At 61.5% G+C, this 448,161-nt stretch carries 439 protein-coding genes, 4 tRNA genes, 2 rRNA genes, 11 pseudogenes and 2 riboswitches; of the genes and pseudogenes, 250 read left to right on the plus strand and 206 right to left on the minus strand.

Features of this window, described 5'->3' with window-relative positions:
* Positions 1-441: 441 nt before the first annotated feature.
* From K3555_RS00355 to K3555_RS00365, 3 genes are all read left to right on the plus strand, one after another.
* Positions 442-3,285, plus strand: a 23S ribosomal RNA gene (locus K3555_RS00355).
* Positions 3,286-3,497: 212 nt separating this feature from the next.
* A 5S ribosomal RNA gene (gene rrf, locus K3555_RS00360) occupies positions 3,498-3,612 on the plus strand.
* Between the two features lie 46 nt (positions 3,613-3,658).
* Positions 3,659-3,735: transfer RNA gene (locus K3555_RS00365), tRNA-Met, on the plus strand.
* A 116-nt stretch (positions 3,736-3,851) separates the two neighbouring features.
* On the opposite strand, the gene K3555_RS00370 is transcribed toward K3555_RS00365, so the two are convergent.
* The 3 genes from K3555_RS00370 to K3555_RS00380 form a co-directional block, all read right to left on the minus strand.
* Positions 3,852-4,754: a restriction endonuclease gene (locus tag K3555_RS00370; protein ID WP_260006995.1), complete on the minus strand. Its 903-nt coding sequence runs from the start codon at positions 4,752-4,754 to the stop codon at positions 3,852-3,854.
* A 20-nt stretch (positions 4,755-4,774) separates the two neighbouring features.
* Entirely contained in the window at positions 4,775-8,215 is a 3,441-nt protein-coding gene (locus K3555_RS00375) for a DNA methyltransferase (RefSeq protein ID WP_260006996.1), read from the minus strand.
* Between the two features lie 76 nt (positions 8,216-8,291).
* Entirely contained in the window at positions 8,292-9,440 is a 1,149-nt protein-coding gene (locus tag K3555_RS00380) for a hypothetical protein (protein ID WP_260006997.1), read from the minus strand.
* 71 nt (positions 9,441-9,511) lie between these two features.
* Here K3555_RS00380 and K3555_RS00385 point away from each other — a divergent pair.
* Positions 9,512-10,791 (plus strand): annotated as a pseudogene (locus K3555_RS00385) (DDE-type integrase/transposase/recombinase); the annotation flags it as partial.
* 641 nt (positions 10,792-11,432) lie between these two features.
* Here K3555_RS00385 and K3555_RS00390 read toward each other — a convergent pair.
* A complete protein-coding gene (locus K3555_RS00390) occupies positions 11,433-12,626 on the minus strand; it encodes an IS91 family transposase (protein WP_260005205.1) in 1,194 nt (397 codons plus the stop codon).
* A 12-nt stretch (positions 12,627-12,638) separates the two neighbouring features.
* On the minus strand, positions 12,639-13,526 hold the full coding sequence (locus K3555_RS00395) for a site-specific integrase (RefSeq protein WP_260005203.1): 888 nt from the start codon (positions 13,524-13,526) through the stop codon (positions 12,639-12,641).
* A gap of 681 nt (positions 13,527-14,207) precedes the next feature.
* Here K3555_RS00395 and K3555_RS00400 point away from each other — a divergent pair.
* Positions 14,208-15,155 carry an IS481 family transposase gene (locus K3555_RS00400; protein WP_259987382.1) on the plus strand — a complete coding sequence of 316 codons (948 nt, stop codon included), beginning with the start codon at positions 14,208-14,210 and terminating at the stop codon, positions 15,153-15,155.
* 6 nt (positions 15,156-15,161) lie between these two features.
* Here the strand turns inward: K3555_RS00400 and K3555_RS00405 are convergent, their stop codons facing one another.
* Complete coding sequence (locus K3555_RS00405; protein WP_260006998.1) at positions 15,162-16,112, minus strand: PLP-dependent cysteine synthase family protein; 951 nt, start codon at positions 16,110-16,112, stop codon at positions 15,162-15,164.
* 85 nt (positions 16,113-16,197) lie between these two features.
* Between K3555_RS00405 and K3555_RS00410 the strand changes: the two genes are divergently transcribed.
* The 5 genes and pseudogenes from K3555_RS00410 (at position 16,198) to K3555_RS00430 (ending at position 20,935) form a co-directional block, all read left to right on the plus strand.
* Positions 16,198-16,575 (plus strand): helix-turn-helix domain-containing protein, encoded by a 378-nt coding sequence (locus K3555_RS00410; protein ID WP_259996671.1) that lies wholly within the window; start codon positions 16,198-16,200, stop codon positions 16,573-16,575.
* 234 nt (positions 16,576-16,809) lie between these two features.
* Positions 16,810-17,385, plus strand: coding sequence for a recombinase family protein (locus K3555_RS00415; RefSeq protein ID WP_260006999.1), 576 nt, complete (start codon positions 16,810-16,812; stop codon positions 17,383-17,385).
* A 169-nt stretch (positions 17,386-17,554) separates the two neighbouring features.
* A pseudogene (locus K3555_RS00420) lies at positions 17,555-18,444 on the plus strand (tyrosine-type recombinase/integrase).
* Between the two features lie 12 nt (positions 18,445-18,456).
* A pseudogene (locus tag K3555_RS00425) lies at positions 18,457-19,675 on the plus strand (IS91 family transposase).
* Positions 19,676-20,047: 372 nt separating this feature from the next.
* Positions 20,048-20,935 (plus strand): DMT family transporter, encoded by an 888-nt coding sequence (locus K3555_RS00430; protein WP_260007000.1) that lies wholly within the window; start codon positions 20,048-20,050, stop codon positions 20,933-20,935.
* 552 nt (positions 20,936-21,487) lie between these two features.
* On the opposite strand, the gene K3555_RS00435 is transcribed toward K3555_RS00430, so the two are convergent.
* The 4 genes from K3555_RS00435 to K3555_RS00450 form a co-directional block, all read right to left on the minus strand.
* A complete protein-coding gene (locus K3555_RS00435; RefSeq protein WP_260007002.1) occupies positions 21,488-23,605 on the minus strand; it encodes a N,N-dimethylformamidase beta subunit family domain-containing protein in 2,118 nt (705 codons plus the stop codon).
* Between the two features lie 3 nt (positions 23,606-23,608).
* Positions 23,609-25,009, minus strand: a complete 1,401-nt coding sequence (locus K3555_RS00440) for a TRAP transporter large permease (protein ID WP_260007003.1) — start codon at positions 25,007-25,009, stop codon at positions 23,609-23,611.
* Positions 25,006-25,488, minus strand: coding sequence for a TRAP transporter small permease (locus K3555_RS00445; protein ID WP_260007004.1), 483 nt, complete (start codon positions 25,486-25,488; stop codon positions 25,006-25,008). The genes K3555_RS00440 and K3555_RS00445 overlap by 4 nt, the downstream gene beginning before the upstream one ends.
* A gap of 81 nt (positions 25,489-25,569) precedes the next feature.
* Complete coding sequence (locus K3555_RS00450) at positions 25,570-26,568, minus strand: TRAP transporter substrate-binding protein (protein ID WP_260007005.1); 999 nt, start codon at positions 26,566-26,568, stop codon at positions 25,570-25,572.
* A 108-nt stretch (positions 26,569-26,676) separates the two neighbouring features.
* Between K3555_RS00450 and K3555_RS00455 the strand changes: the two genes are divergently transcribed.
* Positions 26,677-27,600: a LysR family transcriptional regulator gene (locus tag K3555_RS00455; RefSeq protein WP_259993009.1), complete on the plus strand. Its 924-nt coding sequence runs from the start codon at positions 26,677-26,679 to the stop codon at positions 27,598-27,600.
* Between the two features lie 47 nt (positions 27,601-27,647).
* Here the strand turns inward: K3555_RS00455 and K3555_RS00460 are convergent, their stop codons facing one another.
* Positions 27,648-27,968, minus strand: a complete 321-nt coding sequence (locus K3555_RS00460) for a monooxygenase (protein WP_260007006.1) — start codon at positions 27,966-27,968, stop codon at positions 27,648-27,650.
* Between the two features lie 143 nt (positions 27,969-28,111).
* Here K3555_RS00460 and K3555_RS00465 point away from each other — a divergent pair, with 143 nt between their 5' ends.
* The gene (locus tag K3555_RS00465; protein WP_260007007.1) at positions 28,112-29,017 is read left to right on the plus strand and encodes a LysR family transcriptional regulator; all 906 of its coding nucleotides are present in this window, start codon (positions 28,112-28,114) and stop codon (positions 29,015-29,017) included.
* A gap of 16 nt (positions 29,018-29,033) precedes the next feature.
* Here K3555_RS00465 and K3555_RS00470 read toward each other — a convergent pair.
* A pseudogene (locus K3555_RS00470) lies at positions 29,034-29,153 on the minus strand (GntR family transcriptional regulator); the annotation flags it as partial.
* A gap of 90 nt (positions 29,154-29,243) precedes the next feature.
* On the opposite strand from K3555_RS00470, the gene tnpA reads away from it, so the two are divergent.
* The 3 genes from tnpA to tnpC all read left to right on the plus strand — a co-directional run bounded on the left by tnpA (position 29,244) and on the right by tnpC (position 31,665).
* Positions 29,244-29,681 (plus strand): IS66-like element accessory protein TnpA, encoded by a 438-nt coding sequence (gene tnpA / locus K3555_RS00475; protein WP_260005214.1) that lies wholly within the window; start codon positions 29,244-29,246, stop codon positions 29,679-29,681.
* Positions 29,678-30,031: an IS66 family insertion sequence element accessory protein TnpB gene (tnpB, locus tag K3555_RS00480; RefSeq protein WP_260005213.1), complete on the plus strand. Its 354-nt coding sequence runs from the start codon at positions 29,678-29,680 to the stop codon at positions 30,029-30,031. Before tnpA ends, tnpB begins: the two co-directional genes overlap by 4 nt.
* A gap of 68 nt (positions 30,032-30,099) precedes the next feature.
* Positions 30,100-31,665: an IS66 family transposase gene (gene tnpC, locus K3555_RS00485; RefSeq protein ID WP_260005211.1), complete on the plus strand. Its 1,566-nt coding sequence runs from the start codon at positions 30,100-30,102 to the stop codon at positions 31,663-31,665.
* 618 nt (positions 31,666-32,283) lie between these two features.
* On the opposite strand, the pseudogene K3555_RS00490 reads toward tnpC, so the two are convergent.
* A pseudogene (locus tag K3555_RS00490) lies at positions 32,284-32,914 on the minus strand (tyrosine-type recombinase/integrase).
* 195 nt (positions 32,915-33,109) lie between these two features.
* Complete coding sequence (locus K3555_RS00495) at positions 33,110-34,006, minus strand: LysR family transcriptional regulator (protein WP_260007008.1); 897 nt, start codon at positions 34,004-34,006, stop codon at positions 33,110-33,112.
* A gap of 97 nt (positions 34,007-34,103) precedes the next feature.
* Here K3555_RS00495 and K3555_RS00500 point away from each other — a divergent pair, with 97 nt between their 5' ends.
* The 5 genes from K3555_RS00500 to K3555_RS00520 are packed head-to-tail and all read left to right on the plus strand — an operon-like array spanning position 34,104 to position 37,583.
* The gene (locus tag K3555_RS00500; protein ID WP_260007009.1) at positions 34,104-34,796 is read left to right on the plus strand and encodes a pirin family protein; all 693 of its coding nucleotides are present in this window, start codon (positions 34,104-34,106) and stop codon (positions 34,794-34,796) included.
* A gap of 30 nt (positions 34,797-34,826) precedes the next feature.
* Complete coding sequence (locus tag K3555_RS00505) at positions 34,827-35,465, plus strand: isochorismatase family protein (RefSeq protein ID WP_260007010.1); 639 nt, start codon at positions 34,827-34,829, stop codon at positions 35,463-35,465.
* 56 nt (positions 35,466-35,521) lie between these two features.
* A complete protein-coding gene (locus K3555_RS00510; RefSeq protein WP_260008469.1) occupies positions 35,522-36,457 on the plus strand; it encodes a glutathione S-transferase family protein in 936 nt (311 codons plus the stop codon).
* Positions 36,454-36,996, plus strand: a complete 543-nt coding sequence (locus K3555_RS00515) for an antibiotic biosynthesis monooxygenase (RefSeq protein ID WP_260007011.1) — start codon at positions 36,454-36,456, stop codon at positions 36,994-36,996. The genes K3555_RS00510 and K3555_RS00515 overlap by 4 nt, the downstream gene beginning before the upstream one ends.
* Complete coding sequence (locus K3555_RS00520) at positions 36,978-37,583, plus strand: hemerythrin domain-containing protein (protein WP_260007012.1); 606 nt, start codon at positions 36,978-36,980, stop codon at positions 37,581-37,583. Before K3555_RS00515 ends, K3555_RS00520 begins: the two co-directional genes overlap by 19 nt.
* Before the next feature lie 355 nt (positions 37,584-37,938).
* On the opposite strand, the pseudogene K3555_RS00525 reads toward K3555_RS00520, so the two are convergent.
* Positions 37,939-38,593 (minus strand): annotated as a pseudogene (locus K3555_RS00525) (integrase core domain-containing protein); the annotation flags it as partial.
* Here K3555_RS00525 and K3555_RS24925 point away from each other — a divergent pair.
* Positions 38,591-38,812: pseudogene (locus tag K3555_RS24925) on the plus strand (transposase zinc-binding domain-containing protein); the annotation flags it as partial. The pseudogenes K3555_RS00525 and K3555_RS24925 sit on opposite strands and share 3 nt — an antisense overlap.
* Before the next feature lie 186 nt (positions 38,813-38,998).
* Here K3555_RS24925 and K3555_RS00535 read toward each other — a convergent pair.
* Positions 38,999-40,546, minus strand: a complete 1,548-nt coding sequence (locus K3555_RS00535) for a sodium:alanine symporter family protein (RefSeq protein ID WP_260007013.1) — start codon at positions 40,544-40,546, stop codon at positions 38,999-39,001.
* A 10-nt stretch (positions 40,547-40,556) separates the two neighbouring features.
* Positions 40,557-40,994, minus strand: coding sequence for a universal stress protein (locus tag K3555_RS00540; RefSeq protein ID WP_259989074.1), 438 nt, complete (start codon positions 40,992-40,994; stop codon positions 40,557-40,559).
* A 194-nt stretch (positions 40,995-41,188) separates the two neighbouring features.
* Between K3555_RS00540 and K3555_RS00545 the strand changes: the two genes are divergently transcribed.
* On the plus strand, positions 41,189-41,635 hold the full coding sequence (locus K3555_RS00545) for a winged helix-turn-helix transcriptional regulator (RefSeq protein ID WP_260007014.1): 447 nt from the start codon (positions 41,189-41,191) through the stop codon (positions 41,633-41,635).
* A 466-nt stretch (positions 41,636-42,101) separates the two neighbouring features.
* Here the strand turns inward: K3555_RS00545 and K3555_RS00550 are convergent, their stop codons facing one another.
* Positions 42,102-42,497, minus strand: a complete 396-nt coding sequence (locus K3555_RS00550; RefSeq protein ID WP_260007016.1) for a hypothetical protein — start codon at positions 42,495-42,497, stop codon at positions 42,102-42,104.
* 459 nt (positions 42,498-42,956) lie between these two features.
* Here K3555_RS00550 and K3555_RS24755 point away from each other — a divergent pair, with 459 nt between their 5' ends.
* Positions 42,957-43,796, plus strand: a complete 840-nt coding sequence (locus K3555_RS24755) for a metallopeptidase family protein (RefSeq protein WP_311200008.1) — start codon at positions 42,957-42,959, stop codon at positions 43,794-43,796.
* A gap of 350 nt (positions 43,797-44,146) precedes the next feature.
* Here the strand turns inward: K3555_RS24755 and K3555_RS00565 are convergent, their stop codons facing one another.
* Both K3555_RS00565 and K3555_RS00570 read right to left on the minus strand, forming a co-directional pair.
* Positions 44,147-45,538 carry an aminotransferase class V-fold PLP-dependent enzyme gene (locus K3555_RS00565; protein ID WP_260007017.1) on the minus strand — a complete coding sequence of 464 codons (1,392 nt, stop codon included), beginning with the start codon at positions 45,536-45,538 and terminating at the stop codon, positions 44,147-44,149.
* Between the two features lie 165 nt (positions 45,539-45,703).
* Positions 45,704-46,693 carry an alpha/beta fold hydrolase gene (locus K3555_RS00570; RefSeq protein ID WP_260007019.1) on the minus strand — a complete coding sequence of 330 codons (990 nt, stop codon included), beginning with the start codon at positions 46,691-46,693 and terminating at the stop codon, positions 45,704-45,706.
* An 81-nt stretch (positions 46,694-46,774) separates the two neighbouring features.
* On the opposite strand from K3555_RS00570, the gene K3555_RS00575 reads away from it, so the two are divergent.
* Positions 46,775-47,293, plus strand: a complete 519-nt coding sequence (locus K3555_RS00575; RefSeq protein WP_260007020.1) for a MarR family winged helix-turn-helix transcriptional regulator — start codon at positions 46,775-46,777, stop codon at positions 47,291-47,293.
* Positions 47,294-47,468: 175 nt separating this feature from the next.
* Here the strand turns inward: K3555_RS00575 and K3555_RS00580 are convergent, their stop codons facing one another.
* A complete protein-coding gene (locus tag K3555_RS00580; protein ID WP_260007021.1) occupies positions 47,469-47,705 on the minus strand; it encodes a hypothetical protein in 237 nt (78 codons plus the stop codon).
* A gap of 83 nt (positions 47,706-47,788) precedes the next feature.
* Here K3555_RS00580 and K3555_RS00585 point away from each other — a divergent pair.
* The 8 genes and pseudogenes from K3555_RS00585 (at position 47,789) to K3555_RS00620 (ending at position 54,465) form a co-directional block, all read left to right on the plus strand.
* Positions 47,789-48,871, plus strand: a pseudogene (locus tag K3555_RS00585) (IS5 family transposase).
* A pseudogene (locus K3555_RS00590) lies at positions 48,829-49,026 on the plus strand (transposase); the annotation flags it as partial. The pseudogenes K3555_RS00585 and K3555_RS00590, both read left to right, overlap by 43 nt.
* A gap of 113 nt (positions 49,027-49,139) precedes the next feature.
* Positions 49,140-49,355, plus strand: a riboswitch (cobalamin riboswitch).
* A 140-nt stretch (positions 49,356-49,495) separates the two neighbouring features.
* Positions 49,496-50,281 (plus strand): DUF4198 domain-containing protein, encoded by a 786-nt coding sequence (locus tag K3555_RS00595; protein ID WP_259989086.1) that lies wholly within the window; start codon positions 49,496-49,498, stop codon positions 50,279-50,281.
* Between the two features lie 10 nt (positions 50,282-50,291).
* Positions 50,292-50,909, plus strand: coding sequence for a cobalt transporter CbiM (cbiM, locus tag K3555_RS00600; RefSeq protein ID WP_260007023.1), 618 nt, complete (start codon positions 50,292-50,294; stop codon positions 50,907-50,909).
* Complete coding sequence (locus K3555_RS00605) at positions 50,906-51,499, plus strand: cobalt ABC transporter permease (protein ID WP_260007024.1); 594 nt, start codon at positions 50,906-50,908, stop codon at positions 51,497-51,499. Before cbiM ends, K3555_RS00605 begins: the two co-directional genes overlap by 4 nt.
* Positions 51,496-52,284, plus strand: a complete 789-nt coding sequence (cbiQ, locus tag K3555_RS00610; RefSeq protein WP_260007025.1) for a cobalt ECF transporter T component CbiQ — start codon at positions 51,496-51,498, stop codon at positions 52,282-52,284. Before K3555_RS00605 ends, cbiQ begins: the two co-directional genes overlap by 4 nt.
* The gene (locus K3555_RS00615) at positions 52,271-52,921 is read left to right on the plus strand and encodes an energy-coupling factor ABC transporter ATP-binding protein (protein ID WP_259989093.1); all 651 of its coding nucleotides are present in this window, start codon (positions 52,271-52,273) and stop codon (positions 52,919-52,921) included. The genes cbiQ and K3555_RS00615 overlap by 14 nt, the downstream gene beginning before the upstream one ends.
* Before the next feature lie 119 nt (positions 52,922-53,040).
* Complete coding sequence (locus tag K3555_RS00620) at positions 53,041-54,465, plus strand: aminotransferase class V-fold PLP-dependent enzyme (RefSeq protein ID WP_260007026.1); 1,425 nt, start codon at positions 53,041-53,043, stop codon at positions 54,463-54,465.
* Positions 54,466-54,670: 205 nt separating this feature from the next.
* On the opposite strand, the gene maiA is transcribed toward K3555_RS00620, so the two are convergent.
* The 7 genes from maiA to hmgA all read right to left on the minus strand — a co-directional run bounded on the left by maiA (position 54,671) and on the right by hmgA (position 61,565).
* Positions 54,671-55,303: a maleylacetoacetate isomerase gene (maiA, locus tag K3555_RS00625; protein WP_260007027.1), complete on the minus strand. Its 633-nt coding sequence runs from the start codon at positions 55,301-55,303 to the stop codon at positions 54,671-54,673.
* Between the two features lie 60 nt (positions 55,304-55,363).
* Entirely contained in the window at positions 55,364-55,906 is a 543-nt protein-coding gene (locus K3555_RS00630) for a VOC family protein (protein WP_259989099.1), read from the minus strand.
* Positions 55,903-56,118 (minus strand): DUF2783 domain-containing protein, encoded by a 216-nt coding sequence (locus K3555_RS00635; protein WP_129369267.1) that lies wholly within the window; start codon positions 56,116-56,118, stop codon positions 55,903-55,905. The genes K3555_RS00630 and K3555_RS00635 overlap by 4 nt, the downstream gene beginning before the upstream one ends.
* Positions 56,119-56,123: 5 nt before the next feature.
* Positions 56,124-57,734, minus strand: coding sequence for an FAD-dependent oxidoreductase (locus tag K3555_RS00640; protein WP_260007028.1), 1,611 nt, complete (start codon positions 57,732-57,734; stop codon positions 56,124-56,126).
* A gap of 149 nt (positions 57,735-57,883) precedes the next feature.
* Positions 57,884-58,834: an MBL fold metallo-hydrolase gene (locus tag K3555_RS00645; RefSeq protein ID WP_260007029.1), complete on the minus strand. Its 951-nt coding sequence runs from the start codon at positions 58,832-58,834 to the stop codon at positions 57,884-57,886.
* Between the two features lie 11 nt (positions 58,835-58,845).
* Positions 58,846-60,102 (minus strand): fumarylacetoacetase, encoded by a 1,257-nt coding sequence (gene fahA / locus K3555_RS00650; RefSeq protein ID WP_260007030.1) that lies wholly within the window; start codon positions 60,100-60,102, stop codon positions 58,846-58,848.
* Positions 60,103-60,209: 107 nt separating this feature from the next.
* A complete protein-coding gene (hmgA, locus tag K3555_RS00655) occupies positions 60,210-61,565 on the minus strand; it encodes a homogentisate 1,2-dioxygenase (RefSeq protein WP_260007031.1) in 1,356 nt (451 codons plus the stop codon).
* Positions 61,566-61,636: 71 nt separating this feature from the next.
* On the opposite strand from hmgA, the gene K3555_RS00660 reads away from it, so the two are divergent.
* Both K3555_RS00660 and K3555_RS00665 read left to right on the plus strand, forming a co-directional pair.
* Positions 61,637-62,077, plus strand: a complete 441-nt coding sequence (locus tag K3555_RS00660; protein WP_259989110.1) for a MarR family winged helix-turn-helix transcriptional regulator — start codon at positions 61,637-61,639, stop codon at positions 62,075-62,077.
* A 51-nt stretch (positions 62,078-62,128) separates the two neighbouring features.
* On the plus strand, positions 62,129-63,361 hold the full coding sequence (locus K3555_RS00665; protein ID WP_259989113.1) for an adenylate/guanylate cyclase domain-containing protein: 1,233 nt from the start codon (positions 62,129-62,131) through the stop codon (positions 63,359-63,361).
* Positions 63,362-63,378: 17 nt separating this feature from the next.
* Here the strand turns inward: K3555_RS00665 and K3555_RS00670 are convergent, their stop codons facing one another.
* The 4 genes from K3555_RS00670 to rplS all read right to left on the minus strand — a co-directional run bounded on the left by K3555_RS00670 (position 63,379) and on the right by rplS (position 67,064).
* On the minus strand, positions 63,379-64,188 hold the full coding sequence (locus tag K3555_RS00670; protein ID WP_259989115.1) for a division plane positioning ATPase MipZ: 810 nt from the start codon (positions 64,186-64,188) through the stop codon (positions 63,379-63,381).
* 110 nt (positions 64,189-64,298) lie between these two features.
* Complete coding sequence (locus tag K3555_RS00675; protein WP_260007032.1) at positions 64,299-66,344, minus strand: DEAD/DEAH box helicase; 2,046 nt, start codon at positions 66,342-66,344, stop codon at positions 64,299-64,301.
* Between the two features lie 112 nt (positions 66,345-66,456).
* The gene (rpmE, locus tag K3555_RS00680) at positions 66,457-66,678 is read right to left on the minus strand and encodes a 50S ribosomal protein L31 (RefSeq protein ID WP_129369276.1); all 222 of its coding nucleotides are present in this window, start codon (positions 66,676-66,678) and stop codon (positions 66,457-66,459) included.
* Between the two features lie 11 nt (positions 66,679-66,689).
* Positions 66,690-67,064 carry a 50S ribosomal protein L19 gene (gene rplS / locus K3555_RS00685; protein ID WP_129369277.1) on the minus strand — a complete coding sequence of 125 codons (375 nt, stop codon included), beginning with the start codon at positions 67,062-67,064 and terminating at the stop codon, positions 66,690-66,692.
* A 361-nt stretch (positions 67,065-67,425) separates the two neighbouring features.
* On the opposite strand from rplS, the gene K3555_RS00690 reads away from it, so the two are divergent.
* A complete protein-coding gene (locus K3555_RS00690; RefSeq protein WP_259989120.1) occupies positions 67,426-68,409 on the plus strand; it encodes a mechanosensitive ion channel family protein in 984 nt (327 codons plus the stop codon).
* Positions 68,410-68,474: 65 nt separating this feature from the next.
* Here the strand turns inward: K3555_RS00690 and K3555_RS00695 are convergent, their stop codons facing one another.
* Together K3555_RS00695 and trmD are read right to left on the minus strand one after the other, a co-directional pair.
* A complete protein-coding gene (locus K3555_RS00695) occupies positions 68,475-68,810 on the minus strand; it encodes a YegP family protein (protein ID WP_129372790.1) in 336 nt (111 codons plus the stop codon).
* 125 nt (positions 68,811-68,935) lie between these two features.
* Entirely contained in the window at positions 68,936-69,739 is an 804-nt protein-coding gene (gene trmD, locus K3555_RS00700) for a tRNA (guanosine(37)-N1)-methyltransferase TrmD (RefSeq protein ID WP_260007033.1), read from the minus strand.
* A 272-nt stretch (positions 69,740-70,011) separates the two neighbouring features.
* Here trmD and K3555_RS00705 point away from each other — a divergent pair, with 272 nt between their 5' ends.
* The gene (locus K3555_RS00705) at positions 70,012-70,839 is read left to right on the plus strand and encodes an aminoglycoside phosphotransferase family protein (protein WP_260007034.1); all 828 of its coding nucleotides are present in this window, start codon (positions 70,012-70,014) and stop codon (positions 70,837-70,839) included.
* A 15-nt stretch (positions 70,840-70,854) separates the two neighbouring features.
* Here the strand turns inward: K3555_RS00705 and rimM are convergent, their stop codons facing one another.
* From rimM to K3555_RS00750, 9 genes are all read right to left on the minus strand, one after another.
* Entirely contained in the window at positions 70,855-71,358 is a 504-nt protein-coding gene (rimM, locus tag K3555_RS00710; protein ID WP_260007035.1) for a ribosome maturation factor RimM, read from the minus strand.
* Between the two features lie 153 nt (positions 71,359-71,511).
* Positions 71,512-72,096 (minus strand): 5,6-dimethylbenzimidazole synthase, encoded by a 585-nt coding sequence (bluB, locus tag K3555_RS00715; RefSeq protein ID WP_259992530.1) that lies wholly within the window; start codon positions 72,094-72,096, stop codon positions 71,512-71,514.
* 58 nt (positions 72,097-72,154) lie between these two features.
* A complete protein-coding gene (gene rpsP, locus K3555_RS00720; protein WP_259992531.1) occupies positions 72,155-72,523 on the minus strand; it encodes a 30S ribosomal protein S16 in 369 nt (122 codons plus the stop codon).
* A 61-nt stretch (positions 72,524-72,584) separates the two neighbouring features.
* Complete coding sequence (locus K3555_RS00725) at positions 72,585-72,893, minus strand: chorismate mutase (protein WP_129369284.1); 309 nt, start codon at positions 72,891-72,893, stop codon at positions 72,585-72,587.
* Between the two features lie 114 nt (positions 72,894-73,007).
* Entirely contained in the window at positions 73,008-73,610 is a 603-nt protein-coding gene (locus K3555_RS00730) for a GNAT family N-acetyltransferase (RefSeq protein ID WP_259989129.1), read from the minus strand.
* A 61-nt stretch (positions 73,611-73,671) separates the two neighbouring features.
* Positions 73,672-74,238 carry a GNAT family N-acetyltransferase gene (locus K3555_RS00735; RefSeq protein WP_260007036.1) on the minus strand — a complete coding sequence of 189 codons (567 nt, stop codon included), beginning with the start codon at positions 74,236-74,238 and terminating at the stop codon, positions 73,672-73,674.
* A 149-nt stretch (positions 74,239-74,387) separates the two neighbouring features.
* Positions 74,388-74,939, minus strand: coding sequence for a GNAT family N-acetyltransferase (locus K3555_RS00740; RefSeq protein ID WP_260007037.1), 552 nt, complete (start codon positions 74,937-74,939; stop codon positions 74,388-74,390).
* 3 nt (positions 74,940-74,942) lie between these two features.
* Entirely contained in the window at positions 74,943-76,463 is a 1,521-nt protein-coding gene (ffh, locus tag K3555_RS00745) for a signal recognition particle protein (RefSeq protein ID WP_260007038.1), read from the minus strand.
* A gap of 212 nt (positions 76,464-76,675) precedes the next feature.
* Positions 76,676-77,200 carry a hypothetical protein gene (locus K3555_RS00750; protein ID WP_260007039.1) on the minus strand — a complete coding sequence of 175 codons (525 nt, stop codon included), beginning with the start codon at positions 77,198-77,200 and terminating at the stop codon, positions 76,676-76,678.
* 275 nt (positions 77,201-77,475) lie between these two features.
* On the opposite strand from K3555_RS00750, the gene K3555_RS00755 reads away from it, so the two are divergent.
* Together K3555_RS00755 and K3555_RS00760 are read left to right on the plus strand one after the other, a co-directional pair.
* Positions 77,476-79,383 (plus strand): elongation factor G, encoded by a 1,908-nt coding sequence (locus tag K3555_RS00755; protein WP_259989139.1) that lies wholly within the window; start codon positions 77,476-77,478, stop codon positions 79,381-79,383.
* 108 nt (positions 79,384-79,491) lie between these two features.
* The gene (locus tag K3555_RS00760; RefSeq protein WP_260007040.1) at positions 79,492-80,019 is read left to right on the plus strand and encodes a prolyl-tRNA synthetase associated domain-containing protein; all 528 of its coding nucleotides are present in this window, start codon (positions 79,492-79,494) and stop codon (positions 80,017-80,019) included.
* Here the strand turns inward: K3555_RS00760 and K3555_RS00765 are convergent.
* Both K3555_RS00765 and K3555_RS00770 read right to left on the minus strand, forming a co-directional pair.
* Positions 80,016-80,768: an aspartate/glutamate racemase family protein gene (locus K3555_RS00765; protein ID WP_260007041.1), complete on the minus strand. Its 753-nt coding sequence runs from the start codon at positions 80,766-80,768 to the stop codon at positions 80,016-80,018. The genes K3555_RS00760 and K3555_RS00765 overlap by 4 nt on opposite strands.
* Positions 80,769-80,888: 120 nt before the next feature.
* Positions 80,889-81,470, minus strand: coding sequence for an FMN-dependent NADH-azoreductase (locus tag K3555_RS00770; RefSeq protein ID WP_260007042.1), 582 nt, complete (start codon positions 81,468-81,470; stop codon positions 80,889-80,891).
* Between the two features lie 129 nt (positions 81,471-81,599).
* Between K3555_RS00770 and K3555_RS00775 the strand changes: the two genes are divergently transcribed.
* The 3 genes from K3555_RS00775 to K3555_RS00785 all read left to right on the plus strand — a co-directional run bounded on the left by K3555_RS00775 (position 81,600) and on the right by K3555_RS00785 (position 83,927).
* Positions 81,600-82,478, plus strand: a complete 879-nt coding sequence (locus K3555_RS00775) for a LysR family transcriptional regulator (RefSeq protein ID WP_260007043.1) — start codon at positions 81,600-81,602, stop codon at positions 82,476-82,478.
* A complete protein-coding gene (locus K3555_RS00780) occupies positions 82,475-83,371 on the plus strand; it encodes a DMT family transporter (protein ID WP_260007045.1) in 897 nt (298 codons plus the stop codon). The genes K3555_RS00775 and K3555_RS00780 overlap by 4 nt, the downstream gene beginning before the upstream one ends.
* A 145-nt stretch (positions 83,372-83,516) precedes the next feature.
* Positions 83,517-83,927: a universal stress protein gene (locus tag K3555_RS00785; protein WP_259989152.1), complete on the plus strand. Its 411-nt coding sequence runs from the start codon at positions 83,517-83,519 to the stop codon at positions 83,925-83,927.
* Here K3555_RS00785 and K3555_RS00790 read toward each other — a convergent pair.
* Complete coding sequence (locus tag K3555_RS00790; RefSeq protein WP_129369296.1) at positions 83,924-84,268, minus strand: helix-turn-helix transcriptional regulator; 345 nt, start codon at positions 84,266-84,268, stop codon at positions 83,924-83,926. The genes K3555_RS00785 and K3555_RS00790 overlap by 4 nt on opposite strands.
* Before the next feature lie 89 nt (positions 84,269-84,357).
* On the opposite strand from K3555_RS00790, the gene K3555_RS00795 reads away from it, so the two are divergent.
* The 6 genes from K3555_RS00795 (at position 84,358) to K3555_RS00820 (ending at position 88,153) form a co-directional block, all read left to right on the plus strand.
* Positions 84,358-85,254 carry a DMT family transporter gene (locus tag K3555_RS00795; RefSeq protein ID WP_260007046.1) on the plus strand — a complete coding sequence of 299 codons (897 nt, stop codon included), beginning with the start codon at positions 84,358-84,360 and terminating at the stop codon, positions 85,252-85,254.
* 193 nt (positions 85,255-85,447) lie between these two features.
* A complete protein-coding gene (locus K3555_RS00800; RefSeq protein ID WP_239032530.1) occupies positions 85,448-85,792 on the plus strand; it encodes an AtpZ/AtpI family protein in 345 nt (114 codons plus the stop codon).
* 40 nt (positions 85,793-85,832) lie between these two features.
* Positions 85,833-86,633: a F0F1 ATP synthase subunit A gene (locus tag K3555_RS00805; RefSeq protein ID WP_129369298.1), complete on the plus strand. Its 801-nt coding sequence runs from the start codon at positions 85,833-85,835 to the stop codon at positions 86,631-86,633.
* A gap of 84 nt (positions 86,634-86,717) precedes the next feature.
* Positions 86,718-86,954, plus strand: coding sequence for a F0F1 ATP synthase subunit C (locus K3555_RS00810; RefSeq protein WP_008205040.1), 237 nt, complete (start codon positions 86,718-86,720; stop codon positions 86,952-86,954).
* Between the two features lie 88 nt (positions 86,955-87,042).
* Positions 87,043-87,591 carry a F0F1 ATP synthase subunit B' gene (locus K3555_RS00815; RefSeq protein WP_259989163.1) on the plus strand — a complete coding sequence of 183 codons (549 nt, stop codon included), beginning with the start codon at positions 87,043-87,045 and terminating at the stop codon, positions 87,589-87,591.
* Positions 87,592-87,595: 4 nt separating this feature from the next.
* Entirely contained in the window at positions 87,596-88,153 is a 558-nt protein-coding gene (locus K3555_RS00820; protein WP_260007047.1) for a F0F1 ATP synthase subunit B, read from the plus strand.
* 131 nt (positions 88,154-88,284) lie between these two features.
* On the opposite strand, the gene K3555_RS00825 is transcribed toward K3555_RS00820, so the two are convergent.
* Together K3555_RS00825 and K3555_RS00830 are read right to left on the minus strand one after the other, a co-directional pair.
* Positions 88,285-88,701: a VOC family protein gene (locus tag K3555_RS00825; RefSeq protein ID WP_260007048.1), complete on the minus strand. Its 417-nt coding sequence runs from the start codon at positions 88,699-88,701 to the stop codon at positions 88,285-88,287.
* Between the two features lie 90 nt (positions 88,702-88,791).
* Positions 88,792-89,562 carry a FadR/GntR family transcriptional regulator gene (locus K3555_RS00830; protein ID WP_260007049.1) on the minus strand — a complete coding sequence of 257 codons (771 nt, stop codon included), beginning with the start codon at positions 89,560-89,562 and terminating at the stop codon, positions 88,792-88,794.
* 159 nt (positions 89,563-89,721) lie between these two features.
* Here K3555_RS00830 and K3555_RS00835 point away from each other — a divergent pair, with 159 nt between their 5' ends.
* The 4 genes from K3555_RS00835 (at position 89,722) to K3555_RS00850 (ending at position 95,492) form a co-directional block, all read left to right on the plus strand.
* The gene (locus K3555_RS00835; protein ID WP_260007050.1) at positions 89,722-90,930 is read left to right on the plus strand and encodes a PLP-dependent aminotransferase family protein; all 1,209 of its coding nucleotides are present in this window, start codon (positions 89,722-89,724) and stop codon (positions 90,928-90,930) included.
* Between the two features lie 165 nt (positions 90,931-91,095).
* Positions 91,096-94,551, plus strand: a complete 3,456-nt coding sequence (locus tag K3555_RS00840) for a chromosome segregation SMC family protein (RefSeq protein WP_260007051.1) — start codon at positions 91,096-91,098, stop codon at positions 94,549-94,551.
* Positions 94,552-94,609: 58 nt separating this feature from the next.
* The gene (locus K3555_RS00845; RefSeq protein ID WP_260007052.1) at positions 94,610-95,077 is read left to right on the plus strand and encodes a YbjN domain-containing protein; all 468 of its coding nucleotides are present in this window, start codon (positions 94,610-94,612) and stop codon (positions 95,075-95,077) included.
* A gap of 70 nt (positions 95,078-95,147) precedes the next feature.
* The gene (locus K3555_RS00850; RefSeq protein ID WP_311200010.1) at positions 95,148-95,492 is read left to right on the plus strand and encodes a hypothetical protein; all 345 of its coding nucleotides are present in this window, start codon (positions 95,148-95,150) and stop codon (positions 95,490-95,492) included.
* On the opposite strand, the gene K3555_RS00855 is transcribed toward K3555_RS00850, so the two are convergent.
* The 4 genes from K3555_RS00855 to K3555_RS00870 all read right to left on the minus strand — a co-directional run bounded on the left by K3555_RS00855 (position 95,489) and on the right by K3555_RS00870 (position 99,698).
* Positions 95,489-96,658: a lytic murein transglycosylase gene (locus tag K3555_RS00855; protein WP_260007053.1), complete on the minus strand. Its 1,170-nt coding sequence runs from the start codon at positions 96,656-96,658 to the stop codon at positions 95,489-95,491. The two genes, K3555_RS00850 and K3555_RS00855, sit on opposite strands and share 4 nt — an antisense overlap.
* A gap of 46 nt (positions 96,659-96,704) precedes the next feature.
* Positions 96,705-97,616: an adenosylcobinamide-phosphate synthase CbiB gene (gene cbiB / locus K3555_RS00860; protein ID WP_260007055.1), complete on the minus strand. Its 912-nt coding sequence runs from the start codon at positions 97,614-97,616 to the stop codon at positions 96,705-96,707.
* A complete protein-coding gene (locus tag K3555_RS00865) occupies positions 97,613-98,575 on the minus strand; it encodes an aminotransferase class I/II-fold pyridoxal phosphate-dependent enzyme (protein ID WP_260007057.1) in 963 nt (320 codons plus the stop codon). The genes cbiB and K3555_RS00865 overlap by 4 nt, the downstream gene beginning before the upstream one ends.
* Positions 98,576-98,723: 148 nt before the next feature.
* Complete coding sequence (locus K3555_RS00870; protein ID WP_260007058.1) at positions 98,724-99,698, minus strand: glutathione S-transferase family protein; 975 nt, start codon at positions 99,696-99,698, stop codon at positions 98,724-98,726.
* A gap of 214 nt (positions 99,699-99,912) precedes the next feature.
* Between K3555_RS00870 and K3555_RS00875 the strand changes: the two genes are divergently transcribed.
* Positions 99,913-100,281, plus strand: a complete 369-nt coding sequence (locus K3555_RS00875; protein WP_027257273.1) for a hypothetical protein — start codon at positions 99,913-99,915, stop codon at positions 100,279-100,281.
* A gap of 9 nt (positions 100,282-100,290) precedes the next feature.
* Here K3555_RS00875 and K3555_RS00880 read toward each other — a convergent pair whose 3' ends face one another.
* Together K3555_RS00880 and K3555_RS00885 are read right to left on the minus strand one after the other, a co-directional pair.
* Positions 100,291-100,821, minus strand: coding sequence for a murein L,D-transpeptidase family protein (locus tag K3555_RS00880; protein WP_259995242.1), 531 nt, complete (start codon positions 100,819-100,821; stop codon positions 100,291-100,293).
* Between the two features lie 2 nt (positions 100,822-100,823).
* Positions 100,824-101,996: a MalY/PatB family protein gene (locus tag K3555_RS00885; RefSeq protein WP_260007059.1), complete on the minus strand. Its 1,173-nt coding sequence runs from the start codon at positions 101,994-101,996 to the stop codon at positions 100,824-100,826.
* 110 nt (positions 101,997-102,106) lie between these two features.
* Here K3555_RS00885 and def (K3555_RS00890) point away from each other — a divergent pair, with 110 nt between their 5' ends.
* The 6 genes from def (K3555_RS00890) to K3555_RS00915 all read left to right on the plus strand — a co-directional run bounded on the left by def (K3555_RS00890) (position 102,107) and on the right by K3555_RS00915 (position 105,790).
* Complete coding sequence (gene def / locus K3555_RS00890; protein ID WP_260007060.1) at positions 102,107-102,625, plus strand: peptide deformylase; 519 nt, start codon at positions 102,107-102,109, stop codon at positions 102,623-102,625.
* A 13-nt stretch (positions 102,626-102,638) separates the two neighbouring features.
* Positions 102,639-103,136, plus strand: a complete 498-nt coding sequence (gene def / locus K3555_RS00895; RefSeq protein WP_260007061.1) for a peptide deformylase — start codon at positions 102,639-102,641, stop codon at positions 103,134-103,136.
* A gap of 127 nt (positions 103,137-103,263) precedes the next feature.
* The gene (gene fmt, locus K3555_RS00900; RefSeq protein ID WP_260007063.1) at positions 103,264-104,169 is read left to right on the plus strand and encodes a methionyl-tRNA formyltransferase; all 906 of its coding nucleotides are present in this window, start codon (positions 103,264-103,266) and stop codon (positions 104,167-104,169) included.
* A gap of 13 nt (positions 104,170-104,182) precedes the next feature.
* The gene (locus K3555_RS00905; protein ID WP_259989197.1) at positions 104,183-104,419 is read left to right on the plus strand and encodes a hypothetical protein; all 237 of its coding nucleotides are present in this window, start codon (positions 104,183-104,185) and stop codon (positions 104,417-104,419) included.
* A 10-nt stretch (positions 104,420-104,429) separates the two neighbouring features.
* A complete protein-coding gene (locus K3555_RS00910; RefSeq protein ID WP_259989199.1) occupies positions 104,430-104,666 on the plus strand; it encodes a GlsB/YeaQ/YmgE family stress response membrane protein in 237 nt (78 codons plus the stop codon).
* Positions 104,667-104,797: 131 nt separating this feature from the next.
* Complete coding sequence (locus K3555_RS00915) at positions 104,798-105,790, plus strand: glycosyltransferase family 2 protein (RefSeq protein ID WP_260007065.1); 993 nt, start codon at positions 104,798-104,800, stop codon at positions 105,788-105,790.
* Between the two features lie 173 nt (positions 105,791-105,963).
* Here the strand turns inward: K3555_RS00915 and K3555_RS00920 are convergent, their stop codons facing one another.
* From K3555_RS00920 to K3555_RS00945, 6 genes are all read right to left on the minus strand, one after another.
* A complete protein-coding gene (locus tag K3555_RS00920) occupies positions 105,964-106,587 on the minus strand; it encodes a trimeric intracellular cation channel family protein (protein WP_259989204.1) in 624 nt (207 codons plus the stop codon).
* Positions 106,588-106,603: 16 nt separating this feature from the next.
* Entirely contained in the window at positions 106,604-107,068 is a 465-nt protein-coding gene (gene rnhA, locus K3555_RS00925) for a ribonuclease HI (protein ID WP_134830827.1), read from the minus strand.
* Complete coding sequence (locus K3555_RS00930; RefSeq protein ID WP_259989206.1) at positions 107,061-107,654, minus strand: class I SAM-dependent methyltransferase; 594 nt, start codon at positions 107,652-107,654, stop codon at positions 107,061-107,063. The genes rnhA and K3555_RS00930 overlap by 8 nt, the downstream gene beginning before the upstream one ends.
* A gap of 18 nt (positions 107,655-107,672) precedes the next feature.
* Complete coding sequence (locus K3555_RS00935; protein WP_237455849.1) at positions 107,673-108,287, minus strand: LysE family translocator; 615 nt, start codon at positions 108,285-108,287, stop codon at positions 107,673-107,675.
* A gap of 102 nt (positions 108,288-108,389) precedes the next feature.
* Positions 108,390-109,340 (minus strand): 4-hydroxy-3-methylbut-2-enyl diphosphate reductase, encoded by a 951-nt coding sequence (gene ispH / locus K3555_RS00940; RefSeq protein ID WP_260007066.1) that lies wholly within the window; start codon positions 109,338-109,340, stop codon positions 108,390-108,392.
* 387 nt (positions 109,341-109,727) lie between these two features.
* Positions 109,728-110,297 carry an NYN domain-containing protein gene (locus tag K3555_RS00945; RefSeq protein WP_019296609.1) on the minus strand — a complete coding sequence of 190 codons (570 nt, stop codon included), beginning with the start codon at positions 110,295-110,297 and terminating at the stop codon, positions 109,728-109,730.
* Positions 110,298-110,434: 137 nt separating this feature from the next.
* Between K3555_RS00945 and folK the strand changes: the two genes are divergently transcribed.
* The 9 genes from folK to rnc all read left to right on the plus strand — a co-directional run bounded on the left by folK (position 110,435) and on the right by rnc (position 117,596).
* On the plus strand, positions 110,435-111,013 hold the full coding sequence (gene folK / locus K3555_RS00950) for a 2-amino-4-hydroxy-6-hydroxymethyldihydropteridine diphosphokinase (protein ID WP_260007067.1): 579 nt from the start codon (positions 110,435-110,437) through the stop codon (positions 111,011-111,013).
* Positions 111,014-111,097: 84 nt separating this feature from the next.
* Positions 111,098-111,451 (plus strand): DNA-directed RNA polymerase subunit omega, encoded by a 354-nt coding sequence (gene rpoZ, locus K3555_RS00955; protein ID WP_129369324.1) that lies wholly within the window; start codon positions 111,098-111,100, stop codon positions 111,449-111,451.
* Positions 111,452-111,487: 36 nt separating this feature from the next.
* Positions 111,488-113,635 carry a bifunctional (p)ppGpp synthetase/guanosine-3',5'-bis(diphosphate) 3'-pyrophosphohydrolase gene (locus K3555_RS00960; protein WP_259989214.1) on the plus strand — a complete coding sequence of 716 codons (2,148 nt, stop codon included), beginning with the start codon at positions 111,488-111,490 and terminating at the stop codon, positions 113,633-113,635.
* Between the two features lie 43 nt (positions 113,636-113,678).
* Positions 113,679-114,320 carry a DUF2062 domain-containing protein gene (locus K3555_RS00965; protein WP_259989215.1) on the plus strand — a complete coding sequence of 214 codons (642 nt, stop codon included), beginning with the start codon at positions 113,679-113,681 and terminating at the stop codon, positions 114,318-114,320.
* A gap of 105 nt (positions 114,321-114,425) precedes the next feature.
* Positions 114,426-115,172: a pyridoxine 5'-phosphate synthase gene (locus tag K3555_RS00970; RefSeq protein WP_260007069.1), complete on the plus strand. Its 747-nt coding sequence runs from the start codon at positions 114,426-114,428 to the stop codon at positions 115,170-115,172.
* Between the two features lie 7 nt (positions 115,173-115,179).
* Positions 115,180-115,599 carry an ABZJ_00895 family protein gene (locus K3555_RS00975; RefSeq protein WP_260007070.1) on the plus strand — a complete coding sequence of 140 codons (420 nt, stop codon included), beginning with the start codon at positions 115,180-115,182 and terminating at the stop codon, positions 115,597-115,599.
* The gene (gene acpS, locus K3555_RS00980; RefSeq protein ID WP_260007071.1) at positions 115,596-116,027 is read left to right on the plus strand and encodes a holo-ACP synthase; all 432 of its coding nucleotides are present in this window, start codon (positions 115,596-115,598) and stop codon (positions 116,025-116,027) included. The genes K3555_RS00975 and acpS overlap by 4 nt, the downstream gene beginning before the upstream one ends.
* 58 nt (positions 116,028-116,085) lie before the next feature.
* Complete coding sequence (gene lepB / locus K3555_RS00985; protein WP_259995223.1) at positions 116,086-116,922, plus strand: signal peptidase I; 837 nt, start codon at positions 116,086-116,088, stop codon at positions 116,920-116,922.
* Complete coding sequence (gene rnc, locus K3555_RS00990) at positions 116,919-117,596, plus strand: ribonuclease III (protein ID WP_260007072.1); 678 nt, start codon at positions 116,919-116,921, stop codon at positions 117,594-117,596. Before lepB ends, rnc begins: the two co-directional genes overlap by 4 nt.
* Before the next feature lie 4 nt (positions 117,597-117,600).
* Here rnc and K3555_RS00995 read toward each other — a convergent pair whose 3' ends face one another.
* The gene (locus K3555_RS00995) at positions 117,601-118,980 is read right to left on the minus strand and encodes a multicopper oxidase family protein (protein ID WP_260007074.1); all 1,380 of its coding nucleotides are present in this window, start codon (positions 118,978-118,980) and stop codon (positions 117,601-117,603) included.
* A gap of 201 nt (positions 118,981-119,181) precedes the next feature.
* Here K3555_RS00995 and era point away from each other — a divergent pair, with 201 nt between their 5' ends.
* The 3 genes from era (at position 119,182) to recO (ending at position 121,300) form a co-directional block, all read left to right on the plus strand.
* Complete coding sequence (gene era / locus K3555_RS01000; protein WP_260007075.1) at positions 119,182-120,087, plus strand: GTPase Era; 906 nt, start codon at positions 119,182-119,184, stop codon at positions 120,085-120,087.
* 88 nt (positions 120,088-120,175) lie between these two features.
* Positions 120,176-120,505 carry a DUF1491 family protein gene (locus K3555_RS01005; RefSeq protein WP_129369334.1) on the plus strand — a complete coding sequence of 110 codons (330 nt, stop codon included), beginning with the start codon at positions 120,176-120,178 and terminating at the stop codon, positions 120,503-120,505.
* A 69-nt stretch (positions 120,506-120,574) separates the two neighbouring features.
* A complete protein-coding gene (recO, locus tag K3555_RS01010; protein WP_260007076.1) occupies positions 120,575-121,300 on the plus strand; it encodes a DNA repair protein RecO in 726 nt (241 codons plus the stop codon).
* Here recO and K3555_RS01015 read toward each other — a convergent pair.
* From K3555_RS01015 to K3555_RS01025, 3 genes are all read right to left on the minus strand, one after another.
* Entirely contained in the window at positions 121,284-121,676 is a 393-nt protein-coding gene (locus tag K3555_RS01015) for an META domain-containing protein (RefSeq protein ID WP_260007077.1), read from the minus strand. The two genes, recO and K3555_RS01015, sit on opposite strands and share 17 nt — an antisense overlap.
* Positions 121,677-121,900: 224 nt before the next feature.
* A complete protein-coding gene (locus K3555_RS01020) occupies positions 121,901-122,584 on the minus strand; it encodes an SGNH/GDSL hydrolase family protein (RefSeq protein ID WP_260007078.1) in 684 nt (227 codons plus the stop codon).
* A gap of 174 nt (positions 122,585-122,758) precedes the next feature.
* Positions 122,759-124,444 carry an acyl-CoA dehydrogenase family protein gene (locus K3555_RS01025; RefSeq protein WP_260007079.1) on the minus strand — a complete coding sequence of 562 codons (1,686 nt, stop codon included), beginning with the start codon at positions 124,442-124,444 and terminating at the stop codon, positions 122,759-122,761.
* Positions 124,445-124,589: 145 nt separating this feature from the next.
* Between K3555_RS01025 and K3555_RS01030 the strand changes: the two genes are divergently transcribed.
* The 3 genes from K3555_RS01030 (at position 124,590) to dgt (ending at position 127,702) form a co-directional block, all read left to right on the plus strand.
* On the plus strand, positions 124,590-125,357 hold the full coding sequence (locus tag K3555_RS01030; RefSeq protein WP_259989241.1) for a sulfite exporter TauE/SafE family protein: 768 nt from the start codon (positions 124,590-124,592) through the stop codon (positions 125,355-125,357).
* A gap of 22 nt (positions 125,358-125,379) precedes the next feature.
* Complete coding sequence (locus tag K3555_RS01035; RefSeq protein ID WP_260007080.1) at positions 125,380-126,276, plus strand: cation diffusion facilitator family transporter; 897 nt, start codon at positions 125,380-125,382, stop codon at positions 126,274-126,276.
* 70 nt (positions 126,277-126,346) lie between these two features.
* On the plus strand, positions 126,347-127,702 hold the full coding sequence (gene dgt / locus K3555_RS01040) for a dGTP triphosphohydrolase (protein WP_260007081.1): 1,356 nt from the start codon (positions 126,347-126,349) through the stop codon (positions 127,700-127,702).
* A 69-nt stretch (positions 127,703-127,771) separates the two neighbouring features.
* Here the strand turns inward: dgt and K3555_RS01045 are convergent, their stop codons facing one another.
* Positions 127,772-129,370 (minus strand): phosphoenolpyruvate carboxykinase, encoded by a 1,599-nt coding sequence (locus tag K3555_RS01045; protein WP_259989247.1) that lies wholly within the window; start codon positions 129,368-129,370, stop codon positions 127,772-127,774.
* A gap of 342 nt (positions 129,371-129,712) precedes the next feature.
* Between K3555_RS01045 and K3555_RS01050 the strand changes: the two genes are divergently transcribed.
* Genes K3555_RS01050 through K3555_RS01080 form a run of 7 tightly spaced genes read left to right on the plus strand, consistent with a single transcriptional unit; the run spans position 129,713 to position 135,109 of the window.
* A complete protein-coding gene (locus K3555_RS01050; RefSeq protein ID WP_129369341.1) occupies positions 129,713-130,417 on the plus strand; it encodes a response regulator transcription factor in 705 nt (234 codons plus the stop codon).
* Between the two features lie 52 nt (positions 130,418-130,469).
* Positions 130,470-132,185 carry a sensor histidine kinase gene (locus K3555_RS01055; RefSeq protein WP_260007082.1) on the plus strand — a complete coding sequence of 572 codons (1,716 nt, stop codon included), beginning with the start codon at positions 130,470-130,472 and terminating at the stop codon, positions 132,183-132,185.
* A gap of 2 nt (positions 132,186-132,187) precedes the next feature.
* Positions 132,188-132,625 (plus strand): HPr kinase/phosphorylase, encoded by a 438-nt coding sequence (locus tag K3555_RS01060; RefSeq protein WP_260007083.1) that lies wholly within the window; start codon positions 132,188-132,190, stop codon positions 132,623-132,625.
* Positions 132,618-133,496: an RNase adapter RapZ gene (gene rapZ, locus K3555_RS01065; protein ID WP_129369344.1), complete on the plus strand. Its 879-nt coding sequence runs from the start codon at positions 132,618-132,620 to the stop codon at positions 133,494-133,496. The genes K3555_RS01060 and rapZ overlap by 8 nt, the downstream gene beginning before the upstream one ends.
* 9 nt (positions 133,497-133,505) lie before the next feature.
* Positions 133,506-133,913 carry a PTS sugar transporter subunit IIA gene (locus K3555_RS01070; RefSeq protein WP_027257311.1) on the plus strand — a complete coding sequence of 136 codons (408 nt, stop codon included), beginning with the start codon at positions 133,506-133,508 and terminating at the stop codon, positions 133,911-133,913.
* On the plus strand, positions 133,914-134,183 hold the full coding sequence (locus tag K3555_RS01075) for an HPr family phosphocarrier protein (RefSeq protein WP_237455838.1): 270 nt from the start codon (positions 133,914-133,916) through the stop codon (positions 134,181-134,183).
* Positions 134,184-134,215: 32 nt separating this feature from the next.
* Complete coding sequence (locus K3555_RS01080) at positions 134,216-135,109, plus strand: lysophospholipid acyltransferase family protein (protein ID WP_259989256.1); 894 nt, start codon at positions 134,216-134,218, stop codon at positions 135,107-135,109.
* A gap of 69 nt (positions 135,110-135,178) precedes the next feature.
* Here K3555_RS01080 and K3555_RS01085 read toward each other — a convergent pair whose 3' ends face one another.
* A complete protein-coding gene (locus K3555_RS01085; RefSeq protein WP_260007084.1) occupies positions 135,179-136,054 on the minus strand; it encodes a 3-hydroxybutyryl-CoA dehydrogenase in 876 nt (291 codons plus the stop codon).
* A gap of 153 nt (positions 136,055-136,207) precedes the next feature.
* Here K3555_RS01085 and K3555_RS01090 point away from each other — a divergent pair, with 153 nt between their 5' ends.
* Positions 136,208-137,029: a DUF6473 family protein gene (locus tag K3555_RS01090; RefSeq protein ID WP_260007085.1), complete on the plus strand. Its 822-nt coding sequence runs from the start codon at positions 136,208-136,210 to the stop codon at positions 137,027-137,029.
* A 77-nt stretch (positions 137,030-137,106) separates the two neighbouring features.
* Here the strand turns inward: K3555_RS01090 and K3555_RS01095 are convergent, their stop codons facing one another.
* The 6 genes from K3555_RS01095 to K3555_RS01120 form a co-directional block, all read right to left on the minus strand.
* Positions 137,107-138,036, minus strand: a complete 930-nt coding sequence (locus K3555_RS01095) for an electron transfer flavoprotein subunit alpha/FixB family protein (RefSeq protein ID WP_259989262.1) — start codon at positions 138,034-138,036, stop codon at positions 137,107-137,109.
* A complete protein-coding gene (locus K3555_RS01100; RefSeq protein ID WP_260007087.1) occupies positions 138,036-138,794 on the minus strand; it encodes an electron transfer flavoprotein subunit beta/FixA family protein in 759 nt (252 codons plus the stop codon). The genes K3555_RS01095 and K3555_RS01100 overlap by 1 nt, the downstream gene beginning before the upstream one ends.
* A gap of 285 nt (positions 138,795-139,079) precedes the next feature.
* Positions 139,080-139,652, minus strand: coding sequence for a cob(I)yrinic acid a,c-diamide adenosyltransferase (locus K3555_RS01105; RefSeq protein ID WP_260007088.1), 573 nt, complete (start codon positions 139,650-139,652; stop codon positions 139,080-139,082).
* Positions 139,653-139,658: 6 nt separating this feature from the next.
* On the minus strand, positions 139,659-139,862 hold the full coding sequence (locus tag K3555_RS01110) for a twin transmembrane helix small protein (protein WP_260007089.1): 204 nt from the start codon (positions 139,860-139,862) through the stop codon (positions 139,659-139,661).
* A 75-nt stretch (positions 139,863-139,937) separates the two neighbouring features.
* Positions 139,938-140,768: an SDR family NAD(P)-dependent oxidoreductase gene (locus tag K3555_RS01115; RefSeq protein ID WP_260007090.1), complete on the minus strand. Its 831-nt coding sequence runs from the start codon at positions 140,766-140,768 to the stop codon at positions 139,938-139,940.
* A gap of 35 nt (positions 140,769-140,803) precedes the next feature.
* The gene (locus K3555_RS01120) at positions 140,804-141,433 is read right to left on the minus strand and encodes an SH3 domain-containing protein (protein WP_260007091.1); all 630 of its coding nucleotides are present in this window, start codon (positions 141,431-141,433) and stop codon (positions 140,804-140,806) included.
* A gap of 231 nt (positions 141,434-141,664) precedes the next feature.
* Here K3555_RS01120 and K3555_RS01125 point away from each other — a divergent pair, with 231 nt between their 5' ends.
* The 3 genes from K3555_RS01125 (at position 141,665) to tuf (K3555_RS01135) (ending at position 146,042) form a co-directional block, all read left to right on the plus strand.
* Positions 141,665-144,013 (plus strand): DNA topoisomerase IV subunit A, encoded by a 2,349-nt coding sequence (locus tag K3555_RS01125; RefSeq protein WP_259989274.1) that lies wholly within the window; start codon positions 141,665-141,667, stop codon positions 144,011-144,013.
* 129 nt (positions 144,014-144,142) lie between these two features.
* A complete protein-coding gene (locus K3555_RS01130; protein WP_260007092.1) occupies positions 144,143-144,742 on the plus strand; it encodes a hypothetical protein in 600 nt (199 codons plus the stop codon).
* A 124-nt stretch (positions 144,743-144,866) separates the two neighbouring features.
* Positions 144,867-146,042 (plus strand): elongation factor Tu, encoded by a 1,176-nt coding sequence (tuf, locus tag K3555_RS01135; protein WP_259989277.1) that lies wholly within the window; start codon positions 144,867-144,869, stop codon positions 146,040-146,042.
* Between the two features lie 191 nt (positions 146,043-146,233).
* Here tuf (K3555_RS01135) and K3555_RS01140 read toward each other — a convergent pair whose 3' ends face one another.
* Complete coding sequence (locus tag K3555_RS01140; RefSeq protein ID WP_260007093.1) at positions 146,234-146,944, minus strand: lysophospholipid acyltransferase family protein; 711 nt, start codon at positions 146,942-146,944, stop codon at positions 146,234-146,236.
* A 176-nt stretch (positions 146,945-147,120) separates the two neighbouring features.
* On the opposite strand from K3555_RS01140, the gene K3555_RS01145 reads away from it, so the two are divergent.
* Positions 147,121-147,196 (plus strand) — tRNA-Trp (locus tag K3555_RS01145).
* A 77-nt stretch (positions 147,197-147,273) separates the two neighbouring features.
* Here K3555_RS01145 and K3555_RS01150 read toward each other — a convergent pair.
* Positions 147,274-149,397: a tetratricopeptide repeat protein gene (locus K3555_RS01150; RefSeq protein ID WP_260007094.1), complete on the minus strand. Its 2,124-nt coding sequence runs from the start codon at positions 149,395-149,397 to the stop codon at positions 147,274-147,276.
* Positions 149,398-149,600: 203 nt separating this feature from the next.
* Here K3555_RS01150 and secE point away from each other — a divergent pair, with 203 nt between their 5' ends.
* The 10 genes from secE (at position 149,601) to K3555_RS01200 (ending at position 163,909) form a co-directional block, all read left to right on the plus strand.
* The gene (gene secE, locus K3555_RS01155) at positions 149,601-149,798 is read left to right on the plus strand and encodes a preprotein translocase subunit SecE (protein WP_027257327.1); all 198 of its coding nucleotides are present in this window, start codon (positions 149,601-149,603) and stop codon (positions 149,796-149,798) included.
* 216 nt (positions 149,799-150,014) lie between these two features.
* Positions 150,015-150,548, plus strand: a complete 534-nt coding sequence (nusG, locus tag K3555_RS01160; protein WP_129372236.1) for a transcription termination/antitermination protein NusG — start codon at positions 150,015-150,017, stop codon at positions 150,546-150,548.
* A gap of 128 nt (positions 150,549-150,676) precedes the next feature.
* Entirely contained in the window at positions 150,677-151,102 is a 426-nt protein-coding gene (rplK, locus tag K3555_RS01165) for a 50S ribosomal protein L11 (protein ID WP_129372235.1), read from the plus strand.
* A 1-nt stretch (position 151,103) separates the two neighbouring features.
* Positions 151,104-151,802 carry a 50S ribosomal protein L1 gene (rplA, locus tag K3555_RS01170; RefSeq protein WP_259989286.1) on the plus strand — a complete coding sequence of 233 codons (699 nt, stop codon included), beginning with the start codon at positions 151,104-151,106 and terminating at the stop codon, positions 151,800-151,802.
* Positions 151,803-151,955: 153 nt separating this feature from the next.
* Positions 151,956-153,017 carry a Hint domain-containing protein gene (locus tag K3555_RS01175; protein WP_260007095.1) on the plus strand — a complete coding sequence of 354 codons (1,062 nt, stop codon included), beginning with the start codon at positions 151,956-151,958 and terminating at the stop codon, positions 153,015-153,017.
* Positions 153,018-153,313: 296 nt separating this feature from the next.
* Entirely contained in the window at positions 153,314-153,832 is a 519-nt protein-coding gene (gene rplJ, locus K3555_RS01180) for a 50S ribosomal protein L10 (protein ID WP_259989290.1), read from the plus strand.
* A gap of 80 nt (positions 153,833-153,912) precedes the next feature.
* Positions 153,913-154,284, plus strand: a complete 372-nt coding sequence (gene rplL / locus K3555_RS01185) for a 50S ribosomal protein L7/L12 (protein ID WP_129372232.1) — start codon at positions 153,913-153,915, stop codon at positions 154,282-154,284.
* Between the two features lie 246 nt (positions 154,285-154,530).
* Positions 154,531-158,664, plus strand: coding sequence for a DNA-directed RNA polymerase subunit beta (gene rpoB / locus K3555_RS01190; protein WP_259989293.1), 4,134 nt, complete (start codon positions 154,531-154,533; stop codon positions 158,662-158,664).
* A 52-nt stretch (positions 158,665-158,716) separates the two neighbouring features.
* Entirely contained in the window at positions 158,717-162,961 is a 4,245-nt protein-coding gene (gene rpoC / locus K3555_RS01195) for a DNA-directed RNA polymerase subunit beta' (protein WP_259989295.1), read from the plus strand.
* Positions 162,962-163,093: 132 nt separating this feature from the next.
* Complete coding sequence (locus K3555_RS01200) at positions 163,094-163,909, plus strand: putative rhamnosyl transferase (RefSeq protein WP_259995185.1); 816 nt, start codon at positions 163,094-163,096, stop codon at positions 163,907-163,909.
* A gap of 23 nt (positions 163,910-163,932) precedes the next feature.
* On the opposite strand, the gene K3555_RS01205 is transcribed toward K3555_RS01200, so the two are convergent.
* The gene (locus K3555_RS01205) at positions 163,933-164,739 is read right to left on the minus strand and encodes a putative rhamnosyl transferase (RefSeq protein WP_260007096.1); all 807 of its coding nucleotides are present in this window, start codon (positions 164,737-164,739) and stop codon (positions 163,933-163,935) included.
* Between the two features lie 386 nt (positions 164,740-165,125).
* On the opposite strand from K3555_RS01205, the gene rpsL reads away from it, so the two are divergent.
* The 50 genes from rpsL to K3555_RS01455 all read left to right on the plus strand — a co-directional run bounded on the left by rpsL (position 165,126) and on the right by K3555_RS01455 (position 205,567).
* The gene (gene rpsL, locus K3555_RS01210; protein WP_008204009.1) at positions 165,126-165,497 is read left to right on the plus strand and encodes a 30S ribosomal protein S12; all 372 of its coding nucleotides are present in this window, start codon (positions 165,126-165,128) and stop codon (positions 165,495-165,497) included.
* Positions 165,498-165,512: 15 nt separating this feature from the next.
* Positions 165,513-165,983, plus strand: coding sequence for a 30S ribosomal protein S7 (gene rpsG / locus K3555_RS01215; RefSeq protein ID WP_027257337.1), 471 nt, complete (start codon positions 165,513-165,515; stop codon positions 165,981-165,983).
* A gap of 18 nt (positions 165,984-166,001) precedes the next feature.
* Positions 166,002-168,119, plus strand: coding sequence for an elongation factor G (gene fusA / locus K3555_RS01220; protein WP_260007097.1), 2,118 nt, complete (start codon positions 166,002-166,004; stop codon positions 168,117-168,119).
* 63 nt (positions 168,120-168,182) lie between these two features.
* Positions 168,183-169,358, plus strand: a complete 1,176-nt coding sequence (tuf, locus tag K3555_RS01225) for an elongation factor Tu (protein WP_259989277.1) — start codon at positions 168,183-168,185, stop codon at positions 169,356-169,358.
* Positions 169,359-169,754: 396 nt separating this feature from the next.
* On the plus strand, positions 169,755-170,354 hold the full coding sequence (locus tag K3555_RS01230; protein ID WP_260007098.1) for a hypothetical protein: 600 nt from the start codon (positions 169,755-169,757) through the stop codon (positions 170,352-170,354).
* 236 nt (positions 170,355-170,590) lie between these two features.
* The gene (gene rpsJ / locus K3555_RS01235; RefSeq protein ID WP_019298501.1) at positions 170,591-170,905 is read left to right on the plus strand and encodes a 30S ribosomal protein S10; all 315 of its coding nucleotides are present in this window, start codon (positions 170,591-170,593) and stop codon (positions 170,903-170,905) included.
* Between the two features lie 18 nt (positions 170,906-170,923).
* Positions 170,924-171,649, plus strand: a complete 726-nt coding sequence (gene rplC / locus K3555_RS01240; RefSeq protein ID WP_027257340.1) for a 50S ribosomal protein L3 — start codon at positions 170,924-170,926, stop codon at positions 171,647-171,649.
* Positions 171,646-172,263, plus strand: coding sequence for a 50S ribosomal protein L4 (gene rplD, locus K3555_RS01245; RefSeq protein WP_259989305.1), 618 nt, complete (start codon positions 171,646-171,648; stop codon positions 172,261-172,263). Before rplC ends, rplD begins: the two co-directional genes overlap by 4 nt.
* The gene (locus K3555_RS01250; RefSeq protein WP_024088533.1) at positions 172,260-172,556 is read left to right on the plus strand and encodes a 50S ribosomal protein L23; all 297 of its coding nucleotides are present in this window, start codon (positions 172,260-172,262) and stop codon (positions 172,554-172,556) included. The genes rplD and K3555_RS01250 overlap by 4 nt, the downstream gene beginning before the upstream one ends.
* Positions 172,557-172,803: 247 nt before the next feature.
* On the plus strand, positions 172,804-173,298 hold the full coding sequence (locus K3555_RS01255) for a hypothetical protein (protein ID WP_260007099.1): 495 nt from the start codon (positions 172,804-172,806) through the stop codon (positions 173,296-173,298).
* 319 nt (positions 173,299-173,617) lie between these two features.
* The gene (locus tag K3555_RS01260; protein ID WP_260007100.1) at positions 173,618-174,625 is read left to right on the plus strand and encodes a DUF4062 domain-containing protein; all 1,008 of its coding nucleotides are present in this window, start codon (positions 173,618-173,620) and stop codon (positions 174,623-174,625) included.
* A 260-nt stretch (positions 174,626-174,885) separates the two neighbouring features.
* Entirely contained in the window at positions 174,886-175,728 is an 843-nt protein-coding gene (gene rplB / locus K3555_RS01265; RefSeq protein WP_259989309.1) for a 50S ribosomal protein L2, read from the plus strand.
* 3 nt (positions 175,729-175,731) lie between these two features.
* The gene (rpsS, locus tag K3555_RS01270) at positions 175,732-176,010 is read left to right on the plus strand and encodes a 30S ribosomal protein S19 (protein ID WP_024088539.1); all 279 of its coding nucleotides are present in this window, start codon (positions 175,732-175,734) and stop codon (positions 176,008-176,010) included.
* A 3-nt stretch (positions 176,011-176,013) separates the two neighbouring features.
* Positions 176,014-176,394 (plus strand): 50S ribosomal protein L22, encoded by a 381-nt coding sequence (gene rplV / locus K3555_RS01275; protein WP_035919887.1) that lies wholly within the window; start codon positions 176,014-176,016, stop codon positions 176,392-176,394.
* Complete coding sequence (gene rpsC, locus K3555_RS01280; protein WP_044008297.1) at positions 176,394-177,104, plus strand: 30S ribosomal protein S3; 711 nt, start codon at positions 176,394-176,396, stop codon at positions 177,102-177,104. Before rplV ends, rpsC begins: the two co-directional genes overlap by 1 nt.
* A gap of 12 nt (positions 177,105-177,116) precedes the next feature.
* The gene (gene rplP, locus K3555_RS01285) at positions 177,117-177,530 is read left to right on the plus strand and encodes a 50S ribosomal protein L16 (protein WP_024088541.1); all 414 of its coding nucleotides are present in this window, start codon (positions 177,117-177,119) and stop codon (positions 177,528-177,530) included.
* Positions 177,531-177,769: 239 nt separating this feature from the next.
* Complete coding sequence (locus tag K3555_RS01290; RefSeq protein WP_260007101.1) at positions 177,770-178,390, plus strand: TIGR02466 family protein; 621 nt, start codon at positions 177,770-177,772, stop codon at positions 178,388-178,390.
* A 132-nt stretch (positions 178,391-178,522) separates the two neighbouring features.
* Positions 178,523-179,566 (plus strand): succinylglutamate desuccinylase/aspartoacylase family protein, encoded by a 1,044-nt coding sequence (locus K3555_RS01295; RefSeq protein WP_260007102.1) that lies wholly within the window; start codon positions 178,523-178,525, stop codon positions 179,564-179,566.
* Between the two features lie 223 nt (positions 179,567-179,789).
* Positions 179,790-179,990, plus strand: coding sequence for a 50S ribosomal protein L29 (gene rpmC / locus K3555_RS01300; RefSeq protein WP_024088545.1), 201 nt, complete (start codon positions 179,790-179,792; stop codon positions 179,988-179,990).
* Between the two features lie 11 nt (positions 179,991-180,001).
* Positions 180,002-180,232 (plus strand): 30S ribosomal protein S17, encoded by a 231-nt coding sequence (rpsQ, locus tag K3555_RS01305; RefSeq protein WP_024088546.1) that lies wholly within the window; start codon positions 180,002-180,004, stop codon positions 180,230-180,232.
* Between the two features lie 99 nt (positions 180,233-180,331).
* On the plus strand, positions 180,332-180,700 hold the full coding sequence (rplN, locus tag K3555_RS01310) for a 50S ribosomal protein L14 (protein ID WP_027257350.1): 369 nt from the start codon (positions 180,332-180,334) through the stop codon (positions 180,698-180,700).
* A 2-nt stretch (positions 180,701-180,702) separates the two neighbouring features.
* On the plus strand, positions 180,703-181,008 hold the full coding sequence (rplX, locus tag K3555_RS01315; RefSeq protein WP_027257351.1) for a 50S ribosomal protein L24: 306 nt from the start codon (positions 180,703-180,705) through the stop codon (positions 181,006-181,008).
* Positions 181,008-181,571: a 50S ribosomal protein L5 gene (gene rplE, locus K3555_RS01320; protein WP_259989323.1), complete on the plus strand. Its 564-nt coding sequence runs from the start codon at positions 181,008-181,010 to the stop codon at positions 181,569-181,571. Before rplX ends, rplE begins: the two co-directional genes overlap by 1 nt.
* Before the next feature lie 20 nt (positions 181,572-181,591).
* Positions 181,592-181,897 (plus strand): 30S ribosomal protein S14, encoded by a 306-nt coding sequence (gene rpsN / locus K3555_RS01325; RefSeq protein WP_129372217.1) that lies wholly within the window; start codon positions 181,592-181,594, stop codon positions 181,895-181,897.
* 13 nt (positions 181,898-181,910) lie between these two features.
* A complete protein-coding gene (gene rpsH / locus K3555_RS01330) occupies positions 181,911-182,303 on the plus strand; it encodes a 30S ribosomal protein S8 (protein ID WP_024088550.1) in 393 nt (130 codons plus the stop codon).
* Positions 182,304-182,315: 12 nt separating this feature from the next.
* Positions 182,316-182,849: a 50S ribosomal protein L6 gene (gene rplF / locus K3555_RS01335; RefSeq protein ID WP_129372216.1), complete on the plus strand. Its 534-nt coding sequence runs from the start codon at positions 182,316-182,318 to the stop codon at positions 182,847-182,849.
* Positions 182,850-182,860: 11 nt separating this feature from the next.
* Positions 182,861-183,220 carry a 50S ribosomal protein L18 gene (gene rplR / locus K3555_RS01340; RefSeq protein ID WP_027257354.1) on the plus strand — a complete coding sequence of 120 codons (360 nt, stop codon included), beginning with the start codon at positions 182,861-182,863 and terminating at the stop codon, positions 183,218-183,220.
* Between the two features lie 130 nt (positions 183,221-183,350).
* A complete protein-coding gene (gene rpsE / locus K3555_RS01345) occupies positions 183,351-183,920 on the plus strand; it encodes a 30S ribosomal protein S5 (protein ID WP_129372215.1) in 570 nt (189 codons plus the stop codon).
* Positions 183,921-183,933: 13 nt separating this feature from the next.
* The gene (gene rpmD / locus K3555_RS01350; protein WP_129372214.1) at positions 183,934-184,122 is read left to right on the plus strand and encodes a 50S ribosomal protein L30; all 189 of its coding nucleotides are present in this window, start codon (positions 183,934-183,936) and stop codon (positions 184,120-184,122) included.
* A 246-nt stretch (positions 184,123-184,368) separates the two neighbouring features.
* The gene (locus K3555_RS01355; RefSeq protein ID WP_259989330.1) at positions 184,369-184,581 is read left to right on the plus strand and encodes a DUF1127 domain-containing protein; all 213 of its coding nucleotides are present in this window, start codon (positions 184,369-184,371) and stop codon (positions 184,579-184,581) included.
* 268 nt (positions 184,582-184,849) lie between these two features.
* Positions 184,850-185,062, plus strand: a complete 213-nt coding sequence (locus tag K3555_RS01360) for a DUF1127 domain-containing protein (protein WP_134830796.1) — start codon at positions 184,850-184,852, stop codon at positions 185,060-185,062.
* A gap of 536 nt (positions 185,063-185,598) precedes the next feature.
* On the plus strand, positions 185,599-186,069 hold the full coding sequence (gene rplO / locus K3555_RS01365; protein WP_129372211.1) for a 50S ribosomal protein L15: 471 nt from the start codon (positions 185,599-185,601) through the stop codon (positions 186,067-186,069).
* A 111-nt stretch (positions 186,070-186,180) separates the two neighbouring features.
* The gene (gene secY / locus K3555_RS01370; RefSeq protein WP_259989335.1) at positions 186,181-187,545 is read left to right on the plus strand and encodes a preprotein translocase subunit SecY; all 1,365 of its coding nucleotides are present in this window, start codon (positions 186,181-186,183) and stop codon (positions 187,543-187,545) included.
* Positions 187,542-188,189: an adenylate kinase gene (locus K3555_RS01375; RefSeq protein WP_259989337.1), complete on the plus strand. Its 648-nt coding sequence runs from the start codon at positions 187,542-187,544 to the stop codon at positions 188,187-188,189. Before secY ends, K3555_RS01375 begins: the two co-directional genes overlap by 4 nt.
* Positions 188,190-188,459: 270 nt before the next feature.
* Positions 188,460-188,828, plus strand: coding sequence for a 30S ribosomal protein S13 (gene rpsM, locus K3555_RS01380; RefSeq protein WP_129372208.1), 369 nt, complete (start codon positions 188,460-188,462; stop codon positions 188,826-188,828).
* A gap of 15 nt (positions 188,829-188,843) precedes the next feature.
* Positions 188,844-189,233: a 30S ribosomal protein S11 gene (gene rpsK / locus K3555_RS01385; RefSeq protein WP_259989340.1), complete on the plus strand. Its 390-nt coding sequence runs from the start codon at positions 188,844-188,846 to the stop codon at positions 189,231-189,233.
* A 112-nt stretch (positions 189,234-189,345) separates the two neighbouring features.
* Entirely contained in the window at positions 189,346-190,362 is a 1,017-nt protein-coding gene (locus K3555_RS01390) for a DNA-directed RNA polymerase subunit alpha (RefSeq protein WP_259989342.1), read from the plus strand.
* A 145-nt stretch (positions 190,363-190,507) separates the two neighbouring features.
* Positions 190,508-190,936 carry a 50S ribosomal protein L17 gene (gene rplQ / locus K3555_RS01395; RefSeq protein ID WP_027257365.1) on the plus strand — a complete coding sequence of 143 codons (429 nt, stop codon included), beginning with the start codon at positions 190,508-190,510 and terminating at the stop codon, positions 190,934-190,936.
* 173 nt (positions 190,937-191,109) lie between these two features.
* A complete protein-coding gene (locus tag K3555_RS01400) occupies positions 191,110-193,533 on the plus strand; it encodes a CHASE3 domain-containing protein (protein ID WP_260007103.1) in 2,424 nt (807 codons plus the stop codon).
* 294 nt (positions 193,534-193,827) lie between these two features.
* A complete protein-coding gene (locus tag K3555_RS01405) occupies positions 193,828-194,916 on the plus strand; it encodes a 3-deoxy-7-phosphoheptulonate synthase (RefSeq protein ID WP_260007105.1) in 1,089 nt (362 codons plus the stop codon).
* 236 nt (positions 194,917-195,152) lie between these two features.
* On the plus strand, positions 195,153-196,544 hold the full coding sequence (locus K3555_RS01410; RefSeq protein WP_259995162.1) for a trypsin-like peptidase domain-containing protein: 1,392 nt from the start codon (positions 195,153-195,155) through the stop codon (positions 196,542-196,544).
* Entirely contained in the window at positions 196,544-197,860 is a 1,317-nt protein-coding gene (locus K3555_RS01415; RefSeq protein WP_259995160.1) for a replication-associated recombination protein A, read from the plus strand. The genes K3555_RS01410 and K3555_RS01415 overlap by 1 nt, the downstream gene beginning before the upstream one ends.
* 137 nt (positions 197,861-197,997) lie before the next feature.
* On the plus strand, positions 197,998-198,378 hold the full coding sequence (gene crcB, locus K3555_RS01420; RefSeq protein ID WP_259989352.1) for a fluoride efflux transporter CrcB: 381 nt from the start codon (positions 197,998-198,000) through the stop codon (positions 198,376-198,378).
* Complete coding sequence (locus K3555_RS01425; RefSeq protein WP_260007106.1) at positions 198,375-199,421, plus strand: RluA family pseudouridine synthase; 1,047 nt, start codon at positions 198,375-198,377, stop codon at positions 199,419-199,421. The genes crcB and K3555_RS01425 overlap by 4 nt, the downstream gene beginning before the upstream one ends.
* Positions 199,418-200,086, plus strand: a complete 669-nt coding sequence (locus K3555_RS01430) for an HAD-IA family hydrolase (RefSeq protein WP_260007107.1) — start codon at positions 199,418-199,420, stop codon at positions 200,084-200,086. Before K3555_RS01425 ends, K3555_RS01430 begins: the two co-directional genes overlap by 4 nt.
* A 3-nt stretch (positions 200,087-200,089) precedes the next feature.
* Positions 200,090-200,794 carry an ATP12 family chaperone protein gene (locus K3555_RS01435; RefSeq protein ID WP_260007108.1) on the plus strand — a complete coding sequence of 235 codons (705 nt, stop codon included), beginning with the start codon at positions 200,090-200,092 and terminating at the stop codon, positions 200,792-200,794.
* A gap of 250 nt (positions 200,795-201,044) precedes the next feature.
* Positions 201,045-202,061, plus strand: a complete 1,017-nt coding sequence (locus tag K3555_RS01440; RefSeq protein ID WP_259989359.1) for an amino acid ABC transporter substrate-binding protein — start codon at positions 201,045-201,047, stop codon at positions 202,059-202,061.
* 127 nt (positions 202,062-202,188) lie between these two features.
* Positions 202,189-203,457: an amino acid ABC transporter permease gene (locus tag K3555_RS01445; protein WP_259989361.1), complete on the plus strand. Its 1,269-nt coding sequence runs from the start codon at positions 202,189-202,191 to the stop codon at positions 203,455-203,457.
* Between the two features lies 1 nt (position 203,458).
* Positions 203,459-204,763, plus strand: coding sequence for an amino acid ABC transporter permease (locus K3555_RS01450; protein WP_260007109.1), 1,305 nt, complete (start codon positions 203,459-203,461; stop codon positions 204,761-204,763).
* A 12-nt stretch (positions 204,764-204,775) separates the two neighbouring features.
* Positions 204,776-205,567, plus strand: a complete 792-nt coding sequence (locus tag K3555_RS01455) for an amino acid ABC transporter ATP-binding protein (protein ID WP_311198476.1) — start codon at positions 204,776-204,778, stop codon at positions 205,565-205,567.
* 68 nt (positions 205,568-205,635) lie between these two features.
* Here the strand turns inward: K3555_RS01455 and K3555_RS01460 are convergent, their stop codons facing one another.
* The 3 genes from K3555_RS01460 to K3555_RS01470 all read right to left on the minus strand — a co-directional run bounded on the left by K3555_RS01460 (position 205,636) and on the right by K3555_RS01470 (position 207,393).
* Positions 205,636-206,088, minus strand: a complete 453-nt coding sequence (locus K3555_RS01460; protein WP_260007110.1) for a DUF411 domain-containing protein — start codon at positions 206,086-206,088, stop codon at positions 205,636-205,638.
* Positions 206,089-206,188: 100 nt separating this feature from the next.
* Positions 206,189-206,686, minus strand: a complete 498-nt coding sequence (locus tag K3555_RS01465; protein WP_260007111.1) for a histidine phosphatase family protein — start codon at positions 206,684-206,686, stop codon at positions 206,189-206,191.
* Positions 206,683-207,393, minus strand: a complete 711-nt coding sequence (locus tag K3555_RS01470) for a ferredoxin (RefSeq protein WP_260007112.1) — start codon at positions 207,391-207,393, stop codon at positions 206,683-206,685. Before K3555_RS01470 ends, K3555_RS01465 begins: the two co-directional genes overlap by 4 nt.
* 313 nt (positions 207,394-207,706) lie before the next feature.
* Between K3555_RS01470 and K3555_RS01475 the strand changes: the two genes are divergently transcribed.
* Positions 207,707-208,039 carry a GYD domain-containing protein gene (locus tag K3555_RS01475; RefSeq protein WP_259995141.1) on the plus strand — a complete coding sequence of 111 codons (333 nt, stop codon included), beginning with the start codon at positions 207,707-207,709 and terminating at the stop codon, positions 208,037-208,039.
* A gap of 128 nt (positions 208,040-208,167) precedes the next feature.
* Here K3555_RS01475 and argB read toward each other — a convergent pair whose 3' ends face one another.
* Complete coding sequence (gene argB, locus K3555_RS01480) at positions 208,168-209,028, minus strand: acetylglutamate kinase (RefSeq protein WP_259989373.1); 861 nt, start codon at positions 209,026-209,028, stop codon at positions 208,168-208,170.
* Positions 209,029-209,186: 158 nt separating this feature from the next.
* Between argB and K3555_RS01485 the strand changes: the two genes are divergently transcribed.
* The gene (locus K3555_RS01485; RefSeq protein ID WP_129372188.1) at positions 209,187-209,915 is read left to right on the plus strand and encodes an SDR family NAD(P)-dependent oxidoreductase; all 729 of its coding nucleotides are present in this window, start codon (positions 209,187-209,189) and stop codon (positions 209,913-209,915) included.
* A 42-nt stretch (positions 209,916-209,957) separates the two neighbouring features.
* Here the strand turns inward: K3555_RS01485 and K3555_RS01490 are convergent, their stop codons facing one another.
* From K3555_RS01490 to rpmH, 10 genes are all read right to left on the minus strand, one after another.
* On the minus strand, positions 209,958-211,355 hold the full coding sequence (locus K3555_RS01490; RefSeq protein WP_260007113.1) for a PepSY domain-containing protein: 1,398 nt from the start codon (positions 211,353-211,355) through the stop codon (positions 209,958-209,960).
* Positions 211,356-211,586: 231 nt separating this feature from the next.
* Positions 211,587-211,952, minus strand: coding sequence for a DUF2946 family protein (locus K3555_RS01495; RefSeq protein ID WP_260007114.1), 366 nt, complete (start codon positions 211,950-211,952; stop codon positions 211,587-211,589).
* A gap of 4 nt (positions 211,953-211,956) precedes the next feature.
* The gene (gene yihA / locus K3555_RS01500) at positions 211,957-212,604 is read right to left on the minus strand and encodes a ribosome biogenesis GTP-binding protein YihA/YsxC (protein WP_259989379.1); all 648 of its coding nucleotides are present in this window, start codon (positions 212,602-212,604) and stop codon (positions 211,957-211,959) included.
* Positions 212,604-213,356: an MOSC domain-containing protein gene (locus K3555_RS01505; protein ID WP_260007115.1), complete on the minus strand. Its 753-nt coding sequence runs from the start codon at positions 213,354-213,356 to the stop codon at positions 212,604-212,606. The genes yihA and K3555_RS01505 overlap by 1 nt, the downstream gene beginning before the upstream one ends.
* Positions 213,356-215,158, minus strand: coding sequence for a membrane protein insertase YidC (yidC, locus tag K3555_RS01510; protein WP_260007116.1), 1,803 nt, complete (start codon positions 215,156-215,158; stop codon positions 213,356-213,358). The genes K3555_RS01505 and yidC overlap by 1 nt, the downstream gene beginning before the upstream one ends.
* A 133-nt stretch (positions 215,159-215,291) precedes the next feature.
* Positions 215,292-216,836: a bifunctional diguanylate cyclase/phosphodiesterase gene (locus tag K3555_RS01515; protein WP_259995135.1), complete on the minus strand. Its 1,545-nt coding sequence runs from the start codon at positions 216,834-216,836 to the stop codon at positions 215,292-215,294.
* Between the two features lie 66 nt (positions 216,837-216,902).
* A complete protein-coding gene (gene ttcA, locus K3555_RS01520) occupies positions 216,903-217,790 on the minus strand; it encodes a tRNA 2-thiocytidine(32) synthetase TtcA (RefSeq protein ID WP_260007117.1) in 888 nt (295 codons plus the stop codon).
* A gap of 54 nt (positions 217,791-217,844) precedes the next feature.
* Positions 217,845-218,075 (minus strand): membrane protein insertion efficiency factor YidD, encoded by a 231-nt coding sequence (yidD, locus tag K3555_RS01525; RefSeq protein WP_260007118.1) that lies wholly within the window; start codon positions 218,073-218,075, stop codon positions 217,845-217,847.
* Between the two features lie 160 nt (positions 218,076-218,235).
* Entirely contained in the window at positions 218,236-218,661 is a 426-nt protein-coding gene (gene rnpA / locus K3555_RS01530) for a ribonuclease P protein component (RefSeq protein WP_260007119.1), read from the minus strand.
* A gap of 23 nt (positions 218,662-218,684) precedes the next feature.
* Complete coding sequence (rpmH, locus tag K3555_RS01535; protein WP_008554144.1) at positions 218,685-218,819, minus strand: 50S ribosomal protein L34; 135 nt, start codon at positions 218,817-218,819, stop codon at positions 218,685-218,687.
* 331 nt (positions 218,820-219,150) lie between these two features.
* Here rpmH and K3555_RS01540 point away from each other — a divergent pair, with 331 nt between their 5' ends.
* The 4 genes from K3555_RS01540 to K3555_RS01555 all read left to right on the plus strand — a co-directional run bounded on the left by K3555_RS01540 (position 219,151) and on the right by K3555_RS01555 (position 222,926).
* Positions 219,151-219,927 (plus strand): TVP38/TMEM64 family protein, encoded by a 777-nt coding sequence (locus tag K3555_RS01540; protein WP_237456822.1) that lies wholly within the window; start codon positions 219,151-219,153, stop codon positions 219,925-219,927.
* 2 nt (positions 219,928-219,929) lie between these two features.
* Positions 219,930-221,348, plus strand: coding sequence for an NAD(P)/FAD-dependent oxidoreductase (locus tag K3555_RS01545; protein WP_260007120.1), 1,419 nt, complete (start codon positions 219,930-219,932; stop codon positions 221,346-221,348).
* A 15-nt stretch (positions 221,349-221,363) separates the two neighbouring features.
* Positions 221,364-222,749, plus strand: a complete 1,386-nt coding sequence (locus tag K3555_RS01550) for a HAMP domain-containing sensor histidine kinase (RefSeq protein ID WP_260007121.1) — start codon at positions 221,364-221,366, stop codon at positions 222,747-222,749.
* A gap of 100 nt (positions 222,750-222,849) precedes the next feature.
* Positions 222,850-222,926 (plus strand) — tRNA-Arg (locus K3555_RS01555).
* A gap of 92 nt (positions 222,927-223,018) precedes the next feature.
* Here the strand turns inward: K3555_RS01555 and K3555_RS01560 are convergent.
* The gene (locus K3555_RS01560) at positions 223,019-223,234 is read right to left on the minus strand and encodes a hypothetical protein (RefSeq protein ID WP_260007122.1); all 216 of its coding nucleotides are present in this window, start codon (positions 223,232-223,234) and stop codon (positions 223,019-223,021) included.
* A 76-nt stretch (positions 223,235-223,310) separates the two neighbouring features.
* Here K3555_RS01560 and K3555_RS01565 point away from each other — a divergent pair, with 76 nt between their 5' ends.
* Entirely contained in the window at positions 223,311-224,681 is a 1,371-nt protein-coding gene (locus K3555_RS01565; protein WP_260007123.1) for a TniQ family protein, read from the plus strand.
* Positions 224,682-224,772: 91 nt separating this feature from the next.
* Here K3555_RS01565 and K3555_RS01570 read toward each other — a convergent pair whose 3' ends face one another.
* Positions 224,773-225,834, minus strand: coding sequence for a PD-(D/E)XK motif protein (locus K3555_RS01570; RefSeq protein WP_260007124.1), 1,062 nt, complete (start codon positions 225,832-225,834; stop codon positions 224,773-224,775).
* 172 nt (positions 225,835-226,006) lie between these two features.
* Between K3555_RS01570 and K3555_RS01575 the strand changes: the two genes are divergently transcribed.
* On the plus strand, positions 226,007-226,219 hold the full coding sequence (locus K3555_RS01575) for a hypothetical protein (RefSeq protein ID WP_260007125.1): 213 nt from the start codon (positions 226,007-226,009) through the stop codon (positions 226,217-226,219).
* A 108-nt stretch (positions 226,220-226,327) separates the two neighbouring features.
* Entirely contained in the window at positions 226,328-226,639 is a 312-nt protein-coding gene (locus K3555_RS01580; protein WP_260007126.1) for a hypothetical protein, read from the plus strand.
* A gap of 369 nt (positions 226,640-227,008) precedes the next feature.
* Here the strand turns inward: K3555_RS01580 and ehuA are convergent, their stop codons facing one another.
* From ehuA to K3555_RS01615, 7 genes are all read right to left on the minus strand, one after another.
* Positions 227,009-227,824 (minus strand): ectoine/hydroxyectoine ABC transporter ATP-binding protein EhuA, encoded by an 816-nt coding sequence (ehuA, locus tag K3555_RS01585; protein ID WP_311200013.1) that lies wholly within the window; start codon positions 227,822-227,824, stop codon positions 227,009-227,011.
* A 2-nt stretch (positions 227,825-227,826) separates the two neighbouring features.
* Complete coding sequence (gene ehuD / locus K3555_RS01590) at positions 227,827-228,492, minus strand: ectoine/hydroxyectoine ABC transporter permease subunit EhuD (RefSeq protein ID WP_260007127.1); 666 nt, start codon at positions 228,490-228,492, stop codon at positions 227,827-227,829.
* A gap of 3 nt (positions 228,493-228,495) precedes the next feature.
* A complete protein-coding gene (gene ehuC / locus K3555_RS01595; RefSeq protein WP_260007128.1) occupies positions 228,496-229,098 on the minus strand; it encodes an ectoine/hydroxyectoine ABC transporter permease subunit EhuC in 603 nt (200 codons plus the stop codon).
* Between the two features lie 129 nt (positions 229,099-229,227).
* The gene (locus tag K3555_RS01600) at positions 229,228-230,070 is read right to left on the minus strand and encodes a transporter substrate-binding domain-containing protein (protein WP_259989427.1); all 843 of its coding nucleotides are present in this window, start codon (positions 230,068-230,070) and stop codon (positions 229,228-229,230) included.
* A gap of 164 nt (positions 230,071-230,234) precedes the next feature.
* Positions 230,235-232,691, minus strand: a complete 2,457-nt coding sequence (locus K3555_RS01605) for an FAD-dependent oxidoreductase (RefSeq protein WP_260007129.1) — start codon at positions 232,689-232,691, stop codon at positions 230,235-230,237.
* Positions 232,692-232,709: 18 nt separating this feature from the next.
* Positions 232,710-233,891: a M24 family metallopeptidase gene (locus K3555_RS01610; RefSeq protein ID WP_409201668.1), complete on the minus strand. Its 1,182-nt coding sequence runs from the start codon at positions 233,889-233,891 to the stop codon at positions 232,710-232,712.
* Between the two features lies 1 nt (position 233,892).
* Entirely contained in the window at positions 233,893-234,738 is an 846-nt protein-coding gene (locus K3555_RS01615; protein ID WP_260007131.1) for an Asp/Glu racemase, read from the minus strand.
* 95 nt (positions 234,739-234,833) lie between these two features.
* Between K3555_RS01615 and K3555_RS01620 the strand changes: the two genes are divergently transcribed.
* Entirely contained in the window at positions 234,834-235,601 is a 768-nt protein-coding gene (locus tag K3555_RS01620) for a GntR family transcriptional regulator (protein WP_260007132.1), read from the plus strand.
* A gap of 275 nt (positions 235,602-235,876) precedes the next feature.
* On the opposite strand, the gene K3555_RS01625 is transcribed toward K3555_RS01620, so the two are convergent.
* Positions 235,877-236,038, minus strand: coding sequence for a hypothetical protein (locus K3555_RS01625; protein WP_260007133.1), 162 nt, complete (start codon positions 236,036-236,038; stop codon positions 235,877-235,879).
* Positions 236,039-236,469: 431 nt separating this feature from the next.
* Positions 236,470-236,868: pseudogene (locus K3555_RS01630) on the minus strand (transposase); the annotation flags it as partial.
* A gap of 350 nt (positions 236,869-237,218) precedes the next feature.
* Here K3555_RS01630 and K3555_RS01635 point away from each other — a divergent pair.
* A pseudogene (locus tag K3555_RS01635) lies at positions 237,219-238,324 on the plus strand (IS110 family transposase).
* Between the two features lie 338 nt (positions 238,325-238,662).
* Entirely contained in the window at positions 238,663-238,944 is a 282-nt protein-coding gene (locus K3555_RS01640; RefSeq protein ID WP_260007134.1) for a hypothetical protein, read from the plus strand.
* 723 nt (positions 238,945-239,667) lie between these two features.
* Here the strand turns inward: K3555_RS01640 and K3555_RS01645 are convergent.
* The 7 genes from K3555_RS01645 to K3555_RS01675 form a co-directional block, all read right to left on the minus strand.
* The gene (locus K3555_RS01645) at positions 239,668-240,081 is read right to left on the minus strand and encodes a ThiF family adenylyltransferase (RefSeq protein ID WP_260007135.1); all 414 of its coding nucleotides are present in this window, start codon (positions 240,079-240,081) and stop codon (positions 239,668-239,670) included.
* Positions 240,082-240,363: 282 nt separating this feature from the next.
* Positions 240,364-241,284, minus strand: coding sequence for a LysR family transcriptional regulator (locus tag K3555_RS01650; RefSeq protein WP_260007136.1), 921 nt, complete (start codon positions 241,282-241,284; stop codon positions 240,364-240,366).
* Between the two features lie 14 nt (positions 241,285-241,298).
* The gene (locus tag K3555_RS01655; RefSeq protein ID WP_260007137.1) at positions 241,299-242,342 is read right to left on the minus strand and encodes an ABC transporter ATP-binding protein; all 1,044 of its coding nucleotides are present in this window, start codon (positions 242,340-242,342) and stop codon (positions 241,299-241,301) included.
* Entirely contained in the window at positions 242,339-243,334 is a 996-nt protein-coding gene (locus tag K3555_RS01660) for an ABC transporter ATP-binding protein (protein WP_259989449.1), read from the minus strand. Before K3555_RS01660 ends, K3555_RS01655 begins: the two co-directional genes overlap by 4 nt.
* A gap of 4 nt (positions 243,335-243,338) precedes the next feature.
* Positions 243,339-244,289: an ABC transporter permease gene (locus K3555_RS01665; RefSeq protein ID WP_259995093.1), complete on the minus strand. Its 951-nt coding sequence runs from the start codon at positions 244,287-244,289 to the stop codon at positions 243,339-243,341.
* Complete coding sequence (locus K3555_RS01670) at positions 244,286-245,266, minus strand: ABC transporter permease (protein ID WP_259989453.1); 981 nt, start codon at positions 245,264-245,266, stop codon at positions 244,286-244,288. The genes K3555_RS01665 and K3555_RS01670 overlap by 4 nt, the downstream gene beginning before the upstream one ends.
* A 146-nt stretch (positions 245,267-245,412) precedes the next feature.
* Complete coding sequence (locus K3555_RS01675; protein ID WP_259989455.1) at positions 245,413-246,975, minus strand: ABC transporter substrate-binding protein; 1,563 nt, start codon at positions 246,973-246,975, stop codon at positions 245,413-245,415.
* 433 nt (positions 246,976-247,408) lie between these two features.
* On the opposite strand from K3555_RS01675, the gene K3555_RS01680 reads away from it, so the two are divergent.
* Positions 247,409-248,032, plus strand: coding sequence for a hypothetical protein (locus K3555_RS01680; RefSeq protein ID WP_260007138.1), 624 nt, complete (start codon positions 247,409-247,411; stop codon positions 248,030-248,032).
* 683 nt (positions 248,033-248,715) lie between these two features.
* Here K3555_RS01680 and K3555_RS01685 read toward each other — a convergent pair.
* From K3555_RS01685 to K3555_RS01720, 8 genes are all read right to left on the minus strand, one after another.
* Positions 248,716-248,792: transfer RNA gene (locus tag K3555_RS01685), tRNA-Pro, on the minus strand.
* Between the two features lie 184 nt (positions 248,793-248,976).
* Positions 248,977-250,080 carry a 3-isopropylmalate dehydrogenase gene (leuB, locus tag K3555_RS01690; RefSeq protein ID WP_259995090.1) on the minus strand — a complete coding sequence of 368 codons (1,104 nt, stop codon included), beginning with the start codon at positions 250,078-250,080 and terminating at the stop codon, positions 248,977-248,979.
* A gap of 120 nt (positions 250,081-250,200) precedes the next feature.
* Positions 250,201-251,247: an endonuclease/exonuclease/phosphatase family protein gene (locus tag K3555_RS01695; RefSeq protein WP_260007139.1), complete on the minus strand. Its 1,047-nt coding sequence runs from the start codon at positions 251,245-251,247 to the stop codon at positions 250,201-250,203.
* Positions 251,244-252,080: a hypothetical protein gene (locus K3555_RS01700; RefSeq protein ID WP_260007140.1), complete on the minus strand. Its 837-nt coding sequence runs from the start codon at positions 252,078-252,080 to the stop codon at positions 251,244-251,246. The genes K3555_RS01695 and K3555_RS01700 overlap by 4 nt, the downstream gene beginning before the upstream one ends.
* 372 nt (positions 252,081-252,452) lie before the next feature.
* Positions 252,453-253,058 (minus strand): 3-isopropylmalate dehydratase small subunit, encoded by a 606-nt coding sequence (gene leuD, locus K3555_RS01705; protein ID WP_259989466.1) that lies wholly within the window; start codon positions 253,056-253,058, stop codon positions 252,453-252,455.
* On the minus strand, positions 253,058-253,885 hold the full coding sequence (locus K3555_RS01710; protein ID WP_260007141.1) for a hypothetical protein: 828 nt from the start codon (positions 253,883-253,885) through the stop codon (positions 253,058-253,060). Before K3555_RS01710 ends, leuD begins: the two co-directional genes overlap by 1 nt.
* Positions 253,886-253,901: 16 nt before the next feature.
* Positions 253,902-255,305, minus strand: a complete 1,404-nt coding sequence (gene leuC, locus K3555_RS01715) for a 3-isopropylmalate dehydratase large subunit (RefSeq protein WP_259989469.1) — start codon at positions 255,303-255,305, stop codon at positions 253,902-253,904.
* 53 nt (positions 255,306-255,358) lie between these two features.
* Entirely contained in the window at positions 255,359-255,457 is a 99-nt protein-coding gene (locus K3555_RS01720) for an isopropylmalate isomerase (RefSeq protein WP_245602898.1), read from the minus strand.
* A gap of 174 nt (positions 255,458-255,631) precedes the next feature.
* Between K3555_RS01720 and K3555_RS01725 the strand changes: the two genes are divergently transcribed.
* The 3 genes from K3555_RS01725 to rlmH all read left to right on the plus strand — a co-directional run bounded on the left by K3555_RS01725 (position 255,632) and on the right by rlmH (position 258,088).
* On the plus strand, positions 255,632-257,008 hold the full coding sequence (locus K3555_RS01725; RefSeq protein WP_260007142.1) for a mechanosensitive ion channel family protein: 1,377 nt from the start codon (positions 255,632-255,634) through the stop codon (positions 257,006-257,008).
* A 167-nt stretch (positions 257,009-257,175) separates the two neighbouring features.
* On the plus strand, positions 257,176-257,556 hold the full coding sequence (gene rsfS, locus K3555_RS01730; protein WP_259989476.1) for a ribosome silencing factor: 381 nt from the start codon (positions 257,176-257,178) through the stop codon (positions 257,554-257,556).
* A gap of 61 nt (positions 257,557-257,617) precedes the next feature.
* Entirely contained in the window at positions 257,618-258,088 is a 471-nt protein-coding gene (gene rlmH, locus K3555_RS01735; RefSeq protein ID WP_260007143.1) for a 23S rRNA (pseudouridine(1915)-N(3))-methyltransferase RlmH, read from the plus strand.
* 70 nt (positions 258,089-258,158) lie between these two features.
* Here rlmH and K3555_RS01740 read toward each other — a convergent pair whose 3' ends face one another.
* Both K3555_RS01740 and K3555_RS01745 read right to left on the minus strand, forming a co-directional pair.
* On the minus strand, positions 258,159-258,515 hold the full coding sequence (locus tag K3555_RS01740; RefSeq protein WP_260007144.1) for a hypothetical protein: 357 nt from the start codon (positions 258,513-258,515) through the stop codon (positions 258,159-258,161).
* Positions 258,516-258,551: 36 nt separating this feature from the next.
* Entirely contained in the window at positions 258,552-259,274 is a 723-nt protein-coding gene (locus K3555_RS01745) for a DUF599 domain-containing protein (RefSeq protein WP_259989483.1), read from the minus strand.
* Between the two features lie 94 nt (positions 259,275-259,368).
* Between K3555_RS01745 and K3555_RS01750 the strand changes: the two genes are divergently transcribed.
* The 7 genes from K3555_RS01750 (at position 259,369) to K3555_RS01780 (ending at position 266,188) form a co-directional block, all read left to right on the plus strand.
* Positions 259,369-260,817: an FAD-linked oxidase C-terminal domain-containing protein gene (locus tag K3555_RS01750; protein WP_260007145.1), complete on the plus strand. Its 1,449-nt coding sequence runs from the start codon at positions 259,369-259,371 to the stop codon at positions 260,815-260,817.
* A 39-nt stretch (positions 260,818-260,856) separates the two neighbouring features.
* Positions 260,857-261,963 (plus strand): FAD-binding protein, encoded by a 1,107-nt coding sequence (locus K3555_RS01755; RefSeq protein ID WP_409201669.1) that lies wholly within the window; start codon positions 260,857-260,859, stop codon positions 261,961-261,963.
* Between the two features lie 4 nt (positions 261,964-261,967).
* Positions 261,968-263,290: a glycolate oxidase subunit GlcF gene (gene glcF, locus K3555_RS01760; protein ID WP_260007147.1), complete on the plus strand. Its 1,323-nt coding sequence runs from the start codon at positions 261,968-261,970 to the stop codon at positions 263,288-263,290.
* Positions 263,291-263,440: 150 nt separating this feature from the next.
* Entirely contained in the window at positions 263,441-264,199 is a 759-nt protein-coding gene (locus K3555_RS01765) for a serine protease (RefSeq protein WP_259992538.1), read from the plus strand.
* Positions 264,196-265,011 carry a serine protease gene (locus K3555_RS01770; RefSeq protein ID WP_260007148.1) on the plus strand — a complete coding sequence of 272 codons (816 nt, stop codon included), beginning with the start codon at positions 264,196-264,198 and terminating at the stop codon, positions 265,009-265,011. The genes K3555_RS01765 and K3555_RS01770 overlap by 4 nt, the downstream gene beginning before the upstream one ends.
* A 133-nt stretch (positions 265,012-265,144) precedes the next feature.
* A complete protein-coding gene (locus K3555_RS01775) occupies positions 265,145-265,609 on the plus strand; it encodes an Hsp20 family protein (protein ID WP_259989493.1) in 465 nt (154 codons plus the stop codon).
* Positions 265,610-265,789: 180 nt separating this feature from the next.
* Positions 265,790-266,188, plus strand: coding sequence for a globin domain-containing protein (locus K3555_RS01780; RefSeq protein WP_259989495.1), 399 nt, complete (start codon positions 265,790-265,792; stop codon positions 266,186-266,188).
* A 25-nt stretch (positions 266,189-266,213) separates the two neighbouring features.
* On the opposite strand, the gene K3555_RS01785 is transcribed toward K3555_RS01780, so the two are convergent.
* A complete protein-coding gene (locus K3555_RS01785; protein ID WP_260007149.1) occupies positions 266,214-267,686 on the minus strand; it encodes an NAD-dependent succinate-semialdehyde dehydrogenase in 1,473 nt (490 codons plus the stop codon).
* A 196-nt stretch (positions 267,687-267,882) separates the two neighbouring features.
* Here K3555_RS01785 and K3555_RS01790 point away from each other — a divergent pair, with 196 nt between their 5' ends.
* Positions 267,883-268,668 carry an alpha/beta hydrolase gene (locus K3555_RS01790; protein ID WP_260007150.1) on the plus strand — a complete coding sequence of 262 codons (786 nt, stop codon included), beginning with the start codon at positions 267,883-267,885 and terminating at the stop codon, positions 268,666-268,668.
* A 196-nt stretch (positions 268,669-268,864) separates the two neighbouring features.
* The gene (locus tag K3555_RS01795) at positions 268,865-270,073 is read left to right on the plus strand and encodes an aminopeptidase P family protein (RefSeq protein WP_129372141.1); all 1,209 of its coding nucleotides are present in this window, start codon (positions 268,865-268,867) and stop codon (positions 270,071-270,073) included.
* A 108-nt stretch (positions 270,074-270,181) separates the two neighbouring features.
* Here the strand turns inward: K3555_RS01795 and K3555_RS01800 are convergent, their stop codons facing one another.
* Positions 270,182-270,739 carry a heme-binding protein gene (locus K3555_RS01800; protein ID WP_260007151.1) on the minus strand — a complete coding sequence of 186 codons (558 nt, stop codon included), beginning with the start codon at positions 270,737-270,739 and terminating at the stop codon, positions 270,182-270,184.
* A gap of 17 nt (positions 270,740-270,756) precedes the next feature.
* On the opposite strand from K3555_RS01800, the gene K3555_RS01805 reads away from it, so the two are divergent.
* From K3555_RS01805 to K3555_RS01855, 11 genes are all read left to right on the plus strand, one after another.
* Entirely contained in the window at positions 270,757-271,392 is a 636-nt protein-coding gene (locus tag K3555_RS01805; RefSeq protein WP_259995059.1) for a Crp/Fnr family transcriptional regulator, read from the plus strand.
* Between the two features lie 232 nt (positions 271,393-271,624).
* Complete coding sequence (locus K3555_RS01810; RefSeq protein ID WP_259992539.1) at positions 271,625-272,365, plus strand: phosphatidylcholine/phosphatidylserine synthase; 741 nt, start codon at positions 271,625-271,627, stop codon at positions 272,363-272,365.
* A 25-nt stretch (positions 272,366-272,390) separates the two neighbouring features.
* Positions 272,391-273,014: a class I SAM-dependent methyltransferase gene (locus K3555_RS01815; RefSeq protein WP_259989505.1), complete on the plus strand. Its 624-nt coding sequence runs from the start codon at positions 272,391-272,393 to the stop codon at positions 273,012-273,014.
* Positions 273,015-273,185: 171 nt separating this feature from the next.
* On the plus strand, positions 273,186-274,268 hold the full coding sequence (locus K3555_RS01820; RefSeq protein ID WP_260007152.1) for a hypothetical protein: 1,083 nt from the start codon (positions 273,186-273,188) through the stop codon (positions 274,266-274,268).
* A 66-nt stretch (positions 274,269-274,334) separates the two neighbouring features.
* Positions 274,335-274,799 (plus strand): hypothetical protein, encoded by a 465-nt coding sequence (locus K3555_RS01825; RefSeq protein WP_260007153.1) that lies wholly within the window; start codon positions 274,335-274,337, stop codon positions 274,797-274,799.
* Positions 274,796-275,917: a hypothetical protein gene (locus K3555_RS01830; protein WP_260007154.1), complete on the plus strand. Its 1,122-nt coding sequence runs from the start codon at positions 274,796-274,798 to the stop codon at positions 275,915-275,917. Before K3555_RS01825 ends, K3555_RS01830 begins: the two co-directional genes overlap by 4 nt.
* 103 nt (positions 275,918-276,020) lie before the next feature.
* The gene (locus K3555_RS01835) at positions 276,021-277,955 is read left to right on the plus strand and encodes an ATP-binding protein (protein ID WP_260007156.1); all 1,935 of its coding nucleotides are present in this window, start codon (positions 276,021-276,023) and stop codon (positions 277,953-277,955) included.
* A 114-nt stretch (positions 277,956-278,069) separates the two neighbouring features.
* Complete coding sequence (locus K3555_RS01840; protein WP_260007157.1) at positions 278,070-278,321, plus strand: hypothetical protein; 252 nt, start codon at positions 278,070-278,072, stop codon at positions 278,319-278,321.
* Between the two features lie 193 nt (positions 278,322-278,514).
* Positions 278,515-279,876, plus strand: coding sequence for a DUF6638 family protein (locus tag K3555_RS01845; RefSeq protein WP_260007158.1), 1,362 nt, complete (start codon positions 278,515-278,517; stop codon positions 279,874-279,876).
* Positions 279,877-280,143, plus strand: a complete 267-nt coding sequence (locus tag K3555_RS01850) for a hypothetical protein (RefSeq protein ID WP_129372131.1) — start codon at positions 279,877-279,879, stop codon at positions 280,141-280,143.
* 10 nt (positions 280,144-280,153) lie between these two features.
* A complete protein-coding gene (locus K3555_RS01855) occupies positions 280,154-280,798 on the plus strand; it encodes a DUF1523 family protein (RefSeq protein WP_260007159.1) in 645 nt (214 codons plus the stop codon).
* A gap of 73 nt (positions 280,799-280,871) precedes the next feature.
* On the opposite strand, the gene K3555_RS01860 is transcribed toward K3555_RS01855, so the two are convergent.
* Positions 280,872-281,423 (minus strand): TetR/AcrR family transcriptional regulator, encoded by a 552-nt coding sequence (locus K3555_RS01860; RefSeq protein WP_260007161.1) that lies wholly within the window; start codon positions 281,421-281,423, stop codon positions 280,872-280,874.
* A gap of 3 nt (positions 281,424-281,426) precedes the next feature.
* Positions 281,427-281,963: a dihydrofolate reductase family protein gene (locus K3555_RS01865; protein ID WP_260007163.1), complete on the minus strand. Its 537-nt coding sequence runs from the start codon at positions 281,961-281,963 to the stop codon at positions 281,427-281,429.
* A 271-nt stretch (positions 281,964-282,234) separates the two neighbouring features.
* Positions 282,235-282,435, plus strand: a riboswitch (cobalamin riboswitch).
* A gap of 104 nt (positions 282,436-282,539) precedes the next feature.
* Between K3555_RS01865 and K3555_RS01870 the strand changes: the two genes are divergently transcribed.
* A complete protein-coding gene (locus K3555_RS01870; protein ID WP_260008473.1) occupies positions 282,540-283,775 on the plus strand; it encodes an SRPBCC family protein in 1,236 nt (411 codons plus the stop codon).
* A 4-nt stretch (positions 283,776-283,779) separates the two neighbouring features.
* Positions 283,780-284,865 carry a hybrid-cluster NAD(P)-dependent oxidoreductase gene (locus tag K3555_RS01875; protein ID WP_259989525.1) on the plus strand — a complete coding sequence of 362 codons (1,086 nt, stop codon included), beginning with the start codon at positions 283,780-283,782 and terminating at the stop codon, positions 284,863-284,865.
* Between the two features lie 51 nt (positions 284,866-284,916).
* On the opposite strand, the gene K3555_RS01880 is transcribed toward K3555_RS01875, so the two are convergent.
* Positions 284,917-286,569 carry an ABC transporter substrate-binding protein gene (locus K3555_RS01880; RefSeq protein WP_260007165.1) on the minus strand — a complete coding sequence of 551 codons (1,653 nt, stop codon included), beginning with the start codon at positions 286,567-286,569 and terminating at the stop codon, positions 284,917-284,919.
* A 103-nt stretch (positions 286,570-286,672) separates the two neighbouring features.
* Positions 286,673-288,331: a BCCT family transporter gene (locus K3555_RS01885; protein WP_259995036.1), complete on the minus strand. Its 1,659-nt coding sequence runs from the start codon at positions 288,329-288,331 to the stop codon at positions 286,673-286,675.
* Positions 288,332-288,451: 120 nt separating this feature from the next.
* On the opposite strand from K3555_RS01885, the gene K3555_RS01890 reads away from it, so the two are divergent.
* Entirely contained in the window at positions 288,452-289,384 is a 933-nt protein-coding gene (locus K3555_RS01890; protein WP_260007166.1) for a LysR family transcriptional regulator, read from the plus strand.
* A 13-nt stretch (positions 289,385-289,397) separates the two neighbouring features.
* Here K3555_RS01890 and K3555_RS01895 read toward each other — a convergent pair whose 3' ends face one another.
* On the minus strand, positions 289,398-290,801 hold the full coding sequence (locus K3555_RS01895) for an MATE family efflux transporter (RefSeq protein ID WP_260007167.1): 1,404 nt from the start codon (positions 290,799-290,801) through the stop codon (positions 289,398-289,400).
* 113 nt (positions 290,802-290,914) lie between these two features.
* Positions 290,915-292,492, minus strand: a complete 1,578-nt coding sequence (locus K3555_RS01900) for a DUF5928 domain-containing protein (protein WP_260007168.1) — start codon at positions 292,490-292,492, stop codon at positions 290,915-290,917.
* Between the two features lie 143 nt (positions 292,493-292,635).
* On the opposite strand from K3555_RS01900, the gene K3555_RS01905 reads away from it, so the two are divergent.
* Positions 292,636-293,454, plus strand: a complete 819-nt coding sequence (locus K3555_RS01905; RefSeq protein WP_260007169.1) for a sulfotransferase family protein — start codon at positions 292,636-292,638, stop codon at positions 293,452-293,454.
* Between the two features lie 336 nt (positions 293,455-293,790).
* On the opposite strand, the gene ilvD is transcribed toward K3555_RS01905, so the two are convergent.
* Positions 293,791-295,635 carry a dihydroxy-acid dehydratase gene (ilvD, locus tag K3555_RS01910; protein WP_260007170.1) on the minus strand — a complete coding sequence of 615 codons (1,845 nt, stop codon included), beginning with the start codon at positions 295,633-295,635 and terminating at the stop codon, positions 293,791-293,793.
* A gap of 133 nt (positions 295,636-295,768) precedes the next feature.
* On the minus strand, positions 295,769-296,947 hold the full coding sequence (locus tag K3555_RS01915; protein ID WP_260007171.1) for a benzoate/H(+) symporter BenE family transporter: 1,179 nt from the start codon (positions 296,945-296,947) through the stop codon (positions 295,769-295,771).
* Between the two features lie 105 nt (positions 296,948-297,052).
* Here K3555_RS01915 and K3555_RS01920 point away from each other — a divergent pair, with 105 nt between their 5' ends.
* The 3 genes from K3555_RS01920 to smpB all read left to right on the plus strand — a co-directional run bounded on the left by K3555_RS01920 (position 297,053) and on the right by smpB (position 299,078).
* Positions 297,053-297,613 (plus strand): helix-turn-helix domain-containing protein, encoded by a 561-nt coding sequence (locus K3555_RS01920; protein ID WP_260007173.1) that lies wholly within the window; start codon positions 297,053-297,055, stop codon positions 297,611-297,613.
* 82 nt (positions 297,614-297,695) lie between these two features.
* On the plus strand, positions 297,696-298,550 hold the full coding sequence (locus K3555_RS01925; RefSeq protein WP_260007174.1) for a DMT family transporter: 855 nt from the start codon (positions 297,696-297,698) through the stop codon (positions 298,548-298,550).
* Between the two features lie 45 nt (positions 298,551-298,595).
* Positions 298,596-299,078 (plus strand): SsrA-binding protein SmpB, encoded by a 483-nt coding sequence (gene smpB, locus K3555_RS01930; RefSeq protein WP_129372117.1) that lies wholly within the window; start codon positions 298,596-298,598, stop codon positions 299,076-299,078.
* Positions 299,079-299,413: 335 nt separating this feature from the next.
* Here smpB and K3555_RS01935 read toward each other — a convergent pair whose 3' ends face one another.
* Entirely contained in the window at positions 299,414-300,622 is a 1,209-nt protein-coding gene (locus K3555_RS01935) for a leucine-rich repeat domain-containing protein (protein WP_260007175.1), read from the minus strand.
* Between the two features lie 164 nt (positions 300,623-300,786).
* Here K3555_RS01935 and sseA point away from each other — a divergent pair, with 164 nt between their 5' ends.
* Entirely contained in the window at positions 300,787-301,641 is an 855-nt protein-coding gene (gene sseA / locus K3555_RS01940; RefSeq protein ID WP_259992541.1) for a 3-mercaptopyruvate sulfurtransferase, read from the plus strand.
* Complete coding sequence (locus K3555_RS01945; RefSeq protein WP_260007176.1) at positions 301,641-302,825, plus strand: amino acid aminotransferase; 1,185 nt, start codon at positions 301,641-301,643, stop codon at positions 302,823-302,825. The genes sseA and K3555_RS01945 overlap by 1 nt, the downstream gene beginning before the upstream one ends.
* A 183-nt stretch (positions 302,826-303,008) precedes the next feature.
* On the opposite strand, the gene K3555_RS01950 is transcribed toward K3555_RS01945, so the two are convergent.
* A complete protein-coding gene (locus K3555_RS01950) occupies positions 303,009-304,343 on the minus strand; it encodes an ammonium transporter (protein ID WP_260007177.1) in 1,335 nt (444 codons plus the stop codon).
* A 26-nt stretch (positions 304,344-304,369) separates the two neighbouring features.
* A complete protein-coding gene (locus tag K3555_RS01955) occupies positions 304,370-304,723 on the minus strand; it encodes a P-II family nitrogen regulator (RefSeq protein ID WP_259989554.1) in 354 nt (117 codons plus the stop codon).
* 285 nt (positions 304,724-305,008) lie between these two features.
* Here K3555_RS01955 and K3555_RS01960 point away from each other — a divergent pair, with 285 nt between their 5' ends.
* Complete coding sequence (locus tag K3555_RS01960) at positions 305,009-307,228, plus strand: transglycosylase domain-containing protein (protein WP_260007178.1); 2,220 nt, start codon at positions 305,009-305,011, stop codon at positions 307,226-307,228.
* A 267-nt stretch (positions 307,229-307,495) separates the two neighbouring features.
* Here the strand turns inward: K3555_RS01960 and K3555_RS01965 are convergent, their stop codons facing one another.
* Together K3555_RS01965 and K3555_RS01970 are read right to left on the minus strand one after the other, a co-directional pair.
* On the minus strand, positions 307,496-308,092 hold the full coding sequence (locus K3555_RS01965; RefSeq protein ID WP_259989558.1) for a phospholipid-binding protein MlaC: 597 nt from the start codon (positions 308,090-308,092) through the stop codon (positions 307,496-307,498).
* A gap of 2 nt (positions 308,093-308,094) precedes the next feature.
* Positions 308,095-308,856, minus strand: coding sequence for a VacJ family lipoprotein (locus K3555_RS01970; RefSeq protein WP_260007179.1), 762 nt, complete (start codon positions 308,854-308,856; stop codon positions 308,095-308,097).
* 162 nt (positions 308,857-309,018) lie between these two features.
* On the opposite strand from K3555_RS01970, the gene K3555_RS01975 reads away from it, so the two are divergent.
* The 6 genes from K3555_RS01975 (at position 309,019) to K3555_RS02000 (ending at position 314,941) form a co-directional block, all read left to right on the plus strand.
* Positions 309,019-310,752, plus strand: coding sequence for a type I secretion system permease/ATPase (locus tag K3555_RS01975; RefSeq protein ID WP_259989563.1), 1,734 nt, complete (start codon positions 309,019-309,021; stop codon positions 310,750-310,752).
* Positions 310,749-312,053 (plus strand): HlyD family type I secretion periplasmic adaptor subunit, encoded by a 1,305-nt coding sequence (locus K3555_RS01980; RefSeq protein ID WP_260007180.1) that lies wholly within the window; start codon positions 310,749-310,751, stop codon positions 312,051-312,053. The genes K3555_RS01975 and K3555_RS01980 overlap by 4 nt, the downstream gene beginning before the upstream one ends.
* Before the next feature lie 118 nt (positions 312,054-312,171).
* Positions 312,172-312,630 (plus strand): RidA family protein, encoded by a 459-nt coding sequence (locus K3555_RS01985; protein WP_260007182.1) that lies wholly within the window; start codon positions 312,172-312,174, stop codon positions 312,628-312,630.
* A complete protein-coding gene (locus K3555_RS01990; protein WP_260007183.1) occupies positions 312,627-313,400 on the plus strand; it encodes a glycerophosphodiester phosphodiesterase family protein in 774 nt (257 codons plus the stop codon). The genes K3555_RS01985 and K3555_RS01990 overlap by 4 nt, the downstream gene beginning before the upstream one ends.
* A gap of 48 nt (positions 313,401-313,448) precedes the next feature.
* On the plus strand, positions 313,449-314,636 hold the full coding sequence (locus tag K3555_RS01995; protein ID WP_260007184.1) for a GNAT family N-acetyltransferase: 1,188 nt from the start codon (positions 313,449-313,451) through the stop codon (positions 314,634-314,636).
* Positions 314,633-314,941: a 4a-hydroxytetrahydrobiopterin dehydratase gene (locus K3555_RS02000; RefSeq protein ID WP_129372104.1), complete on the plus strand. Its 309-nt coding sequence runs from the start codon at positions 314,633-314,635 to the stop codon at positions 314,939-314,941. Before K3555_RS01995 ends, K3555_RS02000 begins: the two co-directional genes overlap by 4 nt.
* 147 nt (positions 314,942-315,088) lie before the next feature.
* On the opposite strand, the gene K3555_RS02005 is transcribed toward K3555_RS02000, so the two are convergent.
* Positions 315,089-315,577, minus strand: coding sequence for a peroxiredoxin (locus tag K3555_RS02005; RefSeq protein WP_259989574.1), 489 nt, complete (start codon positions 315,575-315,577; stop codon positions 315,089-315,091).
* Positions 315,578-315,672: 95 nt separating this feature from the next.
* Here K3555_RS02005 and K3555_RS02010 point away from each other — a divergent pair, with 95 nt between their 5' ends.
* The 3 genes from K3555_RS02010 (at position 315,673) to K3555_RS02020 (ending at position 318,632) form a co-directional block, all read left to right on the plus strand.
* Positions 315,673-316,884 carry an NAD(P)/FAD-dependent oxidoreductase gene (locus K3555_RS02010; protein ID WP_260007185.1) on the plus strand — a complete coding sequence of 404 codons (1,212 nt, stop codon included), beginning with the start codon at positions 315,673-315,675 and terminating at the stop codon, positions 316,882-316,884.
* A complete protein-coding gene (rsmD, locus tag K3555_RS02015; RefSeq protein WP_129372101.1) occupies positions 316,881-317,435 on the plus strand; it encodes a 16S rRNA (guanine(966)-N(2))-methyltransferase RsmD in 555 nt (184 codons plus the stop codon). Before K3555_RS02010 ends, rsmD begins: the two co-directional genes overlap by 4 nt.
* Before the next feature lie 285 nt (positions 317,436-317,720).
* Positions 317,721-318,632, plus strand: a complete 912-nt coding sequence (locus K3555_RS02020) for a LysR family transcriptional regulator (protein WP_259989580.1) — start codon at positions 317,721-317,723, stop codon at positions 318,630-318,632.
* 274 nt (positions 318,633-318,906) lie between these two features.
* Here K3555_RS02020 and K3555_RS02025 read toward each other — a convergent pair whose 3' ends face one another.
* The 4 genes from K3555_RS02025 to K3555_RS02040 are packed head-to-tail and all read right to left on the minus strand — an operon-like array spanning position 318,907 to position 321,850.
* On the minus strand, positions 318,907-319,803 hold the full coding sequence (locus K3555_RS02025; protein ID WP_260007186.1) for an OmpA family protein: 897 nt from the start codon (positions 319,801-319,803) through the stop codon (positions 318,907-318,909).
* 26 nt (positions 319,804-319,829) lie between these two features.
* The gene (locus K3555_RS02030) at positions 319,830-320,402 is read right to left on the minus strand and encodes a peroxidase-related enzyme (protein ID WP_260007187.1); all 573 of its coding nucleotides are present in this window, start codon (positions 320,400-320,402) and stop codon (positions 319,830-319,832) included.
* 3 nt (positions 320,403-320,405) lie between these two features.
* Entirely contained in the window at positions 320,406-321,131 is a 726-nt protein-coding gene (locus K3555_RS02035) for a GNAT family N-acetyltransferase (RefSeq protein ID WP_260007188.1), read from the minus strand.
* Entirely contained in the window at positions 321,128-321,850 is a 723-nt protein-coding gene (locus K3555_RS02040) for a molybdopterin-binding protein (protein WP_260007189.1), read from the minus strand. Before K3555_RS02040 ends, K3555_RS02035 begins: the two co-directional genes overlap by 4 nt.
* Before the next feature lie 48 nt (positions 321,851-321,898).
* Between K3555_RS02040 and sfsA the strand changes: the two genes are divergently transcribed.
* A complete protein-coding gene (gene sfsA / locus K3555_RS02045; RefSeq protein WP_260007190.1) occupies positions 321,899-322,603 on the plus strand; it encodes a DNA/RNA nuclease SfsA in 705 nt (234 codons plus the stop codon).
* A gap of 17 nt (positions 322,604-322,620) precedes the next feature.
* Here the strand turns inward: sfsA and K3555_RS02050 are convergent, their stop codons facing one another.
* Positions 322,621-323,508: a mechanosensitive ion channel family protein gene (locus K3555_RS02050; protein WP_260007191.1), complete on the minus strand. Its 888-nt coding sequence runs from the start codon at positions 323,506-323,508 to the stop codon at positions 322,621-322,623.
* Positions 323,509-323,663: 155 nt separating this feature from the next.
* On the opposite strand from K3555_RS02050, the gene map reads away from it, so the two are divergent.
* Complete coding sequence (gene map, locus K3555_RS02055; protein ID WP_260007192.1) at positions 323,664-324,473, plus strand: type I methionyl aminopeptidase; 810 nt, start codon at positions 323,664-323,666, stop codon at positions 324,471-324,473.
* Positions 324,474-324,549: 76 nt separating this feature from the next.
* Here map and K3555_RS02060 read toward each other — a convergent pair whose 3' ends face one another.
* The 3 genes from K3555_RS02060 to K3555_RS02070 form a co-directional block, all read right to left on the minus strand.
* Positions 324,550-324,732 (minus strand): hypothetical protein, encoded by a 183-nt coding sequence (locus K3555_RS02060; protein ID WP_260007193.1) that lies wholly within the window; start codon positions 324,730-324,732, stop codon positions 324,550-324,552.
* A 24-nt stretch (positions 324,733-324,756) separates the two neighbouring features.
* On the minus strand, positions 324,757-325,419 hold the full coding sequence (locus K3555_RS02065) for an HAD family phosphatase (protein ID WP_260007194.1): 663 nt from the start codon (positions 325,417-325,419) through the stop codon (positions 324,757-324,759).
* 127 nt (positions 325,420-325,546) lie between these two features.
* Positions 325,547-325,882, minus strand: coding sequence for a YgdI/YgdR family lipoprotein (locus tag K3555_RS02070; RefSeq protein WP_259989597.1), 336 nt, complete (start codon positions 325,880-325,882; stop codon positions 325,547-325,549).
* Positions 325,883-326,190: 308 nt separating this feature from the next.
* Between K3555_RS02070 and K3555_RS02080 the strand changes: the two genes are divergently transcribed.
* Both K3555_RS02080 and K3555_RS02085 read left to right on the plus strand, forming a co-directional pair.
* Complete coding sequence (locus tag K3555_RS02080) at positions 326,191-326,511, plus strand: NIPSNAP family protein (RefSeq protein ID WP_259989598.1); 321 nt, start codon at positions 326,191-326,193, stop codon at positions 326,509-326,511.
* A 9-nt stretch (positions 326,512-326,520) separates the two neighbouring features.
* Positions 326,521-326,865 (plus strand): antibiotic biosynthesis monooxygenase, encoded by a 345-nt coding sequence (locus tag K3555_RS02085; RefSeq protein WP_260007195.1) that lies wholly within the window; start codon positions 326,521-326,523, stop codon positions 326,863-326,865.
* Between the two features lie 256 nt (positions 326,866-327,121).
* Here the strand turns inward: K3555_RS02085 and K3555_RS02090 are convergent, their stop codons facing one another.
* Positions 327,122-329,149: an NADPH-dependent 2,4-dienoyl-CoA reductase gene (locus K3555_RS02090; RefSeq protein ID WP_260007196.1), complete on the minus strand. Its 2,028-nt coding sequence runs from the start codon at positions 329,147-329,149 to the stop codon at positions 327,122-327,124.
* A gap of 137 nt (positions 329,150-329,286) precedes the next feature.
* Here K3555_RS02090 and K3555_RS02095 point away from each other — a divergent pair, with 137 nt between their 5' ends.
* Positions 329,287-329,769: an RNA pyrophosphohydrolase gene (locus K3555_RS02095; protein ID WP_260007197.1), complete on the plus strand. Its 483-nt coding sequence runs from the start codon at positions 329,287-329,289 to the stop codon at positions 329,767-329,769.
* A gap of 133 nt (positions 329,770-329,902) precedes the next feature.
* Positions 329,903-330,370 carry a hypothetical protein gene (locus K3555_RS02100; protein WP_260007199.1) on the plus strand — a complete coding sequence of 156 codons (468 nt, stop codon included), beginning with the start codon at positions 329,903-329,905 and terminating at the stop codon, positions 330,368-330,370.
* A gap of 6 nt (positions 330,371-330,376) precedes the next feature.
* Here the strand turns inward: K3555_RS02100 and K3555_RS02105 are convergent, their stop codons facing one another.
* Positions 330,377-331,252 carry a DMT family transporter gene (locus K3555_RS02105; protein WP_260007200.1) on the minus strand — a complete coding sequence of 292 codons (876 nt, stop codon included), beginning with the start codon at positions 331,250-331,252 and terminating at the stop codon, positions 330,377-330,379.
* 75 nt (positions 331,253-331,327) lie between these two features.
* Between K3555_RS02105 and K3555_RS02110 the strand changes: the two genes are divergently transcribed.
* A complete protein-coding gene (locus tag K3555_RS02110) occupies positions 331,328-331,813 on the plus strand; it encodes a MarR family winged helix-turn-helix transcriptional regulator (RefSeq protein WP_259989608.1) in 486 nt (161 codons plus the stop codon).
* 182 nt (positions 331,814-331,995) lie between these two features.
* Here the strand turns inward: K3555_RS02110 and K3555_RS02115 are convergent, their stop codons facing one another.
* Complete coding sequence (locus K3555_RS02115; protein WP_260007201.1) at positions 331,996-332,988, minus strand: adenosine kinase; 993 nt, start codon at positions 332,986-332,988, stop codon at positions 331,996-331,998.
* A 60-nt stretch (positions 332,989-333,048) separates the two neighbouring features.
* Complete coding sequence (gene nth, locus K3555_RS02120; RefSeq protein ID WP_259989612.1) at positions 333,049-333,693, minus strand: endonuclease III; 645 nt, start codon at positions 333,691-333,693, stop codon at positions 333,049-333,051.
* A 280-nt stretch (positions 333,694-333,973) separates the two neighbouring features.
* Between nth and K3555_RS02125 the strand changes: the two genes are divergently transcribed.
* From K3555_RS02125 to K3555_RS02145, 5 genes are all read left to right on the plus strand, one after another.
* Positions 333,974-334,843 (plus strand): bifunctional helix-turn-helix domain-containing protein/methylated-DNA--[protein]-cysteine S-methyltransferase, encoded by an 870-nt coding sequence (locus K3555_RS02125; protein WP_260007202.1) that lies wholly within the window; start codon positions 333,974-333,976, stop codon positions 334,841-334,843.
* 269 nt (positions 334,844-335,112) lie between these two features.
* Positions 335,113-335,802, plus strand: coding sequence for a YafY family protein (locus tag K3555_RS02130; RefSeq protein WP_259989617.1), 690 nt, complete (start codon positions 335,113-335,115; stop codon positions 335,800-335,802).
* Between the two features lie 134 nt (positions 335,803-335,936).
* Positions 335,937-336,596, plus strand: a complete 660-nt coding sequence (locus K3555_RS02135) for an OmpA family protein (RefSeq protein WP_129372080.1) — start codon at positions 335,937-335,939, stop codon at positions 336,594-336,596.
* A gap of 178 nt (positions 336,597-336,774) precedes the next feature.
* Entirely contained in the window at positions 336,775-337,317 is a 543-nt protein-coding gene (locus K3555_RS02140; protein ID WP_260007203.1) for an NADPH-dependent FMN reductase, read from the plus strand.
* 36 nt (positions 337,318-337,353) lie between these two features.
* Entirely contained in the window at positions 337,354-338,175 is an 822-nt protein-coding gene (locus tag K3555_RS02145) for an acyl dehydratase (RefSeq protein ID WP_260007205.1), read from the plus strand.
* 92 nt (positions 338,176-338,267) lie between these two features.
* Here the strand turns inward: K3555_RS02145 and K3555_RS02150 are convergent, their stop codons facing one another.
* On the minus strand, positions 338,268-339,308 hold the full coding sequence (locus K3555_RS02150; RefSeq protein ID WP_260007206.1) for an FAD-binding oxidoreductase: 1,041 nt from the start codon (positions 339,306-339,308) through the stop codon (positions 338,268-338,270).
* A 58-nt stretch (positions 339,309-339,366) separates the two neighbouring features.
* On the opposite strand from K3555_RS02150, the gene mnmD reads away from it, so the two are divergent.
* Together mnmD and K3555_RS02160 are read left to right on the plus strand one after the other, a co-directional pair.
* A complete protein-coding gene (mnmD, locus tag K3555_RS02155) occupies positions 339,367-340,035 on the plus strand; it encodes a tRNA (5-methylaminomethyl-2-thiouridine)(34)-methyltransferase MnmD (RefSeq protein WP_260007207.1) in 669 nt (222 codons plus the stop codon).
* Positions 340,032-340,922 carry a DMT family transporter gene (locus K3555_RS02160; RefSeq protein WP_260007208.1) on the plus strand — a complete coding sequence of 297 codons (891 nt, stop codon included), beginning with the start codon at positions 340,032-340,034 and terminating at the stop codon, positions 340,920-340,922. Before mnmD ends, K3555_RS02160 begins: the two co-directional genes overlap by 4 nt.
* Here the strand turns inward: K3555_RS02160 and K3555_RS02165 are convergent.
* Positions 340,896-342,854, minus strand: coding sequence for a lytic transglycosylase domain-containing protein (locus K3555_RS02165; protein ID WP_260007209.1), 1,959 nt, complete (start codon positions 342,852-342,854; stop codon positions 340,896-340,898). The genes K3555_RS02160 and K3555_RS02165 overlap by 27 nt on opposite strands.
* A 139-nt stretch (positions 342,855-342,993) precedes the next feature.
* On the opposite strand from K3555_RS02165, the gene dapA reads away from it, so the two are divergent.
* Positions 342,994-343,866, plus strand: a complete 873-nt coding sequence (gene dapA / locus K3555_RS02170) for a 4-hydroxy-tetrahydrodipicolinate synthase (RefSeq protein WP_260007210.1) — start codon at positions 342,994-342,996, stop codon at positions 343,864-343,866.
* A gap of 132 nt (positions 343,867-343,998) precedes the next feature.
* On the opposite strand, the gene K3555_RS02175 is transcribed toward dapA, so the two are convergent.
* From K3555_RS02175 to K3555_RS02215, 9 genes are all read right to left on the minus strand, one after another.
* Positions 343,999-344,880, minus strand: a complete 882-nt coding sequence (locus K3555_RS02175) for a sigma-70 family RNA polymerase sigma factor (protein ID WP_260007211.1) — start codon at positions 344,878-344,880, stop codon at positions 343,999-344,001.
* Entirely contained in the window at positions 344,877-345,338 is a 462-nt protein-coding gene (locus K3555_RS02180) for a carboxymuconolactone decarboxylase family protein (RefSeq protein WP_259992542.1), read from the minus strand. The genes K3555_RS02175 and K3555_RS02180 overlap by 4 nt, the downstream gene beginning before the upstream one ends.
* A 120-nt stretch (positions 345,339-345,458) precedes the next feature.
* Positions 345,459-346,346: a DmsC/YnfH family molybdoenzyme membrane anchor subunit gene (locus K3555_RS02185; protein ID WP_260007212.1), complete on the minus strand. Its 888-nt coding sequence runs from the start codon at positions 346,344-346,346 to the stop codon at positions 345,459-345,461.
* Positions 346,346-347,152: a 4Fe-4S dicluster domain-containing protein gene (locus tag K3555_RS02190; protein ID WP_259994952.1), complete on the minus strand. Its 807-nt coding sequence runs from the start codon at positions 347,150-347,152 to the stop codon at positions 346,346-346,348. The genes K3555_RS02185 and K3555_RS02190 overlap by 1 nt, the downstream gene beginning before the upstream one ends.
* 79 nt (positions 347,153-347,231) lie before the next feature.
* On the minus strand, positions 347,232-350,054 hold the full coding sequence (locus K3555_RS02195) for a molybdopterin oxidoreductase family protein (protein ID WP_260007213.1): 2,823 nt from the start codon (positions 350,052-350,054) through the stop codon (positions 347,232-347,234).
* A 96-nt stretch (positions 350,055-350,150) separates the two neighbouring features.
* Positions 350,151-351,185 (minus strand): phosphate acetyltransferase, encoded by a 1,035-nt coding sequence (gene pta, locus K3555_RS02200; protein ID WP_409201670.1) that lies wholly within the window; start codon positions 351,183-351,185, stop codon positions 350,151-350,153.
* A gap of 34 nt (positions 351,186-351,219) precedes the next feature.
* A complete protein-coding gene (locus K3555_RS02205; protein WP_260007215.1) occupies positions 351,220-351,966 on the minus strand; it encodes a sulfite exporter TauE/SafE family protein in 747 nt (248 codons plus the stop codon).
* Between the two features lie 5 nt (positions 351,967-351,971).
* Positions 351,972-353,744 carry a sulfoacetaldehyde acetyltransferase gene (gene xsc, locus K3555_RS02210; RefSeq protein ID WP_259994943.1) on the minus strand — a complete coding sequence of 591 codons (1,773 nt, stop codon included), beginning with the start codon at positions 353,742-353,744 and terminating at the stop codon, positions 351,972-351,974.
* A gap of 260 nt (positions 353,745-354,004) precedes the next feature.
* Positions 354,005-355,465, minus strand: coding sequence for a PLP-dependent aminotransferase family protein (locus K3555_RS02215; RefSeq protein WP_259994941.1), 1,461 nt, complete (start codon positions 355,463-355,465; stop codon positions 354,005-354,007).
* Between the two features lie 219 nt (positions 355,466-355,684).
* Between K3555_RS02215 and K3555_RS02220 the strand changes: the two genes are divergently transcribed.
* Complete coding sequence (locus K3555_RS02220; RefSeq protein ID WP_260007216.1) at positions 355,685-356,440, plus strand: SDR family oxidoreductase; 756 nt, start codon at positions 355,685-355,687, stop codon at positions 356,438-356,440.
* Positions 356,441-356,513: 73 nt separating this feature from the next.
* Here the strand turns inward: K3555_RS02220 and K3555_RS02225 are convergent, their stop codons facing one another.
* Complete coding sequence (locus K3555_RS02225) at positions 356,514-357,911, minus strand: aspartate aminotransferase family protein (protein WP_259989655.1); 1,398 nt, start codon at positions 357,909-357,911, stop codon at positions 356,514-356,516.
* A 292-nt stretch (positions 357,912-358,203) separates the two neighbouring features.
* Here K3555_RS02225 and K3555_RS02230 point away from each other — a divergent pair, with 292 nt between their 5' ends.
* Positions 358,204-358,980 (plus strand): 3-keto-5-aminohexanoate cleavage protein, encoded by a 777-nt coding sequence (locus K3555_RS02230; protein ID WP_260007217.1) that lies wholly within the window; start codon positions 358,204-358,206, stop codon positions 358,978-358,980.
* 2 nt (positions 358,981-358,982) lie between these two features.
* Entirely contained in the window at positions 358,983-360,311 is a 1,329-nt protein-coding gene (locus K3555_RS02235; protein WP_260007218.1) for an aspartate aminotransferase family protein, read from the plus strand.
* A gap of 53 nt (positions 360,312-360,364) precedes the next feature.
* On the opposite strand, the gene K3555_RS02240 is transcribed toward K3555_RS02235, so the two are convergent.
* Complete coding sequence (locus tag K3555_RS02240) at positions 360,365-361,033, minus strand: DsbA family oxidoreductase (protein WP_260007219.1); 669 nt, start codon at positions 361,031-361,033, stop codon at positions 360,365-360,367.
* Between the two features lie 287 nt (positions 361,034-361,320).
* Between K3555_RS02240 and K3555_RS02245 the strand changes: the two genes are divergently transcribed.
* Positions 361,321-362,349 carry a D-cysteine desulfhydrase family protein gene (locus K3555_RS02245; protein ID WP_259994927.1) on the plus strand — a complete coding sequence of 343 codons (1,029 nt, stop codon included), beginning with the start codon at positions 361,321-361,323 and terminating at the stop codon, positions 362,347-362,349.
* A gap of 143 nt (positions 362,350-362,492) precedes the next feature.
* Here the strand turns inward: K3555_RS02245 and eda are convergent, their stop codons facing one another.
* The 3 genes from eda to zwf are packed head-to-tail and all read right to left on the minus strand — an operon-like array spanning position 362,493 to position 366,465.
* Positions 362,493-363,146, minus strand: coding sequence for a bifunctional 4-hydroxy-2-oxoglutarate aldolase/2-dehydro-3-deoxy-phosphogluconate aldolase (gene eda, locus K3555_RS02250; RefSeq protein WP_260007220.1), 654 nt, complete (start codon positions 363,144-363,146; stop codon positions 362,493-362,495).
* 1 nt (position 363,147) lies between these two features.
* The gene (gene edd / locus K3555_RS02255; protein WP_260007221.1) at positions 363,148-364,956 is read right to left on the minus strand and encodes a phosphogluconate dehydratase; all 1,809 of its coding nucleotides are present in this window, start codon (positions 364,954-364,956) and stop codon (positions 363,148-363,150) included.
* A 48-nt stretch (positions 364,957-365,004) separates the two neighbouring features.
* Positions 365,005-366,465, minus strand: coding sequence for a glucose-6-phosphate dehydrogenase (zwf, locus tag K3555_RS02260; RefSeq protein WP_260007223.1), 1,461 nt, complete (start codon positions 366,463-366,465; stop codon positions 365,005-365,007).
* A gap of 287 nt (positions 366,466-366,752) precedes the next feature.
* Here zwf and K3555_RS02265 point away from each other — a divergent pair, with 287 nt between their 5' ends.
* The 6 genes from K3555_RS02265 (at position 366,753) to K3555_RS02290 (ending at position 371,905) form a co-directional block, all read left to right on the plus strand.
* Positions 366,753-367,361, plus strand: coding sequence for a DUF4178 domain-containing protein (locus K3555_RS02265; protein ID WP_260007225.1), 609 nt, complete (start codon positions 366,753-366,755; stop codon positions 367,359-367,361).
* Positions 367,358-368,689, plus strand: coding sequence for a DUF4178 domain-containing protein (locus K3555_RS02270; protein WP_260007227.1), 1,332 nt, complete (start codon positions 367,358-367,360; stop codon positions 368,687-368,689). The genes K3555_RS02265 and K3555_RS02270 overlap by 4 nt, the downstream gene beginning before the upstream one ends.
* 3 nt (positions 368,690-368,692) lie before the next feature.
* Positions 368,693-368,851, plus strand: a complete 159-nt coding sequence (locus K3555_RS02275) for a hypothetical protein (RefSeq protein ID WP_260007228.1) — start codon at positions 368,693-368,695, stop codon at positions 368,849-368,851.
* Between the two features lie 12 nt (positions 368,852-368,863).
* Entirely contained in the window at positions 368,864-369,088 is a 225-nt protein-coding gene (locus K3555_RS02280; protein ID WP_259989679.1) for a DUF350 domain-containing protein, read from the plus strand.
* Positions 369,085-370,638 carry a polyamine aminopropyltransferase gene (locus K3555_RS02285; protein WP_260007229.1) on the plus strand — a complete coding sequence of 518 codons (1,554 nt, stop codon included), beginning with the start codon at positions 369,085-369,087 and terminating at the stop codon, positions 370,636-370,638. The genes K3555_RS02280 and K3555_RS02285 overlap by 4 nt, the downstream gene beginning before the upstream one ends.
* A 163-nt stretch (positions 370,639-370,801) precedes the next feature.
* Positions 370,802-371,905 (plus strand): CaiB/BaiF CoA-transferase family protein, encoded by a 1,104-nt coding sequence (locus K3555_RS02290; RefSeq protein WP_260007230.1) that lies wholly within the window; start codon positions 370,802-370,804, stop codon positions 371,903-371,905.
* 33 nt (positions 371,906-371,938) lie between these two features.
* On the opposite strand, the gene K3555_RS02295 is transcribed toward K3555_RS02290, so the two are convergent.
* Positions 371,939-372,727 carry a helix-turn-helix transcriptional regulator gene (locus tag K3555_RS02295; protein WP_259989684.1) on the minus strand — a complete coding sequence of 263 codons (789 nt, stop codon included), beginning with the start codon at positions 372,725-372,727 and terminating at the stop codon, positions 371,939-371,941.
* A 141-nt stretch (positions 372,728-372,868) separates the two neighbouring features.
* On the opposite strand from K3555_RS02295, the gene K3555_RS02300 reads away from it, so the two are divergent.
* From K3555_RS02300 to K3555_RS02320, 5 genes are all read left to right on the plus strand, one after another.
* A complete protein-coding gene (locus tag K3555_RS02300) occupies positions 372,869-374,854 on the plus strand; it encodes a CocE/NonD family hydrolase (protein WP_260007232.1) in 1,986 nt (661 codons plus the stop codon).
* Positions 374,855-375,056: 202 nt separating this feature from the next.
* Positions 375,057-376,034: a glycosyltransferase family 2 protein gene (locus K3555_RS02305; RefSeq protein ID WP_260007233.1), complete on the plus strand. Its 978-nt coding sequence runs from the start codon at positions 375,057-375,059 to the stop codon at positions 376,032-376,034.
* 1 nt (position 376,035) lies between these two features.
* Positions 376,036-376,428 carry a GtrA family protein gene (locus tag K3555_RS02310; RefSeq protein WP_259994915.1) on the plus strand — a complete coding sequence of 131 codons (393 nt, stop codon included), beginning with the start codon at positions 376,036-376,038 and terminating at the stop codon, positions 376,426-376,428.
* An 18-nt stretch (positions 376,429-376,446) separates the two neighbouring features.
* The gene (locus K3555_RS02315; RefSeq protein WP_259994912.1) at positions 376,447-377,211 is read left to right on the plus strand and encodes a methyltransferase domain-containing protein; all 765 of its coding nucleotides are present in this window, start codon (positions 376,447-376,449) and stop codon (positions 377,209-377,211) included.
* Positions 377,208-378,680, plus strand: a complete 1,473-nt coding sequence (locus K3555_RS02320) for a hypothetical protein (protein ID WP_260007234.1) — start codon at positions 377,208-377,210, stop codon at positions 378,678-378,680. Before K3555_RS02315 ends, K3555_RS02320 begins: the two co-directional genes overlap by 4 nt.
* A 46-nt stretch (positions 378,681-378,726) precedes the next feature.
* Here K3555_RS02320 and nadC read toward each other — a convergent pair whose 3' ends face one another.
* From nadC to nadA, 3 genes are read right to left on the minus strand one after another with little or no spacing between them, the layout of a single operon-like run.
* Positions 378,727-379,581, minus strand: coding sequence for a carboxylating nicotinate-nucleotide diphosphorylase (gene nadC / locus K3555_RS02325; protein ID WP_260007235.1), 855 nt, complete (start codon positions 379,579-379,581; stop codon positions 378,727-378,729).
* Between the two features lie 10 nt (positions 379,582-379,591).
* Positions 379,592-381,145, minus strand: a complete 1,554-nt coding sequence (locus tag K3555_RS02330; RefSeq protein ID WP_260007236.1) for an L-aspartate oxidase — start codon at positions 381,143-381,145, stop codon at positions 379,592-379,594.
* A gap of 3 nt (positions 381,146-381,148) precedes the next feature.
* A complete protein-coding gene (gene nadA / locus K3555_RS02335) occupies positions 381,149-382,201 on the minus strand; it encodes a quinolinate synthase NadA (protein ID WP_259989702.1) in 1,053 nt (350 codons plus the stop codon).
* A 289-nt stretch (positions 382,202-382,490) separates the two neighbouring features.
* Between nadA and K3555_RS02340 the strand changes: the two genes are divergently transcribed.
* From K3555_RS02340 to K3555_RS02350, 3 genes are read left to right on the plus strand one after another with little or no spacing between them, the layout of a single operon-like run.
* Entirely contained in the window at positions 382,491-383,195 is a 705-nt protein-coding gene (locus K3555_RS02340; RefSeq protein ID WP_259989705.1) for an ABC transporter permease, read from the plus strand.
* On the plus strand, positions 383,195-383,905 hold the full coding sequence (locus tag K3555_RS02345; protein ID WP_260007237.1) for an ATP-binding cassette domain-containing protein: 711 nt from the start codon (positions 383,195-383,197) through the stop codon (positions 383,903-383,905). The genes K3555_RS02340 and K3555_RS02345 overlap by 1 nt, the downstream gene beginning before the upstream one ends.
* Positions 383,902-384,705, plus strand: coding sequence for a substrate-binding domain-containing protein (locus K3555_RS02350; protein WP_260007238.1), 804 nt, complete (start codon positions 383,902-383,904; stop codon positions 384,703-384,705). The genes K3555_RS02345 and K3555_RS02350 overlap by 4 nt, the downstream gene beginning before the upstream one ends.
* Positions 384,706-384,963: 258 nt before the next feature.
* Here K3555_RS02350 and phnF read toward each other — a convergent pair whose 3' ends face one another.
* On the minus strand, positions 384,964-385,677 hold the full coding sequence (gene phnF / locus K3555_RS02355) for a phosphonate metabolism transcriptional regulator PhnF (protein WP_260007239.1): 714 nt from the start codon (positions 385,675-385,677) through the stop codon (positions 384,964-384,966).
* A 107-nt stretch (positions 385,678-385,784) separates the two neighbouring features.
* On the opposite strand from phnF, the gene phnG reads away from it, so the two are divergent.
* The 7 genes from phnG (at position 385,785) to phnN (ending at position 390,964) form a co-directional block, all read left to right on the plus strand.
* Positions 385,785-386,237, plus strand: coding sequence for a phosphonate C-P lyase system protein PhnG (phnG, locus tag K3555_RS02360; protein ID WP_260007240.1), 453 nt, complete (start codon positions 385,785-385,787; stop codon positions 386,235-386,237).
* The gene (gene phnH, locus K3555_RS02365) at positions 386,237-386,821 is read left to right on the plus strand and encodes a phosphonate C-P lyase system protein PhnH (RefSeq protein WP_260007241.1); all 585 of its coding nucleotides are present in this window, start codon (positions 386,237-386,239) and stop codon (positions 386,819-386,821) included. Before phnG ends, phnH begins: the two co-directional genes overlap by 1 nt.
* 3 nt (positions 386,822-386,824) lie before the next feature.
* A complete protein-coding gene (locus K3555_RS02370) occupies positions 386,825-387,925 on the plus strand; it encodes a carbon-phosphorus lyase complex subunit PhnI (protein WP_260007242.1) in 1,101 nt (366 codons plus the stop codon).
* A gap of 133 nt (positions 387,926-388,058) precedes the next feature.
* Complete coding sequence (locus tag K3555_RS02375; RefSeq protein WP_260007243.1) at positions 388,059-388,943, plus strand: alpha-D-ribose 1-methylphosphonate 5-phosphate C-P-lyase PhnJ; 885 nt, start codon at positions 388,059-388,061, stop codon at positions 388,941-388,943.
* A complete protein-coding gene (gene phnK / locus K3555_RS02380; protein ID WP_260007244.1) occupies positions 388,943-389,713 on the plus strand; it encodes a phosphonate C-P lyase system protein PhnK in 771 nt (256 codons plus the stop codon). The genes K3555_RS02375 and phnK overlap by 1 nt, the downstream gene beginning before the upstream one ends.
* Positions 389,714-389,723: 10 nt before the next feature.
* A complete protein-coding gene (gene phnL / locus K3555_RS02385; protein WP_260007245.1) occupies positions 389,724-390,407 on the plus strand; it encodes a phosphonate C-P lyase system protein PhnL in 684 nt (227 codons plus the stop codon).
* Positions 390,404-390,964 carry a phosphonate metabolism protein/1,5-bisphosphokinase (PRPP-forming) PhnN gene (phnN, locus tag K3555_RS02390; protein ID WP_260007246.1) on the plus strand — a complete coding sequence of 187 codons (561 nt, stop codon included), beginning with the start codon at positions 390,404-390,406 and terminating at the stop codon, positions 390,962-390,964. Before phnL ends, phnN begins: the two co-directional genes overlap by 4 nt.
* Here the strand turns inward: phnN and K3555_RS02395 are convergent.
* A complete protein-coding gene (locus tag K3555_RS02395) occupies positions 390,946-391,629 on the minus strand; it encodes a DUF1045 domain-containing protein (protein WP_260007247.1) in 684 nt (227 codons plus the stop codon). The genes phnN and K3555_RS02395 overlap by 19 nt on opposite strands.
* Positions 391,630-391,679: 50 nt before the next feature.
* On the opposite strand from K3555_RS02395, the gene K3555_RS02400 reads away from it, so the two are divergent.
* Positions 391,680-392,822 (plus strand): alpha-D-ribose 1-methylphosphonate 5-triphosphate diphosphatase, encoded by a 1,143-nt coding sequence (locus tag K3555_RS02400; RefSeq protein WP_260007248.1) that lies wholly within the window; start codon positions 391,680-391,682, stop codon positions 392,820-392,822.
* A gap of 91 nt (positions 392,823-392,913) precedes the next feature.
* Here K3555_RS02400 and K3555_RS02405 read toward each other — a convergent pair whose 3' ends face one another.
* From K3555_RS02405 to K3555_RS02435, 7 genes are read right to left on the minus strand one after another with little or no spacing between them, the layout of a single operon-like run.
* Positions 392,914-393,393 carry a class I SAM-dependent methyltransferase gene (locus K3555_RS02405; protein WP_260007249.1) on the minus strand — a complete coding sequence of 160 codons (480 nt, stop codon included), beginning with the start codon at positions 393,391-393,393 and terminating at the stop codon, positions 392,914-392,916.
* A complete protein-coding gene (locus tag K3555_RS02410; protein WP_260007250.1) occupies positions 393,394-394,152 on the minus strand; it encodes a polysaccharide deacetylase family protein in 759 nt (252 codons plus the stop codon). It abuts the gene before it with no gap.
* On the minus strand, positions 394,149-395,285 hold the full coding sequence (locus K3555_RS02415) for a glycosyltransferase family protein (RefSeq protein ID WP_260007252.1): 1,137 nt from the start codon (positions 395,283-395,285) through the stop codon (positions 394,149-394,151). Before K3555_RS02415 ends, K3555_RS02410 begins: the two co-directional genes overlap by 4 nt.
* Positions 395,282-395,869 (minus strand): histidine phosphatase family protein, encoded by a 588-nt coding sequence (locus K3555_RS02420; protein ID WP_260007253.1) that lies wholly within the window; start codon positions 395,867-395,869, stop codon positions 395,282-395,284. Before K3555_RS02420 ends, K3555_RS02415 begins: the two co-directional genes overlap by 4 nt.
* The gene (locus tag K3555_RS02425) at positions 395,866-396,954 is read right to left on the minus strand and encodes a glycosyltransferase family 4 protein (protein ID WP_260007254.1); all 1,089 of its coding nucleotides are present in this window, start codon (positions 396,952-396,954) and stop codon (positions 395,866-395,868) included. Before K3555_RS02425 ends, K3555_RS02420 begins: the two co-directional genes overlap by 4 nt.
* Before the next feature lie 6 nt (positions 396,955-396,960).
* The gene (locus K3555_RS02430) at positions 396,961-398,205 is read right to left on the minus strand and encodes a glycosyltransferase family 4 protein (protein ID WP_260007256.1); all 1,245 of its coding nucleotides are present in this window, start codon (positions 398,203-398,205) and stop codon (positions 396,961-396,963) included.
* Positions 398,202-399,428, minus strand: a complete 1,227-nt coding sequence (locus K3555_RS02435) for a glycosyltransferase family protein (protein WP_259989747.1) — start codon at positions 399,426-399,428, stop codon at positions 398,202-398,204. Before K3555_RS02435 ends, K3555_RS02430 begins: the two co-directional genes overlap by 4 nt.
* A gap of 395 nt (positions 399,429-399,823) precedes the next feature.
* On the opposite strand from K3555_RS02435, the gene K3555_RS02440 reads away from it, so the two are divergent.
* A complete protein-coding gene (locus K3555_RS02440) occupies positions 399,824-402,208 on the plus strand; it encodes a mechanosensitive ion channel family protein (protein WP_260007257.1) in 2,385 nt (794 codons plus the stop codon).
* A gap of 219 nt (positions 402,209-402,427) precedes the next feature.
* Here K3555_RS02440 and K3555_RS02445 read toward each other — a convergent pair whose 3' ends face one another.
* Genes K3555_RS02445 through K3555_RS02465 form a run of 5 tightly spaced genes read right to left on the minus strand, consistent with a single transcriptional unit; the run spans position 402,428 to position 409,637 of the window.
* Positions 402,428-403,774 (minus strand): CoA transferase, encoded by a 1,347-nt coding sequence (locus K3555_RS02445; RefSeq protein WP_260007258.1) that lies wholly within the window; start codon positions 403,772-403,774, stop codon positions 402,428-402,430.
* Positions 403,771-404,925 carry an ABC transporter permease gene (locus K3555_RS02450; RefSeq protein WP_259994853.1) on the minus strand — a complete coding sequence of 385 codons (1,155 nt, stop codon included), beginning with the start codon at positions 404,923-404,925 and terminating at the stop codon, positions 403,771-403,773. The genes K3555_RS02445 and K3555_RS02450 overlap by 4 nt, the downstream gene beginning before the upstream one ends.
* Positions 404,922-405,950 (minus strand): ABC transporter permease, encoded by a 1,029-nt coding sequence (locus K3555_RS02455; RefSeq protein WP_129372020.1) that lies wholly within the window; start codon positions 405,948-405,950, stop codon positions 404,922-404,924. The genes K3555_RS02450 and K3555_RS02455 overlap by 4 nt, the downstream gene beginning before the upstream one ends.
* The gene (locus K3555_RS02460) at positions 405,950-407,863 is read right to left on the minus strand and encodes an ABC transporter substrate-binding protein (protein ID WP_260007259.1); all 1,914 of its coding nucleotides are present in this window, start codon (positions 407,861-407,863) and stop codon (positions 405,950-405,952) included. Before K3555_RS02460 ends, K3555_RS02455 begins: the two co-directional genes overlap by 1 nt.
* A complete protein-coding gene (locus K3555_RS02465; protein ID WP_260007261.1) occupies positions 407,856-409,637 on the minus strand; it encodes an ABC transporter ATP-binding protein in 1,782 nt (593 codons plus the stop codon). The genes K3555_RS02460 and K3555_RS02465 overlap by 8 nt, the downstream gene beginning before the upstream one ends.
* 435 nt (positions 409,638-410,072) lie before the next feature.
* Between K3555_RS02465 and K3555_RS02470 the strand changes: the two genes are divergently transcribed.
* Positions 410,073-410,738, plus strand: coding sequence for a TetR/AcrR family transcriptional regulator (locus K3555_RS02470; RefSeq protein ID WP_129372017.1), 666 nt, complete (start codon positions 410,073-410,075; stop codon positions 410,736-410,738).
* A gap of 30 nt (positions 410,739-410,768) precedes the next feature.
* Here the strand turns inward: K3555_RS02470 and K3555_RS02475 are convergent, their stop codons facing one another.
* Complete coding sequence (locus tag K3555_RS02475) at positions 410,769-414,191, minus strand: indolepyruvate ferredoxin oxidoreductase family protein (protein ID WP_260007263.1); 3,423 nt, start codon at positions 414,189-414,191, stop codon at positions 410,769-410,771.
* Positions 414,192-414,336: 145 nt separating this feature from the next.
* On the opposite strand from K3555_RS02475, the gene K3555_RS02480 reads away from it, so the two are divergent.
* Entirely contained in the window at positions 414,337-414,795 is a 459-nt protein-coding gene (locus K3555_RS02480) for an Lrp/AsnC family transcriptional regulator (RefSeq protein ID WP_027257545.1), read from the plus strand.
* A gap of 117 nt (positions 414,796-414,912) precedes the next feature.
* Here the strand turns inward: K3555_RS02480 and K3555_RS02485 are convergent, their stop codons facing one another.
* On the minus strand, positions 414,913-415,305 hold the full coding sequence (locus K3555_RS02485; protein ID WP_259989765.1) for a DUF3307 domain-containing protein: 393 nt from the start codon (positions 415,303-415,305) through the stop codon (positions 414,913-414,915).
* Between the two features lie 236 nt (positions 415,306-415,541).
* Between K3555_RS02485 and K3555_RS02490 the strand changes: the two genes are divergently transcribed.
* Both K3555_RS02490 and K3555_RS02495 read left to right on the plus strand, forming a co-directional pair.
* Positions 415,542-418,499: an ABC transporter transmembrane domain-containing protein gene (locus tag K3555_RS02490; RefSeq protein ID WP_260008474.1), complete on the plus strand. Its 2,958-nt coding sequence runs from the start codon at positions 415,542-415,544 to the stop codon at positions 418,497-418,499.
* 28 nt (positions 418,500-418,527) lie between these two features.
* Positions 418,528-419,376 carry a fumarylacetoacetate hydrolase family protein gene (locus K3555_RS02495; RefSeq protein WP_260007264.1) on the plus strand — a complete coding sequence of 283 codons (849 nt, stop codon included), beginning with the start codon at positions 418,528-418,530 and terminating at the stop codon, positions 419,374-419,376.
* Between the two features lie 157 nt (positions 419,377-419,533).
* Here K3555_RS02495 and K3555_RS02500 read toward each other — a convergent pair whose 3' ends face one another.
* The 12 genes from K3555_RS02500 to K3555_RS02555 form a co-directional block, all read right to left on the minus strand.
* The gene (locus K3555_RS02500) at positions 419,534-419,818 is read right to left on the minus strand and encodes a helix-turn-helix transcriptional regulator (protein WP_129372959.1); all 285 of its coding nucleotides are present in this window, start codon (positions 419,816-419,818) and stop codon (positions 419,534-419,536) included.
* A 123-nt stretch (positions 419,819-419,941) separates the two neighbouring features.
* Positions 419,942-421,174, minus strand: a complete 1,233-nt coding sequence (locus K3555_RS02505; RefSeq protein WP_260007266.1) for a mandelate racemase/muconate lactonizing enzyme family protein — start codon at positions 421,172-421,174, stop codon at positions 419,942-419,944.
* A 3-nt stretch (positions 421,175-421,177) separates the two neighbouring features.
* Positions 421,178-421,546: a hypothetical protein gene (locus K3555_RS02510; protein ID WP_260007267.1), complete on the minus strand. Its 369-nt coding sequence runs from the start codon at positions 421,544-421,546 to the stop codon at positions 421,178-421,180.
* Between the two features lie 24 nt (positions 421,547-421,570).
* On the minus strand, positions 421,571-422,659 hold the full coding sequence (locus K3555_RS02515) for a Zn-dependent alcohol dehydrogenase (RefSeq protein ID WP_260007268.1): 1,089 nt from the start codon (positions 422,657-422,659) through the stop codon (positions 421,571-421,573).
* Positions 422,660-422,748: 89 nt separating this feature from the next.
* The gene (locus tag K3555_RS02520) at positions 422,749-423,912 is read right to left on the minus strand and encodes a TCR/Tet family MFS transporter (protein ID WP_260008475.1); all 1,164 of its coding nucleotides are present in this window, start codon (positions 423,910-423,912) and stop codon (positions 422,749-422,751) included.
* Positions 423,913-424,020: 108 nt separating this feature from the next.
* On the minus strand, positions 424,021-425,358 hold the full coding sequence (locus K3555_RS02525) for an adenylosuccinate lyase family protein (RefSeq protein ID WP_260007269.1): 1,338 nt from the start codon (positions 425,356-425,358) through the stop codon (positions 424,021-424,023).
* Positions 425,358-426,068, minus strand: a complete 711-nt coding sequence (locus K3555_RS02530; protein WP_260007271.1) for an alpha/beta fold hydrolase — start codon at positions 426,066-426,068, stop codon at positions 425,358-425,360. The genes K3555_RS02525 and K3555_RS02530 overlap by 1 nt, the downstream gene beginning before the upstream one ends.
* On the minus strand, positions 426,061-426,852 hold the full coding sequence (gene pcaD, locus K3555_RS02535) for a 3-oxoadipate enol-lactonase (RefSeq protein ID WP_260007273.1): 792 nt from the start codon (positions 426,850-426,852) through the stop codon (positions 426,061-426,063). Before pcaD ends, K3555_RS02530 begins: the two co-directional genes overlap by 8 nt.
* Positions 426,853-426,985: 133 nt before the next feature.
* On the minus strand, positions 426,986-428,182 hold the full coding sequence (locus K3555_RS02540) for an endonuclease/exonuclease/phosphatase family protein (RefSeq protein ID WP_260007274.1): 1,197 nt from the start codon (positions 428,180-428,182) through the stop codon (positions 426,986-426,988).
* 45 nt (positions 428,183-428,227) lie between these two features.
* The gene (locus K3555_RS02545; RefSeq protein ID WP_260007275.1) at positions 428,228-429,205 is read right to left on the minus strand and encodes a threonine/serine dehydratase; all 978 of its coding nucleotides are present in this window, start codon (positions 429,203-429,205) and stop codon (positions 428,228-428,230) included.
* Entirely contained in the window at positions 429,202-430,032 is an 831-nt protein-coding gene (locus tag K3555_RS02550) for an alpha/beta fold hydrolase (RefSeq protein ID WP_260007276.1), read from the minus strand. The genes K3555_RS02545 and K3555_RS02550 overlap by 4 nt, the downstream gene beginning before the upstream one ends.
* Positions 430,033-430,042: 10 nt before the next feature.
* Positions 430,043-430,729 (minus strand): haloacid dehalogenase type II, encoded by a 687-nt coding sequence (locus tag K3555_RS02555; protein WP_260007277.1) that lies wholly within the window; start codon positions 430,727-430,729, stop codon positions 430,043-430,045.
* 136 nt (positions 430,730-430,865) lie between these two features.
* Between K3555_RS02555 and K3555_RS02560 the strand changes: the two genes are divergently transcribed.
* Positions 430,866-431,294, plus strand: a complete 429-nt coding sequence (locus K3555_RS02560; RefSeq protein ID WP_259989791.1) for a peptidylprolyl isomerase — start codon at positions 430,866-430,868, stop codon at positions 431,292-431,294.
* Between the two features lie 271 nt (positions 431,295-431,565).
* Here K3555_RS02560 and K3555_RS02565 read toward each other — a convergent pair whose 3' ends face one another.
* The 3 genes from K3555_RS02565 to fabA are packed head-to-tail and all read right to left on the minus strand — an operon-like array spanning position 431,566 to position 434,139.
* Positions 431,566-432,357, minus strand: a complete 792-nt coding sequence (locus K3555_RS02565) for an enoyl-ACP reductase (RefSeq protein ID WP_259989793.1) — start codon at positions 432,355-432,357, stop codon at positions 431,566-431,568.
* A gap of 6 nt (positions 432,358-432,363) precedes the next feature.
* Entirely contained in the window at positions 432,364-433,593 is a 1,230-nt protein-coding gene (gene fabB, locus K3555_RS02570; protein WP_259994833.1) for a beta-ketoacyl-ACP synthase I, read from the minus strand.
* A gap of 36 nt (positions 433,594-433,629) precedes the next feature.
* Positions 433,630-434,139 (minus strand): bifunctional 3-hydroxydecanoyl-ACP dehydratase/trans-2-decenoyl-ACP isomerase, encoded by a 510-nt coding sequence (gene fabA / locus K3555_RS02575; RefSeq protein ID WP_129371999.1) that lies wholly within the window; start codon positions 434,137-434,139, stop codon positions 433,630-433,632.
* Between the two features lie 218 nt (positions 434,140-434,357).
* On the opposite strand from fabA, the gene irrA reads away from it, so the two are divergent.
* Positions 434,358-434,774 (plus strand): iron response transcriptional regulator IrrA, encoded by a 417-nt coding sequence (gene irrA, locus K3555_RS02580; RefSeq protein WP_260007278.1) that lies wholly within the window; start codon positions 434,358-434,360, stop codon positions 434,772-434,774.
* On the opposite strand, the gene K3555_RS02585 is transcribed toward irrA, so the two are convergent.
* The gene (locus K3555_RS02585) at positions 434,739-435,692 is read right to left on the minus strand and encodes a LysR family transcriptional regulator (protein ID WP_260007279.1); all 954 of its coding nucleotides are present in this window, start codon (positions 435,690-435,692) and stop codon (positions 434,739-434,741) included. The two genes, irrA and K3555_RS02585, sit on opposite strands and share 36 nt — an antisense overlap.
* A gap of 99 nt (positions 435,693-435,791) precedes the next feature.
* On the opposite strand from K3555_RS02585, the gene K3555_RS02590 reads away from it, so the two are divergent.
* Complete coding sequence (locus tag K3555_RS02590; RefSeq protein WP_260007280.1) at positions 435,792-436,589, plus strand: phytanoyl-CoA dioxygenase family protein; 798 nt, start codon at positions 435,792-435,794, stop codon at positions 436,587-436,589.
* A gap of 96 nt (positions 436,590-436,685) precedes the next feature.
* Here the strand turns inward: K3555_RS02590 and K3555_RS02595 are convergent, their stop codons facing one another.
* The 9 genes from K3555_RS02595 to K3555_RS02635 form a co-directional block, all read right to left on the minus strand.
* Complete coding sequence (locus tag K3555_RS02595; protein ID WP_260007281.1) at positions 436,686-437,726, minus strand: radical SAM/SPASM domain-containing protein; 1,041 nt, start codon at positions 437,724-437,726, stop codon at positions 436,686-436,688.
* A gap of 554 nt (positions 437,727-438,280) precedes the next feature.
* On the minus strand, positions 438,281-439,111 hold the full coding sequence (locus K3555_RS02600) for an energy transducer TonB (RefSeq protein WP_260007282.1): 831 nt from the start codon (positions 439,109-439,111) through the stop codon (positions 438,281-438,283).
* Positions 439,108-439,491 carry a biopolymer transporter ExbD gene (locus K3555_RS02605; protein ID WP_260007283.1) on the minus strand — a complete coding sequence of 128 codons (384 nt, stop codon included), beginning with the start codon at positions 439,489-439,491 and terminating at the stop codon, positions 439,108-439,110. Before K3555_RS02605 ends, K3555_RS02600 begins: the two co-directional genes overlap by 4 nt.
* A 10-nt stretch (positions 439,492-439,501) precedes the next feature.
* Positions 439,502-439,879 (minus strand): biopolymer transporter ExbD, encoded by a 378-nt coding sequence (locus K3555_RS02610; protein WP_259989807.1) that lies wholly within the window; start codon positions 439,877-439,879, stop codon positions 439,502-439,504.
* Between the two features lie 4 nt (positions 439,880-439,883).
* Entirely contained in the window at positions 439,884-440,789 is a 906-nt protein-coding gene (locus tag K3555_RS02615) for a MotA/TolQ/ExbB proton channel family protein (protein WP_260007284.1), read from the minus strand.
* Positions 440,786-441,607, minus strand: coding sequence for an ABC transporter substrate-binding protein (locus K3555_RS02620; RefSeq protein ID WP_260007285.1), 822 nt, complete (start codon positions 441,605-441,607; stop codon positions 440,786-440,788). The genes K3555_RS02615 and K3555_RS02620 overlap by 4 nt, the downstream gene beginning before the upstream one ends.
* Positions 441,608-442,220: 613 nt before the next feature.
* Positions 442,221-443,942 carry an OFA family MFS transporter gene (locus K3555_RS02625; protein WP_260007287.1) on the minus strand — a complete coding sequence of 574 codons (1,722 nt, stop codon included), beginning with the start codon at positions 443,940-443,942 and terminating at the stop codon, positions 442,221-442,223.
* Positions 443,943-444,191: 249 nt separating this feature from the next.
* On the minus strand, positions 444,192-446,156 hold the full coding sequence (locus K3555_RS02630) for a cache domain-containing protein (RefSeq protein WP_260007288.1): 1,965 nt from the start codon (positions 446,154-446,156) through the stop codon (positions 444,192-444,194).
* Between the two features lie 4 nt (positions 446,157-446,160).
* A complete protein-coding gene (locus K3555_RS02635) occupies positions 446,161-447,519 on the minus strand; it encodes a sigma-54 dependent transcriptional regulator (protein WP_260007289.1) in 1,359 nt (452 codons plus the stop codon).
* Between the two features lie 487 nt (positions 447,520-448,006).
* Between K3555_RS02635 and K3555_RS24930 the strand changes: the two genes are divergently transcribed.
* On the plus strand, positions 448,007-448,126 hold the full coding sequence (locus tag K3555_RS24930) for a hypothetical protein (RefSeq protein WP_409201688.1): 120 nt from the start codon (positions 448,007-448,009) through the stop codon (positions 448,124-448,126).
* Positions 448,127-448,161: the final 35 nt, after the last annotated feature.

A 448,161-nucleotide genomic window follows, 5' to 3' on the forward strand; every position in this document is an offset into this window, starting at 1 on the left:
ACCCCGCATGGGTGGCCATGCCGGTTTGATCTTCAAGCGGTTCCGCTGGAACGGTTTGAACGTCCAACCGGACGAAAATTGACATCGTAAAGAGAGATACAATCAACAAGACTGTTGGTCGCCCGAGTGTGGGATTGACCTCAGTCAGGTGCTGACCGCCCTTCGGGACGGGATGCGAGCTTCAGAATACGTCATGTTTCCTCAGACGTCCTGAAGTCTGCCTGAATGAAAAGACAGTGTTGTCCAAGTCAAGTACACTAACCCGGTTCAATATCCGCAAGGATTTGAACCCGCATGATCGCACGATCATGCAATAAGTTCCTGGTCGCAATTGTGGCCGGGAGCGGGATAGTTTGCTTTTTGGTTCAGGAAAACATGCTGCGGTTTCTTACCAGCTTCCGCAGCTGAGCGTGTTTTAGAACACTCTCTTTTTCTGGATCAAATCAAGCGCGAGAAGGGCGTTTGGTGGATGCCTTGGCAGTAAGAGGCGATGAAAGACGTGATACCCTGCGATAAGCTTGGGGGAGCCGGGAATAGGCTTTGATCCCAAGATCTCTGAATGGGGGAACCCACCTGAAAGTTTGTTATAATAGCCGCCGGTTCATTCCGGATGGCTGCTTATAATGGGCTTAACCAGGTACTTATAGACTGAATACATAGGTTTATAAGAGCAAACCCGGGGAACTGAAACATCTAAGTACCCGGAGGAAAGGACATCAATAGAGACTCCGTTAGTAGCGGCGAGCGAACGCGGACCAGCCGAGCCTGATGAGTGAGAAGAACATGTTGGGAAGCATGGCCATAGCGGGTGACAGCCCCGTATTCTAAGCTCTGAGGGACGTATTAAGTAGGGCGGAACACGTGAAATTCTGTCTGAAGATCGGAGGACCACCTCCGAAGGCTAAGTACTCCTTACTGACCGATAGCGAACCAGTACCGTGAGGGAAAGGTGAAAAGCACCCCGGCGAGGGGAGTGAAACAGTACCTGAAACCGAACGCCTACAATCAGTTGGAGGCCCCTTGAGGGCTGACAGCGTACCTTTTGTATAATGGGTCATCGACTTGGTCTCACAAGCAAGCTTAAACCGTTAGGTGTAGGCGCAGCGAAAGCGAGTCTTAATAGGGCGAATGAGTTTGTGGGATCAGACCCGAAACCGAGTGATCTAGGCATGGCCAGGTTGAAGGTGCGGTAACACGCACTGGAGGACCGAACCCACATCCGTTGAAAAGGATCGGGATGAGCTGTGCCTAGGGGTGAAAGGCCAATCAAACTCGGAGATAGCTGGTTCTCTGCGAAATCTATTTAGGTAGAGCGTCATCCGAATACCCCGGGGGGTAGAGCACTGGATGGGTAATGGGGCCCCACAGGCTTACTGATCCTAACCAAACTCCGAATACCCGGGAGTACTAGATGGCAGACACACGGCGGATGCTAACGTCCGTCGTGGAGAGGGAAACAACCCTGACCTCCGGCTAAGGCCCCCAATTCATGGCTAAGTGGGAAAGCAGGTGAGACGTCCAAAACAACCAGGAGGTTGGCTTAGAAGCAGCCATCCTTTAAAGATAGCGTAACAGCTCACTGGTCTAATCAAGATGTCTTGCGGCGAAGATGTAACGGGGCTCAAGCCATGAGCCGAAGCCGAGGATGCACATAGTGCATGGTAGCAGAGCGTAGTGTGACATAGTTCCATGCGTCCTTATCTTCCTGCGGGAAGAATTGGACGCAAGGAGCTTTCGATGAAGCGGGCCTGTGAGGGATCCCGTGGAGAGATCACTAGTGAGAATGATGACATGAGTAGCGACAAAGAGTGTGAGAGACACTCTCGCCGAAAGTCCAAGGGTTCCTGCTTAAAGCTAATCTGAGCAGGGTAAGCCGGCCCCTAAGCCGAGGCCGAAAGGCGTAGGCGATGGGAACCACGTTAATATTCGTGGGCCAGGAGGATGTGACGGATTGTGAAGGTAGTTCATCCTTATCGGATTGAATGGGCTGCTGATCAGTCCCTGGAAATAGCCCTCCATCAGACCGTACCCTAAACCGACACAGGTGGACAGGTAGAGAATACCAAGGCGCTTGAGAGAACGATGTTGAAGGAACTCGGCAAAATACCTCCGTAAGTTCGCGAGAAGGAGGCCCGGGTCCTACGCAAGTGGAATCCGGGGGCACAAACCAGGGGGTGGCGACTGTTTATTAAAAACACAGGGCTCTGCGAAGTCGCAAGACGACGTATAGGGTCTGACGCCTGCCCGGTGCCTGAAGGTTAAAAGGAGGGGTGAGAGCTCCGAATTGAAGCCCAGGTAAACGGCGGCCGTAACTATAACGGTCCTAAGGTAGCGAAATTCCTTGTCGGGTAAGTTCCGACCTGCACGAATGGCGTAACGACTTCCCCGCTGTCTCCAACATCGACTCAGCGAAATTGAATTGCCTGTCAAGATGCAGGCTTCCCGCGGTTAGACGGAAAGACCCCGTGCACCTTTACTACAGCTTCGCACTGGTATCAGGATTGTGATGTGCAGGATAGGTGGTAGGCATCGAAACCGTGACGCAAGTCGCGGTGGAGCCTCCCTTGAGATACCACCCTTCGCACTCTTGATATCTAACCGCGGTCCGTTATCCGGATCCGGGACCCTGCGTGGCGGGTAGTTTGACTGGGGCGGTCGCCTCCTAAAGAGTAACGGAGGCGCGCGAAGGTTGGCTCAGAGCGGTCGGAAATCGCTCGTTGAGTGCAATGGCAGAAGCCAGCCTGACTGCGAGACTGACAAGTCGAGCAGAGACGAAAGTCGGCCATAGTGATCCGGTGGTCCCGAGTGGAAGGGCCATCGCTCAACGGATAAAAGGTACGCCGGGGATAACAGGCTGATACTGCCCAAGAGTCCATATCGACGGCAGTGTTTGGCACCTCGATGTCGGCTCATCTCATCCTGGGGCTGGAGCAGGTCCCAAGGGTACGGCTGTTCGCCGTTTAAAGAGGTACGTGAGCTGGGTTTAGAACGTCGTGAGACAGTTCGGTCCCTATCTGCCGTGGGTGTAGGATACTTGAGAGGAGTTGCCCCTAGTACGAGAGGACCGGGGTGAACGAACCACTGGTGGACCTGTTGTTGCGCCAGCAGCAGTGCAGGGTAGCTATGTTCGGACAGGATAACCGCTGAAGGCATCTAAGCGGGAAGCCCCCCTCAAAACAAGGTATCCCTGAGGGCCGTGGAAGACCACCACGCCGATAGGCCGGAGATGTAAGTGCAGCAATGCATTCAGTTGACCGGTACTAATCGCCCGATAGGCTTGATTTGATCCAGTAACAGACAGTGTTACGGAAAAACCAAACAAGCAAACACATCCCATAATACAAACGCTTGGACAACGTTGATTGCAGCCGAACGCATTTGGCAATGTCCCCGTGACATAACTCAGGTGCGGTCTCTCGCGCATTTACTTCGTAAATACGCTGCCGACCGCCACACGAGAAAAATCCAAATGCCTTCGGTATTTGGATTTTTCTCGGTTTGGTGGCTACAGCACAAGTGAAACACCCGGTCCCTTCCCGAACCCGGAAGTTAAGCACTGTCGCGCCGATGGTACTTGGGCTCAAGCCCTGGGAGAGTAGGTCACCGCCAAACCTAGTAAAATCCAAATATCTCTCAATACGGTCTCAAAAAAACCTGACGCGGGATGGAGCAGCCAGGTAGCTCGTCAGGCTCATAACCTGAAGGTCGCAGGTTCAAATCCTGCTCCCGCAACCAAAATATACATATATTTAACAGATATTTACAACCAACTCCGGGTGGCTTTACTGTTTGCAGCAGAAGCCACTGGAAGCAGTAGGAGCTGAGTTGCCCTGTGGCCGAAAGGCAATAGGCTATACTCCAGAAAACCACTTTGGGTTCACGGTCACTTGCTCGACCATTTCGGTTTGCACACCCAACTTATTGGCTTTCAACAAGTCGCACAGGCGCTCGCCATCTATCAAGTCGATGGCCTTTGCCCCGTCGCGTGTTGCTTCCTCTGAGGCTTGGCTGGTGAAATGGCCTGTGGTGATAAACAGGCCCTTATCTGCGCGGCCCTCCAATGCGCCGCGAAAGTCTCTGATCTCTTTTGAGCCGACGCTGCCTTTGTAGCGCTTGCACTGAAAGTAGACCTGGAATGACACCAAGTTGACTCTGAGCACTCCCACGCCATCGATCCCGCCGTCACCGGATTTGCCGCGCACTTCGACTTTGACAAAACCGGCTTCGCGCAACAACCTTTGTGCCAAGCGTTCAAAGGCATCGGGCTGCATGGCCTTCATCACGTCCAACAGTTTGGATTTCCAATCGTCGCCCCCATCCGGCGTGTCGAGGGTATCTTGAGCGCTCTCGTCTTGGTGCACTTTTCCCTGCACCTTTGCCGCCTTGCGTTTGGCTTTGGCGCGGTCGCGCTCTTCCTGCTTTACTTGGTCATAGATCGCTTGGGTGGCAGCAAGCTCCGTTATCTTGGCGCCTGTATCGGTCAAGGCCCAGACACCACGAGCAGAGTTCTCCAATGCGCCGCCGCGTTTCAAATAGGTACGAGCCCAAGACAAAAAGTAGTTCACACGCGGCATAGTGTTGTTTGCCATCATGTGGCGTTGCTCGGCTTCGGTGACGCCCTCCAGTGAGATCACCTCTTCATCAAGCTCTTGGATCGTGGCAGAGCCACCAAGTACATGCAGCGCCTCGACTGTGGCCAGCATCATGCCTGCCAGATCCGGCAGGCTGTCTTGGTCGATTTCAAATCTGCGCATGGCGAGCTCCTATCGTGATCTCAGGCCGCATATTTGCCATCCTCTGTTTTGTCGGCTTGGCCCAGGGCCGCGAGGCTTTCCAACAGAGGCTGCACGGCGGTGGTGCGGGCGCGGGCAAAGCGGCGGGCGATTTGTTCGGGGGAGGCCTCGCCCATCTCCACAAGTGCTTCGCGCACGGCGGCGATTTGATCGGGGAGGCCCTTGGGCCATGAAGCTTTTTCCACCTTGGCGACAACGCCCAGATCCATATCCGTCGTCTTGCCTTTTTCGACCTTAGCGCCGGTTGGGTTTTGATAGTCGGGACGCAGCCAGCGGATGTCGCCTGAGGCCTCCTCGGAAGCGCGGGTCTTGTTGAGATCAACAAGGCGCATCAGGATCTCTTCGTCACTGAGGTCTTTTGGCCAGTCGTAAGCCTCGGCTACGGCGGCGTCGATTTGATCATGCAGATCGCGTAAGACTCCGATCAGGCCTTGGTCGTAGATCTCTTTATCCTTGCCCTCTATCGCCTCGCCTGCGCGGAGTTTTTCCAGCACGTTGTACATATTGGTCAACGTGAGCTTCGGATGCGCCGCCTGTTGGCGCTTGCGATGTGCGTCGAGCTCTTCGCCCAAAGCGGAGAGCTGAATTTTTTGGGGATCTGTGAGATTGGGGAAAGGGAAGGGATCGAAGCATTTTGAATTGTTATATCGAGGATCATTTCCGACCCCCATCCAACCACCAATTGCGAGTGACCAGACTTCATGAAGACGAGAGGATAAAATCCCCAACGGCCAAGCTTCATCTAGACCAATAACTACAACCTCACTTTCGCAGAGGTCATCAGTGGACCACATTTGGAAGCATCTAAATTTTGCAGTCCTTGACGTGACAATGCTAAATTTCAAACCATCGGTTGCAGCTCGATAACTTCTTGATGGATCGCCAAAAACCCACCAGTTTTCCCTTCGCCAAAGCATCGGGTTTTCTTCTCGGACAGGCTTCACTGAATCTAGTAAATGTTGGTAGAGGAGCGGATAGTGCAACCTCGCATCGTTCTCAGAGAGACCCCAAAAATCGATAACCCACCTCTTACGGTGTCGCTGGCTAAGATCATACCCACCGAGAAAAGGTCTCACTATTTTCTTTTCTAAAGCGTTTGTTTCCACACAAAGCTCCTTCAGCTCACGTTCAGTGCCGAGGAAGCCTTTTCCAACCAAAAACGCGCCACGCGCACTCAAACGTGTATTTGCCAAAAGTGGAATTACAGAAGCCACATCCGCGCCGATCTGCAAGTTCGCAAAAATCTTGCCATCCTGACGGTCAAAACTGACCACGCGCCCGTCAACATCATCCCTGTCTTTACTCTCACTGGTCACCGTCAACAAATGCCCAGCCCGATTGCCCGCCGCGCCGACAGTCATGGCGATGCGCACGGCTGCACCATAGAGCGTGTCGACCCAAGGGTGATCTGGCACAGCAAACAGCAGTGACAGCGGCTTTTTCGGATCGTTCAGATGCGGCTCCAACACGCGGCGGTTAAACGTCTGACGCAGGGAGTTGGTGGTGATCAGGCCAAAGCGCCGGGTGCCGACGCGGGTTTTGGTGTTGAACGCCCGCGCCATCAGGGCGGCTTTCTCCCACCAGAACATCACCAAATCCGCGCTTTGCGGCATTTTGGGATAGGCAGACCACAGCGCCTCGACATAGCCATCGCCCAAAGCATCGCGCAAACGACTGGCGCCAATAAACGGCGGGTTGCCGACGATGAATGTCGCCTTGGGCCATGTGGTCGCGCGGGGCTCGGCATAGTCATAGAGTTGCACGCGGGCGGCGGGGTCTGGCACCTCTTCACCGGTGACCTGATGGCGCATGGTGGTGACGCCATCCCAACGGGTCACAGGGGCGCCCATGTCATCCACACGCGGCGTGCGCGCGGACCATTCCAACACGGCATCGCGGTTTTCAATGTTCTTGAAGTCGCGCAACACGGGCTCGGACGGGGCGGCGATGCCATGGGTGCGGTAGTGCCATTGCAGATAGCCGATCCACAGCACCAGCTCTGCCACATTGGCGGCCCAGGTGTTGAGCTCAATCCCCAGAAATTGATGCGGATCAACGGTGATAAAGCTGGTCTGGGTCTCGCCCAGCTCCTCCATCAGGCTGGTGACCTCGCCCTCCAGCCGTTTCATCATCTCCAGCGCGACATAGAGAAAGTTGCCCGAGCCACAGGCCGGGTCCAGCACGCGCACTTCACACAGGTCATGGTGGAAGTCCTTGACCAGTTTCAGCGCCTGATCGGTTTTGCCATCAGCGTTCAGGCGTTGCACCGCGATCTGCACGTTGCGCCAATCATCGCGCAATGGCTCCATGATAGTTGGCGTCACCAGACGTTCGACATAGGCACGCGGAGTGTAATGCGCCCCCAGTTTGTGGCGCTGTTTGGCATCTAGCGCGCGTTCCAGCAGGGTGCCAAAGATCGCGGGTTCAACCTGTTTCCAATCGGCCTCGGCAGCCTCGATCAACAGGCCAAGTTGAAGATTGTCCAATGGCAGAGCATCGGCATCTTTGAACAGCCCGCCGTTAAAGCGTTTGAGGTCTTTGGTGAGCACGGGGGAAAACCCGCCGGTGTTCATGGTTTGCCACAGGCTCTTGAGCGTCGGTTGGGCATCTTCCGGGTGGCCGCGCAGCTCTTTTAGTTTGGCGGTAAAGCTGCCGTACGGGATCAGATCAACGTCTTCGGCAAACATGGAAAATAGGCAGCGCATGAGGAACCGCGCCACGGTTTCGCTATCATGGCCTTGGCCCTCAAAGCTCTTGCCCAGCTCGGCCAGATGCTCGGCAATCTCGCGGGTGACTTCGGCAGATTTAAGCGACGGGTCCAGGCTTTGCGGATCGCTCCAAATGGCGCGCAGCAGATCCAGCGTCTGGGGTTGGCGCAGGTCTTCCAAATATATGCGATAGCGGTTGCCATCGGGGAACTGGGTGTAACCCTGCCCCTGGCCCGAGAAATCGGAATAGAGCTCAATCACATGGCCGACATCAACGATCATCAGGAAGGGCGGCCAGCCGTCCTCTTTGGATACAGCACGGGCGTAGTTGTCCGCCTGGGCGCGGGCTTTGAGCATGGTGTCGTCGAACTTAGCCGTGCCGCGTTTGCCGTGCCCGGATTGTTTTGGCGCGTCTTTGCCGAGGAACATCTCAAGGGTGTTTTTGTCTTTGGGACCAGTCGAGGTGAACTGTTTGGCCTCCAGAATGAAGTGGCCCTTCTTATACAGATCAATGCGACCATTCCGAGTGCGCCCCGTGTGGGTCAGCGTGACCGGGCGTTCAAAACGATAGTCCAGGAAATCGCCGTCTTTGTCAGACACGTAGGGGCGCTCGACACCTAAAAGTTCCGTCAACTCAATTGCAAAGCTCTGTGCGGTCGCCATCTCGCTGCCACCAGACCCTTGCCAGCGCTCAATAAATTCTTCGATATCCATACCGACTGCCCAAAGATTCAACCAATGGGGAAGTTGCGCATGAAAATAGGGTTTGTTCAATCCCCATGGGGGAGTTCTACTTAAACCAATACCGCGCCGCTGCCTTGCTGAGGCGTTCGGGCAGGGGAGTGGGGTGTTCTTCAGATAGCCTTTTCAATGTTTCGATATGGCTATCCAGGAAATCTTGGAATTCTCCTGGCTGGACTTCTGAGGCGGCAGCCCTTGATACGAACAGCCTAAGGATCTGCCGGTCCAGCATCCGTATGTGTTCGGCGCGGTTGGTTTCGATCACCTCACTTGGCAGCACGCCGGAGCAATTCTCTTGCAGGTCATTGGCGATGACGCTGGCGACGTCGCGCCAGAGGTTGTGCGTGGGCCAGCGGGCGCGGTCGCTGTCGGTGGTGGGGCAGGTGTAGCGGATCCTTTCGCAGAACTCGGTGTAGGCGTCGCCCACCATATCGCGCAGGTCTCGCCATGACCGCATTTCCCAGCGGTTGCGCAGTTGTTTGGATCCCATGCGCAACTCGAACCGCCAGACTTGGCTTGCCAGCCGGTCGGACAGATCCAAGGGCGGGCAGTTCAATTGGGTGCGGGCGTCGTTCCAGATGGTGAGCCAGCCCATCTTGCCCTTTTGTATGACCTCTTGCCGTTTGTCGTAGATCACCAACTGCCGGTTGGCGACGGCCCCGGCGCGCAGGCCGGTGACGCGCGCGCCTATGGCATGGGTTTCGGTTTCATCAAAGCCGGTGTGTTCCTGCACGCGGGTGCCGGGTGGCACCACCAGCGCCTCGCGGTCGGGTTCAAACCAAGGGGCGAGAAAGTCGATGGCATAATCCACGCGGGTCACCCGCAAGAGGTGCTCGGCATAGCGGATGCCAAACGCATCCATGCAATCCCGAAAGTGTTTCTCTGCGGCGTCCAGCCCGCCAGTCGCCAGCAGGAAGGCCCGGAAATCCACGGTGATGCCGGGATTGTTCGCAGGGCGGTTTTCCGGGTCGAGGAAGTACCATTCGGCTCCGTATTCGCCTGTATGGGCAGAAAAGGCGGAACCGCCTGTGCGGCGCACTGTGAGGGCTACAGGACCGAACTCTAACAGGGTCTCGGCATTGGTCTGGATTGCCAGTGCTTTGGCTTCTGCAAGTGCTGTGCGCAGCTCTGCCGGGATATCGGTTTCAACGGTGAATTTCAGCCCATCAAAGCCTGAATGCAGGATATCTGCGTTCATCTACTCTTGCCTACGTTTTCGTATTCGTGGAGGGGGGTGTTACAAGACCCTCCTCCCGCGCGGCCCATTTTGCCGACGTGTGCCGCCGCGAGGGCATCTCTGAAAGCCTGTATTACAGTTGGTCGAAAGAATTCCTGGAAGCCGGGAAACGGCGGCTTTCTGGCGATACGGCGCGTCAGGCGACATCACCTGAAGTGAAGGAGTTGCGCTCCGAGGCGTTGGCTTTGAAGGACTGCGTGGCTGACCTCACCCTGGAAAACCGTTTGCTGAAAAAAAGCATGACCGGGGCTGGGGAGTTCGAGGAATGAGATACCCGGCGTCCGAGAAACTGGAGATCATCCGCACGGTTGAGGGATCACATCTGCCGACCAGAATGACCCTCGGCATGCTGGGCATTCCGCGCACGACTTTCTACCGCCCCCTCTTGGCAGATTTGCGTTGCAAATCGCCTGCCGGGCAATGGGATATGACCGCTACGTTGAAGGCGGGTTCGATGCCCTTGCAGATCACTCGCCCCGCCCAAAGCCGGTCTGGAACCGTATTCCACAGGCCAGGCGGGATGACCTGATCGAGTTTGCGTTGGAGCATGAAGCGCTGACGACACGCGAGCTGGCGGTCAAATACACCGATGAGAAGCGGTATCCTCGCCCATTGTCTCTCGGACCAATGGCTCGATCTCTGAATCATCCGCTTATCGCATTCTGAAGGCCGCCGATCTGATCACCGCGCCCGAGTATGTGGTGATCAAGGCTGCCGGCGAGTTCAAAGACAAGACGACGGCCATCAACCAGATGTGGCAGACGGACTTCACCTACTTCAAAATCATCGGTTGGGGCTGGTAGTATCTGAGCACGATCCTGGACGACTACAGCCGCTACATCATCGTCCCGCTGCCCGGCAGTCGTTTGCAAAGCAAACGATGAGAGGGGGAAACTTTGCACAAACATGCGGGCCGAGGATGTGACAGACACGATTGAACTGGCTTTGACAGCATCGGGCTGCGACCAGGCGGCCGTACGCCACAAGCCGCGCCTGCTCAGCGAGCTGCCCATTGAAAGCGCCATTGGTTCGAGCCCAATGGGCGGCGGCTCGTGCTACATCTCTGGCGACTTGGCTGAATGGTTGGGAAAACAAAAGATGACCCATGTGCGCGGAGCACCATTCCACCCGCAAAAGGGAGGGCAAGATTGAACGCTGGCATCAGACCTTGAAAAACCGGGTCCTGCTGGAAAACTACTATCTCCCCGGTGCTCTCGAACGCCAAATCGGGACCTTTGTCGACTACTGCAACAACCAGCGCTACCACGAGAGCCTGAGCAACGTCACACCCGCCGGCGTCTACTTCGGTAGGAACGTTTGAAGTGCGCCTTGCCGTTAATGTGGTGAACGGCAGGAACGGCGGGCTTCGCCGCAGCATAAAACCTCGGCTGGTTGCGTCAATCGGCCGAGTTCGCAAAGGTCGCTATCTGCGCGTCACGGCCACTGGTGTGGAACGCAGAGCAAGCCGGGATCGTCGCCACCTGCTGGACGGCCGCTTTCAGGAAAGTGGCCCAAATTCTTCGAACTCGCAGCGGAGCTGGTACTGCGCCTAATACGAGTGTCGAGTTTGGGCTGTTCCTGGGTCCATATCGCGACCAGGGTGACCGTCCGCTATGGTGAAGGTTTTCTGATGCGGGCCGCGGTGTGAGGGTGCGGCTTGGCGCGACATCGGCCCGCGTTGGAAAACCTCCCAAGGTGGAAGCCGCGGGACTCTTGGGGCTGTCTATGGGGAAAGAGCGCAGACGGCGGGGTCTGCGGTTGGAGCCAGCGGCCAAGCCGGAGGCATTCCGATGCCGGTTGGGATGCTCTTAACGGGGGCCTCCGGACAATTGCTGCGACGAAAGCGGCGTTTCGGCGTGGTTCTGAGCTTGCAGGAGAGTACAGGCGTAAATGGAGACAGCCGGGCGGCTGCGGATGCCCGGTGTTCACAATACCGGAATGACGGGCGTTTCGTCATGCCGCCTCCTTCCGCGGTGGCGCGCGCGACCGGGGTTTTTGCCCGCGCCGGAAGATCTCGATGATATGCATTGTTCCGCCACAGCACGGGCATGGCTCACGCAGGGTGAGCGGGAGAACCTCGGCGGCTTCTGGCGGTTCTTGAGCCGGGCACCTTGTCCCGAGCAGGGCACGGCACCGGGCGATGTTGGCCTTGCGCTGCGCTGAGGCGAGCAAGCCGTAGTGCCGGATGCGGTGGAAACCAGCGGGCAGGACGTGGATCAGGAAGCGGCGGATGAACTCGGGCGTGGCCAAACGCATGACTTTCTGCCTGTCGCCGCGCTTGATCCTGTAGTCCTTCCAACGGAATGCCACGGTGCCTGCGTCGGCGCTGACGAGGCGTGCGTTCGAGATGGCCACCCGGTGGGTGTACCGGCTGAGATAGGCGAGAACGGCTTCCGGGCCTCCGAAGGGCGGTTTGGCATAGACCACCCATTCGGACTTGCGCAAAGGAGCCAGCCACTCTGCGAAGGCATCGGCCTGCGCCAGCGGTTCCAGGTCGCCGAAGAAGGCCAGCTCCCCGGCGCGGTGAAGCGCCATCAGCCCCTCCAGAAACAGCCGCCGGAACAAGCGCGACAGGACCCGCACATGCAGGAAGAACCCGGGCTTGCAGGCAATCCATCTCGCGCCGTCCAGAGACAGGCCGCCACCGGGAACGATCATATGGATGTGGGGGTGATGGGTCAGCGCCGATCCCCAGGTATGCAGCACGCTGGTCATGCCCACCCGAGCACCAAGGCGCTTGGAGTCCGCTGCGATGGTCATGACCGTTTGTGCCGACGCCCGGAACAGCAGACCGTAGACCGCCCGCTTGTTCCAGGAGGCGATCCGGGCGATCTCTGCGGGCAGGGTGAAGACCACGTGGAAATACTCCACGGGCAGCAGGTCCTCGGCGCGGGCTTCCATCCAGTCGCGCGCCGCTGGCCCTTGGCACTTCGGGCAGTGCCGGTTCTTGCAGGAATTGTAGGCGATGTGGCGATGGCCGCATTTGGCGCACCCGGCCACATGCCCGCCGAGCGCTTCGGTCCGGCAGGCTTCGATTGCCGACATCACCTTGAGCTGGGTCAGGCTGACATGCCCTGCATTGGCCCGCCGCCACGCGGCACCATGGGCACGGAATATATCAGCAATCTCCAGCCCCGGGCGGGACACCCCAGTGCCCCGTCACTTCAGGCTTCGCTTGATTGTCTGATCCTGCAACTGCTCCAGCATCTCGTAGGGGCTGACCGTGTCACGGATCGTCTTGGTGGCGACATGGGTGTATTGGGCCGTCGTGCTCAGCTTGGCATGGCCGAGCAGCACCTGGATGACCCGGACATCGGTGTTGGCCTCCAGCAGATGCGTCGCAAAGCTGTGCCGCAGGGTATGCAGAGTGGCGGCCTTTTTGATGCCGGCCATGTTCTTCGCTGACGTGAAGGCGCGGTTCAGCTGCCGTGGCGACAGCGGGTTGATCTTCGGCTTGCCGGGGAACAGCCAGCCCTCCGGCCGCGCCTCGCGCCAGTAGTCGCGCAGCAAGCTCAGAAGCCCGGGTGACAGCATCACCTTCCGGTCCTTCCGCCCTTTGCCCTGTTCGACATGGATCAGCATCCGGTTGCTGTCGATATCGCCGATCTTGAGGTTACAGACCTCGGCGGCCCGCAGCCCCGCGCCGTAGGAAATGCTGAGCGCGGCACGGTATTTGAGCCCGGGCCCCGGCGCCGCCATCAGGATGTCCGATACCTCTTCAACGCTGAAGACTACAGGCAACCTCCTGGGCTGGGTGCGGAACTGCATGTAGCGCTTCATCTCCTCGCGCCCGCAGGTCATGCCGAAGAAGAATCTGAGCGCCACGATCCTGGCGTTGAAAGTCGCCGGCGTGACCCCTGTATCCGTCATGTGCAGTTGATAGGCGCGGAGTTCCTCCGGTGAGGCGGTATCCGGCGGGTGCCCGAGGAAAATGGCGAAATCCTTGACCGCCCGGATATGCGCTTTCTGCGCCTTGTCGCCCATCCCGCGGATGCGCATGTCCTCGATCATCCGCTCTCGAAGCGGGGTTGATCTCTCCTCTGTCATGGGAGCCTCCTGTCTGATGATTGAGAAGGGCTCAATCGTCAGGCAGAAATGCCGTTCCCCAAATGCACCACTGTCAGATCATCGCTGAACATCAGCCACCCGCGCCAATGCCGCGGAGCGGCTTCGTCCTTGGGGTGGATTCCTACAATCTCTGGGCTCGGCATGGGCGTCGAAAGGGCGTCCATGCTGGCGGTTTGGAAAGTAAGGGTTTACTTAAGGCGCCATGACTGATGCCCGTAAATTTAACGATGAAATAGTTGAACCCACACTTGCTGAGTTCGATACAGATTTTTCCTGCCTACGGCGAGCTTTCTTGGCGGTGACTGTACTAGATGCCCTTGCGGCTCAAATCTATGCACAGGCTGTAGAGCACAACATTAACCCGTTCGACCTGCTAGGATGGCATAAGTGTGGTGATCCGTCAGATCCAAATGATAGCACTTTTCGGCACCGTATTGCCGAGAGCTGCTCCGGTTTCGGAGTCATCCGCGACGTAGCAAAGGCTAATAAGCATGCGGTTTTGACGCGGGGAAACCCAAAGGTTAAGCGATCAGAGCAGATCGTATCACAACCCAAGGGTTATGGCCTTGGACGCTTCGGAGAAGGCAGGTTTGGCGGCGTTAGGTGTTTAGTCCCGGTGTGTGGTGGTCTACTGATCTGTGACCATCACAAGGGTGCATTATGGGGCAAATTCTTCACGGGAGCGCCAAGACCACGCACGCCGTCCGAGCTCTCATACAGCGATCGAAAGCTTCGAACGCGGCGCTGAGCCGGGAACTGGGCATCAACGTCAAGACAGTCGCCAAGTGGCGCAAGCGCGACAGCGTTCAAGACGCCGCGATGGGACCGAAGCAGGCTCATTCCACGGTTCTCAGCATCGAAGAAGAAGCCGTCATCGTCGCCTTTCGACGCCACACGCTATTGCCGCTGGATGACTGCCTCTACGCACTGCAGCCGACCATCCCGCATCTGACCCGCTCGTCGTTGCATCGCTGCCTGCAGCGGCATGGCATCAGCCGTTTGCCTGAGGTTGAAGGTGACAAGCCGAAGAAGAAGTTTAAGCGTTATCCTATTGGGTACTTTCATCTCGACCTCGCGGAAGTTCGCACCGGCGAGGGCAAAACCAGGTTGTTTGTCGCAATAGATCGCACGTCGAAGTTTGCCTATGTCGAACTGCACGAGAAAGCAGGCAAGATGATCTCTGCCCAGTTCTTGCGCAATTTGATCGCGGCGGTGCCTTACAGGGTCCATACGGTTCTCACCGACAACGGCATCCAGTTTACCAATCGCAAGCAGGACACATCGGCGTTCCAGCACATCTTTGACCGCGTCTGCCGCGAGAATGAGATCGACCACCGCCTGACAAAGGTGAACCACCCCTGGACGAACGGCCAGGTCGAGCGCATGAACCGGACAATCAAAGAAGCGACGGTCAAGCGCTACCACTACGACACGCATTCTCAGCTTGAAACGCACATCACCGACTTCATCGCAGCGTACAATTACGCACGCCGATTGAAGACGCTGAACGGCCTCACGCCGTTCGAATACATCTGCAAAATCTGGACTTCAGAGCCAGAACGATTCAGTGTCGATCCAACCCACCACACACCGGGACTAAACACCTAGGTCCCGTCACCGATGCAGATCATCGTTCAAATAACGCAGGCCGGTGTCGATGATCACGGTCACAACCGTTTTGCCCGGTCCAAGCTCTTTGGCCTTTTGCAGCGCCGCCCAGATGTTTGCACCTGATGTCACCCCTCCAAGCAATCCTTCCTTGTGGGCGAGCGCCCGGGCTCCCCAATAGGCATCTTCGTCCTTCACCGGAATGACATCGTCAATCAGGTCACGTCGCAGGATCTTCGGTACGAAAGACAGGCCAATCCCTTCAAGCTTATGCGTACCACTTGTATCACCTCCTGAGATATTGCGCACGTAATAGGGCTCTACGGCGACTATCTCGCTGTCAGGATTATGCGCCTTTAGGATCTCGGCGGTGCCAGAAATGCAGCCGCCACCTCCTGCTGCCATGACGAAAGCATCCACCGGGCCGTTCATCTGGCGCAGGATTTCCTGCGCCATGCCGTGATACCCCAGCTTGTTGTCCATGTTGTTAACCTGATCCGGCCAGAAGGTGCCCGGCTCATGGATAAGTTCTTTTGCGCGGGCGATCATCCGGTTGATCACATCCGCAGTTAGCACGCCGCCCTCTGCATGGACGATTTCCACCTCGGCACCAAACGCCCGCATGGTTTGCAGCTTTTCCTCGGAGAACCCGTTCGAAGAGACAAAGCAGGCCTTATATCCGCGGGTAGCACAGACCATCGCCAGCGAGCTTCCGGTGCTGCCGCCCGTATATTCAACGACGCGCCCGCCCGGCTTCAACTCCCCCCGCTGCTCGGCGCCTTCGATCATCGACATAGCCATACGGTCTTTCATGCTGCCAGTTGGATTGGCCCCTTCCCACTTTACATAAATGTCGGCGTGATCGGGTCCTGTCAGGTTAGAAAGCTTGATGAAGGGGGTATTGCCGATGGCGTTCATTTGAGGAGCCTTTCGCGGATTTCCAGAAGTGACTTCCATAAATTAAGTCATGCGATGAGTCAAACTTCCATTTTTTAAGTAACTGGGCTAAATTGACCAAGTCGATAGCTTAGATGAGGACGACATGGCCCAAACAGAGCATGAATTCCGCTCCCGCTGCTCGATTGCTCGCAGCCTTGAGATCCTTGGTGACAAGTGGACCCTTCTGGTAGTGCGAGACCTGATGTGGCACAAAAGGCATACGTTCCAGGAATTGCAGAACAGCGAGGAACACCTGCCCCCAAACATACTGTCTCAGCGTCTAAAGCGGCTGATGGACTGGGGGCTGGTGGAGCGGGAGGCCTATCAGGACAGACCCGTCCGATACCGTTACTTGCTTACCGAGCGGGGGAGAGCCTTGGAGCCAGCTTTGTCGGCGGTCATGAATTGGGGGCACGAGCACTTAGGTGGCGGATTGTTCGATCCAAACCTTGGCGAGACAGTCGCCTACGCTTCGACCTGAGTTTCTAACCAAGGTCACTTTGGGTTCTTTCCAGACCTTCTGCGCGATGCGTGAATTTGTGCGACCCGTCTTGATCGGGCTGAGGGGTACCTCTGAAGCTGGCGTCCGTAAGGGGATCGCTCAGCGGTCAGTTTTGAAGATGAATTGAAGTTCAGATAAATAGGCCTCAAGGCTGTCTCATATAAGTGGTACGGTGATAATTGCAATGAAGGGCCGTATACGTACAGTACGGCCATGAAAAACACGCTCATCGGATATGCCCGCTGTTCCACTGATGGACAGGATCTCACTGCGCAAAAGCAGGCATTGAAAAGCCTCGGTGTGCCTCCGGCGCGCATTTACACCGACCACGGATTGACTGGAACCAACCGCGCTCGTCCAGGCCTCGATCAGGCTTTGGCCGCTGTTCGAGAGGGGGACACTTTTATCGTGCCTAAATTGGACCGATTGGCCCGTTCCGTCCCGGATGCGCGCCTCATTGCGGATCAGCTCGAGGCTAAGGGCGTTAAGCTCGCCCTTGGCGCGTCCGTGTACGATCCCTCTGACCCGATGGGAAAGATGTTCTTCAACATCCTTGCGACCTTTGCCGAATTTGAGTCCGATCTCATTCGCATGCGGATCCGTGAAGGCATGGCTATCGCCCGCGCCAAGGGCAAGCTACGTGGCAAACAGCCCAAGCTGTCAGAGAAGCAGCAGAAAGAACTCCGTCGCATGCACGCCACCGGAGACTACTCCATCAGCGACCTGGCTGAGGTGTTTTCCGTGTCCAGACCTACAGCTTATCGGACCCTGAAACGGACTCAGACCTGACCTTCGATGCGTTATGATCGAACTGGAAAGACGCGGACGAGGACGAAGCCGCTACCGCGGCAGGGGCGCTCGGTGATACCGTTGCGGGATGATCTGACGACTGAGATTTTGGGAATGGGCGTGTCTGTCTGACGATTGGGGTCTCTCAATCAACAGACAGGAGGGTCCCATGGCGGACACAAAGACCACACCGCTTCGAGAGCGGATGATCGAAGATATGCGGATCAAAGGGCTCGGGGAGAGTTCGCAGAAAGCGCATATCAGGGCCGTTCGATACTTTGCCGAGTTTCTTGGCCGATCGCCGGATACTGCAACGCCCGAAGACCTGCGCGCTTACCAGCTGCATATGGTGAACACGAATGTCACCCCTTCGACCTACAATGTGCGGCTTGCCGGGCTGCGGTTCTTTTTCGAGATGACATGCCAGCGCCCGGAGATGAAGCAATGCCTGCACTACCGCACGGAGCCAAGGAAGCTACCGGTCGTGTTCAGCGCCGAAGAGGTGTTCGAGCTGCTGAAGGTCGCGCCCGGCCCGGGGCTGAAGTACCGCGCTGCACTCAGCATTTCCTATGGCACCGGGCTCCGGGCGTCGGAGGTCTGCAATCTCAAGGTCACCGATATCGACAGCGACCGGATGCTGATCCATGTCGAGAAAGGCACGAGAAAGGCAAGGGCGGCAAGGATCGCAAGGTCATGCTGCCGCCTGGCCTTTTGGCGCTTCTGCGCGACTATTGGCGCGAGGCGCGGCCGGATGGCTGGCTCTTTCCAGGCAAGCCCCGGATCAATCCGCTCTCACCCCGCCAATTGCACCGTGCCTTCAGCGCAGCCAAGCATCTGGCTGGGATCAAGAAGCCGAGGAGCACGCTGCACAGTTTGCGCCACAGCTTCGCAACCCGCCTGCTAGAAGCCGGAACAGATGTGCGGGTCATTCAAGTTCTGCTTGGGCACGCCAAGCTGAGCACGACGGCGCAATACACCCATGTCGCGACCAAGCTGATCCGCGACACCGACAGCCCCTACGAGTTGCTGGTGCAGCTCCGGGACCGAAGGTCCGAGTGACGCGCGCGGGCAGTGCCGCGCCCGAAGCTGGAGGTTGCTGACATCTTTCGAATCCACGGTCCTGCCTATCGGCGGGCCAATGCCGGGCATCTGAACCTGGCGCAGTTGAAGGCCATGTCAGCGATTGAAGCCTGCCGAACGGGGGCGCTCGGCGGGCATGTGGCGGCCTGCACCAAGTGCAACCACCAGCATAATGCGTATAACAGCTGCAAGAACCGGCATTGTCCGAAGTGTCAGGCACCAGCGGCGCGAGACTGGATGGCAGCACGCGCCGAGGACCTTCTGCCCGTGGAGTACTTCCACGTGGTCTTCACACTACCGGCCGAGATTGCGCGGATTGCTCTCTGGAACAAGCGGGCGCTCTATAGCCTGCTGTTCAAAGCGTCCGCTCAAACGGTCATGACAATCGCCGCCGATCCCAAGCGCCTCGGCGCCCGTGTCGGCTTGACCAGCGTGCTGCACACCTGGGGCTCGGCGTCGTGCTGAAAGCACGCCTCCGGCGTGGCCCCATCATCCCCACATCCACATGATCGTCCCGGGTGGCGGCCTGTCGCCGGACGGCACCCGGTGGGTCGCGTGCAAGCCCGGATTCTTTCTGCATGCACGCGTGCTGTCGCGGCTGTTCCGGCGGTTGTTTCTGGACGGGCTGATGGCGCTGCACGGTGCCGGGCACTTGAGACTCTTCGGAGAACTTGTGGGATTGGCAGACGCACCCGCCTTCGCTGAATGGTCGGCCCCGCTGCGCAAGATCGACTGGGTTGTTTATGCCAAACCGCCCTTCGGTGGTCCGGAGGCGGTGCTTGCCTATTTGAGCCGGTACACACACCGCGTGGCGATCTCAAACCATCGCCTGGTCAGCGCTGACGCCGACACCGTAGCGTTCCGCTGGAAGGATTACCGGATCAAGCGCGGGGACCGGATGAAGGTGATGCGGCTCAACCGACGAGTTCATCCGCCGCTTTCTGATCCATGTCCTCCCCGGCCGGTTCCACCGCATCCGGCACTATGGCTTCCTCGCGGGCAGTGGTCGCAAAGAGAAAGTCGCCCGGGTCCGCGCGGTTCTCGGAACGGCGGGCTCTGGCGAACCGGACCAGCCAGAAGACGGCCTCAAAGAACCCCTGACCCTGCGCGAACCATGCCCCGATTGCGGCGGACCATGCGCATCATCGAAACCTTCCGGAGCGGCGAGGTTCCGCGATCCCGGGCACCGCCAAGATTGCAGGCCGCATGATGAAAAGCCCGTCTCACAACCACTCTGAGATCAGAAACTTCCCATGCTGGCCAACGGTGCGCTTTGGCCTGCGCCCGTGCTCGCAGCTCAAGACGATGAAAACCGCCCCGGCAAGACCCGCGAAGTTTCCGGACACTGCCCCAAAGGCCGTGCCGCCAATCGCCCAAGCTCAGCAAACCCCGCGAAAATTCCACCAATATCCATGGCGGATGCCTGCGCTTTCCCCATAGCGCAGCATACACATCCCGCGGCTTCCACCTTGTCAGATTTGTCAACGCGGGCCACCCCGCCAAGCCCAACCTAACCAACTGGCCCGCATTAAATAACAACTTCACTATGCCATGTTCTTCTAAAGGCTGGTATCTGCGGCGTATGACCAACAACTCATCTATTGCCGCACATCTTTTTCTTGTTTTTGCATGTCTTGCATGGGGCGGTTCCTATGCGGTTGGCCGATTTGGCTTGAGCGAAGGATCGGCCCTTTGGCTCACTCTTTGGAGGTGGGGACCGGGCGCGGTTCTGTTCGCTGCCTATCTAATTTTAAAATGGGATCAGCATGGGTCAATTATCCGAGCGAACCTACCGCGCCTGACACTGATTTCAGCATTGGGCGTCGTCGTGTATCCAGCAACGCTGTTTATGGCTGTAGCTCAGACCACGGCACTTAACGCATCCCTTTATCTCTCCGTCGCGCCAGTCTTGATCGTGCTGATTTCGTCCTTTGTCTGGAAAGAACGGGTTGGATTGGTTGGTGCAGCGGCAGTATTGTTTGGCCTACTGGGCGCGCTTGTTTTGGTATTCAGGGGAAGTTTAGAGGCTCTCTTCGCGTTCCAGATCGCAAGTAGTGATATTTGGGCAATCGTATCCGCACTCGCGTGGGCCGGATATTGCGTGTCGTTGCCTTTGAAACCTGCGGGCTTATCAGAAGTGTCATTTCTCGGTGTGCTGGTGGTGATAGGCAGTTTGGTATTGGCTGCTTTAGCGGTTGCAAGCGGAGGTATTGTTCCGATGCCCGACACCCCCTTAGTTGCATGGTCGATGGTTTATTTCGCGCTGTTCCCTTCCATTTTAGCGTTCCTTGCTTGGAATTGGGGAACAAGGCGTGTCGGACCTTCTATCGCGGCCCCATACAACAATTTGGTCCCGTTCTTTGGAGGTGCGCTTGGCGTTCTTTTGTTGGGTGAGAGGATTGAAACCTACCATCTTTGGGGTGGCAGCTTTGTTGTGCTGGGATTGGTCCTGAACAGTATGCGCCGTTGAAAGCAGCCGTTCGTGCAGAACGCAGCATCAGTTATTATGGACTCATGCCGTAGGTTCACCGCGCCCAGCCTGAATGGCGGATCTCTGAGACAGAGGCCGTTCGCTTGGTCGGGCTTGGACTAGCAGTGAGCGGACAAACTTGCCTTTTGCTCGCACGATAGTTGCTGGTGCAGCAGCCGTTCGCACACGCGGCGGCAAACTTGCCGCACAACAGCACGGGTCGCCGAAGCAATCATTGCAAATTAGTTTCGGGGGCCTCGAGACAACCGTACCTTCGCCGCAAGCGGCTTGGATACGAAAAACGCGGGACAATGCGAACTAACGCCGCTGCGCCGAATGCACTTGCAGAAGACACTCATACTGGTTTGCGCCCGCGTCCGCTGCCTGGTGTGCAGAGTGCTTTCCTCCAAACCGATCTTTCATAACCACGTCAGTGAGTGGATTTCTAATCCGTCCGTTCGCCGCGGTTGATTTCAACTATTGAGTTGCGGATCTTGCGCGGGCGCCCGGAACAAAGCCTGTTGGCGCGCGCCAGCCTCTAAAATGCAATTCCTACTGGGGGCATCCTTTTGCTAAAGCATGACACAGGATGTTTTCAAGGAGGCGGGAAACATCATTGTTGAAGCCATTCCACGGCAAGCTGCCACAGAAGGTGATCGAACCGGTCGAAAAGACCGAGCCGCCGCCGGGCAGCTCCAAGTAAACCATGTCTGCGCGCAGCATGTCAGCTTCCGGGCCGCCGCTCAGGTTTGTAAGGTGCGTGAGCTGCTCCTCGGGCACAAGCATGAACTCACCCTCGCGGGAGAACGACTGCGCGAGGATCACTGTATCAGGGGGGGTGCCCAGGCGTGTGTCGCAGTGGTCCAGTTCGAACCCAGCGGCGCCATTGCCGCTGAAGCCAAAGTCTCCGAGGACATCACTCTCGATTCCGTCAAAAATCCAGTCATATGCCGGATCAGTACAGGTGCGCTGGTAGGGGGCGCCATGGAATTCCCCCTGCGCGGCAAAACCAATGCCGACCAGCTCTTGCGGCGGGCGGTCGTTGCGGCGCCACAAGCCGCCGTAACCGCCATCAAAGGCGTTGTAATACTCGCCCGGTTCTGCAGCCCAGGCCCGGATTCCATCTTCGGCCCGGCGGATTTCCAATAGGCCGGGGTTTTCCTGATGCACAGCTATACGCCAATAGAATCCGTTGCCGCCCAGGTAGTTGAGCGAACCTCCCGCATCGCGGTAATCGCGCAGAGCATTCAAGGTTTCCGTTGTGTGATACTCGGGGTGGCTGCCGGTGGTGACGGCTGCATAGCTGGCAATCGCGGCAACGCCGTCGTTGTGCAGCTCAGCATCTGTCACAATGTCATAGTCAATCCCCTTGGCATGCAGCCAGCTGAGCAGATGGCTATCGGCCTGCAGGTGCCGCAGCCCAGAGCAGGAAGTGCTCCCGAAGGTCAGAAAGCCTGGGCGCAGGTTGAACAAGGGCCGCAGATGCGAGGCGTGACAGATGCCGGACCCATCAGAATGGTAATTGTAGGTGGACAGCCCGTACTGCGGGTATTCGGCCGGATTGTGCGGGTAGGCATTCCACTCTGTATTTCGTTTCTGCCACTCCGGTTCATAGTCCGGCCGCGCATGGTTGCCATAAATCGTGTAGGTGAAGGTTGACACCAGCACGCAGAGTTTGGCGCGCGGCTGGCCAAGCGGCGGGCAAATGAAAAAGGGCATGGCGTCTTCCAGCCCGTCTGCCTCGATCCGCATCACATAAGCACCGGATGGCATGTCTGCCGGCACATTGAAGCTGAAATCGGTTTCCCATTCAAAGTCATAGATATCGTCTTCGTGAAAATGGATGGCGCCATAGTGATCCGGGCGGTGCCGCCAGTTCATCTCAGAGCCGTCCCAGCGGGAGCCTGTCATGGCTCTCGCTGGAAAATTGATCAGACCCAAGTCCGGCCCCGTTGTCGCGTGCCCCTGCGTTGAAGATATCCCTTGCGAGAAGTCCCAGGCAGCCAGTGGTGCACCGTTGGCCAGAATTGATGGATCTTCGATCTTGCCGTTGAAATGATCTGAAGCCTGTCCATTGCGAAGGCGGGCTGCAACTGAAGGCCGCCCCGCCAGCACCGTTGGCGGGACAGCATGGCCATTCGACATGATCTCATTTTCAAAACTGCGTCCAAGCGGCGTCTGGGTAATGCTGATGTCTCCAGCTGCACTGATCCGGCCAGTGATCCGGTACCAATGCCGAAGGGTCAGCGGCTGGCCGGTTGCCACTGCGCCATCCGGTGCCAAGAAACTAGCGCTGCCGTCATTTGCCAACGCGAGTTCATAGCCGCCGCAGGCCAGCGCCACCTGCTGCTTACCTGTCTGCTTAGTCGCAAGTACAATAGCGCTGAAGGTAAGATCCGTTGTAGCCGGTGCAGATACCGCCTCTTTCGCCAGCCCGTATGATCCACTGTGGAAGTTCTGCTTGCGGGACAGGAATTGGATCGGATCGAAATAGGCTGAGGCATCCTCCTCTACGATCCCCTGTCCTGCTGGGTTGGGGTCGGCGCTTATGGACCGGAAAAGACGGGCCGTGACTTTGCCTTTGGCTTCGGAAGATATTTTGAATGCGATACTCTCGCCAGGGCGCGCGGACAGCCGGTCGCTGTAGCCAATAAGGGGAATGGTTTTCATGGGTTACCTCAAGCGTTCGCCATAGACGAGATCAGGAAGGAAAGTGACCCAGCTGGAGAAAAAGACCAGCAGCAGGATCATTGCGATATAGGGGATCAGCAGCGGCAGCACCCCAACAGAGATTTCCTCAATGGAGATCCTGCTGATACGGGCCGCGACAAAGAGGTTGACCCCGAGGGGCGGCGTCAGAAAGCCGATTTCGCAGGTCATCACCGTGAAGATGCCAAAGACCACAGGGTCGATGCCCAGGCTGGTTACCAGCGGGAAAAACACGGCGGTAAAAATAATGATCTGCGGAATGCTCTCCAGCCACATGCCGACGAGGATGTAGAACACGCCGATCAGCAGCATCACCAGCCAGGGATAGGCTGCCAGATTCTGGAACAGATCCAGGACCGACGACGGGATGTCAAAGATCGTGACCAGCTGGCCAAAGGCCTTGGTCGAGCCGAGAATGAACAAGATTGTGCCGATAACGATGGCGGTGAATTTGAAGGCCTGAAACAGTTTGCTCCAAGTCAGCCCCTTGTAGATGAACAGCCCGACAAAGAAACCATAGGCCACGGCAACACCGGCTGCCTCGGACGGGGTAAAGATGCCGGCATAAATACCGCCCAGGATAATCACAGGCGCCATCACGGCCCATTTGCCTTCCCAAAGAGCTTCGAGCAGTGGTCCCCAGCGGAATCTTTCACCGGTGCCGCCATACCCGTTGCGCAGTGAGATCACGAACACCACGACCATCAGCATTAGTCCCAGCACGACGCCCGGAATGATGCCTGCGAGAAATAGGCGAGGGATCGACACATCGGTGACCAAGGCAAAAATGATCAGCAGGTTGGACGGAGGAATCATGCTGCCAAGTGCCCCAGCAGCGGCGGCGATGGCACCTGCGAAACGGGAGCGGTAACCCTCTTCTTGCATGGCTGGAATGGTGATCGAACCGATCGCCGCGGTGGTTGCCGGTCCAGATCCAGACAAGGCGGCAAAGAACATGCAGGCAACAACCGTGACCAGTCCCATGCCGCCTTTGTAGGCCCCAACAAGGCGCTGGGCGATGGCGACCAGCTTATCGGACATGCCGCCTTGCTCCATCAGCTGGCCCGCAAGGATGAACAGCGGGATAGTGACCAGCGGGAAAGGCTCAAACGCCGTCCAGGCCGCTTGCGCCATCAGTGTCAGCGGGATGTCGGCAATCAGCAGCCCTGCCACTGTGGCAATACCTGCAGCAAAGGGAATGGGAACCCCGATGGCCATGGTGACTACAAATACTATGGCCATCATGACCGGGCCGTTCGCACCTGCAACCATGGCCAGGACCAGTGCCAAGATCAGAACCACCAGCACCGAAACAGCAGTCAAAGATGTGCGGGGAACAGCTTTTTCCATGGATGCTTCGTTCATAGCGGCAGTCCTTTCCAATTGTCGGCACGCCAGCGCCAGTAGACCTGCAGCATGCGGAACAGCATCAGGCAGAAGGCGATGGGAATGAACATTTGCACCCAGCGCTGTTCGATCCCCAGGCCGGGGGTCTGATAGGTCACTTGGAACAGAAGCTGTGTATAGGTGACGGTCTGCACGATCATGAAGATCAAAAACCCCAGCCACAGCGCGTCGGCCAGAACTACGGAACAGATTTGAAGACTGCGCGGCAGGCGGCTGACCAGCAGGGTGATGCGGATGTGCGCCCGGTCCCGGACTGCCATCGCCGCCCCGAGATAGACCGCAAAGATCATGCCATAGACGGCGGTTTCTTCGGCCCAGGCAGCCGCGGAATGAAAGAAAAATCGCAGCACCACCTGCATGAGAACCGAGCCGACCACCATGCACAGAAAGAATGTGCAAAGGATCTCCTCAAAATACCGGTCGAGACGTGACAGCATCGTTACCTCCGTTGACATCAGAAGTTAAAAAGGCGGGCACATGAAGGGTGGCGCACGTACCCGCAGTCAGGGAGAAGCCTGTCAGTCGGCTGCTGCGCGGATAGCCGCCAGAAGTGCTTTGAAATCATCACCTTTTTCGGCGGCATAACGATCCTGCACCCGCTGGCCCGCGGCAAGGAAGCCGGAGCGCTCAAACTCGGCGGTTTGCATGCCGCCCTCACCAGTCAGGAAGGCACGGATGCCTGCAACCCGGCTGCCCATTTCCTCTTTCTGATACAGCCCGGCATCCCGCGCCGCACGCATCACGGCATCGCGCTGCGCGTCGTCCAGCTTGTTCATGATCCGGTCGCTAGCAAACAGCGGCGAAAAGTACGAAAAATGCTCAAGCACCGTGAAATGCGGCATAATTTCGTAGAACTTCTGGGACTTGATGAATGAGGTGCCATTGTCCGCCCCTTCTACCGTGCCGGTCTGCAACGCGGTTGGCGTATCGGCCCAGGGCAGCGGAATTGGGGCGGCACCGAATTCCGCAAATGTGTCGATCATCACCTGGTTTTTTGGCACACGCACCTTCAGTCCGGCCATGTCCTCCATTTTGGTGATCGGATTGCGGGCGTTATAAAAATCCCTGTCGCCAACAAAGCCGAATGTCAGCAAATGCACATTGGTTGCGGTATGCAGCTGATTGGATAATCCAGTGCCGACTTCCCCTTCCAGCACCTTGTAAGCATGGATTTTGTCCTCGAAGACATAGGGAAGCACAAAGGCGTCCATTAGAGGGAAATGCGGTGAGATGTTGTTGCCGGTGATAATGTGCATGTCGACGGTGCCCAGCTGCATCGCCTTAAACGCTTCATCCTCGCCCATCAGCTGGCCGCAGCACCGGACGCGCACATCTACAGTGCCGCCGGAATACTCCTCGGCCAGGTCCTCGAATTTGTCGGCCAATACGCTGTAGGAGCTGCCTTCGGCAGCAGCATAGCCAAGGTTGATGGTTACATTACCGGCCCAGACGCTTTGCGCCGATGCTGCTACGATGGCTGCCGAAGCCAGGATTGGCAGTAGCTTTCCCTCAAACATGTGGTTTCCTCCCAGAAGTGTTGTGTCTTTGGATCTGCAGAAAGCTTGGCACAGGAATACATGCAGGTATTATATCAATTAAGTCATAATTGATAACTGGACGGCATCATGCATATTGGTCTGCGGCACATCCGCTATTTCATTGCCGTCGCTGAAGAACAGCATTTTCGCCGGGCTGCAGCCCGGCTGAACATCGCACAACCGGCGCTGAGCCGGGCAATTCAGCATCTTGAACGCGAATTGAAGGTAAGTCTGTTTGAGCGCAGCAACCGGGTCACTGTGCTGACTGAAGCGGGCCGCGTGTTCCTAGAGGGCTGCCGAGGTGTCCTGACGGCGACGGAACGCGCTGTTGAAAATGCGCGGCAAGCAGACCAGGGAAAGATCGGGTCACTGCGCATTGGGTATACGGATTTTGCAATAGGCGGATGCCTCCCCGATTTACTCAAGACATTTCAGCAGGAATTTTCGGGCATCACACTTAAACCGCTTCATGGGGTAACCACGGAACAGCTGCACCGTTTGGAAGAAGGGACGCTGGATGTCGGCTTCGTCACTGGTCCAGTGAATTTGCCCGATATCGCCTCAGTCAGCGTCCAGCAGGAACACCTGCTCTGTATCGTCTACGAAGGGCACCCCTTGGCTCACCGTGGCAGCATCCGGCTGGAAGAATTGGCAAAGGAGCAGTTTGTGCATGGTCCAGCTAAGGATTGGGAGTATTTCTACTACCATTTCCTGCCGCTTTGCCGCCGGGCAGGCTTCATGCCTGATATCGTCCAGGAAGCCTATAATTCTGCCGCCATCCTAGGGCTTGTTGCCAGCCGCATGGGGATCACGGTTCTCGCCGAAAGCACCTGCCGTACCCCACCGCCAGGATTGGTCTCCATTCCCTTTGAGGATATTACGGAAAGACTTGAAACTATTGCGATTTGGAAGAAATCCAGCTGCAATGGCGCCATGAACCGGTTTGTTGAATTCCTTTGCCTTCAGCAAGGTTCTGCCGCCGGAGTTCAAGCGTCCAGCGGTAATGCGTGACCCCGCAACCGAAATGCGCGGGGCCAGTTGTCTTCGAGGGGAGCAGGTCAATCCGGATCATTTACCGGAGCATTGTTGATAGTGCTCAGCTCTTCCATGATATCGAATACATAGTCTGTTACATCGGTCACCCCAAAGGCCTCAAGCCGCTTCAAGTGCATCGCCTTATAGGTTTCCAAGGCTTCAAGATCCTGGAAGAGATAGGTTGAGCCAAATCGGTCGGTCTCGCCTTCGCGCGTCCAGATCTTCCAGATCACCCCTGGCTCTTCTGCAATACTTTGCGCAAGCTGACGCATGCCTTCGGCAGCTTCCTCGTTCAACGGTCCAGAGACCCGCATGTGAAGATCCCAGATTTTCTTTGTGCTCATGAGCTTATCCTTTCTACCGTTCAGGCCTAGCTTTAACAGCTCTTGCCGGAGGCTCTGCGCTAGGTCATTGCCAAGTAACTTAGGGAAAGGTATTCGTTTGAAAAATACTGACTATCCGATCACCTTGTTAGAAAAATAGAACGATGAGCCGTGGCAGACTCAATGACCTGGCGATCTTTGTCGAGGTTGCGCGCGCAAATGGATTTCGTGCGGCGGCAAAGAACCTGAAGCTGGGGGCCGGTTCTGTCAGCGAGGCGGTTCAACGTTTCGAAGACCGGCTCGGTGTACGTCTTTTCGAGCGGACTACGCGCGAAATCTCCTTAACGCGTGCGGGTGAAGCTCTTTATCGCCGTAGCCTGCCCGCAATTGACGAGTTGGATACCGCGCTTGAGGAAATCAACGAATTCAGGGAAGGGCTGACCGGTACGCTCCGTCTCAGCGCGCCAGTTGGCACTGGTCAGTTGTTTCTAGACACAGCGATTTCTGATTTTGCGGCTTTGTACCCGACACTGGCCATAGAGGTGATCTATGACGAAAGAAAAGTCGATCTGTTGACCAGCGGCATTGATGCGGCCATACGTGTCGAAACATTGTTGGACCCGGATACCTACGCTATTTCGATTGGTCCGCCCCATGAGATGAAGGTGGTCGCTCAGCCGTCCTACCTAGTGGAGGCCGGGCCCTTACACTTCCCTCATGATATCGTGCGCCACGAGGGGATATGTTTTGCTTTCGGGGATTCAGAAAAATTGGCTCCGTGGGTGTTCAGGACCCGCGAAGGCCCGATCACGGTTATGCCAAAGCCGCGAGTAATCTCCAACAACGTGAACTCGATCTTGAGATACGCAGAAGCAGGCCTTGGTCTAGCCTATCTGTTTTCGGCTTCCGCAGAACCTGCAATTCGAAGTGGCAGGCTGATAGAGGTTCTTCCAAAGAGCCTTGAAATGCTTCCCTGCTTTTCACTCAACTACTTATCTAAACGGAATGTACCGGCGCGCCTTCAGGCATTTATAAATTTCGTTAAGGCCCGAAAAATGGGCCGTTCCTGATTGAGGTTGGCGTCTCTTCCGAGATCCGCAGTGTAGCCAGCCGACCGCAAACGGCCTCCAGCTCTGCCATCACCTCGAACATCTCCATTAGTTCCGCCGGTCCGGGCCTACGAATAATGGCACCATGGCGCGGGATCAGTGTAAGCGCTTCGTCGATCCCCTCCTGCCGCGCTGACGCTGGCTGTGCGAGTCCTGCTGTCGAAGTGAGACAGGATAGGACGGCAAAATGGACGTCTCTTTAGACGGCTCAACGGATGGCTACGCGGGCAGGATGGAAGTTTTTGAAGGACGGTCGGGCCGGCGTTTCCGAAGCGAGGCTGAGCGGGCGCGGATCGCTGTGGAAAGCATGGTGCCCGGAACAAAGGTTGCTGATGTTGCGCGGCGGCACGCGGTGACCCGCTGGCAGGTCTATGATTGGCGCAAGAAGCTGATGGCCGGCGCGCTGGCTCTGCCCGCAGAGACGGCTGCCGAACCGATGTTCGCGGCGCTTGTTGTGGAGCCGAAGCCGGCGCGACCTGAGCCCAGCCCGAAACGGCGCGGCGGCGCGGCTAAGTCCAGCAGGATCGAGATGGTGGTGGACGGCGTGACCCTGCGGGTGCCGCCGGACATCGGCGAAGCGCATTTGACCCGGATGATCCGCGCGATCCGGGCGGCAACACAATGATCTCGCCGGCTGGTGGGCTGCGCATCTACGTAGCCACGCGCCCGACGGATTTCCGGAAGGGCATAGACGGCCTGGCGCTGCTGGTTCAGGAGACGATGGGACTCGACCCGTTCAGCGGCGCGGCTTTCGTATTCCGCGCCAAACGGGCCGACCGCATCAAGGTCCTGGTCTGGGACCAGACCGGTATCGTGCTGGTCCACAAGCGCCTGGAAGGCGCGAAGTTCGTCTGGCCCAAGGCACAGGACGGTGTGATGAAGATGTCTCCCGCGCAGTTCTCGGCTCTGTTCGAGGGGCTCGACTGGCGGCTTGTCCGCCCCGAGCGCGTGCGGCGGCCGGAACTGGCAGGATAGCTGCGGCTGAGTGACTCAGCCTTGTTTTGACGGTGGTGGCAATCTCGCCCATGTGCTTGATCGCAGCCATGACCGACACCGCCCTGGCCGAAGAAAACGCCCGTCTGAAGGCCCGCCTCGCCGAGACCGAGGCGGCGCTGGCGGATGCGGTTGAGGCCCAGAAACGGCTGGAGAGCATTGTCAGCGAGCTGCGCCGGGAGACGTTCGGGCGGAAATCCGAAAAGCTCGATCCGGAGCAGTTCAATCTGCCGCTTGAAGATGTGGAACTGGCACAGGGCGTGCTGGAAGCGGCGCAGGAGAAGGCGCGGCGCGCGCTGAAGGGGCAAGGCGTTGCCGAGAGCGGCCCGCCGAACCGCAACCGCGGGCATCTCCCAAAGCATCTGCCCCGCGTGGAGCGGATCATCGAGCCACAGAGCACGTTGTGCCCCTGCGGATGCGGCGAGATGGCCAGGATCGGCGAGGATGTTTCCGAACGGCTGGACGTTGTGCCCGCCCAGCTCCGCGTGCTGGTCACACGGCGCCCCAAATATGCCTGCCGCCGCTGTTCCGGCGCGGTGGTCCAGGCGCATGCGCCGGAACATGTCGTGCCCGGCGGCCTGCCCACCGAAGCGCTGATCGCACAGGTCATGGTGGCCAAGTTCGGCGACCACCTTCCATTTTACCGCCAAGCGGAAATCTACACTCGGCAAGGGATCACGCTGGACCGGGCGACGCTTGGCAATTGGGTGGGGCGCGCCTGTTTCCACCTGCGCCCCATTGCAGATCACCTGAAGGAGCGGCTGAAGGGCGCGGACCGGGTATTCATGGATGAAACCCGCGCGCCGGTACTCGATCCTGGGCGGCGAAAAACGAAGACCGGCTATTTTTGGGCCATCGTTGCCGATGACCGGGGCCATGGCGGTGCCGACCCGCCCGTGGTGATGTTCCACTACGCGCCCGGCCGGGGCGCCGTGCATGCGCTCCGTTTCCTCGAGGGCTATCGCGGGCAATTCGTGCAATGCGACGGCTATGAAGCCTATGATAAGCTCACCAAGGTCGACCGGGCCGAGGGCCCATGGATGCTCGTCCATTGCTGGACGCATGTGCGCCGGCGCTTTGTGAAGCGGCTCGAAAAGGGCGGCTCACCGATTGCAGAGGAAGCTCTGCGCCAGATTGCCGAGCTCTATGCCGTCGAGAAATCCGTGCGCGGCCTGCCTGCTGAAGCCCGGCTTGCCGCCCGGCGCGCACTCTCCGCGCCGGTCATCGCGGCCTTCAGGCCCTGGCTCGAGGCGCAGCTGTCGCGCATTCCGCGTTCGTCCAAGCTTGCCGAGGACATCCGCTACACCCTGACGCGTTGGCCCGGACTGACGCGGTTCCTGGAAGATGGCCGTCTGGAACTGGACACCAACCCGGTCGAGAACCAGATCAGGAAAATTGCTCTAACACGGAAAAATGCGCTCTTCGCCGGGCATGAGGTTGGTGCTGAAAACTGGGCATTGCTCGCCAGCCTGATCGCGAACTGCAAAATGTGCGACGTCGATCCGGTCAGCTACCTCTCCGACACGCTGCGCGCGTTGCTCGACGGTCATCCCAAAAGCCGCATCGACGACCTTATGCCCTGGAACTTCTCTCTCTCGTCAAGCCGCGCCGTGTAGGGGGGCGCCGAAGCGCTTACGGATCAGTTCGGCCAGGTCAGACAGGGCAAGCTGTTGAAAGGCGTCGCGTAGTGGCGTGCGCGACCTATAAGTCTCGGCAATCTACTGTCGCCTAAGATGCAAAAATGATCTCTCGAACCGGCAATCGGCACGGCGAAGCAAAATCCGGATGCTGCTGCATTTCCGGCGTTTCTGCTACCCGACAGAACTTGCCTATAAACTTTGAATGACCGCCTTCAGAGATCTGACCAGTTGCTCTCGCAGATGCCGCGAATGAAGGCATTCCGCCCGAACTGCATGTGCTGGCTTGGCAGGTTTGTCACCCGGTATGGGACGGCGTTGGGTTGTCTGTTGTCATTATCTCCAGCGACGGATGCTGCGGCTTTTTCCGCAAGCTGTGAATCTGCCGTCTTAGATTTTCGGCGCAATCGACGAATGGCAGATTGTGTCGCTGCCCTGCGGCGGTGGAATCTGAGCGCTTGCAGCGATTTTCGTACTGCACGCTCACGCAGCGCTAAACTCCAAGGAGCAGGTTGGGCTCGATCCGACCCACCGCTGCGCCGCGAACGCAGGTCCGCTCAGGATTGGCGAACGGCAAGAGCCGCCCGCCAAGGTGGTTCAAATGTCGATTTGCTCGGCAATGCTCAGCGCATCTTCGAGTTCGACGCCAAGGTACCCTACTGTGCTGTCTACCTTGGTGTGTCCGAGCAGAAGTTGAACCGTTCTTAGATTTCCGGTTTTGCGGTAAATCTCCGCTGCTTTGGTCCGGCGCAGCGAATGGGTGCCGTATCCGCTGGGTTCCAGCCCAATCGCGGCACCCGCCCCCCTCACAAGCCGGCCATATTGGCCCGTTGAGATATGCGGGCGGTCATGAAACCTGCTGGGAAACATGAAACGGCGGCCGAGCATCTCCGGTGACTTGATCCATGCGGCAATAGTATCCCGCGTGTTTTCAGAGAGTTCGAACTGAACAGGCCGCTTGGTTTTGCTCTGGATCACGGACACTCTTTCGCGAACGCGATCATCCCTCACCAGGTCGGTTACAGCCAGTTTCACCAGATCGCATCCGCGAAGTTTGCTATCTATAGCCACGTTGAACAGCGCAAGATCGCGCAGGTTGCCCGCCAGTTCGAGCGGCGCGGATCGCCCAGACCCGTTTCGGCAACAGTGGTCGTTTCTGGCCGATGACCCGGCCCTTGTTCCAGGCTCTTCGTTTCGGGGTGACAGCGGGAAGTTGGACTCTTGGCATAGTAAGCCCTCCAATCCACCCGCCAAACCCAGACATCAGCACAGCGCTGACGCCTCAGTTTACTGGTGGTTTGAATGGCCGCTGACAGGTTGCTTTTTCTTTGGAAAACGCTGCGGGTGCATTGGGCCGGTCAGAGCCCATAATTACCGCTGCTGCGTTCTGCATCAATGTCGGTTTTGCCGCCACAATCCTTAATCAAGCCAAGTTCTCCGCAGCTTGTCTTACATGGTCGATAAAAGCCCTTTGTTTGAGCGTCGCGCCGCGACGGCTCGGATAGATTGCCGACAGAGGCACACTTGAAGCACTCCAATTTGGTAGGACAGCAGAAAGAAGGCTGGAGGCGCACTCTGCGTGTACAGCATAGGCCGGAAGCATCGCGATACCGCCGCCTGCGATAGCCAGGTTTCGAAGGGTTAGAAAGTCGTTAACGACGACATCCCCATTGGCCGCGAAATCTATGACTTCTCCGTCTCGCTGTAGTTTCCACCGGGAGGTTTTGAACCCGCTGCGCATTATCAAGCACCGATGGTGCTGCAAATCCCTCGGCAGCTGAGGGTTGCCCGAACTGCGCAAGTAGCTGGGGCTGGCATAGAGACCAAAAGGAAACGTCCCAATGGCTTGTGACATCATCGAGGAATCCGGCTTTTCACCAATGCGGAATGCAAGATCAAAGCCATCCTCAATCAGGTTTGCCCTCATGTTCGTCAATTCCAGGATGACTTGAACTTTGGGGAACTGCTGACCATAGGCCGCTATCGCTGGCGCAATGATTTGCTGTCCGACCAGTACCGAGGCTGACACCCTCAGTTCCCCTGCCGGTTCTCCCAGACTTGTCTCAACAACAGCGTCGGCAGCATTGGCTTCTTCTACCATCAAACGACAGTAATCGGCGTAACGTATACCAATCGACGTCAGCCGACTGCTGCGGGTGTTGCGCTCGATCAATTGAACACCGAGGCGGTCTTCCAACCGAGAAAGCCTGCGGCTGACGTTCGACTTCGGAAGCTTCATCTTTTTGGCAGCACCCGTAATGCTACCAGCCTGCGCAATGGCTGCAAAAACGGCCAAATCGTTTAAGTCTCTATGTTCCATTTTTAGAACTTTCTTTTGCCTTTTTGCTAAATTGATCCACAAACGGAATAGTCTCATATTCTGACCAAGCAATGCAACACGCTTGATTGGACACGCTATGACATCGCAAAGTTTGGAAATTCTGCACCGCGATACGCTAACGGAAGGCGGCTTCGCGGGCTTGAAGGAACACCGTCTTGTAACCGGCAAAAAGCTCTGGGGTGACCGCGCCAATCCGGATGCCTGGGATGGCATCGGTAACTTTGTTTATCTGGCTGATGCGCGGTTTAATCCCAAAGGTGAAACAACCATGCATCCACACAAAGAGATCGATGTGATCTCTGTCATGGTGGAAGGCCGCGTCGCGCATCAGGGGTCTTTGGAACACGGCGGATCGCTCGACACCAACGACGCACAGGTCCAACGGGCTGGCGGCGAAGGGTTCAAACATAACGAAGTGAATCCCGATGATACCAAGAACCGGATGCTTCAACTTTGGGTCATGCCCGAAGTGAACGGCGAGCCAGCCGGGTACAAAAAATTCAGCCCAGCTTGGGGTGAGACAGTTCGTATTTATGGCGGTTTGCCTGACCACACGCAGTCCTTCTCGGCCAAAACCACCATCGACGTGGCCATGCTTACCGAAGGGCAGAGCATCGAACTGACAGCTCCTTACTTGGCCTATGTCGCCAAAGGCGATGGACAATTTGAAACAACGGATCTGACCGGTGGCGATCTGATCCGTGGTGCCAATGGCACCTTCACAGCCACGACCGACGTTCAATTCATTCTGGTCGGCACGCTGGCCTAACCTCCCCAACCCAACCGAAAGGACACTCCCATGTCTGACAAATTTTCAGAATTCCTGACACCAGATAACGCTGTGTTGGCGATGATCGATCACCAAACTGGTTTGCTCGCCAGTGTGCGTGACATTCAGCCTGAAACCCTGCGCAAGAACATCAACGGTCTGACCAACATGGCTAAAACCGCAGGCATTCCTTCGGTTGTGACTGCATCCTTGTCGGAAGGTCCCAATGGACCGATCCTGTCGGACATCACCAACGTGCTTGGCGATACCGTGATCAACCGTGCTGGCGAAATCAACGCGTGGAAGTCGCCAGAATTCAAAGCTGCAATCGAGGCGACTGGTCGCAAGAAGGTCATCATGGCGGGCATTGTCACGGATGTTTGCCTGCTGTTTCCTGCGTTGTCGGCGGTTGCCGAAGGTTACGACGTCTATGCCGTCGTTGACGCCTCAGGAACATGGGATGAAGTGACCCGTGATGCCGCCATGCTGCGGATGAGCCAGGCCGGTGTGAAAGTCACAACATGGGCCTCTGTCCTGGCCGAGGTTATGGACGACTGGCGCTCCAACCAAGGCTATCCGCTTGGTGGCGTTCTGGGCGGACACACGGCTTACGGTCTCGTTTATGAGAGCTATCTTGCCCAGCAAGCCCGGCAAGACTCTGCTGAGTAAAAGAAACAAAGACCCCAGTGGTTCATGCTGCTGGGGCACCCAACCGGGAGGTCATGATGGCTGGTAGATTGATTGATGGCGTATGGACCCGCGAGAGCGACACTCTGGCCTCAAAGGATGGGCATTATCGCCGTCAGGAAACCGACTTCCGAAACTGGATATCGACTGAACCCGGTGCGAAGTTTGCGCCCGAAGTGGGCCGATATCACCTCTATGTTTGTTATGCCTGTCCTTGGGCGCACCGCACATTGATCATGCGCAGCCTGAAAGGGCTGGAAGACGCGATTTCTATCTCGCCCGTTGTCCCCATCGTCAATCAAGACGGCTGGGAGTTCACCGATGCTGATGGTGGCTTCCCCGACCACCTTTCCGGCAAGAGGTATCTGCATGAAATCTATACACTCGCCGACCCCACATACACTGGCCGTGTCAGTGTTCCGGTCTTGTGGGACAAAAAGCTAAACACCATTGTCAGCAATGAATCCGCTGAGATTGCGCGAATGCTGAACTCGGCTTTCGTAGGCGTTGCAGGCAATGACACCGATTTTGCACCTGAGGCGCTTCTGGCGGAAATCGACGAGGTGAATGACCTCGTTTACAGCAAGATCAACAATGGCGTTTACCGTTGCGGGTTTGCCGGAACGCAGAATGCATATGAAGAAGCAGTCACCGATCTGTTCTCGGCGCTGGACACGGTTGAGGCGCGGTTAGAAGGCAGCGGCTATCTGGTGGGTGGTCAGTTGACCGAAGCCGACTGGCGGTTGTTCACAACGCTGATCCGCTTCGATCAGGTCTATGTCGCGCTTTTCAAATGCAACATTCGACGGATTGCGGATTACCCAAATCTCTCGGCTCTGCGCAAGAAACTCTATGAGCATGGCGATGTCGCCGACACGATGAACTTCGATCAGATCAAGACCCATTATTGGGCGAGCCTGCGCGGTGTAAATCCAAGCGGCATTGTGCCTGCTGGACCGGAGCTGGTGCTATGAGCGATTCAGTAACATTGGCGGTAACGGACCATGTCCCAATGGAGGCCAAGGCTCGCTACGAGGCGCTTGTCGAAGAACTGCACCGATTGTTCGAAGCCCAGAACGGCTTCTTGTCAGTCGATACCGTGCGGCACAGCCGCCCGCATCAGGTCGAGTACACAGTGTTGTCGCGGTGGTCTGATGAAGCCGCTGTGACGCAGTGGCGGGAAAACCCAGCCATTCGCGAGAAGTTGACCCAGATCGAAGCCATTACAGGTGGCCCCGCGCAGCATGTGCAGGCCATTGGTTTAGGGATGTGGGTGGATCATGCGGAGGGATCGGCCCCACATTTGCCACCAGCATGGAAGCGCACGGCCATGAGCGCCGCTGCCGTCTACCCGATGTTGATGCTTTTGATGGCGCTGAGTTCACCCATCATTGGTGGCTTGCCGCAGTTTCTTCAGGTCTTGATCATCGTGATTGTTCTGTCTGCGCTCTTAACGTGGCCTATTATGCCGTGGCTCAGTAAAGTGCTGCGTCCTTGGCTGATGGCAAGATAATTCAGAAAGCTGCGAAAATGCTCCTCGATTATGATCTGCCTGAGTATCATGTCAGCAAGCGCAAAGCGTTTCCGTCCTCGGTAAAAGAGACTTTGTTGGAAAGCACACGATCCGAGTGGGAAGATCACCCGCGTTTTGGTGGCAAAGCAAGCTTCTTTATGTCGATCCATCGCAACCTGCTGGATGGCGCTGCACAGCTGTCGCGTGGGATTGAGCGGCTTCTGGACGTGCCTGCCAGTGATGTCGGTGAGGCAGTCGCACAAATGAATTTGCTGTCGTTTGCCAAGAACCTGATCGGATTTGCACATCATCACCATGAGATCGAAGACCATGGTTACTTCCCTCAATTTGGATTGATGTACCCCGAACTAAACCGTGGGTTTTCTTTGTTGGATGGCGATCACAAGGTATTGGATGCGGCACTGGATGGCACGCAAGCAGCACTGACCCAGCTAAACGATCCCGTGGTCACACGCGACCAACTGGCAGGCTTGCATAAGGGTGGCCAAGCATTGGAAAATATCCTCAACCGCCATATCTGGGATGAAGAAGAAGTCATTATCCCAATTTTTTTGCGGCATGGATAAGTGGTCATTGAGCTCGCTTACGTGAAGGTCGGCACCGTCCCGCGACCTGTAAATTTCCACCTCCAAAAATGCTGCGCGATGCGCGAATGGCCGGAATCGCCGCCGCGCCGCAACATGAGAATTTGCGCGTGTGCGGAAAAATCTTAGCTGCGAGCGCACGCAGCGAAGTAATCCAAGGTACAAGTTGGGCTCTTCACCCAATTTCGCCGCTTCCGGCCCGAAGGCCGGCTCACTGGACACGAACGACCGCCCGGCGAAAGAGCCTGCTGAAGTTCAAGGGTTTAGCCCATTTCGCTGATGGCCGGTTCCGTCCAGTGGTAATCCCCCCGTTTTTGCGGGGGCATGGTCGTAGAATTTACGCGGCCATCTTCAGTTTCTGTGCGGGCGTCATCCCGCCGTTGCCCATGTTGGGGCGTTCATGATTGTAGGACCAGAGCCACTCGGTGGCAATCTGCTGGACCTCCTCAATGCTTTCGAAAATGTATAAGCCCAGCCATTCGTGCCGGACCGTCCGGTTGCAGCGCTCGACATAGGCGTTCTGCTGAGGCTTTCCAGGCTGGATATATGCCAAGGCAATGCCCCGGTTCCCGGCCCGTTCCATGAGGGTGCCGCTGACGTATTCCGGGCCGTTGTCGACTCGAATTGCCCTAGGGGCACCACGCCATTCGATGATCTGGTTAGGGCTCGAACAACCCGTTCCGCAGGCAGTGAGAAGCCGATCTCAATGCCCAGTCCTTCGCGGTTGAAGTCGTCCAGAACGTTCTGCAGCCGGAATTGCCGTCCATCCCCCAGCCTGTCGGCCATGAAGTCCCCTATCGGCGATGCTGGCATCGCCTGCCGGGCAGGGATCGACCAGACCTCATTCGGGACCTCAGGCACAGCCAGTTCGTCCGGCTTTTCCCGCTTCAGACGCTTGCGCGGCGTTCGCCATTGGGCTTGAACCAATGGCGCCTCAATGGCTCACTCCGCAGGTTCAGCTCTAGCTCGCGGCAGATCCGGTAAACCCGCTTGCCTATAACAGCTGCAAGAACCGCCACTGCCCCAAATGCCAGGGACCGGCGGCACGCGATTGGATGGACGCCCGCGCGGAGGATCTGTTGCCGGTGGAATATTTCCACGTAGTCATCACGATGCCTGCCGAGATCGCTCAGATCACCTATTGGAACAAGAAGGAAGTCTGTGGGCTTCTGTTCAAGGCGAGCGCAGAAACAGTGATGACGATCGCGGCAGGCAGCCCGATGCGGCCACTGGGTTAGCAATCTGCATCTAAAGAAACTAATCTAGCCTTCAAAGGCCAGGCCGCGGGATCGGGAGGCAGTCCGGCCTTCAAGAAATCAACCGCCCGGCAGAGTGGACGTAAGCCAGGGGCTTCAGGAAAAACTCCGGCGCAATCCAATTGCGCCGGAGTTCAGGGCTTAGGAAGTGAATTTCTTCAGCTCGCCGCTTTTCAGGCGGTCGGTATAGGAAAAGAGTTCCTTTTTCACCAGTTTCATCAGGAAGTAGAGGCAGAAGATGTTGACCACAGCCATGGCAAAGATCGCTGCATCAGAAAAATCGATGACCGGACCCAGGCTTGCTGCTGCACCAATCACAATGAAGATGCAGAAGATGATCTTGAAGGTCAGCTCTGCCAGCTTGCTTTCGCCAAACAAGTAGGTCCAAGCCTTCAATCCGTAGTAGCTCCAGGAAATCATCGTCGAGAAGGCGAAGAGCACAACTGCGATAGCCAAGACATAGGGGAACCAGCTGATGCCGGAGGCAAAAGCGGCGGAGGTCAGCGCAACACCGGAGTTGCCATCGACAGTTGCAATGGCTGTGCCCGCTTCATTCAGCATGTAGTTGCCCGTCGCCGGGTCGATAAGCAGCTGCTGCGAGATGACGATCACCAGCGCCGTCATGGTGCAGATGACAACCGTATCAATCAGCGGCTCCAGCAGGGACACAAAGCCTTCGGTGATCGGTTCCTTGGTTTTTACCGCAGAGTGGGCGATCGCTGCCGAGCCGACACCAGCCTCATTTGAAAACGCCGCCCGTTTGAAGCCTTGGATCAGCGCGCCAACCATGCCGCCCGCCACGCCAAGACCGGTAAAGGCGCCGTCAAGAATCTGGCCGAAAGCCCAGCCGATCTTGTCATAGTTCACCACCAGAATGACCAGTGCTGCGCCGACATAAAGGATCCCCATAAAGGGCACGACCTTTTCTGTGACATTGGCAATGGATTTGATGCCGCCAATGATCACGGCAAAGACAATGCCAGCAAAAACGAGTCCGGTGATCCAGCCCGGATAGTCTCCGACAATGCCGGATATCTGGGCATGTGCCTGGTTCGCCTGGAACATATTGCCGCCGCCGAGCGCACCAAGGATGCAGAAGACCGAGAACATGACCGCCAAGAACCGCCCGCCCGGCAGGCCAAGTTCTTTGAAGCCTTTGGAGATATAGTACATTGGCCCGCCAGAGACGGTCCCGTCGGAGTATTCGTTACGGTACTTCACACCTAGGGTGCACTCGGTGAACTTGGATGCCATGCCCAGAAGACCTGCAAGGATCATCCAGAACGTCGCACCAGGCCCGCCGATTCCAACGGCAACCGCGACCCCTGCAATGTTGCCAAGGCCGACCGTGCCGGAAAGAGCGGTGGCAAGCGCCTGGAAATGGCTCACTTCGCCCGCATCGTTGGGGTCAGAGAAGTCGCCTTTGACCAGCTGGACAGAATGTTTGAAGAAGCGGAACTGAACAAAGCCGAAATACAGGGTGAAGATGCTGGCAGCGATGACCAGCCACATTACAATCCAGGGAAAGCTGGTGCCTGGAAACGGCGCAAAGATCAGCCCTACAAAGGGGCCGGTCAGATCCGCAAAGACCTGATTGACTTTTTCGTCAATACCCATCGCCTCCTGGGCGGAAAGCGGGGTGGACGCGAAGGCCGCGGCTGCGGCCAGCCAGAGTTTGGTCATTTTCATGATCTTGCCCCTATCCTACAACCGTGACAGGCACATCGGCGTGCATCACGAGGTTCTGCGTCGAGCTGCCGAAAATGCGTTTGGCAAATCCGTCCGAAGAGACCCGGCCAACGATGATCTGCGATCCGCCGTTTTCGACTGTGATCTTGTTCAGGGTCTCAGCCACATCGCCGTGCCGCACCAGACCAGTTGCCTTGAACCCGGCTTCTTCCAGTGCGGTGACAGCAGGTTCGACAATCCGGCTGTTGGCCAATTTGATCTCCTCCTCGCGCCGTTTGTGGCGCTGAGCGTTTTCTTCGGGGGTCTGAAACGTAAATGGCGACCATTCGATGACATAGACGGCAAGCAGCTCACAAGCGTCGATTTTCGACGCCAAGTCCTTTGCAAAGGCGAGTGCGCGTTCACCGGTATCTGTCCCGTCAAGCCCTATGACGATTTTAACAGTCATTTTTTCCTCCGTGTGCAGTGTTTTTTTGACTTGGAGAGCGGTTGCTCCCGGATTGAGGCAGGCGGGATGCAAATGATTAACGTCCTTGATCCCCGGGATCAGTATCAGTGATAATCACTAGTAATTGGGCATGTTTTCAGCGTTTGTGCAGGAAATATTGCCTGAAACCAGCCGAAGAACAGGAAATATCACTGATGAGTAGGGATTTGGATAAAATTGATAATCGGATCCTGGAAGAACTGGAATCTGACGGGAGACTTTCGATTGTCGAGCTGTCTCAGCGGGTGAACCTGACCAATACCCCCTGTTCAGACAGGGTCAAGCGCCTGGAGAAATCCGGGTACATCAGCGGTTACCGGGCAGTTATAAACAAGGAAAAGCAGGGACTGGGCCATTTGACTGTTGTGCAGGTTTCACTTGCGGCAACTGGCGGTGATAATTCGCTTGATGCGTTTAACGCGGCTGCGGCCCTAGTTCCTGAAATTGAAAGCTGCCTGATGATCGCCGGTTCATTTGACTATCTTCTGACAATCCGCACCCGGGACATCTCGCATTTCCGCCAGGTTCTGGGGGACAAAATCAACAGGCTGCCGAACATCCATCAGACCAATTCCTACACAGTTATTGAAGTTGTAAAGTGATCTGTGGTGGGGGGCGGAGTTCGGAAAGGCTGGGCTGCCAAGCTCAGCAAAAAGCAATCCAGAAAGTTGGAGCTCGCGGCAATGTTCCTCGGCGTTTCCTGGCGGAAAACCTTTGCTCAGCCGGGGCCGCCACCTTCTGCTGGATTGCTGTTTTTAGAAAAATCACCCAAGTGCTTCGCACTCGCAGCAGAGCAGTCACTGCGCCTGATGCGAAGATCGAGTTTAGGCTGATCCAGTGGAGAAACACCTGCTCGCACGCGCAGCATTTTGGCGATTTGACAAAGCACGCACACCTTCTCTGCTAGGCTTTGCGCAACTGCTGCGGTGCGGAGAATACCTTGGCCGGTTTCCGGAGAATCTGGACGGTTGCGGCGAGGAGGGATTCGTCATTTGCATCGCATGCACGGTGCGAGCCGCTCAGGTGCTTGAGGGTGTTGAAGAACTTTTCCCAGGCCCACCCGTCGTATTAAACGTAGGCCTTCAGCCATGCTTCAGACGGTTCTCGGTCGTTCGGAGAGCTGGCGAGCGGGTCGATTACGATTTCTGAAAACACTTCCTCGTCTATCCCCCGATCATCGTTTGCATTGCGCGTCAGCCCCATCCGGCCAAGCGCATCAATGAGGTTCAGAATGGCCCGGTTCAGCGGTCTTGCGACTGCCGGGTCAACCTCTTGTGCGCCTTGGCGGTGGCGCTGAAGAAAGATTGCGATCTTGGCGATTGCCGGCGCCAGCGACGCATGTGGATCCATTGAATGAAAGTAATGGAGAACGGGGTAAGAGCGGTGGCGTTCGGCAGTCAGAGAGATTGCTGCCACAAGTGAGACCAACTGGAGCTGGAACTGGTCCTCCTGGCAATCCTGCATGAGCGTGCAGAGGTTGTCCGGCCTGCTCCGGCGAGGGCAGGAACTCAGCCGGGACGTCAAGCATCCATGTGCGGAACATGCTGTAGAGGATGATCTGGCTGATTGCGGCAATTGCGAATGCGGCGAGGCCGATCCTGGGAAGCAAGAAGATGCCTGCCGCCACGGCCTAGTCGAGGATCAGATAGGAAACGTCCAGGCTTTGCCACTTCAGCGGTGCCGCCGACCAACTGAACCCTTTCATACCCGTCATATTGGCCACATGCACTCAGGCGCCATACAGGTAGGCAGTAGAAAGAAGATGTTTGAGCCGCGGATGCAGAAGTTCCATTGCTGTAGCTCCTTGTGAGAGACGGCCAGTTGGCCAGTATGGAACCCGTGCCAGAAAGATTGAAGGTTGGCAGCCATGACAAAGGCCGACAAAATTCTGCTTGAGCCGTCGACGGTCAGCTTGAAAAGAATGTGTACGAGGCTGTCACCGTGCCGCCCGATGGCGGGCTCGTCCGATCCTGGTGCGGCTTTGAAGTGAACACGGCTAGCTGTGCTGTCGTGACGCCGGCAATGCATGGCACAGTTCTCGCCGTCGGCGGTGTCGAGGATGTGATTGCAGCTGCCTGTGGAAATGAAGTCCTCATGAGCTGGCTGCGCAAGGCTTCGGAGAGCGTCGCGCGAGTTGGGTCGGTGTGTACGGGTGCATTCCTTCTCGGAAGCGCAGGGATAATCGGGAAGAAGCGTGTGGCGACCCATTGTATGGCTGTGGATGTGCTTGCGGACCTGTATGAGGACGCAGAAGTCGACAGCGGATCAATATACGTCAATGACGGCAACCTCTGGACTTCTGCAGGCGTGACCAGCGGAATCGACATGGCTCTGGCAATGGTCGAAGAAGACCACGGTCCCGACATCAAGGCACGGGTGGCCAAGGTGCTTGTCGTCTACGCCCCTAGGCCTGGCAATCAGAGCCAGTTCAGTGATGTCTTGTCCGCACAAATGGTGTCGGCGAGAAGATTTTCAGACTTAGTCGACTGGGTCTTGAGCAACTTGAATCGCCAGTTGCGCGTCGAGGATCTGGCGATCCAGGCTGGCATGAGCGAGCGAACCTTCGTTCGTAAGTTTCGGGCACGTATGGCGCCGCCTCCGGATGTTGTCTGGCTCTTCCGTCAGCCTATCCTGGCTGAATGGCGCGATCGCGGCAATGTCGAGCTGAACGAGTTGATCGCGCATGTTGTTATTCACGAATTTGCACATCATTTTGGATGGGCTGACGAGGAGATCGCAGCCATCGACCAATGGTGGGTCTGAGCCGTTGTTTCCTTCCCGGGAGAGTTGCAATGCATGCGGTTGACCGTTCACAGCCTTTAGCCCCGAAACAATAGAAAAAGCGTCAACGACCCGCCTCTGACCAAATGCGCGCAAGCATCCTAGCCGCAACACAAGCTGCCGGCAGTGCTTCGTTGGAAATCAGAACGCCAAACAGCCAGCTGCCGCAGCCTGAAAAGGAAATTTGCCTTTCATCGTGTCCCGATCTCAGTGATCAGGACGGTTGCAGGCTACAGCAGTCAGCGACAGAGACGGGATTGGCATCAATTCAGGACCGGCGCAGGGAGCTTGCTGGGCTTCATCTCCATAGCATCAGCTGGCATTTTGCAGCTTCACTGGCTTTTGCGGTCCAAACTGTCCCGGGCCGCCTGCAGCGAGTTCAGCAGTATATCGATATCTAGATCGCTTGTGCGCCAGGACGATACGCTGATCCGCAGGGCCGGTTTGCCGTTCCAGACGGTGCCGCCGAACCACGCTTTCCCGGAGCGCTCTACCAACTGCTGAAGCTCTCTGGTCTGCGCCTCAGTGCCATAGCGGAACAGGATCTGGTTCAACGCGGGCTCGCACAGCAGCTCAAATCCAAGACCGGGCAGAGTTTTGGCGATACGGGCAGCCATGCTGCAGTGCTGCTCGATCAGTTCGGCGACGCCGGCGCGGCCAAGCGTGCGCAGGGCCGCCCAGATCGGCACGCCGCGGGCGCTGCGGGAAAATTCGATGCCCAGGTTCTTCTGGCTTTCAGTGGAGGCGGTGGAATATACGGCGTCGCTGTTCATGGCGGCCGCCATTGCGTTGCGGTCGCGGCAAATGCCCGCCGCACCGTCATAAGGGGTATTGAGCCATTTGTGGCCGTCAGTGGTCCAGCTGTCCGCGCCCTCTATGCCGTTGGTCAGCCCGCGCTTGGCTGGCGCCGCGCGCGCCCACAGGCCAAAGGCTCCGTCGACATGCACCCATGCGCCGGCCTCTTTCGCTCTTTCGATCAGCGGCAGGAAGGGGTCGAAGCTGCCCGTATTCACCTCGCCGGCCTGCAGGCATAGAATGGTCTGCCTATCCAGCGCGGGAAGCCGGGCCGGATCAATGCGGCCGGCGCTGTCTACCGGTGCTTTGATCAGCCGGGCCTGGCCGAAGCCCAGAATTCTGAGGGCTTTGAGAACCGTGATATGGGCCAGTTCTGAAACCACAACCTTGATTTCCGGCGCACCCAGCAACCCCATGGCATCAAAGTCCCATCCCTCCTTCTTCAGCAGTTCGCGCCGCGCGACGCTGAGGCAGACAAGCGTACTTGCGGTTGCCGAGGTGCCAAACGCCACGCCGCTTTCGCGGGGCAGGTCCAGGATCTCCAGCAGCCAACGCGCCGCGACTTTCTCGATCTTGTCCGCCACCGGCGAGTTCATTTGCGAGGAGGCGCATTGATCCCAGGCCGACGCCAGGCGTTGCGCGGCGGCGGCGACCGGCAGCGTTGCACCGATTACAAAGCCAAAGTACCGGGGGCCGTTTGAAGCAGTTGTCGCCGGGGAGCCGGCGTCGTCCAGCAGCGCCAGCGTTTCGGTTGCATCGCTCCTGGTGTTAGGCAAAGACTCATCAAAGCGTGCAAGCTGCTGCCGGGCGGCGGCATCGGGAAAAACGGGCATCTCCGACACGCTGGCAATGTAGCGCGCGGCTCTGGTCTCGGCATCGCGTAGCAGCTGCAGCTCATCCTGTTGTTCTTCTGTCGCCGTCCGTTGCATTCTGAACTCCTTGTCTGAGAACGTTCTCTAGTTGATAGCAGGCCCGTAGACTGCGAACATAGCTGCCCGTGCTGCGCCTGGCCTGCGCCCGCATGCTGCCGCGCCTGCAGCATCTGCGCCAGGGGCGGCGCAGATGCACAGCCATGCCGGGAAACTGCCCGCCGTTCAGCTGGCTGAAATAAACTCAGACACCAGTCCGGATACTAGCTGCGGCGCGTCTTCCGGGCTGTAGTGGCCGGTTTCGGGCAAGGTCTTGACCTGGCCGCCGGGGAACGCTTGCCGGAACAGGGGCAGAAACTGTTCTGCCTGCAGCGTCCTGTCGGCTTCGCCCCAGATGGCGATAGCAGGTTTCTTTGCCAGCTCGGACTTTATGGCGCCGCTCGCCTCTTCGAACGCATGTTTGCCGGTAGCAAAGCCTTTGGCCCAGCCGATTGCGCCCGCAGCAAATTCAGGCGCGGGAAACGGCGCCCGGTAGGCGTTCAGCCAAGTATCGGTGATCAGCTCATTGCGGACAAATCCATTCAGCTTGAGTGTCGACAGGATGTTGTAGTCAAGCTGGCCAAGCACCGCTTCCAGGGTACCGTTTTCCTTTGCCTGCATGATCCACTGAAACCAGGGTGCAGCACCGGCATTGGCAATCAAGCGGTCCGAAAGATCAGGTTGCCCCAGGGGCGTCGGGCCGTTGACCGAAACGATCCGTTTGATCCGGTCCGGGTGCCGGATGGCTACGCCCATGCCAACCGGCCCGCCGAAGTCGTGCATGACAAGGGTCACATCCCTGAGATTCTGCTCCAAAACAAAGCGTTCCGCATTGTCTATATGGTCCTGCAGCCAATAGCTGCGGTCTTGCGGGGTGGCGCTTTTGCCAAATCCCATATGGTCAAGGGCAATCACACGGGCATCACGGGACCATTCAGCAATCTGAGTACGGTAAAGAAAGCTCCAGGTCGGTTCGCCATGCAGCAGCAGCAGCGTCTCCGGGCCGCTGCCCTCATCGACATAGTGCATCGGATAGCCGGCGGCGGAACTGTAACGGGCTTGAAACGGCCAGGTTCCCTCAAAGGTCTCTTCGGCAGGGACCGCGATCAGGTGCGGATCGTGGCCTGGCGCGGATTGCTGCGATGCTGGTTCACTGGTCTGAAGGTCAACGGTCATTGGGCTTCTCCATAAATGTGTGTGAGTCACATATATAAATAACTCCTTCCAATTCAAGTGTGTGAGTCACATATTACCCGTATGACGGATGATTCACGGCGGACTGCGAATTTACTGGGGGCGGCGGTGCTCTGCCTGCATGATGAACTGAGGACGGTTCTGGCGAGGCAGTTCCACCGCTCCGGAGAAGGGCCTGCGGCGCTTTGCGCGCTGGGTCACCAGCCAGGATTGTCGAACGACGCACTGAGCCGGCTTTTGGATCTCACCCATACAGGCACGGTGCGCCTGATCGACAGGCTGGCCGAGGATAGCCTTGTCAGACGCCAGGCGGCGGAGCACGACAGGCGCAGCGTCGCTCTTTTTCTCACTGAGGCCGGCCAAGCCGCACGGGAGAACATATTGCGCGAGCGGCTGGCGGCATTGGAGGTTGTGACCGGCGGCCTGTCTGATGACGAGCAAAGGGACCTGGCCCGGCTGCTGGAAAAACTGCTGCAAGCTGCTGCTGGGGACGACACGCACAAACTGCGGACCTGCCGGCTGTGCGACAGCCGCGCCTGCACAAACTGCCCGATACTGGTGCCATTAAACGGGCCGGACTGAGGCGTCCGGCAATAGTGCCAGGCCTTGTTGCGCAAACGTCGAGGGGGAGCTCGTGAAGCCAGCGTGGCAGCCCAAATTGCCGGATCAGATACCTGCCGGCGGAGAAACCGGTTCGAACTTACTTATTCCGGAACCAAATCGTGCCGGAAGTCTGCATCGGGCTGCGGCCAGGGTGCTAGCCGGTCTGGTAGCCCCGGACGTAAGCCCAGGTGGCGTCTGCTATGCGGCCTCGGAGCGCTTGGCTGCTGCTGTCCAGATTTGCAGGTTTTCCGATCAGCAAACTGGCAAATCCATGCACCATTGCCCATAATGGAGTTCCGAAATCATGCGGGTCCAGATTGCCGAGGCCCTGCGCCTTCATTATGCCCGTCAGTTCTTCAATAAAGGTGTTGTATGTAACGCTGCTGGCCACGCGCGCTACATTGGAGGGGCGTTGTTGCAGAACTCTGAGTTCTAAGGATTCACATCACGAATTCATGCGGTTAGACGGGGCAGATGAGCAAGCCCGCACCTGCCCGCTACCGTACGACGAATTGGTCCAGCTACAACGATGCGCTCAGAAAGCGCGGGTCGCTTCTGATCTGGTTGGACGAAGAGATGACCTGGCTCGCGCCGCATGATGGCAGCCCCGGTCGCCCTGCGGTTTTCTCGGATGCGGCAATCCAGTTCTGCCTGTCGATCAAGGTTCTGTTCAAGCTGCCTCTCCGGCAGACCGTCGGGATGGTCACCAGCCTTTTGCACCTGGCGGGTCTGGACTGGCCCGTTCCGGATTTCTCTACGCTGTGCCGCCGACAGAGTGAGATGGGGCCGTGGCCCCAGTGGGGCCGCGTAAGCCCATAGAACGCTGGCCGTCCAGATCCCATATCGCCGCGCCGATGGGCCGCTGAACCTGCTTGTGGACAGCACCGGGATCAAGTTCCTTGGCGATGGTGAGTGGCAGGCCCGCAAGCACGGCGTTCAGGGGCGGCGCCAATGGCTGCCCGGCAGTTGATTGCAGAGCAATCAATGAGAGGGGCGCAAGGTTCATCTTGCGATGGACGCTGCCACGTCTGACATCCGTGCCGTCGAATTCACCCCCAGCCGCGACGGCCCCTCTCGTGGTTATGCTGCGCAAACCACTGCCGGGCAGTGGACAGCCCGGTCTTACCGGACTTGTTGGGTCAGTTCCCCGAGGACGAAGACATCGGCACCGTGATCGCCGATGGTGCCTATGACACGCGACGCTGCCATGTCGCGATCCTCGAACGCGACGCGGCCCCGATCATCCCGATCCGCAAGAATGGCCGGTTGTGGAAAGAAGATTGTCCGGCTGCGCAGGTCAGAAACGAAACTCTGCGAGCCACCCGACACTACGGTCGAGCCTTCTGGAAGCGCTGGACAGGATACCACGTCCGAAGCCGGATCGAGGCAAAGATGCGCTGCTTAAAGGCATTCGGCGAGCGCATTGCCGCAAGAGACCCCGACCGCCAAACCGCCGAGATCCATATCCGCATCGCACTCATCAACCGCTTCAACGCACTCGGCACCGCTGAGATTATTGCGAGAGCTTCAACGCACGGTTCAGGGACGAGTTCTTGAACGGCGAACTCTTCTACAGCCTGCGCGAGGCGCAAATCCTCATCGAAGAATGGAGGAAACACGACAACACCAAACGCCCTTATAGTGCTCTGGGCTATCGCCCACCGGCGCCGGAAACCATCGTCCAGATGGACCCAAGGCAAGTCATGCACTAACAATCAAACTGGACCATTCAAGTGGGGCTGATCAATCATGGAGCACCGCAAGGAAGTACTCATTCGGCAACTGAACAGAAGACGGGAAGCTTGACTCAGTAAAATGGTTTTGCCATTCAGCCAGTGTGACCGGTTCCGCGAGTGTTTCAATGCGCAGCGGAAGAAATAGGGAACACGGTGCGGCGTACCCATAAGGGACCAAATCCGTGACTGCCCCCGCAACTGTGAGCGGTGAGTGACGCTGAACATGCCACTGGGATCTTTCCCGGGAAGGCCAGCCGAACCAAGACCCGCGAGTCAGGAGACCTGCCGGACACAGGACAAAGACTTCGCTAGCGGAGTGTCTGCCCTTTTCCACCGGACGCCGGGGTGCGCGTCTGGCGCGGCTGCCGTACAGGCTTTTCCGTGCCACTATCCCCGTTGTTCATTCCTGATTGCAGGTGCGCCTGTGTCGTCGAATGAGGACGAAATGAAACTGAAATATCTGGCTGCAGCTCTGGCCGTATCCCTGCCGGTCACCGCATCGGCGCATTTCCAGCTGAACTACACTGAAAACGTGCTGATCGGGAAGCCCGGCGATGTACCGATGGGGCTGGTGTTCTGGCACCCGCTGGAAAACGGCCATGTGATGGACATGGGCAAACCTGAAGAATTTTTTATGGTTCACAAGGGCGAAAAGGTTGATCTTTCGGACCGCTTGGAACCGGCCACATTCAAGGGCGCGGAGAACGAAGCCGCCGCCTACAGGGCGTCGGTTCCGGTCAAGCGCTCGGGCGACTATGTGGTGGTGACTGTGCCCGCGCCCTACTACGAGGAAAGCGAAGACATCTATATTCAGCAGATTTCCAAAGTCGTGCTGAACCGCAACACCCTGCCCACCGATTGGGATCAGCCAGTGGGCCTGGAAACCGAGATCCTGCCGCTGAACAAGCCCTATAACGTCATTGTTGGCTCTACCTTCTCGGGTCAGGTGCTAGCGGATGGCAAGCCGGTTCCGGGCGCCGAAATCGAGGTTGAGTTCATGGCATCAGAGCCGGACCTTGCGGCCTTTTCCACAACCAACCCGACGGTTCAGCCAATGTCCGGCGGCGCCATCGTTGCGATCGCAGACCAGAATGGCGTCTTTTCCTTTGGCATTCCGAAAGCGGGCCACTGGGGATTTGCCGCCCTCGGCTCCGGCCCGGCGACTGAGCATGACGGCAAGGAGCTTAGCCAGGACGCTGTGTTGTGGATCCACGCTGAAGAGCTGAAGTGAGAATAGCACCATGCATATCGTAGACGGCGCACTGTCGAATCCGGTTGTGATCGGCGGCGCGGTTGCCGCCGTCGCCGGTATCGCCATGGGGCTGCGGAGCCTGCCGCTGGAACGTATTCCGGCGGCGGGGGTTCTTTCTGCCAGTTTCTTTGTGGCCTCCCTGATCCATGTCCCGATCGGGCCGAGTTCGGTTCACCTGATCCTGAACGGGCTTGCGGGGCTGGTCCTGGGCTGGGCGGCCTTTCCGGCCCTGTTTGTCGGACTGCTGCTGCAGGCGGTGTTCTTTGGCTTCGGCGGGCTGACCGTGCTGGGCGTGAACGCCGTGAACATCGCCCTGCCTGCAGTTCTGGTCGGGCTGATATTCCGCCCGCTGGTGGCCCGCGGCTCGCCTCTGCAGGGCGCCATCTGGGGCGGAATCGGCGGCGGCGCGGCCATTGCTGCCACAACTCTGGCCGTGGCGGTATCGCTGATGTTGTCTGGCGATGAGTTCATCCTGGCCGCGAAACTGGTGTTCTTTTCCCATATTCCGGTGGTGATCATCGAAGCGCTTTTGTCCGGCGCTGCCATTTTCCTGGCGCGGCGCGTGAAGCCCGAGCTGTTTTTCGACGCAAAAGGAAGCCTTGCATGATCCGCTCCTGCATTCTGATCCTTGCGCTGCTGGCGCCGCTCCCGGTGATGGCACACAATGTTATCTCAGCTGTTTTTCCGTCCGGTTCCGACATTGAGGGCGAAGTGGGCTTTTCCAACGGTGACATGGCCGCGGACCTGCTGATTGAGATCTTTGACGTGGCCGGCAGCAAGCTGGGAGAGTCCAGAACCGACGGTGACGGCTTTTTCCTGTTCACCCCGTCGGAGCCTGTGACACATATCTTCCGTGGCGATCTGGGGGCTGGCCACGTGGCCGAGATGATGATGGACGGTGCGGAAGTCGCGCAGATCATCGGGCAAAGCCCGGGCGCTGCAGCAAATTCTGCGGCTGCTGCCATGGACATCTCTGCAGCGCCGGCGGCGGCAGGGTCCGCGGGCCTCTCAGATCAAACCCGCTCCGAGCTTGCCACCATGTTGCGCAATGAACTGCGCCCGCTCCGCCAGGAGCTGACAGCGTTCAAGAACCAGTCGGACTTTCAGTCCGTGCTTGGCGGCATCGGCTATATCTGCGGCCTGTTCGGGCTTGGCTTCTACATCGCCGCACGCCGCAAGATCGGCAGCAGCGCATGACCTATGTTCTGACGAGCGAGGAAAAACCGCTCGGCGGGTTCGGCACCTTTCGCGCCAAGGTCACAGCACTTGACCCGCGGATGCGCATCATGATGACGGCCGCCTATGCGGTGGTGGTTGTCTCGCTCAGCAATCTTTGGGTTCTGGCGGCCGCTCTTGGCCTGTCGATGTGGCTGCTGGCCTTCTCTGGCCTGCCGCCCCGGCAAACGCTGATACGGATGGCGATGATGGACAGTTTCATCATCTTCATGCTGGTGCTGCTGCCCTTTACCGTGCCCGGAACCCCGGCCCTGTCCATTTGGGGGCTGGAGGCCAGCTGGGAAGGCCTGTGGCGTGCAACCGAGATTGCCCTTACCGCCAATGCGGTGATCCTTGCGGTTATGACACTGGTGGGTTCGATGGAGCCGGTAACCATGGGCCACGCGCTCTTTGCCCTCAAGACCCCGGAGCGGCTGGTGCATCTGATGATGTTCACCATCCGTTACATCGACGTTCTGCGCGAGGAATACCAGCGCCTGCGCACCTCGATGAAGCTGCGCGGCTTCCGCCCCGGCACCAACTGGCACACCTACCGCAGTTACGGCTATCTGGTTGGCATGATGCTGGTGCGCTCCATCGAACGGTCGGAGCGCATTCTGGCGGCGATGAAATGCCGGGGGTTCTCCGGCCGCATCATCCTGCTGGAGGATTTTCGTTTCAGCCGGTCCGACCTGCTGTTTGCCGCAGCGCTGTCCGCCGCACTTGCTGCCCTGATCTGGGCGGAGGCCGCCTATGCCGCTTATTGATTTGAACAATATCCACTTTGCCTACCCTGGGCTTGATCCGGTGCTGGAAGGCGCCTCGATGCGGCTCAACGCTGGTGAGCGGCTGTCGATTGCCGGGCCCAACGGCGCCGGAAAATCGACATTGCTGAAAATCATCATGGGGCTGCTTGTTCCTGCCAGCGGCACCGTCACCGCCTTTGGCAAGCCTTGCATGGCGGAAGCGGATTTTCACGAGATGCGCCGCCGCGTGGGCTTTGTGTTTCAAGACGCCGACGACCAGCTGTTCTGCCCGACCGTGGCCGAGGATGTGGCCTTTGGTCCGCTCAACCTGGGTAAATCCAAACAGGATGCCTTGGCAATTGTTGACAGCGTGCTGACCCGCCTGGAGCTGATGCATCTGCGCGACCGGGTGACCCACAAACTGTCGGGCGGCGAGAAGAGGCTGGTGACACTGGCCACCGTACTGGCGATGGAGCCGGCGGTGCTTATTCTGGATGAGCCGACCAACGCACTGGACCCGGACAACTACGCGCGGCTGGCCGGAATCCTGAAAGGGCTTGATCAAGCAATCCTTCTGGTCAGCCATGATCAGGAATTCCGTAAACAGATTGCTCCTGGAGGATATCGTTTGAAGGGCCGCGAGCTTATTCGGACTTAGGACGTGCGGCTAATCGAACACGAATGGCCGCGTTGCCAAGAAGGCATTGGTCGCTCAGGGTAACTCATAATCTGTGCTACTTTTCGAGGTGTTATTAAAAAGTAGGAGGGATATGTGAGATGGAACGTGTTCGGCGTGGCTTGAGTGATGGGCAAGCGGGAGCTTTAGAAACAGCCTACAGAGCGGCGAAGGCTTTTCGCGAGGATCTGCCTCAGGGGCTGGCCCGCCCTAGCTTGGAACTTGGCGAAGCTGCAAACCGCTTCCTGTCTCCTCTTGCTGAAACAGGGGTGCCGGAGAGTAAGGTTATCGAAGATATCGTGCAGCAGGCTGACGGCGGGCTGCACAAAATGGCAGCCCCGACCTTCTTCGGCTATGTCCTTGGTGCGTCGCATCCCGTCGGTGTAGCTGCTGATTTTTTAGTGTCAGCCTGGGGGCAGAACGCAGGTTCATCCTTTGAGACACCAGCAATCACGGGGATGGAGCGCGCCGTCTGCAACTGGGTTATTGAACTGCTGTCGCTGCCTGCCGAAAGCGGAGCCGGTCTGGTGACCGGCGGTACAGTCGCAAACATGGTTGGCATTATGGCGGCACGCCATGCGCTGCTGGCCGCTCAGGGCTGGGATGTAGAAGCTGATGGGCTTTTCGGGGCACCGGAGATTCCGGTTCTGATCGGACAAGACGCACATTCTGCGCCATTTGCAGCCCTGCGCTACGCCGGGTTTGGAGCAAGCCGCACACAAACTGTAGCTGCCGACAGCGAAGGGAGGATTAAGCCGGACGCCTTTCGGGCAGCAATTAACCGGTGCAGCAAACCGCCGCTTGTGATCCTGCAAGCAGGTCAAATAAACACCGGCGCCTTCGATCCGTTTGACGAATTGATCCCAATGGTGCGCGAGAAGAAGGGCTGGGTTCATGTCGATGGAGCGTTCGGACTCTGGCTCGCTGCAGTGCCCGAGCTTGCAAATCGGCTGGAGGGGGTCGGCGAAGCGGACAGCTGGGCAATCGACCTGCACAAGTGGCTTAACGCTCCTTTTGATGCTGGCATGGTTATAGTACGCGACCGTGCGCCGCTCGTTGCGTCGATGTCTGCCCGTGGCGCCTATCTGCCTGAGACCACTGAGCATTGGGAACCAAGTGATTCAACGCCCGAGTTATCCCGGCGGGCAAGAGGTGTCCCTAGCTATGCGATACTGCGGCATCTCGGCCGGGCGGGTGTTCGCGAACTTGTGGCGCACCATTGCCGCCTCGCGGAGCGGATTGCCCGAACGGTGTCTAACGAGCCCGGCTTAACAGTCCTGAACCGGATCCACAGCAACCAGGTTGCGATTTGCTGCGGCGACGGGACAGATGACGGCAAGCTCACCATGCAGGTCCTGCGGCGTGTTCAAGAAAATGGCAGAGTTTACCCGACACACGGTGAATGGGCTGGCCGCAAGATCATTCGAGCTTCTGTCATTGGATACGGCATGCAGGAAGAAGATGCTGACCTTCTTTCAGCTGAAATAATTGATGCTCATCGCTGCTGTGTCGCCGATGTTCTCTGAATGGCTTGAATCGCAGCCTGAAGCCCTTCCAGTTTACGCAAGCGGCAGGTGCAGTGAAAACCGGCTAGCCCGGCGGGAACATTGCTTAGTATGAAATGCTGCACCCGATGTCGCCTGTCCTGCCTGCGGCCCTGGCGCACGCAGACTCCCGCCAACGCCTCGGTCTATTGCATATTTATGCCGATGCAACGTGCGGAGTGACTGGTCAGCAGAGCTGATCCGGGTTCGCCGCGGCAAAAGCCGGGTGCGCCGCGCAGGCTGTTTCCACTGCGCAGATCCGTGGCAGGTTCGCAAAGTCCACTTCCCAGCGGCGTGCATTGTAAAGCTGCGGCATCAGGCAGATATCGGCGAGCCCCGGTGTTTTTCCAATGCAAAAGGGCGACTGACTGAAGTCGGCAAGTAATGCCTCAAACGCTTGCAGGCCAGGTCGGATGAAATGCTGCATCCAGGCCTTGGGCATGTCCGCCGCACCGCTGCTGAGTTGGGTCGCGTGTCTGGCCACTTGCAAGTTACAGACTGGATGCACATCCACCGCAACCGAATGGGCCAACGCCCGTGCCCTGGCACGCAGGCCTGGGTCTTTGGGCAAAAGGCCGAGGTTCCGGGTTTCGTCCAGGTAATCCAGAATCCCCAGTGATTGGGTCAGACGCAACCCGTCGATTTCAAGCACCGGCACAAAGCCCTGCGGGTTGCGGGCCAGGTGCTCCGGGCTCTTGTGTTCGCCCTTTACCAGATCAACCGGGACCGAGGTGTATTCGATTCCACCCAGGTTCAGCGCGATGCGCAGCCGGTAGCTGGCCGATGAGCGCCAGTAGTCATAAAGAAGCGTGCTGCCCATTGGCGTCCTCCGGTGCTAAGGAGGCAGCCCGATGGGCTGCCCCAATTGGTTTGGCCATACTCAGGTCTTGTGCAATTCCTTGGCGTGCAGCCATTCGGCATGCTTGGGGGCCTTCTTGGTCTTGGACCATTCTTCCAGCATTTCCCATTTCACCGAGTCCAGCTTCTGCAGCAGCGCCTCTTCCTCGGGATCCGGACAGGCCAGTTCCACCCGGTGGCCGTTCGGGTCGAAGAAGTAGATCGAGTGGAAGATCGAGTGATCGGTGACACCCAGCACTTCGACACCGTTGGCCTCCAGATGGTCCTTGAACTGGATCAGGGTCTCGCGGTCTTTCACCTTAAAGGCGATGTGCTGCACCCAGACAGGCGTGTTGCGGTCGCGGTCCATCTCCGGCTTGGTCGGCAGTTCAAAGAAGGCCAGGACATTGCCGTTACCTGCATCCATGAAGATATGCATGTAGGGGTCGGGTTCATGCGTCGATGGAACATGGTCCTCGGCAATCGCGAGCACAAAGTCCATGTTCAGCATCTTGTTGTACCACTCTACCGTCTGTTTGGCGTCTTTGCAGCGGTAGGCGACGTGGTGGATCTGTTCGATTTTCAAGCGGTGTCCTCCCCAGGTTTCAGCGCGGCCGCGGCCAGCGCCTGTTTCAGGATCGCGCGTTTTCCAATGTGATTTGCCAGCACCAGCACCAGACGCGCATTCAGCGCATCGCTTTCGGCTTTGCTGAGGCCCTCATGCGCGGTCAGGAGATCTGCATAGAAATCGTCGGCGCGCTCGAGGTTGGCGGTCAGGATCAATTGGTCTTCGGTCATCTTGATCACTCCTTGCCGATGGCCCGGCGGATTGCGTGCCGGAACTGGTTTTCGTCAAAGCCGGGGCGGCGGGCAGCAACATGCTGGTCCGGGCGGATCAGGTAAACACCGCTGTCATGCTTGCCCAGATACCGTTCCTTCAGCGCCAGCGTCTTGTCATCCTTGATGGACAGTGCCAGCCGGGTGACCTCAATACCTTCTTCCTCGATCACGTCGGGGGCATCGGCGTCGATGGTGAGCAGCACGAATTTATCTCCCAGCTTGTCCAGCAGGAAACCGTCTCCCAGCGGCACGTCGGGGCAGGAGGAGCCTGGGCGGGTGCGCTCAGGTCCGTCCAGTGCATCTGCCGAATTCAGCGGCGAGCCGTCATAGGTGCAAGGCACCGACAGGCGGCCCGAATTCACCAGCGGGCGGGCGAATTCAAACTGTTCGGACAGGTCCAGAACCGCGTCACGCAGCATCCGGCTCATCTCGGACTTGGGCGTGATGAAATCGGTGGAGCGCGAGGAGTTCAGGATGTTTTCATCCGCACCGTGAACCCGCTCGGTGTCATAGCTGTCCAGCAGGCTTTCCGGCGCGGTGCCGTCGATCACCATTTGCAGCTTCCAGCACAAGTTGTCGGTGTCCTGCAGGCCGGAGTTCGCGCCGCGGGCACCAAAGGGCGAGACCTGATGCGCGGCATCGCCGGCAAACAGCACCCGGCCATGGCGGAACTGCTCCATCCGGCGGCATTGGAAGGTGTAGATCGACACCCACTCCAGCTCGAATGCCACGTCCTCCCCCAGCATCGCCTTAAGGCGCGGGATCACGTTTTCCGGGCGCTTCTCGCGCTCCTTGTCGATATCCCAGCCCAATTGCAGATCAATCCGCCAGACACCGTCCGGTTGCTTGTGCAAAAGCGCCGACTGTCCTTTGTTGAAGGGCGGGTCGAACCAGAACCAGCGTTCGGTCGGAAAATCCGCCTCCATAATTACATCGGCGATCAGGAAGTTGTCCTCGAACACCCGGCCGACGAAATCCAGCCCCAGCATCCGCCGGGTCGGAGAGCCTGCGCCGTCGCAGGCGATCAGCCAATCGGCCTCCAGGTTATAAGGGCCTTCGGGCGTGTCGATTTCCAATGTCACATGGCTGGGATGGGTGCCGATGGCCGAAACCTTGTTACGGCCGCGGATTTCGATTGGTGCGCCCTGCTGCTGCAGTTCGCGAACCCGGTTCACCAGGTATTCCTCAAAGTAATACTGCTGCAGATTGATGAAGGCGGGGCGCTTGTGGCCTTCCTCCGGCAGCAGATTGAAGTCATAGACCTGACGTTCGTCAAAGAACACCTTGCCGGCATTCCACTGCACGCCCTTGTCCACCATCGGCTGGCCGCAGCCCAACCGGTCGAGGATCTCCAGGGGCCGCTTGGCAAAACAGATCGCGCGAGAGCCGAAGCTCACCTTGTCATTGTCATCCAGAACCACCACTTCGGTGCCCTGCTGGGCCAGGTCTATGGCGGCAGCCAGGCCGATGGGTCCTGCCCCGATCACCACCACCTTGCGGTGCACGGGGGCAGGGGCGTCCTGATCCGCGTGGCGCGCATAGGGGTACAACGGGACTTCAAAGATCTTGTTCATCAGGTCTCCTCCCTAATTCGGGTGCCGTCAGGCACAGCTTTACCGCTTCCCGGCCTGGCAGGCCGGGAGGATGGTCTAGCGTCTCACAGGTTCTGCCGGGGCGATACGATCTGGATCAAACCGCCCCGGTTGCAATTCCTGGCCGGGGCTCAGCCCTGCAGGGCCTCCCACATCTCCAGATCGCGCTGGGCGGTCCAGATGCGCGGGGTGTTGATGCCGCGGGCTTCGTCATAGGCGCGGGCGACGTTGAAGGGCAGGCAATGCTCGTAGATCGCATAGTCCGAGAATTTCGGGTCGCACTCGGCACGTACGGCGTCCCAGGCCTCTTTCAGGGTGCCATTGCGGGCGGCTACCTTGGCGGCGGGGCGGTAAGTGCTTTCGACGAAGTCGCGGGTGTTCTCGATGGCGGCATTCACCATGTCCTTGCCCACCAGCGCGTCGCCGCGGCCGGGGGCAATGGCATCCACATCAAAGGCTGCAATATTGTCCAGCGTATCGCCCCAATCGCTGAAATGACCATCGCCGCAATAGCAGGCGGAGTGGTATTCTACGATGTCACCGGTGAACATCACGTTCTGGTCCGGCACATGGATCACGATGTCGCCTGCGGTGTGGGCCCGGCCCAAATGCATAAGATCCACCCGGCGGTTGCCGAGATACACGGTCATATCGTCGGAAAAAGTCGTGGTTGGCCAGGTCAGACCGGGAATGCTCTCATGGCCTTCGAACAGCCGGGGGAAGCGCTGAAACTCGCTGTCCCAGTCCTCCTGGCCGCGTTCCACCACCATGGCACGGGCCGCGTCGCCCATGATGACTTGTTGCGCGCCAAACGCCGAGGCGCCGAGGACGCGCACCGCGTGGTAATGGGTCAGTGCCACATGGGTAATCGGCTTGTCGGTCACGGACCGAACGCATTCGATCACCTTGTTCGCCAGCCGCGGGGTGGCCTGCGCCTCAATAATCATAACGCTGTCGTCGCCGATGATCACACCGGAGTTAGGATCTCCCTCGGCGGTGAAGGCATAAAGACCTTCTCCAATCTCATCAAAGGTGATTTTCTTTTCGGTCATGTCTCCTTGGGACGCAAAAGCTTTTGCCATGGTGGTCTTCCTTATCTTGCGTAGGGGTCTTCAAGGGCGGCCAGAACGGTGCCGGTGCAGTCGCCGAACCCGATGGTATAGCCGTCGCCCTTTGCCGCGCCCTTCAGGGTCAGCGTGTCGCCATCGGCAATGAAGGAGCGCTCTTCGCCACTATCCAGCGTCAGTGGCTCCTTGCCGCCCCAGCTCAACTCCAGCAACGAGCCGCGGCTTTCCTTGCTTGGTCCGGAAATGGTGCCGGAGCCCAGCAGATCACCTGCATTCATCGGGCAGCCCGAGGTGGTGTGATGTGCCAGCTGCTGCGCGGCGGAATAGTACATTTCCTTGTAGTTGGTCCGCGCGATGGTGGTCGCCTCTTTGCCTTCCGGAGCCATGGTGACTTCCAGGTCAATGTCATAGAGCATCGGCCCGCAGTCCTTCAGGTGGTCCAGCAGCTCCACCTCGCGCTCGGGTGTGTCGCAGCGGAACGGTTCCAGCGCCGCTTTGGTCACAATCCAGGGGCTGATCGAGTTGGCAGTCGCCTTGGCCTGGAACGGCCCCAGCGGTTGGTATTCCCAGGCCTGAATGTCTCGCGCCGACCAATCGTTCAGCAGTACATAGCCAAAGATATGGTCATCGGCCTCTTGCACAGTAATCGGGCTGTCCGAGGGCGTGCCGACAATGGCGCCCATCTCCAGTTCGATATCGAACCGCGCGCAGGGGGCCCAGCGGGGGGCTGCATCATTGGGGCCTTTCAGCTGTCCCCAGGGGCGGCGCACATCGGTGCCGGAGACCACCACAGAGGACGCCCGTCCGTTATAGCCGATCGGGATATGCAGCCAGTTCGGCGGCAGCGCGTTTTCCGGGCCGCGAAACATTGTGCCGACGTTGAAGGCGTGGTTTTTGCCAGCATAGAAGTCGGTGTATTCGCTGACCGCAAAAGGCATGTGCAGCTCGGCATCCATAGCGGAGACCAGTAGGGCTTCCACCTTTTCCTGTTCGGCAGCGCCGTCGGACAGCAGCGCAGTCAGGCGTTCGCGCAGCGCGGCCCAAACGGCCGGGCCTTCCTCCATCAGGTCGTTCCAATAGGGCACGTCGAACAGCGGTGTATCATCCAGCTGAATCAGGCCGGTCTCTTCGGCGGCCTGCATATCCAGGATCATGCCGCCGATGGCCACGCCGCAGCGCGGATCGTCGCCATCAACAGAGAACACGCCATAAGGCAGGTTGTTCAGCGGGAACGGGTGGGCAGCGTCATTGGCCGAGGCCACCCAGGATTTCAGCAGAGGCATCGTGTCTCCAGTTTCCGGATCCGAAGATCCTTTTCATCTTTCCGGAAAATACTCCGGGGGTGAATGGGCCGGTCAGGCCCAGAGGGGGCAGCGCCCCCTCACCATATTCATTTCAGGCCGGGCGCGCCGTCGAATTTCTTTTCGATGTCGTTCCAGCAGTCGATGTAGTCATCCTGCAGCGGCGCTTCCTTGGCAGCAAAGGCAGTCAGATGCTGCGGGAAGCGGGTCTCGAACATGAAGGACATGGTATTCTCCAGCTTTTCCGGGCCGAGGTTGGAATTCGACGCGCCCTCGAATGCGTTCTTGTCTGGTCCATGCGGCAGCATCATGTTGTGCAAGGACATGCCGCCTGGAACAAATCCCTGCGGCTTGGCATCATACTGGCCATAGATGTTGCCCATCAGCTCCGACATGATGTTTTTGTGATACCACGGCGGGCGGAAGGTATTCTCCGCCACCATCCAGCGCTCGCGGAACAGCACAAAGTCGATATTGGCGGTGCCTGGAACGCCTGAAGGAGCAGTCAGCACGGTGAAAATCGACGGATCCGGGTGGTCGAACAGGATCGCCCCAACCGGGCAGTAGGTGGTCAGATCGTACTTGAAAGGTGCATAGTTTCCGTGCCAGGCAACCACATCCAGCGGCGAATGGCCGATCTTGGTCTCGTGAAACTGGCCGCACCATTTGATGGTTACGGTCGAGGGGACTTCACGATCTTCAAACGCTGCCACCGGCGCCTTGAAATCGCGCGGGTTGGCCATGCAATTGGCGCCGATCGGGCCGCGGCCCGGCAGTTCGAATTTCTGGCCGTAGTTCTCGCAGACAAAGCCGCGGCAAGGCCCTTCCAGCACCTCGACCCGGTAAACCAGCCCGCGCGGAATGATGGCAATCTCCTGCGGCGCCAGGTCGATGATGCCCAGTTCTGTCGTAAAACGCAGCCTGCCTTCCTGTGGCACTACCAGCAGTTCGGAATCAGCGGAAAAGAAGTAGCTGTCCACCATCGACTCGGTGACGAGATAGATGTGGCTGGCCATGCCGACCTGGGTGTTCACATCGCCCGCGGTGGTCATGGTCCGCATGCCGGTGAGCCACGTGAGGCCCTGATCCGAATGCGGCACCGGATCCCAGCGGTACTGGCCCAGCGAGATCACGTCCGGGTCCACGTAAGGCGCTGATTTCCAAAGCGGCAGGTCGATTTTCTCATAACGGTGCGAATGTTTAACCGAGGGACGGATCCGGTAGCACCAGGTCCGTTCCGGCGGGTCGGCGGTAAAGGCGGTGCCGCTCAGCTGTTCGCCATAAAGGCCATAGTTGCACTTTTGCGGACTGTTCATACCTTGCGGCAGCGCACCGGGCAGCGCCTCACTTTCAAAGTCATTGGCAAAGCCGGGCATGTAGCCCTCGTGCGGCCCCTGAAGAGAGGGGGCCTGGATCATTTCATGGGGATCGGCGGGCCGATTCATCGCGCGTTTCTCCTCTTGCTGCTTGCGGAATATTAGTTGTTTTTGTAACTAACAAGGGAGAGGGGAGCAAAATGACCGAAAAAGATGATTTCGCTTTGCAGGATTTCCTGCCGTATCTTTTGAACCGGGCGGCTGAGGAAAGCTCGCTGGGTTTCCAGAAACACTACAAAAACCGCTATGGAATGCTGCGCACAGAGTGGCGGGTGCTGTTCCACCTGGGCAACTACGGTGAGATGACCGCCAAGGAAATCGGTACACGGGCAAAGATCCACAAGACCAAAATCAGCCGCGCCGTGGCCAAACTATCGGAAAAGCGGTTTGTGACCCGCACCCGCGATGAAAATGACCGGCGGGCCGAACATTTGACCCTGACTGCCGCCGGGGAGGCCGCCTATAAAGATCTGCGCGAACATGCGTTGCAGTTCGACACCGGCATCTGCGCCCGGTTCACCACCGGCGAAGTTGCAATTTTGCGGTATATGCTGCGCAATTTAGCAGGGATAGCCCCATAGACATCGGCGTCTGGAATACCCAAGTAAGGCGGCGGTATTGAAGGTGAAAACATGATACAGATTGATGTCAATTCCGGACCGTTGATTGCCTGGCTGATGGAGCAGGGGCTTCAAGGCGCGCAGCAGCAGGATCTTTTGCAGGGATATTGCCAGCGTCTGGTCGATGCTGGAGTGCCGCTGTGGCGCTTCCATCTGGCACAGCGTGCCTTCCACCCGAAATTCGGTGGTCTCGGTTTCAATTGGACCCGCACCGACGGCATCAGCCACGAGCACTACGAATACCGCGAGTCCCCGCGCGAGGAATGGCTGCGCAGCCCGTTCTTCCACATTTTGGAGCACAATCTGGAAGAATTCCGGGAAAGGATCGAAGACAGCGCTCCGGCGGAATTTCCGCTGCTGCCGGAATTGCGGGAGCGCGGGGCGACCGATTACTTCGCCAAAGGTGTGCGGTTTGCACCGCCCGAAGCGGGTCCGAACGATCCGCGCCATCCGCAGGAAGGTATGCTGGTTTCCTGGTCATCAGACCGGCCCGGCGGGTTCAGCAGCCGCGAGCTGGATCTGATCCGTACCACGCTGCCGCATCTGGGGCTGGCGCTGAAATCCTCTTCCAACCGGCAGATGGCCAGTGATCTTTTGCAGGTCTATCTGGGCCGCGATGCGGGCCGCCGGGTTTTGTCAGGCGAAATTCAACGCGGTTCCTCGCAGCAGATCGATGCTGTGCTCTGCCTGTTTGACCTTAAGGGGTTTACCCAGCTGGCGGAACGGCTGCCCGGAACCGAGCTGATCGAGATGCTGAACGGCTATTTCGGCTTGGCGGTGGAAACCATCCAGGCGCATGGCGGCAACATCCTGAAGTTCATGGGCGACGGCATGCTGACCATGTTCAACCTCGGCAGTATTGAGGAGGACGCCCATGCGGCCCTTGCGGCGGCCAATGAACTGTGCGGCAAAGTGCGTGCCTTCAACTCCGAGCGCGAAGAACAGGGTCTGCCCACCGCGGGCTTTACTTTGGCGCTGCACGCGGGTGATATCCTGTATGGTAATATCGGGGCCGAGAACCGGCTGGATTTCACTGTGATCGGCCAGGCGGTGAACCAGACCGCCCGGATCGCGGGGATGCACCGTTCGGTCGGTCAAAGCATCATCATGTCGGAAGACGTGCAAAAGGCGGCCAAGGGCACCAACCACGATCTGGTGTCGCTGGGCCGTTACATGCTGCGCGGAGTGGCCGAGCCGATCGAGCTTTACACCATTTACCGCGGCAATTGCGGCTGCGATGGCTAAACCGCCGCGGGGCAGGATCAGATACTGATCTCGACCCCCGGCAGGTTCACTTCCTTCATCATGTCGCGCAGCTCTTGCCGGGCGGCGATGTTGGAAATGTTCAGCTGCTTGACGCCGATGTCCTTGAGGTCCAGCAGCGTCAGCCCGCGCGGGAACAACTCGCGGAAAATCACCCGCTCGGAAAAGCCCGGTGCGACCCGGAAGCCGATCCGCTTGGACAGCATATTGATGGCGCGCTCCATCTTTTCCTTGTTGACCATCCGCTGAGTGCCGACGCGGTTGCGGATCACGATCCAGTCGATCGGCTTGAGCCCCGCCTGCGCCCGCAGCTGGCGGGCGTTCCAGACCATTTCCGAGTAGACGGACGGCCCGGTAATCGCCTCACCCTTCTGGTCCACATGCGCCAGCAGGTCGAAATCGACAAAACTGTCATTCAAGGGTGTGATCAGCGTGTCAGCCAGTGAATGCGCAACCTGACTGAGACGCGTGTGCGAGCCGGGGCAGTCGATCAGGATGAAGTCATGGCCCGGCTCCAGCGCCGAAACCGCCGCTGACAGCCGGTGGTCATAGATGTTTTCCCCCGGCTGCAAGCTCTCGGGGTCAATCTCCGGCAGTTCGTGCATTCCCACCATCGGCAGGTCCAGCCCTGCCTTCGCGCAGAAATCCTTGCGGTTTTCCAGGTACCGCCCCATCGAGCGCTGCCGCAAGTCCAGGTCAAGCGCCGCCACCTTGTGCCCAAGCCGGGCCAAGGTGGTGGCAACATGCATGGACACAGTGGATTTTCCCGCGCCGCCCTTCTCGTTGCCGACGACAATAATATGCGCCATGTACAGGTCCCTTCGCTCGTGCCTTTGGCACGCTTTTATCTTTGCGCCCCTGTATAGGCTCTGGATTCGGTCAAGAAAAGCGGTCTGCGCGGGCTGGTAAACTTAGTGTATCACCTGTGTTTTGAAGGTCCCGCCGGCTTGCGGTTGGGACGGGTGTCGCCGCCTTTCCCAGGCTTGGCAAAAGGAGCGCGGGCCTTGTTTTTCTTGCTGTTCGGCTTGCCGGTCGGCGGTTTGGGGCCTTTGGCTTTGTACGGTTTGGCTGCCGGTGCACCGGGCTTGGTCATCCGCTTGGAGGGATCAGAGGCGCCGCGCGGCTTGGCGACAACAGCCGGATCAGGCTTGGGGCTGCTTTCCGGCGGGCGGCTGCGGCGCGGCTCGCGCTCGAAAGGCGGTTTGTCCGCAGAGCGTTTTTCCTGCCAGTCCTTGCGCGGCGGGCGGCTGTCCCGGCTGTCATCTGATTTGCCGCGGTACGGCTTTGGGCCATCCGGTTTGCCGCGGTGCGGCTTGGAGTCCCGGTCGCCTTTGAAGCCACCTTTTGGTCCGCCGGGGCTGCGGCGCGGTGCCGGACCCAGATCGGGGGCTTCGGACAGCTGTGTCAGCACCGCGCCCGGCTCCAGTTCGGTCTTGCCGCCCAGTGCTTTCAGGAAGCCATCAACAGCATCCTGGCTGATTTCGGCAAAGGTTTCGTTTTCTTGTATCCGGATCGCCCCGATAACGTCGCGATCAATATTGCCGGCTTTGCACAGCATCGGCAGCACCTTGCGCGGGTCCGCACCGGTGGCGCGCCCGCCCGACAGCGAGAACCACACCGACGGGCCGAAATCCTTGCGTTCTTTGCGTTCCTTGCGCGGCTCCTCAGCGCCGGCCGGGCGCAGATCTTCCGGCGCCGAATGGCGGCTGCGGAAAAGGCGCAGGTAGGTGGTGGCAATCTGCTCGGCAGAGAAATGCTCCAGCAGGGTCTTAACGCCTGCCTGTTCCTGCTCCGCAACAGGCTCCTGCCAGACAGGATCGGCCAGCATCCGCTCCTCGTCACGCGCCATAATGTCGTCGGCTGACGGCGCTTCGCAGTGTTCTGCCGTCAGCTTGGCCCACTTCAGCAGCCGCAGCGCCTTGCTGCGGGCCTTGGGCGGCGCGATCAGTGCGCTGACACCTTTGCGGCCCGCGCGGCCGGTCCGGCCCGAGCGGTGCAGCAGAGTTTCGTGGTTTGACGGAAGCTCGGCATGAACCACTAGCTCCAGCCCTGGCAGATCGATACCGCGTGCGGCCACGTCAGTGGCCACGCAGACCCGGGCGCGGCCGTCGCGCATTGCCTGCAGCGCTTGGCTGCGCTCGGCTTGGGACAATTCGCCCGACAGTGTCACCACCGACAGACCGCGGTTGGTCAGCCGCGCCGCCAGACGGTTCACCGCCGCACGGGTGTTGGCGAAAACGATGGAGCTGGGCGCCTCGTAGTAGCGCAGCACATTGATGATGGCGTTTTCCGCATCTTGCTGCGCCACGCTCATCAACCGGTATTCAATGTCGGAATGCTGTTTGGTTTCGCCTGCGGTCTGGATCCGCTGCGCGTCTTTCTGGAATGTCTTGGCCAGGCTCGCAATGCCCGACGGCACGGTGGCCGAGAACAGCAGGGTGCGGCGGTCTTCGGGCGCTTCGCCCAGAATGAATTCCAGATCCTCGCGGAAGCCCAGGTCCAGCATTTCGTCGGCTTCGTCCAGCACCACGCCGCGCAGATTGCTGAGATCAATAGAGCCGCGCATGATGTGGTCACGCAGCCGCCCTGGCGTTGCCGCGACGATATGCGCACCGCGGACCAGCTCCCGGCGCTCGTCGCGCATATCCATGCCGCCAACGCAGGAGGCGATCACCGCACCGGCGCCCTTGTACAGCCAGCTCAGCTCGTGTTTCACCTGCAGCGCCAATTCCCGTGTCGGCGCAATCACCAGGGCCAGCGGCGCGGCAGCAGCCTCAAATGCCTCAGCCTCACCCAGCAGTGTCGGTGCCAGCGCCAGCCCGAACCCGACTGTCTTGCCCGATCCGGTCTGCGCCGAAACCAGCAGGTCGCGCTCGTTCAGCTCTGGCTGGGTCACAGCCTCCTGAACTTGGGTCAGGGTTTCATATCCGCGCTCTTGCAGTGCGTTGGCCAGGGCTTGTTTCACGAGGAGGGCTGTCTTTCCCGCAAGGCGCATACCGCCTCAGCGTCAGGAGAAAAGAAAGAAGGCTGCCCGTCCGGGGCAGCCTTCGGGAGTTTGGCAAAATACGGCAAGTGGCTTAGAAGCCCAGGCCTTCGTATTTCTTCTTGAACTTCGACACGCGGCCGCCGGCATCCATCAGGCGCGAGGTGCCGCCGGTCCAGGCCGGGTGCACGGTCGGGTCGATGTCCAGCGCCAGCTGATCCCCTTCGTTGCCCCAGGTGGAGCGCATCTTGAGGATGGTGCCGTCGGTCATTTTGACGTCGATGAAGTGGTATTCTGGATGAGTGTCTTTTTTCATGATACCGCTCCTCAGGCTTTCTTGGGCTTGTAGTGTGCATCTTCTGCGATACGGGCCGACTTGCCGCGGCGCTCGCGCAGGTAGTACAGCTTGGCGCGGCGCACGCGGCCGCGGCGCACAACGGTGATGCTGTCGATGTTGGTCGAATGCAGCGGGAACACACGCTCCACGCCTTCGCCGAACGAAATCTTGCGGACGGTGAACGAACCGGCAATGCCCGAACCGTTTTTACGGCTGATGCAAACACCTTCGTACATCTGCACGCGCGAACGCGAGCCTTCGGTCACCTTAAAGCCGACACGGATGGTGTCGCCGGCTTTGAAATCAGGGATATCTTTCCCCAGGGCGGCGATCTGTTCCGCCTCCAGCTGTGCGATCAAGTTCATCGCAACTCTCCTAAATTGGCCTGCAGTTTTTCCGCAGAGGTTTGCACCGTCATGAGAGCTCTTGGTCTTCACCGGGTCCCGCCACAGGCAGCCCGCCAGAGATCATGCAGTCTGTTTCTTGCTTCTGGCGGTCAGGTCCCGGGTGAAAACCGAAGAAGATCTTCAGGTGGATTGATCCAACAGCCAGCAGTCCGGAGCCGCAAAAGCGAATCCAGACTTGCGGACGTATAGGCAGAAATGCGGGCCGGATCAAGGGAAAGAAATGCAGTTCCGGCCGCAGCGGGGGCGGAGCCGGGCCGCAGCATGGAACCTTCGAGGATGACAGGCGTTTTACCTGACCGGAGCCAAGAGAGGAAGACAGATGGAGCAGGTGGATGCGGATGTCGGCAATGTTTTTGAGAAGATAGACAACTGGGTGGACGGCTTTTTCAGGATCCTGCCCAACCTTGGCATCGCGCTGGTTCTGCTTGCCGTGTTCTGGCTGCTGGCCAGGCTGGTTGCCGGTGTCGTGAGTAAGGCCGGGAAAAGACGCGGGCGGGACAATCTGGGCGAGGTCGGCGCAGCCCTGATAAAATGGGCGCTGATCATTGTCGGTCTGATGCTGGCGATCACGGTCATTGCGCCCTCCATCACTCCTGCGGATCTGTTTGCCGGCCTGGGTATCGGCTCCGTTGCCATCGGCTTTGCCTTTAAGGACATTCTGCAGAACCTGCTGGCGGGGATCCTGATTCTGCTGCGCCAGCCGTTTTCGGTTGGGGACCAGATTATCTCTGGCGGGCATGAAGGCACGGTGGAGCGGATCGAAACCCGGGCAACGCTCATTAAAACATACGACGGGCGCCGCGTCGTCATTCCGAATTCTGACATTTATACCGATGCCGTCACCGTTAACACAGCGTTTGAGCAGCGCCGTTCGCAGTATGACGTGCAGATCGGCTGCAACGACAGTTGGGACGACGCCAAGCGGATCATGCTGGAGGCTGCGCGCGGATGCGACGGGGTGCTGGAGGACCCGGCGCCGGAAGTGCTGCCTTGGGCGATTGCTGACAATGGCAACAATATCCGCCTGCGCTGGTGGACCAAATCCGACCGGGCAAGCGTGGTGCAGACCTTTGCCCAGGTGATCGAGGCTGTCTACAAGGCGCTGGATGAAAACGGAATTGACATGCCGTACCCGACCCAAGTGATGCTGTTTCACGACCAGACCGAGGAAACCGATGGCGACCGCAGCCGGCATCGTGAAGGCTGGCCTGCGCGGCCCGATGGCAACAACCCCAGGCCGCTCCGGATCGCAGATGCGCTGGCCGGGAGGCGGCAGACGCAAAGTGAGGAGAGCCAAGGGTAACCGGGTCCCCGGTCGGGTGTGGCTGCACAAGGCCGGTGGGCCTTGTGTCTGTCACACCGGCAATCTTAGCCGGTTTTGTCGTCCACTGCTGCATCAGGGGCGTTTTTCTTGACGGACTCGATGCCATTGTCGCGGCCAGAGGCGCTGGCATAGCTTTGCGAGGTGCCGATCACCTGGCCATTGGTGGCTTTAAGGTTGAACATGTGCTTGCCGGCGGCTGTTTCCTTGCGCTCATACCGCCCATCATCACCAGCGTTCTTTTTAACTGACTCAATACCGTTCTCAGCACTGGCTTTCTGCTTGTAGCCTTCGCTGGCCAGAATGTTCTCGCCGTTGCCTGCTTTCAGGCGGAAGCGGAATTCGCCCGCATTATCGGTATAAAGTTCGAATTTCCCAGACACCCTGCTCACTCCTAATTCCTGATGAATATGAGGGGACTAAAGCACGGCTTGGGTCATCCGGCAATGTTTTGGGGCTGCTGGCGCTGCTGTAAACGCGGAATTGGCGATGCGGGCCAATCACCCGATCAGCGTTTGTTGTCTTTCTTGCTGCTGTGAGCTTCCCACAGGTCAGGACGGCGGGCCTTGGTGATGTCTTCGCTCATCCTGTGTCTCCATTCCGCAATCTTACCATGGTGGCCTGACATCAGCACGTCCGGGATTGCGCGGCCGTTCCACTCGGCAGGCCGGGTGTATTGCGGATGCTCCAGCAGGCCGGAGGAGAAGCTTTCTTCCTCGGTCGAAGCCTGGTTGCCAAGTACCCCGGGAAGGAGCCGGACGGTTGCATCAATCAGTGCCTGCGCGGCCAGTTCGCCGCCGGTCATCACGAAATCACCCAAGGAGACTTCCTGAATGCCGTAATGTTCCAGTACCCGTTCATCGACACCTTCAAACCGGCCGCACAACAGGGTCATGCCATCGCATTGGGCGAAGTTCTGCATCATCTGCTGGTCCATCCGGCGCCCCCGCGGCGACAGGTAGATCAGCGGCCAGTTGCCTTTGGTGCCTGCCATCGTGTGCTCAATTGCGGTGCCCAGCACATCTGCGCGCAGCACCATTCCGGCACCGCCGCCTGCCGGGGTGTCATCGACATTGCGATGCTTGCCGGCGCCGAACTCGCGCAGGTCCACTGTCTCCAGTTGCCACAACCCTTCCTGCAGCGCCTTACCGGTCAGGCTTTCACCCAGCACTCCGGGGAAGGCTGTGGGAAACAGGGTGATGACCTTGGCTTTCCAAACGCCTGCAAGGTCCGGCGTGGGTGTCATCAGTTCACGCGGTTTCAGGGTCGGGCGGATGGCTTTGCGGCCATGGGATTTGCTTGGTGCTGTCATAGTAATGCTGTTTAGTTCAGTCAGATTTTCGCGCAATAGAAAGCTTTGGATCCTGCATGACTTCGAATCGCACTTCTCTGCCAGCATCCATTGAGCAGCCGGGCGGGTTCGAGGCCGCGCAGCGCCGTGCCGAAGCGCTGTGGCCCGGGATCGCTTCGGACCTGGGTCTCCCGGCTGCAGGCGCTTTGTTCAGACGGATGCAGGTCAACCCCAAAAAAGAGGATCATTGCTGCGTCTTGAGAGTTTCTTTGCAAGACGGCAGGGAACTTGTGATGCGGGCTGACTTCTCCGAAGGGAACCTTCACCGGTATCAAGCGAACCTGAAACGCCACCAAACCGCGGCAAAGGCGCTGAAATTCACGGCGGGCGTATCGGTGCCGCAGCTTCTTTGGTGCGATCCCCAGTATAAGTACACGCTGATGGAATTGGCTCCTGGGGATACAGCATTCCAGGCATTGTATCTGGCTGGCTATGGGCTTGGGGACCGCGACCGGCTGTTGCAGCGGATCGGAGCCGCGGTTGCTGCGCTGCACCGCTGCTCGGCGGCGGATGAGCAGGTATTCTGGCCGAAGCGGCATCTTGAAACTGTGTCACGGACCGCCAGTACCGTTCGCACAGGAGAGGTGACCGTTGTAAAGCCAAAACGTTTCCTGGGTCTTTGTGCGTATCTGCACCGCGCTGGGCGGCGCGCCAGAGGTGTCAGATACCAGCCCTGCCTTGCCCACGGCGACCTGCACTTCCGGAATATTCTGGCCTCAGCTGATCAGATTTCCTTTATCGATTTTTCCAGCCAGAGGTTTTCTATCGCCGAGCGTGATATCTCCAACCTATGGCTTGCAAATGGCCTGGACCATTTGTCTGGCCTGGACGGAAGCGCTGGATTTGGCGGGGTTTCACAGGCAGATTGGGCGGCGTTCGAAGAAGGCTACGGGCGGCATGTTTCCTGTGAACCGCTTTTCCAGTTCTGCTTTGCACTGCGGCTTTGGGAATCCTGGATCAGGTTTTCGGCATCCGGCCGCGCCGCCGGAGAGAAAGGCCAGAGACAGCTTGAGCAGTTGGTTAAGGTTCTTGATTTACTTCTGGAACAAGAACCTGACTGAGCGGGGCCAGCCCGCTCAGAACAGCCCTTCGGGCGGATCGGCGATGATGCGGCCCCGGGTCTGGTCCACGGTTGGCACCGCTTCCAGAGTGAAGGGCAGCAGCACCGTGGCTTTCAGGCCGGGGCCGTGGATTTCCAGCAGGTCGGCGGCGCCGTGGTTCTGTACCGATTTCACTGTGCCCAGCAGGGTGCCGCCGGTGTCATACACTTCCAGCCCGATCAGGTCGGTGTGATAGAATTCGTCATCCGGCAGCTTTGGCAGCTGGTCGCGGCGGGCAAACAGGCGCAGGCCTCTGACTGCATCGGCCTGCTCTTTGGTTTCAACGCCGCTCAGCAGGGCAGCAAAGCCGTTTTTGACCGGGCGGGTCAGGGTCACGGTAAAGCTCCGGCTGCCGTCCTCGCTGGTAAGCGGTGAATAGTCGCCGATTTCTTCGGGGATGGCGCAAAAGCTCTTGAGCCGCACTTCGCCGCGCACGCCGAAAGCGCCGGCCACCGCTCCCACGCAAATCAGGTCGCTCATAGTTTTATTCCTTTGCACAGAACCCAGCGCGCAGCCATTGGCCGCCAGATTGTTCGCAGAGTTCGCTTTGGTGGTTGCGTTCAAAAAAGATGCCTGCGGTAAAGGCCACTGCAACAAAAAACACAAGCCGGATCAACCGTCCCATCACGGGCCTCAGCGGGTTTCAAGCGGCAGGCTGGCCATCCGGCTTTCCCAGCCGGTTTCTTCCAGCTCCGGCGTGTCCGAGAACCGTTCCGGATAGCCAATGCAGAAATAGCCGATCAGCTGCCAGCCTTCGGGGGCATTCAGGTCGCGGTTCAGCTGTTCGGGATCCAGCACCGACACCCAGCCAAGACCCAGTCCTTCGGCGCGAAGAGCAAGCCAGAACAATGTGATAGCGGTGACCACCGAATAGCGGCGCATCTCCGGCATGGTTGCTGCGCCCAGGCCGTGGCCCTGTGCAGTTTCATCGTCGCAGTAGACCGCCAATTGCACCGGGGCGTCCCGCATACCGGACAGTTTCAGCCCGGCATAACGCGCGGCGCGTTCGCCGGAATACCCCTCCAGGGCTTGCGCATTGGCAGTCTCAAAATTCTTCAGCGCAGCGGCACGGGCGGGGCTGCTGTCCACCCGCAGGATGCGCCAGGGTTCGCTGAGGCCCACAGACGGGGCAAGCGGAATGGCAGAGAGGCAGCGCATCAGCACTGCCTCTTCCACCGGATCGCTGCGGAACCGGCGCACGTCGCGCCGGAGCCGCATCAGCAGATCAAGCTGGCTGCGGAACTCTTCGGGAAAAGCGCCCCGCAACTCCACGGAATTATTCCGCGTCTGCAGTTGCTTCGGAGGCTTCAGCAGCCTTCGCAGCTTTCTCTTCTGCGCGCTCCTGGGCTTTCTTGCCCGGGGCGCCTTTCTTGGGGTTGCTGCGCTCGGTCTTGGCACGGACACCGGCCGCTTCCAGCATGCGGGCGATACGGTCGGTGGGCTGTGCGCCCTGATCCAGCCAGTGCTGCACGCGTTCCATGTCCATTTTCACGCGCTCTTCGCTGTCTTTCGGCAGCAGCGGGTTGTAGGTGCCCAGCTTCTCGATGAAGCGGCCGTCGCGCGGCATGCGGCTGTCAGCAGCCACGATGCGGTAAAAAGGACGCTTTTTAGAGCCGCCGCGGGCCAAACGGATTTTCATTGCCATGGGTACATCTCCTTTGATGGCGTTGTCCGGGGTTTGCCCCGGTTGTTCCTGTTGTGTGTTGTTATTCTTGGTGTTTCTTATGGTGCCGAATGACTTCACCGATGATGAAGTTCAAAAATGCCTTAGCGAACTCAGGGTCCAGATCGGCCTGTTTTGCCAAGTCTTCAAGCCGCGCGATCTGCGCTGCTTCGCGGGTCGGATCAGACGGCGGAAGGTCGTGTTCAGCCTTGAGCCGCCCCACTGCCTGGGTGTGCTTGAACCGCTCGCCCAGAGTATAAACGAGGATCGCATCCAGCCGGTCGATGCTTTCGCGGTGGCCCTTCAGCAGCTGGGCTGCGCGGACGGCGGGGTCTTGGGTTTCGGTCGTCATCAGGTCCTCCGCAGGGCAGCAATGCCAGGGCGTGCCGGGACAGCAGCGGGCATATACCCGCTATTCACAGCAAGTGGACCGCCACAGCGCAGCAAATGGGTTTTCTGGTGCAACTCAGTCAAGTGCCCAACCCTCCGGCTTGAACAACGGGTCGGCGTAGTGGCCGATTTCCATTTCGATGCCATGCGCAATCTGGCTGTCCTTCAGGGTGTCCGGCGCAGGGTGGCGGTAGACCGCGTCATTGCCGTCGATGGTTGCGGCGCTGTGGTCCTTGGAAGCGCCGAGCCGCTCTGCCAGCCGGATCGAATCGAGATTCTTGGGATCGATATAGCTGACCGCGGTCTCCCAGCCCAGATTTGAATAAAAATGTCCGCGAGCGGCCTGTGCCGCCTCCAGCGCATAGCCCTTGCCGGCGGCACCGGGCCAGATGATCCAGGCGATCTCGCGCTCGGGCCAGCCTGCGGGCTGCCAGCCGCCGGCCATGCCGTAAGTCTCGTCCGTGGCCTTGTCGTGGATCATCCACATGCCGAAACCGCGCACCTGCCAATGGCCGATCTCGGCGGCATAGAGCATCCAGGCCTCGTAGGTATTCAGCGGTCCGCCCATAAAACGCGAGCGGTAGGAGCTGAAGGTGGCTTTGAAATCGGGGTAGTCCTGCGGTTCGGGGCCACGCAGTACCAGACGGCGGGTTTCGATCACCGGGATATCATAGGGCATCAGCGCGCTCCCTCCAGCGGAAGGTCGCGACCAGGCCGGATTATGATCCCGTAACGGCGCATTAGTGCAGCAGGCCCCGTTCGGCCTGCGCGCCGGACATGCGGGCTGGCGGGACGTGACGCCAGACGCGGATATTGGGCGCGGGCTGCAGGCGGAAGCTGACCGGCTTTTCCGGGCGGGCGCCGACGCGCTGGGCCAGTGCGATGGAGGCGCCGTTTTCCTCGGGCACGTAAGAGACGATGCAGTCCCAGCCGGCCTCGGCAAACAGCCAGTCGAGAACACATTGCGCGGCTTCGCTGGCGTAGCCCTTGCCGCGGCCCGTTTCCATCAGGTGCCAGGACAGCTCCGGTTCCGGCCAGCCCTTGGGGAACCAGGGGCCGACAAGACCCACGGTCTGCCCGGTGCTGCGCTCCACCACCGCGAACAGGCCGTAGCCGTGCAGGTGCCAGTGGCCGATGATGGTGGCAATAGACCACCACAGCGAATCCGGATCTTCCGCCGCATCAATAAAGCGCGCCGCACCTGGATTCAGGAAGGCCGCATTGGCGTCGAACTCCGGATCTGCCGGAGATATCAGCATGAGGCGCTTTGAAACAAGCCGCGGATACGGCGTTTGCACGTCAGTCATCTTGTACCCCTTTGTCCGGGCGGCGGACCGCCCGGCATAAATTTCACCCATCCAATGATGGAGTATCGGGGAGACTGCGTAATTTTCAGTTAAACGGGCTGCATCCCGGGCTGCTGGGGCGGCCTGGTTTGTGCAAATTTGACAGAAGCTCATGCGTAGGCCTCCATCCCGCCATCGCTCGGCGCATCAGGGGCAGGGTGGCGGTAGACCAGCTCACGCCCGTGTTTAGGGTTGTCGAATTCCGCCTCGAACACCGCGCCCAGCCGTTCGGCCAGCGCCACCGAACGGGTATTGCCCGGGAAGATGTTGGAACTGAGTGCGGGCAGGCCCATGACCTCATAGGCGTGAGTGCGCGCGGCCAGCGTGGCCTCGGCCATGATGCCGCGGCCTTCGCCCGCCGGGAAGGCAACCCAGCCCAGTTCCGGTTCCGGCCAGCCTTCGGGCTGCCAGATACCGGTGATGCCGAGTGTTTCGCCTGTATCCTTGCAGGTGATGGTCCAGAAGCCGAAACCACGCATTGCCCAGTGTCCTACCGACATGGTGAACCAGCGCCAGGCTTCGTTGCGGTCGAGCGGGCCGCCAAACCCCCAGGAGCGTGCTTCATCGGCGAAGAACGCTGCCACCGGCCCGAAATCCGCCGCCTCCGGTCCGCGCAGGACCAGGCGTTCGGTTTCAAGCTGAGGGATGACGGGGAGCTGCATAGGTTACTTCTTCTTGCCGAAGCCGCTGAGGCCTGCGGGCAGGCCCATGCCGCCGCCAAGACCGGGGAGGCCGCCGGGCAGGCCCTTGCCGCCGCCCATCGCTTTGGCCGCCGCTTCCAGCGCCTTGGGGTCCATCTGGCTGGGGTCCATGCCGCCCATGTCTGGCATGCCGCCTTTGCCGAACATGCCGCCCAGGGCCTGTTTCAGCATCTTGCCTTTGCCCATCTTGCCCATTTTCTTCATCACATCGGCCATCTGCCGGTGCATCTTCAGAAGCTTGTTGAGGTCGGAAACCTCCATGCCGGAACCGGCCGCGATGCGTTTCTTGCGGCTGGCCTGCAGCAGCGCGGGGTTGGCGCGTTCCTTTTTGGTCATCGAGTGGATCATGGCGATCTGGCGCTTCAGCACTTTGTCGTCCATGCCGGCGTCCTGCACCTGCTTGGCCATTTTGCCCATGCCGGGCATCATCTGCATCATGCCTTCCATGCCGCCCATCTGGAGCATCTGTTCAAGCTGCATGCGCAGGTCGTTCATATTGAACTGACCCTTCATCATGCGCTTCATCATCTTCTCGGCCTGTTCGGCCTCGATGGTCTCCTGGGCCTTCTCGACCAGCGCCACGATGTCGCCCATGCCGAGGATGCGGCCGGCAATCCGGTCTGCCTCGAAGGTCTCCAGGGCGTCCATCTTCTCGCCCAGGCCGACAAAGCGGATCGGCTTGCCGGTGACAGCGCGCATCGACAGCGCCGCACCGCCGCGGCCGTCGCCGTCCATCCGGGTCAGCACCACGCCGCTGATGCCGATCTTGGCATCGAATTCCTCGGCCACCTCAACGGCGACCTGGCCAGTCAGGCCATCGACAACCAGCAGGGTTTCGCGCGGGGAGACCACATTGCGGACGTCCTCGACCTCCTGCATCAGCACTTCGTCGATGTGCAGGCGGCCGGCGGTGTCCAGCATGTAGACGTCATAGCCGCCCAGGGTTGCCTGCTGCTTGGCGCGTTTGGCAATATCGACGGGTTTCTGGCCGGGCACGATCGGCAGGGTGTCGACGCCGATCTGGGTGCCCAGGACGGCCAGCTGGTCCATCGCTGCCGGGCGGTAGACGTCGAGCGAGGCCATCAGGACTTTCTTGCCCTCTTTGTCCCTCAGCCGTTTGGCCAGCTTGCCGGTGGTGGTGGTCTTGCCTGAGCCCTGCAGGCCGACCATCAGGACCGGGGCGGGCGGGTTGTCGACCTTAAGCTTGCCGGGGTCTTCGTCACCGCGCAGCACGTCCACCAGCGCGTCATGGACGATTTTGACCACTTGCTGGCCCGGGGTCACCGATTTGGTGACGGACTGGCCGGTGGCCTGCTCCTGCACCTTTTTAACGAAGTCGCGGGCCACCGGCAGCGAGACATCAGCCTCCAGCAGGGCGACGCGGACTTCGCGCAGGGCGGACTTGACGTCCCCTTCATTGAGGGCGCCCTGTTTGGTCAGCCGGTCAAAAACGCCGGAAAGGCGTTCGGATAGATTTTCAAACATGCCTTGCGGCCTCCTGTGCCGGTTTCCAGTTGTAGCGCCCCCGTATGTAGGGGACATGCGATCCATGCGCAAATGCCGCCAAGGTCCTTAGTGTCTGTCGCGAGGGCAAACCAAACGGGTTTGCCCCCACGGGCGTAACACGCTGGTGGAGGGCGATCCCTGGCACGGGCAGGGACCGGAAGACTCAGTGCTTCCGGATGTTCGGAAAGGCGTTACGCCGATTGACCTCCAGAGTCAACAGTTGCAGGGGCAGCTGGCAGCCATGCATTGATCGCATCGGCCAGCCGCTGCGGGCCGCGGCCGTTGGTGTAGGCTGCAACCACCGGGTGGCGGCCTGCGCTCATACCGCCGTCCAGCACCAGCACCGGGCGGTAAAGCGTGCGGGTGCGGCCCTCGCTGCGGCTGGTGGTGCTTTCCACCTCGGCGTGGGACAGGTCGGCGAGGCGGTGTTCGGCTTGGCTGTAGCCGAAGACCGACTGGCGCCGGATCACGATACTGCCGCCGGAGCGGTCGAGGATCACCTGCACCCTGCGCACAAAGAGGCAGAAGGCCAGCGCGCCCATGCCGCCGCCAGCCAAGGTGAAAATAAGGCCGGGCCAGATCAGGTCGCCGCTCTGGCTGAGCATACCCAGGCCGGCGCCGGCAAAGGCGAGGATAAAAAAGACGAGCATGATTCCGATCAGCCAAGGCGTGTCGGCGAGGATCAGCTGCTCCGGGGTGTTGCGAGTGATCTTCATTATCCCAGCTTACCCTGGGGAAGGCTGTAATTCAGGGGAAACTGGCGCTTTTGGCATCAGATATGAGTGCAAACAGGAACAGGCCTTGGGATTGCACGCTTGACTCAGGCGGGGTGGCTTGGCCAACATCAAGGGGCTGGCCCAATGCCGCCTACTCACCGGCGGGCTTGCTTGGATGAGCACCGAGGCAAATCTTCAGCACAGGCATATTACGCGGACCTCAGCGTTCGCGATCCTTACCGAGCAGCCACATCAGCCAAGGGAGGATCAGATACATGCGCGTTTTCACTATTCTGGGACCGTCGCAGTCCGGCAAATCAACGCTGGCCACGGCGCTGGCCAATCTGGACAGCGCCGCCGGTAAACGGCAGGAGGTTGCAGGCGTCGCCGCTTTGCAGCCTTTTTCATTCATGGGCGAGCACTGGGCCGCAATCGACATTGCGGGCGGTGCTGACAATCTGGCGCAGGCGGGGCCTGCACTGGCGGCCAGCGATGCTGCCGTCCTCTGCGTGCCGGCTGACGCCGGGGCTGCGGTGCTCAGCGCGCCGTATCTGCGCAAACTGGAAGAGGCGGGCATCCCCGCCTTTCTTTTTGTCAACCGCATGGACCAGGCAGCGGACCGGGTGGCGGAGATCGTTGCCGCGCTTCAGGCCTATTGCAGCCACAACATCATTCTGCGGCAGGTGCCGATCCGCGAGGATGGTGAGGTTGTGGGTGCTGTGGATCTGATTTCCGAACGCGCCTGGCAGTATCAGGAGGGCAAGCCTTCGGCGCTGATTGAGCTGCCGGTGGCAATGTATGCGCGCGAGCAGGAGGCCCGCACCGAGCTGCTGGAAGCGCTGGCGGATTTTGACGACACGCTGCTGGAGGAACTGATCGAAGATCAGAAGGTGATGGCGGAAGAGGTCTATGATGTGGCGACCAAGGTGCTGCAGCATAACGACCTGGTTCCGGCACTGATGGGGTCGGCTGAGCATAAGAATGGCATCCTGCGGCTGATGAAGTCCCTGCGGCACGAGGCGCCGGATGTGGGCGTGGCGCTGGAGCGGCTGTCGCAGGACGGCGCGGTGGTGGCCGTCGGCTGCATGGCGGATCTGGTCAAACATCTTGGCAAGACGGTGATGGTGCGCGCGCTGGACAAAGGCATGGGCAATGGCGCCTCTGTCGGCGGCGCGGCTCTGGGGTCGCTGACAGGGATCGGCGGCGCCGTGAACAACGCGTTTCAGGCCGGAGACATTGGGCAGGCGGTTAAATCGGATCATTTGAACCTGGGTTTTGCCTATGGGCCGGACGGGGCGGCGCCGTTGCCGGATTGGGCGCAGCCGCGGCCTTCGACATTCCGGCGGGTGATCACTCCGTTGAATGAGCGCGACGATGCGCGGCTGTCGGGCGCGCTGGAGCGGCTGGCCGAGATCGATCCGGCGCTGGTGGTGGGGCAGGATGAGGCCAGCGGCCATCTGCTGCTGAACCTCCAGGGGCCGCTGCACATGCGACGCATCAAGCAGGCTTTGAAAGACGAGTTCGGCGTCGAGGTGGAGGAGCGGCAGGTGCCGCCGGCGCTGCGCGAGACCATCAGCAAGAGCGTGCAGATCCAATACCGTCACCGCAAACAGTCCGGCGGCGCCGGGCAGTTTGCCGATGTGCTGATCGAGGTGAAGCCGTTGCCGCGCGGCAGCGGTTTTGTGTTCGAGGAAACCGTGAAGGGCGGCGCCGTGCCCAAGAACTACATCCCCTCGGTCGAGGCCGGCGCGCGCGAAGCGCTGGCGCAGGGGCTGAACGGCCATCCGGTAGTGGATATCTGCGTGACGCTGAAGGATGGCAAGCATCACTCGGTCGACAGTTCCGACTATGCCTTCCGCACCGCGGGCAAGAACGCGGTCCGGGAAGCGCTGTCCGAGGCCGGCGCGGTGCTGCTGCAGCCGATCATGCGGGTGCATATCCATGTGCCGTCCGTCTTCACCGGCGGGCTGGTGCCGGTGGTGAGCGGCATGAAGGGGCAGATTCTGGGGTTCGAGGCTGAGGACGGCGTGGCCGGCTGGGACGTGTTCGAAACCCTGCTGCCGATGTCGGCGCAGGATAACCTGTGCAACACGCTGGCCAGTGCCACCCGCGGTACCGGCTGGTTCAGCACTGATTTCGACCACTACGAAGAGGCGCGGCGGGCGGATTTCGCCGAGGCCTAAGTCCAGGCTGGCGCAAATCGGGGCGCAGGGGGCAGAACACCTCTTGCGCCCCGCTGCTGTTTTGCGTGATCTGCTCTGCAATTCGACACTGATTTCGCGGAGCAAGTTATGGACGCCTCATCAACCTATCAGGACAGCCTGCCTGTCTCTTCGGATGCGCTGCTGAAGCAGCTGGATGACTGGGGCATCGCCTATCAGCTGCATACCCATGTGCCGCTGCGCACGGTAGAGGACGCCAAGGGTGTCGAGGAGCAGTTCATGGTGCCGGGCGAAAACGCGCTGCGGCTGAAGAACCTGTATCTGCGCGATAAGAAGAAGCGGAACTATCTGGTGACGCTGCAGCAGGACAGGGAGATCGACCTGAAGGCGCTGGGCACTGAACTGGGGATCGGCAATCTGTCCTTTGGTTCCGCCGACCGGCTGCTGGAGAACCTCGGCATCCGCCCCGGCGCGGTCAGCCCGCTGGCGATGATCACCGGCGCGGAGAAGGGCGTCACATTCTATATGGACGCCGCTGCACAGGAAGCGGATGTGATCTATATGCACCCGCTGGTCAATGACCGCACTGTGGCGATGAAACGTGCTGATGTGATGGCGTTCTTTGAAAAGACCGGCGTTGAGGTACGCTGGGTTTAATCCACCTTTTCGTCAACCAGCGCTAGGTCCAGCGCTGCGGCGACATGGGCGGCGGAGGGGTTCACGAACAGGAAGCCGCCGGCCTCGAAACTGACGTCGTTGATATGATCCGGGAAGGCCAGCGGCAGTTCGGTGCAGGCCAGCAGGATGGCGGTGCCGGGCTGCGCGTGGCGCGCGCAGAACCGCAGCAGGCGGTCTTGTGCCGTGTCTGATGCACCGCCGTAGAAATCCTCATCGATCATGGCCTGCATCTCGGCGATTTCGTCCTGCGGCAGGGTATCGTTCGCACTGATCCCATGTGCGGCGAGCACATGGGCATAGTTGCGATCCTGCATAGTGACGGCGGTGCCCAGCACCAACGCCCGGATGGCACCAGTTTGCGCTGCGGCCTCTGCGGTTGCGTCGAAGATACTGAGGACCGGCATCACCACCCCCTCGCGGATCGCATGCAGCCGGGCGTGCGGGGTGTTGGAGGCGATGATGGCAAAGTCGCAGCCTGTCCGCTCCAGCGTCAGCATCGCCTCGCGGAAGACGGCGTCGAAACCGGCCCAGCTGGCCTCATCCCCCGGTCGACCGCGCAAGCCACGGGTTTGTGCCTGTACTACGGATTCGATGGTGATCGGCGGCACCGGCAACGGTGAGCCCGCGCCGCGGGCTGCAAAGTACGCTCCGGCGCCTTCGCAGATGGCGCGGTAGTAATCGACGGTAGAGGCCCAGCCGACGCCGCCGAGGATGCCGATCTTTTTCATGGAAATGCCTGTGTTTAGAAATGCGGGTGCGGGCAGAGTGGCATGGCGGCAACGGGCTGCCAAACATAAAAATGCCGCCAGCCGGGGGGGACTGACGGCGGGTGCGCGAGGCGAAGGGGATCAGGCCGCCAGCGCTTCGATCTGGGTTTTTGCCTTGGCCAGGGCACTGTCAGCGTTAACCATCAGGGCGTCGGCGGCAACGATCTCAACCTCGGTGATGCCGATGAAGCCCAGCACGTGGCGCAGGTAGGTGGTGGCAAAATCGATGTCAGAGCCCGCCTGAGTGCCGCCGGAAGCCACGGCGATGATGGCGCGCTTGCCTTCCAACAGGCCGACGGGACCGGTTTCCTCATAGCGGAAGGTGACGCCCACGCGGGCCACCAGGTCAATCCAGGCCTTGAGTGTGGACGGCACCGAAAAGTTGTAGATCGGCGTGCCGATCACGATGGTATCGGCCTGTTTCAGTTCCTCCACCAGCGAGTCGGAAAGGGCCAGCAGCTGCTTTTGTTCATCGCTGCGCTGGTCTGCCGGGGTGAAGTTGGCCCCGATCCAGGCGCCGTCCAGCAGCGGCAGCGGCGCAGCCAGATCGCGGCGGATCACATCGGAGGCGCCAAGGCGGCCGGTGATCTGCGCCGAAAGATCGCGGGAAACGGAGCCGTCGGTGCGGGCGGAGGAGTCGATATGAAGGATGGTACGGGTCATTACAGTATTCCTGTGCTTGTTGCTGACAGGAATTTGGGTTATTGCATTTTCGAACGCAACGCTGCTTCAATCACATGAATTGTGCGTTTTTGCAAAAAAAAGCGCTATTCCGCCGGCAAGGAGGCCGCCATGGATAATTGGGACGAAGTCCGCACCGCCTATCAAGTGGCCCGCATGGGCACGGTCAGCGGTGCCGCCGAGGTGCTGGGCGTGCATCACGCGACGGTGATCCGGCATATCGATGCGATCGAGGCGCGGCTGGGCGTTAAGCTTTTTCAGCGTCATGCCCGCGGCTATACCCCGACGGAATCCGGTCAGGACTTGCTGCGGGTGGCGCAGGCGACCGATGACCAGTTCAGTCAGCTGGTCGGGCGGCTGAAAGGGCAGGGCGACGATGTGTCGGGTGAGCTGGTTGTGACCTCGCTGGCGTCTTTTGCACCGATGATGGTGCCGGCGTTGAAGCTGTTTCAGGATATGCATCCGGGGCTGATTATCCGTTACCTGACCGGTGACCGGCTGTTCCGGCTGGAGTATGGCGAGGCGCATGTGGCGATCCGCGCAGGCAATGCACCGGATCAGCCCGACAATGTGGTGCAGCCTTTCATGAAACAGCAGATCGGGCTCTATGCTTCCAAGGCTTATGCCGAAGAATACGGAATGCTGAAGGGTGTCGAGGATATTCCCAATCACCGGTTTGTCGGTCAGGACGATGAGAGCAGCAGGGCGCCGTTTTCGCGCTGGTTGCGGGCCAATGCGCCGGCTGAGGTCATCGCCTTTCGCTGTACCGATGGCTTTACCCTGAAGTCGGCGGTCCGCAGCGGGGCCGGGATTGGCTTTATGGCGGCCTGGGAAGCGCGGCGGCAACCGGATCTGGTGGAGATGATGCCGCCGCAGGAAGACTGGGAAGGCGCATTGTGGCTGGTGACCCATGTGGATCTGCACCGGACCACTAAGGTGCAGGCGTTCCTGACGTTCCTCAAGGAACAGGTAAAGGACTGGCAGCTGTGAGCGAGGCACTGCGCGGGCATCTGGCGATGCTGTTGTTTTCGGCACTGGTGGCGGGGTCATTCTCGCTAGGTGTCATGGTCGCCAACGAGATTGCACCAGCGGCCTTGAATGCGGCGCGGTTTGGTATTGCCGCTGTGGTGATCGGTGTCGCGGCGCTGGCCACCACCGGGCTGCAGCGGGTGCATTTCCGCGCGCCCTGGCGGTTTGCAGTGCTGGGCGGGCTGTTCGGCGGCTATTTCGTGCTGATGTTCTACGGGCTGCAGACAGCGGCGCCGGTCAGTGCCGCGGCGGTATTCACGCTGGTGCCGGTGATGAGCGCCGTGTTCGGCTGGCTGCTGCTGCGGCAGATCACTACCGGCTGGATGGCACTGGCGCTGGCGATTGGTGCGGCAGGCGCGGTCTGGGTGATCGTGCGCGGTGATCCGGGCGCCTTGGCGGCATTCGAGATCGGCCAGGGCGAGGTCATCTATTTCTGGGGCTGCGTGCTGCATGCGATCTATACGCCGATGGTGCGCAAGCTGAACCGGGGCGAGCCGGCGGTGGTGTTCACCTTCGGGATGCTGCTGGCGGGCGGTGCGTTACTGGCGGTGTTCGGCTGGCAGGACATTCTGGCCACCAATTGGGCCCAGCTGCCCGGTATCGTCTGGATCGGTCTGTTCTATCTGGCGGTCTGTGCCAGCTCTGCCACCTTTGTGCTGCTGCAATATGCGGCGATGCGGCTGCCCTCGGCCAAGGTGATGGCCTATACCTATCTCACCCCAAGCTGGGTGATCCTGTGGGAGATCGCGCTGGGCCGCGGCGCGCCGCCGGGTCTGGTTCTGATCGGGGTGGCGATGTCGGTGGTCGCGCTGGTGATGCTGCTGGAAGGGGCACGGTCGCGGGTCACAGCCTGAACGCAACGGGCCTGACCGCAGCGGGCCTGACCGCAGCGGGCGTGCCCTCCGGCGGCCCTTCGCCGCCGCTTGCGGCAGGTCAACGCAATTCCCTTGTTTTCCGCTATACTGGTCCTGAGGGACTCTTCGGATAGAGGAGGGAGTAATGTTCAAGCATATCATGGTGCCCGTTGATCTGCACATGCCCGCATCGGTCAAGAAAGCCCTGGATGTGGCGGCGGACTTTGCCAAAAATCACAGCTCGCGCGTAACACTGGTGCATGTGACGGATCAGCAGGTCAAACGCGGGCATACAGTAGGGCCGTCAGGTGATGAACTGGCGGACCTGGCAAGCAAGATGGCGGCGCAGACCGGTGCAAGGGTGGAAGGGCTGCCGGTCTATTCGGTGGATGTCGGATCAGAGATCGACTCCATCCTGCCCCGGACCGCTAAGGAGCTGGAGGTGGATTTGGTTGTGATGGGCACCCATATGCCCGGAATTTTGGACTATGTGTTTTCGTCCCACGCCAGCCATCTGGTGCTGCATTCCGAAGCCTCGGTATTTGTGGTGCGCTAGGGGTCCGGCTGGGCGTCCTCCGACAGATGCTCGGCCTCCAGAAAGCGTTCAAAGGCATCCAGATTGACCGGCTCGAACTGGCCGAAGCCCTGCATCCAGACCGAGGCTGCGCGCATGGCATCCGGTTGCAGTTTGCACCATTTGACCCGGCCATGCTTTTCCTGCGCGATCAGGCCTGCGCGGGTCAGGATGACTAGGTGTTTTGAAATTGCCGCCAGCGACATCTCGAACGGTTCCGCCACGTCGGTCACCGCCATATCATCCTCCAACAGCATGGTGAGGATCGCCCGGCGGGTCGGGTCGGCCAAGGCCGCAAAGACAGTGTCGAGAGGGTCGCTCATGCCTGATACTCCTACCCATCGTCCGGCAGTTTGACAATCTGTCCTGAACCGTCATGGTGGCGCCTTTCAAGCGCGCGGGGATTGATGGCATGGCATTGAAGTACTGGCTGGTGATATTCATTCTCGGCATCGGCTGGGGCATGTCGTTCATGTTCAATGCCATTCTGCTGCGCGAACTGGGACCGTTGTCGGTGTCGATGGGGCGGGTCGGATTTGGCGCGCTGGGCTGCTGGATCTATGTGCTGGCGGCGCGCAAGCGGGTACCGGCAGAGCCAGGCCGCTGGCTGGCGCTGTTTGGCTTCGGAGTGCTCAGCTATGCCGGGCCGTTTGCTTTTTATGCGCTGGGCCAGCAGCATATCGCCAGCGGCGTGGCCGGGATTGTCAATGCGACCACGCCGGCGCTGGCAGTGGTTGTCTCGCATTTCTGGCCCGGCGGCGAGCGCGCAACCGGGTTGAAGTCACTAGGGGTGGTCTGCGGGTTCCTTGGTATCGTGCTGCTGTCGCTGCCTCTGCTGGAAAGCGGCCAGTCGTCGGAGATCTGGGCGGTTCTGATCACCCTGTGCGCACCCTTGTGTTATGCATTTTCGGTCAATTTCGCGCGCAGTTTCCGGGACATGGAGCCGGTGGTGCTGGTGGCGATTGCTCTGACCGGGGCCACCGCGGCGATCGCACCGCTGGCGATCTGGAGCGAAGGCCTGCCGCATGTGACGCGGATAGAGACCTGGGCCTCCTTGTTTGTCATTGGTTTTGTGCTGACCTCGGCCGCATTCATCGCCTTTTACTGGGTGCTGCCCAAGGTGGGACCAACCAACATAACCCTGCCGACGCTGATCGCGCCGGTTTCGGCGCTGTTCCTGGGGACCTACATCCTGAAGGAGCAGCTGCTGGCAGAGCATCTGTGGGGCATGGCTGCGATCCTGCTGGGATTGTTGCTGATCGACGGGCGGATTGTGCGCTGGCGGATGGCAATACCGCCCATTCGCTAAAATCAACCTTTTGGTTGAATATGGAAACTGGGGTGGATTGGCGCTAACGGTTGCTGCGGCAGAGCGGCGCGGCCTTTCTCGAAATCAAATTATTATATAAAAATCAGCTACTTGAAGATGTTCTGAATCTTCTGTCCTTGTAATTGACTCCTAAGCCCCATGGCCTTAGCAACCTCTTAGAAATCGCGTGAGGATGGCGCCCGTGACCGACGACGACCAAAAGCAGCGCATGGCGCAGCTGGAGGAGAAGCTCGCGGCGGCGCGTAAGGCACAACAGCCCAAGCCGCGCGCAGATGAGCACTATTCTATGGCCAATCAGGCCTGGCGGATGGTGATTGAATTGGTGGCCGGTCTCGGGATCGGCTTTGGCATCGGATACGGGCTGGACCTTCTGTTTGGAACCCTGCCCATCTTCATGGTGCTGTTTGTAATGCTGGGCCTTGCGGCTGGAGTGAAGACAATGCTTCGCACCGCGCAGGAGATCCAGGAACAGAAACTGGCCGATGAGGCCAAGAAAAATGCGCAAGACCGGGACTGATCCGACGGGATCAAACGCCGGCGACAGGAGAAGCGGACCGATGGGCAAAATTTTCTTTTACGCAGCGCTGGCGCTGGTGCTGGTATCCGGCCTGATTTTCGCCCCGGCGGAGTCAAAGCTGGCAATCCACCCGATGGATCAGTTCAACGTGGCAGCACTGTTTGGCGATCACATCTCCTGGTACACCCCGACCAACGTGACCCTGTGGATGGCGCTGGCTGTTGCCGCGGTGTTTGCGCTGCTGGTCATGGGCTCATCGCGCCGCGCCATCGTGCCGGGCCGCGCCCAGTCGGTTGCGGAGCTGGCTTATGGCTTCATCTACAAAATGGTCGAGGACGTGGCCGGCAAGGACGGCGTCAAGTTCTTCCCCTACATCATGACCCTGTTCATGTTCATCGTGATGGCCAACTTCCTGGGCCTGATCCCCGGCTCGTTCACCACCACCTCGCACATCGCGGTGACCGCGGTTCTGGCGGCGCTGGTGTTCTTCACCGTGACCATCGTTGGTTTCGTCAAGAACGGCGCTGGTTTCCTGGGCCTGTTCTGGGTGTCGAGCGCACCGCTGGCGCTCCGCCCGATCCTGGCCATCATCGAACTGATTTCCTACTTCGTGCGCCCCGTCAGCCACAGCATCCGTCTGGCAGGCAACGTAATGGCGGGCCACGCGGTTCTGAAAGTGTTCGCAGGCTTTGCCGCAGCACTGGGCATGTTCAGCTTCCTGCCGATCTTTGCCATCACCGCGGTTTACGCACTCGAAGTTCTGGTGGCCTTCATTCAGGCCTACGTCTTTACCATCCTGACCTGCGTGTACCTGAAGGATGCGCTGCACCCGAGCCACTAAGGCCAGGATCGACAAGTTTACCGGGTGAGCCTGGCGGTTCACCCAGACCCTAAATCACCACATTCCATCGTAAGGAGAATACTCATGGAAGGCGATATCGCACAACTCGGTCAGTTCATCGGCGCAGGCCTGGCAGCAATCGGTTCCGGCGCAGCCGCAATCGGTGTGGGCCACGTTGCCGGCAACTTCCTCGCAGGCGCACTGCGCAACCCGTCGGCAGCCGCCGGCCAGACCGCAACCCTGTTCATCGGCATCGCATTTGCAGAAGCACTGGGCATCTTCTCGTTCCTGGTCGCTCTGCTGCTGATGTTCGCCGTCTAAGACCTCAGGAACCTATTTCCTTACGGCCGGGCAGTGCGGCCTAAATCCGCACTGCCCGGTGTAACGGCAAGTTCCCAAGGAGGACGACATGGCATCTAATACGCAAGACGCAGCACACGGCGCCGCAGACGCAGCGCACGGGTCTGCTCCGGGTATGCCGCAGCTGGACTTCTCGACCTTCGGGAACCAGATCTTCTGGCTCGCGGTCGCTCTGGTCGTGATCTACCTCATCCTGTCGCGCGTCGCGCTGCCCCGCATCGCGGCGGTGCTGGCCGAGCGTCAGGGGACCATCACCAACGACCTCGCCGCGGCTGAAGACCTGAAAGCCAAGGCAGTCGAGGCCGAAAACGCATATAACAAAGCTCTGGCAGATGCCCGTGCCGAATCTCAGCGCATCGTTGCTGAGACACGTGTGGAAATTCAGGCCGGGCTGGACGAGGCAATTGCCAAAGCAGACGAACAGATCTCTGCCAAGGCCGCCGAGTCCGAAAAGGCAATCGCCGAAATCAAGGCCGGTGCGCTGGAAAGCGTAAAGGCTGTTGCCACCGATACCGCAGGGGCGCTGGTAAGCGCTCTGGGCGGTTCGGCAGACGCAGACGCAATTGCCGCGGCAGTTGCCGAGCGGACGAAAGGATAAGGACATGCGCAATATTCTCGCCCTTGCCCTGACCTTCGGTGCAGCTTCGCCTGCCTTTGCTGCCGGCGGCGGCCTGGACCTGTCCAACACCAACCTGGTTGTGGGTCTCGGTTTTGTGCTGTTCATTGGCATTCTGCTGTTTGCCAAAGTGCCGTCGCTGCTCGCAGGCCAGTTGGATAACCGTGCTGAAGGTATCCAGAAGGAGCTGAACGAAGCCCGCGCGCTGCGTGAAGAGGCCCAGACCGTTCTGGCGTCCTATGAGCGTAAGCAGCAGGAGGTTCAGGCCCAGGCAGATCAGATCGTTGCTGCCGCCCGTGACGAAGCTGCCCGCGCAGCTGAGCAGGCCAAGGCCGATCTGCAAACCTCCATTGCCCGCCGTCTGGCGGCCGCCGAGGAGCAGATCGCTTCGGCGGAAGCTTCGGCTGTGAAGGAAGTGCGCGATCAGGCGATCACAATCGCTGTTTCTGCTGCGGATCAGGTGATCTCCAAGCAGATGACCGCGACCGAAGCCAACAAGCTGATCGACGCCGCCATCGCGGATGTGGACGCCAAGCTGCACTGAGTTTGGCAGACACTGTTGAGTTTAAAAACCCGGCCCAAGCGGCCGGGTTTTTTTGTGCGTGATCGGGAGGGGATGATGTGAACCCATTCCGCAAATCCGCGCGCCGCCGCAGATTGCCCTTGCCGCCCACTTTACCCGTCGCGCCCAGGTTCGTTTGGATCGCTGGAGAACAGTGCGATCTTGTTGCCTTGAGGATCGCGCAGGTATCCAACATAGAAGTGAGGCCCGTAAGAGGCACGAAAGCCGGGCTGGCCCTCGTCCGAACCGCCTGCTGAAAGCGCGGCGGAGTGAAGGTTGCGAACCTGTTGTTGATTGCACGCTTCAAAGGCGACCATAGACCCGTTGCCGGCCGAGGCCGGGCGCCCGTCGAAAGTTGGTTTAACGTAGAAGTCAGGCGGAACCGGAGACTGACCGGACCCAACAGGCAGTACGTAACTTAGGCCCTCAGACCCCTCTTCCAGTTTGTATCCAAGGGCTGGCAGGAACGCAGAATAAAACTGCTTCGCGCGCGCGATATCATCCGCTCCGACTGTGATATAGGCGATCATTTTTCGTCTTTCTTTCAGGGCCCCAAAGCCGGCATTGGTTTGATAGTGGCACAATTCGGTTTGCCCCGAATTCCGTTCATGGTTTCAGCCTCACCCCTTGCCCATTTCATGCTCCAGCCGCTGCTTGGCCACCTCCGCGTTGCGTTCGGCGCGCTGGTGGTCGGTGAGGGCTTGTTTCACATAGTCCAGATGCATCTCCACTGCCGTCCGCGCAGCCTGCGGATCGCGGGCCTGCAGGGCGGCGTTGATGGCGCGGTGCTGCTCCAAGAGCGCCTCATAGGTGGTGTGCTGCTGGAACATGATCCGGCGGTTATAGAAGACGCCTTCCCGCAGGAGATCGAACATCGAACGCATCATGTGCAGCATGATGACGTTGTGGCTGGCGTCCATGATAGCGGAGTGGAACTGAGCGTCGAGCTGGGCCGCTTCCTCGGACACGGCGGGATTGCCGGCCGCCTCCATCTTGTCAAAGATCGCCTGGATCACCTGCAGGTCATAGTCCGACCCGAACCGGGCAGCGCGCTCTGCGGCCAGCCCCTCCATGTCGCGGCGGAAGGAGAGGTAATCAAACACGGCTTCGTCATGGGTGGCGAACAGCTGGATCAGTGCCGGCGAAAAAGCCGATCCCAAAACGTCCCCCACAAACACGCCGGAGCCTGCTTTGGAGGCGAGCAGCCCACGCGCCTGCAACTCGCCGATGGCATCACGCAGGGAGGGGCGGGAGACACCCAGCCGCTCCGCCAGCTCCCGTTCGGCAGGCAGCCGTTCACCAGGTGAGAGGATGCCGCGCAGGATCAGCTGCTCGATCTGCTTAACGACGGAGGCGGAGAGTTTTTCGGGCTGAACTTTCTGAAATGGCATGCGGAGGCTCATCTGAATTGGTCAAATCATATGACCACGGGGGAGAAGGGGCTGCAAGGGCAGGCAGGGATCACGAAGGCTGTAACATTAGGTCAGTATTATTGACATTATTTCGCGCTCTCCTACCGTGGCACCAGATCCCAAGCCAGGAGAGCCAGGATGCAGTTCGACCAGATCTTTGCCAGCCGGAACACGCGGATGAAGGCGTCGGAAATCCGCGAATTGCTGAAGCTCTTGGACCAGCCGGATATCATCTCATTTGCTGGCGGCATCCCGGACCCGGCACTGTTTCCGGCGGATGAATTTGCCGAAGCATTCAAGAATGCGCTGACACCGGAACGGCAGGCCATGGCACTGCAGTATTCAGTGAGCGAAGGATATCTGCCGCTGCGTGAATGGATTGTTGAGGAGATGGCGAAGATCGGTATCGCCTGTGATGCGGACAATGTGCTGATCACCTCCGGCTCCCAGCAGGCGCTGGATTATCTCGGCAAGCTGTTCCTGTCGCCGGGGGATACCGCACTGGTCGGCTGGCCGACCTATCTGGGCGCGCTGGCAGCTTTCAACGCCTATGAGCCACGTTATGACCGGCTGTCTTTGAAGGGCAACCGAACGGTGGAAAGTTATGCCGAGGGTGCTGCGGACGCGGGCAGCGCGGTGAAATTCGCCTATCTGTCGCCGGATTTTGCCAACCCAACCGGAGAGACCCTGGACCGTGCCGGGCGGCTGCGGCTGCTGGAACTGGCTGACAGCCTGGAATGTGCCGTCATCGAAGATGCGGCTTACCAGTCGCTGCGCTATGACGGGGAGCCGGTGCCGCCGGTTCTGGCGCTGGAGCTGGAACAGAAGGGCTCGATCGAGGACTGCCGGACGATTTATTGCGGTTCGTTCAGCAAGACCCTTTCGCCGGGTTTGCGGATCGGCTGGGCGGTGGCAGCCAAGCCGGTGATCACGCAAATGGTGCTGCTGAAGCAGGCGGCGGACCTGCATAGTTCGACAATCAACCAGATGGCAGTCCATGGCGTTGCAGAGGCCAGTTTCGATGCGCATGTGGCGCAGCTGCACGCGGTCTACCAACGCCGCCGGGACGTCATGCTCGCGGCACTGGAGGAGCATATGCCGGAGGGCGTCAGCTGGACCCGGCCTGAGGGCGGCATGTTCGTGTGGATGACCCTGCCGGACCGCATGGATGGGGCGCAGTTGCTGGCCCGTTCTTTGGAGACGGAGAGGGTGGCCTTTGTCCCGGGGCAGGCATTTTTCGCTGATGGCAGCGGTCAGAACACGATCCGGTTGAGCTTTTCCAACTCTAACCATGCGGCGATTGAGGACGGGATTGCCCGGTTGGGGCGGCTGCTGGGCTCTGTCTAAGGCCGGATTGCCCCCGGCTTGGCAAAACACCGCCGGGTCCTGCGGGTTATCCACAAGATATGGTGTGGTTTGAGGCAGATTCGCCCCGATTTGGGGATGCAGAGCGTTGACACACACGATAGGAACCGTTGAACTTTCTCGATCCGGAATCACGGAGGGGCAGCTTTGCGGTTTTCCAAGCTCAGGCTGAACGGCTTCAAAAGCTTTGTTGATCCTACCGAACTGGTCATTGCCGATGGGCTGACCGGGGTTGTGGGGCCAAACGGTTGCGGAAAATCCAATCTTCTGGAGGCTTTGCGCTGGGTGATGGGCGAGACCCGTGCCAAGGCAATGCGCGGCGGCGGCATGGAGGATGTGATCTTTGCCGGCACTTCGTCGCGGCCCGCACGCAACTTTGCCGAAGTCAGCCTGCAAATCGACAATTCTGAACGGCTGGCGCCCTCAGGGTTCAATGAGGCGGACGGGCTGGAGATCGTGCGCCGTATCACGCGCGATGTGGGCAGTGCCTACAAGTCGAACAGCAAGGATGTGCGGGCGCGCGATGTGCAGATGCTGTTTGCCGATGCCTCGACGGGGGCGCATTCGCCGGCGCTGGTGCGGCAGGGGCAGATCGCCGAGCTGATCAACGCCAAGCCCAAGGCACGGCGGCGTATTCTGGAAGAGGCGGCGGGTATTTCCGGCCTTTATCAGCGGCGCCACGAGGCCGAGCTGAAGCTGAAGAACACCGAGTCCAACCTGCTGCGTGTCGATGACGTGATCGAGCAGCTGGCGGCACAGCTGGCGCAGCTGGCCAAGCAGGCACGGCAGGCGCAGCGCTACCGCGAGATCGGTGAAAAGCTGCGCCTGGCCGAGGGCATGTTGCTGTACCGCCGCTGGCGCGAAGCGGATGCGTTGCGGCTGGCTTCCGAGGATGAGCTGCGGGCGCGGGTTGAGCAGGCCGCCAAGGCTGAGGCGCTGGTGCGTGCAGCCGCGGCGCAGCGCGGCACGTTTGAAGAAAAGCTGCCGCCCTTGCGTGAAGAAGAGGCGATTGCCGCTGCCATCCTGCAGCGGCTGGTGGTGCAACGGGATTCGCTGGGCGATCAGGAGGCGCAGGCGCGCCAGACCATCGAGCGGCTCAGCAGCCGTGTTGTGCAGCTGGGCAACGACATTGAGCGCGAAGCGGGGCTCAACAAGGACGCCGGCGAAACCATCGAACGGCTGGAGTGGGAGCAGCGCGGGCTGTCCAAGGCCGGCGACGGGCATGACGGCAAGATGGCCGAAGCCGCGGAACTGGCGCGCGATGCCGGCTCGATCTTGCAGGCACGCGAGGATCATCTGGCGCAGGTGACCGAAGATGTGGCCCGTCTGGCGGCTCGCCACCAGTCGGCGCGCCGTGCATTAGAGGATTGCCAACGAGCTTTGGGCCGTTCCGAGGGCGAGGCTGAAAAGGCTCGCGCCGCCAAGGGCGAGGCGCAGGATGCCTTGGAACTGGCGGTGGAGAAATTCGAAACTTCGGTGGCCGCTGAGGAAGAGGCCCGCGAGGCCTCGGAAATGGCTGAAGAGGCGCTGGCCGATGCGGATGAGACCCGCACCGAGACTCAAAGCCGGGAGGCCGAAGCGCGTTCGCAGCGCTCTGAAGCCGAAGGCGGGCTGGGCGCGTTGCGCGCTGAGGTTACAGCGCTGGCCAAACTGGTGGAGCGGGATACCGCCGAGGGTGGGCAGATCCTGGACGAGCTAACCGTGGCTCCGGGGTATGAAAAGGCTCTGGGTGCGGCACTGGCCGATGATCTGCGCGCGCCGCTGGCGGAGGCGGACGGGCCGACGGGCTGGGTGGCGCTGTCCGGTTATGACCAGGATGCGCCCCTGCCCGATGGAGTGCAGCCTCTGGCGCTGTTTGTTTCCGGCCCTGATGCCCTGTCCCGCCGGGTGGCGCAGATCGGACTGGTGGATGGCGATGTGGCAGCAGGGCTGCAGGCGCATCTGACGCCAGGGCAGCGGCTGGTGACGGTTGAGGGTGACTTGTGGCGTTGGGATGGTTACCGCGCTTGGGCCGAGGACGCGCCAAGTGCAGCAGCACTGCGACTGGAGCAATTGAACAAGCTGGAAGCGCTGAAGCAGGAGATGGAACGTGTCAGCGCTACGGCGGACGGCGCGCGTGCGGCACATGAGATGCTGTTGCGCAAGCTGGAGGAGGTGACGCTGGCCGACCAGAACGCCCGCCAGGCACGCCGCGTGGCCGACCAGCGGGTGGCAGACGCCGCGCGTGCGCTGAGCCGTGCCGAGGCGGACCGCAACCTGGCTGAGGCCAAGCTTGAGACATTGGGGATTGCCGTCTCCCGCCATGAGGAGGACGCGCTGAGTTCCAGCCTGCAGCTGAAAGAGGCGGAAAAGGCGCTGGGGGATCTCGGCGATCTGGACCAGGCCCGCATTGCGGTTGAGGACATCAAGCAGTCGGTGGAGGCGGCGCGGATCACCATGCTGACGCACCGGTCCTCCCACGATGAATTGCGCCGTGAAGGCGAGGCCCGCACCAAGCGCGCCCAGGAAGTGACCAAGGAGCTGTCCGGCTGGCGCCACCGTCTGGAGAGCGCTGAGGCACGGATCGCAGAATTGGCCGAACGCCGCGAAGCTTCGCAAGAAGAGCTGGAAGAGGCGAATGCGGTCCCGGCGGAGATTGCCGGGAAACGCGAGGAGCTGAACGAGGCGATTTCCGAGGCAGAGCTGCGTAAGTCCGCGGCAACAGAAGCTCTGATTGCAGCCGAGGCCGAACTGCGTGACGCGGTTCACAAGGAACGCGAATGCGAGCGGCTGGCGTCTGAGGCACGCGAAGCACGCGCCCGCTCTGAGGCGCGCAGCGATGCGGCCAAGGAGGCGGTGACCCAGGCCGCTGGCCGCATCATCGAGGCGCAGCAGATCACCCCGCAGGCGTTGCTGGAGAAGCTGGGCGTGTCACCGGATGAAATGCCCGCCTCGGATGACCTGGAACACGACGTGGACCGCTGCAAGCGCCAGCGCGATGCTATGGGTGCAGTGAACTTGCGGGCGGAGGAAGACGCCCGCGGCGTGCAGAACGAGCATGACACGCTGGTCGCCGAGAAGCTGGACCTGGAAGGCGCGGTCAAGACCTTGCGCGACGGTATTGCCAGTCTCAACCGCGAGGGGCGTGAACGGCTGCTGACGGCGTTTGAGCAGGTGAACAGCAGCTTTGCCATGTTGTTCACCCATCTGTTCGGCGGCGGTGAGGCCAATCTGGTGATGGTCGAAAGCGACGATCCGCTGGATGCGGGCCTTGAGATCATGTGCCAGCCGCCGGGCAAGAAGCTGTCGACCCTGTCACTGCTGTCCGGCGGTGAGCAGACGCTGACCGCGATGGCGCTGATCTTTGCGGTTTTCCTGTCGAACCCGGCGCCGATCTGTGTGCTGGACGAGGTCGACGCGCCGCTGGATGACGCCAACGTCACCCGTTTCTGCGACCTGCTGGACGAGATGTGCCGCCAGACTGACACCCGTTTCCTGATCATCACCCACCACGCGGTGACAATGGCACGGATGGACCGGCTGTTTGGGGTCACCATGCAGGAAAAGGGCGTTAGCCAGCTGGTTTCAGTTGACCTGAAGAAAGCAGAGGCGATGGTGGCCTAAGGCAGAAGCACTACTGGGATTGGTGCTTTTGTTTTCGAATTTATTAGTGGAGTGACAAATGAATATGCTCAAAGCAATTGCCGCATCCGTGGTCTTGATGATCCCGGTTGCCGCGGCGGCCCAGAATGTAGTGGCCAAGACCGGCGACAGTGTTGCCGGTTTCTTCAAGGATGAAGGCGCCAAGGTCGAAGTAACCACGGACAGCGTAGGTGATCCCAACCTGAAAGTTGAGTATTACGGCAACGATTTCTCGGTCTATTACTACGGCTGCGACAACAACACCAACTGCGAGGCCATCCAGTTCTTTTCCGGTTACCAGACAGACGGCAGCGTGCGCCTGTCCAAGATCAACGAGTGGAACAATGAAAACCGTTTTGCCCGCGGCTATGTCTCGGAAGAGGGCTCAGCCCGGATCGAAATGGACGTGTTCCTGGGCAAAAAGGGCATGAGCCCGGATGATTTTGCCGAGGCCGTGGGGATCTGGAACCGCGCAATGCTGGATTTCGAAACTTTCATTGACTGGTGAAACCACGAGTCACCGGATCGTGACACCAGCTTAACAAGTGAACCGCTAAGGTAGGGGCATGAAACGGATCATGCCCCTTTTTCTATCTCTGATGGCAGGCAGCGCGTTGGCCGGCGATTGGCCGCTGCGGCCCGGCGACACGGCCTTGGCACAGGACGAACTGGACGCGCTGCCAGGCCGGTCCTTTCGCTTTTATGATGGCGGAGAGTCGCTGTATGGCAGCGATGGCGCCTATGCTTATACCTACTCGGCGGAGAACGGCGGGGGCACCGCTTGGGGCACTTACCGGATTGCCGCAGATGGCAGCGTCTGCGTGGAGTTCGCCAACGGGCTTGGCCGCTGCGATCTGTATGTGCGCAATGGAAGCCGGGTCATCCTGATTACCGAAAAGGGCGAGCGGTTCCCGGTCCGTTAAAGCTTCTGCAGCAGCGCCGGCGTCGGCCAGGCATCAGCGGGCAGGCCAAGGCGGGCTTGTTCCTTTTGCACTGCAATCCGGGTGCGGGCGCCAAGAATGCCGTCGATATCCCCAACGTTGTGGCCGCGGGCCTGGAGTATCTGCTGCAACTGCTTCATCTGGGTGCCATTCAGCCCGCTTTCGGGTTGGCCGGCGCTAAAGGCCTCTGCGCCTTTCAGCCGGTTGGCAAAGTAAGCAGCAGTGAGGACATAGGTAAAGCTCTGGTTCCACTCAAAATAGACGTCAAAGTTGGGGTAAGCGAGGAAAGCCGGCCCCTTGTGGCCCTGCGGCAGCAGCAGCGAAGCGCGCAAGGAGGGATCGGGTAGTTTGCCGTCCCGCGCTGAGACGCCCAGACCGCGCCACTGGGCCACGGATTTCTTGCGTCCAGTGCCTGTCAGCGTCAGATCCAGATCCTGGGGAATGATGACCTCTTGCAGCCAGGGCTGGCCCGGTTTCCAACCCAAATGGGACAGCATCCGCGCCCCCGACATCAGCGCGTCGGCGGCAGAGGTTTTCAGGCTGACCTGGCCATCGCCGTCGGCATCGACACCATGATCCAGAATATCTCCGGGCAGCATCTGTACCATGCCGATCTCGCCGGCCCAGGCGCCTGTTGTGCGTTTGGGATCGAAATTGCCCTGGCTGAACAGCTCCAGTGCCGAGAAGACCTGGGGCCGGAAAAGCTCCGGGCGGCGGCAGTCATGCGCCAGGGTGACAAGCGCATCGCGGGTGTTGAAATCGCCCTGATAGCCGCCATAGTCGGTCTCGAAGGCCCAGAACGCCAACAGCACACCGCGGTCAATGCCATAGGTGTTCTCAATCCGCTGGAAGGTGGCATCATGTTTTTGCGCCATCTGGCGGCCGCGCTTGATCCGGCTTTGCGAGATCAGGTGGCGGGTGAACTCGATGAAAGGTTTTTGGAACACACCCTGGGCACGGTCCGCCTTAAGAACTCGGGCATCTTTGCGGGTGCCCGAGAAGAAGGCGTTGACAGTGGAGGTGTCATACCCGGCCTGCACCGCCTCGTCTTTCATCAGCTTAACAAAATTCTGAAAGCCGCCGCCGCATTGGGCAGTTGCCGCCGCAGGCAGCAGGCTTGCTGCAAGGACGAAGGGCATTAGGCGCATTGTTCCGGCGTTCCTTTGTCTGACCGCTCCCGCAGGGTCTTATGTGCTAGAAAACCGTGGCAATGGCAACCGTCAGGACAAGCGCAAGCGCCCAGGTCTGCCACAGCAGGGTCACGGAGCGGGTGATGGTTTCGGCATTGGCGCTTTTGGTACCAAATGCATGGACCCAGGGAAAGTCGCGCATCTGCCCCTCATAAGATCGCGGGCCGGCAAGTGCGGTGTCCAGCGCCCGCGCCATGGCGGCTTCGGGCCAGCCGGCATTGGGCGACCGGTGCTTTCGGGCGTCTGCAGAAATTGCACCCCAGTGGCGCAGTTGGCCGCTGGACAGGGCAATCAGCAAGCCAGTAAGGCGGGCCGGGATCAGGTTCAACAGGTCGTCCAGACGGGCGGCGGCCCAGCCGAAATCCTTGTACCGGCTGGTGCGGTAGCCGATCATGCTGTCGGCGGTGTTGACCATCTTGTAAACAATCAGGCCCGGCAACCCGGCAATCAGAAACCAGAATGCAGGGGCGATGACTCCGTCCGACATGTTCTCGGCGCCGCTTTCAATGGCAGAGCGGGCGGCTTGCGGCGCCGTCATGGCCGCGGTGTCGCGGCTGACGATCATTGCAACCGCTTGGCGGCCATCCTCCAGGCTGCTGCGCAGGCCCTTGGCAACGGCGGCAACATGTTCGGTCAGCGAACGCTGGGCGATCAGGATGGCTGCCACCAGGATTTCCACCAGCGTGCCGGGCAGCGACAGCAGCTTGCCAGCGATAACGCCGCAAAGAACCAGCGCCAACGCGGCCAGAACGCCTTTGCCGCGGCGGTTTTGGCCGGTGTTAAGCTTGCGGTCGAGGAAGCCGACTGCCTTGCCCATCAGCACCGCCGGGTGAGTGATACGGGACCACAGCCATTTGGGCTCGCCGAAAACGGCATCCAGCACGAGGGCCACCGCCAGCATGGCCGCGGTGGTCATAGCGCGGCTTCCAGCCGGTCCCAGCCGTCAGCGGGCGGCAGGCCGAGGCGCAGATAGGTTTTGGAATAAGGGAAAATGCGGCTCCAGATGCGGGCGCGGGCAAGTTTGTCCTGCCAGACGGCGGCATCGTCAACATTGTAAAGACGGAACAGGTCGGTGCCGCCCGCCAGGCTGGCGCCCTTGGCAAGCATCATCTCGTCAAGCCGCGCCGCATCCGCCCGGAGCCGGGCGCGGGTGTCTCCGGCCCAGCCGTGGTCCTGCAGGGCCAGCGCGCCAGTTCGCAGGGCCGGGCCGGAGACCGCCCAAGGGCCTTGCCACGTTGACAGAGCGGTGATCAGTTTGGGATCGCCGATCGCAAAGCCCAGCCGCAGGCCGGCGAGGCCCCAGAATTTGCCAAAGCTTTTCAGGATTATCACGCCGGGGCGGGCGGCCATGCGAATCAGGCTCTCCGTTGGGCAGACGTCGCAAAAGCTCTCGTCGATAATAGTGAGCGGTGCGGTGAGCTGATCTTCGCTCCACATCCGGCCGTCGGGGTTGTTCGGATGCACCGCGACGCGGGCCTCGGCCGGGCCATCCACGCGGATTTTCCAGCCGCGGGCTTCAAAAGCGGCGGCGTGTTCGTTGTAAGTCGGTTTGGTGATCTGCACCCAGCGCGGCGCGGCCAGCGCAGGCAGGGCTGCGATCAGGGCTGATGCACCGGGGGCAGCCAGCACGGCGGCCTCATCCGGGATGTTCCAGAATGACCGCGCGGCGCGTTCGAGATCGGCCAGCGCATCGGCGTCCGGAAGTGCGCCCCAGTCTCCGGCGGTAAAGCCCGGCAGCGGATAGGGGTGCGGGTTGATACCGGTGGACAGGTCCATCCAATCGCTGCGGGTACCGCCGAATTCTGCCATGGCAATGCCAAGGTTGCCGCCGTGGTCCCTGAATGGGGTCGAATTTTCGAGCGGGAGTTCAAGCATCGCGGTAGCCACCGGTTGAATGTTGCTCCGAATGGATCGGACGTCAAATCAGACACAGCGGTTCATAAAGCAACCGGGGCGGGGCGTGAACTCCCTAATTTTAGCGGTATCGGCCGGAAACGCCGGATTGACGGCTGCCCGCGGCGGATCAGCCGCGCCGGTGCGGTTCTTGCCAGTCGATATCCGGATTGACCGGGATGATCCGGTGCGGGTTGATGGTGTCGTGGCTGTAATAATAGTGGCGCACGATATGCTGCATGCCGACGGTTTCCGCCACGCCCGGCCATTGGTACAGCTCGCGGGTATAGGCCCATAGGTTCGGGTAGTCTGCCAGCCGCTTGCGGTTGCACTTGAAATGCACGTGATAGACCGGATCAAACCGCAGGAGGGTGGTGAACAGCCGCCAGTCGGCCTCGGTCACGCGGTCCCCCAGCAGGTAGCGGTGTTGCGACAGCAGGTCCTCCAGCCAGTCCAGACTATCAAACAGCGGCTCAACCGCGGTGTCATAAGCCTGTTGCGTGGTGGCAAAGCCGCATTTGTAGACGCCGTTGTTTATGGTGCTGTAAATGCGGGCGTTCACGGCCTCGATCGGCTCTCGCAGCTCTTCCGGCCAGTAATCGCTGGTGTTGCCGGTGATCCCGTTGAACGCTGAGTTGAGCATTCGGATGATCTCGGCGCTTTCGTTGGAAACGATGGTCTCCTGTTCCTTGTCCCATAGAACCGGCACCGTCACCCGGCCGGTATAGCCTGCATCGGCGCTGGTGTAGATCTGGTGCATATGGGAACTGCCGAACAGAGTGTCGCCGGTGGCGCCATGGTCGTCCCTGTCAAAGGTCCAGCCTTCGCCCAGCATATCGGGATGCACAACGGAAACAGAGATATGATCCTCAAGCCCCTTCAGCTTGCGGAAGATCAGCGTGCGGTGGGCCCAGGGGCAGGCGAGCGAGACAAAAAGGTGATAGCGTCCGCTTGCTGCGGGGAAGCCGCCCTTGCCCGAAGGACCAGCGCTGCCATCGGCTGTGATCCAGTTGCGGAACTGCGATTCGCTGCGTTTGAAAGCGCCGCCAGTGGATTTGGTATCATACCACTTGTCGTGCCATTTCCCGTCGATCAAAAGGCCCATCACGTCTGCTCCTGCTGCTGTGCGCAGGAAACATAGACCTGCTCAGGCCGGGTGCCTATGCAGCGCAGCGCGCAAGGCCTCTGCGCCACTGCACAAGAGCAACAAAATTGCGCGACCGTCAAATTTCCGAAAATGTTCACTTGATTTTATATGTTTGTGACGCACCGTTGAAAGAAGGACCCGAGAGACCCTAAGCATTTGGAAGGCCGGAACGATGAATACCTATGTGCCCAAAGCCGTGCAGGAAGCGCTGGACACCGCCCGCCTTCAGGGGATGCGCAAGAAAAGCCGTTTGCGGGTAATGGCGGACAATGAGCTGGTCCCGGTTTTGCGGATGTGGAAGACGGGTTTTTCGGTTGAGGCAGAGACTGCGCCGATGCTGCGCGGGCTGGTCGATCTTTACGAGGGAGCGCGGCACCTGTCGCAATGCCTGATCGTTGCCAGCGAAGAAGAGGGCGGCGAGATGCGCTATGAATTCAAGCGCTCAACACCCGCTGCGGACAGGGCACCGCTGGATTTCTACAAATCCCCGGACGCACCTGCCGGGCTGATCCCCTTCGACCAGTCGCAGGGCAAGATCTGAGCTGCTGGCTCAGGGACGGATTTCAACCTCCGTCCCGATTTCTGCCAGGCGCCACAGCGTTTCCATCTGTTCATTGGTGACAGCGATGCAGCCGGCGGTCCAGTCGCCGGGCAGGGTGATCAGATTGCCCACGGAATTCGGCTGCCCATGAATGAAGATGTCGCCGCCGGGGCTGACCCCGGCCGCTTGGGCCTGCTTCCTGTCTTCGGGCTGCGGATAGTTGATTCCCAGCGACAGATGATAGGCACTGTTGGGGTTGCGCCGGTCGATCAGGAATGTGCCTTCGGGCGTTTTGCCGTCACCTTCCTGAAACTTGTCACCTGCCGGTTCGAACCCTAGCGCGATAGGAAATTCCAGCACCGTCTCACCCTCCCGGCTGGCGGTCAGGCGGCGGGCTGATTTCTCAATCAGGATGCGGTCGATCCGCTCCACCGCCGCGGCCTGCGGCGGCGGTGCGGGCCGTGGCGCAAAAGCCTGCCAGGCGGCCCAGGCGGCGCCGGTCAGAACAACCAGCGCCAGCAGGCGCAACAGGCGCTTCATGGTTATTGCAGGTCCGAGAAGGCTACAGTCAGGCGGCGGCAGGCTTCCTCCACCCGCGACCGCTGGGTGGCCAGGTTGAACCGCTCCATGAACTCCCCCCCTGTGCCAAAGCCGTCGCCGGGCGAGGTGGCGATCTTGGCGTCTTCGCGCAGCCGCTTGATGAATTCCTCGCGGCTCATACCGGTGCCGGAGAAATCCACCCAGGCCAGATAGGTCGATTGCAGCGGCAGTGATCTCAGCCCCGGCAGGGCGTTCACGGTCTCGTCAAACAGTCTTCGGTTGCCTTCCAGGTGGGCGATCTGGGCGTCGACCCATTCGGCGCCCTCGGGGGAATACGCGGCGGTGATCATCGCAACACCAAGCGCGCTGGGATCATAGTCCAGCGTGTTCTGCCGGTGCCGCATTGCGGCGCGCAACGCTGGGTCTGGAATGATCATGTTACCGGTCCGCTGGCCGGCAATGTTGAAGGTTTTCGAGGGCGCAGTCAGCGTCACTGTCCAGGCACGTGCGTCGGGGGCCGCCACGTCCATCGGCACAAAAGTGCTGCCAGAATAGACCAGATCATGATGGATCTCGTCGGAGATCAGAATCAACCCGTTGCGCTTGGCAAACTCTGCCACTGCGCGCAGTTCGCCGGCGGTCCAGACCCGGCCTGAGGGGTTCTGCGGCGAGCACCACAACAGCAGCTTCTCGGTTCCGTTCAGGCGCGATTGCGCATCGTCGAGGTCCAGATTGTAGGTGTCGCCGTCGCGCGCCAGCGGGCATTCGGTAACCTTGCGCCCCGACTTGTTCACCTTGTGCGCAAATTCATGATAAACGGGCGAGAAGATAACAGCGCCATCACCGGGCTGGCTCCAGACATCCAGGCAGAGGGCAATGGCATTGCCCAGCCCTTGCGATGTCAGTATCCAATCAGTTTCAATGTCCCAGCTGTGCCGGGTCTTCATCCACCATTGAACTGCCTGCAGATACTCCGGGTGCTGCCAGGAATAGCCGAAGACACCATGTTCGGCTGCGGCTTTGACGGCATCAATCACGCAAGGGGCGGTCTCGTAGTCGGAATCTGCCGTCCACATCGCCAGACCGTCCTGCGCCGGGATGCCGTACAGTTTTTCCATCTTGTCCCATTTCGAACTGTGAGTGCCGCAGCGGTCGGTTATTTTGTCAAAATTCATGTGGTGGATTCCCGTGTCGTTGCCCGTAACTTTGCTTGCGAAGCTAGTCACTGCAGCGGCACGCGCAAGGGGGCGTTGCGATGGCGCGGCTGATCGCATACATGAAGCGCATGAAACGACCGATCCTGATCCATCCCGATCCCCGCCTGAAAAAGGTCTGCGTGCCCGTGCCGGACCTGAGCGATGACTTGCGCGTGCTGGCGGATGATATGCTGGAAACCATGTATGCAGCCCCCGGCATTGGCCTGGCGGCGCCGCAGATCGGTATTCTGCAACGGCTGATCGTGCTGGATTGCATCAAGGAAGAGGACGGCGAAGCGCGCCCCTTGGTGATGTTCAACCCGCAGGTTCTGTCGTCCTCGGACGACACCAACGTTTATGAAGAAGGCTGCCTATCGATCCCGGACCAGTATGCCGAAGTGACCCGTCCCAGGGTCGTAGAAGTCGAATGGATGGATCGCGATGGCAATGCGCAGCGTGAAACGTTTGACGGGCTGTGGGCCACCTGTGTGCAGCATGAGATCGACCACTTGAACGGCAAGCTGTTCATCGATTACCTGAAACCGCTGAAGCGCCAGATGATCACCCGCAAGATGCAGAAGCTGAAGCGCGAACGCGCCCGCGCCTGAGGAAACATCAGACATGACCGTCCGCACCTGCCTGCCCTGGCCTGACAAGCGCCTGCGCACCAAGGCCGAAGAAGTAAGCGAAATCACCAGTGAGATTCGTGAAATCTGGAACGACATGGTTGATACTATGGACGCGATGCCGGGCGTGGGCCTGGCTGCTCCCCAGATCGGCGCGATGCTGCGGCTGGCAGTGGTGGACGGCTCCACCGAACGCGGACGCGCGGTGAAGCTGGCCAATCCGGAGATCCTGCATTCCTCGATCGAACTGCGCGAGCATGACGAAGCCAGCCCCAACCTGCCGGGCGTCTCAGCCAAGATCAAACGCCCGCGTGCTGTGACCGTCCGTTTCATCAACGAACAGGGCATGGTGGACCGCAAGGATTTTATCGGGATTGAGGCCACCTCGGTACAGCATCAGATCGATCATCTGAACGGCAGGATGTATTTCGACCGTCTAAGCAAGGTGAAGCGCGACATGCTGATCCGCAAGGCGAAAAAGCTGAACGGCTGAGGCCGGATTTCATTTCCCGGGCCGCTTGGGCCCGGTTCGCGCCCGGCCCCGTCCCCAGGGCGGACGCGGATCTGCCTACAGCCCGTCTTGACGGCTGCGGGCAGGGCAACCGGGGCAGGGGATGCAGATGCGTATTATCTTCATGGGAACGCCTGATTTTTCGGTGCCGGTGCTGGATGCCCTGGTCGATGCAGGACACGAAATTGCCGCCGTTTACTGCCAGCCTCCCCGGCCTGCAGGCCGCGGCAAGAAGGACCGGCCCGCACCCGTCCACGCCCGCGCCGCGGCCTTGGGGCTGGAAGTGCGCCATCCAGTTTCTCTGAAAGGGACAGAAGAACAGGAAGCCTTTGCGGCTTTGAATGCGGATGTGGCGGTGGTTGTGGCCTATGGTCTGATCCTGCCGCAAGCGGTTCTGGATGCGCCCGCGCATGGCTGCCTGAACATCCACGCCAGCCTCTTGCCGCGCTGGCGCGGGGCGGCTCCGATCCACCGGGCGATCATGGCAGGCGACGCCGAAACCGGCATCTGCATCATGCAGATGGAAGCAGGGCTCGACACCGGGCCGGTGCTGCTGCGTAAGGCTACCGCAGTCGGGGACGGGGAAACCACCGCCCAGCTGCATGACCGGCTGTCGGAAATGGGCGCTGCGCTGATCGTGGACGCCCTGAGCCGCCTGGCAGAGCTGACGCCTGAGGTGCAGCCGGAGGCGGGCGTTACCTATGCCGAAAAGATCGACAAAGGCGAAGCGCAGATAAACTGGACCCGTCCGGCGGCTGAAGTGGACCGTCAGATCCGCGGGCTGTCGCCCTTCCCCGGCGCCTGGTGCGAAATCAAGGGCCAGCGGGTCAAGCTGCTGGCCTCAAAGCTGGCAGAGGGCCATGGCGCGCCGGGCGAAGTTCTGGATGACAATCTGACAATCGCTTGCGGGTCCGGCGCGGTCCAGCTGTTGCGCTTGCAACGGGCAGGTAAAAGCGCGCAGGATCCTGAAGTATTCTTACGTGGCTACCCTGTTTCGAAGGGCTGCCGCCTGTAACCGGGAACCCGGCATGATTCTGACCTTGATGGGCACCGTGGTGATTGCCGGTATTGTCGGCTACGCTTCTGAACGCAGCGGCTTTACCAGCAATGGCTATGTGCCATCGATCATCATTTGCACTGGTGGTGCGTTCCTGTTCTATTTCATGCGGCTGATGTTCGGCATCGGCTTCAGCGCGCCGGGCTGGAATGCGATTGCCTCTTCCGTCGGGGCCTTGGTGATCGTGCCGACCCATTGGCGCAGATAGGGAGATTGCTATGCCCGTTCTTGCTCTGATCATCATCGGCGCCGCGGCCGGTTTCCTGGCGACCCGGCTGATGCGGCTTGAAACCGATATCATCACAACTGTTGTGATCGGCATGGCCGGTGCATTGATCGGCGGGCTGGTGCTGCGTGCCCTGCTGGCGGTCATGGGGTTCATGGCCGGTTTTGCCGGCGCGGTACTGGGTGCTTTGGTGCTGATCTGGCTTTGGCAGCGCTACCTGGGCAAGTAATCCCGGCTGAGGTACGCAGGCCACAGCCAAAGGGAGAACGGGCGATTTCTGCTGCACCGGGCCGCTGAATGAATACAATATCTCAACCGCTGAGCAACGCGGTGGAAAATCGAGGCAGAGGGCATTTGCAGATGACACAGGACAGCGGCCAGCCCGGCGCGCCGAACGTGGTGGTTGTGACCACCATGAAAGATGAAGGCGCTTACATTCTCGACTGGATCAGCCACTACAAATCCATTGGTGTCAGCGATTTTGTCATCTTCACCAATGAGTGCTCGGATCCCACGGACCACATCCTGCGCTGCCTGCACCGGATGGGTGTAATCGAACACCGGTTCAGCCGGGTGGTGCGCCGCGGCCCGCACAAAAGCGCACTGATGTGGGCGGAATACGAGCCCAAGGTGAACAATGCTGACTGGGTTCTGGTGATCGACGTCGATGAATATCTGCAGATCAATTCCGGTGACGGCACGTTGCCGGGGCTGCTGGCAGAGCGGGCGGATGCAGATGCGGTTTCCTTTGTTTGGCGCATTTTCGGCAATGCAGGGGTTGGGACTGTGGACCATCCCCCGGTGCCGCAGGCCTTTGTGCTGGCTGAACCTGCGGCGGGGCTCCCGGACGAACACCGGTTCTTTAAGACCGCGTTCCGCAAAAATGGAAAATTCACCCGTATGGGGGTTCACCGCCCTTTTCTTGCGGACACGGCGGGCGAGGTGAACTGGCAGCTTGCCGATGGCACACGCCTGCCGGAAGATGAGCTGGAAGGCGCGCTGTACGTGCGCGGCGGCTACGGCTATTCCGCAGCGCAGCTCAACCACTATGCGCTGCGCTCCCGTGACGGGTTCCTGAACAAGAAAGCCCGCGGCCGGGCAAACCACTTCACCTCCTCCATTGAACCAAGCTACTGGCATAAGTTTGACAGGAATGAAGAAGAAGACCGGCGGCTGGCGGACAATTTCTCAGCCGCGCTGCAGATCAAGGAAGATCTGCTGCAAGACGCCAATCTGCGGGAATACCATGAAATGGCGCTGGTCTGGCATCGGCGCAAGGGCCGGAAAGCCAGGATCAGCAAGGACGGCCAGGAGTTTCTGAACTCGTTGGCTGACAGCCGCAAAACCGCTTGATTGCGGCTGATTGGTAGCCGGTGCCGCCAGATTGAGCAGACTTGCTCCGCAGCAGCCGCGTATCTGATTGCGCTGGTGACAGTTTCCGGATCCGGGTTGTGAAGACTGGGTTCACAATCAGGTATTTCCGGTTGATTGGAGGAGGCGCCCATTGCTCTGACCGCAAGCCGGCCTTAACTGCGCGGCGGGCGGCTTTTGTAGACAGGCAGGTGCCAGCCGAACAGGATGGAACCTGCCCGCAAGGTCCAGCACACACCGGCGCAGGCCAGCAGGGCAAACCGCACCTCCAGCCCCAGCCAGATCATCATAACGGCGGTGATCGCGCCTGCCATGGCGCAGGAGATGTACAGCTCACCCTGTTTCAGCACCAATGGCACCTCGTTGCAGACGACGTCGCGCATCAAACCGCCCATGGTTCCGGTGGCCATGCCCATCAGCACGGTGATCACCGGCGGGCTGTCCAGCGCCAGCGCGGCACCTGTCCCCGCGGGGACAGCTACGGCCAGCGCAAAACTGTCGAGCCACACGACCCAGCGCAACCGGCTTTCCAGCAGATGCGCAGAGAAGAACACGGCCACCGCCGCAAAAGCCGCAAGCAGGATGTAATTCGGGTTGCCGATCCAAAACACCGGATTGCGATCCAAAAGCAAGTCGCGCAGCGTGCCGCCGCCAAGCGCAGTCAGGCAGGCAACAAAGGCAAAGCCGACGATATCCAGCTGTGCCCGGCTGGCCACCAGTGCGCCGGACAGGGCAAAGACCAGAACAGAAGCGTAATCCAGCAGCGCCAGAAATGTCATAGTCGGTGCGCTTGCATCAGGCGCTTTTCTTTTTCTTGAAGGGCGCCATGCCCGCGCGGGCCAGCTCATCCGCGCGTTCGTTCTCCGGGTGGCCAGCGTGGCCCTTGACCCATTCCCAAGTCACTTTGTGGCGGGCTTGCGCTTCGTCCAGGCGCTGCCACAGCTCGACGTTTTTGACCGGCTTCTTGCTGGAGGTTTTCCAGCCGTTTCTCTTCCAGCCGAAGATCCAGCCGGTGACGCCGTTCTTCACATAGGCCGAGTCGGTCACCACGGTGAGCGTGGACGGGCGCGCCAGGCTTTCCAGCGCGTTAATCGCCGCCAGCAGCTCCATCCGGTTGTTGGTGGTTTCGGCTTCGCCCCCCTTCAGTTCTTTCTCCTTGACGACGGTGTCTCCATCCATCGCACGCAGCAACGCACCCCATCCGCCGGGGCCGGGGTTGCCGGAGCAGGCGCCGTCGGTATAGGCAAACAGCTCAGCCATGGGCGGTCACCAGAATGAAGGGGGCCATGGTGCCATCCAGGCCCTCAGCCTCGCCGAATTTGCGGGTTTTCACGTCAAAGCCAGTCTGTTCCAGAAGCTGCACCAGTTCGTCCTCGGAGTAATAGGTATAGAGGCGGCCAATACCGTCGCGGGCTTCGCCTTCCCCCAGTTTCATGCCGATGTGAAACACACCGCCGGGTTTCAGCGCCTGCTTGAGGGCTGCCAGATGCCGGGGCATATCGGCGCGCGGGGCGTGCAGTAAGCTGAAATTGGCCCAGATGCCATCATAGACCCCGGTGCCCCCGATCTGATCGAAGGTCGCCCGGCGGGCGTTGACGCCAGCATGCTGGTCCGCCAATGCGACCATCTCTGCAGAGGCGTCCAGCGCGTCAGCTTGCAGACCGGATTGGGCCATGGCCGCAGCGGAGATACCGGGGCCGCAGCCGAGGTCAAGCACCCGGCCACCCTTGGGGCAGGCTTCGATGAAGGCCGCCAGGCTTGGGTCGTTTCCGGCTTGCTCATCTGTCAGCGCGGCATAATCGGCAGCGCGGCTGTCGTAGACGCGGATGGTTTCAGAATCGGTCATACTGCGGTCTCCGGAGGCTCAGGCGCGTTCCAGCGCTAGCCGGGCGGCGAGGCCTGCAAACACGGCAGCAAAGCCGCGGCTCATCCATTTCAGCACCCGCTCGCTGTTCAGCAGATAATTGCGGGCCTGTGCGGCAAACAGCCCGTAGAACACAAAAATAACGAAGGTCATCATCATGAACACCAGCCCCAGAACGGACATCTCCAGTGTTGCGCTGGCGGGGGTGCCGCTCAGGAACGGCGGGAGCAGGGCCAGAAAGAACACCGACAGTTTGGGGTTCAGAATGTTGATCAGCGCTCCGCGCCAGGCGATGGTCCAGCCGGGCTGGCTGGTTCGCTTTGAACTGACGGCCAGGACGCCGCCGCTGCGCAGGGCCTGCCAGGCCAGATAAAGCAGATAGGCAACGCCTGCGGCCTTGACGATCTGGAACAGCAGCGCCGAGCTGTGCAGAACCGCCGCCAGCCCGAGGGTCGCAGCAGCCAGGTGCGGAAGAATGCCGAAGGTGCAGCCAAGCGCGGCCCAGATCGCAGCGCGGCGGCCTTGGCCGAGGCCCAGGGCCAATGTGTAAATGACGCCGGTACCCGGGGCGAGGACAACAACAAAGGCGGTGATCAGAAATTGCAGAGTAATCATCAATGCGGCTCCAGAAAAAATGTCCGAGTGCTTTTGGGTAACATGATTAGCGTAGCGCAGGTGTGTTTTCTGTGACTTTCGCCGCAATCCGGCCGCGTTTCGTCAGGCGGTTTCGCGCAACACCTTGGGCACCTTGAATTCCACGGTTTCGACAGCGGTTTCCACCACCTCGACCGTCACGTCATAGCGGGTGCGGAAGGCGTCGATCACTTCGTTGACCAGCAGTTCCGGGGCGGAAGCGCCGGCGGTGATGGCAACCGAGCTGATGCCCTCCAGCGCGCGCCAGTCGATGTTGTCCGCGCGTTGCACCAATTGGGCGTAATCGCAGCCATTTTTGGCGCCGACTTCGACCAGGCGGCGGGAATTCGAGGAGTTCGGCGCCCCGACCACCAGCAGAGCGTCTGCTTTGGGCGCCACCGATTTCACCGCTTCCTGGCGGTTGGTGGTGGCGTAGCAGATATCTTCCTTGTGCGGGCCGGTAATGTTCGGGAACCGCTGGTGCAACGCTGCCACGATGCCCTTGGTGTCATCGACCGACAGGGTGGTCTGGGTGACATAGGCCAGCTGATCCGGGTCGCGCACGTCCACCGCAGCCACGTCCTCGACGGTTTCCACCAGCAGCACCTCGCCGTCGGGCAGCTGTCCCATGGTGCCAATGGTTTCCGGGTGGCCCTTGTGGCCTATCATGATCATCTGCAGGCCGGCTTCAGCGTGGCGCTGGGCCTCGATATGCACCTTGGAGACCAGCGGGCAGGTGGCATCGACAAAGATCATCTCGCGCGCTTTGGCAGCGGCAGGCACCGATTTGGGAACCCCGTGGGCGGAAAAAATCACCGGGCGGTCATCGGGGCATTCGTCCAACTCCTCGACAAACACCGCGCCCTTGTCGCGCAACGAGTCGACGACGAATTTATTGTGGACGATTTCGTGGCGCACATAGACCGGCGCCCCCCATTTCCCGATCGCCATTTCGACAATCTTGATGGCGCGGTCCACTCCGGCGCAAAAGCCGCGCGGCGCAGCAAGGTAGAGTGTCAGGGCTGGCTTGGTCATTGGCGTCTCCTTGCGGCCAGAGGTAAGCGGTTCGGGCCGCAAGGTCCAGTGCCGGCGCGGCCGCAGCCGGTGCCTGCGGAACTTGCCGCGGCGGCCGGCCGCAAAAAGGCCGGACGGGCCGCGCGGACAGCGGTGATTGTATGAAAAAGACAATTTTTGCTTCTAACAGGCAGAGGCTAGCGCAGCCGTTCAGACGGCCCCAGCCAAGCTCAAAGCAGCTTATTGATGCCGGCGGATCTACCAATGCAGAGCATTTCCGGCACGCTGGATGCGCCACACGCAACAATACGGGCAACCCGCCACAATCAGATCAATAATCAGGCGGGGGAACGCGCTGTCCGGAACAGGGCGCCACCCCATCAGGCGCCTTGTTCCGGCAGGTTTTTCTTAGCCGTGCGCGGCGGTCGCTGAACGCGGTTCGCTTTGCTCACGCGGCGGGCGGCCGATGACATCGCGCAGTTCTTCCAGCTCGATGAAATTGTCAGCCTGGCGGCGCAGATCGTCCGAGATCATAGGCGGCTGGCTGCGGATGGTAGACACCACCGAGACACGCACACCCTGGCGCTGCAGGCTGGCAATCAGCGGGCGGAAATCGCCATCGCCCGAGAACAGCACGATATGGTCCACCCGCGGGGCCAATTCCATGGCATCGACGGTAAGCTCGATATCCATGTTGCCTTTGACTTTGCGGCGGCCCATGCTGTCGGTGTATTCCTTGGCCGGTTTGGTGACCATGGTGAAGCCGTTGTAATGCAGCCAGTCGACCAGAGGGCGGATCGGTGAATACTCGTCATTCTCCAGCAGGGCAGTGTAATAAAAGGCCCGCAGAAGCTTGCCGCGGCGCATGAATTCCTGCCGCAAAAGCTTATAGTCGATGTCAAACCCAAGCGCCTTAGCTGCGGCGTACAGGTTCGACCCGTCTATGAACAGCGCAAGCCGTTCGTCTTTATAAAACATAAAATGTTCCTTCCGGTATAACCGTCCCGGCCGGGTGTTCCGTGAGTGAGTGCTTGAAATCAGCGGGACGGGTGGACTTAATGTAAGTTATTTGTCATCTGCCGCAAGTATACTGCCATTCTGAAATAGGGTCAAAAATGGCCGGAAACCGGAAAACGTCGCTCATCGCGCTTGGCGGCAACCTGCCTGTTGAGGCGGATGCGCCGCAAGCCACCTTGTCAAAGGCTCTTGCCGCTTTGCAATCGGATGATGTTGTGCTGCGCTGCATCTCGCGGTTCTTTCAGACACCCTGTTTTCCGGCAGGCGCCGGGCCGGATTATGTGAACGCAGCGGTTGCGGTTGAGACGTCCTTGTCCGCGCACGCGCTGCTGGCGCGCTTGCATGAAATTGAAGCGCAGTTTGCGCGGGTGCGCGAGCAGCGCTGGGGGATGCGTACGCTTGATCTGGATCTGATTGACCATGGCGGCGCGGTGCTGCCGGATGCGGACGGGTTTGCCCGCTGGCAGGGGCTGCCGCTGGAGACCCAGATGCGGCAGGCGCCAGGGCAGCTGATCCTGCCGCATCCGCGCATTCAGGACCGCGCCTTTGTGCTGGTGCCGCTTTGCGATATTGCGCCGCGCTGGCGCCACCCGGTGCTGCAGAAAACTGCCGCCGGGCTGCTCGCGGAATTGCCACCGGAAGATGTGGCAGAGGTCACGCCGTTGCTGGTCGCGTGATGCGGTGTTTTCCGCTCTTGTCAAGGGAAAGGTTTGGGCGTAAATGTCTGCCTTCTGGACCCGGAATGATATGGAGAGTCGCTGATGGCCCGCGTGACGGTTGAAGATTGCGTCGATAAAGTGCCCAACCGCTTTGAGCTGGTGATGCTGGCAGCGCACCGTGCCCGCGAAATCTCGGCTGGTGCCCCGATCACCGTGGACCGCGACAACGACAAAAACCCGGTCGTTTCCTTGCGTGAAATCGCTGACGAGACACAAAGCGCAGACGATCTGCGTGAGCGTCTGATCGAAGGCAACCAGACTCAGATCGAAGTCGATGAGCCGGAAGAAGATTCGATGGCTCTGCTGATGGGCGCGGATCACGATAAGCCCGCCGATGACGATATGTCTGAAGAGAAACTGCTGCGCGCGCTGATGGAGGCCCAGGGCCAGGGCTGAGGCGTACGCTGACGAATTTGAGGCTGCGGACCGGACATGAACTCCCCCGATATTTCCGCTGGAGATCTGCTTGCTCTGGTCCGCAACTACAACCCAAAGACAAATGCGGACAGGATCGCCGAGGCTTATGCATTCGGCGAGCAGATGCATGAAGGGCAATACCGCCATTCGGGCGAACCCTATTTCACGCATCCGGTTGCCGTTGCCGCCATCCTGACCGAACAGCGCCTGGATGATGCAACAATCATCACCGCGCTTTTGCATGACACCATCGAAGACACCAAGGCCTCTTACGAGGAGGTCACCCGCCGTTTTGGCGATGAGGTGGCGATGCTGGTCGATGGCGTCACCAAACTGACCAATCTGCAGCTCAGCAGCCGCGAGACCAAGCAGGCTGAGAACTTCCGCAAGCTGTTCATGGCCATGTCCAAGGACCTGCGGGTTATCCTGGTCAAGCTTGCCGACCGGCTGCACAACATGCGCACAATCAAGGCGATGCGCCCGGAAAAGCAGGCCCAGAAGGCGCGCGAGACGATGGACATCTATGCGCCGCTGGCGGGCCGCATGGGGATGCAATGGATGCGCGAGGAGCTGGAGGATCTGGCCTTCCGCGTGCTTAACGCCGAAGGCCGCCAGTCGATCATCCGCCGCTTTGTGACCTTGCAGCGCGAAACCGGCGATGTGATCCACCGGATCACCGGCGACATGCGGCTGGAGCTGGAAAAGACCGGGATCGAGGCCGAAGTGTTCGGCCGCGCCAAGAAGCCCTATTCGATCTGGCGCAAGATGCAGGCCAAGGATCAGGGTTTTTCCCGGCTGTCGGACATTTATGGCTTTCGGGTGATCACCCTGTCGGAAGAAGACGCTTACCGCGCGCTGGGTGCCATCCACCAACGCTGGCGGGCGGTGCCGGGCCGGTTCAAGGATTACATCAGCCAGCCGAAATCGAACGGTTACCGCTCGATCCACACCACGGTGTCGGGCCGCGACGGCAAGCGGGTTGAGGTGCAGATCCGCACCCGGCAGATGCACGACGTGGCCGAAACCGGGGTTGCGGCGCATTGGTCCTACCGCGACGGTGTGCGCACCGAAAACCCCTTTGCCGTTGATCCGGCCAAGTGGATCGCCTCGCTGACTGAGCAATTCGATGCAGAGGATGATCACGACGAATTCCTCGAGGCGGTGAAGCTTGAGATGTATTCGGACCAGGTGTTCTGCTTTACGCCAAAGGGCGATGTGATCAAACTGCCCAAGGGCGCGACGCCGATCGACTTTGCCTATGCCATCCACACCCGCATCGGCCATGCCTGTGTCGGTGCCAAGGTAGACGGGATCCGGGTGCCGCTGTGGACCCGGCTGCGCAACGGCCAGTCTGTGGATGTGATCACCGCCGAGGGCCAGACCCCGCAGGTCAGCTGGCTGGAGATTGCCACCACCGGCAAGGCCCGCACTGCGATCCGCCGCGCCCTGCGCGAAGCGGACCGGGCGCGGTTTGTGAAGCTGGGCCATGAACTGGCACGCTCGGCTTTTGAACATGTCGGCAAGAAAGCCACCGACAAAGCGCTGGAAACCGCAGCGCGCGCCTTGCGGGCAGGCGGGGTGAACGAATTGCTGGCGCGGCTTGGCGCGGCAGAGATCACCGCGCATGACGTGGTGCAATCGGTTTATCCGGAACTGACCACCACTGGCGATGGCGACGAAATCTCTCCGCGCCGTGCGGTGGTCGGCCTGGAGCCGGGGCAAAGCTTTGAGCGCGCGCCCTGCTGCCAGCCGCTGCCGGGTGAGCGCATCATTGGTATTACCTACCGCGGCCGCGGGGTTGTCGTGCATGCTGCGGATTGCGACAAGCTGGGCGAGTTCGAGGACCAGCCGGAACGCTGGATGGATGTGCAGTGGCACAGCGGCACCCACCCGGCGGCCTATGGAACCACGCTTGAACTGACCATTGGCAATGACGCCGGTGTGCTGGGGCGCATTTGTACATTGATTGGCGAGAAAAAGGCCAATATCTCGGACCTTGAATTTGTCGACAGGAAACCAGACTTTTACCGGCTTATGATCAATGTGGAGCTGCGGGATGTGGAACAGCTGCACTCGCTGATGCTGACGCTTGAAGCCGAAAGCGATGTTGCCGCGGTGGCGCGGTTCCGGAACAAGCCGGAAGAACGCCATTTTCCGGGATAAGCCGCTGAAATTTTGAGCCGGGAACTGGGAAGGACGCACAGCTTTGGTATTCAGGCGCCGGGACAGACGTCCGCCCCTCCGGGCGCTGGCGAATTTTCTCTGGCCGCGCGGCGGCTGGGGAAGGGCGTTCCTGTATGTAAAGCACCGGGTGCGGCGCCTGCCTGATTCGCCCGAGCGCATCGCCCGCGGCATCTGGGCCGGAGTGTTCACCACTTTCACGCCTTTTTATGGGCTGCATTTTCTTGTGGCGGCGATCGTTTCCCGGCTGATGAACGGAAATATTCTTGCCTCGCTCAGCGCCACCTTCTTTGGCAACCCGCTGACCTATGTGCCGATCGGAGTGGCCTCGCTGCAGACCGGGCATTGGATCCTGGGCACCGAGTTCGACGAGGAAGTCGACAAATCCCTGATGGGTAAATTCATGGCGGCTGGCGGCGACCTGAAGGACAACCTGATTGCGCTGTTCAACGACCGGCCTGCCGATTGGCAGGGGCTGTATTTGTTCTACAACGAAGTGTTCTACCCTTACATGATCGGCGGCATCATCCCTGGCATAATCACCGCCACGGTCTGTTATGTGCTAAGCCTGCCGGTGATCCGCGTCTACCAGCAGCGCCGCCGGTCCAAGATCAAGGCGAAGTTCGAGGCAATCAAACAACGGGCAGAAGTCGGGACTGACGCCTGACCCGTGCAGCCGGATTGTACCATTATCACTTGCGGGGTTGCTCTTGCCGGGCTGGTGTCTAGTCTTTGGTTAAAGCATTGACTTCAGACGGATGAGACAGCTGTCATGACACAGAACAAATTGCGCCTGGGCGTAAACATCGACCATGTTGCCACCGTGCGCAACGCCCGCGGCGGTGCCTATCCGGATCCGATCCGCGCCGCGAAGCTGGCCGAGGAGGCTGGCGCCGACGGGATCACGGCGCATCTGCGCGAAGACCGCCGCCATATCACCGATGCAGATATCGACGGGTTGATGGAAGCGCTGACCGTGCCGCTGAATTTCGAGATGGCAGCGACCGAGGAAATGCAGAAGATCGCCCTGCGCCACAAGCCGCACGCGGTTTGCATCGTGCCGGAAAAACGCGAGGAACGCACAACCGAGGGCGGGCTCGAAGTCGCCCGTGAAGAAAACCGCCTGGCCCATTACATCGCACCCTTGCGCGATGCGGGCTGCCGGGTGTCGATCTTCATTGCGGCTGATAAAAAGCAGATCGAAGCGGCGCACCGGATCGGCGCCGAGGTGATCGAACTGCACACGGGCGCCTATTGCGACTATCACGCCGAGGGCAAGGCCGAGGACCGCGACCGCGAACTGGAAGCGCTGCGCGAGATGTCCGTTTTTGCCCATTCGCTGGGGCTGGAAGTGCATGCAGGTCATGGCCTCACCTATGAAACAGTAAAGCCGGTAGCGGCCTTTCCAGAAGTGAAGGAGCTGAACATCGGCCACTTCCTGATCGGTGAGGCGATGTTCCGCGGGCTGACCCCTGCAGTGCAGGAAATGCGCCGGCTGATGGATGATGCACGGGGGTAACGCGGCTATGCCAGTCAATCTGATCCGCTACGGGCTGCTGTGGATGGGGGCCTCTGTCGCGATGCTTCTGCTGGGACTGGTGCTTGCACAGTTCGGGGTTGGTATGCCGGCCGGACTGGCGACGGTTCTGCCGCCGATGTTTGCTGCGGTTCTTGAAGGGATCCGAATTGCCCATTCAACCCGGGCGCCGCTGGCAGGTAAAACGGCCTGGATCAACGCTGCGGCGATGACCGGGGTGGTGGCCGTGCTGACCGTCATTCAGCTGCCGCTCTACTGGAACACCCCAATGGTCGCCGAGGCGCGGGAGACCATTCCATTTGTTTACCTGGCCGGAATTTTCCTGCTGCTGCTGGCGGTCATCCTGATGGTCAACCGCCTGTTCCTGGCGCATGGCATCAAGCTGGGGTTGAAACGGTTGGAAGAATGATCCTGGGCGTTGGAACCGATCTCGCCAATATTGAGCGCATCCAGCGCACGCTGGACCGTTTCGGCGATAGGTTCCGCAACCGGGTTTTCACCGAAATCGAACAGAAGAAGGCCGAACGCCGCCGCGACGTGGCGGGCACCTATGCCAAGCGCTGGGCCGCCAAGGAGGCCTGCTCCAAGGCGCTGGGCACCGGCCTGCGCATGGGGATTGCCTGGAGGGACATGGCTGTCAGCAACCTGCGCACCGGCCAGCCGGTGATGCATGTGACCGGTTGGGCTGCCGAACGCCTGCGCGAGATGACGCCCCCTGCCCATGAGGCCGTGATCCACGTGACATTGACTGATGACCACCCCTGGGCACAGGCCTTTGTGGTGATCGAGGCGCGCCCCATCCCCGCGAACCCGGCGGAATTGCCCGGCGGAACTTGACTTGCCTCCCTCAGGCCCGCATGTAGCGCCGGACCCTGTTTCCAATCCGGAGAGCCTGATGACGGCCAAAGCAAAGACCAGCAGTTCGATCATCGAGACGATAAAGACCATCGTCTATGCGCTGCTGATCGCCGGTGTCTTCCGCACCCTGTTTTTCCAGCCCTTCTGGATCCCCTCCGGATCGATGAAAGAGACCCTGCTGATCGGGGATTTCCTGTTCGTGAACAAGATGGCTTATGGCTATTCTTATGCGTCCTGTCCCAGCGTGCGAATCCCTGCGGTTGGTCTGAACATCGACGCCAAGAACATCTGCGGATTTCTGGACGGCGACAACACCCGTCTGATGGGCGGCCAGCCCAAGCGCGGCGATGTGGTGGTGTTCCGCCATCCGGTCAACAGCAATGACTTCATCAAACGGCTGATCGGTCTGCCGGGTGACAAGATCCAGATGAAGAACGGCGTGCTGTTCATCAACGGCGAAGCAGTGAAACTGCAGGATGCCGGCGATTTTGAGGAAGTAATGGAACGCCAGGGGCCGCAGGGATCTTTCCCGCGATGCGAAAACGCACCGGTGGGCCAGGGGGCTGTCTGCAATAAGTCGCGGAAACTGGAAACTCTGCCGGGCGGCAATGAGCATATTGTGCTCAACATCACCAATCAGGGCATGGATCATACCGGCGTCTACCAGGTGCCGGAAGGCCACTACTTCTTTATGGGCGACAACCGGGACAATTCCTCGGACAGCCGCTTGCCGCAGTCTGCCGGCGGGGTTGGATTTGTGCCATTTGAAAACCTGATCGGCCGGGCCGACCGGATCATGTTCTCCTCAGCCGGGCGGTCCATGCTCTACTTCTGGACCTGGCGGAGCGACCGTTTCTTCAAGGGGATCCAGTGAAGCTGTCCAAGGAATTGCGCGCGTTTGAAGACCGGATCGGGCATCGCTTTGCCCGCCCCGACCTGTTGCAGCGCGCCGTGACCCACGCGTCTGTGTCCTCGCCCAACCGCAAGGACAACCAGCGGCTGGAATTCCTGGGCGACAGGGTACTGGGGCTGGTGATGGCAACGGCTCTGCTGGAGCATGACAAGACCGCCACCGAGGGCCAGCTGGCGCCGCGTTTCAACGCGCTGGTGCGCAAGGAAGCCTGCGCGGATGTTGCCGCTGAAATCGACCTGGGCGCGGTGCTGAAACTGGGCCGGTCGGAGATGATGTCTGGCGGCCGGCGCAAGCAGGCGCTGCTGGGCGACGCGATGGAGGCGGTGATTGCTGCAGTCTACAAAGACGCAGGCTTTGAGGCCGCAGCAGAGATGATCCTGCGTCTGTGGGGCCGCCGTGTTCATCAGGTCGAAAGCGATGCGCGCGACGCCAAGACCTCGCTGCAGGAATGGGCACAGGCACGCGGACAAAAGCCGCCGGACTATGTCGAAGTGTCCCGCAGCGGCCCTGATCACGCACCGGTCTTCACTATCGCAGCGCGGCTGCAGGACGGCACCGAAGCACAAGCCACCGCAGGCTCTAAACGGCAGGCCGAACAGGCCGCCGCCAAAGCTCTGCTGGACCAGCTCGGCTGAACACTCAGGTCACGCGGATATAGCCCGCGAGACCGGTTTTCTGATGTTCGATCACATGGCAATGGAACGCCCAGTCGCCTGGATTGTCGGCGACCAGCGCGATCTCGGCCACCTCATCCTTCAGCAGCAGCATGGTATCCGTCACCAGCGGCGGCAGCCTGCGCAGGTTGGAGCGGATCGGGATGAACGCCAGCCCGTGCAAATGGATCGGATGCAGGTTCGGCGATTCATTCCTGAGCCGCAGCACATAGCTTTTGCCACGCTTCAGGGTCGCCAACGGCCCGGTGCCCTTGGCCGCATCTCCGGCCCAGGGCGTTCGATTGATCGACCAGAAACTGTATCCCAAGGAACCGCAATAGCCGTCATTCGGCGGCCCGCCCTCCGGCGTCCAGCCAAAGACGAAGTCGAGCATCTCGGCGCTTGAGAGGTCTGGACGTGAAACGGGGTTGGCAGCCAGCGGCTTCAGATCCCGCAGGTCCCGTCCGAGGCCCCCGCCAACGGATCGCAGCTGCGCCATGGTGCGGGTGGGCTGTCCTGGCAGCTCTGCCAGCAGATCCGCCGTCTGCCCCTCGCTTGCTGGCATCCGCACCGCGAAATCGACCCGCTGGCCAGGGCCGATCAGCAGCGGTTCGTCAACAGACGGCAGGGGAACGTCAATTTCGACGGGATGCCCATCCCAAGCGATAATCCTTGCCTGACCGGTGCTGAGATGCAGCTTGTAAATCCGTGTGGTGTCGCTGTTCACCACCCGCAACCGCACCAGCCCGCCCGCGGGATGATCGTAAACCGGCGCCTGCAGCCAGTTCGCGGTCAGCACATTGCCATGGGTTCCGCCGCGGGCCGCGCCGCGGGCGGTGTAGTAAGGCAGGAAGCCGCCATTCCCATCCAGCCGGAAGTCGCGCAGGTTGATCACTTGATCACCGTCGAAACCGGGATCCTCTGCTTCTTTGATCACCATCACCCCGGTCAGCCCATGCGCCATCTGCGCCATGGTCATGCAATGGGGGTGATACCAGTAGGTGCCGGCGTCCGGCGGGGTGAAATCATAGTCAAACGCCTCTCCGCCCGCGATTGGCATCTGGGTCAGATAGGGCACCCCGTCCATTGCGTTGGCGATCCGCAGCCCGTGCCAGTGCATCGCGGTGTAATCTTCGGTGCCGTTGACCACCCGCAGGTGCATGGGGTCGCCCTGGGTTCCGTAAAGAACCGGCGGCGGCGCATTCGGCAGCAGGCTCACCAGCCCGTCTGTTGGTTGTTCGCGAAAGGCAAAACGGGCGGTCTGGATGGTCAGCTGCTGTACGGTGCTGCGAGCGCCGCCCCTGGACGCGGCGCCCATCACCCCTGCCGTCGCAGCAGATCCAAGCAGAAAATCACGGCGTCTCATCGGAAGCCTCCCCAAGGAAAAATGTCATGAAAAGCCTGGCTCGCGGAATGGCTCGGCGCTGCGGTTGTCACATTGGATCTGCCACAGGTCTTTGACATAGGGCAAGGTTGCGGGAAGGTGCCGGCTCCCCGTTGAAAACGCCTCTGGCCCCTGTGGGTAAAATCCTGTAGGGGGTCTACTCTGCAAACAGGACCAGTAAAGATGACCACACGCGCCGGATTCGTTGCCCTGATCGGAGAGCCCAACGCGGGCAAATCGACCCTTCTGAACCGTATGGTCGGGGCCAAGGTCTCGATCGTGACCCATAAGGTGCAGACCACCCGCACCCGGATCCGCGGCGTAGCGATGGAAGGCGACGCGCAGCTGGTTTTCGTCGACACCCCTGGCCTGTTCAAACCACGCCGCCGCCTGGACCGCGCTATGGTCGCGGCCGCCTGGGGCGGCGCAGCGGATGCCGACGTTGTGGTGCTGATGGTCGAGGCGCACCGGGGCATCACCGAAGGCGTCGAAACCATTCTGGACGGGCTTGAAGAAATCGGCACTGGCCGCAAAGTGGCGCTGGCCATCAACAAGATTGACAGGGTGCCTGCGGAAAAGCTGCTGGGCCTCGCTGAGAATCTGAACAGCCGCTACACATTTGCCGAAACCTTCATGATCTCGGCCGAGCGCGGCCATGGTGTGGATGACCTGCGCCAGTGGCTGGCGGGCAAACTGCCGGAAAGCCCCTGGCTCTATCCCGAGGATCAGATCGCCGACCTGCCGATGCGGATGATCGCGGCAGAAATGACCCGCGAAAAACTGACTTTGCGCCTGCACCAGGAACTGCCTTACCAACTGACGGTCGAAACCGAAAATTGGGAAGAACGCAAGGACGGCTCAGCCCGGGTGGATCAATTGATCTATGTGGTGCGCGACGGGCATAAGGGTATTGTTCTGGGCAAACGGGGCGAAACGATCAAAGCGGTCAGCCAGGCTGCCCGCGCCGAGCTGGAAGAATTCCTGGACCGCAAGGTGCATTTGTTCCTGCAAGTGAAGGTGCGCCCGAATTGGCTGGAAGAAGCCGAGCGCTATTCCGAAATGGGCCTCGACTTCAAAGACGGCAATTGAAGCGGCCCATGCGTTTCACCTTTGTGAAAATACTCCCGTCGGAGGCTCCCGTGCGTTCAACCGGCGGTACCGCCGGAAAACGCGCAGCATGACCCGCCTTACTGCTGAATTCTGGGTGCAGGCCTATCTGGCCCGGCTGCGGCTGATGGGAATCCCTGCCTTTGTCACGTCGCATGGTGACGACACGGCGGGTGCCGTACTGGTGAAACTCAACACCCTGGACGGCCAGGCACGCGCTTTCCACCGCACTTATGATCTGATGAGCGGCGCGCGCAAATGGGATGGGCTTTCAGCCGGGCCGGAGGCTGAGGTCGACACCTCTATCCTGCGTCAGCGGTCGTTTGATCCCGACCTCTGGGTTATTGAGGTCGAAGACCGGGCTGGACGACATCTGCTGGACGAGCCTGGGTTGGAATAGTCTTGACGCTTGCGGAACGCACCGCAATGCGGTCTGCTGAGGCTGCCAGAACAACAGTGAGGGCCGCCAGTGGAGTGGCGTGATCACGGCATATTGCTTTCAGTGCGCCGCCACGGTGAAAACGCGGCCATCATCGACGTCTTTACAGAAGAGCATGGCCGCCACGCGGGCATGGTGCGCGGCGGTGCCAGCCGCAAGCTGGCACCGATACTGCAGCCTGGTGCGCAGCTGGACCTGACCTGGAGAGCACGGCTGGAGGACCATCTGGGCAGCTATCACGCTGAGCCTTTACGCAGCCGTGCTGCAGCTGCGATGTCCGGACGGCTGGCGCTGGCCGGCCTTAATGCGGTGACAGCGCTGCTGTCCTTCTGCCTCCCAGAGCGTGAGCCGCATCCTGACCTCTATACCCGCAGTGAACGGTTGCTGGATCTCTTGGGTAATGAAGATCTCTGGCCGCTTGCCTATCTGCGCTGGGAGTTGGCGCTGCTGGAGGAGATGGGGTTTGGCCTCGATCTGACAGCCTGCGCCGTGACCGGCAGTGGCAGCGCCCTGTGTTATGTGTCACCGAAATCCGGCCGGGCTGTTTCACGTGAAGGCGCCGGAGGCTGGGCGGAGCGGCTGCTGCCTTTGCCGCCGGTGATGCTGGGGCAGGGCAGCGCGGAGGATGCGGAAATTGTGCAGGCGCTGCGCACCACTGGCTATTTTCTGGACGCACATCTGGCGCCGTCTTTGGGCAATCAGCCAGTGCCGGAGGCGCGGGGGCGGCTGACAGACCTGCTCATCCGCCGGCTGTGAACAGCATCTCGCGTCCCTGGCCGTTGCTAAGGATCAGCACATCGCCGGAAACCTCGGCCAGCGTCATTTTCTGAAGGGACTGCAGGAAATCGGCTTCGAGTGCCAGTTCCGGGCAGGCAGCGCGTGCAGCAGTAAGCGCCTCAGCGCTGAACCAGGGGTAAGGCGCCGTCTGAGTGCCCTGGAAACTGTTGCAGGGTGCCCGCCCTGCGATTTTTCCAGGTTCCGGGAAGGTCAGCCAGACAAATGCGGGATAGGCTGCATTATCAATGCTGGAGAGGTGCCAGACCTTTCCCGCCGCACCGTAAGCTGAAAGCGTTTCGTCGCCGGTGCAGGCACTGGCAAACAGCAGTGAACAGATCCAAGCGACGCGCGGCACCGGGTTTCCCAATTGAAGCAATTTGTACACTCTGGCCAAGAGGGGGCAGAAAATGCAAGGCCTCGCCCTGAAAAAGTGACGGCTCCCGCCCGTCGCGGCGGCATTGAAAATACCTTTCTCCCGTTGGGCGTGGCGCCGCGCTATGCGCGGCGCGGGCCGGGTCCGGACGCAACGGCGCAGAAAGTGCATTCCAAGAACGCATCTGAAGGGGCGGGAGGGGCCGCCTAATTTGCCTGGATAATTTCGGCCACCTTGCGGCCAATCTCGTCGCTGGCCTTTACCGACGGGTGGATCATGTCGAGCGCGTGATAAGACCGGTCGCCGAAGGGCACCAAATCCTTGAGCGACAGGAAATGAATGCCTGTGTCCAGCGCGGCCAGCCGTTCGATGCGGGATTCCAGCTCGTTTCCTTCGTCGCGGCAGTGCTCAATCAGCGAGCCGGTGCCGGGGCTGCGCAGATAGCCGACGTAAATCACCTTGGCACCGGTTGCGCGCAGTTCTGACAGCATGCCCGGAATCGCACCTTTGCGTCCGTCGGGGGAAACCAGTTTGTTCAGTTTCCGGTTACAGGCAAAACAGCCGCAGCCGAGCCACAGATCATTTCCGCCGCCATTCACGATCACCCAGTCCCATTTTCCGGGCTTGTACTGTTTGCGGATCTGCATCCCTGCCGCGCCTGAAATCGGCAGCTTGTAGATGATCCGCGCGGCCGAGACCGAGCGGTCAACGACTGGTTCCTGCAACTCGCGGGCAACGGTGTCTGCGATGGATTTACCTGCCAGGCTGTGCCAGGCCAGCAGGGAATCCCCCATCGCCAAGATGCGGGGGGATTGTTCCGGCGGCACCGCAGCGGCACAGGCGGAAAACAAAAACAGCAAGGGAAGCAGGAAGCAGCGAAAGAGTGTCATGGACTCTTGTTAACCACAATTGATGAAAGATCGAATAACCAGGATTGGAAACAGTCTTATTCCGTGCGCTGGTTGCAGCGCGAACGCACTCTGGACGGGCTGCGGCTGCAATAAGCCCGGCGTAAACGCCGGGCCTGAACAGGATTGCTCCCGTAGGAATTGCTTTCAGCCGGTTCAGCCCAGCAGGCGGCGGGCGATAACCTGGGCCTGAATTTCTGCCGCGCCTTCAAAGATATTCAGGATCCTGGCGTCGCACAACACGCGGGAGATTTTATACTCTGTCGCAAACCCGTTGCCGCCGTGGATCTGCAACCCGTTGTCCGCGGCGGCCCAGGCGACCCGGGCACCCAGGAGCTTGGCCATTCCGGCCTCCAGGTCGCAGCGGTGGCCGTGGTCTTTTTCCCAGGCCGAGAAATAGGTCAGCTGGCGGGCGATCATGATTTCCACCGCCATCATTGCAAGCTTGCCGGACACACGCGGGAATTTGATCAGCGATTTGCCAAACTGCTTGCGGTCCTGCGCGTACTGCATGGCGATGTCCAGTGCCGACTGGGCCACGCCGATTGCACGGGCCGCGGTCTGGATGCGGGCCGATTCAAAGGTCTCCATCAGCTGTTTGAAGCCTTTGTTTTCCTCACCGCCCAGAAGGTTCCCGCCCTTCACGTGGAAGTTGTCGAAACCCAGCTCGTATTCCTTCATGCCCCGGTAGCCGAGAACTTCGATTTCGCCGCCGGTCATGCCTTCGGTCGGGAACGGTGCCTCATCGGTGCCGGGTGTCTTCTCTGCCAGGAACATCGACAGGCCGCGATGGTCCGTGGTGTTCGGATCAGTGCGTGCAAGCAGGGTCATCACATGGGTGCGGGCGGCATGGGTGATCCAGGTCTTGTTGCCGGTAATCTTATAGTCGCCGTTTTCATCCTTCACAGCCCGGGTGCGCAGGGAGCCGAGGTCGGAACCGGTGTTCGGTTCGGTGAACACGGCGGTGGGCAGGATCTCGGCGCTGGACAGCTTGGGCAGCCAGTTGGCTTTCTGCTCCTCGGTGCCGCCGCACAGGATCAGCTCGGCTGCAATCTCCGAACGGGTGCCAAGTGATCCGACACCGATATAGCCGCGCGACAGTTCTTCCGAAACCACGACCATCGACGCCTTGGACAGGCCGAATCCACCGTATTCCTCGGGGATAGTCAGGCCGAATACGCCCATCTCGGCCAGCTCTTCGATCACGCTGAGCGGGATCAGCTCGTCCTTCAGGTGCCAGTCATGGGCGTGCGGCTCTACCTTCTCCACCGCATAGCGGCGGAACTGGTCGCGGATCATTTCCAGTTCTTCTTCCAGGCCTGAAGCGCCGAACATGGTGGCGCCGGCCTGCTCTTCCATCAGTTCCACGAGGCGGGTACGGGCGGCTTGGCTGTTGCCTTGTTCGCACAGTGTCATCACTGCAGGCACCATCAGCCCGCGCTGCGCGTCCTGGGAGAGGCCCAGATCCTGCAGGCGGATAATCTCGCCCTGGTTCATCTGGATGCCGCCGTAGACCTGCCAAAGGTATTCGCCGAAACCGATCTGATGGATCAGCTGATCCAATTCGCTGAACTTGCCCTCGGCTTGCAGCTTTTCGGCCCATTTCTGCATCTGCCGCAGGCTGTAGACATAGGTTGCCAGCCACGACAGGCCATGTGCGGCAACCTGGTTTTCCTCGATCAGGCGGCCGGAGATCCGGCCCTCTTCGCTCACCATGTCCTTGACCGAGGCGCGAGCGGCCTCAAGCAGCTGGTCCAGCGGTTCCAGTGCGGCGCCGGTCAGTGCCAGCAGGTCGGGAATGAGTGTCGGTTTCATCTGCAAGTCCTGTCCGTCATGAGCCATGAATCAGATCCTTCTTCGGTCGCCCGGTGGTAAATCATTTTGCAGGTGCAGCGCAACAAAAATACTCACAGGTGCGGCGTTTGGATCAAATGTTGCGTATTGATTTTGCCCGTGCAGCACGGCCCGGATGTGGTACAGCGGAGATATGACTGCATTGTTTTCACTCCTTTCCCCGGCAGAGCTGGCAGCGGCTTTTGGCATCGCGCTGCTGGCAGGCACCGTCAAAGGCCTGGTTGGTTTTGCCATGCCGATGATTTTCATTTCCGGTCTCAGCTTGTTCCTGGCTCCGGATCTGGCATTGGCGGGGCTGATTCTGCCGACCCTGGTGACAAACGGCATGCAGGCGCTGCGCCAGGGGCCGGACGCAGCGATGGCCTCGATCCGCAAGTTCCGGGTATTCTTGCTGATAGGTCTCGTTTGCCTGCTGCTGAGCGCCCAATCAGTGCGGCTGCTGCCGCAGCAGGCGCTGCTTTTGGTGATCGGCCTGCCGGTCACGGTCTTTGCCTGTATCCAGCTGATGGGCAAGACATTCACCATCACCTATCCCTCCCGCCGCAGCGAGGCCATGGTAGGCGGCATCGCCGGGCTGATTGGCGGTGTCTCCGGAGTTTGGGGGCCGCCGACGGTCGCCTACCTGACCGCATTGAATACTGAAAAAACAGAGCAGATCCGGGTGCAAGGAGTGATCTATGGCCTTGGCGCAGTGGCGCTTCTGGTCGCACATATTGGATCCGGCGTGATGCGGATTGAGACTGCGCCCTTCTCGCTGGTGCTGATTGTGCCGGCAGTGGCAGGCATGTGGATCGGCGGTCTGCTGCATGACCGGATCGATCAGGTGCTGTTCCGCCGCGCAACACTTGTGGTTCTGCTGATCGCGGGGGTGAACCTGCTGCGCCGCGGCTTGCTGATGTGACCAGGGGCCGGAGGATGGGATCATGCATCAACGTCTAAGTGCCGGGCAGCTGGCTACAGGCTCTATCCTGATCGCGCTGGCGGTTATGGGGCTGAAGACGGCGGCATGGGTGATGACAGGCTCAGTTGCGCTGCTGTCTGATGCGCTGGAGTCGCTGGTGAATATCGGCGGCGCGGTTATGGCCTGGTTTGCTGTGCGCTACGCCCAGCGGCCGCCGGATGCGGGCCACCCTTTTGGCCATCATAAGGCTGAATACTTCTCTGCCGTGGCCGAAGGCATCCTGATTGTCATCGCCGCTTTGGTCATCGTGCATGAAGCCGTGAATGCCTTGGGCCGGCCTGCCGCCGCCGAGTGGGGCACGGCGGGCATGGTGGTCAATGCCATGGCAATGGGCGTGAACCTGGTCTGGGCGCGGGTGCTGTTACGGGCGGGCAGGCGGCTGCATTCACCGGCGCTGTCTGCCGGCGGGCGGCACCTGATGAGCGACGTCTGGACGTCGGCAGGGGTGTTGCTGGGCCTGGTGCTGGCACTGGCCAGCGGCTGGGCTGTGCTTGACCCGCTGCTGGCGCTGCTGGTTGCGGTCAATATCCTGCGCGAAGGCTGGTTGGTGATTGCCGCATCGGTGAACGGGCTGATGGATACCGCCGCCCCCGAAGGAGAACGTGCGGAGGTCGAGGAAATCATCCACAGTTCGGCCGCCGGAGCGTTGCAGGTGCATGGCCTTAAAACCCGCCGCGCAGGCCGGGCGCTGTTTGTGGAGTGCCACATGGTTGTCAACGGCAGCATGACTGTCCAGGAAGCGCATGACATCTGCGACCGGGTGGAAGGCGCGTTGCGCAAGGCCTTTCCCGACGCGCAGCCGGTGATTCACGTGGAGCCTGAGACCAAGCTGGAACCTGCCGGGATCACGCCGCGCTGAAGCGATTGCATTTCCGCCCGGCCTCCCGTTTAACCGCTCACGAAACCAGCAAAGGAGCAGGCAATTGGCGATGGAGTGGAACAGGCTGCTGAATCCGGGGCGGCTGTGCCGGCCGGATTACCCTGAAGCGCCGGGGCGCGAGGCCTATTTGCAGGACTATGACCGCATTCTGTTCTCCGAACCCTTCCGCCGTCTGGCGCAGAAGACCCAGGTGCATCCGCTCTACAGCCACGACCATGTGCATCACCGGATGATCCACAGCATGGAGACCTGCAGCGTCGGGCGTTCTTTGGGTTCCGGCGTCGGTCAGGCGCTGCTGGCAGCAGATCGCATCACTCCGGATCAGGTTCTGCGCATAGCCGGCCACGTGCAGGCCGCCTGCCTGCTGCACGACATCGGCAACCCGCCCTTCGGCCATTCCGGCGAGGACAGCATCGGCGGCTGGTTCGCCGTGCAGTTCCGCGCGAAACAGGGGCTGGCAGCCCAGGTGCCTGCGGACCAGCAGGCCGAATTCGCGCATTTCGAGGGCAACGCCCAGGGCTTGCGCATCGCCGGGCGGCTGGAAATGGCCCGGCGCGAGGGCGGCATGCGGCTCAGCTATGCAACGCTGGGTGCTTTTTTGAAGTACCCCTGCACCCGCCAGGTGCGGGACGCGGCCTGCGGCGACGGCGCGGCGCCCTATGCGGGCCTCAAGAAATTCGGTGTTTTTGCCTCTGACACTGCACTGCTTGACGAAATCTGCACGGCCACCGGCATGATCCGCGAAGACATAGGTTGGTACCGCCGCCATCCGCTCGCCTTCCTGGTCGAGGCCGCGGATGACATCTGCTACCGGATCATGGATATTGAGGACGCAGGCGCGGTCGGCGACCTGGATCGCGCCGACGTGGCCGCGGTGCTCGAGGATATCACAGGCAAGCGCAACCGTGAGGAAGACGCGGCCATGCCGCTGAATGACCGGGTCGCCTTGCTGCGCGCCTTGTCAATCGGCGCTGCCACCAGCGCGGCGGTGCAAGCGTTCATGGACAATTATGACGCCATCATGAGCGGCGAATTCGACGGCGATCTGATTGGCGCTTCCGCCAAGGCCGACGCGTTCGCCGAGCTGCAGCGATTGTCGGTGGAGCGGATCTTTGCCGCGCGCCGCAAAACCGAACTGGAAGTGGCAGGCCGCCAGGTGCTGCATCGTCTTCTCGACCAGTTTCACGGGCTTTATGCCGATCTCGCTGCTTGTGATTGGGATCAGGATCAGCTGGGCAAAAAGCACACTCATTGGAAGCAGCTGATCCGCGCCGCGGATTTGGATTTGCGCGGCGTGGAAGACCCCTACACGGCGATGCACTCGCTTGCCGACTTCGTTTCCGGCATGACCGACCGTTACGCGGTCAAGGTCCGGGACATGGTTTCAGGCAGTCTGAATATTTGATCTGCTCAGTCATCTGAAACGAAAAAAACCCGGCCATTGGCCGGGTTTTCTATTTGTGGAGCAAATGGCTCAGCCGATCGCGGCGGCTTTCACGTCCTCGTCAATGAACGGCAGGTACTGCTCAAAGTTGTCGGAGAACATCTGCACCAGCTTGGCCGCCTGCGCGTCATATGCACCTTTGTCGTCCCAGGTGCGGCGCGGGTCCAGCAGCATTTCAGGAACGCCCGGCACGTCGACCGGCACGTCGAAGCCAAAGTTGGCATCCTTGCGGAATTCGACATTGGCCAGCGAACCGTCCAGCGCTGCGGTCAGCAGGGCGCGGGTTGCCTTGATCGGCATCCGGCTGCCGGTGCCATAAGCGCCACCGGTCCAGCCGGTGTTCACCAGCCAGCAGGTCGCGCCGTGCTGGGCGATCTTTTCGCGCAGCAGGTTGCCGTAAACTTCCGGGCGGCGCGGCATGAAGGGGGCGCCGAAACAGGTCGAGAAGGTCGGTTCCGGTTCGGTCACGCCGCGCTCGGTGCCGGCCACCTTAGAGGTGAAGCCCGACAGGAAGTGGTACATCGCCTGCGCCGGGGTCAGCCGCGAGATCGGAGGCAGAACGCCGAAGGCATCGCAGGTCAGCATAATGATGTTCTTCGGGTGGCCGCCGCGGGCGCTGTCCGAGGCATTGGAGATGTAATGCAGCGGATAGGCACAGCGCATGTTGGCGGTCAGGCTGTCGTCGTTGAAATCCAGCTCCTTGGTCTCCGGATCAAACACCATGTTCTCGATCACGGTGCCGAACTTGGAGGTGGTGGCATAGATCTCCGGCTCTGCCTCGGCATTCAGGTTGATGGTCTTGGCATAGCAGCCGCCTTCAAAGTTGAAGGTGCCGTTGTCGGCCCAGCCATGTTCGTCATCGCCGATCAGGACCCGGTCCGGGTCGGCGGACAGGGTGGTCTTGCCGGTGCCCGACAGGCCGAAGAACACGGCGGTGTCGACCGGGTTGCCCTTGGCGTGATTGGCCGAGCAGTGCATCGGCATGATGCCTTTGTCCGGCAGCAGGTAGTTCAGCAGGGTGAAGACGGATTTCTTGTTCTCGCCTGCGTATTCGGTGCCGCCGATCAGGATCATCTTGCGGTCGAAGTTCATCGCAATGACGGTCTCAGAGCGGCAATCATGCTTCTTGGGGTCGGCCTGGAAGCTAGGGCAGTTGATGACCGTGAAGTCTGCGATGAAGTCATCCAGGTCTTCGCGGTCCGGACGGCGCAGCATGGTGCGGATGAACAGGTTGTGCCAGGCCAGTTCGGTCACCATGCGGACATTGATGGCATGGGCCGGGTCAGCACCGCCGACCAGATCCTGGACGTAATAGTCCTTGCCCTTCATATGCTCCAGCATGTCGGTGTAAAGCGCGTCAAAGCCTTCCGGGCTCATCGCTGCATTGTTGTCCCACCAGATGGTGTCGCGGACGCTGTCCGACTTGACGACGTGTTTATCTTTGGGCGAGCGGCCGGTGAATTTTCCCGTGGTCACAAGGAAGGCGCCGCCATTGCCCAGCGTGCCTTCGCTGCGCTTCAGCGCGGCTTCGATCAGCGCGGGCTCCATGAAGTTGTAAAAGACATTGCCCAGACCCTCGATGCCCTGATCCTCGAGGCGGAATTGCGGGTTAACCCGTCCAGATGTCATACGTTTTTTCTCCTGTGGCGGCGCGGCTGCACGCAGGCTGCGGGGCTGCGCCAATGGGGCAATAGAACACGGCAAGCCTGCCGGTGGCGGGGTCTTAACACGGCGTTTCGGGCGGTGAACAGGCCGGTTCCCCCGAGTTAGCGCCACCAAGGCGATGTTTAGCGCAACCATCAGTTTAAGCCTGCGCCGGTGCCTGCTTGTTCAGCAGACGCTAAGGTATTTTTGCCCCAATTGAGACCAAAGATCGCCCTGATTCTTTAAATGGGATTGATTCGGGGCACCATAACGGCGATGAAAGTGCTAAAAAACAACACAGAACAGAGCAGATTAGGGGCAATTCCGATGTCAAAAATTGCATTGGTAGATGATGACAGGAACATCCTGACATCCGTTTCCATGACGCTTGAGGCCGAAGGCTTTGAGGTGGAAACCTACAACGACGGCCAGGCGGCGCTGGACGCATTCAACAAGAAGCTGCCGGACATGGCCGTGCTGGATATCAAAATGCCGCGGATGGACGGCATGGACCTGTTGCAGCGGCTGCGGCAGAAATCCCAGATGCCGGTGATCTTCCTCACCTCCAAGGATGATGAGATCGACGAGGTCCTGGGCCTGCGCATGGGCGCTGACGATTATGTAAAGAAGCCGTTCTCGCAGCGCCTTCTGGTCGAACGGATCCGGTCGCTGCTGCGCCGCCAGGAGGCGATCAACAGCGACGCCGCCGGAACCGCCTCGCCCGAAACCAAGGTAATGGAACGCGGCAATCTGCGGATGGACCCGCTGCGCCATGCGGTCAGCTGGAAGGGCAATGATGTGTCGCTGACTGTGACCGAATTCCTGTTGCTGCAGGCGCTGGCCCAGCGGCCGGGTTTTGTCAAAAGCCGGGACCAGCTGATGGATGTGGCCTATGATGATCAGGTCTATGTGGACGACCGGACCATCGACAGCCACATCAAGCGTTTGCGCAAGAAAATGCGCACGGCAGACACGGATTTTGCGGCAATCGAAACCCTTTATGGAATCGGTTACCGTTATAACGAAGAATAAGCGGCACGTTTAAGCGGGGCTGTTTGCCCCGGGGCCGAAGGAGTGGGCGCGCATGCGCGATACCAGCATTACGCAACGCCAGCAGGACGGCGATGTTGTTCTAGGGGAAGACTGGGTCACCCCCGAGCAATCGGTCACGCGGGAGATGCAGGTCAAGCGCGCGCGCCGGGGGCTTTTGTCGCTCAAAGGCTCGCCGCTGACCCGAAAGATCATCACTTTCAACCTGATCGCATTGATCATTCTGGTCACCGGGATCCTGTACCTGAATTCCTCGCGTCAAAGCCTGGTGCAGCAGCGGGCGGGCACTCTGGTCTCCGAAGCCATGCTGGCGGCGGATGTCTTTGAGGCCGAAATGCCGGCCGCAGGCGCGGTCAGCTTCGCTGCAGGTGACGGCATCCAGGTCGAAGACACCCTGGCGCGGCTCAGCCTGCGCGGCGGCGTCGAAGCCTTTGTGTTCGACACCACCGGCAATCTGATTTCCAGTATCAAGGGCGTGGACCGCAGCGATGCCCTGAACGTGTTGAATGACAGCGGCCGAAGCCGCACGCTGATCAGCGATGCGCTGTCGGCCATTTGGGGCATTGCTGATGGCGGCGAGGCGGCTGCTGCTGGTTCCGCCGCGCTGGGTCCGTCCTTAGAGGAACGGCTGGGCGGTTTGGTCGACCGGGCGATGAACGGCGGCACCGGCATTGAAACTGTGGTGGACACCACTGGCAGCCGGGTGATCTCTGCGGCGACGCCGATCATGCATAACGGCAGGGCAGTCGGCGTTATCGCGCTGACGTCCCCCACCGGCGAGGTGGACGCTTTGGTGCGCGGCGAGCAGGAGCGCGTGCTGCAGATGTTTGTCGTCGCCCTGCTGGTCTCGGTCGGGTTAAGCTTGGTGCTGGCCTCGACCATCGCCAACCCGCTTGCCGATCTCGCCGAAGCTGCCGAACTTGGCCGCGAGCGCGGCAGCCGCAAGTCAAACCCGGGACGGATCCGGATTCCGGATCTGTCTGCCCGGCCGGATGAAATCGGCCGTCTCAGCCGGGCTCTGCGCGGGATGGTCAAGGCGCTGTACTCCCGGATCGACAGCAACGAACAGTTTGCAGCCGACGTGGCGCATGAAATCAAAAACCCCCTGGCCAGCCTGCAGTCGGCGGTCGGCACGTTGCGCATGGTTCACCGTGATGACCAGCGCGAGAAGCTGATGGATGTGATTGAACACGATGTTCGCCGCCTGGACCGGCTGGTCAGCGACATTTCCAACGCGTCGCGGCTGGATGCCGAGCTGGTCAAGGAGGAAGAAGAAGATTTCGATCTGCTGGCCATGCTGGGCAACCTCAACCAGTATTTGGGGGAAGACGCCCGCACCAAGGGGATCGACTACATCACCGACCTGCCGGCCCAGCCCATTCAATTGCAGGGCCTTGAGGCACGGTTGGCGCAGGTCTTTGTCAATCTGATCACCAATGCGATCTCGTTCTGCGAAGAGGGTGACGCCATCCGGGTCTGGGCCCGGCGCCGTGCCAACCGGGTGCTGATTGTGGTTGAGGATACTGGTCCGGGCATCCCGGATCAGGCGCTGTCGAAGATTTTCAAACGCTTTTACTCGCAGCGCCCGGTAGAGCATTTCGGCAACAACTCAGGACTCGGTCTGGCGATCTCGAAGCAGATTGTCGAGGCGCACGGCGGCGTGATCTGGGCCGAAAACATTCGCCCGACAGAAGCTGACGTCACCTCCGAACCCTTGGGCGCGCGGTTTGTAGTTGGTCTTCCGGTGTAGCCATGTCTGATACAGAAAGCCTTATCCTGCATGCCTCCTGCGTCGCGCTGGAGGGGCGGGGGCTTTTGATCACCGGCACCTCCGGGCAGGGAAAATCCGCACTGGCATTGCAGTTGATGGCTTTTGGCGCGCAGCTGGTGGCGGACGACCGGGTGCTGCTGCAACTCTTGGACGGGCAGGTTGTGGCCAGCGCGCCAGAGCCGATCCGCGGACTGATCGAGGCGCGGTTTATGGGGCTGCTGCACGCGCAGATCCGCAGCCCTGTGCCGGTTGCTGCACTGGTGGATCTGGATGAAGCCGAAACTGAACGCCTGCCGATCCGGCACAGCACGCAGTTGCTGGGGCAGGAGGTGCTTCGGGTCAAGCGCGTTGACGGTGCGCATTTTGCTCCGGCGCTGATGCAGTATCTCAGATGCGGAGCTTTGGATCCCGATGCCTGAAGCAGAGCAAAAGGCGGTCCCGGCGGTGCTGGTCACTGGCCCCTCCGGGGCGGGCAGGACCACGGCGATCAACGTGCTTGAAGATCTTGGCTTCGAGGCGATCGACAACCTGCCGCTGCGGCTGCTGCCGGGGTTGATTGATGCAGCTGCGGCTCCGCGGCCGATGGCATTGGGGTTGGACAGCCGCAACCGGGATTTCTCGCCGCGGGCGCTGCTGGATGTGATCGACATGCTGTCCGGCCGCCGCGAGGTAGAGCTGACGGTGCTCTACCTTGATTCGAAAGCTGACGTGTTGCTGCGGCGCTATTCCGAGACCCGCCGCCGCCATCCGCTGGCACCCGCGGAATCTCCGGGCGAAGGCGTGCGCCGAGAGCTGGATCTGATGGCGCCGATCCGTGACCGAGCTGATATCCTGCTGGAAACTTCGGATATGAATGTGCACCAGTTGAAGGCAGAGATCGAACGCTGGTTTGCGCCTGAAGGCCGCGCGCTGGCGTTGTCGGTGCAAAGCTTCTCTTACAAACGCGGCATGCCGCACGGAATTGACATGGTGTTTGATTGCCGTTTTCTGGCCAACCCTTATTGGCAGCCCGGATTGCGGCAGTTCAACGGCATTGATCAGGCAGTGCAGGACTTTGTGCGGGCCGACGACAGGTTCACCCCGTTCTTTTCCCGGGTGCTGGACCTCACCCGTCTGCTGCTGCCGGCTTACCGGGAAGAGGGGAAGTCGCATTTTTCAATCGCCTTCGGCTGCACCGGCGGGCAGCACAGATCGGTAACGATGGCGGAAACCCTGGCCAAGGCCCTTGCGGAAGACGGCCTGCAAGTGTCAATTAGACACCGCGAGCTGCAAGGCCAGCAAAAGAAGTGAGAGGCCGGGTTGATCGGGATTGTGATCGTAGCGCATGGCGAGCTGGCAAGGGAATACCTTGCCGCTGTGGAACACGTTGTGGGCCCGCAGCCCTGCCTGATGGCCATTGGCATCGGTCCCGAAGACGACAGGGACCGCAAGCAGGATGAGATATGCTCGGCTGCGAATGAAGTGGACACCGGCGACGGGGTCGTTGTGGTCACCGACCTGTTCGGCGGCTCGCCTTCCAACCTCAGCCTGAAGGCATGCGCCCCGGCGGATCGCCGTATTCTGTACGGGGCCAATTTGCCGATGCTGATCAAACTGGCGAAATCCCGCCACTTGCCGGTTGCCGATGCAGTCCGGCAGGCAATGGAGGCCGGGCGCAAGTATATCAACGCGCAAAACGTAAACCCTGACGGGGAGCAGGCACACTAAATGGCTCTGAAGACGCTGGAAATCATCAATGAAAAGGGGCTTCACGCCCGCGCCTCGGCCAAGCTGGTAGAGGTTGTAGAAGGGTTTGACGCCACGGCAGAAGTTATCAGGGACGGCCTGTCTGCCTCTGGTGACAGCATAATGGGTCTTTTGATGTTGGCAGCCTCGAAAGGAACGACTATTGACGTCGAGACTTCGGGGCCCGATGCTGATGCGCTGGCGCATGCGCTGGAGGCCCTGGTGGCCGGCAAGTTCGGCGAGGGCTACTAGGCCCGCGCCGGCAGCGGAACGGGAAAAACACTTTGGCGGATACCGCACACGACAGGAATACCGGCGTCGCGCCGGAAACCGCTGATCAGACGGGCGAGGTCTATGACCGCCGCACGCTGACCTATGCCAATTCCTTTGACGACCGCTGGACTTCGCTGGCGATCAAGACCATCGAATGGCTCACCGGCAAGTTGACCATTTTACGTATGGTCAGCAAATTCGAAAAACAGAATGCAGAATACCGCGGTCAGAAGTTCTGGCGCGGGGCCCTCAATATCATGGGCATTGAACTGCAGACACCGGAACAGCAGATCAACAATATTCCCAAGGACGGGCCTGTGGTGATCGTCGCCAACCATCCGCATGGGATGGTCGATGGCATGATTTTTGCCGACCTCATCGGCCGCCGCCGCCTGGATTACCGGATCCTGACCCGCTCAGTGCTGACAGGGCTGGACGAGGCTGCAACCTCCTTCATGATCCCGGTGCCCTTCCCGCATGACCCCGAAGCGCAGCGCAAGATGGTCGACATGCGGGCAAAAACCATGACCTTCCTCAAGGATGGCGGCGCAGTGGCGTTGTTCCCGTCCGGCGTGGTGATGTCCTCTGACAGCTGGTTCGGCCCCGCGGTCGAACGTGAATGGAATGTCTTCACCGCACAGCTGATCCGCCGCTCTGGCGCCCGGGTGGTGCCGATCTACTTCCCCGGCCACAATTCCCGCTGGTACCAGATCGCGAGCCGGATTTCCCCGATTCTGCGTCAGGGGCTGCTGTTGCGTGAAATCGTACGCTCCTGCAACAAGCCGCAGGCGCCTGTTGTGGGTGAACCGCTGACGGACGCGCAGATGGAACAGCTGCAAAGCGATCCGCGCGGTTTCATGGCCTGGCTGCGCGAACATACCCTGAGCCTCGGCAAACAAGGCTAAGCCTGCCTCATCACCGGGCCGGAAACACAAAAGCGCCCCGTGGGGCGCTTCTTTGATTTATGGTGCCTGTTACCGGGTCGGCACCGGCACCTCCCCGCGATAGTCATAGAAGCCGCGCTGGGTCTTGCGGCCCAGCCAGCCGGCCTCGACATATTTGGTCAGCAGCGGGCAGGGACGGTATTTGGTGTCCGCCAGCCCGTCATGCAGCACGTTCATGATCGCAAGGCAGGTGTCCAGACCAATAAAGTCCGCCAGTTCCAGCGGACCCATCGGGTGGTTGGCGCCAAGTTTCATTGACTCGTCGATCGATTTGACTGAGCCGACGCCCTCATACAGGGTATAGACCGCCTCGTTGATCATCGGCATCAGGATCCGGTTGACGATGAAGGCCGGGAAGTCCTCGGCGCTGGCAGAGGTCTTGCCCAATCGTGCCACGACCTCCTGGCAGGCCGTGAATGTCGGCTCATCCGTGGCAATTCCGCGGATCAGCTCGACCAGCTGCATCACCGGCACCGGGTTCATGAAGTGGAAACCCATAAACCGTTCCGGCCGGTCGGTGCGGCTGGCCAGCCGGGTGATCGAGATTGACGAGGTGTTGGAGGTCAGGATCGTGTGCGGCAGCAGATGCGGCAGCAGATCATCAAAGATCGCTTGTTTGACAGTTTCCCGTTCGGTGGCCGCTTCGATGACCAGATCGGTTGCGCCGACATCCGCAAGCTTCAGTGAGGGCGAAACGCGGGCCAATGCAGCCTTTACGTCTGCCTCCGAGATCTTTCCCTTGCTTGCCTGGCGCTCCATGTTCTTGTGAATAAGGCTCAGGGCACTGTCCAGCGCAGGCTGGCTGACATCATTCAGCACGACCTCGTACCCGGCAAGCGCCAGAACATGGGCAATGCCATTGCCCATCTGCCCGGCGCCGATCACTCCAACCTTCTGAATTTCCATGCCTCAGGCTCCCGAAATATCTGCGGCAACCTTACTGGCGGGCGAAGGGCAGGCACAAGGGCGGCTGGAGCTGATTTGAGGCAAATTCTCACTTTAGGGAAATTGCAATGCTTGCGCGGCAAGGTGAGTCTCGGGTGAAAAATTGGTGGTGAAATGAGCTATGAACTCAAAAGCGCGGGGGCGCTTTCGGGGGAACCTTGCAGATACGGGCGTTCCAGGCTGCTGGTCCGGGGCCCGCAGCGGTCCCTGGACGATCCCTATGTTGCCTTTCTTGGTGGAACCGAAGTTTACGGGCGATTCGTTGAATTTCCCTTTGTCGACTCCCTCCAAACCCGGCTTGGGATGGATTGCATCAATCTGGGCAGTGTGAATGCCGGGCTGGACAGTTTTGTGCAGGATGACTCGCTGATCGGCATCGCCAGGCAGGCGGATGTATCTGTGGTGCAGATGCTGGGGGCGCAGAACATCTCAAACCCCTATTACCGGGTGCATCCGCGCCGCAACGACCGGTTCCTGCAGGCCCACGCGGCCCTCAAGGCGCTTTATCCCGAAGTGGATTTTACCGAATTTCATTTCAACAAGCATCTGCTGTGCACCCTGCGTGAAATCTCCTGCCAGCGGTTTGAGCAAGTGCAGGAACAGCTGCAACGCAGCTGGATCGAGCGGATGAGTGATTTGGTCGAGGCACTTGATGGCCGTGTTCTGCTGCTATGGCTCCGCTATGAGCTGGATGCCGAAACCGGATTTCCGGAAGAACCGGTTCTGGTCGACCGTGCCATGGCCGATGCCTTGCGCCCCAAGGTTCAGGGGGTGCTGGAGTTCAGAGCTGCTTCGGCGGCAGTGGCACAGGATATCGCCGGCATGATCTTTGGTCAGATGGAATTGCCCGCCGCCCGCCACATGATTGGCCCGAAGGAACATTTGCGGATTGCCGATGCGCTGGCAGATCGCCTGTCGCCGCTGGTCCGGAAATAGGAACAGCGCCAGTGGCGGAAGCAAAAAGGCCCGCCGGATGGCGGGCCTTTCCTGATTGATCAGTTGTCGGACCGGGCTTAGCCCAGTTTTGCGGTCAAGGCAGGAACAGCTTCGAACAGGTCGGCGACCAGGCCGAAATCAGCAACCTGGAAGATCGGTGCTTCTTCGTCCTTGTTGATCGCCACAATGACCTTGGAGTCTTTCATGCCGGCCAGGTGCTGGATCGCGCCGGAGATGCCGATGGCGACATACAGGTCCGGTGCAACAACCTTGCCGGTCTGACCGACCTGCCAGTCGTTCGGGGCGTAGCCCGAATCAACCGCGGCGCGGGATGCGCCAACAGCGGCGCCCAGTTTGTCGGCCAGGGTTTCGATCAGTTTGAAGTCTTCCTCGGAGCCAACGCCGCGGCCGCCGGAAACAACGATACCGGCCGAGGTCAGCTCGGGACGGTCGCTTGCGGCAACCTTGTCTTCAACCCACTCGGACAAGCCCGGGTTTGCTGCAGCCGAGATGCTCTCAACCGAAGCCGAGCCGCCGTCACCGGCTGCATCAAAGGATGCGGTGCGGATCGAGACGACCTTCTTGGCGTCTTTCGACTTCACGGTCTGGATCGCGTTGCCGGCATAGATCGGGCGCTCGAAGGTGTCGCCGTCGACAATGCCGGACACGTCCGAGATCACCATCACGTCCAGCAGTGCCGCAACGCGCGGCAGAACGTTCTTGGCGTCGGTGGTGGCGGGGGCAACGATGTGCTCAAAATCAGAGGCCAGGCCTGCGATCAGTGCCGCGGTCGGCTCTGCCAGGCGGTGGCCCAGCGATGCGTCCTCGGCAACCAGAACCTTGGCAACGCCTGCGATCTTGGCAGCTTCTTCGCCGGCCGCAGCAGCAGAGGCGCCAGCGGCCAGAACGGTCACGTCGCCCAGCGATACGGCAGCGGCCACGGCTTTTGCGGTTGCGTCCAGCGCCAGCGCGCCGTCGGTCACTTCAGCAAGGAGAAGAACAGCCATTACACAGCCCCCGCTTCTTTGAGTTTCTCAACCAGCTCGTCGACGGAACCGACGATGATGCCTGCAGCGCGGGCCTCCGGCTCTTCGGTCTTGACGATTTCCAGGCGCGGCGTGACGTCGACGCCGTAATCGGCGGCGGTTTTCTCGGCCAGCGGCTTTTTCTTCGCCTTCATGATGTTCGGCAGCGACGCATAGCGCGGCTCGTTCAGGCGCAGGTCCACGGTGATGATGGCGGGCATCTTCACGGAAATGGTCTGCAGGCCGCCGTCGACCTCCCGGGTCACCTTGGCGTTGCCGCCTTCGATGTCCAGTTCAGAGGCAAAGGTGCCCTGGGACCAGCCCAGCAGTGCCGACAGCATCTGGCCGGTTGCGTTCATGTCGTTGTCGATTGCCTGCTTGCCGCAAAGCACGACGCCCGGCTGCTCTTCCTCGACCACTTTGGCCAGGATCTTGGCAACGGCCAGCGGCTCAATGTCGGTGTGCACGTCGTCGGCTGCAACCACTAGGATGGCGCGGTCAGCGCCCATCGCCAGCGCGGTGCGCAGGGTTTCCTGGGCCTGCTTCACGCCGATCGAAACCGCAATCACCTCGTCAGCCTTGCCGGCTTCTTTCAGACGGATGGCTTCTTCGACGGCAATTTCGTCGAAGGGGTTCATCGACATCTTCACGTTGGCGAGATCGACACCGCTGCCGTCCGCTTTGACGCGGACCTTCACGTTGTAATCAATCACGCGCTTGACAGGCACAAGTACCTTCATTTTGCGTTCTCTCCTTAACAAACGGCAAGCCGCCTTTGGGCGACTCCCCTCCATGCTCTCGCTGCGTTGATACCGGCTGGTGTGCGTCTGCAACAGGGCAAAATCGTCACGTTAGCGCACGCCGACGTCGCGTTTGCGCATTTGGAACATCATTTTTGCAAGAATGTTTCCACAGGGAAATTCGCCTGCCGGAGCAGCGCTGCCGCGGGCATGCAAATGGCGCGTTGCCCGCGGGATCGGCCGAAAACCGGCATGAAATCGCGAATCAAACCGGAGGCAGGGGAATCAGCGGTTGGCGCCAGGAACCCACAAAACGTCGTCCTTGCCGCCGTTGTTCGCCACGCGGGCGGCGACAAAGAACCAATCCGACAGCCGGTTCAGGTATTTCACGGCTGCCGGGTTCACGTCCTCACCGGTGCTTAGATCCGTGGCCAGCCGTTCGGCACGGCGCGCCACGGTGCGGCAGACGTGCAGATGCGCGGCCAGTTTCGCCCCCCCCGGCAGGATGAAGCTGCGCAGCGCTTCCAGATCCTTGTTCATCACGTCGATTTCAGCTTCCAGCCGTTCAACCTGCGCCACGGCCACCCGCAGCGGCGGGTATTCCGCGTCGGCGTCTTTCGCCATTTCCGGCCGGCACAGATCGGCGCCCAGGTCGAACAGATCGTTCTGGATCCGCGCCAGCGCTGCATCCATATCGCCGTCTGCCTCCAGCCGCGTGACGCCGACAAAAGAATTCAGCTCATCCGAGGTGCCATAGGCATTGACCCGCGCCGAATGCTTGGCGACGCGCACGCCATTGCCCAGGGCGGTTTCACCCTTGTCGCCGGTGCGGGTGTAAATCTTGTTCAAAACGACCATTGCCGGTTATCCTCCCTTGCTGCGCAGGTAGACGTAGGCCAGCAGGATCACTACTGCAATGAACTGAAACAGGATACGCAGGCGCATCATCATGTTTGCGTTCTTGCGGTTGAACTCGCCGCCCTTGCCAAAGCCGCCGATGCCGACGACCAGGGCCACAACCACGGCGGCAACGGCTGCCAGTCCCAGATAATACAGCGGATCGCTCATCTTGTCCCCCAAAGGCGCATCAATTCTGTTGTCTTCCTCTATCCTGCGTCAGGGCCGTTGGCGACTGCGAATCCGCTATCCAAGCTTCACCAGGATGCGGTCAATTGCCCTTGTGCTGAGGATCCGGCGCAGAAATCCGGCGATATGAGTGGGGGTGGTGACGTAATAGCGTTCGCGCGGACGGCGGGATTCGCAGGCGTGTGCCAGCTTGGCTGTCACGGCTGAGGCCGGCAGTTCGAACCGGTCCGGTCCATTGCTTTCATACAGCCGCTTCAGCAGGCGCGATTCGTAAAGGTCGCGCAGGGGCGACGCTTTCCAGTCGATGAACCGCTCAAAATGCGGGATTGATTTTTCCCGGATTTTCGATGTCACCGGTCCCGGCTCAATAAGCACCATATGGATCCCGGTGCCGCGCAGCTCCACCCGCAGCGTGTCGGTCAGTCCTTCCAGCGCGTATTTCGTCGCCACATAAGCGCCGCGCCAGGGAAAGGTGACAAAGCCGAGGATCGAGGAATTCTGCACGATCCGCCCGTGCCCCTGCTTGCGCATCACCGGAATCACTTGCCGGGTCAGCTCGTGCCAGCCGAAGAAATTGGCTTCGAAAATTGTGCGCAGCGCGTCGGTCGGCAGATCCTCCACTGCGCCGGGCAGTCCGTGGGCGCCATTGTTGAACAGCGCATCCAAAGTGCCGCCCGTGGCCGCCAGCACTTCGGCCAGGCCTGTTCCGATGCTGGCAGGATCGGTGTAATCGATGCGCGGGCTGTCAAACCCCTCGGCGCGCATCCGGTCGCAGTCGCGCTGCTGGCGGCAGGAGGCAAACACCCGCCAGCCGCGTTCCCGCATACCGCGCGCCGCATCCAGGCCGATCCCTGAGGAGCAGCCGGTAATCAGAATGGTTTTCTTCATGTGAACGCCTCTTGCCGCGGAATGCTCCGCAGCAGTTATGGGCGTTTCTTGCTTACCAGGGAAGCCGCAATCCAGCCGGTATGACCTTTGTCCGGGACGCGGAGATGCAGCCAGCCGGTGCCACTGTCTTCAATCACGATGACCTCCTCGCCGCCCAGAAGGCGGGTGATGACCGGATAAGATGTGCCCGGCCCCTGGCGCATATTCACGCGCGAGGCCCGGATGCTGCGGCGGTCCAAAAACGAATCTTCTGCAGGCTGCGGGATCAGTTCTGCGGCGGTCGCAGCGGGGGCCGCGGTGATGGCTGCCAGGCCGCCGTCAAGCGATGCCAGCTGCAAGCCACCGGGTGCCGGCTCGCCTGAAAAGGCGGATTGTGTAGAGGCAAGCACACCGGATGCGCTGGCCAGATGCCCCGCTGCCACGCGCTGGCGCAACGCCGGATCCGCTGCCGGGCGGGGCGGTCTCTGGACCTGTGCCCGCTGAGTGAGAACTGGCTGGGCCGCGATTGAGGCCGCGAAGAGTCTTGACCGTTCGGCCGGCTGGACCGCGGTTTCAGTCTCTGCCGCTGCAGCAGGCCGTTTCGGCGGCTCAAATTCCGCGCCTCCGCTTAACTCGTAAAAGCCCCAGCCAAGAAAGGCGAAAGATACCATAACAAATCGCGACATAACCCGGTCCCCCCAGACCAACAGACGGCAGCTGTACTCTAATTACATGCATTCAGAAACAAACGCGCGGCGCGGCTGCCTGGTTCCAATCTAAATAGTGCAAGTTAAGGCGCAGGAAACAGGGGAGAGTCAGGTGTCTTCTCCCCCGAACTGCCCCCGAACTGTCCAGCGGTGTGCGAATTTCGCGCGCGCCCGCTTTACCAATTCCGGCGGCGGCAGTATCACCGATTCATGACCGATCTGGTAGAAGACCCCGACATGCCGTCCGCCCCCGAACAAGGCGAAATCCTGGAACCGCTGCGCCGCGCCATTGGTGAGCGCTATCTGACCTATGCGCTGAGCACTATCATGCACCGCGCACTGCCCGATGCGCGTGACGGGCTGAAGCCGGTGCACCGGCGGATCCTGTATGCGATGAACCGCCTGCGGCTCAGCTCCACCGGCGGCTTTTTGAAGTCGGCCAAGATTTCCGGCGACACCATGGGCGACTTCCACCCCCACGGCGACGCCGCGATCTATGACGCGATGGCGCGTCTGGCGCAGGACTTCAACGTCCGCTACCCGCTGGTCGACGGCCAGGGCAACTTCGGCAACATCGACGGCGACAACCCGGCGGCCTCGCGTTACACCGAGGCAAGGATGACTTTTGTCGCCGAGGCGATGCTGGAAGGCCTGAATGAGGATTCGGTCGATTTCCGCGACAACTATGACGGCCGCCTGACCGAACCGGCCGTGCTGCCCGCGACCTTCCCGAACATCCTCGCCAATGGTGCGGCGGGCATCGCGGTGGGCATGGCGACCAACATCCCGCCGCACAATATTGCCGAGCTGATCGACGCCTGCCTGCATCTGATCAAAATCCCGGACGCCCGCGACGACACCCTGCTGAACTACGTACCTGGCCCGGATTTCCCCACCGGCGGCGTCATTGTCGAGCCCAAGGAGAACATCGCCAAAGCCTACAGCACCGGGCGCGGCTCCTTCCGCCTGCGTTGTACCCACGAGGTCGAGGACCTGGGCCGCGGCCAGTGGCAGATCGTCGTCACCGAGATCCCCTATCAGGTCCAGAAATCCAAGCTGATCGAAAAGATCGCCGAGCTGATCCAGACCAAGAAGGTGCCGATCCTCGCCGATGTGCGCGACGAATCAGCGGAAGACATCCGCATCATCCTCGAACCCAAGTCCAAAAACGTGGACCCCGAGGTTCTGATGAACATGATGTTCCGCAACTCGGATCTGGAAACCCGTTTCAGCCTGAACATGAATGTGCTGATCGACGGCGTCACCCCCAAGGTCTGCTCGATGAAGGAGGTGCTGCGCGCCTTCCTCGACCATCGCCGCGACGTGCTGCAGCGCCGCTCGCAGCACCGGATGGAGAAAATCGACCACCGGCTGGAGGTGCTGGAAGGTTTTATCATCGCCTTCCTGAACCTTGACCGGGTGATTGACATCATCCGCTATGATGACGACCCCAAGGCCGCCCTGATCCGCGAGGACTGGAGCCGCGACCACCCCCGCGCTTTCACCGAGGCGGACTATATTACCCCGGCTCAGGGCGTGGGCGAGCTGACTGAGGTCCAGGCCGAGGCCATCCTCAACATGCGCCTGCGGTCATTGCGCAAGCTGGAAGAGATCGAGCTGACCCGCGAGCGCGACGCCCTGCGTGCGGAACGGGCCGGGCTGGTTGAGCTTCTGGGTTCCGAAGAGCTGCAGTGGAGCCGGATCTCAGAACAGCTGAAGGATACCAAAAAGCAGTTCGGCAAAGACTACGCCGGCGGCGCCCGCCGCACCCGCTTTGCCGAGGCCGGCGAGGTCGAGGACGTGCCGCTGGAAGCGATGATCGACCGCGAGCCGATCACCGTTGTCTGCAGCCAGATGGGCTGGATCCGGGCAATGACCGGCCATATCGACCTGGGCCGCGAATTGAAGTTCAAGGACGGTGACGGCCCGCGCTTTGTCTTCCATGCGGAAACCACCGACCGGCTGCTGGTGTTCGGCTCCAACGGCCGTTTCTACACCCTGTCGGCGGCGAATCTCCCCGGCGGCCGCGGCATGGGCGAACCGCTGCGCCTGATGGTCGACCTGCCCAACGAGGCAGAGATCGTCGATCTGCTGATCCACAATCCCGAAGGCCGGCTGCTTGTTGCCTCCGACGCGGGCAACGGCTTTATCTGCGCGGAGAAGGAAATCGTCGCGCAGACCCGCAGCGGCAAGCAGGTGCTGAACGTCAAGGACGACGACCACGCTAAGATCTGTATCCCGGTCGAAGGCGATCACGTCGCCATTGTCTCGGAAAACGGCAAGTTCCTGGTCTTCGCGGTCGAGGAAATGCCGGAGCTCACCCGCGGCAAGGGCGTACGCCTGCAGAAATACAACATGGCCCGCGGCAAGCAGGGTTCGCTGGAACTGGACGGCGGTCTCAGCGACATCACGACCTTCAATTGGGATGATGGGCTCAAATGGGAAATGGGCGGTGGCAAGACCCGCCACGAAACAGACCTTGGCCAGTGGCTGGGCAAGCGGGCCGGCGTTGGCAAACGCCCGCCGCATGGCTTCCCGCGCGACTACAAGTTCAAATAAGGCGGCTGAAACCTGCTGCCTGCCTGTGCCCCCCGCGCCACCCGCGCGGGGGGCAGCTGTTTCCACCTCTTTACCCGCTGTGCCGTGCCCGGCTATCTGGGCGGTGTCGAATTTCCTTGGGGGGGCTCCATGATCCGCTTTCTTTCCATTCTGGCCACGCTGGCCTTGCTCGCGTCCTGCGGTGAAACCCGGTTGGACGAAGCGCCTGAGGACCTTGGTGCTTTTCAGGCACGGGTAACGCATGTCTACACCGAAAAAGCGCTGCAATGGCCGTTGTCCCGCAATGCGGAACACAGCGAATGGGATGCGGCGATGAAGAACGCGCTGGAAACCCGCCTGCGCCGCTATCAGGGCGCGCAGGAGTATGATGTGGCAGTTACGCTGGAGGGTTTCATGCTGGCACCGCCCGGCGTGCCGGTGCTGTTCTCCCCCAAAAGCGCGGTGGTGGTGAATGTCTTTGTCTATGACGTTGCGGCGAAGAAATTCCTGGCCAAGAAGCACCAGATGGAGATCTTTGAAAGCACCACCGGCGAAAGCGCGTTGCTGGGATCCGGCCATGCCCGCACCAAAGAGCAGCAAATTCAGGGCCTGGCGGTCAATATTGCCGACAAGGTCGAAGAATGGATGGCTCAACAGCACGAGGACGAAGGCTGGTTTGCACCACGCCCGGCGGCAGGTTCCGAAAGCGGAGCTGCTGCGGATGCCGCCGCGCCTGCGCCAGCCGGCTGAGCCTTGCGAATTCCGCCTTCGTCAAGCAGGAACGGGTTGATTTTTCCGCTCAAACCAAATAATCCGCCCGCGCAGAGGTAACCGGGTCAATGCATGACCCCTGTTTCAAAAGGGCGCCTAAGGAATGGCTAAGGAAAAGTTTGAGCGTACAAAACCGCACGTCAACATCGGCACCATCGGCCACGTTGACCACGGCAAAACCACGCTGACCGCAGCAATCACCAAATACTTCGGTGACTTCAAAGCCTACGACCAGATCGACGGCGCACCGGAAGAAAAAGCCCGCGGCATCACCATCTCGACCGCCCACGTCGAGTATGAGACCGAAGGCCGCCACTACGCCCACGTCGACTGCCCCGGCCACGCTGACTATGTGAAAAACATGATCACCGGCGCGGCGCAGATGGACGGCGCGATCCTGGTTGTGAACGCTGCTGACGGCCCGATGCCGCAGACCCGCGAGCACATCCTGCTGGGCCGCCAGGTCGGCATCCCGCACATGGTTGTCTTCATGAACAAAGTTGACCAGGTCGACGACGAAGAACTGCTTGAGCTGGTCGAGATGGAAATCCGCGAGCTGCTGTCGTCCTACGACTACCCGGGCGACGATATCCCGATCATCGCGGGTTCGGCTCTGGCCGCAATGGAAGGCAACAAGCCGGAAATCGGCGAAGAAAAAATCCGCGAGCTGATGGCCGCTGTGGATGACTACATCCCGACCCCGGCGCGTGCTGTTGACCAGCCGTTCCTGATGCCGGTTGAAGATGTGTTCTCGATCTCGGGCCGCGGCACCGTTGTGACCGGCCGGGTTGAGCGCGGCGTGATCAACGTTGGCGACTCGATCGAAATCGTTGGTATCCGCGACACCAAAACCACCACCTGCACCGGTGTGGAAATGTTCCGCAAGCTGCTGGACCGCGGTGAAGCCGGCGACAACATCGGCGCCCTGCTGCGCGGTATCGACCGTGACGGTGTTGAGCGCGGCCAGGTTCTGTGCGCACCGAAATCGGTGAACCCGCACACCAAGTTCGAAGCCGAGGCCTACATCCTGACCAAGGAAGAAGGCGGCCGTCACACGCCGTTCTTTGCGAACTACCGTCCGCAGTTCTACTTCCGCACCACCGACGTGACCGGCACCGTGACCCTGCCTGAGGGCACCGAGATGGTCATGCCCGGCGACAACCTGAAGTTCGACGTTGAGCTGATCGCGCCGATCGCGATGGAAAACGGCCTGCGCTTCGCCATCCGCGAAGGCGGCCGCACCGTCGGCGCTGGCGTCGTTTCCAAAATTACCGAGTAAGACGGCTTTGCCGTCTGGCGGGCGGCAGTTGGTTTTGCGCAGCAAAATCAATGAGAGCCCGCACCTCTGAAATGATAGAGAGGGCCGCTCGAAAGAGCGGCCCTTTTTGCGTTGCGGCAACCGGAAACCGGCGCGGTTTCCGGGCCGGCAAAATCGATTTTCCGGGCCGCTTCCCTTGCAGGGAGCTGTGCTCAGGTGATCCGGGACTGCGGGCGCTTGCAAATCCGTCCAGCGGCGCTGTCTGCCGCAGCGGTGATGGCCTCCAGCGAGGCTTCCAAGCTTAATCGCAAGCTTTCGGCCTCGGCATCAGTCGGTTTTTTCGGAACTTCATCTGTCCACTCCTGGCACATCAGCACACCCCGCGAAAATGGCAGAGGCAGCATTTGCCGGTCCCAGGTTGGCAGCTCAACTACTTTTTTCCCGGCGAATGCGACCGTGAACACCCGGCAGCCGGTCATCCGGGCCCAGACAACAGGGACGGTTGAGGATATGCGCGCCGGGCCGCGCGGCCCGTCGGCGGCAATCCCGATTGAACAGCCGTCCCTGGTGCGGCGCAACACTTCGCGCGACAGCGCCACATGGCGTTTGTGGCTGGACATTGGAATGGTCTCAAACCCAAGCCTGACCAGGATTTGCCCGGCCAGCCGCCCGGCGCGGGCCGAGGAAGTCAGGGCGCAGATGCGGCCCAGCGATGTGTCAAACAGATAAGGCGCCATAATCAGCCGCTGGTGCCACAGCACAAAGATCACCGGTTCGCCACGGCGCACGCAGGCGTCCATGTCTTCAAAACCGCTGCGGCTCCAGCGCGAGGTGCGGAAGGCGAATCGCACATAGGCGGCAAGCAGCCCCTCGACGGCGCGGTTGACGCCGGGGCTGTCGGCGATTTTCTTTCTCAGACTCACGGTAGGCGGCTCGTATTTTCGGGCGTCCCGGCGCAGGGGCGCAGTTATCTTCTCTGTCTAACTGCTTGGCTGCGCCATGGCAAAGCCTGCAGCGGCCAAACCGCAGGCCTGTACGCAGAAAGCCCGTTTTTCCTCTTGCCAGCGCAACACGTCTGCCTTAGGAAATGCCGCACCGCAGGGGTATAGCTCAGTTGGTAGAGCGACGGTCTCCAAAACCGTAGGTCTCGGGTTCGAACCCTGATGCCCCTGCCAGTTCACCGGATCACCAGAAGCACAGTGAAACGCCTTCGGGAAAGCCGCCCGCTTGGGCTGCGGGCGCCATTGCATGGTCAGGCCAGCGGCAGGTGCTCCGGGGCGGCTCCTTGCAAATACCGGTCATAGGCCGCGTCATAGGCCTGTTCGGCCTGCCGTGCCAGGCGTGCCGGGTGCGGCAAAGCTGCATGCTGGAGGCGGTGTTTCAAGGTCTTGCCGGCCTCCGGATCCTGCGCCAGGCCCGCAGCCTTCGCCTCGTAGTCTTCTGTACTGGCGGCGATCAGTTCCGGCAGCCCGGCGGCCTGCAGCAGGCTTGCGACAGTGCGGGCGGCGAATTGCTGTCCCGGCAAGGTGAGCACCGGCAGCCTGGCAGCCAAGGCTGACTGGGCGGCGCTGCGGGAATTCACAGTGAAGGTGTCCAGAAACAAATCTGCCAGCGGCAGGCGGGCCTGGTGTTCCGCCGGCGGGACAGGCGGTGCAAAGATGAGCCGGTCCGGATCAATGCCGCGCGCTGCCGCCGCCCGGCGCAGGTTGGACACTGCATGCGCGCCGTTATCCTGCAGCCACAGAACGCTGTCCTTGGCCCCGCTCAGCAGCCGCATCCAGATGTTGAATTCTGACGGGGTGATCCGGCTGCCTGCGGCAAAGTTGCAGAATACAAACCCAGTCTCCGGCAGGCCGCAGCCGACCCGGTCCGGGCTGCCCGCCGCTGCGGCCGGCGCTGGTGTAACAGCCAGATGGCTTGCCGGCAGGCGCAGCAGGTGTTCGTTGTGATACCGTTCGCTGCCGGGCGGGCACACGGTGTGATCGCCGATCAGGTAGTCGAAGGCGGCGGTGCCCATGGTGCCGGGGTAACCCGGCCATGCAATGTGCAGCGGAGCCAGCCGGCCGGAAAATAAGTGGTTCAGGCTGCCGTTTGTATAGCCTGAGACATCCACGGCAATGTCCAGACAGTCTGCCTTGACTGCGACGGCCGCTTCTTGTCCGGCTGTTCCGCCCAATTGCCTGAAGCAGGAGACGGTTTGGCTCAGTTCGGCAGCGGTCTTTGCCGACAGCCCGGAGCCGGTGGCATAGGCGTGGATTTCAAACCGGGTGCTATCGTGGGCTGCCAGCATTGCCGCGTGCCGGATTGCAACTGCGTCTCCATCACTGCCGGCAAAAAAGTACCCTATCCGCAGCCGGGCGGGACGCTGCCGGACGGGTGGCGCCGTTTGCGGCTCTATCACCGGAAATGCGTCGCCGGCATAAGCCTGGGCACGGGCCCGCAGCAGATCCGGGTTGTCTTCCATCAGCATCAGCACGCTTGGATCGCAGCCGCTGCCACGCAAGCCCAGCAGGCGCCGGCAGTCCGCGTATTCCTGCACCCACCGCCAGTCATTGAGCTCCGCCAGAACATGCAGCCGCTGGGTGCGGCTGCGGTCGTCGGATGGGGAAATCTGCAGAATTCTGTCAAAACAGGGCAGGGCATCCGCAAACCGGCCCTCGGCCTTAAGCTGCAGGCCAAGCTGGAAGTGCGCTTCGGTCAGCTGCGGATCCAGGCTGGCGGCTCGGGTGTAATGTTCCTTGGCCTCAGCCGTGGCGCCCAGCTTCTGCAGCAGGCCGGCCAAAGTGAAATGCAGTGAGGCATCTTCAGGGGCAAGGGAAACCGCCTGGCGCAGAACACCGGCGGCCTCGATGCTGCGGCCCTCCAGCGGCAGGGCTTCGGCCATGCTGCGCAGGGCGGGCAGGCATTCGGCGTCCAGCTTCAGGGCTTTCTGGTACAGAGCCATGGCGTTGTCATGCTGCCCGCGGGCCATATGGACGCGGCCCATCGCGGCATAGGTGCCCGCTTCCTGGGGGTCCAGCCCGCAGGCCTTGTTCAGGCAGGTTGCGGCATTGTCCATATGACCTGCCGCCAGATGGCAGCGGCCCAGGAAATCCCACAGGAAATGCGAATCGCGGAACGTCTTGAGCAAGGCGCCGCAGCTGTCAGCCGCGTCGAAATGGCGGCCGGCGGCAAGCGCTGTCTCCAGTTCCGCTTTGGTGTCCGGCGAGGGCTCGCGCTGTTCGCGCAGGCGGCCGCGCAGGGAGTCCAGCGCTTGCAGGGCGCGGGTATTCTTCGGGTTGCGTGCCAGGATGCCGGAATAGGCAAGCACGGCATCCTCAAATTTGGAGTCACGTTCAAGCTGTTCGGCCTGGGATAAGGAATATGCTGGTGTCATGGCATCCAATCTCATCAATAAACGCGGGATATGCCTGCACGGCGCACACATGGCGCCGGGGCTGCTTGGGACAGTTTTGCAGCAAGTGGATTAAAATTGGATTGACTGGGCGGCCTAAGCTGCCCTGCCGCCGGAGCAGGGCTTGAATTTACCGGCAGCAGGCGTTAAATCGCGACCACTGCTAGCAGAGAGACACCCCCAGTATGGCGACTATCAATCCAGTTCAGTTCATTCAGCAAGTCCGTGCCGAAGTGTCCAAGGTCGTTTGGCCGACCCGGCGCGAGGTGCTGCTGACCACGGTCATGGTGTTTATCATGGCGGCGCTTACGGCGGTGTTCTTTGCACTGGTCGACCTGCTGATCCGCTATGGCCTGCAGGGTCTTCTGGGGATGTTCGGCTAAGCCTGCGGCAGTTTGCTGGCTTCCAAGCCCGTGTTGCTGTGCCGCCCTTGATCTTGGCGGCAATGGACGGTAGGTGAGCCGTAACTATTGAGGCGGGCGTGCGGCGATTCGGTTTGCACGCCGCTTTTAGTTGGAGAGCGCAGCTTACGGGCTGCATCGGGATGATAAAGCGGCGGCGCGGCAATGGCCCGCCTGGCAAAACAAGGACGACGGTTCATGGCGAAACGGTGGTATTCGGTCAGCGTTCTTTCGAATTTCGAAAAGAAAATCGCAGAGCAAATCCGCACCTCGGTCGCAGAACAGGGCCTTGAGGACGAGATCGACGAAGTGCTGGTCCCCACCGAAGAGGTGATTGAGATCCGCCGCGGCAAGAAAGTCTCGACCGAGCGCCGGTTCATGCCTGGCTACGTGCTGGTGCATATGGAGATGTCCGACCGCGGCTACCATCTGATCTCCTCGATCAACCGGGTCACTGGCTTCCTGGGCCCGCAGGGCCGCCCGATGCCGATGCGCGACGCCGAGGTGCAGGGCATCCTGGGCCGCGTCGAGGAAGGCGTCGAAGCACCGCGCACGCTGATCCATTTCGAGATCGGCGAGAAGGTCAAGGTCAACGACGGCCCGTTCGAAGATTTCGACGGCATGGTCGAAGAGGTCGACGAGGACAGCCAGAAGCTCAAGGTCACCGTTTCGATCTTTGGCCGGGAAACCCCGGTCGAACTGGATTTCACTCAGGTCACCAAACAGATCTGATGTGACGCCGGCCGTTTTGGCCGGCACCCCGAGCGTGGGAGGCGGCGGCACCGCGGTGCCAAGGCCGGACCACACAGCAAAGAAGCCCGAAGGACGCGTCCCAAGGGTGTTGGAAAAGGAGAAGGCCAATGGCCAAGAAGCTCGTCGGCACGATGAAGCTGCAAGTTAAAGCCGGTCAGGCAAACCCAAGCCCGCCGGTTGGTCCGGCGCTGGGTCAGCGCGGCATCAACATCATGGAATTCTGCAAGGCGTTCAACGCCAAGACCGCAGACATGGAGCCCGGCGCGCCGTGCCCGACCGTGATCACCTACTATCAGGACAAGTCCTTCACCATGGACATCAAGACGCCGCCCGCGTCTTACTACCTGAAGAAGGCTGCCAAGGTTAAGTCGGGTGCAAAAACCCCGTCGCGTGAAACCGTCGGCACCGTGACCGCGGCCCAGGTGAAAGAAATCGCCGAAGCCAAGATGAAAGATCTGAACGCCAACGACATCGACGCGGCAATGCAGATCATCCTGGGCTCTGCCCGCTCCATGGGCATCGAGGTGAAGTAAGATGGCAAAGCTCGGTAAACGTACCCGCGCCGCGCGCGAAGCTCTGGCTGGCAAAGATAACCTGTCGGTCGAAGAAGCTGTGTCCCTGATCAAGGCGAACGCCACTGCGAAATTCGACGAAACCGTCGAAATCGCCATGAGCTTGGGTGTTGACACCCGCCACGCGGACCAGATGGTCCGCGGTGTTGTCGGCCTGCCGAACGGCACCGGCAAAGCCATGCGCGTTGCAGTGTTCGCCCGCGGCCCCAAGGCAGAAGAAGCCACCGCGGCTGGTGCAGACATCGTCGGCGCCGAAGACCTGATGGAAGCCATCCAGGGCGGCAGCATCGACTTTGACCGTTGCATCGCAACCCCGGACATGATGCCCGTTGTTGGCCGTCTGGGTAAAATCCTCGGCCCGCGCAACCTGATGCCGAACCCCAAGGTCGGCACCGTGACCATGGACGTCAAGGCAGCTGTCGAAGCGGCCAAGGGCGGCGAAGTCCAGTTCAAGGCGGAAAAAGGCGGCGTTGTGCACGCAGGCGTCGGCAAAGCCTCGTTTGACGAAGCCAAGCTGGTCGAAAACGTCCGTGCCTTCATCTCGGCTGTGGCCAAGGCCCGTCCGTCGGGCGCCAAGGGCGCTTACATGAAAAAGATCAACCTGACCTCGACCATGGGTCCGGGCGTCACGGTTGACGTGGACAACGCTGTCACCGAGTAATCCGGTCAGCATTGCCAGAATACGGGCCCCGGGTGCATCGCCCGGGGCCTTTTCTTTTGCCGGGCGGCGGTCTGTTGCTCAAATCACCGTGCGGCGCATCTTAACCGGGTATTTACCCTTGTGCCCGCTTGGCTGCGCTCATAATTGCAACCTATGGCGCTTCGCAGTTTCTTTGCTCAGGACAGTTCGAGTCTGGTTGTCACATCGAGTTCAAACGGCTCGATTGTCGGTAATGCGGTCATCAATAATTCGGACACGCCCAACGGGACGGTTTTCGCCTATTCCGGCGGCGCCGGAACCAATGTCACGCTGAATGATACCGGCGGCGGGCGGAACAGGTTCAATGACGACCGGGAATCTGATCACGTCATAACCGATGGCGGCGGCATCGTTGCGAACGGTGCCGAGGTCGAATCCGAGTCGCATATCCTGTTGCGCGAGCTCGACGGTAACGGAAATCCTGTTGGGCCGGAGATAACGGTCTACGTCTTTTCACAGGGCGGCCAGACCTCAAATGTCTGGGGCTATTCGACGGACCTGCCGCTTGAAGCCGGGAAATCCTATGTAAAGACCGGTGGCCAGAACACCGGCACGTCGCGCTATTCGGATTATGTCACCTGTTTTGGGGCCGGGACACTGATTGATGCCGCAGATGGCCAGGTGGCGGTTGAGGATATCACCAAGGGGCAGCGCGTCTGGACCAAAGAGGCCGGCCTGCAGCCGGTGCGCTGGGTCGCGGCCGCATCGGTCTGCGGCCACGGCAGCTTTGCGCCTGTGGTCTTTGCGCCCGGGGCGATTGGAAATGCGGATGAGCTGGTTCTTTCGCAGCAGCACAGGGTTCATGTGGCATTGCCGGTTGCCGAGATGCTGTTCGGCCAGTCAGATGTCCTGGTGGCTGCAAAGCATCTGTGCGGGCTTCCGGGAGTCGGGATCCGTGAGCAGGCCAAAATCCGCTATTTCCACTTCATGTTCGACCGGCATCACATCGTGCGCTCCAATGGCGTGCTGACAGAAAGTTTCTTTCTGGCGCCAGGATCTGTGGCTGCGCTGGATTGGGCGCAGCGCCGTGAACTGCTGTCGCTGTTTCCGTCGCTTGGCCGGGACAGCAGCCGGTTCGGCAAGACTGCAGCGATGACGCTCACCTCCGGCGAGGCGCGTGTGCTGAAGGGCTGCTTGGAATCTCATCGCGGGCAGGTCTGCCTAGCGGCCCGGTGAATTTGCCTGAGGCGGCCAGTTTCCCCCTTGGAAATCCCGTAAAATACGACTAACTACGGCTACGAGATAAAGCGTGCGATTCGTCGTGCGCTTTATTTCATTTCGTCCAAGATGGTGGGCGGCCTTTCGATCGGGCCTTAATCTCCCTCCTGAGACGGGTACAGACCAAGAAGATCGAGGGTTTTCATTCCCTCGGGCGGATTTGGCTCATCCCGTAAAACGGACCTGAACGCCGGGCCTTACGGACCGGCAAATATGAGCCGGGATGCACAAGCATCCCTAACTTGGAGAGAACTGTGGATAGAGCCCAGAAAGAGAAAGTGGTCGAGGAACTCGGCCAGATCTTCGAAAGCTCTGGCGTCGTAGTGGTTGCCCACTACGCCGGTCTGACAGTTGCCGAGATGCAGGATCTGCGCGCGCGTGCAAGCGACGCGAACAGCTCTGTGCGTGTTGCCAAAAACAGGCTCGCCAAAATCGCCCTCGAGGGAAAGCCGTGTGAAAACATGTCTGGCCTGCTGACAGGGATGACCGTTCTGACCTATTCCGAAGACCCCGTGTCCGCTGCAAAAGTGGCCGAGGGTTTCGCCAAGGATAACAAAAAGTTTGAGATCCTCGGCGGCGCAATGGGTGAGAATGCTCTGGACCGCGCAGGCGTCGAAGCCGTGTCGAAAATGCCGTCCCGCGACGAGCTTATTGCTCAGATCGCAAGCTGCATTGGCGCACCCGCTTCCAACATCGCCGGCGCAATTGGCGCACCTGCAAGCAACATCGCAAGCATCCTTTCGACCATCGAAGAGAAGGCGGAAGCTGCGTAAGCGGTTGGCACTGAATGACTGGCGTGGGGCAAAGCCTGCACGTTGGAACACACATACTGTAAACGGAAAGAGCTGATACAATGGCTGATCTGAAAGCACTCGCAGAAAGCATCGTGGGTCTGACCCTGCTGGAAGCACAAGAACTGAAAACCATCCTGAAGGATGAGTACGGCATCGAGCCCGCAGCTGGCGGCGCAGTTGTCATGGCTGCGGCCGACGGCGGCGCAGCTGCTGAAGAAGAAAAGACCGAATTCGACGTCGTTCTGAAGAACGCCGGCGCTTCCAAGATCAACGTGATCAAAGAAGTCCGCGGTCTGACCGGTCTGGGCCTGAAAGAAGCCAAAGAACTGGTCGAAGCCGGCGGCAAGATCAAAGAAGGCGTGTCCAAGGACGAAGCCGAAGACGTCAAAGCCAAGCTGGAAGCAGCTGGCGCCGAAGTCGAGCTGGCCTAAGCCCTGCTCCTGGTGCATTTCTGATGCATCGGAATTTTGGCTGGGTCCGGAGTTTTCCGGGCCCAGCCGAACCTGTCTTAGAAAGGGCCTCTGAGGAGGCGTTTTTTCAGGCGGAGTTCAAAGGATCGGGAGGCTGCCTTCGGGACGGTGGCCATGAATTGATCCGAACGCGCTGTCTCGTATGGGCAAGGTGCCGGGGCCCGGCGGCATCCTTGACCGGTGAGAACTCGAAAGGTGACATCTGACATGGCTCAATCGTTCCTTGGCCAGAAACGTCTACGCAAATACTACGGCAAAATCCGCGAAGTGCTGGAGATGCCGAACCTCATTGAGGTGCAGAAATCTTCCTACGACCTGTTCCTGCGCTCTGGCGATGAAGCCGAGCCGCTGGACGGCGAAGGCATCAAAGGTGTGTTCCAGTCGGTTTTCCCGATCAAGGACTTCAACGAGACTTCGGTCCTGGAGTTCGGCAAATACGCGTTTGAAAAACCGAAATACGACGTCGAAGAATGCATGCAGCGCGACATGACCTACAGCGCGCCGCTGAAGGTCACCCTGCGCCTGATCGTCTTTGATGTGGACGAAGATACCGGCGCCAAGTCGGTAAAAGACATCAAGGAACAGGATGTCTTCATGGGCGACATGCCCCTGATGACCCCGAACGGCACTTTTGTCGTCAACGGCACCGAGCGTGTGATCGTGTCCCAGATGCACCGTTCGCCGGGCGTGTTCTTTGACCACGACAAAGGCAAGACCCACTCCTCGGGCAAGCTGCTGTTTGCCTGCCGCATCATCCCGTACCGCGGCTCCTGGCTGGATTTCGAATTCGACGCCAAGGACATCGTCTTTGCCCGTATCGACCGCCGCCGCAAACTGCCGGTGACCACTCTGCTGTACGCCCTGGGCCTGGACCAGGACGCCATCATGAGCGCCTATTACAACACCGTCCAGTTCAAGCTGGAAAAGTCCCGCGGCTGGGTTACCCCGTTCTTCCCCGACCGTGTGCGCGGCACCCGCCCGACCTATGACCTGGTCGATGCGGCCACTGGCGAAATCATCTGCGAAGCCGGCAAAAAGGTCACTCCGCGCGCCGTCAAGAAGATGATCGAAGAAGGCACCATCACCGAGCTTCTGGTGCCCTTCGAGCATATCGTCGGCAAATATGTCTCCCAGGACATCATCAATGAAGAAAACGGCGCGATCTATGTCGAAGCCGGTGATGAGCTGACCCTGGAATACGACAAAGACGGCGAACTGATCGGCGGCTCGCTGAAAGGTCTGCTGGATGCCGGCATCACTGACATTCCGGTGCTGGACATCGACAACGTCAACGTCGGCCCCTACATGCGCAACACTATGGCGCAGGACAAGAACCGGTCCCGCGACACCGCGCTTATGGATATCTACCGTGTGATGCGCCCGGGCGAGCCGCCCACCGTCGAGGCTGCGTCGGCCCTGTTCGACACCCTGTTCTTCGATAGCGAGCGTTACGACCTGTCCGCAGTTGGCCGCGTGAAGATGAACATGCGCCTGGCACTGGACGCCGAGGACACCCAGCGCACCCTGCGCAAGGAAGACATCGTCGCCTGTATCAAGGCGCTGGTCGACCTGCGGGACGGCCGCGGCGATATCGACGACATCGACCACCTTGGCAACCGCCGTGTACGGTCCGTCGGCGAGCTGATGGAAAACCAGTACCGCGTCGGCCTGTTGCGGATGGAGCGTGCGATCAAGGAACGTATGTCCTCGGTCGAGATCGACACCGTGATGCCGCAGGATCTGATCAACGCCAAGCCCGCTGCGGCCGCGGTGCGTGAATTCTTCGGCTCCTCGCAGCTGTCGCAGTTCATGGACCAGACCAACCCGCTGTCGGAAGTCACCCACAAACGCCGTCTCTCGGCGCTTGGCCCCGGCGGTCTGACCCGCGAGCGCGCAGGCTTTGAAGTCCGCGACGTTCATCCGACCCACTATGGCCGGATGTGCCCGATTGAAACGCCGGAAGGCCCGAACATCGGTCTGATCAACTCGCTGGCGACCTTTGCCCGTGTGAACAAGTACGGCTTCATTGAGACACCCTATCGCGTCGTGAACGAAGCGAAGGTGACTGACGAAGTTCACTACATGTCCGCGACCGAAGAAATGCGCCACACTGTGGCGCAGGCGAACGCGACCCTGGACGAAGATGGCAAGTTCATCAACGACCTGGTCTCTACCCGCCAGTCCGGCGACTACACCCTGGCGCCGCGCGAAAGCGTGGACCTGATCGACGTCTCGCCGAAACAGCTGGTATCGGTTGCGGCCTCGCTGATCCCGTTCCTGGAAAACGACGATGCTAACCGGGCTCTGATGGGCTCGAACATGCAACGTCAGGCGGTTCCGCTTCTGCGGGCCGAGGCGCCGCTGGTCGGCACCGGTATCGAGGAAAAAGTGGCGATCGACTCCGGCGCGGCCATTCAGGCCAAGCGTGCGGGCATCATCGACCAGGTCGATGCGCAGCGTATCGTGATCCGGGCCACCTCCGATCTGGAGCTGGGCGACGCGGGCGTTGACATCTACCGTATGCGCAAGTTCCAGCGTTCGAACCAGAACACCTGTATCAACCAGCGCCCGCTGGTGAAGGTGGGCGACACTGTGACCAAGGGCGAAGTCATCGCCGACGGTCCGTCGACCGATATGGGCGAACTGGCCTTGGGTAAAAACGTGGTCGTCGCGTTCATGCCGTGGAACGGCTACAACTACGAAGACTCGATCCTGATCTCCGAGCGCATCGCGCGCGACGACGTCTTCACCTCGGTTCACATCGAGGAATTCGAAGTCGCCGCCCGTGACACCAAGCTTGGTCCGGAAGAAATCACCCGCGACATCCCCAACGTCGGCGAGGAAGCCCTGCGCAACCTCGACGAGGCGGGCATCGTCTACATCGGTGCCGATGTGGAACCGGGCGATATTCTGGTCGGTAAGATCACGCCCAAGGGCGAAAGCCCGATGACCCCGGAAGAAAAGCTGCTGCGCGCCATCTTCGGCGAAAAAGCATCTGACGTGCGCGACACCTCGCTGCGCGTGAAGCCGGGCGACTACGGTACTGTGGTTGAGGTCCGCGTCTTCAATCGCCACGGCGTTGAAAAAGACGAGCGTGCGCTGCAGATCGAGCGTGAGGAAGTCGAACGTCTGGCCCGTGACCGGGACGACGAGCTGGCGATCCTGGACCGCAACATCTATGCGCGTCTGCGCGGCATGATCCTGGGCAAAGTTGCTGTCAAAGGTCCGAAAGGCGTGCGTCCGGGTGCCGAAATCACCGAAGATCTGCTGGACACGCTGTCGCGCGGTCAGTGGTGGATGCTGGCGCTGGAAGACGAGAAGGACGCCCAGGTGGTCGAGGCCTTGAACGAGCAGTACGAGGCGCAAAAGCGCGCCCTGGATGCCCGTTTCGAGGACAAGGTCGAGAAGGTCCGCCGCGGCGACGACCTGCCGCCGGGTGTGATGAAGATGGTCAAAGTCTTCATCGCCGTGAAGCGCAAGCTGCAGCCGGGCGACAAGATGGCCGGCCGTCACGGCAACAAAGGTGTGATTTCGAAAGTGGTGCCGATGGAGGACATGCCGTTCCTCGCCGACGGTACCCCGGTCGACTTCTGTCTTAACCCGCTGGGCGTTCCGTCGCGTATGAACGTCGGTCAGATCCTTGAAACCCACATGGGCTGGGCCGCACGCGGTCTTGGCATCAAGGTGGACGACGCGCTGCAGGAATACCGCCGCTCGGGCGATCTGACCCCGGTCCGTGATGCGATGCACCACGCCTATGGCGACGACGTTTATGACGAAGGCATCGCCAGCATGACCGAGGCCGCCCTGGTGGAAGCCGCAGGCAATGTGACCCGCGGTGTGCCGATTGCGACTCCGGTCTTTGATGGCGCCAAGGAAGACGACGTCAACAACGCCCTGGTGCGTGCGGGCTTTGACCAGTCCGGCCAGTCGATCCTGTTCGACGGCCGCACCGGTGAGCAGTTCGCGCGTCCCGTGACTGTTGGCATCAAGTACCTGCTCAAGCTGCACCACCTGGTGGACGACAAGATCCACGCGCGTTCCACCGGCCCCTACAGCCTCGTTACCCAGCAGCCGCTGGGCGGTAAGGCGCAGTTCGGCGGTCAGCGCTTTGGTGAGATGGAAGTCTGGGCTCTCGAAGCTTACGGCGCCGCCTACACCCTGCAGGAGATGCTCACCGTGAAATCGGATGACGTCGCCGGCCGGACCAAGGTCTATGAGTCGATCGTCAAGGGCGAGGACAACTATGAAGCGGGCGTACCGGAATCGTTCAACGTTCTGGTGAAAGAAGTCCGCGGCCTCGGCCTGAACATGGAACTCCTGGATGCGGAAGAAGAGTAAGGGCTGCGGCCCTTACCCCCTCCTCCCTTCCGCACGAATTTGAGGTATCAAAATGAACCAGGAAATCACCAACAACCCGTTCAACCCGCTGACGCCGCCCAAGGTCTTTGATGAAATCAAAGTCTCGCTGGCGTCGCCGGAACGGATCCTGTCGTGGTCTTACGGCGAAATCAAAAAGCCTGAGACCATCAACTACCGGACCTTCAAGCCCGAGCGCGACGGCCTGTTCTGCGCCCGCATCTTTGGCCCGATCAAAGACTACGAATGCCTGTGCGGTAAATATAAGCGGATGAAGTACCGCGGCGTCGTTTGCGAAAAATGCGGCGTCGAGGTCACCCTGCAGAAAGTCCGCCGCGAGCGGATGGGCCACATCGAGCTGGCTGCACCGGTTGCGCACATCTGGTTCCTCAAGTCGCTGCCGTCGCGCATCGGCCTGATGCTGGACATGACCCTGCGCGATCTGGAGCGGGTTCTGTACTTCGAAAACTATGTTGTCATCGAGCCGGGCCTGACCGATCTGTCCTATGGCCAGATGATGACCGAAGAAGAGTTCATGGACGCTCAGGATGCCTTCGGCGTGGACGCTTTCACCGCCAATATCGGCGCCGAAGCGATCCGTGACATGCTGGCCCAGATCGACCTGGAATCCGAAGCCGAGCAGCTGCGCGCCGAACTGGCCGAAGCCACCGGCGAACTGAAGCCTAAGAAGATCATCAAGCGTCTGAAAGTCGTGGAATCCTTCCTGGAATCGGGCAACCGTCCGGAATGGATGATCATGACCGTGATCCCGGTCATTCCGCCGGAACTGCGTCCGCTGGTGCCGCTGGACGGCGGCCGCTTTGCGACCTCTGACCTCAACGACCTGTACCGCCGCGTGATCAACCGGAACAACCGCCTGAAGCGGCTGATCGAACTGCGCGCGCCGGACATCATCGTCCGCAACGAAAAGCGGATGCTGCAGGAATCCGTGGATGCGCTGTTCGACAACGGCCGCCGCGGCCGCGTGATCACCGGCGCCAACAAGCGTCCGCTGAAATCGCTGTCCGATATGCTGAAAGGCAAGCAGGGCCGCTTCCGTCAGAACCTTTTGGGTAAGCGCGTCGACTTCTCCGGCCGTTCGGTCATTGTGACCGGTCCGGAACTGAAGCTGCACCAATGCGGCTTGCCCAAGAAGATGGCGCTCGAACTCTTCAAGCCCTTCATCTATTCGCGTCTGGAGGCCAAGGGCCTGTCCAGCACCGTGAAGCAGGCGAAGAAGCTGGTCGAAAAAGAGCGTCCCGAAGTCTGGGATATCCTCGACGAGGTGATCCGCGAACACCCGGTGATGCTGAACCGCGCACCGACGCTGCACCGTCTTGGCATCCAGGCGTTTGAACCCACGCTGATCGAAGGTAAGGCCATCCAGCTGCACCCGCTGGTCTGCTCGGCGTTCAACGCGGACTTTGACGGCGACCAGATGGCTGTGCATGTCCCTCTGAGCCTTGAGGCCCAGCTGGAAGCGCGCGTCCTGATGATGTCCACGAACAACGTTCTGTCGCCGGCCAACGGCGCACCGATCATTGTTCCCTCGCAGGATATGATCCTGGGTCTTTACTATGTGACCCTGGAACGCGAAGGCATGCCGGGCGAAGGCATGGTGTTCGGCTCGATCGAAGAAGTTCAGCATGCGCTGGACGCTGGTGTTGTGCACATGCACACCAAGATCACCGCCCGGATCACCCAGTTCGACGAAGAAGGCAACGAGGTTAAGTCGCGGTTTGAAACCACGCCTGGCCGTGTCCGTCTGGGCGCGCTGCTGCCGAAAAACGTCAAAGCCCCGTTTGAGCTGGTCAACCGCCTGCTGCGGAAGAAAGAAGTGCAGCAGGTCATCGACACCGTCTACCGCTACTGCGGTCAGAAGGAATCGGTTATCTTCTGTGACCAGATCATGACCATGGGCTTCCGCGAAGCGTTCAAGGCGGGCATTTCGTTCGGCAAGGACGACATGGTGATCCCCGACACCAAATGGACGCTGGTTGAAGAAACCCGTGATCAGGTGAAGGACTTTGAACAGCAGTACATGGACGGCCTGATCACCCAGGGCGAAAAGTACAACAAAGTTGTCGATGCATGGTCCAAATGTAACGACAAGGTCACCGACGCGATGATGGGCACCATCTCGGCTGACAAGCGCGACGAGGCTGGTGCCGTTATGGAACCGAACTCGGTTTACATGATGGCCCACTCCGGTGCGCGTGGCTCGGTTACCCAGATGAAGCAGCTGGGCGGCATGCGCGGCCTGATGGCCAAGCCGAACGGCGACATCATCGAGACCCCGATCATCTCGAACTTTAAAGAAGGCCTGACCGTTCTCGAGTACTTCAACTCGACCCACGGCGCCCGTAAGGGTCTGTCCGATACCGCGCTTAAGACGGCGAACTCGGGTTACCTGACCCGCCGTCTGGTGGACGTCGCACAGGACTGCATCGTGCGTGAGAACGATTGCGGCACCGAGCGTGCGATCACTGCCGAAGCGGCTGTGAACGATGGTGAAGTCGTCGCGACCCTGGGCGAACGTCTTCTGGGCCGCGTGGCTGCAGACGACATCCTGCGTCCTGGCACCGAAGAAGTCATCATTGCTGCAGGCCAGCTGATCGACGAACGTATGGCGGATGCCGTGGAAGAGGCCGGCGTTCAGTCGACCCGTATCCGCTCGCCGCTGACCTGCGAGTCGGAAGAGGGCGTCTGCGCCATGTGCTATGGCCGAGACCTGGCGCGCGGCACCAAGGTGAACGAAGGCGAAGCGGTGGGTATCATCGCGGCGCAGTCGATCGGCGAACCCGGCACCCAGCTGACGATGCGGACCTTCCACATCGGCGGCGTTGCCCAGGGTGGCCAGCAGTCGTTCCAGGAAGCGTCCCAGGAAGGCAAGATCGTCTTCGAGATGCCGCAGACCCTGGAAAACGCCAACGGCGAGACCATGGTTGTGGGCCGCAACATGAAGCTGATCATTCAGGACGAACACGGCGAAGAACGTGCCAGCCACAAGCTGGGTTACGGTTCCAAGCTGTTCGTCAAGGAAGGTCAGGACATTGCGCGCGGCGACAAGCTGTTCGAATGGGATCCCTATACCCTGCCGATCATCGCCGAGAAGCCGGGTACTGCCAAATACGTGGACCTGGTCTCGGGCCTGGCTGTCCGTGACGAGACCGACGAAGCCACCGGCATGACCCAGAAGATCGTTATCGACTGGCGCACGGCTCCGAAAGGCTCGGATCTGAAGCCGGAGATCATCCTGGTCGACAGCAACGGCGAGCCGATGCGCAACGACCTTGGCAATCCGCTGACCTATCCGATGTCGGTGGATGCGATCCTCTCGGTCGAAGATGGCGATCAGGTTGTGGCTGGTGACGTTGTTGCGCGTATCCCGCGTGAAGGCGCCAAGACCAAGGACATCACGGGTGGTCTGCCGCGCGTTGCCGAATTGTTCGAAGCCCGTCGTCCGAAAGACCACGCGATCATCGCCGAAATCGATGGTTACGTGCGCTTTGGCCGCGACTACAAGAACAAGCGCCGGATCGCGATCGAACCGTCGGACGAGACGCGGGATGCCGTTGAATACATGGTGCCCAAGGGTAAGCACATTCCTGTTCAGGAAGGTGACTTTGTCCAGAAGGGCGACTACATCATGGACGGCAACCCGGCGCCGCATGACATCCTGTCCATCATGGGTGTCGAGGCTCTGGCCAACTACATGATCGACGAGGTTCAGGACGTCTACCGCCTGCAGGGTGTGAAGATCAACGACAAGCACATCGAGGTGATCGTCCGCCAGATGCTGCAGAAGTGGGAGATTTCAGACTCCGGCGACACCACGCTGCTCAAAGGCGAACACGTGGACAAGCAGGAGTTTGACGCAGCCAACGAGAAATCGCTGGCCCGCGGCAAGCGCCCGGCACAGGGCGCACCGATCCTGCTCGGCATCACCAAGGCGTCGCTGCAGACCCGCTCCTTCATCTCGGCGGCCTCCTTCCAGGAGACCACCCGGGTTCTCACCGAGGCTTCGGTGCAGGGCAAGAAGGACAAGCTGGTCGGCCTTAAGGAAAACGTCATCGTGGGCCGCCTGATCCCGGCCGGCACCGGTGGTGCGACCCAGGCAGTGCGCGCCATTGCCCAGGGCCGCGACAACGTGGTTCTGGAAGCCCGCCGCGAAGAAGCCGAAGCCGCTGCAGCCCTGGCCGCACCGGTGATGGACGAAGACGCGATGGGCGGCGACGATCTGGATATCCTGGTCGAAACCCCGGAAAGCCGCGACTAAGCTACGGCACATACCTACAGGAAAGCCCCCGCATGATCTCATGCGGGGGCTTTTTCATATCCGCAACCACAGCTATCGTCAGCCGGGCGCGGGATCACGCCGGGCAACACGGCTGGCAGGCAGGGGACGGTGATGGACATCAGGCTGCGGATGATTGGACTGGTGCGGTTTTCCGTGCTCAGCACGAATTACTATTCAGAGCGGTTCAACAGTTTGGAGGAAAAGGCAGCACATCTGTTCTCACCGGAACGGATGGAATTGCGCTTCCGGCTGTTTGAACATTTGTGCCTGCGGTCGCTGACACAGCAAAGCGACCCGAGTTTCCGGCTGATCGTTCTGACCTCGGAAGACCTGCCTGATCCCTATCTGGAACGGCTGCTGGAACTGACAGAACCCTACAGCAACATCTTCTGCCATGGTGCAGCGCCGGACACGCACTACCAGCAGCTGAAGGACGCTTTTGGCCTGGTGAATTTACGGCGTGCCACCCATCATGTTCTGTTCCGGCTGGATGATGATGATGCTTTGGACCGGAATTTCGTCAAACGCACCAAGGGCTTTGCCCGCGGCATGATCCCGTTGCAGGGCGAAGGCCAGACTCCGTTTATCATTGCCCATAACCGCGGCCTGTATCTGGAAAAAACAGCCAAAGGCGCCGAGCTGTATGACACCTGCGAGCGGTCGCCGTTGTCCACCGGCCTGTCGCTGGTTGCTCCGGCGGATCACCGGGCCAACCCCTATGCGTTCAACCACCGCAAAATTGCGCAGCACTACAATACGTTTTCCGACATCTCGGTGCCCGCCTTCCTGCGGACCATTCATGGCGACAACAAATCGGATCCTGCGCAACTGGGTCTGACCCGGAAATGGCCCGCCCGCCAGATCGAAGACGCGCTGAACGAGCATTTCGGCTTTACACCGGCGCGACTCAAGGCCTTGCTGCCGTAGCTGCAAGCCTGGCCGCGGCCGGTTTAGCGCGGCTTGAACGCCGCCCGCACCTTGGCTGCCCGCAGACCAAAGACCGTTGCAAATTCAGCTTCCTGCTTGCCCGTCAGCGGTGCGACGTCGACAGCTGCGGCGCCGTCTTGCCGGGAGTCATTGAACCGGTTGTGGCTGCGGACCCACATGGGGACGTCGGTAATGGTGACAGACGGCATGTGGTGGTGAATACGGTGATGGGCAAAGTTCATGATCGTTTTGCGGCTGCCCGCTGCCACATGCATGCCAAGGGCTGCGGTGAAATAGGGCCGGACGGTTGGTGCTGCTGAAATGCCGTCCGGGCCGAACTCCGCGACATAGCCCCGGTTGAAATCAATCGCAGCCGAGGCGGATTTGGCAAACAGCTTGGCGCAGTCTTTTGCGGTGTCCCGCAGGCGCTCGACAAATTCGGTTGCCACCGCATCATCATCGTCGAACCTGAATTGCAGGCAGGGCTGGCCGGGTTTCCGCCTTGCACCGTTCAGAAGATCTTTCATCACCTCACGATGCCTGCGCGGCGGCTCAGCGTGAAGCCGGATTTGCGGTATTTCCGCGATCAGATCCTGCAGCCGGTCGCGGTGAACCTGGGGCAGGCTGTCGCCGATCACCATGATCAGGTCGAAATCCTGGTCGGTTTGCTCCCGCAGGCAGGGCAGGGCGACAGTTTCCAGCAGCCGGAACCGCTCTTCCATCCGGGCTTCGGCATAGAGATAGGCAATCCGCTCCTCAATCGTTTTATGCTCCACTTGGAACCCGCCGATGGCCGGATAGGAAAACCGGCACAATCCGATGACTTGCATTCTGAAATCCGTCTTATACTAAAGCACTGCCGCCGCGACTATGCCGCTGTGCGGTGCCGCGGGCAAGGGCGGGCAGGGGGCGCGGACACGCGTGCGGACCTGCCGGCGGCAGGGCCGCTTCCGGCCGCTGTTGACAACCTTGGCGACTCCCCATATACGCGCGCTTATCCGGCACCCGGAGTGTATTCTTCGAAAGCCGAATTCAAAATTGCAGTGGCTCAAGGCTTGGGCACTTTTACCACCCGGGCCCTCTGTAACCTCACCGCGTCGTCTCACCTCGGAATGGGAGCGATTGCGGTTTTTGCGCTTGTGGACGCACAAGTGCAGCGAAATCACCCGCACGCGCCGGCGTGCATGACAGTGTTGCGAAAACGGGGAAAACCTGAATGCCAACGATCCAGCAGCTGATCCGCAAGCCGCGTCAGCCGAAACGCAAAGTTTCGAAGTCCCAGCACCTCGAGCAGTGCCCGCAGAAGCGCGGCGTCTGCACCCGCGTGTACACCACCACACCGAAGAAACCGAACTCCGCTATGCGGAAAGTTGCGAAGGTCCGCCTGACCAACGGTTTCGAAGTGATCTCCTACATCCCCGGTGAAAGCCACAACCTTCAGGAGCACTCTGTGGTTCTGATCCGTGGCGGCCGGGTAAAAGACCTTCCGGGTGTCCGTTACCACATCCTGCGCGGTGTTCTGGATACCCAGGGCGTTAAAGACCGTAAACAACGCCGTTCGAAGTACGGCGCCAAGCGTCCTAAGTAAGAAGGAGAGGCTGATATGTCACGTCGTCACGCCGCCGAAAAACGCGAAGTCCTGCCCGACGCCAAGTTCGGCGACCGCGTTCTGACCAAATTCATGAACAACCTGATGATCGACGGCAAGAAGTCGGTCGCAGAGCGTATCGTCTACAACGCCTTTGACCGCGTTGAAGGCAAAATCAAGCGCGCTCCGGTTGAAGTGTTCCACGAAGCTCTCGACAACATCAAACCCTCGGTCGAAGTCCGTTCGCGCCGTGTGGGCGGTGCCACCTACCAGGTGCCGGTTGAAGTCCGCCCCGAGCGCCGTGAAGCACTGGCAATCCGCTGGCTGATCACTGCTGCGCGCAAGCGCAACGAAAACACCATGGAAGAGCGCCTTGCAGGCGAGCTGATGGACGCTGTCCAGTCCCGTGGCACCGCAGTGAAAAAGCGCGAAGACACCCACAAGATGGCCGAGGCGAACAAAGCCTTCAGCCATTACCGCTGGTAAGCCGGAGGACCTAGACCTATGGCACGCGACTATCCGCTAGAACTGTACCGTAACTTCGGTATCATGGCGCACATCGATGCAGGTAAAACCACCTGCTCCGAGCGCATCCTGTATTACACCGGCAAATCCCACAACATTGGTGAGGTGCACGACGGTGCAGCCACCATGGACTGGATGGAGCAGGAACAGGAACGCGGCATCACCATCACTTCGGCTGCGACCACCACATTCTGGGAACGCACCGAAGATGGCGTAACCGCTGACTCGCCCAAGCACCGCCTGAACATCATCGACACCCCCGGCCACGTTGACTTCACCATCGAAGTTGAACGCTCGCTGGCGGTTCTCGACGGTGCTGTCTGTGTTCTGGACGCCAACGCCGGTGTTGAACCCCAGACCGAAACCGTGTGGCGTCAGGCTGACCGCTACAAGGTTCCGCGCATGGTGTTCGTCAACAAGATGGACAAGATCGGCGCTGACTTCTTCAACTGCGTCAACATGATCGAAGACCGCACCGGCGCCCGCGCGGTTCCGGTTGGTGTGCCGATCGGCGCCGAAACCGAGCTGGAAGGCCTGGTTGACCTGGTCAACATGGAAGAATGGCTGTGGCAGGGCGAAGACCTTGGCGCATCGTGGATCAAAGCACCGATCCGCGACAGCCTGAAGGACATGGCTGACGAATGGCGCGGTAAGATGATCGAGGCGGCCGTCGAAATGGACGACGACGCCATGGAAGCTTACCTGGAAGGCGAAGAGCCTGACGTGCCGACCCTGCGCAAACTGCTGCGCAAGGGCACGCTGGAAATGGCCTTTGTGCCGGTTCTGGGCGGCTCCGCGTTCAAAAACAAAGGCGTGCAGCCGCTGCTGAACGCTGTGATCGACTATCTGCCCAGCCCGCTGGACGTTGTTGATTACATGGGCTTCAAACCCGGTGACGAAGAAGAAGTCCGTGACATCGCCCGCCGTGCGGACGACAACATGGCGTTCTCGGGCCTGGCGTTCAAAATCATGAACGACCCCTTTGTCGGCTCGCTGACCTTTACCCGGATCTATTCCGGTGTCCTGAACAAGGGCGACACGCTCTTGAACTCGACCAAAGGCAAGAAAGAGCGCGTTGGCCGGATGATGATGATGCACTCGAACAACCGTGAAGAAATCACGGAAGCGTTCGCGGGCGACATCATCGCGCTGGCAGGTCTGAAAGACACCACCACCGGTGACACCATCTGCGCTGTCAACGACCCGGTCGTGCTGGAAACCATGACCTTCCCCGATCCGGTGATCGAGATCGCGGTTGAGCCCAAGACCAAGGCCGACCAGGAGAAAATGTCCCAGGGTCTGCAGCGTCTTGCTGCTGAAGATCCGTCCTTCCGCGTCGAGACCGACATCGAGTCCGGTCAGACCATCATGAAGGGCATGGGCGAACTTCACCTGGATATCCTGGTTGACCGCCTCAAGCGTGAATTCAAGGTCGAAGCCAACATCGGTGCGCCGCAGGTTGCCTACCGCGAGACCATCTCCAAAGAGGTCGAGCATTCCTACACCCACAAGAAGCAGTCGGGTGGTTCGGGCCAGTTCGCCGAGGTGAAACTGATCATCTCGCCGACAGAGCCGGGCGAAGGCTATTCCTTCGAATCCCGTATCGTTGGCGGTGCGGTTCCGAAGGAATACATTCCGGGCGTCGAAAAAGGCATCAAGTCCGTCATGGACAGCGGCCCGCTGGCCGGCTTCCCCGTGATCGACTTCAAAGTTGCCCTGATCGACGGTAAGTTCCACGATGTGGACTCCTCGGTTCTGGCCTTTGAAATCGCGGCCCGCATGGGCATGCGTGAAGGCATGCGCAAGGCTGGTGCGAAACTGCTCGAGCCGGTGATGAAAGTCGAAGTGATCACCCCGGAAGACTATACCGGCGGTATCATCGGCGATCTGACCTCGCGCCGGGGCCAGGTGTCCGGCCAGGAGAACCGCGGCAACGCAATCGCAATCGACGCGTTTGTGCCGCTGGCGAACATGTTCGGCTACATCAACACCCTGCGTTCGATGAGCTCGGGCCGCGCCCAGTTCACCATGCAGTTCGACCACTACGAACCGGTTCCGCAGAACATCTCGGAAGAGATCCAGGCGAAATTCGCGTAAGCGTCAAAAAATTGAGGGGTTCGCGTCCGCAGCGGCCCCCTCTCGAAACAATAGGAGGCCATCATGGCTAAGGAAAAGTTCGAACGCACAAAACCGCACGTCAACATCGGCACCATCGGCCACGTTGACCACGGCAAAACCACGCTGACCGCAGCAATCACCAAATACTTCGGTGACTTCAAAGCCTACGACCAGATCGACGGCGCACCGGAAGAAAAAGCCCGCGGCATCACCATCTCGACCGCCCACGTCGAGTATGAGACCGAAGGCCGCCACTACGCCCACGTCGACTGCCCCGGCCACGCTGACTATGTGAAAAACATGATCACCGGCGCGGCGCAGATGGACGGCGCGATCCTGGTTGTGAACGCTGCTGACGGCCCGATGCCGCAGACCCGCGAGCACATCCTGCTGGGCCGCCAGGTCGGCATCCCGCACATGGTTGTCTTCATGAACAAAGTTGACCAGGTCGACGACGAAGAACTGCTTGAGCTGGTCGAGATGGAAATCCGCGAGCTGCTGTCGTCCTACGACTACCCGGGCGACGATATCCCGATCATCGCGGGTTCGGCTCTGGCCGCAATGGAAGGCAACAAGCCGGAAATCGGCGAAGAAAAAATCCGCGAGCTGATGGCCGCTGTGGATGACTACATCCCGACCCCGGCGCGTGCTGTTGACCAGCCGTTCCTGATGCCGGTTGAAGATGTGTTCTCGATCTCGGGCCGCGGCACCGTTGTGACCGGCCGGGTTGAGCGCGGCGTGATCAACGTTGGCGACTCGATCGAAATCGTTGGTATCCGCGACACCAAAACCACCACCTGCACCGGTGTGGAAATGTTCCGCAAGCTGCTGGACCGCGGTGAAGCCGGCGACAACATCGGCGCCCTGCTGCGCGGTATCGACCGTGACGGTGTTGAGCGCGGCCAGGTTCTGTGCGCACCGAAATCGGTGAACCCGCACACCAAGTTCGAAGCCGAGGCCTACATCCTGACCAAGGAAGAAGGCGGCCGTCACACGCCGTTCTTTGCGAACTACCGTCCGCAGTTCTACTTCCGCACCACCGACGTGACCGGCACCGTGACCCTGCCTGAGGGCACCGAGATGGTCATGCCCGGCGACAACCTGAAGTTCGACGTTGAGCTGATCGCGCCGATCGCGATGGAAAACGGCCTGCGCTTCGCCATCCGCGAAGGCGGCCGCACCGTCGGCGCTGGCGTCGTTTCCAAAATTACCGAGTAAGACGGCTTTGCCGTCTGGCGGGCGGCAGTTGGTTTTGCGCAGCAAAATCAATGAGAGCCCGCACCTCTGAAATGATAGAGAGGGCCGCTCGAAAGAGCGGCCCTTTTTGCGTTGCGGCAACCTCTGAACAGGGCAGGGACCGGCCAGGGGCCGAAGGCCGTCTTGCAAAAGCTCCGGTGGAGCTTTTGAGGCCGCAGGGAGCGTCAGCTCCGGGTGCGATGCAATCGCGCCCGCCCTCCGGGCTGGCCGGGCGCGGCCCGAACGCGGGGCGTCCGGGCGAAGTTTTTGAATTTACAAGCTAAATTCACTCATCCAGCGACACCAAGAAAGCCAAGTTTCCATTACTTGCCGTTTTGTTTGGGGGTGTTATTGTGTTGCACCTAAAGGGAGAGTCTAATGCTCACAATGCGCCTGCAAACCTTCATCAAGCTTTGTCACTTCGATCAGGTCGAACTGGTAAGTGCACTTGATGCGATGTTGAACAATCCAGGCGGCGGTCACAATTTTCACTGGTCTTTGAAGAAGGCCATCCATTGCCATATCGAAGGCTCTACTCCAGAAGAAATCGAAGACATTTTAGGCACGCCCAGCAAAGAAGCGGAACGCAAGTACAACAAAGCTGCCTATGAGAACTTCATCGCTAAGTTTGGGAAGGCCAAGCAGATTGAAGTGGTTGATCAAGAAAGGGTTTACTCGGTTCCGAATTTCGACATTGAGCTAAAAGTCGATCCTTGGTTCCGCACCTTTGAAAAGGGTCAGAGCCACCTACACTTAGTTTGGGCAACACAAAAGCCGGAATTGGCTCAAAGAATTGCTAACATTGGTTCTCTGATTCTACTGGATTCCTTCAAGGGTACAGCGCTTGGGAATTCTAGATTCTGCATCATGGATCTTGTGAAACCTAAAAGGTATTCAGACAAGACAATCTCAGATAAGACGAAGCTTGCTTTGGAGTTGGCGTGTCGCTCAATCGAGACGTGTGCTAAACTTGTGTGACGCTAGTACATTTCTGAGAGAACCGACAGTAAACAAACCCCAAACCCACCGCACGCCGCAAACGCAACCGTTTCGCCGCGAAACCCCTTGCCACATTGCCCCATCAGGCGTATAGCGCGCAGGTTCGCCATGTGCGGATAGAGGCGGGGTGATTCCCGCCTTTTGGGTTCGACGAGGGTTCCGCGGTGGTCGCAGGCCCTCCTCTCAACCTCAACGCCTCAATAAAGGCAGATGTAATGCAAAGCCAAAACATTCGCATTCGGCTGAAGGCATTCGATTACCGCGTTCTGGATGCCAGCACGCAGGAAATCGTCAACACAGCCAAGCGCACCGGCGCTCAGGTTCGTGGCCCGATCCCGATGCCGAACAAGATCGAGAAATTCACTGTTCTGCGTGGCCCCCACGTTGACAAGAAATCCCGTGACCAGTTCGAAATCCGGACGCACAAGCGTCTTCTCGACATCGTTGATCCGACCCCCCAGACCGTGGACGCGCTGATGAAGCTCGACCTCGCCGCTGGTGTGGACGTCGAAATCAAGCTGCAGTCGTAAGATCGGAGGGTAATGAATATGCGCTCTGGTATTATCGCAAAGAAAGTCGGCATGACCCGGCTGTTCCTGGAAGACGGCAAGCAGATCCCTGTGACTGTTCTTTCGCTGGACGGCCTGCAGGTTGTTGCGCAGCGCACCGATGACAAAGACGGCTACACCGCCGTTCAGCTCGGTGCTGGTTCCGCCAAGGCAAAGCGCACGTCGCAAGCCATGCGCGGCCATTTCGCAGCAGCCAAGGTTGCGCCGAAGCGCAAGCTGGTGGAATTCCGCGTCCCCGCAGACGCCCTGATCGAAGTCGGCGCCGAGATTTCGGCCGAACACTTCCTGGCTGGCCAGAAAGTGGACGTCACCGGCACCTCGATCGGTAAAGGTTTCGCCGGTGCCATGAAACGGCACAACTTCGGCGGCCTGCGCGCCACGCACGGTGTGTCGATCTCGCACCGTTCGCATGGTTCGACCGGCCAGTGTCAGGATCCGGGCAAAGTCTTCAAAGGCAAGAAGATGGCCGGCCACATGGGCGCTGCCCGCGTGACCACCCAGAACCTGGAAGTGGTGAAAACCGACGCCGATCGCGGCCTGGTCTTCATCAAAGGCGCCGTTCCCGGCCCGAAATCCGGCTGGGTTACCGTCAAGGACGCCGTGAAGAAGAAAGCGCCCGAAGGTCTGCCGTTCCCGGCCGGTCTGAAAGCGGCTGCAACCGATGCACCGGCTGTTGAAGCCCCCGCGGAAGGTGGTGAAGCATGAAACTTGACGTGATCAAACTCGACGGCGGCAAGTCCGGCGACATCGAGCTGTCCGAAGACCTGTTCGGCCTGGAGCCGCGTGCGGACATCCTGCACCGTGTGGTCCGCTGGCAGCGCAACAACGCGCAGGCCGGCACCCACAAGGTGAAGACCCGCTCCGAGACCTCCTATTCGACCAAGAAGATCTATCGCCAGAAGGGCACCGGCGGCGCACGCCACGGTGACCGCAACGCGCCGATCTTCCGCAAGGGCGGTATCTACAAAGGCCCGGTTGTCCGTTCGCACGGCCACGATCTGACCAAGAAGTTCCGCAAGCTGGGTCTGCGCCACGCGCTGTCCGCTAAGGCAAAAGCGGGCGAGCTGGTCATCATCGAGGATGCAGCCTCCGAAGGCAAAACCGCCGCTCTGGCCAAACAGGTGAAAAACCTGGGCTGGAAACGCGCGCTGGTCATCGACGGCTCTTCGGTCAACGAAGACTTCCTGAAAGCGTCGCGCAACATTGAAGGCCTGGATATCCTGCCGACAATGGGCGCAAACGTCTATGACATCCTGAAGCGTGACATCCTGGTGATCACCAAAGCAGGTGTCGAAGCACTGGAGGCTCGCCTGAAATGAGCGCGAAAGCAGAACACTACGACGTGGTCCGCAAGCCGATCATCACCGAGAAAACCACCATGGCGTCCGAAAACGGCGCGGTAGTTTTCGAAGTGGCAATCGACTCGAACAAGCCGATGATCAAAGAAGCTGTCGAAGCTCTCTTTGGCGTCAAGGTGAAGGCGGTCAACACCACCATCACTAAAGGCAAGGTCAAGCGGTTCCGCGGCCAGATGGGCCGTCGCAAGGACGTCAAAAAAGCCTATGTGACCCTGGAAGAAGGCAACACAATCGACGTGTCCACCGGACTCTGAGATTTGCCTCTTTGAGACTTTGGAAGGCCCTCGCGATTGCGGGGGCCTTTTGCGTATGTGCGGGGCAGGCGTATCTGCATGGCGGGTTCCTTGGTGAATTCGGCCCGCTGATTAATAGCCGCTGGCGGTTAAGATCGGCGAACCCATGCGTGCGCTGCCTGCGCAACGGGCGGCGTTCAAAAACGGCGCCCCGGCACTATCATTCCTGGCGCTATAGCGTATGGGAGAGGGGCCTTAAGGAGAATGAATGATGGGACCTTCACAGAGTTTACCTGAACTGGTCGCGGCGGCGCGGGCCAATGCCAAGACGCTTGAGGATCGCATCATGGCGGCGCAATCCCCTGATGGGCAGAGTGAAGAGCTGCGCGCTGCCACGGCTGCGTTGGAAGCCGCAGCGGTTGATATCTTCACTCTGTTCGAGGCGCGGATGCAGCACCATTTCAGGCGGGGGCCGTTTTCGCGGAAACTGACATCCCTGCTGTCGCAGTCGGGGGAAACCGGCCTCGCCGAGAGGGTCCATCAGTATTATCTGGTGATCAACGTTCTGAAGCATGGCAAGGGGGCGAGCTACCGGGAATTGCTGAATGCTCCGGCGTCCAAATTTGCCGTGACCACCGGCCAGGGCACTGCCGCCAATGACGGGGTGGCATCCGCGGGGCTGGTGGACATCAGTTTCCCCGGCTTTTTTGCCGAGCTGACTGAGACCATTCTGGACGCCAGCCGGTTTCTTGAGGCGCAATAGGGCGTAGCCCGCCGCGCCAGCGTTATGCAGAAGGCATGCCATTGGCAGGAGTAGCCCCCATGACGCCACGGCGAAGTCTGGTCCCCGGCGCGGAACAAGGCCGCAGGCCGCCGCGCCAGCGCCGTCCCGCCCCCATGGGGCGGCGCTTTGGCTGGTGTCCTGCATGTCTGTGAGGGTCTACGGATTTGGCCGGGATAAAGTGGCATACGCGAAGGCGGGAGCGCCACCCCGCGGGACGGCGCTGGCGCGGCTTTCGGATTGAGGTCGGCTCAGAGTTGATTAGAGTTTCGCTCGTTTAGGAATTTTAGGTGCAAGTTGGATGGCCAAGAAATACCAAGTTTTTATTAGCTCTACGTACACGGACCTGATCGACGAACGAAGAGCTGTAGAGGAAACGATCATTCGAGCGGGAGACATTCCTGTAGGTATGGAGGCATTTCCAGCAGCTGACGAGGAGCAATTCGACTTCATCAAGAGTGTCATCGATCAGTGTGACTACTATGTTCTCATCGTTGCAGGCCGGTATGGCTCTTTGGCGCCGGATGGTTTGAGTTATACGGAGAAAGAATACCACTACGCCGTTGAGAAGCGGGTTCCAGTCTTGGTGATGCTACGGGAGGATAGGGGGAGGCTCCCTCAGCAGCATTATGAGCATGACGAAAAGGGGCGTGAACTCCTTGAGGCCTTTATAGAGAAGGTATCGACCGGAAGGATCAGGAAGTGCTGGAGCACTACAGATGGATTGAAGCTTGCAGTTAGGGAGGCATTGGATTTTGCAAAGGCGACAAAAATACGTCCGGGATGGGTCCGTGGAGATCAAGTCTCGTCAACCGTCAGCCTGCAAAAGCTCATTGATCTGCAGGAGGAGAATGATCGCTTAACGCAAGAGTTGGACGAGAGAAGGCCAGCAAAGGGGCTTCCGGAAAACGTAGCCGGGCTTGACCATGCACTAGTCTTAGAGGGTACCTATGAGGCTCGAAAGGGTAGTACAAATTCCTATGTCAGAAGCCAGTTTTCTTTTGAAACCTCTTTTGGAGAGGTTTTTGCCCTAATAGCGCCCAAACTCTTGAAGGGGATTTCCGACTCTAAAGTAAATGAAATGATGGCTAAAGCGATCTGTGAAAACAAAAACGGTTTCATTGGCGGGTTGCGGCGATTTCAGGTGCTTGATGAGCTTTTTGATAATGTGAAAATCCAGTTAATGGCCTTGGGAGTGGTCCGCGTAAGAGCTAGTCGTTCAACTCAGGGGAACATTTTGGTATTTTGGCGTTTAACTGAATCTGGAGAGCAGGAGATGTTCAGGCGACGCGTTGCCACTGTCGAATAGGCTTGCGAGGCTTGTTCTCTTCTAAGCCCATTGCCACCTCTCCACGACTCTGCTAAGCCGCACCAATCCTGCAGACCCCGGATTCGTTCCGGGGTTGTTACGTTTGTCAGGATGTTTGAACTTTGGGACCTTCGGGGCCCTATAACTCAGGCAACCCTAGTAGGGCGTCTCATCGTGGGACAACCGGGCGGGGGGCTTACACATAGCGGGTCCAAAGACAAAAACCTAAGGGCCTGCACGCTAAACGGAAGACAGAAAGCATGGCACTTAAGTCGTATAAGCCGACGACGCCGGGCCAGCGTGGGCTGGTTCTGATCGACCGTTCGGAGCTTTGGAAAGGGCGTCCGGTCAAATCTCTCACTGAGGGTCTGACCAAATCGGGCGGCCGGAACAACACCGGACGGATTACTTCTCGCCGCCGCGGCGGCGGCGCAAAGCGTCTCTACCGGATCGTTGACTTCAAACGGAACAAATTTGATGTCGCGGCCACCGTTGAACGGATCGAATACGACCCGAACCGGACCGCATTCATCGCGCTGATCAAATACGAAGACGGCGAGCAGGCCTATATCCTGGCACCGCAGCGTCTGGCAGTCGGCGACAAGGTCATCGCTTCGGCGAAGGCTGACATCAAGCCGGGCAACGCAATGCCGTTCTCGGGCATGCCGATCGGTACCATCGTTCACAACATCGAAATGAAGCCCGGCAAAGGCGGCCAGATCGCCCGTGCAGCCGGTACTTACGCTCAGTTCGTTGGCCGTGACGGCGGTTACGCCCAGATCCGCCTGTCCTCGGGCGAACTGCGTCTGGTGCGTCAGGAATGCATGGCCACCATCGGTGCCGTGTCGAACCCCGACAACTCGAACCAGAACTTCGGTAAAGCCGGCCGTATGCGCCACAAGGGCAAGCGTCCTTCGGTGCGTGGTGTGGTTATGAACCCGATCGACCACCCGCACGGCGGTGGTGAAGGCCGGACCTCCGGTGGCCGCCACCCGGTGACCCCCTGGGGTAAACCGACCAAGGGCAAACGGACCCGCAACAAAAACAAGGCGTCGCAGAAGCTTATCGTCCGCTCGCGCCACGCCAAGAAGAAAGGCCGCTAATCCATGGCACGTTCCGTATGGAAAGGCCCCTTCGTTGATGCTTATGTCCTGAAAAAGGCCGAAGCAGCGCGTGAGTCGGGCCGCAATGAAGTGATCAAGATCTGGTCGCGCCGTTCCACCATCCTGCCGCAGTTTGTCGGTCTGACCTTTGGTGTCTACAACGGCAAAAAGCACATCCCAGTCAACGTCTCGGAAGACATGATCGGTCAGAAGTTCGGTGAGTACTCGCCGACCCGCACCTATTATGGCCATGCCGCTGACAAAAAAGCGAAGCGGAAGTAAGTCATGGGTAAGGAAAAGAATCCCCGCCGCGTGGCAGACAACGAAGCAATGGCAAAACTGCGCATGCTCCGTACCTCGCCGCAGAAACTGAACCTGGTGGCTCAGATGATCCGTGGCAAGAAAGTCGAGAAGGCGCTGACCGACCTGACATTCTCCAACAAGCGGATTGCAGCAGACGTGAAGAAATGCCTTCAGTCCGCCATCGCAAACGCCGAAAACAACCACAACCTGGACGTCGATGAACTGGTCGTCGCCGAGGCGTGGGTCGGCAAAAACCTGACCATGAAGCGCGGCCGTCCGCGTGCCCGTGGCCGGTTCGGCAAAATCCTGAAGCCGTTTGCGGAGATCACCATCAAGGTGCGTCAAGTTGAGGAGCAAGCCTAATGGGTCATAAAGTCAATCCGATCGGCATGCGCCTGCAGGTGAACCGCACCTGGGACAGCCGCTGGTACGCTGACACCAAAGACTACGGTGATCTGCTGCTCGAGGACCTGAAAATCCGCGAGTTCATCAAAACCGAGTGCAAGCAGGCGGGCATCGCCCGTGTGATCATCGAGCGCCCCCACAAGAAGTGCCGTGTGACCATTCACACCGCGCGTCCGGGCGTGATCATCGGCAAGAAAGGCGCGGACATCGAAGTGCTTCGCAAGAAGCTGGCTTCGATGACCGACAGCGAGCTGCACCTGAACATCGTTGAAGTCCGCAAGCCGGAACTCGACGCTGCTCTGGTCGGCGAGTCCATCGCTCAGCAGCTGGAACGCCGTGTGTCCTTCCGCCGCGCGATGAAACGTGCCGTGCAGAACGCCATGCGCATGGGCGCCCTGGGTATCCGGGTGAACGTCGCTGGCCGTCTGGGCGGTGCTGAAATCGCCCGTACCGAATGGTACCGCGAAGGCCGCGTGCCGCTGCACACCCTGCGTGCCGACATCGATTACGCACCCACCGAGGCGGTGACCCCTTATGGGATCATCGGGATCAAGGTCTGGATCTTCAAAGGCGAGATCATGGAGCACGATCCTTCGGCACGTGACCGTAAAGCACAAGAAATCCAGGACGGCCCAGCACCTCGCGGTGCCGGTGGCGGCCGTCGCTAAGGAGGATTTGAGATGCTTCAGCCAAAGCGCACTAAATTCCGCAAAATGCACAAGGGCCGGATTCACGGCCTGGCAAAAGGCGGTTCCGACCTGAACTTCGGCACCTATGGCCTGAAGGCAACCACTCCTGAGCGTGTGACTGCACGCCAGATTGAGGCTGCCCGCCGCGCCATGACCCGGCACATGAAACGCCAGGGCCGTGTTTGGATCCGTATCTTCCCGGACACTCCGGTGACCTCGAAGCCGACCGAAGTCCGTATGGGTAAAGGTAAAGGTTCCGTGGACTACTGGGCAGCCAAGGTTAAGCCTGGCCGCGTGATGTTCGAGATCGACGGCGTCACCGACGAAGTCGCTCGCGAGGCCCTGCGCCTGGCAGCGATGAAACTGCCGGTCAAGACCCGCGTCGTGGTTCGCGAAGACTGGTAAACGGCGGCCTTGCCGCCGCCTGCGCGGCCGTTGCTTTTGCCTGCAAGAGCGATGAAAGCGCAGCCGGTTTCTAAAATCAAAGGACCCCCGCTGCGCAATCAGCGGGGGTTTTTCCGTTGCGTCCGCCAGCCGGGGCGCTGCCCCCGCCGCCTTTGGCGGCTCCCCCGGGGTATTTGCAACCAGAAAGAAGCTGCAGGAAGCATCTCGCCAAGGCAGGGGTGCTGCGCTAAGACGGCGCTATGGCCCAGATTGAATCGCTTTTTGTGACCCGCCTCTACCGCGCGCAATTGTCCGAACACGGACCATCGATTGACGCGCAGGAAATGGAAAACTCCTGTCTTGTCATCGCCGGTGATGACGATGCCGGGCAGGACTGGTGCGAGGAGAACGGCTATCCCGGCTATACCTCCTATGCCTCGCTCACCGATCTGCCCTGGCGGTTCCCGGTTTTTGCCGATCTGGTGAAATCGCTGGATCTGCATGTTGCGGCATTTGCCAGGGATCTGGAGCTGGATCTGGACGGGCGCGCGCTGGTGCTGGAGGATCTGTGGATCAATATCCTGCCCGAGGGTGGCACCCATGCCAGCCACATCCACCCGCATTCAGTGATTTCCGGCACCACCTATGTGTCGATGCCCGACGGCGCCTCGGCGCTCAAGCTGGAGGATCCGCGCCACGCCATGATGATGGCGCATCCGCCGCGCGTGAAGGATTGCCGCCAGGAGCTGCGGACCTTTGTCTATCAGTCGCCCGGCGTGGGGGATGTGCTGCTATGGGAAAGCTTCATCCGGCATGAGGTGCCGCTGAATATGGCCGAAGAAGAGCGGATCTCGGTCAGCTTCAACTATAAATGGGAGTAAGCAGGCTTCCCTGAAACGCTCCGGGGCGTGTTTCGCCTGCGTACGGGTGGAGCGCTGGCCCGGACCGGCGCGATTGCGTAATGCGGAAAACTTGCTAAGCCTGTTGAGAGCATCTCTTTGAAAGGCTTTGCCATGGCTCCCCGTCCTGACTTTGAAATCGGCGGCTTCCGCATTGCGCCCGGCACCCGCCGCACGGTGGACCTGCCGGTGAGCGTGCTGTCGGACCACACGCCGGTGACCATGTCCGCCCATGTGATCCACGGGGCGAAGGACGGGCCAGCGCTGTTTGTTTCGGCTGCCATTCACGGCGATGAGGTGATCGGGGTGGAAATTGCCCGCCGCCTGCTGCGCAGCCGTAAGTTTTCCCGCCTTAAGGGCACCCTGATCGTGGTGCCGATCGTCAACACCTTCGGGTTTTTGAACCATTCCCGCTACTTGCCGGACCGGCGTGACCTGAACCGCTGTTTTCCCGGCAGCGAGGGCGGTTCGCTGGCCAGCCGCCTGGCGCATCTGTTTATGACCGAAGTGGTGGATCGCTGCGATCTTGGCATTGACCTGCATTCTGCTGCTATCCACCGCACCAATATGCCGCAGATCCGGGTGTCGCCGAAGGCCCAGGAGACCCTGGCCTATGCCGATGCCTTTGGCGCGCCGGTGGTGATCCGCTCCGGGCTGCGCGACGGCTCCCTGCGCAAGGAGGCGCAGGCGCGCGGGGTCGATGTCCTGCTGTATGAGGCCGGCGAGGGGCTGCGGTTTGACGAGCAGTCTGCCCGTGTGGGGGTGGCCGGCATCCTGCGGGTGATGCACGCGCTGGACATGATCCCCGAGGATGGCGTGCCGCTCGCCGAAGTGGTGCCGGTCCGGGCGGGCAGCAGCAGCTGGGAGCGCGCGCCCGCCGGCGGGTTGCTGCGGACCTACAAGACCACCGGTGAAATGGTCGAGGAGGGCGATGTGCTGGGGGTTGTTTCCGATCCATTTGGCGAACATGAAGAAGAGCTGCAGGCAGGCCAGGCGGGCCTCATCATCGGCCGTGCCAACATGCCGATCGTGAATGAGGGTGACGCCCTGTTCCACATTGCCAGGGTGGCGACGCCGGTGGAGGCCGAAAGCCGCATCGAGAGCCTGCATGCGCAGCTAGAGGACGCGGCAATGTTCGACGAGGATGAGATCATCTGAACCGGCTCCGCTGCAGGGCGGGCGGGCTTGCGGCGGAGCCGGGATCTTTCCCTTGCCCCTGCACCCGGTCTCCTCTATAGGGACCCATCGCCTGTCCCTTATCCGCGTTGGATTTGGGCCGGGTGATTCTTTTTTGCCGCGTCTTTGGCGTGGTTGACATAACCCACCAGGTCAAAGGTTACCCATCGGGGCCTTCTGGTGCTTTGGACAAGGAACAAAGGCGATGAACGCCAATGATCTGCGCGACAAAACCGTGGATGAACTCCGCGATGCCCTCGCATCCCTGAAAAAAGAGAGCTTCAACCTGCGCTTTCAGCAGGCGACCGGTCAGCTGGAAAACACTGCAGGCATCAAAGCGGCCCGCCGCAATGCTGCCAAAGTGAAGACCATCCTGAACGAAAAAGCTGCTGCAGCAGCTGAATAAGGAGCGACACGATGCCCAAACGTATTCTCACTGGCACCGTGACCAGCGATGCCAACGCCCAGACCGTAACTGTCTCGGTTGAACGCCGCTTCACGCATCCGGTTCTGAAGAAAACCATCCGTAAGTCCAAGAAATACCGGGCTCACGATGAAAAGAACGCTTTCAAGGTCGGCGACTCTGTACGCATCATCGAATGCGCGCCGAAATCGAAAACGAAACGCTGGGAAGTTCTGGAAGCCTAAGAGTCTCATCCGAGACTCCTGGCGGCTAGACTTAACAGTCAGTCGAAACCCTGGGGGATCACGCCACGCATCGGCGCCCCATAGGTCGGGAGAAACCACATGATCCAGATGCAAACAAATCTGGATGTTGCTGACAACTCCGGCGCCCGCCGAGTTCAGTGCATCAAGGTTCTGGGTGGCTCCAAGCGTAAATACGCATCCGTAGGCGACATCATTGTCGTTTCGGTCAAGGAAGCCATCCCGCGCGGCCGCGTGAAAAAAGGCGACGTCCGTAAGGCCGTTGTCGTACGCACCGCCAAAGAAGTCCGCCGCGAAGACGGCACTGCAATCCGGTTCGACCGGAACGCAGCCGTTATCCTGAACACCAACAATGAGCCGGTCGGTACCCGGATCTTTGGCCCGGTTGTTCGTGAACTGCGCGCGAAAAACTTCATGAAGATCATCTCGCTTGCTCCGGAGGTGCTGTAATCATGGCTGCTAAACTCCGCAAAGGCGACAAGGTCGTCGTGCTGTCCGGCAAAGACAAAGGCAAAGAAGGCGCAATCGCCTCCGTTGACCCGAAAGCCGGTAAAGCCATCGTCGACGGCGTGAACATGGCCATCCGCCATACCCGCCAGTCGCAAAACGAACAGGGCGGCCGTCTGCCCAAAGCACTGCCGATCGACCTGTCGAACCTGGCGCTGCTGGACAGCAACGGCAAAGCAACCCGTGTCGGCTTCCGCGAGGAAGACGGCAAGAAGGTGCGCTTCGCCAAGACCACCGGGGAGACTGTCTGATGCTTGACGCTGCAACCTACACCCCGCGCCTGAAAGCTCTGTACAAGGACACCATCCGTGGCGCCCTGAAAGAAGAGTTCGGCTACAAGAACGACATGATGCTCCCGAAGCTGGAGAAAATCGTTCTGAACATCGGCTGCGGCCGCGCTGCTGTCAAAGACAGCAAGAAAGCCAAATCCGCCCAGGCCGATCTGACCCTCATCGCGGGCCAGAAAGCTCTGACCACCGTGGCAAAGAACTCCATCGCCGGCTTCCGCGTTCGCGAAGGTATGCCGATGGGCGCCAAGGTGACCCTGCGCGGTGACCGGATGTACGAATTCCTCGACCGTCTGATCACCATTGCGATGCCCCGTATCCGCGACTTCCGCGGTGTTTCGGGCACCTCTTTCGACGGCCGTGGCAACTATGCCATGGGCTTGAAAGAGCATCTCGTGTTCCCGGAAATCGATTTTGATAAGATCGATGAAAACTGGGGCATGGACATCGTGATCGCCACCACCGCGAACACCGACGCGGAAGCAAAGGCGCTGTTGAAAGCTTTCAACATGCCCTTCAACAGCTAAGCGGGGGAAGGATAGAGACCATGGCTAAGAAAAGCATGATCGAACGCGAGAAGAAGCGCGAGCGCCTGGTGGCAAAATACGCCGCAAAGCGCGCCGAGCTGAAAGAAATCGCGACTGACGAAAGCCGCCCGATGGAAGAGCGTTTCACCGCGCGTCTGAAACTGGCGAAACTGCCGCGCAACTCGTCGGCAACCCGTCTTCACAACCGCTGCCAGCTCACCGGCCGTCCCCACGCTTACTACCGTAAGCTGAAGGTCAGCCGTATTGCGCTGCGCGAGCTGGGTTCTGCTGGTCAGATCCCCGGCATGGTGAAATCGAGCTGGTAAGGGAGAGACAGATATGAACGATCCTATCGGCGATATGCTCACCCGTATCCGTAACTCTCAGATGCGCGGCAAATCCACCGTCCTGACCCCGGCTTCCAAGCTGCGGGCCTGGGTGCTGGACGTGCTGGCAGACGAGGGCTACATCCGCGGTTATGAGAAGATGACTGGTGCCAATGGCCACCCGGCCATCGAAATCAGCCTGAAGTACTTCGACGGCGAACCTGTCATTCGCGAGCTTAAGCGGGTCTCCAAACCCGGCCGCCGCGTTTACATGGGCGTCAATGACATCCCGTCGGTCCGTCAGGGCCTGGGCGTGTCGATTGTCTCCACCCCCCAGGGTGTGATGTCGGACGCAAGCGCACGCGCAGCCAACGTTGGCGGCGAAGTGCTCTGCACCGTCTTCTAAGGAGGCTCGCAGATGTCCCGTATTGGTAAAAAACCGGTCGAACTGCCCAGCGGCGTGTCCGCTGCCGTGTCCGGCCAGACCATCGAAGTGAAAGGCCCGAAAGGCGCCCGCACCTTCACTGCCACCGACGATGTCACCCTGTCGGTCAACGACAATGTTGTCACCATCGAGCCGCGCGGCAAGTCCAAGCGTGCCCGTCAGCAGTGGGGCATGTCCCGCACTCAGGTGGCCAACCTTGTGACCGGCGTGACCCAGGGCTTCAAGAAAGAACTGGAGATCCAGGGTGTGGGTTACCGGGCTCAGATGCAGGGCAATACCCTGAAACTGAACCTGGGCTACAGCCACGATGTCGACTTCACTGCACCTGATGGCGTCACCATCACCGCACCGAAGCAGACCGAAATCGTTGTGGAAGGTATCGACCAGCAGCAGGTGGGCGAAGTCGCGGCGAAAATCCGCGAATGGCGCCGTCCCGAGCCCTACAAAGGCAAAGGCATCCGCTACAAGGGCGAATTCATCTTCCGCAAGGAAGGCAAGAAGAAGTAAGGACCAGCAAAATGGCAAACAGCAAACGTACCCTGTTTCTGAAGCGCCGGCTGCGCGTCCGGAACAAGCTTCGCAAAGTGAACGCAGGCCGTCCGCGTCTTTCTGTGCACCGTTCGAACAAGAACATCTCTGTTCAATTGATCGACGACCTGCGCGGCGTGACCGTGGCCTCCGCTTCGACCCTGGAAAAAGATCTCGGCGTAGTTGGCAAAAACAACGTCGAAGCAGCGACCAAAGTTGGTGCTCTGATCGCCGAACGCGCAAAAGCGGCCGGTGTCAGCGAAGCCTACTTCGATCGCGGCGGCTTCCTGTTTCACGGCAAGGTGAAGGCTCTGGCCGACGCTGCGCGTGAAGGCGGCTTGAAGATCTAATCTATTGCGGGCGGTCTTTCGGGACCGCCCCGATGATCCGGGACCCCGGGCTTTGCCCGGGTGTCACCAGGATTGGAACAACAGGCGCCCCGTGCTTTGCGCAGTGCGCCTCTCTTAAAAGGAATGCCTGATGGCAGAACGTGATAACCGCCGTGGCAACCGCCGCGACCGTGACGAGACACCGGAATTCGCAGATCGCCTGGTCGCGATCAACCGCGTGTCCAAAACCGTAAAAGGCGGTAAGCGCTTTGGCTTCGCTGCCCTGGTTGTTGTTGGCGACCAGAAAGGCCGCGTCGGCTTTGGCAAGGGTAAAGCAAAAGAAGTGCCCGAAGCGATCCGCAAGGCGACCGAACAGGCCAAGCGCCAGATGGTCCGCGTGCCGCTGAAAGAGGGCCGCACCCTGCACCACGACATGGCCGGCCGTCACGGCGCAGGCAAAGTTGTGATGCGTACCGCGCCTGAAGGTACCGGTATCATCGCAGGTGGTCCGATGCGTGCTGTCTTCGAAATGCTTGGCGTTAAAGACGTTGTTTCGAAGTCGATCGGTTCGCAGAACCCCTACAACATGATCCGCGCCACCCTGAACGGCCTGTCCAAAGAGCAGAGCCCGCGTTCGGTGGCTCAGCGCCGCGGCAAAAAGGTCGCTGACATCCTGCCCAAGCGGGACGAAGCACCGGCAGCTGCCGAAGCTGAAGCGTAAGGAGTAGAGAGACATGGCAAAAACCATCGTGATCAAGCAGATCGGCTCGCCGATCCGCCGTCCTGCCAAACAGCGCGCAACCCTGATTGGCCTGGGCCTGAACAAGATGCACAAAACCCGTGAGCTGGAGGATACTCCTTCGGTCCGCGGCATGGTCAACTCGATCTCGCATATGGTTCAGATCATCGAAGAGCGCGGCTAAGCCCCTTTTCGGTTTCAGACTTTGGAAAACGCCTCCGGGAAACCGGGGGCGTTTTTCGTTTTGGGACAGAGCAGGGCCGGGGCAGGGCGTTAACCTGCGGGAAAGGCCCCTTGCAATGCTTGCATAGCGGCTTGCCGGTTGTGTCAGTTGTTGGAATCGCGTGGCACTCCTATCTCGGGGTCACAGCAAATGACCAAACACAGACCACCGGGAATATGCCCGGTATCAGAGATAAGGATTGTTAAGATGGCACATGTTATCAGCACCGCACACGGCACCCACAGCCTCACCGCCCGCATCCGTTCCGCCGTGGAAGGCCTGGCCGATTCCTGGGTCAAAGCCCGCGAATTTCAGCGCACCTACAATGAACTGGACGCGTTGAGCGATCATGAGCTTTCGGACATCGGTGTGCGCCGCGACGATATCGCCGACCTGGCGCGCCAGCACGTCTACGGCTAAGAATTCCCGCCTTCCCGGACACGTCTCTCCTCCTCCTCCTTCGTGTCCGGGCCAAAGCGCTCCTGCCCTCGCCGGGCGGGAGCGTTTTCTTTTGGCAAGGCTTCAAGAGACCTCACGCGATCGTGCTATGCGGGTGCTGCATAGCTGCCAGACCAAAGCGTCCGTTGTTCCCTGTCCGGGCCGTCCTTATGTCCCGTTCACTTCAGACGAACAGATCAAGCAACGCGCCGGGAGCACGTCCCGGCAGCGCAGCGAAGGAACAAGAACAATGGCATATTCAACTCTTTCCGCACCCTCCGCCGGGATCTCGGCCCGTTTCGCAGGCTTTGCCGCCGGGCTGATCCAGAACTGGAAGCTGCGCCGCGATTACAAAGCAACCGTCAACGCCCTGCGTGCGATGTCCGCCCGCGACCTGGCTGACATCGGCCTGACCCGCTGCGCCATCCCCGGCGTCGCGCGCGAACACGTTTACGGCAAGTAACCTCCCCGGCCGGCTCCGGATCCTCCTCCCTCTCCGAAGGACCGGCCTGAAAGCGCCCCTGCCATCCCGGCGGGGGCGTTTTTGTTTGCCGGGGTGTTGCGTCGGCACCGTACGCCTCGCCCACGCGGATTTAACTCCGCCTATGACATTCTGGTAGGGATCATGATCACCCGCCGGGCCTGACACGCCCGGCACCTGGAACAGGGCTCCGGTCTGGCACCCGGAGCGGGCGATACGCGTATTCGCATGGGGGAAACCCCATCCCATCTCCACCCCTGCGGCGCCGCCGCCCTTTAACGGAGGGGGCTAGACGGACCGGACAGCACCAGAGGCAGCAAGAAAGCAACCGGCAGGGCAGGGGCCTTGGCGGCGGGACCTGCGTGCTCCGCATGTTTGGCGGGGCTGCGGGGCTTGATCCCGACCTGCATCAGGTCTATAGGCACCCGGTGGCGTTCTGCGCCATGGAATCACCAATCAAGAAACGCCGCGGTTGGCCCATCACGCTTCGGGGGCCACATCCGGCAAGGAGAAGCGACATGAAACTTCACGAACTCAGCGACAATCCTGGCGCAACCAAAAAACGCATGCGCGTTGCCCGCGGCCCCGGCTCTGGCAAGGGTAAAATGGGCGGCCGCGGTATCAAAGGCCAGAAATCCCGTTCGGGTGTGTCGATCAACGGTTACGAAGGCGGTCAGATGCCCTTGTACCAGCGTCTGCCCAAGCGCGGCTTCAACAAGCCGAACCGCAAGGCATACGCCGTTGTGAACCTGGGCCTGATCCAGAAATTCATCGACCTGGGCAAGCTGGACGCCGCGGATATCACCGAAGATTCGATGATCGCATCGGGTCTGGTACGCCGCAAGCTGGATGGCGTCCGCGTCCTGGCCAAAGGTGAAATCACCGCCAAAGCCACCATCACTGTGACCGGTGCATCGGCAGCTGCCGTTGACGCTGTTGCAAAAGCTGGCGGCGCTCTGACTGTGGCAACTGCAGCCGCCGCAGAGTAACGGCTTGTGAGCGGCGCCAATGCCGCTTACATAGTCTTCGAGTTTTCCTAGAACGCCGCCCGAGCCGGAAAACGGTTCCGGGCGGCGTTTCGCTAAAGAAGAGACCTTTTCATGGTATCAGCAGCAGAACAAATGGCGGCGAACACCAGCTGGGCTGCCCTGGGCAAGGCCACGGATCTGCGCAACCGGATCCTGTTCACCATCGGCCTTTTGATTGTCTATCGCCTGGGCACGTTCATTCCGGTTCCGGGCATCGATTCTGGCGCCCTGCGCCAGTTCATGGAACAGGCGGGCCAGGGCATCGGCGGCATGGTGTCGATGTTCACCGGCGGCGCGCTTGGCCGGATGGGGATTTTTGCCCTCGGCATCATGCCCTATATCTCCGCCTCCATTATCGTTCAGCTCCTGACCTCGATGGTGCCCTCGCTTGAGCAGCTCAAGAAAGAGGGCGAGCAGGGCCGCAAGAAGATCAACCAGTACACCCGCTATGGCACCGTGGCGCTGGCGACTGCGCAGGCCTATGGGCTGGCTGTGTCGCTGGAATCGGGTGACCTGGCGACCGATCCGGGCATGTATTTCCGCATGGCCTGCATGATCACCCTGGTGGGCGGCACCATGTTCCTGATGTGGCTGGGCGAGCAGATCACCCAGCGCGGCATCGGCAATGGTATCTCGCTGATCATCTTTGTCGGCATCATCGCCGAGGTCCCCGCCGCAATCGCCCAGTTCTTTGCCTCCGGCCGTTCCGGCGCGATCAGCCCCGCCGTGATCATCGGCGTGATCCTGATGGTGATCGGCGTGATCATGTTTGTCGTGTTCATGGAACGCGCCCTGCGCAAGATCCACATCCAGTACCCGCGCCGCCAGGTCGGCATGAAGGTCTATGACGGCGGCTCCTCGCATCTGCCGGTCAAGGTGAACCCGGCAGGCGTGATCCCGGCGATCTTCGCCTCGTCGCTGCTGTTGCTGCCGACCACCATCTCGGCGTTCTCCTCAGGCGCGGCAACCGGTCCGGTGATGTCCTGGCTGCTGGCGAACTTTGGCCCCGGCCAGCCGCTGTATCTGTTGTTCTTCATCGCGATGATCGTGTTCTTTGCCTATTTCTACACCTTCAACGTCTCCTTCAAACCGGATGACGTGGCGAACAACCTGAAGAACCAGAACGGCTTTGTCCCCGGCATCCGCCCAGGCAAGAAGACAGCCGAATATATCGAATATGTGGTGAACCGCATCCTGGTTCTCGGCTCCGGCTACCTGGCGCTGGTCTGCCTGCTGCCCGAGGTCCTCCGCGGCCAATTCGCCATCCCCGTCTATTTTGGCGGCACGTCCGTTCTGATTGTGGTATCCGTCACCATGGACACCATTCAGCAGGTGCAAAGCCACCTCCTCGCGCATCAGTATGAGGGGCTTATCGAGAAAAGCCAGCTGCGCGGGCGCAACAAGAAACGGACAAAACGGGGACCTTCTCGCCGATGAGCAACATTATCCTTCTTGGCCCGCCGGGGGCGGGCAAAGGTACGCAGGCGCGTTACCTGGTTGAATCCCGCGGCATGGTGCAACTCAGCACCGGCGACATGCTGCGCGAGGCCCAGACCTCCGGAACCGAAATGGGCAAGAAGGTTGCTGCCATCATGGCCGAAGGCAAGCTGGTCACTGACCAGATCGTCATTGGCCTGATCCGCGAGAAGCTGCGCGAGGGCGCCGAGGGCGGTTTCATCTTCGACGGTTTCCCGCGCACCCTGGCCCAGGCCGATGCGCTGGCCAAGCTGCTGGACGAAATGGGCCTGAAGCTTGACGCTGTGATCGAGATGCAGGTCGATGATGACGCGCTGGTCGCGCGCATCACCGGCCGCTCCACCTGCGGCGGCTGCGGCGAGGTCTATCATGACCAGACCAAGCCCTGGCCGGCGGACGGCAAATGCGCCAACTGCGGCAGCACGGATGCGACCCGCCGGGCGGACGACAATGAGGATAGCCTCAAGACCCGCCTGATGGAGTATTACAAGAAGACTTCGCCGCTGATCGGCTACTTCTACGCCAAAGGCAATCTGCAACGTCTGGACGGTCTCGCCTCGATTGCAGAAGTCCGCAAGAACATGGCCTGGATCATGGGCGCATAACGCCTGCCGAAGGGCGCGCGGCGGCAGCTCGGCTGCTGGCCGGAATAGCCAAGCCCTGCCGGTCCGGCGGGGCTTATTCTTTAGGGCTTGACGGCCCATATCCCAGCCCCTAGTTACCCACATCCCTTCTGGGAATGATTCCCGGCGGGCAGATTCGTTTGCCTGCTTTATCACCTCGAAATGCTGGACCCTCTGGCCACACTGCCACGGTCAAGTGTTGTGAAAAAAGGTTCCGGCGCTACGGAACCGCAACGAAAAGGAAAGTGACACGTGGCACGTATTGCCGGCGTTAACATCCCGACTGCAAAGCGGGTTCCCATCGCCCTCACCTATATCACCGGTATCGGTAACACCTCGGCCAAAGCGATCTGCGAAGCCGTAGGCATCGACGCGACCCGCCGTGTGAACGAACTCAGCGACGCAGAAGTCCTGGCCGTGCGCGAGCACATCGACGCCAACTTCACCGTCGAAGGCGACCTGCGCCGTGAAACTCAGATGAACATCAAACGTCTGATGGATCTTGGCTGCTACCGTGGCCTGCGCCACCGCCGCAACCTGCCGGTCCGCGGTCAGCGTACCCACACCAACGCTCGCACCCGCAAAGGCCCCGCAAAGGCCATCGCTGGTAAGAAGAAGTAAGGGAGGGTTTGACCAATGGCACGTGAGAAGACACGCGTTAAGAAGAAAGAGCGCAAGAACATCGCAACCGGTGTTGCGCATGTGAACTCGTCGTTCAACAACACCAAAATCCTGATCTCCGACGTGCAGGGCAATGCGATCGCTTGGTCGTCGGCCGGCACCATGGGCTTCAAAGGCTCGCGGAAATCCACGCCTTACGCGGCCCAGATGGCTGCCGAGGATGCGGGCAAGAAAGCCCAGGATCACGGTGTGAAGACGCTGGAAGTCGAAGTTCAGGGCCCCGGCTCTGGCCGTGAATCGGCTCTGCGCGCACTGGCTGCCGTCGGTTTCAACATCACTTCGATCCGTGATGTGACCCCGATCGCGCACAACGGCTGCCGCCCGCCGAAGCGCCGTCGCGTCTAATTCGAATTTTTGCTGGGGCCCCGCTTGATTCGCAGGGCCCCAGTGCGTCATTTAAACCTCGGGCGTCCTTGGCCTTTCGGACATGGGGCAAGGACAGGAATGGAGGGAACGCATGATCCATAAGAACTGGGCAGAGCTGATCAAGCCGGCACAGCTGGAAGTGAAGCCGGGTAACGATCCTGCACGCCAGGCAACTGTCGTCGCAGAGCCGCTGGAACGCGGTTTCGGCCTGACCCTGGGCAACGCGCTGCGCCGCGTCCTGATGAGCTCGCTGCAAGGCGCGGCCATCACCAGCGTGCAGATCGACAACGTGCTGCACGAGTTTTCGTCGGTTGCCGGTGTGCGCGAAGACGTCACCGACATCATCCTGAACCTCAAGGGCGTGTCCCTGCGCATGGAAGTCGAAGGCCCCAAGCGGCTGTCGGTCAATGCCAAGGGCCCGGCTGTAGTCACCGCCGGTGATATTGCCGAAACCGCCGGCATCGAGGTTCTGAACCGCGATCACGTCATCTGCCACCTGGACGACGGCGCCGACCTGTTCATGGAACTGACCGTGAACACCGGCAAAGGCTATGTTTCGGCAGAGAAAAACAAGCCGGAAGACGCACCGATCGGCCTGATCCCGATCGACGCGATCTATTCGCCGGTCAAAAAGGTCTCCTATGACGTTCAGCCGACCCGTGAGGGCCAAGTGCTGGACTATGACAAGCTGACCATGAAGGTGGAAACCGACGGCTCCATCACGCCTGACGATGCCGTCGCTTATGCCGCCCGCATTCTGCAGGACCAGCTGTCGATCTTTGTCAACTTCGACGAGCCGGAATCGGCAAACCGTCAGGACGAGGACGATGGCCTCGAGTTCAACCCGCTTCTGCTCAAGAAAGTGGACGAGCTGGAACTGTCTGTGCGGTCTGCAAACTGCCTGAAGAACGACAACATCGTCTATATCGGCGATCTCATCCAGAAGACCGAAGCAGAAATGCTGCGCACGCCGAACTTCGGCCGCAAGTCGCTGAACGAGATCAAAGAAGTGCTGTCGGGCATGGGTCTGCACCTTGGCATGGACGTCGAGGACTGGCCGCCGGACAACATCGAAGATCTGGCCAAGAAATTCGAAGACAGCTTCTAAAGCGCGTCTTTGAGGGGAGGGCACTGGCCCTCCCCAAACCATTCCCGGGTTTGGCCGGGGAAAACATGGGCATCCGCCCCAAGGTGAGCAGCTGACACGCATCAGCCGCCTGACAAAGCAAAAACGCAAGATAAGGAATTGAATAATGCGTCACGCACGTGGTTACCGCCGCCTGAACCGTACTCATGAGCACCGCAAAGCGCTGTTTTCGAACATGTGCGGCTCGCTGATTGAGCACGAGCAGATCAAGACAACCCTGCCCAAAGCAAAAGAACTGCGCCCGATCATCGAAAAGATGATCACCCTGGCAAAGCGCGGCGACCTGCACGCCCGCCGTCAGGCCGCGTCCAAGCTGAAGCAGGACAAGGACGTTGCGAAACTGTTCGAGGTTCTGGGCCCGCGCTACAAGGACCGTCAGGGCGGCTATGTCCGTATCCTGAAGGCCGGCTTCCGTTACGGCGACATGGCTCCGATGGCGATCATCGAGTTTGTCGACCGCGACACTGCCGCAAAGGGTGCCGCCGACAAGGCCCGCCTGGAAGCAGCGGAAGCAGCTGCTGAAGCAGACGAATAAATTACACTGAATTATCAGGTTCAGTTATCTGGCCCCCGCTCCGCCCGGAGCGGGGGTTTTTCGTTACCTGACGGCATCCGGACAATGTTTAGAATGCATTTTTTACCCGAAAGGGAATCGTAATTTTCTTCTGATTTTACTGTCGCAAACAAGCAAGTTCCGGGACGGATGTGATGGCAGTAAAGAAGACACCCGCGGCCAGGCGGTTCTCACTGGCGAACCTCAGCACCAAGACAAAGATCGTTTCGGTGGCGGTGTTTCCGCTGCTGCTGGTTCTGGGGGTCGGCGTGCTGGCGGTGGTGAACCTGGGCCGTATGGACAAGACCGCGCAGGCTGTTGACCACACCCAGAAGATTTTGACCGAAGCGCAGGCGCTGGCCGAAGCCGCCTCGGGAATGGAAGCCGGGCTGCGGGGGTATTTGCTGGCCGGGCAAGATGAATATCTGGTGCCGTTTGAGGACGGCAGCGCCAAAGTTGCCGGCTCCCTGAACCGTTTACGCAGCCTGGCCGCGGGCAATCCGGACTTGCTGGCTGACCTCGATACGGCAGAGCAGACATTGGCCGGCTGGCAGGAGGATGTTGCGGCCGGCGCCATCGCGTTGCGGCGCGATATCGGCGATGCCCTGACCATGAACGACATGGCGGCAGAGGTGAAACAGTCCAAGGGCCGGGTCTACTTTGAGAACTTCCGTGCGGAGATGGCTAAGGTCATTGAGGAAGAGGAAGTCGAGCTGAACAACCGGCGCAACACCTTTTCTTCCCTGGTGAACGCCGGGATTGCCGATCCGGATTACCTGAACACCTCGCTGCAGGCGGTGGAGCGGACCCACAAGGTCATCAGCAGCGCCAAGGATCTGCTGTCGGCGGCGGTCGACATGGAGACGGGCATGCGCGGCTTTCTTCTGGCGGGCGACCGGGAATTTCTCGAACCGTATATGGAGGGCAACGGGCGCTTTAACGAGGTGCTGGCCGACCTCCACCTGGCGCTGGCCGACAATCTGATGCAGGCGAACCGCCTGGATAACGTCGCCAAAATCGTTGACGAATGGCGCAGCAGCGTGGTGGTTCCGATGCTGCAGCTGCGCCGGGTGATCGGCAGCGCGGCGACCATGGATGACATGGCCGATCTTGTCGCTCAGGGGCAGGGCAAGGCGTATTTCGACAGCTTCCGTGCCACCATGGAGACGATCGAGGCGAAAGGGGCCAAGGCAATGGCCGTGCGCCGCGCCGCCAATGAAGCACTTGCCGCCCAGACCCGTATCATGATCCCCGGCGCAATTGCTGCGGCGATCCTGATCGGCGCGGTGATGGCGCTGGTCACCGGCTCTGGCATTGCTTCAGGCCTGCGGCGCATCGTGGTGTCGATGCGGGGGCTGGCCGAAGGCAACAACGCGGTGGAGATCCAAGGCCAGACCCGCGGCGACGAGGTCGGCGATATGGCCCGCGCGCTGGATAAATTCCGCGCTGAACTGCTGCGGATGCAGGAGGCCGAGCAGCAGAAAGCGGAGAGCAAAGACGCCGAGCTGGGCAATGTGGTGAAGCAGCTGAGCGAGCGTCTGGCCCGGCTGTCGCATGGCGATCTGACCATCCGCATCGCCGAGGAATTCCCGGAGGAATACGAACAGCTGCGCGCTGATTTCAACGGCTCCATCGACAATCTGAACGCTACAGTGCAGCAGGTGATCGAAGCCGCCTCCAGCATTCGCAGCGGTTCTGCAGAGATCAGTCAGGCCTCCGACGATCTGTCCCACCGGACCGAAAGCCAGGCCGCCACGCTCGAAGAGACCGCCGCGGCGATTGATGAGCTGACAGCCTCGGTGAAATCCGCCGCCGAAGGAGCCCGTAATGTCGAGGCAACCGTGCGCGAGGCCCGCCAGGAGGCCGAAAGCAGCGGCGAGGTGGTGCAAAGCGCGGTGGCCGCCATGAGCGGGATCGAGGCCAGCTCGAAGAAGATTTCCCAGATCATCTCGGTGATTGACGACATTGCGTTTCAAACCAACCTCTTGGCACTGAACGCCGGGGTCGAGGCCGCGCGCGCGGGCGAGGCCGGCCGCGGCTTTGCGGTGGTGGCGTCCGAGGTGCGGGCGCTGGCGCAGCGGTCTTCGGATGCGGCGATGGAGATCAAGACCCTGATTGGCGACAGTTCACGCCAGGTCGGGGAGGGGGTGGACCTGGTCGGCCGCGCCGGTGATGCACTGCAGTCGATTGTCGGTCAGGTCAGCCATATCTCGCAACTGGTGTCCGAGATCGCTGAGGGCGCCGAGGAGCAATCCACCGGCCTGCTGGAAATCAACACCGGTGTCACCCAGCTGGATCAGGTGACCCAGCAGAACGCGGCCATGGTCGAGGAAGCCACGGCAGCAGGCCATCTGCTGAACAGCGATGCGGGCAAGCTGTCGGATCTGGTCGCCCGCTTCCAGGTGGCCGGCGGCGGCACTCTTGCAGCCGCATCCGCCCCGGTATCCGTGGCGCCGGCTGCCATGGCGCCCTCAGCCCATGGCAGCGATGACTGGGATCTGGAGGCCAGCCCGGCCCCGGCCGCGGCAGCGCCGGCGGCAGACGGCAATGCGGCCCGCGACCTTTGGCAGGATTTCTGAGCCGCAGTGGAAACCGCCGCACAGGCCCTCTCCGGCGGAGGGCCTGTTGCCTTTCCAGGGTGGATTTTCCGGGGTGACAGCTGGCCGAATCTCCGCTAGCGTCCGGTTCATGACCCGTAGCTATGCCGCATTCTGGTATTTCTTTTATCCGCGCCACATGGCGGACGGAGGGGTCAGCGCATTCTGAGCTAAGATATCGGAACGCACCAGGATACCACCAACCGCCCGCAGCAGCCGGCGGTTTTTTTCGTATCCGCCGCAGCGCCAAGGGCCACCCGCCAAGGAAGCTGAAACATGACACCCCAGACCGAAAACCTCCGCATCACCGGCATGCAGGAACTGATCTCGCCCGAAGACCTCGCATCCCAGCTGCCCAGTACGGCGGCGGCCACAGATACCGTGCTGGCCAGCCGCACAGCGATCCAGGATGTGCTGCATGATCGCGATGACCGTGTTGTCGCTGTGGTCGGCCCCTGTTCGATTCACGACCCCAAGGCGGCAATGGAGTATGCCGAACGGCTGGTACCGCTGCGCGACCGGCTGGCGGGTGAGCTGGAGGTTGTGATGCGGGTCTATTTCGAGAAACCCCGCACCATCTCGGGCTGGAAAGGGCTGATCAATGATCCCGGCCTCGACGGCTCGTTCCGCATCAACGAAGGCCTGGGTGCAGCACGCCGACTGTGCCTGGACATCAACAGCCTGGGCCTGCCGGTCGGAACTGAGTTTCTGGACACCGCGGTGCCGCAATACATCTCGGATCTGGTGGCCTGGGCGGCCATCGGCGCCCGCACCACCGAAAGCCAGATTCACCGCGAGATGGCCTCAGGCCTCAGCTGCCCGGTGGGGTTCAAGAACGGCACACGCGGCAATCTGCAGATCGCAGTGGACGCGGTGCGCTCGGCGGCGCATCCGCATCATTTCATGGCATTGGCCAAATCAGGCCGCGCGGCAATTGCGGCGACCAGCGGCAACCCGGACTGCCACTTGATCCTGCGCGGCGGCGGCGGCACCAATTATGACGCGGCCTCGGTCGATGCGGCCTGCAGGCTGGCGGAAAAGGACGGCATCCGCGGTCATGTGATGATCGACGCCAGCCATGCCAACAGCGGCAAGGATCCCATGAAGCAGCCCGCTGTGCTGCGCGATGTAGCGGGCCAGATCGCCGACGGCGACAGCCGCATCACCGGGGTGATGGTGGAAAGCCATCTGGTGGCGGGCCGTCAGGACCTTGGCAAAGGGGACCTCACTTACGGGCAGTCGGTTACCGACGGCTGCCTGGGCTGGGAGGATACAGTACATGAGCTGGAGGCGCTGGCAGAAGCTGTCACCGCGCGGCGTGCCCATGCGGCACAGGCTGCTGCACCGAGCCTGGCACAGGCCTGATGCCGCAAAGGGGCTGTGAGGATGCCGGCAAGGAAGAAGGCCTGATGCGCCTTGCCGGCCGTCTGCTTCTTTCTGGTCCTAAATACCCCGGGGTGAATTGGCCGCAAGGCCAAGAGGGGCAGCGCCCCTGTGGCGGCAACTTGCGGGGCGGCGTCCCTTTGTTCTTATACGTCTCCCGCCTTGCAATCCGCGTGCGCGCTCCGCATATCCTTCGGGCAGTAACAAACGGAGCGCCCATGATCCGCCCAGCCCTGACCGCCCTTGCCATTGTTCTTGCCTTGCCGGCTGTGGCAGAAACCCGTGTGCCGCAGAACCAGGCGGAAATAACCCTCGGCTTTGCGCCTTTGGTCAAGGAAGCCTCGCCGGCAGTAGTCAACATCTACGCCAAAGTGGTGCGCCAGGTGCAGCAGCGCCGCCGATCGCCGTTCATGAATGATCCGTTCTTCGATGATTTCTTCCGGGGCTTTGCCAAGCCGCAGCCGCGGGTGGAGAACTCGCTGGGTTCGGGCGTGATCCTGTCGGCGGATGGCATCGTTGTGTCCAATTACCATGTTGTCGGCAGCGCCACCGAAATCCGCGTGGTGACCTCTGACCGGCGCGAATACAATGCGCGGGTGATCCTGGGCGACAAGGCCAGCGACCTGGCAATCCTGCAGCTGGAAGAGGCCGAAGGCCTGCCGCATCTGGACCTGCGCGACAGCGACCAGGTCGAGGTGGGTGAGCTGGCGCTGGCGATCGGCAACCCCTTCGGGGTTGGCCAGACCGTCAGCAGCGGCATCATTTCAGGGCTTGCCCGCACCGGCATGGGGGCAGGCGACGGCTTTGGCTACTACATCCAGACCGACGCGCCGATCAATCCGGGCAATTCGGGCGGAGCGCTGATCGACGTGAACGGCGACCTTATCGGCATCAACACCCGCATCCTGTCCCGTTCCGGCGGTTCCAACGGCATCGGCTTTGCGATCCCTGCAAACCTGGTGACGGAGTTCGTCAATCAGGCCCGCAAAGGCGCGGAAGAGTTCCAGCGCCCTTGGGCCGGCATGGCCGGGCAGCCAGTGGATGCCGATCTGGCAGCCTCGCTGGAGATGGACGTGCCCGAGGGCATGGTGATTTCCGACCTGCATGCTGAAAGCCCTTTTGCCAAGGCGGGATTCAAGGTGGGCGATGTGATCACCCATGTGGATGGCGAAGTGGTGAATTCACCGTCCGAGATGGTGTTCCGCATGTCTGTCGCGGGACTGGACGGCATGTCCGCGATCACCCGGCTGCGCGGTGCTGAGCGGGAAGAGATTGCGGTGCCGATGATCGTGGCACCTGATCAGCCGCCCGCAAATCCGGTGCAGCTGGATGAAGACACGGCATTGCCCGGCCTGACCGTGGCGCGCATCAATCCGCAGGTGATTGCGCGCCTCGGCCTGCCCCTGTCGGCCGAAGGCGTGGTGGTGACGGACCCTGGCCCCTATGCCGGACGCGGCGGGGTGCAGCCCGGCGACGCACTCTTGGCGGTGAATGGCCAGCCTGTTGCCAGCACCGATGACGTCTATGCAATTCTGGCAAACAGCGGCCGCTGGATTCAGCTGGACCTGAACCGGCGCGGCCAGCGTGTCACCCTGCGGTTCCGGACCTGATGGCGGATCTGTTCGGCAGCCCTGCGACTGCAGACAGCGATGCGCCGCAGCCAAACCGGCCGCTGGCCGACCGGCTGCGGCCGCAGTCGCTGGCGGAGGTGATCGGCCAGCAACAGGTGCTGGGGCCGGAGGCGCCGCTGGGGGTGATGCTGGCGTCCGGCTCGCTGTCGTCGTTGATTTTCTGGGGGCCGCCGGGGGTGGGCAAGACCACCATCGCGCGGCTGCTGGCGCAGGAGACCGACCTGCATTTTGTGCAGATTTCGGCGATCTTCACCGGGGTGCCGGAGCTGCGCAAGGTCTTTGAGGCCGCCAAGATCCGCCGCCAGAACGGCCAGGGCACACTGCTGTTCGTCGACGAGATCCACCGTTTCAACAAGGCCCAGCAGGACGGCTTCCTGCCGCATATGGAGGATGGCACTATCCTGCTGGTGGGGGCGACAACCGAGAACCCCTCGTTTGAGCTGAACGCGGCTGTACTGTCGCGCAGCCAGGTTTTGGTGCTGGAGCGTCTGTCGCTGGCGGACCTCGAACGCCTGACCCAGCGCGCCGAGAAGGAACTGGGCCGGGCTTTGCCGTTGTCAGGCGATGCCCGAGACGCGCTGCATGAGATGGCTGATGGCGACGGGCGGGCGCTGCTGAACCTGATCGAGCAGGTTGCCGCCTGGAAGGTGGAGGCCTCCCTGGGGCGGGAGGCGCTGGCTACGCGGCTGATGCGCCGAGCGGCCAAGTTCGACAAATCCGGGGATGAGCATTACAACCTGATTTCCGCCCTGCACAAATCAATCCGCGGCTCGGACCCGGATGCGGCATTGTACTGGCTGGCGCGGATGCTGGAGGGCGGCGAGGATCCCCGCTTCCTGGCCCGGCGGCTCACGATGATGTCGACCGAGGACATCGGCATGGCCGACCCGCAGGCCAATACTGTCTGTCTTAATGCCTGGCAGACTTACGAGCGGCTCGGCAGTCCGGAGGGCGAACTGGCGTTGGCCAATGCCGCTGTATATCTAGCGCTGGCGCCGAAATCCAATGCGGTCTATGTGGGCATCAAGGCCGCCCGCCGTCTGGCCAAGACCACCGGCAGCGCGCCGCCGCCCAAGCACATCCTGAACGCGCCGACCAAGCTGATGTCGGAGCAAGGATACGGCGATGGCTATGCCTATGACCATGACGCCGAGGACGGGTTTTCCGGTCAGAACTACTTCCCTGATGGGGTCAAGCGCCCGGTGCTGTATCAGCCGGTGGAGCGGGGTTTCGAACGCGAGCTGAAGCGGCGTACGGACTATTTTGCGAACCTCAGGCTGAAGCGGAACAAGTAAAGCGGCTTTGCCTGCAAAGCCGCTGCCTCCGGCGGGGATATTTTTGGCAAGAGGAAGGGGCGGACAGCGTCAGCTCTGCGCGCCGTGCAATACGGGCAAAACTTGACATCCCTGCCTGTGCCGGCGACAGGACGGGGATGATTTCTTCGGTTTCCATGGTGGCCCTTGGCGGCGCAATCGGGGCGGTGTGCCGCTATCTGGCCGGGCTGGGCATCATCCGGGTTCTGGGGCACCATGACTTTCCGGTGGCGGTGATCACCGTCAACGTGATCGGCTCCTTTCTGATGGGGATGTTTGTGGTTGCTGCGGCGATGCGCGGGCTGACCCACCTCAGCCCCTTGGTGATGACCGGGCTTCTGGGCGGGTTCACCACCTTCTCGGCGTTCTCCTTGGAGACCGCCAACCTGATCGAGCGCGGCGCCTTCGGGCAGGCCGCGCTTTATGTTGTTCTGTCCGTTGGATTGTCCGTGGGCGGTTTGTTTCTGGGCCTGATGGCCGCAAGAGGAGTGTTCGCATGAGCGGCGTTCAGATGATTACCGTCAGCGAAGACGATGGCGGCCAGCGCATTGACCGCTGGCTGCGGCGGTTGTTTCCGCATGTGAACCAGGGCCGCATCGAAAAGATGTGCCGCAAGGGCGAGCTGCGGCTGGACGGCGGGCGCGTCAAGGCCAATACCCGGGTTGAGACCGGGCAGGTGGTGCGGGTGCCGCCGCTGGCGGACAGTGATCTGAAACCTGCCGCGCCGCGCGAGATGAAGATCTCGGATGCTGATGCCAGGATGATCCAGGATTGCGTGATTTACCGGGACGACGATGTGATCGTGCTGAACAAGCCTGCGGGCCTGGCAGTGCAGGGCGGCTCGGGCACCACCAAACATGTGGACGGGCTGGCGGAAGCGCTGAAGTTCGGGCTGGAGGAAAAGCCCAAGCTGGTGCATCGGATCGACAAGGATACCTCCGGCATTCTGGTGTTGGCGCGCAACCGCAAGGCGGCGCAGGGGCTGACCGCTGCGTTCCGCCACAAGAACACCCGCAAGATCTATTGGGCCTTGGTGGCCGGCGTGCCGACGCCGTATCTGGGCGAGATCAAGAACGGGCTGGTGAAGGCGCCGGGCCACGGCAAGAGCGGCGAAGGCGAGAAGATGATCAACGTGCATCCGCAGGACATCGACGAGACATTCGGCGCCAAGCGGGCGCATACGCTTTATGCCACGCTCTACCGGGTGGCCAGCCGCGCGGCCTGGGTGGCGATGGAGCCCATTACGGGGCGCACCCATCAGCTGCGGGCGCATATGTCGGGCATGGGCCATCCGATTGCCGGGGACGGAAAATACGGCGGCTCGGGGCAGGAAAACCTGGGCGACGGCTGGGGCGCGCAGTTTGGCGGCGTGATCTCGAAGAAGCTGCATTTGCACGCCCGCCGCATGGTGTTCGAACATCCGGTGACCCACAAGAATGTCTCGGTTGTGGCGCCTTTGCCTGATCACATGAAAGAGAGCTGGGACACCTTCGGCTGGAGCGAGGATCTGGCGGCGGATGACCCGTTTGAGGATCTGAAGTGAGTTCACCGCTGCGGCTGATCCTGTTTGATGTGGATGGCACCCTGGCGGACAGCCAGGGCGCGATCACCGGTGCGATGGCCGAAGCCTTTGACGGTGTTGGCCTGCCAGTGCCGCCGCGCGCGGCAATCCTGTCGATTGTCGGCCTGTCGCTGCCCTTGGCGATGAAGGAGCTGGCGCCGGACCAGGATACCGTGACGGTTGACGCGCTGGTGGAGGGGTACAAGTCCTCTTACATGCTGGCTCGGCAAGCTGCCGGGGCTGCGCATTCGCCGCTTTATCCCGGTGCGCGCGAAGCGCTGGCGGAACTGAACGCAGTTCCGGAATACCTGCTGGGAGTCGCCACCGGTAAATCGCAGCGCGGGGTGGACGCCTTGATCGCAGCGCATCGGCTGGAGTGTTTCGTGACCCGGCAAGTGGCTGATCACCACCCGTCCAAGCCGCACCCGTCGATGGTGCTGACGGCGATGGCGGAAACCGGGGTGGACCGTGCCAGCACCGTGATGATCGGCGACACGCGGTTCGACATTGAAATGGGGCGCGCAGCGGGGGTCACCACCATCGCCGTGCCTTGGGGATACCACCCGGCAGAGACATTGGGCGCCGATTACCTGATCCGCGATTTCGCGGAGCTGCGCCCGCTGCTGGCAGAGATTTGGAAGGTGTAAGAGATGAGCGGCTGGGCACAGAAACGGTTCTGGAAAGACGTCTCGGTTGTGCAGACCGAAAACGGGTTTGCGGTGGAGCTTGACGGGCGCCGGGTGAAAACGCCGGCCAAGGCGCCGCTGGCGGTGCCGACCCGGGCCATGGGGGACGCCATCGCCGCGGAATGGGACGCGCAGACCGAATCAGTAGACCCCGGAACCATGCCTTGTACCCGCTCTGCCAATGCCGCGATTGACAAGGTGACACATCAGCACAGCGAAGTTGCGGCCATGCTGGCTGAATATGGCGATTCCGACCTGCTGTGCTACCGCGCCGACGCGCCGGTTGAGTTGACGTTGCGTCAGGCGCAGGAATGGGACCCGGCGCTGGACTGGGCAGCAGGGGCGCTGGGCGTGCAGCTGCAGCCCAGGACCGGCATTCTGCACCAGCCGCAGGAGACCGCGGCACTGGCGGCGCTGGCGGAAAAGGTGCATGCGATGACACCGTTCCAGCTGGCGGCTTTCCATGATTTGGTAGGGATTTCCGGCTCTTTGATCCTTGGCTTTGCTGCTGCGCAGGGCTGGCGGAGTGCCGATGAGATCTGGCAACTGTCGCGTCTGGATGAGCGCTGGCAGGCAGAGCAATGGGGTGTCGACGAGGACGCCCAGGCTGCGGCAGAGGTGAAGCGGCAGGAATTTCTGCACGCCAAGCGGTTTTACGATTTCTCCTGAGAGAACAGAAAATTACCGAATGACCCCGTGCGGCGTAAATAAATTTACTCACGGGCAATCTGTGCGTATGCCGCGCATCGAATTTCCTGATCCCACCCTTGACGTTTGTTGATGAATGCGCCCACACTTGGGCGCGAAAAAGGGGTAAACCCTTCTTCAGTCTCAATTCCGGCGGGGGATCGCCGGTTAATAAGAACCGCTGAATGGCGGGCTATTCCGCCGAATGGCGGGTTATCAGGAAGAGGTAAAAATGAAAAAATCCGTACTTTTGGGCGCAATGGCTTTTGCCGGTCTTGCGGCTGGCGCTGCTTCTGCCGGAACGCTGGACGATGTTAAGGCGCGCGGCAAGCTTAACTGCGGCGTCACCGTCGGCCTGGTCGGCTTTGCGGCTCCGAATGCAAACGGGGAATGGGAAGGTTTCGACGTTGCCGTGTGCCGGGCTGTGGCTGCAGCTGTGCTGGGCGACTCGACTGCTGTTGAATTCGTGCCGACCACCGGCAAGACCCGCTTTACCGCGCTGGCGTCCGGCGAGATTGACGTGCTGGCCCGCAACACAACCTGGACCTTCAGCCGCGATGTCGACCTGAAGTTCGAATTCACCGGCGTCAACTATTATGACGGCCAGGGCTTCATGGTCCCGAAAGAGCTGGGCGTGTCCTCGGCCAAGGAACTGGACGGCGCCACCGTCTGCATCCAGACCGGCACCACCACCGAGCTGAACCTGGCGGACTTCTTCCGCTCCAACAACATCTCTTACGAGCCGGTTCCGATCGAAACCAACGCCGAAGCGCAGCAGCAGTATCTGGCTGGCGCCTGCGACGTTTACACCACCGACGCCTCCGGTCTGGCTGCAACCCGTGCCACCTTTGATGATCCGGGCGCGCATGTGCTGCTGCCGGAAATCATCTCCAAGGAGCCGCTGGGCCCGCTGGTCCGCCACGGCGACCACGAGTGGGGCGACGTTGTCCGCTGGACCCTGAACTCGCTGATCGCAGCTGAAGAGCTGGGCATCACATCGGCCAACCTGAGCGAAATGTCCGCCGGCACCGAGAACCCGGAAATCAACCGCCTGCTGGGCAGCGAAGGCACCCTGGGCGAGATGCTTGGCCTGGACGCCGCCTGGGCCCAGAAGGCAATCGCCTCGCAGGGCAACTACGGTGAAATCTTTGCCAAGAACATCGGTGAAGACACCCCGGTCGGCCTGGCCCGCGGCCTGAACGCACAGTGGACCGAAGGCGGCCTGCTGTACGCACCGCCGTTCCGCTAAACAGACCATCGGAAAGGGCGCAGGAGTTTCCTGCGCCCTTTTCCTATCAGAAAATAAGCTCCGGAGCGCTGCGGAGCGGGGACAACCCCGCCAGGACAGACTGCCGGAGCCCAGGGGATCACACTATATGTCAACGTTAACTGACCCTCCAAAGGAGCAGTTCCGGCTGTCTATGCTCCTTTACGATACCCGTTACCGGTCGGGGACCATCCAGGTCATCGCCATGTTCGGGTTCATGCTTTTGGCAGCCTGGCTTATCAACAACACAATGAGCAACCTGGCGGCGCAGGATAAGGCTTTCGACTTCGGTTTCTTCACCGAACCGGCCGGCTATGATATCAACCAGCGCCTGCTGGAGTACACCTCGCGCGACAGCCATTTGCGGGCCGCGCTGATGGGGCTTCTGAATACGCTGGTTGTTGCGTTTCTGGGCTGTGTCACGGCCACCATCCTGGGTGTGATCATCGGCGTTCTGCGGCTGTCGTCGAACTGGCTGGTGGCGCGCCTGATGACGATCTACGTCGAGCTGTTCCGCAACGTGCCGGTGCTGTTGTGGATCGTTTTTGTGATGGCGATCCTGATCGAAACCCTGCCAGCGCCACGGGCGTTCCGGGGTGAAAATCCCGAAGCCACGCTCAGCCTGATGGACAGCGTTGCCGTGACCAACCGGGGTGTCTACATCCCCGAGCCGTTGTTCTCGCGTTCGCTGGGCGATGCGCATCTGTTTGGCGATGCCTCGCTGCGGTTTGACGTCAGCCTGGACCTGATTGCCATTCTGGCGGTGCTGGGCCTCAGCCTGTTTGCCTCGATCAAGATCCGCCGGCGTGCGGACCGCATCCAGGAAGCCACCGGCGACCGCCCGGTGACCTGGCATGTGCGCACCGCCGTGGTGGTGGTGCCGATGGTGATCCTGCTGGCTGTGCTGGGTTTTCACCTGGGCTACCCTGAGCTGAAGGGCTTTAACTTCCAGGGCGGCACCCACATGCGCAACTCGCTGATCGCGTTGTGGCTGGCGCTGTCGCTGTACACTGCCGCCTTCATCGCGGAAATCGTGCGCGCGGGGATCATGGCGATCTCCAAGGGCCAGACCGAAGCCGCCGAGGCCCTGGGCCTGCGCTCCAACAAGATCATGTCGCTGGTGGTTCTGCCGCAAGCGCTGCGGGTGATCATCCCGCCGCTGATCTCCAACTATCTGAACCTGACCAAGAACTCGTCGCTGGCGATTGCCGTGGGTTATATGGACATCACCGGCACCCTGGGCGGCATCACCATGAACCAGACAGGGCGCGAGCTGGAATGCGTTCTGTTGCTGATGGTGGTGTATCTGGCGATCTCGCTGACCATTTCCGGGGTCATGAACTGGTACAACGAAGCCGTGAAGCTGAAGGAGCGCTGAGATGTCTGATATCGGATTTGTCCGCACCGAAATGCTTCCCGAGCAGGATCCGCCCGCCTCTGAGGTCGGGGTGATCGGCTGGGCGCGGCATAACCTGTTTTCCAACTGGTTCAACTCGATCCTGACCATCGCGTCCCTTGCTGCGGTCTATTTCGTGCTGGCCGCCATTGTTCCCTGGATCCTGTCGCCCACCTGGGATGGCACCTCGCTGTCCAATTGCCGTGAAACGCTGGCCGCAGCAGGCCATGGCGATGCCCATGGCGCCTGCTGGGGCGTGATCAAGGAACGCTGGGTCCAGCTGATCTTCGGCTTCTACCCAAGCCATCTGTACTGGCGCCCGGTTGCCGCATTTGTCCTGCTGGGCGCGGCACTGGCTCCGGTGCTGTTCTCGGACCGGGTGCCGTCGAAACTGCTGATCTTTTCGGCGCTTTACCCGTTCATCTTCCCCTGGCTTTTGTGGGGCGGAACCATCTGGATGCCGATTGCCGCGCTGGCAGGTTTTGTCATCGGCGGGCTGGTCTACAAATTCGCCGCAGAAGCGCTGAGCACACTTCTGGGCGTGATCCTGGGCGTTGCCATGGCTGTTATCTGGTGGACGCTGCTGGCGGCGCCGGTCACGGGGGCGCTGGATTCGATCCTGCCCGTCGGCATCGAAGCGGTGGAAAGCCGCAAGTTCGGCGGCTTCATGCTGTCGGTGACCATCGGTGTTGTGGCCATCGCCTGCTCCTTGCCGATCGGCATCGTTCTGGCGCTGGGCCGCCAGTCGGATCTGCTGATCGTCAAATACATCTGCGTGGGCTTTATCGAGTTCATCCGGGGTGTGCCGCTGATCACGCTGTTGTTTGTGGCTTCGACCCTGCTGAACATCTTCATGCCGCCGGGAACCAATTTCGACATCATCCTGCGGGTGCTGATCATGGTCACGCTGTTTGCCGCGGCCTATATGGCCGAAGTGATCCGCGGCGGCCTGGCAGCCTTGCCCCGCGGCCAGTATGAGGGCGCTGATTCACTCGGCCTCAACTACTGGCAGGCGCAGCGGCTGATCATCATGCCGCAGGCGCTGAAGATCTCGATCCCCGGCATCGTTTCGACCTTCATCGGGGTGTTCAAGGACACCACGCTGGTCTCGATCATCGGGCTTCTGGACCCTCTGGGCCTGTCGAACGCCATTCGCGCGGACTCCAACTGGAACGGCATCGTCTGGGAACTTTACGGCTTTATCGCCCTGTTGTTCTTCGTCTTCTGCTTCTCCATGTCCCGCTATTCCATGTATCTGGAGCGCAAGCTTCAGACTGGCCACCGTTAAGGAGTTCAACATATGTCTGAACTTATGACCGACCGTCAAATCGACCGTTCCAAGATGCAGGTGAGCGATGAGGTCGCCATCGAAATCTCCAACATGAACAAGTGGTACGGGTCTTTCCATGTGCTGCGCGACATCAACCTGACGGTGAACCAGGGCGAGCGTATCGTCATTGCCGGCCCGTCCGGTTCGGGTAAATCCACCCTGATCCGCTGTTTGAACGCCCTGGAAGAGCATCAGCAGGGCAGGATCGAGGTGGATGGCACCGTCTTGTCAAATGACCTTAAGAACATCGACAAGATCCGTTCCGAGGTTGGCATGGTGTTCCAGCACTTCAACCTGTTCCCGCATCTGACCATTCTGGAGAACTGCACCCTGGCGCCGATCTGGGTCCGCAAAACGCCCAAGAAAGAAGCCGAAGAGCGGGCGATGCATTTCCTGGAGAAGGTGAAGATCCCGGAGCAGGCCGACAAATACCCCGGTCAGCTGTCGGGCGGCCAGCAGCAGCGTGTGGCGATTGCGCGCTCGCTTTGCATGATGCCGCGCATCATGCTGTTCGATGAGCCGACCTCGGCGCTGGACCCGGAGATGATCAAAGAGGTGCTCGACACCATGATCGAACTGGCCGAAGAAGGCATGACCATGCTGTGCGTGACCCATGAGATGGGCTTTGCCCGTCAGGTGGCGAACCGGGTGATCTTTATGGACGCAGGTCAGATCGTGGAGCAGAACGAGCCGGAAGAGTTCTTCAACAACCCGAAGAGCGAACGCACCAAACTGTTCCTCAGCCAGATCCTGGGCCACTAAGGCGCCAGTACCGTGACACTGAAAGGCCGGGCGTTTGCCCGGCCTTATTCTCGTTCAGGGTTCCATAGTCAGGAGTGGCTTGCGAACACCTCTGTTGTGCCATCACCCAGGATCAGCAGGGTATCGAATGCCTCCCGCTCCCCGTCCATTTCCATCCCCGGCGAGCCGATTGGCATCCCCGGCACGGTCAGCCCCAGCGCCGCAGGCCGTTCCGCCAGCAGCCGCTGGATGTCGCTGGCCGGGACATGGCCTTCGATCACATAAGGCCCGGCCATCGCGGTGTGGCAGGACGCCAGATCGCCGGTGACGCCGAGCCGTTCTTTCATCGCCCACAGGTTCTCGTCCGCTACATTGCGCACCTCGGTCGTGAAACCGGCAGCGGCCAGGTGATCGGCCCAGGCCGTGCAGCACCCGCAGGAGGGTGACTTCATGATGCGTATGGTCTCCGCTGCCGTGGCAAATCCCGGCAGGGCAGTGAGGGGGAGGGCGGCTGCGGCCAGCAGCAGGGTACGGCGGTGCATGACGGTCTCCAGTCCGGTAATTGTCGTTTGGCAACCTAGGCGCCGGGCCGCTGGGCGGCCAGAGGCCTCCCGCGCGGGATGCGCTGCCTTGCCGCAGGGGTTATTCGCCCAGCAGCTCGCGCGGAACGGCGAAATCGACCGCCCTGCCGCTGCTCCAGCTTAGATCCTTCCAGCTGCTGATGTCGAATTCCGCCACCAGCGTTGCGCCGGTCGGGTAATCGTCGAACCGCGAATGATCCGGCGGGCTGGAGACGATCGAATGAGCAAAGGCGGCGATGCCGGGGTTGTGCCCGATCAGCATGACCCGCGGCTGTTCCGCCTCAATCAGCACCTTGAACATCATTTCCGAATTGGCGTGATACAGACGTTCGGTGAATCGCGCAGGCACGCCCAGCTCCATCAGTTCGCAGGTTTCGCGGGTGCGTTGCGCAGAGGATGAGATCACTTGATCCGGCACATACCCTTTGTCCCGCAACCAGGCGGCGATGGCCGGGGCAGACCGGCGTCCTCGTTTGTTCAGCGTTCGGGCGTGATCGCTGGGGACATTGGCGTCCCAGGCGGATTTTGCATGGCGGGTCAGGATCAGGGTGCAGGTCATTGGGGGTGAAAATGCCTCATGTGATGTGCGGTTTGTTCCGGGTCGCGGCCGGCGTTGCGGCTTAGCGGGCAGGCGCGGCGGGCCAGACAGCCGCCTGCCATGCAGCCGGTGCCGGCGGGAGTATCGAGATAGTCATGGCAGGCTGCCAGATCGTAGGGGCCGCCGTCTGCCAATGCGCTGACGGGACAGGCGCTGAGACAGGGGCGGGAGTGGCAGCTGCGGCAGGGAGACTCTGCCAAAGGCGGAGGGGGAATGTCAATTTCCTGTTTGAAATGAAGGCCCCCCCGCAAGGATATCAGCATGCCGGCGCGATCATGCACCATCATCTGTGACGGGGATGTGAAAAACCGGCCCGACGCCAGCGCCCAATTGATGAAAGGCGTGTAGGGCGGCCCGCCAAAGGGGAAATAGGCGCTGCCGCGCAAGTCCTGGGCCAGGGCGCTGACCACCCGCTCGGACCAGCGGTCCACCGGGTGCGGGGCACCGTCGCGGTACTCAGGACTGATCTTGAAGGCGGGCCAGAAAGCGGCGGCGGTTCCCAGCAGGATCAATGTGCCATCTTCCAGCGCTTTGACGGGCTGCCGCGCGGGATGCAGGGCACCGCAAACCGCAAGCCCGGCCTGCGCGGCGGCAGCTTCGATTTCAGGATAAGACAGCGCCCCTTGGGCACCTCGGGCGCGGTGGTCTGGCAGGTCGGTCTGGGTCATTTGCGGCATCCGTTCAGGGGCTTGGCGCGAGCCTAACAGCGCAAGCCTGCTTGCCAGAGTGCAAAAACGTCCTGCTCTGTTCTGCCGGCGTCTTCCCGCCGGCGCGGTCAGAAGCGGCGGAACGGCAGCCGCTGGCTCCAGCCCAGCCCAGCCTTGCCGGGCACCCGTCCTGCCAGTGCAGCCCTGCTGCCGGCCGCGCTCATATGCCGGAACGCCTGACTGTGGTATGATCCGGCCACGGGGGAATGCGGGCCGGACTGTGCGGCATCGGGCCTATGGGCGGCTGGCAGGTTTCTCCCCAGGGAGAGTCAGAATGCCAAGATTTATCGTAACCGGCTGCTATACGTCCTCTGCCATGAAAGCGATGGTTGAAAGCCCCAGTGACCGCGAGGCGGCAGCCCGCGCCCTTGTCGAAGCGGCAGGCGGGACTTTGGAGAGCTACTACGTGACCACCGGCGAAAGCGATTTTGCGATCCAGGTGACAATTGACGACGCATCGGGCCTGCTTGCGGGGCTGATGGCAACCGGCGCCAGCGGCGCCGTCAGCAACCTGAAAACCGTGCGGGCCTTCACCTCGGACGAGTTTACCGCCATTCAGAAGAAGGCCGGCGGCATCGCCAAAGCCTACAAAGCGCCAGGAAGTTAAGGCAGCCAGCGGCCGGGCGGCAGCCGCCCGCTGCCATCCGGCTTCTTTCTGGTCAAAAATACCCCGGGGTGAATTGGCCCAAATGGCCAAGAGGGGCAGCGCCCCTCAGACACCCCCGCTGGCGCGCGTCAGGCGCGGATCATCGAACCGGCGCCGTGATCGGTAAACAGCTCCAGCAGCACCGAGTTCTGAACCCGCCCGTCAACGATGGTGCAGGCGCGCACGCCGTTGCGCACCGCATCCAGCGCGGTTTCGGTCTTGGGGATCATCCCGCCGGCAATCACGCCGCTGGCGGTCATTGCATCAACATCGGCGGCCTTCAGCTCGGTCACCACGTCGCCGTTGCCGTTTTTGACGCCCGCCACATCGGTCAGCAGCAGCAGCCGGTCAGCCTGCAGCGCCTTGGCGATGGCACCGGCTGCAGTGTCGCCATTGATGTTGAAGGTCTCGCCCTCCCGGCCCGCGCCGATCGGGGCGATCACCGGGATCATGTCTTTTTCAAACAGACCGTACAGCACCTTGGGGTCCAATTCGGACGGGGCGCCGACAAAACCCAGATCCGGGTCAGCCTGATCGCAGGTTATCAGATTGGCGTCCTTGCCCGACAGGCCGACGGCGCGGCCGCCCTGGCGGTTGATCGCCTGCACGATGCGTTTGTTGACGACGCCGGACAGAACCATCTCCACCACCTCCATGGTGGCGGCATCGGTGACCCGCTTGCCGTTGACGAACTCAGACTGGATCTGCAGCTTTTCCAGCATCGCATTGATCATCGGCCCGCCGCCGTGGACGATCACCGGGTTCACGCCGACCTGGCGCATCAGCACGATATCGCGGGCAAAGGTCTCCATCGCTTCGTCGCTGCCCATGGCGTGGCCGCCCAGCTTGATGACAACAATGGCCCCGTCATAGCGCTGCAGATAGGGCAGGGCGCTTGAGAGGGTCTCGGCAGTGGCAATCCAGTCGCGGTTCATCTTTTGTGTCTTCATCGCTGTCATCATTCCTTTGACAAAAGGGTGTAGGCGGTTCCGGGGCCGCTGCCAAGCGTTGCGTGCGGCGCGCCGGGCGCCGCCGCCGGCGGGAGGCCATTGCGGTTGCCTGTGCGGGTGGTAGGCTCAGCCCGGAAATCTCCTGTGAGGATCAACAGATGCGTCAGAAGACCTTGCTATTGACTGGCGCCAGCCGCGGTATCGGCCATGCGACGGTGCGCCGCTTCAACCGCGAAGGCTGGCGGGTTATCACCTGCTCGCGGCATCCGTTCCCGGCTGAATGCCCTTGGGGCGGCGGCCAGGAAAACCACGTGCAGCTGGACCTGTCAGACCCGTCGGATACGATCAACGCGGTGGGCCAGATCCAGGACCTGCTGGACGGCCGCTTGGACGCGCTGGTCAACAACGCCGGGATCTCGCCCAAGGGGCCGGACGGCGAGCGGCTCAGCACGCTGGACACCGATCTGATGGATTGGGGCAAAGTGTTCCACGTGAATTTCTTCAGCTCGGTTGTGCTGGCGCGGGGGTTGAAGGAGGAACTGGCAGCCGCCAAAGGGTCCGTCGTCAACGTGACCTCTATTGCAGGCAGCCGGGTGCACCCCTTTGCCGGGGCCGCCTATGCCACCTCCAAGGCGGCACTGGCGGCGCTGACGCGGGAGATGGCGCATGACTTCGGCCCCTTGGGGGTGCGGGTCAATGCCATTGCGCCAGGCGAGGTGGAGACTGCTATCCTGTCGCCAGGCACCGACAAGATTGTCGAAAAGCTGCCGATGCAGCGGCTGGGTCAGCCCGAGGAGGTGGCCTCGGCGATCTATTTCCTGTGCTCGGAGGGGAGTTCCTATATCTCTGGTGCCGAGATTGAGGTGAACGGGGCGCAGCACGTTTAATGGCGGGCATGCCGCCCGGCCTAAAGGCCGGGCGGCGCTCTGTCAGCTTACCGCGCGTTTCAGCACCGGCAGGTTGCCCAGCAGCAGCACGTCAATCGCCAGCACCGCCAGCAGCAGCAGGCCGGTCAGCGGGAAGGCCAGCGAGACCAGCACCGCAATCAGCGCAGCCCCCTTCCAGAACGGCATCTCAGCCGGTTCCGGCGGTGCGGCCAGGCGGCTGGCACCTGCGGGGCGGCGTTTCATCCACATCACCAGGCCGGAGACGCAGACAAAGATCACTGCAAGGCAGAACACCACGTTCAGCACGAAGCTCCAGGTGCCCATCAGACCCATGTGGAAGGGGATGCTGACGGCCATTGCCTTGCCGGCCAAGGAGTAGTCCTGGTACTTCACATCGGCGAGGATCTTGCCGCTGTACTGGTCGAAATGAATGGTGCGGTCGATGAAAGGATCGTCGCCGTCGCCGCTCATGCTGTCGCGGTTGATGGTCCAGACGCCATTTTCTCCGCCGGGATAGGCCAGGCGGAAGCGGCCCTCCATCCCCAAAGCGCGGCCCAGGGCGATAATGTTGCCTGCGTCCACAGGCCGGCCTTCGGAAATGCCGGTAATCCCGGCGTTCGAGCCGGAAGCGGGCATCGGGGTCTGCTCCAGCGCCCAGGGCACATCATTGGTGGCGCCGTGGTTCATGCTGGCGTGGATGTCGTCGGACAGGGGCACCTTGTCCCATTTTGCTGCCGGGAAGGTGCTCCAGGCCTGCACCATCTGGCCGCCCCAGATGCCGGTCCACGACAGGCCTGAGAGCAGGAAGATCACCAGCAGTGCCGACATCCAGAAGCCGGTGACCGCGTGCAGGTTCTTCCACAGGGCGCGGCCCTTGGCGCGGAAATTCGGGACAAAGGCACTGGCGGCATTGCCGCGCGGCCACCACAGGTACACCCCGGTGAGAACCAGCACGATGCCAAGGCCCGCGGCGATCTCGATCAGCCGGTCGCCGGTGTCGCCGATCAACAGGGTCGAGTGGATGTTGTCGGCCAGATCATACCAGCCTGCGCGGCGGTCCCATGTCTCGATCACTTCGCCGGTGTACTGGTTCAGTGCCACCAGACGCTGGCCAGCTTCGGTTTTGACGCGGAACACGGCGGCCAGATCCGGCGCCTTGGGGCCGATCCATTCGGCAATGGTGCCGGGCTGGGCGGCCAGCACGGCGGCGGATTGATCAGCGATGCTGAGTTCGGCGGCACCCTGGGTAACGGTGATGGTCTCGCCGTCGCGGCCGTCGAACTGGGTGATGAACATCATCATCAGGCCAGTGACGGCCAGCATGATCAGGAACGGCACCACAAACAGGCCGGCATAGAAGTGCCAGCGCCAGGCTGCGAAGTAGAATTTCTCGGACAGCGGGCGCGATTGGCCCGCGGATTGCGGTCGGCTGGTCGCCATGGGACTCTCCATGTCAGAATAGGCGGGCACAGATGTGCCGGCAGGTATGTTGGGGGATTTGGGGAAGAAAGGGTCGGGACCCATTGATCCGGCCTGGTCCAGATATCGCTGCACGGGAGAACGCGCCGGGCGTTGATCCAATGCAGCAAAGCAGACGGGCGGCTGTCAGGTGGCGGGCAGGGGGATCTGCGCGCTCAACCAGTGCCGGGGCCGGATGAAAGGGGGCTGACCCTAGGCCGCGGCGGGCGGGCCGCGGGCGTCATAGCGCCAGTGGAAACCGGCGCTGTGATGAGTGAACACCTCGCGCGACCAGCGGTCGGCCAGCGGTGCGTCGAGGCTGAGGTTCAGCGTGCTGTCCGGCAGCAAAGCCGCCGTGGTAAACCCGGAGAAGGGGCAGCTGCGGTCGTCCATCGGTTCCGCAGGATCATGTGAACCGCCATTGCCCGGATCGACCCAGGCCTCCTGCACGCCATCGGTGGTGCAGATCACCAGCAGCACCTTGCCGTCCTGTGTGGAGCTTGGCATCCAGCCGGCCGGGATCAGCCCGGCAACGGCCAGGGCGATCACAACCAGAAAGGAGGACAAGCAGCGCAGCATGCGGTTACAGCCCGGCGATGATCGAGCGCAGGGTGGCGATGCCGTCGCCCTTCTCGGACGAGGTCAGGACGATCTCAGGGTAAGCGGCGGGGTGTTTGGACAAGGCGTCCTTCACCTGCTCCAGCACCTTGGCGCGGTCCGTTTCCTTGACCTTGTCGGCCTTGGTCATGACGCATTGGAAGGTAACGGCAGAGCTGTCCAGCAGCTTCATGATCTCGGCGTCCACCGCTTTGATCCCGTGGCGGCTGTCGATCAGCACAAAGGCGCGGCGCAGGTTCTGGCGGCCTGACAGGTAGCGTTTCAAGAGCTTCTGCCATTGCTCCACGATTTTCAGCGGCGCGTTGGCATAGCCATAGCCGGGCAGGTCGACCAGATACAGCTCAGGTCCTTGGGTGAAGAAGTTGATTTCTTGCGTGCGGCCCGGTGTGTTGGAGGCGCGCGCGATGCCCTTGGTGCCGGTCAGCGCGTTGATCAGGCTCGACTTGCCGACGTTGGAACGGCCGGCAAAGCAGACCTCCAGCCGGTCGGCATCAGGCAGGCCGTTCATCGCGACCACGCCCTTCAGGAACTCGGTCTCGCCGGCAAACAGCTTGCGGCCTTTTTCGGCAGAGATGTCATCCGGCGCCTCGGCCAGGGAGAATTGCATTTGCATCACAGCACCTTTACCGCGTCGCCAAGACGGATTTCACCGCTGCGCACCACTTCGGCGTAGACAGAGAAATCCTGGTGGCCCCAATTGTCTTTCAGGGTTTTCAGCGTATCGGCGTCGCGTTCGCCGGTTTCGGGGTTGGCGGTGGTCGCCAGGCAGCGTACCACCCGTTCGCGTACCGCAAAAACAGCCTCGCCGATCTGCACCTCACGGCCCAGCCAGTCGTTTTCGGCCCAAGCCTCATTCAGGTCGAACCAGATGTTGCCGCGCCAGCGCTTGGGCGACAGATCATGGCCGATGGCCTGTTCCACAGCCCGGTGAGAGGCCCGGTTGCACAGGGTAACCGAGGGGAAAGGGGTATCGGTCATGCCGCGGCCCGGCACCCGGATGATACGGGCAGAGGCGGCACGGCCCGTCGGCGTCAGCGGCTTTTCCCAATCGAGGAAACGTTGCAGATCCGCAGGATTTTCCGGATCGAATGTCAGGTCAGGCTGCTGCGGGTGCGTCAGCGTCAGCTGGCCGCTGGCATCGTCCAGACGGGCATTGATGGCCATCAGCCCGGGCGCCTTGGAGCCGCGGGTGAAGTTCTGGCAGGGCGCCCATTCGGAGCCGTCCGCCTTGGATACCTCATGCGCGACCGCCCAAACGCGATCGCCGGGCATGGTTTGCCCGGCGGTCAGGGTTACATTTTCCAGCGCTTCACGCCCGTGGGATTTGAGCGGGTGGCGCCAGATGTCCGTAACTTGGTGCGTCATCAGCTGTCAGCCTTTGGCTTTTTCTTGAAGCCCGACTTGATGTTGCCGAACACGTCCGGTTTGTAGCCGTGGCTGCGCATGATCAGATACTGTTGGCTGAAGGTGATCGTGTTGTTGGCAATCCAATAGACCACCAGGCCGGAGGCAAAGCCGCCGAGCATGAACATGAACACCCAGGGCATCCAGGCAAAGATCATCTGCTGGGTCGGATCGGTGGGGGCCGGGTTCAGTTTCTGCTGCAGCCACATGGAGATGCCGAGCAGGATCGGCAGGATACCGATGAAGATCAGCGCCATGATGCTTTCCGGTGCCGGGGAGGCAAAGGGCAGCAGGCCGAACAGGTTCATGATCGAGGTCGGATCCGGCGCGCTGAGGTCCTGGAATGGGCCAAAGAAGGGCGCGTGGCGCAGTTCCAGGGTGACAAAGATCACCTTGTAGAGCGAGAAGAAAATGGGGATCTGGATCAGGATCGGCAGACAGCCCGCGGCGGGGTTCACCTTTTCCTTCTTGTAGAGCTCCATCATCTCCTTTTGCATCTTCTGGCGGTCGTCGCCGGTGCGCTCCTTGAGCTTCTCCATCTCCGGCTGAAGCTCTTTCATCTTGGCCATCGAGGCATAAGATTTATAGGCCAGCGGGAACACCAGGATCTTGATCACCACGGTCAGGCCGATGATCGCCCAGCCCATGTTGCCGATCAGCACGTTCAGATTGTGCAACAGCCAGAACATCGGCTTGGTCAGGAAGAAGAACCAGCCCCAGTCGATGACATCCAGGAAGCCTTGGATGCCTGCGGATTGGTAGCCGCGGATGGCTTCCCATTCCTTGGCGCCCGCAAACAGCCGGGTGGTGACCTCGGACGACTGGCCGTCGGCCACGGTCTGGGTCGGCAGAACGATGTCGGTCTGATAGATCTCGCGGCGCTCGTCGAATTTGGCGATCGAACGGAAGGCCTGGCCCGGTTCGGGGATCAGGGTCGACATCCAGTAGTGGTCGGTAAAGCCGATCCAGCCGTTCTCTGCGACCTGTTTGACCTCGGCCCGGGAGCCGTCGCGCGGATCGGGCTCGAAATCAGCCATGTCGTCATAGTCGGTTTCGGCCAGTTCGGCGTCCGACATGCCGACCAGGCCTTCGTGCAGGATGAAGAAGTTCTTCAGGTCCGCAGGCTGGCCATGGCGGGCCAGGGTGCCGTAGGGCGCCAGGGCGACGCTGCCGCCGGAGGCATTGGCCACCGACTGGGTGACCGAGAACATGTAATCCTCATCCACCGCGATGGTGCGGGAGAAGGTCAGGCCCTTGCCGTTGTCCCAGGTCAGGGTGACGGGGCTGTCCGTGGACAGGGCGGCGTTTGCCGGCGCGGTCCAGATGGTGTTGGCACCCGGCACATCGTCCAGCGACAGGCCCGCACCCGGCGCCCAGCCGTAAAGCGCGTAATAGGCGCCGGCATCGCCCACGGGCTTCAGCAGTTTGACGATCGGAGACCCTTCGTCCAGCGTCTCGCGGTAGTCCTTCAGCGACAGATCGTCGATCCGGCCGCCCTGCAGCGAGATGCTGCCGGCCAGGCGCGCGGTATCGATGGCAACGCGCGGCGCATCGGGGGCTTCGGCCTCTTCCGCGGCGGTCTCTGCCACCGCGTCTGCGGAGGCGCTGGGGGCCAGGGCGGTATCGCCTGCGGGCGCGGATTCGCTGACCGCGGTATCAGGCGCCTGTTCCGGCTCTGGCGGGGGAAAAAAGGTGTACCACCCCAGGATCACCAGAAAGCTGAGTACGGTTGCGAGAATAAGATTTTTGTTCTGATCGTCCATTGGGGACTGCCACCTCGTGTAGGGAAGGACACGTGGGGTTCAACAGAGGTGGGCCGCAAAGGTCAAGCAGAATCGCGGTGCGCCGGGGCGGCATAAGGCCCTGGTGCAGCAGAAAGTCAAAGGAATTGAGTATTCAGGGGGTCTGGCGGCCGATCACAGGCGTGTCCTGCAATTTGGCTTCATGGGACGTGATCCAGTCCAGCGTCTGGTCGAACGGCATCGGGCGGCCGATGCCGAAGCCCTGCACATGGCCGCAGCCCAGCTGCGCCAGCAGTGCGTGTTCGCCTGCGGTCTCAACCCCTTCGGCCAGGGTTTCCAGCTCCAGCCGTTCGGCCATGGTAAGGATCGCGGAGATCAATTTTTGCTGTTCCGGATCCTGATCCGCCTTCATCACAAAAGACCGGTCGATTTTGATGCGCGAGATGCTGAAACGGCGCACCGCGGCGATGGAGGCATGGCCGGTTCCGAAATCATCCAGGTCGATGTGGCAGCCCATTTCGCTGAGGGCGAGGATGTTGCGGGTGATCACGTCGTCGGGCTGATCGGTCATCACGGTTTCCAGGATCTCCACACACAGGCGGCTGGGCGGCAGCTCAAAACGTTCAAGCTCCCATTTGATGCGTCCCGCAAGGCCGGGATTGCGCAGCTCCTGGGTGGCAAAGTTCACTCCGACGCAGGGCACCTGGACGCCGGCCGCATCCCAGGCCTTGATCGCCACTAGGGAATTGTAAAGCATCACCTGACTCAGCCGGTCCATCAGCCCGGCTTCCTCCAGCGCGGGCAGGAAGGTCGAGGGCGGGATCAGCCCCTGCACCGGGTGCGACCAGCGGGCCAGCGCCTCGAACCCGGATACCCGGCCGGTGTCGGTGCAGATCTGCGGCTGGAACCAAGCCTGAATCTGACCGGATTCCAGGGCCGAAGCAGCCTCTTCGCGCAGGTTGGAACGGGTTCCGCCGCGCCCGGACATATCCACCGAAAAGGCGCGGATGCCGCCCGGCCCATTGCTTTGCGCCTCGGCCAGGGCTGTCACGGCGGCGCCGGTCCAGTCGGACCCGGCCTTGCCCGGAGCCCGGTTGCGCTGGCAAAAGCCGATGGAGCAGGTCACGTAGATGTTGGTGCCATCCAGCGGCACAGGTTCCTCGGCGGCGGTCTGCATCCGGCCGGCCAGCTGGATGCATAATTCCAGATCCAGCTGCAGGGTCGGGGCCAGGCAGATGGCAAAGCGGCTGTCGCCGATCCGGGCAATGGTATCGTGCTGGCGCAGGATCGAGGCGATCTGCGTGCCGCAGTGCTGAACGATACGGTCGCCGGCCTCAAGCCCGTGCCGGTCTGCCAGTTCTTTATACTCGTCCAGTTCCAGGATGAAGACTGCGGAGCGCAGATCCGTTTCCGCGCATTCGTCATAGATGCGGGCGGTCTCATGCTCGAACCCGTCGCGCAGCATCATGCCGGTGACACTGTCGCGCGGCAAGCCGCCGCCGCCGAGCTTGCTGAACCCGCCGGCAACGGCAATCAGCACCGGCAGGCCAAGCGCCACTGACAGCAGCGCGGTTTCGCCGCCGAGCCAATAGGTGGCCAGGGTCAGGGCAGGCAGGAATGCGAGCACAGGCGGCCCGAAAAGTGCCGGGGCAAGGGTTTGCCGGAGCCGTGCCAGGAGACCTGATCCCGTGTTTGTCATTCTCAGACCTTTCGTCTGCAGCCAGTCGTTCCGGCATGAGACTAGGGTGCTGATCTAACCCGGGAGTTAACGCAGCTTGGGAATTTCCGGTATTTCCGGCCCGGAGACCGGGTTCTTCAGTTCCAAACCGGCAAAATCGAACAGTTTCGGATCCAGCAGGTGCGAAGGCCGGGCATTCATCAGTGCGCGGAACATCACCTGGCGGCGGCCCGGGCTGTTTGATTCCCACTGATCCAGGATCTGTTTCACCTGCTGGCGCTGCAGCCCGTCCTGGCTGCCGCACAGGTCGCAGGGGATGATCGGATAGTTCATGGAACGGGCGAATTTTTCGCAATCGGCCTCGGCCACATGGGCCAGCGGACGGAACACGAACAAGTCGCCTTCTTCGTTGACCAGCTTAGGCGGCATGGTCGCGAGCCGCCCGCCGTGAAAGAGGTTCATGAAGAAGGTTTCCAGAATGTCATCCCGGTGATGGCCCAGCACAACTGCCGAGCAGCCCTCCTCCCGTGCAATGCGGTACAGGTTGCCGCGGCGCAGGCGCGAACAGAGCGCGCAAAAGGTCCGGCCCTGCGGAACCTTGTCCATCACGATGGAATAGGTGTCCTGATATTCGATCCGGTGCGGCACGCGCATCTTTTTCAGGAACTCCGGCAGCACGGTGGCCGGAAAACCGGGCTGGCCCTGATCCAGGTTGCAGGCAAGCAGATCGACGGGCAGCAGGCCGCGCCACTTCAGCTCATAAAGAACCGCCAGCAGGGTATAGCTGTCCTTGCCGCCCGACAGGCAGACCAGCCACTTGGGTGTGCTGCCGTCCGTGCGGCGCTCCACCATGCCGTATTGGTCGATCGCCTCGCGCGCGTAGCGCACGATACGCTTCCTGAGTTTCTTGAACTCGGTAGTCGAGGGGGCGCCGGCAAACAGCGGGTGGATTTCGTCCAGATCATCATCAAGCATGGGCGCGCCCTAGCTGAGGAAGTGCGTTTTGCCAAGAAAAAAGGTGTTCCGCCTTCAGTCCTTGCTGCCGGGCACCGGGTCATAGCCATCGCCGCCGAAGGGGTGGCAGCGACCGATCCGGCGGGCAGTAAGCCAGGCGCCCTTGACCGCGCCATGCTTTTCCAGCGCTTCCAACGCGTAGGCAGAACAGGTGGGCTGGTAGCGGCAGTTGAACCCGACCCAGGGGCTGAACAGCAGCCGGTAGGCGCGCACAGGCAGGGCGAGGATATGGGCCAGCGGGGTCATGCGGGTTAGATAAGGTGAGTTGCGCCGCATGGCAATGAGGGCAGCGCAAGCGCCCTCCCGTGGGGAGGGTCGGGCGCTGTCCGGCCTATCGGCCGGAGAAACGGCATCCATATTGGCACGGACTTCCCGCGAACATGCGCGGAGCCTGGATATTTCTGGCTTACGGGGTGTGGATCTTCTTCAGCGCATAGATCAGGTCGCGCTTCAGCTCCTCGAACGGGCGCTGGGCGGTCTCGGTGGCGCGGCCGATCAGCACGTAATCCCATCCCGGACGGCCATGTGCGGGCAGAATCATCCGCGCAGCTTCGCGCAGCCGGCGCTTGGCGCGGTTGCGGACGACGGCATTGCCGACCTTTTTGGAACAGGTGAACCCCATGCGGATGCCGCCGTCATCCTGGCGGTTGCGGCCCTGGACCATCATGCCCTTGGTGCCCTGTTTGCGGGCAGGGGGGCGGGCACAGGTAAGGAAATCACGGCGCTTGGCCATGACCTCGATCTTTGGCGCATCAGCTGCGCAAACGGACACCGCCGGAGGCGTGTCCCCTCGGGCAGCAGTGCCGTCCTTGGGGGCCTCCGGCGGTGTCATGTCCGTCAGAACCGGAACTGAGCTTATGCGCTCAGTTCTTTCCGGCCGCGGGCGCGGCGTGCGTTCAGGATCTTGCGGCCAGCTTTGGTGGCCATGCGCGCACGGAAGCCGTGGCGGCGTTTACGAACCAGGTTCGAAGGCTGATAGGTGCGTTTCATCGCTCCGGTCTCCACATTGTATCTTCGGGCAGGGCGCGGAATCGCCTCCCGGGGGTCTATCTCGAAGCCCGGTCTTTAGGAGGGAACGGCGGGTAAGTCAAACCCTGCGGCACGGGTTTTCGGAGAGATGTGCAACATTTCTGCCAAAAACCGCACCGGAACAGCCTCCGGGCAGGGCGGATGTAACAGCCAGGCAGTGATTCTGCCACAATCCTCACGAATCCGGGGGCAGGTGATCAAGCAGCCGTGAGGCAGGGCTGCCCACCCTCGCCTGCGGGCCATTTAACACGTAGCTACACAGCACTGCCACAGAGACGGACGTATAAGCATCATGAGCGAGACACCCAAGACCGATTCCGAGCCAAAGGATCAGCCTGCGGCCAAGCCGGGCATGGCCCGCCATCTGCCGCTGATTGCCGTTGCGGTGGTGGCACTGATCGGGGCGGTGACGCTGAAGGACTACCTGAGTTTTGACACGCTGCGCGACAACCGCGAGGCGCTGATGGCGTTCCGGGATCAGAATTACCTTGGTCTCGTGGCGCTGTTCATGGGGCTCTATATCGTGATCGTGCTGTTTTCGCTGCCGGGTGCGGCGGTGGCCTCCGTCACCGGCGGGTTCCTGTTCGGGCTGGCGGCGGGCACCGCGGTTAACGTGATTTCGGCCACCATCGGTGCGGCGGGCATCTTTCTGGCGGCGCGCTGGGGGCTGGGGGCTGCGCTGACGGCCAGGATGGAAGCGGCAGAAGGCCGGGTGCAGATGCTGAAACAGGCGCTGCGCGAGAACGAGGTCGAGGTGCTGCTGCTGCTGCGGCTGGTTCCGGCGGTGCCGTTTTTTGTCGCCAACCTGCTGCCGGCACTGGTGGGAGTGAAATTCCGCAACTTCCTGTGGACCACGGCGGCGGGGATTATTCCGGGTGCCATCGTCTTTACCTGGATCGGGGTCGGAGTCGGGTCGGTGTTCGACCGCGGTGAAGACCCGGATCTGAGCCTGTTGTGGGAGCCGCATGTGATCGGGCCTATTCTGGGCCTGTGCGTGCTGGCGGCGATGCCGATCCTGGTCAAATCCGTCCGCGGCACCCTGCGCGGCAAGAACAGCAAGGATACCTGAACATGAGCCGCATTGAATGTGATCTCCTGATTATCGGCGCCGGGTCGGGCGGGCTGTCGGCGGCTGCCGGTGCCAGCCAGATGGGGGCGTCTGTTGTACTGCTGGAAGGCCACAAGATGGGCGGCGACTGCCTGAACTACGGCTGTGTGCCCTCCAAGGCGCTGCTGGCCAGCGGTAAGGCGGCGCATGCTCAGGCGCATACCCAAGCCTTTGGTGTGCCGGATCAGCACCCGTGGCCCGACTACGCCGCGGCCAAAGATCATGTGCAGGCGGTGATTGATACCATCGCCCCGGTCGACAGCCAGGAACGGTTCGAGGGCCTCGGCGTGCGGGTGATCCGCGAGTTCGGCCGTTTTGTTTCGCCAACAGAAGTCGAAGCAGGCCCGCACAGGATCATTGCGCGGCGGGTGGTGATCGCCACGGGGTCTTCGCCGCTGGTGCCGCCGATCCCAGGGTTGGACAAGGTGCCTTACGAGACCAACGAGACCCTGTTTGAACTGCGCGAGAAGCCCGAGCACTTGCTGATCATCGGCGGCGGCCCGATCGGCATGGAGATGGCGCAGGCGCATATCCGGCTAGGCTGCAAGGTCACTGTGATCGAAGGGCTGAAGGCGCTGGGCAAGGATGATCCAGAGGCCGCAGCGCTGGTGCTGGACAGCTTGCGCGCAGAAGGCGTGGAGATCGCCGAGGGCGCCATGGTCTCGCGTATCGGCGGGCAGGCCGGTGCGGTTGAGGTGGAGACCAGGGACGGCAGCCTGTTCAAGGGCAGCCACCTGCTGATGGCGGTGGGGCGCAAGGCCAATATGGAGCGGCTGAACCTCGCTGCCGCCGGGATTGAAACCAAAGGCAACGGCATCAAGGTCGATGAGAGCCTCTTGACCACCAACAGACGTGTCTATGCCATCGGCGACGTGGCCGGCGGGCTGCAGTTCACCCATGTGGCGGGCTATCACGCGGGCATTATCATCCGCTCGGCCCTGTTCGGCCTGCCGTCGAAGGCCAAGTCCGGCCACATCCCCTGGGCCACCTATACCGACCCGGAACTGGCACAGGTCGGCCTGACCGAGGCGCAGGCCCGCGATATCTACGGTGTCAAACTGAAGGTGGCACGGTTCGACTACAGCCACAACGACCGCGCTATTGCCGAACGCAGGACCAAAGGCTTCATCAAGGTGATGGTTTTCAAGGGCCGTCCCGTGGGCGCCACCATCGCAGGCCATCAGGCGGGAGAATTGATCACCCTGTGGTCGATGGCGCTGGCCAACCGTTTGAAAATGAGCCAGATTGCAGCCATGGTTGCGCCTTACCCCTCCATCAGCGAGATTAACAAACGGGTTGCCGGGGCCTATTTCACCCCGCGGCTGTTTGAGAGCGGTTTTGTCAAACGCGCTGTGCGCGTGGTGCAGCGCTGGATTCCTTGAGGTAAGGGCGGCGGGATGCTCAACACGCTTTCGGGCAGATTTCTGATCCTGACAACTGTCTTTGTGATGCTGGCCGAGATCCTGATCTTTGTGCCCTCGATTGCGCGGTTCCGCGAGGATTTTCTGGCCGACCGGTTGCAGCGGGCACAGATCGCGTCGCTGGCGCTGCTGGCTGATGACATGCTGGCGACGGAACTGGAAGCGGAGCTTTTGGAGAACGCAGGTGTCTATAACGTCGTGCTGCGCCGCGACGAGATCCGCCAGCTGATGCTGGCCTCGCCGATTCCGCAGCAGATCACTGGCACCTATGATTTGCGGATGGCTGGGGCAATGACCCTGATCCGGGATGCGGTGCTGCGGCTGTCCCGGCCGGAAAACGAGGTTATCCGGGTGATCGGCGCGCCGGTGCGCGATGCGGGAATATTGATCGAAGTCACCATGGAAACCGCGCCATTGCGCATGGCGATGATCGATTACGGGGTGCGGATCCTGGTTCTGTCGGCGGTGATTTCGGTTTTTACGGCGCTGTTGCTGTTTGTTGCGGTGCGGATTGTGCTGGTGAAGCCGATCAAAAGCGTCGTCGGCTATATGCAGCGCTATGCGGCGGCGCCTGAGGATGCGCGCGGCATCATCCACCCGAGTTCCAGCGTGGTGGAGCTGCGCGAGGCAGAAGAGGCGCTGATGCAGCTGCAGACTGAGCTGACCCACGCGCTGAAGCAGCGCGAGCGACTGGCCCAGCTGGGCGGTGCGGTGGCCAAGGTGAGCCATGATCTGCGCAACATCCTGACCTCGGCGCAGCTGTTCACCGACCGCATCGAGATGAGCGAGGATCCCCTGGTGCGCCGGCTGGCGCCGAAGCTGGTGAATTCGATCACCCGTGCGGTTTCCCTGTGCGAGGGAACTCTGGCGTTCGGGCGCGCCGAGGAGCCGTCGCCCACCTTTGCTGTGGTCTGCCTGCATGAAATCACAGCGGATATTGCCGAAAGCGAGCTGCTGGCTGCGGACAGCGCATTGGTCGGGATCGTCAATGCAGTGCCCAAACCGATGATGCTGCGCGCCGATTCTGAACAGCTGTTCCGCATTGTTATGAATCTGGTGCGCAACGCCCGTCAGGCGATCACCGCCACCGGGAAACCGGGCAGGATCACGGTCGGCGCGTATGAGGTAGAAGACGCCTGGTATATCACCGTTTCCGACACCGGCCCCGGTTTGCCGAAAAAAGCGCAGGACAATCTGTTCACCCCGTTCCAGGGCGGTGCCCGCAAGGGCGGCACCGGGCTGGGATTGGCCATCGCGGGCGAGCTGGCCCGCGGCCATGGCGGATCGGTCGTGCTGAAGGAAACCAGCCCGGACGGCACCGTTTTCGAGATCTGCCTGCCCAAGGGCGACGGCACGATTTGACCGTGGCAAGCAGGCTGACGGGAATATGCCGGCCGGAGGAAACTAATTTTGAGTTTTGGGGTTGCGACTCTCCATAGCTATGATTACACCCCGTCGCAGTGGACCGATAGCTCAGCTGGATAGAGTACTTGACTACGAATCAAGGGGTCGGGGGTTCGAATCCTCCTCGGTCCGCCATTAATCCCTTTGTCAGATGCCAAGCAAAACCGACTTTTGTGACAGATAGCTGACCCAGGCGGCGCAATTTCCAGAAATCATAGCGACGTTGCTCAGTCGAGCTGGTGATCGTAAGATCCAGCCAAACCAGCCCTTGTCTGATCCCGGAAGCCTCGCTTGGTCAAAAGCTTACCTGCCACTCCCGGAACGAACTTCCCGCAGTTACCGCTGACGGTGCCGCACGCCACGTGCGAGCCGGCATCTTCCTTGCTGTCGCGGCTTGCGGCCAGGAACGGCGCCATTTCGATGCAGAGGTTTTGCGGCGACATTGCCTTTCCGATCGACCCGCTCTTTCGTGGAGAGAAGGTAGCAATCAAGCAATTGGCTTAGCTGGCAGGGTGTGACGTGACCGCACTGGAGCGGGTTTCTATCCGCCACCTCGGTAAGGGCCATTTTCGGCTTCGGGATGAATTTGCCTCTCTTCAGAGCTTTCAGCGCTCGCGCATCCGCGTCTGCCCGGAGTGCATACGGACCGAAATGTCGTCAGCAGCAGAGTCCTGGCGTGTGCCGCGTCGCCTCCAGTGGAAATTCTCGTCTATCAGGAGCTGCCCTAAACACAGCAGCATGCTCGCATGCCTTCCAGCCGAGAAATTCAACAAGGACGCCAGAGACTTCGCGGCGCAGCTGCAAAAACACCACGGTTGGATTTTGGATCAGCCGGTGGTCCAGGCAAATTCCAGCCCTTTCGAGGCGTACCTCACGAACCGCATCCTGAGCGGGCGGGGAGACCGATGGATCGACCGTCTTGAACTCAACGTGGCGTCTCGCGCATGCGAGGTGCTGGGCCTGCGTATTGCAAAGGGGCCAGATGCTGCGCTGGCGGGGCACAGCGAGCCAGACTGGAGGAGCTATGGTGTCTTGGGCTACCACGTACTGAAAGACGGTCCTGCAGCTCTTTCCGACTGTCTTGCTGCTTTGGCTCGCGAGGACGGCGCGGACAGCAGGTTCTTCGGTCGACTCTTTGGCCCCTGGATTGTGTGGCTGAAAAGCCGGAGCCTCGGCGATGAGTTCGAGCCCCTTCGTGACGTTGTGCGGCGACACGTCTTCGGCAATTTCTCCGTCAGAAAAGGAGTGCTGGTGCTGGGCGTGCCTTCGGAAGGAACAGCTTCTTCGAACCCACAGAAGTCGGTTTCGCTGAATGGGTTCGCTAAGCGCAATGCCGAAGACCTGATTTGCCGAGGTCTCGCAACGCGTGACGATGGCGGCAGTATCGCACCGATGAATTTTGTAACTCAGCAAATGTTCGACGCCTACGAGCGCGAGAAGAAGTTCTTTCGAGCCGGGCAAAGTTCGTATGAAAAAGCTGAAAGTAGCGTATATGGTGCCGATAACGCTAGGGCGTCGGGAGAGAGCCGCCTTTCCGTCGGTGACGCCGCCCGGCAGTTAAAAGTGACGGTCAAAACAGCAGGGTATTTGATCCAGAATGGAATGCTGTGCGGTGTGGAAACCTCAGAGCTCTACCGCCGGGGGGCGACTGTTGTCACCGCTGATAGTCTGACGCAGTTTCAGAAGAGCTTCATTTCCTTGGGCGAGCTCGCTGAGATCACGCAGCGCCCGCAAGGTGCACTTTCGATGAAACTTAGAAATGCCAACGTGGCCCTGTTGGCGATGCCCCATGATCTAAGCCGGATCTATTGGCGCGAGGACGTGAATGACTTTCTCGGCCCTCTCCGGCCATTGGCCGTTTCGCGATTAGCTACGGTTCAACTTCCCTGAAACGGACATACATAGCCGCGCGCATGCTGGCCATTCAAGCCAAGGCCAACCAATCCTTTGGAGGTCAGTTTTGCGCGGAAGTCAACTGTCCCTACCTGTCCAGTCTCAGGATCGCGTCCACGACGCGTCGGGCACCTACAATGGGGTTGTCCAAACTGATCGCCGCGGGAAGTTCCACGCGGAAGGTGACCGACTGGGCATCCACATGCTGATGGATGATGAGGTCATCGCGCCGCAGGATCTGGACGGCCGAGTCTGTCATGTCGTACCCGCGAACAAAGGTCATGCTAAATGTAGTCGTGAACGGTGTCTCGTTGACCATCGTGGCATGCTCGTATCCAACGCCCGACTCCGCGCCGTACACAGACACGCGCTTTAGGAACTCGTCGACCAAGCCGCTCGCCCCGGTGGCGTTGAGACGCTCAAGAATGCTCTCCACCAAGGAAGGGATCGACAAAGCAGGCGCATTGAGATCTGCTTGGCACAGACCGATGCTTACGAGGAGCAGGCGCGCTTCCCCTGTGTCGTCATCACTGGCAGGGGTAGGTTCGATTTGGTGGACGCCATGGATGGCGTGACTTGAGGTGGCGCGAGTAGTGGTTTTTATCTCTACGCCCGTGCCTTCCCATGTGAAGTCCCTTGCCGAGCGGCGCCAGCCATCCCAAGCCTGAACGATTGGCCCGACCTGAGGATCGGCCGCGCGGCGGCAAAGAGCGTCGAGTAGGAGCAGTTCCCCGACGAGACCGAGGATCGCGTTTTCGGAGATCTCCATACGATTAATGGCGAGTTCGATCAGCGGTTCGGAGACGGCAAAGGCGCGCTCCAAATTAACGTCAGCCTTCTCGCGCAGCAGTTCAGCGGCAATAAATGCACCGACCTGGTCGAAATGCCCCAGCGAGGGTAAGCAAATGCGGTTGGCGTTCAGCGGAGGCAGGCTGTCACGGTGCCAGGAGTGGTAGCGCATCGCAGTCTTCACTGTGCCGGTCCGGGGCCTTAACTCGTCGCCTGCAAGGAACAGTTCTAAGTGACCGCGACTATTCCGAGCGATCCCGACCACCTTCGCATCAGTCAACCAAGTTATGGCTCGGTCATCTCCGATCGTGCCCGCTGGAACGACGTCGATCTGGTTTAGGACTGCTTCGTAGCTGGTCATGGGAGTTCCTTCTAAACGATGGTCGCCCCAGCACGGGTAAGCGGCGCGTTTCCTGGGGGTTTTACCGGCGCTTGCTCAGCTCAATTGGCTGCAAGAAGCCGGCACGTCAGATGCTCAGGATTGGTTCAACCGGCATGGTGCCGCCGGCCATAGCCCCGCACGCCGGTCCGAAATGCCGGGGAATTTGATTATCGAGGCCCTTAAACGCGGAGAGGCGGTTGCCTATACCGTTTGCGACTGGGTGCAGGATGACATCGAATGCGGCGATCTGCAGGATCTCTGGCCCGACCGGGAGGAGGGCGCCTATTATGTGCTGTCGAATTCCGGTGATTTGGACGGCGGGAAGGCGGCGTTCCTGAATTGGCCGCACCGCGCCAGGGGCTAAAGACTATCTTCAGGCGCACGGGCGAGCCGCTGAAGCCCATTAGCCTACCATTGCAGTCCGCCATACTTCGATCGCCACTTGTAGAAGGTCGCATTGCAGAAGCATTGCGTGCGGCACAACTCTTTCGCGCCCAAGATGTCTGAGCTGGAGGGAGAGAAGGTCCGCCTGGAGGCGGTCATCGCGGACACCCCGGAACCCTCAGCCCTGCGGCTGCATCCGAGGCTGCCGGCGCGGTGCCGGGTGTTGATCGAAGATCTTGCCGGCGCCCTGAACGCGCCAGAAGTGCGGCGGGAGGCGACGGCGTCGCTGCAGGCGCTGATTTCGGAGGTGCGGATGGTTCCGGACGGTACTGCGCCAGGCGGGCATCAGCTTGAACTTGTTGGGGAATTGGCAGGGCTGATGGCTTTGGGGCAGCCGTAATCGAAAAAGCCCCCGCATTTTGCGGAGGCTTGGTTGGAAACGTTGGTTGCGGGAGCAGGATTTGGACACTGTTTCATTCAAGTTCAATAACTTGTGGCTACGTTGCCAGCCGCCATCCTTGCAAGCTTTGCTTGAGTATCTTCCTACATCCGTTTTGCGCAGGAAGCTGCCGCTGCAAAGTTTCGAGCTGCCGGCGCCCTTCGAAACCTGGCCGGCCCCGAGCTATCGTTCACCTCACCTTTGGCCGCGGCAGTGCAGCTTCACCAGACCAGCCGCACAAGTGCCACGCTGCATTTGCCAAGATCAAAGGTCTGCTCGCCGGGCAGACCCGCTGCCTTAACCAGTTGCTCGGGAAACCCGCTCTGGTCTTCAGACCGCTTCCCGCACCGCGCTCAGGAATTGCTGTGTCCGCTCCCGCTGCGGGTTGCCAAACAGTTGCGCGGGCGGACCCTGCTCCTCGATCTTGCCGCCATAAAAGAAGCATACCCGGTCCGAGATATCGCGGGCAAAGCCCATCTGGTGAGTCACCATCAGCATGGTCAGGTTATGCTCCGATACCAGCTGGCGGATCACGTTGGTCACCTCGCCGATCACCTCCGGGTCCAGGGCCGAGGTGACCTCGTCGAACAGCATCACTTTGGGCCGCATCGCCAGTGCGCGGGCAATCGCCACCCGCTGCTGCTGGCCGCCCGACAGGCGCGAGGGATGCTGATCCTTCTTGGAGATCATGCCGACCAGTTCCAGCAATTCTTCTGAACGATCACATGCCTCGGCCTTGGACAGGCCCAGGACCTGCACCGGCCCTTCCATGCAGTTTTCCAACGCTGTCATATGCGGGAACAGGTTGAAGTGCTGAAAGCACATGCCGATGTCGGCGCGGCGGCTGCGCAGGTGGCGTTCGCTGGCAGGCACCAGCTGGCCGCCCTTGGGCATATGCGTCAGCGGCTTGCCGTCCACATAGATCACCCCGCCGTTGATCTGCTCAAGCGTCATCAGCATCCGCAGCACGGTGGTCTTGCCCGAGCCGGAGGGACCGATGATCGAGACCATTTCCCCTGCCGCGACGTCGAGATCGAGATCGTCCAGCACAGTGAGCGCCCCATAGGATTTGTTCACCTTGCGAAAGCTCACCATCGGCGTGTCTTCACCGGTGATTTCAAGCGGAAAGCCAGTATTGTCCAGCATCGTTACAGTCCCAGTTTGCGGCGCACATACCCTTCGAACAGCCGGATCAGGCCCGCTGCCGGCAGGGAGATTGCCAGAAAGATGATGCCGACCATCGTGTAAGGCTCCAGAAAGCGGTAGTTTTCCGAGCCGATGGCATTGGCGGTGTGGATAAGCTCGGCAACCCCGATCACCGACAGCATCGGCGTGTCCTTGAAAATGCCGACCAGGTAGTTGCCCATGCCCGACAGAGCGGGCGGGATGGCCTGCGGAATAATTACCCGGCGGTACTTCTGCGCGGTGGACATGTTGAGCGCGATTGCCGCCTCCCACTGGCCTTTCGGCACGCTTTCAATACCGCCGCGGAAGACCTCAGACAGGTAGCAGGCATAATGCAGGCCGATGGCGATCATGCCGGACATCCACGGGCTGAGCCGGATGTCGAACTGCGGTCCTACATAGAACACAAAGAAGATCTGCAGGATCAGCGGGGTGGAGCGGATGAACTCGACGAATTCCCGCACCGCAAAGGTCACTGCTTTGGAGGGGGTCCGCTGCGCCAGTGCCAGGGCCATGCCCAGCACTACCGCAATCGCATAGCCCGCGAGGGCCGCAACCAGCGTGTTGCCGGTGGCAGTGATCAGGCGGGGCAGAATCTCCCAGGTGAAATCCCATTGCCAGTCAAACATGGCTTACGCCCTCCCCATCTTGCGCGCCATGTGGCGTTCCAGCCAGCGCATGAACGGCGTCACGAAAAAGCGGGCCAGGACGTAATAGATGACCAGTGCCGCGCCAAAGACTTGCGCCGACAGGAAGGTCGAGGCGTTGATCTGGCGGGATTCGAACATAAGATCGGCAACCGAGATCAGCGAGACCAGCGCGGTGCCTTTCAACAGCTCGATCATCAGGTTGCCCCAGGGCGGCAGCATGCTGACAAGCGCCTGCGGCAGGATAATCCGCCGCATCCGCTGCGCCGGGCTCATGTTAATGGCAAGCGCCGCCTCCCACTGGCCCTTAGGTACCGACAGGATGCCGCCGCGCACCAGTTCCGCCCCGTAAGCGCCGATGTTCATGCCCACCGCCAGATAACCGGCAGTGAATTTTTCAATCGTCAGGCCGAACAACGGCAGGACAAAGAAGATCCAGTAGAGCTGGACCACAAGCGAGGTGCCGCGGAAGATTTCGATATAGGTGACAGCTGCACCATGCAGCAACCGGTTCTGCGAAAGCTTCATCAGGCCCATGCAGAGCGAGATCGCGATGCCAATTGCTGCAGCAAGCAGGAACTGTACCAAAGTAACGCCCGTCCCAGACAGGAGCCGCGGCCAGTACTGGACCAGGAATTCGTAAAAACCCATCAGTAATCCGTATTGCACGAGGAGAATTTCAGGCGGCGGCACCCAAGGCGCCGCCGCACAGCCGGATCAGCGGTTCGCGCAGGTCCATTCGGTGGTCTTGTCACCGGGCAGGGTGCTTTCGGTGTAGCCGTACTTAGCGACGGTCTGCATCATCTCCTCGGAACCGATGTAGCCTGCCAGCGCTTTGTTGAACTCGGCCAGGAAATCACTATCCGCATCACGGAAGCCAACGCCGACCCAGTTCAGCGTCCATTCCGGCAGCGCGCTGGGATCGGTCACATCGACGGCCTCGTCGCTATCGGCCAGATGCGCGGCTTCGAAATAGGTCATGCCGGCAGCATCCGCGCGGCCGGCCTTAACGGCTGCGAGCATTTCAGTGGGCCCTGGCACCTGCATGATCATCGCGTCGGTCAGTCCTTCCTTCTTGGCGGCCTCCACGGTGTTGTAGCCGGATCCGGCAGCCAGCACCGCTTCGGCGGACAGGATATCCTGATAGGTCTGGATCCCCTTGGGATTGCCGGCCGGAACGATGAAGGCGTCACCGGATTGTGCAATCGGCTCGGAGAAGGCAATGTTCTCGCAGCGGCTGTTGAGGATATAAAGACCGCCGGTGATCATGTCATAGCGGTTCGCCTGCAAGCCAGGGATCAGACCGCCCCAGTCGGTGACGGTGGCCTCGACGTTGTCGTGACCCATCTTTTCCAGGATGCCGACGGCAATCTCGTTCACAAACCCCTTGGCGTCGCCGTTCTCGTCCGGGTAGCCCCAGATTGGGATATTGGAGAAGCCGATGCGGAGCGGCTCACCCGCAGCAATCCGGTCATCAATCGGCCCGGCCAACGCCGCAATCGAGCTGACCACGGTTGCAACTGCCGCTGCGCCCAGAGTGTTGAGTAGTTTGTAAGTCATGGTTTCCTCCCAGAATTTAACCTGTCTTCGATATGGAACCCGCGCCTGCTGTTTGGCTGGGGCGGCGTCTCCATTGCCACGGTCCTGAGCTTTAGCCGGTGATGAGAGCGGGACACCGGGGATGTGCATCAGGACCGTGAACTCCTCCTTGGTGCCGGGCGCCCTCAGGTGCCGGACAGCATCCGTTTGCTTTGCGGGTCATAGAACGGGGTCAGGCTGACATCGGCCTCGATGCTTTTGCCCTCCACCAGGACCGTGAATTGGCCGTTCTCCACCGCTGCCTTGTCTGTTTCGCCGTCCGGCAGGTTCAGCAGGCACAGGCCGACAGCCGCCCCGACCGTTTGGCCCCAGGCGCCGGCGGTCACATTGCCCGCAATCTTGCCGTCCCGCAGAACAGGTTCGTTGTGATGCAGCAGCGGTCCGGGATCGCGCAGTTTGACCGAGCACAGGAACGGCCCCTTGTTTTCCGCCTTGCGCGCCAGATAGGCGTCGCGGCCGATAAACGGGATGGGCTTCTTGGCCTTGCAGACAAATTCCATGCCCATCTGATGCGGTGCTTCGGTATAGGCCATATCGTGGCCCCAGTGGACAAAGCCCTTTTCCAGCCGCAGCGCATTCAGCGCCTCGCCGCCGATCAGGCGGAGACCGAACTGTTCACCGGCCTGCATCAGAACTTCAAACACATGCTCAGCGAAATCCGGAGTGACGAAGATTTCCCAGCCCAACTCGCCGGAATAGGACAGACGCTGCGCAAACACCGACGCGTGGCCAATGTGGAAATGCTGCAGATTGTTGAACGGGAACGCTTCGTGCGACACGTCTGCATCGCTGACGGCCTGCAGCAGTTCGCGGCTCTTCGGTCCCATGATCCCCAGCACGCCATAGGCGGTTGTCGCATCGCGCAGGCGCACATCCTCGCCCGGCTGGATCAGGTCGCGCAGATGCAGATAGTCGCGCCGGGTGTGCGAGATTGAGCTCATCACCATAAAGCTGTCGCCGCCATGACGCGCAACCGTGACATCGCTTTCGATACCGCCGCGTTCGTTCAGCATAAGCGTATAGGCAACCCGGCCATTGGCCATTGCCATGTTGTTGGTGCAGACCCGCTGCAGGAAGCTTTCGGCGTCGCGGCCCTCGACCATCAGCTTGCCCAGCATGGTGTAGTCGATCATCGCAACAGCTTCACGCGCGGCCTTCTGTTCCTCCTGCACATGCGGGAACCAGTTCTGGCGGCCAAAGCTGTATTCGTACTTCGGCTCAACCCCTTCGGGCGCGAACCAGCCGGGGCGTTCCCAGCCCTGGGCCTCGGTGAAACAGGCGCCGCGGGCCTTCATCGGGTGATGGAACGGCGTGCGGCGCAGGTTGCGGACGGTCTCGCGCTGGCGGTTCGGCCAATGCATCGCATAGGTCAGCACCAGCGTTTCCGGGCAGCGTTCCTGCAGATAGGGATCGCGCGCCTGAAACTCCTCGCAGCGCTTGGGGTCCATTTCGCTGAGGTCGATCGGCGGATGCCCGTCGATGATCCATTGCGCCAAGGCCCGACCGGCGCCGGAACCCGACTGGATCCCGGTGGAGTTCACCCCGCCCAGAACAAAATAGTTCGAGATGTCCGGTGCCTGCCCCAGGATGAAACGGCCGTCATAAGAATAGCTTTCCGGCCCGTTAAAGAAGGTGCGGATACCGGTTTCCTGCAGCAGCGGCACCCGGTTCATCGCCAGTTCCAGAACCTCCATCACATCGTCCTCGACAAACGGCAGGCTGTCGAATTCGAAGTCCTCGGAAATGCCTTTCATGCCCCAGGGATTGGCCTGGAAATGGGCAAAGCCGAACAGCAGCTTGCCGGCGTCTTCCTTCCAATAGGTGCCGTCACAGTAGGAGCGCAGGACCGGCAGGTCGCTGGGCAGGTTATCAATCGCCTCGGTCACCAGATAGTAGTGTTCACAGGCGTGCAGCGGCACGCCAACACCGTTCTGGCGGCCCAATTCCCGCGCCCACATGCCGCCGCAGTTCACCACGTAATCGGCGCTGATGGTGCCCTGATCGGTGCGAACGCCAACGGCCTTGCTGTCACGGGTCAGAACTTCTTCGACTTTGATGTTCTCAAAGATCTTGGCACCGCGCATCCGCGCACCCTTGGCCAGCGCCGTGGTCAGATCCACCGGGTTGGCAGAGCCGTCGCTGGGCATATAGATACCGCCCAGCACGCCGTCGGGGTTCATCAGCGGCCAGCGTTCCTGGATTTCGGCGGTTTCCAGATACTGCGCCTCGATCCCGAACAGCGCCGCAAAATCCGCCTTGCGCTTCAGCTCGGCCATCCGTTCATCGTTCACCGCAACCGAGATCGAGCCCGACCGCCGGTAGCCTGGGTTCTGACCGGTTTCCGCCTCGATTTCCTCCAGCAGCTCAATACCGTATTTGGCAAAGGCGGTGGTGGCGTGGCTGCCCTGCAGCTGCCCCACAAGGCCGGCGGCATGCCAGGTGGTGCCGCTGGTCAGCTGCTTGCGCTCCAGCAGCACAACGTCGGTCAGCCCCTGTTTGGCCAGGTGATAGGCCACCGAGCAGCCGTGAATGCCGCCGCCGATGATGACAACCTGCGCGTGGGACGGGAGTTGTTTGGTCATTCTGGTGAAACCTGTGGCTTATGTGATGATCGGAAGCTCGCGCGCAGCACGGCGCGACAGCAGTTCGGCGCCATCCTCATGGATGACAATATTTTCCTCGTGCAGCATCATCTTGTTGCCGCCAAAGGCGAAACCGGGCTCAAGCGTCAGCACCATGCCGGCCTCGATCACGGTGGTGTCGCCGGGCATCAGCGAGGGCCATTCGGTCACCTGCATCCCCAGCCCGTGGCCCATCCGGCCGATCTGATGGCCGCTGCAGCCGCCCGCCTCCAGCACCTTGGCCATCGCGCCCCACAGATCCGCGGTGGTGATGCCGGGGCGCGCCGCCTGCAGGCCGGCCTCGGTTGCGCGCCAAGCCAGATCATAGGCGGATTTGGCCGCGTCCGAGGCATGGCCAAAGGCATAATTCCGGTCAAAGTCGCAGCTGTAGCCACCCCAAAGGGAACCGGTATCCAGCAGCAGCATGTCGCCGTCTGCGATCACCCGGTCGGTGGGCCGGTTGATCACGTCCGCAAACCCGCCGGGACCGGAGCTGCCGACCAAATACGGCACGTCATCGGCGCCTTGCTGGAGCAGATCGATCTTGAACTTGGCAAAGGCCTGGCGTTCGGTATCGCCTGCCCGGATATGGTTCGGCAGATCTTCAAAGGCCGAGGAGGCAATACTGCAGATGCGTGCGATCTTGGCGATTTCAGAGGGGGATTTCACCATCCGCAGGCTACGCACCACTTCGGTGCCGTCGGCCATGGAAATGCCGTCCAGCCTGCTCTGCAGTTTCTGAAAGTCGGCGGCCGGCATCCGCACATGGGTTTCATGCCCCATCGGAACACCCAGGGTGCCGCCGCCGGGCATCACCTCGCGCAGGGTATCGGCCAGCAGGGAAATGCCGTCATCTTCCGGCTGCGGTGCCAGCCAGGTGCGGATATCGGAAACCCAGGTCAGCGACATGCTGGGACCGCCGATTTCCGGGATCACCGCAATGGGTGCGCCGCTGGCCGGGATCACCACAAACCAGGGCCGTGTCGGGCTGAGCCAGAAAATCGTATCGAACCCAGTGAAATAGCGCACTTCCGGCTCGGTAGTCAGCAGCAGCGTATCCAGCCCGAGGCCCGCCATGATCTTCTGGGCTGCCGCGGTCCGCTGTTCGAATTCGCTGGTAGAGAAGCCGCGTTCGGCGGCGGGATGCACATCCGTCATCATCTTAATCCTGAGGCTTCAATTGGGTGTGAAAAAGCATGCCCGCACCGGCGACGCTGTCGCGCAGCCCTGCCAGCCGGGCAAGGTGCCAGGCGGTGACTTGATTGCTGGACAGAACCGGCTTGCCCAGGGCTTCTTCGGCTTCGGCGATAATGGGCAGCGCCCGCAGGCTGGTGCAGGACACAAATACGCCATCGCAATCATCGCGCCGGCCGACTTCCTTGACCGCAGCCAGAATGCTGTCCGAGGAAATCCGGGCGACCTTGAAATCATCCGATTGGTCGAAGGTTCCAATCGCATTCACCTCAAACCCTGCCGCAGCCAGATTGTCCCGCATTTCAGTGGTCACCTCGGGGGCGTAGGGGGTGATCAGTGCGATCTTTTTCACCTTCAGGGCTTGAAGCGCGGCCTTGCAGGCCGTCAGCGGATTGGTGATTTTTGCCTTCGGATGCGCTTTGCTCAGTATGCTGTCCACCCGTGCTTCGCCAATCATCGTAGCGCCTGATGTGCAGCAATACCCAATTGCGCCGAATTCAAACGCCGGCGGCAGCAGCTCAGCCGCAGCCGGAAGATCGGCCTCCATCTTGCGCAGCGTGCCACAGGTGACTTCCATCTCGTTCGGGATCCGCGCGTGATAGACAGCAACATCCTTGCGCCGCAGCAGCGTGGCAAACTCATGCTCAAGCGTCTGATCGGATTGCAGCACGATCAGTCCGATCCGCGCCCTTGCGCCCAGACCGCCGTCCGCTGTGAACTCCAGTGTCTGAATATCCGGCACCACGTTCATAAACCTGCCTCTAGAAAAAACGGGCGTCAGCCCTTCCCCCTGCTCCATCGCCTTGCATTCCATGGGCACTCCATGCAGTCAGGAGATGAAACTCTCGCTTGCTGGTATATACCAATGATCTGGTATATACCAAACGAAAAGTTGTGGGAACTGGACACATGGGCGCAAATGATCTGACCTCGGAAAAGAAAATGCCTGCCTTTCAGAAGGTTATCGACCACCTGCGAGATCAGATCCGCAGGGGAAAGCTGCCCGAGCATAGCGCGCTGCCCTCTGAAAGAGCCATCGGCGAGCAGTTCGGCATCAGCAGGATGACCGCCCGCCGCGCACTTTTAGCGGTTGAACAGGAAGGTCTCGCCTACAGTTCCGGGCGCCGCGGCCGGTTCGTCTCTCCGCAGCGGCTGACCTATGACATCAGCAAGACGGTCAGCTTCTTTGCCCATGCAGAAAGCGGCGAACTTGGCCTTAAGATCGAACTGATCTCTAAACAGCTGACCCAAGCCGACGCCGCCCTGGCGGCCAAGCTTGCAGTGGCCGAGGGCGACACCCTTTACAAGTACACACGGCTGTTTCTGCTCAAAGGGCATCCTGCCTTTGTAGAAGAGGAATTTGCCGTCGCGCATTTGTTTCCGGATCTTTTCAGCCACGACCTGCAGCAATCAACAACGCTGCTCATGGAGCGGGAATACGGTATGCCGCCTCATTCCGGCGACATTTCCATCCGAATGCGCGCATTGAATGAGGAGGAGGCAGGATTGCTCGGGTTGCCGACCTATAATGCAGGGATCGAGCTGGAACAGGTGATCTATGATGCGGCTGGCCGGCCGTTCTGCTTTGACCGCCAAATCTGGCGCGGCGAACTGGCCGAATTCACCGCCCATGCAATCGTGCGGGACCGCCATCTTCCAACTCCAGGCAAAGCTTAAACAATTCATCGCTTCTTGCGAGAACTGAACCGCATCAAAGGTGGGCCTGGAAGGTTTCGTTTCCGCTTCCGGTTCGACGCGACATAGGCAACGGTCGCGGCGATTTCACGGGCCTTCTGTCGGGCTCTTTTGTGCTTGGATAGAGAGATCTTTCGAACAATCCGGCAGGGTGTGCATTTGGGCCTTGGCGGGCAAGCGGCACAGTCCTGTTTTCGGGCCTGATAACGTTTGACCCTATCCTTGTCGAATTTTGGCCTGTCTTGCGGGATGTTGCATCAGTAGAGACGCAGTTCACGGCCGCCGGGGCATTGATAGGCATCTGTGTCTGGATCATAGATGAACTCAGTGTCTGAGAAATCTCCATCCTTGCGGGCGGGTTTATCTAAAACGGGAATTTGCGGCTCGATACTTTGTTCCTCGACCAGCCAGCCGGGCATCCCGGCGGTGCCTTAGGCCCTATCCGCAGCCAGCCGTTCAGGCAACAGATCGAAGCGCTCCCGCCTGCGCTCCAGCATCTGGCGTACGGAACTTACTTCTGCCTGGCGGATGGGCACCGTGGCCTCAACATCGACGATGACCGCATGATCCAAGTCGACCAGATAGATTGTGCTGTATGTAAAAAAGGGTCAGTCGCCGTTTGCGCTGGTGTAACGTGAAGCGGGATCTGATGGCGAGATCGCATTGGGCTTCACTGGCGTTGCCGCGCCAAAAGTACTGTCATCGAGTGTATCAGGACATTCTTGGGTTACTCGGGCAACCGCATCCGGGGCAGTTATTCCTTAAAATCAACCTTGCAGTAGCGGCTGGCATCTGCCTTGACGAGCGATGCATCCGCCCCAAATGCTTCACCGCCGACAAGCCCTTCAGCGACACATCGCGCCACCACATCCTCGATCAGATGACGGGGCAGATCACTGTTGCGGAAACGACCATGGCAGTTCTTGGAAAAGGTGGAATGGTCGGGCACACGATCGCTCAGATCCAGGCGGCAAAACCAGTGGCAAGCCAGGTTCAGATGCACCTCATCACAAAGCCGCCTCTCTGACCGGATGCCAAAGCAATAGCCTACGATCAGCATCCGGATCATCAACTTGGGATCGATGGGTGCGCGGCCTGTATGGCTGTAGTGCTCCGAAAGACGTGAGCGGATGCTGGTCAGATCAACAAATGGATCAATTGCGCGCAGCAGGTGATCCCCGGGCACATGATCTTCCAGGGCGAACCCGTAAAACAACGCGCCTTGTGCCTCTTGTCGCTGCCCCATCATCGCCAAATCCCCCGCCCTATGCAGGAATTGCATCAATTACCTGCAGGCAGATCGAGGAAGACTTTTTCAATGCAATCTGCGTGAAGCGGGCGCGCAAGACTGTTCTGGCTGCGCCTGCAGCGAATGACGGCTCCGTCCCGTAACCTGGGAGTTCGGGTGACAGATCTCGCTGCAGCATGCTTGAACGGCTGGTTTTCACGCCGCGTAGCGGCGCTGAAAAGATGCGTTTGCGGCGATTTTCGTGCTGCGATCGCGCGCAGCAGAAAAATCTAAGGTACAAATAATGGGATGTACCGGCTGCTTCACCCAGCAGGTTAAGTTTGGCCTATTTCTGCACATGGAGAAGTAGTATGGCGAAGAATGATTTTGATGAGCCGATGTCTGTCGGCATCGATATCGGTAAGGACGTGTTTCATCTGGTTGGTTTCGATCACGATGGGCAGCTTGTTCTCCGCAAGAAGATCAAACGGCTGGCTCTTGTGGCGGCCTTTGAGCAATTGCCACGCTGTATCGTTGGAATGGAAGCCTGTCTGAGCGCATATTTTGTGAGCAGGACACTTCGGGGGTTGGGGTTTGAGCCGCGGATTGTTCCCGCGATTTATGTGAAGCCTTTCAACAAGGGTCAAAAGAACGACTGCAACGATGCCGAGGCGATTGCAGAGGCCGCATTGCGCCGCAATCTTAAGGCGGTTTCTGAGAAGACGCAGGACCAGCTTGACCTGCAAGCTCTGCATCGCGTCCGGTCTCGCCTTGTGTCGCGGCGGACGGCCGCGATGAACCAGATCCGGGCCTTTCTGATCGAACAGGATATCACCGTCCGGCGCAGCGTGTCTGCCTTGCGCAACTCGCTTGAAGCCATCCTCGGCAATCGCAGCGGCGAGATGTCCCTGCGCATGCGCAAACTGATCTTAGGCCTCCGGCAGGGCTGGATCTGGCTGGACAAACGGATCGAGTGACCACGGCTGAAATCATGGAGGTCAGCGAAACTGAGCCGGGTTGCCAGCGGCTTATGACGATCCCAGGTATTTGGCCCGTTGATCTCAACGGCGATGGCTGCTGCCGTTGGCGAGGGCGAGGCCTATGACCGGGGACGCGACTTTGCAGCCTGGCTCGGATTGGTCCCGAGGCAAAGCAGCACCGGCGGGCGCACGATATTGGGGAGCAACACAAAACGGGGCAGTCGTCATCTGCGCATGCTCTTTGTGCAGGCCGCACAGGTCATCATGATGCGCCCCAAGAACTGGCACAAGTTCAGCTTTGGTCCGTGGCTGGAAGCAGCGTCAATGCGGATGCAGCACAACAAACTTGGTGCGGCACTGGCCAACAAGCTCGCCCGGATCGCCTGGAGCGTCCTCAGCTCCGGCAAAGACTTTGATTGGAAAGGACAAGAGATAGCGGCTGCGGTCTGATCAGGCCAATGCCGCAAACAACGTTCGTTAACCTTAACTGCATGTAACGGAAATAAGACGCACCCAAAGTCTGAGAGCCCAAATGGTCATCAATGATCTGGCAAGTAATGAGACAGCGGCGCGTGCGCACTCCCAACAGGGCCACGGCAAACAATGAAGCCGATACAAAGGCCAGATGCATATCAGCGGCTTCCAGAAGACATGCGATTGATCACTTGCGAACAGCAGCCGGTACATACATTGGGCTCTCTGCTGACCTCGAATGCGCTGCAGCATCCACGGGCTCCAGATCGCCCGGCTAGGCGCGACCGGCCCAACTAGAGGTGGTCGCGGGAATTCAGACCAGTTGCCAACATGGATCGCATGATGAAAGTGACGATCCAAAATGACGAAACGCAAGAACCCTTCTCCCGCATTCAAAGCCCAAGTTGCGCTTGCGGCGATCCGCGAGGAGAGGACACTGGCAGAGTTATCGAAGACGTCCGGCGCGCATCCGAACATGACCAGCGGCTGGAAACGGGCGGCGATCAAGAACATGGCCCCGGCCTTTTCCAAGAGGGCCGGCGCTGCGGCCAAATCCAACGGGGCTGAGATCGGCAAGCTGCATTTCAAGACCGGACAGCCTGTGGCTGAACGCGGTTTTTTGAAACGCGCCTGGGATCGTTAAGCAAGGATCGCAGGCGGATGTGCATTGAAAAGGATCATCCGAAGATCAGCGTTCGCCGTCAGTGTCAGATGCTGTCGCCGGCCCGTTCGAACCTGTATTGCACGTCCAAGGGCGAGAGCGCCGGGAACCTGCGGTTCATGGCAATCATCCGCTGCCCGGCAGGCAGTTTCCTGAGGCGCCGTGGTACGGCTCCCGCCAGATGGCCCGCTATTTGCAGCGGCAGGGCCAATAATGCGGCCGTCACCGTGCGCGCCACCTGATGCGGCTCATGCGCCTTGCTCCGGTCTGTCAGACGCCGAAGACCAGCAGGAAGCACCCGCAGCACAAGATCTGGCCGTAGCTTTTGAAGGCGCTGGCCATCAGCCGCCCCAGCCAGGTCTGGTGCGCCGGTATCAGCTGTATCCCCCTCTCGGCAGATTGCTTTGCAATCGCCTGCCGGGCAGTGGATGCGCCGGGGCTTTCTCGTATCTGGTAGCGGTCATGGGCTGGGTCAGCCGCAAGGTTCTGGCCTGGCGGCTCTCCAGCATGGAGGCTGGCTTCTGTGCCGGGATCAGTACACGGATGGCCTGTTACAACGCCGAACGCCGGCATTCGACCCATGGCATCTTGCCCCCCGGATGAGGCCTGTGAAAGCAAAATAGAAACCATGAGAATGGCAGCCTGATGCGAAACCCTGATCCACCTTAAACGGGCTGCAAACTAGTCAAAAAAGCGCGACCACCTCTACTGATCATCACGGCACTTAAAAGCAAGCCAGACATCGATAACAGCAATCCCGTAAAAACGGGCAAAGCGGTTCAACAACAGCCGCCCGGCGTGATCATCCGTGCAATTAAAAATGACATCGCGTGCTTCCAATGCGTCCCAGGTGCTGGACTCACCAGTCCAAGTATCGAGGTTCACCAATGACATGCCGAGACCGGCTTTCGCTACAGTGCGCGCATGAATTTCGGCCTTTGGTTCTTTGGCTGACACATCGTCGTATCGCGCACCGTGCAGCTTGTTGAGATTTGTATCTTCGACGCGATCTTTCTCGAACATGACAGTTTCGCGAACACCGAGACGCATTAGAAGGGGTAACGCTGCGCTCCCGGTGGCCCCCCCACCTGCAATGCCGCACCGGAACTTCGTGATCATCGTCTGCTTCAGCCGCCAGCCTCAAACGCGGTCCCATATACAGAATACAGCCGGGAATGTCTTGCTGCCCGGGTCAAGCGCGAGCTGAACTCAACCGAAGTCGTTGATGCACTAACTTTCAATTTGGACCACTCAAGTGGGGACGCTCACTTTTGCCCTGGGCATTGGTTTCGGGAGGCAGGGGCCGGAGGTTCAAACTCTCTCGCTCCGGCCAATATAACAAGGCGCCTTAGGGCGTCTTGTTGTATTGAAGCGGTGCTTAATGCTTCCGGGAAATGAGGATCAAACCGTTTCCAGCGCCGACATCTGCAGCTTTTTCCACAGAACATCCAACGTCGGCTTGGTGCTGCGCGGATCGCGGTACAGGCGGATTTCCAGATCTGTCGCCAGCCGGTCGTCCACCACCGCAAAGCGCCCCTGCTTGATTTCCTCACGGCACAGGCTGAGGGGCAGCCAGCCCATGCCGAACCCCTCCTGGATCATCGCCTTGACGCTGTTTGCCAGCGCGTTCTGGTTGACGACAAAGACTTTCTGGCCGGGCAACAGCTGCGCCAGCGCAAATTCCTGAACCGAGCGCAGCGCCGAGACCGCGCCATAAGACAACAGCGGCACCGCGTCCTTGCCGCCCTTGGGAAAGGAAAATTCCGGCACGCCGTCAGGGGTTGTGCGGGAAACCGGCACATAACGGTCGGTGGACAGGGTCAGATGCTCGAAGTTGGCGACCTCCAGGGGTCCAAGGAAATCCATCGACGGATGCCAGTAGGTCAGGATCACATCGCAATAGCCCTGCTGCAGCGCGCTGACGAACTGGTCGGCGGCCCAGGAGGTGGAATTTAGGTCGGTATCCACCCCGCCCTCGCTGGCCAGGGGCGCGATCAGCGTCTTGTAATGCGTCATGTAAAGCGACTGCGAGGCGGCAAAGCGGATCACATTTTCGCCCGCCGCATCAATCGTTTGGCAGCGTTCGATAGTTTCCTCGTAGGTGCGCAGCATGATGCGGGACTGGGACAGGAACACCTCGCCCGCCGGGGTCAGGGTCAGCGGCAGGGTTTCGCGGTTGATCAGCCGCACGCCGATCTCATTCTCCAGCGCCCGGATGCGGCGGGAGAAGGCCGGCTGGCTGACATTGCGTTCCTCGGCCGCGCGCGAGAAATTCTTGCACGCGACCAAAGCCTCGAAATCCTTAAGCCAGATGATGTCCAACTGGGTGTCCCGTCTTAACCGGCGGCCACCGCATCCAGCCTGTCTTCTTCGACAGCATGGCAGGCGACTGTGCTGCCATCGGGCTGGTGAATGGCTTTTGGCTGTTCACTCTTGCATCGTGCGTCCGCAAAGGCGCAGCGGCTTTGGAAGGGACAGCCTTGCGGCAGATTGATCGGCGTCGGGATCTCGCCTTTGAGGCGGATATGGTTCGGCCGGTCATCCTTCAGCTGCGGTACTGCGGACAGCAAGGCCCGAGTATAGGGGTGTTTGGGGTTGGAGAACAGCGTTGCCGTGTCCGCAACTTCGCAAACCGAGCCAAGGTACAGAACCGCAACACGGGTGCCGAAGTGCTCCACCACGCTCAGGTCGTGGGTGATGAACAGATAGGTAAGGCCGCGGCTTTCCTTGGCTTCCAGCATCAGGTTCAGCACCTGCGCCTGGATCGACACGTCCAGCGCGCTGATCGGTTCATCGGCGATGATGAATTCCGGATCCACCGTCAGCGCGCGGGCAATCGCGATCCGCTGGCGCTGGCCACCGGAGAATTCATGCGGATAGCGCTTGGCCCAGCTGGGATCGACGCCCACCGACAGCATCACCTCGGTCACCTTGTCGCGCACCTCGGCTGCCGAAGCATTGGGGTTGTGATGGCGCACCGGTTCTTCCAGCGCCTGACGGATGGTCATGCGCGGGTTAAGCGAGGCATAGGGGTTCTGGAAGATCATCTGGATCTTCTTGCGCAGGGGCTGCATGGCGCCGCGCGACAGATCGTCAATGCGCTGGCCATCATAGTGGATTTCGCCTGCGGTGGGGGTCAGCAACCCCGCCACCAGCCGCGCCACAGTGGATTTACCGCAGCCCGACTCGCCAACCACACACAGCGCCTCGCCGCGGCCCACCTCCAGCGAGACATTGTTCACCGCATGGACCGCACGGCTTTCGCGCACGATCTTGCCCTGTTTGAACTTCAGCGTCTCAAGGAAACCCTGATCCAGATCGAACCGCTTTTCAAGGTTCTTGATCTGCAGCAGCGGGCGGTCAGTCTTTGCGTCTTTCATGCCCGTGCCTCCTTACGGTCTTCGTCGCTGTGCAGGCGCTGCACCTCGTGGCAGGCCACCGCGACATCGCCGTATTGCACGATGTCCGGCATCCGGCTGCGGCACAGGTCGGTGGCGTATTTACAACGCGGATTAAAGGCACAGCCCGCGGGTGCATTGGCAAGCCCCGGCATGTTGCCGGGGATCTGCTTCAGCCGCTGGCCTGGCACAGTCTGCTGCGGCAGCGCGTTGATCAGCCCCTGAGTATAGGGGTGCTGTGGATCATTGATGATTTCCCGCGTGCGCCCCGCCTCGATGATGCGGCCGGCATACATGACCAGCGTGCGCTCGGTCATCTGGCTGACCACGCCCAGATCATGTGTGATCAGGATCAGCCCCACCTGGTTCGACTGGCACAGTTCCAGCAGCAGCTCCATGATATCGGCCTGGATGGTCACATCCAGCGCCGTTGTCGGTTCATCCGCGATGATCAGCTGCGGGTCCAGCAGCAGTGCAATCGCAATGATGATCCGCTGGCGCATGCCGCCCGACAGCTCGTGCGGGTATTGCTCCAGCCGTTCCTCCGGCGACGGAATGTAAACCTCGCGCAGCTTGACGATGGCAATCTGGCGCGCTTCCTCGCGGCTCAGCTTGCGGTGCGCCAACAGGGTTTCAACCATCTGCTGGCCGATGGTCAGCACAGGGTTCAGCGTCACCATCGGGTCCTGAAAGATCATCGCCATCCGGTTGCCGCGCATGGTGCGCAGGCGCTTGTCGTTCATCTGCACGACGTCCTCGCCATCGAACAGGATCTGGCCGTTGTCGATGTAACCGGGGCGGCTGAGCAGGTTCATCAGCGAAAACCCGGTGATCGACTTGCCCGCACCGCTTTCGCCGACAATGCCGAGGCGTTCGCCCTTGGCCAGGTCAAAGGAAATGCCGTTGAGGGCAGTGACCGTCTCGTCGCGCATGGCGAATTTCACGGTCAGGTCGCGAACGGAAAGAAGGCTCATCGCGTCACCCCTTGTAAAGTTTCGGGTTCAGGACGTCGCGCATCCAATCGCCCAGCAGGTTAATGACCAGGACCAGCACCACCAGCACCACGCCGGGAATGGCGGTGATCCACCAGCTGCCCGAAAAGATGTAATCAAACCCCGAGGAAATCAGCGAGCCCAGCGACGGCTGGCTGGGCGGCATCCCCAGCCCCAGGAAGGACAGCGAGGCCTCGGAGATGATCGCATTGGCGACCTGCACGGTAGAGATCACAAAAATCGGCGACAGCGAATTCGGCAGGATGTGCCGCACCATGATCCGCAGCGGGCCAAAGCCCAGCACGCGGGCGCTGTCGACATATTCCTTTTTCTTCTCGGCCAGAACGGTGGCGCGCACGGTGCGGGCATATTGCGGCCATTCCGCGACGCCAATGACGGCAATCAGGAACACGACAGCATAGCGGTTGAACGTATCAGTTCCGAACATCGCCTGGGTCACGGCCAGAAAGATGATCGCAACCATCAGGGTCGAGAACGACAGCTGGATATCGGCCAGACGCATCAGCAGGCTGTCCAGGCGGCCGCCGACATAGCCGGCCACCAGCCCGATGGAGATGCCCAGAAAGGCCTGCAGCGCAACCGCGCAGATGCCGATCAGCAGCGACAGCCGGGTGCCATACAGGATGGTCGACCACAGATCGCGGCCCTGATCATCGGTGCCCAGCATGAATTCCGGCAGTGAACCGCTAACCCAGGCCGGCGGATACTCCGAGTTCATGATATCAATGGACCCCGGATCGTATGGGTCAAAGGGCGCGATCAGCGGTGCCAGAAAGGCGGCTCCGGCAATCAGCAGAAAGATGATCATGCTGACCATCGCTACCGGGTTGCGGCGGAAGCTGTAGCCCATGTTGGAGTTCCAGGCCTTGGACCAGCGCGACGGTTCGGATTTCGGGGAAAGCGTTTCGGTGCTCATGCGCCCATCCTCGCAATATTCACGGTCGGGTTCACCAGCCCATAGATCAGGTCAACGATGGTGTTGGTGACCACAAAGATAAAGCCGACAACAATCAGGTAGGCCACGATCAGCGGGGTATCGACGCGGTTCACCGCTTCAAGGAACATGAACCCCATGCCCGGCCACTGGAACACCGTCTCGGTCAGGATGGTATAGGCCACCATGGTGCCGATTTGCACCCCGCCCACGGTGATCACCGGCAGCAGCGTGTTTTTCAGCGCGTGGACAAAATAGATGCGCCACGGGCTGATGCCCTTGGCCTTGGCGTATTTCACGTATTCGGATTGCAGCACTTCCATCATCTCGGCCCGGATCAGGCGGACAAACAGCGGCAGCATGATCGAGGCCAGCGCAATCGACGGCAGGATGATGTGAAGCCAGCCATCGGCAGTGGCAAAGTTGGTCTGCCAATAGCCCCAGACCTGCACGGTATCACCGCGCCCGTAGGAGGGCAGCCAGCCGTATTCCACCGAGAACACAAAGATCATCAGGATCGCGGTCAGGAACACCGGGATCGAAATGCCGATGATCGACAGCCCCATGATAATACGGCTCAGGATCGAATTGGGCTTGATCGCGGTGTAGACACCCAGCGGCACCGACAGTCCGACGATGATCAGCGTGGCACCGAACACCAGCTCCAGCGTTGCCGGCAGTTTTTTCAGGATCACGTCCAGCGCCGGCTCCTTGAAGAAATAGGAGGTGCCCAGATCGCCCTGCAGCGCATTGCCGGCAAACCGCAGGTATTGCGTCACAAAGCTGTCGTTCAGACCCAGCTCATCGCGCAGCTGCTGACGTACTTCTTCCGAGACCGACTGCCCGACCAGCTCGCGCAGCGGGTCGCCCAGGTTGCCCTGGATGGCAAAGGCAATCAGCGAGATGACGAACATCACGGCAATCGCCTGGATCACTCGCTTGGCGAGATAGGCAAACATCGTCCTGACCTTTGTAGAGTTTGGTTACAGCGTAAAACACCGTGTTCAAGGGAACCGCGGGTTCTGCATACACGGCTTTGGCGGCCGCTTGTTGTATTGGCGGCCCGGGCCGGCCGGAGGAGACCGGCCCGGGTCAGATCAGCGGCTTAGCTGCCGGTTTCGACGATCAGGTCACCGAAATAGGGGAAGTTCAGCGCATTCACGATGTCGCCTGCGTTCATGCCGGACTTGGCGCCCCATGCCAGGTTCTGCCAATGCAGCGGAATAAAGGCGGCCTCATCATACAGGATGCCTTCCAGCTTCTGCAGCAGTTCCGTACGCTTGGCCGGGTCTGTTTCCGCGTTGGCGGCGTTCATCAGCGCGTCGGCTTCCGGGTTGCAGTAGTTGCCGGAATTGTACTGGCCATTGCCGGTTGCTTCATCCGGGCAGGCGGTCAGGAACTGGTGGAAGTTGGCGGAATCTTCGGTATCCGCGTGCCAGCCGATCATCATCATGTCTGCTGCGCGCTCGTCAAACGTCGGCCAGTACTGGGCCTTGGGCATGGTTTGCAGGTCAACTTTGATGTTGATCTGCGCCAGCATCGAGGCAACAGCCTGGGCGATTTTGTCGTCGTTCACATAGCGGTTGTTCGGCGCCATCATGGTGATCGAGAATCCGTCGGCATAGCCTGCTTCGGCCATCAGCGACTTGGCTTTTTCCAGGTCAAAGCGCGGCGCATAGCCTTCGCTGTAACCCAGATAGCCGGCCGGGCTGGCCTGGCCGCCCACGGTGCCGAAACCGCGCATGATGCGGTCAACGATACCTGCGTTGTTCACAGCATAGTCGATCGCCTGGCGGACGCGGGCGTCCTTGAAGGCTTCGACACGGTTCTGGTTCATCTGAAAGGTGATGATACGGGTGCCGGGCATGGTGATCAGGTCAACGCCCTGGGCCTCAGCCACGCGCTTCAGATCAGTCGGCGGAACCGGAGCAATGAAATCAACATCGCCGGACAGCAGCGCGGCCACGCGTGTCGGGTCTTCCTTGATCGGGGTCAGCACGATCTTGTCTACGTTGCCGGCATCAGTATCCCAGTAGTCGGCGTAGCGGTCGAACACCACGCGCACGCCCTGCTCACGCTCGGAGACGATGAAGGGGCCGGTGCCGGATACATTGCGCGAGGCAAAGCTGTCGCCATGCTTGACGATCTCGGCCTTTTCCTTGCCATCGGCAGTGGTGCCGGAATAATAGGCGCTGTCCATCGGAAAGATGTAAGTCGCGGAGTGCAGGACCAGCGGATAGGGTTCCGAGGTCTTAAGGTCGAAAGTCATCTCATCGACAACTTCAACGTCGGTGAAGGGCGCGAAAATCGCTTTGAAGTCGTCGCTTTCCTTCAGCCGGTCAAAGGTCCAGTCGACGTCCTTGGCGGTCAGCGCGTTGCCGCTGTGGAAGGTGACGCCGCTGCGCAGCTTGAAGCGCATGGTGGTGCCGTCGATCTGTTCCCAGCTTTCAGCCAGGCGCGGTTCGAACTGCAGGTCCTGGGTCCAGCGCACCAGCGGGTCAAAGACCATGTGCGACAGCTGCAGCGTGCCGCCGGACAGCTGTTCATGCGGATCCAGCGAGACCGGGTCAGCGTCATAGGCAACGCGTACTGTGGTCTCGGCATAGGCAACCGGTGCCATTGCCGCCACAACGGCCGCGGCCGCCAGGCTTCTGACAAATTTCGTCATTAGGCATACTCCCCTGTGATTATGGCGTGAACGCTATCCGGTGGCGCGGCGTCTGTGAAATGCCGATATCGCATAGGGTATGCAGCTTGCACATTGGAGCTATGCGCATTTGGAATATCTGTTCCTTTGCAAACGCTTATGGTCAGCAATCGGGCAAGGGCGCAGTGAAAGCCAGCACCTCCGGGGTCAGTTTTCAACGAATCTTGCGTGGTATTGCTCGGGGAAAACGCCCCGAAATTGCTCTGCCCTGCCCGAAAGACCCAGCCTGACCGGCAGCTCCACGCTCTGAACCATACTCGAACGGCCAAGGATGCCACATTGCAGATGCGTCCCTTCCATCGGCTGCCTTACCTTAGGCGCATGACCGCCTAGCCCCGCAGAACCTTGTCTGCCGCGGCTTGAAGGTCAGGCAGCCTTCCATATAACCCGCGCCATGCCTGCACAGATTTTTTCAATGGAGGCGCGGGAGAACGGCGGTGCCCGGCTCGCGCTCAATTACAAACACGCCGGCCGCAGCGGCATCCAGCGCATTTCCTGCGACCTGCCGCAGGCCGGCCTTTTGCAGCTGGTGCTCTTTGCGGAAGCGCTCAGCCTGCGCAAGCGCTTCGGGCGCCTAATTGCGTCGGATGTGTCAATCGACGGGCTCAAAATATCCTATGACCCGGCGCGGCGGGATCTCCAGGTCGAGCGGCAGGCTGGCTACTCCAGGCAGACTGCTGGTTTGCCGATTGCGGATTTTCACTTCGAGATGGCCGGCATGACCGACATCTGCATTGCCTGGGCCGAGGTGACAAAGAACGGACCGGCTCTGAAACGCCTGCTGGCCGAATGCGCCGCGCCGGCTGAGCTTGAAAGGTTGCTGGGGCGGGACGAGGCTGATCTGGCCATGCATCAGCTGCGGGAAATTGCCGTGCTGCTGCTGGCGCAGGAAGCCTCAACCCGTGGTTCAGCGCTTGCCCGCAAGCTGCGCGGGAAGAAATCCCAGGACCAAGCCCGGGAAGCGGTTAGCGGGTTTGTACTGGAGCTTGCCGCTGAACTCGTTCCGGTTTCTGCCTAAACCCGAACAGGTCGGCGCAGGGCACCACGGATTAAGGCTATGAAGACTGGCACGTTTCACTCAGAGACTGTCCGGACATGGTTCCGGCTGTGTGAAAATGCTCACCGCCCGGTTTGCGGGGCGGTGATAGCCTGTCAGCCGTCGATCCGGCTGACCGGGCCGTGCCTGGGCATCAGCTGACCATAGTCGATCTCACCGCGGTTGCGCTCGATTTCCAGCACCACCCAATTCAGATAGCTGCGCGGGTTGACCTTGTTCAGGCGCGCGCTTTCGATGGGCGAAGAGTAGGTTGCCCAGACTTCAGCCGCCTCATGGGACCCGGCGAAGAGGGAGTTCTTCTTCGTCCGAGCGATGCCGCGAATGCCGCGTGCGACTGCGTTTAATCGATCTCAAGCCGGCCATCGAACACGAACTGCTGCAGACCGTCAAAGGCGTTGGGCGTTCATGCGGGGCATGACGCTGGAGGATGCGACAGCCTGCTTCGCCACCTCGCGCGAGACCCTGGAGAATGTCTGCCGATGCTGCAGTCCGGGTGCGCTGAAGAACGCCGCCGGGATCATGGGGTGGAAAATTTGACGCGCCTCGGCAACGAAATACGCACATCCACCGCATGAAACGTCGCGAATAGCTTTGCGGCCGATATGCTGAAAATAAAAAAGACGCCCTAAGGCGCCTTGTTTTATTGGTCGGAGCGAGAGGATTCGAACCTCCGGCCCCTGCCTCCCGAAGACAGTGCTCTACCAGGCTGAGCTACGCTCCGACCGTGGAGGGCGAAATAGCTCAGGGGGCGGGGTTTGACAAGGGCGATTCCGTAGAAAGCTGTGGTTTTCAGGAATTCTTTTTGCGGGCGCCGAAGGGGCCAGCGCGGTCATAGGAGGGGCACAAAAAAGCCCCGCGCTGACGGGCAGGCGGGGCTTTGAAACTTGCTTTGACCTGCCTCAATATCAGAGGCTTGCCTCCAAGGCGGCAAGCACGGCATCGCCCATCTGGCTGGTGGAAACCGGCTCAACGCCGTCTTCGCCCAGCAGGTCAGCAGTGCGCACGCCATCGGCCAGGACCTTCTCAACCGCGGCTTCCAGACGGTCTGCCTCGGCGCCCTGATCAAAGCTGTAGCGCAACGCCATCGCAAAACTCAGGATGCAGGCGATCGGGTTGGCCTTGCCCTGGCCGGTGATGTCGGGGGCGGAGCCGTGCACCGGTTCGTACAGCGCCTTGGGGCGGCCGTTTTCCATCGGTGCGCCCAGGCTGGCGGAGGGCAGCATGCCCAAGCTGCCGGTCAGCATCGCCGCACAGTCGGACAGGATGTCGCCGAACAGGTTGTCGGTCAGGATCACGTCGAACTGCTTGGGCGCGCGCACCAGCTGCATCGCACCGTTGTCGGCATACATGTGGGACAGCTCAACCTCGGGGTAGTCAGCCGAGACACGGGTCACCACTTCACGCCACAGAATGCCGGATTCCATCACATTGGCCTTCTCCATCGAGCAGACCTTTTTGCCCCGGCGCATCGCCAGCTCAAACGCGGAGCGGGCGGCGCGTTCGATCTCGCTCTCGGTGTAGCGCTGGGTGTTGATGCCGACGCGCTCGTTGCCTTCTTCAAAAATGCCGCGCGGTTCTCCGAAATAGACGCCCGAGGTCAGCTCGCGCACGATCATGATGTCGAGGCCGGCCACGATGTCCTTTTTCAGCGAGGAGAAATCCGCCAGCGCGTCAAAGCACTGCGCCGGGCGCAGGTTGGAATAAAGGTCCATTTCCTTGCGCAGACGCAACAGGCCGCGCTCGGGCTTTACCGAGAAATCCAGATCGTCATAGGCAGGGCCGCCGACGGCGCCGAGCAGAACAGCGTCGGCTTCCTGGGCCTTGGCCATGGTTTCATCCGCCAGCGGTTTGCCGTGCTTGTCATAGGCCGCGCCGCCGACCAGATCCTCGCTCACATCGAACTGCAGGCCGCGCTTGCCGCCGAACCAGGAGATGATCTTGCGCACTTCGGCCATGACTTCGGGGCCGATCCCGTCGCCGGGCAGAATCAAAATCGATGGGTTGGGCATGGGAGTCCTCCAAAAAACAGCTGGCAAGGGCGTAGCGGGACAGCGGGGCAGGGTCAACAATAGGCCCTGAAATTAAAGGGGTTTGATTGGGATTAGCGCAGGCCGGGCCGGGTCCTGCCCCTAGTCCAGCGCGATATCGGACCAAACCAGCCGGTGGCGGCTGGCAGTGGCGGCTGCTGCACTCGGAGCATCCGGCCAGACAACGCCGCTGCCGGTGACGGTCAGCCCGGCAGAGGGCAGCACATAATCCACCCGCATTCGCCCGGCGCCCTGCCACTCCACGGTTGCGGTTCCGGCTTGCGGGCTAAGCGGCTGCGGGTCCTGCAACCGGGGATCGCCCAGCAGATGGCGGATGGCGTCCTTGCGGCCTTCACCGCGTTCGGGGTCAAGATTGGCGTCACCGGCAATCACAAAGGGCGCTTGGGGTGCGGCGCCCAGGCGGCCATCCAGCAGCAGCTGCCACAGGCGGATTTCATCGCGGTTGCGCAGCCCGTTGCGGTCTTCCGGCCCGTCAAACACTGGCGGCGTAGCGTGAAATGTCATCACGTTCAGCTGCCCGCCGCCGGGCAAATCCAACGGCACCAGCCAATGCGCGGTGGCAGACAGGCGCTGCACGGCCTGCACGGCGCCGGACGGAAACGGGCGCCCGTCCGGGTGCTTGGGCAGCAGTGCGCCGGGCAGGTCCCTCCACAGCAGGGCCGAGAAGTCGCGGATCCCGCCGCGGTCAACCGGCAGCCGGGACAAAAGCGCAATGCCGCCTTGGCCGCGAAACCGGCCATAGCCTTGATTGTCACGTGGCCCGCCGATTCTGCCATTGCCATCCATGTCCAGCAGGGCCGGGGGCGGCAGCCCGGTATTGGGCTGCAGAAAAACACGGTAAGGATAGGCGGCGCCGGCCTCTGCCAGCAGCCCGGCCAGGGCGGCAAGGCTGCGGCCTTCATAGTCCCAATCAATCCCCTGCAGTGCCAGCACATCCGGCTGTGCGGCAGAGATCACCTCCACCACCGCGGCAATTTGCGGATCGCTGCCGCGCTCAATGTCGCGCAGCAGCAGGCCAGGCCCGTCCCGTGACAGCTCTGTGTTGAAGGTCGCGATGCGCAAGGTGCCGGCCTGGCCTGCGCCGGCGGCAAGGATCAGAAGAAGGAGGCTCGCCGCCAGCCGCCTCATGCGGTTTGCAGCGCTTCGTCCGCGGCGCTGCCGACGGCGCGCCGTTTATGCATGATCAGCCCGGCAATGCGCTGCATTGCCATGCCGCGCATGATCATTGAGGCAGGCACCAGCGCCCAGGCGCTGATCACCCAGATCAGCATATGCGGGGCTGCCAGAATTCCGGGATCGACCAGGCCCGAGGCCATCTTGACCGCGGCGGGCAGGGCAAACGGCAGCAGCACGCCGCCGATGATATTGACGCGCGCGTCACGCTGCAGCCGCTGCACCACATCGCCGCCGGTGGTGGGGTCGAACAGCGGCAGGTTGACCCAGACATTAAAAGCGCCGCTTCCGACAGGCCAGTGGCCGACACGGATCACCAGCGCAAAGCCGGCAATCGCGGCGCCCGCGATCGCACAAACCAGCCCGGCGGCATCGCGCACCATCACCATTGTGGCTTCCGGAACCTGCGGCGGCAGCATCAGCACCGTCAGCTGCACCGGCGAGTAGGCAAAGTCCAGCTGCCCGCCCAGCCAACCGCCCAGGCGCTGCACCAGCGCGGTCAGCCCGGTCGGTTCCAGCGGATGCGCCGCCAGCAGGCTCAGCGCGCCGACAGACGCAGCACAGGCGGCAAAACGCATCCGGTTGATCGGCGGCGCATTGCGGAATTCCACAAAGCTGGGGAAATGCGAGTTGTATTCAGTGAAGGCCAGAGCAGAGCCCAGGAGTGCAATGAACAGGATGATTTCCGGAGACTCGGTGGCCGATGCCGGCAGGATCAGCGTCGGCATGGCAAACAGCATAGCCACCAATATGCCGCGGAACGCCGCGCCTGTGATGCGTGCAAACACGTCTCTCAATCCCTTCAAACTGGAACGGGCGTTTTCGCCTCTGGGTCCAGAATTGAAGCCCCCCGGGAATGGCCCAGGGCGCTCTGCCTCATTTTTGCCCCATTGTTGCCGGGCGGCGGCTTTCCGCTCAAGGCCCGGCGGCAGGGCAGGGGCCACTTTCCCCGCGGGACTGGTGCCCGATTGCATCAGGGATTTGGTGAAGAATGAGAGGGGTGGGGGGCACCTACCAGATGCAGTGGCAGAGCGCGAGGGAAGCACAACGAGACAACCCGTTCTGAATTGCGGCAGGAATGCGGCGCGAATCTGGCGGGCGAAAATAGAAGAGCCGCCCAGGCCGGGCGGCTCTGATGTGGTCTTGGCAGAACGCGGGAGTCAGACCCAGGGACGGGCCTGCGCGGTCTTGTCCTCAAATGTCTTGATGGAGTCCGCTTTCTCCATGGTCAGGCCGATATCGTCCAGACCGTTCAGCAGGCAGTGCTTTTTGAATGCATCCACTTCAAACGCGATCACCTCGCCGTCCGAGGTGGTGATCTCCTGTGCTTCCAGGTCCACGGTCATGCGGGCGTTGGCGCCCTTTTCCGCATCGGCCATCAGAATGTCGACCTGTTCCTGCGGCAGCACGATCGGCAGGATGCCGTTCTTGAAGCTGTTGTTGAAGAAGATGTCGGCAAAAGACGTCGAAACGATGCATTTGATGCCGAAATCGGCAATTGCCCAGGGCGCGTGCTCGCGCGAGGAACCGCAGCCGAAGTTGTCGCCCGCCACCAGGATCTCGGCCTTGCGGTACTGCGGTTTGTTCAGCACGAAATCCTCAATCTCGGTGCCGTCGCGGTTAAAGCGCATTTCGTCGAACAGGTTCTTGCCGAAGCCGGTGCGCTGAATGGATTTCAGGAACACCTTGGGGATGATCATGTCGGTGTCGATGTTCACCAGCGGCATCGGGGCGGCGATACCCTGCAGTTTCTGGAATTTTTCCATTACTCGTTTCCTTGTTTCTGGTGCTTCAAACCGCTGAGATCAAAGCCGATCTCTTGCGCGTGGCGTGCGATGAAGCTGTGTTTTTCGGGCCGGTGCGTCTTGTGGTAGCGGCGCACCATGGATGCGTAGAGATGAACGGCCAGCGTGTTTTCGGTCAGCCAGCCGTCTTCCTGGCAGTGGCCGCTGAACAGCACGTCGGTCAGAACACCGCGGATCGGATAGAACACCTCCGGCTCGCGGACATGTTCGACCTCGCCGGTCAGGGTCAGCGTGTAGTCCAGCGCCCGGGGGCCAAGCGACGGGCGCTGCAGCTCAAAAGCTGTCAGCAGGCGCTTGCCGGGCGGCGCGGCCTCCACTTCCTTGCGGATCTTGCGGCCCAGCCAGGGCGGCACGAACTCAGGGTCCTCGAACCAATCCAGCAGATGGTTCAGCGCAGCAGAGCCTTTCGGCAGCCGCAGCACCGCGCCGTTGATCGACCGTGTCGGCTCATAGCCGACGTGATAGCCCGCGTCCGGCAACGGCCGGCAGCAGAGCATATCAGTGTCGATCCAGATCATCTCCGTCTGTTTCAGCAGATACAGGCGGAACAGATCAGACAGCATCGAGGCAGGCGCCTCCCCGTGCCCCGCCTGGACCGGGTCCCAGATTTCCGCTGCCGGGCAGGTGCGGACACCTGGCGGCACCGGCGGCGCTGCAGGCCCGGTGTGAAACAGCACAACCTCGTGGCCGCGCTGCACGAAACTGGCCAAAGACAGTTCGTGCAGCCAGTTCAGGCTGTCACCGATCCACAGGCTTGCAACTGCGGGAAGGGAAGGGCTGGATGGCATCGGAGGCCCCTCAGGCTCAGATCAGCTCACGCACATCCGTCAGCCTGCCGGTCAGCGCCGCAGCAGCTGCCATGGCAGGCGACACCAGATGGGTGCGGCCCTTATAGCCCTGGCGGCCCTCGAAATTCCGGTTCGAGGTTGCGGCGCAGCGCTCGCCCTCGGACAGCTGATCGGGGTTCATCGCCAGGCACATGGAGCAACCCGCAAGACGCCACTCGAAACCGGCGGCTTCAAAGATCCCGGCCAGGCCTTCTTCTTCGGCCTGGGCACGTACCAGGCCGGACCCGGGTACGATCATGGCGCGCATGCCGTCCTTGATCTTCTTGCCTTTCACGATCTCGGCCACGGCGCGCAGGTCTTCGATGCGGCCGTTGGTGCAGGAACCGATGAACACGGTGTCGATCTCGATATCGGTCAGTTTCTGACCGGGGGTGAGCCCCATGTATTCGATCGAACGGCGGGCCGCCTCAACCTTGCCGCCGGTGAAATCCTCAGGTGCGGGCACCACACCGGTGATCGGCAGCACGTCTTCAGGGCTGGTGCCCCAGGTCACAACCGGCTGGATGTCTTCGCCCTTCAGGGTGACAACCTTGTCGAAATGGGCGCCTTCATCGGTGAACAGGGTCTTCCACCAGGTCAGCGCGGCTTCCCACTGGGCGCCTTTGGGGGCGTGCGGGCGGCCTTTGACATAGTCATAGGTGGTCTGGTCCGGAGCGATCAGGCCGGCACGGGCGCCGCCTTCGATGGCCATGTTGCAGACGGTCATGCGGCCTTCCATCGTGAGATCCCGGATCGCTTCGCCGCAATACTCAATCACATAACCGGTGCCGCCGGCGGTGCCGGTCTCGCCGATCACTGCCAGGGTAATGTCCTTGGCGGTCACACCCGGCTTCAGCTTGCCGGTGATTTCCACCTTCATGTTCTTGGACTTCTTCTGGATCAGCGTCTGGGTGGCCAGCACGTGCTCGACCTCCGAGGTGCCGATACCGTGCGCCAGCGCGCCGAACGCACCGTGGGTGGCAGTGTGGCTGTCGCCGCAGACCACGGTCATGCCGGGCAGGGTCCAGCCCTGCTCGGGGCCAACGATATGCACGATGCCCTGGCGGACGTCATCCACCGGGTAGTAATGCACGCCGAATTCGCGGGCGTTTTTGTCAAGCGCTTCGACCTGGATGCGGCTTTCCTCGTTCTCAATGCCTTTGGCACGGTCGAGCGTGGTCGGCACGTTGTGGTCCGGCACCGCGATGGTTTTATCCGGGGCATGCACGCCGCGGCCGGCCATGCGCAGGCCTTCGAACGCCTGCGGGCTGGTCACTTCGTGGACCAGGTGGCGGTCGATGTAAAGCAGGCTGGTGCCATCCTCGGCTTCATGCGCAACATGCGCATCCCAGATTTTGTCATAGAGTGTTTTGGGGGACATGGGTCCACTCCCGTATGTATTTGGGTATGCTGGCTTTGGGCTGGGCAACGGCCTTATAGGCGCGCCAGGACCGTGCGGGCGGCGCCATAGAACCGTTCGCGCAGCCGTGCGCGGTCTTGCAGTTCGATCTTTTGCGCCAATACGAGGGTCATGGCTGTCAGATACATCCGCAAGGGCCGGCAATCAAGATTCGTTCTATCACCGGGGCGAGCGGGTTCTGATCCGGAAATCTCGCGTCCGTCCGCCCCCATGGGCAGGCACTGCCCTTGTCTGTTCTTGATCAAAGCATTCAGGAGCGGCACACTGCCTGAAAAACGGGAGGCTTGATGGAGCCGGAAGAGCAGACCCTGCCAAAAGACGCGATCGCGGAAAGCACCGCCGACGCGCTGGAGTTCGGGCAGCAGATCTGGGACTTGCTGATGCAGGGGGGCGAGCTTCTGCTCAGGCCCTGGAACGCCTATCAGGTTGGCATTGCGCTGGCGGTGTTCGTGCTGGCTGCCCTGATCGCCAAGCCGTTGGGCAGCGCGTTCCATGACTGGCTGCGCGGGCGCGAGGGCTGGCCGCGCTGGCGGATGCGGGTGGGGCTGGTGCTGCACAAGCGGATCCGCGGCATCCTGTTTGTGGTGCTGATCTGGCTGGTGGTGCTGATCATGCAGGAGGCGACCTGGCCCAGCCGCTCGCGGTTGCTGGAGCTGATCGCCAACCTGTCGCTGGCTTGGCTGATAGTCTCTTTTGCGACCAGACTGGTCGGCAATCCCTTGCTGCGGAACTTGGTGAAATACGGCGCCTGGATCTGGATCACCCTGCGTATTCTGGGCATCACCCAAGAGGCAATCCATCTGCTGGACGGCGTCGCCATCGAATTCGGCGACCTTAGGATCTCGCTCTATCTGGTGGTTCAGGCGGCGGTCATTCTTGGCGTCATGCTGACGCTGGCGCGGGTGATTTCATCGGTGGCGGCCAACCGTATCCGCAGCAACGCCGATATCTCCCCGTCTATGCAGGTTCTGGGCGCCAAGATGGCGCAGATCCTTCTGTTCGGCGGCGCCTTCTTCATTGGACTTAAGGCCATCGGCATCGACCTGACCGGGCTGGCAGTGCTGTCCGGTGCCATCGGTGTGGGTCTTGGTTTCGGCCTGCAAAAAGTGGTGTCGAATCTGGTGTCGGGTCTCATCATCCTGTTGGACAAGTCAATCAAACCCGGCGATGTGATCAGTCTCGGAGACACCTTCGGCTGGATCAATGCGCTGGGTGCGCGCTATGTCTCGGTCGTGACCCGCGACGGCCGGGAATACCTGATTCCAAATGAGGACCTGATCACCTCTCAGGTGGTGAACTGGTCGCATTCCGATAAATTCGTGCGGCTGGATCTGACCTTTGGCACCGGTTACGGCGACGACCCGCACAAGGTGCGCAAGATCGCGATAGAGGCGGCATTAGGGGTGAACCGGGTGCTGAGCGCGGGCGGCAAGAAACCGGTCTGCCATATCACCGGTTTTGGCGACAGCAGCGTTGATTATGTTCTCAGAATCTGGATCGACGATCCCACCGGCGGCCTCACCAATATCCGCGGCAATGTCTATCTGGCGCTATGGGATGCGTTCCAGGCCGAAGATATCTCAATCCCCTTCCCGCAGCGCGAGGTGCGGATGCTGAACGACCCGCTGCCGGTCAGGGTTGCACCTGCCGGAAATGAGGGATAAAGCACGGGGCTTGCATCGCCGGAGCGGGGTTTCATTGAAAATTCACCATCTGGTTGCTACATTATTAATAGGCCCGGCGCCGGGGCTTGGCGGCGCGTTGCAAGGAGGACTATGTCCTGTCACCCGTACCTCAAGCGGCGGATGCCGCTGTCAATGGGGCAGCCGTGATGGCTTCCCAGTCCCAGCCCACCAGCGAACAGCTGCTGGAGCGGATTCTTTCTTCTCTCAGCGATGACAAAGCCGAAGATGTGGTGCAGATCGACCTGCGCGGCAAGACGGCGATTGGCGATTACATGGTGCTGGCCTCGGGCCGTTCCACCCGCCAGGTTGCCGCCATGGCTGAAAAGCTGACCGACCGGCTCAAACAGGAATACCAGCTTGGCTGCAAGGTCGAAGGCAAGGATACCGGCGACTGGGTGCTGATCGACACCGGTGATGTGATTGTCCATATCTTCCGTCCGGAAGTGCGCGAGTTTTATCAGCTCGAGAAGATGTGGATGCCCGCAGGCACCGCGGCAGCCCCGTCAACCCCGGCTGCCGAGGGCTGATCCAAGGCTGATTTGATGCAGGCCCGCGCCTGGGTGCGGGCCGGATTGCTTTTGGAATTTCATGCGACTGCATATCTGTGCGGCCGGCCGGTTGCGGGCTGGCCCTGAAAAATCCCTCATCGACGACTATATTGCCCGGTTCGACCGGACCGGCCGCGCGCTGGGCCTGGGGCCTGCGCGGGTGGTGGAGGTCGAGGACAAGAAAGGCGGCGGCATGGCGGCTGAGGCCGCATTGCTGCGCAAGTCGCTGCCCAAGGGCGCGGTGATCTGCACCCTGGACGAGCGCGGCAAGGTGATCTCTTCCCCGGATTTCGCGGATAAGCTGGCAGGCTGGCGCGACAGCGGCCGTCAGGATCTGGCGCTGATCATCGGCGGGGCCGACGGAATAGATCCCGGCTTGCGGGCCGAGGCCGATTTCTCGATCTCCTTCGGCAAGATGGTCTGGCCGCATATGCTGGTGCGGGTGATGCTGGCAGAGCAGATCTACCGCGCCGCAACCATTCTGGCCGGCAGCCCCTATCACCGGGTGTGAGCTGTAGCGCCAGATCAGAATGCGCCTGCGGCGCATGCCTGCGGCGCGAGTATTTTTTCAAAGAAGAAGATCAGGGCAGGGTGAGGACGTATGTGTCCTGGCCCCATCCATCCACAAGGCAGCGGGCCTGGATCTGCACCTGGGTTGTGCCCTCTGGGATCTGCACGCCGCTGAGGGACCGGGTGAAAGGCTGTTCCTGTTCATGCGGATGCGCCAGCACGCGCAGGTCCAGCTCATTGCCCGTCATGTCCAGCACCCGCCAGCCGTCTGCGTAATGCTCCCAGCCGGTATCGGGATGGGACAGCGTGACGCTGAAGGTCCAGCTGTTGCCGGATTGGCGGGCGGCGGCATTCTCGATCACCGGTTCGTCCGCAAAGGCAGGAAGCGCAACGAAGCAGAGTGCGAAAGCGGCAAGGGTCTGTTTCATGGCGCTACCTTAGACGCGTGCCCGCAGGAGGTGCAGTCACGAAACTGTGTCCCCTTTGCTGACTGGCGGGATGCGCAGCAGGATGGTGCGGGAGTGCGAGGCAAATTCCCGCCGGTACAGCACCGCAAAGGTGATCACCGCGGCGCCTGCCAGCGGCAGCGCGCCCGCCAGCCAGGCCACGGCAGCCAGCGCAAAATACGTCGCCCGCATACCGCGGTTGAAGCTGCGCGCGGCGGTGATGCTGATTTCAGCGGCCTGCGCGGCACGGGGATAGGCAAGCGGGTCCTTGCGGTCATTCGGCACTGCGGCCATCAGCACCGCACAATAGCCGAACAGCCGGTGCGACCAGACAAATTTCAGAAACGCATTGGACAGAAACAGAAGCACCACCAGGATCTTAACCTCCCAGACAAAGGCCGGGGCGCTGTCCTGGATCAGGTCTTCGGCCACACCTGCCAGCTGCTCGGTATTGCCGATCAGGGCCAGCCCGCCGCCAATCGCAATCATCGCGGCAGAGGCAAAGAAGGCCGTGGCCTGGCGCAGGTTGCCCGCCAGCTGTGCATCAAAGATCCGCGGATCGCGTTCGACCATCTGTTTCATCCAGTCGCGCCGGAAATCCGCCATCAGCCAGGACACCGAAGGCCGCCCCGCGGGCGGGTTTTCGATCCGCCAGCCGATCCACAACCAGCCTGCAATCAGCAGGGCAAGTGCGGCGAGGTCGTATAGTGAAAACTGCGCAAGGCGGGTGGTCCAGATCATGGGCCGACACTAGGGGGCTGATCCTGGCGCGGCAATCCGTCTCTTGCCAGATGGGGAGTATTGGTAATATTACTTTACCAAATAGGAGAGCGCCATGGAGATGCCATCCCCGAACCCCGCCATTTTGGCCCGCAAGGCGCGGCTTGCCGAGCGGCTGCTGTCTGTGCTGCCTGGTGATGCGGTGATCCAGGACGAGGCCGAGACCCGCGTCTATGAATGCGACGCGCTGACGGCCTATAAATGCCCGCCGTTGCTGGCGGTGCTGCCGCGCAGCACGCAGGAGGTCTCGGACGTTCTGCGGATCTGCCACGAAGAAGGCGTGCCGGTGGTGCCGCGCGGTGCTGGCACGTCGCTGGCGGGCGGGGCGCTGCCGACAGCGGATTGCGTCATCCTTGGCGTGGCGCGGATGAACGGGGTTCTGGAAACCGATTACGGCAACCGCATCATCCGGGTGCAGACCGGGCGCACCAACCTGAGTGTCTCCGGCGCTGTCGGGGAGGAGGACTTCTTCTATGCGCCCGATCCGTCCTCGCAGCTGGCCTGTGCCATTGCCGGTAATATCGCAATGAACTCGGGCGGGGCGCATTGCCTTAAGTATGGCGTGACGACGAACAACCTGCTGGGCGTCACCATGGTGATGATGGACGGCACGGTGGTGGAAATCGGTGGAGCGCATCTGGATGCCGGGGGCTTGGACCTCCTGGGGGTGATCTGCGGCAGCGAAGGCCAGCTGGGCGTGGTGACCGAGGCCACCCTGCGGATCCTGCGCAAGCCCGAAGGTGCGCGGCCGGTGCTGATCGGCTATGACAGCAATGAGGTGGCCGGCGCCTGTGTCTCGGACATCATCAAGGCGGGTGTCTTGCCGGTGGCGATCGAATTCATGGACCGCCCCTGCATCGAGGCCTGCGAGGCCTTTGCCAAGGCCGGCTACCCGATGTGCGAGGCGCTGCTGATCGTCGAGGTGGAGGGCAGTCCCGAGGAAATTGATCACCAGCTGGGGCTGATTACTGAAATCGCCCGGTCCCACAATCCGGTAGAGCTGCGCGAGGCTGGCGATGCGGAAGAGGCCGGCCGGATCTGGCTGGGCCGCAAGTCGGCCTTTGGCGCCATGGGGCAGATCAATGACTACATGTGTCTCGATGGCACTATCCCGGTGTCCTCGCTGCCGTTTGTGCTGCGCCGCATTGGCGAGATGAGCCAGGAATTCGGGCTGGATGTGGCCAATGTCTTTCACGCAGGCGACGGCAATATGCACCCGCTGATCCTGTTTGATGCCAACAAGCCCGGCGATTTGGAAACCTGCGAGGCTTTCGGGGCAGAGATCCTGAAGCTTTGTGTCGAGGCCGGCGGCTGTTTGACCGGCGAGCACGGGGTCGGGATCGAAAAACGCGATCTGATGCTGCATCAGTACACGGAGGCGGACCTTGAGGCGCAGTTGAAGGTCAAGGATGTGTTCGACCCGAAGTGGCTGCTCAATCCGGCCAAGGTGTTTCCGCTATCGGTGAGCGAGGGCCGCCGGGCGGCGGCATTGGCGGCTGAATGATTGGGGCTTTGCCCCAAACCCCAGAGTACTTTTGGAAAGATGAAAATGCTGACACCTCAGAGCGAGGCCGAACTGGCCGAAATGCTAGCGGGAGCAAGCGGACCGCTGTGCATCCAGGGCGGCGGCACCCGAGGGCTGGCCATTGACGGCGAAGGGCTGAGTACCAGAGGCCTGTCCGGCGTGGAGCTTTATGAGCCCGGTGCGCTGACACTTGTGGTCAGGGCGGGCACGCCGGTGGCTGAGGTTGCGGCACTGCTGACCGCGGAAAATCAGCAGCTGGCCTTTGAACCGATGGACCACCGCGGGCTGCTGGGCACCGAGGGCGAACCGACCATTGGCGGTGTGATTGCCGCAGGCGTCTCCGGTCCCCGCCGTATCCAGGCGGGGGCTGCGCGTGATCACCTCTTGGGGGTGCGCTTTGTGGATGGCTCCGGCCAGGTGGTGAAGAACGGCGGCCGGGTGATGAAGAATGTGACCGGCTATGATCTGGTCAAACTGATGTGCGGCGCCCATGGCACCCTGGGGGTGCTGAGCGAAGTGTCGCTGAAGGTTCTGCCGCGGGCGGAGGCATGTGCAACGGTTGCCATTGAAGGCGCTGATCTGGCAGATGCAGTGGCGGCGATGTCCGCGGCTCTGGGGTCCCCCTATGACGTGACCGGTGCAGCTTATGATCCGGAGAAGCAAACCGCCTTTGTCAGGGTCGAGGGGTTTGCAGATTCAACGGCCTACCGGTGCCGCAAGCTGGTTTCGGAATTGGCTGGCTTTGGCAGTCCCAGGATCGAAAACGAGGACGCCGGCCTGTGGCAAGGCATCCGCGATGCCGCGGGTTTTTACGGGCGGGCAGGCGACGTTTGGCGGATTTCGGTAAAGCCTTCCGATGCCGTTGCGCTGGCACCGCGGCTGCAGGCCGAGGCGCTGCAGTTCGACTGGGGCGGCGGGCTGATCTGGGCACTGGTGCCTGCGGGCACCGATCTGCGCGCGCAGATCGGCGTACCGGGCCATGCCACGCTGGTGTGGGCCGGCGCGGACACCCGCAAGCGGCTTGGCGTGTTCCAGCCGCAACCCGGCCCCCTCGCGGCAATCTCCGAGGGGCTGCGGCGCCAGTTCGACCCGAAGGGAATCCTCAACCCCGGATTGATGGGATAAGCACATGCAGACCACCTTTACCGATGCGCAGTTGCAGGACCCGGGCACCCGGCGCGCCAACGAGATCCTGCGCTCTTGTGTGCATTGCGGCTTTTGCACGGCGACCTGCCCGACATACCAGGTGCTGGGTGATGAGCTCGACAGCCCGCGGGGCCGCATTTACCTGATCAAGGATATGCTGGAGAACGCGCGGGTGCCGGACGAAAAGACGGTCAAGCACATCGACCGCTGCCTGTCCTGCCTGGCCTGTATGACGACCTGCCCCTCGGGCGTGCATTACATGCATCTGGTCGACCACGCCCGCGCCTATATCGAAAAACACTATGACCGCCCGTGGAGCGACCGTGCCCTGCGCTGGCTGCTGGCCCGGATCCTGCCCTATCCGGGCCGGTTCCGCCTGGCGCTGTTTGGCGCGAAACTGGCCAAACCCTTGAAGGGGCTGATGCCGGACGCGCGGCTGCGGGCGATGCTGGATATGGCGCCGGGGGTAATCCCGCCGGTCAGCCGCAACGACGATCCGCAAAGCTTTGCCGCTGCTGCAGTCCGCAAGAAACGGGTAGCGCTGATGACCGGCTGCGCGCAAAAGGCGCTGAACACTGATATCAACGACGCCACCATCCGGCTGCTGACCCGGCTGGGCTGCGAGGTGGTGGTGGCCAAAGGCGCGGGCTGCTGCGGGGCGCTGACACACCACATGGGGCGCGAGGACGAAAGCCACGCCACGGCGGCAAAAAACATCCGCGCCTGGACGGCCGAGATGGACGGCCAGGGGCTGGACGCCATCGTGATAAACACCTCCGGCTGCGGCACCACGGTCAAGGACTACGGCCATATGTTCCGCAACGACCCGCTGGCCGCGGATGCTGCGCGGGTGTCGGAACGAACCATGGATATCTCTGAACTTCTGATGCAGCTGGAGTTCCCTGAGGGTGCGGACAAGGGGCTGACCGTCGCCTACCACGCCGCCTGTTCGCTGCAGCATGGCCAGCAGATCAAGACCCACCCCAAGACGCTCTTGAGGCGCGCAGGGTTCACGGTGGTGGAACCTGCCGACAGCCATCTGTGCTGCGGATCGGCGGGCACTTACAACCTGATGCAGCCGGAGATTTCCACCGAACTGAAGGCCCGCAAGGTCAAGACACTGGAAGCCAAGCAGCCCGATCTGATCGCCGCAGGCAATATCGGCTGCATGATGCAGATCGGCTCCGGCACAGAACTGCCTATCGTGCACACGGTGGAACTGCTGGACTGGGCCACCGGCGGTCCGCAGCCGCCTGCGCTGACCGCCTCTGGCAAACCTGCGCCGGACGTGCCGGTCCTGCGTTAAAGCGCGTAAAAGGAATCGGGCTGCATATACTGCGCATTTGCCCTAATTTTGCCTGAACGGACCCGTAATCTCCCAACTGGCGGATAAGAGGAGAGACATGTGAGGCAATGGATTCTGGCGGTTCTGGCAGCCGTGCTGCCGGCGGCGGCGATGGCGCAGGACAGCCTTTTGCAGCGGATGGACACAATGGATGCGGGCCGCAAATGGGAAGCGGTCGGGCGTCTTGATGTGAACGGCGAGGGGTTTTGCACCGGTGCGCTGATTGCGCCGGATCTGGTGCTGACCGCCGCCCATTGCCTCTATGACAGCCAGACCAAGGCGCGCATCGACCCTGCCACCATCGAATTCCTGGCCGGCTGGCGCAACGGGCGCGCCTCGGCTTACCGCAGCGTGCGGCGGGCGGTTGAACATCCCTCCTATGTCTATGACGGCGAGCTATCGACCGACCGGGTCCGCAACGACATTGCCCTGCTGCAATTGCAGCGCCCGATCCGCAACACCACCGTGACACCCTTTGAAACCGACGAACGCCCGCGCAAGGGGGCCAGCATCGGTGTGGTGTCTTATGCGCATGACCGGTCCGAGGCGCCGTCCTTGCAAGAGGTGTGCGCGGTGATGGCGCGCCAGCAGGGCGTGCTGGTGATGTCCTGCGACGTCGATTTCGGCTCCTCCGGGGCGCCGGTGTTCTCTTTCGAGGACGGCACCCCGCGGATTGTCTCGGTGATCTCCGCCAAGGCCGAAGTCAGCGGCGAGCGGGTCTCGCTTGGGTCTGCCCTGGCCGAGGAACTGACCCTGCTGCAGGCGCAGCTGACGGGTGTGAACACCCGTGGCCGCCTGCCGCCAGGCGTGGGCCGGGTGAAGGTGGGGGAGGGGCGCAGCTCCTCCGGTGCGAAGTTCATCCGGCAATGAATTGGCGGGCGCTGATACTGGCCGTTGCCACCCTGGCGTACGCAGGCAGCGCAACGGCCCAGAACACCGGTCTGCGGCGGCTGACTGACCGCGATGACCTGCTGGGCTGGGAGGCCGTTGGACGGCTTGAGCTGAACGGCCAGGGCTTTTGCACCGGCACGCTGATCGCACCGGAACTGGTGCTGACCGCAGCCCATTGTGTCTATGACCGCAACAGGAATTTGCGTGCGGCGGAGCAGATCACCTTCCGCGCGGGTTTGCGCGACGGGACAGCCATAGCCGAACGCCGGGGGCTGCAGATTGCCGCGCATCCGGGGTTCAACCCGCGGGGACGGCTTGATCTGGATAACATCCGTCACGATGTGGCGCTGATCCGGATTGCCGAGCCGGTGCTCAGCGGTCAGGCAGATGCTTTTGCGCTGCACTCGGGACGCGAATACGGCAGCGATATCTCCGTCACATCTTACGGGCGGGGCCGCGCCGAGGCGTTGTCGCGGCAACGCCAGTGCAACCTGATGGGGGAAAGCGGTGACGTTCTGATGATCGACTGCAATGTCACTTTCGGCTCTTCCGGGGCGCCGGTGTTTTCCCAGGTGGGCGGGCGCGGACGCATCCTGGCGCTGGTGTCCGGCGGCGGCAATTACCGCGGCAAGCAGGTCGCCTTTGGCATGAAACTGCCGCAGCGGGTGGCAGAGCTGAAGGCGCAGCTGCGCCGCAATCCGGTGGCCGCACCCGACCGGCGGATCAAGCGCATCCGGGTTGGCGGCGGCGCATCGGCGGGCGGCGCGAAATTTGTGACGGTGGGGGACTGATCCCCCTCTTGAAGCCGCATTTTGCGTTCTTATCTCAGGTCTATCCGGGCCGCCGCTGATTGGGGCCCGGAAAGGACCAGCCTGTCCCCGCGGGGAAGGCGCCCTGAAATCGCTCAAGTTTGAGGATGACACTATGCGTACGTTTGATTTTGCACCGCTGCACCGCGCCACCATCGGTTTCGACCAGATCGCCAGCCTGATGGACCGCGCCCTTAGCGCGGATGCTGCCCAGTCCAGCTACCCGCCCTATAACATCGAAAAGACCGACGCCGACAGCTATCGCATTTCGATCGCGGTTGCCGGTTTTGCCGATGACGATCTGAACGTCGAGGTTAAGGAAAACGCGTTGGTGGTGACCGCCAAAAAGGCCGAGGACAGCGACGGCCGCAGTTTCCTGCACCGGGGCATTGCCACCCGCGCCTTTGAACGCCGCTTCACCTTGGCCGACCACGTCCGCGTGACTGGCGCCAGCCATGAAAACGGCATGCTGCATATCGATCTGCACCGCGAGGTGCCCGAGGCGCTGAAACCGCGCCGGATCGAAATCTCCTCCTCCCGCCCGAACCGTGCCGAGATCGAGGCCACTGCGGTCAACTGATCCCGCGATCAAGGTTCGAGTGCTTCAGCCCCCTGGTTCTGCCAGGGGGTTTTTTCGTTTCACCGGGTTGTCCCCGCGGGGACAGCTGCGGGTTATGGTTGCGGGCGTAAATGTTTCTTTAGGTATTGGAAGGCAGGATCGGAGGCAGAGTAATTGGTGCCGCAGCGCAAAGGCGGATTGATGAACCCTCAGGAAGTCCAGCATGTTCAGCAAAGCTTTGCCGGGATCTTTGCCCGCAAGGCGGATCTGGCGGAACGGTTTTATGTGCATCTGTTCACCCGCCTGCCAGAGGCACGCGGCATGTTCCGGGGGAATTTCGTAAAACAGAAAGCGATGCTGACAGCGATGATTGCTGCCTGCGTGCGCAATCTGGACGATCCGCGCACATTGGAAGATCTGGGCGGGCAACTGCTCCAGGCCCATGCCCATCTGCAGCTTGGCACGCAGGAGACCGAGGCGGCAAAGCGGGCGCTGATTGCCGCTTTGCGCGATGTTTTAGGCCCGGCGCTGGACACAGAGACGGAAACCGCCTGGGCCAGCGCCATCAGCCAGGTGGCCGGGACGATGACCCGGCACTGACCCCCTGCACCAGTCCGGTGGCGGATCAGACCGCCATGCAGATGTATTTCATCTCCAGATAATCCTCGATGCCGTGGTGGCTGCCTTCGCGGCCCAGGCCCGATTGCTTGACGCCCCCGAACGGCGCCACCTCGGTGGAGATGATGCCGGTGTTCACACCCACAATCCCGTATTCCAGCGCTTCGGCAACCTTGTACACGCGGCTGAGATCCTTGGCATAGAAATAGGACGCCAAGCCAAAGATGGTGTCATTGGCCATCGCGATCACCTCGTCCTCATCCTCGAACTTGAACAGCGGCGCGAGGGGGCCGAACGTCTCATCCTTGGCAAAGGCCATGTCCGGGGTTGCGCCCTTGACGATGGTCGGCTGAAAGAAGCTGCCGCCCAGTTCCGACGGGTTGCCGCCCAGGATCACTTCGCCGCCTTTGGCGGTTGCGTCAGCAATATGCTCCTGCACCTTCTCAACCGCTTCCATGTTGATCAGCGGGCCGAAGTGGATGCCGTCGTTAAGGCCGTCACCAACGTTCATCTTCTCGACCGCAGCTTTCAGCTTCTCCGCAAAGGTATCGTAAACGCCGGCCTGCACATAGATCCGGTTGGCGCAGACGCAGGTCTGGCCGTTGTTGCGGAATTTGCACATGATGGCGCCCTCAACCGCGGCGTCCAGATCAGCGTCGTCAAACACGATGAACGGCGCATTGCCGCCCAGCTCCATCGAGCATTTCATCACCGTGTCGGCGGCCTGGCGCATCAGGATGCGGCCGACCTCGGTCGAGCCGGTGAAGGTCAGCTTGCGCACGGCGTCGTTCTCGCAGAACTCCTTGCCAATTTCAGACGCGCGAGAGGAGGGCACGACGTTGAACACGCCCGCCGGAATGCCTGCGCGATCCGCCAGAACTGCCAGAACGGTGGCGGACAGCGGGGTTTCGGCGGCGGGGCGGGCGACAAAGGCACAGCCTGCGGCCAGCGCCGGGCCGGCCTTGCGGGTGATCATCGCATTGGGGAAGTTCCATGGTGTGATCGAGGCGGCCACACCGATCGGCTGCTTCAGCACGGTGATGCGCTTGTCGCGCTGATGGCCGGGGATGGTCTCGCCGTAGATCCGCTTGGCCTCTTCGGCGAAGAATTCAATGAACGACGCACCATAGGCGATCTCGCCGCGGGATTCCGCCAGCGGCTTGCCCATCTCGGCGGTCAGGATCACCGCCAGGTCTTCCTGGTTTTCCATCATCAGGTCGTACCACTTGCGCAAGCAGTTGGCGCGTTCCTTGCCGGTCCATTTGGCCCAGTCTTTTTGCGCGGCTTCGGCCTGGGCGATGGCGCCTGCCACCTGGGCGCGGCTGATATCTGCCATCCTGGCAATCACGTCGCCGCGGGCGGGGTTTTTCACGTCAAAGGTGCTTTCGCCCTCAGCGAATTGACCGCCGATATAGCCGCGGGTTTCCAGCAGGCTGGGATCTTTGAGCAGGGATTTCAGGTCTGTGGTTGCGTCGAGCATTGCGGGCCTCCCGGGTGTTTTGTCGCTGGAATGCAAATCAGCTGTGCTTAAATAAGTCCAGAATCATCGATGAGTCCAGAATTTGATCAAATCCGCCGCCACGCGGCGTGACTGGAGTTTTTCAGACGGGCAATTTGACATGTGCTGTGGCAGACTGTCAGGTAGCCGCAAAGAATAAAAACAGGGGAGACCGGGCATGGAATTGGATGATGCCTATGCCAACGGGGCATATATCGAAAATGCGGACAGCTACCCGCCGCGCTGGGCGGCCTCGGCAGAGGATTTCCGCAACAGCCTGCATGAACGCGCCCGGCTGGACATTCCCTATGGCGAGGGCGCGCGGCAACGCTTCGACCTGTTCCTGCCGGAGGGCACGCCCAAGGGCGTGTTTGTCTTTGTCCATGGCGGCTATTGGCTGGCCTTCGACAAAAGCACCTGGTCGCATCTGGCCCGCGGCGCGATGGCGCATGGCTGGGCGGTGGCGATGCCGTCGTATGATCTGTGCCCCGAGGTGCGGATTTCTGATATTACCCGGCAGGTTGCGGCGGCGGTGACCCGGATTGCTGCTGAGGTTGCGGGGCCGATTGCGCTGGCCGGCCATTCGGCGGGCGGCCATCTGGTGGCGCGGATGCTGGATCGCGCGCTGCTGCCGGCAGATGTGGGTGCTCGGATCAAGACGGTGATACCGATTTCGCCGCTGTCGGATTTGCGCCCCTTGCTGCGCACCACGATGAACCAGAAATTCCAGATGGATTCCGCGGCTGCAATTGCCGAAAGCCCGGTGGACATGCAGGACCGCTACCCCGCAGACGTGACGGTCTGGGTTGGCGGCGAGGAACGCCCGGCGTTTCTGGATCAGGCGGTCTGGCTGGTGGAGGCCTGGGAGGCCGATCACGTGATCGCCTTTGGCAAGCATCATTTCAATGTGATCGAGCCGCTGGCGGACCCGGAAAGCGATCTGGTGATGCAGATCGTGAATTGACCGCAGCTCGGTGGGCGAATTCGTCCACCCTACGGGCGCCTCCCTCCAAAAAAACCTCTTGCCAGAATCCCGTTTCCGCCGCATCTTCTGCGCAAGGGCCAGGCGATGGCGTCGCCGCATGGAATACATGCCGCCCCCAGCATTCAAAAACCGTCCTGAACGCCGGGACCTTTCTTGTAAGAAGGAAGGGTCTGATATGACTTCACGTCCTGAAATGTACCGTTTTCACAATGGTGAAAAAGCACCGCTGCAATTTGCCGTCTCCGAATACGAGGCGCGCATTGCCGGCCTGCGCAAGATCATGGCTGAGACTGGCGTAACTGCCGCTGTCTTCACCTCGATGCACAACATCTCGTATTATTCGGGCTTCACCTACTGCGCCTTTGGCCGCCCTTATGGCATGGTGGTGACCGCATCCGAGGCGGTGACCATCTCGGCCGGCATCGACGCGGGCCAACCCTGGCGCCGGTCGTTCTGCGACAACATCACCTATACCGATTGGCAGCGCGACAACTTCTGGCGTGCAATCAAGTCGGTCAGCGGTGCGGGCGCGGTTGTCGGTTTTGAAAGCGATCACCTGACCCTGATGCAGAAGGCCAAACTGGAAAGCTTCCTGGAGCCGTCCAGCCTGGTTGATCTGTACCACCCCACCATGGTTCAGCGGATGGGTAAATCGGCTGCGGAACTGGACATGATCCGCGCGGGTGCCGCTGTCGCTGACGTCGGCGGCTTTGCAATCCGCGATGCCGTGAAAGAAGGCGCGCGCGAGATTGATGTGGCGATGGCCGGCCGGGACGCAATGGAGCTGGAGATTGCCAAGCGGTTTCCGGATGCCGAATACCGTGACAGCTGGGTCTGGTTCCAGTCCGGGATCAACACCGATGGTGCCCATAATCCGGTCACCGGCCGCACCCTGCAGCGCGGCGATATCCTGTCGCTGAACACCTTCCCGATGATCTCGGGTTATTATACCGCGCTGGAACGGACCATGTTCGTCAAGGAAGTGGACGCCGAGTCGCTGCGGATCTGGGAGGCCAATGTGGCGGCGCATGAGCTGGGCATCTCGCTGCTGAAGCCGGGTGCAAGCTGTGCGGAAATTACCCATCAGATCAACGCCTTCTTTGAAGAGCAGGATCTGCTGCAATACCGCACCTTCGGCTATGGCCACTCCTTTGGGGTTCTGTCCCACTACTATGGCCGCGAGGCCGGGCTGGAACTGCGCGAGGACATCGATACGGTGCTGGAGCCGGGCATGGTGATCTCGATGGAGCCGATGCTGACCATCGCTGACGGTCAGCCCGGTGCCGGCGGCTACCGTGAGCACGACATCCTGATCATCCATGAAGACGGCAACGAGAATATCACCAAATACCCCTATGGGCCGGAGTTCAACGTCGTCGGCTGAGGCAGGCTGAAAGCGAAAAAGCAGGGGGTGCCATGCGTGCACCCCCTGTGTACCGGTCAGGCATCTGCGGGGTTGAGCCAGACTGGTTGCAGGTCTGGAAGCGGGCCGTCAGCCGTTCTTGCTGTTCAGAACCTTTGCGATTGCGGATTCACCGCAGGCCTCTTCAATGTTCGGGTCTGGCGCACCCGAAAGACCGATTGCGCCGATCAACGTGCCCTCGTGGAACAGCGGCAGACCTCCGGTTAGCAGCAGGATGTCGTCTTCCATTTTTCCCAGCTGGCTGTATCCGTCCGCCTGGGGTGCCATATTGAGAACAGATGTTGATACCTTCAGGGACGCGGCCGTATAGGCCTTCCGGAAGCTGGTATGAATGGTGTTTGCACCAGTGCCTTCTCCCCGGAAGAAATAGAGCAGCCGGCCTTGGTCATTCACGACAGAGACCGATACTGCCGTCTCTTGTGCACGGCAATCTGCAAGCGCCTCTTTGGCGACCGCTTCGGCAATTTCGGGTGTCAGAGCCGGGCGGTTCGGAATTTCGACCGCTGAGGCAGTAGCGGCCGCGAGCAATCCGGCCGCAGCCGCGCCGAAGATTACCATTTTCATCTTTTGGACTCCCTTGTAGCAAATGCTGCGGAGACTACGTGTAGGGCCGGAATGAAAAGACAATCTGGATTGTTTTCCCGATGAAAAATGTGAACTTCCGGAATTGGCTTGACCATTGCTCTGACGAAACCAGGCAAGCGGTGCATGGCAAGGCACGGGGGAGGTGCATCCCCAAAGGAGGCTTGGTTCACGAAATCGCAGATTCGGCGCAGGAATTGTACTTTATTGAAACTGGCGCGGTACGGTTCGGGGCGACACATGAGGGCGGCAAAGAGCTGATCGTCCGCGATCTTGATGCGGGGGACTGGTTTGGTTTCATCGGGTGCCTTGGGTCCGGTCAGAGGCCGAATGCGGCCTATACGGTAACGGAGACCCGGTTGCAGGTGGTCGACTGGAAAGACATCGAGGAAATAGGTCAGGCAGATCCAAGTCTATGGCAGGCGATTGCAGCTGTCCTGGCTGGGCTTGCTGGTCATTTTTATAAGAATTACGAGAATACGGTTTTTCTCTCGCTGGAACAAAGACTGAAAACCACGCTGCAACAGATTTCCATTTGGCAGAACTCGCGAAAGCTGCAAATCAGCCAGGAAGAACTGGCTGCCATCTTGGGCGTGACCAAAGAAGCTGTGGGCCTTCATCTGAACGGCTTGAAGGCCAAAGGCCAAGTGCAGCTGGGATACAGGAGCATTCACTTGCTGGAGAAGACTGGACCTTAGCCGGATGGCAGCGCGTCAGGCTAACGCCGGCATATAGTAAGACCGGCAGACGCCGGGCGCCTGAATGAAAAAAGTGTTGGCTTGGTTTTCCGGCAAGTGGCCTTCTGGCACGGACGTTGCGCCGGGGCGGGTCTTGGGGCATATGTTCCGCCACGGCATCGCCAGCCTATATGTTACCCTCTTGCAGACGGCGCACGCTCGTGCGCCCCGCGAGGAAGAAAGAGCCACCGCCATGTATGACGCCCCGGAAAAAAAGAAATCCGAATTTGCGCTGATCCAGCTGATGCCGAACATGATGACCATTGGTGCCATCTGTGCCGGCCTGACGGCGATTCGCTTTGCGGTGTTTGGAAATTACACCCTGGCGGTGATGATGATCATCCTCGCTGCGATTCTGGACGGGCTGGATGGGCGGCTTGCCCGCGCCTTGCACAGCGAAAGCAAGATGGGCGCCGAACTGGATTCGCTGGCGGATTTTCTGAACTTCGGCGTGGCGACACCGCTGGTGATCTATTTCTGGGCCTTGCAGGACGTGCGCGGCGCCGGGTGGATTTCGGTGCTGGTGTTTTCGGTCTGCTGCGTGGTGCGGCTGGCGCGGTTCAATGTCAGCACCAAGTCCGAGGAGGCGCCAAAGGGGCGCAGCGGCTATTTCGATGGCATCCCGTCGCCTGCCGGCGCGCTGCTGGCATTGCTGCCGATGTTTGTCGCCTTTGCCTTTGACGGCAAGGTCGTGCTGCCGGAGCTGCTGATCTGCCTGCATATGGTGGTGATCGGATTGGCAATGATCAGCCACATTCAGACCTGGTCGCCAAAGGCGGTTAAAATCTCCCGCGAGAATGTTAAGTATCTGCTTGTCGGCTTTGCCTTCATGGCTGCGGCATTACTGACCTATGCATGGACCGTGCTGGTTGTGCTATGCCTTGGCTACGTAGTGATGGTGATTTGGGGGCTGGTTTCAAAGCCAAAGGACTAGCCCATGACGTCCGGGGAGGGACGAATTGGATATCAAGGCAGTTGAAGAATCTTACGCGCGCTGGGCGCCGGTCTATGACAAGACTTTTGGCGCGGTGACGCGCTCGGGCCGCCGCCGCGCGGCCCGCTATATCAACACCCGTCAGGGCAGCGTGCTGGAGGTTGGCGTCGGCACCGGGCTGTCGCTGAAGCATTACGCACCGCATCTGCAGGTGACTGGCATCGATTTCAGCCATGACATGCTGAAGAAGGCGCAAAGAAAGGTGCAGGAACTGGGCCTAAACCAGGTCAAGGAGCTGCGCCAGATGGATGCGCGAAGCTTGGACTTTCCGGACAATTCCTTTGACACCGTGGCCGCGATGCATGTGCTGTCGGTGGTGCCGGATCCGGACCAGGTGATGCGCGAGATAACGCGCATTCTGAAACCCGGCGGCGAGGTGGTGATCACGAACCACTTCAAAAGCGGCAAAGGGGTGCGGGCGTCGCTGGAGAAACTCTCGGCGCCGCTGGCCAATGTGATCGGCTGGCATTCGGATTTTGCGCTGGAGACGGTGCTGCAGGAGGACCGGCTGAGCATCAAGCAGCAAGAAAGCATTCCGCCCTTCGGGATGATGACTTTTCTGGTTCTGGGCAAGCAGCAAACCATGTGAAACGGCGCAATTCAGCGAAGCGGCCCCGGAGTGTTCTCCGGGGCTTTTCTTTGTGCGACCCCTCTGCAACAGTGCGTTTGAACCGGGTGGAATTGTGCCGCCCACGGGGATGTAAATCGTCTTTACATCCCTATATCCAGATCAAGTAATTCAGGGGAAGGAACGGATACTATGAGTGTTTCCCAATTTGAGAAGATGGTGGCGGAGAGCCAGGAGAAAGTCCGGGAGTCCCAGGCCAAGATCGGGGCGCTGACTTCACGCATTGAGACCGCGCGCAACAAGATTGAGGCGGGCGAGGATGCCAGCATCGACATCGAGAACGCGACGCTGGAGGATGTGCACGCCCACACCGACGTGATGAATGCCAACATCGCCGAGTTAATCATGGGGCTGGATGATGTGACGGCGGCGTTCTCGAAAGATTTTGACGAGATGCGGGGCAAGACCGGCTGGGAAAGCTTTGTCGGTTTTTTCAGCCGCGGTAAATCAGACTCGATGCGCCAGGAACGGATGCGCACCGCCAGTATCGACGACAAGCTGCAGGACCTGATTGCCAAATCCGACGTGATCGTGAAGCTGCTGGAGGGCCAGCTGGCCACCCTGGAAGAGCAGCGTGAGAAGGTGCAGGCGAACCTGACGGCGACGCTGGATGATCGTGAATTCACGGTGCAGGAGCTGGAAGCGGTGCGCGCCGGGATTGTGGCGCTGGACCCGGAGATCATCGCGCTGGAGAACAAGATCGCGGTTGAGCAGGACGCCGCCGCCCGCACCAAGCTGGAGACCGAGCTGGCGGATCTGAACGCGAAGTATAACGCGATGGTGCAGGACGAGCAGGTCAAGCTCGCCAAGTCCCAGACGCTGGAGCGCTACATCGAGAAGGGCAAGACCTGGGTCGACAGCTTGCAGAACCAGGCGGCGACGCAGATGGTGCTGATCAACAAGCTGCAGACGGACACGGCGCAGCGGGTTGTGTTGTATGATGCGCTTACCAAATCGCTGAAGACCGCACAGCAGCAGGATGTGGCGCACCGGATCAACGAGATCGGCGTGCAGACCGACAAGGAAGCCCAGACCGCTATGGCGGCGATCGGCACCGCGACCAACCAGAAGATGGCCGACATGCTGGAAAGCCATGAGGACAACATGGTGTTTGCCCGCGACGTGCTGGAGAAAAAGGCCAAGGCGGATGAACGCTTTGCCCGCCGGTTTGCGGCAATTGTCGAGAAGCACGACAAGAACCTGTATGGGGGGTGATGTTATGATCCCGTTTGCGGCTGATGCCAGCGCAGGCTGGCCTAGAGGTCAGCGATTGGAATTCGGATGAACAGTTACACCCGTGCAAGCGATGCGCTTCCTGCTGCCTTCACCACGCGCCGGAAGCTAAGGGGTTGGAACAAATTAGTACGGCTTTTCGGAGGAAGCGCTTTATTGGCGCTTTTCTTCTATGGTGTATTGGCTGAGAAGCCATGGATTGCCGCTGCGGCTATATGGATGCTTACCCCTATGCTGCTGTTTTTTGCAGTCAGGTTTCCGGTTTCACTTGATCCGATTGTAGAGCCGAAACACTGCCTTTCAGCACGTGATGCAATGCGGTCCCGTGAGGTCTGGTTGCAATTCGTTACACGGAATTGGTTTGCCATCGCCAGCTTGTCTTTCACTGGTTTTGTATTGCTCCATGCTGAATTGGTAACATGGATCGGCGCCGTCGGATTTTGGGTGTTTTCCATTCTAGCGGGTTTCCTGCATGCGAAATCGTCTGTTGAACTGAGAAGGGCGTGCGCATGACCGATCCCTCGCACGATCACGCAGGCCTCAGCGATACCTTCGCCTCGCGCCGCTACTTCAAGAAGTTCGACACCATCATCCGGCATCTGACCCGGGTGGCGGCAGCGATGCAGGCGGAGGGGCGGCTTAGCAAGTCCGATGTGAAGGTTCTGACTGCTAACCTCATGCGGCTCAATTTCACCTTCCGCGCGCTTTCCATGAAATACCTGATGGCGGGGCGCGACACCGGGCGGTTCTTTGGCAGCCTGGCGATGGACAAGCGCGACAGCGGCTTTCCGGTCGCGGCAGAATTGATGACCATGGCCAACGATGCCCAGCAGGCAGAGCGGCATTTGGGTAATATGGCCAGCGAAGAACAGCTGAAGGACGACATGGTGCGCACCATCATCGCTGACCGCACTGTGCCGTCAAAGCTGCAATTCGCCCTGTCGCAACGGCTTTATTATCAGGAGCTTCTGAAGGGGCAGCTGTTTTGGACTCAGAACGACCCGGAATGCGAATGGCTGGAAAACATCGGCGAGCGGCGCCGGCGCTTCCTGCTGCATTGGGCCGCCTATGACAGCCAGGTGAACCTGCCGGTGATCTACCTGATGGAGCTGGAAGACAGCGGCAAGGTGGCGCTGCCCAAGGATGAGCGCCGCTGGCCCGAGGTGCAGGCGCATCTGATGGCGCAGGCGCTGGCGGGTCTGAAACTGGTGACCATTGCCAAGGGGTTTGACGAGGATTTCGACGATCTGCATCCCAAGCAACTGCGTCGCTATCACGTGGGGCCGATGTATTCCTCGGCCTATACCGAGCAGTCCGGTCCGTTGCACCAAGTGCTGGACGAGGCAGAGGCGCCCGCGGGCCAGGACTGGGCGCTGGCCTGGACGCTGGAAGAACTGGAAAGCGAAGAGGTGCGTGAAGAGCGCGCTGGCTGGTTCGGCACCGTGGAGCGGGAGATATTCGCGCTTGATCCCTTTGGCGGGCGTGGTGCGGATACCGGGGCGACCCGCACCCAGCGCACCATTATCCTGCCGCAGCGCCCGTTTCAGGTGCTGGCAGAGCTGGACCCGCCGGGGTTTGGCGATGTGCAGAAGTTCGTGGTGAGCGAGGCAGGGCAGGTGCTGCGGTATTGAGCTGCGTGCCTGCCGAGCGCGCGGGAGCCTCCGGCGGGGATATTTTAGGCAAGAGGAAAAGCGGGGTGAATTATGCCCGCAGGAGACGGATTGAGAGGGTGAGATGAGCATTTCAGGCAATCAGATGGAGTTGCGGGAAGAGGATATCCGCAAGCATTACGCCGCTGCGGCGGCGCTGCTGGAGGGATTTGATCACACCCCGCGGATTGCCAGGCCGGCCGTGGAGAGAAAGGCGCCGGAGCGCTCGGCGGGGATCGGCACGCGGCGGCGGTTCCGCTCGACCACGCCGGGGCTGGTGACGCGCTCCACCGCGCGGCCCGAAGGCGTGCATCTGATCGCCCGTATCGAGGCCGCGGATGAGGATGATCCGCTGACCACGCCGCTGCAGGCGACCTTGCAGCACGCCCTGCGCCGGGCCCTGGCGATCTCATTGGCGATGGGGGAGGCTTATGCGGATGTGTCCGGTCTGGGTGAATTGAAGCGGGCCAATCTGGCCGGGTCTTTGGACGCGGCCCGCAAAGGTGAGTTTACCGATTTGCTGGCGGCGGAGGCGCTGGTGTCGGCGCATGTCTTTGCCAATACCGTGGCCTTTCTGCTGGCGCCGCACGGGTCCGAAGCGCAGGCTGAGGTGGGCGAGGCGGAGGAGCTGCTGACTGATAATGCGCCGCTGGCCCTGCATGGAGTGCTGTGGGAGCTGGATCAGAAGCTGGCGCTGTATGCCCCCGACGATACGCATCTGATCGCTGCCACCGCAGCTTATGCCGAGCAGCTGCTGGAGAAGGCGGCGCTGAGGGCGCAGAATGCAGGCCGGCTGGAAGCCTTCACGTCCGCTGCCTGGCGAGTGGAGGCGGATGATCTGACCATCAGCGGCTTTGACGCCGCGGCCAAGGCGAAATCCACCACCCTCACCATGGCGTTCAAGAAGCCGCATGAGGTGGTCGGCAACCATATCGCCAAATATCAGGCCCTGCGGCTGTCGAAGATGCTGATGGCCTATGACTTTGACCGCCGCCTGAACCCGTTTGCCGAGATGGGCGGCTTCATCTTCACTTTCATGGGGGACGGGAAGCCAGGGACGGGCAAGACGACGCTGATCCAGATGATGGCGGGGCTGATGCATGATTATTGCCAGAATGCGGGCTATGCCTTTCGTTACCAGAACTTTGGCATCGACAATATCGACAGCTATCAGGGCAAATCAGGCCAGAACGCCAAGAGCTTTATCCAGAACGTGATCGACCCCGGTGTCATCGGCTTTGGCACCATCGACGACATTGACCAGATCGCAGGAAAACGCGGCGACCGGCAGTCCAGCGCCGGCCAGCAGGAGGTGACGGCGGTGTTCATGGAAGCCTTTGCCGGCGCCAATACCGTGGTGCGGGGCAATTGCACCTTTGGCATGTTCTCCAACTACCCGGAGAATGTGGACGACGCGCTGCGCCAGCGGGCGGGTGCGCGGTTCCTGGTCGACGGGCCGCAGACGCGGGAGGATTACATCGACATTCTGACGCTGCTGATGGGCAAGAACCATGCGATCCCGCTGGGGGAGCATGATCTGTACGGTGCGCAGGAAATCAGGAAGGCCGTCGCGCGGTCCTTCGAGGCCTACAACCGCCCGCAGGAGCCGGGGCTGGCAGAGGTCTTTGGCCGGGTGCAGGATCAGCTTGGAGAGCTGGATGATCTGGCCAAGCTCGGCACCTATCTGAAGGCGATCCAAGCGGCGGACGAACGCTTCACTGGCCGCGCCATCAAGAACATCACTGATGCGGTCAAGGTCCGGGCGATGGATTTCGAGCTGCCGGATGAATGGATGGAGAACCCGGAGCTGTTCCTGTTCAAGGATTACGAGACCAAATCCGCAATGATTGCCGAACTGCGGGTGCCGATCACGGTCGACATGGTGGTGCAGGAGATCAACCGCTACGCCGATAGTGAGTTCCGCTATGCCGACAAGTCGGATGAGGTGGCGATTGAGAACATGGTGCGCGATTTCGGGCGGCAGGAAGAGGCAAAGCGGCGGTATCTGGAGGGGAAGTGATCTGTGGGGATTGTTTTCGGATATGTTGCCCTTGTGGTTTCGGTCCTCACTGCGGTTTACTCAGTGGTTGCCGGGATCGCGATGGGAGGTCGGCTTGGAAGGAAAGAGGTTCCGGTGAAGCAGGCCCTTTCCGTGACATTCCTTCCTGTTCTCCTTGTTCCAATGGTGATTTTTCTAATCGTGGCAGCTTTTCAGGTTGGTGAAATGGGGCAGGGAGTACTTACCCTTTCTGGCATTCTTAGCGCTGCCATCTTTATGGAACGGATCTCAATGTCCTTTCTGATGCCGTTTACTGCCGCTGTTTTTGCGATTGCTATGACCATCGCAAGGCTACGCCCGCAAAATTCGCAAAGGGGGCTACGATGAATGTTTCGCGCAACATGAGGGCAGAGCCTGTCCGCGGGCGGAAGCGGAGCGCACGCCCGTTTTGCCGGAGGCAAACCTTCGGTTTGACGGGGCGGACGGGCGCTGCCCGAGCCGCAAGCGCCTCGGGCGGGGGATATTCGCAACTGCTCTGGAAGGGAGTGCATCGCTTACGTGATGCGGACAGGAGGAACATATGAAACGCCTCATCCAGCATGGCCTGATGTTCGGAAATCTCTTCCATGTGGCCTCGCCCGCGCTGGTGGAGCGGTATAACCGCGCGCTGAAGCATCTGACCGGCAAGACCACGGCCCTTACAGATTTCCATGTCGATATCTCGGGGTTCTCGCCCGAGATCGGCGATGAGCTGGGGGATGATCACTATCTGAACCATGCGGGCGTGAACCGGCAGTTCATTCTGCTCAGCACCGAGCAGAAACGCTGCCCGCTGCTGCACGTGAAATTCTCCACCAGCCGGGACATTCTGCGCCGGTTTATTGAGGTCAACGAACGCCAGCTGTTTGCGCTGACGGCGACCGATGCCGTTGCCGGCGAGCTGGTGAATTCGGTGTTTGAGGTCTCGACCCCCGCCAGGCTGTTCGACATCCAGCAGGTGCGGATCGAGGCGGATACCACCAAGGGCACCTTGCGCCATGCGGACCACCTTGCGCAGCTGGTGGAACGGTTCAAGACGCATGAGGATGCCTGGTTTGATGATACGCTGATCGGGGAGATGATCGCGACGGCGGAGCAGACCGGCGATGTCACCCGCAATCCGGTGCATCTGGAGCATGAGGTCTTTGAGCAGTCGAACTTCTGGACCGCGCATTTCGGCGGGCTGTATGTGTTTCAGGGTGTCGCGCATCCGGCGGTGATTGCCAGCGGGGCGAAGCCCGAGGGCGTGCCGCTGAAACATGTTTTCGATCTGAGCGAGCGCAATGCGATTGCCAAGTTTCTGGAACTGAATGGTTTGGCCGAGCCGGTGATCCGGTCGCGCAGCGTCGATGGCGCGGCGATCCTGCGGCAGAAGATGGGGTTCCTGGCCGTCAGCGTGCTGACCGGGAAGGGCCGGGACCTCACTGGCCTGTCGCGCGGTGACCTGCGGCGGATGGCGGCGCGGCATGCGGATGAGCTGCCGGCGGAGTTCGAGGGGCTTGCGGCGCTGGTGCGCTGGGCCGAGGTGGGCGGCAAATGGCCGAAGATCCGCTCGGACCATCCGGCCTACTTCTATTCCTTGCGGGCGTCGGACACTGCCCAGCGGGACTTGGTGAATATGCTGCTGGCGGAGCTGTGCCCGCATGACTTCCGCCAGATGTTCATCTGCCACAAAGAAGAATTCTACCGCCAGTACCGGGGCTGGCCGGAGACAAAAAGGGCCTATGCGGCAGAGTTCCTGGCGCGGGAGTATGCGGTGGACAAAGCCGGCGCGCGCGCCGCGCTGTTCGGGCATGAGCCAGATATGGAAGGACGCACGCCCAGCCTGCCGCGAGTGCGGCGCAAGGGGATGGTTGACCGGGTCGGCCCCTGGGGCGCGGTCAGCCGGGTGAGGGACCGCTGAATGTTCGGGTTTTTTCGCCTGATCCTGATCCTGCTGGTGGTGCTGACCGTGGCCTATGGCACGGTGTCGCTTTATTCGCGTGAGGTGCGGCGGGCGAAACTGAAACGCCGCTGGAAAGAGAAGGGGTTGACCGGCGACCGCTCCGCCTTCATCCAGCGGGGGCTGAAACAATACGACCGCTCGTTCCGGCGCAAGCTGATCCTGCTGGTCTATATCATTCCGCTGGGGGCGCTGGCGTTTCTGGTCTATGTCATTAACTTCATGTGAGGTGCAGCAGATGCGTTTCATCAAATGGGCTTTCCTGATCACCATCTGGGTGCTGTTCGGCGCCTTCCTGCATTACACGCTGCCGCAGTATGACGTGGTGCGCATCGTCAATACCTATGAGGAGCGGCAGGAGCTGAACGACTGGACGAGGGTTTTCTGGTCGCAGCCGGATGACCAGTCGGCGGAGCTCATCAACCGCGATGTGCAGTTCATCCAGGCGGTGCGCCCCAATGGCCGCAATATCGTGTACCGGAATGAGGATACCGGCTGGAATTGGCCGCCCTATTTCAAGTTCGATACGGCCAATCTGTATACTGATGCCAATGACAGCATCTCAACCAAGGCCAGCCCGGAATGGGTGGCGGTGATGCACTACGGATGGCGCAATGAATTCCTGTCGGTCTTCCCCAACGCGGTGACGATCAACCCGGTTGCGGGACCGGAGGACAAGCCAACCAACTGGTTCACGATCATTGTTCTGGTGCTTCTGGCGGCGGTGTTCTGGGCCGTCTATGTGCGCTGGCGCCGCTTCCGCCGGGCGCGGATCGACCCGATGGTCGAGAATGTCGAAGACAGCCTGTATGCCGCGGGCGATGCGCTTGCCGAGCGCAGGGGGCGGTTCCGGCGCTGGCTGGACAGCTGGAAGTCGAAGTGACGAGAGGGGCCGCGGGCCGGGCGGCTCTGAAATATGCAAACGGATGCGCGGGCCCGAACGGGCCCGCATTTTTTTATTCGATACGGTCGAGCACCCAGTCCAGCGCCGGGGTGAAATCGCCAGCCGAAAGCGCCCCGCGTGGTGCCGCGGCGGCAGCAAAGGCGAAGCCGTGTGTGTAATCCACCAGCAGGCAAAGAATGGTGCGGGCCTCTGCGCCAGATACGTCTGCTGTGGTGATTTCCGTCTCGATCAGCCGGGTCAGCCCGGTCAGGGAGGGGCCGATCAGGGCCGGGTTTTCCAGGATGCACTTTGCAAGTTCCGGATGCTTGGTCACCTGGGCGCAATAGCGGGTCATCAGATCGCGCAGCCGCAGTTTGGGCGTTGCCGCTTCAGACGGGGTGTCTGAACCTGCAAACGCAATGGCGACGAGGGATGCAAACATCTCGTCCTTGGTTCCGGCGTGATGGGCAACGGCCATCGGGGTGACGCCAAGCGCCTCTGCCAGTGCTTTGAAGGTGAGGGCCTTGCTGCCGCCCTCATCGAGCAGCTGCAGGGCCGTTTTCAGCACGTCATCCTTGCTGAGGGTCCGGCTGCCCCTGGGCGGGCGGCCCATGCGCGGGGGCATTGGTCAGGCTACCCGGAACGTGGTCTGGACCATGCCGGTGGGCAGGATGCGGGAGCTTGCCACCTGGAGGTCGATGTCCCGGTCCAGGCTGCCGAACAGCGGGATACCGCTGCCGATCAGGATCGGAACCGTTGTGATGGTCAGATCGGCGATCAGACCCTGGCGCAGGAAGGACTGCACCATCCGGCCGCCGTCGACATAGGCGCGGGTCCAGCCCTCTTCTTGCAGCTCCTGCATAAGGTCTGCGGGTGCGGCGGTGCTGAGGCGCACCTTGTCCTTCAGCTCCTCGGGAATGTCCTGTTCGGTCAGGCTGCTGCTGAGGACCACAACAGGTTTGCTGTAGGGCCATTGGCCGAACCCCAGCACGGTGCGGAATGAGCCGGTCCCCATGATCAGCCCGTCGATGCTGCCCATGAAGGCGGCAAAGCCGCCATCGTCATCTTCGGCATCGGGCTGTTTGTGCAGCCAATCCAGCGAGTGATCTTGGCGGGCCACGAAGCCGTCGAGGCTGGTGGCGATGAAGACGTGGCCGGTGGTCATCGGATTCTCCTGTGCATGCATTTAATTATACGACATATAATAAAGCGCATGCCGCGTTCCAAGGGGCCGGCGCAAGATTCACTGCGTGCGAATCGATTCGGTGGATCAGCAGCGGGTAACCGCATGAAAGATAAGCGCTTGCCGCAAACGGACTGGCGGATGCCGGTTTGAGTTTCTGGACATCCCTGTCCCGCCCGGCTCGGCAAACATGCATGTCTTTTTCCGGTTTTTGCGGGTCGGTTTTGTTTCCGATGGCGGGAAATTTTTCAGGCAATACCGCAGATAGCAAGGTGCCGTCCTTCGGGGCGGAGAATTGGGAAGCTGGTGAAACTCCGGCACTGCCCCCGCAACGGTGACCCCGGGCAAGGCATGGCAATGACCACTGAAGCCAATGGCTTCGGGAAGGTGCCAGGCCCCGCCGCCGAATGGCCCCGGGACAGTCCGGAAACCAGCCTTGCCATGAAAACGTCAACCGCGGACGGCGGCGGGGCGGTTGCGGCGCGTGTCCGCAATCCCTTTGCCTATGCCTGCGCCCAAGCCAACACGCCGCGGGGATGCGGCAGAGGAGAGAAGCAGATGCTTCACGACAGCGAAATTCTGGCCAAGCTGATGGCGCGGCAGAAAAATTATTCTCTGGAACAGGCGTTCTATACCGATCCGGGTGTTCTGGATCTGGACATGCGGCAGATCTTCTACCGCGAGTGGCTGTTTGCCATTCCCGCCTGCGAAGTGCCGAAACCGGGCAACTATGTGACCCATCAGGTGGGGTCGTATAACGTCATCATCGTGCGTGGCACTGATGGCGAAGTGCGTGCTTTCCACAACGCCTGCCGCCACCGCGGTTCGGTTGTGTGCAAGGCCAAAAAGGGCAATTCGCCCAAGCTGGTCTGCCCCTACCACCAGTGGACCTACGAGCTGGACGGCAAACTGCTGTGGGCGCGGGACATGGGGCCGGATTTCGATGCCTCCAAACACGGGCTGAAGCCGGTGCATTGCCGCGACCTGGCCGGGCTGATCTACATCTGCCTGGCGGATGAAGCACCGGATTTTGACGGTTTTGCCGAGGTGGCCCGCCCCTATCTGGAGCCGCATGATCTGGGCAATGCCAAGGTGGCCTTTGAAAGCTCGATCATTGAGAACGGCAACTGGAAGCTGGTCTGGGAAAACAACCGCGAGTGCTACCACTGCGGCGGCAACCACCCGTCGCTGTGCCGGACCTTCCCCGAGGATCCGTCGGTGACAGGCGTTGAGGGCGGCGAGACCCCGCCGCATCTGCAAAAGCACTTTGACCGGATCGAAGCGGCAGGCTGCCCGGCGCAGTTCCGCATGGATGCGCGCGGCCAGCACCGGCTGGCACGGATGCCGCTGAACGAAGGTGCGGAAAGCTACACCATGGACGGCAAGGCGGCAGTGGCCAAGCCGCTGGGCCGGGTGCCCTTTGCGGATGCCGGCACGCTGCTGAAGTTCCACTATCCGACCACCTGGAACCACTTCCTGCCGGATCATTCCCTTGTGTTCCGTGTCACTCCGATCAGCCCGACCGAAACCGAAGTCACCACCAAATGGCTGGTGCACAAGGATGCGGTCGAGGGCCAGGATTACGACATCAAGCGCCTGACCGAGGTCTGGATGGCGACCAATGACGAGGATCGCATTGTGGTCGAAGACAACCAGCAAGGCATCAATTCACCCGCCTATGAACCCGGTCCCTATTCCGAGGTGCAGGAAAGCGGCGTCATTCAGTTCTCCAACTGGTATGCCGAGCATCTGACCCGCGCGCTGACCGGCCGCCATCTGATTGCGGCGGAGTAAGGTCATGGGATTGCAGGCCAATTTTGAGACATTGGACGAAACCCTGGCGTGGAAGGACGACGAGATGCTGGAATGCGTCTCGGTTGTTCCGGAAGCGCCGAACACCGCCACCTTCAGCTTCCGCGCGCCGTCTGGCGCATGGTTCAAATACCAGCCGGGCCAGTTCCTGACACTGGAACTGCCGGTGCCGGAAGGGACCGTCTGGCGGACTTACACCATCAGCTCGTCGCCCTCGCGGCCCTTGTCGATTTCGGTAACGGTCAAGGCCCAGGGCGACAGCATCGGCACCCGCTGGATGCTGGACCATCTGCGCCCCGGCAGGATCCTGCGCGCCTCCGGCCCGGCAGGGGTGTTCACCCTGCCAAAACGCCCGAATGGCAAGTTTCTGTTCATCTCCGCAGGCTCGGGCATCACGCCCAGCCTGTCGATGACGCAGTATCTGTTCGACCGCGGCCAGTCGCCCGACATCTGCTTTATCAACTGCGCCAAACGCCCCAGCGAGATCATCGCCCGTCAGCAGCTGGAAAGCATGGCGTCGCGGCTGCCGGGGCTGAAGCTGAACCTGGTGGTGGAAGAGGACGATCCCTATCAGGTCTGGACCGGCTACCGCGGCCAGCTGAACCAGATCATGCTGGGCCTTATCGCGCAGGATTATCTGGAGCGCGAGGTCTACTGCTGCGGGCCGGAGCCGTTCATGCAGGCGGTGCGCGACATGCTGAACGGCCTGGGTTTTGATATGGAGAACTACAACCAGGAGAGCTTTGGCGCGCCGGTTGAAACAGCCGCTGATGTGCCCGAGATCGACGATGTGGTGCCAGAAGAGACCGCTGCCGCCGAGATCAGCTTTGCGGCGTCCGGTGTTATGGCAACCTGCACCGAAACAGATACGGTGCTGGCGGTGGCCAAGGCTTCGGGGCTGAACATCCCGTCGGGCTGCACCTTTGGCATCTGCGGCACCTGCAAGGTCAGGAAAACCGCAGGCGAGGTGCATATGGTCCACAACGGCGGCATTTCGGAGGAAGACGTGGAGGCCGGTTACATCCTGGCCTGCTGCTCCAACCCGATTGGCCGGGTTGAGGTCGATATCTGATGAAAACGGGCGCGCGCCGGATCTGGCGCGCGTCCTTTTTTTAAGGCCTGATCAGGCTTCCAGCGCCAGCTTGTGCACATGGATTTCGTTGATCGGGTGGCTCTCGGCGCCGATGATACCAGGGCGGGCGTGACGGTAGAGCGAGCGCCAGTAAGGCTGGATCACGGTGCCGTCGTCACGCATGAACTGCTCAATCTTCTCCATATGCCCCCGGCGGGTATCGGCATCGGCAATGGCTGAGGCGGCCTCCAGCATGCTGTCGAACTCGGCACTGGCGAGGCCGGTTTCATTCCAGGCCACCCCGGTTTTATAGGCCAGTGTCAGCACCTGCACCCCCAGCGGGCGGTGGCCCCAGTCGGTGGAGCTGAACGGATATTTGTCCCAGTCGTTCCAGAAGGTGTTGCCGGGCAGAACCGTGCGTTTGACCTTGAGGCCGGCATCGCGCATCTGCGCTGCAAGCGCATCGGTAGTATTGCGGCGCCAGTCGTCGTCGATTGAGAACAGCTCATGCTCGAAATCGAGCATCCCGGCCTCCTCCATCAATTGGCGGGCGGCTTCCGGGTCGCGCACCGGGGCGCCGATATCGGCGTATTCCGGGTGGATCGGGCAGACGTGGTGGTTCTCCGCCAGGGTGCCGCGGCCGTCATAGCCGAGTTCCAGCAGCACCGCGTTGTCGCAGGCCAGCGCCAGGGCGCGGCGGACACGGGCATCGGCATAGGGCTGCGCCCCGTCCACCTCGGCATCGCGGTTGGTGCGCAGCACCAGGGTGTTGGCCGAGACGGATTCGCTCAACTTCCAGCCGATGGAGGTGAAGATATCGACGTATTCCCCCACGGTTTCATAGACCATGTCGATTTCTTCGGCCTCGGCGGCTGACAGATGGGTGGAGCCGTCGGTGCCGAAGTCAATGAACTCGATCCGGTCCAGATGGGCACCTTCGCCCCACCATTCGTGATCGGTATTCTTTTCCAGGGCCACTTTCACGCCGACCTCGTATTCCACCAATTTGTAAGGCCCGGTGCCGACCGGGTCGGCGCCCGGATCGCCCGACCAGCCGTCCGGCACAATGGCCGCGGGGTATTCGGTCACTGCCGGGATGATGGTGATGTCCGGGCGGGTGAGCTTTACCTTCAGCGTCAGATCGTCGACCACCTCCAGCGCGCCCTCGGCGGGGCCGTCGCCGGCCTCATTCTGCAAGGAGCCCATGCGGGCCGCCATTGAGTTGCCTTCCCATTTGCCATCGCACCAGCGGGCAAAGTTATAGGCGACATCCTTGGCGGTCAGGGTGCCGCGGCCGTCGTTCCAGTTTACGCCGGGGCGGATGTGCAGCAAGTATTCGGTGGCATCCTCGTTGACCTCCCAGCTTTCCAGCAGCCGCGGCTCAAAGGTGCCGTCGGCATTGTATTGCACCAGATATTCCAGATAACCGCGCACCAGATTGCCCAGCTGCGGCCAGTTGAACAGCGGCGGATCAAGGAGGGCGCGCACGACCTGCTGGATGCGGATGGTGCCGCCCTTTTGGGCATTGGCTGCGGCCTGCACCGGCTGGCTGAGGCCGATCATGCCGTAGGCGGCTGATGCGGTCACACCCAGCGCGGTTGCGCGGGACAGGAATTCGCGCCGGTCCAGTTTGCCTTGGGCTGTTTCCTCCGCATGCATGCGCACTGCGGGGTGGAGGGTTTCCCTGTTATAGTATTTGGTCATTTTGCTTCCTTTGTTGCTGTGTTCAGCGCCGGGAAAGATGCGGGCAGCAGTGGAAAGGGTGTGAATGGCTGCCCCGCCCGCCAGCAGCCATTCGCCGGTGGCTTTATTCCGCCGGCTCCTGGGTGATAGTGGTGGCGATCCCTGCCTGTTCGCGGCGGCCGTCGTTGTAGATCGCCTTGATCAGGGCGGCGCATTGCAGCACCATCACCACCGAGAAGGGCAGGGCGCCGATCACCATAGCGGTCTGGATCGCCTTCAATCCTCCGACCAGCAGCAGCGCCGTCACCACCGCGCCAAGGGCCACACCCCAGAAAATGATATGCGGGCGGGCCTTGGGGCCTTCGTCGCCGGCGGCGTTGATGGTGTTGACGATCAGCACCGCGCTGTCCGCCGTGGTCACCAGATAGGTCATCAGCAGGACCACGATCATCACCGACATCGCCCAGCCGACCCAGGGCGACAGCATGTATTGTACCATGGCAAAGATCTTGTCGCCATCAGGTGCCGTGGCGATCTGGCCGTCGGCGCCGCCGTAAAGTTCCAGGTCAATGGCGGTGCCGCCGGCCCAGGTGAACCAGACAAAGCACATCAGCGACGGCACGATCATGGCGCCCAGCACAAATTCGCGGATTGTGCGGCCCTTGGAGATCCGCGCCAGGAACAAGCCGACAAACGGGGCGAATGCAATCCACCAAGCCCAGTAAAACACTGACCAGCCGCCCTGCCAGCCTTCCAGCTTTGTGGCCACGCTGTCCGGGGTGCCGTCGCCGGTCCAGACCCGGAACATCATATCCGGCAGTGCGATCAGGTAATCCCACAGACCGACAACCAGCGCCTGCAGGCCAAAGAAGGTGGAGCCGAACAACAGAAAGAAGCTCAACAGCGCGATACTCAGCACCATGTTGATGTTTGACAGCCATTTGATCCCCTTGCCGACACCCGACAGGGCCGAGGCGGTGGAGGCTGCCATTATCACCAGGATTGCCACGATCACGCCGGCGGTATTGGCGGTGCCGGCCTCGTTGGTCAGCCCATCAATGCCAATCCGGGTGAGGCCGGAGACAAACTGTTCCACTCCGAAACCCAGGGTCTGCGCCACGCCGAGGATGGTGGCGACCACGGCGACGATATCCACCACATGGCCGATGGATCCGGATAGACGGGCGCCGAACAGCGGTGTCAGCGACGAACGCATGGTCAGCGGCAGCCCGCGGCGGTAGCTGAAGAACCCCAGCGCGAGCCCGGCAATTGCATAGCAGGCCCAGGCACCCAGCCCCCAATGCAGGAACGACCATTTGTAAGCCATGCGGATATTGTCCGCAGCACCGCCGTTGGTCAGACCCTGGATCACTTCGGGATTGTTGTTCCAATGATAGATCGGCTCGGCAACCGCCCAGGTCAGCATGCCGACCCCGATGCCGGCCCCGAACATCATTGAAAACCACGAGAAGTTGGAAAACTCCGGCGTGTCGCCGTTCTGGCCCAGCTTCAGCCGTCCGGCGGCGGGCCAGATCGCCAGCGCGATACAGCACAGCACGAACAGCGCCACGGTCCAGATGTACCAGGCCCCGAAAGAGGCCAGAATGAAGCCGTTGACCGAATTCAGCACGGCGCCGGATTGTTCGGGAAAGGCAATGGCCCAGACCACCAGCCCGCCGATCATCAGTTTTGAAGAAATGGTGACGATCTGGCTGAAGCCCCGGTAAAATCCGCTGTCGGACGTGCCGATCGGCAGATCCGTTAAAGGAGGTTTGATTGACATGAAAAATCCCTGTTTTCTGTTGATCTGCCGGTTGATGCCGCCCGGGGCTACGGCTTAGCAGACCTTACACAGGGCATTTTCTGGTACAAAAATTCTGCCTTTTGCAGTAGGCAATAATTTATGAATGACATTAGCAGCATTAATAGGAAGCTGAGCTATAATCTGGTCGCGCTGCATAGTTTCGACCTGGTGGCCCGGCATGGTAATTTCACCGGCGCAGCCGAGGCGCTGGGGCTGACACAATCGGCGGTCTCGCAGAAAATCAAGGGGCTTGAGATGGAATTGGGCATTGCTCTGTTCCGGCGCGAGCACCGCGGCGTGTCGCTGACCAACGAGGGTGTGCGGCTGTTGAATGTGGTCCGTCCGGCGATGGCGCAGATGGGAAACTCGGTGGCGTCGCTGCTGGAGCGCAAGTCCCGCCCGAGGGTGCGGATCTCGGCGGATTTTGCCTTTGCCAGTTTCTGGCTGTTGCCGCGGCTGTCGCATTTGCGCGCCGAACTGGGGGATGAGATCGAGATCCAGATCCTCGCCTCGCAGGTAGCACCGGACGACTATGGCGAGGATTGCGATATCAAGATCCACGTCGGCCCGCGCAGCAGTATGGGCGACGGCGATGTGATGCTGCTGCAGGAGCGGGTGGGGGCGGTGTGCAGCCCGGCCTATCTGGAACGGCATGGCCCGGTGTCTTCGGCAGAAAGCTTGCTGGATTTTCAGCTGCTCAGCCTGTCAAAACCGGCCTCGGCGGAATGGCAGACCTGGCAGGGCTGGTTCGATCGCTTGGGTATCGCGGGCGAGCGGTCGAAGAACTATATCAGTTTCAATAACTACGACATGGTGGTGCAATCCGCAGTGTCTGGTGACGGCATTGCCCTGGGCTGGCTGGGGCTGATCGACAGGCTGCTGCAGAACGGGTCGCTGGTCAGAGTGGTGCCGGATGTGGTGGTCAGCGATGCCGGCTATGTGATGTCGCGCGACTATTCCAGCCGCCTGCGGGGGCCCAGTCTGGTGTTCGACTGGATCGCCGAACATCTGGCAGGTTCAGCCGTGATGTAGGGCTGGTGCCGGATTACCAGCCGCGGCGCCCTAGCAGGGCGTGCAGCCGGTTCTGCGGAGCAAAGGCATCGACCGTGGCAGGCCGGGTCAGCCGCAGCAACACCCGGCGCAGCAGCAGCCCGCCCAGGCAGGCAAAGATCACCCCGCCGGCCGCCTGGCCCAGCAACACCCCAGGCGCACCGTATAAGGTGCCGCCCAGAACGGCCAGCGGCCAGGTCCCCAGGGTGTGGCGGCCCCAGTTGATCCAGGTGGAATAGACCGGGTGGCCCAGATTGTTGAAGCTGGCGTTTTCGACAAACAGCACCCCGTTGAAGAAATACGCCAGTGCCAGCGGCCCGCAGAACAGGTAGATCAGCGCGCGGGTCTCGCCGGTGGCCGAGAACAGATCCGCAATCGGCACCCGCAGGGCATACAGAACCGCCGCCATCAGCAGCACGTAGACCGCGGTAAAGGCGATGCCGGCCAGAAACGCCTGGCGCACACGGGCAAACTGCCCGGCGCCAAAGTTCTGGCCGATGATCGGGCCGATGGCGCCGGACAGCGCAAAGATCACCGAAAATGCCACCGGCATCAGGCGCCCGATCACCGCCATCCCGGCGACCGCCTCAGTTCCAAACTGGGCGATCTCGCGCAGCACAATGGCATTGCCGAGCGGGGTCGCGACATTGGTCAGCACCGCAGGCACTGCGATCGCCCGGATCGCCCGCAGGTCGCCGCCGATCTGCCGCAGCGAGGGCCGCATGAAGCCCTGATGCACCCGGATGGCGGGCCAGAAGGCGGCCCCCAGCATACAGGCCCGCGCCAGCACCGAGGCAATGGCCGCGCCATCCAGCCCCAGTCCCAGGCCAAAGATCAGCAGCGGGTCCAGCACCGCATTCAAGCCGCCGCCGTACAGCGTCGCCATCATCGACCGGCGCGCATCGCCATGGGCGCGCAGCACCGCCATGCCGGTCATCGCCAGCGCCATTACCCACATCGTCGGCAGGATGATCCAGACATAGCGCATGGCCAGCCGCAGCACCTCGCCCTCAGCGCCGAGCAGCGCCAGGATCTGTTCCAGAAAGGCCAGCACCAGGACCGGCATCAAAAGCCCGGTCAGCACCCCTATGGCAGCCACACTGGTGGCATATTGCTGCGCCTGATCCGGCCGTCCCGCGCCCAGCTCCCGCGCCACCAGTGAACCTGCAGCGATGGACAGTCCGATATTGATCGAATTGGTGAAAAACAGCAGCGTTCCGGCATATCCCACCGCAGCTGCCAGCGCGTCATTTCCCAGCATCGCGATAAAGGCCATGTCGACGAAATCAACCGCGAACATCGCCATCAGCCCGATGCTGGCGGTCAGCGACATGCGGGTGACATGACGCATCAGGCTGCCGGTCAAAAAGACGGCTTTGCGGTCCGGCTGGTCTGCCATCTTTCAAACCCTTTGATGGTTATGATCCTGTCCCGGGCGGATCTCTTCGTCCCTGCATGACGACGCCACCGCCCCGGTCTTGTCAATGCGTGCCGCTGTACGCGGCGGCCGGATCAATCTGCGAACAGGTAATGGGTCTCGGCAATCTGCATGGATTTCTCCTCGGTCAGACCCAGGAAACCGCGTAGCTGCCCTGCGTTTTCCTCCGGGCTGCTGCTCTCCCGCATCTGGAACAGCTGGCTGAACCCGGCATCGCGGATGCGGTCGTTTTCATGCAGGATGTCGTTGCGGATAGTCGGCAGCAGCCGCTCCAGCGTCAATTGCGGTGTGCGCTCACCCGCCAGCCCGACCCGGTGCGCGTGGCCGGTCAGGTAGTCGTTGCTGAACTCGCATTCGATCTGCAGGAAGCGGGTCGAGGAGCGGTCGGAATGAAAATCGTTCATCAGGTCGATGGCGCCGGGGTCCAGACAGATGATCAGCTGGTCGGACTCGTAGTATTCGAACAGCATCCGCATCAGCGCGCGGCGGTGCCGGGTGCGCTTCATCAGCGCCGCTTGGATGCCGCCGAGGTCGGGCAAAGGGGTGTCTTCTTCGTTGAACAGGTAGTCGATGGCCGGGATATTGGTCACTTGCCGGATCTGCTCCAGCAGCCGCTTGGCCACGTGCCATTTCTTGCAGATCACGATCAGCAGCTCGCGTTCACGCCCCAGCGAGCTTTCGGTCTCCCAGAACCGCGGTGCAAACCGGCGCCCGATCCGGCCCCTTTGGACCAGGAATGTATACAGGCTGCGCCCCTCGTTGGAGATTTGGAAGTCGACGCCTTGCGCCGCATAAAGCCGCCCAAGCCGCGACTTCAGCTCGGTCGCTTCCGGGCTGATCTTGCGGGCGAACAAAAAGTCCTGACTCAGCAGCAGGTCGTAATGGTCATTGTGGAAATTCACCGGCATGCCGTAATCGGTGAACATCAGGAAGGTGAGGGTGCGGGTCTCGATCTCACCTTCCGGGATCAGATGGCGCACCAGGGTCTGAAAGAAAGTTTCATCCGGGATCCAGGTGGTGCGGAAAAACCGCATCACATCGCGGCGCCTGCGGGTGAATTCCAGGATCCACTCTACCGTGCGGCGGCGCAGGCACCACCACTGGCTGCCGATCTGCACCTGGATATCGGCCGGCACCTCGCGCTGCAGCCCCAGGCGTTTCTGCAGCCCATGGCTCCAGTAAAACAGCTGCTTGTGTTTGCGCTCGTTAAAAATGTGCCGGTAGATCAGCCGGTCTTCCTTCATGCCGGTTTTGATCCAGTCGCTTTCGAAGAAATCAAAGCTTTCGATGAAATCTTTATCATGCTGATCAAGGAACCGGTGGGCATACTCTGCAGTTTTCACCGCCATGCAATCGCCCGACAGCATGTAGAAATGGGTGGCGCGCGGGAATTCATCAACCGCGCTGCGCAGCGCGTGCAGCGTCGCCTCGACCAGCGACCATTCCCCCCAGCCGCATTTGATCCGCTTTTTGGCAAAGGCCACATTGGGATTGTCCGCCAGTTCAGCCCGGATCAGCTGGTAGTCTTCCGGTGCCGCCCGCCCGTCAAAGTGAATCGCCATGTAATCGCCGGCCGCGGTCAGCCGCTCAGCCTGCTGGATGATCGCCTCGGGGTCTTTATGGCAGAGCAGAATATATGCGATTTTTGCCATGGCGTGGACGGATTGCCTTGTTTTGCCTGATTGTTTCCCTTGATAAGCGGGCTTAAGGCACGAATAAACCAGATAGTTCCCGTTTCGGTAAACATATGCGAATACTGCTGGGGACAAGGCAAGAATAAACAAGAGGGCAGCGGATGGGGTTCCCCGGCACCTGGATGACGGAAAGTGAAAGTGTGGTCTACCGGGTGGTGCCGAAATGCGCCTGCTCGACGATCGGGCAGATCCTGCATTACTCCGATCACGGGCAGTTTTTCGATGGCGACATTCATGACGCCAAGGATGGCCTGCACAAATGGGCGCTGGAGCACAGCCAGGGGCCGATCACCCGCAACGTGCAGGGGCATCGGTCTTACGCCTTTACCTGTGTTCGCAATCCTTACACCCGCGTGCTCAGCTCGTTCTTTGACAAGATCTGCGGCATTCAGCGCAACGGGCGGCGCTACCGCGGCAATCTGGTGCCCAAGCTGGCCTATGAATACGGCATCGAGGTCGGCGGCGAGGACGGTAAGCAGGAATTCGACCAGATCGCCAGCTTCCGCCGGTTTCTGCTGTTCGTGCGCGACACCATCCGCTGGCGCCGCCCGATGGACCCGGACATCCACTGGTCGGCGATGTCGGGGCATGTGTCCACCTTCATCCGGAACGGCGGCCGCTACAACCGGATCTTCTGGACCGAGGATTTCAACACAGGCATGCAAGGCGTGCTTGATGCGATCGAAACGCCGCATGCCGTGGACCTGGCCGCGATCCCGCGCTTCAACGAGAGCGAAGGCCACGGCCCCAAGCGCGCCCATCCGGTGGAGGATTACTTCGACGACCTGTCGATGCATCTGGTCTACGAGATCTACAAGCGCGATTTCGAGCTGTTTAAATACGATTTCGAGAACCCCGGCAACAAGATGCCGGTGGGCGAGATCGACCTGGACGAGGTGCACGCCAAGCTGGGGGAGTAAGCAGGCGGGCAGGGCGCTCCCGCGCCTTTCCGCAGCATCAAAGATGCAGCGCCAAAAGCCTTGGGCCCAGCGCCGCTGGCGCGGCGCGGGCGGGTGTAGCAATCGGCCATTCGGCTTCACCTTTGGCTAAATACTCCCGCCGGAGGCACGCCGCGCGTTAGCGCGGCGCTTGGCCCAACGCCGCTTGGCGTGCTGGCGTTAGCTAGCGGGGCGTAGCGGGGGCGGGAGTTTTTGCTGAAACAGGAATGTTGCTGAAAGGCGGTTCAGGGACAGGCGCAAAAGAAAACCCGCCGCGTTTTTTGCGGCGGGTGTTGAATGTTTCGTGACTGAAGGGCTTCAGTCCTCGTCAGGCAGCGCGCGCACGGCGCCTTTGGCGGCGGAGGTGGCCAGCAGCGCGTAGGCTTTCAGCGCCTTGGAGACCTTGCGTTTGCGCGGTGCGGCGGGTTTCCAGCCGGCGGCATCCTGCGCTTCGCGGCGTGCGGCCAGGTCCTCGTCCGGGACCGCCAGATGGATCGAGCGGTTGGGAATGTCGATCTCGATGGTGTCGCCCTGTTGCACCAGGCCGATCAGACCGCCTTCGGCTGCCTCGGGGGAGACATGGCCGATCGACAGGCCCGAGGTGCCGCCGGAGAACCGTCCGTCCGTCAGCAGCGCGCATTTTTTGCCGAGGCCTTTGGATTTCAGGTAGGAGGTCGGGTAGAGCATTTCCTGCATCCCCGGACCGCCGCGCGGACCCTCATAGCGGATCACCACCACGTCGCCCTCTTTGACCTTGCCGGTCAGGATGTCGTTGACCGCCGCGTCCTGGCTTTCGCAGACATAGGCCGAACCGGTGAAGGTGAGATTGCTGGCATCGACGCCGGCGGTTTTCACGATGCAGCCGTCCAGCGCGATATTGCCGAACAGAACCGCAAGGCCGCCGTCCTGGCTGAAGGCGTGTTCTTTTGAGCGGATCACACCGTTTTCACGGTCATTATCCAACTCCTTGTAGCGGTTGGACTGAGAGAACGCTTGTGTTGTGCGCACGCCGCCAGGGGCCGCCTTGAACAGCGCCTCGGCCTCGGGGTTGTTGGCAACCTTGATATCCCATTTGGCAATCGCCTCGCCCATGGTCGAGGTATGCACGGTGCTGCAATCATTATGCAGCAGGCCCGCACGGGACAATTCACCCAGGATCGAGAAGATACCGCCGGCCCGGTGCACGTCTTCCATATGCACATTGGCCGTGTTCGGCGCCACCTTGCACAAGCAAGGCACCTTGCGGCTCAGCTGGTCCATGTGGGACATATTGAAGTCGACTTCGCCCTCATTGGCAATCGCCAGCAGGTGCAGCACCGTGTTGGTGGAGCCGCCCATGGCAATGTCCAGGCTCATCGCGTTCTCAAACGCCTTGAACGTTGCAATCTCGCGCGGCAGCAGGCCTTTTTCTTCGCCCACATAGTGACGCTTGGTGATGTCGACGATCTTGCGGCCGGCCTCCAGGAACAGGTGTTTGCGGTCCGCATGGGTCGCCAGGGTCGAGCCGTTGCCGGGCAGCGCCAGGCCCAGGGCCTCGGCCAGGCAATTCATCGAGTTGGCAGTGAACATGCCCGAGCACGACCCGCAGGTCGGGCAGGCGTTCTCTTCGATGTGCTGGACCTGCTCATCGGTGAACTTGTCATTCGCCGCCGCCACCATCGCATCGACCAGGTCGATCTTCTTCATGTCCAGATCGGCAATGTCGATCTTGCCCGCTTCCATCGGCCCGCCGGAGACAAAGATCGCCGGGATGTTCAGGCGCATGGCGGCCATCAGCATGCCCGGAGTGATTTTGTCGCAGTTGGAGATGCAGACCATGGCATCGGCGCAATGGGCGTTGACCATGTATTCGACGCTGTCGGCAATAACTTCGCGCGACGGCAGTGAATACAGCATGCCGTCATGGCCCATGGCGATACCGTCATCCACCGCGATGGTGTTGAACTCCTTGGCGACACCGCCGGCCGCCTCAACCTCGCGGGCGACCATCTGGCCCAGGTCCTTCAAATGCACGTGGCCGGGCACAAACTGGGTGAAGGAGTTGACGATGGCGATGATCGGTTTGCCGAAATCATCGTCTTTCATGCCGGTGGCGCGCCACAATCCGCGCGCGCCCGCCATGTTGCGGCCATGGGTGGAGGTTCTGGATCGGTACATTGGCATCAGGCTATTTCCCTTAGTCTTTGCCCTCAGGGACACGATTTGCGCAATAAAGGCAACCTGCCGGGGGGCTGTTCGGTAATTTTGGCGCAGTTGGCGCCGGATTTCAGCGGTGAAATGTCTCTCGGGTTGGTTCTCAGGCGCGGGCGGGCGCGGGCTCGGGGCTTTTCAGCCAGTGATTCACCGCCAGTCCCAGCACCAGCGCCCAGAATGGTGCGCCGATTCCAAAGAAGCTGATGCCGGACACTGTGGTCATAAAGGTGATCAGCGCCGCCTCGCGGCCCTTGGCGTCTGACAAAGCGGCAGACAGGCTGTTACCGATGGTCGAGAGCAGCGCAAGGCCCGCGACAGTGGCGACCAGCGCCTTGGGCGCGATCAGGAACAGGCTGATGACGGTGGCGCCGCCCAAGCCCACCAGAATGTAGACGAGGCCCGTCATGACGCCTGCCAGATAGCGGGTTTGCGGGTTTTCATCCGCCTCGGGTCCGGCGCAGATGGCGGCTGTGATGGCGGCCAGATTGAAGGCAAAACCGCCGAAGGGTGCGAGCAGAAGCGAGGCCAGCCCGGTGACAGTGAGGCTGGCAGAGACCGGTGTCTCGTATCCGCATGCCCGCAGGGCCACCACACCGGGCATGTTCTGCGAGGACATGGTGACGATGTAGAGCGGCAGGCCGATGCCGATCAGCACTGGCAGCGAGAAGGCGGGCATCACAAACTCAGGCCGCGCCAGGGTCAGGTCCAGCGCCTCAAGGTTGCCAAAAGCTCCGGTGCCTGCGCACCAGGTGACACCTGCCGCCAGCACCGCTGGAATTGTGTAGCGGGGAAACAGCTTGCGGCCAGCCAGGAAGGTGAGACCCATCACCGCCACCAGCGCGGTGTCACTTTGCAGCGACGTGAAAGCCGAGAGGCCGAACTGGAACAGAATGCCCGCCAGCATCGCGCTGGCCAGGCTGTCCGGGATAAGGCGGGAGAGGGCGGCAAACCAGCCAGTGACGCCGGTGAGGGTCAGGAACACGGCGCAGAGCATAAAAGCGCCGACCGCCTCAGCCAGCGGCACACCGTTGAGGCTGACCGCCAGCAGCGCCGCGCCGGGGGTGGACCATGCGGTGAGGATCGGCATCCGGTAGATCAGCGACAGGATCAGGCAGGTCAGCCCCATCCCAAGCCCCAGCACCAGCATCCAGCTGTTGGCCTGGGACTGGGTGGCGCCGACGGCCTCGATGGCTTGGAAAATGATCGCAACCGAACCGGTATAGCCGACCAGCACGGCCACCGCGCCGGAGACAAGATGCGAGAGTTTCAGATCCTTGAGCATGCGGCTTTTCCTCTGGCGCCGGATCGGCTAGGGGTGTTGTGCGTTATAGCGCACACTACACATCGTGCGTTATAGCGCACAAGTGCTTTTTGAGCGGCGGATCTTATGAGCGATGAAACCATCACCCTGAACCTGCGGAACATCCGTACGCAGGCGGGGCTTAGCCTGTCCAAAGCGGCGGAGATCACGGGCGTCAGCAAGGCAATGCTGGGGCAGATTGAGCGCGGCGAATCAAGCCCGACGATTGCCACCCTGTGGAAGATTGCCAAAGGGTTTCACCTGCCGCTGACCGCGCTGATTGGAGAGGCTACGCGGCCGGTAAGCGCGGCCACCGGTGTTTATGAGACGGTGCAGTTTCCGGGCAGTATCGGGGTCAAGATTGTCTTTCCCTTTGATCCGCTGCTTGGGGCTGAGACCTTTCAGGTCACGCTGCAGCCAGGGCAAAGCCACCAGTCCCAGCCGCATGACACCGGCGTCACCGAGGAAGTGTTTGTGCTGCACGGGTCGATGGAGGTGCTGCGAGGCGGCGAATGGGTGATGCTGGAGGCCGGGCAGGGGTTGCGCTTTGCCGCGGACCAGCCGCATGGCTACCGCAGCGCCGGGACCGGCGCGGCTTTTCTCAACATGCACCACTACCGGCAGGCAGGTCTGACGCAGCGGGACTGAAATCCTTCACTTGTGCATTGTCTGCGGCGGGCCTACCACTTGCCCAAGCCATTGAGTTTTCTGGATTTGAAAGGGCACCGGAATGGACACGCTGCGCGGAAGCCTGTTGATGGTGCTGGCCATGGCCACCTTTGCGCTGGAGGATATGTTCATCAAATCCGCGGCCCGCGACATTCCTGTGGGACAGATTCTGATCCTGTTCGGGTTTGGCGGCATGGTCATCTTTGCCGCGATGGCGCGTGCGCAGGGTCACGCTCCCTGGCACCCGGGTTTTGGCACGCGCCCGATGCTGCTGCGCTCTGTGGCAGAGGTCGCAGGGCGCCTGTGTTACACGCTGGCGATTGCGCTGACGCCTTTGTCCTCGGCCTCGGCCATCCTGCAGGCGACGCCTTTGGTTGTGGCAGCGGGTGCTGTGGTGTTCTTTGGCGAGACGGTGGGCTGGCGGCGCTGGCTGGCGATCGGGCTGGGGTTTGCGGGGGTGCTGCTGATCCTGCGTCCGGGCCTGAGCGGGTTTGAGCCTGCCTCGTTGTTTGCGGTTGCCGGCACGCTGGGGTTTGCCGGCCGGGATCTGGCCACCCGCGCGGCGCCCAAGGACATGAGCAACAACCAGCTGGGGTTCCTTGGCTTTGCCATGCTGGTGGTGGCCGGTGTGGCCGCGCTGGGCTGGACGGGCGGGGCGGTCTGGCCAAGTCTGGGCAATGCGCTGAAAATCACGGCAGCCACGGTGATCGGCGTCATTGCCTATAACGCTTTGTCCGGGGCGATGCGGGCGGGCGAAATCTCGGTGATTGCGCCGTTCCGCTATACCAGGCTGATCTTTGCCATGGTGCTAGGGGTGCTGGTTTTTGGCGAACGGCCCGATGCGCTGACCCTGATCGGCAGCGCAGTGATTGTCGGCAGTGGTGTTTTCACGCTGCTGCGCAGCCGCAAGCCGTGATGCGCGTCTTGCGCCCGCCGCCGCACCGCCTTACATCTGCCTCCCATGGCCAATAAGAAGCAGACATCCGACCCGAATTACAAAGTGATCGCCGAGAGCCGTCGGGCGCGGTACGATTACGCAATCGAAGACGATATCGAATGCGGCATCATGCTGGAGGGGTCCGAAGTCAAGGCGCTGCGCGGGGGCGGTTCCAACATCGCCGACAGCTATGCCGCGGTGGAGAACGGCGAGCTGTGGCTGGTGAACGCCTATATCCCGCCTTACGAGCAGGCCAAGCTGTTCAAGCACGAAGAGCGCCGCCGCCGCAAGCTGCTGGTTTCGCGCAAAGAACTGTCGGATCTGTGGAACGCCACCCAGCGCAAGGGGATGACCCTGGTGCCGCTGGTTTTATACTTCAACCACAAGGGCCGCGCCAAGATCAAGCTGGGCATCGCCAAGGGCAAGAAGAACCACGACAAGCGGGCGAGTGAGGCCAAGCGCGACTGGTCCCGCCAGAAGCAGCGGCTGCTGAAGGACGCACGCTGATCAGGGGAGGGCGCTGCCCTCTTGGCCTGGCGGCCAATTCACCCGAGGGTATTTCCAACCAGAAAGAAGCAGGGTTTGTGCGCCTGCAAGCTGATATCGATGCGTGTCATGGCCTTGGTGCTATTCTGCCTGACAATCCCCTGCAGCCGGCCGGTGCCGCCGGGGCGGGTCGTGGGGGGCTGGGATGCGTTGGGTATCTGACTGATTAGTCGGATATGCGTTGCCCAGCAGGTTCGCTTTTGGATCAAGCCCGGACAGAGACCGCGGCCCGGCGGGATGTGCCGCTGCCGGTGCCGAAGATATGCGCAGTGCAGACAGCCTTAAAACTGTACCTGTTAGGGGGTGGCTGCGATGTACTGGGCTATATTCTCTTTCCCAAGCAGCCGCCTGTGCGTCTCGAAGTCAGGGCCGGCAAAGACAATCCGCAGGTTTTCAACCTCCAGCAGCGGCTGCAGCGCCTCGACGGGCAGACCGATCGCCCGGAGAATCGAAAGCTCTTTAAGGTTCTTAAGCGGGGTGAGATCGGTGACGGCTGTTCCGGAAATGCTGAAGTCCCAAAGGCTCTCCATGTCCTGCACCGCAGCAAGGCTGGACACGGCAGTATTGGTGAGCGACAGCACACGCAGGTTTTTGCCCGCCAGAGGCGCAAGGCTGGAGACGGCGGTGTCTGTCAGGTTCAGCTTGTGCAGCGCATCCAGCCCGTTCAGCGGTGTGATGTCGCTGATCCGGGTTCCGTCCAAGGCCAGCTCCTTCAGACCGGTTGCCCCTGTTATCGGGATCAGGTCCGCCACCTGCGTGTCTGACAGGATCAGGGTGTGCAATGCGGGCTTCCCTTCCAGCCCGTCCAGGTTTTCCAGCTGGGTTCCATCGGCGCGCAGCATCTCCAGCCGGTCGGAGGCGGCCAGCGCGGCCACGCTTTTGACCGGGCAATTGGAGATCCAGGCCACCTGCAGGTTGGTGCCCGACAGCGGGCTGAGGTCAGAAACCTGAGTGTTGAAGGCAAGAAAGACTGCCAGATCAGTAAGGCCGGATAGCGGGCTTAGGTCGGACACACCGGAATCCGCAATATTCAGGCTTTGCAGCCGGGTCAGGCCGCTGGCAAAGGACAGATCGGTGACATCCCCGGCGCCCCAGACCGAGAGATGCTCAAGCTGTGTCATCCGGGCCAGCGGGGTGAAATCCGGCGCGCGGACAGAATCAAGACTGAGCCGCTTCAGCCGCGGCAGCCGGGTCAGCGGTGCAAGGTCCGGTGCGGTGATGTTGACCAAGGCCAGCCTTTCCAGCTTTGACATCGCGGCGAGGGGGGACAGATCGACAGGGTCCTTGAACCGCAGGTCGGCCATCAGTGTCAGATCGGTCAGCTCAGTGAACTGGATCAGCCCCTGCAAGTCCGGCGTGTGGTTTCCAATCCGGACCTTTGCCTTCAAGTCGTTGCTGTCAATGCATGTTTTGCCGATATCCACGCATTCTGCGCGCAAGGCACCGGGGCAGAACATGCCCGCTGCAATCAGAAATGCTGCAAGGAAACTGGGGAAACCGGACATACAATAGGCCTTTGCAATGAAATGCTGAAACTGGGGTCCATGTTATTACCGCTCCGTTAAAGGCCCGCAAGATTTTTGTAACCACAGGTAGAGGGCGGCGCGGTCTTGCACCGCTGCGCCGCCGGATGTACCCATGGCGCATGCGCAGAAAGGGAGACGCTTTGATGCAGGATGATCCGAAGACGCTGGTTTCCACCGACTGGCTGGCCGCCCATCTGAAGGATCCGGATCTGCGGGTGCTGGACGCATCCTGGTATTTGCCGCAGGAAAACCGCGACCCCAAGGCGGAATATGATGCGGCCCATGTCCCTGGCGCGCGCTTTTTTGATATTGATGATATCTCGGACCACCGCTCGGAATTGCCGCATATGGTGCCGCCGGTTGAGAAATTCATGTCCCGCCTGCGGGCGATGGGTGTCGGCGACGGCCATCAGGTTGTGGTCTATGACACCGCCGGGCTGAAATCCGCCGCCCGGGTCTGGTGGCTGTTCCGGCTGATGGGGCAGCACAACATTGCCGTGCTGGACGGCGGTTTCCCGAAATGGCAGGCCGAAGGCCGCCCGGTTGAAGACCTGCCGCCGGTGATCCGCGACCGCCATATGACCGTGCGGGTGCAAAACCACATGGTCCGTGATGTCACACAGGTGTCGTCCGCTGCCAAACTGGGCGACCATGAAATCATCGACGCCCGTGCCGCCGAGCGGTTCCGCGGCGATGTGCCGGAACCCCGCGAAGGTCTGCGGGCTGGGCATATCCCCGGATCGAAGAACGTGCCCTTTGGCAGCTTGCTGAATGCGGATGGCACCATGAAAGATGCTGATGGACTGGGCGCCGTGTTTGCCGCGGCCGGTGCCGATCTGAACAAACCTGTGATTACCACCTGCGGGTCGGGCGTCACCGCCGCCGTCCTCAGCCTTGCACTGGAGCGCATCGGCAAGACCGATCATGCGGTCTATGACGGGTCGTGGTCGGAATGGGGTGCCTTCCCGACCCTTCCCGTTGCTACCGGAGAGAACTGATGTTCGAGACCCTGAAACCCCAGCCCGCCGATAAGATCCTGGCGCTGATGCAAATGTACCGCGACGACCCGCGCGCGGACAAGATCGACCTTGGTGTCGGCGTTTACAAGAACGCCGAGGGCGTCACCCCGGTGATGCGCGCGATCAAGGCAGCTGAGCACAAGCTGTGGGAAGAGCAGACCAGCAAGGCCTACGTCGGCCTGGCCGGTGATCCGGCCTATGCGGATGCGATGATCAAGCTGATTCTGGGCGATGCGGTGGCGCGTGGCAATATCGCGGCAGCCGCGACCCCCGGCGGCACCGGCGCGGTGCGCCAGGCGTTTGAGCTGATCAGGATGGCCAACCCCAAGGCGCGCGTCTTTGTGTCGGACCCGACCTGGCCGAACCATGTGTCGATCCTGAACTATGTCGGCATTGAGACCATCACTTACCGCTATTTCGACCGCGACACCCGCGGTGTGAATTTTGACGGCATGATGGAAGACCTGAAAGGCGCGCAAAAAGGCGACGTGGTGCTGCTGCACGGTTGCTGCCACAATCCGACCGGTGCCAACCTCAATGAGGTGCAGTGGAAAGAAGTCATCGCGCTCTTGAACGAACGCGGCCTGATCCCGATGATCGACATTGCCTATCAGGGCTTTGGCGACGGTCTGGAAGAGGATGCGCTGGGTGTGCGCCTGGTCGCCTCCAGCTGCCCCGAGGTGCTGATCGCAGCCAGCTGCTCCAAGAACTTCGGCATCTACCGCGAACGCACCGGCCTGTTGATGGCGGTATCCAACGACGCGGGGGCGCAAGGGTTGAACCAGGGCACGCTGGCGTTTCTGAACCGGCAGAATTACTCTTTTCCGCCGGACCACGGCGCGCGTCTGGTGACGATGATCCTGAACGATGAAGCCTTGCGTGCCGATTGGGCGGCAGAGCTGGAAGACGTGCGCCTTGGCATGCTGGACCTGCGCCAAAACCTTGCGGATGAATTGCAGCGGCTGACCGGCTCGGACCGGTTCGGTTTCATTGCCCAGCACCGCGGCATGTTCTCGCTTCTGGGCACCACGCCGGATCTGGTCGAGAAGATGCGGGTGGACAATGGCATTTACATGGTCGGCGACAGCCGCCTGAACATCGCCGGTCTTAATGCGCAAACTGTACCTGTGCTGGCCAAGGCGATCGTCGACGCCGGCGTCTGAGGCCGCGCCGTCAGGACAAGCCGAAACGCGCTCCTTTCAGGGGCGCGTTTTTCTATGGCGGCTGCAAATCCAAGACTTTTGGAAAAGTCTTGGCAAAAGTTTTCCAAAACTTTTGCGCGCTGCAAATGCACAGACGGCGCTCCATGAAAGCGCCGTCCTCTTGTTTCAATACCGTGCAAGGGGTCAGCTCGGCGAGAATTCCGGATAGGCCTCCATGCCCAGCTCCGCCATGTCCAGCCCGTTGACCTCATCCTCTTCCTCCACCCGGATGCCGGTGGTGGCGCGCAGGATGACCCACACTATGGCCGAGGCGGCGATGGTGAAGACCCCCACCACGGCAATCCCGGTCAGCTGTTTCAGCAGCGTTGCATCAGGGTTCGACAACACGACCGCAACAGTGCCCCAGATACCGCAAAGCAGATGCACCGGGATGGCGCCGACCACGTCGTCGATCTGCAGCTTGTCCAGGAACGGCACGGCGAAGACCACGATCACGCCGCCGATGGCACCGATCAGGGTGGAGAGACCCAGGCCCGGCGTCAGCGGTTCAGCTGTGATCGCCACCAGACCCGCCAGCGCGCCATTCAGGATCATGGTCAGGTCCGGCTTTTTGAACAACACTTGCGTCAGCACCAGCGCAGCCACCGCGCCACCCGCTGCAGCGGCATTGGTATTGGCGAAAATACGCGAGATATCGGCAACATCCCCAATCGAACCCATCGCCAGCTGCGAGCCGCCGTTGAAGCCGAACCAGCCCATCCACAGGATGAACGTGCCAAGCGTCGCCAGCGCCAGGTTGGAGCCGGGCATCGGGATGGTCTTGCCGTCCTTGTATTTGCCAATGCGCGGCCCCAGGATCAGCGCCCCGGTCAGCGCCGCCCAGCCGCCCACCGAATGCACCACGGTCGAACCTGCGAAGTCCAGGAAACCCATCTGCTCCAGAAAGCCGCCGCCCCATTTCCAGCTGGCCTGGAACGGGTAGATCACCGACGTCAGAACGATGGTGAAAATCAGGAAAGGCCACAGTTTGATACGCTCCGCCAAAGTGCCCGAAACAATCGAGGCAGTGGCGGCACAGAACATCAGCTGAAAGAAGAAGTCCGAGCCGGTGGCGGCATAGGAGTAATCATCTGCACCTTCCGCGGTGATCCCCACCGCCTCCAGCACGCCGGGGCCGAAGACGCCGGAAAGCACACCGTCAACCGCCCAATTGCCCAGCGGATACATCAGGTTATAGCCGATCAGCCAGTAGAATACGGCGGCCAGCGAGAACAGTGCCATGTTCTTGGTCAGCTGCATGGTCACATTCTTGGACCGCACCAGGCCGGCCTCCAGCATGGCAAAGCCAGCGGCCATCCAGAACACCAGGCAGCCGCCGATCAGAAACAGCAGCGAGTTCAGGATAAACACGGTATCGGTCGCGGGGTTCACACCCGGCGCAGGGCCGGCCTGGGCCAGTGCCAGACCCGGCAGCGCGGCCAGTGCCAGGGCCGCCAGGGGGAGTTTCAGGGTCTTCATAGGTCTTTCCTCCATGCCGGACGCCTTCACAGCGCCTCGAGGTTGGTTTCGCCGGTGCGCACCCGCACGGCCTGTTCCACGTCCAGAACAAAAATCTTGCCGTCGCCGATCTTGCCTTCACCCAGCTTCCCTGTGCGGGCGGTCTCGGAAATCGCGCTGACGGCCTGGTCGGCCTGATCGGCGGGCACCACAAGTTCCAGCTTCAGCTTCGGCACAAAAGTCACCTCGTATTCGGCGCCGCGGTAGATTTCCGTGTGCCCGGCCTGGGCGCCAAAGCCTTTGATTTCGGTAACCATCAGCCCGCTCACGCCAAGACCGGTCAGCGCCTCGCGGACCTCGTCCAGCTTGAAGGGTTTGATGGCGGCTATGATCATTTTCATCTCTGCATCCCTTGGTTTCCGCGCTGCTCCGGCCCTGAGGATCATGTCTGGACCGATGCATTGTGCACCTGCAGCAAAACCCCCGGCCCGAGTCGTGCAAAGCCCAAGGCCAGCAAGTTTCCGCGTGTCATTCTGCGCACGCACAATAATTTTGCGCCTTTTGCCCGCTTCGCTTAAAAACCGGCCATCTGGCAAAGGGGGAAAGCTCCGGATTCTGCCCCCTCTACAAACCGGGGCGGGCAGGGTATTGTCCCGGGAAACGGGCAAACCGGGCAGGACATGACGATGGCACAAGGATCCGGGCGCAAGCCTTTGGTGGCAGAAAAACGCTATTCCGCAGGCGGCAAGGGCAAACCTTCCGCTGCGAAAAAGCCTGCGCGCAAGAAACCCGCACGCAAGGCCAAACCCAAGAAGACCGGCCTGTTCGGCCTGTTTTTCCGCAAGAAGACACGGGCGAAACCAGCCCCGAAGAAGCGCGGCTTCATCGGTCTCTTGCTGGCGCCTTTTGTCTGGGCATTCCGGCTGGTCTGGGGCTTCAGCTGGCGGGTCGGCATGGTGGTCTGCCTGCTGGTCGGTCTGGCTGTGGCGTTGCAATATGCCAAACTGCCCGAGGTTTCGGCTTATCTCGACGGGCGCGCGCGCGGGTCGGTCACCCTGCTGGACCGCAACGGCGACGTCTTTGCCTGGCGCGGCGATCAGTTTGGCGGGGTCATCCGGGCCGATACGGTTTCGCCGCACCTGAAAAACGCGGTTGTCGCGACTGAGGATAAGCGGTTTTACCGCCACTTCGGCATCTCCCCCCGCGGCGTCGCCAGCGCCATCCGCATCAACCTGCGCGAAGGGCGCGGGCCGCTGTCAGGCCATGGCGGTTCCACCATTACCCAGCAAGCCGCCAAATTGCTGTGCCTGGGCCGGGTTTATGATCCGGACGAATGGAAAAGTGAAAGCGCTTATGAGGCCGACTGCCGCAAAGGTTCGCTGTGGCGCAAGGGTACCGAAGCGATCTTTGCCCTGGCGATGGAGGCCAAGTACACCAAGGACGAGATCCTCTCGATCTACATGAACCGCGCCTATATGGGCGGCGGCGCATACGGTGCCGAAGCTGCGGCGCAACGTTATTTCGGAAAGTCCGCCAACCAGCTGAACCCGGCCGAGGGTGCGATGCTGGCGGGTCTTCTGACTGCGCCCTCGACGCTGGCGCCGACCAACAACCTGCAACGTTCACAGGACCGGGCGGCCACCGTGCTGCGGCTGATGCAGGAGCAGGGCTATCTGACCACCGCCGAGATGCAGCAGAACCAGAACGCCCCGGCCGTGCTGAGCGAAGCCGCGGCGGCGCGGGCAGGGGGGTATTTTGCCGATTGGGTGATGGATTCCATTCCGGATTTTCTAGGCGATCAGACCACCGAGGATGTGGTGATCCGCTCGACCCTGGATCAGCGCCTGCAGGGGGCGGCTGAGGAAGCACTGAAATACATCTTTGAGAATAAGGTCCGCCCAGGCTCCAAGGCGCAGGCGGCCATTGTGGTGATGAGTGCCGATGGCGCTGTGCGCGCGATGGTGGGGGGGCGCAAGACGCGGGTCTCCGGCGTGTTCAACCGGGCAACCCAGGCCAAACGCCAGACCGGATCGGCCTTTAAACCTTTTGTCTATGCCACAGCGCTGGAACTGGGCTATTCGCCCTACGACCGGGTGCTGGACGCGAAATACTGCATGAATATTCCCGGCTCCGGCCAGTGGTGCCCCGAGAATTATACCCGGAAGTATTATGGCGAAGTCACCCTGGCCCGGGCGTTGCGGGATTCCCTGAATGTGCCGGCGGTGAAAGTCTCCGAGGCGGTGGGGCGTGACAAGGTCAGCATCGTGGCCAAGGATTTCGGCATCGACAGCGATCTGGCCGCAGGCCCGGCGCTGGCGCTGGGGGCCTCGGAAAGCACTCTGCTTGAGATGACCGGAGCCTATGCGGGCATCCTCAATGGCGGTTCCTCGGTAACGCCCTACGGGGTGACCGAGCTGAAGCTGGTGAACGACAGCGACGCGCTGATGGGCGCCAGCGGCGGCATCGGCGAACGGGTGATCCGCCCCGAAGCCGCCCAGCAGCTGGTCTGGATGATGGAAAAAGTGATTTCGGGCGGCACCGGCAAGCGGGCGCAAATCCCGGGCTGGCAGGCGGCAGGAAAATCGGGGACGACTTCTGCGGCCAAGGATGCCTGGTTCATCGGGTTTACCGCGGATTATGTGGCGGGGGTCTGGATGGGCTATGACGACAACACGCCGCTATCGGGTGTGACCGGCGGCGGCCTGCCGGCCGAGATCTGGCGCGAGGCCATGGTGCGGGTGCATGACGGCCTGACGCCGAAACCGCTGCCGATGCTGGAGCCTGCCCCGATCGCCCCGCCGCCGCAGCAAACCCGGCGCGAGCGCCGCCGCCGTCAGGGGCCGCAGCTGGGCAAGGAACTGGGCCGCGCGGTGGACAATATCCTGCGCGACATTCTGGGCAACTGACTGAATTGCAGCAAACGTGGGGCTCCCGCCCGGTGAAGGCCCCCCTGAGGGGGGCCTCCGCCAGTTGGGTCCGGCGCCGCACCTGACGGTGCGGCGCACGCCCTGCCCGCCGGGCAGGGCGCCAGGCCCAACGGGAGCGCAGCATCCAGGATGCTGCAGCGACGGGCGGGAGATTTCCCTTTGCTCCGCAAGGCCCCGGACTGACCCGCCAAATAGAAAAGGCTCCCCGCAGGGAGCCCTTTGACTGTCATTCGTTATGTGCGTGTTTCAGCTCAACCGCTTCAACTCTGCAATCAGCGCGTCGATGTCGCCCTTGTGGCTGTCCAGGATGGCGCCGATCTCGGTGCGTTCGGTCAAGAGCAGGTTCACACCTTCGATGAACATATTGAAGAACAGATCCTGGCCGGAGCGGTCCGACACCAGGAAGGTCACTTCAAACGGCGACTGGCCCTTGAGGTAGGCAATGGTGCTCACCTCATACCATTTCTTCACCTTCTTGACGCCTTTGACTTCCAGCTTGCCGCCGATGAATTCGCGGAAGCGCTTGCCGTATTTGCGCGAGATATAGCCCTGGAACGCCTTGGAAAAGGCCTTCTTCTGGGACGAGGACGCCCGGCGCCCGTCGACACCCAGCGCATAGGCGGCGATATAGGAGGTGTCGCTGTAACGCTGGAAAATCCGCTCGAACTCGCGGAACATCGCGTTCTCGCCCTTGCCGGAATCGATCACCCGGTTGATGTCGCCGACCAGGCTGTTGATCAGCGTACTGGCGCTGTTCTCGGTCAGCGCCCACAGGGCTTGCGGTGCGGCAATCAGAGCAGCGGCTCCGGCGCCCAGGCCAGTCAGGAATTTGCGGCGGTCCATATTCAAAATCCTTCAGTGTTCAGTTCGAACGGATCGATCTCCTGGATCTCTTCTCCATCGCCCAGCTGGAACCGGCGGTTCTGCAGATAGATCAGGCGCGATTGCGCATAGCTGTCGGCGCTCTCGTAGAGAATCGAGTCGATCGTGTCGGAATAGTTGCCACGATCGCCCAGGCGGCGCACGATCTCAGCGTAAATGGTGATATTGTCGGCAGTATTCTGCTCGGCGTAACCCAGCGGATTGGTGAAGAAGTCGACGGCGACCCCAACGGCATCCCGGCTGGTAGAGGGGCCCAGCAGGGGCAATTCGACATAGGCGCCTTCGCCGACGCCCCAGATGTGCAATGTTTCACCGAAATCGGTATCGACTGCGGGCACGTTGAACTCGCTGGCCGGGTCGGCAAGCCCGGCAAAACCGACGGTGGAGTTGATCACAAACCGGGAAAATGCATTGCCGGCCAGTTTCAGATCGCCCTGCAGCAGCGCGTTGACCATCTGGCCGGGCATCGACAGGTTCTCGGCAAAATGCGAGAAACTGGTCACCATCGGCGCGGGCACAATTGCCACATACCCTTTGGAGGCAGGCCGGAAGGCCAGCCGGTCAACGCCGCGGTTGAAGGCGTGAATTCCGCGGTTGGTGCGCTCATAGGGATCAAAGACTTCGCCCGAGGCCCGCGCAACCGGATCCTGTTTTGCGCAGCCGGCCGCAAAAACGGCCAAAATCAGCGCAGATACAAATTTCAGCGGTCGCAAATGAAAAGGCATTCGGGTAAGTGTCCAATTGATGCTGGAACAGACGGGTCGGAGGGCAAATAAGGGTTCCTCAGCCTATTTCCAGTGCGATTACATTTATTCACCAGCTTGTGTCTGTTCTGATACAAATTCAGGCACTACCAATGGCCCGGGAACTTCTATTGCAGACTGACCATGAATAAAAGCATTTATAAGAGCGGTTATGACGAGCTTCGGGCGGTGCGGCAGCAGAGCCGGGGGCTGTACTGGTTCACCGGGATTTTCAGTTTCTTCGTGAACCTGCTGATGCTGACCGGGCCTCTGTATATGATGCAGGTCTATGACCGGGTGCTGGGCAGCCGCTCGGAGGCGACGCTGCTGGCGCTGTCGCTGCTGGTGGTGTTCCTCTACGGCATGATGGGGCTGTTGGATTACGCCCGCGGCCGGATCATGGCGCGGGTCGGGGCGCGGTTGCAGGCGGCGCTGGACCACCGGGTGTTCGATGCGATGATCCGGCGCTCGGCGGTGGCGCAGGATCCGGCGGCGCAGACCGGGCTGCAGGATCTGGAATCGGTCCAGCGGCTGATCTCCTCGCCGGTGCTGACCGCCGCCTTCGACCTGCCCTGGACCCCGGTCTTTTTGGCGGGCATTGCCCTGTTCCATCCCTGGCTTGGGCTGCTGGCCCTGGGCGGCGGCGCAGTGCTGGTGATGATTGCGATCCTCAACCAGCTGTTCACCCGGCTGCCGGTGCAAAAGGCCAATATGACCGGCCACAAGGCCAATCTGATGTCCGAGGAGATCCGCAACGAGGCCGAGATGATCCAGTCGATGGGCATGCGCGGCGCGGCTTTCGGGCGCTGGAAGCAAGGCCGCGATGCGGCGCTCACCGACAGTGTGACGGCCAATGACACCGGTGGCGGCTTCACCACGCTGACCAAGACGCTGCGGCTGTTCCTGCAGTCGGCGATGCTGGGGCTGGGCGCCTATCTGGTGCTGCAGGGCGAGGTGACGCCGGGGGCGATGATCGCGGGGTCGATCCTGATGGGCCGCGCCCTGGCGCCGATCGAACTGGGCCTGGGCCAATGGGCGATGGTGCAGCGGGCGCTGAAGGGCTGGCACAGCCTGGCCGAGCTGCTGGCCAAAGTGCCGGAGGAAGCCGAGCGCACGGCGCTGCCGAAACCCAAGGCGCTGCTGGAAGTGCAGGGCATGGCGGTGGTGCCGCCGGGCAGCAAGACGCCGCTGCTGCGCAATGTCAGCTTCCGGGTGCAGCCGGGCCAGGCGATCGGGGTGATCGGGCCGTCGGGCTCGGGCAAATCGACCCTGGCGCGGGCGCTGACCGGGGTCTGGGCGCCGGCCGCGGGCTCGGTGCGGCTGGACGGTGCGGCGCTGGATCAATACGCGCCGGATGTGCTGGGCGGCCATATCGGCTATCTGCCGCAGCGGGTGCAGGTGTTCGACGGCACCATTGCCCAGAACATTGCCCGGCTGCAGCAGCAGCCGGATGCCGAAAAAGTGGTGGAAGCCGCCAAGAAGGCCGCCGCCCATGAAATGATCCTGAAACTGCCCGAAGGCTATGACACCAAGGTTACCGCCACCGGCGGGCGGCTGTCGGGCGGCCAGATGCAGCGGGTCGGGCTGGCCCGCGCGCTGTATGCCGATCCGGTGATCGTGATCCTGGACGAGCCGAACTCCAACCTCGACAACGAAGGCTCGATTGCGCTCAATCAGGCGATCAAGCAGATCAAGGCCGAGGGCCGCTCGGTGCTGATCATGGCGCACCGGCCCGCGGCGATCCAGGAATGCGACATGCTGCTGGTGATCGACAAGGGCACCCAGACCGCCTTTGGTCCCAAGGACAAGGTGCTGCAGGAAATGGTCGCCAACCACCAGAACATCCGCCAGGCCACTGGCACAGGAGGCGTGCGATGAACGGGCAAAGCAACTGGCCGGCCCGGCGGCCGCTGATCATCGGCCTTTTGGCGCTGCTGGTGCTGGTGGGCGGCTTCGGCTCCTGGTCGGTGCTGTCGTCGATTTCCGGCGCGGTGGTGGCGACGGGGCGCATCGAGGTCGACCGCAACCGCCAGATTGTGCAGCATCTGGATGGCGGCATCGTGGCCGAAATCCTGGTTGATGAGGGCGACACCGTGGCCGAAGGCGCCACGCTGATCCGGCTGGATGACAATGAGCTGACCTCGCAGCTGGTGATCACCGAGGGCCAGCTGTTCGAGCTGATGGCGCGCCGCGGCCGGCTGGAAGCCGAGCGCGACACCGCCGCCGCGATCACCTTTGAGCCGGAGCTGCTGGAGGCGGCGGAGCGGCTGCCGGATGTCAGCGATCTGACCGAGGGCCAGCGCCGCCTGTTTGAAGCCCGCAAGGACACCACCGCCCGCGAGATTGAACAGCTGGAGAAGCGCCGCACCCAGATCCAGGAGCAGATCCGCGGCGTCGAGGCGCAGCAGACCTCGATGAATGTGCAGCTGGGGCTGATCGGCGAGGAGCTGGAAAGCCAGCAGTCGCTTTTGGACCGCGGGCTGGCACAGGCGGCGACGGTGCTGAACCTGCGCCGCACCCAGGCCGATCTGCAGGGCCGGCTGGGGGAACTGGTGGCCTCGGAGGCGCAGTCCGAGGGCCGCATCACCGAGATCGACATCGAGATCCTGAAGCTGGCCACCAGCCAGCGCGAGGAGGCGATCAGCCGGCTGCGCGACCTGCGCTACCAGGAGCTGGAGCTGGCCGAAAACCGCCGCTCGCTGCAGGGGCGGCTGGCGCGGCTGGACATCACCGCGCCGGTCTCCGGCATTGTCTACGGGCTGCAGGTGCAGACGCCGCGCTCGGTGATCCGCCCCGCGGATCCGGTTTTGTACCTGGTGCCGCAGGACCGGCCGCTGGTGATTGCGGCGCAGGTGGCGCCGACGGATATCGACCAGCTGTACACCGGCCAGGAGGTCACTTTGCGGTTCTCGGCGCTGGACCAGCGGAGCACCCCTGAGCTCTTTGGCCATGTCACCCAGGTCTCGGCGGATTCGTTTGAGGATCAGGGCAGCGGGGTGTCCTATTACCGCGCCGAGATCGAGCTCAACCCCGGCGAACGCGGCCGCCTGCCTGCGGGCACGGTGCTGATCCCGGGGATGCCGGTGGAAAGCTACATCCGCACCGACGCGCGCTCGCCGCTGGCCTATCTGGTCAAGCCGCTGGCCGATTATTTCAACAAGGCCTTCCGCGAAAGCTGACGGCAGCCAGCGGAACCAAGAGTGCGCAAAGCCGCACTGGTGCTTCGCATTTGCTCTTTCCGAATTCCGCCTGTCCGGGTAGCGTCCCGGCCAGCAAAGACTCGGAAGGAAATCGGCCATGAGCATTGAAGCAAAACTGAAGGAGCTCGGGGTGACCCTGCCCGAAGCACCGGCACCGGCGGCGAACTATGTGCCTTATGTGGTTTCGGGCGATATGGTTTACATCGCGGGCCAGATCTCGGCCGATGAAAATGGGCTGATCACTGGTAAGCTGGGTGCTGATCTGGACATCGAGGCCGGCCAGGCTGCAGCCAAGCGCTGTGCAATTGCGCTTCTGGCCCAGCTCAAGGCAGCTTGCGGCGGTGATCTGGACCGGCTGGTGCGGGTCGTCAAGCTGGGTGCATTTGTGAACTCGGCCCCTGACTTCACCGGCCAGCCGATGGTGGTGAACGGCGCCTCCGACTTCCTGGTCGAAGCCCTGGGCGACATTGGCCGCCATGCCCGTTCGGCGGTAGGCTCGGTGTCGCTGCCGCTGGGGGTTGCAGTGGAAATCGACGGCGTTTTCCAGATCAAATGAAGCCCGTCCTGCCTGCCGCTATCCTGACTGTCCCGCTGGCCCACCGTGCGCTGCATGATGCCGCGGACGGGCGCCCGGAGAACAGCCGCGCTGCCATCCGGGCAGCAATTGCGGCGGGTTATGGGATTGAGATCGATCTGCAGCTGTCCAGCGACGGCTGTGCCATGGTCTTTCATGACAACGATCTGGACCGGCTGGCGGAAGCCTCTGGTCCGGTCCGCGCCAGGACCTGCAGCGCGTTGCAGGCCATCCCTCTGAAGGGTGGTGAAGGGGAAGGCATTCCGGAGCTGTCTGAAGTTCTGGAGCTGGTGGCAGGCCAGGTGCCGCTGCTGATAGAGCTGAAGGATCAGCACGGGCAGATGGGCCTTACCGATGGTGCGCTGGAGCGGGCCACGGCAGAAGCGCTGAAGGGCTATGCCGGTCCTGTGGCTGTGATGTCCTTTAACCCCAATTCAGTCGCGGAACTGGCCCGGCAGGCGCCGGATATTGTCCGCGGCATCACCACCAGCGCCTATGATCCCGCGGAATGGCCGGAGCTGCCCAGGGCGGTCTGCGACGGCCTGCGCGGCATCCCGGATTTCGCGCGCACCGGGTCAAGCTTTATCAGCCACGAAGCCGGCGATTTGCCCCGTCCGCGGGTGCAGGCGCTGCGCAACGATGGGGTGCCGGTGCTGTGCTGGACCGTGACCTCTGCGGCGGAGGAAACCGCGGCGCGCGTCTTTGCCGACAATGTGACGTTTGAACAGTACCTCTCGCCGCTAACATCTTGATCCCGCAGGCGCAGACCCCACATCTTTGAAGCGGTGCGGAGGAATTGCATGACCCAGGCGCAAATCGAAATCCGGGTGCTGGCCTCACTGTCGCAGATCGCGGCAGAGGACTGGGATGCCTGCGCCTGTCCTGAGGCGGCAGACGGCAGCCGTCCGCTGGACCCATTCACCACCCACCGGTTTCTGAGCGCGCTGGAAGACAGCGGCTCGGTCGGGCCGGGCACTGGCTGGCAGCCGCAATATCTGACCGCCTATCAGGACGGGCTGCTGATCGCCTGCGCGCCGCTTTACGCCAAGGGGCACAGCCAGGGCGAATACATCTTTGATCACAATTGGGCGCATGCTTACGAACAGGCCGGCGGGCATTACTACCCCAAGCTGCAGGTCGCGGTGCCTTTTACCCCGGCCACAGGACGGCGTTTTCTGGTGCGCCCGGGCTTTGACGGTATTGGCCATTCGGCGCTGGTTCAGGGGGCGGTGCAGCTGGCAGCCGACAACAAACTGTCCTCGCTGCATGTGACCTTTTGCACCCAGGACGAGGCAAGAATGGGGGCGGAGATGGGGCTGATGCGCCGCTCTACCCAGCAGTTTCACTGGCAAAACGACGGTTATGCCGATTTCGAAGGTTTCATGCGGGCGCTGTCCTCGCGCAAGCGCAAGAACATCCGCAAGGAGCGGATGCAGGCGCAGTGCTTTGGCGGCGAGATCCGGGTCTTTCAGGGGGACAGCCTGCAGCCTGAGCATTGGGATGCCTTCTGGGAATTCTATCAGGACACCGGTGCGCGAAAATGGGGCGCCCCTTATCTGACGCGGCAATTCTTCGATATCGCCCATCACACGATGGCGCAGAATATGGCGCTGATTCTGGCAGAGCGCAACGGGCGCTATGTTGCAGGTGCCTTGAATTTCATTGGCCGTGAAACGCTTTACGGGCGTTATTGGGGCTGTGTTGAGCACCATCCCTGCCTGCATTTCGAGCTGTGTTATTATCAGGCGATAGAGCTGGCGATAGCCCTGGGGCTTGACCGGGCTGAGGCGGGCGCGCAGGGTGAACACAAGCTGGCGCGCGGCTATCTGCCGTGCGAAACACACAGCTTGCACTGGATCGGCGATCCCGGGTTTGCCGGGGCCGTTGAACGCTACCTCGAGGCTGAACGGGCCGCCACCGAGGAAGAGATCGAAATCCTGACCGATTACGGCCCGTTCCGCAAAGCCCAAGTGGAGGAGCAAGAATGACGGAAAAACTGTCCGACGCCACCCGCGGTCCGCTGCTGGAGCCGCTGTTTGCCACCGGCTGGGAAATGGTGGAGGGCCGGGATGCTATCACCAAGATCTTCAAGTTCAGCAATTTCGCCGATGCCTTCGGCTGGATGACCCGCGCCGCGATCTGGGCCGAGAAATGGAACCACCACCCGGAGTGGAGCAATGTCTACAACCGGGTGACGGTGGTTCTCACCACCCATGATGTGGACGGGGTCAGCGCGCTGGATGCCAAACTGGCGCGCAAGATGGACGGGCTGTTCGGCGAGCCGCAGACTTGAACGGACGCTCTGACGGAAAGGTCAGCAATTCTGTCCAAATGTTTCGCGCGCGAAACATTCCGGCAGGCATGCTGACCTTATTTTTCACCGTTTATTAAGGGGTTGTCCTGCGGCCGCCGGGTCAGGCAGCCGCAGCCGGACTTGGCTTCAGCCCATTGACTCCAGCAATCCTTCGCCGGCGGAAAGCTCGCATTGGCCGGGGTTTTCTTCCTTGTTGAGGACTTTCACCTCGCCGTCCTCCACCAGCATCGCATAGCGCAGCGAGCGTCCGATCAGACCGGCCGAGGGCACGTCCAGACGCATGCCGATTGCCTCGGTCAGCGTGCATTCGGCATCCGACAGCATGGTGATCCCGGCCTCGGTGGCACCGGTGTTTTCGCCCCAGATGTTCATCACAAACGGATCATTACCCGCCAGGCAGATTATTTCCTCGACACCCTTGGCGGCAAACTGATCCTTGGTGCGGATGAAGCTGGGCACATGCGCCGAATGGCAGGTGCTGGTAAAAGCGCCGGGAACCGCGAACAGCACGACTTTGCGCCCCTTCAGCTTGTCTGACAGCTGCACCTGCTCGGGGCCGTTGTCTCCGATGAGCGTCAGTGTCGCGTCCGGCAGTTGGTCTCCAACAGAAATCATCGCAGGTTCCTCTTTCTCATGATTGCGTTTTGAAGCCCCGGGTATATAGGGTCCGATGAAAGCGTGACGGGAACTGCTGAGGGAGGCAAGGGATTATGTCCCACATCGTCGTTATTGGAGCAGGGCAGGCCGGGTCCTCGCTGGTGGCAAAACTGCGTAAGGATGGGTTCGACGGGGAGATTACCCTGATTGGCGCGGAAGACGCACTGCCCTATCAGCGCCCGCCTTTGTCCAAGGCCTATTTGCTGGGCGAGATGGAGCTGGAACGCCTGTTCCTGCGGCCCGAAAGTTTCTATGCGGACAACAACATCACCCTGAAGCTGGGTCAGCGGGTGACTGGCATCGATCCGGCAGCGAAAACTGTGAGCCTGGGCGATGAGGTAATCCCCTATGACCAGCTGGCGCTGACCACCGGTTCCGACCCGCGCCGCTTGCCGGCAGCGATCGGCGGCGATCTGGACGGCGTCTATGTGGTGCGCGGATTGACCGACGTTGATGCGATGGCGCCGCATGTGGCCGAGGGCAAGCGCGCGCTGATCGTTGGCGGCGGCTACATCGGGCTGGAAGCTGCCGCGGTCTGCGCCAAGCGCGGCGTGCACGTGACGCTGGTCGAGATGGCCGACCGCATTCTGCAGCGGGTGGCGGCGCCGGAAACCTCGGATTTCTTCCGCAGCCTGCATGCCTCCCACGGAGTGGACATCCGCGAAGGCGTTGGGCTGGAGCGGCTGGAAGGCGAAGACGGCAAGGTGACCCGCGCAGTGCTGAGCGGCGGCGAAACCGTTGAGGTGGATTTTGTCGTCGTTGGCGTCGGCATCACGCCGACGTCGCAACTGGCTGAAATGGCCGGGCTGGAGCTGGACAACGGCATCAGGGTGGACGCCAAGGGCCGCACTTCGGACGCTGCGATCTGGTCGGCGGGCGATTGCGCCTCCTTCCCGTTTCAGGGCAAGCGTATCCGCCTGGAAAGCGTGCCGAACGCCATTGATCAGGCCGAGGTGGTGGCGCAGAACATGCTGGGTGCTGACAAGGACTACATTGCCACACCCTGGTTCTGGTCCGATCAATATGACGTCAAATTGCAGATCGCGGGCTTGAACACCGGCTATGACAATGTGGTCACCCGCCAGGGCGAGGGCCAGCAGGTGTCGTTCTGGTATTACAGGGATGATCAGCTGGTGGCAGTGGACGCGATGAATGACCCGCGCGCCTATATGGTGGGCAAACGCCTGATTGATATGGGCAAAACTGCGGACAAAGCGGTGGTGGCTGACACCGCCGCTGATCTGAAGCCGCTGCTGAAAGCGTGAGGATCATCGCAGGAGACTTCCGCGGCCGTGCCTTGGCTGCGGTGGGCAAGGGCGATGCGGGCGCCCATTTGCGGCCCACCACCGACCGGGTGCGCGAAAGCCTGTTCAACGTGCTGATGCACACCGGCGCCATTCCCGGCGCCCGGGTGCTGGACCTGTTTGCTGGCACCGGCGCGCTGGGGCTGGAGGCGCTGTCACGCGGCGCGGCTGAGGCGGTTTTTGTGGACGACGGGCGCGTGTCAGGCGGTTTGATCCGTAAAAACATCACCATTTGCCGCGCCGAGAACCGCTGCACCCTGGCCCGCCGCGATGCGCTGAAGCTGGGGCAGAACCCGGCGGCCCCCTTTGATCTGATCTTCCTTGATCCGCCTTACGGCAAGGGGCTGGGGGAAAAGGCCCTGGCCGCAGCTGTGGCCGGCGGCTGGGTGGCGCAAGACGCTTTGGTGGTCTGGGAAGAAAACGCACCGGTCGCCGCACCGGAAGGGTTCGAGCTGCAGGACAGCCGGAAATACGGCGATACCCATATTTCGCTGATGTGGAAAGCCGCCTGAGGCAACCTTCCTAAGGCAATTTTCTGCAAGCCCTTCACGGATAGTGGAAAACAGGGCACTTTCCGGGCAGTTCACAGCCGCTGGTCCGGCGTGTTTCCCAGTGCAGGGCCGCAGTCTTTTGGCGCATCACAGCTGCCGACCCCCGGCAGGTTTGCCAAGGCTCTTGCCGTTTCCACAGCGAAAACGATCCCTGCGAAACCTCGCAATTATCCCACCCTTGCCCCGATCTTGCCCGATTTCACCCGCATCACTGGGGGCAACACGGATACACGAGGATGGGTGAATATGGACCGACTGACCGAGATGGAGGCCTTTGCCAATGTGGTGGACCAGGGCGGCTTCACCGATGCGGCACGCAAGATGGGGATCTCGAAATCCGCAGTCTCCAAGCATGTTTCAAGCCTGGAAACCCGGCTTGGCGCGCGGCTTTTGAACCGCACCACCCGCCGGGTGTCCCCGACCGAGATTGGCCTCGCCTATTATGACCGCGCCCGCCGGGTGCTGAATGATGCAGGCGAAGCGGATGCGCTGGTCACCTCGATGCAATCGGCGCCCTCGGGGCTGCTCAGGATTTCTGTTGCTACCGATTTCGGTGTCAATCACCTGTCGCCGGTACTGTCGGATTTCCTGCAGGATTTCCCGGACATCACCGTCAACATGGTGCTGAACAACCGTTATGTGGAGCTGATCTCTGAAGGCTTCGACATGGCGGTGCGGATCGGCGAGCTGGAAGACAGCTCTCTGCGCGCCCGCAAGCTGACCGAAACCACCAAGCGGATGATTGCCTCTCCCGCCTATCTGGAGAAGTACGGCCGTCCGCAAAAGATCGACGAGCTGAACAGCCACAAGCTGCTGCATTATTCCAGCCAGTCCAGCGGCAACGTCTGGAAGATCACAGCGCCGTCGGGTGAAAAACGCCAGGTGCGCACCTCAGGCTGGTTGTCGGTGAATGACGGGCAATCGCTGCTGAATGCCGCGATTTCCGGCCTCGGCATCGCCTATCTGCCCAGCTTTCTCTACTCGGAAGCGCTGGAAGAAGGGCTGGTCGAAGACGTGATGCCCGGCCTGCCGGTGGAAACCCAAGGCATCTATGCGGTCTACCCGCCCGGAAAATTCACCCAGCCCAAAGTCCGGGCCTTCATTGACTTTCTGGTGCAGGCTTTTGCAGACCGCGACCCGTCGGAATGGAAAACCTGAACCGGGTCTACGGAAAACCGGACCAAGATATCCCTCGAAGACCTGCCCCCGCACCAAATGCGGGGGCCTTTTTTGAGCCGGTGACTCTGCTTTTCGCTGCAAAACACCGCGGGAGGGCTCCCGCCCGTCCCGGATCAATCACAGATTGACCCGCGCCCGTTGGGCCAGGCTCGGCGCATAGCGCCGAGCCTGGCCCAACACCGCCAAGGGGTCTTGGCAAAGCCAAGGCACCTGCGGGGGCGGGAGTTTTCCGGTGCGTATCTTTCGCAGGGCCTCACTCGGCGAGCAGCACAGCTTCCACCCGCCGGTTGGCTTCACGGCCTTCCGGGATCAGATTGCTGGCTATCGGGGCTAAAAAGCCGGCGCCGGCGACCTCGATCCGTGCCGCATCCGCGCCCAGCTCCTCGACCAAACGGTCCTTCACCGACTGCGCGCGGCGTTTGGAGATACCAATGTTCTGCTGCTGCGAGCCTACCGTGTCGGTATGCCCGACCAGCAGCAAACGGTATTGCGGGTTGGCGGCCAGATAGTCCGCAAGCGCGCGCAGGCTGGCATAAGTGCCGTCCTGCAGCCGGGTGGAGCCGCTTTGAAACACCAGATCCGTCAGCACCGCGTGGCCGCGCACCTCCAGCACTTTGGCCAGTTCCACCGGCCGCACCGTTCCGGGCGTGCCAGGGTCAGGTTTCGCCACCGCCGGCGCGGCTGTTGCCGTTGCAGCCGATCCAGGCGGATGCACTGTGATCATTTGCAAAAAAGCCGCGCCGCCTGCGCGTGATACCAGGAGTGAGACCGCCTCGTCCCCTTTGGCCGCGGACAGGAAGTGATAGCTGGAGATATCCACCATCATGTCCGGCGACGGCACCACCTCAATCCCGAAGCGGAAGCCGAAACCGCCGCAATCACGCGCGGCACAATCCAGCAGCACCTCATAACCGCCGGCCCGCAGCTGGTCCCGCAAGGGCGCCAGGATCTGCAGCACAGTGCTGTCTCCTCCCAGCCGCCAGGTGCGGCGCAGAATCCGCCCTTCGAACCGGCGCGAGGGGACTTTGTCCGCCTCTTCCGGTCCGATCGGCAGCTGGTAAACACCAAGCGCCGTGGCCCGTTCCGAAACAGCATCTGCACCGGCTGGCAGGGTAATTTCAGCCGCCGCCGGCAAAGCCGGAAGCAGCATCACCGCGGCTGCCGAAATGAAACGTCTTAGCGGCACTGGCTGTGGTATTCCGGATTGGGAACCATGGCAGTGGCGCTGGCCACCCGGTTGGACATGTTGAAAAAACCCGCAACATTGGCAATGTCCCAGATGTCCCGGTCGCTGAAGCCTGCATCCCGCAGGCCTTGCCGGTCCGCTTCCTCAATCTCTGCGCTGGAAGTGGTCATCTTGGCGGCAAAATCCAGCATCGCGCGCTGGCGTGCTTCCAGCGGCGCCACCCGGTAGTTCATCACCAGCATTTCACCCAAAGCCGGATCGCCCGACAGCTGCCGCACAGCTGCGCCATGCGCCACCAGGCAATAGAAACACCGGTTGATCGCCGAGACCACCACCGCGATCATCTCCCGCTCCAGCTTGCTGAGGCCGCTGTCCGCCAGCATCAGGTCATTGTACATGGCGGTAAAGGCATTCAGCTTGTCGATGTCAAAGGCATTGGCCTTAAGCACGTTGGGCACAAAGCCCAGCTTTTCGACGCAGATATCGAAATACTTCTGCGTCTCCGGCGGCAACGGGTCCGCCATCGGCAGATCCAGGGCTGTGGGCGGGGTTTGGTCACGCATCGGTCAATGGCCTTCCTGTAAAATCCGGTAGTGGTACTGTCCGGCGCATTTCATGCCGAGGGAAGCATAAAGCCCGTTGGCGCCCTCGTTACGTTTGGTGCACAGAACCGCCAGCTCGGCTGCGCCGTTTTCCAGCGCCCAGAATGCCGCCTGGCGCATCATCCAGGCGCCCATGCCGCAGCGGCGCTGGTGCGGCAGGATTTCCAGTGCGTGGACCATTGCCACCCCATTGTGAATGGCCACGAACCCGGCGCCTGCCGGTTTGTCCTTGTGACGGGCCAGCAGCCCGGTCTTTGGCCCCTGTACCCGCTGCATCACCGCCAGGCGTTCAGGCCCGATGCCGCCCTGCTGCCATATCTCGCGCTGGATCGCTAGCGGTTCCCAGACGCAAAAGGCGGTGACCCGCGGCACCGGGATGTCCGTAAGATGCGCGGCCGGGCAGGTCCACAGGCTGACCGGATCCTTGACCGCATAGCCGCGCGCCGCCAGCTGCGCGTCCAGATCCGTCTCGCCGTCGCGGATCATGAACAGGCAGTCCTGGCCCATCGCGCGCATTGCATCCTCAGCCGCGGCAATCTCCGCGTCCGAGGCAATGCCGTGTACCGTCGCCGCCGACACCCGGCTGCCGCCGCCCTGGCCGTCGCGCAGGGTCACGGGGCCCAGGCCGCGGGTGGAGGCAGCCGGCCATGTCGCCTCGGTCAGGGCATAGTAACGGGGATCGGTGGTCACTGCTCCAGCTCCTTTGCCAATTCTGTCATTGCCACATCAATCAGTGCGCCATCGGTGCCGCGGATCACGATATTGGCGCCAAAGGCGCCGTCTTTTTGGAACGGGTAGCAGCCGACTGACAGATCCTCATAAGCTTCGGCCAGCTTGCGCAACGGTCCGGCAATCTCGCCCTCGCCGCGCAGTACCCGCAGGGTCTGCGACAGCATCGGCTGGCCGCCGGTCAGGGTTGGTATCACGCTGGCCACCATCGCCTGAAAGATCAGCGGTACACCGGCCATCACATGCACATTGCCAAGGGTGAACCCCGGTGCGGCCGAGACCGGGTTTTCGATCAGCGCGGCGCCCTCCGGAATCCGTGCCATCCGCAGGCGGGCCTCGTTCAATTCCAAGCCTTGAGTGTCATAATGCGCCTGCAGGATCGCGCGGGCGTCATCGCGGACGTCCAGATGCGCGTCAAACGCCTTGGCGATGCAATCGGCAGTGATGTCGTCATGGGTTGGACCGATGCCACCGCTGGTGAATACATGGTCATATGCCCCGGCCAGCGCCTGCACTGCGGCTATGATCGCGGCCTCGTCATCGCTGACAATGCGCACTTCCATCAGGTCGATGCCGTGTTTGACCAGCTCACCCGCCAGATAATGCATATTGGCATCGCGGGTGCGGCCCGACAGGATTTCATCCCCGATGACCAGCATGGCAGCTGTTGGATTGGCCATGGTCTTCCTCCCTTGATACCTCGTCTTCGCAGATATAGGCCTAAGCCCATGCGCTTTGAAACCCCTCTGATCCCCGCCGTGCTGATCCGCCGCTACAAACGGTTCCTTGCCGATTGCCGGCTGGAGGACGGGCGCGAGGTTACCGCCCATTGCGCCAATCCCGGCAGCATGATGGGGCTTGCGGAGCCGGGCATGAAGATCTGGCTGGAGCCGAACGACGACCCGAAGAAAAAGCTGAAATACGGCTGGCGGCTGGTTGAGCACGCGGACGGGCATTTCACCGGCGTTGATACTTCGGTTCCGAACCGCGCCCTGCGGGCTGCGCTGGAAGCCGGAGAAATCAGCGAACTGGCCGCCTACAAGACCGTGCGCCCCGAGGTGAAATACGGCGAGAAGAGCCGCGTCGACTTTCTGTTGCAGCAAGACGGTCTGCCGGATTGCTATGTCGAAGTGAAAAGCGTGACGCTGTCGCGGGAACCGGGCCTGGCGGAATTCCCGGACAGCGTCACCGCCCGCGGCACAAAACACCTTGGCGAATTGGCCAATATGGCGGCCCAGGGCCACCGGGCTGTGATGCTGTATCTGGTGCAGCGCACCGACTGCGACCGGTTTCAACTGGCTGCAGATATCGACCCGGCCTATGCCGCCGCCTTTGCCAGCGCCTATTCGGCCGGGGTGGAGCGGCTGGTGCTGGGCACCAGGATCACGCCGCAGGGGGTCGAGGCCGGCGCACCGGTCGCCGCTGCACCTTAGCAACGCCGGCCTTCTGGTCAGGCGGCCTTGCTGGCTGCGTCTTCCTTGCTGGCAGGGTCTGCGTGAACAAGCGTGCGGGTCGGGAAGGGAATATCGACCCCGGCTGCATCCAGCGCTTCTTTGACCTTGCGCTTCATGTCGGCCTGATACTGAAAGTGCTCGGCTGCATCGACCCAGACACGCACCAGAAAATCCACCGAACTGCTGTTCAGCGCATTGACCTGAATGAAGGGTTCCGGATCGCTGTGCGAGCGGCTGTCGGCCATGATTGTGTCGCGGATCACCTGTTCTGCCGTGGCCAGATTGGCGCCATAGCCGACACCAAAAGTCCACTCTGCCCGGCGGGTGCCGAAGGCGGAGTAATTGGTGATTGTATTGCCCCAAACCTCGGAGTTGGGAATGATCACCTTCAGATTGCTGAGGCTGGCGATGACAGTATTGTTCAGGGTCATTTCATGCACCGTGCCCATTTCGCCGTTCACATCGATGAAATCACCCAGTTTGAACGGGCGAAACAGGATGATCATCACGCCCGCTGCCACATTCGACAGCGCCCCCTGCATGGCCAGGCCGATCGCCAGGCCGGCGGCACCGATGGCCGCCACAATCGATGTGGTCTTGACGCCAAAGGTATTCAGAACAAACAGCACCGCAAAGGCGAGAATGACATAACGTGCCAGATTGCCGAGGAAATGAAACAGGGTCACATCGAGTTTGGCGTGGGTATCGCCCAGGGCCACAATCCGCCGCTTGACCCAGCGCGCGGCGATGAAGCCCGCCAGAAGAATGACAATTGCGGCCAGCACGTTGCCCAAGGCCTGCGCCAGAAATTCCAGCGTCACCAGATCGGCCAGTGATTTTCCTCCGTAAATCTCAGTCTTCATCAGGTCATCAATGTTATCCATGCCGCTGCATTCCTCCTGGTTTGTGCTGTTTCCGCTCTCCCGGTCCAACGCAGCAGGGTTGAAAAAGTTCCAACAAGCCGCCGCTGCCCCCTCTGGCCCTTTTGGCCAAGACCCCTTAGATAGCTACGGAACAAAACCCGATGGAGCTCCGCCTGATGAGATCGAAAGACGGCCGCACAACCAAGGACGGCATCCGCATTCATGAAGCCGGCGATTTTGCCGGCATGCACAAGGCGGGTGCCTTGGCGGCGCGTATTCTGGACGAGATTGCCGCGCATGTGTTTCCGGGTCAGACCACTGGCGAGATCGACCGCCGTATCACACAGATGGTCGAAGATGCCGGCGCCAAATCCGCAACCATCGGTTACAAAGGCTATCAGCACGCCAGCTGCATCTCGGTGAACCATGTGGTTTGCCACGGCATCCCCGGCGACAAGAAGCTGAAGGATGGCGACATCCTGAACATTGACGTGACTGTGATTGTCGACGGCTGGTTCGGCGACACGTCGCGGATGTTTGTGGCCGGTAAGCTGCCGCGCAAGGCCGAGCGTCTGATCCAGGTCACCCATGATTCGCTGATGGTGGGCATCGAGGCGGTGAAGCCCGGCAATACCTTTGGCGACATCGGCCATGCGATCCAGGTCTACGCCGAAAGCCAACGGATGAGCGTGGTGCGCGATTTCTGCGGTCACGGATTGGGCACGGTCTTTCACGCGCCGCCCAACGTGCTGCACTATGGCCGTCCCGGTACCGGTCCGGTGCTGGAAGAGGGCATGTTCTTCACCATTGAACCGATGATCAATATTGGCCGCCCGGAGACCAAGATCCTGGCGGATGAATGGACAGCCGTGACCCGCGACAAGTCGCTGTCAGCGCAGTTTGAGCATTCGATCGGGGTCACTGCAGACGGGGCTGATATTTTCACCTTGTCGCCGGCCGGGAAATTCCACCCGACCTACGGGTAAGGCTGTCAGGGCGGGGGCCGGCCCCCGCACCCCCGGGGTATTTTCAACCAGAAAGAAGCAGCGGCGGGCTTCGGCTTTAACCGTCCCGGTCCTCTGCTTCCTGCTGCCGCCACAGGGTCAGCAGCATGGTGCTGCCTGCCCATGGGGTTACCGCGTCCTGAATGAACAGCGGTGCCCGCAGCGGTTTCGGCTTGGGTCTTGCCCTGGTTTCAGTCTCTGCAAGGGAGGGCAGAAACGGGGTGCGCAATGTCTGCTCCATGCGGGCGACAATACCACAACGGCCTCAGATCGACAAAAGGGCCGGTACCTCTGCCATATCGTTGAACACTTCAGCCCCCAGCGCGGTGAGCCTGCCGCCGCCGCCTTGCGGAGCATACCCGAGGCAGCGCATGCCCGCGCGCACCGCAGCGGTGACGCCGCTGCCGCTGTCCTCGATCACCAGGCAATCGCGCGCCTGCACACCGAAGTGGCTGGCGGCGGCCAGGAACAATCCCGGTTCCGGCTTGGCCACGCCCAGCGATTGGGCTGAGAACATCGCCTGCGGGTGGAACCGCTCCCACAGCCCGTTCTGGCCCAAAGTGATGCGCATCTTTTCCTCGCTGCCGTTGGAGGCCACGCAGGCCGGAATGCCATGTGCATCAAGCCGTGCCAGCAGATCAGGAATGCCCTTTGTGAGCGGTATGCCTTCTTTCAGCCGGGCATAGGTCTCGGCATGGATTTCCGCGATCCAGTTTTCCGGCAGGTCCGCGCCGAGGCTGCGGGCCTTTGCCATCACACCCGCCATGGTGCCGCCGGTAAAATGCGCCATTGCCTGCTCTAAGGTCAGGTCCAGCCCGTGGCGCGCGAGGTTGTCTGCCATCGCCTGGTTCGAGGCGGGTTCACTGTCCACCAGCACGCCGTCGCAGTCGAAAATCACCAGTTTCGGGGTCGGAAAGGTCTTGGGCAAGACGGTCTGCCTCTATTCGGGAATGGCTGCAGGTTACAAGTTTACCCGTCATGCCCGGCTGCGGCAAAGCCCAGAAACAAAAAATGCAGGAAGAAGACCCCCTGCATTCCTGGTTATACCCCGAAACTCAAGCGGCTTCGAACTTGCAACGCTTCTTCTTTGCCAGACTTACCAGCACTTCGTGACGTTTGTTTGCCGCATCCAGCGCCTCGTTTGCGTTGGCATAATTCCCAATCACGGCCGGCCAGAACAGCAGTGCCGCCGCAACGTTCTTTCCAGATGCCGTCTTGCCTTTTTTGGCCTCGGCACGGATTTCATCAAGCTGGCCCATCTGGGTCTTGATTCCTTCGCAGGTCAGCGAAGCGTCATCGACATTATTTGTGGTGACAACGTCCGGTGAAACGCAGCCCGACAGGAACAACGAACCTGCCGCGAGCAGGCCAAGAAACGATGCAGTTTGCATATTGGATCCTTTGAAACCGCAGGAAAAGGCGGCGGTTTGGGTTAATTCAGCAGCCGACTACAATCTCTGACCTGATCCTGCAAACAAAAATCACACATTTGGAGAAAGGCCGATCAGATAGCACCGGCTGCGCTCCGGCGCTACATGCTGCAGCTGATGCCGGGCGACGCTGGCCATGTGCCGCACGCCACGCCGGTTGTTTCTGAACTGATCACCACCACTGTGGAGTAACGTTTCGGTCTGCACCGAAGCATCCAGGCCGCGGTGCGGGCTAGGCAGGAGGTCCTGAACAAACTGAGGACTTTAACATGCTGACCTGCATTATCCGTTACCGCATCGACCCTGCCAAGAGGGCGCAGTTCGAACGCTACGCCCGCAACTGGGGGCAGGCGATCCCGCGTTGCGGCGCGGATCTGGTCGGGTATTTTGCGCCGCACGAAGGGTCGTCGACACTGGCTTATGGTATCTACAATGTGGAGAACCTTGCTGAGTACGAAGCTTATCGTGCCCGGCTGGCGGCGGACCCCTTAGGGCGCGAGAACTATGAGTTTGCGCAGAAAGAGCGGTTTTTACTGCGCGAGGACCGGACCTGGCTGAAACTGGCCTCGGCGCCGCATGGGGCTGGTTGAGGGGGGGGCATGATAGCCGTGATGTTTGAAGTGGAAATCGCCGAAGGGCAAAAAGAGACCTATCTGGAGACTGCGGCCGCGCTGCGAGAGCAACTGGAACAGGTGGACGGGTTTGTCTCAGTTGAGCGGCTCCAAAGCCTGAGCGCGCCGGAGAAGCTGTTGTCGCTGTTCTTCTGGCGGGATGAAGCTGCGGTGCATCGCTGGCGCGAGGTTGCAGAGCACCGGTCGGCGCAGAGCAGGGGCCGGAGCGGCATTTTTGCGGGCTACCGGCTGCGGGTGGCCGGGGTGGTCCGGGACTATGGCATGGCGGACCGGGTGCAAGCGCCGGCGGACAGCCGGTCAATGCATGGTTGACCGGGACTGAATTGCAACTGATGCCCGTTCCGGGGGAACCCGGCCGGGAGGCAGCTTGTGGCGGCTGCAGAAAAAGACGGTGCACCGGGTGGCGGCTCCCGCCCGGCTTAGGAGCATGAAACATGCTCTGCGCCCGTTGGGCGTGGGAGCGCGCCTTTGCGCGCTGCCATCCGCCGCGCCGCAGGCGCGGCCGGACCCAACTGCAGGCCGGGTCCATCAGGACCTGGAGCGGCAGGCGGGAGCGCCTTGCCTGCCTTTAGAGTTCCGCCGCCAGCCGCGTGCCCTGGTTGATGGCGCGCTTGGCGTCCAGTTCCGCGGCGACGTCGGCGCCGCCGATCACATGTGCAGTAATGCCATGCTCTGCCAGATCATCGGCAAGCGACCGTTCGGAGACCTGGCCGGAGCATAGAACGATGGTGTCCGCCGGAACCAGAGTGGGATTTTCGCGTGCGTCGCCAAAGGAGACATGCAGACCGTCCGCATCAATGCGCTCGTAGTTCACGCCGCCCAGGAATTCCACGTCCTTCATCTTGAGCGTGGCGCGGTGAATCCAGCCGGTGGTCTTGCCCAGCCGCTTGCCATGGCGTTCCGCCTTGCGCTGCAGGAGTGTTACGCGGCGGGCAGGGGCAGCAGGCTGCGGGCCTTCAGGGGCGAGGCCCGCGCGGTGCTCTGCCGGGTCGGTGACGCCCCATTCCTTCATCCAGGCGGGCAGATCGGTGGCGGGGCTGTGGCCCTCTTCCAGCAGGAATTCCGAAACATCAAAGCCGATGCCGCCGGCGCCGATCACCGCAACCCGCTGTCCGGCCGGTTTCTTGTGGCGCAGCACATCGATGTAGCTGAGGACATTGTCCCCGTCCTGGCCGGGAATGGCCGGATCGCGCGGGATGACGCCGGTGGCGACAACGACCTCGTCAAAACCGGTCAGGTCCCCGGCGGAAACTTCGCGGCCCAGTTCCAGCGTGACGCCGGCCTCGGCCACCATGGTGCGGTACCAGTCGACCAGGCCCCAGAATTCCTCTTTGCCCGGCACCTGTTTGGCCATGTTGAGCTGGCCGCCGATTTCATCTGCCCGGTCGAACAGGGTGACCTGGTGGCCGCGCTGGGCCGCGGTGACTGCAGTGGCTAGGCCCGCGGGGCCTGCGCCCACGACGGCCACCGTTTTCGCCGCGGCGGCGGGTTCGATCACCAGCTCGGTCTCGTGGCAGGCACGGGGGTTGACCAGGCAGGACGTCAGCTTGCCGCTGAAGGTGTGGTCGAGGCAGGCCTGGTTGCAGGCGATACAGGGGGCAATATGGCTGGCCTGACCACCCTTGGCCTTGGCCACGAAATCCGCATCTGCCAGCATCGGCCGCGCCATCGACACCATGTCGGCGCAGCCCGTTGCCAGCACGTCTTCGGCAACTTCAGGCGTGTTGATACGGTTGGAGGTGATCACCGGAATGCCAACCTTGCCCATCAGTTTTCTGGTAACCCAGGCAAAGGCGGCACGGGGAACCGAGGTGGCAATGGTCGGAATCCGTGCCTCGTGCCAGCCGATGCCGGTGTTGAGGATGGTGGTGCCGGCCTTTTCAACCTCTTGCGCCAGCTGCACAACTTCCTCGTGGGTGGAGCCCTCAGGCACCAGGTCGATCATCGACAACCGGTAGATGATGATGAACTCGCGGCCCACAGCCTCACGCGTGCGGCGCACCACTTCGATGGGCAGCCGCATCCGGTTTTCATAAGACCCGCCCCAGCGGTCGGTCCGCTTGTTGGTGCGGGTGACCAGGAACTGATTGAGGAAATAACCCTCGGACCCCATGATCTCGACTCCGTCATAGCCTGCCTCCTGCGCCAGGCGGGCGGCGTTGACGATGTCGGCGATCTGCTTTTCGATACCGTCCTCGTCCAGCTCATGCGGCGGAAAGGGGGAGATCGGCGATTTCACCGGGCTGGGGCCAACACATTTCGGGCCATAGGCATAGCGGCCAGCGTGCAGGATTTGCATGGCGATCTTGCCGCCTGCCTGATGCACGCGGTCGGTCACCACGCGGTGGTTCTCGACGTCTTTGGCCGAGGTCATCATTGAGGCACCGGGCAGCACCGAACCTTCGAGGTTCGGGCCGATACCGCCGGTGACCATCAGCGCCACTCCGCCGCGGGCGCGGGCGGCGTAGAATTCCGCAACGCGATTCCAGTCGCCGGTTTCCTCCAGCCCGGTGTGCATCGAGCCCATCAGCACGCGGTTCTTCAGCGTGGTAAAGCCCAGATCCAGCGGGGCAAGCATGTTGGGGTACGCAGTCATCTGAAACTCTCCCTGGCAGTTGCCGCTTAGGATCATGGTGCGGGGGCTGCTTGTCACGTGCAAACGCCGCGTCACCCCCTTGCGTGCCCCCGCGGCAAGCGGTCTAAGGTTGAGCAATGAATGCCTAGGAGAGCCTGATGACGCCAGAAGAGATTGCCAAGCTGCCCTACCGCCCGAATGTCGGAGTGATGCTGATCAATGCCGAGGGCGCGGTCTTTGTCGGTCAGCGCAAGGACCGGTACAAGGACGCCTGGCAGATGCCGCAGGGCGGGATTGATGCGGGGGAGGACCCGCGCGCGGCGGCCTTGCGCGAGCTTGAGGAGGAAACTGGGGTGGCGCCGGAGCTGGTCGAGATCATCGCCGAGAGCGATGGCTGGCTGCCTTATGATCTGCCGCATGACGTGGTGCCCAAGTTCTGGGGCGGTAAATTCCGAGGGCAGGAACAGAAGTGGTATCTGATGCGGTTTCTGGGGCGCGATGATCAGGTCAATATTGAGACGGATCACCCGGAGTTTTCGGCCTGGTGCTGGCAGCCAGTGGCGCAGCTGGTTGAGAAGATCGTGCCGTTTAAGCGCGAGGTTTATGCGCGGGTGGTAGCTGAGTTCAGGGAGTATTTGTGAGATGGGATTGCGCCGGCCTCTCTTAAGCTGTTCAGTCCGGCCGAAAGGCCGGGCAGCGCCTGGCCTTCTCCGCGGGAAGGCGCTTTGCATCTCCCCAAGGTCAGGCGCTGCCCTAAGCGTTCTGATCGCGGCAATGGTTGTGACGATATTCGCCAATTCTGCTGCCGCCCTCAGCTGCCTGCCTTGGGGACCGGCAGATGCCTATCTGCAGGCCGCGAAGTCGGACAGCGTCTACAACATCATCGCAGGCGAACTGCGGTTCGACGAAAATCTGCTGCCGCAATCCCATGCTGACAACCCGAATGACACGCCGCCGCTGACCCGCATTCCGGCGCAGCTGTCAGGCAAGATGCTGGACGGCAAGTATTTCTCCGGACGGGTCAAGGTGCCGGCAGTGCTTGAGGTGGAATGCCTCGGCCCTTGGTGTGGCGGCATGGCCTCGGGTACGGATCAGGTGTTCTTTGCCGAACAGCGCGGGCAGGAGCTGGTGATCCGGGCGGGTGCCTGCGGCGGGTTTGTGTTTGCCGATACGTCTGAAGTGCGGCGGCAGGTTCTGGATTGCCACCGCGGCAAGGCGTGCGAGCCTGCAATGCCGCGGTGACCAGGGTTACTTTGCCGGGGCTGGGTGCCGTTTGGCGCGCAAGCACAGCCGCGACTGGCCAAGCCACAGGCTGAACAGGGCCAGTGCGGCGCCCAGCATCTGGTTGGGCGTCAGGGTCTCACCCAGCAGCAGCCATCCCAGGATCACTGCCGACAGCGGGCTGAGGACGCCGAGCAAAGACACCTGCGACGGCTCGATCCGGGCCAGGCCGCGGAACCACAGGATATAGGTCAGCGCGCCGCCGATCAGGCTCATATAGGCGAGGCCGGCGATGTTGGCGGCGGTGAAAACGGGGATCTCCGGCACCATCCACAGCGTCACCGGCACCAGCATCAGCCCGCCTGCGGTCAGCTGCCATGCAGTGAAGGTGAGCGGCGGCACAGGCGGCTGCCATTTGCGGCTCAGAACCACACCGCCAGCCATCGACAGCGCCCCGCCTAGGCCGGCCAGCACGCCCCATGTGTCGAGTTCGGCCGCAGGTGTCAGCACCAATAGAGCAACACCGGCGATGCTCAGCAGGGCGGCGGCAACGGCGGCGGCGCGGATCTGCGATTTCAGCACTAGTGCCGACAGAAACACCACGGTCAGCGGCTGCACCGCACCCAGCGTCGCGGCAACGCCGCCCGGCAGGCGGTAGGCGGATACAAACAGCAGCACCCAGAACAGTGAGAAATTCAGCGCCCCCAGCACCGCCAGGCGCGGCAGCCAGTTGAGCGGCGGCAGCCGGCGCACCAGCAACAGCAGCAAAAGCCCCGCAGGCAGCGCCCGCAGCAAGGCCACCACCAGCGGCGAATGGCCGGGCAGCAGAGATGTCGTCACGATATAGCTGCTGCCCCAGATGGCAGGGGCAAGCGCCGTCAGCAGAAGGGTCCGGATGGGCATGGGGTTCTCCTTATCTTGATGTCGAGATAATGGATTTTATCTTGACGTCAAGATGCAATCTTCTAAACCGGGGATATGGACCATGTGGATTACATTACCCAGCAATGGGAACGGGAGCGGCCGGACCTTGATGTCACGGCCATGGGCGTGATTGGCCGGGTGGCGCGGCTGTACCTGGCGTATCAGCGCGGAATGCACACGACCTTTGCAGAGTTCGGGTTGAATGCGGCCAAATTCGATGTGCTGGCCACGCTGCGCCGTTCGGGAGACCCTTACACATTGTCACCGGGCGAATTGCTGAAGGCAACAATGGTGGCCTCGGGCACGATGACCAACCGGATCGACCGGCTGGAAGCGGACGGGCTGGTCAAGCGCGACGTGAACCCGGAGGACAGCCGCAGTTTTCTGGTGGGGCTGACTGAGGAAGGCCTTGCCTTGGTTGACCGGGCGGTAACCGCGCATGTGCAGACGCAGGCGCGGCTGCTGGAGGGGCTGGGGACACAGGAGGTTGAGACCTTCAAGGCGCTTTTGAGCAAAGCCCAGGCGGCGGCTGACAGCTGACGCCAAAAGTTCAAAAAGTCCAAATACGCTGAAGTAAGGGGGCTGCGCGGGCTGGCGCCCTTGCGTCCTGCGGACGGCGGGGCGGGGGTGGCGCAGAGCGGCAAAGCCGCTCTGCGCCACCCCCAACGGGAGAGACTGCACCGTCAGGTGCTGGTTCGACGGGCGGGAGAACGCCGCTGAATTCAGGCCAGTCCGGCTTCTTCCAGCAGGTGCAGAACATTGGTTTCCGGGCGCGGGCCGATATGGCGGATCACTTCGCCTGCACAGATGCAGCCCATCCGGGCGCAGACTTCCAGGCTGCGGCCAGTGGCCATGCCGAACAGGAAGCCGGCGGCAAACTGGTCGCCCGCGCCGGTGGCATCGACAGGCACAATGGCTTCGACCGGGACGTCGATGCGCACGCCGTCATTCAGCACGGTCACCCCGTCGCTGGACCGGGTGCAGACCACCAGCGGGCAGATCGCGGCGGTCTTGGCCATCGCGGCCTCCAGGTCATCGGTTTCAAACAGCGCGCAAATCTCGTCCTGATTACCGATTACAAAATCCAGTTCGTTGCTGATCAGGCTCAGGAAGCTGTCCCGGTGCCGTTCAACGCAGAACGGGTCGGAAATCGACAGGCCGACCCGGCCGCCGCCCTCGCGGCATTTGCGGGCCGCTTCCATGAAGGCGGTCTTGCCCTTGTCCTTGTCGAACAGATAACCCTCCAGGAACATGATCCTGGCCTTCCCGGCGGCGTCTTCGGGAACATCCGCCGAACTCAGTTCCGAAGAAATCCCCAGATACGTATTCATTGAGCGTTCACCGTCGGGCGACACAAAGATCATTGACCGTGACGTCGGCTGCTCGCCATCCGTAACCGGCGGGTTCACAAAGGCGACGCCTTCGTTGTTCATCGCATCGGCATAGAATTGTCCCAGCGCATCGCCGCGGACCCGGCCGATAAAGGCGGCCTGCAGCCCCAGCGCGCCGGCGCCTGCAATGGTATTGGCGACCGAGCCGCCCGGGGTCAGCACCCGGTTGCCCATCGCAGCATAAAGATCCTCGCAGCGCTCGCGCTCGATCAGCTGCATGATGCCTTTTTCGATGCCCTGTTCGGCCAGGAAGCTGTCTTCGCATTGTGCAATCACATCGACGACGGCGTTACCGATACCGACGAGCTGATAGGTTTTGGTCATGGTCCCTCCTCGGGAAAATCCGGAGCGGTTCCGGTTCGGAAAATATGCCGCGCCAAAGGTTTATAGGTTCTTGTCTTCATACATGCACAGATCGCGGATCAGGCAGCTGCCGCACATCGGTTTGCGCGCCTTGCAGTGATAGCGGCCATGCAGGATCAGCCAATGGTGGGCGTGCTGCTGGAAATCCGCCGGGATGTTATCCTCCACCGCGCGTTCCACGGCGTCCACATCCTTGCCCGGGGCAATGCCGGAACGGTTGCCGACGCGGAAGATATGGGTGTCCACTGCTTGTGCGGGCTGTTTCCACCACATGTTCAGCACCACATTGGCAGTCTTGCGGCCTACTCCCGGCAGGGATTGCAATGCGGCGCGGGAATTGGGCACCTCGCCGCCGTAGTCATCAACCAGGATCTGGCTGAGCTTGATCACGTTCTTGGCCTTCTGGCGGAACAGGCCGATGGTTTTTATGTGTTCGGTCAGTCCTTCAAGGCCCAGATCCAGCATTTTCTGCGGGGTATCGGCGATCTTGAACAGCGCGCGGGTTGCCTTGTTCACACCGGCATCGGTCGCCTGCGCCGAAAGCGCCACTGCCACCACCAGCGTGTAGACATTGACATGTTCCAGCTCGCCCTTGGGTTCGGGCTCAGCTGCCTGGAAGCGCGTGAAAATCTCGCGCAGCGTATGATAGTCGAGTTGCTTTGCCATGGCAGCGCTTATGTACAGGTCAGACCTTAAAGAGCAATTGAAATTGCGGTGCCGGGGCAGTTTGCGGCGGCATGTAAGAGAGCAGGCGGGCAGCTTTTAATGCTGCGTTTGCGGCGGCGGTTTTTACAGCATTTTCCGCCCCGGCCCGGCACTTCTGTGCTTGCCGCCCCGGCCCCGCTTTTCCAAGCGAGTGCGCGGGGCGGGGTATTTCGCAAGTTCCGGGTCGAACGGCCGGAGCGGGCGTAGTAAGCTGGTCCGTAAGTCAGAACAGGTTGGGCGGATGAATATCGAAACACGGGAAAACACCTATCATTACGGCGTCATGCGCCGGGCGATTGAGCTGATCGACGACGGCGGCGAGGATCTGACGCTGGAGCAGCTGGCTGCCCGTATGGATATGAGCCCGGCGCATTTTCAGCGGCTGTTTTCCTCCTGGGTCGGGGTTTCACCCAAACGCTACCAGCAGTATCTGCGGTTGGGCCATGCCAAGGCGCTGCTGCGCGAGCGGTTCACCACGCTGGAGGCTTCGCACGCTGTGGGGTTGTCGGGATCCGGCCGGCTGCATGATCTGTTCCTGCGTTGGGAGGCGATGAGCCCCGGCGAATATGCCCGCAAGGGGGATGGCCTGCGGATCTTTTGGGGCTGGTTCGACAGCCCCTTTGGCCTGGCGCTGGTGATGGGCACGGAAAAGGGCATCTGCGGGCTGGGGTTTGCTGCCGAAACCGGGGCGGAGCCCGCCATGGCGGACATGCGCGCCCGCTGGCCGCAGGCGGAATTCGTCGAGGATCCCGCAGCTCTGCGCCCGCAGGCAGAGGCTGCGTTTGCCCAAAAAGGCGAGACCGCGCTGCACATGATCGGGGCGCCACTGCAGATCAAGGTCTGGGAAGCGCTGCTGCGCATCCCATCAGGTCACGTCACCACTTATTCCGAGCTGGCGCAGGCCATTGGATCTCCAAAGGCCGTGCGCGCGGTTGGAACAGCAGTCGGGCGAAACCCGGTCAGCTGGCTGATCCCCTGCCACCGGGCCCTGCGCAAATCCGGGGCGCTGGGCGGCTACCACTGGGGCCTGCCGGTCAAGCGCGCGATGCTTGCTTATGAGGCGGCGCGGGACGAGGAGGCTGCGGCAGATGATATGCGCGCTGCCGGCTGAACAGGCGCTGCAGCAGGCCCGGGTGTGACGGTCTGGCCGTTAACCGGGCTTCGTGGCGCTGGCGGGCGGCTTCGCGTTCGGCCTCATAAGGTTTCGGCAGATGATGCTGCGTGTCCCAGCGGTCTTTGCCCAGGGTGATCATGGAAATCCATTCATAAGTCAGCATAGAGTGTCTCCTTCTCGGAAGTGCAGAAAACCAGACCACTGCTGACAGTCTGTTGTCAGTGGATTGTGCTAGGGTGTCAGCAGACTGTCACTGGAGCCTGCCCATGCCGCGCACCGGCCGCTTGTTTGAAATCATCCAGATCCTGCGATCCGCCGCTGCCCCGCTGCGGGCCGAGGATCTGGCAGCAAAGCTGGAGGTTTCCAAACGCACCATCTACCGCGATATTTCTGCCTTGCAGGCGATGCGCACCCCGGTCGAGGGGGAGGCCGGCATCGGTTACATGCTGCGCAAAGGCTATGACCTGCCGCCGCTGAATTTCGACGAGGAAGAGCTGGAAGCGCTGCATGTGGGGCTGGCGATGCTGATGCGCACAGGTGACGGCGCCTTGCAAAAGGCCGCGGAACGGGTCAGCCACAAGATCAAGGATGTGCATGCCACCGCCGACTGGTTGCAGGTGGCGCCCTGGGGGGCACCGCTGGATGATCCCGAACAGGGTTGTGTATCCAAGGGTCTGCTGCGCCAGGCGGTGCGGGACAGCTGCAAGCTGCACCTTACCTATCTAAGCCCGGAGCGGGGTGAAAGCCGCCGGACCCTGCGCCCCCTGGCGCTGATCTACCACATTGAATGCACCATGCTGGCTGCCTGGTGCGAGCTGCGCGGCGGGTTCCGGCATTTCCGCACTGACCGGATGCTGGCAGCGGAGTTGCTGGAGGATAGTTTTGCGCCAGAGGCCGGCGCCTTGCGCAAGCTGTGGATGGAGCAGGAAGGCTGGGACTTTGCCTTTGCGCCATAACAGGAGCTTAGGCGGATTTTGCGCGGTATTTCGCCCATGATTGCGGGTCCTGACTTGAGATGGCGGCGCGGCACCCCGATATTCGTTCGGAATGCCGGGCGTTGCCCGGGTCTGAGAAAACAGAAGGCAATTTGATGATGCAGATGAAACTCACCACGGCAGGTATTGTTGCCGCAGCACTGGGCCTGGGCGCCTGCACCGATCCGGCAACCGTTGGCACGCCGGGCAGCAACACCCAGCAGGGCGCAATCCTGGGCGGCATCATCGGCGCCGGCGTCGGCGCCATCGCCAATGACTCGGACCGGGGCCTGGGGGCTGTGACCGGCGCGCTGGTCGGGGCGACTGCCGGCGGGGTGATCGGCAACCAGCTGGACGCGCAGGAACGCGAGCTGCGCCAGACCCTGGCCAATGACGACATCACCATCGTCAACACCGGCGACCGGCTGATCCTGTCCTTCCCGAACGATCTGACATTTGCCACCGACAGCGCCGCTGTGGCGCCGGCTGTGCAGGGCGACCTGCGCCGGGTGGCCGACAGTCTGGTGCGCTATCCCAACAGCACCATTCAGGTGATCGGCCATACCGACAGCGATGGCGATGCCGGCTATAATCAGGGCCTGTCCGAGCGCCGCGCCAATGCGGTTGCCAGCCAGATCCAGGCCGGCGGTGTGCCCTATCACCGGATGCGCATCATCGGCCGCGGCGAAGAGCAGCCGGTGGCTTCAAACCTGACGCCCGACGGCAAAGCCCGCAACCGCCGCGTCGAGGTGGTGGTGATTCCGCAGGCGGCCTGATCCGGCACCTGACTGTATGTTCGGCAGCCCGCCCCCTCGCCGGGGCGGGCTGTTTTCGTTTCAGGGGGTGCCGGTTTACGTAACGCTGCACAGGGCCTGCGCGGTGATTGCTGTTCCCTGGTACGGGCTGCTTCATACATGATGAGGGCAACAGAGACGCGAACAGAAGGAATACCCCATGGCTGATCCCGTATTGCTCACCCTTTCCGGCTCCCTGCGCCGCGAGGCCACCAACCGCAAACTGCTGGCCGAAGCTGCACGGGTATTCGGCCCCGCGACCGTGGTTGAGGCGGATCTGCACCTGCCGCTGTATGACGGCGACGCCGAAGCGGCGGACGGCATTCCACCTGCTGTGCAGCTATTGGCGGATCAGATCGCGGCAGCGGATGCGGTGGCGATTTCCACCCCGGAGTACAACAAAGGCCCGTCCGGCGTGCTGAAAAACGCGCTCGATTGGGTGAGCCGCACCGAGGGCAACCCCTGGGCGGACAAGCCGGTGGCGGTGATGTCGGCGGCGGCAGGCCGGGCCGGGGGCGAGCTGGCGCAGGCGCTTTTGCGCGGTTTTCTGGTGCCGTTCCAGCCGCGGATCCTGACTGGGCCGGGGGTGCATCTGGCGGGATCCAGCAAGGAGTTTGATGAGGCGGGCAGGCTGACCAGCGATCACTATGAGGCGACGCTGACCAAACTGATGCTGAAGCTGCGCGGTGAACTGGACCGCTGAGCTTGCCTTGCCGCAGCGCGGGGTTAAGGTGACGGCATGAAACGTGATGTGGCCTCCTCTCCCGTGCAGCATTCTATGGACATGATAGACCCGGCCCGGGCGGCTGCCTTTCAGGCGGCGCTGGGGCGGCGGGCGGAGATTTCGGCGGGCAGTGTGCTGCCGCCGTTTTTTCATCAGCTCTACTTCTGGACGCCGCTGCCGCCCGAGGATCTGGGCCGCGATGGCCATCCTAAGGTGGGCGGCGCTGGTCTGATCCCGGACATGGGCCTGCCGCGGCGGATGTGGGCCGGCGGGCGGCTGCGCTTCGCGGCGCCCTTGCGGGCCGGGATTGCGGCGGAAAAGACGTCGGTTCTGGAAAGAGCTGAGCAAAAGACAGGCCGCACCGGGCCGTTGGGGCTGGTCACATTGCGCCATGAGATCCGCCAGCAGGGGGCGCTGTGCCTGACGGAATGGCATGATCTGGTCTACCGCGAAGACCCGGATCCGGCAGCACCCAAGCCGGTGCCGCCCGCTGCCCGCACCGATGAGACAGAAGTGCGGCAGAACTCGTTCGACTCTACCCTGCTGTTCCGGTATTCTGCGCTGACTTTCAACGGGCACAGGATCCGCTATGACCTGAAATATGCCCGCGAAACAGAGGGCTACGCGGGCCTGGTTGTTCACGGGCCGCTGCTGGCGCAGCATCTGATGCTGCTGGCGGAAGAGCTGATGGGACCGCTGGCGGAATTTTCCTTCCGGGCGTCCTCGCCGCTGATGCATTTCGAGACCGCCAGCCTGTGCTGCAATGGCCAGGACCTGTGGGTGCGCGGCCCGGACGGGCGGCAATGCATGAGCGCAGTAGCCGTGCCCAGAGGCTGAAACGGGGGAGCTCCCGCGCCCCAAGCTGCCCTTTCCGGGCAGATTAGCGGCTTGGGCGTGGCGCCGCTTTGCGGCGCAGACCGGGGCGTGGTTCAGAGGTTGTCTTCCACGCGGAAACCTTCGGGGATGCTGTCCGCACCCTCCAGCAGCAGGTCCGCCATCACTTGGGCCGCTTTGGGGGCCATGCCAAAGCCGATCTTGAAGCCGCCGTTGGCGATGAAATGACGGTCGCGGCCAGGCCAGGCACCCAGCATCGGAGCGCGGGATTTGGCGCGGGGGCGCACACCGGCCCAGCGTTCGATCACTTCGGCGCCGTGCAGGACAGGCACCGCAGTGCGGGCACGGTCGACGATATCGTCGAGCTGGACGTCCGTGCTCTGGCCGTCCTCAAATTCACGCTCACTGGTGGAACCGATGGCTAAGGTGCCGTCTGCGTGCGGGATGATGTGCAGGCTGTCAGCATAAAGCTGCGGCACCGCACCCTCGTGAAAACGCAGGAGGGCGGCCTGGCCCTTGACGCCGCCGCCCACAGTTTTGCCGAATGCCTCGTTCAACTCCAATAGGCCGGCGTAGCCTTTGGCGTGGACCACTTTGCCCTGATCGGCGGCCTCCGGCTGCACCTCGACCCCCATCACAGCCAGGGCAGAGACCAGTGCTGCGCATGCGCGGCGGGGGTGCATCCGGGCGCTGAGAGTGTCGTAAATGACATAGCCCGTTGCGCTGGGCGGCACCCAGGGGCCGAGGCTGTCCGCCTTGCAGACGCGCCATTCGGCGGCGCCCTTCCACAGCTCGCGGGCCGTCACTTCGCGCTGGCGGGCAAGCTCCAGCGCGCGCACGTCATTGATGGGCTGGAGCCGCCCGGTGCGGCCATAGCCGGGGGAGACGCCGCCAGTGGCCTCGACCCCGGCCCAGAAGCCTTCGGCCATCAATAGGCTTTCCAGCTGAAAGTGCTTCTTGGGGTTCCAGTTCTCCGGCACATGCGGGGCAAGTGCACCGACAAGACCGCCGCTAGACCCGGCGCCGGCCCCGAACGGGTCCGCGACCTGCACCTGCGCGCCGCGCCGGGCGCAGATCCAGGCGATCGACAGGCCGAATATGCCAGCCCCGCGCACCGTTACATCTGCCATTGCCATTTGAGGATCCTTTCGCCAGTGTCGCGCCGTTCCGGACAACCACTTAGGGGATTATAGCATGGCAGACCAGCAGGCCCGCCTCAGCTGGCGCGATGGCACCGTGCCGGTGTCGGATCAGTTTGATGATCCCTATTTCTCTATCCAGGACGGGCTGGCGGAGACCGAGCATGTGTTTCTGGCCGGTAATGACCTGCCTGCACGCTTTGCCCCGGGTTTTAAGATTGCCGAGCTGGGGTTTGGAACCGGGCTGAACATGCTGGCCGCCTGGCGCGCCTGGGAGGCGGCAGGGCAAGCAGGGCCATTGCAATTCACCAGTTTCGAGGCCTTCCCGATGGCGCCTGCCGACATGGCCAAGGCGCTGGAGGCCTTCCCAGCGGTTGCCCCCTGGGCGACGCGGTTTCTGGCGAAATGGCAAGGCACTGGCACCTGTGATCTGGGCAGCCTGCAACTGGAGGTGATTGGCGGCGACGCGCGTGTGTCGCTGGCGGAGTGGACAGAGCGGGCGGATGCCTGGTTTCTGGACGGGTTCTCTCCGGCGAAGAACCCTGAATTGTGGGAAGAGGCGCTGATGGGCGAGGTTGCAGCGCATACCTTGCCGGGCGGCTCGGCGGCGACCTACACGGCGGCGGGATTTGTGCGCCGCGGGCTGGAGGCCGCAGGATTTGAAGTGACCCGCATCCCCGGCTACGGGCGCAAGCGGCATATGACAAAGGCAGTGAAAGCATGACCCAGGCGATCCCGGTCAAGGCCCAGACCAACAATGTGCCGCTGGGCATTCTGCTGATGGTCGGGGCGACGGTTGTCTTTGCCTTGCAGGACGGGATCTCGCGCCATTTGGCGGGCACCTACAACACCTACATGGTGGTGATGGTGCGCTACTGGTTCTTTGCCGCCTTTGTGATGTTCCTGGCGGCGCGCGCACCGGGCGGCATCCGGGCTGCGGCGCGGACCGATCAGCTGTGGCTGCAGATTTTCCGCGGTGTTTTGCTGGTCGGTGAAATCTGCGTTGCAGTTTATGGCTTTACTGTGCTGGGCCTGATTGAGAGTCAGGCCGTGTTCATCTGCTATCCGCTGCTGGTGGCGGCTCTCAGCGGGCCGGTGCTGGGGGAAAGCGTCGGCTGGCGGCGCTGGGCGGCTATTGGCGTCGGGTTGATCGGCGTGCTGATCATCCTGCAGCCGGGCATGGGGGTGTTCAACCCGGCGGCAATCATCCCGTTTGTCTCGGCGCTGATGTTTGCCGTCTACGGTCTGGTCACCCGCTATGCGGCGCGCAAGGACAGCACCGCCACCAGCTTCTTCTGGACCGGGGTTGCCGGCATGATCTTCATGACCGCCATCGGTATTTGGTACTGGGAACCGATGAGCCAGACCGACTGGTTCTGGATGGCGCTGTTGTGCGTGTCCGGCGTGACCGGCCATTGGCTGCTGATCAAATGCTACGAGATGGCCGAGGCCAGCGCGGTGCAGCCCTTTGCCTATTTCCACCTGATCTGGGCGGCGATGCTGGGCATGGCTGTGTTCGGCGAGGTGATCCGCACCAATGTCGCCATCGGCGCCGGCATCATTATCACGGCAGGCCTGTTCACCCTATGGCGCGAACGCGTGAAGGGTTGAGCCGCGCAGCTCCTCTGAAAACGGGACCGGTAGCGGCGCCTTGCCCAGCCGGGCGCGGTAGACCGGCAGGCTCTCGGTGACCCGCATTACATAGTTGCGGGTCTCGTTGAACGGGATGTGTTCGATCCAGTCAACGATATCCGGGCTGCCATCGCGCGGATCGCCATAGCGCTGCATCCACGCTGTGGGCCGGTGCGGCCCGGCGTTGTAGCCCGCTGCCATCATCACCACATTGCCGCGGAATTTACCGGCCAGCCCTGCCAGGTAATTGGCCCCCAGCTTGGCGTTGTAATCCCATTCGGCGGTCAGGCGGGAGGTCTTGTGGCCTGCCAGAATGCCCAGCTCGGTCGCGACCAGTTTGGCGGTGGCAGGCATCACCTGCATCAGCCCGCGCGCGCCGGCATGGCTGATCACCGCCGGGTCGAACTCGCTTTCGCGGCGGGCAATAGCCAGGGTCATTTCCTCGGCCATCGGCAGTTGCCGCCTGGCCACCGGGTGCAAGGGGTAATAGGCGCCTTCCAGTTCCACCCCGCCGCGGGCCGCGCGTTTAGAGATCATCACGGCCAGATGCGGCTGGTTCAGCTCCACCGCCATCTGCCCGAGCTGGCGTGCCTGCACCGGCGGCAGGGTTTCGACCAGATGGGTGAAAAAACGCTCGGCCAAGGCCAGATCGCCAGCTTTCAGAAGTTCGAGCCCTGCCATGGTGACCGAGGATTTGGCAAAACCGGCCTTGCTCCAGTCCGGCAGGTCTGCCGGTTTCACCAGCGCCGGATCAAACGGGCGGCCCAGCTGTTCGGCGGCCAGCAGCCCATAGAATGACGTCTGGTATTGCGCGCCCTTGGCATAGGCCTCATGCGCCTTGTCCGGCTGGCCCATTGCCGCATAAGCGCGGCCCAGCCAATAGCCGCCGCGTCCGATCGAAATCGGGGTCTCGACCGAGGCCAGGAACCGCTGAAAATGCACCGCGGCCAGCTCTGGGTCCCGCAGTTTTTGCAGGGCGATATATCCCGCCAGCCATTCGCAGTCCGAGTAGCCATAACCGTCCTCGGGCGAGGAGAAATGATAGGCAGCCAGCTGATAGGCGCGCTCGTAATCCTTGTCCCGCATCACTTGCCGCGCCAGATCGCGGCGGCGGCGTAGCCATTTGGCGGGTTCACCCAGTTTTTCGGCACTGGTGCTGCGCTCCATCAGCATCTGAATGGCGCCATCCTGCAGCCGCTTGCGGTCGCGCCAGGCAAACCGGTCATAGGCAAGGCCTGCAGATCCCTTCAGCCGGTCCGGAACGGCTTCGATCTTGGCATCCACTCCGGGCGCGCGTTCCTGCAGGGCGATGCGTGCCTCCGCCAGCTTGCGTTCGCCCTCGGGCACCAGCGCCAGCATCCGCTTGGAACTGACCAGATGATCCTCCCACAACAGCCGGTCCAGCCGCGCCGCATGATGCGGTTTCAGCAGCTTGGAAAAATCCCGCAGGAACGCCTTTTGAATGGCGCTGCCCATTGCCTTGGTGCGCCAGGCCAGCACGATCTCCGCCTCGCCATCGCCGCGCCGCCCGGCGGCAATCAGCGCCTTGCCCAGGCTCAGCGCGCCTTCGGCGGTCTGCGGGCGTTCATCTGTGTAAAAGGCCAGAATGGTATCGCGGCCGGCGGCCGCAATCGCATCCTCGTTCTGGCGCCGCAGATAGGCGAGACCGGGCCAATCCCGCCGCCGCTCCAGAAACGCCATCACGTCGCGGGCCGAGCCCAGCCCGGCCCGCAGCCGGTGCCATTCGATGATATCGCGGGCGGTGCTATGCCGCTGCCCGGCTTCGCGGGCGGCCAGATCCCATTTCTCTGCCCGCATCAGATCCAGGGCGGTGCCAAGGCCGCGCGCCAGCGCTGGCGTCCCGGGAAGGGCCGCCGAGATTAGCAGAATAAGGGCCAGGATGCGTGTCATCTCTTGCATTTTCCAGCGGTCCGGGGATAGAGGCTTGAACGTTACTCATTGGCGTGCCGGTATCAACTCAAATCCCCGGCATTCTATATCTTGACGGCGGCGGATTGCCGCCTGCACCTGCAGCAAAGGGAGCGTGCCCATGTTCAAAGGCTCTATGCCAGCACTCGTCACCCCGTTTTCGAACGGCGAGCTGGATCTGGATGCGCTCAAACGCTTGGTGGAATGGCAGATTGCCGAAGGCTCCACTGGTCTTGTGCCCGTCGGCACCACCGGCGAAAGCCCGACGCTGACCCATGACGAGCACGAGCTGGTCATCGCGGAAACGGTCAAGGCGGCGGCCGGCCGGGTGCCGGTGATTGCTGGTGCCGGCTCCAATAACACCGTCGAGATGATTCGATTCGTCGAGTTTGCCAAAAAGGCCGGCGCCGATGCGGCGCTGGTGGTGACCCCCTATTACAACAAGCCGACCCAGCGCGGGATGGTGCAGCATTTTACCGCAGCCCATGACTGCGCGGAACTGCCGATCATCATCTACAACATCCCGGGCCGTTCGATCGTCGACATGACGCCCGCGACCATGGGCGAGCTGGCCAAGCTGCCGCGCATTGCGGGTGTGAAGGATGCCACCGGCGATCTGGCCCGTGTCAGCCAGCAGCGCGCCTCCTGCGGTGCGGATTTCGTGCAACTGTCCGGCGAAGACGCCACCGCGCTGGGCTTCAACGCCCATGGCGGCGTGGGCTGCATCTCGGTCACCGCCAATGTGGCGCCGAAACTTTGTGCCGAATTCCAGGCCGCGACCCTTGCAGGCGACTATGCATTGGCGCTGGAGTACCAGGACAAGCTGATGCCGCTGCATGAAGCGATCTTCATCGAGCCGGGCCTGGCTGGCGCCAAATACGGCCTGTCGAAACTCGGCATGTGCAGCGAAGAAGTCCGCTCGCCGCTGACCACGCTGGAAGACAGCACCAAGGCCGCTATCGACGCTGCCATGAGGCATGCCGGCCTGCTGTAAATCTCGGGTCACTGTCACAAAATCAAGGGCGGCCTCCGATGGAGCACCGCCCTGTTTGCTTCTTTCTGGTCTTCAATACTCCAGGGTGAATTGCCCCTTGAGGGGCAAGAGGGGCTGGCCCCTCCCGCCCGCTCAATCCAGTGCTTCGGCCAGATGCCGCGTCTTGTCGGGATTGCGGGTCACGTAGATCCTGGAAATCCGGCCATCCCGGATTTCCAGCGCTGTTGCTTGCAGAATGCCGTCCTCTGCCCTGTTCAATATGGCCGGCAGGCCGTTCAACTGGCAGAACCGCCAGCGGTCCTGCGTCCTGCGGCCGGATTTGCGGGCAAGCCCCTCAAGCAGCCGCAGCACCTTATCCCGCCCGTAGATCGGGTTGAGGGCCGCCATTGCCTTGCCGCCGCCATCGGAGATCAGCTGAACCTCCTGGGTCAGCAGCTGGGTCAGCGCCGCTGTGTCGCCGGTCTTGGATGCGCGGAAAAAGGCTTCGGTCAGATCGCGTCCCTGCTCCGGGTCTGCGGGGGCATGCGGCCGAAGCTGCTGCACCTTGCGCCGGGCCCTTGCCGCGAGCTGGCGGCAGGCCTCCGGGGTTCGGTTCAGCGCTGCGGAAATGTCCTCATAGGCGCTGTCGAAGATATCGTGCAGCAGAAAGGCGGCGCGTTCCAGCGGCGACAGGGTTTCCAGCGCCAGCAGCAGGGCAACGGTGACATCGTGATCCAGAAGCTCGGTCGCGTCTTCTGTCAGAATCGGTTCGGGCAGCCATTCGCCGGGGTAGGTCTCGCGCCGGGCGCGGGCCGACTTCAGCTGGTCCAGGCACAGACGCGTGGTGATCCGCATCAGATATCCGGCCGGATCCTGCACCTGCGCCTGCGGGGCTGTCTGCCAGCGCAGAAAGGCGTCCTGCAGGATGTCCTCGGCGTCGCTTACGCTGCCCAGCATCCGGTAGGCGGCCGCAAACAGTCGCGGCCGCGCCTTCAGAAACGCATCGGTTTCCTCCGTTTCGGGGTTTGCAATCACGCGGCAGTTGCCTCCTGTCCGGCAGGATGCGGGGTGCGGAAGCCGATTGCAATCCGGTTCCAGGCGTTGATGGTGGACACCACCAGTGTCAGCGCCGCCTGTTCACGGGGCGAAAACTGCTGTGCGACCAGATCATAATCCGCGTCCGGCGCTGCGGTGGTTTCAATCCTTGTCAGGGCTTCGGTCCAAGCCAGGGCGGCCTGTTCCCGCGCGGAATAAAGTGAGGACTCGCGCCAGGCATTCAGGAGATGCATCCTGTCTTCGCTCTCACCCTTCGAGCGCATGTCATGCGTGTGCATGTGAATGCAGTAAGCGCAGCCGTTGATCTGCGAGGCCCGCAGTTTCACCAATTCAATCAGGCTGTGTTCCAGCCCGCTGTCTTTGAGCGTGGCTTCAAGCGCCAGCATCGGCTGAAACAAGTCGGGGGCGGCGGCGAAGTAATCAAGGCGCTGGGTCATCATTCTGTTCCTTTTCAGATGGCTTCAGGAACAGGACGAGACAGCAAGGCCGTTTGTGACATGCCGCCGTAAAAATACACGAAATAAATCGGGGCGCCGCAGTGGGCGCCCCGGAAGATGTCAGCGCTTGCCGTAGTAGAGGCCGACCACATGTTCGGCCTGCGCAAAGAACAGCCAGCGCGATACGGCGATGCCTGCGATGTGCGAAATGACCGCGAGAGCAGCAAACAGATGTTTGACCAGAACTCCCTGAACCGGGGTCAGGATCAGCAGCAGGGGCAGGGCAAATCCCAGCACAAATGCAATCATCCGCAGCTTCTGCGCGTGTTTGCGGCCCACCACATGCACAAATTCGCGCAACAGGTAGTTCGACCCGGTGTGCGGCGGCTCAAACGCACGGACCGCGCCGCGCTCGCCGAGGCCGGTGGCAGTGCCGATGTCGGTGCCGGAGGCCTCCAGCGCGCGGTCGCCCTTGGCCCAATAGGCCAGTTGCACAGCACCTGCGATGGCCAGCAGCCAGGGCGCCACGGCCTCGGCCCCTGCCAGCAAGGCGCCGCCTGCCAGGCTGAAGGACATGAACATCACCGGTGTCAGTTCCATATTCCAGCGCGGGATGGTTTTAAGCTGGGTATAGATCATCGAGGTAGTGAATACCGTGGCAAGGCTGAGAGCGGCACCGATCCAGCCCAGCAACGTCCACTGGCTGTCCAGGAACACCGCGCCAAGCGCATAAAGCCCCATGACGATGAGGGCGCCAACGGCACAGACACCCTCGCGCGACAGCCAGCTGGTTTTCCACTGGGTGAAAGCGCGCCATGCACGCTCCGGGCGGCCAAGGTGGAAGGTAGAGGCCATTAGGCCGCCGCAAGCCAGGCCAAAGGCGATGGCGTAAAAGACAAAAGCCACCGTGCCGGTCACTGCGGGCTGGCCGAGGCCAAGGAAGGCCAGCAGGCCAAAGCCCAGCCCCGACAGGGTGGTGAAGATGATGACAGATGGTGCGGGATGCATCAGTTCGCCCCCCCTGAAGATCGGCCTGAAGATTGACCTGGAATTTTGTCGAGTGCCTTGTCCAGCCAACCCAGGAACCCCTGAGGTTCTTCAGCGACTGGGGCCAGCAGCGGGGCGAGGATGTCGATCTCTTCTTCGATCGTGTCCTTGGGCCGGGGCGGCAGGTATTTGTTCACCGGTTTGGTGCCCATTTCCGGCATCAGATCCATGCCGCCACGCTCCGCCACCAGTTTGGAGACATCGCTGCCGGGATCGCCAAGGTCGCCAAAGTGACGCGCGCCTGCCGGACAGGTTCGCACGCAGGAGGGGACGCGGTCCACCTCCGGCAGGTTTTCGTTATAGATCCGGTCCACGCAAAGTGTGCATTTTTTCATCACACCTGCGGCCAGGTCCAATTCGCGTGCGCCGTAAGGGCAGGACCAGGCACACAGGCCGCAGCCGATGCAGTGGTCCTCGTTCACCAGCACGATGCCGTCTTCGACCCGTTTGTAGCTGGCGCCGGTGGGGCAGACGGTGACACAGGGCGCGTCCTCGCAGTGCAGGCAGGACTTGGGGAAATGGATCAGCTGCGCTGCCGGGTCCGGCTGGCTGCTGCAGGGGGTGGGCTTCACCTCATAGGAATGCACCCGGTTCAGGAAGGTGCCCGAAGGGTCGCTGCCATAAGGGTCTTGGTCCGATAGGGGGGCACCATAGTTTTCGGTGTTCCAGCCTTTGCAGGAAATCACACAGGCATGGCAGCCGACGCAGGTGTCCAGGTCGATGACCAGACCCATTTTGCGGTCGGTCTTGGCGGGAAGCTCAGTCATTGCGTACTCCGTGTGCGGCTTGCGGAGCCAAGAAAATTCGAATTTTCTTGGCAATTTTCTTCGAAGAAAATTGCGCCCGTCATTTGCCTACTTTCCACTTCAGTTCTTTCGGGCCGGTGCCAACGGGCGACTCCTGAGCAGGGAAGGCCGGCTGGCTTTCCTGCAGGTCAGCCGGGGCGGCGGCCTTTTCGATTTTGACTTTCAGGTCGAACCAGGCCGCCTGGCCGGTGATCGGGTCCGAGTTGGCCCACCGCATGCCGTCGCCCTTGGGCGGCAGCAGCTCGTGGATCAGGTGATTGAGCAGGAAGCCTTTAGTGGCCTCCGGTGCGTCCTCTTCCAGCGCCCAGGCGCCTTTGCGCTTGCCGATGGCGTTCCAGGTCCAAACGGTATTGTCGTTCAAGGCCGCCATCTCCATCACCGGCACGGTGATCGACCCATGCGGCGAGGTGACCTTGGCCCAGTCGCCGTCCTGCAGGCTGTTCTCGCGCATCAGTTTGGTCGGAACATACAGCGGGTTGCGGCCGTGCAGCTGGCGCAGCCAGGCGTTCTGGGTGCCCCAGGAGTGGTACATTGCCATCGGACGCTGGGTCAGCGCGTTGACAGTGAAGCCCTCGTTTCCCTGCTGATCGGTCTCGTACCAGATCGGCAGCGGGTCCATCACGTCCTTGACCCGCTGGCGCAAATGGTCCGGCGGCTGGCGCTCGCCATGGCCTTCGGCGGCGAGCTGGAACTTGCGCATCGGCTCAACGTACAGCTGGAACAGATAGGGTTGCGGGCTGTCATAGATACCCATGTCCACGGCCCAGTCCTGATAGGCCGTGTTCCAGGGTTTGTAATACCCTGCCTCTTCGGGGATGTGGGCCACATGGAAGCCGCCGTTTTCGATGTACTGGTTCAGCTGTTCCGGGTTCACTTCGCCGCGGCCGGTTTTGCTGCCGTCTGTGCCGCGGAAACCGGACAGCGGGCCAATCCCCGGCTTGCGCTCGTGGTTGACGATGTAGTCAGCGTAGTCTTTCCACTTGGCGGTGCGGTCCTCGTTGGTGAAGCCGGGCAGTTTCATCCGGTTGGCCAGTTGGATCAGCACCGTCTGGAAGCCGCGCACGTCGCGATCCGGCTCTATCACTGGCCAGCGGATGGCATCGGCTGCCGCATCCGCCTCGCAGATCGGGCGGTCCAAGAGCGAAATACAGTCGTGGCGCTCCAGATAGGTGGTATCGGGCAGGATCAGGTCGGCAAAACTCACCATTTCGGACGAATAGGCGTCCGAGTAGATGATGTGCGGGATCTTGTAGTCGCCGTTTTCATCCTTGTCGGTGAGCATCTCCATCACACCTTTGGTGTTCATGGAGGAGTTCCACGACATGTTGGCCATATACATGAACAGCGTGTCGATCTTGTAAGGGTCGCCCGCATGCGCGTTGGAGATCACCATGTGCATCAGCCCATGCGCCGACATCGGGTTTTCCCAGGTGAACGCCTTGTCGATCCGCGCCGGGCTGCCGTCTTCCTTCAGCGCCAGATGTTCCGGTCCGCGGACAAAGCCCAAGTGCGGGCCGTCCAGCGGGGTATCGGGGGTTGCCTTGCAATGCGGGGTCGGGTGTGCCTCGACCGGCTTGGGGTAGGGCGGTTTAAAGCGGAAGCCGCCGGGGACCTCAACCGTGCCAAGCAGGATCTGCAGCACATGCAGCGCGCGGCAGGTCTGGAAACCGTTGGCATGGGCCGACACCCCGCGCATCGAGTGCATGGAGACCGGGCGGCCGGTCATCTTGGTGTGTTTTTCACCACGGAAGTCGGTCCATTCCACATCCAGCTCAAACGCCTCGTCAAAGGCGACGCGGGCCAGCTCGCCCGCAATGGCGCGGATGCGCTTGGCCGGGATGCCGCATTTGTCGGCGATGGCTTCGGGGGCGTATTCATCGGCCAGATAGCGCTCGGCCATCTGGTGGAAGACCGGGCGGTGGGTGATGCCGTCTTTTTCATAGACTGCCGACAGATCGGGCCGCACGCCGGGCTGGTCGAACGGGGTCAGCTTACCGGTGGTGCGGTCGATCACCAGCATCTTGCCGTCGTCGTCCCGCAGGAACAGGCCCTTGTCCGGGCCTTCAGATGCATTCACCAGCACCGGCGCGTTGGTGTAGCGGCTGAGATAGTCGAGGTCGATCTTGCCGGCCTTCATCAGCACGTGGATCATCGACAGGATGAACAGCCCGTCGGTGCCCGGCGTGATGCCGACCCATTCGTCTGCAATCGCGTTATAGCCTGAGCGGATCGGATTGACCCCGATCACCCGCGCGCCGCGTTTCTTGATCTTGCCCAGACCCATCTTGATCGGGTTGGAATCGTGGTCCTCGGCCACACCGAACAGCATGAACAGCTTGGTGTGGTCCCAGTCGGGCTGGCCGAACTCCCAGAACGCGCCGCCCATGGTGTAGATGCCGGCGGTCGCCATGTTGACCGAGCAGAAACCGCCGTGCGCCGCATAGTTCGGGGTGCCGAAGCTTTGCGCCCAAAAGCTGGTGAAGCTTTGCGACTGGTCGCGGCCGGTGAAGAACGCCAGCTGCTCGGGCGCCTCGTGGCGGACCGGCTCCAGCCAGCCCACTGCAATCGCCAGCGCCTCGTCCCAGGAGATTTCCTTGTACTGGCCCGAGCCGCGCGGGCCGGTGCGGATCATCGGCGCTTTCAGGCGCGACGGCGCGTTGACCTGCATAATGCCGGCCGACCCTTTGGCGCAGAGCACGCCCTTGTTCACCGGGTGGTCGCGGTTGCCCTCGATATAGGCGACCTTGCCGTCTTTCATATGCACGTTGATGCCGCAACGGCAGGCGCACATGTAGCAGGTGGTCTGCCGGATCTCGTCCGAGACCTTGGGCGACGTGTTCAGGATTGGCTGCTGATGGGTCATGGGCGGGTCCTGTTGGGTGTTTCGGGCGACCGTATGACGGAAAGCCTCAATTTGGGAATAGTGTTCTGCGAGGGTTCGGGTTTTTGGGAGGATGGTTCAAATATCCGGACCCGGGGCGCCTGCGGCCTGCAGGATGGTGACGGCGATAATCTGGGTGACGTCTTCGGCGTTGCAGCCGCGCGACAGGTCGTTGGCGGGTTTTGCCAGCCCCTGCAGAACCGGGCCGATGGCGGAGTAACCGCCCAGCCTCTGGGTGATCTTATAGCCGATGTTGCCGGCATCCAGATTGGGGAAGATCATCACATTGGCCTTGCCCGCAACGCTGGATCCGGGCGATTTGCGTTCCCCGATTGCGGGCACAAAGGCGGCGTCGAACTGCAGTTCGCCATCGGCCTGCAGATCAGGGTGGGCGTCCTGAAACAGGCTCAGCGCCTCGGTCACCTTATCCACCGCCGGATGTTTGGCACTGCCCTTGGTGGAGAAGCTGAGGAAGGCCAGTTTCGGATCCACCCGCAGCAGCGCTTGCGCGGACCGGGCCGAGGCGGCGGCGATCGAGACCATCGCAGCCGGGTTCGGATCTATCACCAGGCCGCAATCAGAGTACAGCATCGCCCGGGCGCCATCGGGGGCGCCTTCGGGCGGGTACATCAGAAAAAAGGAGGAGACCATGCCCGCAACCGGCGCCATGCCGATCACCTGAATGGCACTGCGCACCACGTCGCCGGTGGTGTGGACCGCGCCGCCGACGGTGCCGGTGGCATGGCCCAAACGCACCAGCATGGCGGCATAGACCAGCGGGGTTTCGGCCGCTGCGCGGGCGGCGGCGGCGTCCACGCCCTTGTGCTTGCGCAGGCTGTGGTACTCAGCCGCGAAGGCCTCGGTCAGCCCGGATGTGGCCGGGTCATGAACCGCGACGCCCTTGCTTGCGCTGGCACCTTCGGCTTGCAGGGCGGCGGTGACGTCGGCTTGGGGGCCAATCAGGATCACATCGGCGATACCGGCCTGATGCGCGGCCAGGGCACCCGCCACGACGCGGGGGTCAGTGCCTTCGCTAAGGGCAACAACAGGACGGGCGGCCGGGGCTTCGGCCTGCAGCAGTTTGAGGGGCGAGAGTGTTTTGGTCACGGGCATTGGTCCTGTAGCTGCGGTTCGGGGCGTCGGGCGTTCAGAACGCCAGCCGCGCAATATTGATCAGCGAAAAGGCGGTCAGCATCAGCACCACCGCGCGCCGGAACAGTCTTTGCGAAACCGCATGAAAACCGCGGGAGCCGGCCCAGATGCCAAGCCCCAGAATGGGAAAGGCCAGCAAAATGCCGGTTAGCGTTTCCGGGCCTACCAGCCCGTTTGCGGCCATCACCGGCAGCGCCATCAGGTCGATGCCGGTCAGAAACACGATCATCGTGGCGCGGAACACCGCAGGCGGCACCGGTTGCGCGGTCAGGAAGGCCGCCACCGGCAGGCCGCCGACACCGGCGCTGTTGGCGATGCCTGCGATGGCGCCGGCGCCCGCGGTGCCATTGCGCCCCACCGGGCGTTCCAGCTGCCAGCCGCTTAGCAATACCAGGCTCAGCACCAGGATCAGGCAGGAGATCGCCAGCCTCGCCTCGTACTCGCCCAGCCGGGCCATGATGGCGATGGCGGGAACAGTGGCGACGGCGGCACCGGCCAGCAGGGCAAAGGCGCGGCGCCAGTCGATATGCGGGCGGATGCCGCGTGCCTGAAAAATGGTCATGGCGATTTCGCAGGAAAACACCACCGGGATCAGCGGCAGCGGATTGGTGGTCAGCGCTGCCAGAATGATAAAGATCGCGGAAAACCCGAAGCCGGAAAAGCCGCGGATGACGGCCGCCGCGAGTAACGCGGCGGCCAGATAGGCCCCCTGGCCCATTGAAAGGTCAAAGGGCAGGGGCATCAGGTTCAGACCTGCTGCGGACGCATGTCGTCTTTGCTGATGCCAGCAACGGCGACCGGTTTCTTCATCGCGTCGCGGCGGAACGGCTCACCCAGTTCCTGGTTGATCATCGCTTCGATCAGGGTGGTGATGCCTTTCTTCTGGTCTTCGCAGGCCTGACGCAGGGCGTCGGTCAGCTCGTCCTGGGTGCGGGCAATCACGCCTTTCAGGCCGCAGGCATTGGCGATCCCGGCGTAAGAGACCTGCTGGTCCAGCTCGGTGCCGACAAAGTTGTCGTCGAACCACAGGGTGGAGTTACGCTTTTCCGCGCCCCACTGGTAGTTGCGGAACACAACCTGGGTCACGGCGGGCCATTCCTCGCGGCCGATTGCGGTCAGCTCGGTGACTGCGATGCCAAATGCGCCGTCGCCCGAGAAACCGACAACCGGAACGTCCGGGCAGCCGATTTTCGCACCGACAACCGCCGGCAGGCCGTAACCGCAGGGGCCGAACAGGCCGGGGGCCAGGTATTTGCGGCCGTCTTCAAACGACGGGTAGGCGTTGCCGATGGCGCAGTTGTTGCCGATGTCCGAGGAGATGATCGCGTCTTTCGGCAGGCCGGCCTGGATCGCACGCCATGCGCGGCGCGGGCTGAGCCAGTCGGGCTTGGCATCGCGGGCGCGCTGGTTCCAGGTGGTGCCGGGATCGTCCTGCTCGCTGTCCATCGAGGACAGTTCCTGGGCCCAAGCCGACTTGGTGTGCGAGATCAGCGCCTTGCGCTCATCACGGCCCGCGTCGCCTGCAGTGTCTGCCAGCTGGCCAAGGATGGTGTCTGCAACGGTTTTTGCGTCGCCAACGATGCCCACGGAGACTTTCTTGGTCAGGCCGATGCGGTCCGGGTTGATGTCAACCTGGATGATTTTCGCGTCGGTCGGCCAATAGTCGATGCCATAGCCGGGCAGGGTCGAGAACGGGTTCAGGCGGGTGCCGAGTGCCAGCACCACGTCAGCTTTGGAGATCAGCTCCATGCCGGCCTTGGAGCCGTTATAGCCCAGCGGACCAGCAAACAGCGGGTGCGAGCCAGGGAAGGCGTCGTTGTGCTGGTAGCCAACGCAGACCGGGGCATCCAGACGCTCGGCCAGGGCCATGGACGCGGGGATCGCGCCGCCGATGACAACGCCGGCACCGTTCAGGATGACCGGGAACTTGGCGTTCGACAGCAGCTCAGCCGCCTGGCTCACCGCATCCGCGCCGCCGGAGGGCAGTTCAAAGTCGACGATTGCGGGCAGGTCGATGTCGATCACTTGCGTGAAGTAGTCGCGCGGCACGTTGATCTGGGCCGGCGCCGAGTTGCGCTTGGCCTGCATGATCACGCGGTTCAGGACTTCGGCCATGCGGGAGGGGTCGCGCACTTCTTCCTGGTAGCAGACGCAGTCGGCAAACATGCGCATCTGTTCCATTTCCTGGAAACCGCCCTGACCCATGGTTTTGTTCGCGGCCTGCGGGGTGACCAGCAGCAGCGGGGTGTGGTTCCAGTAGGCGGTTTTCACGGCGGTCACAAAGTTGGTGATGCCGGGGCCGTTCTGGGCAATCATCATCGACATCTTGCCGGTGGCGCGGGTGTAACCGTCCGCCATCATGCCGCCCGAACCTTCGTGGGCGCAATCCCAGAAGGTGATGCCTGCCGGCTCAAAGATATCGGAAATCGGCATCATGGCCGAACCGATGATGCCAAAGGCGTGTTCGATGCCGTGCATTTGCAGGGTTTTGACGAAGGCTTCTTCGGTGGTCATTTTCATGGCGGGTTCTCCTGAGTGAGACGCGGAATTCCCCCGGGCGCAGTGCCGGGAATTGACTCTGGTTTAGGGGGCGGGGGGAGGCCGGGTTAGGGCCAGTTATCAGGCCCGGATAGGTCCAAAACTGGCGTGATGAAAATAGCAAAGGGGGATTTTCATATACGCTTCAGCCGGTCACGCTGTACAGGCGCATGAATGCAGCTGGCGCGGCAAATGATACGTTTGGTATCATTTGCCGCGTCATTCGCTGCGGGCTTCTGGATTCAGCCTTGCTTCAGTGCCTTGGCAATCAATGCCAGGCCAGGCTCGATCCTTGTGACGGGAATCGAAGAATAGCCAAGCCGGTAATAATTCTGCCGTCGGTGCTCGGCATCAAAAAACGGTGCGCCGGGCTCGATGATAACGCTCTTTTCCTTCAGCCGTTCTGCAACAGCGGTGGTATCCACCCCCTCCGGTGCCCGCATCCACAGGGCCGAGCCGCCAAAGCTGCCGACGCCGGCAATGGTGAGGCCGTGCTTGCTGATGGCATCCTCAATCACGGCACGGCGGTCATGCAGTACCTTGGCGGTACGGCGGATCTGGGCGTCGTAGTGGCCCAGCGACAGGAAATAGGCGACGGTGCGCTGCACATGGCCCGGCGGGTGCCGCAGCACGCTGGCGCGCAAGGCCCTGGCCTGGCGGATAAACGGTTCCGAGCCGACCAGATACCCAAGCCGCAGCCCGGGAAACAGCGACTTGGAAAAACTGCCGGCATAGATCACCCGCCCTTCGGTATCGAGAGACTTCAGCGAAGGGGAAGGCGCCCCCAGAAAGGACATCTCGAATTCGTAGTCATCCTCGACGATCACGGCGTCGATTTCGCTGGCCCTCTGCAGCAGCTCCTTGCGCCGTTCCATCGGCATGGTGAAGGTGGTCGGGCTTTGATGGCTTGGGGTGCAAAAGATCACATCGGTGTCTTGCGAAATCTGCTCGGGCGGCATCCCGCCGTCATCGACCGGAATGCAGTCCACCTGGCAGCGGGTCTGCACCACCTGGTCGCGCAGGGTGTAATAGGCCGGATCCTCCACCGCAGCCCGCCGCCTGCGGTTCAACAGCAGCTGGCAGGTGATCCACAGCGCATTCTGGGCGCCCAGGGTGATCAAAACCTCTTCAGGCCGCGCAGTGATCCCACGCCGCGGCAGCGTGTGGCGGGCGATGTATTCGATCAGCAGCGGATCGTCCTGGTCAAAATAATCATTTGCCAGCGCGGCAAAATCTTTCTGCCCCAGCGCCCGCAGCGCGCACAGCCGCCAGTTGGCATGGTCGAACAGCGAGGCATCGGCTTGCCCGTAGATGAACGGATAGCGGTACTCGCGCCAGTTCTGGGGTTTGCGCGGGGTGTCGCCGCCGGTAAAGCTGCGCGCCAGCACCTTGCCCCAATCCATCGCATCGCCGGACTTCTGCTGCGGCGTGTAGGAGGGCGGCACCGGCGCATTGTCGGAAACAAAATAACCCGACCGCCCGCGCGAGGTAAGGTAATCATTGGCCAAAAGCTCGGTATAGGCCAGCGTCACGGTGATCCGGCTGATCCCCAGATGCGCCGCCAGTTTGCGAGAGGACGGCAGTTTTTCCCCGACCCGGAACCGGCCGGACAGAATGCCCTCGGCAATCATTTCCTGGATCTGCGCTTGCAGAGTGCCCTGGGCGTCAGGGTTGAGGAAAAAGGTATCGACGGAAATGCCCATGCGCGCCACCTTAGGGTGGACTTAAACGCGGCGCAATCTGGACTTAGGGCCAGTTTCAGGAAATCTGCGGCTTGCTTTGGTTCGGCAGCCAATCCAGCCGCATCTGACCCGTTTCTTGCGGTTGCGGGGCTTTCCCACGGTGTAAGCGCAAGAAACGGGTCGAGCGCAGCTGGGTGGGGCGCTTAGGTCAAAGCCTGCTAACCAATGGAGGCTTTGACGATGGAACTGAAAAACAAGACACTCATCATTACCGGCGCCAGCAGCGGCATTGGCGCCGCCGCGGCACTGCTGTTTGCAGCAGAAGGGGCCAATGTCGTGCTGGGAGCCCGGCGGCAGTCCGAACTGCGGACCCTTGCCGGGCAGATCAACCAAAGCGGCGGCAAGGCGGCCTGTCTTGCCGGCAATGTCACCAGCGAAGCCTATTCGGCAAACCTGGTGGCTCTTGCCGTGGAAGAATTCGGCGGGCTGGACGGGGCTTTCAACAATGCGGGCATGATGGGCGATGTGGGACCGGTGGAGCATATGGACGCCGCCAATTGGAACGCGGTAATCGCAGCCAATCTGACAGGGGCGTTTTATTCGGCCAAGGCGCAGATCCCGGCGCTGAGGGCGCGGGGCAGCGGGTCGATTGTCTTTACCGGATCCTTTGTCGGCGTCAGCAACGGCGGCATGCCGGGCATGGGGGCCTATGCCGCGTCCAAGGCCGGGCTGGTGGGACTGGTCCAGTCGCTGGCCTCTGATCATGCGGCGGAAGGCATCCGGGTGAATGCCCTGCTGCCGGGCGGCACCAAGACTGCGATGGCCGGCGACGATCCGGAGACGCACAGCTTTATCGCCGGGCTGCACCCGATGAAGCGGATGGCCGCCCCGTCCGAAATTGCCCAGGCCGCGGTGTTCCTGTTGTCGGACCGGTCCAGTTTTGTGACTGGAACGCCAATGGCCGTGGATGGCGGGGTTGCCGTGCGGCTGGTCTAGGCGCCAGCACTTAAAACGAAAAAGCGCCCCGGAAATTCCGGGGCGCAGTTTGATCGTCCAACAGGGAGAGATGTCAGCCGAATACTTTGGTCAAAGCCTTGTCGACCGCATCGCAGATCTGGTCGATGTCGTCTGCGGTGGCGATCAGCGCCGGGCTGAAGCACAGGGTGTTGTTGCGGCCCGGCAGCGAGCGGTTGGTGACACCGATGATCACGCCCTGCGCGCCGCATTCCGCAACAACCTGCTGGGCCAGTTTCTCGTCCACCGGCTCCTTGGTTTCGCGGTCGGCAACCAGCTCGGCGCCCAGGAACAGGCCCTTGCCGCGCACATCGCCGATAACTGCGTGTTTTTCCATCAGTGCGCGCAGATTGCCCAGCATCCGCTCGCCCATGGCATTGCAGTTGTCCAACAGGTTTTCGTCTTCGATGATTTTCATGTTTTCCAGCGCTGCGGCGGGACCGGCGGTGCAGCCGCCAAAGGTCGAGATGTCGCGGAAATAACCCATCGGATCCGAGGCATCTTCCTTGAACATGTTGAACACTTCCTCGGTGGTCACCATGCAGGCAATCGCCGCATAGCCCGAAGCCACGCCTTTGGCCATGGTCACGAAGTCCGGCTTGATACCGTACTGCTGGTAGCCGAACCATTTGCCGGTCCGGCCGACGCCGCAGACCACTTCGTCGATGTGCAGCAGCACGTCGTGCTTCTTGCAGATCTCCTGCACGCGCTCCCAGTAACCTTCGGGCGCCTCGATGACACCGCCGCCTGCGGTCACCGGCTCCAGGCACAGGGCGCCAACGGTTTCCGGGCCTTCGCGCAGGATCACTTCCTCAATCGCGTCTGCCGCGGCAATGCCGAACTCGCGGCCCGAAAGGTGCTCAAGCCCCAGTTCATGCTTGCGGTATTCCATGCAGTGCGGCACGCGGACAAAGTCCGGCGCAAAGGGCCCGTACTGCGCATTGCGCTCGTCCTGGCCGCCCGCCGACATGGTCGCCAGGGTGGAGCCGTGATAGTCGCGGTCGCGGTACAGGATCTTGGTTTTCTTGCCGCCGTATTTCTTGTGGGCGATCTGGCGGATCATCTTAAAGGCCTTCTCGTTGGCCTCGGATCCGGAGTTGGTGTAGTAGACGCGGGTCATGCCCGGCATCTTCTCGATCAGCTTTTCGGCAAACAGCGCGCCCGGGATTGAACCGGCCGAGTTGGCGAAATAGCAGATCTTCATCATCTGTTCGTAGACGGCCTTGCAGACGCTTTCGCGGCCATAGCCGACGTTGACGGTCCAGACACCGCCAGACACCGCATCCAGGAACTCCTTGCCGTTCTGATCCCAGACGCGCATGCCCTTGCCCTCGACAATGATGCGCGGGTCAGTGGTTTCCAGCGCCTTGTGCTGGAACAGGTGATGCCACATGTGGGCCTTGTCGGCCTCGACCACACGGGAGAGATCGTTTTCGTTGAACGTGCCGTCCATGACATGTCCTTTCGGCGTTAGAAGTGAATCAGGCTGCCCGGAACCCTACAGGGCTTCAGAGGCGTATTATGTACCAGAAACGTCAGATTCCGGGAATTCGTTAGGGCCAGAGCATGTGCTTGCTTAGGTCCAGAGACGTCCGGTTCAGCGAATTAGGGCGCGGCGCCGGCTGCGGATTGCCCTGGAACAAATGTTCTGAAGTTACCGGCTTGAGAGCGGATGTCCCAAAGGGGCAAGCTGCAGGCATCCTGGGCGCGAGTCGCGGCTGGGCGGACCGCAAAGGAGGTAACCGGTGGCGGAATACAGATTGATGGTGGCCCCGAACGGGGCCCGCCGCGGGCGCGGCGATCATCCTGAATTGCCGGTGACACCGCAGCAGACGGCAGCGGCGGCTGCAGCCTGTTATGCGGCCGGCGTCCAGGCCCTGCATCTGCATGTGCGCGACGATGCGGGGCGTCATTCGCTGGATGCGGGCCGTTACCGCGAAGCCCTTGATGCGGTGCGGGAAAGCGCGCCGGGGATGGCGGTGCAGATCACCACCGAAAGCGCCGGTGTCTATGACACTTCTGCCCAGTTTACTTGCCTGGAGGCGTTGCGCCCTGCCGCGGCTTCGGTTTCCGTCCGGGAAATGGCACGGGACACCAGCATCGCTACGCGGGCCTATGCGCTGTGCGCAGAGGCGGGGACGCGGGTGCAGCACATCCTGTATGGTCCGGACTGCATCGCTCAGCTGCACGTATGGTATCAGGACGGCACCGTGCCCGGTGCGATGCGCGATGCGATCTTTGTTCTGGGCAAATACACCCCGCCGGTGCTGGCGCACCCTGACGGGCTTGCGGCCTTTCGTGACGCAGCGGCGGATCTGCGTCTCAACTGGACTGTCTGCGCCTTTGGCCGCCACGAGCACGCCTGCCTGCTGGCCGCCATCGCCGCAGGCGGGGATGCGCGAATCGGATTTGAGAATAACATCGAAACACCGGAAGGCGGGCTGCTGGCCGACAATGCAGCCTCGGTTGCCGCCTTCGTCCAGGCCGCGCGGGATGCGGGCCATCGCCTTAAGGAGTGCTGATCATGTCTCACGTCTTTCCCCGCCACACGAAAGCCGCGCTGCCCACCGCCGTGTCCGGCGAGGGCTGCTATCTGATCGATGCAGACGGCAAGCGCTTTTTCGACGGCTCCGGCGGTGCCGCGGTGTCCTGCCTCGGCCATTCCGACGCCGATGTGATCAAAGCGGTACAGGATCAGGTCGGCAAGCTGGCCTTTGCCCATACCGGCTTCCTCACCTCGGACCCTGCCGAGGAACTGGCGGATCTGCTGGTGGCCCACGCGCCGGGTGATATTGACCGGGTGTATTTTGTTTCCGGCGGTTCCGAGGCGACTGAGGCGGCGATCAAACTGGCCCGCCAGTACCACCTGGAACGCGGCGAACCGCAGCGCTGCCGCATCATCGCCCGCAAGCAAAGCTACCACGGCAACACCCTTGGGGCGCTGGCCGCAGGCGGCAATGAATGGCGCCGCACCCAATTCGCACCGCTGCTGATCGACATCTCGCATATCTCGGCCTGTTACGAATATGTTGGCAGGGCTGAGGGAGAGAGCAGTTTTGACTATGGCCAGCGGGTGGCAAATGAGCTGGAGGCGGAAATCCTCCGCCTTGGCCCTGAGACCGTAATGGCCTTCATGGCGGAACCGGTGGTCGGTGCCACCTCAGGTGCGGTGCCTGCGGTTACGGGTTATTTCAAACGTATCCGCGAGATCTGCGACAAGTACGGCGTGCTATTGATCCTGGACGAGGTCATGTGCGGCATGGGCCGTACCGGCCATCTATTTGCCTGCGAGGCCGACGGCGTGGCGCCGGATATCCTGTGCATCGCCAAGGGGCTGGGCGCCGGTTATCAGCCGATTGGTGCGATGCTTTGCACCCGGCAGATTTATGAGGCGATTGAGCACGGATCCGGTTTTTTCCAGCACGGCCACACCTATATCGGCCACCCGGTGGCCACCGCTGCGGGGCTTGCCGTGGTCAAGGCGATGCTGGAGCGCGGGCTGGTGCAGCGCTGCGCCGAAATGGGTGCAAAGCTGCAGGCAGCACTAGAGGACCGTTTCGGCCAGCACCCCAACGTCGGCGATATCCGCGGCCGCGGATTGTTCCGCGGGGTCGAGCTGGTGGCCGACCGCGAAACCAAGGAACCTTTCGATCCGGCGCTGGGTCTGGCCAAGAGCATCAAGAAGGCAGCGTTTCAGGCCGGTCTGATCTGCTATCCGATGTCCGGCACCCGCGACGGTCAGAACGGCGACCACATCCTGCTGGCCCCGCCGTTTATCATCACCGAGGAACAGATCGCAGAAGTGGTGGATAAGCTGGAGGCCGCAATCACCCAGTGCCTGCCGCAAGCTTAAGCTGTTCGAAGAAAAACTAACCGCCCGTCCGCCCCCATGAGCGGGCGCCGCCCTCAGCGCATTTTGCTCCCGGTGTCGCCTAGCTGCTCCAGAATACTGGCGTAGTTCTCGACCCCTTGCGCGCCGGTCACCAGATGGCGGCCATCGAACACCATCGCTGGCACGCCGCGGATGCCCTGGTTTACCCAGAACGCTGCGCGCTGGCGCACGCTGTCGGCATGTTTGCCGCTGTCCAGCGCAGCACGGGCTTCTGAGCCGTCCAGGCCTAGGTTCCCGGCAGCCAGCGTCAGAACCTCCGGATCCGAGACATCTTTGCCATCAGTGAAATATGCCCCAAGAAGCGCCTGTTTCATCTCATGGCCCTTGCCGCGTTCCTCTGCCCATTCGATCAGCTGATGCGCCTGGAACGTGTTGTATATCCGCATCCCGTCAAAGAAGTGGAAGGTGAAGCCCAAGGCCTCCCCCAGTTCTGTCAGTTGCGCCCGCACCTGCGCCGATTGTTCCGCCGTGCTGCCGTATTTCGCGGCCAGATGCTCACGCAGGTCCTCGCCTTCCGGCGCCATGTCCGGGTTCAATTCAAACGGCTGCCAGTGGATGTCGAGAACCGCTCCGGCGCGGCGGGCGGCAAAGGCCAGCTGGTTGTACCCCACCGCGCACCACGGGCAAACCACGTCCGAGATGATATCCACCCGGAGGGCGGGGCGGGCTTCGGAAGTTTCCATGGCGCGGGTCCTTTGATTTTCAACGTGTTGCAGGGGAGATGGGGGCGGCGTGCCTGGAAAGCAACCTGCGCGCGGCGCCCGATCTGTGCAGAGCAGACCTGGTTACGGGCTCGCCGCGAAAGGATCAGCGGACTGGAGCGGTTTGGGCGTGCCGGTATCTTTGCCGGCGGCGGCCTCGCCCGGGCCGCGATTGCGCCGGCTTGCCAGGATTGCAAATTGCGTACAGCCTGAGTTTGGGCCTGACTGCAAGCCGCCCGCTTTGCCCGGCCCCGTCAAAGGAGACTGCCATGCCCCGGACCGACACGCTCCTCTCTGCCTTCCCGCGTGCAATTCTGCTGGGAGGCCCGACACCTCTGGAACGTCTCGACCGGCTGTCCGCAGAGCTGGATATCGACCTGTGGATCAAGCGCGACGACCTGACCGGTCTCAGCTTCGGCGGCAACAAGACCCGCCAGTTGGAGTTTTACATCGGTGCGGCGCGCGCGGCTGCAGCCGACACCATCCTGATCACCGGCGCGGTGCAATCGAATTTTGCCCGCACTGCCGCCGCCGCGGCTGCGAAATACGGCATGCAAGCGGTGCTGCAGCGAGAGGAGCGGGTGCCGGATATGGATCCGCTCTACCATAGTTCAGGCAATATCTTCCTGTCGGACATCCTTGGCGCCGGAGTTATGAGCTATCCGGAGGGCGAGGATGAAGCCGGCGCAGATACCGCCCTGGAAGCCCGCGCCGAAGACTTGCGCGCCGAGGGCCGCAGCCCTTACATCATCCCGCTTGGCCTTGGCCATCCGCCGCTTGGCGCGCTGGGCTATGTGCAGGGCGGGGCGGAACTGGCAGCGCAGATTGGCGGTTTTGATGCCGCCGTGGTGCCGTCGGGCAGCGGAGCGACCCACGCCGGGTTTTTGACCGGAGTGCGTCTTGCGGGCATCACCGCGCCGGTCTTTGGCATCTGCGTGCGCCGTGACGCTGCGCTGCAGAAAGCGCGGTTGGAGGCCGTGGCGGATGCGCTGGCCGATCTGATGGGCATTCCGCGTCCCTTTGGCCGCGATGATATTCTCACTTGGGACGGTGCGCTTGCCCCGGGCTATGGCCGCGCTGGCCCCGCCACCTGCGCTGCGCTGCAGCGCATGGCAAGGTCAGAGGGGATCCTGCTGGATCCGGTTTATTCTGCCAAGACATTCGCCGGGCTGCTTGGCCTCTTGGAGGAGGGCAGCATCCGCAAGGGCCAGAAGGTGCTGCTGCTGCACACCGGCGGGCTGCCGGCGCTGTTTGCCTATCAAAACGACCTTGGATTTGGTGGCGCGCAGGCATCATGACCGGTTGCCAACGGATATCGTGCAGGCCCTGGGCTGATCTTTTGCACCGCTGTCCCCGCGGGGACACGGCGGAATGACTACGGGCCGTGAAACGGCCGCCGGTCATGGCAGGAGCAGAGCTGACCGGTGGATTTTGCGGTAACCTAACTCTTGCCGAGCTGGCTTGCGTCCCGCGCGATTGCTTCGATTGCGGCCCAGTTGCCAGCCTTGACCAGATCGGCAGGCGCCACCCAGCTGCCGCCGGCGCAAACCACGTTGGGCAGGCTCAGATAGGTTTCCGCATTGGCGGGGCTGATGCCGCCGGTGGGGCAGAAGGAGATCTGCGGCAAGGGCGCGCCGATCGCTTTCAGCGCGGGCGCACCGCCTGAGGCTTCAGCCGGGAAAAACTTCAGCATCCCATAACCGCGCGCCAGCAGCCGCATCGCCTCGGTTGCTGTCGCGGCACCGGGTAACAGCGGCAAGCCGATGGTTTCACAGGCGTCCAGCAGCGCATCCGTCGCACCTGGGGAGACACCGAACTGCGCGCCGGCCTCCTTGGCGGCTTCGGCGTCTTCGGGGGTAATCAGCGTGCCGGCCCCGACCACACCGCCCTTCACCTGTGCCATCTCGCGGATCACGTCCAGCGCGGCACCTGTGCGCAGGGTGACCTCAAGCGCTGGCAGGCCGCCTGCCACCAGCGCTTCGGCCAAGGGGCGGGCATGGGCCGCATCCTCCACCACCAGCACCGGCATCACCGGGGCCAGGGTGCAGATCCCGCATGTGCGCAGGCTGGCGTCCTGAGGGGTTATCCGCGTCATACTAAACTCCAAAAACGCTGGCGCCTTCGTCGGCCGAAGCGACCGAGCGGCGGAACAGGGAAAACAGCTCACGGCCCGTGCCGTGCTGATAGGCGCTGAGGTCGGCAGTGGCGGTATCGCGCTCCAGCACCCCTTCGGTGAGGACTTCCATCGTGCCGCGCACCGCATCCAGCCGCAGCATGTCGCCGTCCTGGAGTTTGGCAATCGGGCCGCCATCCAGCGCTTCGGGCACCACATGGATCGCGGCGGGGATCTTGCCGGAGGCCCCGGACATCCGCCCGTCGGTGACCAGTGCCACCTTCTGCCCCTTGCCCTGCATGATGCCCAGCATCGGGGTCAGGCTGTGCAATTCCGGCATGCCGTTGGCCTTGGGGCCTTGGAAGCGCACCACAACAATCACGTCGCCGGTCAGCTCGCCTGCCTTGAAGGCGGCCTTGGCTTCTTCCTGGTCATGAAAGACGCGGGCGGGGGCCTCGATCACCTGATGTTCCTTGGCCACTGCCGAGACCTTGATCACCGACGTGCCCAGGTTTCCGGTCAGCCGCTTCAGCCCGCCGGTTGCCTGGAACGGTGCGTCTGCCGGGCGCAGCACCGCGTCGTTCAGGCTTTGCTCCGGACCGGGGCGGAAGGTGAGGCCGTCTTCCGACAGGAACGGCTCCATCACGTAGTTCTCCAACCCGTCGCCCGCCACGGTTTTGGTGTCGGGGTGCAGGCAGCCGGACTTGAGCAGTTCGCCGATCATGTAGCCCAGACCGCCGGCCGCGTGGAAATGGTTCACGTCGGCAAGGCCGTTGGGATAGACCTTTGCCAAAAGCGGTACAGCTTCGGACAGATCTGCAAAATCCTGCCAGTCCAGCAGGATGCCGCCCGCACGGGCCATTGCGATCAGGTGGATCAGCAGGTTGGTGGAACCGCCGGTGGCCATCAGCCCGACAATGCCGTTTGCATAGGCTTTCTCGTCCAGCACGTGGCAGGCCGGGGTGTAGTTGTTTCCCAATGCACTGAGCGACAACGCGCGTTTGGCGCCCTCAACCGTCAGCGCCTCGCGCAGCGGCGTTCCGGGGGTGACAAAAGAGGAGCCGGGCAGGTGCAGGCCCATAAACTCCATCAGCATCTGATTGGTGTTGGCGGTGCCGTAGAAGGTGCAGGTGCCGGGGCCGTGATAGGCGGCCATCTCGGCCTTCAGAAGGTCTTCGCGGGTGATCTCCCCGGATGCGAACTTCTGCCGGATCTTGGCTTTTTCATCGTTCGCCAGACCGCTGGTCATCGGACCTGCCGGCAGGAAAACCGCCGGGATGTGGCCGAACGCCTGCGCGCCGATCACCAGCCCCGGTACGATCTTGTCGCAGACACCAAGAAAGACCGCGGCGTCGAATACATTATGGCTGAGCGCTATACCTGCTGCCATGGCAATGGTGTCGCGGGAAAACAGGCTCAGCTCCATGCCGGCCTCGCCTTGGGTGACGCCGTCGCACATGGCAGGCACCCCGCCTGCCACCTGGGCGGTGCCGCCGGCCCGGCGCACAGCGTCGCGGATCAGGGCCGGGTAGGTTTCAAACGGCTGATGCGCCGACAGCATGTCATTATAGGCGGTGACAATTCCCAGATGACCCTTGGCGCCCTGGGCCAGTGTCTGCTGGTCCGCCCCGGTGGCGGCATAGGCATGGGCCTGGCCGGAGCAGGACAGATGCGCCCGCGCAGGTCCCTTGCCGCGGGCAGCAGCCATCCGCTCCAGATAGGCCGAGCGGGTGGCCTCGCTGCGGGCGATGATACGGTCGGTGACGGCGGCCAGGGTGGGGTTCAGGGTCATGGGGTGCCTTTGTAGCAAACTGCGGGGGCAAAGGGGAGGGCAGTCATCTCAGGTTCCGATACTGCGCCAGCGGCGGCCGTCGCGGTGGATCAGCAGCAATGAGTCATCAGGTCCCGTGCTGCCGCTGTCATAGGGCTGCGGCGCTTCGCCCGCGTCCTCCCAGCCGGCGATGATCGGGTCGGCCCAGGCCCAGGCGGCCTCAACCTCGTCACCGCGCATGAACAGGGTCTGGTTGCCGCGGATCACATCCATGATCAGCCGCTCATAGGCGTCCTGCGGGCGGCCCGATTCAGGCAGCTCATCCGCAAATGTCATGTCCAGATTGGCCCCCGTCAGGCGCATGCCGCCCGGGCCGGGGTCCTTGATTGTGGTTTTCAGGGTGATGCCTTCATCCGGTTGCAGACGGATCACCAGCACATTGCCATGCACGGTGCCGGACCCTTCGAAGATGTTGTGCGGCGGGTCGCGGAAATAGACGGCGATCTCGCTCACCCGCTCGCGCAGGCATTTGCCGGTGCGCAGATAGAAGGGGATCCCGGCCCATCGCCAGTTCGCCACTTCAACCTTCAGCGCGATATAGCTTTCAGTGCGGCTGGATGGGTTGGCAGCGTGGTCACGGTAGCTGTCACTGGATTTACCGCCGTTCCGGCTCCGGTATTGGCCGCGGGCGATGCTGGATTGGGGCACCGGGCGCAGCGCCTCGATCACTTTGACCTTTTCATCGCGCACGGCGTTTGAGGTGAATTGCGCGGGCGGCTCCATCGCAGTGAGGCACAAGAGCTGCATCAGGTGGTTCTGCACCATGTCCCGCATGGCGCCGGATTTATCGTAGTATTCCCCGCGCCCTTCAACGTCGATGCTCTCGGCCACGGTGATCTGCACATGGTCGATGTGCGAGGAGTTCCACAAGGGTTCAAACAACGAGTTGGCAAAGCGCAGCGCCATCAGGTTCTGCACGGTTTCCTTGCCCAGGTAATGGTCGATCCGGTAGATCTGCCGTTCTTCGAAATGGGCCCGCAGCGCGGTGTTCAGTGCTTGGGCCGAAGCCAGATCATGGCCAAAGGGTTTTTCCAGCACGATGCGGCTGTCCGGTGTGGCAATCCCTGTCTCGCTGAGGCGGCGGGCAATGTCGGTGAACAGCGACGGGCCGACCGACAGGTAGAAAGCGCGCACCGCATCGTCGCGCAGTTTCCCGTGAATCACATCCCAGCCGGCATCACCGCGTGCATCCACCGCGACATAGTCCAGAAGGGCGGTGAAAGCGGCGATTTCCGCAGGCGTGGTTTCCACATCCTGTCCGAAATCGCGGATCGCATCGGCGGTCTGCGCGCGGAACTCCTCGGCTGTCAGGGCGCTGCGCGAGCTGCCGATGATGCGGCAGGCATCGCAGAACTGGCCGATCTGGAACCGGTGGAACAGGGCCGGCAGGATCTTGCGGCGGGCCAGGTCGCCGGTCGCGCCAAACAGCACGAGGTCAAAGGGTTCAACGGGGATGACGCGGGAAACCATTGATTTTACATCGCTGTTCTACAGAGGCCAGACCATTGTGCCGCTTGGGGCGGGGCAATTCAATTGCCTCTGTTGCCATACGGCTGGTTAAAGTTGAGTTATCGCTAACATATGGGGCCGGTGAGGGCCATCCGGAAAAATACGGCGGCCCGCCCGCTTGAAAACAGGTCAGCCTTGCTGCCGGAATGTTTCGCGCGCGAAACATTGGGTCAACAGTACTGATCAAATCTTGGCCTGTCCCGGACTTCCCGCTTGAATTGACCGCCGGCTTGGGGAATTGGGACGCCATGAGCATGTTTCACTGCCCCAATTGTGCCAGCCCGGTGATCCCGGCGGCGGCCACGGTCAAGCTGACCGCTTGCGAGGCCTGCGGCACCACCCTGTTCATCGAGGATGCGCAGGCGCGGCTCGCTGGCGATGCAGGCGTCATGCATGACGCCCCGCTGCTGTTCGGCCTTGGCAGTGCCATCCGGCTGGGCGGCCACCAGTTGCAGATCCTGGGACATGCGCGGTTTTCCTATGGGCGCGGATACTGGGACGAGTTTTGGGCGCTGGATGACAAAGGCGCCCCGTGCTGGGTCTCGGTAGATGAGGGTGACATTGTGTTGCAGCGGGTGCTGCAGCGCGCTGCCTGGCCGCGGTATGACGGCTATCTACGGCTGGGGCAGCGCATTGACTATGACAGCGTGGAGTTCGCAGTTACCGAAGAAGACGATGCCGAATGCGTGGCAGTGCGCGGCAGTTTCGATCAGCCCCTGCAGGTGGGCGAGCGCTATCGCTTTGTAAACTTGCAGGGCGATGACGGCACGCTGCTGTCAGCAGAGTTTCAGGGCAGCAGCCGCGAATGGTACCGTGGCCAGTGGTTTGATCCGTTTGAGGTCGAGGTGCTGGCATGACCCGGGATGCTAAGCTGAAGGCGGTCAGCTGCAGCTCCTGCGGGGCAGGGCTGGATATCCTGGGCGGCGGCCGGGTGACGGTGCATATCTGCCCCTATTGCGGCACTGAACTGGACGCGTTGGACAATTACCGCGCTGTTCGCAAGTTCAACGATATCAAACGCCCGACCAGCCCGTTCGCAATCGGCATGACCGGCACTCTGTTCGGTGCAGACTACACTGTGATCGGCACCCTGCAGCACGAGGAACGCTGGGGCGTGCGGACCTGGATCTGGGTGGATCACCAGCTCTATTCCCCGACCCACGGCTATGCCTGGCTGACGATTGAGGACGGCCATTTGGTTTTCACCCGCCGCTACCGCCGCCCGGTGTGGATGTCGGTGCATTGGGTGGAGCGCTCGGAACACCGGCCAAAGGTGCATACAGGATCCCGCTCGTTCCATTACTACGATACCTCGACCAGCCGGATCACCTTTGCCGAAGGGGAGTTCACCTGGTCCCCGAAAAAGGGTGAAAAGACCACAACGGTCACTGCCCTGGCTGATGACGCAATGCTGAGTTTCGCCCAAACCGGAAACGAGCGTGAAGCTTGGCTGTCGCAATACTTGCCTGCCGGGGATGCGGAAACAGGATTTGGCATCCAGACCGGGTTGAAGCCGCACGGCATACATCCGTTGCAGCCCTTTAAGGCCGGGCCGAACTTCGGCTTCATAAAATGGGCCTCAGCCGCCTGTGCCGTGGTTTGCCTGATCATCGGAATGAACCTGCAAGGGCGCTCTGGCGAGACTGCGCTGAAGCGGACGGTTCTGACGGCTGCTGACCTGCCGGCAGAGCTTCCCGTGATAGTCAGCGAAGCCGGCAAGCTGACACGCATCAGACTCGCAGGAAATACAAACAACAGCTGGGCTTTTGTCGGGATTGAACTGACAGACCCGAAGGATGAGCCCGTGTTCCAAGCTGGACGCACGGTTGAGTATTACCATGGGCGGGATTCCGATGGGAACTGGAGCGAAGGCGACAACAAGGCGCAGCTGACCTTCCGTCCGTCGATGGCAGGCACCTACACGCTGAGCCTGGAGATTGAGGAAAGCGGCCACTGGTCGGAGCTGAGCTACCCGCAATCCACGCAAACACGCCTGAAAGCTGCGGCACAAAACCGGCCGGCGCTCAGCAAACTTACGGTTTCAGCGGCATCCGGATTGTCATCCGGGCTTTACATGGGCTTTCTGGCCATCGCATTCGGCCTGCTGGCCGGGCAGGGTTTCCTGCGCGCCTGGTGGCACCGCAAGGCGCGCTGGCGCGGCAGCGACTGGAGCGATGAGGATTAAGCCATGAACCTGTTCCGCATCATCTTTCTGGTCATGTCCGGCATCTCTATCGCCGGGGCGGCCTATGTCTCGTACCAGGGTTACGGCGGTGAAAGCCGCGACCTGGACACATCCATCCGTGCCGCCAGCGGCGGGCGCTATTCAAACGGCAACGTCAAATAACCGGGAGACCCCATGGAGTATTTCTCTGCCATCCAAGCCGCTGAGCTGATCAGCACCGTGTTCTATACCTTTGTCGGCGTGGCGCTGATGGGGCTGGTTTGGAAAGTGATCGACTGGATGACGCCCTTTCCGATCATGAAGGAGATCGAGCAGGATCAGAACATGGCGCTGGCGGTGCTGATCGGCTTTCTGTTCCTGTCCATCTCGATCATCATTGCGGCTGTCATCCTGTCATGAGTGATGCGGCCCCGGATGCCGGAGGCGTGCGGCTGAGCGAGTTCTGGCTGCTGGCCGCGACCTTTCTGGTGGCGGTATCGGGGCTGATATACGAGCTGATCGCGGCGACGCTGTCCAGTTACCTGCTGGGAGATTCCGTGCGTCAGTTCTCGCTGGTGATCGGGGTGTTCCTGTCGGCGATGGGGCTGGGCGCCTGGCTGTCGCGTTTTGTCGGTCAGGCGATGAGCGGCTTTATCTGGGCGCAGATCGGGCTTGGGGTGGCTGGCGGCTTTATGGCGCCGGCGATTTTCTTTTCCTATGCCTGGATGGAGAGCGTTTCGGTGCCCCTGTACGGGCTGCTGGTGCTGGTTGGTGTGCTGTCAGGGATGGAGATTCCGCTGATAGCGAGGGTGCTGAAGCAGATCGGCGCGCCGGAGTTCCGGTTCGAAAACGTGCTGAGCGTGGATTATGCCGGCGCGCTGGTGGCCTCGGTCGCCTTTCCGCTGCTGATCATTCCGCAGCTGGGGCTGATGTCGGCCAGCCTGAGTTTCGGGGCCTTGAACCTGGGTGTTGCCGGTCTGTCTTTATGGGTGTTCCGCGCCGATGCCAGCAGGGTACAGGCCGCAGTCTGGGCCGTGGTTTTTGCCGCCACGCTCGTAGGCCTGTGGCAATCAGAGCGGCTGGTGTCGGTGGCCGAAGCCGATCTGTTTGAGGACGACATCATCCTGAGCGAGGCAACGCCGTATCAGCAGATCACCGTGACCCGCTACAAGGACCGGGTGCGGCTGTTTCTGGATTACTCGATCCAATTCGATACTTTGGACGAGCATCGCTATCACGAAAGCCTGGTGCACCCGGCGATGGCGCTGGCGCCGCGGCGCAAGGATGTGCTGATCCTGGGCGGCGGCGATGGCATGGCGGTGCGCGAGGTGCTGCGCTGGGGCGAGGTGGAAAGTGTCACGCTGGTGGATCTTGACCCGCGGGTGACGGAGCTGTTCCGCGGCCATCCGCAGTTGTCGGCGCTGAATGGCGGGGCGCTGAAGGATTCACGTGTGACGATCCGCAATATGGACGCCTGGACGTTTGTGGAAGGTTCCGGGCAGGTGTTTGACGTGATCATAGCGGATCTGCCGGACCCCAAGAACCTGGAGCTGTCCAAGCTTTACACCCGTCAGTTTTATGGCGCCCTGATGGAACGGCTGAGCGCGCAAGGGGTGGTGGTGACCCAGGCCGGCTCGCCCTTATTTGCCCGCAGCGCTTTTTGGTCGGTGGCAATGACACTGGAAGCAGCGCGCAACCCCTATCGTCCGGGAGAGGGGCTGCAGGTATTGCCGTATCACGCCTATGTGCCAAGCTTTGGCGATTGGGGGTTTGTCCTGGCCACGCCGCAGGCGCCAAGGCCGCGGGAACTGACACTGCCTGCGGGGCTGAAGTTCTTGAATGCCGCTGTCTGGCAGGCGGCGCAGGTCTTTGGTGATGACACCGGGCCGGTTGAAGTGGAGATCAACTCGCTGCAATCCCATGCGCTGGCCGGGTATTATCAGGACGGCTGGGATCAGTGGTTTGAGTAAGGCCGTATCCCGGCACGGAAAACAGCTCGGGACACATCTGTTTTTGGCGGCCGGCCTGTCACGGTACCCGGGCAAGCGTTGATTTGATCAAATCTTGCCCGGACCTGTTTCAGACGTTAAGCATATCCAGCAAAGACCAAGGCACCAACAGGGAGGAATGCCCATGACCCCGCTAGCCGGCCTTAAGGTGGTTGAACTTGCCCGTATCCTGGCCGGGCCCTGGATCGGCCAGTCGCTGGCGGATCTGGGCGCCGAAGTGGTGAAGGTGGAAAGCCCGGACGGCGACGACACCCGCAAGTGGGGGCCGCCGTTCATTGAGCGGGACGGCGACAAGACCGCCGCCTATTATTATGCCGCCAACCGGGGCAAGGACTGTGTAATTGCTGATTTCCGGACTGAGGGCGGCAAGCAGACTGTCCTTGATCTGATCCGCGACGCCGACATTCTGATCGAGAACTTCAAGGTTGGCGGGTTGAAGAAATACGGATTGGATTACGACAGCCTGGCGCAGATCAACCCGCGGCTGATCTACTGCTCCGTCACCGGTTTTGGCCAGGACGGGCCTTATGCCAAACGGGCAGGGTATGACTTTCTGCTGCAGGGCATGTCAGGGCTGATGTCGATCACCGGTGCGCAGGATGGCCAGCCGCAGAAGGTGGGGGTGGCGATCACCGATATTGTCACCGGGCTTTATGGCACTATCGGCATTCTTGCGGCAGTGGAGCAGCGCCACACAACGGGCCGCGGCCAGCATCTGGATATGTCGCTGATGGATTGCGCGACGGCCTTGCTGGCGAACCAGGCGATGAACTATCTGGCGACCGGCGACAGTCCGGTGCGGCTGGGCAATGACCATCCGAATATTGCGCCCTATCAGGTAATGGCGGTGAAGGACGGCCATGTGATCCTGGCGGTGGGCAATGACGGGCAGTTCCTGCGGCTGTGCGATGTGCTGGGGCTGGCCGAGGTCAAAGCGGATGCGCGGTTCCAGACCAACCAGCTGCGGGTTGCCAACCGCAAGGTGCTGACTGGGGTTCTGGAGGAGGTGCTGGCGGCCTGGACGCAAACGGATCTGCTGGCAGCGCTGGAGGCGGCAACGGTGCCGGCCGGGCCGATCAACACCATCGGGCAGGCCTTTGAGGATCCGCAGATCCAGCACCGGCAGATGCAGATCGCGCCGGAAGGCGTACCAGGAGTGCGGGGGCCGTGGAAATTCTCGGAAGCGGAACTTGCGCTGGAGAAATCGGCGCCGAAGCTGCCAGAGTAACCTGCAGCCCGGCGCGCGGCAGAACGGATGCAGTTATTCCTGAAAGCCTGCGCTCAGGCTCAATGGCGGTTGTTCTCCCAGCAGACGCCGTACCTTCGGGTCAATGCGGGGGCTGGCCTCAGGGTAAGCACCTGTTGCGGCAAGCGCCTCGCGGGCCGAGGTCCTTTCGCCGATCCGCACCCAGACTGTGTTTGTGGCGAAGGGCGCCTGGCCGGGGCCTGCGGAGATCCCCAAGGTCAGCCCCTGCAAATAGGAGATCTGCTGCGGATGGGCGGGCATCAGCACTGTTTCTGACAGGTAGCCGCCGCCGCGGCGGGGCGTTTCATACATGCAGATCCGGTTGTTGCGGAGGGTGGCCATGCCGGCATAGCGGCTGCGCTGGCGAATGCTGCCGTCGCGGGCAATGGCGCGCTCAAACGTATGGGTGACGGCGCAGCCGTCCTGCGGGCGCAGCCAGATCAGCGTGCGCACGATCTGGCCGGGCCAGGTCGGAGTGCGGAAGTAACCGTGGTAGACGCCCATGAAACGGCGCAGGCGCCGGGCCTGATCGCGGAACAGGCTGCCGAATTGCAAGGCCGGGGCCGAGACCGCGGCGGCTGCGCCCCTTTGCTGGCGAAAGTCCTGATGCGGGGCAAACAACGCCTCTTCCTCCAGCCCGAAGTAACGCGCGATGCGGTGCAGATTGTGGGCCGAAGGCAGGCCGTGCCCGTTGAGATACCGGTTAAACTGCTGCCGGTTCATACCGATCTCGCGGCAGACTTGGGCGATGCTGCCGGTATCGGCGCACAGCCTTCGCAAATTGCGGGAAAAATCGTCGGGCATCGGTGCGGGCTTTCACTGAATGACTGCCTGACTGCGTACACTCGCTTACATATGCGTACAACTGATCACTTTTCATTCGATGCCGGTTTGGCAAGAGTGCCGCCAAAGGGCACCGCCCGGAACTGAGACAAGGAAGACCAAATGCCCGGCGCATTCAGCATCATTGAAAACACCTGGATCACCCTGCCGGACGGGCGCAAGCTGGCGGCGCGGATGTGGATGCCCGAAGGCGAGGGGCCGTTTCCGGCAATTCTGGAGTATTTGCCCTATCGCAAGCGCGACGGCACTGCACCCCGCGATGAAACCACGCATCCGGTTTTCGCCACCGAAGGCTATGCCTGTATCCGGGTGGATATTGCCGGCACCGGCGACAGCGAGGGCGTGTTTGACGATGAATACTCCGAGCAGGAGCTGAGCGATGGCGAGGCGGTTCTGGCCTGGATCGCGGCGCAGGACTGGTGCGATGGCAATATCGGCATGATCGGCATCAGCTGGGGCGGTTTCAACGGGTTGCAGCTGGCATTCCGCCGGCCAGAGGCATTGAAAGCGGTGGTGTCGGTGGCCTCGACCGTGGACCGGTATGCCGATGACATCCATTACATGGGCGGCTGTTTGCTGAGCGACAACGCTAACTGGGGCAGCCAGATGTTTGCCTATCAGTCGCGCCCTGCGGATCCTGAGCTGCGCCCGGACTGGCGCGCGGATTGGATCAAGCGGATCGAAGAGATGCCTTTCATGGCCGCGGACTGGCTGCGGCAGCAGACCAGAGATGGCCAGTGGAAGCATGGATCGGTCTGCGAGGACTGGCCGGCGATCCAGGCACCGGTGCTGGCGATCACCGGCTGGGCGGATGCCTATGTGAATGCGCCGCCCGCGCTGGCCGCCAATCTGACCGTGCCGGCCAAGGCGATGATCGGCCCTTGGGAGCACCGGTATGCCCATATCGCCAAGCTGGATCCGGCGGATTTCCATGGCGAGGTGCTGACTTGGTTCGGCAAATGGCTGAAGGGCGAGGAGACCGGGGCTGAAGATCTGCCGGATTACCGCGTTTTCATGCAGGAGCATTTTAACCCGACGATGCAGAACAAGCCGCGTCAGGGCCGCTGGGTGGCAGAGGCGCAGTGGCCCTCGCCCAATGTGCTGGACCGGGTGATGCATCTGGGCGCGGGCGTGCTGGCCGGAGAGGCTGCAAACGGCACGCTGGCCGTCAGCAGCCCGGCGACGGTCGGGCAGGCGTCGGGCTATTTCTGTCCGGGGATGCGGTTTGACAATGAGCTGGCGGGCGATCAGGCAGATGACGATGCGCTGTCGGCCTGTTTTGACAGCGCACCGCTGGCAGAGCCGCTGGAGCTGCTGGGCCGCCCGCGGGTCAAGGTGGCGTTCAGCGTCGACAAGCCGGTGGCGCAGCTGGTGGCGCGGCTGTGCGATGTCTCGCCTGAAGGGGTATCGCAACGGATCACCTTCCGGCCGCTGAACCTGACTTGCCGCAACGGGTTTGAGGCGCCGCAGAAACTGGTGCCGGGCGAGCGGTATGAGGCGGAGATCGAGCTGAACCAATGCGCACACCGTCTGAAGGCGGGGCACGTGCTGCGGCTGGCGCTGTCGACGTCCTATTGGCCGATTGTCTGGCCCGCGCCGGAAGCGGCAGAAGTCACGCTGGATCTCAAAGCTTGCACGCTGGTGTTACCCGAGCGGCGGGTTTCGCAAGAGATCGAGCCGCAGAACCCCGGCGCGCCGCGTGATTATCCGCTGTTGCAGGCGGAACAGCTGCGGGGGGCTGGCGGCACCTCCAAGACCTGGACCCGGGAGGACGGCGCGCTGGTGCTGGATACCTTTGACGATTACGGCAAGGCGGTGGATCCCTACCACGGCATGTGCGTAGGCAGCCATGTCTCCATGCACTACGAGGTGCATCCGGATGATCCGGCTACGGCTGCCTTTGCGAGCGACTGGAATTTCGAGTTCGGGCGCGGCGGCTGGCAGGTGTCGATTGATACTGAAAACAAGATGACCTGCGACCGGGAGAATTTTCACCTCTGGCGCCGGGTGACGGCCTATGAGGGCGTAAACAGGGAGGTGGTCCTGACCAAGGAGTGGCAGGAAGTGATTCCGCGCGGTGTGCTGTAATCCGGGGCGGAATGCGGGCGGACTTTCGGCAATTCGTCCGCATTTGCCTTGGATTTGACATAGTGCGTTACCTAAAACACACAGGCTTTTAACCATTTGATTGCAAATTAAACCCTCAGCGGGCTGCCGTTGCCTTGGCCGTGCCGGATCGGCCAGTATCCTGGTTAACGAGCGGTTAACAAACAGTATTGGGGGCGAGAAAGTGAAGCTTTCCGTTGTTGTGCCCTGCTACAATGAAGAAGAGTCGGTCCCCATGCTGGTGGAGCGGCTGGTGCAGGCCATTGAACCATGGGCGCAGGACGCCGAGATCATCCTGGCGGATGATGGATCCAGCGACGATACCTGGGCCGCGATTGAGGCGGCCCATGCCAAGTACTCGGTGGTCCGGGGTATCCGGCTGTCGGCGAACCGGGGCCATCAGGTGGCGCTGACCGCGGGGCTGGAGGCTGCGCGGGGCGCGCGTGTCTTCATGCTGGATGCCGACCTGCAGGACCCGCCGGAAATCCTGCCGGACATGATGATGATGATGGATCGCGGCTATGACGTGGTCTACGGGCGCCGGGCCGAACGGCAGGGGGAGACCCTGTTCAAGAAGATCACGGCCTATGGGTTCTACCGTTTCCTGAACACGCTGTCGGATGTGGATATTCCCAAGGATACCGGTGACTTCCGCCTGGTCAGCCGCCGCGCGCTGGCGGCGGTGCTGGCAATGCCCGAGCGCGCGCGGTTCATCCGCGGCATGTTTGCCTGGGCAGGCTACAAGCAGATCGGGCTGGAATACGTGCGCGACGCGCGGGTTGCGGGCGTTACCAAATACCCGTTCCGCGCCATGCTGCGCTTTGCAACTGATGCGCTGACCGGGTTTTCCACCAAGCCGCTGAAGATGGCGACGCGGCTGGCCTTCCTGAGCCTCTATGTGACTTTCCTGATGGCGGTCTATGTGTTTCTGTCGCTGATCCTTCACAACACCGCGCCGGGCTGGGCGTCGATGCTGCTGGCGATTTCCTTCTTCTCGGGCATTCAGCTGCTGACGCTGGGGATCATGGGGGAATACATCGGCAGGCTTTACATGGAGAGCAAGCAGCGGCCGATGTACTTCTTGTCAGAGGAGACCGGCAGTGCGGCGGCGGCTGATCCGGTGAACATCGAAACGGCCCCCCGGCACAAGGAAGCGTCGTAAGGTGGCTGTTTTGGGGGGCGATTCCGGTCAGGTTCTGCGGTTCTCGATTGTGGGCGCGGCGGTCGCGGGGCTTTATGTGCTGGGCTATACCGCGCTGCTGGCATCGGGGCTGGCACAGGCGTCCGCCAATGTGCTCGCCTTTGCCGCGGCTGTCGCTGTTCAATATGTACTGCAAACGGCATGGACCTTCCGCCGCCCGCTGGGCATGCCGGAACAGATGCTGCGCTTTTCCTGCACCATCGCTGCGGGATTTGCCGTCTCGGCGCTGATCACCGGCGTGATCGGTCCGGCGTTGGGCTGGGCGGATTGGCTGTCCGCCGCTGCCGTCACGGTGATCCTGCCGGTTCAGAATTTTATCATCTTCCGCCTCTGGGTGTATTCCGCGGCTGGCTGACTATCGATCGGAGCAACTATGTCTCATATCTATTCCAACGAGTTTTACGATTACATTGACCAGGGCGCGCGATCTTCGGCGCAGGCGATGATTTCGGTGGTGCAGCCGCATCTGCACGCGGGCAGTGTGCTGGATCTGGGCAGCGGCCGCGGCGTTTGGCTGAGCGAATGGATCAAGGCCGGTGTGATGGATGTGGCCGGCGTTGATGGCGATTATGTAGATCGCGACCGGCTGGCTATCCCGCGTGAGCAGTTTCACGCTGCTGACCTGACCAAACCCTTTGATCTGAAACGCAAGTTCGAGCTGGCGCAAAGCCTGGAAGTGGGTGAACATCTGCCTGAGGCGGCCTCGGAGCGGCTGGTCGATAGCCTGACCTGCCACGCCGACCGGGTTCTTTTCTCAGCCGCGGTGCCGGGGCAAGGGGGGGAATTTCACATCAACGAAAAGCCACTGTCATTCTGGCAGGAGATGTTTGCCGCGCGCGGCTTCTCTGCCTTTGACTTTGTCCGGCCCCAACTGAAGGACATCGAGGGCGTCGAGCCTTGGTACCGCTATAACACCGTTCTATACGCCAATGCCGCTGGGCGAAAAAACCTGCCGCAGGCGGTGCTGGCATCGGAAGTCCCGGCCGGGCAGAACGTGCCGCTGGCTGGTAGCCTCGGCTGGCGGATGCGTAGGGGGATCGTCTCGCTGATGCCGCAGCCAGTGGTAACCAGAATTGCCCAGGGGCGCGCCGCGGTGCTGGCCCGCCGTGCACGCCGCCTGCAGGAGGCTGCTGGATGACATTTGCCACCGCCGGCAGCACTGCTACGGGGCGACCTGCAGCGCCGCAGTTGCTGGTAACAGTTGCTGCGGTTTTTGCCCTGATGCTGTTGGCCGCGCTGTTCCAATTGCATGATCCAATGATCCGGCATGACGACTATCCGGCGCTGCTGGCGGACCCATCATTGTTCTATTCTAAAACTCTGACCGAAGGACGTTGGGTCAACTATCTGTGGCATTTGCGCGGCGTAGTGACGCCGGCCTGGGTTAACTTCCTGGCCTACCACCTGCTGTGGGCGATCTATCTGGGCTGTCTGGTGCATAATGCTCTTGGCCGGCAAACTGAGGTCTGGCAGCGGGTGATGGTAGCGTTGATTGCCGGGTTGTGTCTGCCATCGGTGCTGATCTCGCTATGGTTTAACACATTGATCCCGGGGCTGGCGATTCTGGCGTTCTATGGCTGGCTTGCCACCCGGCTGAGCGAGCGGGCGTGCCGCTGGCTGATGCTGGTCTTTGTTCCGGCGGCGCTGATGTCTTATACGACCTACCCGTTTCTGATCCTCGCGATGAGCCTGACTCGCGCTGATGCCGCACGTTCGGCAAAGGACCTGGCAGGCTTGCTGGTGCTGTTCATTGCCAGCTTTGCCCTGGGTATGCTGGCAATCTATGCGCTGAACTATGCCGAACACGGGGTGTTCGGCGTGCCGATGGCAGACTGGCGCAATCCCAGCCCTGCGACGGATCTGGCCTCGGCATTGAAAAATTCCAAACTGGCCGCGGATTTCCTGGTGAACCTGGTGCTGAAAGGCGGTTACAGCATCACCGGGCTGGCGCTGCTGCAGACTGCGGTGCTTGGCTGTGCCGTGTGGGCCGTGTGGAGCCGGGACAAATGGCGGGCGCTGTACATGCTGTCCGGGGCCGGGTTGGGGTTGGCGCTGATCTGCCTGCAGGTTATTCGCAGCGGCATCGACATGCCAGTGCGGTCCGGCGGGTTTCTGTGGGCATTTGGCGCAATCTTTGTCGGCTTGTTCGCGCTTCAGCTGCGTGACAGCGGGCGGGCCCGGCTGAGCCGCAACCTGCTGTTTGGCTTCACGGCCCTGTATGTGATCTTTGCCGGGCTGACCCACTATTTCTCTACTGAATGGAACCGCCTGAGCCGGCACATGGCGGCAGATCTGGGCGGCGGCGAAGGGACGGTCTATGTCACAGGCACCTATCTGTCCCTGGAAGCGGCCAACAAGTCGGACCTGCAAAAGGATCAGTCGGTCGAATTCCGGCTGAATTACCTGACGGGGCGGGAGATCGTGATGTGCGAAAGCCGGCCTGAAGCCTGTGCCGCCCTGCCCGAGGAGTTGCGCGGCGGCTTGCTGGACGGCAGGGGCTTTGAAGTGCGCCATATCGATGGCGGTTCGGTTCTGATGCTGTCGCCCAAGGCGCTGCGGGAAGGCAAGCTGGAGGCCGCCCGGAAAAACCGCCAGGCTGACGAATAACGCCGGGCACTGGCCCGGCGGTATGATCCCGAGGTTCGGGGTTGCCTTAGAAATCGAGGCCCAGATCCAGGGTGCGCGCCGAATGGGTAAGCGCGCCGGAGGAAATGTAATCAACCCCGGTGGCAGCCACCTCGGCAATGCGGTCGAGACGCATGTTGCCGGAGGCCTCGGTCACCACCTGGCCCTTGGCGATCTCCACGGCTTTGACCAGAGTCGGGGTGTCCATGTTGTCCAGAAGCACAACATCGGCACCGCCGGTGGCGATGACTTCGGCCAGCTGCTCCAGTGTATCGACTTCGATTTCCACCTTCATCATGTGGCTGACGCTGGATTTGGCGGCGTCAAGAACGGCGCGCACCCCGCCAGCCGCGGCGATGTGGTTGTCCTTGATCAGGATGGCATCCGACAGGCCGAACCGGTGGTTGTAGCCGCCGCCATGCAACACTGCCTGCTTTTCGGCGATGCGCAGCCCAGGCGTGGTCTTGCGGGTGCAGGTGATGCGGGTGGCGGTGCCCTTGGTTTCGGCGGCAAAGGCCGCTGTCAGCGTGGCAATGCCGGTCAGCCGTCCGGCAAAGTTCAACGCCACACGCTCGCCCGACAGGATTGAGGCGGCTGAGCCATCGATGGTCATCAGCGTGTCACCCTTGCGGCATGGGCTGCCGTCGGGCAGGAGTGTTTCCACCTTGAGCCCGGCATCCACCAGGTGAAAGGCGATGCGGGCGATCTGCATGCCGGAGACCACGCCGTTCTCGCGGGCGTTCAGCCGGGCGGTGTAGGCGGCGGTGGCCGGGATCACAGCGCGGGTGGTGATGTCGCCGTTCTGGCCCAGGTCTTCCATCAGCGCTGCACGCACCATCGGTTCCAGGATCAAGTCGGGCAGGGTGGCGAATTGGGTGCTCATGTCGGCTCCTTCACGGCCGGGGGGCAATCCGGTCACGGATCGCCATGGCCTCGTCCAGGGTGATGCGGGTGCGATGTGCCTGCGCGGGATCGGCCGTCGGGAAATCGTCGCGGAAATGACCGCCCCGGCTTTCCTCGCGCTGAAGCGCAGCGGCTGTGATCAGCGTTGCGGTAGCGCACATATTGGCGAAATTCTCGTCCGCGGCCTGCCCGGCTTCGAGCCGGGCAATGGCTGCCAGCGCCTGTTTCAGGCCTTGGGCGGTGCGGCGCACGCCGGCATGCGCGGTCATGGCCTGCCGCAGGTGTTTGACTGCTGCGGCGTCCAGGTCCTGCCCGCCCGGCGGGAAGCTGGGGTGGATCTCATCCACATTTACGGGGGTATCCAGCGACGCGATGTCCTGAGCTGCGTTGCGGGCATATACCAGCGCTTCCAGCAACCCGTTAGAGGCCAGACGATTGGCGCCATGCAGGCCGGTGGAGGAGGCCTCGCCGCAGACCCAGAGGTTTTTCAGGCTGCTGCGGCCCTGCATGTCGGCCTCGACCCCACCCATGTGGTAATGTGCGGCGACGGCAACCGGGATCGGGTTTTGCACCGGGTCGATGCCGGCACGGGCGCAGGTTTCTGCGACCGTGGGGTAGCGGGTCAGCACCTCGGCGCCGAGTGCTTCGGTTGTGTCAAGCATCGGGCGGCGGCCGCCTTGGGTTTCGGCAAAAATCGCGCGTGCAACGATGTCGCGGGGGGCCAGTTCTGCGTCCGGGTGCTCAGCTAGCATGAAGCGTTCACCGTTCGCGTTGATCAGCACCGCGCCTTCGCCGCGCAGGGCCTCGGTCGCCAGCGGGGCGGGGTCTTCGCCGATGTCGAATGCGGTGGGGTGGAATTGCACAAACTCCGGGTCGGCAATGCGGGCACCGGCGCGGGCGGCAAAACCGATCACCTGGCCGCGGATGCGGGGCGGGTTGGTGGTATGGGCATAAAGCCCGCCGGAGCCGCCGCCGGCCAGCAGCACGCCGGGGCATTTGATCAGCACCGGGGCAGAAGGCGTATCGGCGCGGGTGATCCAGATGCCGGTGACGGTATTGCCTTCGGTTTCAAGCCGCACGGCTTGGGTGTTTTCCAGCACCTGCACGGACGGAGCTGCGCGCACGGCAGAAATCAATGTCTGCATGATCTTACCGCCGGCCTGGTCGCCCTTGACGCGCACCACACGGGCGGCGGAATGGGCGGCCTCGCGGCTCATCACATAGTTGCCGTCCGCATCGCGGTCAAATGGCGTGCCGAGGCCGGTCAGGTCGACGATATGTGCGCGCGCGACCCGTGTGACCATCGCGGCAACCTTAGCATCGACGGTGCCGGCGCCTGCCTGCAGAGTGTCGGCGGCGTGGGCCTCGGGCGTGTCGTGATTGGCCATGGCCGCTGCAACGCCGCCCTGCGCCCAGGCAGAGCTTGCGCCCTTGCCCAAGGTTTCCGGTGAGATCACCAGAACCGGCCGCGGTGCCAGCTCAAGCGCGGCGTAAAGCGCGCCAAGACCTGCGCCGGCAATAACAATGCGGCCGGTTTCGATCACAGATCAGACGCCAAGTTTCTGGCTGAGGTCAATCATCCGCTGCACCGCCACACGGGCCTTTTCGGCCACAACTTCATCGACCACGACCGGCTCGGACATGGTGTGCAGAGACCAGAGGATCTTCTCCAGCGTGATCTTCTTCATGTAAGGGCACATGTTGCAGGGGCCGACAAAATCCACCTCGGGCAGTTGATCGGCGATGTTCGAGGCCATCGAACATTCAGTGATCAGCATCGCCTTTTCCGGCTTCTCGTCCGTCACGTATTTAAGAATACCGCTGGTGGAGCCGGAGAAATCGGCCTCGGCCACCACATCCGGTGGGCATTCGGGGTGTGCAATCAGCCGGGTGCCAGGGTTCCATTCGCGGAAATCGCGAAGATCCTGGGCGGTGTATTGCTCGTGCACGATGCAGGAGCCTTCCCACCAGACCACGTTTTTCTGCGGCACCTGTTTGGCGACGTTCTGGGCCAGATACTGGTCCGGTGTCATGATCACCGTGTGGCTGTCTTGCGCGGCGACGATCTGGGCCGCGTTCGACGAGGTACAGCAGATGTCCGATGCGGCTTTCACCTCAGCCGTGGTGTTCACGTAGGACACGACCGGCGCGCCGGGGTATTTGGCGCGCATCTGTTCGATGCCCTCGGCGGTGATTGATTCCGCCAGCGAGCAGCCGGCCTCCATGTCGGGAATCAGCACGGTTTTGTCCGGGCTGAGGATCTTGGAAGTTTCGGCCATAAAATGCACGCCGCACTGGACGATCACATCGGCCTCGACGTTCGCAGCCTCGATCGCCAGCTGCAGGCTGTCGCCGACCACATCCGACACACCGTGATAGATCTCGGGCGTCATGTAGTTATGCGCCAGGATCACCGCGTTGCGCTGCTTTTTCAGCTCCAGAATGGCCGCAACATAGGGTGCATGGGCGACCCATTCGATGGGGTTCACCACACGGTTCATCCGCGCGTAGATATCCGTCATCTTTTCGGCAAGGGCAGGATTGGGCGCCAGATCGTACTGGCTGGCGAGTTGATCCCGCATGGATTGCAGGTCGAACATGGCAAGTCCTCAAAGTTGCGTCCAAGGGGACACTTTGGACGGGGGTTGTTTCATGTTCATTTGGCGCACGCAAGCACGCGAGAAGGCTTTTGCAGCCAAAAGCGGTGATTTGGCGCTAACAGGCGGCATCTTCGGGAAGCCGTTACTTCTCAGATGGGTATCGGGGGCAGAATTTTCCAGCCGGTTTGCCGTTTTTGGCTGTCCCGGCGTCCTCTCCTGTGATTTGGAGCCGCGCAAAGCCATGTTAGACCGGGCCGGCAGTTGGCCTTTGGGAGAGTGACCGGACGCGATGAATGATCTGTGGGCAGGACTGAGCCAGGCCTTTTGGCTGCTGGCGACGCTGGACGCGGATCTGGTGGAGATCACCCTGCGTTCGTTGCGGGTGACGCTGACCGCGCTTGCCATTGCTTGTGCCATTGCGCTGCCCTTGGCGGCTTTCCTGGCGGTGCGCCGGTTCCGGCTGCGACGGGCCACAATTGCGGTGCTGAATGCGCTGATGGGGCTGCCGCCGGTGGTGGTGGGTCTGGTGGTCTATGTGTTCCTGTCGCGGGCCGGGCCGTTTGGTGTCTTTGGCCTGCTGTTCACGCCCACGGCGATGATCATTGCGCAGGTGATCATCGTTGTTCCCTTGGTGGCCTCGGTTGCGCATCAGTCCTTGCGGGAACTGTGGAGCGATTACCACGATCTCTTGATCTCGATGAATGCAACCCAGCTGCAGCGTATTCAGGCGCTGCTGTGGGACGGGCGGCGGGCGCTGCTGACCGCGGCGCTGGCTGGGTTTGGCCGGGCGATTGGTGAGGTCGGCGCGATCATGGTGGTGGGCGGCAATATCGACCACGCAACGCGGGTGCTGACCACGGCGATTGCGCTGGAGACCGGCAAGGGCGAGTTTGCCATGGCGCTGGGGTTGGGCTTTGTGCTGATCGCGCTGGCGATTGCGGTCAACCTGGCGATCCACTGGCTGGGCCGGACGGAGAGCGAGGGGCGCTGGTGATGCAGATGTTTCCGCTGGTTGCCAAGGGCGCCATGGTGCGCCGCCGCAGCAAGATCTTGGTCGGGCCGGTGGATCTGACACTGGGCGGGCAGGGCACCTCGATTGTGATCGGCCCCAATGGGGCGGGCAAAACAACGCTGCTGAAGATGCTGCATGGCATTGTGCGGATGAACGGCGGCAGCCTGGACTGGGCCTGCCCGCTGGAAGAGGCGCAAAAGCACCAGGCATTTGTGTTCCAGACCCCGGTGATGATGCGGCGGTCGGTGATCGAGAACATCGCCTATCCGCTGCGGCTGACCGGCCTTGCCCGCAAAGAGGCGCGTGCGCGGGCGGCGGATTGGGCCTGCCGGGTGGGGCTGGGGGCAATCCTGGAGCGCCAAGCGACTATGCTGTCCGGCGGTGAGCGGCAGAAGCTGGCTCTTGCGCGCGCCCTGGTGGGCGAGCCGCAGGTCTTGTTCCTGGATGAGCCTTGCGCGGCGCTGGACGGCCGCGCCACCCGCGAGATTGAGGATATTCTGGCCCATGCATCGGAAAGCGGCACGCGGCTGGTGATGTCCACCCACAATATGGGCCAGGCCCGGCGGCTGGCGGATGAGGTGATCTTTGTCCTGCAGGGCCGCATTCATGAATTCAGCCCGGCGAAAGATTTCTTTGCCGGACCCGAAACCCCTCAGGGACGCGCATTTCTGAACGGAGATATTGTAGAATGAAACATCTGATTATTGCTGCCGTTGCCTCAATGGCAATGGCCACGGCAACGCTGGCGGAAGAGATGAAGATGGCGGTGACCACTTCTTTCCACAATTCCGGCCTGGCTGAGATCCTGCTGCCGGAGATCAAGAACGATCTTGGTCTGGACGTGCAGCTTTTGGTTGTTGGCACCGGCCAGGCACTTCGGCTGGGCGAAGCCGGTGACGTGGATGCAATTCTGGTGCATTCGAAGAGAGCCGAAGAGACGTTCCTGGCTGGCGGGTACGGCACCCACCGCCGCGAGATCATGTATAATGATTTTGTCATCATTGGTCCAAAGGCGGATCCGGCCGGCGTGTCCGGCGCAGCGGATGCTGCAAACGCGTTGCAGAAGATTGCCGGGGCAGAGACCGCCTTTGTCAGCCGCGGCGATGACAGCGGCACGCATAAGAAAGAGCTGAGCCTGTGGGCCTCGGCCGGCCTTGATCCTGTAGGTTTCGGCGACTGGTACCGCGCGGTTGGTGCGGGAATGGGGGCTGCTCTGAATACGGCATCGGGCATGGACGGTTACATCATGTCCGACCGGGCAAGCTGGCTCAACTTTGGCAACAAAGGCGGCTTGGCGCTGCTGTTTTCAGGCGATCCGGTGCTGTTCAACCAATACGCCTATATCCCGGTGAACCCGGAAAAACATGGTCACGTGAAGAACAGCCTGGCGGTGCAATTGGAGGCTTGGCTGGTTTCGCAAAAGGCGCAAGAGCTGATCAATGACTATCAGATCAATGGCGAGACGCTGTTTGTGTTCAACGCCAAACAGTAGCGATTTTTGATCTGCCCGCTGAGCCTCTGCTGTCTGAGGGGGCTGTTCCATTGCGGTGGTGCTCCCGCCCATTCCGGGTATCAAAGATACCCTGCAAAGGTTGGGCGTGGCAGCCGCGCTGTGCGCGGCAGGGGGCGTTGCAATTGAACAAACCGCAGTCGCGGCTGAAGCGGTTGCGCACCGCGCGCCAGCGCGGTGCGCGGCCCAACTGAGAGGTGCATTTTCAAAATGCGCCGGAACAGGCGGGAGCCTCTTGCTTCAGGTCCCGCCGCCAACAGTCAGGGTGACCCGGTCGCCGGCAAACCAGGTGCGGCCAAACTCGACGGGGCGGTTCCCGGGATCTGTATTGATGCCGGTGGTGCGCAGGATCGGGCTGCCTTCGGCTATCTTCAGATGCAGGGCCTGGGTCGCGTTGGCGAGTTTGGCCGTGATCCGGGTTTCGGCGCGGGTGTAGTCCTCAACACCCTGTTCTTGCAATGCCGCGGTGACTGAGCGCAGGTTTTCCAGCGCGCCCAGCATTCCCGGAAACCGGTCCGCGGGAAAGATGCTTTGAAACAGGGCAATGGGCTGCCCGTCAGCAAGGGACAGCCCGTCATAGACATGCACCTGGGCGCCGGGATCCAGCTGCAGCGCATTGGCTTCACGGGGCGCCGCGGCGCGGGTTTCCAGCATCAGGATCTGTTTGGCGGGGCTGCGCCCCTCTCGCGTCAGGTTCTGATGAAAGCGCACCCGCTTGCCAATTGGATAATCCGTCGGCTTGGCCGCCACGAACACCCCGGCGCCGCGGCGCGGGTGCACCAGGCCCTGTTCCGCCATATCGGCCAGCGCCCGGCGCACAGTGTGGCGGTTCACCCCGAAACGGGCCGACAGCTGCGCCTCGGCGGGCAGCTTGCCGCCGGTCTCGTAGCGGCCTTGTGCGATGTCATCCGTCAGGGCAATGGCGATGGATTTCCAAACGGGGGTGCGGGCCATGTCATGGAACTTTCACAAGTCTTGGATTGCGCCTGCGGGGGCGACTCAGGTATCATTTGTCTAGTTGTATAGTTTATATAGACAACCTGGCCAAGAGGCTTAGACAAATGAACACGAATTTTTCCGTAGAAGACCGCAAGGGCTGGATGAGCTTGCTGGCCTCTGCTGACGAGGGCCGGCTCGCTGAGCTGTGGCAAGAATACGGGGCTGATCCGGCTTGCAACTGGCTGCGCGCGCCAGAGGCGGGCGGCGTTATGGTCCGGGGCCGCATGGGCGGGTCCGGCGCCCCCTTTAACCTGGGTGAGATGACCGTCACCCGCTGTGCGCTGTCATTGGAGGACGGAACGGTTGGTCACGGCTATGTGCAGGGCCGCAGCAAAGCAAAGGCCGGAATGGCCGCCAAGATTGATGCGTTGATGCAGACCGGCGCGGCGGCGGGCCTGCGTTCCGCAGTGCTGGAACCGCTGGCCGCCGAACGCAAGGCCCGCAAGACGGCCCGGGCTGCCAAGGCTGCGGCAACCAAGGTTGAGTTTTTCACAATGGTGCGGGGAGAGGACTGATGCCTCAGCAGCCTCAGAACACGGCCTATGCCGGCGCTTTCAGCAATCCGCCGGTGGTTTCGGCCCAAGCGTTTCGCGCAGCGATGAATGCGATGGCACGTCCCGGCCGGATCGAAGAGATCACCGGCGCCACCCCGCCGCACGGGGTCTCGGTTGCCGCAGGCAGCCTGCTGCTGACCCTGTGCGACCCGGAAACCGGTGTCTATCTGGCCCCGGACGTGGACAGCGAAGCCTTGCGCGGTTGGCTGGCATTTCACACTGGCGCGCCTATCGTGGCGGCGGAACAGGCGGATTTTGCCCTTGGCAGCTGGGCATCGCTGATGCCGCTTGACCGCTTCCGCATTGGGACGCCGGAGTATCCGGATCGCTCTGCCACCCTGATTGCGGAAGTGCCGGGGTTCGACGCGCCCAATGCCGTCCTGTCCGGGCCCGGCATCAAGGATACCGCAAAGATGGCGCTGCCAGGCTTGGCGGCCTTTCAGGACAACGCGATGCTTTACCCGCTGGGTGTGGACTTCTTTTTTACCTGCGGGACACAGGTGGCTGCGCTGCCCCGGTCCACCCAGATCAGCGCGGAGGCCTGAACGATGTATGTTGCAGTAAAAGGCGGCGAGCGGGCGATTGACAACGCCCACGCCTGGCTTGCCGAGGAGCGCCGCGGTGATAGGGATGTGGCGGAGCTGTCCCTTGACCAGATCCGCGAACAGCTCAGTCTGGCGGTGAACCGGGTGATGGCGGAAGGGTCCCTGTACGATCCGGATCTGGCGGCACTGGCGATCAAGCAATCGCGCGGCGACCTGATCGAGGCGATCTTTTTGATCCGCGCCTACCGCACCACCTTGCCGCGGTTTGGTTATACGCTGCCGGTGGAAACCGGCGGGATGGCCTGCGACCGCCGGATTTCCGCGACTTTCAAAGATGCACCGGGGGGGCAGGTGCTGGGGCCGACGTTCGACTACACCCATCGCCTGCTGGATTTCAAACTGGCCGCAGATGGTGAGGTGCCCGAAGCACCGGTTGCAGAGCCGCGCAAGGAAGCGACACCGCATATCAGCGAGTTTCTGCAAGGTGAGGACATTATTGAACGCGAGCCGGTCTCGGATTCGGTGCCGGGCGACCTGACCCGCGAGCCGATGTCCTTCCCGGCGAACAGGTCGGTGCGGTTGCAGTCGCTGACCCGCGGGGATGAAGGGTTCATCCTTGGGATGGCGTACTCCACCCAGCGCGGCTATGCGCGCAACCACGCTTTTGTCGGCGAGCTGCGGATCGGCACGGTGCCGGTGGAGATGAAGATCCCGGAGTTGGGCTTTGCCATAGAGATCGGCGAGGTGGAGCTGACCGAATGCGAGACGGTGAACCAGTTCAAGGGGTCCAAGACGGTGCCGCCGCAGTTCACCCGCGGCTATGGTCTGGTGTTCGGCCAGTCAGAGCGCAAATCCATCGCCATGGCGCTGGTTGACCGCGCGCTGCGCTGGGAGGAACTGGGGGAGGACAACCTGGGCGCCGCCGCGCAGGATGAGGAATTTGTCCTGAGCCATGCCGACAACATTCAGGCCACCGGTTTTCTGGAGCACATCAAGCTGCCGCACTACGTGGATTTCCAGTCCGAGCTGGAGCTGGTGCGCAAGCTGCGCCGCGAGGCTGCTGAGCTGGCTGAGACGCTGACGGAACGGGAGGCCGCGGAATGACTTACCTACTGTCCTTTCCGGCGCTGCGGCGCCCAAGAAAATATGCGACCCCGAGAAACGCCAGACCAATGGCCAGGCCAGAACAAAAACTCACAGGATCCATGGATACCTCCGTGTGCCGGGAGAGTGGAAAATGACTTCAAATCAACGGCTGGCGGAAGCTGGCGACTACAACTTTGCATATCTTGACGAACAGACCAAGCGGATGATCCGCCGGGCGATCCTCAAAGGGCTGGCGGTACCGGGGTACCAGGTGCCTTTTGCCAGCCGCGAAATGCCGATGCCTTATGGCTGGGGCACCGGCGGCGTGCAGGTCTCGGCGGCCACGCTGACGCCGGACGACACGCTGAAAGTGATCGACCAAGGGGCCGACGACACCACCAACGCAGTCTCGATCCGCAAATTCTTTGAAAAGACGGCCGGTGTTGAGACCACCGAGGAGACGGAGAAGGCTAGCATCATCCAGACCCGCCACCGGATTCCGGAGGCGGAACTGACCGAGGATCAGATCCTAGTCTATCAGGTGCCGATCCCGGAGCCGCTGCGGTTTCTGGAGCCGCGCGAGACCGAGACCCGCAAAATGCATGCCTTGCAGGAATACGGGCTGATGCATGTGAAACTGTATGAGGACATTTCCCAGCACGGTGCCATTGCCACTGCCTATGCCTATCCGGTCAAGGTGGAAGGGCGCTATGTGATGGATCCCTCGCCGATCCCGAAGTTCGACAATCCCAAGATGGAAATGGCTGCGATCCAGCTGTTCGGCGCAGGCCGGGAGCAGCGCATTTACGCGGTGCCGCCGTACACCAAGGTCGTGAGCTTGGATTTTGAGGACTATCCGTTTGAAGCCAGCAAGGCCGATCACGCTTGCGACCTTTGCGCCGCGGAGGACAGCTATCTGGACGAGGTGATCCTGGATGACGCGGGCAACCGGATGTTTGTTTGTTCCGACACTGATTACTGCAGCTCGCGGCGCGGCGCAGGCCATACCGGCCGCCTGAGTGAGGAGGCAGCGTGATGACACCTTTGCTGCAAGTGAAGAACATCGCCAAGATGTATGGCGCACGGATCGGCTGCACGGATGTGAGCTTTGATCTTTATCCCGGCGAAGTGATGGGGATTGTGGGCGAAAGCGGCTCGGGTAAATCGACCCTGCTGAACAGCCTGGCGGGTCATCTGGTACCGGACCGGGGCGAAGTGATCTTTGACACCCGCAGCGATGGTCCGGTGGATACCGTCACCATGTCCGAGCCGGAACGCCGGATGCTCAGCCGCACCGATTGGGCCTTTGTGCATCAGCACGCCCGCGACGGGCTGCGCATGTCTGTCAGCGCGGGCGGTAACATCGGCGAACGGCTGATGGCAGTCGGGGACCGCCATTATGGCGCGATCCGGGAACGCGCCGCCGATTGGCTGGGCCGGGTGGAGATTTCTGAAAGCCGCATTGATGACCGCCCGTCAGCCTTTTCCGGTGGCATGCAGCAGCGGCTGCAGATTGCCCGCAATCTGGTGACGGGTCCGCGGCTGGTGTTCATGGATGAACCGACCGGCGGTCTTGATGTTTCGGTCCAGGCGCGATTGCTGGATTTGTTGCGGGGGCTGGTGCGGGAAATGGGGCTGAGCGCCATCATCGTCACCCACGATCTAGCCGTTGTGCGCCTTTTGGCGGACCGGCTGATGGTGATGAAGGACGGCCATGTGGTTGAAACCGGGTTGACCGATCAGGTGCTGGATGATCCCCAGCATGGCTATACCCAGCTGCTGGTCTCCAGCGTGCTGCAAGTCTGAGGGCAGGGTGATGATTGAACTGAATAATGTGAGCAAGAGCTTCACCCTGCACAATCAGGGCAGCGCAGTGATTCCGGTGATGGAAAACGCCACGCTGTGTGTAAAGCCGGGTGAATGCGTTGGCCTGACTGGGGCCTCGGGGGCCGGGAAGTCCACCCTGATGCGGGTGATCTATGGCAACTATCTGGCAGCGTCCGGCAGTGTGATGGTCGGCGGGGTGGATGTTGCCAAAGCCGCGCCGCGTGAGATCCTGGCGTTGCGCCGCGAGACCCTGGGATATGTCAGCCAGTTCCTGCGTGTGGTGCCGCGGGTCCCGGCGCTGGATGTAGTGGCTGAGCCGCTGCTTGCGGTTGGTACGCCACTGGAACAGGCGCGTGATACGGCGGCCTCGCTGCTGGCGCAGCTGAACATTCCGGAACGGCTGTGGAGCCTTAGCCCGACCACATTTTCGGGCGGGGAGCAGCAGCGGGTGAATATCGCCCGCGGCTTTGCCTACGGCTATCCGGCGCTGCTGCTGGATGAGCCGACCGCGAGCCTTGATGCCAGGAACCGCGCCACCGTGCTGGACCTGATTGACCGGGCCAAGGCGCGGGGCGCGGCGATCATCGGTATCTTCCATGATGAGGCGGCGCGTGCGCAGGTCTGCGACCGGTTTGCGGATGTCTCGAAATTTGCTCCGCAGGCCGCGGCATGAACGGGGCAGCTGGCAAGGGACCGGTTATTGCCGTGGTCGGCCCTTCTGGTGCCGGCAAGGACAGCCTGATGTCGGCGTTGGCGGTATCCGGCCCGCAGCTGCGGCTGATGCGCCGGGTTATCACCCGCGCGCCAGAGGCGGGCGGAGAGGATTACCAGGCGGTGACGGAACCTGAGTTTTCGGCGTTGGCAGAAAATGGGGTCTTTGCCCTGCACTGGCAGGCACACGGGCTGCACTATGGCATTCCACGCGACATTGAAATGCTGCGGGAGGGATCGGGGGGCGTACTGGTGAACCTTTCGCGTGCCGTGCTGCTGGAGGCGCAGGAGGTGTTCGGGGATTTCATCGTGTTGTCAGTGACCGCTGCGCCTGAGGTTTTGGCAGAGCGTCTGCTGGCACGAGGGCGGGAAGATGCGCAAGAGGTACGGCGCCGTCTGACGCGCGCTGCCAACCCGCTTCCCGACGAGCTGGCCCGTGTGCATGAGATTGACAACAGCGGTGCGCTGAGCGTGGCGGTGCAGGCCGCGCTGGCCGCCATTCAGCCGGAAAGGGGGTAGCGATGGATCAGGTGGAACCGGCCATCCGGCGCCTCGCCCACCAGCGTCAGATCCCGGATCACGAAGGGGGCTGGCAGCAGCGGGAGGAGATGCGTGCCGAGCGCGTCTTGCACCGCAGGCAGCTGCGGTTTGGGCAGTTTGCCGGTCAAGGTGATATGAAAGCGGAACTGGTCCAGGACATAAGGGTAGCCCCAGCGGCTGAGGTTTGCGTCCTGCTCCGGGGGCAGCCCCGCGCCGCGGCGGCGTTCCAGCTCAGCTTGGGACGCAGGCGCGCGGAACGGGTCAAGCTCTGTCACGCAGGCGGCGGCCAGCGCCTTCAGCGCGGTTTCGTCCCCGGCAGGGCGCAGGGCCAGGAAACGGCCCAACCGGGCCAGCTGCAGACCGTCGAGCGTGACCGGTTTCTGCGTGGCAGCCAGCGCCGCGCAGGCGTCTTCAAGCGCCGATCGGGTCTGCCCCCCGGCGAGACGCATCGGAGGCTTCAGGGTGGCGTGCAGCCCGTATTTGCGCGGCACATCGGTGATTGCCGCCACATCCAGCCCGTGAACCTGCGGGTGGGACAGATCCAGACCCGCTTCCATGTCCCAGCCCAGCCAGCCGGCGGCAAAGCGGCTCCATGCTGCCTCGGCAGGCGGGGCGTAATAGATCGCGTATCGCGTGAATGTCACATTGGCCTCCTAAACGTGGCCTTCCATAGCTTGAAAGATGTGAAGTTCAGATGACAGAAGACTTGATCCTTGCCAATGCCACACTGGTGCTGCCGGGCGAGACCCGGACCGGCAGTGTTAAGATCGCGGGTGGTGAAATCACTGATATCGCAGATGGGGCTTCGGTTCCGGCAGGCGCAATTGATTGCGAGGGCGACTGTGTCTGCCCGGGGCTGGTGGAGCTGCACACCGATAATCTGGAACGCCACATCCAGCCACGGCCCAAGGTGGACTGGCCGCATGCCAACGCGATCATCGCCCATGATGCGGAACTGGCAGGCACAGGGATTACCACGGTGTTTGATGCCATGCGCGTGGGGTCGATCAGCCGCAGGGAAAGCCGCTATGGCGCCTATGCCAGGCAGCTGGCCTCCGAACTGCTGGAGTTGCGGGCTGCGAACGCGCTGAAGATCTCGCATTTTCTGCATCTGCGGGCCGAAATTTGCAGCGATACGCTGCTTGATGAACTGAATGCGTTTGGGGATGCGGACCGTGTAGGGCTGGTGTCGCTGATGGACCATACGCCGGGCCAGCGGCAGTTCCGCGATATTGCAAAGCTTGAGCAATACGTGAAGGGAAAGCATGGGTTTGATGATGCGGCTTTTCAGGCCCATGTCGCGCATCTGAAAGATCTGCGCGATACCTACGGCGACGTGCATGAAGCTGAGGCGGTGAAAGCCGCCAGGCGGTTCGGTGCGGTGCTGGCCAGTCATGACGACACCACAGCGGATCAAGTGGCTGTATCAGCCCGGCATGGCATCAGCCTGGCGGAATTTCCGACAACGATAGAGGCGGCACAGGCCTGTCATGGTCACGGGATCAAAGTGATGATGGGGGCGCCGAACCTGATCCGCGGCGGCTCGCATTCCGGCAATGTGGCAGCGCATGAGCTGGCGGAGCTGGAGCTGCTGGACATTCTTTCGTCAGACTATGTCCCTGCAGCCTTGCTGATGGCGGCAGTCCAGCTGGGCGAGCTGTGGGGTGACATGGCGCGCGGCCTGGGCACGGTAACCCATGCGCCGGCAGATGCTGTTGCGCTGGGTGATCGCGGGCGGCTGGAAACCGGCAAGCGAGCCGATCTGATCCGGTTCCGGCTGAAAGCTGGCGCGCCTGTACTGCGCGGTGTCTGGTCGCGCGGGGAGCGTGTGGCCTGAGCGGCCCAAAAGCCGGCAGCGGGAGGAGCGCCCGCCCTCTTGGGGCGGGGGCGTGCGCTGCCCGGCCTTCCGGGCCGGGCGGTGACCGGGATCAGCCGGCCCGGTAGAACATATAGCGCCCAGGCTGGATGCCGTCCGGGCCGTCCAGTTCTTCAAAACCAACCAGCGGCTGGCCGGAGACGATGATGCCGCCAGGGACCATGACCTGCGCAATGACGGGTGAGAGGGCGGCGGCTTCGGCGACATCCTTTTCCTTGATCCCGAAGCCGAAGTCATAATGCGCCAAGGCGATCTTGCGCCCCTCGGCTGCCAGCCGTTCCAGCATTGGTTTTGCCTCGCCTTGCAGGAAATCCTGCTCCGGCGGCACGCAGGAGGGATGGCATTGCAGCAACCGGTCAATGACCCAGATCCGCCGGCTGGGCAGCGTTTCACGCAGGTGATCATAGGTGCGGCCGTTGCCAAGCCCCATGTCCAGCACATCGCCGCCCAGCGGGGTGACTTGATCTGCGGCCCAGTTCAGCCCGTCGCGCTGGGCGGTGAGGCGGCGTAGCATGGAATCAAGACGGCTCATTCAGGACATCCTTTCGTCATAGATCCAGGCCTCTGCCGGTCCATCCAGCAGGCGGCGTGCAAGAGCGGCGGTAAAATCCCAGACCGCCTCGTCATGCACCAGGTGGTGGGTAAGCAGGCCGTAAGGTTCTGCATTGTCGGCATCCCCCTGTCGGCGATCGCGGAGCTGGCCTGTTACCTGTGCAATCAGCTGCTCCGGTGGCAGCAAGCTGCGGGTGCCTTTCCAGTCGATGGGATCCAGGTGGGTGTTCACCCGCAGCAGGCCGGAGGCGGGTTTGGCGCTTTTGCGTGGTGTAAAAGTGGAAACTGCCGTGAAACCGGTACCCGCCAGCCATGTCAGTATTTCCGGAGAGATCCGGTTCCAGGGGGGCACGAACATAGGGCGCAGGCTGGTGCCGAATATCCCTTGCAGAGAGATCAGGCCGCGCTCGGCATCGTCCAGCAGTTCCTCCAGCGGGCGGTGGGCACCGAACTCGGCTTTCTTCTCGCCGGCGGGTGCGTGGTTCTGATGCGCCCAGCCATGCACCACCGGGATCAGTTGCGGATGATCTGCAACGAAACGGCCAAGGTCCGGGGTGACGCCATGCGGGATAACCGCGAGATGCACCGGCAGGTCCAGGTCCGCAGACAGTGCTGCCAAACGCTCCAGCTCGGTTGAATGGGACATCGCGTCATCATCCCGCCACCACAAAGGCAGAGTCAATCCTGCCGTCTGCCAGTGCTCCAGTTCCCGGTTCAGCCCGCTCCAATCCGGTGTCATTCGCGCCCTCCCGCAAGTTCTGCGGCAATCTCCACACTCCGGGCGGCGCCGTCAAACCTGAAACCGCCTGCAACCCGCGGCGGTGCGTGCAATACCGCCTTGACCGCAGCGCATAGCGTCCTGGCTGAGAGATCTGCGGTTTTGACCACTTGGACGCCGTTCAGGGGCGCAAGGCTGGCAGCGCGCAGGCCTTGCTCGGTTTCATTCCCGGCATCAAATGGGATTAGCACCGCAGGCGTACCGGCTTGCAGCAGGTCCAGAGCAGTGTTGTAGCCGCACATGCTGACCGAGGCCGCGGCATGGGAGAGCATTTGGCGGAAATCCTTGCGCGCTGGTTCCAGCAGGGCGGGGGAGCCTGCCTTGGCAAAATCCGCGATGCGCGCTGCAGCGTCTGATCCGCCAACCAGCAGCCGCCAATGCGTGTCCGGCATCAGCTTTGCCGCGTCAAGTGCTGCCTGGTATAGCGGCGTGCCCACGCTGCCGCCGCCAGCACTGACCAGCACCTCGCCTGATCCTGCCTGTGACGGATGCGGGCCGGCAGCAGGAGGGGCAACGTAACCGGTATAACGCAGCTTGCCCGCAAGCATGCGGCTGACCGGCCAGCTGGCCTCGAGCTTTGTTGCTGCGGGGTCGGAGTGGATCAGCACCGCATCATAAAATTGGGCGATCACGGCATCGGCTTTGTCCGCTTTTTCGGGTTTGGAGGGCGGGGCGAGAATGTCACGAATTGAGGACAGGATCGCCGGCCGCCGGGGCAACGCATGTGCGGCATCAAGCAGCGCCAGGAACTCCTTGCGCAGCGAGCGGCGGCCAAAGGGGTAAAGTTCGGTAATCAGCACATCGGGCTGCATGTCGTTCAGAGCGGCACAAAGAACATCTTGGCGCCGGAGCAGATAGGCCGCATCCGCCAGCCTTCCGTCCTCTGACAGCAGACGGGTGAAATCCACTCCATCGGAACGCAGCGGTGGCAGCTGGATCAGCCCGATCCCGTCCGTGTCCAGCTGCGGGGCAGGGAAGCCACCGGAAACCACCTGAACCTGATGGCTGGCAGCGGTGAAAGCGCGGGCCAATGTCAGTGCACGGGCCAGATGGCCGGTGCCAAGCAAATGGGTGACGGCGATCAGAACCTTCATGGCGCGGCCTTGCGGATCAGCCGGACCGGTTCGGGCCAAGGCATAAGGGCGGCGCCGCTGATTTCCACCACAAACAGCCGGTTGCGTTTGATGCGGAAGGGGGCAGGGCCATTGAAGTCCCAACCATGTGCACGTGCCAGGATCATCCGCATGATGCCGATATGGCAGACCGCCACTGTATCCCGCGTCAGACTGCGCAGCCAGGGTTCAATACGGGTCCAGACCTCGGCAGGGGTTTCACCACCGGGCGGGCGGTAGTGCCAGCCCCAGTTCTCGATATCGCGGAAACCGCTGGCTGGGTCGGCCTTCAGGTCCTGCCCCTGCAGCCCCTCCCAGTTGCCCCAGTTCATTTCGGTCAGTTCATGTGCGGTGCTGGGTGCGCGGCCTGCAACAAGTTCTGCGGTTTCCGCTGCGCGCATCAGCGGGCTGGACCAGAGGTCGGCCTGCGGCCAGTCAGCGGGCAGGGCGTAGCCGCGCAGCTCTTCGCGGGCCTGATCATCCAGCGGGATGTCACTGCGGCCCTGGATGCGGCCGGCGCGGTTCCAGGCAGTGTGGCCATGACGCAAAAGGGCGAGGCGGATCATACGCGGGTCTCCATCAGCGGCAGAACGGTTGCCCAGAACTGCCGGGCGGCGGCGGGGGCAAGGTGGCGGGAAGAAATGAGGTCACGTGCATCCTTGCCAGACTCAACGCGCAGTTCGGGGTTTGCAAGCAAGACCGCGGTAAAACCTGCAAGAGCCTCGGCCCCCTGATCCGGAGCGGGATAGCCAGCGGGCAGCAGCACATCCCGCACGCCGGGCCGGTCCTGGGCTGCGATGGGCAGACCATGGGCCTGGGCTTCCAGGTAAACCATGCCAAAAGCTTCGTTCACGCCCGGCCAAAGGAACAGGCTGGCGTTGCCATAGGCGGCTGCCAGCTCCTCGCGGGAAAGCTGGCCGAGGAAGCGCACTTTGTGTCCGTAAGGGGCCATCAGTGCTTCGACCTCGCTGCGGGCGGGGCCGTCGCCGGCAATGTCCAGCCGCCAATCGCCAGGCAGATGAGACAGCATTTCCGAGATGATTTGGTAAGAGGCCAGCTTGTCACCCTGACGCATCATGCCTGCGGTCAGCATCGGGCCGTCCAGCGACGAGGCTTCGGGCAGCTGATCCAGCGGCAGGAAGGGGGGCAGATGGGCCACAGCCTGTGCGCCGCAGCGGTCGCGGTTCAATGCAAAATGGTCCTGCTCGGTGAAGTAGAAGATCGCCGCGGCAGCGTCGGCAGCGGCGTGAGCAGCTATGGCAAATCCGGCCCATCGCCCGGTCAGGCGTTTCTTGGCGCGGGTGGATTCGATTTGCACATAAGGAATGCCGCTGGCGCGGGCGACGGCAGGGCCGATCAGATCTGGCGCCTTGTAATAGTTGTGATAGCTGACCCAGAGGTCCGCGGCGGGCATGCAACGGATCAGTCTTTCAGCCTCGGCCTCGGCCTGATTGCGCAGGCTTGCCTGCAGCGCCGCGTCGCCGGTCTTGTCATAGATCCGCAAGTCTGAAACCAGCTGCACCGCCGCACCGCTGGCGGTGAGCAGCTCCATCAGGTTGCGGGCAATCTCGCGGTCGCCGGAGGGCACCGGGTGATGCGGCGGCTTCATCGGTGCGTAGAAGGCAACCCGCTTTCCGGCTCCCGGCTGCATGGCCGGTCAGCTTCCTTGCAGCATGGCATGCAGCCGCCTGGACAGCTGGGCGATGCCGGGATCCATGCCGAAATCAGTGCGCAGGCGGGTAAGTGCTGCGCCGGCCATTTCTGTCAGCCGTTGCGGGTGCCGGGCAGCATACAGCAGGGTTTCGGCCAGCGCCTCGGGGCGGTCCTCGCTCAGCAGACCATGGGTTCCATGAGTGATGAACTCGGGGATCGCAGAAACCGGCGTCGACAGGATTGGCAGGGATTGCGAGGCGGCCTCCATCAGCACATTGGGCAGCCCGTCGCGGTCGCCGTCCGCAGCCACCCGGCTGGGGAGCACAAACAGATCCGAGCGGCGCATCGCCTCAATCACCTCGGGCTGGTCGCAGGCGCCGCGCCAGGTGATGCGGCTGGCAATGCCCGCATCCTCAGCCATGCCCTGCAGCAATTCGCCCAATCCGCCACCGCCGATATGGGTCCAGTGCCAATCAAGCCCCGCAGGCAGCAGAGCCATGGCGGCGATCAGCCGGTCAAAGCCTTTTTTCTCGACCAGACGCCCCACTGACATGAACTGGATCGGATCCTGCGGCTGGCGCAGACCGCGTTCAGGGGGGGCGGGGAACCGCGACAAATCCAGCCCGTGGTAAATCAGATCAACCCTGTCGGGCGTATCGGCCATCTGTTGCAAGTGTTTGGCGCCAAAGCCGGTGCAGGTGGCGCCGAAGGCCGCGCCGTGGTGGGCGGCGGAGAGCTTTTCCTTAAGCTCCCAATCGGGCGAGGTCCAAATGTCCTTGGCGTGGGCTGAAAAGCTCCACGGCAGCCCGCGCATGATCGCGGCATAACGCGCAACGGAGGACGGCGTGTGCAGGAAGTGGGCGTAAAGCCCCAGCACTTCCGCGGGCATTTCCGCGGCCAGCACACAGGCCTGGCCAAAGCGGCGGATGCGGTTGGGTGTCAGATCACGGCGCAGATCGGCGCGCCAGATGCGGTAGGCCTCAGCATAGCCGGGCAGGTGTTGCGCCATCGTGCGTGCGCGCCAGACCCGCTCCGGCTCATCATGGAGGTATTCGGGAAGGTAGTTCACGTGCGCCTGCAACTGCGCATGCAGCGGGTGCCGCTTGATGTCGGTGGGGTGGCGCAGCGACCAGATCTCAAACGCGTGGCCGGCGGCCTCCAGGGCAACCAGTTCCTGTGCAATGAAGGTTTCGGACAGCCGCGGCCAGCCCTTGACCACCACCGCAAGGGGCGGACGGGCAAGGGTCATTCAGCGGCCTCTTTCCGGGTGTCCTGCAGCAGCGCGGCAACCCGGCCGGTCACGTAGTCGAGCCCGTCCAGCAGCCCCTCAGACCCGGCGGCAGAGGGCGGCGGCTGGGTGGCCAGCGCGCGGATCGCCTTGGCCAGGGATGGGGGTGTCCAGCCGTCACGGGTTTCGTCCAGCATGGTGGTAAGGCCGATTTCCTCGGCCCGGCTGGCGCGGATCCATTGCTCCAGCCGCGGCGTGGTGCGGGGCACGATCACGGCGGGTTTGTCAAAGGACAAGACCTCGCAGAAGGTATTATAGCCGCCCATGCAGACCACCCCTTGGGCGCCGGCAAACAGGGTTTCGATCTGTGATTCAAAGCCAACAGCGGTAACCCTGCCATTCAACCGGGCGACACGCTCCTCGAAATCCTCGCGGGTTTCCCCGGACAGGAAAGGGCCATAGACAAGCACGGCGCGCGGGGAAAGCTCCGCGTCGGCTTCATAGGCCGACAGCACCAGGTCCACCATCATCTCGCCATCGCCGCCGCCGCCAGGGGTGACCAGCAGATAGGGCTGTTCGGGCGGTTCCCCCACCTGGCCAAGATCGCGGCGCAGGTAGCCGGTCCAATGCATCCGGGCCTGCATCTGCGGGGTGAAGGGCAGCCCCGCCGTCGGATCGTACACGGACCGCGGCCCGTAGACCCAAATCTCATCATAGAAATCGCGAGTGGCCTCAACCGCGTGCTTGCGTTCCCATTCGGCGGCCAGCACCTCGGGCTCGTCCAGCACATCGCGCAGGCCCAGCACCATCTTGCAGCGGCCCCGCGATTTCAGCAGGTCCAACGCCGGCATCAGCTCACCGCGAAAGCCGGTGGGTTCCTTGTCGGCCACCAGCACATCAGGGTCGTATTGCTCCACTGTGGAGCGGATCAGCGCAGCGCGCAGATCAGCAGTTTCTTCGATGCTCATGCCCATGGTGCGCGAGGCATAAGAGCCGTCGGTACGCTTGATCACACCCGGCAGGCGGACATGATCGACCCGGGTCGGGAAGGAAAACCGCCCCGCAACCGGTGAACCCGTCAGGATCAGCGCCGAGGCGTCGGGGTTGGCAGAGGTGAGCGCACCTGCCAGCGCACGTGAACGGCGCAGATGCCCCAGTCCGAAAGTGTCATGGCTGTAGAACATGATCCGCGGCCCGCGGGCGCCGGTGCCCGCCGCTGCCGGTGTGGTGCTTGCGGTCGTCATTGAATTGCCTGATCGGGTTGCCGGGCGGCGGATGGCTGAAATCCGGGACCGGCGGCGCAGGAACCAGGCCAGCCGGTTTTGCCGCTCGTCCCCGGGCGCGTGCTCGTGTGCTCCGCCATCTTCCGCCTCAGTTTGCGCGCCCCTGAAGCCGGTTGCGGCGGGGGCACGGTCAGTGTTTGCTTTTGCTGCCGCTCAAGCCCGGAGGGTGTTTGCCAGCCCAGGCTCTGCAGCAGTCCGCCCAAGGGGCGGGTATATGAATTGGTATAGCCCGGAGCCTGTGTGCATGCAATCATGCGCCTTTGTTGCCTGCCGCACAGGAAATTGCGTCCGCGCCATTTGCGCAACGCTCTGCTGCGTGGTTAATTTGACGCAAGTTTCCAAAAGGATAGGCGGTCATGCTGCACGTTTTGTTCCGGGTTCTCATTTGCGGCCTGCTGAGTTTTGGCCTGGCCGCTCACGCCGGCGCGCAGGAAAGTGAAGCGAACGGAGCCGATACACTGTCCCGTGCGATCGAACAGGCGGCGCAAAGCGGTGTCAGTGTGGTCGTGGTGGACAGCAGCGGCCAGTTGCTGAACGCGCCGCCGGACGAGGAGCAGGAAGCGGACCATCCTGCATCAGACACGATGGAGCAGCCTTCGGCGCTGATGAAAGCGCAGTCCAGGGTTGCCGCCTTTCGGGCAGAGCTGAACAGCCGGCTTGAGGCGCTGCCCTATTCAATTTTTGAGATGCAGTACATTCTGCGCCAAACCAGCCCGGACGGCCGCATCATGACCTATGCCGAAGTGCTGGGCTGGAGTGTTTTGTTCCTGCTGATCGGGCGCTGGCTGTCGACAGAGATTTACGGCAAGCGCATCGCCAAGCGTTTTGTGGTCGCACGGATCCAGGCCAACCCGGAAGGCTATCAGGAAAAGATGCCATTCCTCGTGTACCGCTTCCTGATGGGGGTCGGGGGCACCGTTTTCGCGATGGTTTTTGCGGCCCTGATTTCCTATCTGATCTTCGGCGCTTCGGGCGACCCCTCAATCGAATTTACGGCAACGGCTGTCTATACGGCGTTTTTCCTGGCCCGCACGGTGTCCGATCTGTGGCGGATGGTGCTGTCGCCGTTCCTGGCCCAGTACCGGATACCGGTGTTCTCAGACCGGGATGCAAAGCGGCTTTACATCTGGGCGTCCCTGCTGGCGACTTATGACATCTCCTCGACGCTGTTTGCTACCTGGGTCGGCGATTTCGGTCTGAACTATAATGTCTACGCGCTGGTTTACGGAGTTCTGGCGCTGGTGGGGATGCTGGGCAACCTGCTGATGGTGCTGGTCAGCGGGCGTGCCATTTCCAACGCCATCCGCGCCGGTCGCGTGCCGGAAAAATGTTCCTTGCTGGTGCGTGTTCTGGCAGTTGCCTGGGCGCCGGTTCTGATGGCTTACATGGCATTTGGCTGGCTTAAGCTGGCCTTTGACCTGGTGCTGGAAAAGGATATCTCGATCCCGTTGATGGCGGGCAGCTATTTTGTTCTGACCACGATCCTGATTGTCTATGGGGCGATCAACTACTTCATCGAACGCTATTTCAGCCGCACCCGGCGAATGCAGGCTGCTATGGCGGCAACCGGGCCGGAGGGAGCCGCCACGGAAGCGGAGGGTATTTCTGAGCAACCGGGTGAAGAGGCTGTTCCGGATGAGGCGGAAACCGATGCGGAAGCCGCAGATGCACTGGCCGCAAGACACCCGATTGGCACGTACCAGGATCTTGCCCGCAGAGTGGCAGGCATTCTGGCCTTTGTCGTCGGGGCCTATTCACTGGTGATCGTCTGGAACCCGGACGCCCAATGGACCGAAACCACTGCGGCTGAACGGGTGATCGATGTGACGGTGATCCTGTTCATCGGCTATATCGTCTATCACCTGTTCCGGATCTGGATCGACAGCAAGATCGATGAGGAAACCGGCGATGTTTCGGAGGCTGAGCTGGGTGATGAAGGCGGTGCCGGGGGGGCCAGCCGCCTGGCTACTTTGCTGCCCTTGTTCCGGGGCACGATCCTGGCGGTTGTGCTGGTCTCGATCGTGCTGATCGTGCTGCTGGAACTGGGTATCAATGTCAGCCCGCTGTTCGCCGGTGCCGGTGTTGTCGGCCTTGCGGTTGGCTTTGGTTCGCAGACGCTGGTGCGGGATATTTTCTCTGGCGCCTTTTTCTTGATCGATGATGCCTTCCGCAAGGGCGAGTACATCGACATCGGCGACGTTAAGGGCACGGTCGAGAAGATCTCGGTGCGGTCTTTCCAGCTGCGCCATCACCTCGGTGCGCTGCACACGATCCCCTTTGGCGAGATCAAGGTTCTGACCAATTACTCGCGTGATTGGGTGATGATGAAGCTGCCGATGCGCGTCACCTATGACACTGACGTGGAGAAGGTTCGCAAGCTGATCAAGAAGCTTGGCCAAAAGCTGATGGATGATCCGGTCGTCGGACATACATTTATCCAGCCGCTGAAGTCCCAGGGTGTGATCGAGATGCAGGATTCAGCGATGATCATTCGCGTGAAATTCATGACCAAACCGGGGGATCAGTGGATTGTCCGCAAACGGGTGTACCAGGAGATCCGTGAATTGTTTGCCCGCGAGGGCATCAGATTTGCCCATCGTGAGGTCACTGTGCGGATGGCGCCGGACCAGGCCGAAGAGATGACGCCAAAACAGAAGGAGGCTGCCGCCGGGGCAGTGCAGGCGGCGATTGACGAAGATCTTCTGGACGAGATGGGCGGCCCGGGCGGCGATGACCGCTGAGCAGATACCTGACCGGCGGCCTCCCGCCCCCGCGCTGGACCGCTAGCGCGCTCCGCTTGGGGTTGGGCGTGGCGCCGCGCTGGCGCGCGCCGTTGCCTCCGGCGGGGGTATTTCTCCCAGAAAGAAGCCGCCGCTGCGGATACCGGTTTCGTTCTGGTTGAAAGTATTCCGGGGTGAACTGGCTGCAAGCCAGAAAGGGTAGCGTCGCATTTTTATTGGTTATTCCGGCCAGCATGCCGGGGCGCTGTCGCAATGGGAGGCGGGCCGGCCCCAGCGCATTTTGCTGGTGTCCAGGGCAAGCGGCGCAGCAAGGCGGCGGCCCGGCCCCCAGCCGCTGTTTTCGATCTCCTGGGTGAAGTCGCTGTGTGCCGGTTTGGCGACATACGGTCCGCCGGCACATTTCTGCATTCCACCAAGCAGTTCTGCGGTGCGGGCAAGCGATAGATGCGCTGCGGGCACTGCCGCCCCTTGGGCAGCAGTTGCCAAGGCCGAGAGCACCGCTGCTGCCATCAAATAACCCGTGGCATGGTCCAGCGCTTGTACCGGTAAAGGCTGCGGATCGTCCGTCTTGGCCTGGACGCGGCCTGTATCGGCGATGCCAGCACTCATCTGCACGAGGCTGTCAAAACCGCGCCGCAGGGCCCAGGGGCCGGTCCAGCCATAGGCATCCAGAGAGGCTTCAACCGCATTGGGAGCGATCCGGCGGCGGGCGTCCGCGCCGTAGCCCAGACCATCCAGCGCACCGGGACGGTAGCCATGCACCAGCACATCGGCCTTGGACAGCAACGCCTCAAACCGCTGCCGGTCCGCTGTATTGCGCAGATCCAAGGTGGCCATGCGCTTACCCAGCGCAACATCGGTGATGACACCAGGTTCGTCCCAGCCGGGCGGGTCGATACGCAGCACATCGGCGCCAAATCCGGCCAGAGTGCGGGTGGAAACCGGACCGGCCAACACCCGCGTGAGGTCCAGCACTCTCAGTCCGGCCAGCGGGCGTTCGGCTGTTGCCTTTGGCCGCTCACGCAGTTGGATAACACGGGGCGACCGCCATAGGATCAGCGGTTCCGCCGCCACAGAAAGACCTTGCGGATGCGACAGCCAAGCCGCTCGGCTGCGCATGGCGGCGGCCGCACCGCCTGCGTTTACGATTTCGTCTTCGAGATGACTGGCCTGCCATTGTTTCACGGCAACTGCCACGGCCGCACGGTCTCCCGCGCAGTCTAGTACTTTCAGGGCAGCTTGCCGGTGGTGCGGCAGGTTGGTGTGCAGGCGGATCCAGCCATCTGCGGTTTCATAATTGCCGGCCACCGGATCCCACAGGCTGGGAAGCTCCCAGCCCTCGGGGCGGAAACTGTAGCTGAACCAGAATGAGGCCAGGCGCTGGTCCACCGTGACGTCCGGTGCAACGGGCGCAAGGTTCAGCGCCTGTACCAGCCGCGCCAGTTCCAACCCCACGGCGGCGACTGAGGCATTGGCAAGTTCTGTCACCGCAAAGGCGCTGCGCCAGTGTCCTGTGCCGGTGAGGCGGTAGCTGCCTGGCGCCGGCAGGGCAGTGAGCAGGGTCATTGCTGGTAAGGATCCAGGCTGTCGCGCAACCCGTCACCGAGGAAATTGAATGCCAGAACAATAATCACAATCGGCAGCATCGGGATCGCGGTCCAGGGGTAGATTTCGATCGAGGCCAGGTTTTGCGCGTCATTCAGCATCACGCCCCAGCTGACCGCCGGCGCGCGCAGGCCAAGGCCGAGGAATGACAGCGCGGTCTCGCCCAGGATCATCGCCGGGATTGAAAGCGTGGCCGAGGCGATCAGATGCGACATGAAGTTCGGCAGCAGATGTTTGCGGATGACGCGGCCGGAAGAGGCCCCCATCATTTCGGCAGCGCGCACGTATTCCTCTTCGCGCAGGGACAGGAATTTTGCCCTCACCGATCTTGCAAGCCCCGGCCAGTCGAGAATGCCAAGGATGATCGAGATGACAAAGAACACCGCAACCGGCGACCAGTTCGAGGGCACCGCGGCAGACAGTGCCAGCCACAAGGGCAGCTCGGGCAGGGACCGCAGGACTTCGATCACCCGGTTGATCAGCCAGTCGGTTTTGCCGCCGAAATACCCGGCCATTGAGCCAAAGAAGATGCCAAGGACGAAGGACACGGAAATGCCGATCAGCCCCACAGTAAGCGACAGCTGCGCACCATAGGAAACGCGGCTGAAGATGTCGCGGCCCAGCCGGTCGGACCCCAGGATAAAGATCGTCGCCTCTTCGGTTGCGCAGAACAGGTGGCGGTTGCTTTCGATGAGACCGGCCAGTTTATAGGTTTGGCCCTCACAGAAGAATTCAAGCTTCAGCGGACGCGAGGTGTCGGGGCTGAACTCCCACTGGAAGGTTTCCAGGTTGGCCTCGGAGGTCATTGGATAAACGAAGGGTCCCACGAACGCGCCCTCGTGGAACAGCTTGATCGATTGCGGCGGGGAATACAGATGCTCTGAAAAGCGCTGGTTTGGTCCGTAGGGCGCAAGGAAGCCGGCGAACGGGATCATGAGGTAGGCGACCAATAGGAACAGGCCTGAAATCAGTCCCAGCTTGTGGGTCTTGAATTTGCGCCAGACCAGCAGCCAGTTCGGCGCGTCCAGGTCCTTGCGCTCCAGCTCCAGCAGCGAGGCCTGCGGGTCGAAAGGTTCATCATCGACATAACGTCCATCAGGCAGCCGGGTCATGCGCCGCGCCCCTCATACCGGATCCTCGGGTCAAGCAGCACCAGCAGAACATCTGAAACCATGGTGCCGATCAGCGTAAGCAAAGCAACGAACATCAGCACGAAGCCCGACAGGAACATGTCCTGGGTTTTAAGCGCCGTCAGCAGGGTCGGCCCGATGGTTTGCAATCCCAGCACCACCGACACCAGCACCGAGCCTGAGATCATTGCCGGCAGCAGGTTGCCGATGTCGGCGACAAAGGGGTTGAAGGCGACACGCAGCGGATACTTGGCCAGCATCCGTGAGGGTTTCATGCCCTTGGCGATGGCAGTTTCCACATATGGCTTGCCAAGTTCGTCCAGCATGTTGGCGCGCAGGCGCTGCATCATCGCGGACGCTCCGGCAGTGCCGATCACGAAGGTTGGAACGATCAGGTGGACGAGAATGGACTTCACTTTGTCCCAGTTCATCGGCACGCCTTCGTATTCGGGGGCCATCAGCCCGCCGATCGGCAGGTCGAACCAGCGGTGGCCATAGTAGAACAGGATCAGTGCCAGCAGGAAGTTTGGCGTAGCGAGACCCAGGTAACCGATAAAGGCCGAGGTGTAATCAATCCAGGTGCGGGCCCGCGCGGCAGCCAGCACCCCCAGCGGCAGCGCCACTGCATAGACAAAAACCACGGCGGACAGGTTTACCAGAACTGTAAGCCACAGGCTGTCGCCGACGATATCGGCAACCGGGCTGTCGAACTCGAATGACCAGCCGAAATTTCCCTGGATCATGCCGGAGAACCCGTGCGGGCCGGGCATGAAGCCCATCCAGATCATGTATTGCTGCCACAGCGGTTTATCGAGCGCATATTCCTGCCGCAGGAATTCCGCCTTGGCGACGCCTGCGGACTGGCCGGTGGCCTGCAGCTCGGCAATCTGGTTGGACAGATAGTCGCCGGGCGGCAGGTTGATGATGGCAAAGACCAGCACCGACACCACCAGAAGCGTAAGCAGCATGGTGCCAAAGCGGTAAATGGCGTAACGCAGAATTTCCATCAGCCCTCGCCATCCTCAAAAAAGAACTCATCCGGACGGTAAAGGCCGAAATGGGCACCGGGGTCCCAGGCCCATATTGCCTGTTTGGGCACATTGCGCAGGCGGTTGCTGACCACGACGGGCTGCGGTGCGGCGGCCACAACCCCGATGGCATAAACCTGATCAGCGTGGATTTGCAGCATGGCGCGCCAGGCGGCGGCACGCTCGGCATCTGTGGTGGCCATGTTCCAGTCCTGCATCAGATCCATCAGCTGCTGTGCCGGAGCCATGTCTGGCGGCTCGCCTGCGTCGCCGCCGGTTTGATAGAACTGGCCCCACTTCGGCCAGGATAGGAACACCTGGTCTGTTGGCGCCAGATAGGCAGGCGAGGTGTAGACCTGCGGCAAGCCATTGTCCCAGCCGAACCAGGCAGAAGCCATGGTGCTGCCGGAAAACACCCGGTTGCGCAGGATGTCGCGGTCCAGCGGGCGCATAACCAGTTTGACCCCGACATCACGCCAGTCGTCCGAGATTATCTGCAGTGCATTCTCGACTTCCTGACGCTCACCGGCTGTTTCCACGACCAGCTCCATCAGCCGCCCGTCGTCCAGATAGCGGATGCCATAGGCGTCTTTCTTTGTAAGGCCGGCCTCGTCCAGCAGGCGATTGGCCTGCTCCGGGTCGAAATCCGCCCAGGCGGCACGCAGGGCGGGGTCGAAAAACTCGCTCTGCTCCAGCACCGTCATGGCGCCGGACTTGGCCAGGTTGAAATAGAGCGCCCGGTTGATGGCCCGGCGGTTGATAGCCAAGGACAGCGCCCGGCGCACCCGGACATCGCGCAGCACCTCGCGCCAGACCGGATCCTTGGCATTCAGGTTCGGATAGATTGCAATCTGCGAGGCGGCACCGGAGCCCCAGAGATAAGTCTTGTAGTTTGCGCCGTCTTTTTCGCCTTTGCGCAGGATCGGAATATCCCGGAACCCCAAACCGCGGGCCTGCAGGTCGGCTTCCCCTGCGTTGGACTTGGCCGCTACCAGGCCGGCGGTCACGATTTCCATTTCCACGGTGTCGATATAAGGCAGCTGCACACCGCGGCTGTCGATCCGGTGGTAATAGGGATTGCGCACAAACTGGTGGCGGATCTTCTTGCCTGGCGAGGCGTTGATCCAGGGCTGCAGCGTCGGAAGCTCGTGGTTATCGAACTTGTACATGTTGTCGTATTTGTTGTGCAGCGCAGCCCAGCTTTTGACGCGGGCATAGTCGACTTCCTCTTCCAGCACATCCGGGTCGGCGTAATCGGCGTGGAATTGTTTCAAGTATTCCGCCGGCCGGTAGATGAAAGGCGGGCGCGCCTGGGCCAGCATGTGCAGGAAACTGGGGTTCGGGTCGTCCCATTCATAGATGATTGTGGTTTCGTCGGGAAAGCTCACGCGCGGCAGCTTGCCGTTCACGCGCAGGAAATCCGGCGGACCGGCCGGGCTGAGCAGCTTATGGTTGGCGACATCTTCCCACCAGTAGCGGAAATCGGCAGAGGTGAAGGGATCGCCGCTGGACCAGCGGTGGCCGCGCCGCAGTTTCAGGGTGTAACGCCGGTTCCCTTCGTTCTCATAGCCCAGCAGAATGTCAGGCTGCAGCCGGTAGCGTTCGTCATAGCCCGCCAGGCGGGCATAGCCGTATACCACCATCTGGCGGATATCCTTGGAACGGGTCACCATGGTGTTCAGCGTGCCGCCCTCGATGCCAAAGTCCCGGCCCTTGGCCGCCAGGTCGACCACAAGCGGCACCTCTGGCAGGCGTTTGGCCACTGGGGGCAGATAGCCCGCCTTGACTTCGGAACTCCAGAACTTGCTTTCCTGAACCTCGGGGCCGCACAGGGCAGAAAGCGGGGCAAGGCAGAAGGCAGCCGTCAAAAGGGGTTTCAGGACATCAAGCATGGCAGCGCACCTTATGGCCGGGTTCCAGGTGTTTCAGGTTTACCAGTCGCGGGGCATCAGATCCGTTAAAGCGGAATTCCTCGGGCCAGCAGTCCGGCGCGCCTGCGCCCTGGGCCACCAGTTTCAAGTCGATGGGCCGGTCAATATCGGGTTCCGGCTGGGCTGCGATCAGCGCCTTGGTGTAGGGGTGCTGAGGATTATAGAACAAGGTTTCCGGCGGTGCCTGCTCGACAATCAGTCCTCGCCGCATCACGGCGACCTCATCTGCGATGCGGGCCACCACGGCCAAATCATGGCTGATGAACAGATAAGACAGGTTCTGCCGGTCGCGGATTTCCTCGAGCAGCAACAGGATCTGTTCTTGCACTGAAACATCCAGCGCCGAGGTCGGTTCGTCGCAGACGATCAGCGCCGGCTCCAGCATCAGCGCGCGTGCGATCGACAGCCGCTGGCGCTGACCGCCGGAAAATGCGTGCGGGTAGCGTTTAAGCATGTCCGGGGACAGGCCAACCAGCCGCAGCATGTCCGCCGCCTTGTCCCGGCGTTCGGCGCGGGAACCGATGCGGTGGATTTCCAGAGGCTCCACCAAAGTGTCCTGAATGCGCATCCGGGGCGACAGCGAGGAGTAAGGATCCTGGAACACCATCTGGGCCTGCCGTTGAAAGGCGGTGCGCGCGGCGCGGTCCATGCTGTGCACGGTGACCGCCGGCTGGTCAGGATCAGGGCGGAACAGCACCTCGCCGCCGGGATCCGGCAGCTCTGCCCCCAAGGCAATTCGTGCCGCCGTGGTCTTGCCCGACCCGCTTTCGCCGACAACTGCCAGGGTTTTTCCGCGGGCCAACCGCAAATCAACCTCGCGGCAGGCGTGGATCAGGGTCGGAGCTTGCCAGCCCTTGCCGGCTCTTAATGTGTAGGTCTTGGAAACCGACTTCATTTCCATGATCAGGTCATCGCGTGGTGGCGGGATGGCGACGACCGCTTCATCCGGGATTTCCGGGGCAGCGTTGAACAGGGCCTTAGTGTAGGGGTGGGCAGGGGTGCGCAGCATCGGTTCCGCACGGCCGGATTCCATTACCCGGCCCTTGTGCATCACCACCACTTGCTCTGCCATATTGGCGACCACGCCCAGGTCATGCGTGACTAGGATCATCGCCATACCGGTTTCGCGCTGCAGCTCTTTCATCAGCCCCAGAACCTGGGCCTGTGTGGTCACGTCCAGCGCCGTGGTCGGCTCATCCGCGATCAGCAGGTCCGGCTTGGCCACCATGGCCATGGCGATCATCGCCCGCTGGCGCATCCCGCCGGACAGTTCGAAGGGATAAGATCTGTAGGTGCGTTCCGGATCGGAGAACCCGACCCGCTCAAAGCATTCAAGGACCTCCTTGCGTGCCTTGCGTTCGGACTTGCGGCCATGCAGCCACAGCACTTCGGACACCTGATTTCCGATCCGGTGCAGCGGGGAAAGCGAGCGCATCGGCTCCTGAAAAATCATTGCGACGGTATTGCCGCGCACGTCGCGCATCCGCCGTTCGTCAAGCGTCGCAAGGTCAAGCTCGCTGCCACGGGTGTTCAGCAAAATGCGCCCGGAGCGCAGCTGCGCCACCTTCGGCAGGATACGCAGCACCGCCCGGCAAGAGACCGTTTTGCCCGAGCCGCTTTCCCCGACCAAGGCGAGTGTTTCGCCTGGCTGCACAGCAAAGCTCACGTCCTTCACGACGGAGTCGCCCTTGCCAAACCCAATGCTGAGATTTTCAACGGAAAGCAGCGGGCGCATTCAGAATTGTCCGCCCAGCTGGTTCAAGGCACTCATGAGATCGTGTTTTCCCCTGTTTTTTGGCCTCACCTTCGCGCGCTGAAGGCTGCTTAGTCAAACCCCATTTGCCCAGATGCCCGTTGTGCAAGGAAAAATTGATGGGTTTTCCGGTTGCACTGTGGGCGCCGCCCAGTGCCGTCAGCCCGCAATCGCCCTGCATATCCGGTGTTTTCGGTCCGGTGTCCCAAGGAGGAATAACAGTTTCTCACATTAGCGTGCCGGCACGTGTTTTATGGTGCAATGTAAAATCCTGCCCTCCGGAGGCTGCGGACATGCTGTGGCCCCGGCGCCACTTGGTCCTTGCCGCAAATGGCTGCTGACAGGATTGCCTTGTTGGCGCCAGCAGTCAGCCCGGCTTAGGATGCCAAGGAACGCACGCATTCCGAAAGGTCGCACATGGCGCAAAAAACTGTTCTGCACCGGGACGATCCGGAAGCCGAGCCGCTGGTCGGCAACATTAAGGTCACCCGCAACGACTGGCTGAATGTCGCGATGGATGTGCTGATCTCGGACGGGGTGGAGCAGGTGAAAGTGCTGGCGCTGGCCGAGCGGATGCAGGTTTCGCGTTCGTCGTTCTACTGGTATTTCAAATCACGCCAGGACTTGCTGGATGCGCTGCTCAAGACCTGGGAGCAGACCAATACCGCCGGCATGGTCCGCCAGGCCGAGGCGCCGGCCAAGGCCATCACCGGGGCAGTGCTGAATGTGTTCCAGTGCATCGCCAACCCTGATCTGTTCAACACTGCGCTGGACTTTGCCGTGCGTGACTGGTCGCGCCGTTCCGGCAAGGTGCGCAGCCTGCTGGACCGCTCGGACCGGCGCCGGGTCGAGGCGCTGACGGCGATGTTTGCCCGCTACGGCTATGCGGACCGGGAAGCAGTGACCCGGGCCAAGGTGCTGTACTACATGCAGCTCGGCTATGAGATGGCGGATCCGAATGAAAGCCACGCGCACCGGCTGGAGGTGACGCCCGAGTATCTCAAGGTCTTTACCGGGCGCGAGCCGTTGTCCGAAGAGATGGCGGACTTCACCGAATTCACCAAACAGCACTGGGACGTCTGAGGCACCAGCCGCGGCCGCGGGCGTGTGGTATTACAGGCTGCGGAGAATATCCTCAGCCTGCGCGCGCGCCTCCTCAGCCGCTTTCAGCCGGACCGGGCCATAGCCGCGGATATCCATCGGCGCTTTCAGTACCTTCAGGCAGGCCTCATGCGCATCGGCACTGTAACGGCTGGCGATGGTCTTCAGCGCGGTCTCAAACCAGGTCAGCAGATCGCGGTGCAGGCGGGCTTCCTCGTGGTAGCCGAAGATGTTGAAGGCCGAACCGCGCAACGTCTTGCCCTTGGCCAGCAAGTGCATCGCCGGTCGCAGCCAGGCCCCAAAGGCCCGTTTTACCGGGCGTCCGCGGGTGTCCTTTTTCCAGTTCAGCAAAGGCGGTGCGAGGTGGTACTTGACACTGAAATCCCCTTCGAACTCATCCTCTAGCTGGTGCTGGAAGGCGTCGCTGGTCAGCAGACGGGCAACTTCATATTCGTCTTTGTAAGCCATCAGTTTGAACAGCGCCCGCGCTGCGGCTGCGGTCAGGCCTTCCTGTGCCTCTGCGGGCAGAGCGTCGCGGAACCGGTTCAGGGCAGCGGTGTAACGCCCCGCGTAAGCCATGTTTTGATAGCCGGTGAGGAAAGTGGCGCGGCGTTCGATCAGCGCGTCCAAAGTTTCCGTCTTTGCGGGCGTCTCCTCAAAGTGGCTGGCGACCAGTTTCGGGTCCTCCGCCATGGCACGGCCTATGGCAAAGGCGAGGCGGTTTCTTTCAATGGCAACGCCGTTCAGCTCAATCGCCTGGTCCAGCGCCCCGGCACTGACCGGCACCAGCCCTTGCTGCCAGGCAAAACCCAGCATCATGACATTTGCCAGCACAGCGTCGCCCAACATTGTCTCGGCGGCCTCATTGGCGTTGAAACCGGACAGGTTTTGCTCTCCGACGGCCTCGGCAATGGTTTTCTCGCGCAGGCCTGCCATCAAATCAGCATCGCGGCGCAGCACCAGATCGCCAGTGGGCATTTCCGCCCGGTTCAGCACCACCTTGGTGCCTGCGCGGTAATGGGCCGAGGCCTTGGGCGCCGAGCTGACCACCACGTCGCAGCCGATAACTGCATCCGCGCCGCCCTGTTCGATGCGCACCTGGTTCAAGGTGCCGGGTTCTTTGGACAGCCGGATGTAGCTGAGGACAGTGCCGAACTTCTGCGCAAAGCCGGTGAAATCCAGCACGCTTGATCCTTTGCCTTCCAGATGCGCCGCCATGGTGATCAGCGCGCCGACCGTGACAACACCGGTGCCGCCGACTCCGGTGACCAGCAGGTCGAACGGCGTCTTGAGAGAGGGCAGTTCCGGCGCCGGCAGTTTGGCGGTCAATGCGGCGGCGTCCAGACCAGCGCGCTTTTTCTTCTTCCGGGTGCCCCCTTCGACAGTGACAAAAGAAGGGCAGAAGCCGTTCAGGCAGGAGAAATCCTTGTTGCAAGTGGACAGGTTGATTTTGCGCTTGCGGCCAAAGGGCGTTTCCTTCGGCTCGACGCTCAGGCAGTTGGATTCAACCGAGCAATCACCACACCCCTCACACACCAGATCGTTGATGAAGGCAAAGCGTTTCGGGTCCTCCATCTTGCCCCGCTTTCGGCGGCGGCGTTTTTCAGTGGCGCAGGTCTGTTCGTAGATCAGAACAGTGACGCCGGAGATGTCCCGCAATTCCCGCTGTACCGTGTCCAGCGCGCTGCGGTCATGGAAGGTGGTGCCGGCGGGGAAGTCGCTGCGGACAAACTTGCCGATGTCGTCCGAGACCAATGCAATCCGTTCCACCCCCTCGGCGCGGCAGGTCTGGGCGATACCATGCACCGAGACCGGCCCGTCCACCGGCTGGCCTCCCGTCATCGCCACCGCATCATTATACAGGATCTTGTACGTGATATTGGTGCCGGCCGCGACTGCCTGGCGGATCGCCAGCGAGCCGGAATGATACCAGGTGCCTTCGCCCAGGTTCTGGAACACATGCTTGTTTCCATTGAACTGCGAGGCCACGGTCCAGGGCACGCCTTCGCCGCCCATCTGCGCATAGCCGGCTGTATCGCGGTCCATCCAACTGGCCATCACATGGCAGCCGATGCCGGAAAACGCCTTGGATCCTTCGGGCAGCTTGGTGGAGCTGTTGTGCGGGCAGCCGGAGCAGAAATAGGGCGTACGGGTGGCACCGGGCACGTTCAACAGCTTCGGCGGTTCCGCCGTGAGTGCTACCGCCTTGGCTGGCAGGTTTTCCTCCGGGAAAAAACTATCGAGCCGCGCGGCAACAATGGGGGCAAGCAGCAGCGGGCTCAGCTCCCCGGTCCAGGGGATCAGAGGTTCCCCTTGGCTGTCGTATTTGCCGACCATCTTTTCGGGTTTGCTGCCGGGCCAGTCATAGAAGTTTTCCTTGAACTGGCTTTCAATGATACCGCGCTTTTCCTCGACAACCAGCACTTCCTGCTTGCCTTTAACGAACTTCAGCGCGTCGGTGCGGTCCAGCGGCCAGACCATACCGACTTTGTAAATGTCGATCTTCAGGCGGCGGCAGGCGGCCTCATCCAGCCCCAGAAGCCGCAGCGCTTCCATCAGATCCAGATGCCCTTTGCCGGTGGAAACAAAGCCAAAACGCGCGTCCTTGATGTCGTAAATCCGCTTGTCGATCGGGTTGGCCTCGGCAAAGGCACGAACTGCATCCAGCTTGGCGTGGATACGGGTCTCAATCTCGGGCGAGGGCAGGTCGGCGCGGCGGATATGCAGCCCGCCCGGGTAATCCGCCAGCTCGGGGTAGATAAATTCACGGTCCGGCTGCAGGTCCACCGAGCGCGCGCTTTCCACGGTTTCCGACACCGCCTTGAAGCCGACCCAAGTGCCGGAGTAGCGCGACAGGGCAAAGCCGTATTCGCCGAAAGCCAGATATTCCGACACATCTGCGGGGTTCAGCACCGGCATGAACCAGGACATGAAGGCCACATCCGACTGATGCGGCATCGAGGAACTGACACAGCCGTGGTCGTCACCAGCCACCACCAGCACACCGCCCTTTGCGGAGGAGCCATAGGCGTTGCCATGCTTCAGCGCATCGCCGGAGCGGTCGACGCCCGGCCCCTTGCCGTACCACATGGAAAACACACCCCCGACCTCGCAATGCGGGTCCAGCACGGCCTGCTGCGCACCCAGGACAGCTGTTGCGCCAAGGTCCTCGTTCACCGCAGGCATGAACTTGATCCGGTTTGCCCGCATCCGGTCCTTGGCGCGCCAGAATTCCAAATCGACCGCGCCCAAAGGCGAGCCGCGGTAACCTGAGACAAAGCCCGCGGTATTCAAGCCGGCCTCCTGATCGCGGCGCGCCTGATCAAGCATAATCCGGGCCAAGGCCTGGGTGCCGGTCAGGAAAACCCTGCCCTGGGTCATTTCATACCGGTCGTCCAGCTTGTAGCTGCGGAAATCGTGGCTCAGCTTGGTCATCTCGGGGAATCCTTGCGCGGAAGAGGTGCTTTCCGGAAAAGTAATCCACAATGTCTGAAAAGATTTGCCCGAGTTACTGTTTTTGCGGGGATTTATGGTTAGAATTCCCGGATGGCAGGTATTTGGTGAAGAAAGTGACCGGAATATGAAACTTGATGACCGCGATTCCCGTATCCTCACCTTGCTGCAGGAAGACTCCCGCATCTCCAACGCCGATCTGGCTGAGGCCGTGGGCATGTCGCCGTCGGCCCTGTGGCGCCGGGTGCGGGCGTTGGAGGAGGCGGGCATTATTGAACGTTACGGTGCGGTGGTGAATGCACCGGCAATGGGGCTGGGGTTCCAGGCTATCGTGCATGTGCATTTAACCCGCCACGACCCGGACAAACTGGTGGAATTCATTCGCGCGGTTGAGAGCAGCCCGCTGGTTCAGGAATGTTACGCAACAACTGGGCAGTCCGATTATCACCTGCGGGTCCTGGCTCCGGATCTGGATGCCTATAACCGGTTTCTGGAGGATTTCCTGTTCCGCCTGCCAGCAGTTGCCAGCGCCCAGACCAATGTGGTGCTGCGCACGATCAAACGGGACAGGCCGGTCGTGCCTTAGAAAATTCGCTTGCGGCGGGTGTACTAGCGCAGAGCCGAAGGCGGGGCTGTCATCCAGCTTCTTCTTTGCAAAAATACTCCGGGGGTCTGGGGGCTGGCCCCCAGCTTGCGGGTGCGGTTACATCGCCGCGTATTTCACCCAGGCCCAGGCCATGGCGATATAAGTCAGCTGGTGCAGTGCCTGATCTGATCCCATGGCCTGCCAGAACATCGCTTGCTGCGGGTTCAGCTTTTTGCGCTCAGAAAACCGGGCCTTGCCGAAGTCGATGTGAAAATGCACGACCCATTCCAGCGCCGCCAGCACCAGGATGAACGGCACAGGGGCGCTGAACAACGCGTAGACAATGGCCGAGCCGATCACGTGGACACCCGCATGCTGGGCACGCCCCGCATGGACATAGGCGCAGCGGCCGGACAGCATCTTGGGGGTTTGCAGAAAGAAGTCGGCAAACAGGTGCTTGACCTGCAACGCGCAGAGCAGCAGCAGAACGGATCCGACATATTCCGGCAAACCTATTGACCTCCAGCATGGATACCTCGCTGGAACCTTACGGATTTTTTGCCGTCTGGCAAATGCCGCGCCGGCAGGGTGCCGCAACGGGACAAGGCGGTGTTCTGCCCATTGCCTGTTCCTGCCAAACCGCGCTACCCATAAGGCAGACCACATCCGAAGCCGCCATTTATGGAGCTTTCCCCATCGAACGCTCTTTGTTCCGTTTCATCTGGAAGTACTCGAAACGCGACCAGCTGGTGCTGCTGCTGGTCACGGCCTGCTTGTTTCCGCTTCTTTACCTGACGCTGGAGCTGCCGAAACGGATCATCAATGATGCAATCGGTGCTGAGACCTCCACCATAACCCTGATGGGGCAAAGCTTTGATCAGCTGACCTTCCTGTGGATTCTGTGCGGCGGCTTTCTGTTGGCGGTGCTGTGCCACGGCCTGCTGAAAATGCGCATCAACACCATGAAGGGGGTGCTGGCCGAGCGGATGCTGCGCCGCTTCCGTTATCAGCTGATCGCCCGGGTGCTGCGCTTTCCGCAACCTTACTTTGAACGGGTCAGCCAGGGCGAACTGGTGTCGATGGTCACTTCGGAATCCGAGCCGATGGGCGGGCTGATGGGGGATGCGGTCAGCCAGCCGGTGCTGCAAGCCGGGCAGATGCTGACCATCCTGTTTTTCCTGTTCCTGCAGAATTTCTGGTTCGGAATGGCAGCCATCGCGCTCATCCCGCTGCAAGGCTGGCTGATCCCGATGCTGCAACGGCAGATCAACCTGCTGAACAAAAAACGCATCAAACAGGTGCGGGCGCTGGCCACTGAGATCGGCGAAAGCGCCGCGGGCGCCGCGACGCTGCGGATCAATGGCGGCTGGCGGTACCGGATGGCGATCATCACGGCGCGGCTGGGGCGGCTGTATGACATCCGCTTCGAGATCTACCAGAAAAAATTCTTCATGAAGTTTCTCAACAACTTCATCACCCAGCTGACGCCGTTTTTCTTTTATGCCGTCGGCGGCTTTCTGGTGCTGCAGGGCAAAGTCTCATTGGGCGCATTGGTGGCGGCGCTGGCAGCCTACAAGGACCTGGCATCGCCCTGGAAGGAATTGCTGACCTATTACAACCAGACCCAGGACATGGGATTGCGCTGGGACGTGATCCTGGAGCGCTTTGCGCCGCAGGGCATGGTGGATGAAAAACTGCTGGCCGGCGAGCCGGAGGAGCTGGAGCGCCTGCGCGGAGATGTGGTCCTGGATGCGGTCAATGTGCGTGACACGGATGGTAATCCGGTGCTGGAGGAGCTGAGCGCAACCTTCCCCGCAGGGCAGGTTATCGGTATCGCAGCCCCCTCCGAGGAAGACCGCCGAGCTCTGGCGGAACTGCTGACGCGGGAAATTCTGCCCGCAACAGGGACGGTGACGGTGGCCGGGCAGAACCTCAGCGGGATGCACCAGGCAACGGTGGCGGCGCGGATCGGCTATGCCACCTCGCGGCCGGTTCTGTTTCAGGGATCTTTTGGCGACAACGTGATGATGCCAATGCGGCTGCGCCCGTTGGGCGCGGCCCACAACTTGCAACAGCTGGAAATAGCCAAACGCGCGGGCAACAGCCCGGATCCCTTTGATGCGCCCTGGCTTGATCCCAAACTGGCGGGTTTCTCCAGCGAGGCGGAACTGCGGAGCTGGTGGCTGCAGCTGGTTGAGGGGATCGGATCCGATACCGCCCTGTTCCGCCGGGGTATCGAACAGTGTTTCGAGGCACCTGCCCACCCGGATCTGGCAGAGCGGCTGGTCGGATTGCGCGCTTCGGTGCGCAAGGCGATTCTGGACGCCGGTCTGGATGTGCACGTGCATTTTCTGGAACCAGAAGCATACAACCCGGCGCTGCCGGTTGCGGAAAACCTGCTGTTTGCAGCCTCGCAGCAAGCCATGACCGGCGAGGTCTTGCATGGGCATGCGGAATTTCTCGACCAGCTCAAGCAGCTGGGGCTGGACGAAGGGCTGGTGGCGCTGACCCGTGATGTGGTGGAGATGCTGCGGCAGATCTTTGGTATGGATGGCACTGGCCACCCGCTGTTCCGCAAGCTGGGCCTGGATGTGGGCGCCTATGAAACAGCGCTGTCGCTGGCCGACCGGCCCGGAACCGTCAATGCGGCGGCGCTCAGCCGCGAGGAGCTGGCGCAGCTGCTGATCGTGCCTTTCACCATTTCGGCGGAACAGATCGGCCCGGCCTTTGAGGAGGAGATGAAAGAGCGGATCCTAGGCTTCCGCCGCAGTCACGGGCAAAGCCTGCTTAAGGCTTTGGGCGCCGGCTTTGTGCCGTTTGCGGAAGAGGCCATCGCCCCCACGCTGACGGTTCTGGAAAACGCTCTGTTCGGCAAAATATCGGATGCTGCCGGGGCCAAGGGCGATGAGGTTCGCAAACTGGTCTCGGAACTGATGGTGCGCGAAGGCTTGCGCGACCAGGTGGTGGAGCTGATCTTTGACATGCCGATTGCGGTGGGCGGGCAGGGGCTGGCCGCCAGCTTTGCCGAACCGCTGGCCTTTTGCCGGGCCACAATCAAGAAACCGGATATCCTGATCCTCGATTCCGCAATGGCAAGCTATGATCTGGAAACCCGCGTCGCGGTGCATAAGAACCTGCGAAAACTTTTGCCCGGCACCACGCTGATCTATCTTGCCCCCAGCTTTCAGAGCCCGGATGTGTTTGACGTCTTCTTTGAACTGCGCCAGGGCCGACTGGTCAGCGACGAGGCGCAGGCCGCGGCAGCGGGCGACGGGGCGGCCAGCCAGGACCTGGCCCGCAAGCTGAGGGCACTGGAGCAGACTGAACTGTTCTCCGGCTTGAACCGCCGCCAGCTTCGTCTTCTGGCCTTTGGCGCCCGCTGGTATGATGCCAAGGCGGGCGAGGTGGTGTTCCTTAAAGATGATGAAGCATCGGACGGGGCATATATGATCCTTGAAGGCGAGGCAGAGCTTTACTTGCCGCAGCCGGGCGGCGAGGACCGGCTGATTACCACGGTTGGCCCCGGGCGGCTGGTGGGGGAACTGGGTCTGATCCGCCATGAAGCCCGGGCGCTGAGCATGATCGCGGCGACGGACCTCAGCTGCCTGCGGATCGGCGAGGAAGAATTTCTGGCAGTGGTGGAAAATGACGCCTCCACGGCATTCAAGCTATTGCAGGTGGTGGCGGGCTACGTCTCCAACTGATCCAGGAATTGAGACAGGGAACCAGAACATGAAACTGCTGCGGTACCGCGCGGGCGGCGAAACACGGCCGGGTCTTCTGGACGACACAGGCGCAGTCCGGGATCTATCGGCGCATGTGCCGGACATCACCGGTGCGGTGCTGGGGGACGAAGCCTTGGGCCGGCTGGCAGCGCTGGACCCGGCGGAACTGCCGCTGGTGGAGGGAAACCTGGAGCTGGCGCCATGTGCCGGGCAGACGGGGAAGTTCCTTGGCATCGGCCTCAACTACACCGATCACGCAGAAGAGATGGGCATGGCGCTGCCAGAGCATCCGATCCTGTTCCTCAAGGCGACCTCTGCCATTTGCGGACCGGACGATGACGTGATCCTGCCGCGCGGCTCAGTGGCGGCGGATTGGGAAGTCGAGCTGGGCGTGGTGATCGGCACCGCAGCAAAATATGTCTCCGAAGACGACGCGTTGAACCATGTGGCAGGGTATTGCGTGGTCAACGATGTGTCCGAGCGCGATTATCAGACCAAGCTGACCGGCCAATGGACCAAGGGCAAGAGCTGTGACACCTTCGGGCCGATCGGCCCCTGGCTGGTGACGCGGGACGAGGTGCCGGACCCGCAGAACCTGTGGCTGACCTGTGATGTGAACGGCGCGCGGCGGCAGACTGGAACCACGGCCACGATGGTGTTCACCGTGGCTCAGATCATCTCGCATCTAAGCCAGCTGATGACCTTGCATCCGGGCGATGTGATCGCCACCGGCACCCCGCCAGGCGTCGGCATGGGGTGCAAACCGCAACCGGTCTATCTGCAGTCCGGCGACGTGATGCGGCTGGAGATCGAAGGATTGGGAGTGCAGACCCAAACGGTCCGGTCTGACGTGTGACGACCCGCAGGCGGCTTCTCCCGCCCGTTCCGGCGCATTCGCAGAATGCGCCTTCCCGGTTGGGCGTGGCGCTGCGCCATGCGCAGCGCGGGCCTGAATTCTGCGGCCCTAAAGCAGAACATGCCGAAGCTGCCTGGCTGCACGCGGCCGCGAGCGTTCAAGCGCCGCTGCAGAATTGCTTATACAGCAAGGCTATCAATTCTTGTGTGTTGCCGTCAGTCAGGGAATAGAAAACCGTCTTGCCTTCCCGCCGCGTGGCAACCAGATCATCTTCACGCAACCGGGCGAGCATTTGGCTGACTGCGGCCTGGCGCATGTTTAACAGGGCTTCCAGCTCACCCACGGATTTCTCGCCGGTGCCAAGATGGCATAGGATCATCAGCCGCCCTTCATGGGCAAGCGTTTTGAGGAAAGCAGCCGCTGCTGCGGCGCGTTCCTGCATGTCGACTGGCGTTTCCGGGTCGATGAGGTCGTTGTTCTGGGCAGGCAATATGCGGCATCCTGGCTGGTCGTCTGCCGCATATTGCCTCTATTCTCCGGGCCAAGTCACCCAGGAATTACGGCCTCAGTCCACGATCGGCGGAGAGCCACCGGCAAAGGCGTTGCCATTGGCGTAATCACAAGGCGCTTCTTGCATATTGAGGTGCAAGTCAGTTCCGGTGAACGGATGGGCACGGGCAAGGTCTTCGTCCACTTCGATGCCCAGGCCCGGTGCCTCCGGCGGGGTGATAAATCCGTTCTCTACCCGGATAGATCCCTTGATCAGCTGATCGTGAAAGGGGGTTTCGATGGTTTCCAGCAACAGAATGTTCGGGATTGAGGCTGCCAGGTGGATGTTGGCAGCCCATTCCACCGGTCCGGCATAAAGATGCGGCGCCATTTGTGCGTTGAACACTTCGGCAATGGCCGCAACCTTTTTCATTTCCCAGATCCCGCCGGCGCGGCCCAGGGCGGGCTGCAGAATCTCGGCGGCACCAGCCCGCAGCACTGCAGCGAATTCCGCCTTTGTGGTCAGCCGTTCGCCGGTGGCCACAGGAATGCGCAGGTTGCGGGCAACGCGGGCCATGTCTTCGATATTGTCAGGCGGCGTCGGCTCCTCAAACCAGAGCGGGGAATAGGGTTCTATTGCCTGGCCCAGGCGGATGGCGCCGGCAGTGCTGAACTGGCCATGGGTGCCGAACAGCAAGTCTGCCTTATCGCCCACGGCATCGCGGATTGCCTTGCAGAACGCCACCGACATCGAGATATCCGACATCGCAGGCATATGCCCGCCGCGCATTGTATACGGGCCTGCGGGGTCGAATTTCACCGCAGTATAGCCTTCGTGCACCTTTTGTGCCGCGGCCTCGGCGGCCATTTCAGGCGAGGTCCAGAACGGTATGATGTCCTGATGCGGCAGCGGGTAGAGATAGGTATAGGCGCGGATGCGGTCATTCATCCGCCCGCCAAGCAACGCATGCACTGGCCGCCCGCGGTCTTTGCCCAGAATATCCCAGCAGGCGATTTCCAGGCCCGAGAAGGCCCCCATCACTGTGAGGTCCGGACGCTGGGTGAAACCCGAGGAATAGGCGCGGCGGAACATCAGTTCGATGTTTTCCGGGTTTTCGCCCTCCATGTGGCGCGCGAATACGTCGCGGATCACATGGGTCATCGCATCGGGCCCCACTGACGACGCGTAGCATTCGCCCCAGCCGGTGATGCCGGTGTCCGTGGTGACTTTCACCAGAATCCAATAACGCCCGCCCCAGCCAGGGGCAGGCGGGGCGGTTACGATGATATCCAGATCTTGAAGTTTCATAGTTTAGGTCTCCGAAGCCTCGGCAAAGGCTGCTAATTCCTTGCCGATCTCATCAATTGCGGCCCCTGTGCTGAAAAACGCCAGGTCAGGGGCCTCTGCTTCGTCTATAAAAACCTCGATCTCGATCTGCACCCGCGACCCGTCAAAGGCGCCGTCAATCCGCCAGCGGCGGGTTTCGTTCAACGCCATGTCCTGGATCGCGCCGACAACGGAAGCGGTGAAATCCGCAGGCAGGCCGAAACGGGGATTATTGGCCAGCCGGGTCAGGAAAGGGCCGACACTGCGGGCATCAAAATTCATCGATGCCTCAGACGTGATCGGCGGCGGCTTGGAGGCCTCGGGTTTGAAGAGATCGGTCAAAAATTTCAGCACGCCCTGCGCTCCGCCTTGAAAGTGTCAGCCGAAGACAATCACATTGCGTTTGGCTGAACCAGTCTTGGTGTCGGCAATCGCCTCGTTTATCTGTTCCAGGCGCCAGCGCCCCGAGATCAGCTCGTCCAGTTTCAACCTGCCCTGCTGGTAGAGGTCTACCATCCAGGGGATATCGCGCTGGATCACCACATCGCCCATTTTGGAGCCGATCAGCCCCTGGCCCATGGCTGCCAGAACCACCGGTTCATAAGCAGCCTTGGCACCTGAATGCGGCATCCCGATCAGCACCGCCTTGCCGCCGCGCGCCAGGTAGCGGGGGGCCTGGTCATAGGCCGGGATGGCGCCAACGGTGATCAGCACCGCATCAGCGCCGCGGCCGCCAAGCGCCTTGTATGCGGCCTTCCATGGCTTTTCTTCGGTGGCGAGCACCCCGTGGGTGGCGCCGAATTCCTTGGCGATCTCCAGTTTCCCGGGGTTCATGTCCACTGCAACGATGCGGCGGGCGCCGGCGATGCGGGCGCCCTGGATGGCGTTGAGGCCGACGCCGCCCGCGCCGATAACCACCACATCCTGGCCCGCACGCAGCTGCGCTGCATTGACCACCGCGCCCACGCCGGTGATCACCCCGCAGGAAACCAGCGCCGCGGCATCCTTACCCATGTCTTCCGGGATTTTCACGATCTGGCGCTGGTCCACCACAACCTTCTCGGCAAAGGCGCCGCAGGCCATGGCCTGATCCAGCGGTTTGCCGTCCGCGGTTTTCAGCGGGCCGCGCACGGTATCATGCGGCGTTTCGCAGATCACCGGCCTGCCGCCAGCACAGGAGGGGCAGGTGCCGCAGCTGCGGATCAAGGTGACAACCACGGATTCACCTTCGGCAAAACCTTGGACACCAGTGCCAACTGCGGTGATCACACCGGCAGCCTCATGCCCGTAGACGGCAGGCAGATGCCCGCCCCAGGCGCCCTCGGCAAAGGAAATGTCGCTGTGGCAGATGGCAACCGCGTCCAGCGTGACCTCGACCTCGCCCATTCCAGGCGGCGCCAGCTGCACCTCCTCGATCACCAGCGGGGCGCCGAATTCATGGCAGACGGCGGCTTTGATGGTTTGCATGTTCTTTCTCCCCGTTTTCAGGCAGCGTGGCGCGGTGGGCGCCCCGCAAGCAAGCCGGAATGCGGCAGCAGCGCCGCTGAGCGGCGCTTTTACGCGACGGAAGTCTTGCTGCGCAGGAACACTACGCAGCCAATCGCCATCATCAGCAGCGCCAGCAGGAACGGCGCGCCAGGCAGGTAGAGGCCGGCGCCTTCACCGGTGAAGCGGGCAAACACCGCCGTCATCATCAGCGGTGACAGGATCATCGCCAGCGCATTGACGGCGGTCACTACCCCTTGCAGTTCACCCTGCTGGTTGTCCTCAACTGCCTGTGCCATCATTCCTTGCAGCGCGGGCTGGACAACTGCCCCCAGGGCCGAGACCGGGATCAGCAGCAATGCAAGGGTGCCGCTGGAAATAAACGCGAGAATGCCAAAGGCGATAAAGTCAAACAGCTGCCCCCAGATCACCGTCCGCCGCTCGCCGAACCAGATCACGGTATAGCGCAGCAGCCAGCCCTGCACCAAAGCCATCGAGATACCGTAGACCGCCAGCGACAGGCCGATCACCTGCGGCTGCCAGCCGAAACGTTCCAGCGTGAAATAGGCCCAGATCGCAGGGTAGACATAGATCGCAACAGAATAGAGGAAATAGACCCACAACAGCGGCTTGATGCCCGGAATACGCCCGACTGCGCGGAAGGCGCCAAACGGGTTGGCGCGGCGCCAATCAAAGGAACGGCGGTTCTTGTCCTGCACCGTTTCGCCCATCACAAACCAGCCGAAAGCGAAATTCACCAGCACCAGAACCGCAGCGGCATAAAACGGCGCCCGCGTGCCCAACTCGCCCAGCAGCCCGCCCATCAGCGGCCCCAGCACGAATCCGGCACCAAAGGCCGCACCCAGCATGCCGAAATTGGCGGCCTTCTTTTCCGGCGGCGAAATGTCGGCGATATAGGCACCCGCTGTCGAATGCGTCGCGGCGGTGATCCCGCCCAGAATGCGGCCCAGAAGCAGCAGCCACATAGTGCCGGCAAGGGCCATGATCAGATAGTCCAGCGCCATCACAAACAGCGACACCAGCAGCACCGGCCTGCGCCCCACCGCGTCGGACAGGCTGCCGAGGACCGGGCTGAACAGGAACTGCATCACTGCAAAGACAGTGCTGAGCACACCGCCCCAAACTGCTGCCTGCGCCAGCGAGCCGCCCTGCACCCCGGTGATCAGGCCGGGCATTACCGGCATGATCAGCCCGATGCCCATGGCATCGATCATCACGGTCGCCAGGACAAAGACGAGGGATAGGCGGCTATGGCGTTCAGCCCTGCCGCCCTCGTCCGTTTTTGCCGGCAGCACAGGCAATTCTGCTCTCCTTAGCGGATTCTATTCGCCGCCCAGTTCTTCTGTCTTCTTGGCAAATTGCAAGGCTTCACACGGGGCCCGGCCCATCTGCTGTGCCGGATCAAACAGGGCTGCCGCGTCCACATCCGGGTACGTCAGCGCCACCAGCTCCTGCAGCGGGGTTCGTGTGGATTGCGCTTCCTGGCACAGCATCTTGACCGCCGCCTGCGCATCAGGCCGCGGCATCTTTGCGGCGAGGGCAAAACTCAACGCCTCGGCGTGGATTATGCCCAGCCCGTCCGACAACGCGGATGCCATGGCCGCCGCATTCGGCGCGAGGCCGGCGCAGAGCGCCCTTCCGGTCTTTGCGGCACTGGCTGCGCCCAGCACGATTTGGGGCAGGCACATCCATTCGGTGAACCAGGCCGCCCCGTCACGCTGATGCTGCTGGATTGAAGCGCCCTGCAGGACGGAAAGCAGACCGCTGCCCTGCCGCGCCAGCGCCGCCAGAACCGAAGGCGCTACCGGGTTTTGTTTCTGCGGCATGGTTGAGGACGCGCCGGCACCACCCAGCGAAATCTCCCCGATACCGCTTTGCACCAGCGCGGTGCCGTCCTCTCCCAGCTTGCCGAATGCCAGCGTCACGCGCGCCAGCCAGTCCGCAATCCGCAGGACCGGGGTGCGGTTGGTATGCCAGCTGTGTCCGGGATCGCCCAGCCCCAGCCCATTGGCCATGGCCGCACGTACCTCGGCTGCTTTCGGTCCCAATGCAGATGAGGTTCCCGCAGCGCCCGACAAGGACACCAGCAGGCAGGAGCGGCGCAAGCCAGGCAGTTCCTCCAGCAACCCCAGCAGCGGCGCACCCCAGCCCGCCGCCACCGCACCGAAGCTGGTCGGGGTGGCGTACTGGCCATAGGTGCGGGCGGCCATCGGCAGCTCTGCATGTGTTTTGGACAATGTGCCAAGCGTTTTTACTGCTGCGGTCAAATCCGTTTCTATCAGCGCCAGCACCTGGCGCAGCCGCAGCATCAGCGCGCTGTCCATGATGTCTTGCGAGGTGGCCCCCCAATGCACGTACTGCGCGTGCTCTGGCGCTTTCATTTCTTCCCGGAAGGCCGCGACCAGCCCTGGCACCGGCACGCCGTTCTGCCCTGTGGGCCGCTTCAAAACACCGGGATCAATGGCGATTTCCACCACGGCCCGGCTGATTGCGGCGGCGCTTTCCTGCGGGATCACCCCGGACGCGCCCTGCGCCTTGGCCAGCGCGCCTTCCACCAGCAGCATGGCGCGCACTTCGGCGCTGTCGGAGAACAGGCGGCCGGCATCGCCGCTGCCAAAAAGATCACCGTACACCTGGCTGTCAAAGACGGAACCTGCCATCAGAAGTCCTTTGCGATGTGCCCGATCAGATCGGCGAGCCCGTCGGGGTCCGCAAAGAAGGGCGAATGGGATGTTTGCATGTCGTAGACTCGCTGCGGTGGCAGCTGCGCTGCCATTTGCGCCTGGTATTCCGGCGGGATCACCCGATCGCCTAAGCAGCGGATATAGGCCTTGGGCACGCCTTCGAACCGTTCAGACAGCTGGACCGCTGTGTCCTGGGGCCGGATCGGCTGAAGGCAGAGGTTCTGCAGAGCAAAGCGAACAGTTTCCGCCGGGCAATCGTGATAGAATAGGTCCGGCGCGGTATCGGGCAGGAACCTGTAGCCTGTGCTGGCCGGGTTCTTGGCAGTTGCGCCCTGCAGCGTCTGCCGGGGTCCAGCCTTGCGCATATCGATCAGGGACATGCCGCTGACTGGGATGTAGGCACAAAGATAGATCAATCCGCGCAGGTTTTCAGGTGCTGCCTCAGCCGCGGCGGAAATGGGGAAACCGCCCCAGGAGTGCCCTAGCACAAGGGTGTCCGGAGTGGAGGATGATGCGATGGCTTCAGCCGTTTCTGCCAAAGTGACGCTTGCCGGATCCCGGCCGTCGCCATGGCCGGGGAGGGTGATTGCACGGGCGCTGTGGCCGGTCGCTTCCAGCGCCGGGATCACATCGCGCCAGCACCAGGCGCCATGGCAGGATCCATGGATCAGAAGAACCTCAGCCAATGTGCCCGGTCTCCTGCAGGAAAGCGGTCAGGCGTTCAGCGTATTCCTCTGGCTGCTCGACGCAAGGGATATGGCCTGCGCGGCGGATCAGGTGGAACCGGCTGCCGGGGATCAGATCGACCGTCTCGCGCACCAAATCGGGCGGTGTGGCGCCGTCCTCCGATCCCGCGATGCCCAGGCAGGGAAGCCGCAGACCGCTGGTCGGCGTATAGAAATCAGTGCCCGCAATTGCCGCGCAGCAGCCGGCATAGCCATCGCGGGACTGTTGAACCAGCATGTTGTGCCAAAGCTGCAGTTGAGGCGACGCTCGATAGCCGCGGGAAAACCAGCGCTCCATCACGGCATCGGCCAGTGCCCCGATACCCTGCGCTTGCACCATCTGCACGCGGTCCTTCCACATCTCGGCGGTGCCGATCTTGGCCGCAGTGTTCGACAGCACCAGCGCCCGGATCTGGTCCAGCCGCTTCACTGCCAGCCCTTGTGCAATCATGCCGCCGATTGACAGCCCTACGAAAACACAATCGCGCACCTCCAGATGATCCAGCAACCTTTCCGCATCGCGCACCAGCGCGCCCATCGAATAGGGGGCCGGCGGGCAGGACGACAGCCCATGGCCGCGCTTGTCATAACGGATAACGCGCAGGCCCGCAGGCAGCAGGTCTACTACCGCATCCCAGACCCTGAGGTCAGTGCCCAGCGAATTGGCAAAGACGATGGGCGCGCCATCCGCGTCGCCGTCAATGCGGTAGTGAAGCTGGACATCGCCCAGGTCTGCGATCTGCATGAAATGCCTCATTGTTGTTCCGCCGCAATCTACCTGCGCCGGGGCGGTGAGGTAAACCAGCCGCCTGCCACAGGCGGTGGAATTTTCTTGAGGAAGAAAATTGGCCGGAAAGATCTGATTTTTCCGATGCTCCTCAGCTACGCAGCTCCATATGGGCCATGATCTGCCCATGGTCTGATGCCAGCTTGTTATAGGGCGCCTCCGGGTGGCTGCCGTCGGTCAGATGATCGTTGAAGACACTGTAGTACTGCATCTCCCCCAGCGCGCTGCTCCAGGCAGGGTCGAAATGGCGCGACATGTAGATCTGGTCAATGCTCTCATGCACGCCGCCAAAGGCGGTGGTGTAGACCACGTCACGCAAGCTCTTCTTCAGGAACATTTTCTCAGCCGATCGCAACCGCACCCGGTCGATGGCTTCGTGGATCTGCCTGTCTTCTTCTTCGCTGTAGCGGTCACCGCCGTGCTGGGCATCATGGCGCAGCATCCAGGCGTAGTTCTTGAATGGTGCCTCGCCCGAAATGATTTCACTGCTGACCGCGTGTTCGCCGTCATTGAAATCCCCCAGCACCATCACCGGGCGGCCCTGTTCCAACTCGTCCAGCACCGCACGGCGCAGCACCCAGGCTTCTCCCATCCGCCGTAATGCCGCACGCAAGGAGCCCAGGGCACGGCCCGCGGCGTCATATGCTGTCAGCACGGATTCCGGGGCGTAATCCGCCCCTTGCGGTGTGATGTATTCACCCAGCTTCGATTTCAGATGGCAGTTGAAGACGGTGATGACCAGATCGCCAACCGGCACGCGCACTTTCAGAATCGGGCGCGACAGGCGGCGCAGGGTATAGAACCCGGCGTCGTCATCTTCGCCCAGGCAAGCCATCGGAATGTCCAGCGGTTGCGCCAGCTCCTGGATCACCTCTGCGTCGCCTTCAAATCCGAACCGCGACAGGACCGCAAGACCTGGGCGCCGCTTTCCAGGCTCGCCAGTGTCATTAACATTCGGAGCGAATGCCAGCGCAGCCTCAGCATAAGACCCATAGGCCAGCTTCTGAAAAATCGCCTTGCGGTGATAGCGCTTGGAGGGGTCGGGGATGCTGGCTGCATTCGCCTCGGCCCCGCGCCGGTCCGCCTCGGTAATCACCTGGCGCAGCGGTGCCTCTTCAAAGATCTCTTGAAACCCAACGATATCCGCATTCAGCGTCAGCAACTGGTCGGCCATCCAATCTGCTTTCCAGGCGTATTCCTCGGGCGTGTAGCTTTGAAAACGGTAGTATTCCCGCTCCGGTCCGATCAGATTTTTGACATTGAACGAGGCGATGGTGAAACGTGTCATGAACGGCCCCCTTGGCTGCCGGACGGATTCCCGTGCGGTCAGAGTTCAAGCATAACGCGCCAGCGCCTCCTGGAACAGCGCTGCATCCACATTGCCGCCAGTGGCGACTGCAATCACGGCCTCGCCGCCGATCTTGTCAGGGTGGAACAGGGCCGCCGCCAGCGACGCAGCCCCACCGGGTTCCAGAACGATCTTCAGCCGCAAAAAGGCCATCGCCATCGCCCGCAGCGCTTCCTCTTCGGTGATGACCAGGCCCGGCCCGCACAAGCGGCTGAGGATGGGAAAGGTGATTTCTCCCGGTTGCGGTGTCAGGATCGCGTCGCAAATAGAACCGGACGGGCTGGGGTTCTGCTGGATTTCACCAGCGGCCAGCGAGCGGGTCACGTCGTCGAACCCTTCCGGTTCCACCGGGCGCACCCGCAGGCCCGGTGCGCGCGCCTCCAGCGCCAGAGCGATCCCCGACGATAATCCGCCGCCGCCGCAGTTGACCAGAACCTCTGCCTTGGCGACGCCTTTGTCAGCGGCCTGTTCCGCAACCTCCAGCCCGCAGGTGCCCTGACCGGCAATCACCAGCGGTTCGTCATAGGGTTTGATCAGAGTCAGCCCGCGTTCCCCAGCTTGCCGGGTGCCAACGGCTTCGCGGCTTTCGCCGCCGGCGCGGTCGTACAAAACAACCTCGGCGCCCAGGTCACGGGTGTTCTGGATCTTCAGCCGAGGTGCATCGGCGGGCATCACGATAACAGCAGGCGTTTTGTGCGCTTTGGCTGCTGCGGCCACGCCTTGCGCATGGTTGCCGCTGGAATAGGCAAGCACACCCCGTGCGCGGGCCTCTTCCGGCAGCGCCGAGACCGCCGACCAGCCGCCACGGAACTTGAAGGATCCGGTGTGCTGCAGGCATTCCGCCTTCACAAACAGACGCCGTCCGGCGATTTCGTCCAGAAACGGCGAAGACAGCAGCGGCGTGACGCGGGCATGGCCTTTCAGCCGCGCTGCCGCAGCTTCGATCATGGCGATTGAGGTCATTTGATCTGGTCCAATAGGGAATGGATGAGGGCAAGCGCCTCTGGCTCGTCCAGAAAGGGCACATGGCCGCGGTTTGGAATTTCCACGGCTTGCAGCGCAGGCAGGCGATGCTGCATTTCCGCATAGGTTCCGGCGCTCAAAATGTCCGAATTTGCGCCGCGGATGATCCCGCAGGGCAGGCCGTCCAGGGTCATAAAAAGAGGCCAGATATCCGGGGGAGGCCCCGCCTCCGCTTGCGCCAGCAGCGCGTCCCGCAGGCGCGGATCATAGCGCAGGCTGAGTCCGCCGGTATCTTCATCGTAGAATGCCTCGGCCTCCTCGCTCCAGCGTGCAGCCGGGACACCGGGAAAGGCCGGCGCCATCAGGGCAGAAAGTGCTTCGGCAGCCTGTGCATGTGTCTTTGCAGCTGGGCGCCGGCCAACGTATTCCATGATCCGGGCAATGCCATCTGCGGGGATCTCTGGGCCGACATCATTCAGGATCACCGCTGCAAGCTGGTCTTTGGCGATGGCGGCCAGTGTCATCGCCACCAATCCGCCGCGCGAGGTGCCCAGAATGGCAGCGCGGCCCAATTCCAAATGATCCAGCAGCTCCAGCACATCCTGCGCCTCGCGCAGAACATTGTAGGTCATAAAGTCCGGATCATGATCCGACTGCCCCCGTCCGCGGGCGTCCAGGGTGATCATCCGGCAGCCTGAGGCATGAGGCGCAAAATAGCGAAAATCGCGGCTGTCCCGGGTCAGGCCCGCCAAGCACAGCAGCGGCACACCCTCTCCGGCATCGGAGTAATGCAACTGCAACCCGTCTGAGGTTTCAAAAAACGGCATGTGTGAACGATTATCCCTTGGCCAGATCGGGAATTGTGGTGAGGTCCGGCAGGATATGCGCCGGCTTCCAGGGCAGCCTGTCAACAGGCTCGCCCGCCCGGTTGACCCAGGCGGTGACAAACCCGTAGCCCGATGCCCCCGCCGCGTCCCAGCCGTTGGAGGAGACAAACAACACCTCCTCGCGGGCGCAATTGAACCGGGCACCAACCAGATCGTAGACGCGGGCGTCGGGCTTGAAGATGCCGACGCTCTCCACCGACAGCACATCATCCAGCACATCGCCCAGCCCGGCGGATTGTACTGCACCATCGAGCATGGCAGGGGATCCGTTGGACAGGATTGCGGTGTTTATGCCGGCGGACTTCAGCGTGTTCAGCATTGCGGGCACTTCCGGATAGGCCTGCAGTTGCCAGTAAAGATCCAGCAGCCGCTGGCGCAACGCGGCATCTGCTGCCAGCCCGGCCGCCTCCATCGCCCAATCAAGCCCGTCCTGCGTTACATCCCAGAAATCGGCATGGGCATTGGTGATCGCCCGCAGCCAGGTGTATTGCAGCTGCTTCAGCCGCCAGTTGCTGGCCAGCTCTGCCCAGCTGTCCTGCAGATGCGGAAACTCTGGCTCGCTGGCGGCCTGCCGCGCTGCAGCGGCCACATCGAACAAGGTGCCGTAGGCGTCAAAGATACAAGTTGTAATTGGCATGGGGCGCTCCCTTTGCCGGAGCGTTGCACGAAGCCCCGGGCGGGCAAAGCGGGAAATTGTATCCATACGGGTTTACATCACATTCGCGGACGCTAGGCTGCGCCCCTTTATAAACCCGCAACCGATTGGAGGTCATATGACCGGGGTAAAGAACGGCGACACCGTGCGCATCCATTACACAGGCAAGCTGACGGATGGCACCGTTTTCGACAGTTCCGAGGGCCGTGATCCGCTGGAATTCACCGTCGGTGCGGGACATGTGATCGCGGGCATGGATGCGGGGCTTGAAGGCATGTCCGTGGGAGAGAGCAAGACGCTGGATATCCCCTGCGCCGAAGGATACGGCCCGATCAACCCCGCCGCACGCCAGGAGATCCCCCGCGAGGGCATCCCCGAGGATATCCCGCTGGAACTGGGTACTCAGCTGCAGATGCAAAGCCCGGACGGCCAAGTGCTGCCGGTGACCGTGGTCGAGGTCGGCGACGAGACAGTCACCCTGGATGCCAACCATTTCCTGGCGGGCAAAGATCTGGTTTTCGATATCGCGCTGGTCTCGGTATCCTGATGTTCGGTCTGCGGGCAAGCGGCACTCCCGCGCCCGCAGGTCTTCCGGCTGTGCCGGAAAACGCTTGGCGGCCTTGGGCGTGGCACTGCGCCACGCGCAGTGCCACGCCCAACGGAAGCGGGCTTTGCCAAAAGCCCGGCGACGGGCGGGAGTGCGCCGGATAAGAGGCAGGCGAACGCACTGCAAAGCTTCGGCGTCCTGAAACCACTGCTGGATAAGAAAAAAGGCGCCTCCATGGGCGCCTTTCCAGATGTCAGCGGTTTCTACCTGCTTACAGATAATCCTGCTGCGGCATTCCCAGCACGTGGAAACCGCCATCGACCCGGATGATTTCACCGGTCGTGCAAGAGCCTGCATCAGACGCAAGGTATACTGCGGTGCCGCCGACCGCCTCCAGCGTGGCGTTGTCGCGCATTGGCGCATTCTGGGCTGTATGCTTGAAGGTCTTGCGTGCGCCGCCGATGGCAGCACCGGCCAGTGTCTTCATCGGGCCGGGCGAAATTGCATTCACCCGGATGCCCTCGGGGCCCAGGTCGTTGGCCAAGTAGCGGGTCGCGGATTCCAGCGCTGCCTTAGCCACGCCCATTACATTGTAGTTCGGCACCACCTGGTTTGATCCCTGATAGGTCAGCGTCAGCAGGGTGCCGCCGTTTTCCTTCATCAGCGGATGCGCACGGCGTGCCACTTCGATGAAGGAATAGGCAGAGATATCCAGCGAGTTCTTAAAATTCGCCCGGCTGGTGTCCAAGAACCGTCCGGTCAGCTCGGATTTGTCCGAATAGGCAATTGCATGGACCACGAAATCAATCGACGGCCAGCGGCTGCCAAGCTGTTCGAACGCCGTATCAAGCGAGGCGTCGTCGGTCACATCCACGTCGACCATAAAGTCCGAGCCGACGCTCTGTGCCAGCGGCTCCAGCCGCTTGCCAAAGGCTTCGCCCTGATAGGTGAAGGCCAGCTCGGCACCGGCTTCGGCCATGGCCTTGGCAATGCCCCAGGCGATGGAGCGGTCATTGGCAACGCCCATAATCAGGCCGCGTTTGCCGGTCAGCAGTCCCGCCATCGTCACTTATCCCTTGTATTTGCTCAGAACCATCGAGCCATTGGTGCCGCCAAAGCCGAAGCTGTTGGTCATCACCGAATCGAGGCCGGCGTTTTCCACCAGTGCGGTGGCAATCTCGCCCGGCTGAATGCCTTCGGCGAGGGTATCAACATTGATCGACGGCGTGATGAAATCATTGTCCAGCATCAGCAGGCAGAAGATCGCCTCTAGCGCGCCGGCAGCGCCCTGGGCGTGGCCGGTCATCGACTTGGTCGAGGAAATCGGCGGTACCTCGCCTTCGCCGAATACACGGCGCGCGGCCTCGACTTCGCCGACGTCGCCGACCGGGGTCGAGGTGCCATGTGCGTTGATATAGTCCACCTTGCGGCCTTCAGGCAGGGTCGACAGCGCCAGCCGCATTGCCCGCTCGCCGCCTTCACCAGAGGGCGCCACCATGTCGTGGCCGTCGGAGGTGGCGGCAAAGCCGGTCACTTCGGCGTAAATTTTGGCACCGCGGGCCAGCGCGTGATCAAGGTCTTCCAGCACCACAATGCCGCCGCCGCCGGAGATCACGAACCCGTCGCGGTCCTGGTCAAAGGCCCGGCTGGCTGCGGTGGGGTCATCATTCTTCTTCGAAGACATTGCGCCCATAGCGTCGAACAAGCAGCTAAGGGTCCAGTCCAGCTCCTCGCCGCCGCCGGCAAACATCACGTCCTGTTTGCCCATCATGATCTGTTCAGCCGCGTTACCGATGCAATGCAGCGAGGTCGAGCAAGCCGAGGTGATCGAATAGTTGACGCCTTTGATCTTGAACGCCGTCGCCAGGTTGGCGGAAATGGTCGAGGACATGCACTTTGGCACGGCAAAAGGGCCGATGCGTTTGGTGGCGCCTGTTTTGGCGACCACCTGGTGCGCTGCCAGCATGGCCGAGGTCGACGGGCCGCCGGAGCCTGCCACCAGGCCGGTGCGCTCATTCACAACCTGATCTTCCGAGAGACCTGCATCGGCAATTGCCTGGCTCATCGCGATATGGGCGTAAGCCGCACCTGGCCCCATGAACCGCAGGGTGCGCTTGTCCACATGCTGGGCAGTGTCGATTTTCAGCGTGCCGGCCACCTGGCTGCGAAAGCCGTGCTCAGCCATTTCGGGGCTGGCTTCGATGCCGGATTTACCGGCTTTCAGCGCGGCGGTGACCTCTTCAGCATTGTTCCCGATGGAGGAGACAATCCCCAAACCGGTGACGACGACGCGACGCATAGGCGTACTCCTTGGATTCGATCAAACGGATAGAGGTCAGCTTTCGTCTGCCAGCCCGACCTTCATGTCCTTGACTTGATAGATTTCTTCACCATCCGCCAGTACACGGCCATTGGCAACGCCAAGCTTAAGCTTGCGGTCAATGACACGGGTGAAATCCACGAAATAGGTGAGCATTTTACGGTCGGGTTTGACCATGCCTTTCAGCTTGACCTCGCCGACGCCCATGGCCATGCCCTTGCCGGTCATGCCGCGCCAGCCCAGATTAAAGCCGGTCAGCTGCCACAGCCCGTCCAGGCCCAGGCAGCCGGGCATGATCGGGTTGCCTGGGAAATGGCAGTCGAAGAACCACAGGTCCGGGGTGATGTCGAATTCCGCAACAACATGGCCTTTGCCGAACTCGCCGCCATCCGCACTGATGTCTGTAATGCGGTCCATCATCAGCATCGGCGGTGCCGGCAGCTGGGCGTTGCCCGGCCCAAACAGCTCGCCCCGCGCGCATTTCAGCAATTCGTCCTTGTCAAAGCTGCTCGGGTAATCGGCCATTCGGGCGTATCTCCTGCCTAGGGTCTGGTCTATAAGTATATCTGGCTTCGTGTAACACCCGGCCAAAGGGTCCTGCAAGGGGACCCCGCGTCACTTCCTGCGCTGAATGTGCCACACGCACACAAGAAACACCTGCCTAGCTGCGAATGAATTTCATTTGAAAAACCCTGGGTGTTGCACCTATATATACGGTCAGCAACGCGATGCAGGATCTGCTCATGACGCCAAACAGCGAAGACACAGCCACCCGCTGGCTGACAGAGGCCGGGCTAAGACCCACCCGGCAGCGGGTGGCGCTTGCCGAATTGCTGGTCGGCGACGGCAAACACCGCCATATCACCGCCGAAAGCCTGTTCGAGTCGGCCAAGAAGAAAGGCGCCGCCGTATCGCTGGCCACCGTCTATAATACTCTGCGCGCCTTTTGCGACGCCGGCGTGCTGCAAGAGATCCCGCTGGACGGCTCCAAAAGCTATTTCGACACCAATACCCACGATCATCCGCATTTCTTCTGGGAGGATGAAGGCCGCGTCAGCGACGCGCCCGCACAGGAACTGGTGATTCACAAACTGCCGGAAGCCCCCAAAGGGATGGAGATCGCCTCAGTCGATGTGGTGATCCGCCTGCGCAAGGTCTGACCTGCCGGCACTGAGCTCTGACCTGCGGGCACTGAGCACTGTGCACAGAATGGCACGCGCCTTAAAGGCCGGCGAAGCGTCCGGCAATTGTCTATGCGCCGCCAGAATCACCGGCTCCTCTGCGGCTTGGTCTGTGATCCGAACAGCGCACAATGGCTTGCCATCATAACTCATCCCGCCAGGCGGCAGGCTGTAGCTGATGCCGACACCTTCGCCATTGGCGGCCAGGCTGCGCAGCAATTCCAGCGAATCCGCCCGGTGGGCAATCCGCGGCACCAGCCCCTGCGACTTGAACAGTCCCAGCATGTGCTGCACAGATAAGCCTTCCTGTGACAGCACCAGCGGATGCAGCACCACCTCTGCCAGGGTAAGGCCGCTGCGCGTTGCCAGCGGATGTTCAGGCGGCACCAGCGCGTGGGGTGATAACCGGTCCAGTTCCGCCCGGCTGAACCCGGCATCCAAACCCAGGTCATAGGTGATAGCCAGATCCGCTTCGCCTTCGGTCAGCGCATGGATCAAAGGGTCGAACCCGCAGGCACGGTGGCGGATCTCCACCTCTGGCAGCGCTTGGCGCAGGGCCTTCAGCGCTGGTGCCAGCAGGAACGGCGCAAGGTCCGAGAAACAGGCCAGCATTAGCCCTCTTTGCCCGGCACCGGAGCCTTTCGGGTCTTCCAGCCGCCGGGCATGATCCAGCAGTTCCTGCGCATGTGCCGCGAAATCCCGGCCCTGGGGTGTCAATGCCAGCGCCGCCCCGCGGCGGCGCAGGAACAGAGAATAACCAAGGTGGTCTTCGATCCGGCTGAGGGCTGCAGACAGGGCTGGCTGACTTACATGCACCGCCTCGGCCGCTGCGGACAGGCTGCCATGCTGCTCCACGGCGCAGATGTATTCATAATGGCGCAACGTAAGGTATAACATGAAGTTAAGTGTATAATAGAAAGATAGTATTTGAAACTATGCCCTTTGACCGGCAGGAATGACGCATCAGAATTGCATCATTCAGCAGCGGAGGCCGCTATGGTCCACCCCCTTATCACCCCTGAACACATCGAACAGTTTCAGCGCGACGGCGTTGTTCTTATCCGCGGGTTGTTTGCCGAACAGGTTGAGCTGCTGCGCGCCGGGGTGGCCGCCAATATGGAAAACCCTGGGCCATATGCGTCGAATAACGAAAAGGCCGGCCAGACCGGGCGCTTCTTTGACGACTACTGCAACTGGACCCGGATCCCCGAATTCCAGCAGGCGATCAAGCAATCCCCGGCTGCCGAAGTTGCCGCTGACCTGATGAAATCCACTTCGGTGCAAATGTTCCACGATCATGTTCTGGTCAAGGAACCGGGCACATCAATGCCGACCCCGTGGCATCAGGACGGGCCATACTATTTTGTCGAGGGGCAGCAGACCATCAGCTTCTGGTCGCCGCTGGATGAGGTGAAGGAAGCCGCATTGCGCTGTGTGGCAGGCTCCCACAAATGGGAAAAGGAAGTGCTGCCGACCCGTTGGGTCTCTGAGGAGGATTTCTTTGCGGACGAAGGGCAGTATATGGCTGTTCCTGATCCTGATGCCGAAGGTATGACCGTGGTGGAATACCCGATGCAGCCGGGTGATGCGATCGCCTTTAACTATAAGACGCTGCACGGATCCCGCGGCAACACCTCAACTGCGCGCCGCCGTGCGTTTTCGCTGCGGCTGGTGGGCGATGATGCACGCTGCGTCGAGCGCCCCGGCCCCACATCGCCGCCATTCCCGGGGCATGGAATGCAGCCCGGCCAGCGGCTGCGCGAGGATTGGTTTCCGGTCCTGCTGCAGCGGTAACAGGGGAGGGGGCTTTGCCCCCTCAGGCCTGGCGGCCTTCACCCCCAGGGTACTTTAACCAGAAAGAAGCAGAAGCGGGCAGCCTTGGCCGCGCGCTTATTTTTTCAGATCACGGCGGATGCCCATGTTTTCGGCGTTGGAAAACGAACAGGTTTTGCAGATGCCGAACTGTTTGAGAAAGCCGCGCTTGCGGGCGCGGGCGGCTTCATCCGAACGGTAGGCGGCAAGGAAGCCGTCCTGCTCGACATTGGGCAGCTGGATCACCTGGTCATAGTCGATACAGCACAGGCCCAGATCGCCGTTCCAGAACACCACCGACTGAAACAGCGGCACCGTGCACATCGCATGGCTGGTGTGGCGCGGGTGGCGGCGCAGCTCTTTCTGACGCGGCAGGAAATGCGCAAATTCGCGTTTCTGATCGTCAGAGGTGTAGGAGCCGATCGAGAATGTCTTGAACCGCACCCGGTCAAAACCGGCGTTGCGCGCCCAGGCCTCCATTTCGTCCATCTGCGGTTCGGAATAACTGGTCAGCAGTGTCTGCAGCACTGTGACCGGGGTCTTGAAGCCCAGGTCCTTTTTGATGTTCAGGAATTCTTCAATGCTGGCCTTGACCTTATCGAAGTCGGAATTGACCCGGTAAGTTTCCTGCGCCTGCTTTGAAAAACCGTCCATGCACAGATTTACGCGGGCAAGTCCCGAGCGGATCAGCCGTTCGCTCATGTCCGGAGTGAGGCGGGTGGCATTGGTCGACAGATAGGTGTCATGGCCGTTTTCATGAGCGTAGGCGATGAAATCGGGCAGGTCTTTGTGCAGGGTCGGCTCACCCGAGAAGCTGAAATAGATCGCGGGCTTTTCCCGCTGGTCCTTGAAATCGTCGATGATCTTGCGGAACACGTTCGGCTTCATCATGCCGCGTTTGCGCTGCATGGCAAAGGTGACCGGGCACACCGGGCAGCGCAGGTTGCAGCTGTTGGTGGCGTCGATGATAATGATCTTTGGCGGCCGCCGGAAATACGCCAGCGGCAGCAGCCGGGCCAGCATATGCAGAGCCCGTTCATGCAGTGCCGGCGGTTTGGCGGGCAGGTCCGGCTGCGCTGTTTCCGGCTTCAGGTCCGGAACGGGGGCTAGATCTTTCATGCGTTGGCCTCAATATGCTGCGTACGGGATCCACCTTAAGGGCCGGGAGAGGCGAGGCAAGCCTTTGCGGGGTCACATTGCGTGAGCATTACGTGAGCGGCCAAGCAGCAAAGCTGCACCTGGCCTGTTCGGAGAAGAAGCCCGCAGGCAGCCAATAAGAGCTGCATTGTGTGTGGAAACGGAAACTCAAAGCAGCGGTCACCGCCGGGTTTGGACGGAATTGCTGCCTTCTATTGGAGTCAGCTGTGCACCGCATAGGGCAGCAATATGCTGAATGATGAGCGACGACTGGCGGCTGCAGGCCGGCAGAAGAGGCATCTGTGACCCGATCCAAGACAGCGTCCGGGAGCCGATCCCAGGGCCTGCCATGGACATCGTCCAGCCGCATCAGCGAAACAAGAAACACGCGGCAGGCGCCCGCCACGAGGGTCTGCGCGCCGAAGGAAGGACAAAGCCGCGCACAGCCCCCGCCTGCGTCGGAACTTGCGGATTGACCTTGAGCCTCGGGATCTGGCCCTCCGGCGGGGTTGGCTGGAGCAGCAGGTTTCCGGCGGTTATTTCGAGAAACTCATAGGCAGGTTGAAGCTGATTTGATTGATCTGCAGCTTTTTCGGCGCCGATGGGAACTTGCCGGCCCGGGCGACGGCTTGCAGGGCCGCCTGATCAAAGGCTGCGACGCCCGATGACCTGGCAATCCGGTGGCTCAGCAGCTGGCCCGACCGGGAGACGGTAAGGCGCACCACGACCTGGCCTTGGCCGCTGGCGCCGGCGGGATAGCGTTTGCGCCGTTCCACACGGGCGCGGATCTTGGCGCCCCAGATACTGCGCAGTTTGGCCCGGCGGCCGGACTCTGCTGTTGCCGCCTGTGCCCCGCCTGATTGCCCGGCCTGAGCGCCGCCGCCCGATCCGGCGGCCCGCTGTTCGGCCTGGCCGGCCGAGGCCTGTTCGGATTTACGGGCCTGCTGCGGTTGCGGCTTGGGCGCGGGTTTTTGCTGCGGTTCCGGCTTTGGCTCTGGTTTCTGCGGCTTTGGCGGTGACGGTGGCGCAGTGTCGATTTGCAGATTATCCGCCCTTGCCGGCGCGGATATTGCAATCTGTGCTGCGGCCCGCGGCGCCTGGTCAAGTGCCAGTTGCGGCAGGGAAGGGACGTTGGCCGGCGGCAACGGGTCAACGTTTTGGGCTGTGATCTGCGGGGAAGTCTGCGGCGGCTTCTCCCAGGCCTCGGCCATTTCCGCTACAGCTTCAGGCGCCGCCTGGATTGACACCATCGCCGTGCCGCCCGCGCCGCTGGATTGCGCACCGGAACCAGGCACGCGGGCAAACAGCGCCACATGGATCAACACGGCAATGCCGGCAAAAACGGTGAATTCAGCGGCACGTTTCATGGCTGGCGGACTACCAGTTCGGCCTGGCTGAAGCCAGCTGCCGCCAGCTGGCGCAGGAGGCGGGCCAGGGCTTTTGCCTCCAGCCGGGCGTCGGCGCGCAATTGCAGAACCGGGGTGCCGCTGCTGACCGCAGCCAGCCGCGTGAGGGCTTCGCCGCCTTCAGCCCCATCGAAATGCATCCGTCCTTCGGCATTGATGTACAGCACAGGCCCGGCTTCGGGGTCTGCCTCAATTGCTGCGTCCGGCGGCGCTACCTCAAACGGGTCAGGCTGCGCCAGGCGGGAGGTCATCAGGAAAAAGATCAGCAGCAGGAACACCACATTGATCATCGGTACGATGGATTCAGTCCGCGGACGGCGGGGCGCCTCTGTCAGGTCCATGCGCGGCTCCTTATTCCACCAGCACAAAATTGCTGTAGCCTGCCTGCCGCAGCAGCCCGGTCACATCGGTGATACGCTGCAAGTCGGCGCCGTCGCGGCCGCGCAGGATCAGCATATCGGTGGGTTTTTCCATCAGCGGTGCCAGTGCCTGGGTCAGGTTGCTGTCTGCCACCGGTACGCCATTCACATCCAGATTTCCCGCACCGATTCCGACCAGCCGCGGCGGCCCCGAGTAGCTGCCGCCCTGGGCCGCCAGCGGCAGCTGCAGCACCGCATCGGTGCCAAAGCGCGACGCCAGCATGAAGAACACCAGAAGCAGAAACACCACGTCGATCATGGGCGTCAGGCTTGGCTTGCGCCGCGGTTTCAGGGTTTCGGTGAACTCCATGGCTCTATTCGGCCGCCAGTTTCAGCGGCTGCGGATCATGGGCGATAAAGATACGGGCGGCACTGTCTTCAAGGTCGCGGCGGATGCGGGTGATCACCGCTTCAAACCAGGTCAGCGCGGCAGAGGCGGGGATCGCCACTGCCATGCCTGCGGCAGTGGTCAGCAACGCCTCCCAGATGCCGCCTGCCAGCAGCGCAGGATCAGCCTTGGAGCCGGCCGCTTGCAACGCCTGGAAGGCGGCAATCATGCCCAGGACGGTGCCCAGCAGGCCCAGAAGCGGGGCGATGGTGGCAATCAGCTCCAGCGCGCCAAGACCGGTGGCCGCGCTGGCGAGATGCAGTTTGGCCACCCTGGCGGTTTCCTCGCGGGCGCGGTCCTCGGGCAGGGCAGCGGCGGCGGTCAGCGCTGCGCTGACGACTTTGGAGCGCACCCCGATCCGGTTTTTGACGATCGCTTGGGCCGCGGTGCGGTCCCCGCGTTCAAAGGCTTGCACGGCCAGTCCTGCCTTGCCGCGCGACCAGGCGCCGATCAGCGCCAGGCGCCAGATCTTCCACAGTATCAGGGCCATTGTAACAACCGACAAGGCGGCGATCGCCCAGATTGAAGGGCCGCCATCGCGCAGGAATTTCAAGGCCTTGGATGAAGCGTCACGTGCCACCTGTGCCAGTTCATCCTGGCTGGCGGGCGGGACTGACGGGGGCACTGGGCCCGCCTCGGCTGCTGTCACCGGTTTCCCGCTTCCCTCCGGCACTTCAGTCACGCGCGCGCTGGCTGGAAGTTGAGGCACAGAGGCCCCGGGCGCGTCCAATGCAATCTCCGGCACCGGCGCGGAAGGGGTTTCCTGGGCTGCCGCCCAGGCCGCGGTCAGCATCAAAAATGCCGCCAGCGCTGCAGGGATACGAATGGTCATGTCTGGCTCCAATATGCTGCGATGTAACTGGTTTTAGGATTTGTCTGCTCTGCCTTGAGCGCTGCGCGCAGGTGCTGGGATTCGGCCTTATCACAGGCAAACCAAAGGGAATACCCAAGGTATTGCCCCCGCTCCGCCAGCGCGCGTTCCGCCAGCAGGACGCGGCCATTGGCGGCCTCGGGCACTTGGAGCCCCAACGCCTCCAGCAAGGGGCTGCGGATGCCGCGGCTGGTATAGGCTGCGGTCTGGCCCGCCCAGGACAGGGGCGCGCTGGCGCCGTCCCATTCGGGATGTTCCCCGCGGATGGCGGATACCCGGCTCTCGATCCGGGTGATGACGGTCTTGTTGCGTCCGGAGGTTCCTGTGGTGGCGCCAAGCGTGTGCAGCACTTCCTGCCGGGGCGTGCCATTGGAGCCGAACTCAGCCCGTGGGGCGATGGCCGGCGCAACGCGCGAAAAAAATGCGTCGTCGCGCCAGGTCATGCCGGACCACCGGCCAACGATCAGCTCCGGCTCCAGCACCGCGATCTTCTCGAAATTGATTTCGCCTTGATACACCGCCGGGCGGGCGTCTCCCAGCGCATCGTTGCTCCAAGGCCACGCGCCGGAGCGGTCCTTGCCATGCCATTTGCGCAAGGCGATTGGGGTCTGGCCCAAGGCCAGCAGAAAATTATGCCCGAAAAAGCGGACAGAGACGATGCGTTCGGATTTGGCAGGCACGGCGGCCAAGCTGGACTGGTGTTGTATTTCTACGGGAAACGTATCCGTTGCGGCGGGCAGAGCGGTGGCCAGCAGCATGGCCGCCGCTTGTACCGTCATTCCAATTGTCCGTTGCAGCAGGCCACAGCAGATCGGCTGCGCGGGATTGGCACCCGGAGGTTTCAGCCACAGCCTCAGCGTCACAACATCTCTCCAGCCGGCTGCCTCAGGAGGTTCTGAAGGCCATGTACTTTGGGGTGGCTGGACTGACGGCGGAAAAATAATCCGCCAGCGTCTTGCTGAACTCGCGCCCATATGGCGCGCGGGGATTCATAAGAAACCTTAGTTGTTTTGTCAAGAATGTTTTGCGTGCCAGCAGGCAGGGCACAGTTTCAAGCTGGTGTTCGAGGAATGCCAAAACCATTTTGCCATTGGCCTTATCCACCGGCTGTGCCGCCGCGACCTTGCTGGCACGGTCAATGGCTGCAAAGAGATGGAGCTTTCAGCCGCTTCGCAACCGTCTTCGGTGTGATGCCAAGCTTCCGGTTCAGCTCCGCGATCGAAGCCTGCGTATCTTGGGACATTGCAGCGCAACACCCCGCCGGGTGACAGGGTGCGGCGCGGCCATCACGACGTATGTCCCATAGTGATTCCGTCCACTCCTACGCAATGATCACACCATCAAACTGCGGGATCAAATGGCCGGGGCGCACTGGGCGCCCCGGCTGCGGTTTTATTCGCCGGGTACGGCCTGAAGCTCCGGCTCATCATGGTGGTGATGCTCTTTAACCGGGCGCATCAGCAGGTTGGCAAAGAAGGCCACCGCCAGCAGCGCCGCCATGCAATACATGGTGGTATTGTAGAGGCCGGGGGTCGGATCCAGAGTGCCGGCCGGGGCGATCTCCATCAGTTTGGCGATGGTCACGGTTTTGGCCGCAACCAGCTGATCCAGCTGCGCCACGGGGGCGCCGAACTTGGCCGCAAAGGCAGCCGGGTCGACTTTGGCTGCCAGATCCTGAACCGCGCTGGTCACCGACATCTGCCGTAGCGAGGTGATGGCCAGCGGCCCAAGAACCCCTGCGGTCGACCAGGCTGTCAGCAGCCGGCCGTGGATGCCGCCCACATGCATGGTGCCGAACATATCGGCCAGATAGGCCGGGATTGTGGCAAAACCGCCGCCGTACATCGAGAAGATCAGCATTGTCGCCAGGTAGAAGCCCGCCAGATAGATCAGCGACGGATTGGCTGCAGCGGCAGAGGCGAAATAGGGGATCGACAGATACAGCACGGTGCCCAGAATGAAAAAGCACATGTAGGTGGCCTTGCGCCCGATATAGTCTGACGCAGAGGCCCAGAAGAACCGCCCGACCATGTTGAACACGGAAATCATCAGCACATAGGTTGATGCAAAGGCGGCGGTTGCCACCAGCGGCATCACCGAACCGAAGATCTCGGACATCATGGTCTTGGCAACCCCGATCACGCCGATGCCGGCGGTCACGTTGAAGCACAGCATCACCCACAGCTGCCAGAATTGCGGTGTCTTCAGCGCCTGGTCGATATGCACGTCGTTCTGGGTCACGAGGCCCGAGGCGGCGGGTTTCGGTGTCCAGCCTTCCGGCGTCCAATCCTTGGCCGGAACCCGGTACTGGAAGGCGGCCAGGATCATCACCACAAAATAGACGATGCCAAGCGTCATGAAGGTCTGCGCAGCGCCAGTGCTGCCGGTGCCCACCGCATAGGCGCCGGCTTCGCCGCCAAAGGCAGCTGCCTGGGTAGCGCTGGCAAGCACCACCTCGACCTGGCCCTGGGCTGTCTGGGCAAACACCCGGCCGTTTTCGACCACAGTCTGCACGGCGTCCTGGGTGCCGAGATAGGTGGGGGCGGTCTGGTACAGGCTCAGCAGCCAGCCTTTGACCGGTGCAGCGATCATCGCGCCGCCGCCAAAGCCCATGATGGCCATGCCGGTGGCCATGCCGCGGCGGTCGGGGAACCAGCGGATCAGCGTCGAGACCGGCGAGACATAGCCCAGACCAAGCCCGCAGCCGCCGAGCACGCCGTAGCCGAGATAGACCAGCCACAGCTGATGGCTGGAAATGCCGAAAGAGCCGACAATGAAACCGCCGCCCCAGAGCAGCGCGGCCACCACGCCGACCATGCGGGGGCCGACCTCTTCCAGCCATTTGCCGGCAAAGGCTGCGGCCAGGCCAAGGCAGACGATGGCCACCGAGAAGATCCAGACCACCGAAGCCAGGCTCCAGTCATCGGCGCTGGAGGCGATCACCCCCAGTTCGCGGGTCAGCGGCGGATTGAAGACCGACCAGGCATAGACCGAGCCGATGCAGAGGTGGATGGCGATGGATGCCGGCGGCACGCGCCAGCGGTTAAAGCCGGGTCCGGCAGTGATATGGGCCTTGTGCAGGATCCCCAGCCCGCCGGGTGATCGGTTGCTCATGTGTTGTCCTCCCTTGTGCTGTTCCGGCTGCTGCAACCTCCTATTGCGGCGGTCCGGAATGGCGTTCGGCAATGTGCCGTGGCTTGACAAGGGCGGAGGATTGCCACAGCTGTCAATTAAATAATTTAGCAATAACAATACCTTATCGTGACACTTTGTCCACTGGGGTCAGTGCCGCAGGGCGGTGCCGGGACATTCTGTCCGCACCTGTACGGCGGTTGCGCCGGGATTTGCGCCAAATTGTCCGGATCAGGCATCAGCCGGGCAGGGCAGAAAAATTTCGAAGCGGCTGCCCTGTCCGGGTTGCGACTGGACAGTGATCCGCCCGCCTGCGCGACTCACCAGCTGGTGGCTGATCGACAGGCCCAGCCCGGTGCCCTGCGCCTGTTTGGTGGTGAAGAACGGATCGAAGATGCGGTTCTGCAGCTCGGGCGGAATGCCGGTGCCGGTATCTGCGGCGGCCAAAAGCACTCCCTCCGGGGCATCTTCAGCGGTCAGGGTCAGGCGGCCGCCAGCGGGCATGGCCTGCACTGCGTTGAGGATCAGATTAACCAGCACCTGCTGCAATTCGGTGCGCGACATCCGCACTTCGCGGGTGCTGGTCAGACGGGTCTCTGCCTCGACCGAACAGGCGTCGAGCTGATGACGGGTCAGCACCAGGCAGTCCGACAGCACCTCGGCCGGGGAGATCAGCCCGGAGGCGCCGGAGTATTCTTCGGGGCGGGCGAACTGCAGCAGTTTTGAGACGATCACGCCGATCCGGTAGACCTGATCGTCGATGAGGCGGAATTCCTCCTCGACCGGGGCGGCGTGTTCGCCCAGTACCGAGCGGGCGAGGTCGAGATTGCCCTGGATCACCGCCACCGGGTTGTTGATCTCATGCGCGACGGAGGCGGTGATTTCACCAACCGCGGCGAGCTTTTCAGAGACAATCAAACGTTCGGTGGTCTGTTCCAGCCGCCGGTTCGCCTCGCGCAGGTCAGCTGTGCGTTCCCCGACCTTGGCTTCAAGGCTTTCACCCCAGTGCCGCAGTTGCCGGTCGCGCTCCTGAACCTGGTCCAGCAGGCTGTCGAAATGGGCGGCCACGCGGGCAATTTCGCCGCTGGCAGCCTGCGGGCGGTTGCGCGCAGTGAAGTCGCCCTGTTCAACACGGGCGATGGTCTGGTTCATGCCCTCGAGAGGGCGGAAGATGCGCCCGGCCCACCGCAGGAAGATCGGCACCGACAAGGCGGCGATCAGCAGAAAAGCGCCCCCCAGCGCCAGCACCGAGCTGCGCTTGGCCTGGCGGAACGGGGTTTCCAGAAAGCCGACATAAAGCATCCCGGCCCGGCTGCCGCGGCTGTCGAGGATCGGTTCATAGGCGGAGATGTACCAGTCATTCACCACAAAGGCGCGGTCGAGCCAGATTTCACCGCGCCCCAGAACCTGGCCGCGCACCTCGGCCGAGACCCGGGTGCCAAGCGCGCGCACGTTTTCGAACAGCCGCACGTTGGTGGAGATCCGCACGTCCTCGAGAAATAGCGTGGCGGTGCCCTGGCTGCCTTCCGGCAGGCTTTGCTCGCGGTAGACCAGCGCGTTGATGGTGTCGATGAAGCCGAGATTGCGGTTCAGCAGCCGCCCGCCGGCCAGAAGCGCGGGACGGCCATCCGGCAGTGTGACCGGAGCGGCCGAGTGAATGATCATGCCGCGGGTTTCGGCGCTGCGGCTGGTTGGCACTGCAGCTTCGGTTGCGACCAGCGGGATGGCGGCGCGGGCGGCAAGGCCGGGGGCCAGCGTATCAAGCTGGGCGGCGTTCAGAATGTCGACGGCGCTTTGCCATTGCCCGGCCAAGGCACCGCTCAGAACCGGCCAGTCGGCGGGCGTAAACCCGGGCTGGCCGCCGGGGCCTGTAAGATACAGGAAATCAAGGCCGAGCCGGGTCTTTTCCTGCGCCAGGAAATCCGCCGTGCTGCCCGCCGTCAGCGCGCTGCGGAGGCGGACCGATTGCGCCACCGCGTCCAGCTGCTCACCCGAGGTGGCGGTCAGCCGGGCCAGATACTGGTCGGCAATGGTCAGATCGCCGGTCACCTTGCTGATCAGCAATCCGTCGATTTTGTCCGACCAGCGCCAGGTGGTGAAACCCAGCAGCAGCGGCATCAACACCAGCATCGGCATCAGGGCAATCACCAGCAACCGGACCCGGACCGATTGCAGCAGCGCGCGCAGGCGGTTCATGGGCTTACAGTCCCCAGGCCGCGCATTTGCGGTCGATTGTCTTGCGCGAGACGCCCAGCTGCCGCGCCGCTTCGCTGCGGTTGCCGCCAACGGCCTCCAGTGCCTGCAGGATCTCGCGGCGTTCGACCTCCTCCAGTGGCAGGATACTGGCCGCGGGCCGGGCAGGCGCCAGCGTGTCCAGGGAAAAGCTGCCGAAGATCAGGGAGCGTTCAATGAAGTTCCTGAGCTCGCGGATATTGCCGGGCCAGTCATGCCGCAGCAAAGCCGATTTGATGCCGGCTGGCAGCGCCAGCGGCGGCAGCTGCAGCTGTGCGGCGATTTCAGTCAGGAACAGTTCGGCAAGGTCAATTATGTCGGAGCCGCGTTCGCGCAGGGGCGGCATCGCAATGTCGATCACGTTGATGCGGAACAGCAGATCGGCGCGGAAACTTCCGGCGTCCACAGCCTCGGCCAAAGCGCGGCTGGAACTCATCACAAAGCGCAGATCAAGCTGCACCGTGCGTTCGGTGCCGATCGGGCGGATGCGCCCGTCTTCCAACACCCGCAGCAGCGTGCTTTGCGCCGAAGGGCTGAGCTCGCCGATTTCATCAAAGAAAACAGTGCCGCCCTGCGCCGAGGCCAGCAGCCCTTCGCGGCCCGCCGGGGCGCCGGGAAAGGCGCCGGGGGCATGGCCGAACAGCTCGTATTCGATCACATCAGCCGGGATGGCGCCGCATTGCACCGGCACAAAGGGCGCCCCGGCGCGATTGGAGCGCATATGAAGGTGGCGGGCGGCGACCTCCTTGCCGGTGCCGGAGGCGCCGCTGATCAGCACTGGTGTTGAAACCTGAGCGACCCGGTCCAGGGTGCTGCAGACCCGGGCAATTGCGGGGGAGGTTCCGACCAGTTCGCGGCGGCGGCGGCGGCCGGCGCCGGTGGTTTCCAGCTCGCGGCGCAGCAGCATGTTTTCCCGCTTTAGGCGGGCGGTTTCCAGACAGCGGCGCAGGGCATTCAGAATCTGGTTCGAGCGGAATGGCTTAAGGATAAAGTCCGACGCACCGGCGCGCAGAGCGTCGATCGCGGTTTGCAGATCGGCATAGGCAGTGATCAGTATGGTGTCGGTAAAGCCGCCGTCACGGCGTTGCTCCGCCAGCCATTCGAGGCCTTTCTGGCCAGGCATGATGTTGTCGAGAATCATCACGTCATATTGCCGGGTGTTGAGCAGGGCGGCGGCAGCTTCGGTGTTTTCGGCTTCATCCACCAGCCGGCACAGAGGGCGCAGGGTTTTCACCAGGAAATTACGCATGCCCGGCTCATCGTCCACAATGAGTATGCTTGCCAGTTCAAGCGGGTCGGTCAGCGCTGCCAAATCTGTAATTGTCATACCTGCCGCTTTTCGGTGGGGGCGGGGATGGACTATTGTCGCTTTCCAGCGGTTTGTCGAGAGAACAGATCCATCAGCCGGGGCTGGGCTGATTTGCATAGCTGGAATGAAGCAACGAGGTTGCCAACGTGTTTGCAGCAAGTCGTCACAATACCAATGCCTAGCGCGGCTAAATGCGTCAGGGCGCCGTTGCAGAAATTTGCGCCCGTAAGATTCACATTTAGAAACCATGCAATCAGACGGGTTTCATGACGAAGCCAACGCCTGCCCGCTACCGCACGGCAATCTGCCCGCAGCGACCCTCAACACGCCTCGTTGGAACGTTGGGCAGCATTTCCACTTCACTCCAAGATCAAGGACCCCGCAACATGGGCGCTGAAAATACCGATACCGCAGGTGTTGTTGTCGAGCGCTTGGACGCCGCCCTGCGCCTGACATTCCCGGTGCCGCAAAAAAGAACGCGATAGGCAGTGGCATGTATCTCAAGATGGGTGAGGCGCTTGATGAAGCTGAGGCGGATGCCTCAATCCGGGCCGTTTGGATCAGAGGTGCGGGTGGCGCGTTTACAAGCGGGAATGACATAGACGACTGTTCGCAAACAGGTTGACGGTGACGATTGGCCGGCGGCCCGGTTTATCGACG

Origin of the sequence: Leisingera sp. M527 (genome assembly GCF_025141525.1) — a bacterium.
Classification (GTDB): Bacteria; Pseudomonadota; Alphaproteobacteria; order Rhodobacterales; family Rhodobacteraceae; genus Leisingera.

What these genes read in the sequence shown, in the direction of transcription:
- K3555_RS02095 (WP_260007197.1), top strand. Translation starts at nt 329,287, where the DNA reads ATGACGCCAGAAGAGATTGCCAAGCTGCCCTACCGCCCGAATGTCGGA.
- sfsA (WP_260007190.1), top strand. Translation starts at nt 321,899, where the DNA reads ATGCGCTTTGAAACCCCTCTGATCCCCGCCGTGCTGATCCGCCGCTAC.
- K3555_RS02110 (WP_259989608.1), top strand. Translation starts at nt 331,328, where the DNA reads ATGGACCATGTGGATTACATTACCCAGCAATGGGAACGGGAGCGGCCG.
- K3555_RS02525 (WP_260007269.1), bottom strand. Translation starts at nt 425,358, where the DNA reads ATGGCAGGTTCCGTCTTTGACAGCCAGGTGTACGGTGATCTTTTTGGC.
- K3555_RS00660 (WP_259989110.1), top strand. Translation starts at nt 61,637, where the DNA reads ATGACCGAAAAAGATGATTTCGCTTTGCAGGATTTCCTGCCGTATCTT.
- K3555_RS01605 (WP_260007129.1), bottom strand. Translation starts at nt 232,691, where the DNA reads ATGACCAAACAACTCCCGTCCCACGCGCAGGTTGTCATCATCGGCGGC.
- yidC (WP_260007116.1), bottom strand. Translation starts at nt 215,158, where the DNA reads ATGGACGATCAGAACAAAAATCTTATTCTCGCAACCGTACTCAGCTTT.
- cbiB (WP_260007055.1), bottom strand. Translation starts at nt 97,616, where the DNA reads ATGACCACCGCGGCCATGCTGGCGGTGGCCCTCGTGCTGGATGCCGTT.
- rpoZ (WP_129369324.1), top strand. Translation starts at nt 111,098, where the DNA reads ATGGCCCGCGTGACGGTTGAAGATTGCGTCGATAAAGTGCCCAACCGC.
- K3555_RS01695 (WP_260007139.1), bottom strand. Translation starts at nt 251,247, where the DNA reads ATGAGGCGGCTGGCGGCGAGCCTCCTTCTTCTGATCCTTGCCGCCGGC.
- K3555_RS01515 (WP_259995135.1), bottom strand. Translation starts at nt 216,836, where the DNA reads ATGACAAACACGGGATCAGGTCTCCTGGCACGGCTCCGGCAAACCCTT.
- rplQ (WP_027257365.1), top strand. Translation starts at nt 190,508, where the DNA reads ATGCGTCACGCACGTGGTTACCGCCGCCTGAACCGTACTCATGAGCAC.
- K3555_RS02480 (WP_027257545.1), top strand. Translation starts at nt 414,337, where the DNA reads ATGAAACTTGATGACCGCGATTCCCGTATCCTCACCTTGCTGCAGGAA.
- K3555_RS01880 (WP_260007165.1), bottom strand. Translation starts at nt 286,569, where the DNA reads ATGACCAAATACTATAACAGGGAAACCCTCCACCCCGCAGTGCGCATG.
- K3555_RS00875 (WP_027257273.1), top strand. Translation starts at nt 99,913, where the DNA reads ATGAATACCTATGTGCCCAAAGCCGTGCAGGAAGCGCTGGACACCGCC.
- K3555_RS02010 (WP_260007185.1), top strand. Translation starts at nt 315,673, where the DNA reads ATGTCCCACATCGTCGTTATTGGAGCAGGGCAGGCCGGGTCCTCGCTG.
- fabB (WP_259994833.1), bottom strand. Translation starts at nt 433,593, where the DNA reads ATGCGTCGCGTCGTCGTCACCGGTTTGGGGATTGTCTCCTCCATCGGG.
- K3555_RS00810 (WP_008205040.1), top strand. Translation starts at nt 86,718, where the DNA reads ATGGAAGGCGATATCGCACAACTCGGTCAGTTCATCGGCGCAGGCCTG.
- K3555_RS01785 (WP_260007149.1), bottom strand. Translation starts at nt 267,686, where the DNA reads ATGCTCGACGCAACCACAGACCTGAAATCCCTGCTCAAAGATCCCAGC.
- phnN (WP_260007246.1), top strand. Translation starts at nt 390,404, where the DNA reads ATGAACGGGGCAGCTGGCAAGGGACCGGTTATTGCCGTGGTCGGCCCT.
- K3555_RS02190 (WP_259994952.1), bottom strand. Translation starts at nt 347,152, where the DNA reads ATGACTGAGCTTCCCGCCAAGACCGACCGCAAAATGGGTCTGGTCATC.
- K3555_RS01150 (WP_260007094.1), bottom strand. Translation starts at nt 149,397, where the DNA reads ATGACACCAGCATATTCCTTATCCCAGGCCGAACAGCTTGAACGTGAC.
- K3555_RS00445 (WP_260007004.1), bottom strand. Translation starts at nt 25,488, where the DNA reads ATGCTGTCACGTCTCGACCGGTATTTTGAGGAGATCCTTTGCACATTC.
- K3555_RS01400 (WP_260007103.1), top strand. Translation starts at nt 191,110, where the DNA reads ATGGCAGTAAAGAAGACACCCGCGGCCAGGCGGTTCTCACTGGCGAAC.
- K3555_RS02410 (WP_260007250.1), bottom strand. Translation starts at nt 394,152, where the DNA reads ATGACACCGGATTGGAGCGGGCTGAACCGGGAACTGGAGCACTGGCAG.
- tuf (WP_259989277.1), top strand. Translation starts at nt 168,183, where the DNA reads ATGGCTAAGGAAAAGTTCGAACGCACAAAACCGCACGTCAACATCGGC.
- K3555_RS01825 (WP_260007153.1), top strand. Translation starts at nt 274,335, where the DNA reads ATGAACAGTTACACCCGTGCAAGCGATGCGCTTCCTGCTGCCTTCACC.
- K3555_RS00740 (WP_260007037.1), bottom strand. Translation starts at nt 74,939, where the DNA reads ATGCAGCTCCCCGTCATCCCTCAGCTTGAAACCGAACGCCTGGTCCTG.
- K3555_RS00370 (WP_260006995.1), bottom strand. Translation starts at nt 4,754, where the DNA reads ATGCGCAGATTTGAAATCGACCAAGACAGCCTGCCGGATCTGGCAGGC.
- K3555_RS01545 (WP_260007120.1), top strand. Translation starts at nt 219,930, where the DNA reads ATGAGCCGCATTGAATGTGATCTCCTGATTATCGGCGCCGGGTCGGGC.
- K3555_RS02430 (WP_260007256.1), bottom strand. Translation starts at nt 398,205, where the DNA reads ATGACCCTTGCCCGTCCGCCCCTTGCGGTGGTGGTCAAGGGCTGGCCG.
- rplB (WP_259989309.1), top strand. Translation starts at nt 174,886, where the DNA reads ATGGCACTTAAGTCGTATAAGCCGACGACGCCGGGCCAGCGTGGGCTG.
- rplE (WP_259989323.1), top strand. Translation starts at nt 181,008, where the DNA reads ATGCTTGACGCTGCAACCTACACCCCGCGCCTGAAAGCTCTGTACAAG.
- K3555_RS01620 (WP_260007132.1), top strand. Translation starts at nt 234,834, where the DNA reads ATGGGCGCAAATGATCTGACCTCGGAAAAGAAAATGCCTGCCTTTCAG.
- K3555_RS00435 (WP_260007002.1), bottom strand. Translation starts at nt 23,605, where the DNA reads ATGAAAACCATTCCCCTTATTGGCTACAGCGACCGGCTGTCCGCGCGC.
- K3555_RS02555 (WP_260007277.1), bottom strand. Translation starts at nt 430,729, where the DNA reads ATGCCAATTACAACTTGTATCTTTGACGCCTACGGCACCTTGTTCGAT.
- folK (WP_260007067.1), top strand. Translation starts at nt 110,435, where the DNA reads ATGGCCGGAAACCGGAAAACGTCGCTCATCGCGCTTGGCGGCAACCTG.
- K3555_RS02240 (WP_260007219.1), bottom strand. Translation starts at nt 361,033, where the DNA reads ATGGAAACTTCCGAAGCCCGCCCCGCCCTCCGGGTGGATATCATCTCG.
- K3555_RS00465 (WP_260007007.1), top strand. Translation starts at nt 28,112, where the DNA reads ATGAGCCGTGGCAGACTCAATGACCTGGCGATCTTTGTCGAGGTTGCG.
- rplP (WP_024088541.1), top strand. Translation starts at nt 177,117, where the DNA reads ATGCTTCAGCCAAAGCGCACTAAATTCCGCAAAATGCACAAGGGCCGG.
- K3555_RS02445 (WP_260007258.1), bottom strand. Translation starts at nt 403,774, where the DNA reads ATGACCCTGCTCACTGCCCTGCCGGCGCCAGGCAGCTACCGCCTCACC.
- K3555_RS00945 (WP_019296609.1), bottom strand. Translation starts at nt 110,297, where the DNA reads ATGTTTTATAAAGACGAACGGCTTGCGCTGTTCATAGACGGGTCGAAC.
- K3555_RS01775 (WP_259989493.1), top strand. Translation starts at nt 265,145, where the DNA reads ATGCGTACGTTTGATTTTGCACCGCTGCACCGCGCCACCATCGGTTTC.
- K3555_RS01410 (WP_259995162.1), top strand. Translation starts at nt 195,153, where the DNA reads ATGATCCGCCCAGCCCTGACCGCCCTTGCCATTGTTCTTGCCTTGCCG.
- K3555_RS02225 (WP_259989655.1), bottom strand. Translation starts at nt 357,911, where the DNA reads ATGGACGGCACGTTCAACGAAAACGATCTCTCCCGTGTGGTCGAGGCC.
- K3555_RS01900 (WP_260007168.1), bottom strand. Translation starts at nt 292,492, where the DNA reads ATGGCAAAAATCGCATATATTCTGCTCTGCCATAAAGACCCCGAGGCG.
- K3555_RS00905 (WP_259989197.1), top strand. Translation starts at nt 104,183, where the DNA reads ATGATTCTGACCTTGATGGGCACCGTGGTGATTGCCGGTATTGTCGGC.
- K3555_RS00880 (WP_259995242.1), bottom strand. Translation starts at nt 100,821, where the DNA reads ATGAAGCGCCTGTTGCGCCTGCTGGCGCTGGTTGTTCTGACCGGCGCC.
- K3555_RS01850 (WP_129372131.1), top strand. Translation starts at nt 279,877, where the DNA reads ATGTTCGGGTTTTTTCGCCTGATCCTGATCCTGCTGGTGGTGCTGACC.
- def (WP_260007061.1), top strand. Translation starts at nt 102,639, where the DNA reads ATGACCGTCCGCACCTGCCTGCCCTGGCCTGACAAGCGCCTGCGCACC.
- rplD (WP_259989305.1), top strand. Translation starts at nt 171,646, where the DNA reads ATGAAACTTGACGTGATCAAACTCGACGGCGGCAAGTCCGGCGACATC.
- K3555_RS02320 (WP_260007234.1), top strand. Translation starts at nt 377,208, where the DNA reads ATGACATTTGCCACCGCCGGCAGCACTGCTACGGGGCGACCTGCAGCG.
- ttcA (WP_260007117.1), bottom strand. Translation starts at nt 217,790, where the DNA reads ATGCTTGATGATGATCTGGACGAAATCCACCCGCTGTTTGCCGGCGCC.
- K3555_RS02215 (WP_259994941.1), bottom strand. Translation starts at nt 355,465, where the DNA reads ATGGGCATTTCCGTCGATACCTTTTTCCTCAACCCTGACGCCCAGGGC.
- map (WP_260007192.1), top strand. Translation starts at nt 323,664, where the DNA reads ATGAGATCGAAAGACGGCCGCACAACCAAGGACGGCATCCGCATTCAT.
- K3555_RS01470 (WP_260007112.1), bottom strand. Translation starts at nt 207,393, where the DNA reads ATGACCCAGACCGACCTGCCAGACCACCGCGCCCGAGGTGCCCAAGGG.
- K3555_RS02505 (WP_260007266.1), bottom strand. Translation starts at nt 421,174, where the DNA reads ATGAAACTTCAAGATCTGGATATCATCGTAACCGCCCCGCCTGCCCCT.
- K3555_RS00970 (WP_260007069.1), top strand. Translation starts at nt 114,426, where the DNA reads ATGACACAGAACAAATTGCGCCTGGGCGTAAACATCGACCATGTTGCC.
- K3555_RS02165 (WP_260007209.1), bottom strand. Translation starts at nt 342,854, where the DNA reads ATGACACGCATCCTGGCCCTTATTCTGCTAATCTCGGCGGCCCTTCCC.
- K3555_RS00795 (WP_260007046.1), top strand. Translation starts at nt 84,358, where the DNA reads ATGGCATTGAAGTACTGGCTGGTGATATTCATTCTCGGCATCGGCTGG.
- rplK (WP_129372235.1), top strand. Translation starts at nt 150,677, where the DNA reads ATGGCCAAGAAGCTCGTCGGCACGATGAAGCTGCAAGTTAAAGCCGGT.
- K3555_RS02275 (WP_260007228.1), top strand. Translation starts at nt 368,693, where the DNA reads ATGAACCTGTTCCGCATCATCTTTCTGGTCATGTCCGGCATCTCTATC.
- rpmH (WP_008554144.1), bottom strand. Translation starts at nt 218,819, where the DNA reads ATGAAACGCACCTATCAGCCTTCGAACCTGGTTCGTAAACGCCGCCAC.
- phnF (WP_260007239.1), bottom strand. Translation starts at nt 385,677, where the DNA reads ATGGCCCGCACCCCCGTTTGGAAATCCATCGCCATTGCCCTGACGGAT.
- K3555_RS02340 (WP_259989705.1), top strand. Translation starts at nt 382,491, where the DNA reads ATGAATGATCTGTGGGCAGGACTGAGCCAGGCCTTTTGGCTGCTGGCG.
- K3555_RS02285 (WP_260007229.1), top strand. Translation starts at nt 369,085, where the DNA reads ATGAGTGATGCGGCCCCGGATGCCGGAGGCGTGCGGCTGAGCGAGTTC.
- maiA (WP_260007027.1), bottom strand. Translation starts at nt 55,303, where the DNA reads ATGGGCAGCACGCTTCTTTATGACTACTGGCGCTCATCGGCCAGCTAC.
- K3555_RS02090 (WP_260007196.1), bottom strand. Translation starts at nt 329,149, where the DNA reads ATGACTGCGTACCCCAACATGCTTGCCCCGCTGGATCTGGGCTTTACC.
- crcB (WP_259989352.1), top strand. Translation starts at nt 197,998, where the DNA reads ATGATTTCTTCGGTTTCCATGGTGGCCCTTGGCGGCGCAATCGGGGCG.
- rplX (WP_027257351.1), top strand. Translation starts at nt 180,703, where the DNA reads ATGGCTGCTAAACTCCGCAAAGGCGACAAGGTCGTCGTGCTGTCCGGC.
- K3555_RS02105 (WP_260007200.1), bottom strand. Translation starts at nt 331,252, where the DNA reads ATGCCCATCCGGACCCTTCTGCTGACGGCGCTTGCCCCTGCCATCTGG.
- rapZ (WP_129369344.1), top strand. Translation starts at nt 132,618, where the DNA reads ATGCCTGAAGCAGAGCAAAAGGCGGTCCCGGCGGTGCTGGTCACTGGC.
- K3555_RS01725 (WP_260007142.1), top strand. Translation starts at nt 255,632, where the DNA reads ATGGAGCCGGAAGAGCAGACCCTGCCAAAAGACGCGATCGCGGAAAGC.
- K3555_RS01710 (WP_260007141.1), bottom strand. Translation starts at nt 253,885, where the DNA reads ATGCCATCCAGCCCTTCCCTTCCCGCAGTTGCAAGCCTGTGGATCGGT.
- K3555_RS02450 (WP_259994853.1), bottom strand. Translation starts at nt 404,925, where the DNA reads ATGACCCGGCTGCCTGATGGACGTTATGTCGATGATGAACCTTTCGAC.
- K3555_RS01250 (WP_024088533.1), top strand. Translation starts at nt 172,260, where the DNA reads ATGAGCGCGAAAGCAGAACACTACGACGTGGTCCGCAAGCCGATCATC.
- lepB (WP_259995223.1), top strand. Translation starts at nt 116,086, where the DNA reads ATGACGGCCAAAGCAAAGACCAGCAGTTCGATCATCGAGACGATAAAG.
- fmt (WP_260007063.1), top strand. Translation starts at nt 103,264, where the DNA reads ATGCGTATTATCTTCATGGGAACGCCTGATTTTTCGGTGCCGGTGCTG.
- secE (WP_027257327.1), top strand. Translation starts at nt 149,601, where the DNA reads ATGGCGACTATCAATCCAGTTCAGTTCATTCAGCAAGTCCGTGCCGAA.
- rplR (WP_027257354.1), top strand. Translation starts at nt 182,861, where the DNA reads ATGGCAAACAGCAAACGTACCCTGTTTCTGAAGCGCCGGCTGCGCGTC.
- K3555_RS00830 (WP_260007049.1), bottom strand. Translation starts at nt 89,562, where the DNA reads ATGCCATTTCAGAAAGTTCAGCCCGAAAAACTCTCCGCCTCCGTCGTT.
- K3555_RS01995 (WP_260007184.1), top strand. Translation starts at nt 313,449, where the DNA reads ATGACCCAGGCGCAAATCGAAATCCGGGTGCTGGCCTCACTGTCGCAG.
- K3555_RS00885 (WP_260007059.1), bottom strand. Translation starts at nt 101,996, where the DNA reads ATGAATTTTGACAAAATAACCGACCGCTGCGGCACTCACAGTTCGAAA.
- K3555_RS02560 (WP_259989791.1), top strand. Translation starts at nt 430,866, where the DNA reads ATGACCGGGGTAAAGAACGGCGACACCGTGCGCATCCATTACACAGGC.
- K3555_RS00825 (WP_260007048.1), bottom strand. Translation starts at nt 88,701, where the DNA reads ATGATCGCCTATATCACAGTCGGAGCGGATGATATCGCGCGCGCGAAG.
- xsc (WP_259994943.1), bottom strand. Translation starts at nt 353,744, where the DNA reads ATGAAAATGACCACCGAAGAAGCCTTCGTCAAAACCCTGCAAATGCAC.
- K3555_RS02350 (WP_260007238.1), top strand. Translation starts at nt 383,902, where the DNA reads ATGAAACATCTGATTATTGCTGCCGTTGCCTCAATGGCAATGGCCACG.
- leuD (WP_259989466.1), bottom strand. Translation starts at nt 253,058, where the DNA reads ATGGAAAAATTCCAGAAACTGCAGGGTATCGCCGCCCCGATGCCGCTG.
- K3555_RS01680 (WP_260007138.1), top strand. Translation starts at nt 247,409, where the DNA reads ATGCCTGCACAGATTTTTTCAATGGAGGCGCGGGAGAACGGCGGTGCC.
- K3555_RS01405 (WP_260007105.1), top strand. Translation starts at nt 193,828, where the DNA reads ATGACACCCCAGACCGAAAACCTCCGCATCACCGGCATGCAGGAACTG.
- K3555_RS02405 (WP_260007249.1), bottom strand. Translation starts at nt 393,393, where the DNA reads ATGAGCCGTCTTGATTCCATGCTACGCCGCCTCACCGCCCAGCGCGAC.
- trmD (WP_260007033.1), bottom strand. Translation starts at nt 69,739, where the DNA reads ATGACAGCACCAAGCAAATCCCATGGCCGCAAAGCCATCCGCCCGACC.
- K3555_RS00540 (WP_259989074.1), bottom strand. Translation starts at nt 40,994, where the DNA reads ATGACTGTTAAAATCGTCATAGGGCTTGACGGGACAGATACCGGTGAA.
- dapA (WP_260007210.1), top strand. Translation starts at nt 342,994, where the DNA reads ATGTTCAAAGGCTCTATGCCAGCACTCGTCACCCCGTTTTCGAACGGC.
- K3555_RS01290 (WP_260007101.1), top strand. Translation starts at nt 177,770, where the DNA reads ATGGCCCAGATTGAATCGCTTTTTGTGACCCGCCTCTACCGCGCGCAA.
- rplN (WP_027257350.1), top strand. Translation starts at nt 180,332, where the DNA reads ATGATCCAGATGCAAACAAATCTGGATGTTGCTGACAACTCCGGCGCC.
- rplO (WP_129372211.1), top strand. Translation starts at nt 185,599, where the DNA reads ATGAAACTTCACGAACTCAGCGACAATCCTGGCGCAACCAAAAAACGC.
- K3555_RS02315 (WP_259994912.1), top strand. Translation starts at nt 376,447, where the DNA reads ATGTCTCATATCTATTCCAACGAGTTTTACGATTACATTGACCAGGGC.
- K3555_RS02080 (WP_259989598.1), top strand. Translation starts at nt 326,191, where the DNA reads ATGCTGACCTGCATTATCCGTTACCGCATCGACCCTGCCAAGAGGGCG.
- K3555_RS02540 (WP_260007274.1), bottom strand. Translation starts at nt 428,182, where the DNA reads ATGACACGTTTCACCATCGCCTCGTTCAATGTCAAAAATCTGATCGGA.
- yidD (WP_260007118.1), bottom strand. Translation starts at nt 218,075, where the DNA reads ATGACCCCGCTGGCCCATATCCTCGCCCTGCCTGTGCGCGCCTACCGG.
- K3555_RS00565 (WP_260007017.1), bottom strand. Translation starts at nt 45,538, where the DNA reads ATGCAACGGACGGCGACAGAAGAACAACAGGATGAGCTGCAGCTGCTA.
- K3555_RS00550 (WP_260007016.1), bottom strand. Translation starts at nt 42,497, where the DNA reads ATGCAGGATTGCCAGGAGGACCAGTTCCAGCTCCAGTTGGTCTCACTT.
- ehuA (WP_311200013.1), bottom strand. Translation starts at nt 227,824, where the DNA reads ATGCTGGACAATACTGGCTTTCCGCTTGAAATCACCGGTGAAGACACG.
- K3555_RS00870 (WP_260007058.1), bottom strand. Translation starts at nt 99,698, where the DNA reads ATGGGCCTTTTGATCGACGGGAAATGGCACGACAAGTGGTATGATACC.
- tnpB (WP_260005213.1), top strand. Translation starts at nt 29,678, where the DNA reads ATGATCTCGCCGGCTGGTGGGCTGCGCATCTACGTAGCCACGCGCCCG.
- phnL (WP_260007245.1), top strand. Translation starts at nt 389,724, where the DNA reads ATGATTGAACTGAATAATGTGAGCAAGAGCTTCACCCTGCACAATCAG.
- phnK (WP_260007244.1), top strand. Translation starts at nt 388,943, where the DNA reads ATGACACCTTTGCTGCAAGTGAAGAACATCGCCAAGATGTATGGCGCA.
- K3555_RS01095 (WP_259989262.1), bottom strand. Translation starts at nt 138,036, where the DNA reads ATGGCTGTTCTTCTCCTTGCTGAAGTGACCGACGGCGCGCTGGCGCTG.
- K3555_RS24930 (WP_409201688.1), top strand. Translation starts at nt 448,007, where the DNA reads ATGGGTGAGGCGCTTGATGAAGCTGAGGCGGATGCCTCAATCCGGGCC.
- rpsJ (WP_019298501.1), top strand. Translation starts at nt 170,591, where the DNA reads ATGCAAAGCCAAAACATTCGCATTCGGCTGAAGGCATTCGATTACCGC.
- K3555_RS01935 (WP_260007175.1), bottom strand. Translation starts at nt 300,622, where the DNA reads ATGTCCGGTTTCCCCAGTTTCCTTGCAGCATTTCTGATTGCAGCGGGC.
- nadC (WP_260007235.1), bottom strand. Translation starts at nt 379,581, where the DNA reads ATGAGCACCCAATTCGCCACCCTGCCCGACTTGATCCTGGAACCGATG.
- K3555_RS01035 (WP_260007080.1), top strand. Translation starts at nt 125,380, where the DNA reads ATGCATCAACGTCTAAGTGCCGGGCAGCTGGCTACAGGCTCTATCCTG.
- K3555_RS02205 (WP_260007215.1), bottom strand. Translation starts at nt 351,966, where the DNA reads ATGCCCCTGCCCTTTGACCTTTCAATGGGCCAGGGGGCCTATCTGGCC.
- K3555_RS00775 (WP_260007043.1), top strand. Translation starts at nt 81,600, where the DNA reads ATGGATAATTGGGACGAAGTCCGCACCGCCTATCAAGTGGCCCGCATG.
- K3555_RS02605 (WP_260007283.1), bottom strand. Translation starts at nt 439,491, where the DNA reads ATGGACCTGACAGAGGCGCCCCGCCGTCCGCGGACTGAATCCATCGTA.
- K3555_RS01805 (WP_259995059.1), top strand. Translation starts at nt 270,757, where the DNA reads ATGAAAAATGTGAACTTCCGGAATTGGCTTGACCATTGCTCTGACGAA.
- rplL (WP_129372232.1), top strand. Translation starts at nt 153,913, where the DNA reads ATGGCTGATCTGAAAGCACTCGCAGAAAGCATCGTGGGTCTGACCCTG.
- K3555_RS00835 (WP_260007050.1), top strand. Translation starts at nt 89,722, where the DNA reads ATGCAGTTCGACCAGATCTTTGCCAGCCGGAACACGCGGATGAAGGCG.
- K3555_RS02500 (WP_129372959.1), bottom strand. Translation starts at nt 419,818, where the DNA reads ATGCAGGAACGCGCCGCAGCAGCGGCTGCTTTCCTCAAAACGCTTGCC.
- K3555_RS00440 (WP_260007003.1), bottom strand. Translation starts at nt 25,009, where the DNA reads ATGAACGAAGCATCCATGGAAAAAGCTGTTCCCCGCACATCTTTGACT.
- K3555_RS01060 (WP_260007083.1), top strand. Translation starts at nt 132,188, where the DNA reads ATGTCTGATACAGAAAGCCTTATCCTGCATGCCTCCTGCGTCGCGCTG.
- K3555_RS00405 (WP_260006998.1), bottom strand. Translation starts at nt 16,112, where the DNA reads ATGGAAGTCACTTCTGGAAATCCGCGAAAGGCTCCTCAAATGAACGCC.
- K3555_RS00670 (WP_259989115.1), bottom strand. Translation starts at nt 64,188, where the DNA reads ATGGCGCATATTATTGTCGTCGGCAACGAGAAGGGCGGCGCGGGAAAA.
- K3555_RS02220 (WP_260007216.1), top strand. Translation starts at nt 355,685, where the DNA reads ATGGAACTGAAAAACAAGACACTCATCATTACCGGCGCCAGCAGCGGC.
- K3555_RS01925 (WP_260007174.1), top strand. Translation starts at nt 297,696, where the DNA reads ATGGACACGCTGCGCGGAAGCCTGTTGATGGTGCTGGCCATGGCCACC.
- phnG (WP_260007240.1), top strand. Translation starts at nt 385,785, where the DNA reads ATGAACACGAATTTTTCCGTAGAAGACCGCAAGGGCTGGATGAGCTTG.
- K3555_RS02465 (WP_260007261.1), bottom strand. Translation starts at nt 409,637, where the DNA reads ATGCGCCCGCTGCTTTCCGTTGAAAATCTCAGCATTGGGTTTGGCAAG.
- K3555_RS01255 (WP_260007099.1), top strand. Translation starts at nt 172,804, where the DNA reads ATGATGGGACCTTCACAGAGTTTACCTGAACTGGTCGCGGCGGCGCGG.
- rpoB (WP_259989293.1), top strand. Translation starts at nt 154,531, where the DNA reads ATGGCTCAATCGTTCCTTGGCCAGAAACGTCTACGCAAATACTACGGC.
- leuC (WP_259989469.1), bottom strand. Translation starts at nt 255,305, where the DNA reads ATGTCCCCCAAAACACTCTATGACAAAATCTGGGATGCGCATGTTGCG.
- K3555_RS01780 (WP_259989495.1), top strand. Translation starts at nt 265,790, where the DNA reads ATGAACCCTCAGGAAGTCCAGCATGTTCAGCAAAGCTTTGCCGGGATC.
- K3555_RS02115 (WP_260007201.1), bottom strand. Translation starts at nt 332,988, where the DNA reads ATGACCAAAACCTATCAGCTCGTCGGTATCGGTAACGCCGTCGTCGAT.
- rplC (WP_027257340.1), top strand. Translation starts at nt 170,924, where the DNA reads ATGCGCTCTGGTATTATCGCAAAGAAAGTCGGCATGACCCGGCTGTTC.
- K3555_RS00975 (WP_260007070.1), top strand. Translation starts at nt 115,180, where the DNA reads ATGCCAGTCAATCTGATCCGCTACGGGCTGCTGTGGATGGGGGCCTCT.
- rpmE (WP_129369276.1), bottom strand. Translation starts at nt 66,678, where the DNA reads ATGAAAAAAGACACTCATCCAGAATACCACTTCATCGACGTCAAAATG.
- K3555_RS02050 (WP_260007191.1), bottom strand. Translation starts at nt 323,508, where the DNA reads ATGGATAACATTGATGACCTGATGAAGACTGAGATTTACGGAGGAAAA.
- K3555_RS00510 (WP_260008469.1), top strand. Translation starts at nt 35,522, where the DNA reads ATGGCTGGTAGATTGATTGATGGCGTATGGACCCGCGAGAGCGACACT.
- K3555_RS02520 (WP_260008475.1), bottom strand. Translation starts at nt 423,912, where the DNA reads ATGATCGATGCCATGGGCATCGGGCTGATCATGCCGGTAATGCCCGGC.
- K3555_RS00505 (WP_260007010.1), top strand. Translation starts at nt 34,827, where the DNA reads ATGTCTGACAAATTTTCAGAATTCCTGACACCAGATAACGCTGTGTTG.
- K3555_RS01610 (WP_409201668.1), bottom strand. Translation starts at nt 233,891, where the DNA reads ATGATGACGGATGTGCATCCCGCCGCCGAACGCGGCTTCTCTACCAGC.
- K3555_RS02415 (WP_260007252.1), bottom strand. Translation starts at nt 395,285, where the DNA reads ATGAAGGTTCTGATCGCCGTCACCCATTTGCTTGGCACCGGCCATCTG.
- K3555_RS00920 (WP_259989204.1), bottom strand. Translation starts at nt 106,587, where the DNA reads ATGACATTTCTGGCGCTGCTGGATTACGCTTCTGTTCTGGTCTTTGCC.
- K3555_RS01025 (WP_260007079.1), bottom strand. Translation starts at nt 124,444, where the DNA reads ATGGCTCATGACGGACAGGACTTGCAGATGAAACCGACACTCATTCCC.
- K3555_RS00570 (WP_260007019.1), bottom strand. Translation starts at nt 46,693, where the DNA reads ATGACCGTTGACCTTCAGACCAGTGAACCAGCATCGCAGCAATCCGCG.
- cbiM (WP_260007023.1), top strand. Translation starts at nt 50,292, where the DNA reads ATGCATATCGTAGACGGCGCACTGTCGAATCCGGTTGTGATCGGCGGC.
- K3555_RS01660 (WP_259989449.1), bottom strand. Translation starts at nt 243,334, where the DNA reads ATGAGCCTTCTTTCCGTTCGCGACCTGACCGTGAAATTCGCCATGCGC.
- K3555_RS01755 (WP_409201669.1), top strand. Translation starts at nt 260,857, where the DNA reads ATGAAAATGCTGACACCTCAGAGCGAGGCCGAACTGGCCGAAATGCTA.
- K3555_RS01175 (WP_260007095.1), top strand. Translation starts at nt 151,956, where the DNA reads ATGGCGCTTCGCAGTTTCTTTGCTCAGGACAGTTCGAGTCTGGTTGTC.
- K3555_RS02290 (WP_260007230.1), top strand. Translation starts at nt 370,802, where the DNA reads ATGACCCCGCTAGCCGGCCTTAAGGTGGTTGAACTTGCCCGTATCCTG.
- K3555_RS01355 (WP_259989330.1), top strand. Translation starts at nt 184,369, where the DNA reads ATGGCACATGTTATCAGCACCGCACACGGCACCCACAGCCTCACCGCC.
- K3555_RS01600 (WP_259989427.1), bottom strand. Translation starts at nt 230,070, where the DNA reads ATGACTTACAAACTACTCAACACTCTGGGCGCAGCGGCAGTTGCAACC.
- K3555_RS01835 (WP_260007156.1), top strand. Translation starts at nt 276,021, where the DNA reads ATGAGCATTTCAGGCAATCAGATGGAGTTGCGGGAAGAGGATATCCGC.
- K3555_RS01810 (WP_259992539.1), top strand. Translation starts at nt 271,625, where the DNA reads ATGTATGACGCCCCGGAAAAAAAGAAATCCGAATTTGCGCTGATCCAG.
- K3555_RS00415 (WP_260006999.1), top strand. Translation starts at nt 16,810, where the DNA reads ATGAAAAACACGCTCATCGGATATGCCCGCTGTTCCACTGATGGACAG.
- pcaD (WP_260007273.1), bottom strand. Translation starts at nt 426,852, where the DNA reads ATGCAGATCGCAGACCTGGGCGATGTCCAGCTTCACTACCGCATTGAC.
- K3555_RS00910 (WP_259989199.1), top strand. Translation starts at nt 104,430, where the DNA reads ATGCCCGTTCTTGCTCTGATCATCATCGGCGCCGCGGCCGGTTTCCTG.
- K3555_RS02300 (WP_260007232.1), top strand. Translation starts at nt 372,869, where the DNA reads ATGCCCGGCGCATTCAGCATCATTGAAAACACCTGGATCACCCTGCCG.
- K3555_RS02060 (WP_260007193.1), bottom strand. Translation starts at nt 324,732, where the DNA reads ATGGAGCAGACATTGCGCACCCCGTTTCTGCCCTCCCTTGCAGAGACT.
- K3555_RS01115 (WP_260007090.1), bottom strand. Translation starts at nt 140,768, where the DNA reads ATGAAGAAAACCATTCTGATTACCGGCTGCTCCTCAGGGATCGGCCTG.
- K3555_RS01855 (WP_260007159.1), top strand. Translation starts at nt 280,154, where the DNA reads ATGCGTTTCATCAAATGGGCTTTCCTGATCACCATCTGGGTGCTGTTC.
- K3555_RS00500 (WP_260007009.1), top strand. Translation starts at nt 34,104, where the DNA reads ATGACATCGCAAAGTTTGGAAATTCTGCACCGCGATACGCTAACGGAA.
- K3555_RS01720 (WP_245602898.1), bottom strand. Translation starts at nt 255,457, where the DNA reads ATGACCCTCGTATTGGCGCAAAAGATCGAACTGCAAGACCGCGCACGG.
- pta (WP_409201670.1), bottom strand. Translation starts at nt 351,185, where the DNA reads ATGCCCGTGACCAAAACACTCTCGCCCCTCAAACTGCTGCAGGCCGAA.
- K3555_RS01865 (WP_260007163.1), bottom strand. Translation starts at nt 281,963, where the DNA reads ATGACCACCGGCCACGTCTTCATCGCCACCAGCCTCGACGGCTTCGTG.
- K3555_RS02400 (WP_260007248.1), top strand. Translation starts at nt 391,680, where the DNA reads ATGACAGAAGACTTGATCCTTGCCAATGCCACACTGGTGCTGCCGGGC.
- K3555_RS00575 (WP_260007020.1), top strand. Translation starts at nt 46,775, where the DNA reads ATGACGGATGATTCACGGCGGACTGCGAATTTACTGGGGGCGGCGGTG.
- rpsC (WP_044008297.1), top strand. Translation starts at nt 176,394, where the DNA reads ATGGGTCATAAAGTCAATCCGATCGGCATGCGCCTGCAGGTGAACCGC.
- nusG (WP_129372236.1), top strand. Translation starts at nt 150,015, where the DNA reads ATGGCGAAACGGTGGTATTCGGTCAGCGTTCTTTCGAATTTCGAAAAG.
- K3555_RS02545 (WP_260007275.1), bottom strand. Translation starts at nt 429,205, where the DNA reads ATGACCTCAATCGCCATGATCGAAGCTGCGGCAGCGCGGCTGAAAGGC.
- rpsQ (WP_024088546.1), top strand. Translation starts at nt 180,002, where the DNA reads ATGCCCAAACGTATTCTCACTGGCACCGTGACCAGCGATGCCAACGCC.
- K3555_RS01200 (WP_259995185.1), top strand. Translation starts at nt 163,094, where the DNA reads ATGGACATCAGGCTGCGGATGATTGGACTGGTGCGGTTTTCCGTGCTC.
- zwf (WP_260007223.1), bottom strand. Translation starts at nt 366,465, where the DNA reads ATGGTTTCCCGCGTCATCCCCGTTGAACCCTTTGACCTCGTGCTGTTT.
- K3555_RS02140 (WP_260007203.1), top strand. Translation starts at nt 336,775, where the DNA reads ATGGCTGATCCCGTATTGCTCACCCTTTCCGGCTCCCTGCGCCGCGAG.
- K3555_RS02125 (WP_260007202.1), top strand. Translation starts at nt 333,974, where the DNA reads ATGAATATCGAAACACGGGAAAACACCTATCATTACGGCGTCATGCGC.
- K3555_RS01130 (WP_260007092.1), top strand. Translation starts at nt 144,143, where the DNA reads ATGATCCGCTTTCTTTCCATTCTGGCCACGCTGGCCTTGCTCGCGTCC.
- K3555_RS01075 (WP_237455838.1), top strand. Translation starts at nt 133,914, where the DNA reads ATGGCTCTGAAGACGCTGGAAATCATCAATGAAAAGGGGCTTCACGCC.
- K3555_RS01645 (WP_260007135.1), bottom strand. Translation starts at nt 240,081, where the DNA reads ATGATCACGAAGTTCCGGTGCGGCATTGCAGGTGGGGGGGCCACCGGG.
- K3555_RS00805 (WP_129369298.1), top strand. Translation starts at nt 85,833, where the DNA reads ATGGGCAAAATTTTCTTTTACGCAGCGCTGGCGCTGGTGCTGGTATCC.
- K3555_RS01950 (WP_260007177.1), bottom strand. Translation starts at nt 304,343, where the DNA reads ATGAAGACCCTGAAACTCCCCCTGGCGGCCCTGGCACTGGCCGCGCTG.
- fusA (WP_260007097.1), top strand. Translation starts at nt 166,002, where the DNA reads ATGGCACGCGACTATCCGCTAGAACTGTACCGTAACTTCGGTATCATG.
- K3555_RS02185 (WP_260007212.1), bottom strand. Translation starts at nt 346,346, where the DNA reads ATGCATCCCGCACCATCTGTCATCATCTTCACCACCCTGTCGGGGCTG.
- K3555_RS02005 (WP_259989574.1), bottom strand. Translation starts at nt 315,577, where the DNA reads ATGATTTCTGTTGGAGACCAACTGCCGGACGCGACACTGACGCTCATC.
- K3555_RS01485 (WP_129372188.1), top strand. Translation starts at nt 209,187, where the DNA reads ATGCGTCAGAAGACCTTGCTATTGACTGGCGCCAGCCGCGGTATCGGC.
- K3555_RS00725 (WP_129369284.1), bottom strand. Translation starts at nt 72,893, where the DNA reads ATGACGACCGAAACCCAAGACCCCGCCGTCCGCGCAGCCCAGCTGCTG.
- K3555_RS01125 (WP_259989274.1), top strand. Translation starts at nt 141,665, where the DNA reads ATGACCGATCTGGTAGAAGACCCCGACATGCCGTCCGCCCCCGAACAA.
- K3555_RS01665 (WP_259995093.1), bottom strand. Translation starts at nt 244,289, where the DNA reads ATGAGCACCGAAACGCTTTCCCCGAAATCCGAACCGTCGCGCTGGTCC.
- rplV (WP_035919887.1), top strand. Translation starts at nt 176,014, where the DNA reads ATGGGTAAGGAAAAGAATCCCCGCCGCGTGGCAGACAACGAAGCAATG.
- K3555_RS01490 (WP_260007113.1), bottom strand. Translation starts at nt 211,355, where the DNA reads ATGGCGACCAGCCGACCGCAATCCGCGGGCCAATCGCGCCCGCTGTCC.
- fahA (WP_260007030.1), bottom strand. Translation starts at nt 60,102, where the DNA reads ATGCCTCTGCTGAAATCCTGGGTGGCCTCGGCCAATGACGCTGCCCAC.
- K3555_RS02495 (WP_260007264.1), top strand. Translation starts at nt 418,528, where the DNA reads ATGAAACTGCTGCGGTACCGCGCGGGCGGCGAAACACGGCCGGGTCTT.
- K3555_RS00640 (WP_260007028.1), bottom strand. Translation starts at nt 57,734, where the DNA reads ATGAACAAGATCTTTGAAGTCCCGTTGTACCCCTATGCGCGCCACGCG.
- K3555_RS01890 (WP_260007166.1), top strand. Translation starts at nt 288,452, where the DNA reads ATGAATGACATTAGCAGCATTAATAGGAAGCTGAGCTATAATCTGGTC.
- K3555_RS01415 (WP_259995160.1), top strand. Translation starts at nt 196,544, where the DNA reads ATGGCGGATCTGTTCGGCAGCCCTGCGACTGCAGACAGCGATGCGCCG.
- K3555_RS00845 (WP_260007052.1), top strand. Translation starts at nt 94,610, where the DNA reads ATGAATATGCTCAAAGCAATTGCCGCATCCGTGGTCTTGATGATCCCG.
- K3555_RS01425 (WP_260007106.1), top strand. Translation starts at nt 198,375, where the DNA reads ATGAGCGGCGTTCAGATGATTACCGTCAGCGAAGACGATGGCGGCCAG.
- K3555_RS02625 (WP_260007287.1), bottom strand. Translation starts at nt 443,942, where the DNA reads ATGAGCAACCGATCACCCGGCGGGCTGGGGATCCTGCACAAGGCCCAT.
- K3555_RS00545 (WP_260007014.1), top strand. Translation starts at nt 41,189, where the DNA reads ATGAGTAGGGATTTGGATAAAATTGATAATCGGATCCTGGAAGAACTG.
- K3555_RS02455 (WP_129372020.1), bottom strand. Translation starts at nt 405,950, where the DNA reads ATGGAAATTCTGCGTTACGCCATTTACCGCTTTGGCACCATGCTGCTT.
- K3555_RS00595 (WP_259989086.1), top strand. Translation starts at nt 49,496, where the DNA reads ATGAAACTGAAATATCTGGCTGCAGCTCTGGCCGTATCCCTGCCGGTC.
- K3555_RS01820 (WP_260007152.1), top strand. Translation starts at nt 273,186, where the DNA reads ATGAGTGTTTCCCAATTTGAGAAGATGGTGGCGGAGAGCCAGGAGAAA.
- rpsH (WP_024088550.1), top strand. Translation starts at nt 181,911, where the DNA reads ATGAACGATCCTATCGGCGATATGCTCACCCGTATCCGTAACTCTCAG.
- K3555_RS01050 (WP_129369341.1), top strand. Translation starts at nt 129,713, where the DNA reads ATGTCAAAAATTGCATTGGTAGATGATGACAGGAACATCCTGACATCC.
- K3555_RS00735 (WP_260007036.1), bottom strand. Translation starts at nt 74,238, where the DNA reads ATGACTGACGTGCAAACGCCGTATCCGCGGCTTGTTTCAAAGCGCCTC.
- K3555_RS01045 (WP_259989247.1), bottom strand. Translation starts at nt 129,370, where the DNA reads ATGACATCTGGACGGGTTAACCCGCAATTCCGCCTCGAGGATCAGGGC.
- K3555_RS01390 (WP_259989342.1), top strand. Translation starts at nt 189,346, where the DNA reads ATGATCCATAAGAACTGGGCAGAGCTGATCAAGCCGGCACAGCTGGAA.
- nth (WP_259989612.1), bottom strand. Translation starts at nt 333,693, where the DNA reads ATGGCAAAGCAACTCGACTATCATACGCTGCGCGAGATTTTCACGCGC.
- rnpA (WP_260007119.1), bottom strand. Translation starts at nt 218,661, where the DNA reads ATGACACCGCCGGAGGCCCCCAAGGACGGCACTGCTGCCCGAGGGGAC.
- K3555_RS01745 (WP_259989483.1), bottom strand. Translation starts at nt 259,274, where the DNA reads ATGATCTGGACCACCCGCCTTGCGCAGTTTTCACTATACGACCTCGCC.
- ehuD (WP_260007127.1), bottom strand. Translation starts at nt 228,492, where the DNA reads ATGTTTGACTGGCAATGGGATTTCACCTGGGAGATTCTGCCCCGCCTG.
- K3555_RS01435 (WP_260007108.1), top strand. Translation starts at nt 200,090, where the DNA reads ATGAGCGGCTGGGCACAGAAACGGTTCTGGAAAGACGTCTCGGTTGTG.
- K3555_RS02130 (WP_259989617.1), top strand. Translation starts at nt 335,113, where the DNA reads ATGCCGCGCACCGGCCGCTTGTTTGAAATCATCCAGATCCTGCGATCC.
- K3555_RS02100 (WP_260007199.1), top strand. Translation starts at nt 329,903, where the DNA reads ATGGTTGTGACGATATTCGCCAATTCTGCTGCCGCCCTCAGCTGCCTG.
- K3555_RS00785 (WP_259989152.1), top strand. Translation starts at nt 83,517, where the DNA reads ATGTTCAAGCATATCATGGTGCCCGTTGATCTGCACATGCCCGCATCG.
- tnpC (WP_260005211.1), top strand. Translation starts at nt 30,100, where the DNA reads ATGACCGACACCGCCCTGGCCGAAGAAAACGCCCGTCTGAAGGCCCGC.
- rpsL (WP_008204009.1), top strand. Translation starts at nt 165,126, where the DNA reads ATGCCAACGATCCAGCAGCTGATCCGCAAGCCGCGTCAGCCGAAACGC.
- K3555_RS01920 (WP_260007173.1), top strand. Translation starts at nt 297,053, where the DNA reads ATGAGCGATGAAACCATCACCCTGAACCTGCGGAACATCCGTACGCAG.
- K3555_RS02070 (WP_259989597.1), bottom strand. Translation starts at nt 325,882, where the DNA reads ATGCAAACTGCATCGTTTCTTGGCCTGCTCGCGGCAGGTTCGTTGTTC.
- ispH (WP_260007066.1), bottom strand. Translation starts at nt 109,340, where the DNA reads ATGACCAAGCCAGCCCTGACACTCTACCTTGCTGCGCCGCGCGGCTTT.
- K3555_RS00995 (WP_260007074.1), bottom strand. Translation starts at nt 118,980, where the DNA reads ATGAGACGCCGTGATTTTCTGCTTGGATCTGCTGCGACGGCAGGGGTG.
- glcF (WP_260007147.1), top strand. Translation starts at nt 261,968, where the DNA reads ATGCAGACCACCTTTACCGATGCGCAGTTGCAGGACCCGGGCACCCGG.
- K3555_RS02180 (WP_259992542.1), bottom strand. Translation starts at nt 345,338, where the DNA reads ATGACCCAGCGCCTTGATTACTTCGCCGCCGCCCCCGACTTGTTTCAG.
- secY (WP_259989335.1), top strand. Translation starts at nt 186,181, where the DNA reads ATGGTATCAGCAGCAGAACAAATGGCGGCGAACACCAGCTGGGCTGCC.
- K3555_RS01830 (WP_260007154.1), top strand. Translation starts at nt 274,796, where the DNA reads ATGACCGATCCCTCGCACGATCACGCAGGCCTCAGCGATACCTTCGCC.
- K3555_RS01885 (WP_259995036.1), bottom strand. Translation starts at nt 288,331, where the DNA reads ATGTCAATCAAACCTCCTTTAACGGATCTGCCGATCGGCACGTCCGAC.
- K3555_RS01790 (WP_260007150.1), top strand. Translation starts at nt 267,883, where the DNA reads ATGGAATTGGATGATGCCTATGCCAACGGGGCATATATCGAAAATGCG.
- K3555_RS00430 (WP_260007000.1), top strand. Translation starts at nt 20,048, where the DNA reads ATGACCAACAACTCATCTATTGCCGCACATCTTTTTCTTGTTTTTGCA.
- K3555_RS02460 (WP_260007259.1), bottom strand. Translation starts at nt 407,863, where the DNA reads ATGCTTGATGTCCTGAAACCCCTTTTGACGGCTGCCTTCTGCCTTGCC.
- sseA (WP_259992541.1), top strand. Translation starts at nt 300,787, where the DNA reads ATGCAGGATGATCCGAAGACGCTGGTTTCCACCGACTGGCTGGCCGCC.
- K3555_RS02370 (WP_260007242.1), top strand. Translation starts at nt 386,825, where the DNA reads ATGTATGTTGCAGTAAAAGGCGGCGAGCGGGCGATTGACAACGCCCAC.
- K3555_RS00605 (WP_260007024.1), top strand. Translation starts at nt 50,906, where the DNA reads ATGATCCGCTCCTGCATTCTGATCCTTGCGCTGCTGGCGCCGCTCCCG.
- K3555_RS02585 (WP_260007279.1), bottom strand. Translation starts at nt 435,692, where the DNA reads ATGTTATACCTTACGTTGCGCCATTATGAATACATCTGCGCCGTGGAG.
- rplS (WP_129369277.1), bottom strand. Translation starts at nt 67,064, where the DNA reads ATGAACTTGATCGCACAGCTGGAGGCGGAACAGATCGCCGCCCTGGGG.
- rplA (WP_259989286.1), top strand. Translation starts at nt 151,104, where the DNA reads ATGGCAAAGCTCGGTAAACGTACCCGCGCCGCGCGCGAAGCTCTGGCT.
- K3555_RS01110 (WP_260007089.1), bottom strand. Translation starts at nt 139,862, where the DNA reads ATGAGCGATCCGCTGTATTATCTGGGACTGGCAGCCGTTGCCGCCGTG.
- rplF (WP_129372216.1), top strand. Translation starts at nt 182,316, where the DNA reads ATGTCCCGTATTGGTAAAAAACCGGTCGAACTGCCCAGCGGCGTGTCC.
- phnH (WP_260007241.1), top strand. Translation starts at nt 386,237, where the DNA reads ATGCCTCAGCAGCCTCAGAACACGGCCTATGCCGGCGCTTTCAGCAAT.
- era (WP_260007075.1), top strand. Translation starts at nt 119,182, where the DNA reads ATGACCACACGCGCCGGATTCGTTGCCCTGATCGGAGAGCCCAACGCG.
- K3555_RS02265 (WP_260007225.1), top strand. Translation starts at nt 366,753, where the DNA reads ATGAGCATGTTTCACTGCCCCAATTGTGCCAGCCCGGTGATCCCGGCG.
- K3555_RS02620 (WP_260007285.1), bottom strand. Translation starts at nt 441,607, where the DNA reads ATGACGGTACAAGCGGCGGCCATGCTGCTGGCCACCGCTCTGCCCGCC.
- K3555_RS01765 (WP_259992538.1), top strand. Translation starts at nt 263,441, where the DNA reads ATGGCGCAGGACAGCCTTTTGCAGCGGATGGACACAATGGATGCGGGC.
- K3555_RS02020 (WP_259989580.1), top strand. Translation starts at nt 317,721, where the DNA reads ATGGACCGACTGACCGAGATGGAGGCCTTTGCCAATGTGGTGGACCAG.
- def (WP_260007060.1), top strand. Translation starts at nt 102,107, where the DNA reads ATGAAACGACCGATCCTGATCCATCCCGATCCCCGCCTGAAAAAGGTC.
- K3555_RS01575 (WP_260007125.1), top strand. Translation starts at nt 226,007, where the DNA reads ATGCCGGGGAATTTGATTATCGAGGCCCTTAAACGCGGAGAGGCGGTT.
- K3555_RS01915 (WP_260007171.1), bottom strand. Translation starts at nt 296,947, where the DNA reads ATGCTCAAGGATCTGAAACTCTCGCATCTTGTCTCCGGCGCGGTGGCC.
- K3555_RS00935 (WP_237455849.1), bottom strand. Translation starts at nt 108,287, where the DNA reads ATGATTACTCTGCAATTTCTGATCACCGCCTTTGTTGTTGTCCTCGCC.
- K3555_RS01055 (WP_260007082.1), top strand. Translation starts at nt 130,470, where the DNA reads ATGCGCGATACCAGCATTACGCAACGCCAGCAGGACGGCGATGTTGTT.
- rpmD (WP_129372214.1), top strand. Translation starts at nt 183,934, where the DNA reads ATGGCAAAAACCATCGTGATCAAGCAGATCGGCTCGCCGATCCGCCGT.
- K3555_RS00790 (WP_129369296.1), bottom strand. Translation starts at nt 84,268, where the DNA reads ATGAGCGACCCTCTCGACACTGTCTTTGCGGCCTTGGCCGACCCGACC.
- rpsG (WP_027257337.1), top strand. Translation starts at nt 165,513, where the DNA reads ATGTCACGTCGTCACGCCGCCGAAAAACGCGAAGTCCTGCCCGACGCC.
- K3555_RS01960 (WP_260007178.1), top strand. Translation starts at nt 305,009, where the DNA reads ATGGCACAAGGATCCGGGCGCAAGCCTTTGGTGGCAGAAAAACGCTAT.
- K3555_RS02145 (WP_260007205.1), top strand. Translation starts at nt 337,354, where the DNA reads ATGAAACGTGATGTGGCCTCCTCTCCCGTGCAGCATTCTATGGACATG.
- K3555_RS01615 (WP_260007131.1), bottom strand. Translation starts at nt 234,738, where the DNA reads ATGGAATGCAAGGCGATGGAGCAGGGGGAAGGGCTGACGCCCGTTTTT.
- K3555_RS02085 (WP_260007195.1), top strand. Translation starts at nt 326,521, where the DNA reads ATGATAGCCGTGATGTTTGAAGTGGAAATCGCCGAAGGGCAAAAAGAG.
- rpsK (WP_259989340.1), top strand. Translation starts at nt 188,844, where the DNA reads ATGGCACGTGAGAAGACACGCGTTAAGAAGAAAGAGCGCAAGAACATC.
- dgt (WP_260007081.1), top strand. Translation starts at nt 126,347, where the DNA reads ATGGAGTGGAACAGGCTGCTGAATCCGGGGCGGCTGTGCCGGCCGGAT.
- K3555_RS02150 (WP_260007206.1), bottom strand. Translation starts at nt 339,308, where the DNA reads ATGGCAATGGCAGATGTAACGGTGCGCGGGGCTGGCATATTCGGCCTG.
- K3555_RS01795 (WP_129372141.1), top strand. Translation starts at nt 268,865, where the DNA reads ATGACTTCACGTCCTGAAATGTACCGTTTTCACAATGGTGAAAAAGCA.
- K3555_RS01975 (WP_259989563.1), top strand. Translation starts at nt 309,019, where the DNA reads ATGAATAAAAGCATTTATAAGAGCGGTTATGACGAGCTTCGGGCGGTG.
- K3555_RS02595 (WP_260007281.1), bottom strand. Translation starts at nt 437,726, where the DNA reads ATGAAAGATCTAGCCCCCGTTCCGGACCTGAAGCCGGAAACAGCGCAG.
- smpB (WP_129372117.1), top strand. Translation starts at nt 298,596, where the DNA reads ATGGCCAATAAGAAGCAGACATCCGACCCGAATTACAAAGTGATCGCC.
- K3555_RS01870 (WP_260008473.1), top strand. Translation starts at nt 282,540, where the DNA reads ATGCTTCACGACAGCGAAATTCTGGCCAAGCTGATGGCGCGGCAGAAA.
- ffh (WP_260007038.1), bottom strand. Translation starts at nt 76,463, where the DNA reads ATGTTTGAAAATCTATCCGAACGCCTTTCCGGCGTTTTTGACCGGCTG.
- ilvD (WP_260007170.1), bottom strand. Translation starts at nt 295,635, where the DNA reads ATGCCAATGTACCGATCCAGAACCTCCACCCATGGCCGCAACATGGCG.
- K3555_RS01640 (WP_260007134.1), top strand. Translation starts at nt 238,663, where the DNA reads ATGACGAAACGCAAGAACCCTTCTCCCGCATTCAAAGCCCAAGTTGCG.
- rpsE (WP_129372215.1), top strand. Translation starts at nt 183,351, where the DNA reads ATGGCAGAACGTGATAACCGCCGTGGCAACCGCCGCGACCGTGACGAG.
- K3555_RS00645 (WP_260007029.1), bottom strand. Translation starts at nt 58,834, where the DNA reads ATGGCAAAAGCTTTTGCGTCCCAAGGAGACATGACCGAAAAGAAAATC.
- K3555_RS01450 (WP_260007109.1), top strand. Translation starts at nt 203,459, where the DNA reads ATGTCTGATATCGGATTTGTCCGCACCGAAATGCTTCCCGAGCAGGAT.
- hmgA (WP_260007031.1), bottom strand. Translation starts at nt 61,565, where the DNA reads ATGAATCGGCCCGCCGATCCCCATGAAATGATCCAGGCCCCCTCTCTT.
- K3555_RS01670 (WP_259989453.1), bottom strand. Translation starts at nt 245,266, where the DNA reads ATGTTTGCCTATCTCGCCAAGCGAGTGATCCAGGCGATTGCCGTGATG.
- yihA (WP_259989379.1), bottom strand. Translation starts at nt 212,604, where the DNA reads ATGCAAATGCAATTCTCCCTGGCCGAGGCGCCGGATGACATCTCTGCC.
- K3555_RS00855 (WP_260007053.1), bottom strand. Translation starts at nt 96,658, where the DNA reads ATGCGCCTAATGCCCTTCGTCCTTGCAGCAAGCCTGCTGCCTGCGGCG.
- K3555_RS01895 (WP_260007167.1), bottom strand. Translation starts at nt 290,801, where the DNA reads ATGGCAGACCAGCCGGACCGCAAAGCCGTCTTTTTGACCGGCAGCCTG.
- rnhA (WP_134830827.1), bottom strand. Translation starts at nt 107,068, where the DNA reads ATGGCTGAGCTGTTTGCCTATACCGACGGCGCCTGCTCCGGCAACCCC.
- K3555_RS01020 (WP_260007078.1), bottom strand. Translation starts at nt 122,584, where the DNA reads ATGACACTCTTTCGCTGCTTCCTGCTTCCCTTGCTGTTTTTGTTTTCC.
- K3555_RS01625 (WP_260007133.1), bottom strand. Translation starts at nt 236,038, where the DNA reads ATGCCCGGCTGGCTGGTCGAGGAACAAAGTATCGAGCCGCAAATTCCC.
- K3555_RS01905 (WP_260007169.1), top strand. Translation starts at nt 292,636, where the DNA reads ATGGGGTTCCCCGGCACCTGGATGACGGAAAGTGAAAGTGTGGTCTAC.
- K3555_RS02245 (WP_259994927.1), top strand. Translation starts at nt 361,321, where the DNA reads ATGCCCCGGACCGACACGCTCCTCTCTGCCTTCCCGCGTGCAATTCTG.
- K3555_RS02000 (WP_129372104.1), top strand. Translation starts at nt 314,633, where the DNA reads ATGACGGAAAAACTGTCCGACGCCACCCGCGGTCCGCTGCTGGAGCCG.
- edd (WP_260007221.1), bottom strand. Translation starts at nt 364,956, where the DNA reads ATGACCCTGAACCCCACCCTGGCCGCCGTCACCGACCGTATCATCGCC.
- K3555_RS01985 (WP_260007182.1), top strand. Translation starts at nt 312,172, where the DNA reads ATGAGCATTGAAGCAAAACTGAAGGAGCTCGGGGTGACCCTGCCCGAA.
- cbiQ (WP_260007025.1), top strand. Translation starts at nt 51,496, where the DNA reads ATGACCTATGTTCTGACGAGCGAGGAAAAACCGCTCGGCGGGTTCGGC.
- K3555_RS00690 (WP_259989120.1), top strand. Translation starts at nt 67,426, where the DNA reads ATGGAGCAGGTGGATGCGGATGTCGGCAATGTTTTTGAGAAGATAGAC.
- K3555_RS00375 (WP_260006996.1), bottom strand. Translation starts at nt 8,215, where the DNA reads ATGGATATCGAAGAATTTATTGAGCGCTGGCAAGGGTCTGGTGGCAGC.
- rpoC (WP_259989295.1), top strand. Translation starts at nt 158,717, where the DNA reads ATGAACCAGGAAATCACCAACAACCCGTTCAACCCGCTGACGCCGCCC.
- rpsP (WP_259992531.1), bottom strand. Translation starts at nt 72,523, where the DNA reads ATGGCAATGAAAATCCGTTTGGCCCGCGGCGGCTCTAAAAAGCGTCCT.
- K3555_RS01540 (WP_237456822.1), top strand. Translation starts at nt 219,151, where the DNA reads ATGAGCGAGACACCCAAGACCGATTCCGAGCCAAAGGATCAGCCTGCG.
- K3555_RS02550 (WP_260007276.1), bottom strand. Translation starts at nt 430,032, where the DNA reads ATGCCGTTTTTTGAAACCTCAGACGGGTTGCAGTTGCATTACTCCGAT.
- rpsN (WP_129372217.1), top strand. Translation starts at nt 181,592, where the DNA reads ATGGCTAAGAAAAGCATGATCGAACGCGAGAAGAAGCGCGAGCGCCTG.
- K3555_RS02435 (WP_259989747.1), bottom strand. Translation starts at nt 399,428, where the DNA reads ATGACGACCGCAAGCACCACACCGGCAGCGGCGGGCACCGGCGCCCGC.
- eda (WP_260007220.1), bottom strand. Translation starts at nt 363,146, where the DNA reads ATGACGCGGATAACCCCTCAGGACGCCAGCCTGCGCACATGCGGGATC.
- mnmD (WP_260007207.1), top strand. Translation starts at nt 339,367, where the DNA reads ATGGCAGACCAGCAGGCCCGCCTCAGCTGGCGCGATGGCACCGTGCCG.
- K3555_RS01090 (WP_260007085.1), top strand. Translation starts at nt 136,208, where the DNA reads ATGAGCTATGAACTCAAAAGCGCGGGGGCGCTTTCGGGGGAACCTTGC.
- K3555_RS01505 (WP_260007115.1), bottom strand. Translation starts at nt 213,356, where the DNA reads ATGACGCACCAAGTTACGGACATCTGGCGCCACCCGCTCAAATCCCAC.
- K3555_RS00460 (WP_260007006.1), bottom strand. Translation starts at nt 27,968, where the DNA reads ATGAGCACAAAGAAAATCTGGGATCTTCACATGCGGGTCTCTGGACCG.
- argB (WP_259989373.1), bottom strand. Translation starts at nt 209,028, where the DNA reads ATGAAGACACAAAAGATGAACCGCGACTGGATTGCCACTGCCGAGACC.
- K3555_RS01100 (WP_260007087.1), bottom strand. Translation starts at nt 138,794, where the DNA reads ATGAAGGTACTTGTGCCTGTCAAGCGCGTGATTGATTACAACGTGAAG.
- K3555_RS02515 (WP_260007268.1), bottom strand. Translation starts at nt 422,659, where the DNA reads ATGCAAACCATCAAAGCCGCCGTCTGCCATGAATTCGGCGCCCCGCTG.
- K3555_RS00800 (WP_239032530.1), top strand. Translation starts at nt 85,448, where the DNA reads ATGGCGCCCGTGACCGACGACGACCAAAAGCAGCGCATGGCGCAGCTG.
- K3555_RS00515 (WP_260007011.1), top strand. Translation starts at nt 36,454, where the DNA reads ATGAGCGATTCAGTAACATTGGCGGTAACGGACCATGTCCCAATGGAG.
- K3555_RS00755 (WP_259989139.1), top strand. Translation starts at nt 77,476, where the DNA reads ATGCGCGTTTTCACTATTCTGGGACCGTCGCAGTCCGGCAAATCAACG.
- K3555_RS01675 (WP_259989455.1), bottom strand. Translation starts at nt 246,975, where the DNA reads ATGACGAAATTTGTCAGAAGCCTGGCGGCCGCGGCCGTTGTGGCGGCA.
- K3555_RS02440 (WP_260007257.1), top strand. Translation starts at nt 399,824, where the DNA reads ATGCTGCACGTTTTGTTCCGGGTTCTCATTTGCGGCCTGCTGAGTTTT.
- K3555_RS00770 (WP_260007042.1), bottom strand. Translation starts at nt 81,470, where the DNA reads ATGACCCGTACCATCCTTCATATCGACTCCTCCGCCCGCACCGACGGC.
- rlmH (WP_260007143.1), top strand. Translation starts at nt 257,618, where the DNA reads ATGCGACTGCATATCTGTGCGGCCGGCCGGTTGCGGGCTGGCCCTGAA.
- fabA (WP_129371999.1), bottom strand. Translation starts at nt 434,139, where the DNA reads ATGGCCGATTACCCGAGCAGCTTTGACAAGGACGAATTGCTGAAATGC.
- K3555_RS02600 (WP_260007282.1), bottom strand. Translation starts at nt 439,111, where the DNA reads ATGAAACGTGCCGCTGAATTCACCGTTTTTGCCGGCATTGCCGTGTTG.
- K3555_RS01970 (WP_260007179.1), bottom strand. Translation starts at nt 308,856, where the DNA reads ATGCCTTTTCATTTGCGACCGCTGAAATTTGTATCTGCGCTGATTTTG.
- K3555_RS01445 (WP_259989361.1), top strand. Translation starts at nt 202,189, where the DNA reads ATGTCAACGTTAACTGACCCTCCAAAGGAGCAGTTCCGGCTGTCTATG.
- K3555_RS01105 (WP_260007088.1), bottom strand. Translation starts at nt 139,652, where the DNA reads ATGGTCGTTTTGAACAAGATTTACACCCGCACCGGCGACAAGGGTGAA.
- K3555_RS00495 (WP_260007008.1), bottom strand. Translation starts at nt 34,006, where the DNA reads ATGGAACATAGAGACTTAAACGATTTGGCCGTTTTTGCAGCCATTGCG.
- K3555_RS00850 (WP_311200010.1), top strand. Translation starts at nt 95,148, where the DNA reads ATGCCCCTTTTTCTATCTCTGATGGCAGGCAGCGCGTTGGCCGGCGAT.
- leuB (WP_259995090.1), bottom strand. Translation starts at nt 250,080, where the DNA reads ATGCCCAACCCATCGATTTTGATTCTGCCCGGCGACGGGATCGGCCCC.
- K3555_RS02590 (WP_260007280.1), top strand. Translation starts at nt 435,792, where the DNA reads ATGGTCCACCCCCTTATCACCCCTGAACACATCGAACAGTTTCAGCGC.
- K3555_RS00620 (WP_260007026.1), top strand. Translation starts at nt 53,041, where the DNA reads ATGGAACGTGTTCGGCGTGGCTTGAGTGATGGGCAAGCGGGAGCTTTA.
- K3555_RS00915 (WP_260007065.1), top strand. Translation starts at nt 104,798, where the DNA reads ATGACACAGGACAGCGGCCAGCCCGGCGCGCCGAACGTGGTGGTTGTG.
- K3555_RS01495 (WP_260007114.1), bottom strand. Translation starts at nt 211,952, where the DNA reads ATGCTGCGCTGCTTGTCCTCCTTTCTGGTTGTGATCGCCCTGGCCGTT.
- rpsS (WP_024088539.1), top strand. Translation starts at nt 175,732, where the DNA reads ATGGCACGTTCCGTATGGAAAGGCCCCTTCGTTGATGCTTATGTCCTG.
- K3555_RS02475 (WP_260007263.1), bottom strand. Translation starts at nt 414,191, where the DNA reads ATGACCAAGCTGAGCCACGATTTCCGCAGCTACAAGCTGGACGACCGG.
- K3555_RS00865 (WP_260007057.1), bottom strand. Translation starts at nt 98,575, where the DNA reads ATGCTTGAACTCCCGCTCGAAAATTCGACCCCATTCAGGGACCACGGC.
- K3555_RS01965 (WP_259989558.1), bottom strand. Translation starts at nt 308,092, where the DNA reads ATGGACCGCCGCAAATTCCTGACTGGCCTGGGCGCCGGAGCCGCTGCT.
- K3555_RS01655 (WP_260007137.1), bottom strand. Translation starts at nt 242,342, where the DNA reads ATGAAAGACGCAAAGACTGACCGCCCGCTGCTGCAGATCAAGAACCTT.
- K3555_RS01460 (WP_260007110.1), bottom strand. Translation starts at nt 206,088, where the DNA reads ATGCACCGCCGTACCCTGCTGCTGGCCGCAGCCGCCCTCCCCCTCACT.
- K3555_RS00450 (WP_260007005.1), bottom strand. Translation starts at nt 26,568, where the DNA reads ATGTTTGAGGGAAAGCTACTGCCAATCCTGGCTTCGGCAGCCATCGTA.
- K3555_RS02630 (WP_260007288.1), bottom strand. Translation starts at nt 446,156, where the DNA reads ATGAACCGCCTGCGCGCGCTGCTGCAATCGGTCCGGGTCCGGTTGCTG.
- K3555_RS01295 (WP_260007102.1), top strand. Translation starts at nt 178,523, where the DNA reads ATGGCTCCCCGTCCTGACTTTGAAATCGGCGGCTTCCGCATTGCGCCC.
- K3555_RS01205 (WP_260007096.1), bottom strand. Translation starts at nt 164,739, where the DNA reads ATGCAAGTCATCGGATTGTGCCGGTTTTCCTATCCGGCCATCGGCGGG.
- K3555_RS00765 (WP_260007041.1), bottom strand. Translation starts at nt 80,768, where the DNA reads ATGAAAAAGATCGGCATCCTCGGCGGCGTCGGCTGGGCCTCTACCGTC.
- K3555_RS01980 (WP_260007180.1), top strand. Translation starts at nt 310,749, where the DNA reads ATGAACGGGCAAAGCAACTGGCCGGCCCGGCGGCCGCTGATCATCGGC.
- K3555_RS00665 (WP_259989113.1), top strand. Translation starts at nt 62,129, where the DNA reads ATGATACAGATTGATGTCAATTCCGGACCGTTGATTGCCTGGCTGATG.
- K3555_RS02295 (WP_259989684.1), bottom strand. Translation starts at nt 372,727, where the DNA reads ATGCCCGACGATTTTTCCCGCAATTTGCGAAGGCTGTGCGCCGATACC.
- K3555_RS01085 (WP_260007084.1), bottom strand. Translation starts at nt 136,054, where the DNA reads ATGGAAATTCAGAAGGTTGGAGTGATCGGCGCCGGGCAGATGGGCAAT.
- K3555_RS01375 (WP_259989337.1), top strand. Translation starts at nt 187,542, where the DNA reads ATGAGCAACATTATCCTTCTTGGCCCGCCGGGGGCGGGCAAAGGTACG.
- K3555_RS02635 (WP_260007289.1), bottom strand. Translation starts at nt 447,519, where the DNA reads ATGACAATTACAGATTTGGCAGCGCTGACCGACCCGCTTGAACTGGCA.
- irrA (WP_260007278.1), top strand. Translation starts at nt 434,358, where the DNA reads ATGACGCCAAACAGCGAAGACACAGCCACCCGCTGGCTGACAGAGGCC.
- K3555_RS00615 (WP_259989093.1), top strand. Translation starts at nt 52,271, where the DNA reads ATGCCGCTTATTGATTTGAACAATATCCACTTTGCCTACCCTGGGCTT.
- rsfS (WP_259989476.1), top strand. Translation starts at nt 257,176, where the DNA reads ATGGCTTCCCAGTCCCAGCCCACCAGCGAACAGCTGCTGGAGCGGATT.
- K3555_RS00535 (WP_260007013.1), bottom strand. Translation starts at nt 40,546, where the DNA reads ATGAAAATGACCAAACTCTGGCTGGCCGCAGCCGCGGCCTTCGCGTCC.
- tuf (WP_259989277.1), top strand. Translation starts at nt 144,867, where the DNA reads ATGGCTAAGGAAAAGTTTGAGCGTACAAAACCGCACGTCAACATCGGC.
- K3555_RS02375 (WP_260007243.1), top strand. Translation starts at nt 388,059, where the DNA reads ATGACTTCAAATCAACGGCTGGCGGAAGCTGGCGACTACAACTTTGCA.
- K3555_RS00455 (WP_259993009.1), top strand. Translation starts at nt 26,677, where the DNA reads ATGCATATTGGTCTGCGGCACATCCGCTATTTCATTGCCGTCGCTGAA.
- K3555_RS01120 (WP_260007091.1), bottom strand. Translation starts at nt 141,433, where the DNA reads ATGTCGCGATTTGTTATGGTATCTTTCGCCTTTCTTGGCTGGGGCTTT.
- K3555_RS01455 (WP_311198476.1), top strand. Translation starts at nt 204,776, where the DNA reads ATGTCTGAACTTATGACCGACCGTCAAATCGACCGTTCCAAGATGCAG.
- K3555_RS01945 (WP_260007176.1), top strand. Translation starts at nt 301,641, where the DNA reads ATGTTCGAGACCCTGAAACCCCAGCCCGCCGATAAGATCCTGGCGCTG.
- K3555_RS01740 (WP_260007144.1), bottom strand. Translation starts at nt 258,515, where the DNA reads ATGAAACAGACCCTTGCCGCTTTCGCACTCTGCTTCGTTGCGCTTCCT.
- K3555_RS02565 (WP_259989793.1), bottom strand. Translation starts at nt 432,357, where the DNA reads ATGGCGGGACTGCTGACCGGCAAACGCGGCCTGATTATGGGCGTTGCC.
- K3555_RS00750 (WP_260007039.1), bottom strand. Translation starts at nt 77,200, where the DNA reads ATGAAGATCACTCGCAACACCCCGGAGCAGCTGATCCTCGCCGACACG.
- rimM (WP_260007035.1), bottom strand. Translation starts at nt 71,358, where the DNA reads ATGAGCGACCTGATTTGCGTGGGAGCGGTGGCCGGCGCTTTCGGCGTG.
- K3555_RS02425 (WP_260007254.1), bottom strand. Translation starts at nt 396,954, where the DNA reads ATGCAGCCGGGAGCCGGAAAGCGGGTTGCCTTCTACGCACCGATGAAG.
- K3555_RS02615 (WP_260007284.1), bottom strand. Translation starts at nt 440,789, where the DNA reads ATGACCATTCGTATCCCTGCAGCGCTGGCGGCATTTTTGATGCTGACC.
- acpS (WP_260007071.1), top strand. Translation starts at nt 115,596, where the DNA reads ATGATCCTGGGCGTTGGAACCGATCTCGCCAATATTGAGCGCATCCAG.
- K3555_RS00635 (WP_129369267.1), bottom strand. Translation starts at nt 56,118, where the DNA reads ATGACCGAAGACCAATTGATCCTGACCGCCAACCTCGAGCGCGCCGAC.
- K3555_RS01550 (WP_260007121.1), top strand. Translation starts at nt 221,364, where the DNA reads ATGCTCAACACGCTTTCGGGCAGATTTCTGATCCTGACAACTGTCTTT.
- K3555_RS02235 (WP_260007218.1), top strand. Translation starts at nt 358,983, where the DNA reads ATGTCTCACGTCTTTCCCCGCCACACGAAAGCCGCGCTGCCCACCGCC.
- K3555_RS01560 (WP_260007122.1), bottom strand. Translation starts at nt 223,234, where the DNA reads ATGTCGCCGCAAAACCTCTGCATCGAAATGGCGCCGTTCCTGGCCGCA.
- K3555_RS01260 (WP_260007100.1), top strand. Translation starts at nt 173,618, where the DNA reads ATGGCCAAGAAATACCAAGTTTTTATTAGCTCTACGTACACGGACCTG.
- K3555_RS02280 (WP_259989679.1), top strand. Translation starts at nt 368,864, where the DNA reads ATGGAGTATTTCTCTGCCATCCAAGCCGCTGAGCTGATCAGCACCGTG.
- K3555_RS02610 (WP_259989807.1), bottom strand. Translation starts at nt 439,879, where the DNA reads ATGGAGTTCACCGAAACCCTGAAACCGCGGCGCAAGCCAAGCCTGACG.
- K3555_RS02470 (WP_129372017.1), top strand. Translation starts at nt 410,073, where the DNA reads ATGGCGCAAAAAACTGTTCTGCACCGGGACGATCCGGAAGCCGAGCCG.
- K3555_RS01750 (WP_260007145.1), top strand. Translation starts at nt 259,369, where the DNA reads ATGGAGATGCCATCCCCGAACCCCGCCATTTTGGCCCGCAAGGCGCGG.
- tnpA (WP_260005214.1), top strand. Translation starts at nt 29,244, where the DNA reads ATGGACGTCTCTTTAGACGGCTCAACGGATGGCTACGCGGGCAGGATG.
- K3555_RS00395 (WP_260005203.1), bottom strand. Translation starts at nt 13,526, where the DNA reads ATGACAGAGGAGAGATCAACCCCGCTTCGAGAGCGGATGATCGAGGAC.
- K3555_RS01465 (WP_260007111.1), bottom strand. Translation starts at nt 206,686, where the DNA reads ATGACCTGCACCCTGATCCTGACCCGCCATGCAAAATCCGCCTGGGAC.
- K3555_RS00705 (WP_260007034.1), top strand. Translation starts at nt 70,012, where the DNA reads ATGCGGGCTGACTTCTCCGAAGGGAACCTTCACCGGTATCAAGCGAAC.
- K3555_RS01860 (WP_260007161.1), bottom strand. Translation starts at nt 281,423, where the DNA reads ATGCCCCCGCGCATGGGCCGCCCGCCCAGGGGCAGCCGGACCCTCAGC.
- K3555_RS02135 (WP_129372080.1), top strand. Translation starts at nt 335,937, where the DNA reads ATGATGCAGATGAAACTCACCACGGCAGGTATTGTTGCCGCAGCACTG.
- K3555_RS00380 (WP_260006997.1), bottom strand. Translation starts at nt 9,440, where the DNA reads ATGAACGCAGATATCCTGCATTCAGGCTTTGATGGGCTGAAATTCACC.
- K3555_RS00760 (WP_260007040.1), top strand. Translation starts at nt 79,492, where the DNA reads ATGGACGCCTCATCAACCTATCAGGACAGCCTGCCTGTCTCTTCGGAT.
- K3555_RS02420 (WP_260007253.1), bottom strand. Translation starts at nt 395,869, where the DNA reads ATGATCCGCCTCGCCCTTTTGCGTCATGGCCACACTGCCTGGAACCGC.
- K3555_RS00410 (WP_259996671.1), top strand. Translation starts at nt 16,198, where the DNA reads ATGGCCCAAACAGAGCATGAATTCCGCTCCCGCTGCTCGATTGCTCGC.
- K3555_RS01955 (WP_259989554.1), bottom strand. Translation starts at nt 304,723, where the DNA reads ATGAAAATGATCATAGCCGCCATCAAACCCTTCAAGCTGGACGAGGTC.
- K3555_RS02040 (WP_260007189.1), bottom strand. Translation starts at nt 321,850, where the DNA reads ATGGCCAATCCAACAGCTGCCATGCTGGTCATCGGGGATGAAATCCTG.
- K3555_RS01230 (WP_260007098.1), top strand. Translation starts at nt 169,755, where the DNA reads ATGCTCACAATGCGCCTGCAAACCTTCATCAAGCTTTGTCACTTCGAT.
- K3555_RS00400 (WP_259987382.1), top strand. Translation starts at nt 14,208, where the DNA reads ATGGGGCAAATTCTTCACGGGAGCGCCAAGACCACGCACGCCGTCCGA.
- K3555_RS01030 (WP_259989241.1), top strand. Translation starts at nt 124,590, where the DNA reads ATGACTGCATTGTTTTCACTCCTTTCCCCGGCAGAGCTGGCAGCGGCT.
- rpmC (WP_024088545.1), top strand. Translation starts at nt 179,790, where the DNA reads ATGAACGCCAATGATCTGCGCGACAAAACCGTGGATGAACTCCGCGAT.
- K3555_RS01990 (WP_260007183.1), top strand. Translation starts at nt 312,627, where the DNA reads ATGAAGCCCGTCCTGCCTGCCGCTATCCTGACTGTCCCGCTGGCCCAC.
- K3555_RS01845 (WP_260007158.1), top strand. Translation starts at nt 278,515, where the DNA reads ATGAAACGCCTCATCCAGCATGGCCTGATGTTCGGAAATCTCTTCCAT.
- K3555_RS00730 (WP_259989129.1), bottom strand. Translation starts at nt 73,610, where the DNA reads ATGCCCTATGATATCCCGGTGATCGAAACCCGCCGTCTGGTACTGCGT.
- K3555_RS00815 (WP_259989163.1), top strand. Translation starts at nt 87,043, where the DNA reads ATGGCATCTAATACGCAAGACGCAGCACACGGCGCCGCAGACGCAGCG.
- K3555_RS01770 (WP_260007148.1), top strand. Translation starts at nt 264,196, where the DNA reads ATGAATTGGCGGGCGCTGATACTGGCCGTTGCCACCCTGGCGTACGCA.
- bluB (WP_259992530.1), bottom strand. Translation starts at nt 72,096, where the DNA reads ATGCGGCTCCGGCGCGACGTGCGCCGGTTCCGCAGCGATCCGGTGGAA.
- K3555_RS02195 (WP_260007213.1), bottom strand. Translation starts at nt 350,054, where the DNA reads ATGACCCATCAGCAGCCAATCCTGAACACGTCGCCCAAGGTCTCGGAC.
- K3555_RS01475 (WP_259995141.1), top strand. Translation starts at nt 207,707, where the DNA reads ATGCCAAGATTTATCGTAACCGGCTGCTATACGTCCTCTGCCATGAAA.
- K3555_RS00930 (WP_259989206.1), bottom strand. Translation starts at nt 107,654, where the DNA reads ATGACCGATTCTGAAACCATCCGCGTCTACGACAGCCGCGCTGCCGAT.
- K3555_RS01440 (WP_259989359.1), top strand. Translation starts at nt 201,045, where the DNA reads ATGAAAAAATCCGTACTTTTGGGCGCAATGGCTTTTGCCGGTCTTGCG.
- K3555_RS00960 (WP_259989214.1), top strand. Translation starts at nt 111,488, where the DNA reads ATGAACTCCCCCGATATTTCCGCTGGAGATCTGCTTGCTCTGGTCCGC.
- K3555_RS01005 (WP_129369334.1), top strand. Translation starts at nt 120,176, where the DNA reads ATGACCCGCCTTACTGCTGAATTCTGGGTGCAGGCCTATCTGGCCCGG.
- K3555_RS01570 (WP_260007124.1), bottom strand. Translation starts at nt 225,834, where the DNA reads ATGACCAGCTACGAAGCAGTCCTAAACCAGATCGACGTCGTTCCAGCG.
- K3555_RS02160 (WP_260007208.1), top strand. Translation starts at nt 340,032, where the DNA reads ATGACCCAGGCGATCCCGGTCAAGGCCCAGACCAACAATGTGCCGCTG.
- K3555_RS00820 (WP_260007047.1), top strand. Translation starts at nt 87,596, where the DNA reads ATGCGCAATATTCTCGCCCTTGCCCTGACCTTCGGTGCAGCTTCGCCT.
- K3555_RS01360 (WP_134830796.1), top strand. Translation starts at nt 184,850, where the DNA reads ATGGCATATTCAACTCTTTCCGCACCCTCCGCCGGGATCTCGGCCCGT.
- K3555_RS01875 (WP_259989525.1), top strand. Translation starts at nt 283,780, where the DNA reads ATGGGATTGCAGGCCAATTTTGAGACATTGGACGAAACCCTGGCGTGG.
- K3555_RS02030 (WP_260007187.1), bottom strand. Translation starts at nt 320,402, where the DNA reads ATGCGTGACCAAACCCCGCCCACAGCCCTGGATCTGCCGATGGCGGAC.
- K3555_RS02345 (WP_260007237.1), top strand. Translation starts at nt 383,195, where the DNA reads ATGCAGATGTTTCCGCTGGTTGCCAAGGGCGCCATGGTGCGCCGCCGC.
- nadA (WP_259989702.1), bottom strand. Translation starts at nt 382,201, where the DNA reads ATGTTCGACCTGCAATCCATGCGGGATCAACTCGCCAGCCAGTACGAT.
- K3555_RS02025 (WP_260007186.1), bottom strand. Translation starts at nt 319,803, where the DNA reads ATGCTGCTTCCGGCTTTGCCGGCGGCGGCTGAAATTACCCTGCCAGCC.
- K3555_RS02270 (WP_260007227.1), top strand. Translation starts at nt 367,358, where the DNA reads ATGACCCGGGATGCTAAGCTGAAGGCGGTCAGCTGCAGCTCCTGCGGG.